The organism is Gardnerella sp. KA01000 (assembly GCF_049244035.1).
GTDB classification, from domain to species: Bacteria; Actinomycetota; Actinomycetes; order Actinomycetales; family Bifidobacteriaceae; genus Bifidobacterium; species Bifidobacterium leopoldii.
Genome location: NZ_CP058367.1, coordinates 749726 through 1211098, shown reverse-complemented (window position 1 = coordinate 1211098; position 461373 = coordinate 749726). Strand labels below are relative to the sequence as shown.

At 41.4% G+C, this 461373-nt stretch carries 334 protein-coding genes, 14 tRNA genes, 1 other RNA gene, 7 pseudogenes and 2 riboswitches (2 of these 358 only partly in view); of the genes and pseudogenes, 249 read left to right on the top strand and 107 right to left on the bottom strand.

The features are described 5' to 3' along the window. From HXT58_RS04570 to rsmD, 3 genes are all read left to right on the top strand, one after another. Nucleotides 1-192, top strand: the end of a protein-coding gene (locus HXT58_RS04570) for a nucleoside hydrolase (RefSeq protein ID WP_004574052.1). 747 nt of this gene lie to the left of the window's left edge; 192 of the gene's 939 nt are visible here — the last part of the coding sequence; its start codon lies beyond the left edge, outside the window; its stop codon occupies nucleotides 190-192. Nucleotides 193-252: 60 nt separating this feature from the next. Continuing rightward, nucleotides 253-1686, top strand: coding sequence for an MFS transporter (locus HXT58_RS04565; RefSeq protein ID WP_174143442.1), 1434 nt, complete (start codon nucleotides 253-255; stop codon nucleotides 1684-1686). Nucleotides 1687-1847: 161 nt separating this feature from the next. Further along, the gene (rsmD, locus tag HXT58_RS04560) at nucleotides 1848-2432 is read left to right on the top strand and encodes a 16S rRNA (guanine(966)-N(2))-methyltransferase RsmD (protein WP_004105380.1); all 585 of its coding nucleotides are present in this window, start codon (nucleotides 1848-1850) and stop codon (nucleotides 2430-2432) included. Nucleotides 2433-2586: 154 nt separating this feature from the next. Here rsmD and trmD read toward each other — a convergent pair whose 3' ends face one another. From trmD to cysS, 7 genes are all read right to left on the bottom strand, one after another. After that, a complete protein-coding gene (gene trmD / locus HXT58_RS04555) occupies nucleotides 2587-3471 on the bottom strand; it encodes a tRNA (guanosine(37)-N1)-methyltransferase TrmD (RefSeq protein WP_180946754.1) in 885 nt (294 codons plus the stop codon). Nucleotides 3472-3502: 31 nt separating this feature from the next. Next, entirely contained in the window at nucleotides 3503-4102 is a 600-nt protein-coding gene (gene rimM / locus HXT58_RS04550; RefSeq protein ID WP_032835294.1) for a ribosome maturation factor RimM, read from the bottom strand. A 1-nt stretch (nucleotide 4103) separates the two neighbouring features. Further along, complete coding sequence (locus HXT58_RS04545; RefSeq protein WP_004105376.1) at nucleotides 4104-4337, bottom strand: RNA-binding protein; 234 nt, start codon at nucleotides 4335-4337, stop codon at nucleotides 4104-4106. 2 nt (nucleotides 4338-4339) lie between these two features. Beyond that, nucleotides 4340-4801 carry a 30S ribosomal protein S16 gene (gene rpsP, locus HXT58_RS04540; protein WP_004574047.1) on the bottom strand — a complete coding sequence of 154 codons (462 nt, stop codon included), beginning with the start codon at nucleotides 4799-4801 and terminating at the stop codon, nucleotides 4340-4342. 116 nt (nucleotides 4802-4917) lie between these two features. Continuing rightward, entirely contained in the window at nucleotides 4918-6066 is a 1149-nt protein-coding gene (locus HXT58_RS04535) for an endonuclease/exonuclease/phosphatase family protein (RefSeq protein WP_174143443.1), read from the bottom strand. Continuing rightward, nucleotides 6063-7733: a signal recognition particle protein gene (gene ffh, locus HXT58_RS04530; RefSeq protein ID WP_174143444.1), complete on the bottom strand. Its 1671-nt coding sequence runs from the start codon at nucleotides 7731-7733 to the stop codon at nucleotides 6063-6065. Before ffh ends, HXT58_RS04535 begins: the two co-directional genes overlap by 4 nt. A 75-nt stretch (nucleotides 7734-7808) precedes the next feature. After that, nucleotides 7809-9446, bottom strand: coding sequence for a cysteine--tRNA ligase (gene cysS / locus HXT58_RS04525; protein WP_174143445.1), 1638 nt, complete (start codon nucleotides 9444-9446; stop codon nucleotides 7809-7811). 193 nt (nucleotides 9447-9639) lie between these two features. On the opposite strand from cysS, the gene HXT58_RS04520 reads away from it, so the two are divergent. The 6 genes from HXT58_RS04520 to rpmF all read left to right on the top strand — a co-directional run bounded on the left by HXT58_RS04520 (nucleotide 9640) and on the right by rpmF (nucleotide 14261). After that, complete coding sequence (locus tag HXT58_RS04520; RefSeq protein ID WP_174143446.1) at nucleotides 9640-10977, top strand: nicotinate phosphoribosyltransferase; 1338 nt, start codon at nucleotides 9640-9642, stop codon at nucleotides 10975-10977. Nucleotides 10978-11199: 222 nt separating this feature from the next. Next, entirely contained in the window at nucleotides 11200-11529 is a 330-nt protein-coding gene (locus HXT58_RS04515) for a DUF3039 domain-containing protein (RefSeq protein ID WP_004105359.1), read from the top strand. Between the two features lie 127 nt (nucleotides 11530-11656). Continuing rightward, complete coding sequence (gene coaD, locus HXT58_RS04510) at nucleotides 11657-12205, top strand: pantetheine-phosphate adenylyltransferase (protein ID WP_032835291.1); 549 nt, start codon at nucleotides 11657-11659, stop codon at nucleotides 12203-12205. 15 nt (nucleotides 12206-12220) lie between these two features. Next, on the top strand, nucleotides 12221-13258 hold the full coding sequence (locus HXT58_RS04505; protein ID WP_174143447.1) for a hypothetical protein: 1038 nt from the start codon (nucleotides 12221-12223) through the stop codon (nucleotides 13256-13258). Nucleotides 13259-13260: 2 nt separating this feature from the next. Then, nucleotides 13261-13890, top strand: coding sequence for a YceD family protein (locus tag HXT58_RS04500; RefSeq protein WP_102703371.1), 630 nt, complete (start codon nucleotides 13261-13263; stop codon nucleotides 13888-13890). Between the two features lie 176 nt (nucleotides 13891-14066). Beyond that, on the top strand, nucleotides 14067-14261 hold the full coding sequence (rpmF, locus tag HXT58_RS04495; protein ID WP_004574042.1) for a 50S ribosomal protein L32: 195 nt from the start codon (nucleotides 14067-14069) through the stop codon (nucleotides 14259-14261). Between the two features lie 81 nt (nucleotides 14262-14342). Here the strand turns inward: rpmF and rnc are convergent, their stop codons facing one another. Next, on the bottom strand, nucleotides 14343-15164 hold the full coding sequence (gene rnc, locus HXT58_RS04490; RefSeq protein ID WP_004105351.1) for a ribonuclease III: 822 nt from the start codon (nucleotides 15162-15164) through the stop codon (nucleotides 14343-14345). Nucleotides 15165-15291: 127 nt separating this feature from the next. Between rnc and HXT58_RS04485 the strand changes: the two are divergent. The 4 genes and pseudogenes from HXT58_RS04485 to HXT58_RS04470 all read left to right on the top strand — a co-directional run. Beyond that, nucleotides 15292-17053, top strand: a pseudogene (locus HXT58_RS04485) (ABC-F family ATP-binding cassette domain-containing protein); the annotation flags it as partial. 104 nt (nucleotides 17054-17157) lie between these two features. Beyond that, nucleotides 17158-17388 (top strand): annotated as a pseudogene (locus HXT58_RS04480) (ABC transporter C-terminal domain-containing protein); the annotation flags it as partial. 66 nt (nucleotides 17389-17454) lie between these two features. Then, on the top strand, nucleotides 17455-18216 hold the full coding sequence (gene rph, locus HXT58_RS04475) for a ribonuclease PH (protein ID WP_174143449.1): 762 nt from the start codon (nucleotides 17455-17457) through the stop codon (nucleotides 18214-18216). Nucleotides 18217-18238: 22 nt separating this feature from the next. Next, nucleotides 18239-18925 carry a non-canonical purine NTP pyrophosphatase gene (locus HXT58_RS04470; RefSeq protein ID WP_004105345.1) on the top strand — a complete coding sequence of 229 codons (687 nt, stop codon included), beginning with the start codon at nucleotides 18239-18241 and terminating at the stop codon, nucleotides 18923-18925. A gap of 13 nt (nucleotides 18926-18938) precedes the next feature. Here the strand turns inward: HXT58_RS04470 and HXT58_RS04465 are convergent. Next, nucleotides 18939-19019, bottom strand: a tRNA-Leu gene (locus HXT58_RS04465). A gap of 70 nt (nucleotides 19020-19089) precedes the next feature. Continuing rightward, nucleotides 19090-19162, bottom strand: a tRNA-Thr gene (locus HXT58_RS04460). Between the two features lie 218 nt (nucleotides 19163-19380). On the opposite strand from HXT58_RS04460, the gene pgi reads away from it, so the two are divergent. The 10 genes from pgi to HXT58_RS04410 all read left to right on the top strand — a co-directional run bounded on the left by pgi (nucleotide 19381) and on the right by HXT58_RS04410 (nucleotide 32177). Continuing rightward, nucleotides 19381-21075 carry a glucose-6-phosphate isomerase gene (gene pgi / locus HXT58_RS04455; RefSeq protein WP_174143450.1) on the top strand — a complete coding sequence of 565 codons (1695 nt, stop codon included), beginning with the start codon at nucleotides 19381-19383 and terminating at the stop codon, nucleotides 21073-21075. Nucleotides 21076-21247: 172 nt separating this feature from the next. Then, a riboswitch (M-box (ykoK) riboswitch) is annotated at nucleotides 21248-21408 on the top strand. A gap of 104 nt (nucleotides 21409-21512) precedes the next feature. Beyond that, nucleotides 21513-21659 carry a hypothetical protein gene (locus tag HXT58_RS04450; protein ID WP_004574037.1) on the top strand — a complete coding sequence of 49 codons (147 nt, stop codon included), beginning with the start codon at nucleotides 21513-21515 and terminating at the stop codon, nucleotides 21657-21659. A gap of 236 nt (nucleotides 21660-21895) precedes the next feature. Beyond that, nucleotides 21896-23644, top strand: coding sequence for an ABC transporter permease (locus tag HXT58_RS04445; protein WP_004105335.1), 1749 nt, complete (start codon nucleotides 21896-21898; stop codon nucleotides 23642-23644). Nucleotides 23645-23726: 82 nt separating this feature from the next. Next, nucleotides 23727-25241 carry a nitrate/sulfonate/bicarbonate ABC transporter ATP-binding protein gene (locus HXT58_RS04440; protein ID WP_032842404.1) on the top strand — a complete coding sequence of 505 codons (1515 nt, stop codon included), beginning with the start codon at nucleotides 23727-23729 and terminating at the stop codon, nucleotides 25239-25241. A 246-nt stretch (nucleotides 25242-25487) separates the two neighbouring features. After that, a complete protein-coding gene (gene rplS / locus HXT58_RS04435) occupies nucleotides 25488-25853 on the top strand; it encodes a 50S ribosomal protein L19 (protein WP_004105329.1) in 366 nt (121 codons plus the stop codon). A 28-nt stretch (nucleotides 25854-25881) separates the two neighbouring features. Next, nucleotides 25882-26670, top strand: a complete 789-nt coding sequence (lepB, locus tag HXT58_RS04430) for a signal peptidase I (protein ID WP_004105326.1) — start codon at nucleotides 25882-25884, stop codon at nucleotides 26668-26670. Nucleotides 26671-26735: 65 nt separating this feature from the next. Continuing rightward, nucleotides 26736-27467: a ribonuclease HII gene (locus HXT58_RS04425; RefSeq protein ID WP_064340299.1), complete on the top strand. Its 732-nt coding sequence runs from the start codon at nucleotides 26736-26738 to the stop codon at nucleotides 27465-27467. A 12-nt stretch (nucleotides 27468-27479) separates the two neighbouring features. Next, nucleotides 27480-28583, top strand: a complete 1104-nt coding sequence (locus HXT58_RS04420) for a LacI family DNA-binding transcriptional regulator (RefSeq protein ID WP_004105321.1) — start codon at nucleotides 27480-27482, stop codon at nucleotides 28581-28583. Nucleotides 28584-28851: 268 nt separating this feature from the next. Next, complete coding sequence (locus HXT58_RS04415; RefSeq protein ID WP_415705836.1) at nucleotides 28852-31416, top strand: ABC transporter; 2565 nt, start codon at nucleotides 28852-28854, stop codon at nucleotides 31414-31416. A 50-nt stretch (nucleotides 31417-31466) separates the two neighbouring features. After that, a complete protein-coding gene (locus HXT58_RS04410; RefSeq protein WP_174164399.1) occupies nucleotides 31467-32177 on the top strand; it encodes a GmrSD restriction endonuclease domain-containing protein in 711 nt (236 codons plus the stop codon). Between the two features lie 56 nt (nucleotides 32178-32233). Here the strand turns inward: HXT58_RS04410 and HXT58_RS04405 are convergent, their stop codons facing one another. The 3 genes from HXT58_RS04405 to trxA all read right to left on the bottom strand — a co-directional run bounded on the left by HXT58_RS04405 (nucleotide 32234) and on the right by trxA (nucleotide 35454). Beyond that, nucleotides 32234-33829 carry an MDR family MFS transporter gene (locus HXT58_RS04405; RefSeq protein ID WP_410295667.1) on the bottom strand — a complete coding sequence of 532 codons (1596 nt, stop codon included), beginning with the start codon at nucleotides 33827-33829 and terminating at the stop codon, nucleotides 32234-32236. 163 nt (nucleotides 33830-33992) lie between these two features. Then, entirely contained in the window at nucleotides 33993-34979 is a 987-nt protein-coding gene (locus tag HXT58_RS04400) for a G5 domain-containing protein (protein WP_004574031.1), read from the bottom strand. A gap of 133 nt (nucleotides 34980-35112) precedes the next feature. After that, complete coding sequence (gene trxA / locus HXT58_RS04395) at nucleotides 35113-35454, bottom strand: thioredoxin (protein WP_004110313.1); 342 nt, start codon at nucleotides 35452-35454, stop codon at nucleotides 35113-35115. 107 nt (nucleotides 35455-35561) lie between these two features. Between trxA and serS the strand changes: the two genes are divergently transcribed. Both serS and HXT58_RS04385 read left to right on the top strand, forming a co-directional pair. After that, nucleotides 35562-36848, top strand: a complete 1287-nt coding sequence (serS, locus tag HXT58_RS04390) for a serine--tRNA ligase (RefSeq protein ID WP_004574030.1) — start codon at nucleotides 35562-35564, stop codon at nucleotides 36846-36848. Between the two features lie 196 nt (nucleotides 36849-37044). Further along, nucleotides 37045-37129: transfer RNA gene (locus HXT58_RS04385), tRNA-Ser, on the top strand. A 259-nt stretch (nucleotides 37130-37388) separates the two neighbouring features. On the opposite strand, the gene HXT58_RS04380 is transcribed toward HXT58_RS04385, so the two are convergent. The 4 genes from HXT58_RS04380 to HXT58_RS04365 form a co-directional block, all read right to left on the bottom strand. Then, nucleotides 37389-38660, bottom strand: a complete 1272-nt coding sequence (locus HXT58_RS04380; protein ID WP_415705838.1) for a hydroxymethylglutaryl-CoA synthase — start codon at nucleotides 38658-38660, stop codon at nucleotides 37389-37391. A gap of 35 nt (nucleotides 38661-38695) precedes the next feature. Continuing rightward, nucleotides 38696-40054: a hydroxymethylglutaryl-CoA reductase, degradative gene (locus HXT58_RS04375; protein WP_415705840.1), complete on the bottom strand. Its 1359-nt coding sequence runs from the start codon at nucleotides 40052-40054 to the stop codon at nucleotides 38696-38698. A gap of 87 nt (nucleotides 40055-40141) precedes the next feature. Next, nucleotides 40142-41419, bottom strand: a complete 1278-nt coding sequence (locus HXT58_RS04370) for an acetyl-CoA C-acyltransferase (RefSeq protein WP_415705841.1) — start codon at nucleotides 41417-41419, stop codon at nucleotides 40142-40144. 1006 nt (nucleotides 41420-42425) lie between these two features. After that, entirely contained in the window at nucleotides 42426-43007 is a 582-nt protein-coding gene (locus HXT58_RS04365) for a xanthine phosphoribosyltransferase (protein WP_004110321.1), read from the bottom strand. A gap of 188 nt (nucleotides 43008-43195) precedes the next feature. On the opposite strand from HXT58_RS04365, the gene HXT58_RS04360 reads away from it, so the two are divergent. From HXT58_RS04360 to HXT58_RS04250, 23 genes are all read left to right on the top strand, one after another. After that, nucleotides 43196-46162, top strand: coding sequence for an ATP-dependent helicase (locus tag HXT58_RS04360; RefSeq protein ID WP_415705843.1), 2967 nt, complete (start codon nucleotides 43196-43198; stop codon nucleotides 46160-46162). Between the two features lie 142 nt (nucleotides 46163-46304). After that, on the top strand, nucleotides 46305-46718 hold the full coding sequence (locus tag HXT58_RS04355; RefSeq protein WP_004105286.1) for a DUF4418 family protein: 414 nt from the start codon (nucleotides 46305-46307) through the stop codon (nucleotides 46716-46718). A gap of 38 nt (nucleotides 46719-46756) precedes the next feature. Continuing rightward, the gene (locus HXT58_RS04350) at nucleotides 46757-47968 is read left to right on the top strand and encodes an FtsX-like permease family protein (RefSeq protein ID WP_004574020.1); all 1212 of its coding nucleotides are present in this window, start codon (nucleotides 46757-46759) and stop codon (nucleotides 47966-47968) included. 2 nt (nucleotides 47969-47970) lie between these two features. Continuing rightward, nucleotides 47971-48744 (top strand): ABC transporter ATP-binding protein, encoded by a 774-nt coding sequence (locus HXT58_RS04345; protein ID WP_004119285.1) that lies wholly within the window; start codon nucleotides 47971-47973, stop codon nucleotides 48742-48744. A 257-nt stretch (nucleotides 48745-49001) separates the two neighbouring features. Then, entirely contained in the window at nucleotides 49002-49628 is a 627-nt protein-coding gene (rpsD, locus tag HXT58_RS04340; protein ID WP_004105277.1) for a 30S ribosomal protein S4, read from the top strand. 141 nt (nucleotides 49629-49769) lie between these two features. Beyond that, complete coding sequence (locus tag HXT58_RS04335) at nucleotides 49770-50444, top strand: histidine phosphatase family protein (RefSeq protein ID WP_116973362.1); 675 nt, start codon at nucleotides 49770-49772, stop codon at nucleotides 50442-50444. A 147-nt stretch (nucleotides 50445-50591) separates the two neighbouring features. Then, a complete protein-coding gene (locus HXT58_RS04330) occupies nucleotides 50592-51038 on the top strand; it encodes a DUF948 domain-containing protein (protein WP_004105272.1) in 447 nt (148 codons plus the stop codon). Continuing rightward, nucleotides 51038-51283, top strand: coding sequence for a hypothetical protein (locus tag HXT58_RS04325; RefSeq protein WP_004105270.1), 246 nt, complete (start codon nucleotides 51038-51040; stop codon nucleotides 51281-51283). Before HXT58_RS04330 ends, HXT58_RS04325 begins: the two co-directional genes overlap by 1 nt. Nucleotides 51284-51489: 206 nt before the next feature. After that, a complete protein-coding gene (gene alaS, locus HXT58_RS04320; protein WP_410294716.1) occupies nucleotides 51490-54174 on the top strand; it encodes an alanine--tRNA ligase in 2685 nt (894 codons plus the stop codon). A 53-nt stretch (nucleotides 54175-54227) separates the two neighbouring features. Beyond that, nucleotides 54228-54692 carry a Holliday junction resolvase RuvX gene (gene ruvX / locus HXT58_RS04315; RefSeq protein ID WP_415705845.1) on the top strand — a complete coding sequence of 155 codons (465 nt, stop codon included), beginning with the start codon at nucleotides 54228-54230 and terminating at the stop codon, nucleotides 54690-54692. Between the two features lie 45 nt (nucleotides 54693-54737). Then, a complete protein-coding gene (gene mltG, locus HXT58_RS04310; protein WP_004119272.1) occupies nucleotides 54738-55919 on the top strand; it encodes an endolytic transglycosylase MltG in 1182 nt (393 codons plus the stop codon). A gap of 506 nt (nucleotides 55920-56425) precedes the next feature. Then, on the top strand, nucleotides 56426-56842 hold the full coding sequence (locus HXT58_RS04305; RefSeq protein WP_004105258.1) for a hypothetical protein: 417 nt from the start codon (nucleotides 56426-56428) through the stop codon (nucleotides 56840-56842). A 49-nt stretch (nucleotides 56843-56891) separates the two neighbouring features. Continuing rightward, complete coding sequence (gene aroC, locus HXT58_RS04300; protein WP_415705847.1) at nucleotides 56892-58079, top strand: chorismate synthase; 1188 nt, start codon at nucleotides 56892-56894, stop codon at nucleotides 58077-58079. Then, entirely contained in the window at nucleotides 58076-59758 is a 1683-nt protein-coding gene (locus HXT58_RS04295; RefSeq protein ID WP_116442612.1) for a bifunctional shikimate kinase/3-dehydroquinate synthase, read from the top strand. Before aroC ends, HXT58_RS04295 begins: the two co-directional genes overlap by 4 nt. A gap of 19 nt (nucleotides 59759-59777) precedes the next feature. Next, a complete protein-coding gene (locus tag HXT58_RS04290) occupies nucleotides 59778-60233 on the top strand; it encodes a type II 3-dehydroquinate dehydratase (protein ID WP_064340465.1) in 456 nt (151 codons plus the stop codon). A 62-nt stretch (nucleotides 60234-60295) separates the two neighbouring features. Beyond that, nucleotides 60296-61978, top strand: a complete 1683-nt coding sequence (locus HXT58_RS04285) for a CTP synthase (RefSeq protein ID WP_004119263.1) — start codon at nucleotides 60296-60298, stop codon at nucleotides 61976-61978. Between the two features lie 446 nt (nucleotides 61979-62424). After that, a complete protein-coding gene (gene sufB / locus HXT58_RS04280; protein ID WP_100066584.1) occupies nucleotides 62425-63966 on the top strand; it encodes a Fe-S cluster assembly protein SufB in 1542 nt (513 codons plus the stop codon). Next, complete coding sequence (sufD, locus tag HXT58_RS04275) at nucleotides 63966-65213, top strand: Fe-S cluster assembly protein SufD (protein WP_101885912.1); 1248 nt, start codon at nucleotides 63966-63968, stop codon at nucleotides 65211-65213. Before sufB ends, sufD begins: the two co-directional genes overlap by 1 nt. Nucleotides 65214-65222: 9 nt before the next feature. Further along, nucleotides 65223-65999 (top strand): Fe-S cluster assembly ATPase SufC, encoded by a 777-nt coding sequence (sufC, locus tag HXT58_RS04270; protein ID WP_004105229.1) that lies wholly within the window; start codon nucleotides 65223-65225, stop codon nucleotides 65997-65999. Between the two features lie 94 nt (nucleotides 66000-66093). Next, complete coding sequence (locus tag HXT58_RS04265) at nucleotides 66094-67437, top strand: SufS family cysteine desulfurase (RefSeq protein ID WP_162861599.1); 1344 nt, start codon at nucleotides 66094-66096, stop codon at nucleotides 67435-67437. Between the two features lie 87 nt (nucleotides 67438-67524). Continuing rightward, nucleotides 67525-68172 (top strand): Fe-S cluster assembly sulfur transfer protein SufU, encoded by a 648-nt coding sequence (gene sufU / locus HXT58_RS04260; protein WP_116442614.1) that lies wholly within the window; start codon nucleotides 67525-67527, stop codon nucleotides 68170-68172. A 32-nt stretch (nucleotides 68173-68204) separates the two neighbouring features. Continuing rightward, nucleotides 68205-68678 carry a metal-sulfur cluster assembly factor gene (locus HXT58_RS04255; protein ID WP_064340461.1) on the top strand — a complete coding sequence of 158 codons (474 nt, stop codon included), beginning with the start codon at nucleotides 68205-68207 and terminating at the stop codon, nucleotides 68676-68678. A gap of 84 nt (nucleotides 68679-68762) precedes the next feature. Beyond that, nucleotides 68763-69407 (top strand): HAD family hydrolase, encoded by a 645-nt coding sequence (locus HXT58_RS04250; RefSeq protein WP_180947422.1) that lies wholly within the window; start codon nucleotides 68763-68765, stop codon nucleotides 69405-69407. 222 nt (nucleotides 69408-69629) lie between these two features. Here the strand turns inward: HXT58_RS04250 and HXT58_RS04245 are convergent, their stop codons facing one another. The 3 genes from HXT58_RS04245 to HXT58_RS04235 form a co-directional block, all read right to left on the bottom strand. Beyond that, nucleotides 69630-70295 (bottom strand): DUF4125 family protein, encoded by a 666-nt coding sequence (locus HXT58_RS04245; RefSeq protein ID WP_415705851.1) that lies wholly within the window; start codon nucleotides 70293-70295, stop codon nucleotides 69630-69632. Continuing rightward, a complete protein-coding gene (locus HXT58_RS04240) occupies nucleotides 70295-72286 on the bottom strand; it encodes a DUF4037 domain-containing protein (protein ID WP_174164180.1) in 1992 nt (663 codons plus the stop codon). The genes HXT58_RS04245 and HXT58_RS04240 overlap by 1 nt, the downstream gene beginning before the upstream one ends. Before the next feature lie 268 nt (nucleotides 72287-72554). Continuing rightward, nucleotides 72555-72628, bottom strand: a tRNA-Pro gene (locus tag HXT58_RS04235). Nucleotides 72629-72888: 260 nt separating this feature from the next. Between HXT58_RS04235 and lysS the strand changes: the two genes are divergently transcribed. Further along, nucleotides 72889-74586, top strand: coding sequence for a lysine--tRNA ligase (gene lysS / locus HXT58_RS04230; RefSeq protein WP_004105214.1), 1698 nt, complete (start codon nucleotides 72889-72891; stop codon nucleotides 74584-74586). A gap of 70 nt (nucleotides 74587-74656) precedes the next feature. Then, nucleotides 74657-75397 carry a phosphoglyceromutase gene (locus tag HXT58_RS04225; protein WP_004119231.1) on the top strand — a complete coding sequence of 247 codons (741 nt, stop codon included), beginning with the start codon at nucleotides 74657-74659 and terminating at the stop codon, nucleotides 75395-75397. Between the two features lie 171 nt (nucleotides 75398-75568). Here HXT58_RS04225 and phoU read toward each other — a convergent pair whose 3' ends face one another. After that, nucleotides 75569-76249 carry a phosphate signaling complex protein PhoU gene (phoU, locus tag HXT58_RS04220; protein ID WP_004105212.1) on the bottom strand — a complete coding sequence of 227 codons (681 nt, stop codon included), beginning with the start codon at nucleotides 76247-76249 and terminating at the stop codon, nucleotides 75569-75571. Between the two features lie 241 nt (nucleotides 76250-76490). On the opposite strand from phoU, the gene HXT58_RS04215 reads away from it, so the two are divergent. Continuing rightward, entirely contained in the window at nucleotides 76491-77759 is a 1269-nt protein-coding gene (locus HXT58_RS04215; RefSeq protein WP_415705852.1) for a sensor histidine kinase, read from the top strand. An 82-nt stretch (nucleotides 77760-77841) separates the two neighbouring features. On the opposite strand, the gene HXT58_RS04210 is transcribed toward HXT58_RS04215, so the two are convergent. Further along, the gene (locus HXT58_RS04210; RefSeq protein WP_004105210.1) at nucleotides 77842-78108 is read right to left on the bottom strand and encodes a DUF2530 domain-containing protein; all 267 of its coding nucleotides are present in this window, start codon (nucleotides 78106-78108) and stop codon (nucleotides 77842-77844) included. Nucleotides 78109-78293: 185 nt separating this feature from the next. On the opposite strand from HXT58_RS04210, the gene HXT58_RS04205 reads away from it, so the two are divergent. The 3 genes from HXT58_RS04205 (at nucleotide 78294) to HXT58_RS04195 (ending at nucleotide 81461) form a co-directional block, all read left to right on the top strand. Next, a complete protein-coding gene (locus HXT58_RS04205) occupies nucleotides 78294-79439 on the top strand; it encodes a CHAP domain-containing protein (protein ID WP_004119219.1) in 1146 nt (381 codons plus the stop codon). A 135-nt stretch (nucleotides 79440-79574) separates the two neighbouring features. Then, the gene (locus tag HXT58_RS04200; protein ID WP_410295121.1) at nucleotides 79575-80297 is read left to right on the top strand and encodes a C40 family peptidase; all 723 of its coding nucleotides are present in this window, start codon (nucleotides 79575-79577) and stop codon (nucleotides 80295-80297) included. Nucleotides 80298-80435: 138 nt separating this feature from the next. Then, nucleotides 80436-81461, top strand: a complete 1026-nt coding sequence (locus tag HXT58_RS04195) for a universal stress protein (RefSeq protein WP_004105206.1) — start codon at nucleotides 80436-80438, stop codon at nucleotides 81459-81461. A gap of 222 nt (nucleotides 81462-81683) precedes the next feature. Here the strand turns inward: HXT58_RS04195 and HXT58_RS04190 are convergent, their stop codons facing one another. After that, nucleotides 81684-82949 carry a glycosyltransferase gene (locus tag HXT58_RS04190; RefSeq protein WP_421775657.1) on the bottom strand — a complete coding sequence of 422 codons (1266 nt, stop codon included), beginning with the start codon at nucleotides 82947-82949 and terminating at the stop codon, nucleotides 81684-81686. A 152-nt stretch (nucleotides 82950-83101) separates the two neighbouring features. Further along, complete coding sequence (locus tag HXT58_RS04185; protein WP_032842320.1) at nucleotides 83102-83521, bottom strand: OsmC family protein; 420 nt, start codon at nucleotides 83519-83521, stop codon at nucleotides 83102-83104. Between the two features lie 151 nt (nucleotides 83522-83672). Between HXT58_RS04185 and HXT58_RS04180 the strand changes: the two genes are divergently transcribed. The 9 genes from HXT58_RS04180 (at nucleotide 83673) to HXT58_RS04140 (ending at nucleotide 93916) form a co-directional block, all read left to right on the top strand. Further along, nucleotides 83673-84545 (top strand): thymidylate synthase, encoded by an 873-nt coding sequence (locus tag HXT58_RS04180; RefSeq protein WP_004105202.1) that lies wholly within the window; start codon nucleotides 83673-83675, stop codon nucleotides 84543-84545. Nucleotides 84546-84622: 77 nt separating this feature from the next. Continuing rightward, nucleotides 84623-85255, top strand: coding sequence for a dihydrofolate reductase (locus tag HXT58_RS04175; protein WP_421775618.1), 633 nt, complete (start codon nucleotides 84623-84625; stop codon nucleotides 85253-85255). Nucleotides 85256-85304: 49 nt separating this feature from the next. Further along, complete coding sequence (locus tag HXT58_RS04170) at nucleotides 85305-85853, top strand: low molecular weight protein-tyrosine-phosphatase (RefSeq protein ID WP_004105200.1); 549 nt, start codon at nucleotides 85305-85307, stop codon at nucleotides 85851-85853. Nucleotides 85854-86147: 294 nt separating this feature from the next. After that, on the top strand, nucleotides 86148-87515 hold the full coding sequence (locus tag HXT58_RS04165; protein ID WP_064340451.1) for a dipeptidase: 1368 nt from the start codon (nucleotides 86148-86150) through the stop codon (nucleotides 87513-87515). 158 nt (nucleotides 87516-87673) lie between these two features. Then, nucleotides 87674-88312 carry a DUF3043 domain-containing protein gene (locus HXT58_RS04160; RefSeq protein ID WP_004105197.1) on the top strand — a complete coding sequence of 213 codons (639 nt, stop codon included), beginning with the start codon at nucleotides 87674-87676 and terminating at the stop codon, nucleotides 88310-88312. 153 nt (nucleotides 88313-88465) lie between these two features. Beyond that, a complete protein-coding gene (locus HXT58_RS04155) occupies nucleotides 88466-89239 on the top strand; it encodes a DUF4191 domain-containing protein (protein ID WP_410295780.1) in 774 nt (257 codons plus the stop codon). Nucleotides 89240-90026: 787 nt separating this feature from the next. Beyond that, complete coding sequence (locus tag HXT58_RS04150) at nucleotides 90027-90635, top strand: ECF transporter S component (protein WP_004105192.1); 609 nt, start codon at nucleotides 90027-90029, stop codon at nucleotides 90633-90635. Nucleotides 90636-90689: 54 nt separating this feature from the next. Then, entirely contained in the window at nucleotides 90690-93398 is a 2709-nt protein-coding gene (locus HXT58_RS04145) for an ATP-binding cassette domain-containing protein (protein WP_415705857.1), read from the top strand. 445 nt (nucleotides 93399-93843) lie between these two features. Continuing rightward, nucleotides 93844-93916 (top strand) — tRNA-Arg (locus tag HXT58_RS04140). Between the two features lie 29 nt (nucleotides 93917-93945). On the opposite strand, the gene HXT58_RS04135 is transcribed toward HXT58_RS04140, so the two are convergent. Next, on the bottom strand, nucleotides 93946-94209 hold the full coding sequence (locus HXT58_RS04135) for a Txe/YoeB family addiction module toxin (protein ID WP_080550925.1): 264 nt from the start codon (nucleotides 94207-94209) through the stop codon (nucleotides 93946-93948). 17 nt (nucleotides 94210-94226) lie between these two features. Next, a complete protein-coding gene (locus HXT58_RS04130; RefSeq protein WP_174182636.1) occupies nucleotides 94227-94502 on the bottom strand; it encodes a type II toxin-antitoxin system RelB/DinJ family antitoxin in 276 nt (91 codons plus the stop codon). A gap of 676 nt (nucleotides 94503-95178) precedes the next feature. Here HXT58_RS04130 and HXT58_RS04125 point away from each other — a divergent pair. The 19 genes and pseudogenes from HXT58_RS04125 to murI all read left to right on the top strand — a co-directional run bounded on the left by HXT58_RS04125 (nucleotide 95179) and on the right by murI (nucleotide 135659). Further along, nucleotides 95179-96111, top strand: coding sequence for an ORF6N domain-containing protein (locus HXT58_RS04125; protein ID WP_421775617.1), 933 nt, complete (start codon nucleotides 95179-95181; stop codon nucleotides 96109-96111). A gap of 819 nt (nucleotides 96112-96930) precedes the next feature. Continuing rightward, nucleotides 96931-99225 (top strand): Rib/alpha-like domain-containing protein, encoded by a 2295-nt coding sequence (locus HXT58_RS04120; protein WP_421775616.1) that lies wholly within the window; start codon nucleotides 96931-96933, stop codon nucleotides 99223-99225. 22 nt (nucleotides 99226-99247) lie between these two features. After that, entirely contained in the window at nucleotides 99248-103234 is a 3987-nt protein-coding gene (locus tag HXT58_RS04115; RefSeq protein ID WP_421775615.1) for a hypothetical protein, read from the top strand. Nucleotides 103235-103530: 296 nt separating this feature from the next. After that, the gene (locus tag HXT58_RS04110; protein WP_410297115.1) at nucleotides 103531-105231 is read left to right on the top strand and encodes a SpaH/EbpB family LPXTG-anchored major pilin; all 1701 of its coding nucleotides are present in this window, start codon (nucleotides 103531-103533) and stop codon (nucleotides 105229-105231) included. Between the two features lie 208 nt (nucleotides 105232-105439). Next, nucleotides 105440-106630, top strand: coding sequence for a class C sortase (locus tag HXT58_RS04105; RefSeq protein ID WP_421775614.1), 1191 nt, complete (start codon nucleotides 105440-105442; stop codon nucleotides 106628-106630). Between the two features lie 911 nt (nucleotides 106631-107541). Then, nucleotides 107542-113643 (top strand): annotated as a pseudogene (locus tag HXT58_RS04100) (S8 family serine peptidase). Nucleotides 113644-114084: 441 nt separating this feature from the next. Further along, nucleotides 114085-114843, top strand: coding sequence for an Abi family protein (locus HXT58_RS04095; RefSeq protein WP_116971534.1), 759 nt, complete (start codon nucleotides 114085-114087; stop codon nucleotides 114841-114843). A 725-nt stretch (nucleotides 114844-115568) separates the two neighbouring features. Then, nucleotides 115569-121259: a S8 family serine peptidase gene (locus HXT58_RS04090; protein ID WP_421775613.1), complete on the top strand. Its 5691-nt coding sequence runs from the start codon at nucleotides 115569-115571 to the stop codon at nucleotides 121257-121259. Between the two features lie 377 nt (nucleotides 121260-121636). Further along, on the top strand, nucleotides 121637-124588 hold the full coding sequence (locus HXT58_RS04085; protein ID WP_116971399.1) for a hypothetical protein: 2952 nt from the start codon (nucleotides 121637-121639) through the stop codon (nucleotides 124586-124588). After that, nucleotides 124585-126354 (top strand): SpaH/EbpB family LPXTG-anchored major pilin, encoded by a 1770-nt coding sequence (locus tag HXT58_RS04080; protein ID WP_116971400.1) that lies wholly within the window; start codon nucleotides 124585-124587, stop codon nucleotides 126352-126354. The genes HXT58_RS04085 and HXT58_RS04080 overlap by 4 nt, the downstream gene beginning before the upstream one ends. 93 nt (nucleotides 126355-126447) lie before the next feature. After that, entirely contained in the window at nucleotides 126448-127527 is a 1080-nt protein-coding gene (locus tag HXT58_RS04075) for a class C sortase (protein ID WP_421775612.1), read from the top strand. Between the two features lie 432 nt (nucleotides 127528-127959). Continuing rightward, a tRNA-Lys gene (locus tag HXT58_RS04070) sits at nucleotides 127960-128033 on the top strand. Nucleotides 128034-128153: 120 nt separating this feature from the next. Then, a complete protein-coding gene (xseA, locus tag HXT58_RS04065; protein WP_415706221.1) occupies nucleotides 128154-129599 on the top strand; it encodes an exodeoxyribonuclease VII large subunit in 1446 nt (481 codons plus the stop codon). 48 nt (nucleotides 129600-129647) lie between these two features. Continuing rightward, a complete protein-coding gene (locus HXT58_RS04060) occupies nucleotides 129648-129980 on the top strand; it encodes an exodeoxyribonuclease VII small subunit (protein WP_112928541.1) in 333 nt (110 codons plus the stop codon). A 229-nt stretch (nucleotides 129981-130209) separates the two neighbouring features. Further along, nucleotides 130210-130282 (top strand) — tRNA-Arg (locus HXT58_RS04055). Between the two features lie 83 nt (nucleotides 130283-130365). Continuing rightward, nucleotides 130366-130668: a type II toxin-antitoxin system RelB/DinJ family antitoxin gene (locus HXT58_RS04050; RefSeq protein WP_410294639.1), complete on the top strand. Its 303-nt coding sequence runs from the start codon at nucleotides 130366-130368 to the stop codon at nucleotides 130666-130668. Continuing rightward, nucleotides 130665-130970, top strand: a complete 306-nt coding sequence (locus HXT58_RS04045) for a type II toxin-antitoxin system YafQ family toxin (protein ID WP_410294640.1) — start codon at nucleotides 130665-130667, stop codon at nucleotides 130968-130970. The genes HXT58_RS04050 and HXT58_RS04045 overlap by 4 nt, the downstream gene beginning before the upstream one ends. Nucleotides 130971-131330: 360 nt before the next feature. Next, nucleotides 131331-134753: a mupirocin-resistant isoleucine--tRNA ligase gene (ileS, locus tag HXT58_RS04040; protein ID WP_415706186.1), complete on the top strand. Its 3423-nt coding sequence runs from the start codon at nucleotides 131331-131333 to the stop codon at nucleotides 134751-134753. 135 nt (nucleotides 134754-134888) lie between these two features. After that, nucleotides 134889-135659 (top strand): glutamate racemase, encoded by a 771-nt coding sequence (murI, locus tag HXT58_RS04035; RefSeq protein ID WP_410294642.1) that lies wholly within the window; start codon nucleotides 134889-134891, stop codon nucleotides 135657-135659. 53 nt (nucleotides 135660-135712) lie between these two features. On the opposite strand, the gene HXT58_RS04030 is transcribed toward murI, so the two are convergent. Then, a complete protein-coding gene (locus HXT58_RS04030; RefSeq protein WP_116971405.1) occupies nucleotides 135713-136363 on the bottom strand; it encodes a vitamin K epoxide reductase family protein in 651 nt (216 codons plus the stop codon). A gap of 175 nt (nucleotides 136364-136538) precedes the next feature. Between HXT58_RS04030 and HXT58_RS04025 the strand changes: the two genes are divergently transcribed. Next, on the top strand, nucleotides 136539-137396 hold the full coding sequence (locus tag HXT58_RS04025; protein WP_415706223.1) for a PHP domain-containing protein: 858 nt from the start codon (nucleotides 136539-136541) through the stop codon (nucleotides 137394-137396). 57 nt (nucleotides 137397-137453) lie between these two features. Here the strand turns inward: HXT58_RS04025 and HXT58_RS04020 are convergent, their stop codons facing one another. Both HXT58_RS04020 and HXT58_RS04015 read right to left on the bottom strand, forming a co-directional pair. After that, entirely contained in the window at nucleotides 137454-137672 is a 219-nt protein-coding gene (locus HXT58_RS04020; protein ID WP_004573894.1) for a DUF3107 domain-containing protein, read from the bottom strand. Nucleotides 137673-137740: 68 nt separating this feature from the next. Further along, the gene (locus tag HXT58_RS04015; protein ID WP_415706225.1) at nucleotides 137741-139489 is read right to left on the bottom strand and encodes a phosphotransferase; all 1749 of its coding nucleotides are present in this window, start codon (nucleotides 139487-139489) and stop codon (nucleotides 137741-137743) included. A gap of 155 nt (nucleotides 139490-139644) precedes the next feature. On the opposite strand from HXT58_RS04015, the gene HXT58_RS04010 reads away from it, so the two are divergent. Next, a complete protein-coding gene (locus HXT58_RS04010; RefSeq protein ID WP_415706189.1) occupies nucleotides 139645-141204 on the top strand; it encodes an ATP-dependent helicase in 1560 nt (519 codons plus the stop codon). A 156-nt stretch (nucleotides 141205-141360) separates the two neighbouring features. Here HXT58_RS04010 and HXT58_RS04005 read toward each other — a convergent pair whose 3' ends face one another. Further along, nucleotides 141361-143121, bottom strand: a complete 1761-nt coding sequence (locus HXT58_RS04005; protein WP_421775611.1) for a zinc-dependent metalloprotease — start codon at nucleotides 143119-143121, stop codon at nucleotides 141361-141363. A gap of 260 nt (nucleotides 143122-143381) precedes the next feature. On the opposite strand from HXT58_RS04005, the gene HXT58_RS04000 reads away from it, so the two are divergent. Further along, complete coding sequence (locus HXT58_RS04000) at nucleotides 143382-144269, top strand: YlbL family protein (RefSeq protein ID WP_415706192.1); 888 nt, start codon at nucleotides 143382-143384, stop codon at nucleotides 144267-144269. A gap of 58 nt (nucleotides 144270-144327) precedes the next feature. Here HXT58_RS04000 and HXT58_RS03995 read toward each other — a convergent pair. Continuing rightward, a tRNA-Val gene (locus HXT58_RS03995) sits at nucleotides 144328-144401 on the bottom strand. A 118-nt stretch (nucleotides 144402-144519) separates the two neighbouring features. Here HXT58_RS03995 and HXT58_RS03990 point away from each other — a divergent pair. From HXT58_RS03990 to HXT58_RS03980, 3 genes are read left to right on the top strand one after another with little or no spacing between them, the layout of a single operon-like run. Beyond that, nucleotides 144520-146037 carry a DivIVA domain-containing protein gene (locus HXT58_RS03990; RefSeq protein ID WP_415706194.1) on the top strand — a complete coding sequence of 506 codons (1518 nt, stop codon included), beginning with the start codon at nucleotides 144520-144522 and terminating at the stop codon, nucleotides 146035-146037. A gap of 31 nt (nucleotides 146038-146068) precedes the next feature. After that, complete coding sequence (gene recO / locus HXT58_RS03985; protein WP_101885947.1) at nucleotides 146069-146815, top strand: DNA repair protein RecO; 747 nt, start codon at nucleotides 146069-146071, stop codon at nucleotides 146813-146815. A 2-nt stretch (nucleotides 146816-146817) separates the two neighbouring features. Beyond that, nucleotides 146818-147612 (top strand): isoprenyl transferase, encoded by a 795-nt coding sequence (locus tag HXT58_RS03980; RefSeq protein ID WP_101885948.1) that lies wholly within the window; start codon nucleotides 146818-146820, stop codon nucleotides 147610-147612. A 17-nt stretch (nucleotides 147613-147629) separates the two neighbouring features. Here the strand turns inward: HXT58_RS03980 and HXT58_RS03975 are convergent, their stop codons facing one another. Both HXT58_RS03975 and HXT58_RS03970 read right to left on the bottom strand, forming a co-directional pair. Further along, nucleotides 147630-148862: a M20 family metallopeptidase gene (locus tag HXT58_RS03975; RefSeq protein WP_415706197.1), complete on the bottom strand. Its 1233-nt coding sequence runs from the start codon at nucleotides 148860-148862 to the stop codon at nucleotides 147630-147632. A 74-nt stretch (nucleotides 148863-148936) separates the two neighbouring features. Further along, on the bottom strand, nucleotides 148937-149302 hold the full coding sequence (locus HXT58_RS03970; RefSeq protein ID WP_004105145.1) for an MTH1187 family thiamine-binding protein: 366 nt from the start codon (nucleotides 149300-149302) through the stop codon (nucleotides 148937-148939). 191 nt (nucleotides 149303-149493) lie between these two features. Between HXT58_RS03970 and HXT58_RS03965 the strand changes: the two genes are divergently transcribed. From HXT58_RS03965 to HXT58_RS03930, 8 genes are all read left to right on the top strand, one after another. Further along, complete coding sequence (locus tag HXT58_RS03965) at nucleotides 149494-151014, top strand: glycine--tRNA ligase (RefSeq protein WP_004105144.1); 1521 nt, start codon at nucleotides 149494-149496, stop codon at nucleotides 151012-151014. A 69-nt stretch (nucleotides 151015-151083) separates the two neighbouring features. After that, nucleotides 151084-152238: a tRNA dihydrouridine synthase DusB gene (gene dusB / locus HXT58_RS03960; protein WP_415706199.1), complete on the top strand. Its 1155-nt coding sequence runs from the start codon at nucleotides 151084-151086 to the stop codon at nucleotides 152236-152238. Nucleotides 152239-152440: 202 nt separating this feature from the next. Next, nucleotides 152441-153652 carry a cell division protein FtsZ gene (gene ftsZ / locus HXT58_RS03955; protein WP_032835254.1) on the top strand — a complete coding sequence of 404 codons (1212 nt, stop codon included), beginning with the start codon at nucleotides 152441-152443 and terminating at the stop codon, nucleotides 153650-153652. 24 nt (nucleotides 153653-153676) lie between these two features. Then, the gene (locus HXT58_RS03950) at nucleotides 153677-154135 is read left to right on the top strand and encodes a cell division protein SepF (protein WP_004105139.1); all 459 of its coding nucleotides are present in this window, start codon (nucleotides 153677-153679) and stop codon (nucleotides 154133-154135) included. Between the two features lie 159 nt (nucleotides 154136-154294). Then, entirely contained in the window at nucleotides 154295-155113 is an 819-nt protein-coding gene (gene trmB, locus HXT58_RS03945) for a tRNA (guanosine(46)-N7)-methyltransferase TrmB (RefSeq protein WP_116442639.1), read from the top strand. Nucleotides 155114-155220: 107 nt separating this feature from the next. Then, a tRNA-Glu gene (locus HXT58_RS03940) sits at nucleotides 155221-155292 on the top strand. Nucleotides 155293-155581: 289 nt separating this feature from the next. Then, entirely contained in the window at nucleotides 155582-156262 is a 681-nt protein-coding gene (locus tag HXT58_RS03935) for an ECF transporter S component (RefSeq protein WP_032835265.1), read from the top strand. 287 nt (nucleotides 156263-156549) lie between these two features. Then, nucleotides 156550-156623 (top strand) — tRNA-Ile (locus tag HXT58_RS03930). An 80-nt stretch (nucleotides 156624-156703) separates the two neighbouring features. Here HXT58_RS03930 and HXT58_RS03925 read toward each other — a convergent pair. Both HXT58_RS03925 and HXT58_RS03920 read right to left on the bottom strand, forming a co-directional pair. Then, nucleotides 156704-157606 (bottom strand): carbohydrate kinase family protein, encoded by a 903-nt coding sequence (locus HXT58_RS03925; protein ID WP_004105130.1) that lies wholly within the window; start codon nucleotides 157604-157606, stop codon nucleotides 156704-156706. 283 nt (nucleotides 157607-157889) lie between these two features. Next, complete coding sequence (locus tag HXT58_RS03920) at nucleotides 157890-159485, bottom strand: aminopeptidase P family protein (RefSeq protein ID WP_415706201.1); 1596 nt, start codon at nucleotides 159483-159485, stop codon at nucleotides 157890-157892. A gap of 278 nt (nucleotides 159486-159763) precedes the next feature. On the opposite strand from HXT58_RS03920, the gene HXT58_RS03915 reads away from it, so the two are divergent. Beyond that, on the top strand, nucleotides 159764-161221 hold the full coding sequence (locus tag HXT58_RS03915; protein ID WP_415706203.1) for a bifunctional folylpolyglutamate synthase/dihydrofolate synthase: 1458 nt from the start codon (nucleotides 159764-159766) through the stop codon (nucleotides 161219-161221). Nucleotides 161222-161234: 13 nt separating this feature from the next. Here the strand turns inward: HXT58_RS03915 and HXT58_RS03910 are convergent, their stop codons facing one another. From HXT58_RS03910 to HXT58_RS03895, 4 genes are all read right to left on the bottom strand, one after another. Next, entirely contained in the window at nucleotides 161235-161963 is a 729-nt protein-coding gene (locus HXT58_RS03910) for an aspartate/glutamate racemase family protein (protein ID WP_116971412.1), read from the bottom strand. Between the two features lie 35 nt (nucleotides 161964-161998). Continuing rightward, nucleotides 161999-163240 carry a carboxylate--amine ligase gene (locus HXT58_RS03905; RefSeq protein ID WP_116442641.1) on the bottom strand — a complete coding sequence of 414 codons (1242 nt, stop codon included), beginning with the start codon at nucleotides 163238-163240 and terminating at the stop codon, nucleotides 161999-162001. A gap of 134 nt (nucleotides 163241-163374) precedes the next feature. Beyond that, complete coding sequence (locus HXT58_RS03900; RefSeq protein WP_415706205.1) at nucleotides 163375-165180, bottom strand: UDP-N-acetylmuramoyl-L-alanyl-D-glutamate--2,6-diaminopimelate ligase; 1806 nt, start codon at nucleotides 165178-165180, stop codon at nucleotides 163375-163377. A 25-nt stretch (nucleotides 165181-165205) separates the two neighbouring features. Next, nucleotides 165206-165985, bottom strand: a complete 780-nt coding sequence (locus HXT58_RS03895; RefSeq protein ID WP_101885954.1) for an exonuclease domain-containing protein — start codon at nucleotides 165983-165985, stop codon at nucleotides 165206-165208. Nucleotides 165986-166263: 278 nt separating this feature from the next. Here HXT58_RS03895 and HXT58_RS03890 point away from each other — a divergent pair, with 278 nt between their 5' ends. Beyond that, nucleotides 166264-166812, top strand: coding sequence for a sigma-70 family RNA polymerase sigma factor (locus HXT58_RS03890; protein WP_415706227.1), 549 nt, complete (start codon nucleotides 166264-166266; stop codon nucleotides 166810-166812). Between the two features lie 68 nt (nucleotides 166813-166880). On the opposite strand, the gene HXT58_RS03885 is transcribed toward HXT58_RS03890, so the two are convergent. The 4 genes from HXT58_RS03885 to HXT58_RS03870 form a co-directional block, all read right to left on the bottom strand. Continuing rightward, entirely contained in the window at nucleotides 166881-166955 is a 75-nt protein-coding gene (locus HXT58_RS03885; protein WP_369803150.1) for a 50S ribosomal protein bL37, read from the bottom strand. Nucleotides 166956-167092: 137 nt separating this feature from the next. Next, entirely contained in the window at nucleotides 167093-167593 is a 501-nt protein-coding gene (gene ybaK / locus HXT58_RS03880) for a Cys-tRNA(Pro) deacylase (RefSeq protein ID WP_004105119.1), read from the bottom strand. A 176-nt stretch (nucleotides 167594-167769) separates the two neighbouring features. Beyond that, nucleotides 167770-168825: a type I glyceraldehyde-3-phosphate dehydrogenase gene (gene gap, locus HXT58_RS03875; protein WP_004573912.1), complete on the bottom strand. Its 1056-nt coding sequence runs from the start codon at nucleotides 168823-168825 to the stop codon at nucleotides 167770-167772. Nucleotides 168826-169197: 372 nt separating this feature from the next. Continuing rightward, on the bottom strand, nucleotides 169198-169995 hold the full coding sequence (locus HXT58_RS03870; RefSeq protein WP_032842390.1) for a thiamine diphosphokinase: 798 nt from the start codon (nucleotides 169993-169995) through the stop codon (nucleotides 169198-169200). Nucleotides 169996-170294: 299 nt separating this feature from the next. On the opposite strand from HXT58_RS03870, the gene asnB reads away from it, so the two are divergent. From asnB to HXT58_RS03820, 10 genes are all read left to right on the top strand, one after another. Next, nucleotides 170295-172181, top strand: a complete 1887-nt coding sequence (gene asnB, locus HXT58_RS03865) for an asparagine synthase (glutamine-hydrolyzing) (RefSeq protein ID WP_004105112.1) — start codon at nucleotides 170295-170297, stop codon at nucleotides 172179-172181. Between the two features lie 254 nt (nucleotides 172182-172435). Beyond that, a complete protein-coding gene (infC, locus tag HXT58_RS03860) occupies nucleotides 172436-173173 on the top strand; it encodes a translation initiation factor IF-3 (protein WP_064621401.1) in 738 nt (245 codons plus the stop codon). Continuing rightward, a complete protein-coding gene (gene rpmI, locus HXT58_RS03855; RefSeq protein WP_004128670.1) occupies nucleotides 173154-173348 on the top strand; it encodes a 50S ribosomal protein L35 in 195 nt (64 codons plus the stop codon). Before infC ends, rpmI begins: the two co-directional genes overlap by 20 nt. A gap of 68 nt (nucleotides 173349-173416) precedes the next feature. Next, nucleotides 173417-173800: a 50S ribosomal protein L20 gene (gene rplT, locus HXT58_RS03850; protein ID WP_004105106.1), complete on the top strand. Its 384-nt coding sequence runs from the start codon at nucleotides 173417-173419 to the stop codon at nucleotides 173798-173800. A gap of 94 nt (nucleotides 173801-173894) precedes the next feature. Continuing rightward, on the top strand, nucleotides 173895-174854 hold the full coding sequence (gene xerD / locus HXT58_RS03845) for a site-specific tyrosine recombinase XerD (RefSeq protein ID WP_004105098.1): 960 nt from the start codon (nucleotides 173895-173897) through the stop codon (nucleotides 174852-174854). A gap of 48 nt (nucleotides 174855-174902) precedes the next feature. Further along, entirely contained in the window at nucleotides 174903-175742 is an 840-nt protein-coding gene (locus HXT58_RS03840) for a ParA family protein (protein ID WP_004105096.1), read from the top strand. A 191-nt stretch (nucleotides 175743-175933) separates the two neighbouring features. Further along, nucleotides 175934-177859, top strand: a complete 1926-nt coding sequence (typA, locus tag HXT58_RS03835) for a translational GTPase TypA (RefSeq protein ID WP_004105095.1) — start codon at nucleotides 175934-175936, stop codon at nucleotides 177857-177859. A 42-nt stretch (nucleotides 177860-177901) separates the two neighbouring features. Further along, nucleotides 177902-178309: a hypothetical protein gene (locus tag HXT58_RS03830; RefSeq protein WP_004573915.1), complete on the top strand. Its 408-nt coding sequence runs from the start codon at nucleotides 177902-177904 to the stop codon at nucleotides 178307-178309. A gap of 125 nt (nucleotides 178310-178434) precedes the next feature. Further along, nucleotides 178435-179433, top strand: a complete 999-nt coding sequence (locus HXT58_RS03825; RefSeq protein ID WP_032842301.1) for a prephenate dehydratase domain-containing protein — start codon at nucleotides 178435-178437, stop codon at nucleotides 179431-179433. Next, nucleotides 179427-180530 carry a prephenate dehydrogenase gene (locus tag HXT58_RS03820; protein WP_415706208.1) on the top strand — a complete coding sequence of 368 codons (1104 nt, stop codon included), beginning with the start codon at nucleotides 179427-179429 and terminating at the stop codon, nucleotides 180528-180530. The genes HXT58_RS03825 and HXT58_RS03820 overlap by 7 nt, the downstream gene beginning before the upstream one ends. 321 nt (nucleotides 180531-180851) lie before the next feature. Here HXT58_RS03820 and HXT58_RS03815 read toward each other — a convergent pair whose 3' ends face one another. After that, nucleotides 180852-181145, bottom strand: a complete 294-nt coding sequence (locus tag HXT58_RS03815; RefSeq protein ID WP_116442646.1) for a DUF6725 family protein — start codon at nucleotides 181143-181145, stop codon at nucleotides 180852-180854. An 85-nt stretch (nucleotides 181146-181230) separates the two neighbouring features. Here HXT58_RS03815 and HXT58_RS03810 point away from each other — a divergent pair, with 85 nt between their 5' ends. The 10 genes from HXT58_RS03810 to HXT58_RS03765 all read left to right on the top strand — a co-directional run bounded on the left by HXT58_RS03810 (nucleotide 181231) and on the right by HXT58_RS03765 (nucleotide 193589). Next, entirely contained in the window at nucleotides 181231-182199 is a 969-nt protein-coding gene (locus HXT58_RS03810) for a tyrosine recombinase XerC (RefSeq protein ID WP_116442647.1), read from the top strand. Nucleotides 182200-182584: 385 nt separating this feature from the next. Then, on the top strand, nucleotides 182585-184213 hold the full coding sequence (locus tag HXT58_RS03805) for a peptide ABC transporter substrate-binding protein (RefSeq protein WP_101885958.1): 1629 nt from the start codon (nucleotides 182585-182587) through the stop codon (nucleotides 184211-184213). 201 nt (nucleotides 184214-184414) lie between these two features. Further along, a complete protein-coding gene (locus tag HXT58_RS03800) occupies nucleotides 184415-185341 on the top strand; it encodes an ABC transporter permease (RefSeq protein ID WP_004105077.1) in 927 nt (308 codons plus the stop codon). A 12-nt stretch (nucleotides 185342-185353) separates the two neighbouring features. Further along, nucleotides 185354-186346, top strand: coding sequence for an ABC transporter permease (locus HXT58_RS03795; RefSeq protein ID WP_004105075.1), 993 nt, complete (start codon nucleotides 185354-185356; stop codon nucleotides 186344-186346). Nucleotides 186347-186370: 24 nt separating this feature from the next. Next, a complete protein-coding gene (locus HXT58_RS03790; protein WP_410295640.1) occupies nucleotides 186371-188395 on the top strand; it encodes a dipeptide ABC transporter ATP-binding protein in 2025 nt (674 codons plus the stop codon). A gap of 179 nt (nucleotides 188396-188574) precedes the next feature. Beyond that, nucleotides 188575-189441 (top strand): exodeoxyribonuclease III, encoded by an 867-nt coding sequence (locus tag HXT58_RS03785; RefSeq protein WP_410295639.1) that lies wholly within the window; start codon nucleotides 188575-188577, stop codon nucleotides 189439-189441. Between the two features lie 179 nt (nucleotides 189442-189620). Next, nucleotides 189621-190385 (top strand): DUF3710 domain-containing protein, encoded by a 765-nt coding sequence (locus tag HXT58_RS03780; RefSeq protein WP_004105066.1) that lies wholly within the window; start codon nucleotides 189621-189623, stop codon nucleotides 190383-190385. Between the two features lie 24 nt (nucleotides 190386-190409). Beyond that, nucleotides 190410-191231 carry a DUF3159 domain-containing protein gene (locus tag HXT58_RS03775; protein ID WP_004105062.1) on the top strand — a complete coding sequence of 274 codons (822 nt, stop codon included), beginning with the start codon at nucleotides 190410-190412 and terminating at the stop codon, nucleotides 191229-191231. Nucleotides 191232-191313: 82 nt separating this feature from the next. Then, nucleotides 191314-192747: a class I SAM-dependent RNA methyltransferase gene (locus tag HXT58_RS03770; protein ID WP_174164117.1), complete on the top strand. Its 1434-nt coding sequence runs from the start codon at nucleotides 191314-191316 to the stop codon at nucleotides 192745-192747. A 230-nt stretch (nucleotides 192748-192977) separates the two neighbouring features. Further along, nucleotides 192978-193589 (top strand): CadD family cadmium resistance transporter, encoded by a 612-nt coding sequence (locus HXT58_RS03765; protein WP_016788774.1) that lies wholly within the window; start codon nucleotides 192978-192980, stop codon nucleotides 193587-193589. Between the two features lie 740 nt (nucleotides 193590-194329). Here the strand turns inward: HXT58_RS03765 and HXT58_RS03760 are convergent. After that, nucleotides 194330-195133, bottom strand: a complete 804-nt coding sequence (locus HXT58_RS03760) for a sulfite exporter TauE/SafE family protein (RefSeq protein WP_004104941.1) — start codon at nucleotides 195131-195133, stop codon at nucleotides 194330-194332. Nucleotides 195134-195262: 129 nt separating this feature from the next. Here HXT58_RS03760 and HXT58_RS03755 point away from each other — a divergent pair, with 129 nt between their 5' ends. Both HXT58_RS03755 and HXT58_RS03750 read left to right on the top strand, forming a co-directional pair. Then, nucleotides 195263-195601 carry a hypothetical protein gene (locus HXT58_RS03755; RefSeq protein ID WP_116442649.1) on the top strand — a complete coding sequence of 113 codons (339 nt, stop codon included), beginning with the start codon at nucleotides 195263-195265 and terminating at the stop codon, nucleotides 195599-195601. Between the two features lie 46 nt (nucleotides 195602-195647). Then, nucleotides 195648-196139 carry an NUDIX hydrolase gene (locus tag HXT58_RS03750; RefSeq protein ID WP_004573943.1) on the top strand — a complete coding sequence of 164 codons (492 nt, stop codon included), beginning with the start codon at nucleotides 195648-195650 and terminating at the stop codon, nucleotides 196137-196139. Here the strand turns inward: HXT58_RS03750 and HXT58_RS03745 are convergent. Continuing rightward, a complete protein-coding gene (locus HXT58_RS03745; RefSeq protein ID WP_410295094.1) occupies nucleotides 196101-196301 on the bottom strand; it encodes a hypothetical protein in 201 nt (66 codons plus the stop codon). The genes HXT58_RS03750 and HXT58_RS03745 overlap by 39 nt on opposite strands. A gap of 105 nt (nucleotides 196302-196406) precedes the next feature. Here HXT58_RS03745 and HXT58_RS03740 point away from each other — a divergent pair, with 105 nt between their 5' ends. The 6 genes and pseudogenes from HXT58_RS03740 (at nucleotide 196407) to HXT58_RS03715 (ending at nucleotide 200643) form a co-directional block, all read left to right on the top strand. After that, complete coding sequence (locus HXT58_RS03740) at nucleotides 196407-196586, top strand: hypothetical protein (RefSeq protein ID WP_004104935.1); 180 nt, start codon at nucleotides 196407-196409, stop codon at nucleotides 196584-196586. Then, nucleotides 196582-196950 (top strand): annotated as a pseudogene (locus HXT58_RS03735) (hypothetical protein); the annotation flags it as partial. The gene HXT58_RS03740 and the pseudogene HXT58_RS03735, both read left to right, overlap by 5 nt. 91 nt (nucleotides 196951-197041) lie before the next feature. Then, a complete protein-coding gene (locus HXT58_RS03730; RefSeq protein ID WP_004114737.1) occupies nucleotides 197042-197326 on the top strand; it encodes a hypothetical protein in 285 nt (94 codons plus the stop codon). 107 nt (nucleotides 197327-197433) lie between these two features. After that, nucleotides 197434-198912 carry an Lsa family ABC-F type ribosomal protection protein gene (locus HXT58_RS03725; RefSeq protein ID WP_004113321.1) on the top strand — a complete coding sequence of 493 codons (1479 nt, stop codon included), beginning with the start codon at nucleotides 197434-197436 and terminating at the stop codon, nucleotides 198910-198912. 460 nt (nucleotides 198913-199372) lie between these two features. Next, complete coding sequence (locus tag HXT58_RS03720; RefSeq protein WP_004104930.1) at nucleotides 199373-199858, top strand: NUDIX hydrolase; 486 nt, start codon at nucleotides 199373-199375, stop codon at nucleotides 199856-199858. Between the two features lie 182 nt (nucleotides 199859-200040). After that, nucleotides 200041-200643: a hypothetical protein gene (locus HXT58_RS03715; protein WP_415688669.1), complete on the top strand. Its 603-nt coding sequence runs from the start codon at nucleotides 200041-200043 to the stop codon at nucleotides 200641-200643. A gap of 90 nt (nucleotides 200644-200733) precedes the next feature. Here the strand turns inward: HXT58_RS03715 and HXT58_RS03710 are convergent, their stop codons facing one another. Then, nucleotides 200734-201111 (bottom strand): type II toxin-antitoxin system death-on-curing family toxin, encoded by a 378-nt coding sequence (locus HXT58_RS03710; protein ID WP_032842276.1) that lies wholly within the window; start codon nucleotides 201109-201111, stop codon nucleotides 200734-200736. Then, the gene (locus HXT58_RS03705; protein ID WP_248899453.1) at nucleotides 201108-201356 is read right to left on the bottom strand and encodes a type II toxin-antitoxin system Phd/YefM family antitoxin; all 249 of its coding nucleotides are present in this window, start codon (nucleotides 201354-201356) and stop codon (nucleotides 201108-201110) included. Before HXT58_RS03705 ends, HXT58_RS03710 begins: the two co-directional genes overlap by 4 nt. Nucleotides 201357-201703: 347 nt before the next feature. Between HXT58_RS03705 and HXT58_RS03700 the strand changes: the two genes are divergently transcribed. The 4 genes and pseudogenes from HXT58_RS03700 to HXT58_RS03685 all read left to right on the top strand — a co-directional run bounded on the left by HXT58_RS03700 (nucleotide 201704) and on the right by HXT58_RS03685 (nucleotide 204900). Next, nucleotides 201704-202348 carry a helix-turn-helix transcriptional regulator gene (locus HXT58_RS03700; RefSeq protein ID WP_004104911.1) on the top strand — a complete coding sequence of 215 codons (645 nt, stop codon included), beginning with the start codon at nucleotides 201704-201706 and terminating at the stop codon, nucleotides 202346-202348. Nucleotides 202349-202549: 201 nt separating this feature from the next. After that, nucleotides 202550-203059, top strand: coding sequence for a GNAT family N-acetyltransferase (locus HXT58_RS03695; protein ID WP_004104908.1), 510 nt, complete (start codon nucleotides 202550-202552; stop codon nucleotides 203057-203059). 123 nt (nucleotides 203060-203182) lie between these two features. Next, nucleotides 203183-204141, top strand: a pseudogene (locus tag HXT58_RS03690) (hypothetical protein). A gap of 534 nt (nucleotides 204142-204675) precedes the next feature. Continuing rightward, the gene (locus HXT58_RS03685; RefSeq protein WP_004104896.1) at nucleotides 204676-204900 is read left to right on the top strand and encodes a hypothetical protein; all 225 of its coding nucleotides are present in this window, start codon (nucleotides 204676-204678) and stop codon (nucleotides 204898-204900) included. A gap of 98 nt (nucleotides 204901-204998) precedes the next feature. Here the strand turns inward: HXT58_RS03685 and HXT58_RS03680 are convergent, their stop codons facing one another. After that, nucleotides 204999-205181, bottom strand: a complete 183-nt coding sequence (locus HXT58_RS03680; RefSeq protein ID WP_080550916.1) for an IS3 family transposase — start codon at nucleotides 205179-205181, stop codon at nucleotides 204999-205001. Between the two features lie 389 nt (nucleotides 205182-205570). Continuing rightward, nucleotides 205571-205849 (bottom strand): type II toxin-antitoxin system RelB/DinJ family antitoxin, encoded by a 279-nt coding sequence (locus HXT58_RS03675; RefSeq protein WP_410295635.1) that lies wholly within the window; start codon nucleotides 205847-205849, stop codon nucleotides 205571-205573. 402 nt (nucleotides 205850-206251) lie between these two features. On the opposite strand from HXT58_RS03675, the pseudogene HXT58_RS03670 reads away from it, so the two are divergent. The 3 genes and pseudogenes from HXT58_RS03670 (at nucleotide 206252) to HXT58_RS03660 (ending at nucleotide 209087) form a co-directional block, all read left to right on the top strand. Then, nucleotides 206252-207362: pseudogene (locus tag HXT58_RS03670) on the top strand (ABC transporter ATP-binding protein). Between the two features lie 10 nt (nucleotides 207363-207372). Further along, a complete protein-coding gene (locus HXT58_RS03665) occupies nucleotides 207373-208152 on the top strand; it encodes an ABC transporter (RefSeq protein ID WP_410295634.1) in 780 nt (259 codons plus the stop codon). Next, nucleotides 208149-209087 carry an ABC transporter permease gene (locus tag HXT58_RS03660; protein WP_415706217.1) on the top strand — a complete coding sequence of 313 codons (939 nt, stop codon included), beginning with the start codon at nucleotides 208149-208151 and terminating at the stop codon, nucleotides 209085-209087. Before HXT58_RS03665 ends, HXT58_RS03660 begins: the two co-directional genes overlap by 4 nt. A gap of 446 nt (nucleotides 209088-209533) precedes the next feature. On the opposite strand, the gene HXT58_RS03655 is transcribed toward HXT58_RS03660, so the two are convergent. Next, on the bottom strand, nucleotides 209534-214444 hold the full coding sequence (locus HXT58_RS03655) for an Ig-like domain-containing protein (protein WP_421775610.1): 4911 nt from the start codon (nucleotides 214442-214444) through the stop codon (nucleotides 209534-209536). A gap of 352 nt (nucleotides 214445-214796) precedes the next feature. Next, nucleotides 214797-215243, bottom strand: coding sequence for a hypothetical protein (locus HXT58_RS03650; protein WP_064340707.1), 447 nt, complete (start codon nucleotides 215241-215243; stop codon nucleotides 214797-214799). Between the two features lie 321 nt (nucleotides 215244-215564). Here HXT58_RS03650 and HXT58_RS03645 point away from each other — a divergent pair, with 321 nt between their 5' ends. The 4 genes from HXT58_RS03645 (at nucleotide 215565) to sstT (ending at nucleotide 226483) form a co-directional block, all read left to right on the top strand. Beyond that, the gene (locus HXT58_RS03645; protein WP_415706300.1) at nucleotides 215565-216155 is read left to right on the top strand and encodes a hypothetical protein; all 591 of its coding nucleotides are present in this window, start codon (nucleotides 215565-215567) and stop codon (nucleotides 216153-216155) included. A gap of 310 nt (nucleotides 216156-216465) precedes the next feature. Then, nucleotides 216466-217785: an MFS transporter gene (locus HXT58_RS03640; RefSeq protein WP_415706302.1), complete on the top strand. Its 1320-nt coding sequence runs from the start codon at nucleotides 216466-216468 to the stop codon at nucleotides 217783-217785. A gap of 183 nt (nucleotides 217786-217968) precedes the next feature. Then, the gene (locus HXT58_RS03635) at nucleotides 217969-224799 is read left to right on the top strand and encodes a GA module (protein ID WP_421775609.1); all 6831 of its coding nucleotides are present in this window, start codon (nucleotides 217969-217971) and stop codon (nucleotides 224797-224799) included. Between the two features lie 427 nt (nucleotides 224800-225226). Then, the gene (gene sstT, locus HXT58_RS03630; RefSeq protein ID WP_421775608.1) at nucleotides 225227-226483 is read left to right on the top strand and encodes a serine/threonine transporter SstT; all 1257 of its coding nucleotides are present in this window, start codon (nucleotides 225227-225229) and stop codon (nucleotides 226481-226483) included. 168 nt (nucleotides 226484-226651) lie between these two features. Here sstT and epsC read toward each other — a convergent pair whose 3' ends face one another. Continuing rightward, complete coding sequence (epsC, locus tag HXT58_RS03625; protein WP_004119974.1) at nucleotides 226652-227491, bottom strand: serine O-acetyltransferase EpsC; 840 nt, start codon at nucleotides 227489-227491, stop codon at nucleotides 226652-226654. Between the two features lie 116 nt (nucleotides 227492-227607). Continuing rightward, nucleotides 227608-228540: a cysteine synthase A gene (gene cysK / locus HXT58_RS03620; protein WP_415705870.1), complete on the bottom strand. Its 933-nt coding sequence runs from the start codon at nucleotides 228538-228540 to the stop codon at nucleotides 227608-227610. 1013 nt (nucleotides 228541-229553) lie between these two features. On the opposite strand from cysK, the gene HXT58_RS03615 reads away from it, so the two are divergent. The 6 genes and pseudogenes from HXT58_RS03615 to HXT58_RS03590 all read left to right on the top strand — a co-directional run bounded on the left by HXT58_RS03615 (nucleotide 229554) and on the right by HXT58_RS03590 (nucleotide 236760). Continuing rightward, complete coding sequence (locus HXT58_RS03615; RefSeq protein ID WP_415705872.1) at nucleotides 229554-231134, top strand: InlB B-repeat-containing protein; 1581 nt, start codon at nucleotides 229554-229556, stop codon at nucleotides 231132-231134. Between the two features lie 490 nt (nucleotides 231135-231624). Further along, nucleotides 231625-232047 carry a GNAT family N-acetyltransferase gene (locus tag HXT58_RS03610; protein ID WP_004119964.1) on the top strand — a complete coding sequence of 141 codons (423 nt, stop codon included), beginning with the start codon at nucleotides 231625-231627 and terminating at the stop codon, nucleotides 232045-232047. Nucleotides 232048-232176: 129 nt separating this feature from the next. Next, nucleotides 232177-232986 (top strand): nucleoside phosphorylase, encoded by an 810-nt coding sequence (locus tag HXT58_RS03605; protein ID WP_004107172.1) that lies wholly within the window; start codon nucleotides 232177-232179, stop codon nucleotides 232984-232986. A gap of 292 nt (nucleotides 232987-233278) precedes the next feature. Beyond that, on the top strand, nucleotides 233279-235045 hold the full coding sequence (locus tag HXT58_RS03600) for an ABC transporter transmembrane domain-containing protein (protein WP_174164090.1): 1767 nt from the start codon (nucleotides 233279-233281) through the stop codon (nucleotides 235043-235045). Nucleotides 235046-235315: 270 nt separating this feature from the next. Beyond that, nucleotides 235316-235906 (top strand): type IV toxin-antitoxin system AbiEi family antitoxin domain-containing protein, encoded by a 591-nt coding sequence (locus HXT58_RS03595; RefSeq protein WP_004119958.1) that lies wholly within the window; start codon nucleotides 235316-235318, stop codon nucleotides 235904-235906. After that, nucleotides 235903-236760 (top strand): annotated as a pseudogene (locus tag HXT58_RS03590) (nucleotidyl transferase AbiEii/AbiGii toxin family protein). The gene HXT58_RS03595 and the pseudogene HXT58_RS03590 overlap by 4 nt, the downstream one beginning before the upstream one ends. A gap of 216 nt (nucleotides 236761-236976) precedes the next feature. On the opposite strand, the gene HXT58_RS03585 reads toward HXT58_RS03590, so the two are convergent. Further along, entirely contained in the window at nucleotides 236977-238317 is a 1341-nt protein-coding gene (locus HXT58_RS03585; protein WP_032842528.1) for a Na+/H+ antiporter family protein, read from the bottom strand. Between the two features lie 533 nt (nucleotides 238318-238850). Here HXT58_RS03585 and HXT58_RS03580 point away from each other — a divergent pair. The 3 genes from HXT58_RS03580 (at nucleotide 238851) to HXT58_RS03570 (ending at nucleotide 243004) form a co-directional block, all read left to right on the top strand. Continuing rightward, the gene (locus HXT58_RS03580) at nucleotides 238851-239618 is read left to right on the top strand and encodes an ATP-binding cassette domain-containing protein (protein WP_415705874.1); all 768 of its coding nucleotides are present in this window, start codon (nucleotides 238851-238853) and stop codon (nucleotides 239616-239618) included. Further along, nucleotides 239608-241686 carry a YhgE/Pip family protein gene (locus tag HXT58_RS03575; RefSeq protein WP_415705966.1) on the top strand — a complete coding sequence of 693 codons (2079 nt, stop codon included), beginning with the start codon at nucleotides 239608-239610 and terminating at the stop codon, nucleotides 241684-241686. The genes HXT58_RS03580 and HXT58_RS03575 overlap by 11 nt, the downstream gene beginning before the upstream one ends. Nucleotides 241687-241849: 163 nt before the next feature. Further along, entirely contained in the window at nucleotides 241850-243004 is a 1155-nt protein-coding gene (locus HXT58_RS03570; RefSeq protein WP_421775607.1) for a hypothetical protein, read from the top strand. 194 nt (nucleotides 243005-243198) lie between these two features. On the opposite strand, the gene HXT58_RS03565 is transcribed toward HXT58_RS03570, so the two are convergent. Together HXT58_RS03565 and nox are read right to left on the bottom strand one after the other, a co-directional pair. Continuing rightward, nucleotides 243199-244329 (bottom strand): 4-hydroxybutyrate dehydrogenase, encoded by a 1131-nt coding sequence (locus HXT58_RS03565; protein ID WP_004107157.1) that lies wholly within the window; start codon nucleotides 244327-244329, stop codon nucleotides 243199-243201. A gap of 192 nt (nucleotides 244330-244521) precedes the next feature. Next, entirely contained in the window at nucleotides 244522-245862 is a 1341-nt protein-coding gene (gene nox / locus HXT58_RS03560) for a H2O-forming NADH oxidase (RefSeq protein WP_415693763.1), read from the bottom strand. 283 nt (nucleotides 245863-246145) lie between these two features. On the opposite strand from nox, the gene HXT58_RS03555 reads away from it, so the two are divergent. The 5 genes from HXT58_RS03555 (at nucleotide 246146) to HXT58_RS03535 (ending at nucleotide 252375) form a co-directional block, all read left to right on the top strand. Beyond that, on the top strand, nucleotides 246146-246883 hold the full coding sequence (locus HXT58_RS03555; protein ID WP_415705876.1) for a hypothetical protein: 738 nt from the start codon (nucleotides 246146-246148) through the stop codon (nucleotides 246881-246883). Further along, on the top strand, nucleotides 246873-249518 hold the full coding sequence (locus HXT58_RS03550) for an HAD-IC family P-type ATPase (RefSeq protein WP_415705878.1): 2646 nt from the start codon (nucleotides 246873-246875) through the stop codon (nucleotides 249516-249518). Before HXT58_RS03555 ends, HXT58_RS03550 begins: the two co-directional genes overlap by 11 nt. Nucleotides 249519-249603: 85 nt before the next feature. Then, entirely contained in the window at nucleotides 249604-251136 is a 1533-nt protein-coding gene (locus tag HXT58_RS03545; protein WP_415705880.1) for an L-serine ammonia-lyase, read from the top strand. 280 nt (nucleotides 251137-251416) lie between these two features. Continuing rightward, nucleotides 251417-251824, top strand: coding sequence for an FKBP-type peptidyl-prolyl cis-trans isomerase (locus HXT58_RS03540; RefSeq protein WP_004107148.1), 408 nt, complete (start codon nucleotides 251417-251419; stop codon nucleotides 251822-251824). Nucleotides 251825-251895: 71 nt separating this feature from the next. Continuing rightward, nucleotides 251896-252375, top strand: coding sequence for a GreA/GreB family elongation factor (locus tag HXT58_RS03535; protein WP_004107146.1), 480 nt, complete (start codon nucleotides 251896-251898; stop codon nucleotides 252373-252375). Between the two features lie 228 nt (nucleotides 252376-252603). Here the strand turns inward: HXT58_RS03535 and lexA are convergent, their stop codons facing one another. Then, nucleotides 252604-253278 (bottom strand): transcriptional repressor LexA, encoded by a 675-nt coding sequence (gene lexA, locus HXT58_RS03530; protein ID WP_100066613.1) that lies wholly within the window; start codon nucleotides 253276-253278, stop codon nucleotides 252604-252606. 217 nt (nucleotides 253279-253495) lie between these two features. Between lexA and HXT58_RS03525 the strand changes: the two genes are divergently transcribed. Beyond that, entirely contained in the window at nucleotides 253496-253873 is a 378-nt protein-coding gene (locus HXT58_RS03525; RefSeq protein ID WP_004119920.1) for a LysM peptidoglycan-binding domain-containing protein, read from the top strand. A 232-nt stretch (nucleotides 253874-254105) separates the two neighbouring features. Next, entirely contained in the window at nucleotides 254106-254561 is a 456-nt protein-coding gene (gene nrdR / locus HXT58_RS03520; RefSeq protein ID WP_004119918.1) for a transcriptional regulator NrdR, read from the top strand. A 61-nt stretch (nucleotides 254562-254622) separates the two neighbouring features. Here nrdR and HXT58_RS03515 read toward each other — a convergent pair whose 3' ends face one another. Beyond that, complete coding sequence (locus HXT58_RS03515; RefSeq protein WP_004119900.1) at nucleotides 254623-256899, bottom strand: HelD family protein; 2277 nt, start codon at nucleotides 256897-256899, stop codon at nucleotides 254623-254625. A 112-nt stretch (nucleotides 256900-257011) separates the two neighbouring features. Continuing rightward, nucleotides 257012-257938 carry a hypothetical protein gene (locus HXT58_RS03510; protein ID WP_004119897.1) on the bottom strand — a complete coding sequence of 309 codons (927 nt, stop codon included), beginning with the start codon at nucleotides 257936-257938 and terminating at the stop codon, nucleotides 257012-257014. A 250-nt stretch (nucleotides 257939-258188) separates the two neighbouring features. On the opposite strand from HXT58_RS03510, the gene HXT58_RS03505 reads away from it, so the two are divergent. Beyond that, nucleotides 258189-259646, top strand: coding sequence for an MFS transporter (locus HXT58_RS03505; RefSeq protein ID WP_004107137.1), 1458 nt, complete (start codon nucleotides 258189-258191; stop codon nucleotides 259644-259646). 142 nt (nucleotides 259647-259788) lie between these two features. Here HXT58_RS03505 and hrpA read toward each other — a convergent pair whose 3' ends face one another. After that, nucleotides 259789-263874: an ATP-dependent RNA helicase HrpA gene (gene hrpA / locus HXT58_RS03500; protein ID WP_421775606.1), complete on the bottom strand. Its 4086-nt coding sequence runs from the start codon at nucleotides 263872-263874 to the stop codon at nucleotides 259789-259791. A gap of 45 nt (nucleotides 263875-263919) precedes the next feature. Next, entirely contained in the window at nucleotides 263920-264621 is a 702-nt protein-coding gene (locus tag HXT58_RS03495) for a class I SAM-dependent methyltransferase (protein ID WP_004107129.1), read from the bottom strand. Nucleotides 264622-264885: 264 nt separating this feature from the next. On the opposite strand from HXT58_RS03495, the gene hflX reads away from it, so the two are divergent. The 4 genes from hflX to HXT58_RS03475 all read left to right on the top strand — a co-directional run bounded on the left by hflX (nucleotide 264886) and on the right by HXT58_RS03475 (nucleotide 269515). Next, nucleotides 264886-266340, top strand: a complete 1455-nt coding sequence (gene hflX, locus HXT58_RS03490; RefSeq protein ID WP_101886183.1) for a GTPase HflX — start codon at nucleotides 264886-264888, stop codon at nucleotides 266338-266340. Between the two features lie 143 nt (nucleotides 266341-266483). After that, nucleotides 266484-267446, top strand: a complete 963-nt coding sequence (locus HXT58_RS03485; protein ID WP_004107125.1) for an L-lactate dehydrogenase — start codon at nucleotides 266484-266486, stop codon at nucleotides 267444-267446. 125 nt (nucleotides 267447-267571) lie between these two features. Beyond that, a complete protein-coding gene (locus HXT58_RS03480; RefSeq protein WP_004107121.1) occupies nucleotides 267572-269056 on the top strand; it encodes a sensor histidine kinase in 1485 nt (494 codons plus the stop codon). Between the two features lie 186 nt (nucleotides 269057-269242). Next, a complete protein-coding gene (locus HXT58_RS03475; RefSeq protein WP_004107118.1) occupies nucleotides 269243-269515 on the top strand; it encodes a WhiB family transcriptional regulator in 273 nt (90 codons plus the stop codon). A 7-nt stretch (nucleotides 269516-269522) separates the two neighbouring features. Here the strand turns inward: HXT58_RS03475 and HXT58_RS03470 are convergent, their stop codons facing one another. The 3 genes from HXT58_RS03470 to HXT58_RS03460 form a co-directional block, all read right to left on the bottom strand. Continuing rightward, the gene (locus tag HXT58_RS03470) at nucleotides 269523-271346 is read right to left on the bottom strand and encodes an FtsK/SpoIIIE domain-containing protein (protein WP_174191645.1); all 1824 of its coding nucleotides are present in this window, start codon (nucleotides 271344-271346) and stop codon (nucleotides 269523-269525) included. 235 nt (nucleotides 271347-271581) lie between these two features. Further along, on the bottom strand, nucleotides 271582-272880 hold the full coding sequence (locus tag HXT58_RS03465; RefSeq protein WP_032842522.1) for an LCP family protein: 1299 nt from the start codon (nucleotides 272878-272880) through the stop codon (nucleotides 271582-271584). Nucleotides 272881-272990: 110 nt separating this feature from the next. Then, nucleotides 272991-274424, bottom strand: coding sequence for an LCP family protein (locus HXT58_RS03460; RefSeq protein WP_415705968.1), 1434 nt, complete (start codon nucleotides 274422-274424; stop codon nucleotides 272991-272993). Nucleotides 274425-274745: 321 nt separating this feature from the next. Here HXT58_RS03460 and HXT58_RS03455 point away from each other — a divergent pair, with 321 nt between their 5' ends. Both HXT58_RS03455 and HXT58_RS03450 read left to right on the top strand, forming a co-directional pair. Next, entirely contained in the window at nucleotides 274746-278147 is a 3402-nt protein-coding gene (locus HXT58_RS03455) for a glycosyltransferase family 2 protein (protein WP_415705883.1), read from the top strand. Continuing rightward, nucleotides 278134-279720, top strand: coding sequence for a DUF5719 family protein (locus HXT58_RS03450; protein WP_415705885.1), 1587 nt, complete (start codon nucleotides 278134-278136; stop codon nucleotides 279718-279720). The genes HXT58_RS03455 and HXT58_RS03450 overlap by 14 nt, the downstream gene beginning before the upstream one ends. Before the next feature lie 76 nt (nucleotides 279721-279796). On the opposite strand, the gene HXT58_RS03445 is transcribed toward HXT58_RS03450, so the two are convergent. Further along, nucleotides 279797-280225: a metallopeptidase family protein gene (locus tag HXT58_RS03445; RefSeq protein WP_004119868.1), complete on the bottom strand. Its 429-nt coding sequence runs from the start codon at nucleotides 280223-280225 to the stop codon at nucleotides 279797-279799. 119 nt (nucleotides 280226-280344) lie between these two features. Here HXT58_RS03445 and HXT58_RS03440 point away from each other — a divergent pair, with 119 nt between their 5' ends. Both HXT58_RS03440 and HXT58_RS03435 read left to right on the top strand, forming a co-directional pair. Beyond that, nucleotides 280345-281166 (top strand): HAD-IIB family hydrolase, encoded by an 822-nt coding sequence (locus HXT58_RS03440; protein ID WP_004119866.1) that lies wholly within the window; start codon nucleotides 280345-280347, stop codon nucleotides 281164-281166. A 91-nt stretch (nucleotides 281167-281257) separates the two neighbouring features. Continuing rightward, a complete protein-coding gene (locus tag HXT58_RS03435; RefSeq protein WP_415705887.1) occupies nucleotides 281258-282151 on the top strand; it encodes a ComF family protein in 894 nt (297 codons plus the stop codon). Here the strand turns inward: HXT58_RS03435 and HXT58_RS03430 are convergent. The 3 genes from HXT58_RS03430 to glgB all read right to left on the bottom strand — a co-directional run bounded on the left by HXT58_RS03430 (nucleotide 282148) and on the right by glgB (nucleotide 286427). Then, the gene (locus HXT58_RS03430) at nucleotides 282148-283323 is read right to left on the bottom strand and encodes a sensor histidine kinase (RefSeq protein WP_004107079.1); all 1176 of its coding nucleotides are present in this window, start codon (nucleotides 283321-283323) and stop codon (nucleotides 282148-282150) included. The genes HXT58_RS03435 and HXT58_RS03430 overlap by 4 nt on opposite strands. 61 nt (nucleotides 283324-283384) lie before the next feature. Further along, entirely contained in the window at nucleotides 283385-284137 is a 753-nt protein-coding gene (locus tag HXT58_RS03425; protein WP_410294536.1) for a response regulator transcription factor, read from the bottom strand. 16 nt (nucleotides 284138-284153) lie between these two features. Then, nucleotides 284154-286427, bottom strand: coding sequence for a 1,4-alpha-glucan branching protein GlgB (gene glgB / locus HXT58_RS03420; RefSeq protein ID WP_415705890.1), 2274 nt, complete (start codon nucleotides 286425-286427; stop codon nucleotides 284154-284156). Between the two features lie 134 nt (nucleotides 286428-286561). On the opposite strand from glgB, the gene HXT58_RS03415 reads away from it, so the two are divergent. Then, the gene (locus HXT58_RS03415) at nucleotides 286562-287158 is read left to right on the top strand and encodes a CarD family transcriptional regulator (RefSeq protein ID WP_180946758.1); all 597 of its coding nucleotides are present in this window, start codon (nucleotides 286562-286564) and stop codon (nucleotides 287156-287158) included. Nucleotides 287159-287378: 220 nt separating this feature from the next. Here the strand turns inward: HXT58_RS03415 and HXT58_RS03410 are convergent, their stop codons facing one another. Beyond that, nucleotides 287379-288431 carry a metal ABC transporter solute-binding protein, Zn/Mn family gene (locus HXT58_RS03410; protein ID WP_116442672.1) on the bottom strand — a complete coding sequence of 351 codons (1053 nt, stop codon included), beginning with the start codon at nucleotides 288429-288431 and terminating at the stop codon, nucleotides 287379-287381. 122 nt (nucleotides 288432-288553) lie between these two features. Here HXT58_RS03410 and HXT58_RS03405 point away from each other — a divergent pair, with 122 nt between their 5' ends. The 21 genes from HXT58_RS03405 to glgX all read left to right on the top strand — a co-directional run bounded on the left by HXT58_RS03405 (nucleotide 288554) and on the right by glgX (nucleotide 321307). Further along, the gene (locus tag HXT58_RS03405; RefSeq protein ID WP_415705892.1) at nucleotides 288554-289438 is read left to right on the top strand and encodes a bifunctional methylenetetrahydrofolate dehydrogenase/methenyltetrahydrofolate cyclohydrolase; all 885 of its coding nucleotides are present in this window, start codon (nucleotides 288554-288556) and stop codon (nucleotides 289436-289438) included. Nucleotides 289439-289584: 146 nt separating this feature from the next. Then, nucleotides 289585-291087 (top strand): 30S ribosomal protein S1, encoded by a 1503-nt coding sequence (rpsA, locus tag HXT58_RS03400; protein WP_004107061.1) that lies wholly within the window; start codon nucleotides 289585-289587, stop codon nucleotides 291085-291087. Between the two features lie 212 nt (nucleotides 291088-291299). Then, nucleotides 291300-291626, top strand: coding sequence for a TM2 domain-containing protein (locus HXT58_RS03395; protein ID WP_004119289.1), 327 nt, complete (start codon nucleotides 291300-291302; stop codon nucleotides 291624-291626). Between the two features lie 67 nt (nucleotides 291627-291693). Next, complete coding sequence (gene coaE / locus HXT58_RS03390) at nucleotides 291694-292404, top strand: dephospho-CoA kinase (RefSeq protein WP_032835422.1); 711 nt, start codon at nucleotides 291694-291696, stop codon at nucleotides 292402-292404. 6 nt (nucleotides 292405-292410) lie between these two features. Further along, the gene (gene uvrB / locus HXT58_RS03385; protein ID WP_101885993.1) at nucleotides 292411-294525 is read left to right on the top strand and encodes an excinuclease ABC subunit UvrB; all 2115 of its coding nucleotides are present in this window, start codon (nucleotides 292411-292413) and stop codon (nucleotides 294523-294525) included. Nucleotides 294526-294825: 300 nt separating this feature from the next. After that, entirely contained in the window at nucleotides 294826-295098 is a 273-nt protein-coding gene (locus HXT58_RS03380) for a type II toxin-antitoxin system RelB/DinJ family antitoxin (RefSeq protein WP_101885994.1), read from the top strand. Nucleotides 295099-295111: 13 nt separating this feature from the next. Continuing rightward, nucleotides 295112-295375 carry a type II toxin-antitoxin system YafQ family toxin gene (locus HXT58_RS03375; protein WP_219619725.1) on the top strand — a complete coding sequence of 88 codons (264 nt, stop codon included), beginning with the start codon at nucleotides 295112-295114 and terminating at the stop codon, nucleotides 295373-295375. A gap of 399 nt (nucleotides 295376-295774) precedes the next feature. Further along, on the top strand, nucleotides 295775-297214 hold the full coding sequence (gene pyk, locus HXT58_RS03370; RefSeq protein ID WP_004107046.1) for a pyruvate kinase: 1440 nt from the start codon (nucleotides 295775-295777) through the stop codon (nucleotides 297212-297214). Between the two features lie 232 nt (nucleotides 297215-297446). Next, a tRNA-Leu gene (locus tag HXT58_RS03365) sits at nucleotides 297447-297520 on the top strand. 224 nt (nucleotides 297521-297744) lie between these two features. Beyond that, complete coding sequence (locus tag HXT58_RS03360) at nucleotides 297745-299295, top strand: alpha-amylase (protein ID WP_257958239.1); 1551 nt, start codon at nucleotides 297745-297747, stop codon at nucleotides 299293-299295. Between the two features lie 247 nt (nucleotides 299296-299542). Further along, complete coding sequence (pulA, locus tag HXT58_RS03355; RefSeq protein WP_421775605.1) at nucleotides 299543-305356, top strand: type I pullulanase; 5814 nt, start codon at nucleotides 299543-299545, stop codon at nucleotides 305354-305356. 179 nt (nucleotides 305357-305535) lie between these two features. Beyond that, complete coding sequence (locus HXT58_RS03350) at nucleotides 305536-307218, top strand: VWA domain-containing protein (RefSeq protein ID WP_415705896.1); 1683 nt, start codon at nucleotides 305536-305538, stop codon at nucleotides 307216-307218. 52 nt (nucleotides 307219-307270) lie between these two features. Then, on the top strand, nucleotides 307271-308698 hold the full coding sequence (locus tag HXT58_RS03345; RefSeq protein ID WP_415705898.1) for a glycoside hydrolase family 3 protein: 1428 nt from the start codon (nucleotides 307271-307273) through the stop codon (nucleotides 308696-308698). A gap of 560 nt (nucleotides 308699-309258) precedes the next feature. Next, nucleotides 309259-309885 (top strand): hypothetical protein, encoded by a 627-nt coding sequence (locus HXT58_RS03340; RefSeq protein WP_004107001.1) that lies wholly within the window; start codon nucleotides 309259-309261, stop codon nucleotides 309883-309885. Nucleotides 309886-310108: 223 nt separating this feature from the next. Then, the gene (locus tag HXT58_RS03335) at nucleotides 310109-312073 is read left to right on the top strand and encodes an ABC transporter ATP-binding protein (protein WP_415705900.1); all 1965 of its coding nucleotides are present in this window, start codon (nucleotides 310109-310111) and stop codon (nucleotides 312071-312073) included. Between the two features lie 26 nt (nucleotides 312074-312099). Further along, a complete protein-coding gene (locus HXT58_RS03330) occupies nucleotides 312100-312873 on the top strand; it encodes an energy-coupling factor transporter transmembrane component T family protein (protein ID WP_116971466.1) in 774 nt (257 codons plus the stop codon). A gap of 54 nt (nucleotides 312874-312927) precedes the next feature. Then, nucleotides 312928-314013: a 1,4-dihydroxy-2-naphthoate octaprenyltransferase gene (gene menA, locus HXT58_RS03325; RefSeq protein WP_004119308.1), complete on the top strand. Its 1086-nt coding sequence runs from the start codon at nucleotides 312928-312930 to the stop codon at nucleotides 314011-314013. A gap of 232 nt (nucleotides 314014-314245) precedes the next feature. Continuing rightward, nucleotides 314246-315034 carry an ANTAR domain-containing response regulator gene (locus tag HXT58_RS03320; protein ID WP_004119309.1) on the top strand — a complete coding sequence of 263 codons (789 nt, stop codon included), beginning with the start codon at nucleotides 314246-314248 and terminating at the stop codon, nucleotides 315032-315034. Nucleotides 315035-315112: 78 nt separating this feature from the next. After that, nucleotides 315113-318190 carry a DNA polymerase I gene (polA, locus tag HXT58_RS03315; RefSeq protein WP_415705902.1) on the top strand — a complete coding sequence of 1026 codons (3078 nt, stop codon included), beginning with the start codon at nucleotides 315113-315115 and terminating at the stop codon, nucleotides 318188-318190. Between the two features lie 21 nt (nucleotides 318191-318211). Next, nucleotides 318212-319096: a Nif3-like dinuclear metal center hexameric protein gene (locus HXT58_RS03310; RefSeq protein WP_004106979.1), complete on the top strand. Its 885-nt coding sequence runs from the start codon at nucleotides 318212-318214 to the stop codon at nucleotides 319094-319096. A gap of 81 nt (nucleotides 319097-319177) precedes the next feature. Continuing rightward, complete coding sequence (gene glgX, locus HXT58_RS03305) at nucleotides 319178-321307, top strand: glycogen debranching protein GlgX (RefSeq protein WP_032835386.1); 2130 nt, start codon at nucleotides 319178-319180, stop codon at nucleotides 321305-321307. A gap of 106 nt (nucleotides 321308-321413) precedes the next feature. On the opposite strand, the gene HXT58_RS03300 is transcribed toward glgX, so the two are convergent. Next, nucleotides 321414-322517: a hypothetical protein gene (locus HXT58_RS03300; RefSeq protein ID WP_004119320.1), complete on the bottom strand. Its 1104-nt coding sequence runs from the start codon at nucleotides 322515-322517 to the stop codon at nucleotides 321414-321416. Nucleotides 322518-322701: 184 nt separating this feature from the next. On the opposite strand from HXT58_RS03300, the gene HXT58_RS03295 reads away from it, so the two are divergent. Beyond that, nucleotides 322702-322775, top strand: a tRNA-Pro gene (locus HXT58_RS03295). Between the two features lie 81 nt (nucleotides 322776-322856). After that, complete coding sequence (aroA, locus tag HXT58_RS03290; protein WP_415705904.1) at nucleotides 322857-324218, top strand: 3-phosphoshikimate 1-carboxyvinyltransferase; 1362 nt, start codon at nucleotides 322857-322859, stop codon at nucleotides 324216-324218. A 77-nt stretch (nucleotides 324219-324295) separates the two neighbouring features. Here the strand turns inward: aroA and HXT58_RS03285 are convergent, their stop codons facing one another. The 3 genes from HXT58_RS03285 to HXT58_RS03275 all read right to left on the bottom strand — a co-directional run bounded on the left by HXT58_RS03285 (nucleotide 324296) and on the right by HXT58_RS03275 (nucleotide 330123). Then, entirely contained in the window at nucleotides 324296-325525 is a 1230-nt protein-coding gene (locus tag HXT58_RS03285; RefSeq protein ID WP_174143377.1) for an acetate/propionate family kinase, read from the bottom strand. Nucleotides 325526-325675: 150 nt separating this feature from the next. Continuing rightward, the gene (gene pta, locus HXT58_RS03280) at nucleotides 325676-327382 is read right to left on the bottom strand and encodes a phosphate acetyltransferase (protein WP_415705906.1); all 1707 of its coding nucleotides are present in this window, start codon (nucleotides 327380-327382) and stop codon (nucleotides 325676-325678) included. A gap of 263 nt (nucleotides 327383-327645) precedes the next feature. After that, nucleotides 327646-330123, bottom strand: a complete 2478-nt coding sequence (locus tag HXT58_RS03275) for a phosphoketolase (protein ID WP_004111342.1) — start codon at nucleotides 330121-330123, stop codon at nucleotides 327646-327648. A 401-nt stretch (nucleotides 330124-330524) separates the two neighbouring features. Here HXT58_RS03275 and guaA point away from each other — a divergent pair, with 401 nt between their 5' ends. The 3 genes from guaA to HXT58_RS03260 all read left to right on the top strand — a co-directional run bounded on the left by guaA (nucleotide 330525) and on the right by HXT58_RS03260 (nucleotide 334940). Continuing rightward, entirely contained in the window at nucleotides 330525-332087 is a 1563-nt protein-coding gene (gene guaA, locus HXT58_RS03270) for a glutamine-hydrolyzing GMP synthase (protein WP_421775604.1), read from the top strand. A gap of 522 nt (nucleotides 332088-332609) precedes the next feature. Further along, a complete protein-coding gene (locus tag HXT58_RS03265; RefSeq protein WP_004106942.1) occupies nucleotides 332610-333998 on the top strand; it encodes a PTS ascorbate transporter subunit IIC in 1389 nt (462 codons plus the stop codon). 210 nt (nucleotides 333999-334208) lie between these two features. Further along, entirely contained in the window at nucleotides 334209-334940 is a 732-nt protein-coding gene (locus tag HXT58_RS03260; RefSeq protein WP_004106937.1) for a GntR family transcriptional regulator, read from the top strand. Between the two features lie 100 nt (nucleotides 334941-335040). Here the strand turns inward: HXT58_RS03260 and HXT58_RS03255 are convergent. The 5 genes from HXT58_RS03255 to HXT58_RS03235 all read right to left on the bottom strand — a co-directional run bounded on the left by HXT58_RS03255 (nucleotide 335041) and on the right by HXT58_RS03235 (nucleotide 340971). Further along, nucleotides 335041-335128 (bottom strand) — tRNA-Leu (locus HXT58_RS03255). 114 nt (nucleotides 335129-335242) lie between these two features. Beyond that, the gene (locus HXT58_RS03250; RefSeq protein WP_116442684.1) at nucleotides 335243-337198 is read right to left on the bottom strand and encodes an FAD-binding protein; all 1956 of its coding nucleotides are present in this window, start codon (nucleotides 337196-337198) and stop codon (nucleotides 335243-335245) included. Between the two features lie 40 nt (nucleotides 337199-337238). After that, complete coding sequence (gene dprA, locus HXT58_RS03245) at nucleotides 337239-338783, bottom strand: DNA-processing protein DprA (RefSeq protein ID WP_004119336.1); 1545 nt, start codon at nucleotides 338781-338783, stop codon at nucleotides 337239-337241. Then, nucleotides 338780-340423, bottom strand: a complete 1644-nt coding sequence (locus HXT58_RS03240; protein WP_410297100.1) for a YifB family Mg chelatase-like AAA ATPase — start codon at nucleotides 340421-340423, stop codon at nucleotides 338780-338782. Before HXT58_RS03240 ends, dprA begins: the two co-directional genes overlap by 4 nt. Further along, complete coding sequence (locus tag HXT58_RS03235) at nucleotides 340423-340971, bottom strand: YraN family protein (RefSeq protein ID WP_101886002.1); 549 nt, start codon at nucleotides 340969-340971, stop codon at nucleotides 340423-340425. The genes HXT58_RS03240 and HXT58_RS03235 overlap by 1 nt, the downstream gene beginning before the upstream one ends. Before the next feature lie 320 nt (nucleotides 340972-341291). On the opposite strand from HXT58_RS03235, the gene HXT58_RS03230 reads away from it, so the two are divergent. The 4 genes from HXT58_RS03230 (at nucleotide 341292) to HXT58_RS03215 (ending at nucleotide 348855) form a co-directional block, all read left to right on the top strand. After that, nucleotides 341292-342614 carry an O-acetylhomoserine aminocarboxypropyltransferase/cysteine synthase family protein gene (locus tag HXT58_RS03230; RefSeq protein WP_415705911.1) on the top strand — a complete coding sequence of 441 codons (1323 nt, stop codon included), beginning with the start codon at nucleotides 341292-341294 and terminating at the stop codon, nucleotides 342612-342614. 270 nt (nucleotides 342615-342884) lie between these two features. Then, nucleotides 342885-343724, top strand: coding sequence for an ABC transporter ATP-binding protein (locus tag HXT58_RS03225; protein ID WP_004106907.1), 840 nt, complete (start codon nucleotides 342885-342887; stop codon nucleotides 343722-343724). A gap of 17 nt (nucleotides 343725-343741) precedes the next feature. Then, complete coding sequence (locus HXT58_RS03220; protein ID WP_415705913.1) at nucleotides 343742-346435, top strand: ABC transporter permease; 2694 nt, start codon at nucleotides 343742-343744, stop codon at nucleotides 346433-346435. A gap of 383 nt (nucleotides 346436-346818) precedes the next feature. Next, nucleotides 346819-348855, top strand: a complete 2037-nt coding sequence (locus tag HXT58_RS03215) for a chromosome partitioning protein ParA (protein WP_415705915.1) — start codon at nucleotides 346819-346821, stop codon at nucleotides 348853-348855. 80 nt (nucleotides 348856-348935) lie between these two features. Here HXT58_RS03215 and HXT58_RS03210 read toward each other — a convergent pair whose 3' ends face one another. Further along, on the bottom strand, nucleotides 348936-349718 hold the full coding sequence (locus HXT58_RS03210; RefSeq protein ID WP_004106900.1) for a response regulator: 783 nt from the start codon (nucleotides 349716-349718) through the stop codon (nucleotides 348936-348938). 18 nt (nucleotides 349719-349736) lie between these two features. After that, complete coding sequence (locus HXT58_RS03205; protein ID WP_421775603.1) at nucleotides 349737-352265, bottom strand: sensor histidine kinase; 2529 nt, start codon at nucleotides 352263-352265, stop codon at nucleotides 349737-349739. A gap of 116 nt (nucleotides 352266-352381) precedes the next feature. Between HXT58_RS03205 and HXT58_RS03200 the strand changes: the two genes are divergently transcribed. The 4 genes from HXT58_RS03200 to HXT58_RS03185 all read left to right on the top strand — a co-directional run bounded on the left by HXT58_RS03200 (nucleotide 352382) and on the right by HXT58_RS03185 (nucleotide 356761). Next, nucleotides 352382-353764: an alpha/beta fold hydrolase gene (locus HXT58_RS03200; RefSeq protein ID WP_064340433.1), complete on the top strand. Its 1383-nt coding sequence runs from the start codon at nucleotides 352382-352384 to the stop codon at nucleotides 353762-353764. 126 nt (nucleotides 353765-353890) lie between these two features. Further along, nucleotides 353891-354694 (top strand): pyrroline-5-carboxylate reductase, encoded by an 804-nt coding sequence (gene proC, locus HXT58_RS03195; protein ID WP_004106891.1) that lies wholly within the window; start codon nucleotides 353891-353893, stop codon nucleotides 354692-354694. Between the two features lie 54 nt (nucleotides 354695-354748). Continuing rightward, a complete protein-coding gene (gene ychF / locus HXT58_RS03190) occupies nucleotides 354749-355837 on the top strand; it encodes a redox-regulated ATPase YchF (RefSeq protein ID WP_004106888.1) in 1089 nt (362 codons plus the stop codon). A gap of 159 nt (nucleotides 355838-355996) precedes the next feature. Beyond that, complete coding sequence (locus HXT58_RS03185; protein WP_410295874.1) at nucleotides 355997-356761, top strand: L,D-transpeptidase; 765 nt, start codon at nucleotides 355997-355999, stop codon at nucleotides 356759-356761. 102 nt (nucleotides 356762-356863) lie between these two features. On the opposite strand, the gene HXT58_RS03180 is transcribed toward HXT58_RS03185, so the two are convergent. Then, entirely contained in the window at nucleotides 356864-357925 is a 1062-nt protein-coding gene (locus HXT58_RS03180; RefSeq protein WP_410295873.1) for a YeiH family protein, read from the bottom strand. A gap of 220 nt (nucleotides 357926-358145) precedes the next feature. Here HXT58_RS03180 and HXT58_RS03175 point away from each other — a divergent pair, with 220 nt between their 5' ends. The 3 genes from HXT58_RS03175 to HXT58_RS03165 all read left to right on the top strand — a co-directional run bounded on the left by HXT58_RS03175 (nucleotide 358146) and on the right by HXT58_RS03165 (nucleotide 363802). Next, on the top strand, nucleotides 358146-358511 hold the full coding sequence (locus HXT58_RS03175) for a DUF488 domain-containing protein (RefSeq protein ID WP_004106880.1): 366 nt from the start codon (nucleotides 358146-358148) through the stop codon (nucleotides 358509-358511). Between the two features lie 337 nt (nucleotides 358512-358848). Then, a complete protein-coding gene (locus HXT58_RS03170; protein WP_004119362.1) occupies nucleotides 358849-360138 on the top strand; it encodes a uracil-xanthine permease family protein in 1290 nt (429 codons plus the stop codon). A gap of 133 nt (nucleotides 360139-360271) precedes the next feature. Continuing rightward, the gene (locus HXT58_RS03165; protein WP_174164043.1) at nucleotides 360272-363802 is read left to right on the top strand and encodes a UPF0182 family protein; all 3531 of its coding nucleotides are present in this window, start codon (nucleotides 360272-360274) and stop codon (nucleotides 363800-363802) included. 100 nt (nucleotides 363803-363902) lie between these two features. Here the strand turns inward: HXT58_RS03165 and HXT58_RS03160 are convergent, their stop codons facing one another. After that, a complete protein-coding gene (locus HXT58_RS03160; protein WP_101886008.1) occupies nucleotides 363903-364694 on the bottom strand; it encodes an ABC transporter permease in 792 nt (263 codons plus the stop codon). A gap of 309 nt (nucleotides 364695-365003) precedes the next feature. Here HXT58_RS03160 and HXT58_RS03155 point away from each other — a divergent pair, with 309 nt between their 5' ends. From HXT58_RS03155 to mfd, 3 genes are all read left to right on the top strand, one after another. Then, nucleotides 365004-366056, top strand: coding sequence for an ABC transporter substrate-binding protein (locus tag HXT58_RS03155; protein WP_004106862.1), 1053 nt, complete (start codon nucleotides 365004-365006; stop codon nucleotides 366054-366056). 139 nt (nucleotides 366057-366195) lie between these two features. After that, complete coding sequence (gene pth, locus HXT58_RS03150) at nucleotides 366196-366795, top strand: aminoacyl-tRNA hydrolase (protein ID WP_064340215.1); 600 nt, start codon at nucleotides 366196-366198, stop codon at nucleotides 366793-366795. After that, nucleotides 366785-370393, top strand: a complete 3609-nt coding sequence (gene mfd, locus HXT58_RS03145; RefSeq protein WP_004106858.1) for a transcription-repair coupling factor — start codon at nucleotides 366785-366787, stop codon at nucleotides 370391-370393. Before pth ends, mfd begins: the two co-directional genes overlap by 11 nt. A 74-nt stretch (nucleotides 370394-370467) precedes the next feature. Here mfd and HXT58_RS03140 read toward each other — a convergent pair whose 3' ends face one another. The 3 genes from HXT58_RS03140 to HXT58_RS03130 form a co-directional block, all read right to left on the bottom strand. Continuing rightward, nucleotides 370468-371202, bottom strand: a complete 735-nt coding sequence (locus HXT58_RS03140) for an ABC transporter ATP-binding protein (RefSeq protein WP_415696200.1) — start codon at nucleotides 371200-371202, stop codon at nucleotides 370468-370470. 173 nt (nucleotides 371203-371375) lie between these two features. Further along, nucleotides 371376-372374, bottom strand: coding sequence for an ABC transporter substrate-binding protein (locus HXT58_RS03135; RefSeq protein WP_415705920.1), 999 nt, complete (start codon nucleotides 372372-372374; stop codon nucleotides 371376-371378). A 151-nt stretch (nucleotides 372375-372525) separates the two neighbouring features. Then, nucleotides 372526-373341 carry an ABC transporter permease gene (locus HXT58_RS03130; RefSeq protein ID WP_004119379.1) on the bottom strand — a complete coding sequence of 272 codons (816 nt, stop codon included), beginning with the start codon at nucleotides 373339-373341 and terminating at the stop codon, nucleotides 372526-372528. Continuing rightward, a riboswitch (TPP riboswitch) is annotated at nucleotides 373331-373455 on the bottom strand. It overlaps the preceding gene by 11 nt. Nucleotides 373456-373665: 210 nt before the next feature. Between HXT58_RS03130 and eno the strand changes: the two genes are divergently transcribed. The 25 genes from eno to HXT58_RS03005 all read left to right on the top strand — a co-directional run bounded on the left by eno (nucleotide 373666) and on the right by HXT58_RS03005 (nucleotide 406488). After that, a complete protein-coding gene (gene eno, locus HXT58_RS03125) occupies nucleotides 373666-374961 on the top strand; it encodes a phosphopyruvate hydratase (RefSeq protein ID WP_004106847.1) in 1296 nt (431 codons plus the stop codon). A 197-nt stretch (nucleotides 374962-375158) separates the two neighbouring features. After that, the gene (locus HXT58_RS03120) at nucleotides 375159-376073 is read left to right on the top strand and encodes an L-lactate dehydrogenase (RefSeq protein WP_004106846.1); all 915 of its coding nucleotides are present in this window, start codon (nucleotides 375159-375161) and stop codon (nucleotides 376071-376073) included. Between the two features lie 262 nt (nucleotides 376074-376335). Next, nucleotides 376336-376836: a 2-amino-4-hydroxy-6-hydroxymethyldihydropteridine diphosphokinase gene (folK, locus tag HXT58_RS03115; RefSeq protein ID WP_004119382.1), complete on the top strand. Its 501-nt coding sequence runs from the start codon at nucleotides 376336-376338 to the stop codon at nucleotides 376834-376836. 55 nt (nucleotides 376837-376891) lie between these two features. Then, nucleotides 376892-378031 carry a dihydropteroate synthase gene (folP, locus tag HXT58_RS03110; protein ID WP_410295054.1) on the top strand — a complete coding sequence of 380 codons (1140 nt, stop codon included), beginning with the start codon at nucleotides 376892-376894 and terminating at the stop codon, nucleotides 378029-378031. Nucleotides 378032-378220: 189 nt separating this feature from the next. After that, entirely contained in the window at nucleotides 378221-378697 is a 477-nt protein-coding gene (locus HXT58_RS03105) for an FtsB family cell division protein (RefSeq protein ID WP_004106839.1), read from the top strand. 94 nt (nucleotides 378698-378791) lie between these two features. Continuing rightward, complete coding sequence (locus tag HXT58_RS03100) at nucleotides 378792-380459, top strand: DUF501 domain-containing protein (protein ID WP_050543376.1); 1668 nt, start codon at nucleotides 378792-378794, stop codon at nucleotides 380457-380459. A gap of 42 nt (nucleotides 380460-380501) precedes the next feature. Continuing rightward, nucleotides 380502-380585, top strand: a tRNA-Leu gene (locus tag HXT58_RS03095). A 147-nt stretch (nucleotides 380586-380732) separates the two neighbouring features. Continuing rightward, nucleotides 380733-381635: a hypothetical protein gene (locus HXT58_RS03090; RefSeq protein WP_064340698.1), complete on the top strand. Its 903-nt coding sequence runs from the start codon at nucleotides 380733-380735 to the stop codon at nucleotides 381633-381635. Between the two features lie 182 nt (nucleotides 381636-381817). Beyond that, the gene (locus tag HXT58_RS03085; protein ID WP_415705922.1) at nucleotides 381818-384103 is read left to right on the top strand and encodes a DUF4011 domain-containing protein; all 2286 of its coding nucleotides are present in this window, start codon (nucleotides 381818-381820) and stop codon (nucleotides 384101-384103) included. Nucleotides 384104-384232: 129 nt separating this feature from the next. Further along, nucleotides 384233-386620 (top strand): AAA domain-containing protein, encoded by a 2388-nt coding sequence (locus HXT58_RS03080; protein ID WP_415705924.1) that lies wholly within the window; start codon nucleotides 384233-384235, stop codon nucleotides 386618-386620. 559 nt (nucleotides 386621-387179) lie between these two features. Next, nucleotides 387180-387815 carry a zinc ribbon domain-containing protein gene (locus HXT58_RS03075; RefSeq protein WP_004119400.1) on the top strand — a complete coding sequence of 212 codons (636 nt, stop codon included), beginning with the start codon at nucleotides 387180-387182 and terminating at the stop codon, nucleotides 387813-387815. A 189-nt stretch (nucleotides 387816-388004) separates the two neighbouring features. Beyond that, complete coding sequence (locus HXT58_RS03070) at nucleotides 388005-389036, top strand: cation diffusion facilitator family transporter (protein WP_410294523.1); 1032 nt, start codon at nucleotides 388005-388007, stop codon at nucleotides 389034-389036. A gap of 116 nt (nucleotides 389037-389152) precedes the next feature. Next, nucleotides 389153-390061 carry a TrmH family RNA methyltransferase gene (locus tag HXT58_RS03065; RefSeq protein WP_410294522.1) on the top strand — a complete coding sequence of 303 codons (909 nt, stop codon included), beginning with the start codon at nucleotides 389153-389155 and terminating at the stop codon, nucleotides 390059-390061. A gap of 70 nt (nucleotides 390062-390131) precedes the next feature. Beyond that, nucleotides 390132-391199: a phenylalanine--tRNA ligase subunit alpha gene (pheS, locus tag HXT58_RS03060; protein ID WP_032842538.1), complete on the top strand. Its 1068-nt coding sequence runs from the start codon at nucleotides 390132-390134 to the stop codon at nucleotides 391197-391199. 5 nt (nucleotides 391200-391204) lie between these two features. Next, a complete protein-coding gene (gene pheT / locus HXT58_RS03055) occupies nucleotides 391205-393826 on the top strand; it encodes a phenylalanine--tRNA ligase subunit beta (protein ID WP_116442693.1) in 2622 nt (873 codons plus the stop codon). 257 nt (nucleotides 393827-394083) lie between these two features. Beyond that, the gene (locus HXT58_RS03050) at nucleotides 394084-394623 is read left to right on the top strand and encodes an arginine repressor (RefSeq protein ID WP_032842537.1); all 540 of its coding nucleotides are present in this window, start codon (nucleotides 394084-394086) and stop codon (nucleotides 394621-394623) included. Between the two features lie 272 nt (nucleotides 394624-394895). After that, nucleotides 394896-396110 carry an argininosuccinate synthase gene (locus tag HXT58_RS03045; protein WP_116442694.1) on the top strand — a complete coding sequence of 405 codons (1215 nt, stop codon included), beginning with the start codon at nucleotides 394896-394898 and terminating at the stop codon, nucleotides 396108-396110. A gap of 34 nt (nucleotides 396111-396144) precedes the next feature. Continuing rightward, a complete protein-coding gene (gene argH, locus HXT58_RS03040) occupies nucleotides 396145-397662 on the top strand; it encodes an argininosuccinate lyase (protein WP_415688480.1) in 1518 nt (505 codons plus the stop codon). A gap of 165 nt (nucleotides 397663-397827) precedes the next feature. Beyond that, nucleotides 397828-399147 carry a tyrosine--tRNA ligase gene (gene tyrS / locus HXT58_RS03035; RefSeq protein ID WP_004119411.1) on the top strand — a complete coding sequence of 440 codons (1320 nt, stop codon included), beginning with the start codon at nucleotides 397828-397830 and terminating at the stop codon, nucleotides 399145-399147. 154 nt (nucleotides 399148-399301) lie between these two features. Beyond that, nucleotides 399302-400909: a hypothetical protein gene (locus HXT58_RS03030; protein ID WP_415688481.1), complete on the top strand. Its 1608-nt coding sequence runs from the start codon at nucleotides 399302-399304 to the stop codon at nucleotides 400907-400909. Nucleotides 400910-401054: 145 nt separating this feature from the next. Then, nucleotides 401055-402155, top strand: coding sequence for an HAD-IIA family hydrolase (locus HXT58_RS03025; protein WP_415688482.1), 1101 nt, complete (start codon nucleotides 401055-401057; stop codon nucleotides 402153-402155). Then, nucleotides 402152-402955, top strand: coding sequence for a TlyA family RNA methyltransferase (locus HXT58_RS03020; protein ID WP_004119418.1), 804 nt, complete (start codon nucleotides 402152-402154; stop codon nucleotides 402953-402955). The genes HXT58_RS03025 and HXT58_RS03020 overlap by 4 nt, the downstream gene beginning before the upstream one ends. Before the next feature lie 97 nt (nucleotides 402956-403052). Further along, the gene (locus tag HXT58_RS03015) at nucleotides 403053-403976 is read left to right on the top strand and encodes an NAD kinase (RefSeq protein WP_112928631.1); all 924 of its coding nucleotides are present in this window, start codon (nucleotides 403053-403055) and stop codon (nucleotides 403974-403976) included. Between the two features lie 54 nt (nucleotides 403977-404030). Beyond that, complete coding sequence (gene recN / locus HXT58_RS03010) at nucleotides 404031-405824, top strand: DNA repair protein RecN (protein ID WP_421775602.1); 1794 nt, start codon at nucleotides 404031-404033, stop codon at nucleotides 405822-405824. Further along, the gene (locus HXT58_RS03005) at nucleotides 405808-406488 is read left to right on the top strand and encodes an HAD family hydrolase (RefSeq protein ID WP_101886023.1); all 681 of its coding nucleotides are present in this window, start codon (nucleotides 405808-405810) and stop codon (nucleotides 406486-406488) included. The genes recN and HXT58_RS03005 overlap by 17 nt, the downstream gene beginning before the upstream one ends. 20 nt (nucleotides 406489-406508) lie before the next feature. Here the strand turns inward: HXT58_RS03005 and rnpB are convergent. Beyond that, nucleotides 406509-406882: RNase P RNA component class A (gene rnpB, locus HXT58_RS03000), an RNA gene on the bottom strand. Nucleotides 406883-407093: 211 nt separating this feature from the next. Here rnpB and hpf point away from each other — a divergent pair. Further along, complete coding sequence (hpf, locus tag HXT58_RS02995; protein ID WP_004106803.1) at nucleotides 407094-407765, top strand: ribosome hibernation-promoting factor, HPF/YfiA family; 672 nt, start codon at nucleotides 407094-407096, stop codon at nucleotides 407763-407765. Between the two features lie 188 nt (nucleotides 407766-407953). Then, nucleotides 407954-410749 (top strand): preprotein translocase subunit SecA, encoded by a 2796-nt coding sequence (gene secA / locus HXT58_RS02990; protein WP_004106800.1) that lies wholly within the window; start codon nucleotides 407954-407956, stop codon nucleotides 410747-410749. Between the two features lie 86 nt (nucleotides 410750-410835). Here secA and HXT58_RS02985 read toward each other — a convergent pair whose 3' ends face one another. Then, the gene (locus HXT58_RS02985) at nucleotides 410836-411504 is read right to left on the bottom strand and encodes a hypothetical protein (RefSeq protein WP_004106798.1); all 669 of its coding nucleotides are present in this window, start codon (nucleotides 411502-411504) and stop codon (nucleotides 410836-410838) included. Nucleotides 411505-411579: 75 nt separating this feature from the next. Here HXT58_RS02985 and HXT58_RS02980 point away from each other — a divergent pair, with 75 nt between their 5' ends. After that, nucleotides 411580-412287: a lysophospholipid acyltransferase family protein gene (locus HXT58_RS02980; protein ID WP_415705928.1), complete on the top strand. Its 708-nt coding sequence runs from the start codon at nucleotides 411580-411582 to the stop codon at nucleotides 412285-412287. Nucleotides 412288-412412: 125 nt separating this feature from the next. On the opposite strand, the gene HXT58_RS02975 is transcribed toward HXT58_RS02980, so the two are convergent. Beyond that, complete coding sequence (locus HXT58_RS02975; RefSeq protein WP_415705930.1) at nucleotides 412413-414803, bottom strand: Stk1 family PASTA domain-containing Ser/Thr kinase; 2391 nt, start codon at nucleotides 414801-414803, stop codon at nucleotides 412413-412415. Nucleotides 414804-414900: 97 nt separating this feature from the next. Next, nucleotides 414901-416007 carry a polyprenyl synthetase family protein gene (locus tag HXT58_RS02970; protein ID WP_415705932.1) on the bottom strand — a complete coding sequence of 369 codons (1107 nt, stop codon included), beginning with the start codon at nucleotides 416005-416007 and terminating at the stop codon, nucleotides 414901-414903. 195 nt (nucleotides 416008-416202) lie between these two features. Between HXT58_RS02970 and HXT58_RS02965 the strand changes: the two genes are divergently transcribed. The 4 genes from HXT58_RS02965 to HXT58_RS02950 all read left to right on the top strand — a co-directional run bounded on the left by HXT58_RS02965 (nucleotide 416203) and on the right by HXT58_RS02950 (nucleotide 422449). Continuing rightward, complete coding sequence (locus HXT58_RS02965; protein WP_415705934.1) at nucleotides 416203-417069, top strand: hypothetical protein; 867 nt, start codon at nucleotides 416203-416205, stop codon at nucleotides 417067-417069. 130 nt (nucleotides 417070-417199) lie between these two features. Continuing rightward, a complete protein-coding gene (locus HXT58_RS02960) occupies nucleotides 417200-418669 on the top strand; it encodes an RNA polymerase sigma factor (RefSeq protein ID WP_004106787.1) in 1470 nt (489 codons plus the stop codon). A gap of 106 nt (nucleotides 418670-418775) precedes the next feature. Further along, the gene (locus HXT58_RS02955) at nucleotides 418776-421157 is read left to right on the top strand and encodes a DNA gyrase/topoisomerase IV subunit B (RefSeq protein ID WP_116442705.1); all 2382 of its coding nucleotides are present in this window, start codon (nucleotides 418776-418778) and stop codon (nucleotides 421155-421157) included. 116 nt (nucleotides 421158-421273) lie between these two features. After that, a complete protein-coding gene (locus tag HXT58_RS02950; RefSeq protein ID WP_410297088.1) occupies nucleotides 421274-422449 on the top strand; it encodes an MFS transporter in 1176 nt (391 codons plus the stop codon). Nucleotides 422450-422582: 133 nt separating this feature from the next. Here HXT58_RS02950 and HXT58_RS02945 read toward each other — a convergent pair whose 3' ends face one another. Beyond that, nucleotides 422583-424307, bottom strand: coding sequence for a PASTA domain-containing protein (locus HXT58_RS02945; RefSeq protein ID WP_421775601.1), 1725 nt, complete (start codon nucleotides 424305-424307; stop codon nucleotides 422583-422585). A 144-nt stretch (nucleotides 424308-424451) separates the two neighbouring features. Next, complete coding sequence (locus HXT58_RS02940) at nucleotides 424452-427115, bottom strand: DNA gyrase/topoisomerase IV subunit A (RefSeq protein WP_421775600.1); 2664 nt, start codon at nucleotides 427113-427115, stop codon at nucleotides 424452-424454. 161 nt (nucleotides 427116-427276) lie between these two features. On the opposite strand from HXT58_RS02940, the gene HXT58_RS02935 reads away from it, so the two are divergent. Next, nucleotides 427277-428536: an alkaline phosphatase family protein gene (locus HXT58_RS02935; RefSeq protein WP_410297085.1), complete on the top strand. Its 1260-nt coding sequence runs from the start codon at nucleotides 427277-427279 to the stop codon at nucleotides 428534-428536. Nucleotides 428537-428674: 138 nt separating this feature from the next. On the opposite strand, the gene sepH is transcribed toward HXT58_RS02935, so the two are convergent. Beyond that, a complete protein-coding gene (gene sepH, locus HXT58_RS02930) occupies nucleotides 428675-429883 on the bottom strand; it encodes a septation protein SepH (RefSeq protein WP_004119462.1) in 1209 nt (402 codons plus the stop codon). Between the two features lie 158 nt (nucleotides 429884-430041). Between sepH and HXT58_RS02925 the strand changes: the two genes are divergently transcribed. The 3 genes from HXT58_RS02925 to HXT58_RS02915 all read left to right on the top strand — a co-directional run bounded on the left by HXT58_RS02925 (nucleotide 430042) and on the right by HXT58_RS02915 (nucleotide 433288). Beyond that, nucleotides 430042-430335, top strand: coding sequence for a DUF4193 domain-containing protein (locus HXT58_RS02925; RefSeq protein WP_004106775.1), 294 nt, complete (start codon nucleotides 430042-430044; stop codon nucleotides 430333-430335). Then, on the top strand, nucleotides 430336-430815 hold the full coding sequence (gene dut / locus HXT58_RS02920; RefSeq protein WP_004106773.1) for a dUTP diphosphatase: 480 nt from the start codon (nucleotides 430336-430338) through the stop codon (nucleotides 430813-430815). A gap of 121 nt (nucleotides 430816-430936) precedes the next feature. Beyond that, nucleotides 430937-433288: a RelA/SpoT family protein gene (locus HXT58_RS02915; protein ID WP_004119477.1), complete on the top strand. Its 2352-nt coding sequence runs from the start codon at nucleotides 430937-430939 to the stop codon at nucleotides 433286-433288. Nucleotides 433289-433377: 89 nt separating this feature from the next. Here HXT58_RS02915 and HXT58_RS02910 read toward each other — a convergent pair whose 3' ends face one another. The 11 genes from HXT58_RS02910 to HXT58_RS02860 form a co-directional block, all read right to left on the bottom strand. After that, nucleotides 433378-433659 (bottom strand): HU family DNA-binding protein, encoded by a 282-nt coding sequence (locus tag HXT58_RS02910; RefSeq protein WP_004119480.1) that lies wholly within the window; start codon nucleotides 433657-433659, stop codon nucleotides 433378-433380. A gap of 205 nt (nucleotides 433660-433864) precedes the next feature. Beyond that, entirely contained in the window at nucleotides 433865-436300 is a 2436-nt protein-coding gene (locus HXT58_RS02905) for a lysylphosphatidylglycerol synthase transmembrane domain-containing protein (protein ID WP_410297084.1), read from the bottom strand. A gap of 15 nt (nucleotides 436301-436315) precedes the next feature. Further along, the gene (gene purB, locus HXT58_RS02900) at nucleotides 436316-437758 is read right to left on the bottom strand and encodes an adenylosuccinate lyase (RefSeq protein ID WP_004119485.1); all 1443 of its coding nucleotides are present in this window, start codon (nucleotides 437756-437758) and stop codon (nucleotides 436316-436318) included. Nucleotides 437759-437819: 61 nt separating this feature from the next. Next, nucleotides 437820-439427 (bottom strand): esterase/lipase family protein, encoded by a 1608-nt coding sequence (locus HXT58_RS02895; protein ID WP_410297083.1) that lies wholly within the window; start codon nucleotides 439425-439427, stop codon nucleotides 437820-437822. 300 nt (nucleotides 439428-439727) lie between these two features. After that, nucleotides 439728-440318, bottom strand: coding sequence for a DUF6466 family protein (locus tag HXT58_RS02890; RefSeq protein ID WP_410294518.1), 591 nt, complete (start codon nucleotides 440316-440318; stop codon nucleotides 439728-439730). Further along, the gene (locus HXT58_RS02885) at nucleotides 440315-441430 is read right to left on the bottom strand and encodes a vWA domain-containing protein (protein ID WP_410294517.1); all 1116 of its coding nucleotides are present in this window, start codon (nucleotides 441428-441430) and stop codon (nucleotides 440315-440317) included. Before HXT58_RS02885 ends, HXT58_RS02890 begins: the two co-directional genes overlap by 4 nt. Further along, the gene (locus tag HXT58_RS02880; protein WP_410294516.1) at nucleotides 441427-442563 is read right to left on the bottom strand and encodes a vWA domain-containing protein; all 1137 of its coding nucleotides are present in this window, start codon (nucleotides 442561-442563) and stop codon (nucleotides 441427-441429) included. Before HXT58_RS02880 ends, HXT58_RS02885 begins: the two co-directional genes overlap by 4 nt. Then, nucleotides 442563-443090: a hypothetical protein gene (locus tag HXT58_RS02875; protein WP_415705941.1), complete on the bottom strand. Its 528-nt coding sequence runs from the start codon at nucleotides 443088-443090 to the stop codon at nucleotides 442563-442565. The genes HXT58_RS02880 and HXT58_RS02875 overlap by 1 nt, the downstream gene beginning before the upstream one ends. Nucleotide 443091: 1 nt before the next feature. Continuing rightward, nucleotides 443092-444033, bottom strand: a complete 942-nt coding sequence (locus tag HXT58_RS02870) for a DUF58 domain-containing protein (protein ID WP_064340180.1) — start codon at nucleotides 444031-444033, stop codon at nucleotides 443092-443094. Continuing rightward, nucleotides 444030-445154: an AAA family ATPase gene (locus tag HXT58_RS02865; protein ID WP_004119505.1), complete on the bottom strand. Its 1125-nt coding sequence runs from the start codon at nucleotides 445152-445154 to the stop codon at nucleotides 444030-444032. Before HXT58_RS02865 ends, HXT58_RS02870 begins: the two co-directional genes overlap by 4 nt. Before the next feature lie 90 nt (nucleotides 445155-445244). Continuing rightward, nucleotides 445245-445961 (bottom strand): uracil-DNA glycosylase, encoded by a 717-nt coding sequence (locus HXT58_RS02860; protein WP_004106746.1) that lies wholly within the window; start codon nucleotides 445959-445961, stop codon nucleotides 445245-445247. Nucleotides 445962-446090: 129 nt separating this feature from the next. On the opposite strand from HXT58_RS02860, the gene HXT58_RS02855 reads away from it, so the two are divergent. Both HXT58_RS02855 and groL read left to right on the top strand, forming a co-directional pair. Beyond that, the gene (locus tag HXT58_RS02855) at nucleotides 446091-446765 is read left to right on the top strand and encodes a LytR C-terminal domain-containing protein (RefSeq protein WP_004106743.1); all 675 of its coding nucleotides are present in this window, start codon (nucleotides 446091-446093) and stop codon (nucleotides 446763-446765) included. A 199-nt stretch (nucleotides 446766-446964) separates the two neighbouring features. Continuing rightward, the gene (groL, locus tag HXT58_RS02850) at nucleotides 446965-448590 is read left to right on the top strand and encodes a chaperonin GroEL (protein WP_004119509.1); all 1626 of its coding nucleotides are present in this window, start codon (nucleotides 446965-446967) and stop codon (nucleotides 448588-448590) included. 102 nt (nucleotides 448591-448692) lie between these two features. Here the strand turns inward: groL and HXT58_RS02845 are convergent, their stop codons facing one another. After that, a complete protein-coding gene (locus tag HXT58_RS02845) occupies nucleotides 448693-448986 on the bottom strand; it encodes a WXG100 family type VII secretion target (protein WP_004106739.1) in 294 nt (97 codons plus the stop codon). A 53-nt stretch (nucleotides 448987-449039) separates the two neighbouring features. Here HXT58_RS02845 and HXT58_RS02840 point away from each other — a divergent pair, with 53 nt between their 5' ends. From HXT58_RS02840 to HXT58_RS02815, 6 genes are all read left to right on the top strand, one after another. Beyond that, a complete protein-coding gene (locus HXT58_RS02840) occupies nucleotides 449040-449945 on the top strand; it encodes a hypothetical protein (protein ID WP_410295858.1) in 906 nt (301 codons plus the stop codon). Between the two features lie 79 nt (nucleotides 449946-450024). Beyond that, nucleotides 450025-450765 (top strand): response regulator transcription factor, encoded by a 741-nt coding sequence (locus HXT58_RS02835; RefSeq protein WP_004106736.1) that lies wholly within the window; start codon nucleotides 450025-450027, stop codon nucleotides 450763-450765. Nucleotides 450766-450767: 2 nt separating this feature from the next. After that, nucleotides 450768-452717, top strand: a complete 1950-nt coding sequence (locus HXT58_RS02830; RefSeq protein ID WP_410295857.1) for a sensor histidine kinase — start codon at nucleotides 450768-450770, stop codon at nucleotides 452715-452717. A 191-nt stretch (nucleotides 452718-452908) separates the two neighbouring features. Then, nucleotides 452909-453298: a cold-shock protein gene (locus HXT58_RS02825; RefSeq protein WP_004106732.1), complete on the top strand. Its 390-nt coding sequence runs from the start codon at nucleotides 452909-452911 to the stop codon at nucleotides 453296-453298. Between the two features lie 17 nt (nucleotides 453299-453315). Further along, nucleotides 453316-454734, top strand: a complete 1419-nt coding sequence (locus HXT58_RS02820; protein WP_410297079.1) for a DUF3027 domain-containing protein — start codon at nucleotides 453316-453318, stop codon at nucleotides 454732-454734. 151 nt (nucleotides 454735-454885) lie between these two features. Next, a complete protein-coding gene (locus tag HXT58_RS02815; protein ID WP_415705943.1) occupies nucleotides 454886-457492 on the top strand; it encodes an ATP-dependent Clp protease ATP-binding subunit in 2607 nt (868 codons plus the stop codon). 83 nt (nucleotides 457493-457575) lie between these two features. Here HXT58_RS02815 and HXT58_RS02810 read toward each other — a convergent pair whose 3' ends face one another. Beyond that, entirely contained in the window at nucleotides 457576-457716 is a 141-nt protein-coding gene (locus HXT58_RS02810) for a type IIL restriction-modification enzyme MmeI (RefSeq protein WP_415705945.1), read from the bottom strand. Between the two features lie 280 nt (nucleotides 457717-457996). Between HXT58_RS02810 and HXT58_RS02805 the strand changes: the two genes are divergently transcribed. Continuing rightward, nucleotides 457997-458761 carry a hypothetical protein gene (locus HXT58_RS02805; RefSeq protein ID WP_415705947.1) on the top strand — a complete coding sequence of 255 codons (765 nt, stop codon included), beginning with the start codon at nucleotides 457997-457999 and terminating at the stop codon, nucleotides 458759-458761. A 307-nt stretch (nucleotides 458762-459068) separates the two neighbouring features. Then, nucleotides 459069-460619: a zinc-ribbon domain-containing protein gene (locus HXT58_RS02800; RefSeq protein WP_415705949.1), complete on the top strand. Its 1551-nt coding sequence runs from the start codon at nucleotides 459069-459071 to the stop codon at nucleotides 460617-460619. A gap of 473 nt (nucleotides 460620-461092) precedes the next feature. Here HXT58_RS02800 and HXT58_RS02795 read toward each other — a convergent pair whose 3' ends face one another. Then, nucleotides 461093-461373, bottom strand: partial view of a hypothetical protein gene (locus HXT58_RS02795; protein WP_415705951.1) — the end only. The gene runs 1168 nt beyond the window's last position; only the last 281 of its 1449 coding nucleotides appear in the window; its start codon lies beyond the right edge, outside the window; the stop codon is at nucleotides 461093-461095.

The following is a 461373-nucleotide window of genomic DNA, read 5'->3' as shown; positions in this document are numbered from 1 at the left end:
AAAAGTGTTATTAGCACAAGGCGTTGCCCACTTGATGTTGAAATAAACAGTGACTTAACTCTTGGCATGACCGTTGCAGATTTGCGTGGCACTGAACCTTCTGAAGAAGAATGCCATACGCAAGTTGCTACAAAACTTGATTTCGATAAATTCTGGAATTTGATTATAGATGCGATTAAGCGCATTGGATGATTGTTGGTGACTTTTGAATGACGTTTGAATGACTTTACGTAATTAAGCGGAGGTTAGATTATGGTTGAGGTTGAATCTCCAACATTTTCTACGCGTATGCTAGATAAGGGTGGACGTTCCGTTTTGGCGTTAATGGTGGCGTTTCTTGCTGCTATTTTTGCGTTCCAGCTAAACGTTTCTATGCTTTCGCCAGTATTGACGACGATGTCAAAAGAACTTCATACTACAGATACTCAAATCGCTTTAACGCAAACAATATTCTTTACTGCTGCAGCATTATTTTCGCTATTTTTGCCGCGATTGTCTGATCTAATTGGGCGTAAAAAAGTACTTTCCGGAATTCTTATCTCAACTCTTTTTGGGAGCATTATTTCTGCGCTAGCTCAAGACGTTAATATGCTTATGCTTGGGCGTATTTTGCAAGGTGCTTCCGGTCCTGTATTGCCAATGTGCTTAATTATGTTGCGCGTGCGCGTACAGCAAGAAAAAAGTTACGCAAAATTGATGGCAATATTAAGTTCTGTAAATGGCGGTATTGCTGGATTTGATGCTTTATTAGGTGGTTGGCTTGCCAGTAAATACGGATTCCGTTCTGTTTTCTGGATTATGGCTTCAATCGCAGCTATTGCTGTTATTATGATTATTGTTTTAGCTGATGAATCTCGCTCGGATGCTACTAGCAGAATGGATTGGCTAGGAGTTGTAACGCTCGGAATTGCGTTTCTTGCAATATATCTTTCTATTAATGAACTTAGTAATAAACTAGCTAAATCTAACTGGCTTATGGTGCTTATTCTTGTGCTTGTTGCTGTGCTGTTTTTCGCAATATTCTGGAAAATCGAAGTTTTAAGCGCGACTCCGCTGGTTTCTACAACATATATGAAGCAGCGTCGCACATGGGGTTTGCTTTTGTGCACTTTATTGACAATGACTGGCGTGTTTGCTTTGATAAATGGCGTTGTGATAAAGCTTGCTAACGATAGTAAGTTTGGTGCAAATATTGGCACAAATATGGTAAGTTTCGTAACTCTTACTCCTTACGCAATTATTGGACTATTGTTTGGCACTATTTCGGGCGTGCTCGCTGCAAATTACGGGTACAGGCTTGTGTTGCGTATTGGAATTGCGTTTAGCATGATTTGTGTTGCTTTTGGTGTGTATGTTGCTTATATGCCGTCTGTTTGGGCTTTAGTGCTGTTTTCAGTGTGGGTAGGCGTGAGCTATTCTGGCATGGCAAATATTATGCTTAATGGCTTGGGTATTGTGCTTTCTCCAAAAGATAATCCGGGATACTTGCCGGGTATGAATGCTGGAGCTTTTAATTTGGGAGCCGGCTTAAGTTTTGCAATTTTGTATGCTGTGATGACGAATGTTGCGTCTTTAAGTGGCGTAACATGCGGATACGCTGCCGCGATGGTTGCCGGCGTCGTTTTGCTCGCTTTTGCGCTCGCTTGCTCGTTCTTAATTCCAGATCCTAAGGCGGCGGATAAGTAATATTGTAAAGTTTCTGCCGTTTTTTGGCGCGTAGCCGACTTTTCCTTTACACAGCTGCACAGTTTCTGCCGTTTTTTGGCGCGTAGCCGACCGAAACTTTACACGTACGTAAAGTTTCTGCCGCCACGTGCGTGTCTGCAGGTTCCAGCTAAGCTATAAGTATGCACATTATTGCTGGACGTTTTAAATCTTTGCCGCTTACTTCAGCGCAGTCGTGTACAAGACCTACTACAGATCGCACAAAAGAAGCGATATTTTCTAGGCTCGATTCGTGGGATGTTATGCACAATGCGCGCGTACTTGATCTATTTGCTGGCACGGGAGCACTCGGAGTTGAAGCGCTATCTCGTGGCGCGCGTGAGCTTGTTTCTGTTGAAGCAAATTCGCAAGCAGCTGCGCTTATACTTCGTACGTCGAAAGCGTTGCAGAGTTCAAAGGCTTGGGATTCTGCGCTTTCTATGAGGGTTCTTCGAAAGCGCGCGGAGCAGTTCGTTGCGGATTATAGTGGGGAAGCGTTTGACTTGGTTTTTATTGATCCGCCTTATGCTTACGAAACTGCGGATTGCGAAAGTTTATTGGCTTCGATGATTGCGAGCGGAGTTGTGAGCGTTTCTGCAGATACGTTGATTGTGTTGGAGCGTAGCGCGCGAAGTGTTTTGCCGACTATGCCTGAGGGCTGGGAGCTGTTTGATACGCGTAATTACGGAGAAACTTCCGTGTTGTTTATTCAGCCTTCTCGCGACTAATTTATTTTTCGGCTTCGTTACAATCTGTTTTCGCACTCAGGCTGTGGCGCGAGTTTTGGGGGATTTCTCTCCTCGCAGGCGCGACGACCTGCTTTCGCGCAGCATTGTGCGTGCGGCAGCAATACTGTTGCCGGAGTATTTCTGGCTTTTGTTGCTAGAGTAAGTTTTTGCGCGGATGATCGCCAGAAACTTCCCATCCGAGCGACATAAGTGTTTTTCGATCCGCCTTATCTATCTTGTGGCAGTCCAATTTTTCAATCAAATCAGGTCGAATTTCGCTTGTGCGAGATATAGCTTCATCTCGACGAAAACGATCAACTTTGGCGTGATTTCCGGAAGTGAGTATTTCCGGAACGCTTATACCTCGCCAAGTAGTTGGACGCGTGTATTGATGGTGTTCCAAGAGTGCGTCCGATCCTGTGTACGACTCTTCAACAATCGACTCAGGATTTCCCATAAACCCAGGGATTAAGCGTGTAATTGCCTCAAGCATAACGCTTACTGCAACTTCTCCGCCATTTAGCACGTAATCGCCAATTGAATACTCGCGTACGTCAATTCCTTGCGCGCGGTAATATTCTGGAATCCTAGCGTCGTAGCCTTCGTATCTGCCGCATCCAAACACCAAATGATTTGCGTTGCTTAATTCCGTTGCGTCTTTTTGCGTAAATAGTGGGGCAGAAGGGTTCGGGAATATAAGGATTGGTTTAGTTGAGTCTATTTTATTAGGTGCGATTTTTGCTTCTTCGCAACTATCACACGTATCGCAACTATCGCACGTATCACACGTATTTTTTACTTCAGATTTTGGCAAGTTAAGCAGCTCGTCTAAGCATTCCGCCCAAACTTCAGGCTTCATAACCATGCCAGCGCCACCGCCAACCGGCGTGTCATCAACCGATTGATGCACATCGTGAGTCCATTTGCGTAAATTGTATGCGCGAATTTGCAATAAACCATTATTTTGTGCTTTGCCTAACAAACTTAGGTCTAGCATGCGAAAATATTCTGGGAATACGGAAATAATATCGATGTCCATCATAAGGCACTCTACTACGAAAACTACAAAACTACAAAAGCCCCGGAATTAAACCGCCAGGAGGATCAATAGTCAAATACCCGTTTGCAACATCAACTTCCGGCACAATAGCTTCAACAAATGGCACGAGCGCTGTTTTATTCTCTTCGTCAATCGGATGATCTAAACGGATTTTCAGTAACGATTGCGCGCCGTCGAGCACATCCACGACTTTTCCAATAACTTTAGGAGTAAGCCCAAGCTGATTTTCTTCGCACAAACGCGCTTGCAAACCGACCAAATCCTTAATATACCAAGCATTTTCAGCAGCAAGCTCTTGCGCATCTTCTGCATGCACATACAATTCAGTGCCATTAAGTGCTTCCGCATCGTTGCGATTTTGTGATTCTTCGAATAGTAAAATCCAACGATTTTTGAACGTTCTTGCGTTCTCAATAACGAACTCGCGCTCGCCGTTTGCAGTGCACAATATATTTCCAGGCTCAAAACGTTCATAAGGCTCATCTGTAAAAATTTGTACAGTGACTTCACCTTTTAAACCTTGGGCTTTACCGATACGACAAACCCTCAGCAGGTCATTACGACTTTGCTGAGGGTTGTCAAAAGATTGTTGGTCTAATGCCACGTTCATCTCACTTACGTACGTCCATAATGTCAACGCGCACATTGTGGTTGCTCAAAGCTTGCACAACAATGCGAATTGCATTAGCGGTACGACCATTGCGTCCAATAACGCGACCGATATCTTCAGGATTCACGCGTACTCGAAGCAATTCGCCGCGAGCATTTTCGTGAGAACGTACCGACACGTCATCTGGAAAATCTACGATGTTCTTAATGAGATGTTCAACAGCTTGAGCCAGCATGATTACTCAGCCTTTTCCTCGGCTTCGGCAGCTTCAGCTGGGGCTTCTTCGGCTTCGTTTGCAGCGGCTTCAGCTGCAGCCTTAGCCTTAGCAGCGGCTTCAGACTTAGCGGCCTTCAGCTTCTGAGCTTCAGCTTCAACAGCTTCAACGCGAGCCTGTGCGTCTGGGCCAGCTTCAGAAGTCTTCAACGTGCCTTCAGCGCCGTCGAGACCCTTGAACTTCTGCCAGTCGCCAGTAATCTTCAAGAGCTTCAACACTGGTTCGGTTGGCTGCGCGCCAACGCCAAGCCAGTACTGTGCGCGCTCAGAATCAATCTGAATCATAGATGGCTGCTTGTTTGGATCGTAAACGCCGATCTCTTCGATGGACTGACCGTTGCGCTTGTTGCGTGAATCAGAAATGACTACACGGTAGAAGGCATAGAACTTCTTGCCCAATCGCTTAAGACGAATCTTGGTTGCCAAAATGGCTCTCCTTATAACTAGAGTCGTGGAATTTCGTTCGGGTGTGGGGCACTCCTTGCGAGCTTCCACATGTTCCTCACGTGATCGGGAAGAGGGCGCCGATTCACGCGAATAACTTATCTATTATGCCTGCGCGCTTGGACGTTTTTATCTAGTGATTGTAGGTCGATTGCTGCGATGTAGGCTAGGTGATCAGTGCCGTCAACAACTACATTCTTTTGCCATAGTGCGTTAGATTTACAGTTTTTTGCGCAAAATAGCACATGGTCAAGTGTAAGATTTGGCCACTTAAGCCATGTAGGCCATGTGCGTAGACGCTTTCCAAGCGAAAGTGCAACGTCTGTAAATCCGTATTTCAAAAGCGAGCGAAAGCTTGGGTGGTCGACTGTGGAATTAAGATCGCCAGTAACAATAGTAAGAGTTGCTAAATCGCAAGTTTTCGAAGTGGATTCGTCAACGCAATAAGTAGAATCAATAGTCGCAAGTGCGCGAATTCCATTACTCCAAGCAGCACACCCACGCATCGGTGACTTTGGATGTGCAGAAGCAAATTTCACTACAACTTTTTCAGTTGCACCAAAATCTAAGCAAGTTGTAACGCGAGGCACGCTTGCAGCTTCAATTTTTACGGAATTATTGCAAGTAGAAATCGCGGAATATTGCGTAAAAATAGCGTTGAATCCGCCGTTATTATGCTCACTTTGCGCACCTACGCACGAAGTTGGGAAAATTTCGTATATTCCAAGTTTCTCAAGATTTTTTACTAAAGACTCGCTTAATTCTTGTAAAAGTAACGTATTTACGTGATATTTTTTCGTTATTTCTATTATTTCGGATGCGCTCGCTTTTCCGTATCTGCAATTAAGAGTCATCACGCGTATTTCTTGATGCCGTTTCTTGCAGCTTTTGCGCGACGACCTGCTTTCGTGCAACCTACGTAATTTTGCAAACCAGTACGGCGTATGCGACTTAAGCGAAATCAAAAATAGCACAGCGTACGCAATACATAAATATCCGTAAGATTTCGCGTAAGATTGCGCTAAATTAAGCGATTTCGTCACTTTTTCTGCGCAGCATGTATACAGCAAAAAACCGCCAAAATTACACAAAAACAGTGCTCCCATAACGTAAGTTGCAAGTGGAAGCAGCGCAATAATATACGGAAGTGGGTTATATTTATCCGCACCTGTTGGCAGCCAACGCATCAACTGCCACAAAAGAAGCGGCACAAATATAACCCACAAAAACGCCAATACTAAAATCATCGACCGAATAAGCCAGCTAATCCGCCGCCAAAGTTAGGTGGCAGTTGATTATCTTGATTTGCGTCTTCGGAATTCATAAGTTCCTTAAGTCCTTCAGGAAGATTCTGAAGATTTGGTTGCTGCGGCTTTGCAAAAGCAGAACCTGCAACATCGTCGCTAGTAGATTCGCCAGAAAGACGCTCACGCAACGCGCGCTCTTCAGCTTCCCTGCGCATTGGATTTCCGGACTTTCCGCTCTTCTTCTTGCCTTTCTTATCTTTGCGCTTCGACTTACTGCCGGCTCCACCGAAGCCAGGAATTCCGCCCATGCCAGGCATTCCAGCGCCTCCGCTCATTCGCTTCATCATTTTTGCAGCCTGCTCGAAACGTTGCAAAAGTGCATTAACTTGCGAAACGCTCACACCTGAACCAGCAGCAATTCTCGCGCGGCGAGATCCGTCAATAATCTTTGTATTTCTACGCTCTTGAGGAGTCATAGAGCGAATAATTGCCTCAGTTCGGTCAATTTCCTTATCGTCAAACTGCTCAAGCTCCTGACGGTGAGCTGCCATTCCAGGCATCATGCCCAAAAGCTTCTTCATTGAGCCAAGCTTACGAACTTGCTGAAGCTGCTCCAAAAAATCATCCAAACCAAAGCTGCCTTCAGCTATTTTTGCAGCAGCCTTGCGCGATTCTTCTTCGTCGAACTGCTTCTGTGCGTGCTCAATAAGCGTCAAAATATCGCCCATATCGAGTATGCGTGAAGCCATTCGATCAGGATGGAAGATTTCAAAATCCTTCAAACCTTCACCTGTAGAAGCAAACAAAATCGGCTTTCCAGTAACGCTTGCAACCGAAAGTGCAGCACCGCCTCGAGCGTCGCCATCAAGCTTAGAAAGCACAACGCCAGTAAAGTTCACGCCATCGTTAAAAGCTTGAGCAGTGCGAACAGCATCCTGACCAATCATTGCATCAATAACAAACAGCACTTCTTGCGGTTGCACGGCATCGCGAATATTGCGTGCCTGCTTCATAAGCTCTTCGTCAACACCCAAACGACCTGCGGTATCAATAATCACAGTGTCATACATTTTTTCGCGCGCATAATTAATAGAATCGCGCGCAACTTTAACAGGGTCGCCTTTAGTGAACCATGGCAAAGAAATCGCGCTTCCACCTGTTTGCACACCCTTTTCTGGAGCAAATACAGGAACTCCTGCGCGCTCGCCAACAACTTGCAGCTGTGTGACTGCATTAGGTCGTTGCAAATCTGCTGCTACAAGCAAAGGAGTATGACCTGCATCCTTTAGCCAGTAGCCTAGCTTTCCAGCAAGCGTAGTTTTACCTGCACCTTGCAAACCTGCAAGCATAATTACAGTTGGAGGGTACTTCGCAAAATTAAGCTGCCTATCTACACCTGCGCCCAATACTTGCGTAAGCTCGTCGTTTACAATTTTCACAACTTGCTGAGCTGGATTTAAAGCGTGCGAAACTTCCTCACCAAGAGCGCGCTCGCGAATTCGAGCAGTGAATGAGCGTACTACTTCCAACGCAACGTCTGCATCGAGAAGTGCGCGACGAATCTCGCGAATTGTGCCGTCAATATCGGATTCTGATAGCTTGCCTTTGCTGCGCAAATGCTTAAAAGCATTGGAAAGGCGGTCTGTTAACGAACTAAATGCTGCCATAGTTTTCCATTCTACCTGTTGTTGCTAACGTAACTTTAGTGCAATTGCTAACTAATACTTTTGCGTTACTTTCGTTTATTGCAAATGCCAAGATGATCCTTGCGAAGTATCGACAATTACAATTCCTGCGTTATTTAACGCGTCGCGAATAGCATCTGCAGTAGCAAAATCCTTTGCTTTTCTAGCATCTGCTCTAGCTTTAAGTTGCAAAGTAATTAAAGAGTCCAAAGCTGAGTATTCTTTGCTTTCCTTGCCATTTGAGCCTTCTACAGACGATTGATTATCGTTCGAAGCCCACGTTTTTGCGTAAGGATCCAAGCCCAAAGTATCTAACATAGCTCGCACTTGCAAAACAGCGAGATATATGAGCTTTTGTACGCTTTCGCTTTGTGCTTGTGAAGAATCTTTGCTGCAGTCGTCAATAAGAGCATTTCCTTGACGAATTGTAGTAAATATTTCTGCGATTGCGCCAGAAACGTTAATGTCATCGTTCATAGCGCGAGTAAAATCTTCTGGAAGCTCGTCTGCGTTAACAGAGTGCACTTCTTCGCAAGTTGGCTTCTTGTCAAGCAATCTGCCAGCTCTCTCAAGGAAGTTCATAATGCGATCGTAAGCCGATTTTGACTCCACCAAAGCTTGGTCGGACCACTCCAGCATTGCACGATATTGCACTGCTCCCAAAGCATAACGCACAACCCAAGCCGAATTATTTGCCAAAACTACTGGTACGGAAAGTCCATTTCCTAAGGATTTGGACATTTTTTCACCTTTTGCGGTAACCCATGCTGAATGCATCCACACATCAGCGCTTTCCCAGCCAGCAGCACGCGTTTGTGCCATTTCGTTTTCGTGGTGAGGGAAACGCAAATCCAGGCCGCCTCCGTGAATATCGAAATCCTCGCCAAGATATCGATGGCTCATAGCAGAGCATTCAATATGCCAACCAGGGCGTCCCTCGCCAAAAGGAGTTTTCCAGCGCGCATCCGGCTGATCGAAATCGCAAGGTGCTTTCCAAAGTGCGAAATCCCTAGGATCATGTTTGTCTGGTGAAGCATCTGCAGGATCTGTTGGATTGTAAATATCGTTTTCAGCAGCGTCTACGCTTGGACCCTTTGCGTCTGCAATAGCTGCGGCTTCGTCTGCGCAAGTTTCATTTTGGTTCTGATTTTGGTGCGTTAATTCGCCGTAATGCTCCCAACTTGGCACGTCAAAATAAACATTTCCAGTAGGATTTCCGTCGCTGTCATTAATAACATATGCGTGACCGCGCTCAATCAAACGCTCAATCAGCTCAACCATGTCTGTAATATGACCTGTTGCGCGCGGCTCAACTGTTGGTGCAAGTACTCCTAAAGTATTGTAGGATTTTGTAAATTCGCGCTCGTAAATATATGCTCGTTCCCACCAATTTTGCCCTGATTCATTGGCTTTTTTCATAATTTTGTCGTCAATATCTGTGACGTTTCTAACAAACGTGACTTTGTATCCTAAACGCAGCATCCAGCGACGGATTATATCGAATGCGATCGCTGCGCGAATATGACCAATATGCGGAGAACTTTGCACTGTGGCGCCGCACACGTACATGCCTACTTGACCAGGCTTTTTAGGTACGAAAGTGTTCGTTGAATGTGAAGCCGTGTTGTATAAGTGCAGGTTTTCTGCGGCTTTAGTAACTTTTGCAGTCTCTTCGTTCAAACTCTTATTAAGCATAATTGCTATTATAAATGCTTCTTTATACTCAGAGTGACTTCGAGAAGTTGCATTTCGTACGTCGGCTCTTTAGTTAGCGATACAATTATTGCGATTTGGTTTTAGATTTAGCTTTAGTAATCCAATTAGATTCATATCTATTACTTATCTATTACCTAGCTGTTTTTATTTTGTTCGTTACGAAAGGAATATCATGGCTGAGATTTCATCTGCTCTTATGACGGACATGTATGAATACACTATGCTCGACGCTGCTCTTAAAGACGGCACCGCAAATCGCAAGTGCGTTTTTGAAATTTTTACGCGCCACTTGCCTCAAGGCCGTCGTTACGGAGTTGTTGCTGGCATGGGCCGCATTTTGGAAGAGTTGCAAAAATTCCATCTTTCGGAAGATGATTTACGTTTCTTAAGTGATCGCAAAATTGTTAGTGCAGAAACCATTGAATGGCTGAAAAATTTCCGATTCCGCGGTAAAATTTCCGGTTATCGCGAGGGTGAGATGTTCTTCCCTAACTCGCCAATTTTGCAAGTAGAAGGCACTTTCGGCGAGTGCACTTTGCTTGAAACTCTTCTGCTTTCCGTTCTCAATTACGATTGTGCTGTGGCGTCTGCTGCAGCTCGCATGGTTTCTGCTTCCGCAGGACGTCCTTGCATGGATATGGGCGGCCGCCGCACGAACGAATATTCTGCAGTTGCTGCATCTCGTGCCGCAGTAATTGGCGGTTTTAAAGGTACTGCAAATCTGTTAGCTGCAAAACTTTACGGTTTAAAGGCAATCGGAACTGCAGCTCACTGCTTCACTCTTGTTCACGACACTGAGCGTGACGCTTTCACTTCTCAAATTGCAGCTCTTGGCAAAGGCACTACGCTTCTTGTTGACACTTATAATATTGAGGAAGCTGTAAAGACAGCCGTGGAAGTTGCAGGTCCAGATCTTGGCGGAATTCGTATTGATTCTGGAGATTTGTGCGCTCTGGCTCGTCGCGTTAGGAATCAGCTCGACGAGTTGGGTGCTAAAAACACAAAGATTACAGTTACTAACGATTTGGACGAGTATGCTCTTGCTTCCTTGCAAAATGCGCCTGTGGATTCTTACGGCATCGGCACAATGCTTGTAACCGGCTCCGGCGCTCCAACTTGCGCAATGGTTTATAAGCTTACTGAGCGTGAGGGTGCAGATGGTGTAATGCAGCCTGTTGCTAAGCGTTCTAAGAATAAAGCGACTGTGCCTGGACGTAAGTTGGCGTATCGTTCATACGATTACAGCAGCGATTCTTGCGGTGTAGCTGATTGCGAACACGTGATTTCCGGTTCGGAAGTTGCGCTCGCTCAGTTTAAGCCTAAGGATTCGTGGGAAAATCTGCTAGTTGATTACATGGTCGACGGTGAAGCTGACGAACAGTTTATGGGTCACGATGCGATTATGCGTGCCCAGGATTATTGCGCTTCTGCTTTGCGTCGACTGCCTTTGGCTGCGCAAAGTTTGATGCGCGGAGATCCTGCAATACCAACAGAAATTCAAGTACTGTAAATTGATTTTTTTAAAACTAAACTTTACTAAATAACTAAATAAGATTCGCAAAAGGATCGCAAATAATTTTCGCAAATAATTCATGCGTAAAGATTAGCGCTTCCGACAGCTTTTTGAGTGTTTGTTGCGATAATGCTTTATGCTTGGTTTTGCGAATAAAATTCAATTAAATTTTAGTGCGCTACGAAATTCGTTACACAATGCGTTACGAAAGGATGCGAGATGTTTTCATCTTTAGAAGCAGATAATGCGTTAGATGCTGTTATGGAATCTGGTTCGCAATCCACAGATCCAGACTCTGGTTCCGGCACAAGCACTTCTGTTCTAGAACGTCCAGAAGTTGACGAAGATGCTCGTCTAGATGACGGTGGTAATGCAGATCGTTTTGCGCACTATGTGTCAAAAGACAAAATTGAAGAGTCGCGCTTAACTGGTCGACCAGTAGTAGCTTTGTGCGGTAAAGTGTGGATTCCTCGACACGAAGCAAATGACTACCCAGTTTGCCCTGAATGCAAGCGCATATACGAGGAATTAGGAAAGTTTAATTTTTAAGTAATTATGTTGCGTATTTAAGCAATTTATATTAAATATCAGCGTTACTTCTATCTTTAACGATAAAAGTAACGCTATTTTATTAATATATTTTTGTTCTGAGCGCAATGGGTGATAATCTAAGAGCATGACTATAGCTGTGTGCCCCGGCTCGTATGATCCAGTCACTGCCGGCCATTTAGACGTAATACAACGTTGTACGCATCTATTTGATGAAGTACATGTGCTAGTTGCGGTAAATGCTGCAAAGACTCCGTTATTTCCTGAATCTGAGCGCGTAAAAATTATTCAAGAAGCAATAAATAATTTGCCGCAAGCTCAGAATAGTTTCAATCGCAATTGCAAAATAGTAGTAACTTCAACAGCTGGTTTGATTACTGATTACTGTACAAAAGTTGGTGCTACAGTAATCGTAAAAGGCTTACGTCAAAACGGTGATTATGAGGCAGAACTTGGAATGGCGCTAGTGAACCGCAAATTAGCAGGTATCGAAACACTTTTTCTGCCTGCTGATCCTGTGCTTGAGCATGTTTCAAGCTCTGTGGTTAAAGATGTTGCTCGTCATGGGGGAAATGTTACTGGCATGGTTCCAGATAACGTAATACCCTTATTAAAAAAGCTTTTTAATGAACAATCATTAGGCGTAGATAATAATTCATCTATGCTGAACAATTGAACAGGAGAGTAGAAGATGACAAATAAAAATGAACTTACTGACGCAACTTCTGGATTATCTAGTGAAGGAGACGACACAATGGAGCGCGAAGTGCAAGTTGATCGCAATCAAAAGCTTCCATTGCATCCGGTTCTTGCAGATGAAGAAGATGCTCAAGACGGCGTTGTAAATACAACGCAATCCGACGTGCGAAGTGCGCGTGAAGGCGACCTATTAGTTGATGCAGATGCTGACAATACAGAAACGTCATCTGTTGCGGCAGTTGGAAGTGTTTCTGCTGCGGAAGATGTGCGAGATAATGGCGCTGATAGTGCAAAGCATAACAATAAAGATAGCAAAGCAGCTTCTTCGCCAGCATCATTTTCTCCTTTCCCTCTTCCAGATTTACGAGAAAGAGAAGACGGTGGTGTTATTGATTTTGAAGAAAATGAATCTGAAACTTCAAAAGTAGCTGCAGAAGCAATAAGCGATGAAGTGCGCTCAAAGAGTCGCGCTGAATTTACAACAGTTTACGACATTATTGATGCAATGGAAGCAACCCTTTCGGAAGCAAAGAATGTTCTGTTTGCTGCAGGAATGGTAAAAATTGATCGCGATGAGTTCGTTGACCAGTTAGCGCGTTTGAAAGATATGCTTCCTGTGCAATTGGAGCGAGCTTCTGCATTAATGCGAGAAGCAGAGCGACGTTTGCGTACAGCGCAAGCACAAGCAAGCTCTATTGTTTCCTCAGCGCAATCTCAATCTGCAGAAATAATTGAAGAAGCGCAAGAGCGTGCTCAATTCTTAGCAGGTCAAGAAAACGTAACGGCTTTAGCAAAACAGAAAGCTCGCGATATTCTCGCTACTGCGCAAGCAAAATCAGACAAGCTTACGCAAGGTGCGGATCAGTATTGCGCAACTGTTATGGAAGGCTTAAAGCAGCAGCTAGATAAATTAGAGCAAGACGTGCAAGCGGGTCAGCGAGTGTTAGAAGATCGTCGCCGAGCTGCAGCGCACGTACAAAACGACATTAGCTCATCATTGTATGACGATGATGAAGAGGAAAGGAATTAGTAATGGCTTCGCATCCATCCCAATCACCATGGGCTGTTCCAGTAGCGCAAATGGCTGCGCGCGCTGGTAGTAGCATGTCGTTGCATCGCGTATTTCCGGCGCCGGAAGGCATTGGAGATTACGTTATTGGCGTAAAGCCAGGCAGCGATGTTATGGTTGATGGCGATTTTGATGCTGTGGTTGACGGCTTAATGTTTCAGGGCAGTATTACTGCTCCGGTGCATGCAGAATGTACTCGATGCTTGATGCCGCTTCGTCGCGATTGGAAAGTGGATGTGTGCGTATTCTTCCCATATGCTGACTCGCGTTCTAATCGTTCTGATAATCGCAATACTCGTGGCGATGCGGATGAAGCTGAATCGCAAATTTGGGATGAAAATGACGAGTCAGGCAATGTGTATCCGCTAGTTGCGGGTGGCGATTTTGCGGATATTGAGGCTCTTATTCGCGACACGATGGTAAGTGAGTTGCCGTTGCAGCCGTTGTGCGAGCCGGATTGCCGCGGACTTTGCTCTCAGTGTGGCGAAAACTTAAACGAGCATCCAGATCATCATCACGACGTTACGGATATTCGTTTTGCTGCTTTAGAGGATTTGAAAGCTCAGCTTGAGCAGAATGAAAAGCGGCATTAATTTTAGCGAGTTGTAAAGTTTCGGTCGTTTTTGGGCTGAAAAGCGGCATAAACTGCGCGCGCTTGTAAAGTTTCTGTTGCGCTAAAGAGAAATTAGGTTGCGCAATTTGTACGGCGCTTGCTGTAATATACAGAACGCTTAAGCTCAATCGATTGAACGAAATAGAGGAAAGAATTATGGCACTGCCTAAGTACAAGACCTCGCGTGCTAATACGCATTCGCGTCGCGCTAATTGGAAGGCGTCTGCCGTGCAGACTGTGACTTGCCCGAACTGCGGTTCTCAGGCATTCCCACACATGGCTTGCCCATCTTGCGGAACCTTCCGTGGTCGTGTTTACCGTGAAGCTATTCGCTCCGAGCACACCAAGTAGGTTTTATTAACAGAAACCCTGCCATCGACGGGTGGCAGGGTTTTTCTTTTTCTTGCGTATTGTGGCTGTGAGGGGTGGGTGTTACTTACGCGCGTCGAGTGCGTGCCAAGCGATTTCGGCTGCTGCGAGTTGCGCTTTTCGTTTGCTAGAGCCACTTCCGACTCCCAGCACTTCGTCGCCATCCTTATGCGCCAAAACCGCGCGAGCTTCAAACACTGGTGCGTATTCTGGCCCAGAAACAGCCATTCGATACTCTGGATCTTCCAAACCCATATCGTGAGCTTTGACTGTAAGCGAAGTCTTCCAATCGAGAGCTGGTCCTTCAGTTAGCACTTCCGCCAAAGTGTCGTCAATCAAACGATGCACAACTCTGCGAGCTTCATCAATTCCATGCTCAACAAAAGTTGCGCCAATAAGTGCTTCAACAATATCGCACAAAATTGAATCTTTATTATTTCCGCCCTGCTCCATTTCTCCGCGACCGAGAAGAATATACGCGCCAACATGCAGCTTTTCGCGCGCGACAGCAGAAAGCGCCCATTCAGACACAGCTTTCGCTCGCATCTTTGCAAGCTGACCTTCAGTCATGTCTGGATGTGCAGAAAACAGCGTTTCCGTAGAAACTAACTCAAGCACAGCATCGCCCAAAAACTCAAGTCGCTCATAATTTCGTGTGCCAGGATGCTCGTGCGAGAACGAGCGGTGGGTGAGTGCTTCTACCAAAAGATCCGGCGAAATAGTTGTGCCTAAAGCGTTCAAAAGTTCCTGCGTTGGGTCTCCAGGACGTGTTTCATCGCCATCTAATCTCAAAACTCCATCTTCGTTGTGTTGCGCATGTGAGTTGTTTTGATTATTTTGATTGTGTTTGCTCTGCATATTTTGTTGATTGTTCTGAGTTTTCATAGCACGTATTATTATAGTCCTACTACCAACACAAGCGCTTTTAAGCTTCGTGTTCGCATTTGCGATCGCATTTTTCCATATTCCTTCTATATCCTTTCGTATAAGTGTTCAGCTATATTTGTGGATTATGCCTACGTATGATTTGGGATTAGAACGAGTTTCGCTAGAATTTGCTACAAAAACGATTTTTACAGACGTAACTCAAGGTGTTTTTGAAGGCGACAGAATAGGTATTGTTGGAAAAAATGGTGACGGAAAGTCAACGCTACTTCGGCTACTTGCCGGTACAATGCAGCCTGATTCTGGTCGCGTTACGAAGCGCGGAGGGCTTACTTTTGGCATGTTGGATCAGCGCGATCCATTGGACGATAACGCAACTGTGCGCGAGGCTGCTCTTGAAAATCGCGAAGATTACGAGTGGGCTGCAGATCAGCGTTCACGCGAAATTGTAGAAGCGCTTCTTGGTGGCATAAATTTGGAAGCAAAAGTAGGCACGCTTTCTGGAGGCCAGCGCAGGCGCGCAGATTTAGCAAGATTATTGTTGCACGATTGGGATATTTTGGCTTTGGATGAGCCTACGAATCATTTGGACGTTGTGACGATTCATTGGCTTGCGGAGCATCTTCTTCACCGTTGGCAGGACGGTCAAGGTGCGCTTTTGATTGTGACGCACGACCGTTGGTTCTTGGATGAGGTTTGCACTTCGATGTGGGAAGTGCACGACGGCGTAATTGATCCTTTCGAGGGTGGTTACAGCGCTTATATGATGCAACGCGTGGAGCGTGAACGCCAAGCGGATGTGCGCGAAGAGCGTCGCAGAAATTTGGCAAGAAAAGAGTTAGCTTGGCTTTCTAGGGGTGCTCGTGCGCGTTCTACTAAGCAAAAATTCCACGTAAAGCAAGCGCGTGAGCTTATTGCAGATGTGCCGCCGCTAAGAGACACTCTTGAATTGAAGAAAATGGCAACTTCGCGTCTTGGTAAGCAAGTTGTTGATTTAATTGACGTTACGCAAATTTTCGACAACGCTCAGCAGCTAAAAAATATCGATCCGGATATTGTAGAAAACGCATCTTTAGGTGAAGATAATGCAGAAAAATCAAATAAAGTCGATATTGTAGAATCTGCTTTTGCGCAACCAACTCACGTAGGAAGCGTTACTATTGCTGTTGACGAGAGTCAAGAAAATTCTTTTGAAAATACTGCGGAAAATACTTCTGAAAATACTGCTACGAGCGCGCAAAACATTGCAGAAACTTCAGCTGCATCGCGCAAAACTATTACTGGACGCATGATTTTAGACGATGCAACTTGGCTTATAGGCCCAGGCGATCGTTTTGGAATTGTGGGTGCGAATGGAGCAGGAAAATCAACATTATTAAGCATTATTGATGGATCTCTAAAGCCTACGCTTGGACACGTAAATATCGGCAAGACTGTAAAATTTGCTGTGCTTTCGCAGCGGCTAGAAGAGCTTGAAAAGCTTGGAAAATATAAAGTAAAAGAAGTTTTAAGTCGCTATAAGCCTAGCTATATTATCGATGGCAAAGAAGTGACTCCAGGTCAGCTTATGGAAAGGCTTGGTTTTAAGCCCGAGCAGCTTATGACACCAATTGCGGATCTTTCGGGCGGTCAAAAGCGCCGTATGCAGTTGCTGCTGATTTTGCTAAACGAGCCAAATGTGCTGATTATGGATGAGCCTGGAAACGATCTCGACACTGACATGCTTGCAGTTATGGAGGATTTGCTCGATACTTGGCCCGGCACTTTGATTGTTGTTTCGCACGATCGCTACTTGCTTGAGCGCGTAACAGACCAGCAATTTGCGCTTATTGACGGCAAAATTCGTCACCTTCCAGGCGGTGTAGATGAGTATTTGCAAATTGTAGAAAAGTTGCAGCGCGATCACGAAAATAGCATTAGTGCTGCGAGTACTGTGAATGCTTCAAGTACTGCAAATTCTACAACTAAAGAAAGTTCAGAAAGTACAGTAGCTGAGCCAAAACTTACAGGCAAAGCCTATCACGATGCTGCAAGGCGAGTTTCTGCAATCGAGCGAAAACTTTCAAAGCTTGAAGAAGAAAAGTCGCAAATTGAAGCGCAAATGGCTGCGCACAACCCAAGTGACTTTGTTGGGCTTCAATCTCTTAACGAAGATCTCCAAAAAAACGAGCAAGAAACCAGTGCTCTTGAGGATGAGTGGATGGAGCTTTCTGAGCAGCTTTAGTACAAAATTGCTGCGCGCTAAGAAGAAGAAATAGAAGATAACAGCCACGTGCTAAATTTGTGAGGTATGACTCAAATCAAGGATATGTTGGAATCTGTAAAACCAATTCGCGTTGACGGTCGTGATGTTGACGAGCTCCGACCTGTGCGCATAACACGTAAATTTACTGATGTTCCTGAAGGTTCTGTGCTTATTGAGTGTGGCAATACGCGCGTAATGTGCACTGCAACTTTTACGGTTGGTGTGCCTCGTTGGCGTAGAGATTCCGGTTTGGGTTGGGTAACTGCCGAATATTCTATGCTTCCTAGGGCAACAGCTGAGCGAACTGATCGCGAATCTGTGCGTGGAAAAATTGGTGGTCGCACTCACGAAATTAGTCGTCTTATTGGTCGCTGCTTGCGCGGTGTAGTCGATATGAAAGCGATGGGTGAGTGCCAGATTCAAATTGATTGCGACGTGTTGCAAGCGGATGGTGGAACTCGTACTGCTTCCGTAACTGGAGCTTATGTAGCTTTGGTAGATGCGCTTAATTGGGCAGAAAAGAATGGTCATATTCGCTCTGCTGCAAATGTTATTAAGGATTCTATTTCCGCTGTTTCTGTAGGCGTTATTAACGGCACGCCTATGCTTGATTTGCCTTATGTTGAAGACAGTCAAGCTATGACAGATATGAACGTAGCTATGACAGGTTCCGGCACTTTCATTGAAATTCAAGGCACTGCAGAACATCGTCCATTTAATCGCGACGAATTAAATACGTTACTTGATTTGGCAACTAAAGGTAATCGCGAATTGCAAGCTGCTCAAAAAGCCGCTTTAGCAAAATAGAAGAGATTGAAGGAGAACGGGCGTGAAGCTTATTGTGGCAACACATAATGAGGGAAAACTCGTTGAAATCAAGCAAATTTTAGAGGAGCAATTGTCGAAGCTGGCAAACAGTTTCGAGTTAGTAACTGCAGGTTCTCTTGGCTTGCCTGATCCTGTGGAAACTGGCGTGACTTTTGAACAGAATGCTTTGCTCAAAGCGCGTGATGTTGCTGCAAGAACAGGTTATCCTGCTATTGCAGACGATTCGGGTCTTATCGTCGACGTGCTTGGTGCTGCCCCTGGTATTCTTTCTGCCAGGTGGAGTGGTGTGCATGGGGACGATAAAGCTAATAATGAGCTTCTTTTGCGCCAACTTTCTGATATTCCAGATCAATGTCGTACTGCTCGTTTTCGTTGTGCTGCAGCTCTTGCTATTCCGGATGGGTGCAGTGAGGTTCCTGAAGGCAGTGTTATGTCGCATTCTCACGGCTTTGAGACTGTTCGAGTCGGAGAAATGGTTGGTCACTTGTTGCGCGAGGTGCACGGAACTAACGGTTTCGGCTATGATCCGCTATTTGTGCCAGATCTTCAGCCTATTCGCGATGGTGTGCAAATGAAAGGTTTGACTAGCGCGGAGCTGACTCAAGAAGAAAAGAATGCTATTTCGCACAGAGGTAATGCTTTGCGCGCACTTTTGCCGGAGTTGCAGGCATTATTTATTACTGAATAAGCGAAAAATTTCGTGCGCGAGATGGGACTTGAACCCACACGTCGTAAGACACAGGAACCTAAATCCTGCGCGTCTACCATTCCGCCACTCGCGCATAGACTCATATAAATAATCGAGCGAATAAAAACAAATCAAAAGTATTAATACACTCGAGCGAGTCAGAGAGCCGCTTGACAGAATCGAACTGTCGACCTTCTCATTACGAGGGAGACGCTCTACCGACTGAGCTAAAGCGGCATGTTGCCCGAGACGCATTCGCGACTCGCGCACAAATCAATTACTATATATCATATTTTTAAATTTGTCCAATTTGGCGCGCCGCAAATTATCAGTGTGATTGTGTTCATTTTTGTGTTAAGCTTCGCGTGTTTCTGTCTGCTTTTGTGAGTATCTTGTGAATTGGACTATAGTGACGATTGCTGTCACGTAAGTTGAAGAAATGAAAGGACCTAGAAATGGCCATCAATCCGCCAGTTGACGCCGTAAAAACCCCAGAGTGGGCTGCATTGCAGAAGCATTACGACGAGTTGCAATCAGAAGGCGTTTGCCTGAAGAAGTGGTTTGCCGAGGATGCAAATCGCGTGGATAAGTTGAGCTTCGAAGCTGGAGATCTCCACTTCGATCTTTCTAAGAATTTAATTAAGCCTGAAACTCTTAAGCTTTTCGCAGACCTTGCAAAGGCAGTTAAGCTTGACGAGCGCACTAAGGCAATGTACACTGGCGTGCACATTAATAATACAGAAGATCGTGCAGTTTTGCACACTGCTTTGCGTCGTCCTGCAGAGGATGCTGGCAAGTTCATTGTTGACGGTCAAGATACCGTTGCAGACGTGCGTGAAGTGTTGGGTCGCATTTACGATTTCGCTAACGAAGTTCGTTCCGGCGCTTGGAAGGGCGTTACCGGCAAGAACATTAAGACCGTTGTAAACATTGGTATCGGCGGCTCTGATTTGGGTCCGGTCATGGTTTACGAAGCTTTGAAGCCATATGCTGACACTGGTATTAGCGCTCGCTACGTTTCTAACATTGATCCAAACGATATGGCAGAAAAGACCAAGGATTTGGATCCAGAAACCACTTTGTTCATCATTGTTTCCAAGACCTTCACTACTTTGGAGACTTTGACCAACGCTCGTACCGCTCGCACTTGGTTGCTGAATAAGCTTCAGGAGTGCGGTGCTATTGACGGAAGCGACGCAAAGAAGGCTGAAGCTGTTGCTAAGCACTTCGTGGCTGTTTCCACCAACCTCGAAAAGGTTGAAGAGTTCGGCATCAACCCAACCAACGCTTTTGGCTTCTGGAGCTGGGTTGGCGGTCGTTACTCTGTGGATTCCGCTGTTGGCACTTCTTTGGCTGTTGTTCTCGGCCCAGAGCGCTTCGAAGAGTTCTTGAAGGGCTTCCACGCAATCGATACTTACTTCGCTGAGACTCCATTCGAGAAGAACGTTGTTGTGCTTCTCGGTATGCTCAACGTTTGGTACCGCAACTTCTACAAGGTTGCTTCTCACGCTGTGCTTCCATACGATCAATACTTGCACCGCTTCCCAGCTTATTTGCAGCAGCTCACCATGGAATCCAACGGTAAGTCTGTGCGCTGGGACGGCACTCCTGTAACAAGCGAAACCGGCGAAATCTTCTGGGGTGAGCCAGGTACTAACGGCCAGCACGCTTTCTACCAGTTGATTCACCAGGGCACTCAGCTTATTCCAGCTGATTTCATTGCTTTCGTGAACACGCCAAATCCTACTAAGGATGGCGATCAGGATGTGCACGAGCTCTTCTTGGGCAACTATCTTGCACAGACTAAGGCTCTTGCTTTCGGCAAGACTGCTGATGAAGTTCGCGCTGAAGGCACTCCAGAGGAGATTGTGCCAGCTCGCGTGTTCAAGGGCAACCGTCCAACCACGTCCATTTTCGGCGATGCTTTGACTCCATTTAGCTTGGGCGAGCTTATTGCTCTCTACGAGCACATTACCTTCGTTGAAGGCACTGTGTGGGGCTTGGATTCCTACGATCAGTGGGGTGTGGAGCTTGGCAAGCAGCTTGCAAAGCAGATTACTCCTGCAATTTCTAAGGATGATGAAGCTTTGGCAGCTCAGGATGCTTCTACACAGAGCTTGATTCGCTTCTATCGCGCTCATCGCAAGTAAGATAGTAGTCATATAGGCAATCGTTTTTAGCGATTGTTGATTTATAAGCCTCTTGGCGTTAATTCGTCAAGAGGCTTTTTTGTTTAGCATCTGTCGCTGAGTTTTGTAAGTTTCAAATGCATCGCAATGTGTTTTGCTGCATGTTGACACAACTGCAACAATAATTTATAATGAGCACGGTCGGTAGGTAAGGCTACCACGGGGATACGGGTTGCTGCCGCAACACAGTGGAGACACTGCACGCTGGTTAACAGTCGTTGTCGAATTCAAGGCTTCGACTAATGCAACGCCACCGCCCTGCGAAGCTGAAGCTTGAACGACGTGGCACGCTTAATATGCGTTTGTGTGTTTTGGTGCGCCTCTGTTCTCTTGTAAACCTCCGATTCAATGATGAAGATTTGCGCCGGCAGCGCACTAACTTAAGGAGGTGATTTGCCGTGAAACATGACAGTAAAAGCCATAATTCTAGTACTCGTACTGATGAAGGCTCCGACACTATTGGCAGTAGTAGTTCGGATGTTCCTCCTGAATATATGAAGCCGGCAATCACCGAATTTAGGTTGCAAAACTTGCGAAATATATAACTTACGAAATACAACTTACGAAGTATAATTTACGAAATATAATTTGTGGAGTTAAAACGTGAGTTCTAGTTATTTGCGCCTGTAACGTAATCAATGGTGATACGGCTACGCAAGAATTTACGAAAATCTAAATAGAAATTCGCATAGAAATCTCAATAGATATCTGCGTAATAAATGAATAGAAATAAAAAATACACGAAAGTGAATCCACTTATTGCCTATTCGAGGACTTTATTATGACCGTATTTACAACTTCGCGCAAAGAAAGCGCAGGCGCGCAAGTCGACGAGAACACTCGTTTCTGGTCGGATATTATTGTGTGCGTTGGCATTATTGCCGTTTTTGGCGTAACTGCCTTCCTTATTCAGCGCATAAATCAACCGATTGGTCCAAGTGGCATACCATCTAAGGTATCCACGGACTTAATCAATCTGCCTTACTACACTTTGCGCTCAGTATTTCGCATGCTGATCGCATTAGTTGCATCTCTTATATTTACTATTGTTTATGGCTCTATTGCAGCTCGCAGTCGTAGGCTTGGCAAGGTGCTTATTCCTCTTCTAGATATTTTGCAATCAGTTCCAATTCTTGGCTTCCTTTCGGCAACTGTCACGATTTGGTTGGTAATTTTCCCTGGATCGATGCTTGGTGTTGAAGCCGCTTCGATTTTTGCTATTTTTACGAGTCAAGCATGGAATATGACTTTTTCGTTCCACCGTTCGCTGCTCAGCGAGCCAAAGGAACTGGATGAGGCAGTTCGTAGTTTGCAACTCACGCATTGGCAACGTTTCTGGGTGCTAGACATGCCTAACGCAATGATTCCTCTGCTTTGGAATTGCATGATGTCTGTTGGAGGCGGATGGTTCTTCCTTACAGCTTCGGAAATGATTTCCGTAAATAATCACACTTACGCTCTTCCTGGCATCGGTAGTTTTGTGGCACAAGCTGCTGCTGAAAATAAGCTTGGTCTTATTTGGTGGGCTATTGTGTCGATGGTGATTGTTGTTTTGGCACTTGACTTCTTCTTGTGGAAACCGCTTACAGCTTGGGCTGAGCGTTTCCGCATTACGCAAAGCGCATCTGATAATGAGCGTCACAGTGCTATTTTGACTCTTATTCGTCACTCTCATGCAGATGAAGTTATTAGTAAACTGTTTTTGCCAATTCGCGAGTGGCTTGAAAAAGTAACGCGCCCATTCGGTCGCACAGGCTCCAAGTGGCCTCACAAGGCTGCTCAGCATAAGCTTGGTGATTGGGTATTTAACGTTATTATGCTAATTATTGTGGCTGCTGGCGCTGCCCATATGCTTTACTTTGTGTATACAACTGCAGGTTTGCATGAGTTTATTACTGCAGGCATGCTTGGTGGCATCACTTTTATACGCGTTGCTGTGTTGATTTTAATAAGCTCGCTTATTTGGGTTCCTGTTGGTGTTGTAATCGGCATGAATCCTAAGATTTCGCGTATTATGCAGCCTATAGTGCAAATTCTTGCTAGCTTCCCAGCAAACTTCATCTTCCCGTTTGCTATGGCTTGGTTTATGGCTTGGCATATTGATCTTGGTTGGGGAAGTATTATTTTGATGGCTCTTGGTACGCAATGGTACATTCTGTTCAATGTTATTGCAGGTGCTAGTGCTATCCCTGATGATTTGCGTGAAATGACGCGCAGCTTCCGCTTGGATCGTACTTTGCGATGGAAGACGCTTATTTTGCCGTCTATTTTCGGTTCATGGTGCACTGGCGGTATTACAGCTGCAGGCGGTGCATGGAATGCTTCGATTGTGTCTGAGATTGTGGAATATGGAAAGAATCACATGGAAACTCAGGGTTTGGGCGCATATATTACTAATGCAACCACTTTAGGAGATTCTGCGCGCACTTTAGTTGGCGTAACTGTTATGAGCTTGATTGTTGTTTTAAGCAACCGATTATTCTGGTCGCCAATGCAACGTATTTCCGAAAAACGTTACGTATTGAATTAAATCGACTAATAAAATTTACTAATAAAATTTACTAATAAATCGCTTAAAATAACAAAATTTTATGAAAAAGATTGGCAAAATTATGAATACTTTAAAGAGCAATGCAAAAAAAGTGCAATCCTCAATTACAAGCGATATTATCGACGCAAAGCACATCAGTCAAAGCTTCACTTCTGACAGTGGCACTACTCAGCACGTTTTGCACGATATTTCTTTCACCCTTCGCGAAGGTGAAATCGTAGCAATATTAGGACGTTCTGGTGCTGGAAAATCAACTTTCCTACGCACAATGGCTGGTCTTGTGCAGCCAACAGAAGGCACAGTAACATATCGCGGACGCGAGCTGACAGGCCCAAACCCAGGGGTTGCAATCGTATTTCAAACCTTCGCTCTTATGCCGTGGCTTACAGTACAAGACAATGTGGAACTTGGTTTGCGCGCTAGAGGCGTTAGTAAAGAAAAGCGTACTGAGCTTGCTTTAGCTGCAATTGACGCAATCGGTTTGGACGGCTTTGAAACAGCATATCCTAAGGAACTTTCCGGCGGTATGCGTCAGCGAGTTGGTATTGCGCGCGCGTTGGTGCTACGACCGGATGCATTGTTTATGGACGAGCCATTCTCTGCTCTCGATGTGCTTACTGCAGAAAACTTGCGTCAGGAAGTTCTTAAGCTGTGGTCTAGCGAGGAGCGAGATATTAAGTCTGTGCTTATTGTGACGCACAATATTGAAGAAGCTGTGCAAATGGCTGATCGCGTTGTGGTTCTTGGATCTCATCCAGGTCACTTAATTGCTGATGTGAATGTTGATTTGCCTCGTCCTCGAGATAAGCACAGTGCTGAATTTGAAGCGATGGTTGATAATCTGTATGCTATTTTGACTGGTTCTGCTCCAGAAAGCGCTGCAGAGCAAGACGCTTCCGAAGATGCTGATTCTCAAGATCAAGCAAATAATGCAACTAATGAAGATGCTGAAGATAACGAAGCTGCAGCAATTGCAGATATGCTTATTCAGCGCCACCATGACGATGAAGATGAAGATAAGCAAAGTGAGGATGAAGCTGAAGCAGGTGAGGCAAAGGCAGAGCCTGTGGCTGTTCATTTGCTTCCAAACGCTACACCAGGTGGTATGGCTGGTTTGCTTGACGTGATTTCTGAAAACCCAGATGGCATTGATTTGGCTGATTTGGCAGCTGATTTGTCGTTTGAGATTGATGATTTGTTCCCACTTGTCGATGCGGGCACGATGCTTAATTTACTTACTGCAGAAAACGGTCATATTACTATTACTTCTGAGGGTGAAGAGTGGCATAATGCCGATATTTTGCACAGTAAGCAAGTTTTTGCTCGTCTTGCGATTGAACATGCACCTCTTGTGCACGCAATTGATCAAGCTTTGAGTAGGAATCGTAACGGAAAGCTTCGTGGCGAGCTGATTTTGGATTTGTTGCGCAGTAAGCACACGGATGCTTTGGCACGTCAGCAGTTTGATATTGCAATTAGCTGGGGTCGTTACGGCGAGTTGTTTGATTATGACGCTGATGATGACGAGTTGACTCGTACAGTTGAAACTGCTCCTCTCGATGGAGTTGTGCGCTGAAATAGTGCGGAATAGTGCGGAATTATGCTCAATAATGTCCATTATTGAGCATAATTTGGTATTTGTATGCTTTCGATAAAGGGATGCCGCATAGTTCTTTTATCTTTTAGGTCTAGTCGCTTCTTATTTAAGATTGCGCGGATCGGAAGCCCCCTAAAAAGCGAACTTTTTGGGGAAAGAATTGCGTAGCACATTTGTTGCTAACGCTTACTATGCGTCGATATGCGGCGGCGATGGAGGAATATTATGGTAAATGCTGTAGAAGCATTTGATGCTAAGCATCTTAAGGCTGCTGAAGAAATTCCAGCTTTCCGTCCTGGCGATACCGTTGATGTCAACGTTAAGATTCAGGAAGGCAACAACACTCGTATTCAGACTTTCACCGGCGTTGTGATTGCTCGTAAGGGTGCTGGCGTGCGTGAAACTTTCGTTGTTCGTAAGGTGAGCTTCGGCACTGGTGTTGAGCGTCGTTTCCCACTTCATTCTCCAGCTATCGATTCGATTAAGCTGGTTCGTAGCGGTCGCGTTCGTCGCGCTAAGCTTTACTACTTGCGCGCTTTGCGTGGTAAGGCTGCTCGTATTGCCGAGCGTCGCGATAACTCTGCTAAGTAAAATGGAACTTATGTGAAGGGTATTTGTTATGACTGATGACACGCAAATTAGCGATACTCATATCGTTTCAGTAGCGGGTCATGGTATAGATCCTTCACCGGTTCCACCAGAGCCGGAAGGAGATTTACCTTCCGGCTCTCGCATGTTTAAGCGCAAAAATAGAAAAGGTAAGCATTTTGCACATTCTAAGCGTGCTAAAAATGACCGCCTAACTTTGCGCGATGCTATAACATGGTTCGGTATTCCAGTATTAGTAGTGATACTTATTCGTGTGTTCCTATTTGGAGCTTACACAATTCCTTCTGGCTCTATGCTAGATACTATTCATATTGGCGATTATGTTATTACGACTAAGCTAACTCCGCGCTTATTCCCATTAAAACGTGGAGATATTGTTGTTTTTGAGGATCCTGCACATTGGTTGAGTGGTGAAAATTCTTCCGGTGCTGTTGGCAAGGATTTAATTAAGCGTCTTATTGGTTTGCCTGGAGATACTGTTGAATGTAAAGGCGCTGGGCAGCCTATTGTTGTGAACGGTGTTCCAATACGAGAATCTTCCTATATTCGTCCTGGTGTTGACCCGAGTGCTTTTCCATTTAAAGTAAAAGTTAAAGCTGGTCACGTGTTTGTTTTGGGCGATAATCGTTCTAATTCTGCGGATTCACGATATCATCGCAATGATGGCGATGACGGTTTAGTTCCGATTTCCAAAATCGAGGGCGTTGCTGTGTTTAGATCGTGGCCGCTTGATCGAATTGGTCTTTTAGACGAACACCATGATGATTTTAACAATGTGCCTGATCGTCCTGCAAAATAAAAGTATTAGCGCAATGAGTATTAACGAAATTATATTAGCGCGACTTATATCAACTGATTTCAATTATGCCAAATAAATCATCCAATATACCGCTTATTCCATCGTTTAAATATGAGCAAGATCTGCTTTGCGAAGGCTATGATTGGGTGATTGGTCTTGACGAAGTAGGAAGAGGCTCTCTTGCAGGTCCTGTGATGGTAGGAGCTGCAGTTATTGGAATTAAACAAGTAAAAGAAAACTATATGCCTGAAGGCTTAGCTGATTCTAAATTGCTTAGTGAAAAGCGTCGAGAAGAGCTTTATGAACCGTTGCAAAAATGGTGTACAACTTGGGCAGTCGGGTCTTGCACTAACACAGAAATTGATGAGTGGGGTATTAGCTATGCGCTTGGTGTCGCTGCGTTAAAAGCAATTTCTAAAGTTGAAGAAGATATTAAAAAGTTAAGTTTTAGCGTAAATGCGGATACGCGTGCGAATTCAAACTTTCGTATTGCCGCAATATTGGATGGACCTTGCGATTATATTGACAAAGTCGCAAATACTTTTGACGCTCCTTACGTTCATGAGCCTGTAAAAGTTCATACTTTAGTAAAAGCAGACAGGCAGTGTGCGAGCGTAGCTGCAGCTGCAGTTTTGGCAAAAGTTACTAGGGATAATCTTATGGTATCTCTTGCTAAAAATCCGCAATATGCAGCCTACGATTGGGCAAGTAATAAGGGTTACGGTTCTTTAGCTCATCGCAATGCCATTAAAAAAGTAGGTCCTAGCGATTTGCACAGATTGTCTTGGCATTTATAAGCGAGGGTGCATATGGCAAAAAATGAAGCAAAACGCGTGTCAATGATCGATGTTGCGCACGCTGCTGGTGTAAGTCATCAAACTGTTTCTCGCGTTATTAATAATTCTCCTGATGTTTCTGCTAGCACGCGAATTAAAGTTCTGCGAGTTATTGAGCAGCTTGGGTATTATCCGAGTAATTCAGCACGCGCATTAGCAACTAAGAAATCGCGTACTTTAGGGCTTATCGTTGGTGCAGAAAATAGAACATCTCGAAACATTATTGCTCCTATAGAAGCGCAAGCAAAATCTCGTGGTCTTTTTCTTTCTATTAGCATGGTCAACGAAACATTATGTGAACAAAGTGATATTCAAGATTTATGCGAGAGTTTTGAAGAGCAAAATGTCGACGGATTAATAATTGACGCTCCAACAGATGCAATATTTACGTCACTGTGTCGTACGCGTATTCTTAAGCCGTGCGTATGCGTTACTGCTACTCATGGTGCAATAAGCGCGCATGAAGGCATGAATATGTTGCGTTCTCATAGCAACGTTGAGTATTCAATGATTGGTATTAATCAATCTCGCGCAATGAACGATATTGTGTCACTTATTGCGCATTATGGACATCGAAATGCCATTTATATAGCAGGTCCTTCGCAATGGAGAGGTGCTGCAACGCGACTCATTGCATGGCGTTCACTTTCAACTGCTCAAGGTATTCATTCGCATATTGTGCAATGTACTTCGTGGAAGTCTTCTGAAAGTTACGCGCGAATGAATCATATGATTGAGAAATTTGGCATAGATGGCATTGCATTGCCGACTGTTATTGTTGCTTCAAGCGATGAGCAGGCAGTAGGAGTTGTGCGTTCCTTGTATGAGCACGGTTTGAAAATTCCGAGTGATATTAGTGTTGTTGGTTTCGGCGATATTCCGGCAATAAGTGATTTTTTCCCACCTCTTACAACTGTGAGTCTCGATATGCAGCAATTAGGGTCGTTGGCAGTGCGTGAAGCTTTGAGATTAATGAATCATGGGCCTGAGCCAGCATTCCCAGATATGTCTCATGGAGTTGGGCAAATACCTGCTGGCTTAAAATTGCGTTCTTCTATTGGTGCCGTATTGAGATAATTTTGCGATTGTGAAAAATTGCATTAAAAATTATCGAGAATAGAATTAAGAATGGTATTTTTAATTATTTTTTTGATTATTTAAATATTGCGTGAAACAGTTGTGAAACAACTTTATTTTCTTAATGCTAATATCTGGCAAAATGGCTTAAAATCAGCATAATTACGCGGATGCCGGCGTGTTGATGGTGTGTGTGAAGCGTAATCTTAACATCAGTTGGGAGTGTGTGGTTTTTGAATAAATATGGAATAAAGAAAAGGATCAGGAGATGATAAATCGCTGCTTTGCGTTCGTGCCAGGAATTAAGCATCTAGTTATTTTAAGGTCGGCGTGTCTTGCGATTTCTTATCTTGTAAACATAGCTTTTGTCTACGTTTGCGTTGGGATGTTGTCTCCAGTATTAAGACCTGTTCGTTCTACTGGAACTTCTTTAATGAGTTCTGTTGAATTTACGTCTTACATTATTGCTTTAGCTGCTATTATTTTGCTGAAATATGCAGTTTTTTACTGGTCGTGTACTGTTTGTGCAGAAATTGAGTCGCGAATAGCTATGCGTTTGCGCCCTAAAATGTTGCACGCAATGTTATCTCTACGTTCTGTAGATATTGAAGATTCTCATGACATTACTTCTTTGCGTGTAAATGAAGATATTTTTGCAATACAAAGTTTTGTTGCTTCTTTAGTTCCACAAATTATTGCAGCTATTCCTGTTCCTGTGGTTGTTTCTGCAGCACTATTTACAGTTAACCCTGCTATAGCCGGGATTTGCGCATTAGCTGCATTGTTTAATGTCGCTTCTCTTATATTCTCGTTGGCACTAAGCCCAGTATCGTGGCGTTGTGTAAGTGCGTTATTTGCCTATGTTATTGCTGGACTCGCAATTGTTGCAACTGTTTGGTTATCTTCCGTTAAAGGTGTAGGTCTTGCTGCAGCTCTGTTAACAATGCCCTTGTTAATGTTAAGCGTCCAGCCACTGAGAATTGTTGGTAAGAATATGCATGTAGTTAAGCATGCTGTTCATGGTTTGGACCATGTTGAAGCATTGTTAAAAATGGTTACTGATTCTCCTGCTCCAATAGCATTTAGTGACGATGGTTCAACATTATCTTTGCCTGATGGCTCAACCAATATTGCTTTGCGTATGCGATGCAATATTTCGGAAAATAATGCGAATACTAATGAAGCTCAGCGTTTATCGATAATTGCAAAATCTGGTGAATTGCAAGTTATTCCAAGTAAATATCATCATGTTATGCGTGAGAAAATACTTTCTGGTACAGGTTTTAACAAATCTGCTGACATATTGCTTTCTTATAGCGACCGTTATGATATTCATGAAGACGACGTTTCTCCATTTGTAGTTTCTGAAGTATTTGACGCAAACGATAGTGCATCTTACTTGTCGTTGAATGATGCAAGTTCTGCAGCTTTAGCAGATATTGTTACTATAGTTAGCGAGCGAAGTCATCTATTTTCCACAACATTGCGAAAAAACTTACTTTTGGCTGCTCCAACAGCTACGACTACTGCGATGTGGGATGCATTGCGAGCTGTGCGAATAGATGGCGTTGTTTATGCCGATTACGACGGTCTAGATATGCCAATAGATAGACTTTTTAATAATCCTGAAGCATCCTATAATTCTGAAGATTTAAAGCGTCGTGTTATTCTTGCTAGAGCAATTTTAAGACACACTAAAGTGTACGTTTTTGATTATTCCCAATGTGATATTAGCAATCATGAAGCTGAAGAAATTGTTAAAATATTGCGTCGCATAGCGCGTTATGCGAATGTAATAGTGTTAATGCCAAATGATGCTGGAATTAGCGCAACTGATGAAATAGCAACTGTAGAATCGTATCGTCATGTTGCTAATGATAGTTCTAAAAATATTACGCAACTAAATCAATTAAACGAATCTCAGAACTCGCAAAACTCACGAAACTCGCAAAACGTTGAGCAAGCTCAGCAAGATCCTAATAAAAACAAGCATATTTCTTCTATTGCAAGTATTGCTTACACTTATGAAGTGAGAACAATCTCAAAGTTCAAACGTGCTATTTTTGCTTTTATATCAATGTTTAGTACTGCTCTCAATCTTGTTTCTGCAGTATGTATTCCTGTTGCTATTGTTTCAGCAATGTTTGCTGTTGCAGGACGTCCAATATTTGGTTTTGTAATGCAACAGTGTGTGCTTGTTGCTGTTGCTTGTATGGCAGTTCGTGCATTAACTCTTGTTACAACATTTGCAGGTGTAGATATGCATCACGAACGTTGGCATAAAGCTCATATCAGCATGAATGTTGGAATGATATTTGCAGTTGTGCCGCTTATGGTTGTTTTGTACTATTTCGATGCGAATTTGTCTTATGTAGCTATTGCTTCGTGCGTGTTTATTATGTTTATTGTTCCTCGATACTTACTTATACGCTCCAAGCATATTGCAAATAAAGTGCGCATTGAACAACATGAAGTTGAGAATGAAGTAAGTGATATTGAACTTGGTATCGATGAAGTACTTGCATTTAGGCAAGGTGAGCATTGCGTTAATCGAATGGTTACTTCAATGCATAAAGTTTCTCAACAAAGAATGCGTTTGGCTCGTAAAAGTGGAGGCATGTCGGCACTTGTTCTTGCTATATCGTTAATTAGCATTTCTGTAGCAGCACTAGTGGTTTCTCACACTATCCATCCAGTTCCAGCTAATATTCCAGCATGGAGCACTGTTTATGCTGTTATGGCAATGGTTTTGCTTGTAATTATGATTCAGCAAGTTGTAGATGTTGTTTTACAAAGAATACCGTCTGTTATGAGAGTTAAGAGCAGTAACTAACTTTAATTTAAAAAATATAGAATATGCATAAGTTGGGTTGGGGGCTGAACATGCGTAATCGTGGTAACAAGAGGCAGTTTCTTGCGCTGTTTTGGATGCTGTTGTTTGCTGTTTTATGTGGGATTGTTATTGGCTTGTTGCTTCCTAAAATAAACAGTAACGTTGGGAAGATTACAGGAGAATATGAAGCAAGCGGAGAAGCTGCGCAAGCATTGAAAAAATTGCGTATATCTAAGCCTTATCGTTACGGGTACGAGCGTCAAGTATTTGGATATCGTACTACTGACGATGACGGTAACGGATGTGACGTTAGGGAAGATGTTTTAGCGCGTGATTTACAAAATGTGAAATACAAGTACGCAGGATCTTGCCAAGTGCGTTTCGGCTTGTTGCATGATCCGTATACTGGCAAAGATATCAACTTCGTGCGTGGGCGAAAAACTAGTGCCTTAATTCAAATAGATCATGTTGTTGCATTACAAAATGCGTGGGAATCTGGAGCATGGAAATGGAATCGTGCAAAACGATTAAAATTTGGCAACGATATGATGAATCTACTCGCGGTTGAAGGAGCTGCTAATCAAGAAAAAGGTTCCGCGTCCGCAGCTTACTGGCTTCCTTCAAACAAAACCTTTAGGTGCGAATATGTTGCTAGGCAAATAGCTGTTAAATATAAATATGGTTTAACTGTAACTCGCGAAGAAAAGCAGAGTATGGAAAGCGTATTGCATAACTGTTCTGCACAGAAATTGCCAAAGTAAGGATTTTGCTCAGTCTAGCATCCTTAAAAGCGACTTAGTAAGCGTTTAATAAGCATTTAGTAATGATTATGGGTGTGATCGTGCATTACGTCGTGATGCTCTGCTGAATGAGGAATATGCAAAACGCGCATGCGGTCAATAGCTCTACGCGCAAGATTGTGAGCAGAACCTGTGCCTTCGCCCTTGACTCCAAAAATAACGATAAGAGCCATAATTCCCGTAATAATAGCACTAATGCGCAAAGTCCATTGAACTCCAAAAATACTAGCAGCAACATCGGCAGCGTGACCTGTGCCAGAATGGTGAAGAGTTGTCAATACTGTCATTGTAACTACTAAAACAGGTGCTCCAATAGCGCCCCAAAGCTGACGCATAGTATTAGTTACAGCCGAACCGTCGCCAAGCTCTTCCTTACGCAAACAATTAAGTGACCACGTAGTTATTGGCATAAGCAAGAATCCCATGCCAATTTGGCGAGTAAACTGCCAAATGGAAATCCACCAAATCCACGTATCCATGTCAATAAGACTCATCATTACAGTGCCAAAAAACAGAATAATAGAGCCTGCCATAGCAACTGGGCGCACTCCAAAGCGATCTAGCATACGACCACCAAAATACTGCGAAATAGCCATGCCGAACGCTCCAGGAAGCAGAATTAAGCCGCTCATAGTTGCTGAAAAACCACGATCAGACTGAATATAAAGCGGAATAAGCACCATAATTGAGCTGAAAGCAAAAAATGTAAGGCAAGCGCAAATAGTACCTACCATAAAGTAGCGGTTTTTAAGCACATTAAGACCAAGAAGAGGAGTGTGACCGCGTTTTTGCGCTCGCAACTGCCTTATAACAAACCAAGCAATTCCAAAAGCACCAATAATCATAGGAGCCCAAGATAATGGGTGGGAAACTCCGCATCCTTCAATATTAGTGAATCCAAACATGAGTCCGCCGAAGCCGATAACCGAAAGACCAACCGAGAAGAAATCAGCATGCGCGTTAAGATCATGTTCTCCAAAATTATGCAAGAAAAATACTGCTAAAACGACGGATAGCGCTCCGATAATAGTAAGAGAGCAGAAAATAGAACGCCATCCATTAATATCAGTTTGCAAACCGCCAATAGTAGGACCGATTGCTGGAGCAATACTCATAGCCATGCCAACGCTTCCCATTGCCACACCTCTGCGAGTAACAGGGTAGACGGAGAATACGGTAATTTGTAAAACAGGCCACATTACGCCAGTGCCAATAGCTTCAAGAGTTCTGCCAACAAGTGCCATCATAAAGTCGCTACTAAGCCATGCAAGTACGGATCCAAAAGTAAAAAGCGACATGGAAGTAATAACAATTTGGCGAGTAGAAAAGCGTCTTGTTAAAAATGCTGTAAGTGGAACCATAATTGCCATAATCAGCTGGAAAATAGAAGTAAGCCACTGACCAGTTGTGACGCTTATGCCAAATTCTTGAACTATTGTTGGCAATGCTGCAGTAAGTTGTAATTGTGCGAAATTGCCAATAAATGTAATAAACGTAAGAATAGCAAGAGAAATTAAAGCAGGACGTGTAAGACGATTGTTATTGTATGCTTCTTCGCCTGTTAGCGCATGGCTGAGATTTTGGCTTTTATTAGACAGCCATGTTGAGTGCATCAAAATAAAACATCCTTTTTATTCTTAAACGTAGTTTTTCTTAAGCATATTTTTAAGCATAGGTGGCAAAAGTCAATCGACTTAAGTCTATTCTCTTATCTATTACAACGAAAAATTGTAAGACTTAATTTGCGCAAAACAATAATATCTAGACTGATTCTAATCAGTAGCTGTGGTAGGAAAGCCAATGATTGTAAGCGCCTTGAATGGAGCCATAACGACCATTGCAATAATTCCAGAACCAGCGGAGCTGAGTTTGATAGTTAGTAGCCCAATCAGCTCCGGCAGAAGCCATTTTTCCGCCTGGCAAAGCTTGAGGTAAACCGTAAGCTCCAGAAGGATTCATTGCGTTTACGCGCCAGCCAGATTCATGAGAAATAATAAATACTGTTGCAGTAAAATCAGCTTCACTATAACCGTTAGAAATAAGCCAATCGTGAGCCCATTGTTGCATCTCGCCAGCAGGAACAGTCGTGCCGATAGAAGCAGCTAAGCCAAGTCCGGCAGAAGAACCGCCAGTTCCAACAAGAATAACCTTATCTTTTGGAGCTTTTTTAACATAAGAAGCAAAAATATTAGAGGAAACTATTTTTCCCTTAGTTCGAGTAACTATTTTTGCTGTTTCCATTACGCCGTTAGCGCCTTCACTTTGCACCTTCTCAGTACCTTTTGGAAGTGCAGCAGTTTCCTTTTTAACGACGTTAAACGCGATTGGGTCGTCGGAATTTTCTAATTTTGCGCCTGCACGATTAATAGTAATAACAGTTGATTCGCTAACTTTAGTTGTAAGAGATGGAGTAACAACATCGTGTGGCTCAAGAGTGATATCCCCGGCATCAAGAACGGATTTTACATCAGTGAAATTATTGCCCAAAATAGTACGATGATGACCATTTATAACAACGTTAACATATGAAGTTGCGCTATCATGCAACATGCGACGGCTAGCACTACGAGAAACTTGCGAAGAATCGGTTGCCGAATAAGAAGTAACCTGAACAGCGTGACCTTTAGACGAAGTGTAAAAATCTCGCGAGGCAAAACCAAGTATCACCAAAGCAATGAAGCCTAAAATAACCGCGCTAACTCTAGCCCACTGTCGTAAACTGAGTGAACCAAGCGTAACAGTATGCTTACGGTGACTGGCCATAACCCTCCTTATTCCTGCAATTACTCTATTGATACTTGCAAACGCTCGCAACGTAGAGTAATAAAACTAAAATGTATGTGCAAAACGTATATGCAAAACCTCACATATTGTATCTCATGGCATAGTCTATAAATCAGGATTCAGAATCATTAGATTCGTAAGATTTAGCTTGTTCAACCAAATCTTCTAAATCAGAAGCTAGTAATGCTCCAGCTTGTCTATAAATAACTTCGCCGCGCTTAATAACCATTACTGTTGGAACAGCTTGGATTTGAGCAGCTGCAGCAATCTCGTTGCTTTTGTCAATATCAACTTTTACGAAAGGAATTTCGGGATATTTTTCACTGACCTTCTCAAAAATAGGACCAAAAGACCTGCATGGACCGCACCACGTTGCCCAAAAATCGACAACAACTATTTCATTTGTCGAAGCAATCTTCTCAAAATTTTCTGTAGTAGCATGTATTGCTGCCATATTACTCCCTCAATATTTTGCGTATTTGCTTTATTGTACGTGCCGCCTTGCATAAATGTTGTCGATAGTGCGCTTATCTGTCGTCTTGCGGCACTAGGCTAGGAGTCATGCTTGATATCCAATTTATTCGTGAACATGCCGACGTAGTTAAGGAATCGCAGCGCAAGCGCGGTGAATCCGTTGAGCTCGTCGATGAAGTATTGCACAACGATGACTTGCGTCGTACTGCTCTTAAGGCTTTTGAAGAGGCTCGCGCTGAGCAAAAAGCTATTGGTAAGAAGGTTGCAACAGCTAGCGCGGAGGAAAAGGTTGCGCTTATTGCTGAAACTAAAGAATTAGCTTCGAAGGTTGCAGAGTACAAAGCTGAATCCGAAAAAGCTACTGCCGACTACACTACAGCAATGTGGAAGCTTTCTAACATCGTTGAAGATGAAGCTCCAGAAGGCGGAGAAGACGATTATGTTGTAGTTAAGAAGGTTGGCACACCTCGCGATTTTGCGGCAGAAGGTTTCGAGCCAAAGGATCATTTGACTCTTGGAACTGGCGTTGCTGGAATTGATATGCGTCGCGGCGTGAAGGTTGCAGGATCTCGCTTCTACTTCTTGCGCGGTGCTGTGGCTCGCTTGCAAATCGCAATGCTTACTATGGCTGTTGATCAAGCCGAAGAGCACGGTTTTACGCTTGCGATTACGCCAACGCTTGTGCGCCCGGAAGTAATGCGCGGAACTGGCTTCTTGAATTCTCATGCGGACGAGATTTACCGTTTGCGCGAGCCAGATGATCAGTATTTGGTCGGTACTTCCGAAGTTGCTTTGGCTGGTATGCATGAGGATGAGATTCTTGATTTAAGCAATGGTGCTTTGCGTTATTGCGGTTGGTCGAGCTGCTACCGTCGTGAGGCTGGTGCTGCCGGAAAGGATACTTCTGGTATTATTCGCGTGCATCAGTTTGATAAAGTTGAGATGTTCGTTTATTGCAAGCAGGAAGATTCTCGCGCTGAGCATCAGAAGTTGCTAGGCATGGAGCAAGAAATGCTTGCTAAGGTAGAAGTGCCTTACCGCATTATTGATACTGCTGCAGGTGACCTTGGTTCTTCTGCCGCTCGTAAGTTTGATTGCGAAGCTTGGGTTCCAACGCAAGGACGTTACCGTGAGCTTACTTCTACTTCTAACTGCACTGAGTATCAGGCTCGCCGCTTGAATGTGCGTGAACGTATGGAAGATGGTGGAACTCGCCCAGTTAGTACGCTTAACGGCACTTTGGCTACTACTCGCTGGCTTGTGGCTATTTTGGAAAATCATCAGCATGAGGATGGTTCGATTGATATTCCGAAGGCTATGCAGGCTTATATGGGTGGCAAGGAAGTCATTGAGCCAACTAAGTGGGAAGCGTGAGTTTGCTCGTGCACAAACACGGCGTTTGTTTCAAAAAATCGTTTAATTAACTACAAAGCCCGGGAAATTACCTGGGCTTTGTTTTTTAGTTGATAAGTTTTTTGAATCTGGGTGTTGTGTGTTGCGTTCTATACGTGATGATATGCTTACCACTTGTGCGTTAAAAGCGGCAATTTGATTGCTTTCGCGCGCAAATGGATGGGTGTCCGAGCGGTCTAAGGAGACGGTCTTGAAAACCGTTGTAGGGAAACCTACCGCGAGTTCGAATCTCGCCTCATCCGCGAATTAACTAAGCCTAAAGCATGTGAAATTGCTTTAGGCTTTTTTAATTCGCCGAGCTCGGGAAATTAGCAAATTGCGGCAGAAACTTTACAGCGGTGTAAAGAAACGGTCGGTTGTGCGCGGAATAACGGCAGAAACTTTACAGCAGCGCACAGTTTATGCCGCCTACGCACCAAAAAACGGCAGAAACTTTACGTGGGTGTAAAGAAAAGGTCGGTTGCGCGCGAGAATCCGATCAAAACGTGCGCTCGCTCGATTTTAGCGCGCGGAATAATGACGCTCTTGAGAAGTGATTGCGTCAAGGAAGAAGTTCGCACCTTCGCGGCAAGACGTGCTGCTTTCGAAATCTTCCGGAGCGTAAGGCGCAACGCTTTCAAACATCTCCTCGTAATCAGCAACGCTTAAACGCACGCGCGAATCAAGCATATCCGCATGCTCGCGCGCAAACAGCGCATTTCTAAATCCTGGCGCAATCGTGCCGCTGAAAAATTCACCAACAGCGCCGGAGCCGTAAGAAAATAGCCCAATCTTATCGCCGCTTTTAAGTGCAGTAAGATTACTATTTTCGCAAGTAAATTCGTCTAACTCAAGTAAAGACAGCAATCCCAAATACAGGGAACCCGTATAGATGTTGCCTACGCGATGGCTGTACTTCGTGCTGGTTTCATAGCGCGAAAGTAAGCGATTGCGCGACGACTCGCTTAGGTTGCTATTATCGCAAGAATCCATCGCAGCCTTAAGCGCCTTCAAACCCATTTTCGTATACGGCAAGTGGAAGCATAACCCTGCAAAATCATTGAAATTACAACCGTTTTGCGCACAATATTTTTGCCACACGTCGCAGAAAAATTGTATGTATTGCTCAGTCGAAAACTTTCCGCGAGCAAGCGCAGTGTCTTGGTAAACAGGTCGCCAAAAGTCCTGAATATCAGCGGATTTCACAACGCTATCGTCGTTAATTTTAAGCACGTGCGGATTCGCGCTCACAAGCATTGCTACAGCCCCTGCTCCCTGCGTTACTTCGCCAGGTGTAGCAAGACCGTAGCGCGCAATATCGGCTGCAATAACAAGCACTTGCGGATTTTTTTCGGCGTGCGCGCGCACGTAGTCACATGCCATCATCAAAGCCGCGGTGCCGCCGTAGCAAGCTTCTTTTACTTCAATAGAGCGCACCCACGGCGTGAGTTTTAGCAGATTTTGAACGTACAGAGCACTCGATTTACTTGCGTCGACGCCGCTTTCTGTGCCGACGATTAGCATTTTGAGGCGATTGCTATCGATGTGGGGTAGCAGTGGGAGGGCAGCTTGCGCGGCGAGAGTGACGATGTCTTGGTGATTTGGTGGCACAGATTGTTCGCTTTGACCGATTCCGATTGTGAATTTGTTAGGGTCGATTCCACGGTGTTCCGCCAGTTCTTCGAGGTTTAGGTAATAGTGCGGCGTTGCGAAGGAGATGCGGTCGATGCCGACGGCAAGGGGAGTGGTTGCGGAGGTTGTGGTTGCTGATGTTTCGGTATTTTGTGTGTTCATTTGTCCTAAAATTCCTAAATTTTTCTTAATTTTTCTTAATTTTTACTTGATTCTCGTAACTTTTGAAGTAATTGCATAACTTTTTCTGTAGTTCTTTCTGCAGGGCTAAGTTGCAAAATATCATGCGCGATTTCCGCGATTTCCGCACCTTTGGCACCTGCTGCAATTGCTAGGTTTGACGACTGTAATGCCATATGACCTGCTTGAATTCCAGGGCCTGCTAGTGCGCGAAGAGCCGCAAGATTTTGTACCAAACCGAGCGCGGCAAGCGTGTTTCTAAAGTCGTTTGCGTTTTTGTAATTGCCGATTTTGATCGCGAGTTTTGCCATTGGAAGCGATGAGATTGAGCCGCCAACAATGCCGATCTGTAGCGGAATTTCAATACTGCCATGGAGTATGGTTTTTCCGTTTAAAGTTTCGGTGTTCCACTTTGACAGTGGTAGGTAGCGACCGGAGCGCGCCGCCCACGCGTGTGCTGCCGATTCTAGCGCTCGCGTATCATTTCCTGACGCGAGCGCGGCTCCTGCGATTCCGTTTAGGATTCCTTTGTTGTGCGTGGCGGCGCGCGCAGGGTCGCTGGCGGCAAGCGCGCTCAATGCCGCGATTCGGCGCGCAAGGCGTTTTCCTTCGCTCTCTCGCTCAGAGTCTTCCAGCCGCCTGGATGCCAGTGCTTCAACCGGTATATGCACTTCTGCTGTGGTGGCAACGCGGCTGGTGTTTGTGAGTATTGCCACTAGCGCCTGCACGCCGAGCCAGCTCTCCAGCTGGGCTTTGACGGCTTCGCCCATAGTGTTTACTGTGTTGGCGCCCATTGCGTCGCATGTGTCTACGTCAATCTCGAGCTTTGCGAAGCCGTGCAAAGCTGAAGCGCGGCATTTTCGCGCGCCGCCACCCCTTTTACTCATTGATGGGTGTGACTCGTTTGCAATGAGCAACAGCTCTGCAACCTTTTCTTTATCTTCAACGATTCTGCTCAAGCGCGCCGCCACGCTCCCGTCTGCGTCCTCAAAAGCTATTTGCGCTGTAGTCACGTATTGTGGGGAACGCGCAATAATTCCGTATCCAACGTCAGTCGCCGCGTCAAATCCAACGTCAGTCTCCGCCGCAATCCGCGCCCCATTGCACGCAGCTGCAATCACGGACGGCTCTTCGGTTGCAACCAGCACGTCCCGCATTTCGCCGTTCACAATCAGCCCACGCACAACGCCAACCGGCAGCGTATACTTTCCAATTTGATGCTCAATCATATGATTTGCAACGTCTGCAGGAATTGTAGTATCAGAACTTTCCGCAAACTGTTTAAGCAAAAATGTTGCATCAGCATCGTTAATTGCGCCCTCATTTTGCAAGGTTTTTATGCGATTTTCCACGCTTAATTCGCGAAAAGCAGTCATCGAAATCACCTCATGATTTGTAGACTACGAATGCTTCTGATCGCTTCGCATTCTGACTTAGTTGTTTTGCAGTCTGACTTTATTGTTTTACATTTTGGCTTGATTGTTTCGCATTCTAATTTGCATAGAAACGCCGATTCCGCCGCCGACGCACAGCGCAGCAACTCCATTTAACTTATTGCTATCTCGCAAAGCGTATATAAGCGTCGTCAAAATCCTAGCTCCGCTAGCGCCCAGCGGATGACCGAGTGCAATTGCTCCACCGCGTACGTTTAGTTTTGACTCGTCAATATAAAGTTGCTCCGAAACGGCAATGCTTTGCGCTGCAAACGCTTCGTTTATTTCGAATAAGTCAATGTTGTCAACGCTGCTACCGGTCGCATTTAGCATGCGTTCCATCACATGTTTTGGAGCATATCCCATTAAATCTGGGTCGATTCCGCCTTCTGCGAATCCCACAATTTGCGCAAGATATTCAATTCCGTGCGCTTGCGCGTAATCTTTGCTCATAAGCACTAGAGCTGCAGCTCCGTCGTTAATTCCGCTTGCGTTTCCGGCAGTTACAGTCGATTCGTGCTTGCAAACTTCGTGCTTGCAAACTTCGTTCTCGCTAATTTCGTTCTTGCCAACTTCGCAAGTCGCGCCCGAAGTTTCTTCCGATGCTTTAAAAAGCGTGCGCAATTTCGACAACTGCTCTAAAGACGTATCTTCGCGAGGATGCTCGTCTTGAGTTATAACAGTTCCGTTTGCAAGCGTTACTGGCACAATTTCAGAAGCAAAATCGCCTCGTTTAATAGCGGCAACAGCTTTTTGGTGAGATTTAAGTGCAAAAATATCTTGTGCTTCGCGAGTGATACCAAATTTTGCTGCAACATTTTCTGCAGTAACGCCCATTGCGTCGCCAGTAAAAGCGTCGTTTAAGCCGTCTCGTTGCAAACCGTCAATAAGCGCAAAATTCCCGTATTTGTGTCCGCTAAATCGCGAATTAGTTGCGTAAAACGGTACGTTGCTCATGCTTTCAGTGCCGCCTGCAACAACAACTTGCGCATCTCCCATAACGATTGCGGATTGTGCTAAACGCACTGCTTTTAAACCGGATCCGCATACTTCGTTAATTGTCATTGCGCAGCTAGAAGTATCTAAGCCTGCTTTTAACGCAATTTGGCGAGCAACGTTTTGTCCGCTGCCTGCTTGTAATACGTTTCCAAAAATAGCTTGATCCACGTCGTGTGAGCTAATTCCAGCGCGTTCTATTGCTGCTTTTGCTGCGATTGTTCCTAAATCAACTGAGGAAAGCGAAGATAAGCTGCCGCCGAATTTGCCAATAGGCGTACGTACAGCGCTTGCAATCACCACATCAGTCATATGTTTAGCCACCTAATCAATTGTTTGTTGCAATACGTGTTGAAGTATACCAACCGGACTACTTTATCGTATTTTTCGACAAAATTACCATTTGCGAAAAATTTTTCTCGTTTCCTTCACAATTAAACGTGCTTCAGTGAGTTCGCTCACCCGAATCCGGCATAAATTTTACAGCGTTGTAAAGTAACGGTCGTTTGCTCGCCAAATAGCGGCAGAAACTTTACAGTCGTGTAAAGTAATGGTCGGCTACGCGCCTGAATCTGGCATAAACTTTGCGCTCGTGTAAATTAAGGGTCGTATTTTCCCAAACCTCCTGAAGCTTTGCGCCAGTGCTTCTGCGAAAAGTGGTTTTGTAGCTTTGCGCCTGTGCTCTGCAGACGTTGCGTCTGTAGCTTTGCAGTAATGCTTTGCTAACGTCGATTACTTATTGCTTAGTGAACTTTAGCAATAATGCTCTGCAGACGTTGAGTATTTATTGCTTAAAGAACACTAGCTTTGCGCTGCTGCACACACTACACCAGGCACTCCTACCACACCACAAAACACTAGCGGTTTTACTAGTAGTGAAGGGTGGGTGTTGCTTGGTCGGAACAAATATTCGTGCGGTGAGATTTGAGATTTTTCGCACTGAGCGCGGCGAACGTCAGAGCCGCAGGCTGCTGATTCGCCAAGGGAAGAAGAAAAATCGAAAAATCTCTGCGATAAAACGAGGTTATTAATGGTTAGCACGCAGAGTTTGGGGGATTTCTCTACGAGCGCTAAAAGAGGACTGATGGAGCAACATTCTTTAAAGAAAGGCGAACACAATAAACGCCTTTAACAGTCAAGGCGACTGAAGGACGGGACGCGCGAGGAGAGAAATCCCCCAAACTCGCGCCACGGCAAGCAAGAGCGGAGCGCTGCGAGACAAGTAATTCCTATATCACACAACCACTTCAGAAACCCGCCAGCCAAAAACCAGTCCCCAAAACTCGCGCCACAGTAAAAAACTCGCGCTTCGCACTCGCTACTTACGGAACGAAATCGACCCATCAACAGGATCCATCGCGTCAACAATCGCCAGCGAATCCAAGTCATATCCGGCTTCACGAAGCGCATCTCCGCCACCTTGGAAGCCCTTTTCGATAGCGATTCCAATGCCTGCAACGCTAGCTCCAGCATGATTGCAAATGTCGATTAATCCTTGTAGAGCTTTGCCGTTCGCCAAAAAATCATCCAAAATAAGCACGCGATCTTCCGCACTTAAATACTTACGTGACACAATCACCGGAAACTCGCGCTGCTTTGTAAAAGAAAATACCGTAGATACGTATTGGTCGCCATCGAGATTAATTGACTGAGCTTTCTTTGCAAAAACCACAGGAACTCCACCAAAATGGCGTGCTGCAACACATGCGATTCCAATACCAGAAGCCTCAATCGTAAGAATCTTAGTAATATTTGCGTCGCGGAAATGCTCAGCCCAAGCGGCTCCCATATGATCAAATAAATTCACATCGCACTGGTGGTTCAAAAAAGCGTCTACTTTTAATACATTGCCTGGTTTTACGATACCATCTTGGAGAATGCGTTCTTCCAATTCTTGCACGATGCGCCCCTTCTTACGAACAATTACTTGCAGTACGCTCAAGCATACCCACGTTCGTGACACAATACGAGTAAAAACGACTGCAGCATGTGGTAAACCTGATTAGATACGTGCGCAATTAAAACGTGGGGGCGTTTTATTGCTGAAGCTAAAACGTAGGTAATTGGCAGCATCAATGGAGTACAAGTATGAGCGTAAGTATGGGCGCAAGTATGAATGCAAATATGAGTGCAAAAGATAGCGATTATGGATATGTAAGTGATTTGTTGGGGAATCCAGTTGATTCGTTCGATTCTGACGATCATTTTTACGAGAATGTTGCGGATGCGAATGATTATGCCAACTACAGTTACGACGAGTATGCTGACGCTTACGCTAAAGAGCCTGATTTTACGCAGCAAGAATATGCGTCTGATCAAGAATCAGTGCCTCCTCAAGAAGAAGTGTCTCCTCAAGAATCTCAAGAATCTCAAGAATATTCCCAAAATTCTGCACATTCTAGAGTTGCAGTTGACGCGCAAAAACTACTCGACGGCTTAAATCCGCAACAATCTCAAGCAGTCCAATACGACGGACCGGCACTGCTTATTGGAGCAGGAGCTGGAAGCGGCAAAACGCGAGTTCTTACGCGAAGAATAGCTTGGATATTAAGCCAAAAAGGTGCCTGGCCAAGCCAAATCCTTGCTATCACGTTTACAAACAAAGCTGCTGCCGAAATGCGTGAACGTTTAAGCAATCTTATTGGCAGCGAAGCAAATACTATGTGGGTTTCGACGTTCCATTCTGCATGTGTGAAAATACTTCGCAGATCAGGACAGTATATTGGCTTAAAATCAGGCTTTTCTATTTACGATACTTCCGATTGCGAGCGATTAGTAAAAATTATTGCAACAGAGCTTAACGTTGATATTAAGCGTTTTACGCCACGCAGCATTTTGGGCAAGATTTCAGATTGCAAAAATAGTTTAATCACTTGGCGTGAGCAACTAGACATGTATGCTAACGATTACAAGCCGGGTGTTGCAGGTCAACAAATTGCGCACGCTGGCAATTCTGAAGCTGTTTACGCAACTATTTATGCGGAATATCAGCATCGTTTATCTCAAGCAAATGCGGTTGATTTTGACGATTTAATTATGCGAACTGTGCAACTCATGCGCGAAGTACCAGAAGCTGCGCAATATTACCGCCATAAGTTCCGCTATATTCTCGTAGACGAGTACCAGGATACGAATCACGCTCAATACGAGCTTATTCGCGAGCTTGCAGGAGTGGATGTAAAACAAAATAGTGCGTATGTAAAGCAAAATAACGCAAATGCATCTCAGCAAAATAGCACTCCTGCATCAATCACAGTTGTAGGTGACTCCGACCAGTCGATTTACGCTTTTCGCGGAGCAGATATTCGCAATATTCAAGACTTTGAAAAAGATTTTCCAAACGCTACAACTATTATGCTTGAGCAAAATTATCGCTCTACGCAAACTATTTTGGATGCTGCAAACGCAGTTATTTCGCATAATCAAGGACGAAAGCCTAAAAAATTGTGGACGGCATTAGGTAAGGGTGCTCCAATTACTGGTTATGCAGCAGACAGTGCTCAACAGGAAGCAGCTTGGGTTGCGCAAGAAATAGCGCGATTAGCAGGTGAGGAGGGTGTTGCTTATTCGGATATGGCGATTATGTATCGCGCTAATGCACAGTCTCGTTCGCTGGAAGATGCGCTCGTTAAAGCAGGTCTTCCGTATCAACTTGTTGGCGGCACGAAGTTTTACGAGCGTCGCGAAGTAAAAGATGCGCTCGCATACTTGCAATCTATGGCAAACCCAGATGACGATGTGAATATGCGCCGAATTTTGAATGTGCCTAAGCGTGGGCTTGGAGCGCGTGCGGAGGCTTTGCTAACGCTTTACGCTCAAACACAAGGAGTTAGCTTCTGGCAAGCTTTGGAGCATTTGGAGTCAATCGAAGGCATGCCAACTCGCACTGCAACCAAGCTTAAAGAGTTCCGTGAGCTTATGCACAATTTAATTACTTGTATGCAAAACGATGACTCGAAACCTTCTAAAGTTATTGACAGCATACTGAACGACAGTGGTTTGCTGGAGGATTTGCAACGTTCTGAAGATCCTCAAGATGCCGCTCGCGTGGATAATTTGTCGCAATTGCAGTCGGTTGCAGCTGAGTATGAGCAGAATACGCCGGATGCTAGTGTTGCTGGATTCCTTGAAACGACGGCGCTTGTGGCTGATTCGGATCAATTGCCGGATGAAAATGAGGACACTGGTAAAGTTACGTTGATGACGCTTCACACAGCTAAGGGCTTGGAGTATCCGGTTGTGTTCCTAACTGGCATGGAGCAGGGAACTTTTCCGCATTCTCGCGCTTTGGAAGACGATGGCGAGCTTTGCGAGGAACGTCGTCTTGCTTATGTTGGTATTACTCGAGCTAAGCAGCGTTTGTATGTTACTCGTGCTGCTGTTCGTGCGCAATGGGGGCAGGCTCAAGATATGCTTCCAAGCCAGTTTTTGGATGAGATTCCAGATAATTTGATTGATTGGAAGCGCAGAGAGTCTGATGTTGAGCGTTGGGGCGCTTCGTCTAGGCGCGGCGATGATTTCGATAGCGATTTTGATAGTGATTTCGGTGGCGATTTCGGCGGCTGGGATGACGATTATAGCGATGCGTTTAGTGAAAAAACAACTTATGGTGGAAGCAGTTACGGTTCTGAAAAGTCGCATGGCTCTAAGTCTTACGGAAGAAATAAATCGTATGGCTCTAAGTCTTACGGCTCTTCTTACGGAAAGTCTTATAGCAAGTCTTACGGATCTTCTTATGGCTCGTCTTACGGCTCGTCTTATTCTAAATCGAATTGGTCTAAGTCAAGTGCAGTAAAAACGCGCAAAGTTACTGCAAAAACTGCGACTTCAACAAGCGCAACAAAAGTTGGTTCAACTTCTGCAGTTATGAATAAAAACAATCATCTAAATATTCAAGACTTCCAAGTTGGCGACAAAATTACTCACGATACTTACGGCTTAGGAACCGTGTTAGCAACGCAAGATAAGGGCAGAAACTCAATTATTACAGTCGATTTCGGCTCCGATGGAGTAAAGCGACTAATGCTTAGAGTTGCACCAATCGAAAAATTGTAAAATCTTTTATTTATGCACTTTAATGTAAGATAAATTTTTAACAAGGACGTGGCGTTTGCTGGTGTGAGCGCTGAGAAGCGTGTTGCATTAACGAAAATGTGACACTAAAAAATAAAAACATACATTTCATGAGGTATAAATTATGAAAAACAAATTATTCGCATCAATTCCTGCAATTATTTTCGGTTTGCTTATTGCCGTTGCACCATTGACGTTTGCAAAGCCATGCTCAACCGGAGGCATGCACAAAATGCATATGATGATGCAACCTATGGCATGCTACTACACAGGTCGTGCAGCCGTTGGAATTGGTTTAGTTATTGCAGTACTTGGAATTATTGCGCTATTTGTTAAAGAAAATGTTCGCATTGGTTTAAATATTGCTGTAGTTGTGAACGCTTTGCTTATGCTCGCTGTTACAACATTCCTTATTGGCGTGTGCAAGAGCCCAATGATGCACTGTGCATCGGTTATGCGTCCAACACTGATTGTTCTGTCTGTGCTCGCATTAGTGTTCGCAGCTGTTTCCGTGTATTTGGATAATAAAGAAAATTAATAGTTCAAATAGTTCGAAAAGCTTAACAAAGCAAAATTATGCGCACTATTACGCTAAAGCGATTGCCGCTGGAAAATCTTAAACGCAAGCCATTGCGCACGGCTGCACTTATTGTTGTATCTGCGTGCTTGTCTGCAATATTTTTCGGCGGCTCGCTGATTTCTATGAATCTTGAACGCGGCTTGAACAGTATGCGAGAACGCATGGGAGCCGATATTATGGTTATCCCTCAAGGTACGCATACTAAAGCAGAAGCGCTGCTTACAAACAGTGGTTCAAGCACTTTTTATTTCACTAACGATATTGAGAATTTAGTAAGACGCTCTCCGGGTGTGCAAAAGGCGAGTGCACAAACGTATATTTCTTCGCTTTCTGCAGGATGTTGCGCTGAAAAATTACAAATTATTGGTTTTGATCCCGATTCTGATTTTGTTATAGGTCCTTGGATTTATTCTCAACACAAGCAGAAGTTACAAAAAGGCGAGATGATTGCTGGCGCAAATGTAATCGTGTCTTATATGAATACTGTTCGTCTTTTTGGACACCAATGGCCTGTAGCTGCGCAGCTTGCAAAAACCGGCACAAGCATTGATAATTCAGTGTTTGTGCGACGCGAAAGTGTGCCGCAAGTAGTTGAGTATTCAACGAAAGTAGGGCATACCGCTATTCCAAAGGAATATGCTAAAAAAGCAGTTTCTGCAGTTCTTGTAAAAGTACAAAAAGGTTACAGCGCGCAAGAAGTTGCAAAAAATATCCGCAAAACAACTGGTCTTTCAAGCATTGGCATAGTTTTTCCGGGCGGAATTACAGCAACTACGCAAGCTAATCTTGGTGTTTTTACTCGCACGTTGACTTTTATAATTGCTGCGTGCTGGCTAGTTGGATTGCTAGTTTTAGTTGCAGTGTTTTCAACATCTGTAAACGAGCGTAAAAAAGAGTTTGCTTCTCTTCGCATACTTGGCACAACAAGAAATATGCTTTTAGGTGTTGTAGTTAGAGAATCTACGATACTTGGCTTAGTTGGTGGCGTATTGGGTGTTGCGTCTGCAAGTCTTATATTGTTCCCTTACAGTTCTCTTATTTCTGAACAATTGCAGCTTCCGTATTTGGAAGTGACTGCTCTACCAGTAGCAGTGCTTATGTTAGCGTCTGTGCTACTTGCGCTTGTTGCAGTTGTTGTAGCTTCAGCGCTTACTACATTGCGTATTGCTATGCGTGAAACGTATTTGATACTTAGGTCAGGTGAGTAAGTATGGAAGATAAGAGTCAAAAACTTCCAAGTAATGAGTTTGATATTTTACCTGTTGTTGAACTTACTCGTGTAACTCGCGAATTTATGCGCAGAAAGCACAAATTTTTTGCAGTAAATAACGTGAGCTTTGTGCTAAATAGCGGCGATTTTGTGGCAATCGTTGGAAAGTCAGGTAACGGAAAATCTACTTTACTAAATTTGATTGCTGGGTTATTGAAGCCAACGCATGGAAGTGTAAAAGTTTGCGGCGAAGAGATTTCTGAACACACTTTTAGTGATGTCAAGATGTCTCGTTTGCGCGCATGTGATATAGGTTTTGTGACGCAATCGCAGACGCTTTTGCAAAATCTTACTGTGCATGACAACATACTTTTACCTGTGCAAATTGCAGCTAGTACTTGTGAAGTAAGTAAGTCTGCTGAAAGTAAGTCTGCTGAAAATAAGTCTGAAGTAAGCGAAGATTCAAATGAGACTCGCGCGTTAGAACTTTGCAAGCAATTGCATATTGAAGATTTACTGTGGTGCTACCCAAGTGAGCTTTCGGGTGGTGAAATGCGTCGCGTAATGATTGTGCGCGCGCTAATAAACAATCCGAAGCTCCTTATTCTTGACGAGCCTACTGGCGATTTGGATTTAGAGCATACTCGCATAGTGGTGAAAATGTTGCGCGAGGCTGCAAAAAATGGTGTGGCAGTGCTCATGGTAACTCACGATGTTGAGGCTGCTCGTTGTGCGGATCGCACATACACAATGGATGCTGGCTCCCTTCGCTAATTTATTCTTACGGGTGTGTAGAATTAGAAACGATGCCTATTTTGTGTAAGCATCATCTGGAGCCTTAGCCCATCAGTGGGTCGGCGCGCGGTAGTTATGGCGTTATTTCAACGTTTTAATACTTGCGCGTTCGTGTGTTAGCACGAAGAAGCACTGGAGAGGCCGGCTCAGCGTGAATAATTTTTAGGCGATTTTGCGATCGACTAAAAACTTGGTTCGCGTTCCGTTCAGATAACGACAGAATTAAAGGATTAGTTATGACTAATATTCAGCGTTCTCGCCGTCAGGTGCGTCTTTCTCGCGCCCTCGGCATCGCTTTGACCCCAAAGGCTCAGCGTATCTTCGAGAAGCGTCCATATGCTCCAGGTGAGCACGGTCGCACTCGTCGTCGCACCGAGTCCGATTACGCAGTACGTCTTCGCGAGAAGCAGCGTCTTCGCGCTCAGTACGGCATCTCCGAGAAGCAGCTTCGTGCTGCTTACGAGAAGGGTACGCACACTGCAGGCCAGACCGGTGACGCAATGCTCACCGATTTGGAAACTCGTCTTGATGCTTTGGTTTTGCGCGCAGGCTTTGCTCGCACCACCGCCCAGGCTCGTCAGTTTGTTGTACATCGTCATATTTTGGTTGATGGCAATCTTGTTGATCGCCCATCTTACCGTGTGAAGCCAGGTCAGACCATTCAGGTTCGTGCCAAGAGCCAGACCATGGTTCCATTCCAGATGGCTGCAGAAGGCGTTCATCGCGACGTTTTGCCAGCAGTTCCTGGTTACCTCGATGTGAATCTTGCCTCTTTGAAGGCTACTTTGACTCGTAAGCCGGAAGTCGATCAGATTCCAGTTGAAGTCAACATTCAGTACGTCGTCGAATACTACGCTCGTTAATTCGCCGATTTAATTCTTAAGGACATACCGCTTGACCCCTGCTATGCGATTGCGTGGCAGGGGTCAATGCGTTTTTGTCGATTTCATCGGTTTGTTTGGTGTTTTCGACAGTTATGTACCGCTTAGTGCAATAATGGAGCTATGTTGCTGCATCTTTATTTAGTGCGTCACGGACAGACGCTATTTAATCGCTATAATCGACTGCAAGGCTGGTCAAATTCTCCGCTTACTGAAAAAGGTTTGAAAGATGCGGACACGGCTGCAAAAAAGCTAGAAAATATTGCTTTTGCTGCAGCTTACTGTTCGGATACTACTCGTGCGCAAATCACAGCACAACGTATTCTCGATGCAAATGAATCTGCCGGTAACGTGCGCCCGACGCTTATAAGCGACATGCATTTTCGCGAGCAATGCTACGGCTATTTTGAAGGTCAAGATATGCAAATGGCTTGGTGGGCTGCAGGAGCGCCTCACGGAGCGCACACTTATAACGAAATCGTTGAAAAATTTGGGCTTGCGGCAACGCGAGACATGCTTAAAGAAGCGGATCCTTTTCACGATGCCGAGTCAGATATCGAATATTGGACTCGTGTAGAAGAAGGTTTTGCGTTAATCGCTTCAAATTCTTTGCTTAACGATGGAGATAATATTTTGCAAATTTCGCATGGCAACACTCTGCTAAGTCTTATGCACCGTTTTGCGCCTGCAGGCTACGATTTAAGCGAACGTCCTCAAAACGGAAGCGTAACCAGACTTGATTTTGACACTACCAAACCTATTGATAATGCCATTACTATTCGAGGCTATAACGAGTAGATTCTACTGTTTAACTTTGTTATATGCGTCTTTACCGTTCGTTAATCTTAAGTCATTGCGAAGGGTTTTAATACGTAGTTTGATTTGCTGTTGTATGGCTTTTGATACTGCGAAATCTTAGGCAAAATGGTATAGAAAGAGGTTACGATGAGCGTTGGAGACATAGCTGCTCTTATTGCTGCGATTGCGTTTGCCGTGCTTTCTGGCTTTTTGATTTATCCGTTAATCAGATTAGGCAGATTGTTTGATCAGATTGCGAAAACAATTAAAGAGTCGGGTGAGCATGCGATGCCGGCAATCGATGAGTCTGTTACAACTATTAAGCAAGTTAATAAGACTCTTGACGACGTAAACGCTGTTTCAGGAGCTACTCGCACAACCGTTACAAATATTAGTGCTCTAACAGATTTGTATGGTGCTTTCCTTGGAAAACCGCTCGTAAAAATTGCAGCTGCCGGTTACGCTCTAAAAGATACTGTTTCTTCTTTCTTCAATAAGCCGACTGTGCCAACAGACAAGAATAGTGCCAATCGTAACGCTTCAAAAGAATCCTCTGACAAGAATGCAACTAATAATGCAAGCAGGGGGGAGTAATGTTCAAGCGTTTATTTTGGATGTTTGTTGGCATTGTAATTGGTGTTCTTACAGTTACGAAGGCTCGTGCATATGTTAAAGCAAAAATGCCGTCTTCTGCTAGTCGTTTTATATTTGATGAGGAACCGAAAAATATCACATTGCGCACAGTAATGGGATTGTTTAAAGATTTCAATACTAGCCGTAAAGAGCATGAAGCTGAGCTTAATTCTCGTTATGCTAATCGTAGAAATAGGGAATTTTAAATAAAAAACGAGTTTTTCATAATTTCGTTACTTTGCTAAGTTTAGTTAAGTTAAGTATTGAAGTACTATATTGAATGTTTGCATGATTGCGTCGTGCGTCATGCGGCACGATTTCGTGTGAGCGTTGCATGTGGCTTTTGTTTGTGACGGTTATTTGTGACGGTTTGCGTGGGTCTTGCTAAAAATTACACAAGGAGTTCGTACGTATGCGCACAGCAGAAATTGCAAAGCGTTATCTTGACTATTTTGCTAAGAATGGTCATATGGTTGTTCCTTCGGCTTCTCTTATTTCGCCGAACCCAACTACGTTATTTACTATCGCAGGCATGGTGCCGTTTATTCCTTACTTGCTCGGAGAGCAGACGCCTCCTTCGCGTCGTATGGCTTCGAATCAGAAGTGCGTTCGCACTCTAGATATTGACGAAGTTGGTAAGACTACTCGTCACGGCACTTTCTTCCAGATGGTTGGTAACTTCTCGTTTGGCGATTATTTTAAGGAAGAAGCTATTCACTACGCTTGGGAGCTTTTAACTAGTCCTCAAGATAAGGGCGGCTACGGTTTTGACCCTGAAAAGCTTTGGGTTACTACTTATACTGACGACGATGAAGCACGCGCAATTTGGAAGAACGAAGGCTTCGACCCAGAGCATATGCAAGTTTTCGGTATGGAAGATAACTTCTGGACTACCGGCGGCCCTGGTCCTGGCGGCCCATGCTCCGAAATCTACGTGGATCGCGGTCCTAAATATGGTCGCGATGGAGGTCCGGCTGCTGACGAATCTCGCTTTATTGAGATTTGGGATTTGGTTTTCGAAAATTACCAGGTAGATAACGTCAAATCTAAGACTGATTTGCATATTGCTGGCGAACTCGATCAAAAGAATATTGATACTGGCGCTGGTTTGGAGCGTTTGGCTTACCTTATGCAAGGTAAGGAAAATATTTACGAAACTGACGAAGTTTACCCAGTTATTGAAGCTGCAGAAAGGCTTAGTGGCGTAAAGTACGGCGATAATAATGATGCTGACGTGCGTTTCCGCGTTGTAGCAGATCACGTGCGTTCCGCTTTGATGATTATGAGTGATGGCGTGCGCCCAAGTAATGTTGGCCGTGGCTATGTGCTTCGTCGTCTTCTTCGCAGAACTGTTCGCGCAATGCGTATGCTCGGCGTTCAAGATCCAGTTTTGCCAACGCTGTTCCCAGTTTCTAAGGCTGCTATGGAACCAAGCTATCCAGAGCTTAACGATACTTTCCACGAGGTTAGCGAAGCTGCTTACGGTGAGGAAGACGCGTTCCGTCGCACTCTTGAAAAGGGCACAACTATTCTCGACTTGGCTGTTGAAAAAGCTAAGAAAGAGCACAAGGATGACCCTATGGTTGGCGGCTCCGACGCGTTTACTTTGCACGATACTTACGGCTTCCCAATTGAGCTTACTCTTGAGATGGCAGCCGAGCAGGGTGTTAAGGTCGACGAAGCTAAGTTCCGCGAGCTTATGAGCGAGCAGAAAGGTCGCGCTCGCGCTGACGCTTTGAAGAAGCGTCATAACGTGGACGTTAGCGTTTACGACGATATTAAGAAGTCGCTCGAAAAGCCAATCGACTTCCTCGGTTACACTGACTTCTCAAGTCGTTCAAACGTTTTGGCAATTGTTGAAGCAGGCAAGGGTTCTGTTAAAAGCGTTACTGCTCCTGCAAACGTTGAGGTTATTCTCGATCGCACGCCATTCTATGCTGAGCGTGGCGGTCAGATTGCAGATCAGGGTGAGATTATTTCCGACGACGGCGCAATTTTGGAAGTCGACGATGTTCAGCGTCCAATCAAGGATTTGATTGTTCACAGCTGCCGACTTACTGAAGGTACCTTGAGTGTTGGTGCTCCAGTGAACACGAATATTGATCAGGTTCGCAGGGCTGCGTTGGCGCGTTCTCACACCGCTACTCACACTCTTCACAAGGCTTTGCGCGAAGAGCTTGGTCCACAGGCTACTCAGCGTGGTTCTGTAGTTGATCCAGATCGTTTGCGCTTCGACTTCCAGTGGCCAAAGGCTGTCGATAAAGATGCGCTTTCTCGCGTTGAAGCTCGCGTAAATGAGCGTATTCGTGACGATTTGCAGGTAGTTCCTAAGGAAATGCCAATCGACGACGCTTTTAAGCTTGGAGCAATGCACTTGTTCGGCGAAAAGTACGGCGATGTTGTGCGCGTTGTTGAAATCGGCGACGGTTGGAGCCGTGAGCTTTGCGGCGGTACTCATGCTAAGAGTACTGGAAAGATTGGTATGGTAACTATTCTTTCCGAGTCTTCTATTGGCTCTGGTGTGCGCAGAATCGATGCTCTTTGTGGTGAAGCTGCGTACGAGTATGGCGCTCGTGAACACACTTTGGTTGCGCAATTAGCAGACATGGTTAACGCTCGTCCAGACGAGTTAGCTGAACGTTTGGAATCTTTGCTTAACAAGATGAAGGATTCTGATCGTAAGCTTGCATCTGTTTACGAAGCTCAATTAAATGAAGCTGTACCAACATTAGTTGATGAAGCAAAGAATAGTAACGAAAAAGTTAAGTTGGCTCTTAAGAATGTTGGCAACTTTGGCTCATTCGATGCTTTGCGTAAGACAGTTCTAGATATTCGCGCTCGTTTAGGTGAAGATGCTCCAGTGGTTGTTGCACTTGCTGGTGTTAATGAGGACGATCGTCCAATGATCGCAGTCGCTACAAACGAAGCTGCTCGCGGTCTTGGTGCTAAGGCTGGCGACTTGGTGCGTACTGCTTCCAAGGTGCTTGGTGGCGGCGGTGGCGGCAAGCCAGACTTCGCTCAGGGCGGTGGTACAGACGCTTCTAAGATTGATGAAGCTCTCGAAGCTGCGAAATCAGAAGTAGCTAAGCTCGCCTAGTGCGTGTCTTACAGCTTAAAAATTTACGAATCATACCAAAAGCAACACGAAATATGGTGTGGTTAGGTATTGATTTAGGTGACGCAAGGGTCGGACTTGCACTTTCCGACCCTGGTCTCACCTTTGCACATCCTATTGGTAATGTGCAAGTGTTTGGAGATTCCTTCCGTGCTATAGATGAAGTGCTTGAAGTTATTGAAGATAACAATGTAGAAAAAGTTGTTATAGGCTTGCCTTTGCAACTCGATGGCACTGAAGGAAAATCTGCTAAAAAAGCTCTGCGCTGGGGGAAGAATCTAATAAAACGCATGCAAATATTGCATGATGAAAAAGATTGGGCATTGGATTATATACCAGAAGTAGTTTGGAAAGATGAGCGTTTGACAACAGTAAGTGCTCATCGTCAGCTTTTGCAAGCAGATCTTTCTACTAAAAAGCATCGCCCAATGGTGGATCAGCAGTCGGCAGTGTTGATTTTGCAGTCTGCTCTCGATTCAAAATATGCGCAACAAAACTAGTAAAAGTAAATGAACAAAAGTTAGAAAGTAGAAGAGGAGTGTCAAATGTCTGATAGTTTTGATGAGTTCTTTGACAATCATGCACAATGGACTGAGCATGATGATTCTCCTTCATCGTCTACTTCTAACGGTTCAGATTCGTCAGGAAAATCTCGCAAACGAGCAAAAGCGCGTCTTGCTGCAAAGAAGCGTAAACGTCGAGCAAAAGCAGTTTTAGCTATATTGATTGTGTTCGTGCTATGTGTTGTTGGTTACGTTGGATACAGTGCTGTGCGTGCGTGGCGTTTGTCTCAGAACAGTGAAGCTGTTGCAGATTGGCCGGGTCCTGGTTATGGATCTGTTGAGTTTACAGTCGATACTGGCGAAGGCGCTATTACAGTTGCTGAAAAACTAGTGAAAGCGAATGTTGTTAAATCGCAAGCTGCATTCACTTCAGCTGTTTCTGCAAATAATAAAATTTTGTATCCTGGCGTTTACTCACTGAAAAAACATATGGCTGCTATTGATGTAGTTGATATTCTTTCAGATCAAACAAAAGCAGGCGGATTCCTTGATGTTCGTGCAGGGGATCACGCAGCAGACGTTTTGCAAAAAGCTTCAACATTATCTGGAATAAGTTTAGATAAATTCAAGGCTGCGTTAGCTGATGGCGCCGCAGGAATTCTGCCTGCTGAAGCAAACGGTAGCGTTGAAGGCTGGCTAGAGCCTGGAGTTTATAACGTAAAAGCTATGAAAAGTGCGGATGCTATTCTTTCCGCAATGATAAAAAAGCGTATTGAAAAACTTGATTCTCTTGGAATTCCTAAAGGTAAAGATAGAGAAAAAGCCTTAATTATGGCGTCTATTGCTGAAGCTGAAGTGAATAATCGCGAATATTATGGCAAAGTTATTCGCGTAATACTGAACCGTTTGGCAAAAGATATGCCGTTAGGAATGGATTCTACTGTTGGTTACGGCGCAGGAGTAAAACCTATTAAACTCACGCAAGCAATGCTTGACGATGCAAATAATCCGTATAATACACGTATTCATAAGGGTTTGACCCCTACGCCTATTGGCATTGCTGGCGACAGCGCGTTGCTTGCAACCATTAAGCCTCAAGATGGTCCATGGCTTTACTTCGTCACTACGAATTTGAAGACTGGTGAAACGAAGTTTGCGGATAACAAAGACGACTTTTTGAAATTCCGCGACGAGTACAAGCGCAATAATCCCGAAGGCAACTAAACTAAGCTTATTTTTGTTTGCTGTGGCGTGAGTTTTGGGGGATTTCTCTCCTCGCACGTCCCGTCCTTCGTCGCTTTGGCTGTTAGAGGTTTTGCTGTTTGCTTTGTTCTTAAGGAATGTTGCTTCCTCAGTCCTCTTTTATTGCTCGTAGAGAAATCCCCCAAACTCTGCGTGTTTAATCGTTAATAACCGTGTCTATCGCAGAGATTTTTCGATTTTTCTTCTTCGCTTGGCGAATCAGCAGCCTGCGGCTCTGACGTTCGCCGCGCTCAGTGCGAAAAATCTCAAATCTCTACCACACTGATATCCACACGACTGAATGGTGCGAAATTAAAATATTAAATAAAAATATAGCTTTTAACCACATAGATGTGTTGAGGTTGTAACAGTTTCGCAAGTTTTCGTAATCTGCTTTAATGAAGCAATTAATTATTACGATACTATCGGTGCTACCAACGCTCACATGTTTAATTTCAGTTTGCGCAACAGACATAAAAAGTCGCGTAGTGCCAAGACTTTGGGTTGTTATTGCAGGAATTTTTCAATCTTTTGCGAATCTCATATATTCGATTATTTTATTTAGAAATATTAGCGTGCTTATTTTCGGCTGGATTTCTTGCGTAATTATTTTTGTAATTTACTGGAGTATGCGAAAAATTTCCGCAAAAAATGCTATTGGCTTCGGAGATGTTACGAGCGCGTCAATGATTGCGCAAGCCTTGGTATTATTCGGCTTTGACTGCTTAATTTACTGGTTTGCTTTAGTTGGAGCAGTTGGCTTACTTTGGCTTTTGCTATGGAAAATTTACTGCAAAATCTGCTCTCCAACCAACGCATCAATACCATTCGTACCAGTAGAAGCAATATCTGCAATACTCGCAGCATTGCTGTCAATAACAACCAGCTCAATACTTGGTAGTTAGTAGAGTAGAGTATTTAGACGCGTAAATTACTTGAGAATGGAGAAATGGCATGCTTAGATGGCAAACGGCAGGGGAGTCGCACGGTGAAGCGTTAGTAGCCATGATTGAAGGTTTGCCAGCTGGCGTGCACATTACTAGCAACGATGTAGTTTCGGCACTTGCTCGCCGTCGCCTTGGTTATGGTCGTGGAGCGCGTATGAAGTTTGAGCAAGACAAAGTGCGTCTTTTAACTGGAGTTCGCCACGGCGTAACGCTTGGTTCTCCGATTGCTGTAGAAATCGCGAATACAGAGTGGCCAAAGTGGACCGAAGTAATGAGTGCAAATCCTTTGGATCACGAGGTTGAGCAAGTTGGCAGAAATGCTCCTTTGAGCCGTCCTCGCCCAGGTCATGCGGATTTAACTGGCATGCGCAAGTACGGTTTTAATGATGCTCGCGAAGTTTTGGAGCGTTCGAGTGCTAGGGAAACAGCTTCTCGTGTAGCTTTGGGTGCTATTGCTGATGCGTTTTTACAGCAGGCTTTGGGTGTGCGCACTGTTGCGCATGTTATCGGCATCGGCGGCGAATACACTAACAAAAGTTCAGTTTTACCAACACCAGACGATGTTGCCGCTCTAGATGCTTCTCCAGTTCGCACTCTCGACAAAGATGCTGAAGCTAAAATGATGGCTCGCATCGACGAAGCAAAAGCAAATGCAGATACGCTCGGTGGAGTAGTGGAAGTGCTTGCTTACGGTATGCCTGCAGGAGTTGGCACATACGTTGAGTCGGATCGTCGCTTGGATGCAGCTCTCGCGAGCGCGATTATGGGAATTCAGGCTATTAAAGGCGTGGAAATTGGCGACGGTTTTGCAGAGGCAGATCGCCCTGGATCGGCCGCGCACGACGAAATGGTAACAGGCGAAAACGGGAAAATTAAGCGTCTTACTAATCGAGCTGGAGGAATTGAAGGCGGAATGTCGAACGGCGAAATTATTCGCGTGCGCGCTGCAATGAAACCAATTCCGTCTATTCCACGCGCTTTGTGCACAGTGGATGTGCTTACTGGCGAAGCTGCTCAAGCTATTAATCAGCGCTCAGATTTCACTGCTGTGCCAGCTGCTTCTGTAGTTGCAGAAGCGATGGTAAGGCTTACTTTAGCTAAGTATGCTTTGGAAAAATTCGGCGGAGATTCTTTGCAAGAAACGCGCCGAAATGTGGAGTCTTACGTAGCTTCCTGGCCGGAGAATATGAAATGAGCAACACTAAACTTCCGCTAGCTGTTATTATTGGCATGCCTGCTGCTGGAAAAACGCGTGTTGGCCGTGAAGTTGCGCATCTTATGAATCTGCCTTTTTATGATACAGATGACATGATCGAGTGCGATATTGATATGTCAATACCGCAATATTTCGAGGAATATGGCCAGGATGCTTTTCGTGAAATAGAAGCTCGCATAGTGCGAGAGGCAATTTTAGGAGATACATCTGCAGAAGATTCTACAAAGGGAATAGTTTCGCTTGGTGGCGGTGCGCCTATGCGTGAAGAAACTCAAAAAGTTTTGCGTGAGTATATGCGTAGTGGTGGTCGCGTTGTGTATTTGCAAGCAAATGCTAAAGAGGCTATTGAGCGCGCAAGCTGGAATAATAATCGTCCTATGTTTTCTGGAGAAGATGCGCAAAAGCGTTGGATGGAATTATTTGAGCAGAGAGATCCTGTTTTTAAGGCGGTGTCGAATATCCACATGCAAACAAAAGGTTCGACTCCGTATATGGCTGCAGAAAAATTAAGGAATATGATTATGCAACGTATTGTGCACGTAACAGGTGAGGGAATTGAACCATACGATGTGCGAATTGGTGACGGTGCAATGCAACTTCTGCCGCAAATGCTTGGAACTAAGCCGGTTAAAGTGGCGTTAGTTCACACGCAACCTGTTCAGCGTCATAGCGACAAAGCTCGAACTATTTTGCGCCAATCTGGTTACGAAGTTTTCGACATGCTAATTCCGGATGCAGAAGCTGGAAAAACTATTAAAGTTGCAAGCGGATTGTGGGCTAACTTGGCAGAAGCTGGTTTTACTCGTTCGGATGCAATTGTTGGTTTAGGCGGGGGAGCAGCAACGGATGTCGCTGGCTTTGTTGCTGCAACTTGGATGCGTGGAATTCGCTATGTAAACTGCCCTACTTCGCTTCTTGCGATGGTTGACGCGTCTACGGGCGGTAAAACTGGTATTAATACGGATGCTGGAAAGAATCTAGTCGGCAGCTTTTACACTCCAGCTGGCGTTTTAGCAGATACTTCTACGCTTGCAACTCTTCCAAACGATATTCTTATTGAAGGCTTGGGTGAGGTTGCAAAATCTGGTTTTATTCGCGACGGTGAAATTTTGAAGATTCTTAGCGATGCCAATAATGCGAAGCTTTTGCGTGAATTTAATGGGGATGATTTAGAAAATAATAACGAACTTCACGAACTGCTCGTGGAGCTTATTGAACGTACAGTTAAAGTAAAGGTGTATCACGTATCGAGCGATTTAAAAGAGCAGGGTTTGCGCGAGTTTTTGAACTACGGGCATACGCTTGGCCACGCGATTGAGCAGATTGAGCATTTCCGCTGGCGTCATGGAAACGCTGTAGCTGTTGGTATGGTTTTTGCGGCGGAGCTTGCGCAAATTTTAGGATATTTGGATGCGGGAGACGTTGCGTATCATCGTTCGCTTTTGGATTCGCTTGGATTGCCAACTTCGTGGCAGTGTGCAAAAGATGCGGATGCTGCTTTTGAGTGCGTGCTTAACCTTATGCATCGCGACAAAAAAGCGCGCGGCAACATGCTACGTTTCGTAATTTTGGATGGTATTTCGAATCCTATTCATCTTGACAACCCGCCTATTGAAGCAGTTAAAGAAGCTTTCGAGCGCGTTTATAAGCAAAATTAATTAATCTTGCGAGGTAAAAATGGAAAATCAGCATACAAAAAAAGTGCTTGTTGTAAACGGACCGAATTTAGGTCGTTTAGGCGTGCGACAGCCGGACGTGTACGGTAGCGAGAACTTTGAAATTTTGCGCGAGAAATGCGAAAAGTGGGGTGCAGAACTTGGGTTTGAAGTAGAAGTGCGCCAAAGTGACGACGAAGCTCAAATGGTTCACTGGATGCACGAAGCTGCCGATACTCATACGCCCGTTGTTATGAATCCTGCCGCTTTTACGCACTACAGTTACGCGCTCGCGGACGCGGCTCACATGGTTTTGGATGCTGGAGTTCCGTTAATGGAAGTGCATATTTCTAATCCTGCTGCGCGCGATGCTTTTCGTAAAATTAGCGTAATTAGTCCTGTTGCAACCGGCACTATTACAGGCATGGGATTGTACGGCTATAAGCTCGCTTTGGAAGCTGTTGCGCATCTTGTTTGATTTTGTTCGATTTTTTGCGAATCAACACCCAGCGTCGAGGCTCGAAGATACTATGGAGTTCCATGGTTAGAAGACAACATGGTAACTCTCAGGAGCATATTACAAAGCATATTTTTGTCACTGGTGGCGTAGTTTCGTCCCTCGGAAAAGGCCTTACAGCATCATCTTTAGGCCGACTTTTACGCAGTCGCGGATTGCATGTATTACAACAAAAACTCGATCCTTATATCAATGTTGACCCGGGTACAATGAACCCATTCCAGCATGGTGAAGTCTATGTTACGGAAGATGGTGCAGAAACAGATCTCGATATTGGTCATTACGAGCGATTCCTCGATGTTTTCTTAAGCCAGAAAGCGAATGTTACAACTGGTCAGATTTATCAGTCTGTGCTTCGTAAGGAGCGCGCTGGCGAATATTTGGGTCAGTGCGTGCAGGTTATTCCGCATATTACTGGTGAAATCAAGTCGCGTATGCGCGCTCAAGCTTCCGACGATGTAGACGTTATTATTACGGAAATTGGCGGAACGGTTGGCGATATTGAGTCCCAGCCATTTTTGGAGGCAGCTCGCGAAGTTCGTCGCGATTTAGGTCCTGAAAACTGCATGTTTGTGCACGTTTCTTTGGTGCCTTATATTGCTGCAGCTCACGAATTGAAAACTAAGCCAACTCAGCATTCTGTTATGATGCTTCGCTCTCTTGGCATTTCTCCAGATGCGCTTGTCTTGCGTTCGGATCGTCCGCTTAATCAAGGCATTAAAGACAAGATTTCGCTTATGTGCGATGTCGATGCTGAAGGCGTTGTGAACTGCGTCGACGCTCCAAGCATTTACGATGTGCCGAAGATTTTGTTCAACGAAGGCTTGGACGCTTACGTTGTGCGCGAACTTGAGCTTCCATTCCACGATGTTGATTGGAACGAGTGGGAAGATTTGCTTGAGCGCGTGCATCATCCAAAGCATGAGCTGAACATTGCAATCGTTGGTAAGTATATTGATTTGCCAGATGCGTACCTTTCTGTTACTGAAGCTATCAAGGCTGGCGGTTTTGCAAACTGGGCTAAGGTAAACGTGCGCTGGGTTGCTGCAGACAAGTGCGAAACTCAAGAAGGTGCGGCTGCGGCTCTTGACCAAATGGATGGCATGGTTATTCCAGGCGGCTTCGGAATTCGCGGTATTGAAGGTAAAATTGGCGCACTTCGTTACGCTCGCGAGCACGGTTTGCCAACGCTTGGTCTTTGCCTTGGCTTGCAATCTATGGTTATTGAATACGCTCGTCACGTGCTTGGACTTGAGGATGCTAATTCCACTGAGTTCGAGAAGGATTGTGGCGATCCAGTAATCGCAACTATGGAAGAGCAGAAGGATATTGTGGCCGGTAAGGGAGATATGGGTCACACAATGAGACTTGGCTCTTACCCTGCAACGCTTGAAGAAGGCTCTATTGTTGCTGAGCTTTATGGCACTACGCATGTTACTGAGCGTCACCGTCACCGTTATGAAGTGAACGTGGCATATAAGGATCGTTTGCGTGAAGCCGGCTTGCGTATTAGCGGTCAAAGCCCAGATGGTAATTTGACTGAGTTTGTGGAGCTTCCAAAGGAAGTTCACCCATTCTACGTAGCAACTCAAGCTCATCCAGAGTTTAAATCTCGCCCAACTAAGCCTCATCCACTGTTTGCTGGCTTGGTTGCGGCTGCTCTTGAGCATCAAGAGGCTTCTCAAAATAGCAAGGAAGATAAGTAGACTTAAGTAAGATTTAAGTAAGGCTTAAGTAAAGCTTAAGTGGGACTTAAGTAAGAATTAAGTAAATAGAAATAAGCGGTAAGACTTGGTTTTCCTAAGTTTTGCCGCTTTTTAATTCGTAAACGACTTTTTCTTTACAGCGTTGTAAAGTTTCTGCCGTTTTTTGGTGCGTAAACGACCTTTTCTTTACACTTGCGTAAAGTTTCTGCCGTTTATGTTTTATTAGATTGTGATAAACATTACGTTTTGCACGTAACACGGCTATACCAAGAAATCGCATTACGCGGTAACCTTAGATAGGTGATAATTGAGTGGGGAGAGTGCAAAAGTAGCGCTTTGGGGAGCAGCTTTTGCCAATTAATACGTACCGCGCGCAGGTGTGCGTTAAGTATGGAGGTGTAACAGGCTTTATGAGCGATACTAGCAATATGAGCGATGCTGGCAATATGAATGATACTGGCGTTACTGGCGATCCAAGCGTTGCAGCAAGTGATGGCAATAATTCAGCAAAAAATAAAGCTGCAGACGTTGAGATGAGCCAGTATGTGGCAGATCGCGCTCGCGTAAACGAAGAGAAAATACGTCAAGACGAACAGATTGTTGCTGAATTTGGCGATTACAATTACGGTTGGCATGATTCGGATGCTGCAGGTGAGGCTGCGAAGAAGGGTATTGACGAGTCGGTTGTTCGTGCAATTTCCGCTGACAAGCACGAGCCGGAATGGATGCTAAATCTTCGTTTGCAAGGTTACCGCGCATTTTTGCAAAAGCCGATGCCGGATTGGGGCGTGGATTTAAGCGGTTTTGACGCGGATGATTTTAAATACTACGTGCGTCCGGTTCACGATCAAGCGAAAACTTGGGACGATTTGCCAGAAGATATTCGCAAAACTTACGACAGGCTCGGCATTCCGGAAGCTGAGAAAAAGCGCTTAGTTTCAGGCGTTGCAGCACAGTATGAGTCGGAAGTTATTTACAATTCGATTCGCGAAGACTTGGCTGCGCAAGGCGTAATTTTTGTTGATACGGATACAGCAGTGCAAAAGTATCCGGAGCTTGTAAAAAAGTATTTTGCAACTGTGATTCCAGTTGACGACAACAAGTTTGCGGCTCTTAACACAGCGGCTTGGAGTGGTGGCTCGTTCGTGTACGTTCCAAAAGGCGTGCACGTGGATATTCCGCTTCAGGCTTACTTCCGCATTAATACGCCGAACATGGGTCAGTTTGAGCGCACGTTGATTATTGCAGACGAAGGCTCTTACGTGCATTATGTTGAGGGTTGCACGGCTCCAATTTATTCCACGGATTCTCTTCACGCTGCAAACGTTGAAATTGTTGTGGAAAAGCATGCGCGCGTGCGATACACAACCGTTCAAAACTGGTCAAATAACGTGTATAACTTGGTAACTCAGCGAGCTTACGTGCGCGAAGGCGGCACAATGGAGTGGGTTGACGGCAACATCGGCTCCAAAGCTACTATGAAGTATCCTGCTTGCATTCTTGCTGAGCCGTACGCAAAAGCAGAAACTATGTCTTTGAGCTTTGCTGGACGCGGTCAGTATCAAGATACGGGTGCGAAAATGATTCATTTGGCTCCGCACACGAGTTCAACGATTGTTGCTAAGTCGATTTCGCGCGGCGGCGGACGTTCAGCTTACCGCGGTCTTGTGAAGATTATTAAGGGCGCGAAGGGCTCTAGTTCGTCTGTTGTGTGCGATGCTTTGCTTGTTGACGATTTTTCGAGGTCGGATACTTATCCGCATGTTGACGTGCGTGAAGACGACGTTTCAATGGCTCACGAGGCCACTGTTTCCAAGGTTTCGGAGGATCAGCTTTTCTACTTGATGAGTCGAGGGCTTGAAGAAAAAGAGGCTATGGGCATGATTGTTCGCGGCTTCGTAGAGCCGATTAGCCGCGAACTTCCAATGGAGTACGCGCTTGAGTTGAATCGCTTAGTTGAGTTGCAAATGGAAGGATCCGTGGGCTGATGAGCGAAGATTTAAAAGAGAATTTAGGCAATAAAATGACGGAAAAAGAAATTACTATTCCTGTAGCAGATCCTAATGATCCGTATGCGGTTCCTGCGGCAATGCCTTCTAGCGCAGACAAATCCGTGCGCTCGTTCAACGTGGAAGATTTTGCGATTCCAACGCGTAAGCAGGAAGATTGGCGATACACTCCAGTTGAGCGAATTTCCGAGTTTTTCGAGCGTTTTGAACCATCTAATAGCATTCAAGTAACGCTTGAAGGCGTTGGTGGAGCTGCTTTGGATGATTCTTATGTTGGAAGCGACGGTTCCGTAAGTTTGCAAGTAAAGCCGCAAAACGAGGCTCCTCACACCGAAATGAAGCCTTCTGATCGCGCGGCTGCAGTTGCGTGGAATGCAACGAAACAAGCGCGCGTGCTTCACGTATCTGGCGAAATTAAAAAGCCAATCGTGCTGAAAATTCAGGGTAATAATGTTAATGCGCTTGACGCACTGCACTTAGTAATTGAAGCGGATTCTCGCTCGAATGCTGACATTATTATCGAACATACCGGCTGCGCGAAACTTGCAGAAGGTGTGGAAATTATCCTCGGAAAACACGCGCACGTTTCTACTACATTTATTCAAGAGTGGGATTCGGGCAGCAAGCACGTTGGAAACCAGCGTATTCACGTTGGGGAGGGAGCTTCGCTTCGCCACACGATGGTCACTCTTGGCGGAGATGTTGTGCGCATTCGCATGGATCAGGATTTTGGCGGCGAGCAGGGCGATTTGAACATGCTCGGCATGTATTTTGTGGATCCGGGCGAGCATGTTGAGCATCGCACGATGGTTGTGCACAATTATCCGGAATGCAAGTCGCGAGTAGTGTACAAGGGTGCTTTGGAAGGAAAGGGCGCGCATTCAACTTGGGTTGGAAACGCGCTTATTAAGCCGGAAGCTCCTGGCACAGATTCGTATGAGTTGAATCGTAATTTGGTGCTCACTCCTGGAGCAATCGCTGATTCTGAGCCGAATTTGGAAATTGAAAACGGAAATATTATTGGTGCCGGTCACGCAAGTTCAGTCGGTAGATTTGACGACGAAGAGCTTTTCTACTTGCAATCGCGCGGAGTTAGTGAGATTGAAGCCAGAAAGCTTGTTGTGCGTGGATTCTTTAACGAGCTTATTGAAGAAATTGGCGTTCCGGAAATTGTTGATCACTTAATGAAGGCAATTGAGCGCCGTCTTGCAAGAACGGAAGAATAGGAGAAAAACATGTCAACTTTGGAAATTAAGGATTTGTACGCTTCTGTAGAAACAAAAGAAGGTCGCAAACAAATCTTAAAAGGCGTAAACCTTACAGTTAATTCTGGCGAAACTCACGCAATTATGGGTCCTAACGGATCTGGAAAGTCTACTCTTGCATACACTTTGGCAGGGCACCCAAAGTATGAAGTCGATTCCGGTCAAGTTCTTCTCGACGGCGAAGATATTTTGAAAATGACTCCTGACGAGCGCGCAAAAGCCGGACTGTTCCTCGCAATGCAATACCCGGTAGAGGTACCGGGCGTATCTATGACGAACTTCCTTCGTACTGCAAAAACTGAAGTCGAAGGCAAAGCTCCATCTTTAAGAAGCTGGGTTAAAGAACTTAGCGAGGCTATGAAAAAGCTTCGAATGGATCCAAAATTTGCGTCGCGTTCTGTAAACGAAGGATTCTCTGGCGGCGAAAAGAAGCGCGCGGAAGTTTTGCAATTAGAGCTTTTGAAGCCGAAGTTTGCAATTTTGGACGAAACTGATTCTGGTTTGGATGTTGACGCGCTTCGAATTGTGTCTGAAGGTGTGAATCGCGCCAAAGAAAACACCGGTTTGGGCATTATGATGGTCACGCATTACACACGAATTCTCAAGTATATTAAGCCGGATATTGTGCATGTTTTTGCGCAAGGTCACTTTGTAAAGACTGCAGGACCGGAGCTTGCGGACGAGCTAGAAGAAGAAGGCTACGACAAGTATTTGCCGGAAGGTACAACCGAGTCGGCGCTGGCTTAAGCGCGGTTCAAGTGCAGTTTAATCTATCTGTATATTCGTAAAAATAGCGTTAAAATAGCGGTTTAATATGACTACAGTGACTACAGAAAATATTATGCGAGAATTTAGCGATTTGCGCTCGCAGTTTCTGATTTTAAGTCGCACGGTTCACGGCACTTCGCTTCACGATACTGTGCACGGAAAACCTTTGATTTACTTGGATTCTGCAGCTACTTCGCAAAAGCCGCAAGTTGTAATCGACGCTGAAAAAGAGTTTTACGAAACAATTAACGCTGGTGTGCACAGGGGAGCGCACGAGTTGGCTGCACTTTCGACGGTTGCGTTTGAACAAGCGCGCGCGAAAGTTGCGTTGCTTGTTGGAGCGTGCGCAGATGCTGGCAGCGAGGAAATTATTGTTACTCCGGGAGCTACGGGCGCTCTTAATCTTCTTGCAACTGCTATTGGTAACGCTAGTGCGAAGGCGAGAATTTGCAAAAAAGACAGTAGTGATCTGGCTGATTCTAAAAGTGATTTCCGCAAAAATTTTGCGCTTCAAGAAGGCGATGTAATAGTCGTATCTCGCGCGGATCACCATTCTGTTTTGCTTCCATTCCAAGAGCTGGCTCTTCGCACGGGGGCTGAGCTTCGCTGGATTGATGTAACAGAAGACGGTCGCGTGCGCACGGATGCAGATTATTTGCGAACAATTATTGACGAGCGCACGAAAATCGTTGCAGTTACGCATATTAGCAACGTTACTGGCGCTATTACGGACGTTTCGTCGATTTGCAAGCGCGCTCACGAAGTCGGCGCGATTTTTGTGCTTGACGCATGCCAGTCAGTTCCGCATATTCCAGTTGATTTTCACGCATTAGACGTTGATTTTGCGGCATTTAGCGCGCATAAAATGTATGGTCCTACAGGAGTTGGATTCTTGTATGGTCGTCGCGAGCTTTTGAATGCGCTTCCGCCTGCGAATTTTGGCGGCTCAATGGTGGAGCTTGCTTGGCTTAACAAGCCGGCGCAATACATGGATGCGCCTTACCGCTTTGAGGCTGGAACTCAGCCTGTTGCGCAAATGGTTGCGGCAGGAGTTGCAGCGGATTGGCTGCGCGCGTTGGATATGAACCGAGTTGCAGAGCATGAGCAGGAAATTGCTGTAGAATTGCTAAAATTGCAAGATGTTCCAGGCGTGCGCGTTTTGGGTCCGACTGATTTAGAGAATCGAATTGGCACAGTTGCTTTTGAAGTTGAGGGCGTGCATCCGCACGATGTTGGACAGTTTTTGGACGCGCAGGGCATTGCGATTCGCGTCGGGCACCATTGTGCTCAGCCGATTCACCGTCATTTTGGTGTGTACGCTTCGAATCGCGCGTCTGTTGGTGTTTACAATACAGTTGACGAGGCTCGTGCGCTTGTTGAAGCAGTCTCACACGTTCGCGCCTACTTTGGCGCATAATATTGTTAGCGAGCGAGTTGGAGAAGTTAGCGAGTTAGTCAATCGAATCGGCGAGTCAACGAGTTAGTGAGTAGGTAAGGAGAGCGTATGTTTGATATGGGTTTTGGTACAACAGGTGCTGGTTTTGCAGATGCGGCTGGTGACGGCTTAGAAAGCATGTACCAAGAAGTAATTTTGGATGCTGCGCGAAATCCGCATGGCAAAACTCATTTCGAAAGTACGGACGAGCTCGCACAAGCGGAATTGCAGGAAGAATCTCAAGAATCTGCAGGAAATACAAAATCTGCCGAAATTACCTTAAATAATGCTCACGAAAGTTGCGTTGCAGCTGGCGAAAACTCTGCTTTAGGTCAATCGCACCAATTCAATCCAACTTGCGGCGACGAAGTCACAATGCGCGTGGAGCTTTCACGCAGCGCAAATAATGACGAAACTCCAATAGTATCAAGTATTAAGTGGGATGGTCATGGCTGCTCGATTTCGCAGGCAAGCCTTTCAATGATGGTTGATTTAGTCGAAGGAAAGTCGGTTGACGAAGCTTTGCGATTAGACGCGCTTTTCCACAAACTTATGGAATCTCGCGGCGAAGGTTTTGAAAATGAAGAGGACGAAGATGCGCTGGAAGATGCAATGGTTTTGCAAGGCGTATCGCGCTACCCAATGCGAATTAAGTGCGCGCTTTTGGCGTGGGAAGGCTTAAAAGATAGCATTGCAAAGGCTATGAAAGAACTATAAAATCTTTATGTAACGTAAAAGCAAGGAATATTATGGCAGAAAATCAATCAGCATCTGAGGTGACGCATGAAACGCATCCTGCGAATTTAAGCGCGAATGACATTGGACGAGTTACAGAAGATGATATTTTAGACGCTTTACACGATGTTGTGGATCCTGAGCTTGGCATTGATGTGGTTGATTTGGGCTTGGTTTATGGCATTGAAATTGATGAGCTTGGGCGCGCAATTATTACTATGACGCTTACTACTCCTGCATGTCCGTTAACTGAATTGATTGAGGATGAGTGTGCGAATGCGCTCGCAGGCTTGGTGGAAGAGTTTCGTATTGATTGGACGTGGAAGCCGCGTTGGAGCGTTGAAAACATTAATGAGGACGGTCGCGCGCAGCTTGAGGCGCTTGGCTACAATCTCAACAGTTTGCAAGCGAGTTTTGCTGCAGGAATGTACGGTTCTGGCGTAGTTGGCGATGCGTCGATGAGTGCCGGTATTCCGCCAACTGTGTGAGTATTTGGTTGGTGTGCTGTTTTGTTTTGTTGTTTCTGTTTTGCTGTTTTGTTTTGAAAGCAACGTATTGCACAAGTGGGAATTATGGGCGCTGAAATAAAAGCAGTTAGTGCAAGCGGTATCTGTGATATTCGCGAAATAAGTGATGTGCGCAAAAATAGTATCAGCGAGTATGCTTCGCGCGGAATGACTGACGTTGTTTTCGACTTGCAATTGCTTGTAGATTGGGATGTGCGCCGCACTCTGGATGCAGATTATCCGGATTTTATTGGGGAAGTGCTCTTTAGTTTCGAGCCGGAATGGGGTTTTGAGTTTCACGAGTCATTGCGCGAGGCTGGGTGGAGCAGAAAGCAAGCGATGGATTCGTTTGATGAGCATCACGGACCGGCAGTTACGTGGCTATATCGCTTGTATTTTGAGCGTTTCGAGCGTGGTTTTGCTGGCGAGCGCGCGGATGCTTCGGCTGTGGCACGCGAGTTGATTGCGAGCGGCGTGCGCGTGTGGGCACTTGGTAACGCTTCTTGCGATTGGTTAAACTGCGCGCGCAAAACTTGCCCAATACTCGGTGAGTTAAACGGTGTTTGTGCATCTTACGAATCGCATTCGCGCAAACCTGACGTAATGCTTTACCGCGCGTTTTTGCAACACGCCGGTCTTTCTGCTGCTTCCACGCTTTTTCTCGAAAGTGATTCTCGCGCCGCTTCTGCAGCGTCGTTGCTTTATTCTTAAGCTGCGCGCGTGCGCGACGACCTGCTTGAGCGCTGCGATTTAGCGCACGAAAGCAATTCGGAGCGCCGAGCTTGCTCAGGGTTGAAAGCACAGTCTGCTTTCAACGCAAGCGAGGTCTGCCTTCGTCTCGATTGACGAAGGCAGGGCAGGTTCGCGTGGCGGTGCTTTAGAAACTAGGTTGTGATTGGCGTGCGTAACGAATGAATCCGGCGCTCAAGCACTTTATTGCGCGCGCTCGGCCGCTTCGAGCGAATCGTAGCCATACATGCGCACAGTATTCGCAATTATCATTTGCGTAAGATTTAGATTTTCCGTGCGCAAATTATTTACAAAACGCTGGTATTTTGCGAAAGTTGCGTCAGAATATGTGCTTAATTCGCCTCGCAAATACGTTTCAAAAGACGTATTTTCTGCCGTATCCTCGCTAGTTTTAAGCACGCGCATCGCAAGACCTAAATGCGGGTAGCGATTGCGAAAATCCGCAGCCCACTCGACTTGCGTTAAAATAATCTGCTCCTGCGCGCTTTTTCTAGGCTCCAAAATCGGCTTAATATAAGGCTTAATCGTGCGCTCAAAAATTTCCGGCGCAGTCGACTCCATCATTCGCGCATACTTTTCCGTAATCAAATTGCGTCCATCGCTATTCGCGCGCTCAAGATCCTGTTTATAAGACTCCTGCAAATCAAGCGGCCACGCCAAAAATTGACTCATGCGCATAATGCGAAAAGTTGGCCAGTTTCCTTGGCAATTCGCGCGTCCGCCTTCGTTTTGCGTGAGCTGGAACTGATCCCACTCGAGTTTAGTGATTTCTTCCGCAAGCTTTTGTGTTCTCGGATTTTGCGTTTTCGGAAGATTTTGCGTTTTCGGATTTGCTGATAAATCGTACATCATAAGCTCCTTAAGCACGCCGCACGCGAATTAATATGCGCTTCAACATACGGCCGTTGCCATTCCAAAAAAGTTTCGTCGCAATCGCTTAAGCCCTCGTATTGCAGTTCGCGCACAATATCCTCGCAAATGCTGTCAATTATTTGCGAAACTTGCTTTTGCGCAAGTCCAGCGCCCTTGCCGCCTTCGCCAAAACCGTCTCCGCCGGAGCCGTCTCCGCCAAAGCAAGCAGCGGAAGAAAGTTGCATTATCGACTCAAGTTTGCTGCACACTTCCGGAAGCCTAGAAGCCATGCGATTGCTGAGCTTGCGCAATGCTGCAAACTGCCACTTGTAGTACGGCAAGTAGCCTGCAGTTACGGGATTGTTGAGCAAAAACACGAGTGAAGCGGTTGCGCGCACGAATTCGTTGATAGAAAGACACGCTGCGGAAGCGTCTTTGCGTGCTAGCATTCGTGGAACATTGTATTGACCTGCTTGAGCCATCATGCCAAGTCTGCGCGAGATTAGTGAGATTCGCACGTCGTCCGGCATGAGCTTGAAGCTTTGGCGCGCCTTTGAGAACTCTCCAAGAGGGTCCGCGAAAATTTTGCCATTCGTCGCTGCTGCAAGCGTTGACTCGCTTAGCGATAGCCATAAGTGCGGCTCGTTTTGGCTTGGAGCGGTGGGGAAGCCGGTTAGATTTTCAAAAAATTCGCTTATGCGAAATACTCCGACGCGCTTGCTGCTTTCGCATGATTTAGCGCGCGGTGTTTCGTTGCGAGAGCCAAAACCGGCGTATTTTCGCGGAAGTGCGTCGTAAGCAGTCTGCAAATCCGCGCCGATTTCCGCGTAATCTTCGTCGGTAAGCCATAAGCAGAATCCTGGTCCAAAATCGTGATCGCGCGAAATCTCGTCGTCAAAACCGTAACATTCCGATCCATGACCAACTAATCCTGCAGCTATGCGGTTTTTGTATTTCGCAAATTTTGGCTGATCAAGTAACGGCTTTCCGTAAGTTTGCCAATATGATTGCGCTAATTGCATGCCAGTTTTTATATTATGGTTTGCTGCGTTCTGGTTTGCTGCGTGTGAGTTCGTTGAGTGTTGTTCTGTTATATCTTGGTTTGCTGATTCTTGAATTTCTGTAGATTCTTTCGTAACTTTTTCTGCCAACTCGCGCGCCTGCCGCAAATTTTCTGCCGTAATCGCGTAAGATTCGCTATCTTTTCCGTAGCATCTCGCAATCAAATCAAGTGCCTTACTGTAACTTTCCTCAGCCTGAGCGTACTCGCCGCGCGCGCACTGTACTTGCGCAAAACCTGCCAATGCAGAAGCGTAGTGCGGCTGATTTTCGTTATTCCCCGCGACGTACATGCGAACGCTGGTCGAAGCGTGTTCAAAAGCGGAGTCAAGAGTTGCGGATTTGCTGTTTGTGCTGGTGTTAGGATGCGAGCACTCCTGTGAGCACTCCTGCAACATTGCAAGCGCAAGATTCGTGTGCGTAGCGGCAATATCGATGTCGCGCTCAGGATCCGTGCTCGTATTTTGCAAAATTTCAAGCGCATGATTGAGCTCCTCAATTGCATCATGAGTGCGACCGGTTTCGCTGTAAAGCATCGAAAGATTGTTGTGAAGCGCGGCAAGCTTGCGGTTTTTAGCGCCGAGCGTTTCGGTGGATTCGTTAAGAGCTTGAGTGTAAATTTTTTCGGCGCGATCGTAGCTGCCTGCCGCGCGAAGGCTTGTGGCGGCGTTAATTAGCGTGGTTGTGCCGGCTTCGGTGCCAGCTAAATCCATCTTCTTTGCCAAATCTAGCGCCTTATCAATGATTGGCTTGTTTTTTGCGTGCTCTCCGCGCGATCTATAAAATCCCATGAGTTCGTTGAGAACTGAAAGCTGCAGGGGATTGGCTTCGGCAAGTTTTCGCAAAAGATACGTCTCGATCGCGTCAGCGCCCGCGTGATTCGCAAACATTTCGTCAAGCTCGTTATAAAATTGCGCAGCGTTCTCCATCAAAGCCCCCTTGCTATTGCGCTTGTTCACAATCAATCGACTTCAACTTTACAGTCATGTAAAGAAACTGCCGTTTTTACGTCAAAAACCGGCAGAAACTTTACAGCCGCGCGCAGTTTATGCCGCCTTCGCGTCAAAAACCGGCAGAAACTTTACACACGTGTAAAGAAAAAGTCGTTTGCGTGCGAAATAGCGGCAGAAATTTTACAGCCTTGTATAGGAAACGTCGGAATTGCGGTGGGGGGGGGGTGATTCTGGAAATCAAAAGTCGGGCTGGCGGGATTTGAACCCGCGGCCTCTTCGTCCCGAACGAAGCGCGCTACCAAACTGCGCTACAGCCCGATGCTGAAACTCGCGAAAGCATATGCGCATAAAAGTTCTAACAACGTCCGTAATGTTACAGGTTGGCTAATACAAATTATTGTAAAGCGTGTGCAAGTTGCGCAAAGTAAGTCCCGCGCAAGTATATTGCGTACAAGCTGCGGAATTCCTTTGTAAACATATTACAAATTATCGCTACAGCTTCTGTGTAAACATATCGCAAATTAGCACTGCAAGTCGCGTATAAAACCTGTATTACCTACTGGCTACAATTAGCGTTTATGACTGACACCAATACTGCAATGTCTGCCGCGCAAAGTGCCGCAGAATCTGCCGATAAAAATGCAGCAGAAAACGAAGCAACAGATACCGTCAATGAAATTGACACTGTTGAACATGCCGAAATGTTACTCGCTCAAGACGAAGCAATCGCCAAGCGCGTAAACGAAGGCGCAACTCTGGATGAAGCAATCGACCCAAGCAATAAAGAATTTGGACCGCAAGCTCATCCTGAGCAGGTACAGATGCGCGTTGCTAAGCGCGCAATGATGCTTAAGGAAGGCGTGCAGCCTTATCCTGTGCATCTTAACGTTACGGATACTATCGAAAAGGTGCGTGCTGATTTCGATGGCAAGCTTGAAGCTGGCGAAGAAACCGATACTGAGGTTGGTATTGCAGGCCGCGTGCTTTTCTTGCGTAACGCTGGCGGCTTGTGCTTTGTTAAGCTTTCTGCCGGTGACGGTACTACGATTCAGGCGATGGTTTCCAAGAAGGAAATTGGCGAAGAATCCATTAAAAGCTTCAAGCAGATGGTGGATTTGGGCGACCACCTTTACGTGCGCGGTCGCGTGATTTCTTCTAAGACCGGTGAGCTTTCCGTATTCGCAACCGAGTGGGCGATTGCAGCTAAGGCTTTGCAGCCGCTTCCGGCTTTGCACAAGGAATTAAGCGACGACACTCGTACGCGTAAGCCATATATTGGCATGATTGCGGACGAGAAGATTCGCGATATGGTTCGCAGGCGTTCGCGCGCTGTGGCTTCTCTTCGCCGTACTTTCGACAGTCATGACTTCTTGGAAGTCGAAACTCCAATGTTGCAAACGGTTCACGGCGGTGCTGCTGCTCGTCCATTCACAACTCACATGAACGCTTTCGACATTGATCTTTATTTGCGCATTGCTCCGGAGCTTTTCTTGAAGCGCTGCTTGGTTGGTGGCATTGAGCGCGTGTTCGAAATCAACCGCGACTTTAGAAACGAAGGCGTGGATGCAACTCACGCTCCAGAGTTTACAATGCTTGAGGCTTACCAGGCTTATGGCACTTACGATACGATTGCTGCTCTTACCAAGGAGCTGATTCAAAAGGCTGCACTAGACGCTTTCGGTTCAACTAAGGTGACTTTGCTTAACGGCGAAGAGTACGATTTTGGTGGCGAATGGAAGCAGATTACCATGTACGGCTCGCTTTCTGAGGCTTTGGGCGAGGAGATTACTCCGGAAACTTCTGTTGAGCATTTGGGCGCGATTGCGGACAAGCTTGGCGTTGAGCGCGACGAAGTTGAGAATCACGGCAAGTTGGTTGAGCACTTGTGGGAGCACTTCTACGAGGATAAGCTTTACGCGCCAACGTTTGTGCGTGACTTCCCAGTTGAGACTAGCCCGCTTGTTAAGGGTCACCGCACGAAGCCTGGAATGGTTGAAAAGTGGGATTTGTACGTGCGCGGCTTTGAGCTTGCAACCGGCTATTCTGAGCTTAACGATCCTGTTGTGCAGCGCGAGCGCTTTGTTGCTCAAGCTAAGGATGCTTTGGCTGGCGATGTTGAGGCAATGGATATTGATGAGGACTTCATTGAGGCTCTCGGCGTCGGCATGCCTCCTGCTGGCGGCATGGGCATGGGAATTGATCGCTTGCTGATCGCTCTTACGGGCGCAACTATTCGCGAAACAATTACATTCCCACTCGTAAAGCCTCTTCGCTAGTTGACGCAAAGTCAAAGTTAATGTAAGTGTTAATGCAAGTAGTCGTATGAAACGAATAGACTAGGTAATTATGACATACAAATTAGTATTGCTCCGACATGGTCAGAGCGCATGGAATAAGACCAATCAGTTCACTGGTTGGGTTGATGTACCGCTGACTGAGCAGGGTGTCGAGGAAGCTAAGCATGGTGGCGAGCTTCTTAAAGAGAAGAACGTTCTTCCAGACATCGTGTTCACTTCTTTGCTTCGTCGTGCTATCAATACCGCGAATTACGCGCTTGATGCAGCCGACCGCCTTTGGATTCCAGTTCGTCGCAGCTGGCGTTTGAACGAGCGTCACTACGGTGCTTTGCAAGGCAAGAATAAGTCTGCAATTCGTCAGGAATATGGCGATGAGAAGTTCATGATTTGGCGTCGCTCTTACGCAACTCCACCTCCTGAGATTGATCCAAATGATCAGTATTCCCAGGCTAACGATCCGCGTTATGCTGGCGAACCAGTTCCAGAAACTGAGGCTTTGGCAAACGTCGTGACTCGCGTAACTCCTTACTGGGAGTCGGATATTATTCCAGAGCTTAAGTCCGGCAAGACTGTAATGATTGCTGCTCACGGCAACAGCTTGCGCGCAATCGTTAAGATGCTCGATAACTTGAGCGAGGAAGAGATTTCCAAGGTGAACATTCCAACCGCTATTCCTCTGCTTTACGAGTTGGATGAGAACTTCAAGCCAATCAAGCCTCGCGGTGAGTATTTGGATCCAGAAGCTGCTGCTGCCGGTGCTGCCGCTGTGGCTGCTCAGGGTCAGAAGTGAGATTCTGATTCGCTGGCTTTGGAGCGCTTAAGTTAGTTTTGAGAGCTTAAGTTAGCTTTTAAAATAAAAGTAGGTTTGCAATTAATTTGCAAACCTACTTTTTGTTTACTTTTATTTTCATGCGCGCTTTGTGCAACTTGAAATTGCGTAGCGTGTTTTGCTGTAACCGCGTTACGCTACAACAGTGTCTTTATCTGGCTCTGGCTTCTTGGACGGATCGAATCCGGAAACAATAAACACAATTTGCCTTGCGACGGCAACGCAATGGTCTCCAATTCGCTCAATAAAGCGGCTAAGCAGAACGACATCAATTAACTGCCTGCGCGTACCCTTCCAATTTTCGCCTTCTACCAGCTCAAAAATCTTCTCGTGCAATTTGTCGAGCGCATCGTCGCCAGCAATAATAGTTTCCGCAATTTGCACGTCGCGATTTGCAACCATGGTCGTTAAGCGACCTGACAGTTCGCGCAAGAAATCAACCATTGCAACAATAGTTTCGCGTCCTTCTTGTGCAATAGCAGATTCAGGCCAGGTTCGTCTAGTAATTTGAGCGATATGACTTGTTAAATCTCCCATGCGTTCAAACGTTGCAGCTAATCGCATTGTAGCTACAACTTCGCGCAAGTCCGTTGCCACAGGGTTTTGGCGAGCAAGCAAAGTCAAGCATTGGTCAATAGTGTTTGCTTCTAAAGCGTCTAAGTCTGCGTCTTTATCGATAACAGTTTGAGCAGCTTCCAAATCCGCGTTTAAAAGCGCGCTTCCAGCATCGTTCATAGCTTTTGCTACAAGTTCTGCCATGCGTTCGATGTTTGAAGCAATTGCCTTCATTTCTTCGTTGAAAATTACTCGCATGGTGCGTCCTTTCTCAGTGCTGTGAGTTTATTTGAACGCCTAGTTTGCACGTCGCTATAAGTCAGGCATCCTATGTAATTATAGACGACGCTGGTAACGAAGCGACCGAAACTTTACGGCGGTGTAAAGTTTCTGCCGTTTTTGTGGTGATTTTCGACCGAAACTTTACAGCCGTGTAAAGTTTATGCCGCTTTTTAGTTGCATAGTTACAAAAGCGCGCAAAGTATGAGATTATAGGAGTATGCCTCAAGGTTCTTCTGCGGTTGTGATCGTTGTATTTGTTGCTTTCGGCGTGCTTGCGTTGTGCGTTGTGCTTTCGTTGTGTGTGTTGATGTCGGATTGGTTTTCTACAGTTTGCCGTCTTTTTAAACGAGCGTTTAATTATATTCGTGGCGCAAAGTATGACGAAAGCGACGACATAAGCGACGACATAAGCGACGATTCAAGCGACAACGCAAGTGACGATATCAGCTACGACGCGTCCCAAGTTTTGGCAATGCTCGACATGCCAACTGTTGTAATTGATGCCAACAATGACGTAATTCGCGCAAGCTCCGAGGCTTATTTGCTGGGTGTTGTTAGCGATGATTCGTTATGCCAGCCTCGCGTTCTTCAAGCTGTTAATTCCGTGCGAGCTTCTGGCGGATTCGAGCGCTTCTCTTTGGTTACTTCGACACCTGAGCGTTATGTGTCAATAACTGTAAATCCTCAAGAGTCAACCACTGTTTCGCGCCCTAATTGGCTTACTGTTACGGCTGGAAGCATTGGAGGCGGTATCGTAGTTGTAATTATTGAGGATACGAGTGCAGCTCACCGTTTTGCGCAAACTCGCGACGACTTTATTTCCAACGTTTCTGAGCAGTTAATGCGATCTACTCGCAACTTAACTCAGCTTACGAAAGTTTTGCAAAACGAACAAGTATCTGCGCAAAAAATTAAAGATATTGCGCAAATTGCCGGTAAATCTTCCAAGAAACTTGAGCACATGCTTGAAGATTTGTTGTGGCTGGTTCGCGCTCAAAATCCTATTGACTTAGATTCTGCGCAAGTATTTTCTTTGAATGATGTTTTGTCGTATGTGCAAAATCAAGTTGCTTCATTTGCTAAGGATTGTTGCGTACGCGTTGTGTCAAAAGTCGATTCGCGTTTGTGCGTGCGCGGTGAAATTTCGCAAATTCAAGCTGCAGTGCGGAAATTAGTTGAGAATGCAATTACGTATTCTCCAAAAAATTCTACAGTTTCGCTATCTGCGTCACTATCGACAGATGGTCAATACGCTGTGATCCGTGTTGTAGATCGCGGAGTTGGCATTGATTTGCAAGATCAGTCGCGAATTTTTGAACGATTCTATCGTGCGAATAATCAAAATAGTCAAAGCCAGGATGGCGTTGGTTTAGGGCTTGCAATTGCCAAGCATGTGGCACTTACGCACCACGGAAATATTACTCTTTGGAGTATGCCGGGGCAGGGTACTACCGTAAGTTTTGCGCTACCAATTGCAAATAAATAAGCAGCAAATTAGTAAGTTAGAAAATCAGTAAGTTAGCAAGCCAGCAAATCAGCAGTAAATAATTCAGCAAATCAGCAATAAACTATTTTCCTAAGCGCCTGTAGTCCCAGCGGTCAAAATGTTCCCAAATTAATAGCAGAACGCCAATAATTGTTCCCGATGCGCAAAACAACACAGGAAACCAAGTTGTAATATGCAGTAACGCAACGATAAGCGCAATTATTGTTGCGACTAGCCACGCGATCGTTCCTATAGCAAAAACCTTTCGCAAATCAACTCGCAGCGGTTTTGGTGCTGCTTTTCGTGCATCAGGATTAACTATAGGTGCAAATTTCATACTTCCAACCATACAACTTACCGAAGTCTAAGTGTGACGAGTGCAGCTTAAGCGCGAAAATTAGCGGATTTAGGCTGTGTGCGTTTCTTACATCCTAACCACGTTGTAACCTTTCACATAGAGGATTGAAAGAAAGTCAGTTGGGGGTGTGGCGTTTGTGCGCTGCGTTCCACGTTTAACATAAGAAAGTGATTAGTATGAGACATGCTGCACATGGTGCCACAAAAGCAAAGAGGCATGGAGATTCGCCGCTTTCGCTGTTTGTAGCTCAGCGTGGCGCGCATGGTGCGCATAGTGTGCGTGGCATGCGTTCTGTTCAAGCTAATCGTGTTAGTGAGCGTTTGGCTGCGGTTGCTACTAGCAATGGTGCTGTTGTAGAGCTTCCAGAAGCTGTTTCTGAGCGTTTGCAGGAGCTTGTTCCTCAAAGCAGGCGCGCGCTTAGGTTGTCTAAACTTGCTAATGAGCGTCGTCGCAATGTAATACTTTCGACTTCTCTTGTTGCAATGGTTGGTACTGTTGCAGCTACTATGGCTTTAACTAAGGTTAATAGTTTTGATTCTCGCGCTTCCGAATTTGAGCCATCTATGACTGCAGTTGGCGACGCATCTTCAACAGTTTCGCGTTCTAGCCAACGCGAGTCTCTTGATCCTATGGCAACTATTAATAACGCTGTTGACTCTATTGAGAATGCTGCTAAAAAATCGCATAATGCGAACTCTGCTGATGCTGCAAATGGCGCGAATGAAAGTAGTTCTGCTCGCTCGAATTCGAAGCATGAAAACTTAGCCGATAAAGTTGCTAATTCGGTACAACCTGGCACTTTTTCTACTATATCTTCGAAGTCTGATTCGTGGAATTTAGGTTCTGGTTCAGGCTTTAATATTGCAGAGATGTCACGTTCTGCTGCGAATAATCCTAAGGTTGCTTTGTTGATAGATAAAGACTTTGATGTTTTGCCGAAGGGCTTTAATCCAAATCATGCAACTGGTGATACTGGTAACGCGTATGAGTTCAGCCAGTGCACGTGGTGGGTGTATGTTCGTCGCCATCAGTTAGGTTTGCCTGTTGGCTCGCATTTTGGCAACGGAAATATGTGGGCTGATTCTGCGCGCAATCTTGGCTATTGGGTAGATAATTCCGCTCGTCATGTTGGCGATATTATGGTGTTCCGCTCAGGTCAGGCTGGTTCTGATCCGTTCTACGGACACGTTGCAGTTGTTGAAAAAATTAATTCAGACGGTTCTATTGAAACTTCTGAATGTGGTGCTTCTTACCAAGGACGAACTTTCTCGCGCAAGTTTGACGCTAAGGAAGTTTCTCAATATCAGTTTATTCATTACTAAAGTTGTACTACTGAAGCTTTGTTACTAAAGCTGCTTTATTAAAATTAGTTTGTTTATTACTAAAATGAGTTTGCTTGTTACTGGCGTTGCTAATTTCTCTCGTATGTAATGCCCCGATGATATACTGCAAAAAGTATGCTAAAACAAAGTAGAATTTTCTCAGTTTTTGTATCAGCTGCCGCTGCAGCTTCAATGCTTACTGTTATGGCGCCATTCGCCATGGCAGAATCTTCGCATGAGCTTTCCGAGTCAGCTGTCACTTCTACGCGCGCATTTCCAAAGGTGACGAATGTGCGTCGCGATATTTTAACTGAATCTACTTCTACTGATGTCGACGCAAATTCTCATTGGGGTGGCATAGAAAGCTTGAATGTACCTCAAACTAAGACTCCTAGCGAACAAGCTGCTGAAACGGCACGCCGTGCTTTTGCTGGAAATGCTACTGCAAGCCGTTCTGGTTTCCGCAGTGGTGTTGAACAGGTTCCTCTTGCTTCTGTAGTTCCTCCTGATGGTAAGTCTGTTGCCTCTCTTTTGAATTTTGCTACTCAATTCTTAGGCAAAGTGCCGTATCGCAGCGGTGGCAATACTCCTACTGGATGGGATTGCTCCGGTTTTGTGCAGTATGTTTTTGCTAGTGTTGGTATTTCTTTGCCTCGTACTTCTGGAGCGCAGGCAACTGTTGGAACTCCAATCCCAAGTTTGGCTCAAGCGCAGCCTGGAGATATTATCGCGAATGCGCAGCATGCTTCTATTTATGTTGGCAACGGCATGGTAATTAATTCGCAGCTTGCTGGCACTAAGTACGATCCTATCCGCTACGTGTTCCCAGGCGGGTACTCTATTCGTCGCATTCTGTAGCTTCTATAGTTTCTGTAGCTTCTGTAGTTATATATCGCAAAACTGCCAACACTCAATCTAAAATTACGCTACAATAGTACTTACAAGTTGTGCGCGAGTGACGCTGCTGTCGCGAGTGCAAGTATGAGGAGGTTGGCAATGATCCCAGAAAAAGCTGTATTGGTTGGAGTTGACGGCTCACACGCGAGTTATAAAGCGGTTTGGTGGGCTGCAAATTACGCAAAGCATGCTGGGTTGCAATTGCAAATTGTTTGCGCTTATTCGTTGCCAAGTTATGCTGCTGTTTCTTTTGATGCCACCTACACTGCGATTGGTGACGATAATGCAGCTCATCACGATGCGCAAGAAATTCTATCTAAAGCAAAAGCTGTTGCTCTTGAGCAGGGAGTTGACGCGACTACGCTAATTGTTACGGGCGATCCTTCTTCGGTTTTCGTGGAACTTTCTCGTAACTATCAGCTTATTGTGATTGGTAATCGTGGAAAAGGTGGCTTGGCAGAGCGTTTGCTCGGCACAACTAGTTCTTCGCTTCCAGCTTATGCGTATTGCCCAATTGTGGTTGTGCCTTACACTGACGATGACGGTCAGCGTATTCACTTGAATAATACGATTACGCGTGTGGCTGTTGGCTCTGACGAGTCAAAGTGGGGGCTTAAAGCTCTTGAAATTGCGGCTGATTTGGCGGATAGCTGGCATGCTGAGCTTGATGTTATTTCCGCAGTGCCAAGAGTGCAAGGTGCTGAGGGCGATACTGCTGTTATGGGATCGTACATGGAGGATCTTGAGGAGCGCGTGAAGCCAATTTTGCAGCGTTTGCCGGATTTGCAAATTCATCGAACTGTTGTGCCTGGTTCTGCCGTTGAAGCTTTGACTCAGGCTAGTTTGAATCATGATCTTGTGGTTGTTGGTTCTCGCGGTCGCGGTGGCTTTACCGGTTTGCTGCTTGGTTCGATTAGCCAGGGATTGTTGCAGCATTCTTCGAGGCCTGTGTACGTTGTGCCGCGCAAGTATGTGGAATTTAGTGCAGCTCAGGTTGCAGCAGCGCAAAAGCAGCATTCTGAAGCGTCTATTGACGATATTTCCGGAGTACATGAGGTTGATGTGCCGAAGGCTGGTAAAGAAGCTGCTAAGGAGATTGAGCAAACAATCGATCCGCTGCGTTAGCGCGAAAGCATGTCGTTACGTGCGCAGTCGCTCATCTGCACCAGTAACGAAAAACGGCAGAAAACTGTGCGGCTGTGTGCAGTTTCTGCCGTTTGCCAGCCGGATTCCGACCAAAACTTTACAGCGGTGTACAGTTTCTGCCGCCTACGCGTTGTGCTGCGCTCAAGCATGTCATCGCGACCGCGTTTTGGAGCGTTTGGAGCGTGAGAGCGTCTAATCTTGCTACTCTTGCGGCTCCGCTTCAGTATTCTCGCGCTTTTTCAGCATAAAACGCGCGCGCCTGGCATCTCGCTTAGCTTTCTTTTCAGCGAGCTTCTCTTTGTTCATCTCGATTGCGCGCTTGTAAATCTTAAGCAGCTCAAGCGCTTGGCTCTTAAAATCGTTATTTTTCGAATACTCGAGCACGTTCGCCTTAAGCTGAGCCTGCTCAGCTTCGCTCATATTCAAAACTTTACTAAAAACAGTCTTAAAATCTTCCTTAGTATCCCACTGATACCCGTTTTGACCGCTAATAATCTGCTTCTCATTCGGCACATCATGCTTTACAAGCGCAAACAGACCGGAAGCCATTGCCTCTAGCATTGAAAGTGAGTGCATTTCGGAAAGTGATGCGGTTGTGTAGTAGTCCATTGCGTGCAAATACTTTGGAATTTCCGTGTGAGCAATAGGCCCAAGCAAGCAAATTCTGTCGTCAAAACCATTATCTGCCACGCGCTTGCGCAACGATTCCAAATCAGGACCGCCGCCAATAACAAATAAGCGCGCTTTTTCGCGAGGAAAATCGCAATACATAAAGTTGTCAATTAATTCTGAAATATTTTTTTCAGCGCCGATTCTACCAACGAAAACAAACAGCTTAGTAGAGTCAGAAACGCCATATTTTTCGCGGAAAGCTTTGCGGAATGCAAGTCGCTCAGGCGTTGGTAGGAACTTCTTATATTCCACAGCGTTATTCAGCACAATTACTTTTTTATCAACCTTCTGACGGTCAATATATGCCTGTGCTTTAGGAGACATGCTCGTAATAATTGTGGCATTTTTCGAGAATCGCATAAAATATTTCGCCGAAATATTGCGAGAGAACTCAGTAAAATGCTTTAAGCCAATGTAAAACAGGAATTTATCGTATTCTGTGTGAAGCGTGTAAATAACGGGAATATGCTCTTTTTTTGCTACTTCCAAGCCGATTTCGCCAATGCCAAATTCGTTTTGAATATGAATGACATCCGGCTTAAATTTAAGAGGAAGTTGCTTTCGCATGTGACCAATCGGGAGCGCAACGCGGTATTTGTAAAGCTTTTTAAGCAATATGCCCGGAACGTAAACAACTCCATCTTCAAGTTTGGTTTTGCGCTGTTTTTCGGAGCCGACCGTGACTACTAGCACTTCATGACCAAGCTCTTCATACATCTTTTTGAGCATATAAGACTGTGTTGCGACGCCATTTATGTACGGTGGATACGTTTCGGTAAAAATAGCGATTTTCAAAGTTTCCTCCGGTTGCATACATGCATGCGTAGCGTCATTATTGCGCAAATATCTTGTGTACTCAATTGTGCCACACGTGGTGAATTTTAGTGTGATTTTAGTGCGATTTTAGTGCGATTTTTCGCGACTTTTGGCGCGACTTTTGGCTTATTCTAGCGGCGAACCGTAACGTTTACGCTAACTTGCGCGCCTTTTTCGAGCGTATGCTTAACAGTACAACCCCTGGAAATGTGGCGTTCCATGCGCTCTTTTAGTGCGGACGCATCTTCCTGGCTGAGTGCAGGTTTTGCGCAAGTTGCGTCAAGAGTGACATCTTCTTGAAAACGCAAGTACGTGCCTTCTTCCGCGTCGTACGTGCCGTTTACTACAACTCGTGCTCCAGCGCCCTCGCCAATAGCGTGTTCTGCAGCGTACTGGCTGCTAAGAGCTGTGCAACCAGCTAAAGCGATTTGCATTAATTCAACCGGGTTGAACATGCCTTCGCCGTGACCAAACTTCAAGCTCACACCGTCGTTGCTGTGTGCTTCCCAAGTGCCGTCCTCGTTGCGCTCTACCCATAATCTTCTAGACATTTTTGCTCCTTTGCTGTAGTCGTTTTTGTTCATGTTATCGTAAGGATTGTAACTTTGTGCTCAATTGTCGAATCTAGCGTTTTGCGTGGTAGGCATATGGTTTTACGAGCGCAATTCTTTAAATTTATTAGCGCTTTGTTAACATGGCAGCATGGCTTTAACAGAAGAAGAACTTGCAGCAATTCGCGCGCGGGTACCACAAAAACCGCTTTCCAGCATCCCAACTCCTTACGAGGATTTAGTGCGAAAAATCCTCACGGAAGGCACTCTAAAATCAGATCGCACAGGCACTGGTACGATTTCGCTTTTTGGCCAGCAAATCCGCTTCGACATTAGCAAATATTTCCCGCTTATCACCACGAAAACCGTGTTTTTCAAAGGACTTGCGTACGAGTTGCTTTGGTTCCTTAAGGGTTCGAGTAACGTGCGTTGGTTGCAGGAAAATGGCGTTCACATTTGGGACGAGTGGGCGGACGAAAACGGCGACTTGGGTCCTGTTTACGGAGTGCAGTGGAGGAGTTGGCCGGCGCCAACCGCGGAAAATCCAAACCGTACAATTGACCAAATCGCAAACGTGCTGGATCTTATGAAGAATCACCCGGATTCTCGTCGCATGATTGTTAGCGCTTGGAATCCTGCGGAAGTTGAGCATATGGCGTTGCCGCCTTGCCATTCGCTTTTCCAATTTTACGTTGCTGACGGCAAGCTTTCGTGCCAGCTTTACCAGCGCTCTTGCGATATGTTCCTTGGCGTGCCGTTTAACATTGCGTCTTACTCGCTTTTGACGATGATGATGGCTCAGCAAGCAGGTCTTGAGCCGGGCGAGTTCGTGTGGACGGGCGGCGATTGCCATATTTATGACAATCACGTTGAGCAGGTGCTTGAGCAGCTTTCGCGCGAGCCGTACCCGTATCCGCAGCTTGAAATTCGTAAGGCGGATTCGATTTTTGACTACGATTACAGCGATTTTAAGGTGGTTGATTACAAGCATCATCCGACGATTAAAGCACCGGTTGCGGTGTGATTGATTGCAAATTATTTTGCTTGATTTTGCTTGATTTAGTTTAATTTTTAGCTTGTTTTAGCGTGTGAGGTGCGTATATGGCAAACAGCGTGTCGCATAATTTCCCTGTGCGACTGATTTGGGGCGAGGCTTCTGGTTTGGACGGCAAGCCCGGCGCTATGGGCGTAAACGGAGGCATGCCGTGGCGACTTTCGCCGGATTTGCGCTATTTTAAGGCGATGACTATCGGCTGCCCTGTGATTATGGGTCGCGGTACATGGGATGCGATGCCTCCGAAATTCCGTCCGCTTCCGGGTCGCGAAAATATTGTTGTTACGCATAATCCTGATTTTGTGGCGGATGGAGCGCGTAGTTTTACTAGCATTGACGCGGCTTTGGATTACGCGCGCGAATGGCTGGAAAATAGGGAAGCGCTGGTAGTTGCGGAAAGCGCATCTCAAGACTTGCCTCAAGACGGACGCGCAATCTGGGTTATTGGCGGAGCTGCGATTTTGCGCGAAATGCTTGCGAATTATCACGCAGACGCAGCTTACGTAACGCAAATTGATGCGAAAGTTGCAGCGGACACATTTGCTCCGAATATTCATGCATTAGTTGATGCAGGAAAATGGCATGTTGCGCGCGAAGGCGAGTTTGAGGAAGCGCCGCTAAAAGTTGGTAGCGAAAGCAATCCTGCACGATACCGGTTTATGGTATATGAGCCTGCTTAGTAAACGAGAAATCGCAAAGTAAACGAGACAGCAAAATAAACGAGGAAGCATGACTGAAGAATCAAGCAAAATCAAGGTAGACGCACGTCACCCATACACTGTTATGACGGTTTGCACAGGTAATATTTGCCGCTCGCCAATGGCGGAAATTGTGTTGCGCAACGAGTTTCAATTGAGGGGATTGGGCGACGTTGTTGCTGTGCGTTCCAGCGGTGTAAGCGACGAAGAGTACGGAAATCCGATTGACCGCCGCGCGCAAAGGGAATTAACTAAGCGCGGATACAGGCTTCCTGCTTCGCATTTTGCGCATCGAATTGAAGCGGATGAGATTGCGGAAACGAACCTGTTTTTGCCTATGACGGCTTCGCATATGCGTTCGCTTTTGCGTTTGCTGCCGGCGCAAAAACGCGAACTTGTGCACATGTACCGCGCGTTTGACCCGTCACTTCCTAAGCCTCAGCCGGGTCGCGAGATGTTGCTCGACTTGGCAGATCCGTGGTACGGAGGTCCTCGCGAATTTGAGGTTGCGATGGATCAGGTTGAGCAGTGCGCGCCTTATATCGTCGATTGGGTTGCCACGCGCATTGAGAGGGCTTGAAAGCGGCAGAAACTTTACGTGTGTGTAAAGTAATGGTCGTTTGCGCGCCAAAAAGCGGCAGAAACTTTACGTGCGTGCGCAGTTTATGTCGCCTACGTACCAAAAAGCGGCAGAAACTTTACAGGCGTGTAAAGAAACGGTCTCGCAAGCTGACCAAAGTAGATAGTTAAGTTTGCGTCGCGTTTTCTCGCGTTTCCTCATATTTGCGGACATAGTTGCGAATATAGTTTAAATTTGTAGATATAGTTTTACAGGCATCAATTATCGCTCTGTTACTTTTAGTTGGGAGGATTTATGGCAGGTTTGGCTGTCGAAGACGTGCGCGCTCGCGTGCAAAACGCCTGGAATGACGTAGTTTCCGTGCTGAATAAGAAGATTTCACTGGCTGCGGTGTCGGCTAAGGGCATTGCTGGCGAGCATATGCGCAAGTCCGCGCAATACGTGGCTGGGGTATTGCGTGAGGTTGGTATTGACGCGCGCGTCGAGCAGTCTACGAATCCGGACGGCACTCCAGGAGCTTTCGAAGTGGTCGGCTCGCGCATCGTAAACCCAAGCGCGCCAACGGTTTTGCTCTACGCGCATCATGATGTGCAGCCAGTTCCAGATCCATCTGAGTGGGAAACCAACCCATTTGAAGGTACCGAGCGCGACGGTCGCCTCTACGGACGCGGCTCAGCCGACGACGGCGGCGGAATCGCAATTCACTACGGAGCTTTGCGCGCACTGAGCGACGATTTGCGCGTAAATATTAAGGTTTTCATCGAAGGCGAAGAAGAAATGGGCTCGCCAAGCTTCATTCCTTTTATCGAGTCGCATAAAGCCGAATTTGAATCAGACGTAATTATCGTTGCCGACTCCGGCAACTGGTCCGCCGAAATCCCAAGTCTTACAACGAGTTTGCGCGGAAATACCGACGTGGACGTGAAGGTTAAAGTGCTCGGCCATCAAGTGCATTCCGGTCAGTTTGGCGGCCCGATTTTAGATGCTTACACGCTCGCTTCCATGCTTATTGCCTCGCTTTACAACGAGGCTGGCGACCTGGCAGTGCCTGGAATTGAAGCACAGGAGCCGGTTGGCGGTTTGCAGCGCGATTTGGACGAAGCGCAAGTGCGTGCCGACTCTTCCGTGGTCGATTCTTATAAGCTTGCCGGCACCGGTTCTCTCGCAGCGCGCATGTGGACTAAGCCGAGCTTGACGGTAATCGGCATGGACGCACATCCTGTTGAGGGCAGTTTTAATGTGATTGCGCACGAAACTAAGTTGCGTCTTTCGCTTCGTACCGCGCCTTCGCAGCGTCCGGAAGAAGCGCAAAAAGCTTTGTGCGACTTCTTGGTATCTCACGCGCCTTTTGGTGCAGAAGTTACTGCAGAGCCGATTGATAACGGCATGGGTTGGGCAATGGATCCGGATGCTGTTGCAACGAAGGATGCGCTCGCTTCTATGCGCGATGCTTTCGGCGTGGAGCCGGTAAATAAGGGCGAGGGTGGTTCGATTCCGTTTATTCCGGAGCTTCAGCGCATCTTCCCGAAGGCGCAGGTGCTGGTGACGGGTCCGGAAGATCCTAAGTCCAATGCGCACAGCCCGAACGAGTCGATTTCGCTTTCTGGTTTGCGCGGAAATATTGTGACGGAAGCGCTGCTTTTGGATCGATTGGGCGAGTAATTCTGGCTAATTTTGCGCGCAGGCGGCATAAACTTTGCAACGCTGTAAAGTTTATGCCGCTTTTTGCTGCGTAGCCGACTTTTTCTTTACACGCGCGTAAAGTTTCTGCCGTTTCCTCCGCGTCTGCATGCGTCTAGTCTGTTGAGTAATCTGCAAACATGACATGGAATCCATTTGCAAAGAAAACTGCCAATAATGAGGGCGCGTCTACTCCTTCGTTGCAAAAGAAAGTAGCGGATGCAGAATCGTCTGTAGCGACGAAATCTCGCGAAAAAAACGCGCCGACTCCTAAGCGCAACGCTGCTCAGGCGCAAAAGCTTCGTCCACTAGTACCAGCAGATCGCAAGGAAAGCGCAAAACGCGCGCGTGCTCGTCTTCGCGAATCTGAGAATTTGCAATACAACGCAATGCGCACTGGCGATTTGGCGCATATGCCAAAAATTGAGCAGCTTCCGTGGCGTGTGTATATTCGCGATTACGTGGATGCTCGAATTAATATTGGCGAGTTTTTCATACCAGTTGCAGTGCTGATTATGATTTGCTTGTTTGCGCTATCTAAGTTTGTGATTGTTTATTTTGTTTTTGCAGTGTTCTTGTACGCGTATTTGTTTGCATCTGTAATTGACATGTTTGTTATGTGGCGTAAGTTGCGCAAGGAGCTGATTCGTCGTTTTGGTGATGTGGCTGTGTCGCGCAAATCGCGTTCCGGCATGTACGCATTCAGCCGCGCTATGCAGCTTCGTCGCTGGCGTTTGCCTAAGCCGAGTAGCGCAAAGCGTGGTAACTGGCCGAAGTAAGTGCAAAAGTAAGTGCAAATTTATTAATATTTGCACAAGCTACTATTATTATTTGGGATACTCAAAATAACGCGAATATTATGGGGGAAACGCATGGCACAAGATAAAGCACAAAGCAAATCGCAAGGCGCGTCGAAGGGTGCGACGCAAGGCATGAAGAAGCCTAAGAAAAAGCAGGGCATGTTCTCGCAGATCATACGTATTTATAAGTACACGCATTCTGACGATAAGCAGCTGCCTCTGTGGTTGTCTTGCGCGTTTGCTGCGCCGATTTTGGTTGCTGTAATTCTTGGAATTGCATCTCGTTGGTCCATTTTGATGTGGATTATGATGCTTATTACAGCGGTGATGCTTGGTCTGCTGCTGTTTACTGTTGTGCTTACGAAGCGTGCAGATAAAGTTGGTTACGCAAAGTTGGAAGGTCGTCCGGGTGCGGCTGCCGGCATTATTTCTGCGATTAATAAGGGCGGTTTTACTTTTCCGCAGCAGCCTGTGTGGGTGGATGCGCGCACGAAGGATGCGCTTTGGCGAGGCACTGGTTTTAACGGAATTTTCCTCGTTGGTGAGGGTAATTACGAGCGTTTAATGCATGCTATGGATCGACAGGAGCACGCTATTAAAAGCGTTACTGCCGGATCTAATATACCTGTATACCGTATTGCTGTTGGTAATGGCGAAAATCAGGTGAAGCTTAAAGAATTGCGCGGAAAGGTGTTGCGCTCGAAGACGCTACAGCCTGTGAAGCACAAGTTTGCGTTGTTCGATAAAATTCATCCGAACCGCCGATTCTTCCTTACTAAGACGGAGCTTGCGATTTTGAATGAGCGTTTGCGCACGTTGCAAAGCAAGAGTGGATTTGGCATTCCGAAGGGAATCGATCCAACGCGTCCGCAGCGCATCAGCCGTCGTGCAATGCGCGGTAAGTAAATTATTCTTGCGACGGATTGGCGACAGTTACTTTACGTAAATGTGAAGGAACTGTCGCTTTTTGGTGAGATTTCGACATTTTCTGTACACAGCTGCACAGTTTCTGCCGGGATTGCGCGCGCAGGCGGCATAAACTGTACGCGGTTGTAAAGTTTCTGCCGTTTTTTGGTGCGCAAGCGACCTTTATTTTACACGCGCGTAAAGTTTCTGTCGTTTTTCGTTACTGGTGCAGATGGGTGACTGCGCGCGCTGTGCTGCGCTCAAGCAGGTCGTCGCGCGCACAAAACACAACCGAATTCCCAATAAACTACCATGCAAACCTGCCCTGCCTTCGTCAATCGAGACGAAGGCAGACCTCGCTTGCGTTGAAAGCACACTGTGCTTTCAACCTTGAGCAAGCTCGGCGCTCCGAGTTGCTTTCGCGCGCGCTGTGCTGCGCTCAAGCATGTCGTCGCGCCCGCGTTTGGAGGGTTGGCGTCTACGCGCTGCCGTACAATCGTCAATCGACACGGGTGCTCTGTGTTGTCTCGCTTATGTAAGCGTGAACATTCAGAGCTGAGAGAAAACCGCTTGAACGTGAATCCGGGTAATACCGGCGCACGGAGGTCTGTTTTTCCCGTGCCTGGAGAGGTGTTGCAAGGTTTCTTTGTAACGCAAAGTATTGCATGTAACGCATCGCAATGTAACGCGTTTGACGCACAGCATCGTAATGTACGCATGTAACGCAAAATATTGCATTGCGCACAATGTAACGCATTGCAACACGTAACAAGAAAGGCACATTTTTATGTCAGAAGAAAATTATCAGTCCAACATGCAGTGGCGTGTTGCAGACATCGCAGTTGCTTCCGTAATTGGCGTTGTTTCTGCTTTTATTTATTGGGTTGTTGCCATTTTTAGTGAGGTTCCATGGACTGCGCTAAACAGCATTCTTCCAGGTTTTGCAGGTCTTATTAACGGTCTTTGGCTCTTCGCTGCTCCTTTGGCCGCAGTAATCGTGCGTAAGCCGGGTGCTGCTATTTACGCTGAAGTCGTAGCTGGCGTGCTCGAAGCTTTGATGGGCAATCAGTGGGGTGGTGCTGAAACCTTCGCTATTGCAGTGGTTCAGGGTCTGTTTGCTGAAATTGCGTTCATTATTTTCGCTTACAAGAAGTGGAATTTGAACACAATGATTCTTTCCGGCGCATTGACTGGCATTGGTTGCTGGGGTTACACCTTCCTCGGTAAGTTGCAGGCTGTTAGCGTATTCGGCAAGTATGGTCTTCCATACTTCGCCAGCACAGTGGTTTCCGGAATTGTGTTTGCTGGTGTTTTAATGTGGTTCTTGTATGTGGGAATCGCTAAGACCGGCGCGTTGGATCAGTTTGCGTCCGGTCGCGAAATACGCGAAAAATAGCGAATAACGTATTCGCAAAAATTAAAAATCTATCATTGCCATAAAGGATTTACTATGCCTGATGCTGTTAAATCGCAAGAATCTGAAACTTTCCTTCCATCAGCTTCAAGCGATTGCAATAGTGACAGCAGCGCTAATAACGCTAATAAAGCTAGCAAAGCTAATAACGCTGAACTTCGTTTTGAGAATTGGGGTTATCGTCATGCTTCCCGTCGCGCTTTTGCTGTGCGCGGGTTGGACCTCACAATTAAGGCGGGGCAGCGCGTGTTGCTGCTTGGTGCATCAGGCATCGGTAAATCCACGATTTTAAGCGGCGCGGCAGGTCTTATTGGCAATGATTTTGTGGCGAAAAATAGCGCAAAAGATAGCGTAGAAAATAGCGAAGATAGCGCAAAATCCCAGCAAACCACTCTCGTCGAAGATGCCGATGGTGGTGTGAGCGAGGGTTGCGTTTTGGTTGACGGCGTGCCGGTTCGACGTGCGCGCGGTCGTGTTGGTTTGGTTTTGCAAGATCCGGATGCACAGGCGATTTTCCAGCGTTTGGGGGATAACGTTGCGTTTGGTCCGGAAAATATGAACGTTCCGCGCGGTGAGATTTGGGATCGCGTGCGCAAAAGTCTTAAAGAAGTTGGTTTGGATGGCTTGCAATTGTATCGCTCAACTTCGCATTTAAGTGGCGGTCAGATGCAGCGTTTGGCGCTTGCTGGCGCGCTCGCTATGCAGCCGAGTGTGCTGCTTTTGGACGAGCCGACTGCGAATTTGGATCCGGATGGCACGCAGCAGATTGTTGGTGCTGTGCGCGCGGTTTTGGATTCGACGCATGCCACGATGGTGCTTGTGGAGCATCACGCGGAGCCGTGGATTGACATGATTGACCGCGTGGTTGTGCTTGGGCTTGAGAATGATGAAGCTGCGAACGGAAAAGATGCGAACGGCGAAACCGTTCATAGCGAAACCGTTCACGATGACGATATTGCGCGCGCGGCTTCTTCGCGCACGGTGATTGTGGCGGACGGCACGCCAGACGATGTGTTTAATCGCACCGATTTGGACTTTGAGGATCTGGGTATTTGGCTTCCGGAACGCTACAAGAAAAACGTAAAATCTTCTGCAAATGAATCTTTCATAAGTAATTCTTCCGCAAATGCAGAATCTTCTGAAAAATATTACGAAAACTGCAGTCCAGCAGAAGGCTACGGAGAAGTGCTACTTTCCACGAAGGACCTCGCAATCAGCCATAATAGCGAGCCGATTGCGCGTCACATCAATCTTGAGTTTAAAGCCGGGCAGATTACGGCTTTGGTTGGCGCGAACGGTGCTGGAAAATCAACGCTTTCGCTCACTTTGGCTGGTCTTTTGCCGGCAGTAAACGGCGAGGTTGTGGCGAGTGATGCTCTTGCTCAAGGCGCGAATGGTACGGATCCAATGAAGTGGAAGTCGCCTGATTTGGCGAAGCGCATTTCGTACGTTTTTCAGAATCCGGAGCATCAGTTTGCGTGTGGTTCGGTGTTGGATGAGGTTATGTTGGGGCCGCTTCGCACGGGTGTTTCGGCGGATGAGGCGCGCGCGAAGGCTCAGGAGTTGCTGAAGCGATTCCGTCTGGCTCGTTACGCGAAGGCGAATCCGTACACGCTTTCGGGAGGTGAAAAGCGTCGTCTGACTGTGGCGGCGTCGCTTGCTGCGGCTCCGCGTGTGCTGATTTTGGACGAGCCGACTTTTGGGCAGGACCGCAAAACTTGGTTGCAAATTATTCGCTTGATTGCAAGCCTTCGTAGCGAGGGTGTAAGCATTATTGTGGTGACGCACGACCGTGAGCTGGTTGAGGCGTTGGGTGCGCGCTTGGTTGAGCTTGTGCCGGATGCGAAAGCTGAAGCTGCTGAAATGAGTGCTGCTGAAGCGAGTGCTTCCGAAGCGCTTTCCGCAACTACCGGCGCAACAGACATTTCGCGTATCAAAGTGAGCGCTGTAAACAATCGCGACGAGGAAGCGAAACTTTCAAGCAAATCGCCGCTTCTTGCGTCAATTAATCCAGTATTTCGCATTTTTGGAGCGTTCGCGGCTTCGATTCCGCTACTTTTTACGCTTGATTGCGTTTCTGCTTCGGTTGCGTTGCTGCTGGAATTTGTGATTTTTGCGTGCATTAAGCTTCCGCCATGGCGTGTGATTCGCCTTTCGTGGCCTGTGTGGGTGGGCGCGCCGACTTCCGCGCTCACTGTGTTGCTATACGGCAAAAGTGGCGGAAATACTTGGTTCCAGTGGTGGCTGATGCATGCTACGGATCGTTCGGCTATGCTGGCTGTTGCAACTTCGCTTAGGATTTTGGCGATTGGCGTGCCGTCGATTGTGATGGTGATTGGGCTTGATGCTACGGATTTGGCTGATGCTTTCAGCCAGGTGTTGCATTTGCCCGATCGATTCGTGTACGGCGGTTTGGCTGGAATTAGGCTGTTTGGTGTGCTGCAGGATGATTGGGCGGCACTGACTGCGTCGAGGCGTTCGCGCGGTTTGGGTGATGAACGTCGCGTGAGGGCGTTCTTCCCGCAGTCGTTTGCGCTGCTTGTGCTTTCGATTCGACGTTCGACGACGCTCGCCACTGCTATGGAAGCGCGCGGTTTTGGGGGAGTTGGTGCGCGTTCGCACGCTAGGGTGAGTCGTGTGCGTGCACGCGACTGGTGGATTTTTGCTGTGTGCGCGATTGTGCCGTCGGTTGCTGTTGCGGCTGCGCTTTACTTTGGCACCTTTGCCTTCCTCGGTGGCGCGTGATGGCTGCGTGCGCGATTGCGTGCGCAGGCGGCATAAACTGCGCGCTCCTGTAAAGTTTCTGCCGTTTTTTGCTGCACAGGCGGCATAAACTGTGCGTGCCTGTAAAATTTCTGCCGTTTTTTGGCGCGTAGGCGACATTTATTTTACATGGCTGCACAGTTTTTGCCGTTTTTTCGTGCGTAGCCGACCTTTCCTTTACACCGCTGTAAAGTTTCTGCCGCTTTTTGCTTCGCATCCCCAGTCACAATTTAATTTCTAAAGCACAACCATACTAACCTGCCCTGCCTTCGTAATAAAGCCGCAGGCAGACCTCGCTTGCGTTGAAAGCACACTGTGCTTTCAACCCTGAGCAAGCTCGGCGCTCCGAATTGCCTTCGCGCGCGCAATGCTGCGCTCAGGCAGGTCGTCGCGCATCCTCACTAGCGTGTATACTTTCTCGAGTTGCGGGCTTGTAGCTCAGTGGATAGAGCGTCTGCCTCCGGAGCAGAAGGTCGTGGGTTCGAACCCCATTAAGCCCACTTTTGATTTTCTACTTTCCCTACTTTCCCTACTTATCGTCGTAGTGGCCTCTGCAGGCGTAGATTATAATCGAGTCATCTGTAAATGAGTAAACGATTCTATCCTTATCGTTTACTCGTCTACTCCAGCAACCGGAATAGTTTCCTTTGAGTGGTTCAGGCTTACCTTTTCCGTCTATTGGATTCCGCATAATCTCTTTAATAATATTGTTGAGCTTTTTGCGAGTTTTATTATCGCTTTCCCAATAGAGATAGTCGTTCCAGGCATCTGGAGTCCAAGCAATCTTTCTCATTGTTTGAACCCTACGTCCTAATCCATTATTAGATTGTGCTCTTCGAGCTTGATGGTTCCATTTCTCACACCGTCAATCTGCGATTTCAAATATGCTTGATTTGACGGTTCGTAAAACGGATCTAGCGAAAAATCTAGCGGTATCCTCTTTTCGCGACCAATCGTTTTAATAAACACGTTCAGCGCGGCGCTCATAGAGATTCCGAGCTCCTTGCAAACTCGTTCTGCGTTGAGTTTGTCTTCTTTCTTTGCTCGAAAGTTCACGTTTACTATATCTTTTGTTGCTGTAGTCATTTTGGACTCCTATGTCTATGGTGAATTTTGTACTTTTTCTCATACTCTCATATAAGTATACAATAATTCTATATAATGTAACGTAAATATCATTAATTATGCAAGCAATTATTGATGATTTTAGCGCGCGACGACCTGCCTGAGCGCTGCGATTTAGCGCGCGAAAGCAACTCGGAGCGCCGAGCTTGCTTAGGGTTGAAAGCACGGTGTGCTTTCAACGCAAGCGAGGACGTGAACGCGGCTAATCTGCGCGAGCGACACGACCTGCCTTTTCGCTTGGAGCGTAGCGCGCGGCTGCACAGTTTCTGTCGCAATTCCGTCATTTCGCGACATTTATTTTACGCGGTTGCACAGTTTCTGTCGTTTTTTGGTGCGTAGGTAACATAAACTGCGCACGCCTGAGTCGTTTCGGTCGTGCCTGTCTACTCGTTGCTTTTCCTGTACTGTTTTGTAGAATAGTTGTATATGCGCTGATGCGTTTAAACGATGCGTTTATATGTGATTTGCGTGATTTTAGTAACTTAGTGATTTGTTTCTGTGATTTGTTTCTGTGATTTGTTTCTGTGATTTGTTTCTGTGATTTTGCAGTGTTGCTTGTGATTTATGGATCTTGTGTTAGAAGTTACGTTTTTGTTGCACTGCGCTAGGTTTTACGTACATTTTTAGGAGGGGTTTTATGGTAGAGCAGAATAAAAATTTAATTATCGCGGACGCTAGAAGTGTGCCAGTTAAAGCGCTTATAGATGCTAAAACGATAAAAGAGAAGATCTATAACATTCGCAATCAAAAAGTTATGCTTGATTTTGAGCTTGCTGAAATATATGGGTATGAAACGAAAAATTTCAATAGACAGATTAAGAATAATATTGAAAAGTTTGAGGGCGAAGATTTTATGTTTCAGCTAACTGCTGACGAGTTCAAAAACTTGATGTCGAAAAATTCTACATCAAGTTGGGGTGGTCGCAGAAAGCTTCTATATGCTTTTACGGAGCAAGGTATTTATATGCTCATGACTGTGTTAAGAGGCGAACTTGCCATAATTCAGTCGAAAGCGCTTATTAGAACCTTTAAGCAAATGAAGGATTATATTGTTGAAAACAGGGATTTTATTGGCGCGAATGAGTTAGCGCAGTTGGCGATTCAAACGAATCAGAATACTAAAGATATAGCGGAAATAAAATCTCAAATGGCAACAAAGGAAGATTTTAATAAGGTAATGGATAATTTTATTAATCCAAATACGCATAAACATTTTCTTCTTATGGACGGCAATAAAATAGAAGCGGATCTTGCGTATTGCAAAATATATAAATCAGCTAAGAAAAGCATTTACGTTGTTGATAATTATATTGGTCTTAAAACTTTGGAACTATTACGGTTTGCTGGTGAAGGGGTGGGAATAGTAGTTTTTAGTGATAATTCTAGGAATAAGAATATGCTTACGGAAAGCATGTTGGGAGATTTTGTAAGCGATTATCCTGGTGTTGATTTGAAGTTTAAGGCTGCTGGCAGAAAGTATCACGATAGGTATGTGGTTATAGATTATGGGACGGACGATGAGGCTGTTTACGTTTGTGCGCGACGACCTACTTTTGCGCTTAAAGCGTAGCGCGCAAAGGTAATTCGGAGCGCTGAGCTTGCTCAAAGTTGAAAGCACGGTGTGCTTTCAATGCAAGCGAAGACGTGAGCGCGCTGTAACGCGCGAGCGACAGGATCTGCCTTTGCGTTTGTATCATGTGATGTTTGATGAGTTGTTAAAGAATCCTGAGTTGGAGTTTTAGGGTTTTGTGTACGCGACGACCTGTTTGAGTGCTGCACAGTATATATAGCAGCACGGCATATAGCGACGAAGCACACAGTATATATAGACGAATCATATAGCAGCACGGCATATAGTGACGAATCTCACACGCCACACAGCAGCGAAGCACACAGCACACACAGCATATACCAGCACTGCATATAGCGGTGCGATGCATGCGCTATAACAACATGTAGTACTTTGGGTTGGGAAAGTGGTCGGTTTTTAGACACGCCGAAGACGCGATTTTTGCGTTTTGTCGTCGGAAATTATTCATTATAAATGCGTTTTACAGTAGATTTTTTAGCGATATTCGTGAATTATAGAAATTTTTTATATGCACGAATATAACACGTGTTTTGCTTGAAATCATTCATGGGGGGGGGGGTATAAATATTAGAGGCTTTTCAGCAACCATGCTTGCATATAGGGCATACAGATATGTTATACTGACTACCTGTGGTTAGCTCTGTCTATGGCATTTGCAGTAGTATGCGTACAAGGTTTTAGTACGCTAAGCATTGGCATCGTATGCAGGTTGAGTACGTGAAGTCTTAAAGATTAGAGAGTTGGAATTTGGGATATACTGCGGCTTGTGCGGCGGTTGAGGACCAGGAAGGCGAGAAAATGTTACCAGCAAAGTTCCGTGGATTCGCATCACGCGTGGGTCGTCTTGCGTCGCGCGCTTTGGTCTGGCGTAAGACCAGCGCTAACGACGCCGTTCGTACTTCCAGCACCGCAGTTATTTCTTCCACCAATGCCAATACTTTCGGCACTGCCAGCACTTCTTTCGACAATGCAGTCACTTCCAGCAGCGCAGCTACTTCCGGCAGCGTCACCATCGCTCGCGCAGCACGCCCATCTCACACTCTTCGCCGCGCGCTCTTCGCAATGTTCGTAGCCGCCGCCACCATAGTAACCATGCTCATAGTGCCGCCGGTAAAAGAAGCTAATGCAGCTAATGTTAGTTGGGATTACATTGGTAATGGATATATTTCTCCTAACTCTGTTGCGAGTTATGATGTATATAGGGATTTCGGTGTTCAGCCGCCAGATATAAATACAGTAACCGTTAATGGAAAGAAAACAACAACTATCACTTGGAATGTTCTTTTTAATGCCACTTCTTGCAGAATTAAAAAAATTGCGAATCCATTTCTAGACTGTGATGAGGAAGCTGCTGAGCATACTTATGGTGGTAGACCTGACTTTTATCTTATTCTCCCTGCGGATCTTAAGGACAATACTATTAAGATTACGCGTTATAGAACTAGGAGTGACGGTCGACATCCTGTTAAGAGACAGGATGGTGGCTATTCATTTATTAATACGTACTCTTGGGAGACTCGAGGCGAAAATCAATCACCAGGTGATTTTAATGGTGGAAGCAATGAAACCAAATTGCCTGGTGATAAAGGATACGATGGCCTATGGGATAATTCTATTTCACAATGTGGTATGGGTTCAAACAATGCTTGTGAAATTAATACATGGCGTAGAGCTGGTAAATTTGGCAGAATTCTTAAATCTTGGGAACAAGATAATGGTGTAGATGCTATTCGCTGGATTGTTTCTGCTGAAGTTAAAGATGGAGTGAATCCTTATGACATGCCTTTCCTTGCTGGCTGGATTTCGCTTAGAGGTGACAAGCATAAGTTTACAGCTTGGGGTCCGTATGATCACGATGGTGATGGCATACCAGACTTGGAAGAGTTTAAGTATGGTTTAAATCCTAAAAATGATGATGACATCCAGTTCCCAAAGAGGTCTAAAGAGGACGCTGTTTACGGTGAAGTTACTTCCGTGAAACCGTATATAAATACTGGTGAGTGGGTTGGTGATTCTTATAACGGCAATTTTAAATATTATAAGGACATGCCAAATCATGGAGGCAGAACTACGTCTGAGATGATTCCAACTGATGCTGGAATAGAATTTACGTTTAAAAAGAATGAAATTGGGAATAGGGAGATACTCCCGTCTGGTGTTACTAAGGCTAGTAGTCCTAATAATATGAAGCCTGGTCAGGCATATATTAATCCAAGAACAGGCGAAATTAAGTATAGTCCTAAGCCTTCTGATAGAGGCAGAACCATACATTTTGATGTTCAAATAAACTATCCTGATCCTAGACCTAACAATTGTAAAATGAACAATTCAATTGTGAAGGTTAAAGGCGTTGATATACACGTCGTTTCGCAAGCGTCCCGGTATAACCCTGAATATGAAACATTGAAGAATGTGGAACCTACGTCATCGAATGCTTTTACTGAGCGTCCTAAGAGCGTGCGACCAAATGGCAAGTATTGGGTTAAGGAAGGCCCATTGCCCGAGGGAACTACTTTTACCTTAAGGCAATATAAAGGTAATGGTGGAAAGGGTGGCAACATTGGTGACCCAGTGCTTAAGTGGTCACATATTGAAAATGAAGATAAGAAAACAGGTAGAGTACATTTTAAGCCAGGTAGAAAAGAAGCTGGACTGAAGGGGAAAACTCCTGTTATTGTTACGTATCCAGATGGTTCTACATCTGAGGATTCTGATGCTGCTAACTTCAATGGCGGTAAAGGTGTAGTGTACGCCAGTGTGGAGGTCAATAAGCTTCCAGTTGGCGATCAAGATATGCATTTGAATATTCATAATGGAAATAATGAATATAGTCTTGCTGGTGCTCCAATCAGAGACTCTGATATTTTGCATTATACGAACAGCATGCCTATTAAGCCTAATTTAGTACTTGACTCATGGTCTAATGTTCAGCCTGGTAAAATTGTTTTCCGAACATTGTGCAGTGAGGATTCTACAGCTAACCGTAAGTACACATTTTTATCTAATGAAAATCAAGAATTTAATGGCTTGAAAATTGGTAAGCCTGTACAATGGGAAAAGCTCAATATAGCTAAAAAAAAATTGCAAAGATAAGCAATGTGATGCAAAAAAATATTTGTACACTGATGATAGTGATACAGCTGAGCGTTCTCGAGCTGTTATTAGTGGAACGCCTAAAAATAATGGCAATTTTACGTGTGTTGTATTCGCGTTGCATGCGGGTAGTAATACTCTCAATAACCTTGATAAGCTTGCAAAAAATCATCCTGAACAGTTAGCTATGTTTACTAGTCTTACTTCTAAAGATATAGCTTCGCGCACATTCCGTTTCCAAGTGCACCCAATGGCAGAAATGTACAATCCTAAGTACGAGACTTCTACTGTGCAGGCAGGTAACTTTGATAAGAATAATAACGTTTCTAAAGTTCCAAGAAGCTTCAGAAATGCTAATGGAGTTACGAATAATCCTAGCTATGTGAAGAACAATGCACCTTTGCCAGATGGAACTTGGTTTGAGCCTTCGAATCTGAATAACAAATTGTCGAAATGGGCTTCTTTTGAAGATGGCCAAGACAACAAGCCTGCTAATAATAATAATAATGTAGGTAATCATCATAATGATGGAGATGGTGCAAAATACGGTAAGGTAACTTTTAGTCCAGATAAGTGGCAGGAAGCAGACACTTACAATTATCCGGTAGTTGTGCATTATCCTGATGGTTCTAAGTCAACTGACCGTGGGTCTGCTAATGGCGGCAAACCTGTGAATGCTCCAGTTAATGTAGAGCGACAAACAGCAAATCCAGATTTTCATTTGAATCTGTATACTGGCAGAACTGGCGGAACTATTATTATAGATAACGATCCACAGGGTGTTACGTTCAAAAAGAATCAAAATGTTGATATGTTAGTAGACTCATGGTCTACTTATAAGCCTGGACCTATTGATCAACGAGTGATTTGTTACAAGAAGGATCCTAAGACTGATCAGCCAATTGCTGGCTCGTATCAAGTTGGTGGAATTAATGGGTTGAGCCTTACTGGTGACAGTAATGGTAAGCCTAAGCAGTGGCAGCATGCTGATGTTAAGAAGCATAGTGAAAAGCGTCAAAAATGCAATCGTAATGATAGGAGTGGTTGCGAAACTGGAACTTATCTTTATGACTATGATGTAAAAGATGGTGTTGACGGCAATAGGGAAACCACAGAACGAACGAAAGCTTATATTAAAGGTAATCCTAAAGATTATGGCGATTTTGTTTGCACGGTTTATGGATTGAAAACTCTTTCGCATAAAGGTAACAAAGGAAATCTTGTTTCTCGTTTCGATGCTGTTGTTAAAAATATCAAAAATGATGCAAGTGGAACACTGAGTAATATTAACGCATTACTCAATAACACAGTAGATGCAAAGAATCCTCAGAATAACTCTGTGCGACACATTGATTGGGAATCTGTTACTTTCCCAATTCACGTGCATCCTGACGCATACTATTACAATCCTGTTTATGATCTTTCAAAAGTGATAGCTGGAAATAAAGTAACGTCTAATTCTCCTACGAGTGTGAAGCCAGGTAGTGGAACTACAGATAATATTTATATTCAGAAGGATGCATATGACGCTATTAAGGAAGGTGCTTTGCCTCCTGGCACTTGGTATGAGCTGAAAAAGTATTCTAAGCCAGATAAGAGTAAAACTAAGTATGGCAAAGATTCTATTGAATGGGCTAAGTGGGATCCTGCTACAAATAGTAACGAACCGGACAACAAAAACGACCCAAATAATCATATAGGTAAGCATCATGATACTGGTGATGGTGCAATATACGGTAAGGTGACCTTTAGACCTGATAAGTGGCAGGATGCCGCTACGTATTATCAGCCTGTTGTTGTGCATTATCCTGATGGCTCTACGTCTGAGGATGCTGAGGCTGGTAACAATCAGTTCAGTAAGACTCAGAATGCTAAAGACACATTCAATCCTGTGTATGCTCCTGTTGCTGTTGGTCGTGAAGACGATAAAAATACGCTTAATCTTAACCTGTATAAGCGTTACTACGATAAGGGCATGGGCAACGGCTACGACCTTAAAGTAGGCGAGTCCTTAACTAACGATGCAACCTTCGACTCGTGGATGACTAAGTCTGTTGGTAAGTTACATCAGCATGTAATCTGCTCTAAGAAGGGAACGGACGGTAAGTATAGCGAGTATACATATAATGCTTTGCCGGGTCATTTTGATAAAAAAGGTAAGAATGCGAAAGATGACGAAAAAGACGGATTGAGGTTTAAGAGCCAGAAAATCTGGGATCACGCGAGCTTTAAGCAGCAGGAGCAGTGCCGCGCAGATAGTAAGAAATGCGATAAAAACAACTATCTGTACGACAGTGACGGCGCTTCCGAGCAGACGCGCGGATATTTTGGCGGAAAGGCTCAAAAGACTGGAGACTACCAGTGCAAGGTCTACGTTATAAGTGGAGATAAGAAGTCTACTGAGTTTGAGAATGCGGTTAAAGCTAAACTCAAGAAAGATACTTCTGCTGACCCAGCTGTTGGTATATTTGATAAGACTAAGGACAATAAGTATCCGTACGGTGAAGACGGTAAAGGTTATAAGACTGGCTCTTTCGAGGTCCGCATTCACAACGACGCTCACTTCTATAATCCCGTGTATGAGAATGTGAATGTTCAGGCTGGTGGAAGTGTTGAAACTGCTGTGCCTAGTAGCAAGAAGCCTGTTGCTCCTGCAAATGATCCAAACAAGTATGATTACATCAAGGAAGGATCTTTCCCAGATGGTACTTGGTTTGAGTTTAAGACAGAAAAGGGCAAGGATGGCGTTACTCGCGAACTGCAACCAGAATGGGCATATTGGGGAACCGATAACAATGAAGACCAAAGCAATAAGCCTGACAATCTTGCCGATCCTAATAATCACAAGGGCAAGCACAGTGAAAAAGGCGACGGTGCTAAGTATGGCAAGATAACATTTAATCCAGACTTATCTATTAAAGCCAATTCATACAAAAAGTATGTTGTTGTGCACTACCCGGACGGTTCCACTTCGGACGATCCTGATGCTGGCAATAACCAGTTTAAGGCTTCATCGAGCGCAACCAGCACTATGAATCCGGTGTTTGCTCCTGTAAAGGTTACGAAAAAGAATAACTTTAACGACCTTCAAATGGAGTTGCTAAGGTCTGAAGATGCTGATCCTAAGCAAGATTCTCTAGGTACCAGTAATCCACTTACCGTTATGAGCGGCACAAGTCTTACTAAGAACCCGTATGTGCGCGCGTGGAGCGTTACTAATAAGAATCCGATTACATTCCGCATGTTGTGTACAAAAGATGGTCAGCAAAAGTGGAGTCGTGGCCTTGATGATTCGTTGAATATGCATTTGGACGATAAGAAGGGTGGTTACGGCGAGTTCGTAGAGCCATGGCCGTTTGCAACTCGTGAACAAAGAATCGCATGTAGCATGAATGATAACAATTGCCACCCTAATTTGCTGTACGGTTTTACAAAGGGAACTGGTCCTCTCGACAAAGTTAGCGCTGTTGCGCGAAGTGAAGTAGAGATTTCTGGTATTCCTCAGCAAGCTGGGACATACACATGTTCCGTGTATGCTCTTAAAGGCGATAGAGTTGAAAATGTAGGTAACACCGACAAAAAGCATGTTCTTGGCGGCAATCTTGATAAATTCCAAGAGATTTATGACCATGCAGATAAAACCAATGACGGAAAGTATATAACAGGCATTGATTGGTCTACTTTGCAGCCAAGTCAAGGTGTGTTTGGCAAAAAGCAAATGGGCGCATTTGGAAACAATTGGCAGCGTATTACCTTCAAAGTGAACGTGATCGATCCGCCTAAATTCGCGCTGCCAAAGACCGGCGGAATGAACTGGAACGTGCTGCTTGGTGCGTTTGCTGTGATTGGCACGGGCGTGATGGCGGCTGGGTTCTTCCTTGAGCAAACCAAGTGGGGGCGCGCGATGCTTGATGCGTTGCTGCGTAAGACACTGATTAAAGATTTTATCTGCAAAACTGCCAAAAAGCTTCGCGCTTTAAGGCGACGTAGCGAAAGGTGGCGATGCTGATGAAAACATTTGCACGCAATCCTGCTAGCCGGCTAGTCGCAAGACGTAACTGACTCGCAAGCTTGCAGTGCGATTCTCGCTAAAACTTGTTGCGCAATGCGACGCGCGCAAACAGTGGCTAGATCACTGAATGCGGCACGCGTACGGAATGTGGCTCTCACTCGCAAGTTGTGGGAACCTCTGCATGTGGGAACCTCTGAATGTGGGAACACTCGCAAAACGCAACACAAAATAAAACAATAAACGTATTTTCCTCAAAACCTGCCCACAAGGGCACTGATATAAAGGAGAAGAAAGTGAATAAATTCACTAAACAATGCGTGGCGGCATTCGCCTCGCTCGCAATGGCTGGCACGCTGTGCGTCGCCGGCGCCGTGGTGGCTGGTAGTTCCGCTTGGGCTGATAGTGCGCCAAGTGTTGATACATCTGTGGCAAAAGGTCAAGTTGGTTTGACCACTGAGTCGCAAACTGGTGAGTACAAATCAGCTCCATGGATGACTGATGCTCCAAAATCTGGCTCAATCACCATCTACAAGTGGAAGAGTGAAACCGATAAGTCTGGAAACCAGGAGAAGAAAACTCCTGTTAAGGATGCTGAATTTACTATTAAGAAGGTTAAGTCTGTCAACGGCAAAGACCTTGATTTAACCAAGTATGACTCTTGGGTAGAGATTGCTAAGAAAGCTGCTGATCTTAATGCGAACACAGCTAATGTCGCAGTAACTGATAATACATTTGGCACAAATGGTAAATTAAGTGGCAATACAAACAATAATGGTGTTTTAAGGTTTAAGGATCTTCCACTTGGTTTGTATCAGGTTCAGGAAACCAAGGCTCCTGCAGGTTATTCTGCTGCGGAAACTAAGCCATTCTATATGACTTTGCCAATGATTCAGCAGGTTACTACTGGTGCCAAGAAAGAGACCAAGTACAACTATGCTCCGTTCGTTGATCCTAAGAACGTTGATATCACTGATAGCGTTAAGAAGACTAAGGATACAACGAAGACTGTAGGTGCTGGAGATGATATTTCCTACACCATTACTGCAGACCTCGATAAGGTTAAGGCTAAGTCTACTGATCCAAATCGTATTGCAGATGAATTCAAGGGCTATAGCGTCTTCGATCTTGCTCCAGCTAATTACTTTGCAAGCTATGAGAATGTTGTAAAGAAGGTTAAGGTAGGAAGCACAGATCTTACACCAAAGGCAGATTACACAGTTGGAACACCTACTGATGTTGATGGTGGTAAGAAGAAGATTGAAATCACGTTCACTGATGCTGGTCGTGCCAAACTTGCTACTGCTGCAAATGCAAGTGTTGGCAAGGCTGCAAAGGTAACTGTTGAGTTGACGTTCAAACTTGCTGTTACGACTACGCTTGGTAATAACTCTGTTACCAACGAGGGTGGTATTGTGCCATCTCATGATACCGGAACAACTCCAAGCGAAGTCAAGACTAAAGATAATCCAAAGGTAGATTTCGCTACATTCAAGATTAAGAAGGTTTCTTCTAAGGATAATTCTCCTTTGCAAGATGCAAAGTTTAGGTTGTTCGCAAATCAGAATGAGGCTACAGCTTGCGCTAATGCACTTAAGGAAGGTAAAACTGGTGAAGATCTTAAGAAGGTTTGCGAAGCGAAGTCTTCTGCTGGCTTTGGCGAGAAGGCAACTGCAAAAGGTACTGGCTTAACTGAAGCTTATTCCGTTAAGCGTGGTGAAGAGTTCTATGCAGTGGAAACTGTTGCTCCAGCTGGATACATTCGTAACCCTAATGTTCATTCTATTAAGGTTGATGAAAATAAGGCTGAGGAGACTATTACTGTCGAGAACCTTCCAGATTCAGGCAATGACGGTAAGAGCTGGCTCTTCAACCTTCCAAAGACCGGTGCCGCAGGCGTGATTATCTTCGCTCTTGCTGGCATGTGCTTGGTTGCTGTCGGCATGTTCATCTTCTTGCGCAACCGCAAGAAGGATGAAGAGCAGCAGGCTGCCTGATTGTAGTTGGTGACTGCTGAGAAAAATCAGCAGTCACTGCTGCATGAATGTAAATATCTGTTTGCATGGCATAAATATTGGAGCTGGGTGCGACTTGTTGCTCCCGGCTCTATATTTGTGCGCTTTAATTGAACTAACTAGCGAGCGCAAAATAAATAAATCGTAAATCAAATCTAAATCCAACGAAAAACCCACGAAACGAGGAAGCATGAAATTAAACGACGCTGTTGCTAAAGTATATGCTTTCCTCAACAAAATCGCCCTTAATGCACCCATCGTAAGCAAGCTTTTCAAGAATCGCGCTTCTGAAACTAGCGCTGCTGAAACTGCTACTTCCGAAACTGTTACATCCGAAACTGTTACATCCGAAACTGTTACATCCGAAACTGTTACATCCGAAATTAATCCTGCAGATCAGAACTCTTCCGAGCAACCTTCCGCAAGTGCGCAACCTACCACAATCGCGCAAAAATCGCAGCAAAAAACCAATCAAAAATCCAAGCTCCGCCGCATCGTCGAGCCAATCGCATTCGTGTTGGCAGGTATTTTGTGCTTCAGTTACCCTGTTGTTTCAACGCTTTGGAACAATCGCGTGTCGAAGGAAATTTCTAACGCGTACGACAAGTATAACCACGATCAGGCTGGTGATGTGCGCCGCGCTCACATTCGCGCAGCGAAGCTTTACAATAAAACTCGCAAAAGCAAGCTTGCCGCGGATCCGTATGGTCCGGATGGGCAAAAAGACGTAACTAACACGCCTGAATACAAGCGTTATCTTAAGGCGCTTGAGGAACCTATGGGCATTATCGGCATCGTAAAAATTCCGAAAATTGGTGTAAAACTTCCTATTTATCACGGCAGTTCGCAAGAAGTTTTGGCGCGCGGCGCTGGTCATTTGTACGGCACGGATTTGCCGGTTGGCGGCAAGAACCGCCACACAGTTATTACCGCGCACACGGGTCTTGCGGATGCCACCATGTTTGATGATTTGGTGAATTTAAAGAAGGGCGACTACTTCTACCTCGACGTGCAAGGCGAGACTTTACGATACAAAGTGTTCCGCATCAGCGTGGTTGAGCCACACGATATTAGTTTGTTGCAGCGCGAAAAGGGGCGCGACTTGGCGACTCTGCTAACGTGTACCCCGTATGGTGTGAACTCGCATAGGCTTTTGGTGACTGGGTATCGTGTGCTGCCGGACCCTGTGAAGCCGCCGGATGACCACGTGCAATGGCCGCTTTGGATGACGCTATTCGTGATTGCAATGGCGTTCTCATTGATTATTTTGTCCATGATGATTGCCGCTGCAACGTCTAAGCGAGGGCGACAGCTCGACATTCGCGGCAAGCATTTGCTGATTCTTTCGCGCAAAATGCTGCGTAAGTTGCGTCGCGAATAGCGCGACGACCTGCCTGAGCGCTGCGATTTAGCACGCGAAGGCAATTCGGAGCGCCGAGCTTGCTCAGCGTTGAAAGCACACCGTGCTTTCAACGCAAGCGAGGTCTGCCTGCGGCTTTATTGACGCAGGCAGGGCAGGTTAGTGCGGTTGTGCTTTAGAAACTAGGTTGTGACTGGTGTGCGCTGACGACCTGCCTGAGCGCAGCATTCCGCGCGCGTTTGGAGTGCTATGCTAAGCCAAACCCTCCAAATGTGAGATAAGTTCCCCGCAAATGGAGCGATTTGCAACAGATAACCCTCCAAACGTGAGATAACACTCGCGCGAGTTTTGTAGGTGAGCGAGTTACCGTGCGAGCGTAAAATTTAAGTCATTTGCGCCTATCGTTGGTTGGCTGAAAAATTTACGGTTTAACTTGCGAGGTGCGCCAACATTAGTTGGTAAATCGGCAATATTTTTTTAAAAAACATTGTCAAAATGCAAGGTTGTTGAAAAATTCTGTAAATTATATGTTAACTACAGATTTTTTACATGTTACTTGTGGAAAAGTGTTTGCGAGAAAATGGCGTAATTTAGCCATTTTCCTATCCTAAATACAAATTTTTCAAATTTTATTTGCTAAATTAACAAGTTAAAAAAGTTTTTTCTCTTTAAACAAGTGCTAGAGTATATGAAAAATATTTTGTTGCACTTGCAAAAATGCATCATTATTTGCTGTTTGCATGGGGGGGGGGTATGCCTCTTATGCGATATTTAGCGGAAATGATTCAAACCAGCGTAACAAAAATATTTACACCCGTATGAAAGATTTTGGCAGTCAGTATGAAATGTTTTGGCAGCTGGCATGAGTTTGTTATAGCTAGAACCGAAATTTTTCCGGGATAACAACCACCATTTTGAAGGAGAGTATGTTTATGAAGTTCAAACGAACGTCATATCTGACTCGTTTAGCAGCATTAGGCGTGGCTGCGGCGACGCTTATGGTACCGCTTGGGCAAGTTCCTGCGGCATTTGCAAAAAATGATAATGAAACTAAAAAAGATGGCAATGCACTTGTCTCTAAGATGCTTGATTCATCTTTAAAAGCTAATAGTGAGATTAAGTCTATAGAAGATTTACGCCATGTTAATCCAACTCTTGCTAAAGCTTTTGAGAATTACAGTAAAAAAGATCAATTTAATAAAAATTCAAATGCTCAAGTAACTGTTGTTGTTACGTTGAAAAATTATCGTTCGCAACTCACGGATGCTGACGAAAAAGCCAACATTCATGAGCAGAATGTTTTAATTAACCGCGTAAAGTCAAAGTACAATATGACGGTTCGTCGCCAGGTTGGTTATTTAATGAGTGCTTTTGAAGCTACTCTCCCTGAAAAACACGTTCAAGATTTGAAACGTGAGCCAGGTGTAGTTTCTGTCGCAAAAGAACGTTTATATCATCCAATGGAAAATTATGCTCGCGATTTACAAGGCGTGCAGACGGTGTTTAAAAAGCATCACCTCGATGGAACCGGAATGCTTGTTTCTATTATCGATACGGGCATCGATCCAAATCATCAAGATATGAAGCTTGACGCTTCAGCAAAAAAGAATATTCGCTTGAAGCCAACTGGTAAAGGAAATACAACAGATAAAGTTCCTGCAGGTTTCAATTACGCTGATGAAAATACTAATTTCACAGACGCTAATGGTGAACAGCACGGTATGCACGTTGCCGGTATTGTGGCTGCTAACGGCGATGAAAATGGTGCTCCAGCATCTGAAAATCATCGTGTTGATGGCATAGCTCCAAACGCTCAGCTGCTCGCTATGAAAGTCTTCTCAAATGTGCCAGGTTCGCATGGTGCTCGTGATGTTGATATTGTTGCTGCAATCGAAGATTCTGTAAAGCTTGGCGCAGACGTTATTAACATGTCTCTTGGCTCAGATAACGGTTTCGGTGGAACGTCAAGTGCTACTAGTGTCGCGTTAAAGAAGGCTCGCGAAGCTGGTGTGCTTCCAGTTATTTCTGCAGGAAACTCCGGCTTGAACTTCTCTGAAAGCGGTGGCATAGATGATAGTTTAGGCAAGTGGGATGATGCAACTCTCGGCTCGCCATCTTCTTATCCTTCTGCTTTCAGCGTTGCTTCTGTAGAAAATTCCAACATTACTCAGCAGTCTGCAAATTGGGTTGGAAAAGATGGCAAGTCACATACTTTGCCGTACAGCTATTCTATTGGTTCTTTAACAGATGCACTATCTCAGCATGAACTTGTGGATGCTAAAAAAGCTACTAAAGCTGATGTTAAAGATCTTGATCTTGCAGATAAGTATGCTCTTGTAGAACGTGGTGGAGTCACTTTTACTGAAAAGTTTAATAATGCGATTTCTAGGGGAGCTAAAGGTGTGATTGTTTACAATCACGACAAAGATTCATCCTTATTCCTAGGAATGGGTGGATTGGAAAAAATCAAAAATTGCTTTGGTGCGTCCATCCCTCGTTCGTATGCCTTGCAAATTCTTGATGCTTTACATAAAGGCGAGAAAGTGAAGATAGCTTTCACGAACCAATTCACTACTATTGTTAATCCAGATAACGGTAAGCCTTCTAGCTTTACTTCTTGGGGTCCAACTCCAGAATTTGATTTTAAACCTTAGATTGCTGGTATCGGTGGTAATGTTTGGTCCACGCAGAATGGAAATAAGTACACCAGCATGTCTGGTACTTCCATGGCTGCTCCAAACGTTTCCGGTCTTTCAGCGTTGGTGATGGAAAGCTATAAGAAGCGTTTCCCTGATCTTAAAAAGTCTGAAATGGTTACTCGTGTAAGCCAAGCATTAATGAATACAGCAAGTATTATTGGACATAAAGATTCTGCAAATAGTAAGAAAATTCCTTATGCTCCTCGTCAAATCGGCGCTGGCTTAGCTCAGGTAGATAAAGCTGTTGCTACTGACGTGATTGCAACAGTAAACGGCAATTCGTACGTTGCTCTTAAAAACGTGAATTCTAATCGCAACTTTACAGTTACTTTACATAATTATGGTAAGAAGCCAGTAAAATTTGCTGTCCCAGATCAGGATGTTGTAAATGAGTCTAATGAGGTTAATAAAGATACAGTAACATCTATTAGTAATACTGAAACGTTGCAATCAAAAACGCGTAATGTTACAGTAAAGCCTGGGAAAACCGCTGATGTTAAGTTTACATTAAGCCCAAATCGTTCTGAAGGCAATCATTATATTGAAGGTTGGGTGCGATTTGAATCGCTCACTGATTCTCAACCAGATGTTTCTGTGCCATACCTTGGTTTTGTTGGAGATTGGAATGCTGAACCTATAATGGTAAAACCGGGAGAAAGCTATAGTGCAAAACATAGTGATCTTACGACATCGTTGCTTTCGGTAGCTGGTTTTATGGGTAAACTTCCGGTTAATAATGAAACTAAACCTTATGTACTTGGCGAATTTTCACCTGCAAATCAAGATGGCTGGATGGATTATGTTGTTCCATCTATGGCTATATTCCGCGGTGCATCTGACATAAAGTATTCTGTATTGGATTCTCATAATAAAACTAAGATTGTTCTTGGAACGGAACACAATGTGCATCGTTCTACTATTGCTAATGCTGGAACAACAGATGGTTTAGCTGGAAATTTCGACGGGTCTGTGTGGAATCCAAAAACAAGTAGGTTTGACATTCTTCCTGATGGATGGTACACGTATCGTATTCAAGCTCGCTTAGGAGATAAGTTTGATTGGCAAACTTATGATATGAAGGTAGCAATCGATAATCATGGACCTAAGGTCACAGTATCTGATCGTGATGATAAAGGCAATGTGAAGATTGTTATTAGTGATGAATTGAGTCCTGATCCTGGCGTGCCAACTATTCATCTTCCTGGTGTAAAGGATGCTTTGAACTATGGTGATGAAGACACTCAATGCCCGTTGAATGAAGCAACTCGTACGCGAGTGTGCAAGTCTATTCACATTGGTAATGAAGCTCAATACATAGATGTGCTTGTTCGAGACAATGCTATGAATCCAACTGAGGTTAAGAAGGTATTCGACACATATGTCCCGAATGGTTCAGGAAAACCTGAGAAGAACAAGAAGTTTATTATTCCAAATGAACAAAAACTTACTTCTCACCAAATTAAAGCAAATCAGTTAGAAGAAAGTAAGACTAACCCAGATATTAATGGTAAGTTCTATCTTGAGGGATATCTCACTAAAGATGTTGCTTCTATAAAAGCTTATGTGACTCCTAAAGACGGTAAAAATCAGGAAGTCAAATTAGCTAAAAAGCGCAAGGGTGAGAATACTTTCTATGCGTTTGTGCCACTGAAAAATGGCGAAAATACTGTAATGCTTAAAGCTTTTGATAGTAAAGGTAATCATATTGGCAATAAGGAACTTAAGCTAACGTTCAACGCGCAAACACCTAAGATTACTGTTAATGGTTTAGATGATAAGGGTAATTTGCCTGTAAGTTCAGATGGTAAAGTAACTGTTGCTGGTAAAGTAACTGATACTCCTGGAGATACTGTAAAGCTAAAGCTTACTTATCAGAAGGCTGCTGACAACACTACTCCAGCTAATGCAGTTGCTGGTTCTGTAAACAATCATGCTTCTGGTTCTGCTACTAAAGCTGTTTCTGGAGCTAATACAACTTCAACAGCGAATATTAATGCCAATGTAAAGAAAGCAGATACAGCTGTAGCTAGTAAAGAAACTGAAGAAGTAGTAACTGTTGGCAAAGACGGTAGTTTCAAAACAGTTATTACTCCTGCCGCTAAAGCTGTTATGGTAACTCTTGTAGCTACTGATTCTGCTGAAAACACTACAACTATAGGTTTGGCTCTCGCTGGTCGTTCAACTCCTACGCCTAAACCTGCAGCTGCAACAAAAGATTTCGTGCTTACTAATGCTGGCTCTATGGGTTCTTATGCGTGGTTAATTCATAAGAAGAATTATGGTCCAGACGTTATTGGCTCTGATTACTTTGTTGCTCAAGGTGATGTGAGTTCCAAGGTGACTAGCGTGGTGTTTACTCCAGCTTCGCGTTTTGATGCTACAACTAAAAATCTTGTAACTCCAAACCCATTGCGTGCTGAAATTAAGGACGGAAAGTTTAGTGTGAAGCTTCCAATGCATCCGGGTATAAATGATTTCCGCTTGCAGGTGAACACTAAGCCAACTGACGAAGATGCTGATGAAGACGATGAAACGAATGTAATCGATACTCCTGCAGCATTCTACTTCGACATTACGCCTCCAACAGCACATTTCGATACTCCAAAGCTGTATGGTCACACGTTGTTCACAAATCGTGACACCGTGACTTTCAGCGGCAATGTGTCGGATGATGCTTTCGGTCAAACTTTGCGAATTAACAACGATTCCGTTGGTGATTTCTACACTTTGGATACGAATGGTAAAGAAACAACTCGTCGCCAATTCTCAACTGACATTCCAGTAGACAATGGTGATAAGTTGCTGCTGCACTTAAGTGATCAGGTTGAATCTCATTTACTTGGTGTGATTCCAGTTGTTCTTGACGAAACGGATCCTACTGTTGAAGCAGGTTTGGTTGAAGGTGAAGAAATCGATGATGGTCACGAAATTACTGTTAAAGCAACAGATGATAATTTGAAGTCTTTGCGCGTTATGGTTGATGGTCGTCCAGTAGCGTATACAGAAAATTATCTTCCAACTACAGCAGTAGAGAACACATTAGTGGATGTTTCTAAGGTTAACGATAATCCAACTCCAGATAAGCCAGGTTCTACAACATTAACGTTGAAGATTCCTACTAATAAGTTGACTGATGGTTCTCACACTATCACCATTGAGGCGACCGATTTTGCCGGTAATACAGCAAGTGCCACAAGTGATAATGCAAAGGGAGCTACTGCATATACATTCAAAGTGAAGCATGGTGTGAAGCCTGGCGAGAATCCGGCTAAGCCAAAGAATCCAGGAACCAAGAATGAATCAACCCAAACTGATTCTGCCCCAATTCCTCCTGCTTCTACAGAAAAGATTCTAAAGTCTCTTGCTGGATTAGAAACCAAGAATGTTACAGCTGGAAAGGAAGTAAAGATTTATATTTCTGGAAAGCCTGCAGCTTTGAAGAATGCTGAAGCCAATGCTCGCATGTATGCGTTCATTTACTCTGATCCTAAGGATCTTAAGGGTGAAGATGGTCATGAATATGTGACAGTGCGTACTGATGAGAACGGTAAGTACTATTTCAAGGTTTTGATTCCTAGCGGATATTCAGGTAAGCACACAATCTTACTTATGGATGCAAATGGTAACCAGATTGCTTCTGGAGAGGTGTCTGTATCTTCCTCTGCTTCTTCTGATAGTGGCAGCCAAACTGATTCTGATAATAAGAATAATCAGAATAATCAGAACCAGAGTGGTAGCGGTAATACTGGTAACGCTGGTAATACTGGTAATACTGGTAATAGCGAAGGTGGAAGCTCAGGTCACGGTAAGGATAGTGGCAACAACGGTGGCAGCACTAGCGGTAGTGCAAGCGGTGATACCAACAATGATAGCCGCGGTGGTAATCATGGCGGTAGCCACAGCTCTAATCATGGCGGTAGCCACAGCTCTAATCATGGCGGTAGCCACAGCTCTAATCATGGCGGTAGCCACAGCTCTAACCACGGCGGTAATCATGGTGGAAAATCCTTTACTACTGGAGGTAATTCCAGTAATAATTCGGAGTCGTCCTCAAAGGATGATGCGGATTCTACTAATGCAGGCGCATCCGCTGCATCCGGCGATGCCGCTGCCAATGGCAATGCAAGTTCTGCCAATGGCAACGCAAGTGCTGCGAATGCTAACGCTGCTGCAAAGCAGAAGGCTGCCGCTAAGTCTGCCGCCAAGAAGATGACTTCTGATTTGGCGATGACTGGTAGCAGTGTAATTGGCATGGTTGTGACGTTTATGGTGCTGCTTGCAAGCGGTGCTGTAACGTTTAAAACTCGCAGCCGTCATGTGCGCGCAAGAAAGTAAGTAAACAAAATAAATAAATAACATAAATAAACAAAGAGCACTTTTCATCTTCTAGTAAGATGGGAGTGCTCTTTTTGTATGTAATATATTTTGGAGAATAATCCATAGTTTGTTTTACATATTAATTTGCTTCATCATTCATTCACGTGGATACTCGTTCGCTCTCCAAATGCGAGACAAGTTCCCCGTGTTTGGAGCAAAACACAACCTAAAACCCTCCAAATGTGAGAAACTTTCCTCGCTTTTGGAGTACCACACAAACCTACGTTTAGTAAACCCACCATCCAAAAACAACTGAGCTCTTGTTCTAAACAAACAAGAGCTCAATGAAATCACGTGTAGGAGCAACCTACACAGGTAAATTAGAGTCTACCACATCCCCTTAGAATTTGCGTTTGTCATGTTATATTTCGTGGCGAATGTCAAACTAAATGTGCAATAATGTACAATATTTTCATGTCTGCTAATACATTTTTTACTTTGCAAGAAGCGCAACAATTTTGTGGCGTGGCTAGATTTAATCGTTATATGCGCGATGCAAATAATGATTTAGGTACAGCTATGCTCATATGCAAATCGAATCATGAATTAGCAGGAATATTGCATGAGCAGATTGGATACGTAGAAATATGCGTGCGTAATTCAATTGATTTAGAACTTCGTAAACTTGCGTTGAAAGAAAAGCAAAATGAGGAATGGACCAATCCTCTGTATACGCCAGATTTGGTTAAAGATTTGATTGAAAATCAAATCAAGCAAGCGAGAGAAATCGCAATTCACTCGCATGATGATAGAAGCGTAAATCATGATGACATTTTATCTAAACTCATGTGGGGAACATGGGTAAAGCTTGTTGGATCTTCAGAAACAAAAAATAGCAATCGCATTCAACAAAAACTTTGGAAAGATGCTGTAGGCAATGCGTTTCCATTTGTGAACTGTTCAAAAATGAATAAAGAGTACGATGAGGATAGAAGAATAATAGCAAAAAATCTTATTTATATTAAAGAGATTAGGAATAAAGCAGCTCATTTTGATAATTTATATAACATAGCTAGGGGAAAGAGGAATCTTACGAACGCACTGTTTACGCTACTTCATGCGGTTAATAAGTCGTTTACAACTGGATGGATTGATCCCTCAAAAATACGTAAAGCTGCTAATAAATATTTGGAACTGATGGTTGGTGTTGATGATTAGTACTGATGATTGGTGTTGATGAAGTAAACGGTATGAAAGCAAATGCGTAAGTTGCGCGAACTACCTGCCTGAGCGCGCGCAATGCTGCGCTCAAGCAAGTCGTCGCGCCCGTGTTTGGAGGGCTTTGGTGGGTTTTTGCTCAAATGCGAGGTAACGCTCTCACCGTGTAAAGTTTCGGTCAGTTGTGCCTATCGTTGGTTGGCTGAAAAATTTACGGTTTAACTTGCGAGGTGCGCCAACATTAGTTGGTAAATCGGCAATATTTTTTTAAAAAACATTGTCAAAATGCAAGGTTGTTGAAAAATTCTGTAAATTATATGTTAACTACAGATTTTTTACATGTTACTTGTGAAAAGGTGTTTGCGAGAAAATGGCGTAATTTAGCCATTTTCCTATCCTAAATATAATTTTTTCAAATTTTATTTGTGAAATTAACAAGTTAAAAAAGTTTTTTCTCTTTAAACAAGTGCTAGAGTATATGAAAAATATTTTGTTGCACTTGCAAAAATGCACCATTATTTGCTGTTTGCATGGGGGGGGGGGGGTATGCCTCTTGTGCGATATTTAGCGGAAATGATTCAAACCAGCGTAACAAAAATATTTACACCCGTATGAAAGATTTTGGCAGTCAGTATGAAATGTTTTGACAGCTGGCATGAGTTTGTGATAGCTAGAACCGAAATTTTTCCGGGATAACAACCACCATTTTGAAGGAGAGTATGTTTATGAAGTTCAAACGAACGTCATATCTGACTCGTTTAGCAGCATTAGGCGTGGCTGCGGCGACGCTTATGGTACCGCTTGGTACAGCAAATGCTAAAGACAATAGTGCTGAGAACAATAATCTCGCACAAGTTGTAAATCAAAAGAATAAGAATAAGAAGAATAAAACTACTAAATATCTTGATCCTAAGATTGTTAGCAGAATAGTTAATAATCCATTTAATAGGACTGGTACTTCTAATAAGCCTGTTACTGTTATTGTTACTTTAAAGAAACAGCCAAAACTTCCTTCGAAAGAATCTGAAAGCAGTAATAAAGCTGACCAGAATCGTCTTATTGGAAAATGGTCTTCAAAATATGGCATGACAGTACGTCGCCAATTTGGTTACCTGATGAATGGTTTTGAAGCAACATTACCAGCTAACAAAGTTGCGGCTTTACGTCATGAACATGAAGTAGCTTCTGTTGCAAAAGAACGTTTGTATTACCCTCTTGAAAATTATGCCCGCGGCTTGCAGGGTGTAAACGAAGAATTTAAGAAGCGTGGACTTGATGGAACTGGGATGCTTGTGGCTATCATCGACACTGGTATTGATCCAAGTCACCATGATATGAAGCTTGATTTCAAAGCTGAAAAAGCTCGTAAGATTCAGAAGACATTCCCGTCTAATGGTGTAAAGTTCACTAATAAAGTTCCTGCTGGATTCAACTATGCTGATGAAAACTACACTATTACAGATAGTGGTGCAGAGCAGCATGGCATGCACGTAGCTGGTATTGTGGCAGCTAATGGTGATGATGAGAATAAGCCAGCTGATAAAAACGGTCATATTAACGGCATTGCTCCAAATGCTCAGCTACTTGCAATGAAAGTATTTTCAAATAAGCCGGGAGCGCACGGAGCTCGTGATGCTGATATAGTTGCTGCAATTGAGGATTCTGTAAAGCTTCATGCAGACGTTATTAACATGTCTCTCGGCTCAGATAACGGTTTTGGTGGAGCTTCTAACGCTACATCTCTCGCTTTAAAGAAGGCTCGCGAAGCTGGTGTGCTTCCAGTTATTTCTGCAGGAAACTCCGGTTTAAGCTTCTCTACATCTGGAGGAACTAATGATGCATTAGGAAAGTGGGATGATGCAACTCTCGGCTCGCCATCTTCTTATCCTTCTGCTTTCAGCGTTGCTTCTGTAGAAAATTCTTATATTATTCAAACCGCTGGTTCATATACGGATAAAGCTAATAAGACAACTGAGATTCCTTACTCTATAGCCTCAGGAAAAGCTGATGGTAAAGAACATGAGATTGTGAATATCGGTCTTGGCAAAAAAGATGAAGTTAAGGATTTGGATCTTCACGGAAAGTACGCTTTAGTTGAACGTGGCGCAATAGCATTTAGTGAAAAATTCCAGAATGCTATTGATAAGGGTGCTGATGGTGTAATCGTTTATAACAAAGCTGGCGATTCGGCACAGTTCCTCGGCATGGCTGGAGTTGATAAGTTCAAATGCTTTGGAGCATCAATTCGTCGTGAAGATGCTTTAAAGATTGTTGATGCACTCAAAGCTAACGCAAGTGGTACAGTTAAGGTTTCCTTCTCTGATAAGACAATGGGCATTGCAAATCCTGATAAGTTGCATCCTTCTAGCTTTACTTCTTGGGGTCCAACGCCAGAACTTGATTTTAAGCCTCATATTGCTGGCATCGGCGGTAACGTGTGGTCTACTCAGAACAACAACAAGTACACTAATATGTCTGGTACTTCTATGGCTGCTCCAAACGTTTCCGGTCTTTCAGCTTTGGTGATGGAAAGCTATATGAAGCGTTTCCCTAAGCTTTCTCCAAAAGATCGTGCTACTCTTGTTGAACAAGCCTTGATGAATACGGCTGAGATTCTCAATAATTCCAGCAATGTACCATTTGCTCCTCGTCAAATCGGCGCTGGCTTAGCTCAGGTCGATAAAGCTGTTGCTACTAACGTGATTGCAACAGTCAATGGCAATTCGTACGTGGCTCTGCGCCAGGTTAATGGAGATCGTAAGTTCACTGTTAAACTGCATAATTATGGAGATAAGGCTGTAACTTATGAAGTTCCTAAACAAAATGTTGTTAATGAATCTAATAATGCTGGTGAAGAAACTACTACCTCTATTAGCTCAGAAACATTAGCTTCTTCGACTAATACAGTTACAGTAGATCCTAAGTCAGAAAAGGAAGTAGAGTTTACATTAACTCCAGACGTGACTCGCGACCATTATGTTGAAGGTTGGGCGCGTTTTACTTCAAAGACTTCTGGGGAACCAGATTTGGCTGTTCCATATCTTGGCTTTGTTGGCAATTGGGATAAGGAACCAATTCTTGTAAAGCCTGGTGAAGAGTATCTTCAAAATGCAATTAATATGACTACTTCGCTGATTGCTGAAAGTTATTTTGGTGATGTGCAAGTTAATGATGAAGCTCCTGGTCATTTAGAATTTTCTCCAAATGGTGATGAGTTATTCGATAAGATACGACCATCATTAGCATTATTCCGTAATGCAAGTTTAATACAGTATTCTGTTTTGGATAATTCTGGTAAAACTGTTGCAGAAGTAGGAGAGGAACATGACGTTTCTCGTTCTAATTTCTCAGAATTATTACGTGATCCAAGAGCATTAAATAGTTCTATTGATTTTGATGGAACTATTTATGATAAGACATCTACTGATATTGCGCATTGGAATAAGAAACTTCCTGATGGCAAATATATTTATCGAGTAAAAGCTTGCTTGACTAAGAATATGTGCCAGACGACTGATATGCATTTTAACCTTGATACTAAAGCTCCAACCGTTACAATTAGCGAACCTGATAGTGATGGTAAAATCACCATTACAGCTCATGATGAGTTAAGTGAAACGTTGAGTGATCCAGGTGTAAAAGTTAATGGTAACAGTGATTATGTCAAGGTTAATGATAATGACTGCAGCGAAACTCATGACGCAAATGGCTATACTCGCACTTGCAAGGTTAATGTAGGTAAGGATGCTTATTACGTCAATGTCAGTTTGCATGATGGCGGTTTCAATGAAACCAATACTTCCAAAGTGTTTAAGGGATTTGCTAATAAAAAGATTCTCATAAATAATGAGGTTAATCTTAAGAATATTGGCATTAAGGATGTCACTGCTAAAAAAGATAACGGTGTTGATAAATATAGCATCGAAATCTCTGGACGTATTGCTGATGGTTGCAAGGATGTGAAAGCTTATGTTCAATCAGGAACTGAAGCAGAAAAAGAATTAGCTGTTAAGACAGATGATTCTGAATTTAGCTTTACAGCCCCTATTAAACAAGGTGCTAATACAATAAAAGTTAAGGCAAAAGGTTCTGATAATAAAGAAGTGGTTGAAACTCTTGCAACTAATTTCGACGGAAAAGCACCAACAATTAAACTAACTAATGCAGATAGTAATGGGAATGTAACAATTGACCAAACTGGTGCAGTAGAAGTTAAAGGTGAAGTTAAGGACGAAACTACTCCAAAGCAGAATCTCACGCTTACTGTCAAGTATAGTAAAGATGAGGTTGTTGATGGTGAAGTCCAGAGTGAACAAGTGGAAGAGCCTGTAAATGTTGCTACTGATGGCTCATTTACTGTAAAAGTTATTCCATCTGCTAGTACATATTCAGTTACCTTGGTTGCTAATGATGGAGTTAACACAGCTACTCAGAATGTAGGTTTCGCTAATCGTGTTATACCAACAAAGCCAAAGCCTTATAATATTTCACTGAGTAATGCTAATAGCTTAGGACCATACAACTGGATTGTTCCTGGAGATAGTGGTACTTCGCTCGATTCGTTTACTGCAAAAGGCAAAGTAAGTAACAAAGCTACAGAAATACTATTTACAAAAGCTAATCGAGTTAAAGATGATGGTTCGGGGTATGAGGATTTTGATCCTATAGCTGCAACAATCACTAAGTCCACTAATGCAAATGCTGATTCTACATTCACGGTAACTCTGCCAATGCATCCTGGAATAAATGACTTTAGGATGATTGTCAAAGAGGGAAGTGATGTGGTATTAGACACTCCAGTTGCTTTCTACTTCGACAGACAGGCTCCAGAAGTAATGTTTAGTACTCCAAAGTTGTATGGCGGCAGAATATTCACTAATAATGACACTGTGAAATTCAAGGGTGTTATTAGTGATGATTTTGCTGGCTATACTCTTAAGATTAATAATCTTATTGCTTCAGACAACTTCAGTACTGATTCTAAAGGCAAAGAAACTAATGCTCAGAGCTTCGATAGAGATGTTGAAGTTAAAAATGGAGAGTTTGTATTAATCCAAGCCATCGATCAGATGTCTAGCGCACTGTATGGTCGTGCTCCTGTTGTTGTTGATAAGGATGCTCCTTCTGTGACACTTGGAATAAAGGACAATGATCATGTTGAAGCAAATCGTAAGATTTCTGTAACAGCTAAAGATGATCATTTGAAGTTATTGCGAGTGAAGATTGATGGTAAAGAAGTAAATCATGCAAGTAATGGTCTTAAAGAAACGGATATTAAGCTGAGTAAGAATAATCCTTACGATGCTACTTTTGCCGATCTGAAAGATCTGAAGGATCCGCTGAAGGTAGATGTTGATTTCAATTCACTTTCTGCCGGAAAGCACTTAATCACAGTTGAAGCTGTTGATTATGCTGGTAACGTTGCAACGAAGAATACTTCCGCAGAATTCGTTGTTGAAAAGAAGTCGAATGATGGTCATGGAAACGATCATGGTTCCTCCTCTGTAACTGTCAATCCTCCTTCCGCTTCAACTCCAGCACCTAAAGCTCCTGAGTCTACCGCAAAGCTAGATCAGTCGCTTAAGGGAAGCCTTGTTGCTGGTGAACATATGAATGATGTTGTTCGTGCTGGTAAGAGCAATCCTGTGAAGTTGTATTTCGCTGGCATGGATGCTCCTGCTAAGGGTGATGCTGGCTCTAAGTCTCACAAGACTAAGGTCTCTTCTGCCACGAGCGAGTTCATCAAGGAACTTAAGAAAAACAAGGTTGCTTACGCTTATGCTTACATGTATTCTTCGCCTGTGTTATTGAAGGGCGCAGATGGATCTAAGTATGTGAAAGTAACTTTGGATAAGAATGGTCAACCTCAGTTTAATGTTGTGATTCCAGCTGGCTACTTCGGTAAGCATACGATTGTTTTGCTTAACGATAAAGGTGAGCAGCTTGCTTGGGCTAACGTGTGGGTTGTTCCTGAGAATGCTACAGCGTTCGATGAAACAGTTGCAGAGATTAACCTGAAGTATTCGGAGCTTCATTCTGGTACTGGATTCGGCAACGGGCTTGGTACTGGATTTGGTAACGGATTAGGTGCTGGTTCTGGATTCGGCACATTTACTGGCACTACTTACGTTGGTACAGACGGAAATGCCTCCAGCGGAAGTGCCAACGCAGGTGCTGCATCCGGCGATGCTGCTGCCAATGGCAACGCAAGTGCTGCGAATGCTAACGCTGCTGCAAAGCAGAAGGCTGCTGAAAAGGAGCAAGCTGCCGCTAAGTCTGCCGCCAAGAAGATGACTTCTGACTTGGCGATGACTGGTAGCAGTGTGATTGGCATGGTTGTGACGTTTATGGTGTTGCTTGCAAGCGGTGCTGTAACGTTTAAAACTCGCCGCCATCATGCGCACGCAAGCAAGTAAATAAATAAACAAAAATAAATAACAAAAGTAAATAAACAAAGAGCACTCTTCATCTTCTAGTAAGGTGGGAGTGCTCTTTTTGTATGTAATATATTTTGTGGAATAACCTGAATAACCCATATTTTGTTGTATGTAATATATTGCGAATATTCTAATTGCTCCATAAATTTTAAGGTTAAAATAACGTAATTTTAGATATTTTTCGCAAAATCTTTTAAATCTTAAATAGTGGTTGAAATCTGCCTTGGGGGGGGGGGGTATAGTTGCAAGAACTGTGGCTGCAATTAAGAGAGGTTTTGCAGTGCTGTGTGGTTTCTGATTTTGTAATGATGACTACACAAATTTTGAGAGTTTGAACTTAACGAAGGTGATTAGAGATGTTTCCGCAGCGTCGTCGTAACAGTCTTTCTAAGATTATGCGCGTAATTTGCGGTTTCACGTCCTGCGTGCTGACTCTAGCAACTCTCGCGATTGTGCCTATAGCTCCGTCGAGTGCTTCAACCGAAGAAACAACGCCTAAGACCTCAGAGCGTGCTGAGATTAAGGGTAATCAAGAGCTTAAGAATAAAGACGAACATAAGTCTGATAAAAAAGCTGAGCAGCAACCTGTTAGTAATCTTGAACAACATACTTCCGCAACGACTAATACAGATTCTCAAAACGAAGCTTCCGATAAAGATAAAAAATCTAAGCAAGACAGTAAATATAAAAAAGCTAAAAACGCTGCTGAAGCCGCGCAAACTGGTTCGAACGGTGACAGAAGTTCTACCAACACTACCGAAAACGGAGCGCAATTCTATAATCCTGAGTATTTACGTACTCTGAATATTGTTGCTGGAAATCTTTCTACAAGTGCAAACAATAAGTCGGGCGCTCCTAGGAGTAAGCCAATTCACGGCAATAGGAAAATTAAGCGTGGATATCTTCCTGTTGGTACGCGGTTTGAAATTAAGCCAGATGCAAATGATAAAGAAGACGCGTACGAGTGGGCTAATTTTGAAGGCGAGCAATGCGCTGTAGCCAATGATGCGTCAGCCAATAATAAACAGTGCAAGGAAACGAAAGCTATTCCATCCGATAATTCAAAAAGTTATGGCGTTATAACTTTCCGTCCAAATAGGTGGACTAAAGCAGGTCGTTACAAAGTGCATGTAATTGTGCACTATCCAGATGGAAAATCTACTTCCGATGATGCAAATGCTGGAAATAGTAAAGGTGGTAAGCCTTCTCCAGTTTATGCAAATGTAGTTGTTACGCGATTTGATCCTCACGATAGTGATTTGCAACTTTCAATAATTAGCAAAGACAAAGAAGATTTGAAATATGGACAGTCCGATAACTCAGATCTAGTGTTAATGGCTGGTCAAGAGGTTAAGAAAACCACTTTTGATGCTTCTGCGCATCTTGGCATAGGCAATATTAATCAGCGTGTGATTTGCTACGAAAAGAATTCTGATGGCAAGCTTGTTGATGGAAAATACGAGTCTGGTGGAATTAACGGGCTTGAATTAAAACAAGATACTAACGTAACAGTTTGGAAGCATGCCAGTTATGATCAGCAAAAGAAGTGCTTTGATGATCCTGCTAATGGCTGTAAGATGGATGATTTACTTTATGACGATTACGTGTACAACGAGTATGTTAAAACACATCCGAATTTTGAACCTAAGCGAGTAAATGAGCGTACAGTAGGACAGTTTAAGGGAACTGTAAAGAAAACCGGTGATTTTGTGTGCAAAGTTTATGCTTTAAGAAATTCTGTTAAAGATGACGGCGCGCAAGACAAGCAAGATGATGCTTTAGTAAAGAAGTTTGATCAAATAGCTGCAGAAAAACACAATAAGATTGATGAAATTGATTCTGCGCTAAAGTCAGAAAATTTGTTTAAGTCAAGTAAAGGCATTACTTGGGAAGCTAAGACTTTGAACATTACTGTTCGCAAAATGTCTTACTATTATCAGCCTAATTATGGTGATGGAATTAATACTCTTCCAGGTCAATATGCGACTTCTATTGTGCCGCTTAACCAGTGCGGAGTTGGCGAAAATTGCAGTAAGAAGTTAGCTAGAACTCGTAATCTTCCTGACGGAACTTGGTTTGAAATAAAGCCATATAAAAATGATTCTGAGCATCCAGTTCCTGATTGGGCCTCATTTATTGATGAAGATGACAGTGATCAAAGTAACAAACCTACCAAAGCTGGAAGTGAAGTCGGAGAAGATAGTAGTGATGCTTCCGGTGCAGTGTACGGAAAAATTACTGTAAGAATGAGCACTTGGATTGAAACAGGGCATTACAATGTGCCAGTGGTTGCGCATTATCCTGATGGCTCCTCTTCAGAGGATGAAGATTCTAGTAACGAAGGTAAGCCTATCTATTTGAAAGTCTCGGTCAATAATTCTCCACGGATTAATAATGATGATTTAAAGTTACGTGTGACGACCGAAAAAGTTTCTGCTGATGATGAGTCTGACTCGCAAAACGACGATTATGGTGATGTAGATCCAGACCAGGGCATCACAATGATGCGCGGAATGCGATTTTTGAATCCGTATATTGATGCGTGGTCATTGCGTGAAGTGGGTAAGAAAATTTCGCTGAAAGTTTTGTGCACTAAGGTTAGCAAAGATAGCAAAGCTAGCAAAGACGGCTCTGTTAACGCTAATAGCTCTAGTGGTGTGGGTGTTTGGTCTAGTAGCGTTAATGGCTTGACTGCTCCTACGGAGAACCAAATTCATAATTGGGATCATATTAAAACTGTTGCTGAACTTGAAAAGTGCAAGAATAATTCAGCTTCGTGTGATGCAAGTCGTACCCTATTTAGACGAGACGTTGAAGCTAGCGATTGGGATGAAGAAAATCCATTCTATGCAGTCGAACGCACGGATTCGATTATTGGCGGTGCTCCTAAAGAAACGGGCGATTATCAATGCGTTGTGTATGCGTTGAAGCCGACTGCGCTTGCTGCTTATACAAATAAAGTGGGTAGCGCGACTTCCGTACAAAATGGCGATACTCTTCTTAACGGCGTCGCTGGTCTCGAAAAAGGCAAGGACTGGACGATGACCGCGGTCAAAATTCACGTTGTTGAGCCTTTTAAACTGCCAAAGACGGGATTCGCCGGCTGGAACATGATTCTTAGCGTTGCTACAACGATTTTCACAAGTCTTATGGTTCTTGCGTTTGCTCTCGACCAAACACAGTGGGGGCGCGCATTTATGAAAAATTTTGTATACCAAAATTCTGCTCAAAAGGTCAGTGAAATAGCTGTTCAAAAGGGCACTGAAGTATCTGCTCGCAAGGGCACTGAAATAAAGGAGAAGAAATGAATAATTTCACAAAACGATGCGTCGCCGCATTCGCCTCGCTCGCAATGGCTGGGACGCTGTGCGCGGCGGGGGCTGTGACAGTGTCCAGCGTTGCGTGGGCTAGCAAGCCTGCTGTAAATACTGCAGATGATAATACCGGTGATAAACCATCCCAAGCTGTGCAAAAGGGAGATGCGCCATGGGCGCTTAATGATACCGATAAGGCAAAGACTTATTCCCTCACTATTTTCAAGTGGCAGGACGAGCTTGATAAGAGCGGCAAGCAGAAGAAGTCAACTCCTGTTCCTGGTGCTGAATTCACTGTAAAAAAGGTGACGCAAATCGACGGTAAGGATATCGATTTAACCAAGTACGCAGATTGGGTTAAGGTCGCCAGTAAGATTGATGGTCTTAATAAAGGCACTGCTACTGGAATAACCACTGAAAACGGTAATGGTACTAAGAAGAATACTTCTGGTACTGATCAAGGCACAAAAAAGGGTGTTGCGAAGTTCGATCTTGGAATCGGTCTGTACCAAGTTCAAGAAACAACAGTTCCAAAGGGCTTCTCTGCTGCCGAATCTAAGCCATTCTATATGACAATCCCAAGGATTGAAAAAGATAAGGATGGCAACGTAGTTTACAACTATGCTCCATACGCGGATCCAAAGAACAAGGATTTGAGCAAGAGTGTTAAGAAGACTGCGGATACTTCTAAGACTGTTGGTGCTGGCGATAAGATTTCCTACACCATTAGCGCTGAGCTTGACAAGATGAAGGAGAAGCCTGAGACTGGACAAACTACTGCTAATCTTTCAGCCGATGATTTTAACGGCTATTCTGTAGTCGATCTCGCTCCTGCTAATGCTTTTGTTTATCCTACTGACGAAACCTCTCATCAGGTTACTGATGCCAGCATTGCAAAAGTAGTTACGAAGGTACAACTTGGAACCGGCGATGCGCCTATAGCTAACGATACGTCGCTTACTGCTACTACTGACTACACCGTTGCTAAAGACGCAAATCAAATTGCTGCTACAAGCACTGACGTTGCTCGCGATAAGATTATTATCTCATTCACTAAAACCGGTAGGGATGCGCTTGCTAAAGCTGCAAACGGCAATGCTGGCAATGTAGTAAAGGTATTTGTCACCTTAGAGTTCACTCTTGCTGATTCGACGACTCTTGGCGACAAAACTGTTATTAACAAGGGTGGCTTAATTCCTTCGCACGAGGGTAAGACCCCAGACGTTGTTGAAGGTAAAAAGTACAAGGAAGTGAAGTTCTCAAAGTTCAAGATTAAGAAGGTTTCTTCTACAGATCAAAGTGCTCTTGAGGGTGGAAAGTTTGTGATATTTGCTAATAAAGCCGATGCACAAGCTTGCGCTACAGAGCTTAATAAAGCCAATGGTGATGTAGCCAATAAGTGTGGTGAGAAAAGTCCTCGCTCAGCTTTTGGAGAAAAAGCATCAGCAAAAGATACTGGTTTGACCGAAGAATATTCTGTAAAGCGTGATGAAGATTTCTACATCGTGGAAACTGCTGCTCCAGACGGATACATCCGTAATCCTGATGTTGTTACAACTAAGGCAACTGACGGTGATGTAACATATACATTCCAGAATCTTCCTACCAAGGATAAAGGCTTCTGGTTCAACCTTCCAAAGACCGGTGCTGCTGGCGTAATCATCTTCGCAGTTATCGGCATGTGCTTCGTTGGTTCCGGATTCTTTGTGTACATGCGTCGTCGCAAGAAGGAAGAGGAGCAGGCTAAGCTCCGCGCTTAGTTAATCCCTTTCTTTAAGTATTAACGAAAATGGGGAGTCGGGCGCGCGTTAACTAACGCTTTCCCGGCTCCTTATTTATTTATTGGAGGAATCATGAAGCTAGCTGATTTTGCAGAGTCTGCTCGCGCGCTATTTAAACGGCTGACTCATATGCGCGCTAATAAGTCCTCTAAAAGTGCGCAAGATTCCGCAAGCTCTGAAATCACTGCATCTTCCGAAAATACTGAATCTGCGCAATCTCCATCATCGCAAGAGCAGTCTTCTCTAAAACCAATGTCCCCACTTCGCAAGCTGGCTGAGCCGATTGCGCTTGTTGCTATTGGCATTTTGTGTTTCAGCTATCCTGTGGTTTCTACTTTGGTCAACAATCATGCTGCCAAGGAACTCTCAATCGAGTACGACAAATTAAATAAGGAAAAGCCTAAAGAAAATCGCGCGGAAATTTTGCGAAAAGCGCGTGAATACAACGCTCGCCACAAAGCAATTATTAGCGCGGACCCGTATAACGGCAATAACGATTACATGGACACTCCCGAATATAAAGAGTACGAAAAAGTGCTTAGTGAGCCGATGGGGATTATGGGCATCGTGAAAATACCAAAAATTGGCGTGAGACTGCCGATTTACCACGGAACTACTCAAGATACTCTAGCAATGGGCGCGGGGCATTTGTACGGCACGGATTTGCCGGTGGGCGGCAAAAGCAGGCACACGGTTGTGACGGCGCATACGGGTATGCCGGATGCCACGATGTTCGACGATTTAAACACGCTGAAAAAAGGTGACTACTTCTATTTTGATGTGCAAGGCAAGACTCTTCGGTACAGAGTGTTTCGCATAAATGTGGTGGAGCCGAACGATATTCGTTTGCTGCGGCGCGAAAAGGGGCGCGACTTGGCGACACTGATTACGTGCACGCCGTATGGAATTAACACGCACAGGCTGCTCGTGACGGGGTATCGTGTGCTGCCGGATCCTGCTAACGTGCCAGGCGACCATATGCAGTGGCCGTTGTGGATGACGCTGTTTGTGATATCGATGGTGATGTCTGCGGTGTTGATGGCGATGATGCTGGTTGCGTCGTTGCGAAAGAAGAATGGTGTGAGTAGTGTGCAAGGCAGGCATTTGCTGGCGGTTTCGCGCGAAATGCTGCGTAAGTTGCGGCGCAAGTAGCGCGAGAGTGTGTGCTGTGAGCGTTGTGACTGCGCACGTTTGGAGCGCAAAAGTAGCGCCAACTCTCCAAATGTGAGAAACTTTCCTCGCAAATGGAGCGTCTAACCCTCTGTAACCCTCCAAATGCGAGATGATTCTCTCACGTTTGGAGCGCTACGATTAAGCGAAAAGCGAGTCAATTGTACTGGTGTCTTATTGGATTGTTGGTCGTCAGATTGTGCTTTCTTAAGATAATAAAGAAAGCACAATCGTGTGCGCGCTTGCGCGTAAAGCCCACTGGGCTTTACGCATTATGCAAGCGCTACCGCATTAGTGTATCGAGAAGCGCACTGTGCTGCTTCTCGATACTCTAATGCGACACGCCGGCTTGCGTACGCTCTCATTCTGAGTATAGTAGTTACTCGGTTCGCGAAACGAGCCAAGATAACCAACGCCCCTTTAGCTCAGTTGGTTAGAGCAGCTGACTCTTAATCAGCGTGTCCAGGGTTCGAATCCCTGAGGGGGCACAAGCAAAACCCAAGCTTCACCGCTTGGGTTTTTTCGTATCTAATCCCTCCGTCACGCATATGCAGCAGCGCGCGTTTGTCCTTCTTTGCAGTCAAGCTGGAAACATGACCTCGTCAAATATGATGCCGCAATTATTCCAGGATGATGCCCATCTTGAACAGCCGCAGCCGTCGCAACAACCGCTGCTAAATTTAGCACAGTCGCAGCTAACAGTAGAGCAGCAGCCGCAACCGCTTACTCCGCAGCAAGCTCAGCCGCGCCAGCTTCCTCTGAAAGCCGCCGACACGACTGCCGAAAACCCGTGGCCTGTTGCAATCTTAAGCCAAAAGTTCCACAGTGCAGTAGAACGGTGGCCAGCAGCGTGGATTGAGGGTCAAATCGTCGAAATTAACATGCGCCGCGCATCTTCCGGCTACATCACTCTTCGCGACAGCAACGAAGAAGTGTCGATTTCCGTAATGGGCTTCAGCAATTTCGTGCAGCAGGCGCGCGAACTTCGTCAAGGCGACCGCGTAGTCGTTCACGGCAAGGCGGATATTTGGGTAAAAGCCACGCGTTTAAGCTTTGTTGCGGACGAAATCAGGCGTGTCGGTGCCGGCGACTTAAAAGCGCAAATTGACGAGTTGCGAAAAAAGCTTAAGGGCGAAGGCCTGTTTGATGCTGAAAATAAGATGCCGCTGCCGGAATTTCCTAAGTGCATCGGTCTCGTGTGTGCGCCTCAGGCTCGCGCGGAGGGCGATGTTATTACGAACGTGAATTTGCGCTGGCCTGTTACGCGCTTCAAAGTTGTTCACGCGCATGTGCAGGGCGTGCAATGCCCGGCGGATATTATTGCCGCAATTAAGCAGCTCGATGCCGATCCAGATATTGACGTTATTATCGTTGCTCGCGGCGGCGGTAGCTTTGAGGATTTGATTGGTTTTTCGGACGAGGGCGTGGTTCGCGCTACTGCTGCGTGCGTGACGCCGATTGTGTCTGCAATCGGTCACGAGGACGATTGGACGCTGATTGATTTGGCTGCAGATATGCGCGCTTCGACTCCTACGGATGCTGCAAAGCGCGTTGTTCCGGACGTTCGCGAGCAGTGGCAGCTTATTGATAACGCGTTGCAAACTATGCGTATGCGAATTTCTGCGCGCGTTGACAATGAGATTCGCCTCGTTGAAGGTTATGCGAATCGCCCGAGTCTTACGCGCCCGAGCACTATGCTTGAGCCGCACGAGTTGTTTGTGCAGCAGGCTGTTGAGCGAATGCGTCACGGTTTGGTGCGATTTCTTGACGATGCGAGCTTGACTGTTGAGAAGGCTCACGCGAGCTTGACTGCGTTAAGTCCGCAATCGACTTTAAATCGCGGGTACGCTGTTGTGCAGCTCAGCGGTGGGCGAGTGCTTGATGACGCGGATTTAGCGAAAGTTGGCGACGATATGACAGTTACGCTTAAAAGTGGCGTGGTACTTGGCAAGGTGACTGGTACTAAGGTAGCTGGAACAAAAGTAGCTGCCGGAAAGTCAGCTGGTATGCAGAAGTCTAAAACAAAGTCGTCTGCCGTAAAGTCAAGTAAGTAATTTTTTAGATATTTTAGATATTTATTTAGATACAACGAAAGGTTAGATATGAGCGAGAAAGTAACGAAAAAAGCGGAAGAAGTAGCGGCAGAAAGTAACGAAAGTGCAGAATTTGCAAGCACTCTTACGAAAGAAGAGCGCGCTGCGATTGGGGCGATGCCGTACGAAGAAGCTCGCGAAAAGCTGGTTCAGGCGGTTCAAGCGTTGGAAGCTGGCGGTTTGACGCTTGACCAGTCCATGCGTCAGTGGGAGATTGGCGAGGCGTTGGCAAAGCGCGCGCAGGGTTTGCTTGCCACTGTTCGCGCTAAGTTGGACGCGGCACAAGCTGAACAGTCGGCGACGGCTGCAACTGCTGGCACGCAGTCTAATCTTGAATCTTGATCGCGTAGCCGACTTTTTCTTTACGCGGCTGTAAAGTTTTTGCCGTTTTATCGCTTTAATCCGACCGAAACTTTACGTCGCTGCACAGTTTCTGCCGTTTTTTCGCGCGCAAACGACTTTTTCTTTACGCGCCTGTAAAGTTTCTGCCGTTCCGATCAGTCGCCTAGCCTAAATTGTTGCTCGCATAATTGTGCGCGAATCATGCCATAGTGTATAATTGCCATTTGTTGCCTCGGTAGCTCAGTGGATAGAGCACCACTCTCCTAAAGTGGGTGTCGTCAGTTCGATTCTGATCCGGGGCACTTTTATTACTTGTTTACTGCAATTGTCATGCGTGTGTATAATAGACATATATTGTATGTAATTATGACAATGAAGGTGTTTTATGGTTGTTTCCACGGTAGCAAGAATTAATTTCAGAACAGATGAGAAAACTAAGCAAGATGCAGAAATCTTATTTGATGCTTTAGGTCTTGATATGTCTACTGCGTTAAACATGTTTCTTAAGCAGGCAGTACGTGAACAAGCTCTACCTATTAGTCCGTCACTCGTTACGCCTGTTCCCAACGAAGCAACGCTTAAGGCTATGAATCACGCTAATCAAATTATGAATGGCAAAATTTCTGAAGACGGTATTGTCTTTAGCAATGCTAAGGAAGCTAAAGCATTTTTGGATAATATGTCATGAAAATTATTTTTGATACTCAATTTCAAGCAGATTTACGGAATTTACTTCGAGAGAATCCGTCAATTAAACGCGAATTAGAGGACTTAATCGACAGTATTTATGAATTTGAAGAAGTTCCTGAATCTTACAATCCTCACCAATTGAACCATCCTCGTGGAGTGTACAGCGGATATTGGGAATTACATTTGCAAGAAGGAAAATTTGATGTAATTCTCATTTATAATTATCGACATAATATGCCTGTTATTAGGTTTGTACGCATAGGATCTCATAATAATTTATTCCATAATGGGCATCAATGAGATTTTGAAAGTTGCTAATGTTAGGGGATAGTGTTAGATTATTTCTAACTTAAGCGATGATCCGTTATCGGCGGGGAGTTTTCGGAAGAACGGCGAGTGTTCGTAAGATTCTCGCTTATTAGAACCGACGGGGTTGGCCCGTACAGCCAAACATGAGAGGCTATAAGAATAGTTCGATTGCGTTATGTACTTGCGTTGCGTATTTGCGTTACGTACTTGTGTCGCATATTCGCGTTACGTAACTTACGTAACCTACGTAACTTGCGTTACATAATCATCTTATAGCAAGCGAGGTGGTACCGCGGCAGTAACTGTCGTCCTCGCAGGGAAATATTCACCCTGTTGAGCGAGGAGAGCACAGTGAGCGAATCCACTAATCCAGCAGCAAACGCGTCCGAAAATACTTCCGAAAATACGTCTGCAAATCACGTATACCCAAAGGTAAGTGTTTCTGCATCAACGCAAGAAAACGCCGGCGCGCAAGTTGCACCAAATCCTTCCTTCCCAAAGCTTGAAGAATCCGTTCTTCAATACTGGGATGCAAACAACACTTTCCGCAAGTCAATCGAATACCGCCCGTCCGGCAAGGGTAGCCAAAACGAGTTCGTATTCTTCGACGGCCCTCCATTCGCAAACGGTCTTCCTCATTACGGCCACCTGCTCACAGGCTACGCAAAAGACGTCGTTCCGCGCTATCAGACTATGCGCGGTCGCAAAGTAAACCGCGTTTTTGGTTGGGATACTCACGGTCTTCCTGCAGAGTTGGAAGCGCAGAAGGAACTCGGCATCGAGTCGGTTGAGCAAATCGAAAAAATGGGCATCGCGAAGTTTAACGATGCTTGCCGTGCCAGCGTTTTAAAGTACACGAACGAGTGGCAAAACTACGTACATCGTCAGGCTCGCTGGGTTGATTTCGAGCGCGGCTACAAGACGCTGAACATTCCATACATGGAATCCGTAATGTGGGCATTTAAGCAGCTTTACGATAAGGGTTTGGCTTACAAGGGCTACCGCGTGCTTCCATACTGCCCGAAGGATCAGACTCCACTTAGCGCGCACGAGCTTCGCATGGATGCAGACGTTTACCAGAATCGTCAGGACACCACCGTTTCCGTTGCCGTTAAGCTTCGTGACGAAGCCGACGCTTACGCAGTCTTCTGGACCACTACTCCTTGGACCGTGCCAACCAACTTCGCAATCGTAGTCGGCGCAGACATCGACTACGTGGAAGTTCGCCCAACTGAAGGCAAGTTCGCAGGTAAAAAGTTCTACATCGGTAAGCCTTTGCTCGGCTCCTACACTAAGGAACTTGGCGAAAACTATGAGGTTGTGCGAGAACTTAAGGGCGCTGAGATGGCAGGTTGGCGTTACTACCCAGTATTCCCATACTTTGCAAGCGAATCTGCACTCGCAGAGGGTGGCACTCCTGGTCCTAACGCTTTTACGATTTTCACTGCAGATTATGTTGACACCGCTGAAGGTACTGGTCTCGTTCACCAGGCTCCTTACGGCGAGGACGATATGAACACGCTTAACGCGCACGAAATTCGCAGCGTTGACGTGCTCGACGCAGGCTGCAAGTTTACAAGCGACTGCCCAGATTACGAAGGCTTGTACGTTTTCGACGCGAACTTGCCAATTTTGCGCAACTTGCGTGCAGGAGACGGTCCGCTTGCTCAAATGCCGGAAGATCAGCGCGCGTTGCTATTCCAAGAAAAAAGCTACGTGCACAGCTATCCTCACTGCTGGCGTTGCGCAACTCCGCTTATTTATAAGCCTGTTTCTAGCTGGTTTGTGTCTGTTACGAAGATTAAGAAACGCTTGCTTGAGCTTAATCAGGAGATTAATTGGATTCCTGGAAACGTTAAGGATGGCCAGTTTGGTAAGTGGCTTTCTAACGCTCGCGATTGGTCGATTAGCCGTAACCGCTTCTGGGGTTCGCCAATTCCAGTGTGGGTGAGTGACGATCCAAAGTATCCTCGTGTAGACGTGTACGGCTCTTTGGAAGAGCTTAAGGCTGATTTTGGCGACTATCCGCGCGACGACGACGGCAATGTAAATATGCACCGCCCGTATATCGATCGTCTTACTCGTCCAAATCCGGATGATCCTACTGGAAAGTCGCAAATGCACCGTATTACGGACGTTCTCGACTGCTGGTTTGAGTCCGGTTCCATGCCTTTCGCGCAGTTCCATTATCCTTTTGAAAATAAAGAATTCTTCGAAGATCACTTCCCATGCGATTACATCGTTGAATACATTGGTCAGACTCGCGGCTGGTTCTACACGCTTCACATTATGGCTACGGCTCTATTCGACCGCCCGGCTTATAAGAACGTGATTTGCCACGGCATTGTGCTTGGTTCCGATGGCCAGAAGATGAGTAAGCATTTGCGCAATTACCCGGATGTGAACGGCGTTTTCAACGAATACGGTTCGGACGCAATGCGCTGGTTCCTCATGTCTTCGCCAATTTTGCGCGGTGGCAATTTGATTGTGACTGCAGACGGCATTAGGGATACGGTTCGTCAAGTTATGCTTCCAGTTTGGAGCTCGTATTACTTCTTCACGCTATATGCGAACGCTGCAAACGGTGGTAAGGGTTACGATGCTCGTCGTCTTCGCGCGGACGAGGTTGCAGGACTTTGCAATATGGATCGCTACTTGCTTGCTCGCACGCGTTTGCTTGTTGAGCGCGTAGAAAAGTGCTTGAACGAGTTTGCGATTAGCGATGCTTGTGCTGCAGTTGGCGATTTTATTGACGTGCTTACGAATTGGTATATTCGTGGCAGCCGTGACCGCTTCTGGAATGAAGACGAGACTGCTTTCAACACGCTTTACACTGTGTTGGAAGTGTTCATGCGTACGATTGCTCCTCTTGCTCCTATGGAAGCTGAGGCTGTGTGGCGCGGTCTTACCGGTGGCGAATCCGTGCATTTGGCTGATTGGCCTTATTTGGTTGAGCCTGAGATTCTTTCGGATGGTGAGCCAAATCCTAAGGCTGGCGAAGTCACTGAGCTTGGCGCTGTTCTTGCGCACGACGATGCTTTGGTTGCTGCTATGGATAAGGTTCGCGAGGTTGTGTCTTCTGCGCTTTCGTTGCGTAAAGCGGAACAGTTGCGTGTGCGCCAGCCGTTAGCAAACTTGACTGTTGTTGCAGAAAATACTGCTGCTGTAGAGCCTTACGAGCAGGTTCTTGAGCGTGAGCTTAACGTGAAGAATGTTACATTCTGCACGTTGCAAGATGCAAGCGAACACGGTTTGAAGATTGTTCACGAGCTTAAGGTGAACGCGCGCGCAGCTGGCCCTCGTTTGGGTAAGCAAGTGCAGTTTGCTATTAAGTCTTCTAAGAGTGGCGATTGGCATGTTGACGGCTCTGGCGCTCCTGTTGTTCAGACTCCAAACGGCGAAGTTGCGCTTGTTGAGGGCGAGTATGAGCTTGTGAATCGCGTTGAATCTTCGGATGCTCAAGCGGCTCAAAATACGGCTTCTGCTGCAATGCCAACTGGCGGTTTCGTTATGCTCGACACTGCTTTGACTAGCGATTTGCTTGCTGAAGGTTATGCTCGCGATGCTATTCGCGCTGTTCAGGATGCTCGCAAGGAGAACGGTTTGGATATTAGCGACCGAATCGCTTTGACTTTGAGCGTGCCAGCTTCGGACGTTGCTAAAGTTGAGCAGTTCCGCGATTTGATTGCGGAGGAGACTTTGGCTACGAGCTTTGAGGTTGTTGAGGCTGATTCTAGCGCAACTGAGCTTAGCGTAACTCTTAAGCGTGCGTAAAACACAACTAACAGCTAATTAACTAAACAAAACGTGCCGTTGTATGATTCAATACGTCGGCACGTTTCTGTTATTGCTGCGCTATATATGTTGAGGCTCGCCATTACGATAGTAAGCGTTTTTAGGAGGTAGTTTATGGCATTGTCGGCAGCAATTGGCGTTTTTGATTCGGGGCTTGGGGGAATTTCCGTAGCTCGTCAGTTGCATGCTGCTCTTCCGCATGAGCGAATTGTTTATTTCGGCGACTCTGCTAACGCGCCATACGGCATTAAAACTCCTGAAGAAGTTAAAAAGTTAAGCTTTGCAATTGTCGAGCATTTTGTTCGTCTAAATGTAAAAGCTGTCGTAATTGCTTGTAATACCGCCACTTCCGCAGCTGTGAACGATTTGCGCGCGCATTACAATATACCTATCATAGGTATGGAGCCGGCGCTTAAATTAGCTTGCGATTTAGGCAAAGGTGAGTCTCAGCGCGTAATCGTAGCTGCAACTCCGCTTACTCTTCGCGAGCGCAAGTTTGCGGATTTGCTGCAACGTTTTTCGCAAAATAACACGATTTTTTCGCAGCCTTGTCCTGATTTAGTGCGTATTGTTGAGCGTGGGGAGCTTAATGATCGTGATGTAGTTTTTGCTGCTCTTCACAAGTATTTCGACGAGTATGATTTAGACAGTATTGATTCGGTTGTGCTGGGTTGTACTCATTTTGTGTTTTATAGGGATTATTTCCGCGAGTTTTTGCCTGCGCGCACGAATATTGTTGACGGCAACGAAGGAACTATTAATCATTTGCGCAAAATATTGGAACTTAATAATGAGCTTGCAAGCGATTCTCAAGAAGGCAGCATAACTCTTACTAATTCGGATACAAGCTTGCGCATGCAGCAACTTGCGAAGAGCTTGTGCTGAAAGACTTGCGTTAAAATCTTGCGTTAAGACTTTGCGCTAAAAATCGCTCTTATTCAGCCAAAAAATACTTTAGAATATTGGCACAAAATCAAAGTAAGCAATGCCGCAATCCAAAGCACGTCTATGAGCAAGTCGTATCGCAAACGGTAGTAGCTTTCAACCAAGCTAAAACGCTTAACAAGCAATTTTTGCGAACTTACGCTTGCGTGAGTCAACGATATAAATTGCATTGTTGTGGAGAACATAAGCACAATGCACCACGGGCACAACGCGTGAATTACGAACATAGATTGCGAAAACAGCCAGTAAGCATAAACAAGTGCGCATAATCCACCAAGCCAAGTGCAAATTGCAAACCATCGCGGCACGCGTACGCGAATCATTCCAATAACTGCGAGCGTTACGAATACGCTTTCTGCAGCAATTCCAAAGAATGCGTTTGGGAAGCTTAATTCGCCAAATTTCACAATTTCTGCCTGCCAAGTTTGCGCAACTCTAGAGCAGGATACTACGCTGTTGAAGTCGCAGCTGAGCAGCTTATTAGGTTCGCGCGCTAAAGCAAGGGTTTCAGCAGAAAGTATAAGCGAAGTTACGAGTGCTACCGCAGAGAAAAATAGCATAATGCCATACGTCCATACTGCAGAGTGCCTCCATCCGCTAAGTGTTGTTTCATAGTCTTCTTTAGCGGCGTTAGTTTGCTCCATTGCTGCTCCTAAAAGTTACTAATTGCGAATGATGTGAATAATAATAAATAATAGCAAATAATTATGTGTGCATATTCATTTCTCGTTACATGGCACAGTTTACGATGATTATATGACCGCAATAAGCAACAACCAACGTGACGCATCAAATCATGCTAGCGATAGTAACTCCAGCATGATGAATTTTGCGCGCGAACGCTGGGATTTGCACTGTCATACTGTTTATTCAGACGGCACTGCAACTCCAGAAGATTTAATTACGCAAGCTAAAATCGTTGGTTTGCAAGGTGTTGCTATTACTGACCACGACACAACTGCAGGATGGCATGATTTTCAAGAGGCTGCTAAGGCTTCGAATGTGCCAGTATTATTTGGTTCGGAGATTACAGCGCAAGACTCAGGCGTGTTTGTGCACATACTCGCATACCAGTACAATCCGCAAAATAGCATGATTGTGAGCATGTTTGAGCTTACTAGGAAGCGTCGTTTTGATCGCACAAAGCATATGGTTGAATGTATGTCACGTGATTTTCCAATTACTTGGGATGACGTTTTAGCTCAAGCGAAGCTCGGTGACTTAACTACAATCGGGCGGCCGCATATCGCTGATGCTTTAGTAAAAGCTGGCGTTTATAAAACGCGTTCTGAGGCTTTCGCTGGGCCTATTTCTCCGTGTAGCCCGTACTATATACCAACTCCTTCTCCAAATGTTCGTGAAGTTATTGAGGCTGTTAAAGATGCTGGGGGAGTTGTTGTTATTGCGCATCCTGCTGATCCTACGCGTAACCGCGTGCTTCTTTCGGACGATCAAATTATATCGTTTGTTAAAGCTGGTCTTGACGGTTTAGAAGTGTATCATCGCGGAAATTCTAAAGCACAGCGTGAAAGACTGCTTTCTTTAGCGAGTAAGTGCGATTTGCTTGTGACGGGCGGCTCGGATTGGCATGGCTATGGTAAGCCAAATCGTTTGGGCGAAGAAACAACAAGTCGCGAAGTAGTATCGGAAATACTCTTGCGCGGCTATAAGCTCTAAAACTATTTATTTATGTTGCTGTAAAGTTTTTGCCGTTTTTAGCGAAATTCCGCTATTTTAATTGAGCGCTCCGAAGCCTACTGAATGCTTTGGCGTATCGCCGATGAGTGCGTAAGACAGCGACGAAGCTGAGACCATAATAGTGCGCCCATTTACGTCCGTAAACTCAAGCATATCTTTGGAATCATCAATCACTTTGCGTACTTCTTCTGCGCTTTGGTTGGTTTCAAAATCGATGGAATCAGAAACGTTTTTTACTCCTAAAACAACTCGCATACATGCTCCTTTTGCTTTATTTTTTACGCTATTTATCGTTTTAATTAGTATTTAGTATTTTATTTATCTTAGTCTAAGTCTGCTTGTGCGTCGCGCATCGCTCGTTCTTCACGTTCCAGAAGAGGAATGATTACGGTTTCTGGTTTATCGTCATAGTCTTGCATATTTTTTTCTTCATCTTCAGAAAGTTTTGAGTCAGAAGAAGTATTTGAGTCAGAAGAAGTCTCGTTTGCACTATCGACCTTACTGTCACGCTCAGCTATAACTTTATCCTTAATCTCAGAATCATTGTTGTTCTTGGTGTCCTTAGCTTCCTCAGCGCTACCAGCGTTATTGACGCTTTCAGGCTCATCACTAGCATAGCTATCAGCAGATTTACTCATTGCAGTTTGCACAATAGTTTCTGCGGTTTCGTGTACTGTTTGAGTTTTTACATGAGTAATTACTTGAGTTGCTGTGTCATCAGCGAGTTGTGCTGCTTTTTCAGCCTCCTCAGCGTTAGCTGCGTGTGTGCCAGCATATTGAACTTTGCGCTCATGAGTATCGTCGCTTATAGTTTTGTTGCTATCGTAAGTCTCGTCTTGAGCGTTATTTAATTCAGTATTTCCTTCTGAAGTAATGTCTCGCTCATTAGTTTCGTCGCTATTTCCAGTGTTTAGTTGGTTTTCAGTAGAATTATTCTTAGAAATTTGGCGACTTTGCGTATTGTCATTTTCAAGAAGCGTTCCAACTGTAATAGTCGAGGCAGGATTTCCTGTAGCACGACCAGTTTTAGCAGTTTGTGCATTACTAATACGACTAAGCTCGTGCGCTAAACGTTCAACTTGAGCCTTAAAACGCATAATACTGGTGTTATCTGCACGTTGCAAAGCTTGAACAAAATCGCCAACTTGTTCCATTTGCAGCCACAAGTTTGCGCGGAGCATAATCAAACTATCTAAACGAGAACCCATAATTCTACCGTATGCAGAAAGCACTGCGTTTCGGCGCTGTTCGTTAAGTTTTGCAAAAATCCAAGCCAAATCGCGCGCAGGATCGTTAATTTGCATTCTTTGCCAATTTGTTACAGCAGTAATCGTTGAGCCGGTAAACAAGATGTCGCCATCCATAAAACCGCCGTGTACTGGGCAAGTTTCAAATGACCACAATCCTTCAGTTTCCAACACTCTCGACCAACTGTCAGTAATTTCGGTTGGAATATGGCCGGCTTGACGAAGTCTTTTAATCCAACCGGTTAACTGTGCTCGAATTTGACCAGTAGTAAAAGCAGGGTATTTTCCGCGCGTCACGAAAGTAGGGCGCAAGCGATGAATAGCGCCGATTGCAGTTCCAACATTTGCGCAATCGTCGGTAGTAAGAAGACGCAAGTCGCGAGCGCTACCTTCAAGATGTTCACAAATAAGCACAGTGTCTTCATCGTTGTCGTTGGCAATAATGCTTGACATTCGTGTAGATTGCTGTTGAGTAGATTGCTTTTGCGCATATTGCTGGGTGCCAGCAACTGTAGAATTTCCAGCGGTTACATTATTTGCAACATTTCCAGTGTTATTATTGGCATCTTCGCGTTTTCCTGGCATAAACGTGAGCATAGTGTCGTAAGCGAATCCCAAAGCTGCCAAATCTTTACTGTGCTCAAGAGTCCATGCTGCACGAGCCCGGTCATGCAAACGCTTGCGACCTTTACTATCTGCACTGATAAAAACGTCATAAAGCTTACCGGAAATATCTTGCACAACGGCGTGAGAAATTCCAGCCGCGGTATCAGTGGCATTAACTTGCTCACTTTGGCGCGTTCCTGCAAACTGTACTTCGGGCATGGCTGCAGATGCCAGTGCTGCCAACTTGAATCTACTGAGTTGTGTCACACTCCCACAGTAATACAAAGCACCGAAATTTTGCCAATTTTTTGTAAGTTATACACATATTTTTATTCTTGTTGCGTAAGCGTTGTTATTGCTGCAACAATAGAATTATGAATTCTTCACCAGAAACTTCGCAAGTGACTTCGCAAGTGACGTCTAAAACTTCGCAAGTGATTTCTCCAGGAGCGCTTTTAGACGGGTTGGATGATTCGCAACGCGAAGCTGCTACCGCGCTAGAAGGACCTGTGCGCATTATAGCTTGTGCAGGAGCTGGTAAAACGCGCACTATTACGCGCAGAATTGCGTATGCTTGCGCTACTGGTAAGTGGGATCCTGAAAGAGTTTTGGCAGTTACTTTTTCTGTAAAAGCAGCTGCGGAAATGAGATCGCGTATTGAGGCTCTTGGTGTAAGCAATATCGGATGCGTCTCAACATTTCATTCTGCGGCTTTGCAACAAATTCGCAGTGTGTGGAACGACGTCTGTTCAGCACAATTCCCGTCAATTATGAATGATTCTCAGCAAATCATAGCTTCTGCGCTTAAACGTTATCCAGATTTTGCAGATATGACTTTGTTGCAAACTCGCGATATTTTGGCAGAAATTAATTGGGCGAAAGTTTCGCTTATTGCGCCTGACGATTACTTGCGTGTGTGCGCTTCTACGCATCGTTTGCCTCCTGCAGGCATAGAGCCGCAGCAATTTGTCGATATATATGAAGCTTACGAAACCGAAAAAAATGCGCATAATTGCATAGATTTTAACGATATTCTTCTACTTTGCTGCCATATTTTACGAAATTTTCCGGAAGCTGCAAACCGTATTAAGCAATCAATCGGATGGATCACAGTTGATGAATATCAGGATGTGTCTCCCTTACAGCATGAATTGTTGCGATTATGGATGGGGCAGAACCGCGATATTTGCGTAGTGGGCGATCCTGCGCAAACAATCTACTCGTTTGCAGGTGCGAATAGTTACTATTTGCTTTCATTTCCGCAAGAATTTGCGCCTCTTGGTGCAGATATTAGTTTGAATACTGACTACCGCTCCACAGAACGCATCGTAGGTCTTGCTAATAGAGTGCTTGCTGCTTCTGCACATAAAAAGGATTACGTAAAAGTTAAAGCTGCAACGAAAGGTGGTGTTCGCGTTAGTCAGCAAGTTTTTGCCACCGATGTTGAAGAAGCTTTGGGCGTGGTTGAGCAAATTGCAAAACTTGTAAAAAGCGGTGTTGCGCATCTTGGGGAGTGCGCAATACTAACGAGAACCAATGCTCAACAGCAAGTAGTTTGTAAAGCGTTAAAAGTAGCAAAACTTCCGTATCGCGTGAGAAAAGACGTGGGGTGGCAGCGAAATGTTTTAGAGGATGCGCAAAGCTATGGTGCTCAAGGTATTTCTGACGTTTTTGCATCTTCTAATATTTCAACTGTTACTGTTTCAACTATTCATGCTGTTAAAGGTTTAGAGTTTGCGCATGTTTACGTAATTGGCTGTTCTGAAGGGCTTATTCCTTTTGGCTCTACGGCTGATGACAGTGCCTTGGAAGAAGAGCGCAGACTTATGTACGTTGCAATAACTCGCGCAGAAAAGACTTTGCATCTTTCTTACGCTTCTAGAAAAGACAGTGGAACTGGCATGAATCGTGTACCTAGCCGCTTTCTGGCTTAATCTCGCGGCATAAACTTTACGCTCGTGCACAGTTTATGCCGTTTTTTGGCGCGTAGCCGACCTTTTCTTTACACAGTTGCACAGTTTCTGCCGTTTTGAGCGTTGAGGTCGATTATTCAGCTGGATTGTTATTGAATCAGGAGTTTTACAAGAGTTTTATTCGACGTCAGCATCAGTTTCGTCGGAATTGCCGGATTCGTTACTGTTTTTGTTACCAGATTCGTTGCCAGCTTCGTTACCGGATTCGCTGTTTTGCTTCTTTTGGCGCGCATCCTCTTCCAAAAGCTTGCTAAGTTCAGCATCCCAATCATTTGTGCCTAAATCGTCTTCTGTTAATTTTTCAAACGATTTTTCGATAGGCGCATTTTCGATAGCGTTAGCAATATTTTTGTTACTTTCGTAATTGTCCGCACTTTCGTGACTTTCGTGACTTTCGCTAGTTTTTTCAGTTGCTTCATTAGTTTGATTAGACTGAGTTTCTGTTGCATTTTTTGCAGCAGTTTCCGTTGCATCCTCAGCATCGATTTCCTTCGTAACTACGTTACCTGCGTCACCAGCGTCGTTACCAACTTTACTTTCATTACTAGCGTCTTTCGTAACTTCGCTAGCTTCTGGCAAAGTTGGCAACAAATCTGGATGACTCCACAAGCTATCTCGCTCTTCAATACTGCGCTCGCGAGTCAACTTTTCCCACAATTGCGATGCCTCACGCATACGGCGAGGGCGCAAGTGCAAACCAAGTAACGATTCAAACGTCACTTCTGCAGGCCCTCCTGCAGCCCGCTCGCGACGCATCATCTCTCGCAACTGCTCAATGTGCACAATATGAGCCATTCCAGACTGCCATGTAACGCAATCAACCCAACCTTCAACAAGTGCAAGCAAAGTTTCCAAACTGTGCAAAGCTTGACGCTGCTCTTCAGAATCATTGCTGCCAATATTTTGCAAATTAACAGCTCCTGAAATTGCTTCCGGATTCATTGTTTCCACGTCGCGAAGCTGTTCTTCCATAGCTTCTAAGTCAATGCTTATTCCGTTTGCGTACTTAATAATCAGCGCTTCAAATCGTGGCATAAGCCATGGCGCGGATGCAAATAATCTTGCGTGTGCAGCTTCTCGCAAAGCCAAATAATTCATGACTTCTGTAATATCCAATTCCCACACTTTTGCATACTCAATGCAATTATATGGAATTAATCCGCCTGCAGGATTTTGTAAAAGCGCAAGACCTTGATCAAAACTGCCGTGCACTTCGTGTGAAAGTGCTCCAGCTGCTTGACCTAGTTGCATAGCAAACGAAGTGTTTCCAAGCAGTTTCATTAGTTGCGCTGGATTATTCATTCCTTCAGGCAGCGGAATTGGCACAACTCCTGCAAATAATCCTTTTACTTCAGCATCATCCACATCGCGGAATCGCTCTTCAATAACAGAAGTGAGTGCTTCGTTTACTGATTTTGCAACAGGATTAGCGAATTTAACCCAAGCTTCCAGCGTTTTTTCTACCCAATCAGCTCTAGATAATACTTCTGGCGTTCCAGGAGCAGGATTGAAATTGCACGTTATATCTAGCCACAAGTTCGCTTGGCTTAAAGATCTTCGTGTGGCATCTGCTACGTCTGCATTTACATTTCCTTGATCGCCATTAGCGTGTTGTAAAGCAATAGATTGCGCTAACTTGCGATTAATTGGCCCTTCTTCAAGTGTTGCTTCCATTTCGTATGGATTATTAAGACCGCCTGCACTAAAAGCTTGCATCATTCCGTGAACTTCGTCTGGTTTAGGAAGTTTATCTGGATTCTGATTTAAGAGTTGTTCGCGTAGCTCAAAAGGAAGCTGATCAAGTTGTTTCCATGCTTCTTCTCCTTGTATTGGCCCAAAGCATTCAATGAGCCATTGGTGAATTGCATCGTCATTCATGAGCGTATCCTTCTCGTGCCACGTGTTGCATAATTTACAGTTTTTATTTTTATACGTTTCGTATCTGCACGTATTTGTACGTATTTTATAAGTATTTATACGTATTTTACACGTCTTTATATGCGAGTTTAGCGCATCTTCTTAATAAAAATATTTTTTAATACAAATATTCTACTTGATAATATGGTTTTATGCGCTATAACTTGCGTGCAAATATATTTTAAAGCAAAACTATATAGGGCTTGTGTCATGATACAAGCATGTTTCGCTTTTCTACAGGTGCTAGTGTATTCCGTACGTGTTTTAGATTCTTGCGCTCGCTGCCTCATGCTTTAGTTTTGTACATTACTTCGCATTCTTTGCGATATTTTGCAGGATTCTTTACAGTAATTGTTGCGATTTTTGCGTTGTCGCTTCCAAGCGCATACGTCGTAGAAGAGCCTGGTCCAACGAAGGATGTTTTAGGATCCCTATCAAATACTCCTGTGATTGATATGTCTGGTTCTCGAGTAAAAGAGAATCATGATACTGGTAAGTTATTGTTGATTACTGTCAATGTTTCTGGTGTTCCTGGATATGAAGTTTCAACATTTTATTCATTGACTTCATGGATGGATCCTCATAAAAGTTTGCTGCCTCGTGAAGCTATTGTGCCAGTAGGGCAGAGCGCTGATGAGTATGAGAAGGAATCTACGAACGAGATGGATGATTCGCAAAGTCTTGCTCAAAATGTTGCGTTGCAGTACGCGTCTAAGCACCTTGGAATTAAAAAAGAAGATGTAAAAGTTCGTTTACATATTGAAGATATTGGTGGACCGTCTGCTGGAATGATGTACACTCTAGGGATTCTTGACAAACTTACTCCTGAACAAGAAACTGGTGGTAAGACGATAGCCGGAACTGGAACTATTGAAAAATCGCAAAAAATTGGCGAAATTGGCGGTATTCGGTTAAAGATGATTGCAGCTAAAAGAGATGGGGCCACTTGGTTCTTAGCACCTTACGATAATTGCAATGAAATTGTTGGGCATGTGCCACAAGGCTTGCGCGTTGTAAGTGTAAAAACATTGGATGATGCTTACAAAGCGTTAAAAGCTATTGGTTCTGGTCATGGGGCAAATAAATTGCCAAGCTGCAATGTGAAATAAAACTACAAACCAAATAAAGCAGAAAATAGATAAAACAGAAAATAGATAAAAAAGAAAGTGGGCGATGAGGGACTCGAACCCCCGACATCCACCGTGTAAAGGTGGCGCTCTAGCCAGCTGAGCTAATCGCCCGTTCGCAACAAATTAAAAACATACATGATGGTGTGTACGAATGCAACGTGTGGCGCGCGTCGTAACAATCGCGTACAGTATACTGAATAAGAACATGTGCTCAGGAGGTCGATATTCGATGGCTCAGAAACCTGATACCGCTCGTAATGCTTCAGCAATGGAGCGTGTGGGTAAGCGTAAGTTAGGATATAACGTCGCGCAGGTGAATGCTTTTCTAGAGCGCGCTCACACTTTGTACGAAAGCGATGAAGCTCGACTCACGCAGAAAGATATTCAAGAGGTTTCTTTTGACTTGGAGCGTAATGGTTACATTATTGGTCAAGTTGATGCTGCGTTATCGCGTTTGGAACGTGCGGTAGTAGATAAGTGCACTGAGCAAGAATTGGCGCAATGCGGACGAGTTGCATGGAAAGCTCGTGTAGAAGCGCTTTATCGTAAACTTTTGCAACATGCTCAAAGAGATTATCGCGATCGTTTTGATCGTGGCTCTTCGCGTCACCCATCTTATGCGCGTAAACAAGTGGATATTATGGTCGATCAAGCCTTAGATAAGATTGCTCTTATGCTTGGTCATGAGCTTGAGTGGGAAACAGACAAAGAAACATTGCAAGATATTGATTCTGCTTATGTTTCTAATGTGATTTTTACGCAGAAAAATGGTAAGCACGGTTATGATGAGCGTCAAGTTGATTATTATTTAAACGCTTGTGTGCGTTTGCTTAGCAGCTTGGAATCTTTTGAGCGTGTAGAACAGTATGTTGATGCGGATAATAGTAGTTCCTCATACTCTCGAGCAGAATCTGAATCTTATTCTGCTCCTGCTTCTGTTCCTCCTTCCGTTCCACCTTCTGTTATTCCTGTAACTAAAGCTGAAGAGCCTGCTAAATCTTCAGAATCTACGGAATCTTATAACCATTATGAAGAGCCTGTTCCATCATTTGCTCCTTCAATAAAGCCTGCATCTGATTTCAGTGCTGCTTCTGCCGCTTCTTCCGCTTCTGCCACTGAACCTTCTGCTTCTTCAATATTCAAACCTGTTGAGGATGCTGTGGAAGATGAAGACACTGCGGATAGGTTGCCTAAGATTGCACCTCGCTCAATACCTAGCGTGCCAAATCATGATAAACAAAGCATTTTTGCTCCTGTAGATTATGCTAATCAAGATTCCAATGATTCGTTTGAAGCGTTAAATAAGTCTGAGCGCGCAATATTTACACCTCATGCTGCTGCAAGTAAGCCTTCTAATGTTCTTAACGATACTGATAGCAATGACGAGCTTTTGCAAAGCGCTACAGTAATGCGAAACTCTTCTGAATCTTCTGTACTACCTCCTTCTTTCACTCCTGCAGCTCGTAATCGCAATAATTCACCTGCACCTAAGCCTGTTGCGGCTCCTGCACCGGCTCCTGCTGAGTCAATTCCATCATTTGCTCCTCAAGATCCTGCACAGCATTCGTCGCAGCATTCCTCGCTTAATATTCCGGAGTTGCATGTTTCTGATTTGCAACCGAGTAAGCCATTGAGTTTAGATATTCCAGATTTGTCATTCCCAATTATTGGCCATATTGATGAATCTACTAATTTCGGTAGCTCTTCTCAAAGCGACGACGATTCGGAAAATAACGATCGTAATTAATCTAACTATTAAAAAAGATATAGTTTGATTCATGCCATTGTATCGCGATGAAGCTGTTGTGCTTCGTACTTTTCCTTTAGGTGAAGCGGATAGGATTGTTGTGCTTCTTACTAAGCGGCATGGTAAAGTTCGTGCTGTTGCGAAGGGAGTTCGTAGGCTTAAATCACGTTTTGGTGGTCGTCTTGAGCCGCTTATGCGTGTTGATTTGCTTCTTGCGCAAGGTAAATCTTTGGATGTAGTCTCGCAGGCTGTTTCTATTGCTGCTTATGCTGGTGAAATTTGTGCAGATTATACGTCCTATGAGTATGCAAACGTCATGCTTGAAGTTGTGGATTTGCTTGTTTCTAACGAATATACAGATGAATACAGGCGTGAATATCAAGATACGCTAGGGCAGTATCGTCTGCTTACTGCGGCTTTACTTTCATTGTCTAAGCATAAGCATTCTCCTGATGCTATTGGCATGTCGTATATATTGCGAGCATTGTCATTAGCTGGGTGGTCTCCGCGACTACAGGCTTGTGTTGTATGTGGAAAAAATGAAGATTTATGCTATTTTTCGCCTTGCACAGGTGGAATGATGTGTGCAAGTGATCACACTCCGGATTCAATAGTTTGTGCTAATTCGACGCGTTTGCAATTGTGTGCGCTTGCGCAAGGAAACTGGTCTGTTCTTGACGGAGTGTCGGTTGATTCTTCTACTATGCGATGCGTTCAGCAATGGGCTGAATATTATCTTGAGCGACCTATTCGTTCGATGGGGTTGTTACATTCGTAAGTATGGCTTTTGAAAACGTGGATTATACGTCGCTTGATATTCCAGCGGCTCCTTTTAGTGACCCTTCTCGCATACCAGATTTTCCTAAGGGCAAAGTGCCTCGTCATGTCGGTGTGATTATGGACGGAAACGGACGCTGGGCAAAAGAGCGCGGAATGATTCGAACCGAAGGTCATAAAGCTGCAGAACCGGTAGTTTTTGACGTTATTGCAGGAGCTATAGAAGCAGGAGTTCGCTATTTAAGCTTATACACTTTTTCTACCGAAAATTGGAAGCGATCTCCGCAAGAAGTGCGCTTTTTAATGGGATTTTCTAGGGAGATTATTCATAGGCGAGTTGCACAAATGAACGAGTGGGGAGTGCGAGTTCGTTGGGCAGGTCGTCGTCCTCGTTTGTGGAAGTCTGTTATTGACGAGTTGGAAAAAGCGCAAGAAATCACCAAAAATAATAAAACTATTGACGTTGTTTTTTGCATAAATTACGGCGGTCGTGCAGAAATTGCGGATGCTTGCGCACAAATTGCGAAAGAAATTCGAGACGGCAAAATTAAAGGCGATCGCGTAAGTGAAAAAATGATTGCTGAGCACTTGTATAATCCGGATATTCCAGATTGCGATTTGGTGATTCGCACTTCCGGCGAGCAGCGCACTAGCAACTTTTTGCCTTGGCAAGCATCCTACGCGGAACTTGATTTTGTGCCGGAACTATTCCCGGATTACGGCCGCGAAGCGCTGTGGAGATCAATCGACCGTTATGCGCATCGCGACCGCAGATTTGGTGGCGTAAAAAACGCCTAGTATCTCACTAAGATTTGTTACTTTTCGTTAGCGAGCCAAGCGCAAGCTGCTACGACTGCAGCTTCTAATCCGCGATTAAGAGTGGGCTGCAAATCTGGGGCGAATGCCGGATTGTGATTTCCAGGAGCATTCTGCATATCCGCAAAACCACCTAAGCCCCAGTAAGCGTAAGGAGTTTTAAAAGCGTTCGCGACTATAGAAAAATCTTCCGAAGCAGAAGCGCGCGAAATATCTACAGAATCTTCTCCAAAGTATTCATCAAAAGCTTTACGCACGCGCAAAGACGCATTCTGATCATTATTCGTAAGCGGATAGCGATCATAATACGTAAACTCTGGTTCTTTAGGGCATCTTGCAAGCTCGCACTCTCCACGCACAATTCGTTCAATAGCATTGTGCACAAATTCTTGAGTATCTTCGCTATAAGTTCTTGTGTTAATTAAAAGCTCGGCATCATCAGGAATAATATTCGACTTACTTCCTGCATTAAGCGCGCCAACTGTAACAATTGCGTAATCTTTAGCTGCAAGTTCGCGAGAAACAATCGTCTGCAATTTAAGCACAATTGATGAAGCAACAACCACCGGGTCAACGCTCAACTCAGGCATAGAACCATGCGAACCTTTACCAAAAATGTGCACGCGAATCGAAGCTGCAGTAGTTAAGAATGCGCCCGAACGAATACCGACTGTTCCTGCAGGAATAGCACCCAACACATGCTGACCAAGGTAAACGTCGGGCTTTGCAATCATGCTCGTAATGCCATTTTCCACCAAGTCTTTTGCGCCTTGAGCTGTTTCTTCTCCAGGCTGAAAAACGCCAATGTACGTTCCTCTCCAAGCATCTTTATGTTCATTAAAAGCCTTCAAGGCACCAAGTAGGCTGGAAATATGAAAATCGTGACCGCAAGCGTGTGAAACTCCAACCGTTTTGCCATTTTCGTCTTGCGTGCTAACTGTTGAAGTGTAATCTTTTCCTGAATTTTCTTTAATTGGAAGCGCATCGATATCCGCTCTCATAGCAACAACAGGACCTTCGCCGTTTTTAATTTCTGCCACAGCGCCTGTTTTTCCAACTCGCTTTGTTTCAATCCCAACTTTGCTAAGAATATCAATAATTGTTTGAGCTGTATGATCTTCTTTCATTGACAGTTCAGGATGTTGATGAAAGTATTTGTATTGTTTTTCTCGTTCTGCTTGGGTTTCATCTAAATCGGATAATATTTTTTGAACTGCCGTAAGTTGCAGCATAAATTCCTGCTTTCCTTTGTTTTATTATAACTTTTTTGAGTTTTGAGATTATTTGAGATTATTTGATTTCAGTTTTATTCTTCTTTATTTCGTTCGTTGAGAATTTTATCTACAAGCGCACTTTTTGCGTCAATTTGATTGCTAAAACCAGGGCGAATATCTAATTTTAGTATTACTCCGGTACGGTATCCTTTGCTGACTAAAGCCATTGTAGCGTCTTTTACAACGCGCATAACGTCATCAAATTCGCCCTCAATATTCGTGAACATTGCGTTAGTTTCGTTCTTTAATCCAGAATCGCGAATTACTTGTACGGCATCCGCCACGTACTCGCTCAACTCGTCTCCGACTCCGCTTGGAGCAATACACAACGCTGCGACCGTGTTAGTTTTGTGAGCGTTTGTGTGGTCGTTTGTATTCCCGTTATTATTTTCACTCATAGTAACAATCCCTTTAAAATCGTAATCTTACGCAAATTTAGCAAAACAAGACAACGCCAAATAATGCGTCAACAAACTTATAAATTTGCGTTACTTTAACAGTTACTTTAACAATTTTACAAGCGTCACAGGGTTTTTCTATAATAGCAACGTTTTCACCCGAATTTTCTAGTTTTACGAAAAGGTGTATTGTGGCTGTTTCAAAGCTTGATGAAGTCGTCTCCTTGGCTAAGCGTCGAGGATTTGTGTTCCCAGCCGGCGAAATTTACGGTGGCACGCGTTCTGCGTGGGATTACGGCCCACTCGGTGTTGCGTTGAAAGATAATATCAAGCGCGAATGGTGGCGCTACATGGTGACCACGCGTGGAGATGTTGTTGGAGTGGATACTTCCGTTATTCTGCCTTCACAGGTGTGGGTTGCTTCCGGTCACGTTTCCGTGTTTAACGATCCTTTGATTGAGTGCTTGAATTGCCATAAGCGTCATCGTGCAGATAAGTTGGAAGAGTCTTATGCTGAAAAGCATGGCGACAAAATGCCAGAAAATGGATTAAAAGACATTGCTTGCCCAGATTGCGGTACTCGCGGAAACTGGACTGAGCCACGCGACTTCAACATGATGCTTCGCACTCATTTAGGACCGGTTGAAGACGAAAATAGCTTGCATTATTTGCGTCCAGAAACAGCTCAGGGCATTTTCGTTGACTTTAAGAACGTCATGACTTCTACTCGTCAAAAGCCACCTTTCGGTATTGCAAATATTGGTAAGTCTTTCCGTAACGAAATTACGCCTGGAAACTTCATCTTCCGCACTCGCGAGTTTGAGCAGATGGAAATGGAATTCTTCGTAGAGCCTGGAACCGACGAAGCTTGGCACCAGTATTGGATTGACACTCGCGTGCGTTGGTATGTTGATTTGGGTGTGAAGCCAGAAAACTTGCGCATGTATGAGCATCCTAAGGAGAAGCTCAGCCACTATTCCAAGCGCACTGTCGATATTGAATACAAATTCGGCTTCCAAGGTTCGGATTGGGGAGAGCTTGAGGGTATTGCAAACCGTACTGACTACGATTTGTCTGCTCATGCTAAGCATTCCGGCGAGGATTTGAGCTACTTTAACCAGGCTACTGGCGAAAAATATGTGCCTTACGTTATTGAGCCTGCGGCTGGTCTCACGCGCTCGCTTATGGCATTCTTGGTTGATGCTTACGACGTTGACGAAGCTCCAAACACTAAGGGCGGAGTTGACAAGCGCACTGTTCTTCGACTTGATCCTCGTTTGGCTCCTGTTAAAGCTGCAGTTTTGCCTTTGAGCAAGAAGCCAGAATTGCAAGCTGTTGCTCAAGATTTGGCTGCAGATTTGCGTCAGCATGATTGGGTTATCGATTACGATGAGGCTGGTGCTATTGGTCGCCGCTATCGTCGTGAGGACGAAATTGGTACTCCTTTGTGCGTAACAGTCGACTTCGATACTTTGGAAGATCATGCTGTTACAATTCGCGAGCGCGACACTATGCAACAAGAGCGCGTTTCCTTGGACAAGGTTGCAGATTACGTTGCTAGCCGAATTAACGAAAAACGTGTTAAGTATCCGCAAGGTCCTGTTGAAATCGTTGGTACTCGTGCAGCCGACGGTGCTACGGATATTGCTAAAGAAGCTGGCGAAGACGAGTCTAAGCCTGTACAAATCGCTACTGCTGGCGGATTGTACTAATACGCGTTTGAGTAGTGCTTAAGCATTAATAAGCAAAATTATTATTATAGTGAACGGAGTTAAAGCAATATGAATTTTTCTATAAAACCAGTGGATTTAGGGAAAGTTCATATTGCAACTCCTGTTGTTCTATCTCCAATGGCTGGGATCACTAACTGGCCATTTCGCGTAATTTGCCGCGAATTTGGTCCGGATGGGCTTTACGTAGCAGAAATGATTACAGCGCGAGCTTTAGTTGCAAGAAATCCAAAAGCGCTTAGACTTTGCCGTTTTGCTCCTAGCGAAAAAGTGCGCTCTTTGCAGCTTTATGGTGTAAATCCTTCTATTGTTGAGCAGGCAGCTCGAATTGTTGTAGACGAAAACATGGCTGACCACGTTGACTTAAACTTCGGTTGCCCAGTTCCAAAAGTGACGCGACGCGGTGGCGGTTCTGCTCTTCCTTGGAAAACTGATTTGTTGCAAGAAATTTTGCATCGCGTTGTTTCTATTTGTGAGCCAGCAGGAATCCCTGTTACGGCTAAATTCCGTGTTGGAATTGACGAGAATCATGAAACTTTTATTCAAGCTGGTCATATTGCACAAGAAGAAGGATGCGCTGCTGTAACTTTGCATGCTCGCACAACTGCAGAATATTACGGTGGTCATTCAGACTGGCAACGTATTGGGGAGCTTGTAGAGGCGCTGAATATCCCCGTTTTTGGCAATGGTGATATTTGGGGTGCGGAAGATGCGCTCGCAATGTTTAAGGAAACTGGTTGCGCTGGCGTTGCTATCGGTCGAGGATGCCAAGGTCGCCCATGGTTGTTTGCTGATATTCGCAATGCTTGCGAAGGTAGCGATAATCGTGTGAATCCTACTTTGGCAGAAGTTGGTTCCGTTATTTTGCGTCACTTGAAGCTTTTAGTTGAGTTTTATGATGGTGACGAGCGTATGGCTGTTCACGACTTGCGTAAGCATGTTGCTTGGTATTTAAAGGGCTTTCCTGTTGGCGGTGGCACTCGTAAAGCGTTTATGGAGTGCGAGTCGATTGAGGATGTTCAACGTAATCTCGATATGCTTGATGGTTCTCTTCGTTTGCCAGAAAAGGTGTTAGACACGCCGCGTGGACGAGTTAGATTTGCTAAAAAAGTTCATTTGCCGTATGGGTGGTTAGATTCTCGTACAACTAGTCACGAAGAGCGAGAGGCGTTATTTGGTGATGATCCAATGGATGCAAGTTACTAATGTTTTCTAGGGCTTTCGTCATTTTTTTGCTCTGATTATTTCGAGAATATTCTATTAAAATCACCTTGTGCTCATATTTGCATATAGCACGGTGTATTATCAAAGCAGTGACATTTTTTCAGTTTATTGTGAAAACGTCGTCAGTATCGAGCGTTTTGCGCTAAAATATTGTGTAAACGTGCGTGAGTGACAGGAGATAACGGTGAGCGAGATTGCCCAGACTGACAATTTCAACGACAAAACCATCATCAAGGTAGTCGGCGTCGGTGGTGCCGGCGGTAACGCCGTCAATCGGATGATCAGCGAGGGCCTACAGAATGTAGAGTTTGTGGCCATTAATACTGACGCTAAAGATTTACTGCGTTCTGATGCTGATGTAAAGATTTCATTATCTGATGCTTCGAGCCGAGGCTTAGGCGCTGGTGCTGATCCTGAAAAGGGTGCTAAGGCTGCGCAGGATCATCAATCAGACATTGAAGAGGCACTTAAGGGTGCTGACATGGTGTTTGTTACCTGCGGTGAAGGCGGCGGCACAGGTACTGGTGCAAGCCCAATTGTGGCTCGTGCAGCTCATCAGCAAGGTGCTTTGACTATTGCTGTTGTTACACGTCCATTCGGTTTTGAAGGACCACAACGTGCTGCATCTGCAAAACTTGGTATCGAGAATCTTCGCAAAGAAGTTGACGCGTTGATTGTTATTCCAAACGATCGTCTTTTGGAAATTTCTGATCGTACTATTGGAATTATTGAAGCATTTAAGACGGCAGATACTGCGTTGCTCGCAGGTGTGCAAGGCATTACTGATTTAATTACCATGAATTCTTACATTCATGTTGATTTCTCTGATGTTACAGCTGTTCTTCGCGGAGCAGGTACCGCATTGTTCGGTATTGGTGCTGCAAAAGGCGAGGATCGTGCAACTCAGGCAGCTGAAATTGCTATTAGCTCCCCATTGCTGGAAGAAAGCATTGAGGGTGCTCACGGTGCTTTGATTAATATCGCAGGTCCAAGTGATTTGAAGCTTCAGGAAGCTTCTGCTGCAACTGAACTTGTTCGTAAAGCTATTCATCCAGAAGCTCAAATTATTTGGGGTCTTTCCCTCGATGATTCTTACGGCGATGAGGTTCGAGTTACGGTTATTGCTGCTGGATTTGATGCTCATCCTAAGGCGGAGGAGTCCTCAGCTAAAGCTGGTCAGTTTGTTGATATGCAAGCAGATGTTAAGCCTGTAGCTCCTGCACAGTCTACCTCATCTTTCAAAGAGGAAGCTCAAGCTGCTCCACAAGTAGAACAACCTGCTTCTATGCCTTCTATGTTTGAGCCTGCAATGAATCAGCAATATTCTCCTGCGGCAGCTCCTGTACAGCAGCCTGCTGAACCTGACGAATTAGATATTCCTGATTTTCTGCGTTAAGCGTGACGAGAGGAGGGTTGCTTCATGGCTGGCTTTATGAAGAACGTGATGTCATACGTTGGTATGGCAGATGTGCCTGAGGATGATGATTATGCTGAATCTGATGTTCAAGAAACGTCATTCGATAATGATCGCTCGGTAACTCCTGCTGTGTCGCAACATGGTAATGATTTACGTGGTGGTTCTGCTCGTGCGAATGCTAGTCGTATGAGTCGTATCACTACAATTCATCCTAAGTCTTACGATGATGCGCAAATGGTAGGTCGTGCTTTGCGTGACGGTGTTCCAGTGGTTTTAAACCTTACTGGTGTAACTGAATCGGTTGCGTATCGTATTGTTGATTTTTCTGCTGGAGTTGTATTTGGTGTTCGCGGTTCTATTGAGCGTGTGACTCCTAGGGTATTTTTGCTAAGCCCAGCACAAGTGAATATCAAAGTAGAGGATGCTCCGAACGACAATACTGCGCGTGACTTGTTCTCCTAAAAATTGTATTTGCTAAAGAATTAATTGAGCAGCGTTTGTTTAACAACTTTCGCTGCTTTTTTATACTTTTTGGTAGCATAAAAGCGATGCGTACGAGCATGACTAAAATCATGCGAATTTAAACTAAAGGCATGTAACCCAAATAACGAAAGTAATCTCATGAGCACTGAAAATGAAAACGAAAACACTATGCAAGCCAAGCAACGCACTGTATTGTCATTTGTGCGTCGTTCTGGGCGCTTAGATGCGCGTTTACAGCACGCTCAGGAGCGTTATGCAAGTCAGTACCTGCTAGACGTTACTGAAGCGCCTGGCTCATTTAGATTGCGCGAAAATTTGAATATTACGCATGATTGGATTAGCGATAAGTGGGGGAATGATAATCCGCTTATTGTTGAAATTGGTTCCGGGCAAGGCGAAAACATTGTTGCCGCAGCTGAACGTTTGCCGGAAACTAACTTTTTAGCGCTTGAAGTTTATGATCCAGGCGTTGCTCACACAATGCTTCTTGCTGGAAAGCAAGGTTTGACTAATCTTCGTATTGCGCAAATTAACGCTCCTGATTTCTTCGCTGCGTGCGACTGCGGAGTTTTAGAAGAAGTTTGGACTTTCTTCCCGGATCCATGGCCTAAAATGCGCCACCATAAGCGTCGTATTGTGCAGCCAGAGCTTGCCTCTACAATACACCAGGCGTTGCGTAGAGGGGGTGCGTGGCGCATTGCTACAGATATTGAGGACTACGCTTTGCATGTGCATGAGATTATGGATTCTCGCGAAGATTTTGCAAATATTGGCGAATTAAGCGCAAGTCTTCCAATTGAGCATGTAGGGAAAGGTACAGCTGATACTGCAGCAGCTCTTCCGCACGCAGATTTTAGCGAGTCTGAGCGCTTTGCTGGTCGAGTTCTTACGAATTTTGAGCGCAAAGGCTTGGAAGCTGGTCGCACGATTCACGACTTCACCTACATAGTACAATAATGCTTTGCCGCCGCTGTTCTCGTAGCTTTGCAGTTGTACTTAGCCTCAACACGCCGTGAGTTGCGCGACTCTTTTTTGAGTGTTAATATCATATGGTTTGGTTCGAAGCCCCCTTCGTCTAACGGTTAGGACACCAGACTTTCAATCTGACAACAAGAGTTCGACTCTCTTAGGGGGTACAAATTACAACGCCGCTGGGTTTCCAGCGGCGTTTTTCGTTTTTCGTATTTCTGATTTTTGTATTTCTATTTTTACTGCTTACCCTATTTTTGCGCAGCAATTAGTTTTTCATATATTTTTTCTATAAATCGATATAACATCTGACAATGTATTAAATATCACAAAAGGTATGTTGTGCTTTTTAGAGATGATACACTTTCTCATTGGTACTTCTGCCCGGGCTGCGTAGGTCAGGAAGTATTCAATTCAGTAATTTACAATGCGCAGCAGCTTAAAAAAGGATTTCCTATGAGCGATATTTTCAATACAAATAATAATGGATTAGAATCATCTAATTGTGTAACGGATCAAGTGGATAGTAATGCTGCTTCTAGTATTAATAGGGTTGTAAGCATGCGTTGGCGTGTTGCAGATATCGCATTAGGTGCTGCTCTTGCTGCTGTTTTTGGCGTTATCTTGTATGGCTATGGCTTGGTGTTTATTCCTTTGATTCGTACTTTGAATGCAGCTGTTCTTCCTGGTTTTGCAAGCATCACGCATGGTGTTTGGTATTTGTCTGGAACTCTTGCAGTTTTGCTTATTCGTAAACCAGGTTCTGCAGTGTATGTAAATGTTGTTGCAGCATTTGTACAGGTGCTTCTTGGAACTCCGTTTAATATGCGAGATACGCTTATTTCCGCACTTTTGCAGGGTGTGTTTGCGGAGATTCCGTTCTTAATTTTCCGTTTGCGAAAGTTTAATTTGACTTTAAGCGTTGTATCTGGATTATTGGTAGCGTTTGAGTATGGAGTTTACTTAACATTTACTAAGTATCAAGGTAAGGCTCCAACTTATATTACTATTCACATGCTTAATGAGCTTATTAGTGGATTGCTGCTTTCTGGAGTGCTTGTGTGGTTTGTGTATTTAGCTTTGCGCAAAACTGGTGCTCTTGATAACTTCGCATCTGGACGTTCTGACCGAGCTTGAAATCATCGGGATTTCAAGCTCCTTCAGAGCGTCGAGCTTGCTCAGGTTGAAAGCACGGTGTGCTTTCAACGCAAGCGAGGTCTGCCTTCGTCGTTATTGACGGAGGCAGATTTTGGTTGGTGTGGTTTTGTGTTGGGTTTTGTTTTTGTTTGTTTGGATTTTGACCGAGCTTGAAATCATCGGGATTTCAAGCTCAGTAATCCTAAGCAAGGTCAAAAATTCGACTCACTGAGTTGGCGACGTTTATGGGTATGTGCTAATCTAGTCGTTGCTAACTTTGTTAGCGTGGGGCTTTAGCTCAGTCGGTTAGAGCAGCGGACTCATAATCCGTCGGTCCAGGGTTCAAGCCCCTGAGGCCCCACAAGATATTAATAATGCCACTTCATTATGGTTTATGAAGTGGCATTTTTGTATCTTATAATTTAAATTTTATTTTTTGTTCTATTTGTTATTTTCTGCCAATGACAAGTAATCTGGTATTTGTTTTGGATACTTAGGCCATGCTCCTTCTTGAGTGCACACGAATGCTGCAGTATTAACAGCTGCGCGATGCGCCTCTTGTAAGCTTTCTCCTTTAAGAATATGCGCTGTGAATGTTCCTGAGAACGAGTCCCCAGCACCAACTGTGTCAAGAACGTCAACGTGTGGAGTTGGGATAGTTGAGCTTTCTCCAGTGCTAGTAGTAATCGTACTAAAAGTAGAGCCGCCTGTAAGAATCACATAATCTAGTGCATAACGAGCTTGGAACCACTTGCAAGCTTCCTCGTCTGAAGTGTCGCGAATATTGAACATGTCGCGCAATAAGAATAGTTCCGAATCATTAAGCTTAAATACTGTGGCTTCTTGAAGTAATGTGTCAATAAGATCCTTAGAGTAGTGATCGCTTCTAATATTAATGTCGAAGAACTTCATTGCTCCAGGCTTAGTATGCTTTAACAATTGTAAAATTGTGTCGTGAGTTTCTTGAGAACGTAAGCTTAGAGTGCCAAAACATACTGCATCTGCTCGTTCTACTAAATCAATGAGTTCTCGAGTGTAAAGAATATGATCCCATGCTATATTTCGTAGAATAGTGTACTCTGGTATTCCATTTTTTAGTGTTACTTCTACAGTGCTTGTTGGCCAAGCGTTGCGTTGAATAATTGAAGCGATGCCAGCTTTGTTTACTTTGTCAATCAGCTCATCGCCGAGTTGGTCTTGACCAACAGCACTAATCATGCAACTTTGCGCTCCGTGACACTGTGCGTGATATGCAAAATTTGCTGGCGCTCCGCCAACACGTTTTCCGTGTGGGAGTAAATCCCATAAAAGTTCGCCGAGTGAAAGAACAATTGGCTTAGTCATAAATATTCCTTTCGCGCGCGTCAGTGCAGCAAATTTGTAGAGCTATACTTTTTACTAAATATCTTCTCGCTTCTTCAAAAGCATTTTGATGCAAATTTTGCTTGTAAAAATGCTATATAAACAATTATGGTGCGCCCTTTCGATAAGTAACATGCGCAATGCGTGTTACGTTTCTATAGAGCGCACCATAAGTGCCATATTGCGTACGTTTAACTTAGCTTATGCTGGCGTACTATATTATTATTTCGTTTTATTATATTTTTCTATTATTTTGATTTGCTGCTTAATGTTGGAAAATATCACTTTTGTGAGCTTGTTCAGCCATCCATGCTTCTACATCATCGATTTGCTTTGGAATGTCAATAGAAAGCCATTCTGGACCGTTTTCAGTCATTAGCACATCATCTTCAATACGAATTCCAATTCCGCGCATTTCTTCAGGAAGCATCAAATCGTTAGCTGCAAAGTATAATCCTGGCTCAATAGTGAATATCATTCCTGGAGTAATTTTTGCGTCCTGATAAGACTCATAGCGTGCTTGTGCGCAATCGTGCACATCCAAACCAAGATGATGAGCCACGCCGCAAGCGTGCCAACGACGATGCTGTTGACCTTCTGGCGAAAGTGATTCTTCAACGCTAACTTTCAAAATTCCCCATTCGTGTAAGTGTTCGGCTAGAACGCGCATGCAAGCATGGTGAATATCGGAGTAGGTTGCACCTGGCTTAGCTGCCTCAAAACCGGCTTGTTGAGCGTCAAGAACGCACTGGTAAAGCTTCTTTTGCAAGTCAGTGAATTTGCCATTTGTTGGGAAAGTGCGTGTAATGTCAGCAGTGTAGAGGCTGTTAACTTCAACGCCGGCATCAATAAGTAGCAATTCTCCGCTGGAAACAACGCCAGTATTGCGCATCCAGTGCAAAATTGGTGCGTGCTTGCCTGAAGCAACAATAGTGTCGTAGCCTACTTCGTTTCCTTCCTCGCGAGCAACAGAATTAAAAGCACCCTCAATCATGCGCTCGGAATGCTCATGACCTAAAGCATTAGGCAAACGCGTAAGCATGCGGTCAAAACCAAGTTTTGTGGCTGCAATAGCTTTGCGCATTTCGCGAATTTCGTAGTCGTCCTTAAGCATTCGTGCTTCTGCAGCGAATTCGTGCAATTTGTCGTCTGCGCAAGAGTTTGCATCTTCATCAGTAAATCCACTTGCTTCGCGCATTGTTTCAACTTTTGCAGTAAGCTCAGGATCCGTTTCTCGAACAATTCGCACGCGAATGCCCTCACCATTAGCGTCGTCGCTTACATTCTTTGCAATAGCGTCGTCAAGTTCTGCAATATCGCGCGTTTCAATGCCGGTCATTGCTTTAAGTTCTTTTAAGCCTGCACGAGGGCCGACCCAATATTCTCCATAGTGAGGATCCTTGTAAAATGCTGAAGTGCTGTTATCTGCGCGTGGAGCTACAAAAAGCTCAGGTACATGTGTTTTTCCAGCCTTAGCTTCTTCGCTATCTTTGTTGACTGGCTCCATAACAAGCACAGCACCAGCCTCATAGTCTTGACCTAATCCAGTGTAGTAGGCAAATGTAGTGTCTGGGCGGAAAGCATAATCACAGTCGTTATTACGCACCTTTGGTTGTCCTGCAGGAATAACTAAACGTTCGCCTGGGAAACGTTTTGAAAGAGCCTCTAAACGAGCTGGAATATACCTACTAGATTCAAGAGCCTTAACTTCTGACTCCTGGTTATCCCAGTTATTCGTCATAAAATCTTTAAAAGAATCACTGTTTGGACGAAGTGAACGGTTATTTACACGATCTTCTGTCTTTTGTGTTCCGTCAGCCTTTAGCTCTTCGCCGTGCTCAGTTGGCGTATATTCTGCCATTATGAGGCTCCTTAATTTTTGCTTGTTAATTTTTGCTTGCGCAAATTATACAAATAGTAAATAAACAGTCAATAAACTAACATAGTCTTATTTAGTGTTTTATGCGAGTTTTTTAGTGCAAAATAGCAAGATTTTATACGCAATTTACAAAGTGCGTATAAAACGCTTTTGTTATGTGAATATTGTCACAACATATTTATATGCGTGTGTTGTTGGTATCAACTAATCTAGATAGTTGGAAAATGAGTGAGCGAGCGTAAAAATTAGGGGGAGTAGTTATGTCTATTGAAAATCCAAATCGCAATAATGAGCGAATTGTTGATATTGAACGCAATATTATGAGCCGAGCTCCAGAACATAATAAAACTAATCTCGACTTGGACCGCATGCGTCTTATTCTCGATATTTTAGGTCATCCAGAGCAGTCTATGCGTGTTATTCACATAACTGGTACGAACGGCAAAGGTTCTACTGCTCGAATGGCTGAGTCGATTTGTCGAGCATACGGTTTGCGAACCGGATTATATACTTCTCCACATTTGGAGCGCGTAAACGAGCGCATTATGATTGACGGACAGGAAATTAGTGACGATCAGTTCGTTGATGTGTGGGATCAAATGAAAGACATTATCGACATGGTTGACGCTCGCATGGAGGCTGACGGTAAGCCAAAAATGAGCTTTTTTGAAGTGCTTACAGCCATGGCAATTTGGGCTTTTGCGGATGCTCCTGTTGATGTTGCTGTTATGGAAGTTGGCATGGGTGGTGAATGGGATGCCACCAATGTTATGAATGCTGATGCTGCAATTATTGGGCCGGTTGATATGGATCACATGCAATGGCTTGGAAACACTGTTGAAGAGATTGCTCGCACGAAGACTGGTATTATTAAGCCAAATTGCACTGTTATTTTGGGTCCTCAGCCGCATGAAGCTAAGGTTTTGCCAATTATTAAGGAAGTTGCGGAGCGCAATCATGCTACATTATTGCGCGATTCTTCTTATGGCGATGGCGAACTTGAAGTTGTGTCTCGTACTCCTGCAGTTGGTGGACAGGTTGTTACTTTGCGTACGCCTCTTGGCACTTATGAGGATGTTCCGATTGACAAGTTTGGCAAACATCAGGCTCATAATGCTTTGGCAGCTCTTGCCGCTGCAGAGGTTGTGCTGCCTGTAAATGGTGCTTTGGATGGCGATTTAGTTGCAGAGGCTTTAAGTCAGGTTAAGGTTCCTGGTCGTATTGAGCAGGTTCGTACTTCGCCGACAATCATCATTGACGGTGGACATAACGTGAATGCTGCTGAGTCTCTTCGCGAAACTATTGAAGAAAACTATCATTTTGAGCAGCTTATTGGCGTTGTGGCAATGATGGCAGATAAGCAAGTTGAAGAATACTTGGGTGTTCTTGAGCCTATTTTGACGAAGATTGTTGTTACGCGTAATTCTTGGCGCGACCGTGTAATGGATCCAGAAGAGCTCGAAAAGATTGCTGTAGGCGTATTTGGCGAGGATCGCGTAATTCGTGTTGACGAGTTGCCGGATGCTATTCAAACTGCCGTTGATTTAGTTGATGAAGACGATGAGCTTGGTGTGGGCTATGGTCACGGAGTGCTTATTTGCGGTAGTTTCGTCACTGCAGGAGACGCGCGCACAATGCTTGTTGAGCACGTGAATCCGGATCTAAAAAAGCCAAAGGATCAGCGCGTAGCAATCCACCCAAATATTGACGAGTCCTGATAAGCTATTTTTGCTACTTCATTCGCAAAGATTTAGCTTTTTCTACAGTATTTTTTACAAGTACTGCTTGAGCGTCAACTAACGGTATTTGCGGAAGAGGGAAAGCTTCATTAAGCACACTTAATTCTGTGCAACCCAAAATAAGTGCGTCGCAACGGCACGCTCCTGCAGGGTCGAGCATGTCGCTTAAAACGGACTCGTAACGGCGTAGATTAAGATCGCCTGTGCCTTTTACATCATCATAAATAAGTGATGTAATGCGTTTTTGCAAATCGTCGTCTGGTGCTACGAATGTGTATCCTGCTTCTTCTATAGCGCGCTGATACACTCCAGCTTTACGCGACCCTGCAGTACCTAAGAATCCAATACGGTTACATTTAGACTTTGGGTAACGTTTAGAAACTTCAGCTACAGCACCACGCGGCATATGCATAATTGGCACATCGGTGAGTGCTTGGAACTTATCGTAAAAGTAATGCGCAGTATTGCACGTGAGCACAATAAATGAAGCACCCATCGCAGTTGCTTTAGCTATGTCGTCTGCAAGAGTAGGGAATGGGCTTTCGGATGATTCGCCAACAATATATGCTGTTCTATCTGGCACAGAAGCATCATTGAACACCACATAATCTAAAAACTCTTGATCATTATGCGCATGCGTTTCTTTGTTAAGTAAACGAATATAGCTTTCTGTTGCAAGTGTGCCCATGCCGCCAAGTACAGCAAAAAACGGACGTTTCATTGTCTCATATTCCCTTCAAAGTTACGTAATAATTTTCACGCTTTATTGCGGAAAAATTCTGCATAACGTCTTGTGTAAATTGAAAACATATGACGAATCATCAACCAGCGTAGCAGATTCATATCTTTTTTATATTCTAGCGTAGTGCCCCAATCGCCGCGACGAATCATATTAAGACCGCGCTTCTTTTCATCGCCTTCTGCTACATAATTGCAAAATATCGATCGCGGAATCTCCATCCACAGCTTTTCTCCACGGCCGAACACAGTATTCCCGTCAAAAGGCTTATGGTCAATTAAATCTTCAACAAAATATTTAGCAATATTAAATCCGTTTAAAGTGACGAAATAGCTTGAACGTCCTTGGCGTAAATTGATTTCAAAAAGCTTATACTTTCCGTCTCTCTCATCGTATTTCATATCAAAATTAGCTACGCCAACGTAACGTATATCTTCCAAAAATGCTTTAATATTTTGGAAAACTTCCTCATTGTAGTCTGGAATAATAGCTGCATAATTGCCGATTGCTTCTGGAGTTGGATCCTCCAGTAGAGGGTGTCCTAGAAACATCATGCGCACATGATGATTGCTATCAACGTAAGCATTTAGCACACGCATGCGGCTGTCGTCTCCAGGAATAAAGTCTTGCAAAATCATTTCATCATCGTAGCCAGCTTTGTACGAGCGTTGAATAAGAGTATCAAGTTCTTGCGGAGTATTGATAATAAAAGCTTTTTTACGTCCCTCAAAATCAATATCAAGCCATTTAGTGCTATTTGCTGGTTTCATAGCAATAGGGAAGCTGAATGGCAAATCTTCATAAGCGTGCGCTGCTACTTCTTGAGCGTTTACAACTTTAGTTTTTGGATGAGGAAGATTGTATTTTTCACAAGTTTTATAGAATGAGCTTTTAAGGCTAAGCTGGCGATTGAGCGAATTTGGCAATGTGTGGAAAGCAAAATATTCGTGCAATTCATCACCGCATTGGCTTAGAAGGTTCGCATATACGTCGCCGCAAGGAATAAGCAGAAGCTTGGTATTAGGATGCTCTTGATGCCATGATTTAGCAAAATTAAGCATTGTATTGCGGAATGTAGGAAGTTCTCCAAAGCCTGGAACAATTCTCACATCGACAATTTTGCTAAATTTCGTAGGTGAAAGTTGGAAGTGCGCAAAAGCAATTGAAGTAATGCCATATTCTTCATGGAATGCTCGAGCCATGCCATATGCGTTTATATCGCTACCGAGTAACACAGGTTGGAATTGTTGATTATTCATTTGTATCTTCTTCATTTGTTTTAATTTGTTATTTAACTTGTTTGTTATTTAGTTTGTTAGCTAGCTTGTTATTTAGTTTATGTAGTAATTGCGTTTATTTTATTCGTATATTTTCATACTTTCGCATAAGCGTATTACAGACCAAAAAGACGCTTTATTACGAATGAATCACCCTCATACGGCACATGCTTTCGTTTGTTTTTAATCCAACGTTCATCGCCCTTACCAATAGCAAGAAGAATGTTTAATTTTCCATTTTTTTGTTCGCTGTTTGCAGCATCGTTGTAAGCGTATTCTATTGCTTCAGCTCTGTCGATAATAATGCGTGAAGAAACATTTGGGTCCGTAACATAACTTTGCATATCCTCGCAAATATGCATTACGTCTTCAGTATCAGTATCTTCAGTAGTGAAAATAAACTGTTCTATGCGGTTTTGCGCTGCTTCAACAATTTCTTTACGACGGTCGACAGCTTTATCTCCTGTGGAACCAGTTATTAGCGTAATTCGAGGATTAAATTTGCCGTAGCGCTCTTCTACAAAGTCAAGAACTGATTTTGTAGAAATGTAGTTATGCGCATAGTCGACAACTGCAATCATATTTGAGTGCGTGTCTTTGAAAACTTCCATGCGTCCAGAAATTTTCACGTTCTCAATAGCGTGTAATGCGTGTAAATCAGTATCTTGATTAATTCCCAATTCTCCTGCAATAGCGATTGCAGCTAAAGCATTTTCGTAGTTAAAATCTCCTGCAATAGACAATGCGAATTCGTCAATAGGGCAGTAGTGCACGTCTTCTTCGTAGTCGTTATCTTCATAGTCGTCGTCTTCGCTTGAGTCTCGCATAGCGATGCAGTGTGATTCACTATTTTCTACTGGCATTGCAATGTAGTCAGGAGTAAGTAATTCTGTGTAGTCATCATCGTTAGCAGGAGCGCAATAATTTATGCGATCGTCGTCAATATCATCGAAATTGTCATTTTCGCAAGCGTCGCTTTCTATTTCATCTTTTTTAATGCGAGCAAAAGTTGTTACGAGCACATTGTTGCGTTCTGCATCTTGTAAAAGAAGATCTGCGTGATCTGTATCAGAATTTAATACTAAACGCTTAGTATTTGCAATAATTTGTCGTTTGCAATACAAGTAATCTTCAAAAGTTGGGTGTTCAATAGGGCTAATGTGGTCTGGGCTAATGTTTAAGAATGCTGCAACATCGAATTTAAGACCATATACGCGATTCACCTTATAAGCTTGTGAAGAAACTTCCATAACAAGATACTTCATGCCGTTATCTACAGCTTCGCGCATCATTTTGAAAGCATCAAAACTTTCAGGAGTAGTTAAATTAGATTCAACGTAATTTTTTCCGTCTACGCAATTATCTACTGAAGAAAACAGTGCTGCTTTACCGTGCGAATGGGAGTTTAGAATAGCGTGAGTAAAGTAGGCTGTAGTTGTTTTGCCTTTAGTTCCAGTAATTCCAACAATAGTGAGTTTTTCTTGTGGATTTCCAAAGAATGCTGCTGCAAGCACGCTCATTGCTTTTTTAGCATCCGTAACAATTAAACCAACAGCTTTTGTGTATTGTGCGTAGCTTTGTTCAGCAACATATGCAGCAAGTCCTTTGTTGTCTGCATTTAAAAGATATTCCGACTGAAAATTGCCTTTAATAAACAGAAGTGTCCCAGGTGTAATATCGCGAGTATCGTAAGTTGCGTTAGTAAAGCACTCATCTGCATCAATATTTGGGAAATAATACGGATTTAAAGACCATATTTCATTGCGAGAATGAGTAGAGTCTACAGTTTTTTCTTTAGTATTAGCAGTATTAGCACTATTAGTATCTTCTGCTTTACAATATTGAATCATTTCGCGCAACAAACCATAGTGTTGCAAAATTTCACTTGCGCTTGCTAATGACAACGTGTTATGCATGATCATAATTTACTTCTTTTCGCCAAATGTTTTATAGCCATGTTCCAGTAATAGGCTCACGTCCGTGAGATTGCAGCCATTGATTGAAGCTATCTCGCCAATTAATATAAGCTTCGCGCTGCCAATCCATCATAGTATTCAGCCTCATGCAACTTACTGACTCATATAGTTTGCTCATTGGAGCAATCAAATCAAGAGCTGCAACTGTGTCTGCTGTAGCATCGTGGAAATCTCCGATTGGTTCAACTCCATAAAATTGAGATGTAATAGTGAGAGTACGCTTGCCGGATCTTCTAGAAACAGCTCTATCGATAACAAGAGGATCAACAGTAAGAATGTCATTAGCGTTTAGTGCATGTATTGAACAAGTTGCGCGTTCTTCTAGCGCAGTAAGATGCCAACGCTTCAAGTCGTGACGTAACATTGCAATATCAAATGGAGCGTTATAAGCAAGTAGTGGAATATTCTTAGCTTGAGCCATGCTTACTGCGCGTGCAAGGAATTCAAGTTCTTCTTCAGGCTCTCCGCCGTGTTCTTGAAGGTATTCGTCTGTGAAACCATTTACTTCGCTTGCCTTAGGATTCATAGGCTGATGAGGGTTAATTAACCAAGTTGATACCACATCTCCATCGTGAGCTAGTTCAGGATTGCGTAATACTAGAGTTGCAGAAACAATGGCATCTTTACCAATATTTGCACCTGTAGTTTCAGTGTCGAAACCAAGTAACCATGATTCAGCAAGTAATGTATTCTCAGCTTGCTTAGGTGCTAAATCTAAAGCATTTAACAATTCTTGAATATGAGTTGGCATAGTCACAATACTACCGCAATGTCACGCAATGTCACACTATGCCGCGCTGCGTTATTGTGCTGCGCTGTGTTATCATCTCGCTCTGCGCTACACTATGCAACACGATAAATCAGTAGCGATATGTGCAAAGTAAAAGTATTATTGACTATATGGGTGAGCAAATCGAGAAGACAAATGTTATGTGCTCTAAAAGCGTAAGAGCTAAAAAACAAAGTGCAAAAAATCGTAATGCTCGCTTATTTAGTGATCGTTTAGTAGATACTAAGCAAAGTTCTGCAATGGAAAGTCGACGCAAAAGATTTGAACAACTTGTATCTACTTGCGTTGATCCTTTGTACACTCAAGCTATGCGTCTTACGCAAAATGCGCAGGATGCGCAAGATTTAGTGCAAGATACTTTTGAGCGTGCTCTTAAATCTTTTGAAACTTTTCAGCCTGGCACAAATTTTGCTGCCTGGATTAACAGGATTGAACGAAATTTGTATTTTAATCAGTACGCGAAAGCAAAACGAAGCCCTAAACGTGCTAACGATGAAACTGGCGACTACAATGATTGGGATATTTATGAGGCTTCTAATCATTGCGCAAAAGGAATGCTTTCTGCTGAACAAGAATATTTAGAAGGGTTTGCTCCACAAGAGATTATTGCTGCGCTTAGTAAGTTGCCGCCTGAGCGTAGAAAAGTTTTTATTGAAGTCGCTATTCGAGGTAAATCTTATAAACAAATTGCCCAAGAAGAAGGCGTAAAAATAGGCACTATTATGAGCAGACTTAACCGCGCTCGCATGCAACTTAAACGTGAGCTTTCTGATTATTGTGGTGAATAAAAGTATGCTAAAACGAAAAAGCCCACGATTGACGTGGGCTTTACAGTATGTATAAGCGAATTTATAGCTTAAGCATTTGGCCTTTTGCCATGATTCGCTGCTTTTTTACGACGCGCCTTGCGCTTGCGGCCACGCATACCCATAATGCACTCCTTAACGATTAATGAACAACCTTAGGGATTATCGCACGTTGCCAAGACGTTATATTTGTCAACGTACTAATCTCGTGCGAGTAATCACTTGTTAGTAACAATATTTGCAGTAATAAAGCTTATGTTGCTTATGCTGCTATATCAGCTACAGTTGCGTTTAATAATGTTACGATATCTTGAGGATTAAGAACTACGTCCAATCCTCGTTTTCCTCCAGAAACAAGAATCTCATCAAATTGCATTACGCTACTATCTAGTACTGTTTCATGGTGCGTTTTTTGTCCGAATGGTGAGATTCCGCCAACTACGTAGCCGCTTTCTCGTTGCGCAACTTCTGGGCTTGTCATACTTGCTTTCTTTGCGTGTACTGCTCCTGCAATTGCTTTCATATTGAGACGTCCGTTTACTGGAACAATTCCAACTACTCGCTTTTCACCAGTGTCAACCATAAGAGTTTTGCAAACTTGAGCTGCGCTTACGCCTAGCTTCTCAGCAGCCTCAATTCCATAGCCGTCGTCCATGTGATCAGCGTCATGCTCGTATTGCGCTATGCGGAAGGTGATGCCTGCGTTTTCGAGTTGCGCAATAGCTGGAGTTGCTTTTCCGGTTTCTGCATGTTTTTTACTCATTTTGTTACCGTGCCTTATACTCAACTGTCAAATTGTGTTACATGATATGCTATACCGACTGTTGACTTAGTGTATATTAAACATATAAACCCCTTGTGGAGCTTAGAAAGCAGCACAAGGGGTTTATATATTAAATATTCGCACAACCAGCTATTGCTGATTGATGCTTAGCGAAATCACTCGGAGATTTCAGCGAAGTAAAGAAGAGTGCGAATCATGTTGGAAGTGAAGCCGTACTCGTTGTCGTAGAAGGTAACGGTACGAGCCAAAGTTACACCGTCAACAGTGTTCACGTCGGTCTGAGTTGGATCGAAAACGCCACCGTGGGTGTCGCCGATGATGTCAGAAGACACGATGCTGTCTGCATTGTAACCGAAGTACTCGCAGTTTTCGAAAGCCTTCTTGAAAGCGTCGTTAATTTCTTCAGTGGTTGCTGGCTTCTCAAGAACAGTGGTCAACTCGGTAACAGAGCCGTCTGGAACCTGAATGCGCTGTGCGTGACCCTGGAGCTTGCCGTTAACTTCTGGCACAACCTTGCCGATTGCCTTAGCAGCGCCGGTGGAGTGCTCAATGGTGTTGCAAGCTGCGGAACGGTTATTGCGTGGCTTAGAGCCGCGTGGGCCGTCGAGAATCATCTGAGTGCCGGTGTAGGCGTGAATTGTGGTCATGAAGCCGGACTTGATTCCCCAGTTGTCTTGAAGCAACTTCACCATTGCAGCCATGGAGTTGGTGGTGCAAGAACCAGCGGAAACAATGTTGTCAGAAGCCTTCAAGATTTCGTGATTAACGCCGAACACAACTGTTGGAGTGGTTTCATCCTTAGCAGGGGCAGAAATAAGAACCTTCTTAGCACCCGCGTTCAAGTGAGCCTGGGACTTTTCTGCAGAAGTGTAGAAACCGGTGCATTCGAGAACGAATTCAACGCCATCGTTCTTAACCCATGGAATGTTATTTGCGTCTTTTTCGGCGTAAACCTTGTAAGTCTTGCCATCTACAACGATTGCGTCTTCGGTGGAGGTTACCTCAACTGGGGTGCCGTCATCGTGGCGGAATGTGCCGTGGGTGCTGTCATACTTGAGCAAGTAGGCGAGCATCGAAGGGGTGGTCAGATCGTTGATGGCTGCGACTTCGATGTCACCTGCTTGACCGCCGCGAGCCTGAAGCTCAAAAATACGACGGAATGCGAGACGACCGATACGACCGAAACCATTAATACCAATCTTGACTGTCATGTGGTTCTCCCTTGAGTGAGACCTCGTGCGCAACGTTTTAAGTCGCGCTATTTTCGCGATGAAAACTCACGCATTTAGGTCATCGTTATTTGAATTAACGGTGTTCATTTTAGTGTGCGGTATGTACGAAGAGTTGTAATATAGCTCACTTTTATTGCAATCATGCACTATGAGAACAGTGAGCGTTAACATGCTGTGTTTTATGAGTGTTTTTGTGAATTTTTTGATAGTTTCCAGTTGCGTTTTTGCATAACATTTTACGAATCAATATTGTTCAATTGAACAACGAGTGTAATTTTAAAAAGAAAAAGGCTGACGAGTTTTTCAAGTAAAAGAACCTCGTCAGCCATTTGCATAAACTAAAGTTTGCGCCTATTCGTTATACGTCATTGCTTCAGCAGCTGCAGTAGTCGAATATGTTGGAGTAGTCTCGCTTTCAAGAGGAACTGCTAATGCCTCAGATATAGAAGTATCGACTTCGCCTAAATCTCCAATTGGTCTTTTAAACCAGCTCACCTGTGGTAATGGAGCATTAATAGGGAATGTTACAATAAGTGTTCCTTCATGAACGTCAATATGAGCAGGCGTATTATTTAATAATTCGTTACTTAAACCTTGTACTGCATCTCCATGCATGGTTGCGTGTTTAAGCTGATACTTTAATCCAACTTCATTTACATCATTAGAAACTGGAGTATGAGAAAAAACGGAAACTATGCGCAAATCATCTCCAGATGATGCTGGAAAATCAAGAGATCCATCATGTATTGCTGTAACAATTTGACCGTCGCCGTACAAGAATCCAATTCCGCCGCGGCGCGCTAAACGAACCATAAGTTGAATATTAGAAATAGTATGGTCAACTCGACCACCTAATCCTCCAAAAATATGAAATTCTCGAGAGCCTTTAGCCCAACCAACTTTTAACGCAGAAAGTAAGTCCGGATCATCTTTTTCTGCAGGCAATCTAGTAATAACTGCATCAGTAGGAAGTTTTAATCTAACAGAGTCAAAATCGCCGATGAGCGCATCCACATGCAAACCTAATTTACATGCATGATCCCAGCCTCCATCAGCTGCAATTGTTAAAGCGCGATCTGGCACATGTTCACGCGTATGATCGTAATAATCTCCTGCTGCTAATACTACGCAGCGTTGCAAAGGTTCCATAACAACATAATAACGCTGCATTTGTACTGATGACATACATTTATAACAAGAGTTTATAAGCGTAGTGTCAATCAACATTTGACTACGTTTTATGCCATTTTTCGGATTTGATATTAGCGCATTTGATTGTTTTTATTCCGGCAAATACAGGAATTTTTAGACTAATACTCGCTTAACATAAAGTGCTTGGTGTAGTATTGCATGGCAAGTTAGATTTTCCAAGTTATTATGGATTTTCGTTAATTATTTGCTAGTAGACTAACGTAATGCTGTGTTGTATATTCTACGAGGAGAAATAAATGTGCGGAATTGCAGGGTTCATTAATGACACCCCAATTAACGTCAAAAGCCAAATTGTAAAAGATATGACAGATGTGATTGCGCATCGTGGTCCTGACGAATATGGAACTATGATTGACGAACATGCAGCACTCGGTTTTCGTCGACTTAGCATTATAGATCTTCACGGTGGATCCCAACCTATGTACAACGAGGATGGGAATCTTGCAGTTACTTTCAATGGTGAGATTTATAACTACAAGCCACTTCGCGAAGAACTTATTAAAGCTGGTCACACTTTCCACACTGATTGCGACACAGAAGTATTAGTGCACGGCTACGAAGAGTGGGGTAAAGGCTTACTTAATCGTTTACGCGGAATGTTTGCATTCGTTATTTGGAACAAAAGTACTCAAGAATTGTTCGGCGCTCGCGACCATTTCGGTATTAAGCCTTTTTATTATGCGCAAATGAATGGTACTTTTATGTACGGATCCGAAATTAAATCTTTACTGCGCCATCCAGATTTTAAGAAGGAGCTTAACGAAAATGCGCTTAAGCCGTTTATGACATTCCAATATCCTGCAATTAACGAAACTTTCTTCAAGGGCGTTTTTAAGCTGCGTGAAGGTAATTGCTTTACGTATAAGAATGGCGAAATGAAGATTGAGCAATATTACGATCCTAATTTCAAAGAAACAAAGCAACGCTTGAATGAATTAGTTGATTCTATCGATAAAACAGTTTGTGATTCTGTTCAAGCTCACCAAATTGCGGATGTTGAAGTTGGTTCGTTCCTTTCTTCTGGAGTTGATTCAAGTTATGTTGCAGCTGTTGCACGCCCTGAACACACATATTCTATTGGTTTTGCTGGTGGAAGATACAATGAATCCAAACAAGCAAGCGAATTGGCAAAAATTATTGGCTTAAACAATAAATCTGAAATTATTGACGCTGCTGACGCATTCCGTTATTTCCCACAAATTCAGTGGTATTTGGACGAACCTGATTCTAACTTCTCTTGCGTCCCATTATTCTTCCTTGCAAAATTAGCTTCGCAAGATTTACGCGTTGTGCTAAGCGGTGAGGGAGCAGATGAATTATTTGCAGGATACATTGATTATGGTGTTCATACGCGTTCTAAACTTATTAAAGTTGTGACTCGCATGCTTGCAAAGTTGCCAAAAAAGTTGCGTTACGCGATTGGTCGAGCTGCAAAGGGTAAGCATTTCCACGGAGCGTGGCATTTGTACGCTAATTTGGCTCCAGCTGAGGAGCATTTTATCGGTCAGTCAAAGGTTTTCAATGAGGAAGATGCTGTAAAACTTTTGAAACCTGAGTATCGCAAGGGTCCTAGCGTTCGCAGCATTGTCGATGCTATTTACAATAGAATTGCTGGTAAGGGACTTTCTGAAGTTAAGAAAAAGCAATATCTCGATATGCATCAATGGATGCCAGGAGATATTTTGCTTAAGGCAGATAAAATGACTATGGCACATTCTTTGGAGCTTCGCGTGCCTTTGCTTGATCGTGTTCTTATGGATGTTGCAGAAAAAGTTCCTACTAAATATTTAATTACTGATGAAAATACGAAGTTTGCTTTCCGACAAGCTGCGTCCCGTCATTTGCCAAAAGCTTGGTATGACAGAGAAAAGCTTGGTTTCCCTGTGCCAGTTAAGGATTGGTTGCGTGAGGAACGTTTTTATAAGATTGTTCGTAAAACGTTTGAAAGTGACGATGCTGCTAAATTCTTCGATAGAGATGCTTTACTTCGTATGATTGACGATAATTATGCAAAGAAAAATGACGATCGCCGTAAGATTTGGACAGTTTACACATTCCTGACTTGGTATGATGTGTACTTTAATCACGATGGATTGAAGCCTGAGCCAATGCAGTTAGCGTAGAAATCGCATAGTTCTAGCTTTGATTTGTGGCAGTCAAAACGCGTTTCGTGTGTTGACTGCCTTTTTGTCAAGGCTTCTAGTAGAATAGATATTCGGCTTGAGTAATCAAGAAAGTGGGATGTCCCCACCTGGAAGCCTACTGTGGTTTCGGGTTCATGACTTCGGTCACGCAAGTTAGCTTCTTGTGCTGCTTGCTGCGCTGTTATATAGCGTTTTATTGATATGAAGTAGTGAATCTTAAGCTCTTGGACTTCTTGGTGTATTACATCTTACAAGTATTTAGAAGGATTGGAGTCATCATTAGCGACGAACCACGCATTAACGAGGAAATTCGAGTCCCTCAGGTGCGCCTTATTGGTCCAAAGGGCGAGCAAGTGGGAGTTATCGCAACCTCTGTCGCGTTAAACCTTGCAAGGGAAGCTAACCTCGATCTTGTCGAAGTTGCGCCTACTGCTAAGCCTCCAGTAGCCAAGCTTATTGACTACGGTAAGTACAAGTACAACGAAAAGATTAAGGCTCGTGAAGCACGTCGTAATCAGACTGTCGCAGAGGTTAAGGAAATTCGTTTCCGCCTCAAGATCGACGATCACGATTTCGATGTGAAGAAAGGTCATGTGCTTCGTTTCTTGAACGGCGGAGACAAGGTAAAAGTAACTATTATGTTGCGTGGCCGTGAGCAATCTCGTCCGGTTGGTGGCGTTGAATTGTTGCGCCGACTTGCAGATGAGGTCTCTGAAAGTGGCACAGTAGAGTTTGCGCCAAAGCAAGAAGGTCGAAATATTATTATGACTCTTGCTCCAAAAGGCAAGAAAATTCATACACAGTCTGAGCAACGTCGTCGTGGCGCTGAATCTCGCGCTGAGCGTCAAGCTCGTCAGGCTGCTCGTCTTGCAGCTAAGCAAGAGGTTCAGTCACAAGCTGCAGCTGCAGTAAATGCTATGCAATCCGATCAACATCACAAGGAGGGCAGCAATGCCGAAGATGAAAACTAATTCCGCAGCGTCCAAGCGCGTTCGTCTTACCGGTACCGGTAAGGTGATGCACGATGGTAGCGCCATGCGCCACAACTTGGAGCACAAGTCGGCTCGTAAGCGTCGTGCTCTTTCTGAAGATAAAGTATTGGCTACTGCGCAGAGCAAGAAGCTTAAGGGCTTGCTCGTTAAGTAAGTAACAAGTAAGAATTGCTTGTAAACGAATACGCAATCGAAAATTTTTAAGAAAGCTGAGGAATACTTATGGCACGAGTAAAGCGCGCAGTAAACGCTCACAAGAAGCGTCGCGTTGTTCTTGAGAGGGCTTCTGGCTACCGCGGTCAGCGCTCCCGTCTTTATCGCAAGGCAAAGGAACAGCTGCTCCACTCATTCACTTATAACTTCCGCGACCGCAAGGCTCGCAAGGGTGATTTCCGCAAGTTGTGGATTCAGCGCATTAACGCAGCAGTTCGCGCTGAAGGCATCACCTACAATCGCTTCATTCAGGGCTTGCACTTGGCAGGCATCGAATTGGATCGTCGCGCTCTTGCTGAGCTCGCAGTTTCCGATATTGAAGCTTTCAAGGCTGTTGTTGAAGCTGCTAAGGCTGCATTGCCAGCTGATGTAAACGCTCCAGTTGAAGCCTGATTTTGCTTTAATAGAGTTCTATTTTAAGCCCACCAATTTAGGTGGGCTTTTTCTTTTAAATCAACAAATTTACTTATTAGCTATAATTATTTTTATGCGCTCAAATCTTGATTCTGACAATAGGAAAAATAATATTCCTGAAGAGTTTGCACTTCATATTCAACGCTTTATTGCGCATATTGATATTGAGCGTGGTCTTTCTAAAAAAACAGTATCTGCATACGCTTCAGATTTGCAAGATTACACATGCTGGCTTTACGACGAACGAAAAATAAAAGATATTACTACTATTTCTCAATTAGATATTGAATCATATATTCGAACTTTGAATGAATTAGGGTTGGGGACTAGGACAGTTGCGCGTCGACTTGCAAGTATTCACGAGTGGCATCGCTTTATGCTTGCTCATGGTGACATACAAGCTGACGTTTCAGCGCAAGTAAAAGCTCCAAAACAAGCAGACTACTTACCGGATGTTTTAAGTATTGAAGAAGTAAATAGAGTTATTGAAGCTGCAGGGAATTTTGGAAGTTCCGATGCTATTTCGATTAGAGATACTGCGCTTCTCGAGTTTTTATACGCTACTGGAGCGCGAATTTCGGAAGCAGTTGGCGTAAAATTCGAAGATATTGATTTAAATGAGTCCGTTGTAAAACTTACAGGTAAAGGCTCTAAGCAGCGTTTAGTTCCGATTGGTGGGTGTGCTGTTCGTGCTCTTCGTAACTATATGGAGAAATCTCGCCCAGAATTAGCGTCCAAGGGCAAACGTGAATTGCACACAATTTTCTTAAATAAGAGAGGTAATGCACTTTCTCGCCAATCAGCATGGGCAATAGTAACGCAAGCTGGCGAGCGTGCAAAACTTGACAAACCATTGCATCCGCATACGCTGCGCCATTCTCTTGCCACGCATCTTATTGCAGGTGGTGCTGATGTGCGCACAGTTCAAGAGTTACTTGGACATGCTTCAGTTACAACAACTCAAATTTATACGCATATTAGTCCTGACGCATTAGTTGAAGCTTACGTAATGAGTCATCCTCGAGCTAAATAATTTTATGCTCAGAGTTTCGTGAGTATACCTGTTGATAAAGTGGGGAGCATGCCTACTGATTTACTTGGACGCGAATACGAAACTTTTCATGCACCAGAGCCGTTAACTTCACACGGTCCTGCTCGCATTATTGCAATGTGCAACCAGAAAGGTGGAGTTGGTAAAACTACAAGTTCCATTAATATTGCTGGCGCACTAAGTCAGTATGGTCGTCGCGTTTTGATTGTTGATTTCGATCCGCAAGGTGCGGCAACAGTTGGACTTGGAATTAACGCAAATGCGCTTGATAATACAGTTTATACGGCATTATTTGATTCGTCTGTGGACGTTCACGACGTAATTCGTCATACTGAAACAGAAAATATTGATATTATTCCTGCAAATATTGATTTATCTGCAGCTGAAGTTCAGTTAGTAACCGAAGTAGGACGAGAGCAAATATTAGCAGGTGTATTACGCAAAGTGCGTGACGAATACGACGTTATTATAGTTGATTGCCAGCCTTCTCTCGGCTTGCTTACTGTAAATGCGTTAACAGCAGCTGATGGCGTGATTATTCCACTTGCTGCAGAGTTCTTTGCTCTTCGAGGCGTGGCTCTTCTTATGCAGTCAATTGAGAAGGTACAATCTCGTATTAATCCAAATCTTAAAGTATTTGGAGTTCTTGTCACTATGTATACTCGCACGCTTCATAGTGAGGAAGTGTTGCAGCGCATTTATGAAGCTTTCCAAGATAAAGTTTTGCATTCCGTGATTTCGCGTTCTATTAAGCTGCCAGATTCTACAGTTGCTGCAGTTCCTATCACTATTTTTGCTCCTGAGCACAAGACTGCAAAAGAGTACCGCGAAGTTGCGCGTGAGCTTATTGCTAAAGGTGTTGTTGCTTAAGTTCTTGTGATTCTGCGTTAGTATGTTTTGTAAAGCTGTCTTAGCTCGCTAGTAAAATCGGTGCGGTTTGGCAGCTTACCTATTTGGGCGCTCGTCAATAAGGTATATGGCTACTGTTTTAGCTGATGTTTATAGCTTAAATGGTTGCATGTTAATAATTACTTAAACGCGAAGAATGGAAGAGGTTTGTGATGACTGTTCGCGGTGATATTCGAAATGTGGCAATTGTGGCGCACGTAGACCACGGTAAGACCACTCTGGTAAACGCCATGCTTCAGCAGTCGCACGTATTTTCTGAGCGTGAAGAAGTTCCAGATCGCGTTATGGATTCCAATGATTTGGAACGCGAAAAGGGCATTACTATTCTTGCTAAGAACACTGCTGTGCAGTACACAGGTCCATTAGCTGAAAAGTATGGTCATCCAGAAGGTATCACTATTAACGTTATTGATACTCCAGGTCACGCTGATTTCGGTGGTGAGGTCGAGCGTGGTATCTCTATGGTTGACGGCGTTGTTTTGCTGGTTGACGCTTCTGAAGGTCCTCTTCCACAGACTCGCTTTGTGCTTCGTAAAGCTTTGGAAGCTAAACTTCCTGTTATTTTGTGCGTAAATAAGGTAGATCGTCCAGATGCTCGTATTGAAGAAGTTGTTGGCGAATCTACAGATTTGCTTCTTGGCTTGGCTCAGGATGTTGTTGAGGAAGGTATTGACCTCGATCTCGACGCTTTGCTTGATTTGCCAGTAATTTATTGCGCTGCTAAAGCTGGTTATGCTTCTGTTAATCAGCCTGCGAATGGTGCTCTTCCGGATAACGATAATTTGGAGCCACTGTTTGATTCTATTATTTCGAACATTCCAGCTCCTGAATACGAAGAAGGCGCTCCTCTTCAAGCTCATGTTGCAAACATTGATTCCTCTGACTTCTTGGGTCGTCTTGGTTTAGTGCGAATTTACAATGGTACTTTGGAAAAGGGCAAGACTTACGGTCTTTCTCGTGTCGATGGTTCCATTGAAAACTTCCGTGTTTCTGAGCTTCTTCGCACTCAAGGTTTGGAGCGCACTCCTGTAGCTTCTGCAGGTCCTGGCGATATTGTGGCTGTTGCTGGCGTAAACGACATTATGATTGGTGAAACTATCGTTGACCAGAATGATCCAAAGCCGCTTCCATTGATTCATGTCGACGATCCTGCAATTTCTATGACTTTCGGCGTGAACGATTCTCCTCTTGCTGGAACTGAAGGCAAAGATCATAAGCTTACTGCTCGTATGATTAAGGATCGTTTGGATCGCGAGCTTATTGGTAACGTTTCTATTAAGGTTATTCCGACTGAGCGCCCAGATGCTTGGGAAGTTCAAGGTCGTGGCGAGCTTGCTTTGGCTGTGTTAGCTGAGCAGATGCGTCGCGAGGGCTACGAGCTTACAGTTGGTCGTCCTCAGGTCGTTACCAAGACTATTGATGGTCAAATTAATGAGCCTATGGAAAGCACTACGATTGATGTCCCAGAAGAATACATGGGTACCGTCACTCAGCTTATGGCTGATCGTAAGGGTCGTATGGATTCTATGAGCAACCACGGTTCTGGTTGGGTTCGTTTGCAATTTACTGTTCCTTCTCGCGGTCTTATCGGTTTCCGCACTGCTTTGCTTTCTGCTACTCGCGGAACTGGTATTGCAAGCTCTATTTCCGCCGGTTATGCTCCATGGGCTGGTCAGATTGTGACTCGTCAGAATGGTTCCATGGTTTGCGATCGCAAGGGTGTTGCAACTCCTTATGCTATGCAGCGTTTGCAAGCTCGTGGTATCTTCTTCGTTGATCCACAAAGCCCAGTTTACGAAGGACAAATCGTTGGTATTAACAATAAGCCAGATGAGCTGGATGTAAATATTACGCTTGCTAAGCACATGACTAACATGCGTTCTTCAACTGCTGACGTGCTTGAAACTTTAACTCCACCAATTAAGATGAGCTTGGAAGAGTCTCTTGACTTCGCTAACGAAGACGAGTGCGTGGAAGTTACGCCTGAAGCAATTCGCGTGCGCAAGATTATTTTGAGCCGCGATGAGTGGTACAAGTGGCGTGCTAAGCAGCGTCGTCAAAACAACAACGCTGCATGATAATCGCAATATACCAATTAGTGATGGAACGTTAGGCTTATTATGTCGTCGAAACCGTGGTCGCATCGCTTGCCTTCGTGGGGCAGGTATGCGACCACGTGTGTTTCTGCGCTAATATGCGCGTTGATTGGTACGTTTGCTCATCGCTGCGGTGCAGTGGATAATATTCCTTACGGATTTGCATTATCTATGCTTTTGCTATTTTTGTCTGCTTGGTGTGCAAGATCTCGTAGTGGTTGGAGTGGATTATTTATTCATGCAATAGTTTTTTCATTCGTAGCTTGGCTTATTGCTTTAGATTTTGTTGGTAGCGCAATTCTTGTACCTGTTGGTTTCACAATACCGTTGCCATGGTGTTCGCAATATGTTGGATATTTTTGGCTTTTCGGCATTCTTGTTGCTCACTTAGTTTTGCTTTGTATGCCTCAGCGTTGGTTTGTTATTGAATAGTAAAATAAGTAAAGAATTTGCAATAATTTAAGCTCAATTTTGCATAAAAAGCAGTATTAAGCAGTATTTTTTACAGTAGTCTTGATTACAATATTCTTAACTGCAACAGTTTTTAAGGAATATTCATGAATGGTAATAAGAACAGTCAGAGTGCTCGTAAATTATGCTATTTAGGACCGGAAGGTTCTTTTACTCATCATGCATCTTTAAAAGTTCAAGAACAATGTCAATCATTTGATAATTTGCGACTTATTCCAACTGCTTGCGAGAATGTTCTTAGTATTGCTAGTGAAATTGAAGAGCATCACCATTGGGGTGTTATTGCGTGGGAAAACAATATTGAAGGCGTTGTAATACCTAATTTAGATTTACTCATTGATGCAAAGAATATGGTTGGTATTGCTCGAATAGGCGTTGATATTAGTTTTGATGCTGTTGTTTGCAAATCAGATTCAATCGATAATTGCTCTACTATTGTTGCTCACCCTCACGCGTTGGCGCAATGTCGTAAGTTTTCTCAAGAGCGCGGTTTACAAGAAAAAACTGCGTCTTCAAATGCTGCTGCTTGTAGGGATTTAGTTCCTGGCGAAGTTGCTTTATGTCCTAAAATTTGTGCTGATTTATACAATAGGCAGATTGTGAGCGAAGCAGTTGAAGATTTTTCTGGCGCGCGCACTGAATTTTTAGTGTTAGCTCCTCGAGATCAGGCTTTAGATTTTGTTAATGTGCAGCGAGAAAATTTTTCATCTTTTTCATCAATTATTGCGTTTATTCCGCGTTCTACAGGTGCTGGAGTGTTAGCAAATTTGCTTGATGTTGTGCGAGATCATGGCCTTAATATGACTTCCTTTATGTCTAGACCAATTAAAGGGCAGGATGGTTTATACAGTTTTATTGCAACTGTTGATGCTGCTCCTTGGGATTCTACGTGTAAAGCTATGATTCAAGAGGTTGTTGAACATGGTGATTGGGTTCGAGTTTTAGCAGTGTATTCTTCTGATAAACGCGAGAATCCGGTGATGAATGATTGGATGCTACCTCATGGTGGAGTGTGCGTTGAACCTTCAGTTGATGCTTTACGTAATTTGAACGTAATGCGTGCAGAAAGAGAATTATTATGGTAGAAGATGCTGAATTTTCGCAAAAATTTTCTGTTGGCATTGTAGGTCTTGGTCTTATTGGCGGATCTCTTGCAAAACGACTTGCTAAACTGGCAAATTGCAACGTATATGCATGGAATCGTCATAATGAGCCTTATGACGAAGCTAAAAGTTTAGGAATTACTTGCGTAGAAAAAGTGCAGGATTTAGCAAAACTTCGTCCAAATGTTTTGATTTTATGCAATGCTTTAGCTGCTATGCCAAGTATTTTGCATGAAATTGCACCTTATATTGACAAATCTTGCACAACTATTAGCGATGTCGGCAGCGTAAAAACTTTAGTTCGAGAGCAAGTAAAAGACGCAGGTTTGCAAGATTGTTACGTTGGTGCGCATCCGATGGCTGGTAGTGAATTTACTGGTTGGAAAGCTTCTAGTGATGAGCTTTTAAATGGTGCTTTGTGGGCTTTAACTGTTGATGATTCTACTGAGTTTTGGCGAGTTTGTAATGTTTTGCAAATGATTGTTTCGCTATGCAAGAATCGCGCAATAGTTTTGGATGATGCAACGCACGATAATTCTGCAGCTCTTATTTCTCACATGCCTCACGTTGTTGCAACTGCTCTTGCAAACGTATTATGTGAACAATCTAATCGTGCTATTGCTTTACAACTATCTGCAGGTTCCTGGCGAGATATGACACGAGTTGCTCTTACTGATCCTCAACGTACTCGTGCTATGGTAAGTGAAAATCGGCATAATACTGCGAAATTATTGCGTTCCGTAATTTCTGAGCTAACTTTTGCTGCAAATATGTTAGATAATGATGTTGAAATCTCGGATGCTTTAGAGCAAGAGTTTTTTGCTAAAGCTCAATCTTGGAGAGAATATAAATACCAGCAGCGCAACTCATCTAAAACTAGTACGCAACAAAGCGACGATGCTAAGCAAAATGATGATGCAAATAGCAGATTGTGGAAGTATGATTCTCAAATCAATTGGCAGCAGGAATTACTAGAATCCGCGCGCTCAGGTGAATCTATTGTTGAAATCTGCGAATCTAATACTAACGAATCTTCGCAACTACTATTGCGCGCAGATAGTTCGCTAAACAACTTATAATGTGAGTTCCTCTTTGCTGTGGCGCGAGTTTTGGGGGATCTCTCTCCTCGCGCGTCCCGTCCTTCGGGCGCTCTTGCTGCTAAAAGAGTTCAGTGTGTTCGCCTTTCTTTAAAGAATGTAGCTTCTCAGTCCTCTTTTAGCGCTCGTAGAGAAATCCCCCAAACTCTGCATGCTAATTCGTTAATAACCGTGCTCATTGCAGAGATTTTTCGATTTTTCTTCTTCGCTTGGCGAATCAGCAGCCTGCGGCTCTGACGTTCGCCGCGCTCAGTGCGAAAAATCTCAAATCTCTACCACACGAATAGAAAAAATGAAGTATTACTACACACTAAGCGGTTTTTGAAATTTGCGTTCTGGGATTGGCTTTAATCGGTAAATAGTTTTGGCGTCAATGAACATTTCTTCGGCAGCTCTAGTGCCGTTTGCTGCAGGATCTCGAAGTAAATGAAGCATTACCCCGTCCCACTCGAGTACGTGCCCGATCGCATCATGGTACTCGATTTTTTGTGTTCCATCGTTATTGTTTTCTATAATTTTGTAAGTTCTTACTACTATGCGCGAGCCTGCAGGTATTTGCTTCGGTAGTGTAGTTGAATTCCGTGTTTGTGTGTTCATAACATGCTCCTTGTTGTATTATGCATGTGACTGAAGTATATGGCAAACGTTTTGTTTTAAACTTTTATGGAAGGGTGAGTTAAGCATGAGCAACAATAAATTTGTTTCTGAAAATTTCTTAGGTTTACCTTCTAAATATATGAGTTTAATAGATGATTATATTGATTATGTTCGTGCTAATAAAGGCTTGGGTGAACGCACGCAGAAAGCTTATGCCAGTGATATTTTGCAATGTTTAGCATGGTGTAATCGGCACGGATTTAATAATATTTCAGAGCTTACTACGGATGATTTGCGTTCGTGGATGGCTGATGAGTCGCGAAGTCATGCGCGTTCAAGTTTGGCTCGCAAAGTAGTTGCGGTGCGTGGTTTTTTTGCGTGGTGTCAGCATGTTGAATACATAAGCAGTAATCCTGCAGAAATTTTAATGACGCCAAAAATTAAAAACATGCTACCATCTGTTTTGGATGAACATCAAGCAGAATCATTAATGAATAATGTTGATTCTAAAGCTAATGTTTCATCTTCGTGTACCAAAAATCAGAAAGCTGTAGGACTTCGCAATGCTGCAATTCTGGAGCTTTTATATGCGACTGGTATTCGTGTTGGTGAGCTTACTAGTTTAAATATTCAGGATATTAATTTTTCCTCGCACACTATAAAAGTTACTGGTAAGGGAAATAAGCAGCGTGTTGTGCCTTTTGGGGTTCCTGCTTATAAAGCTTTATCTGCTTGGATTTCTAAAGATGGACGAGAAATTTTATTGCGGAATTCTGTTGAAGAGGCAGTATTTCTTGGTACTCGCGGAAAGCGTATCGATCAGCGTTTGGTAAGGCGGATTGTGCATGATGAGGCTAAGAGTGCGCATGTTCCGGATATTTCTCCTCATGCTTTGCGGCATAGTGCTGCTACGCATATGTTGAATGGAGGGGCAGATTTACGCGAAGTGCAGGAATTATTGGGTCATTCATCGCTTAATACTACTCAGCGTTACACTCATGTTTCTATTGAATCTTTAAAACGTAAGTATTCTCAAGCTTTTCCGCGTGCATGATATTAAATGCTTTAAGTATTCAATTATTCATATTTAACATGTTTTTTACATAATAAATATGTTAATTTACATTTTTGTAATATACATATACCTGTAAAAAACAATAAATTTTACTATATAAATAATAAAATTTTCGGTATTTATAATTAAATCTAGACTTAAATAATTAATTATTACTAATATACAATATTTTTTTCAATTTTCTTTTACTATTGCATTGTTTGTAAAAATACGTATCATTGAATTTTAATCAACGAAGAGGCCTCGTCATTGGCTTGCGAGAATCCATCTGGCAATAAAAACCGGATGGATTTTTATGTTTTAGCTGATGCTTGGCTTTTTTGTGATATGACAATCCTGCCTACCAGACGTTAGGAGAAAATATATGAAGAATAGGGCTTTGGCTTTCGCTGCTGCTGCCTGCTCGCTGGCAATGTTACTTGGTGGCTGTGGCTCTTCCGCTAAGAATGCACAAACAAACGGTGGCAAGGTTATTATTACCGTTTCAAACTCTGAGCCACAAAACGAATTAGTCCCTGGAAACATTAACGAAAATGCTGGCGCTCGTCCTGCCATGTTGGTTAATTCCACGTTGGTAACTTTCGATGAAAAGGGTAATCCTGTAAATGAGGATGCTGAAAGCATCACTCCAAATGCTGATGCTACCCAGTACACCGTGAAGGTTAAGAAAGGAAAGAAGTTCAGCGATGGCACTCCTATTACAGCCGAAAGCTTTGTGAAGGCTTGGAGCTTCGTCGCTAACGCTAAGAATGCTCAGAAGTGTGCTTCCTTCTTCCAAACCATTAAGGGTTATGCTGATTTGCAGAAGGATGGTACTAAGGGTGACGAACAGCTTTCTGGTTTGAAGGTTGTTGATGAAAATACTTTTACCGTTGATCTGGAACAGCCAGATTCTGTATTCCCAATTAAGGTTGGCTACTTGGCATTTGCTCCACTTCCGGAATCCTTCTACAAGGATCCAAAGGCTTATGGCGAAAAGCCTGTTTCTTCTGGTCCATACTTGTTCAAGTCTTGGGATCACAACAAGCAGATCGAAGTTGTAAAGAATCCTGATTACAATGGTCCGCGCAAAGCTCAGAATGATGGCGTAACTTTCAAGGTTTATACAGATGGTAACGCTGCATACCGCGATGTGCAGGCTGGAAACCTCGATATGACTGATAATATTCCAGATACCCAAACTAAGACTTTCCAGAAGGATACAACTGTTAAGGCTTACAACCGTCCAGGTTCTGTAATCCAGCAGTTCACTATTCCTTCAAGCCTCCCACACTTCGATGTAAAGACTGAAGAAGGTAAGCTTCGTCGTCAAGCTATTTCTATGGCTATAGATCGTAAGGTGATTATCGACAAGATTCTCAATGGCACTGCTTCTCCTGCAAACGAATTTACTTCTCCATTGACTCCAGGCTATAAGGCTGATCTTAAGGGTCACGAGAACGTAGAATTTAATGCAAAGAAAGCTAAGGAACTTTGGGCTAAGGCAGATAAGATTTCTAAGTATGATGGATCTCTTACTTTCTCCTACAATGCCGATGGAAATGCAAAGTCTGTGTTCGATGCTGTTGTGAATTCCCTCAAGAATAATCTCGGAATCAAGGCTGAAACCACTCCAATTCCTACATTCCAGGAATTCCGTAATGCTTGCGCTAAGCGTCAGATTAAGGGTGCATGGCGTGCAGGTTGGATGCCAGATTATCCAAGTGCAGAAAATTACTTGACTCAGGAATTTGCTTCCGTTGCAGCTGATGGCAATGGCTCCAACGAAGGTGATTATAAGAATCCAAAGTTCGACGATTTACTTAAGAAAGCTGCATCTTCTAAGCCAGAAGAGGCTATTAAGCTCTATCAGCAAGCAAACGAAATCCTTCTTGAGGATCTTCCATCTGTCCCATTGTTCTACTCGAACGCTAAGGCTGTGATGGTTCCAACTTTGAAGGGCTTCACAATGGATTGGCAGAATATGCCGCTGTACTATCAGCTTCACAAATAAGCTGGTAGCTAATTAAGAAAACAGCATAGTGTTACATACTTTTTAGAAAGTTAGTAAGTAACACTAGTTGGTTCCTCTCAATAATTTGATATCGCTTATTGCGAAATTGCTGCTCCAGCTAAACTAGTTAAATAAAACTATTGAGCTGGAGCGGCACTTTGTTGTTTTTTGAGTAAGTTTTAACAATTCAAGGAGAATTCGATGGGTAAGTACATTCTGCGTCGTATTTTGCAGATGATTCCTGTTGTTCTCGGCACAACATTATTAGTTTATGCTTTAGTATTTGCTTTGCCTGGAGATCCAGTAAAAGCAATGTTTGGAGAAAAACCTGTTAATCCTGCAGTGGCTGCACAAATACGAGCCGAGTATAACTTAGATAAACCATTTATTATTCAATATTTACTATTCTTAAAGAATGCTCTTACCCTCGATTTTGGTCATACTTTTGCAGGTCAACCAGTTATCGATGAAATTGGTCGTGCATTCCCAGTTACTGTTCAACTAGCAATTATGGCATTCGCTTTCGAAGCAATATTTGGTGTCATATTTGGCATAATTTCAGGTTTGAAGAAAGGCAAGTGGTATGACAGTGTGATCCTGGTTGTATCACTTCTTCTTATTTCTGTTCCAACATTTGTGACAGGTTTCGTAGGACAATACTTATTTGGTGTTAAATGGCGTATATTACCAGTTACAGCTAGTAACGATCCTGGATTCTTCGATTTGCTTCTTCCTGCAATGGTTCTTGGTTCTGTGTCTATGGCGTATATCATTCGACTTACAAGATCTGAAATCTCTTCAAATATTTCGCTTGATTACGTGCGTACAGCTCGTGCAAAGGGCTTAAAAGAAGGCTCTGTTATTGTTCGCCACGTTTTGCGCAACTCGCTTATACCTGTCGTCACCTTCTTAGGCCAGGATTTGGGTGCTCTTATGGGCGGTGCAATGATTTCGGAAACAATCTTCAACATTCATGGCGTTGGATTCCTCACATATCAAGGGATTCTAAAAGGAGAAGGAAACCTTGTTGTTTCCATTGTCACGCTTTTGACATTGATATTTGTATTTAGCAATTTTCTTGTTGATATGTTGTACGCGGCTCTTGATCCGCGCATTCGTTACGCGTGAGGGGAGTACACTATGGAAGATAATTTGATGAAAAATGATTTGATTGCAAATAATGCTTCAAATTGCAATATATTACCGGGGCAAGAACGCTACGTTGCACCATTAGACGATACGCCTATTCAGGAAGTGGATTCCGTAGACGAATCCGCTGCTGCAACGAGTATGTGGGCAGATACCTGGAGAACTTTGCGCAGGAATCCATTGTTTATTGTTTCTGCAGTTTTGATTATTGCAATTATTTTTGTTGCATTCTTCCCAAGCATTCTTACAAAGCACAATCCTAATTATTGCGTTTTGGAACACTCTCTTGAGCCAGCTTCAGCCGCGCATCCATTTGGTTTTGATATGCAAGGTTGCGATATTTATGCTCGAGTTGTTTATGGTACTCGTACATCGCTAAGTGTTGGTTTGCTTGCAACTATTTTGGTTGTACTTGTTGGTTCTTTGATTGGTGCGTTAGCAGGATTCTTCGGAGGCTGGGTTGATACTATTCTCAGCCGAATAACTGATATCTTCTTGGCCTTACCAATGCTTCTTGGTGCAATCGTAGTTTTACAAATGTTCCGTACATCTAAATCAATTTGGAAAATTGTGCTTGTTATGGTGCTTTTTGGATGGGTTAGCGTTGCTCGTATTGCACGAAGCGCTGTTATGGAATCAAAAAATCTTGAATTCAATACCGCATCTACTGCTTTAGGATCTACTCCAATACGTAATCTTTTCAAACACATTATCCCGAACTCTTTGGCTCCAATCATTGTTGTTGGAACAACTTCGCTTGGAACTTATATTGTGTTGGAGGCAACATTAAGCTTCCTTGGAATTGGTTTACCAAGTACTACCGTCAGCTGGGGTGGAGATATTTCTACCGCTAGAAATGTTCTTACTACGAACCCAGAAGTCTTGTTCTATCCGTCTATTGCACTCGCAATTACTGTGCTCGCCTTTATTATGATGGGTGATGCTGTAAAGGATGCATTAGATCCGAAGAGCCGTAAGGCGTGAATTTAGCGTGGAGGAATAAAACTTATGAATACAACACGTAAAGATATAGACATTCGCGCCATGCAGCTAGAGCAAGGGCCATTGTTGGAAGTAAAAAATCTCCAGGTTGATTTCACAACAGACTCAAAAAAAGCTGTTCATGCTGTTAGAGATGCTAGCTTCTGTGTTTATCCTGGTCAGTGGGTTGCAATTGTAGGTGAATCTGGTTCAGGAAAGTCCACTTCTGCAATGGCTGTTCTTGGTCTTCTTCCTGGAACCGGTCATGTTACAGGTGGATCTATTAAGCTCAAGGGTAAAGAAATTAGCAGTTTGAAGCCAAAAGAGATTGCTGCTTTGCGAGGTACTGCAATGGGTCTAGTTCCGCAGGATCCTATGAGCAACTTGAACCCTGTGTGGCGTATTGGCGAACAAGTTAAAGAAGCATTAATCGCAAATGGTGTTGACGTTGATCACGAGAAGCGTTCTTCATTAGCTGAGGCTCTTGCAGGCGATTCTGTTCAAGTCAAAAGCAATGAGGATGAAACATTCCTTGGCTCTAAAGAATTACCAGATTTGATTGAAGTCGCTAAGAAAGCTTTGAAAGAAGTTGGGCTTGATGAGCATAATAATGCTGAAAAGTTCAATGAAGCTATTGATTACTACAAGAAAGAGTGGGTTCCAGGCTCTGAAACTCGTTGGCGCGTAGCAGACGATTTAATCAAATATGGTGTGAATGACGACAAAGCTTGGGAAATCGCCAAAAAGTATGTTGTAGGTGCAAGCGTTGAAGATCGTATTGCTGGTTTGCTTGACGAAGCTGGTTTGCCAGATGCTGCAACTCGTGCACGTCAGTTCCCACATGAGTTTTCCGGTGGTATGCGTCAGCGCGCTTTGATTGCTATTGGTTTGGCTTGCCGACCGGATTTGCTTATTGCAGATGAGCCAACTTCCGCTTTGGATGTTACTGTGCAAAAGCGTATTCTTGACCATTTGCATACACTAACTGATTCGCTCGGAACTTCTGTTCTCTTCATTACACACGATTTAGGCTTGGCTGCCTCTCGCGCGCAGCATGTTGTTGTTATGTATAAGGGTCGTGTTGTTGAATCTGGCCCATCGTTGGAAGTTTTGCAGCATCCTCAGCATCCGTATACAAAGAGACTTGTTGCTGCCGCTCCAAGCTTAGCTTCTCAGCGCATTATTTCTGTTAAAGAACACGGTGGTAACGCTGATAACTTGCTTGAGCATCACGTAGTAGGTGAGCAAACTCTTGAAAAAAGTGAGCATATTATTACTGTGGATCACTTAACTCGTGAGTTTAAGCTTCCTCGCAAGAAAGAGCTTTTTAAGGCTGTTGACGACGTTTCATTCTCTATTAAGCGTGGTACAACGTTAGCTATCGTTGGTGAATCTGGTTCAGGTAAATCTACCGTTGCGAATATGGTTTTGCGACTTCTTAAGCCAACAAGTGGAACTGTTACTTACGAAGGTAAGAATATTTCCGATTTAAAGGGTGCGGATTTGCTTGACTTCCGTCGCCATGTGCAGCCAGTTTTCCAGAATCCGTATGGTTCTTTGGATCCTATGTACTCAATTTATCGTTCAATTGAAGAACCTCTGCGTATTCATAAGATTGGTGATAAAAAGAGTCGTAAAAACCGTGTGGTAGAGCTTCTAGACATGGTTCGTATGCCTGCTTCAGTTATGACTCGATTCCCGAACGAACTTTCTGGAGGACAGCGTCAACGAATTGCAATTGCTCGTGCTATGGCTTTGGACCCAGATGTTATAGTTTGCGATGAAGCTGTATCTGCTTTGGATGTGCTTGTGCAAGATCAGGTTTTGCACTTGCTTAACGATTTGCAGGCAGAGCGTGGTTTGAGCTATTTGTTCATCACACACGATTTGGCTGTCGTTCGTCAGATTGCAGACGAAGTTGTTGTTATGCAGCATGGAAAGCTTGTTGAGCATGCAACTACAGATGAGGTATTCGATCATCCACAGATGGAATACACTCGCGATTTGCTCGATGCAATTCCAGGAGGAAATTTGGAGCTTGGTTTAGACTAAATAGTACGAGCTGATGAAAAGGTGCAGGTTTTATAGAATCTGCACCTTTTTATTTTTCTATTAATTCCGTGTTTATTGGTTGAGTAATCCATAACTTGTAATCTGTGTTGGTTGCGTGATTTATGTCCGTTGTTTAGTGATGGAGCTGTTTGTGTTGTGCGCATATTAGAGTTGATTACATGATTACAATTACGACTTCGAATTTAAACGGTATTCGTGCAGCTGAGCGCAAAGGTATGCTTAACTGGTCTGACGCGCATACTCCAGACGTGTGGTGTATGCAAGAAGTGCGCGCTCCGCAGGATGCAATCGACCCAATTATGACAAAAATTGAAATGGGATATCGTGCGTCTGAAAATATCGCAAATCCTATAGAAAACGATAATTTTACTTATACGAATGAAGTTTGCCGTGTAAAAGGTCGAGCTGGAGTAGCTCTAGTTACGTCTCTTCCTGTAGTAAACAAACGCTACGGTTTGCCTGGTTTAAGTGAGGATGTTGATTCTGGGCGATGGGTTGAAACTGACGTGCGTACTCCTGACGGCTATGAAATCACTATTGCTTCTGTGTATGTTCATGCTGGAAATGTGGACGATCCGCAAAAAATGCAACAAAAATTCCGCTTTTTAGACACAATGCTTATACGTTTGGGGGAGCTTCGAAATATTGCGGCAAATGGTGGAAATCAAGCGATTTTGTGCGGTGACTTTAATATTGCGCATACTTCACTTGATATTAAAAACGCTAAGGCTAATGAAAAAAGTGCAGGATTCTTGCCAGAGGAACGTGCGTATATTGATCGCTGGATTAACGAATATGAATTTGTGGACGTTATGCGCATGCTTGCAGGAGATATTCAAGGACCATACACTTGGTGGAGCCAGCGCGGTAAAGCTTTCGACAATAACGTTGGTTGGAGATTAGACTACCAGTTCGCAACTCCTGAAATTGCGGAAAGCGCTCGCGGATTTGTGATCGATCGTGCTAAAAGCTATGATGCGCGATGGTCTGATCACGCGCCGTTAAGTATAAAGTATGACGTGTGATGCGTAAGTATTAATTTGCATAATGTGAAGTAACTAAGTAATCGCATGTGTATATGAATGTACTATATACGCAAATTTTTCAGTGCTTTGCTTGTGCTATCCTGGTGAGGTTAGGCAATTTACAATAATAAATAATAAATATATTTTTGTAGATTTGTTGTTTTAAGAAATGAGGAATAATGGGTTGGTTATTTGGCCGACATGAAGAAGAAAAATCTTCAAAAGTTGAAGACAAAATCGTAGAGGTAAAAACTGGTCCATGGGATTTCAATGATGAAGATGCTCCTGATTTTAGTGATTATCTAGATTTTGGTTCAATCTATATTCCATACTTTCAAGGCATTGAGTTGCGAGTAAAAAAGCAGCATGAAACATCGCAAGTTCTTGGTATGACAGTAACTTATGGTTCTTCAAGCGTAGAAGTTGAAGCTTTTGCTGCCCCTAAAACATCTGGTATCTGGCTAGAAGTGTGCAAAGATTTGCTTGATGGTAATAGTCAAGCGTGTACAGTACAAGGCGAATTTGGTACTGAGCTACTGTTACCTGTAAAAGTTGGAGAAAAAACCATTACAACGCGTATTGTTGGCGTTGATGGTCCTAGGTGGATGCTTCGCGGAGTATTCTCTGGACCTGCAGCAACAGAGCTTGCAGATAATAATAACGAAACAAAACAATTAGACGAATGGTTTAAGGGGATTGTTGTAAATCGTGGTGAAGAGCCGCTTGCGCCTCGCGATTTTATTCCTATGCATGATCCAATAACTAGAGAAGAAAAAGAAGCTGCTTTAAATGCAGAAAATAGCGGTAAAGATGGGGAAAATAATACGTCTGATGAAGATGCTAATAATGCACTAAAAAAAGACGATAAACCATTAGGTTACGACCAACAAGTAGAAGTAAAAACTACGCTTACACGCGGTCCAATGTTTGCTGAAATTAGATAATGCAAGTAGTAGAAAGTTAATTGAATGGATTCACAAGAATCTTTACAGAAATCCGAAGAAGAGTTTTCTTCGCAAGAGTTTTCAAATGAAGTAAAACTCAACGATTCTGCGCAAACCAACGATTCTGCGCGAACCAAAAAACGCTCAGGACTAGCGACATTGGCTTCAATCGGAGCCGAAGGATCTACATTTTCTGTAATTGATTCAATGGGTGGCGTTCGAGGCGTAATCGAATCCATGCTTCCAGGCTTGCTGTTTGTTATTTGCTTCGTTGTAACACGAAATGTGCAAACAACGGTTATTGTTGCAGCTGTGATTGCTGTTTTGCAAGTTGTGATTCGTCTTATTCAGAGGCAATCGCTTATGGGAGCAATTAGTGGACTTATTTCCATTGGAATCTGCCTTGTTTGGGTGTGGACGAGTCACCAAGCGCGCGACTACTATATGATGGGCTTTATTACGAATGCTGTTTATGGTGCGCTTCTTGCTATTTCGCTGATTGTGCGCGTGCCTGCTTTAGGGCTTGTGATTGAGTCAATTCGCAAAATGCCTACAGAAAACTTTGGTGCGTGGCTTCACGAATGGCTCGATTATAAGCCGCTTAAGCGAGCGTATATGTATGTGACAGGATTGTGGATTGCTGTTTTTGTGCTGAGGCTCGTTTTGCAAGTGCCATTATATTTGACGAATCACGTTGTGTGGCTTGGTACCGTTCGCTTGATTATGGGATTGCCGTTCTGGGCGCTCGCAATTTGGGTTTCTTACTTGATTATTGCAACGCCGTTTATGCGACTTCATCATAAAAATCATGAAGAGAAGCATAGCGAAGAAAATCAGCTTAACTAAAATCAGCTTAACTAAAATCAGTGTTAGAGAATAAGCTTAGCAAAAAATCGGCTTAACAAAACGCAAAACTAAGGGGTAGTTTATGCAAGTGACGATGCGAATCGAGCGATATGCGGATCAAGGCAGATGTGTAGGTCATCTTGACGGACGCGTTGTATTCGTGCGATTTGCGCTGCCTGGTGAACTGGTTGTTGTGCGCATGGATGAGCCGATGCGTGCAAAAGCGCACTTTTTTACTGGCGAAGTTGTGGAAGTTTTGGAGCCTAGCGCGGATCGTGTAGAGCCGCAATGGAAACTCGCTGGTCCTTTGGCTCAGGGTGGTGGAGTTGGAGGAGCGGATTTAATTCACGTTTCTTTGCCTGGGCAGATTCGTTGGAAGGCTTCCGTAATTGCTAATCAATTCCAGCGTTTAGCGCATATGGATGTTGTGGAAAGCGATGTTAACGTTGAGCGCATGCCGGGGGATGAGGAGCTTAACGGATTTAATTGGCGTACGCGCATGGAGTTGGTTGCGGATGATGAAGGGCGATTGTCTATGCGAAAGCGCGAGTCGCATGATCGCATTGCGATTGATACTATGCCACTTGCGTCGCGCGCGGTTTTAGCAGTTGCTGATTCTTTGGATTTGTGGAATCGCAAATTTGAGCCAAATTCGCAAATTCGCCTTGCTGTTCCAGAGCCTCGAGTTGATGGTTTGGATTTTGGTGTTTCTGGTGACAAGGCTGCGCTTCTTGATGCGATTGGCGAAAATTATGCGCTTATAGTAAATGATGGACTGGTTGCAGGCTCGGCTTTGTTGCGCGAGCGCGTGCGCGTTGCGGTTGATGGTGATTCATCGCGTGCGCGTACTTTTGATTACGATGTTGACGCGCGTGGTTTTTGGCAGATTCATCGCGCAGCTCCAGAACATTTGGTGAACTACGTTTTGGGATTAGTTCGTTCTGCGCTTGGTGGGCGTATTAAGAATACGGTTTTGTGGGATTTGTATTCTGGATCTGGTTTGTTTACGATTCCGCTTGCTACTTTGGCTAATATTGGCGGAGATTCTTCTAGTGCCGTGGGTGCTATTGGTACTACTGGCGCTTTTGGTTCTGCAGAGCCAGCCCGCGTGCTTAGCATTGAGGGTGCGCCGATTGCTGTAAAGAATGCAAGGCGAAACATTGGGCGCGCAGGTCTTGGCAGGGATGTTGTTGAAGCGCTTGAAGGCGATGTTTCGCAAACGCTTGAATCACAGGTGTTTAAGGCGAGTAAGTCATCTAAGATTGTGCGCCGATTTGCGCATCCTGATGTTGTTGTGTTAGATCCTCCGCGCGCTGGCGCTAAAGCTCAAGTTTGTAAGCAGATTGCGAAGTCTGGAGCAAGAAGCGTTGTGTATGTTGCTTGCGATCCGACTAGTCTTGCTCGCGATGTTGGCACGTTTAGAGAGCTTGGCTACAACGTTCAGTCTTTGCGCGCGTTCGACATATATCCCAACACTCACCACGTCGAGACTGTCGTATTGATGTCAAGAGCTTAATAGGTGGGTGCATTTTTGCCCTTATGTAGCAGGGTTTAGCGAGGGCTATCGTTAAAAGGTTTAATGCGAAGCGGCTTTAGGCTGGGTTCTTGCGGTTTTTGAGCGCGATTTTGCTGTATGAGGGAACATGTCTACGCTTTAGGGTCGAGTGCACAGGATGTTAACGTTAAAAAGTGCACACACTTTGCACCCCCTTGTCTAAAAAATTTAACATTTTGAAAGGAGGAATAATGGAAACAATAGTATCCGCTTTATTAGTTTTTGTTTCTACATCCATTGACTACTTAGTTGTTTTGACTATTTTATTCGCTAGTCAAGGAAAGAAAGGTTTGAAATCAATTTATGTAGGGCAGTATTTAGGTACAGGACTGCTTGTACTGGCTAGTCTTATTGCCGCTTACTTTTTAAATTTTATTCCACAAGATTGGATTATCGGACTCCTTGGTCTAATTCCGCTAGGTCTTGGTATAAGAGCAATTTTTGTGGATGAAGATATTGATGAAGAAGATATCGAGGGGAAAATTACCGGAAATGGATCAAAAATCTTAGCATTTACAAGTTTAACAGTGGCAATGGGTGGAGATAATTTAGGAATTTATATCCCTTATTTTACAGGAAAGAGTTTGATTGAGATTAGTATAAGTTTAGTAATATTTGCCTTAGGGATTTTGATTCTATGCAAATTATCTCAAAATCTCGCCTCAATTTCTGCTATCGGAGAGACTGTGGAAAAGTACGAAAAAGTAATTGTACCTGTCGTGTTTATTGGACTCGGTCTCTATATATTGATTGAAAATGGAACTATTAATTATTTCATAGGTCAAGTCCTAAAAGTGGTGTAAATTCATTTCCTTCCCTTTATCTGTTATTTTTATGTTCAAACTCAAACGAGAAAAATAAGTGGTGCTTCCCACCGTCACGGCGCTTCACCGTGCTATAAGATGCAGGAGGCTGATTAGGTGGGTGCATTTTAGTCCTTGTGTAGCAAGGCTTAGTGAGGGCTATGGTTAAAAGGTTTGGCGTGTGGCGGCTTTAGGCTGAGTTCTTGTGGTTTTTGAGCGTGTTTTGGCTGTATGGGGGAAGATATCTACGCTCTAGGGTCGAGTGCACAGGATGTTAACGTACTTCGCTTGCGTTGAAAGCACACTGTGCTTTCAACTTTGAGCAAGCTCAGCGAATCGAAGTGCATTCGCGAATTATGTTATTCCTCACGGCTATTAGTAGCCGTTCGGCTGATTTGGCATGTAAAGTCCACTGGACTTTACATGCCAAATCACGCTTTGAAGGAGCTTGAAATGCGTTATACAATTTCAAGCTCTGTCAAAGCGCCCATGCAAGTCGATTCGCCACTTTGCACCCACCCTGTGAAGTGAGGATATACAGTATAGTTTGCATAATTATTTATTACGCAAAAAACATGATAATAAAATTTATACAAGCAAAAAGAGATGTTACTCAAATGGCATAATTGTAAAAAGTTACTTTATAACATTCTCCTATATCGTGGGGCTTAAATCTAAGCCCCACTTTTTATATTCAAAACTATTTTTTCAAATAAATAAAAGTCAAAGACTTTACATATTTAACGCTTATTCTTAGCTAAAATACCTGTTTTTAATATCATTTGTAAGCATACGCTGAACAAAAAAATACAAAACAATATATTGCATATAAAAGGTGAAATACTGCGCGCAATTATTGCGCCTAAGTTTACAGTAAATGTCGCAAAAATACCGATAATAATTCCTTCAGTAAAATGAGTATAATGGTAACGAGCATTAGCAATACTACCACTTATAACTGTAGGAAGCGTGACAAGCAAAGCAGTTCCTCTTGCCATAAGGTCTCCCATGCCGAGCAAAAGTTGCACGCATGGCACTATAATTCCTCCGCCACCAACGCCTAAAATACCTGAAAAAATACCAGAAACAACGCCTATAAATATAAGACATATAGCTTTTAAAAAACTAACATTAAAATCTACATTTCTTAACGGAATCCAAACTTGACTAGAACATATAACTAGTAATACAAAAAGTGTAAAACACCAAGGAAATATTTTTTTAGGCAAAATATGTGAAAAATATACCCCAATTTGTGATCCGAAAACTGAACCTATTATTAGAAAAAATGCTGATAAAAATGACACTTTGCCGTTTAAACCGTAAACAATGCTTCCACAAAGCGACGTTATAATTATGGCAACAAGAGAAGTAGCAGTAGCATGACGCTGATCAAATTTCATAAAAACAGTTAATGCAGGAACTATCACCATTCCTCCACCTACACCGAACAATCCTGATAAGAAACCTGCTAATAGTCCAATGAAAACGATTAAAACAATATTCTGGAAATTATATTTGATTTTAAAAATATTTCTCAACATATATCTTTTCTTCACAAATTACCTCCTCGTACTTTATTCACTACTTTTACTATATTATGTGAAAAATAGAATATTTCTATACTAGTTCAATTGTAATTTATGTATTTATTTATCTAATTAACGTAAGTAATGGATAATAAGAAGTTTATCGCAGAGACGAAAGATGTTCGTTTAACGGTGAAACGTGCTGATACTTTTGGTGTGAGCTTTGTTAACTGTGAACAAGATATATTGAGGGTTGAGGAAGCGCAAAATGTTATAAGGCTTATTCAAACTAAAAAAGTTTCAGCTTCGAATTGGATGAGGTGGTTTACTCAGGGTATGCCTGAAATTGTTGTGAGTTTGCCACATGATGTGGAAGTTTGCGAGGTTGAATCTGATTCTAATCAAGTGCTCATCACGGATATTGAGATTGGTAAGCTTTATGTAGAAGTGAACAATGGCTTTGTATCCACTGGAGAAAGATAAAATTCATATTTAATGAAATTGACAATCAGGCCTTATGGAGGGTTTTATGGCTGAGATTTGGGATGCGTATGATAAAGAATTTAATAAATTAAAGAATATTACATTAGTGAGAGGAGAACCAATTCCTGACGGCATGTATCATTTGGTGGGCGAAGTAATTGTTAAACATATAGATGGTACTTACCTTATTATGCAAAGAGATTTTGAAAAGAAATTCGGTGGAATGTGGGAGTTGACAGCAGGTGGTTCTGCATTGCAATATGAAACACCATTAGAATGTGCAGTAAGAGAATTAAAAGAAGAAACAGGTATTGAAGCTTCAAATATTATGGAGATCGGAAGATTTGTGCAGGATGTTTACCACTCTCTTTATGTTGAATATCTATGCGTAACCGATTGTAAGAAAAATGCAATTGCTCTTCAAAAAGGAGAAACGGTTAATTATAAGTGGGTAGATAAAAAGAGCCTTTTGGAAATGAGCCAAGACGAGTTAGTATCATCAAGGGCAATCAAACTTATTAAAACAGTAGATATATAAATTCAAGTTTGGCTGTATGAGGGAAGATATCAACGCTCTGGGGTCGAGTGCACAGGATGTTAACGTACTTCGCTTGCGTTGAAAGCACACTGTGCTTTCAACTTTGAGCAAGCTCAGCGAATCGAAGTGCATTCGCGAATTATGTTTTAATCGCTCATGCAAGTCGATTCGCCACTTTGCACCCAGGTTGTGAGGTGGTAAAATATAGTTCAAAAGGTAAAATGAAACCTGATTATTAGTATGTGCACGAGGAGGTGTTTAAGGATAATGGACAAGCTCGTTCGTTTTTGCCGTGAAGTAGCGATGTTCGGCTTGACGGTTGCCTTAATCGCGATGCTGGTTGCCTTAATATGGGATGGCACACTTGCTATTAGAATTGGTTTTACCTCTTTTGTTATTGGTGTCACAGTGATCTCGCTTAAGACTGTCCTTCGAAAGACTGATTGAATTTTGTGAGGTTGAATCTGATTCTAATCAAGTGCTCATCACAGATATTGAGATTGGTAAGCTTTATGTAGAAGTGAACAATGGCAAGGTAGAAGTTGTTAATTTGAAGGCGGATGATGTCTTTCTTAAATGTTATAATGGGCTGGCTTCAGCAACAAACGTAGAAGTAACTCATGTTTGTACGCTTGATACGTTAAATGGCATGAGTATTTTAGAAGGAACAATCACCAAGGATGCAAGCCTTGAAGTAGATTGTGAGAATGGTGTCACCGAGGTTTCAGATAAGAAGAAGGTAAATTGTAAAAACGATGGATTTGCGCATTACATGGTGCACTGTCTTAATGGGAAAGCTATTGCGAAGTAGCAGACATATAGATCAAAAAAGAAGCAATAAAACTTGATATAAGTTGGAATTAGAGCGTATATAGACATACCGATAAAGGAGGAAGCCGTATATGCTCTATGTAAAATTTGATGATTTCGAAGATGTTAGCGTCATGGGAAATGAGAAAGATCATGGAATGTTTATTCCGATTAAGGATGGGAATGTGTATGCTGAGTGCGAACGGTGCGGTGTAGTTGAAAGGATCACCTCACCATGCGAATTCATTGCTAGCACATTTAGGTCAAGAGTGAACTTCAATGAAGGTTATGAACTTTGCGAGAAGTGCTTGCAAGAGGTTGAGTTTGTTACTGTCGCTTTGAGAACTGGAAAATTACCTAATCGAGAATTGAAATGACTGAAAAGCAAAGCAGTGATAACCGTAGTAATACATGAAAAACTAAACGTTAAAAGGTGCACACACTTTGCACCCGGGCGGTAAATGATAATTTAGGGAGGCGTTTTATGTCAGTAATTAAAATTGAAAACCTCACTTTCTCATATTATGGATATGTAAAACCCATATTTAAAAATGTATCGTTTTCCTTTGATACAAACTGGAAAACGGGATTGATAGGAAGAAATGGAATCGGTAAATCAACTCTATTTAAGTTACTTTTAAATCAAGAAACTTATCAAGGTAAAATAAGCAAGGATGTTGAATTTATTAAATTTCCACCAAATATAAGCGATACTTCAAAATTAGGAATTGAGTTATATAAAGAACTAATATCAGATGATGAAGAATGGAAGTTATTTAGAGAACTCAGTTTGCTAAATGTAGATGAGAACCTTGTTTACAGAGAGTTTGAAACGCTTTCTAAAGGGGAACAAACAAAAATCCTTTTAGCTATTTTGTTTACAAGAGAAGATGGCTTTTTACTTATTGATGAACCAACAAACCATTTAGATATGGACGGAAGAAAAATTGTAAGTGAATATCTGAAAAGTAAAAAAGGATTTTTGCTTATATCTCATGATAGAGATTTTTTAGATGGTTGTATCAATCATGTTATTTCTATTAACAGGAATTCTATTGATGTCCAATCGGGAAATTTTACATCATGGTATGAAAACAAAGTGATGAAAGACCAATTTGAAATTAGTCAAAATGAGAGATTAAGAAAAGATATTAAACGATTAAAAGAGTCTGCAAGACAAAGTCAAATTTGGTCTGATAAAATTGAAAATACTAAAAATGGTGTAAAAGTATCAGGTGTAAAACCAGACAAAGGACATATAGGTCATCAATCAGCCAAGATGATGAAAAAATCTAAGAATTTGGAGAATAGACAAAACAAGGCAATAGAAGAAAAACAGAGTTTACTAAAAGATATCGAAACAAAGGAAAGTCTATTATTGCATCCATTACATCATCATAAAAATCCTCTAATATCGGTTAGCAATTTATCATCATGCTATGGAGAGAGACAGATCCTAAATAATGTAAGTTTCGAGATAAAGCAAGGCGACATAGTGGCTATATATGGGGGTAATGGTAGCGGAAAATCAACCTTGATTAAAATTTTATTAGGTATAAATCACGAGTATACAGGTGAGATAAAATTAGCAGGTAATTTAAAAATCTCGTATATTCCTCAAGACACATCTAATTTAACAGGTAGCCTAAATGAATATATTCACAAGCAAGATGTTGATGAAACATTGTGTAAAACAATTCTAAGAAAATTAGATTTTTCAAGAGAATTATTTGAAATGGATATGAAGAATTATAGTGATGGACAAAAAAAGAAAGTTTTAATTGCTGTAAGTTTCTCAAAGCCAGCTCATATATTTGTTTGGGACGAACCACTGAATTATATAGATGTAATATCAAGAATACAGATTGAGGAAATTATAAAAGAAGCAAAGCCTACACTCATATTTGTGGAACACGATAAGCGATTTGTAGAAGATATCGCTAATAAAATAATACAATTTTAAGTAAAATCCAAATCCCAGTTTGTAGTGCCTTAGACTTTTATCATCATACGACATTCCCCTTGCCAGTTTCTCTCCTGCAATGAACGTTAAGGCTCTTTTATTGATGCATGGTTATCATAAGGGTAGTCTTGATACACGTGAGACTGTCGTATTGATGTCAAGGGCTTAATAGGTGGGTGCATTTTTGCCCTTATGTAGCAGGGGTTTGCAGGGTCTATCGTTAAAAGGTTTAGCGTGTGGCGGCTTTAGGCTGGCTTGGCGTGGTTTTTGAGTGTGTTTTGGTTGTTTGAGGGAACATGTCAACGCTCTAGGGTCGAGTGCAATAAGTTCAATGACTGTTGCTTGTGCACAATGTGATATACAAATGTATCAATCACTTGGATTTTCGATTAAGATTGGGAACTTGTTTGCATTTGAACCATAAGTCACAGTCATTAGATAAAAAATAAAGGAGTAAACTATGGAATATAATTGCGGATTTATTAACGATAAAAAAGCATTTAGATATAGAGCAGCAGCTATCATAGTCGAAGAAGGTTGTGTGCTATTTGCAAGAAATGATGAGGACGACTATTTCTACTCAGTTGGCGGAGCGGTTCACATGGGCGAGACATCAGAAGAAGCCGTTAAGAGAGAAGTATTTGAAGAGACAGGTCTTAATTATGAAGTCGATCATCTTGCTGTCATACACGAGAACTTCTTCATCGGCAGCTCTGGCTTAAAAGGAGTAGACTTCCATGAGCTGACATTCTACTACATGATGAAGCCCATGGGCAAAAGAGATTTTACGAGCCAAAGCACTACAGAGTCAGGTGCTAAAGAGACGATGCATTGGTTACCTATAGATGAGCTTGATAAGTGCAAGGCTTACCCGACATTTATGAAAGAATATCTTAAATCGGAGCACAGTGGAATAGAGCATATAATTTCAGATGAAAGATATTAATGAATCCCGCTATTATGGTAAGAGATCGTTACATAAGCATTATTTCATTGAAATTGACAAATAACCACCAATAGTATATTACAATAATTAACAGTACCCGACGCGCCTCTTAGCAATGCGGACCAAGTCGGGTCTTTTGATTTTTGGTCTATAACCCGATATTTAACAAGGGAGTTGTTCAAGTGACGAATAGTAGGAAGTTTGTAGCAAAAACGAAAGATGTTAGCTTAACGGTCAGAAGAGCTGATTCTTTTAGTATTAGTTATGTTAATTGTGAAAAAGATATATTTTGTGTTGAAGAAAATCAAGACGGTATAAAGTTCGTTCAAACAGAAAAAGTGTCGGCTTTTTACTGGCTTAAGTGGCTTGCTAAAGGCAGTCCTGAGGTCATTGTTACGTTGCCGGAGAATGTTGATTTTTGTGAGATTGAAGCTGAGTCGAATCAAGTATTAGTAGCAGATATTAAAGCTGACAAGATTTATGCAGAAGTTCATAATGGCAGGGTGGAAGCAAGGAATGCTCAGGCGAATGGTGTTTTTCTAAAGTGTCTTAATGGTTCTGCTGTGGCGCATAATGTTAAGGTTGTTGTTTCTTGCATGGTGGATACGTTAAATGGTACGAGTGTTTTAGAAGGAGAAATTACCAAGGGTGCATGTCTTGAAGTAGTTTGTGAGAATGGTATGGCTGAAGTTTGTGATAAGCATAAAGCAGATCTTGGGCGCAAAACAAATGGATGTGCTCACTATGCTGTGCACTGCTTGAATGGAAAAGCTGTAGTGAAGTAATACTGTTGTGGTGTTTTATGTCCGCTACTTTGACTAGTCACACGAAATAGAGTTTGGCATATTCTAAAAATGTTTTTAAATGTCGGAGTATTAGGCTTGGTGATTTTTAATCCAAGTGTAAAAGTCATTTTCATTTGCCTTGCCTGATGCAACTTTGAGAATAATATCAATCAGTTCTTCATCTTTATAAGACAACATAATGTTGTTGAGTGCCAGAAAGATTAGCATGACATGTGTGCCAATACGCTTGTTGCCATCAATAAAAGGGTGGTTCTTTATAAGACCAAAAGCTAGACGGGCTGCCTTATCTAAGACAGATGGGAAAAGTTCATTCTCGTCAAATGTTTGCAGTGGAGTCTTTAATGCAGAATCAAGCATTCCTACATCTCGGATACCTGAAGAACCACCACTTGTTTCAATCAGAGCCTGGTGAAGTTTAATCACCTGTTCTCGTGTTAAATACTTCATTTGGCAAGTTCCTCATAAACTTTTTTGTTCTTTTTGATGAACATGTTGGATAAAGCCATAACTTCATCGTCTGATGGAACAGTAACTTTTTCAGTTTTGGCTTTTGGGAATTCTAAAATTACGTAGCGAGGAGCGTTGTTTTTCAAAATAACAGCTGATCCGTATGTGTCAACAAGACGCGCAACCCTGGAAAAGTTTTGATTGGCTTCAGAAATAGAAACGAGCGTGTCTGTATTTACATTCATATCAATAACCTCCATTTTTAGAAGAATTATAGCATATATTTTAGGATAAATAAATCCTAAGTATTTTGAGAGTTATTTTATAAATGACATATAGCCTATGTGTGCTCTAGTTGCTTGTGTTTTGGGGAACAAACCGTCGCAATAGTCGTAAAAAAGTTCCCTACATTATTTGATTTCTTATGCTGTTACAGTTGGTAACTATAGTGTTTCATCTTGTTTCTTTTTCCGTTGTAAATTATTTGTTAGTTTGTAATTAGGCGGTATCTAAATCAAATGTTTCAATACTAATTTGGTTTCCGTCAAGTAATTTCATGATGTGTAATAAGTGATTTGAAAGGAGTTGTGTTATGAGTAGCGTTATATCTTTGGGAGAAAAAATTAGAAAGGCTCGTCTGGAAGCTGGGTTGACGCAGGAGGAGCTTTCGGAATTATTGATGGTATCTCGTGCTGCTGTAGCAAAATGGGAAACGAATCGGGGTTTGCCGGATATCGAGAATCTGAAATTTATTGCATCTGCTCTAAGCGTGAGCGTTGATTATCTTTTGGATGAGAACAATAGCGTTGATTTTTCTATTACTAAGAAGCCTATTAATCTCAATAAATATTGTTTCGACGGTAGGGTGAGCAGTTTTAAGAAGTCGAAAATTAAAGAGCAGATTGTCTTAGATGAATATCCTGACTCAGAAATCAATATGCTAACTGTTGTTAAAACTTATAACAGTTCATCTGAGAAGATAGTGGATAATTTTGTTGGATGGTTTTCTACTCTCCTTGGAGGATTGCCATTGTTTGGCATATATGATTTCAGTAAAGCTGTCTCCACTCTTGGGGCTGATCAGTATTATTTGGTGGATAAAAAAGATAAGCAGTATTTCGTGCTTATAACTAATGAGTATATTATTAGCAGAATTATGGGAGTGGCGTTTAATAGTAAAAAGTTCCGTATTGGAGATAAAGAATTTATGAAAGTTGGTTTTCTTCGTAATAAGTAGTAAATGGGTGGAAAGAAAAATTTTATGGATTCGAAAAGCCTGCACTTATTGGAAAAATAAAAAATTTTTCTTTAATAAAGCTTGTATGTGTGGTTTTTTTTTTAATAGTAATACTATTAAAGCTAAACAGCCTGGTATGGATTCTAATTTTAATAGAATCGTATTCTTATTAGAATTGCATATTAAGAATAAGGAGAACTTATGAAATTAATTAGACCAGATAGTAAATATATTCAAGGTTATATAGAAGCAAATGAAGAAGATGAAATTTTTAGGCCGAATGCAGAAAGACGTTTTAGAAATTATGACACAATTATAGAGAATTCTTATAACTATGAACATGGTATAAATTTGCCTGAAAATTATGTTAGAGCTACTACATTTTGGCTGATAGATAATGAAAAATTTATTGGTGAAATTAATATTAGGCATGAATTAAATTCTTTTTTAATTAACTATGGTGGTCACATAGGGTACGAAATTAGGCAATCTGAATGTATGAAGGGTTATGGAACAAAAATGCTTTCTATGGCACTTACATATTGTAAAGAGACTCTGAATCTACATAAAGTTTTGATTACATGTGATGATGACAATATTGGATCGATAAAAGTTATAGAAAATAATGGTGGAATTTTGGAGAACAAAGTGAAAAATAGCTTATCAAGAGGAAATGTTACGACAAGAAGGTATTGGATTAATCTAGATTAATATATAGGAAAAATATTAAATTTTATCTATACTGACCACTCAATCGGGGCTTAGGACAATTTTTTATACATTTTGTATAATCAAAGCACGATATTCCGTAATTGCATTTTCTGGAGAAAGATGATGAGTGAGACGAATGTAAGGCCAGTGCTTTTCAAGCATGCTTTTTGGGGTCATGTGATTACAGAAACTGTTGCTGGCATTTGCACGCTTATTATTGCGCTGCTTGTACAGCAGTTCGTAGGGCACCGCGTACTAGGTTGGGAAACTGTGGTCATACTCGCGCTGAGTGTTGTGGTGTTTTCGCTGCTAAGTACAGCGTATCTGCAGTGGGATAGGCATCGAAGACCGGATGACGGGTCTGGCGATTTGCTTATCGGAATCATCGATTTTGTGCTCAGGCTGCTGGTGACTTCTGGTATTGCTTTATTGCTTGTTTCAAATACTACGCTGCTAAGCATTATTATTGGCGCAGCGATCACTAGTGTGTTGCTGTTTGTTTTAGAAAAGCCTTGGCAGCCAGGTATGACGGATGCGCAATTACATGAAGCTTCACAGAAAGCGGTTGAGCTTGGCGTTCAAATGCTTGAAGAAGAGCGCGTAAAGCGCGCGAGGTGAGCAACATGATTGCATTACAGCATGCGAACGCAGGTAAAACAGACACTCCTAGAAGTACGTCTCTAACATTCTCCTCGTTAATCGTTGCGAATATGCTGATGGAAGCAGTATACGATGTCGTCATATTTGTGCTTGCATTGATGTTGCAATGGTGGATGCTGGGTAGTATCGCTGGCTGGCGAACGCTACTCGTCATGTTCTTGGGCAATATGCTATTTTCTTGCGCGGCAGCTGCGGTTATGGTTCTGATGGGCGCATTGAAGACTGATCAACAGAAATGCCCAACAAAAAGTTGGTCTTTTTTGACTATTTCTGTATTGCTTAGACTGCTTATCTTCGGTGTTCTCGCTTGGCTTCTTACACCGAGTTTGGCATGGGTGAGCGTAGTTGTTGGCATTGTGTTTACCAATATTGTTCTCGTTATCAAGCAGCACCCATGGAGAAGAACCGCAGTGGCCGCATAAGATTTTATAAGACTGTTTTCTTCTCTTTTAAGCAAAAGGTTCTACGTAACCCGTTATATCTTTCCTTTTTCCTTGCTATTATATTTATAGTTTTTGTTTAAAAAACTTAACAGCCATTTCATAAACAAATGTAACAGTTTTTTACGTGTTATATCTTGGCAATGTTGTATTAAAAAAGAGCCGCATGTTTCGCATATCTCCATCGTGTTTTATTTGCACTGGTTTTACCATTCTTAACCATCTTGTTGCTACATACACTACCAATGGGATTATTGCAAGAGTTCATCATTTAATTACAACAGTAGATTAGGTTAGTTTCATTAGAGTATTCTAATTGTAGTCTATTTGCATAATTTAGTATTTGGGGGAATAACCCTATTTCTATTTGTTACAAGTAAAACTTAGAACACCTTATACATTTTATGTGTTATCAAAAATAACAACAACAATTGTATGGCAAAAAATTATTGGATAGAATGAGTATTAAACCTATTTGGTGTGCGACTCCGTGGAGTGAGTGAGGAGGATATTCTTATGTACAAGGTTCTTATGTTCGTGCTGAAGTTGGTTATGTTTACAGCTGTGAATTTTATGTTCCTTTACTTGTCGATGGTGGTATTCGGCCATGATTTTGGTGTGATGTTCAAAACGTATGGGGATGCGCTCGGTCCGCTTATGTTTATGCTTGCTTTGATGACAACGATGTCGTTGCCTAATGAAGGAACCATTTTTGAGGGTAAGCGGCAAAAAGTGTGCTAAAAACCCGAGTTATCGTTGAAATATCAATGAAAACTCTCTGTTGTTATACTAAAAAAGCTTAACATTTAGTATTACTTGACATTGAAAACAAAAGGGGCTTAGGATGATTTTTTAGACATTTTGTGCAACCATAGCATGATGTTCCATAATTGTCTTTTAAGCCCCATTTTAATTCTGTGATTGTTGTAAAAATCAATATAAGTATGAATAGCTTGACGTAATTCTTCTGTGCTATCCCAGCTACTGCGACTTAGATAACAAATTGCGAAAAAGTTATGCAATGAGAACGTTGTTTGCAATTTTTATATTGCGAGCATGCTGTTAGCGATTAAGCCCTCACTTTGGTGTAAATTCATTTCCTTCCCTTTATCTGCTATTTTTATGTTCAAACTCAAACGAGAAAATAAGCGGGGCTTCCTACCATCATGGCGCTTGATCGTATTATCTGATGTAGTAATGCGAACATAAAAATCGTGTATGACAGTCGAAAAATCCCATTCGTGCAATTGTGTTGCAATATGCGATACAGTATTTTATGGTGTGTGTATGGAGGTTGGTTGATATGGCAGTTACTAAAAGTGCGAATGTGAATGTGAGAATATCATCCTCTAGTAAATAAACAAGTAACCAGTCTGCCTTGATGTGGCATTCGTGAACTTAACGTTGTACATCAGTCTTGCAACAACGCTTTCTTAAGGTCTTCCATAGAGGAATACGATGGTACGTTAGGGTCTCTGGAAATTCTTCTAGCTTCTTCCATAGCAGCCAGTGATTCAGTGTTATATTGTGGCTGCTTAATTATGAATGGGAAACCGCCTTCCATTATGGAAGTTCGTAAGAAAATATTGATAGCATCAGTGACGGAAATTCCGAAGCTGTCAAATAAGTCTTCAGCACTTTGTTTTACACTTGGTTCAATACGTATGTTGATGTTTGCAGTTTTAGACATATTATTGCTTCCAACTACTTATAATGTATTGCAAATGTTAAACAAATGTTTTGTGGTTGCTTATATTTGAGTTTTTGACGTAATGCTCATATAATTTTCCACGTAAAGCACATTTAAGTTTATGAGGTGTTGCGCTATGACTGCCCAAATGATCGCTAGTCTTAAGAACGGTTTGAAAGGCATATAAAAGCACATAAAACAGCTTAAGATACATATTCTTTAGCAGTATTAAACACGCATTGCACATGATGTTTGTCATTATGTTTGCACGTGCGCGTTGATTTTTACACGTTTTCTTGTAAGCAAGCGTTATCTTTTTATCTAACTGATTTTCATTGTTGAAATTTATTCAATAATAGTAAGAATTAAGCTTTAATAACAAGTAAGAACGAAGCAATAATAATGAATAATAATGTAGAAAACGCAACTGATAGTCGCGATAACAATAATAAGCAGTCAACTAGCAACTTAATATTGCGTATTGATAATGTAACAAGATCTTATTCTCGTGGATTCGGTCATAAGAAAACAACTCGCCAAGTTTTACATAACGTATCTTTTGATATTCATTCTGGTGAAATATTTTGCTTGCTTGGTCCGAATGGTGCAGGTAAAACAACTACTGTGAAAATTGTTGGTACGTTGTTAGCTCCTGATAGTGGTAGTGTTCGTATTGCCAGTATTGATGCTGTGAGTAATCCTCGAGAAGCACGTAAGCACGTGTCGTTACTTCTTGGAGGTGAGCGAGGATTTTATCAAAGGCTAAGTGCATTAGATAATCTTCGTTATTTTGCGGATCTTTCCGCTGTTCCATATAGGGAGCAAGGTAAGCGTATTCATGATGCTCTTGAGCAAGTTGATTTACTTGATAAAGCTCATGATGCTGTTCAAACTTTTTCAAGGGGAATGTGGCAGCGATTGCATATTGCTCGATCGCTGGTTGCTAGAACGGATCTTATGCTTTTAGATGAGCCTACCACTGGTTTGGATCCTGAAAATGCTAGGAAAGTACGTGAAATTATTCATGCTTTACGAGATCAAGGAATAGCGATTTTGCTAACTACGCATGAGATGAGTGAGGCTGAAAAATTAGCTGATACTGTTGCTGTAATAAATCACGGTAATATTATCGCTCAGGGAAGTGTTCAGCAGTTGGCTTCTTTACAGCATATTGATCATGTAACAATGTACGCGTATGACGGTGAACTATCAAGCGGAACTCCTAGTGTTAAGGAAGAATTGCAAAAACTTGATGGAGTGTTGTGGTGTGATGTTTTTGAATCGCATGGAGTGTTAAATATTACTATCGCGTGGAGTAAAACAGTATCTCAAGAACGAAATATTAAAATTCCTGTTGATGGGATTACGCGTTTAGGTGATCGCGCTGCAAGTTTGGAAGAAACGTATCTTGCTATTGTGCAAAATGATAATATTTCTGCATCAAATACTTCTACTTCTACTTCTGCTGCTACGCCGTCTTCTTTCGCCGTCCTTGCTCCCATTAAGTAAGTAGGAGGCTTAATATGAATACTTCTACTCGTTCGTACGCTTCTGTGATTCGTGGCATGTGGTTTCAGCTTAAAAGTTTAGCGAAAACAACGTTTTTCTTGCAAAATGCGATACTTGCTCCAGTATGTTTTGCGTTGATGAAAATTGTTGCCTACTATGGTTTTTCTCATGATTGTACCAACTGCCTTAATAATATTTGGGTTGATTCTTCTATAGCTGGATTATGGTCTGCTACAACTACTGCTGTTGGAATTATTGGATACCAGCGTTATTTAGGAACATTACAATATTTAATTTTAAGTGTTATCTCACCTTCTGCAGTGTTTCTTCCTATTGTAGGATCCGCAGCTTTACTTGGGTGTATTGGTATGCCGCTTGCGATTATTGCCGTTGCTGTTTTCTGCCATGGGTTCTTTATGATAACATTCACGCAGTTAGTTGGATACTTACTTTCTATGCTCGCTTGCGTAGCTTCTGCTGCATTATTATCTGGAATTTTTGTATTATGCCGTAAAGCTACAGTTTATGAAGGTTTGATTTTAATTCCTGTATGGATGCTTTGTGGAATAGTGATTCCTGTAGAATCAATGCCATTGCCAGCTCGCGTTATTGCGTTTATTCATCCGCTTACGTCTGCAGTGTGGGTGGCTCATGCGCAATCGTTTAATGCTACTACTGTGTTAGCGATTGTGTTATGTGTTGTATTATCCAGCGTTTTGCTTGTTATTGCAGGTTTTATGTTACGTCATGCTATTCGACTTGCAACGCTTAATGGAAGTTTGAACATAATATGATACGAAATAATAATCAGGTTGAAACTATGCGAAATAAAATTATTCAAAATAGTAAGTACGCTAGACTGCATCAATATAATCAATATTCTCAGTATGGTCACATGAGCGTTTTATCTAGTATACGAACTGGTGCAAGAGTGAGTATACAGAGTATACCTAGCTTAAATAGTTGGAATACTGCTGTTATCCGTATGATTGTTGAGCCTCTTTTATCCACGTTCTTATACGTTTTTCTAGCTGGAGCTGTAAGCGGAGGATTCAATGGAGCAGCTAGTTATGCGACTAGCGCGGGTTTTAATCATAGTTTGATTGCATCAACTCTTGCTGCTGTGATGGGTGCGTGTTCTATTTCCACAAGTATGACGGTGTCAGAAGCACTAGCATGGGATCGTTTTGAAGGCACAACACCATTCGTGCTTACAAGCGCAAAAGTTGCATTACCATTATGGTTCGGTCGTATTATTGCGCTCGTTACTATTTCTTTGGTGAGTGATGCTGTGACTTTGTTTATAACAATGCTTGTAGTAAGCCCAAGTGCTTTCTTTGTGATTAATATGAGTGTGTTGATGCTGTTGTTCCTTATTGTTCCTATTGCTTCTACGGGATTTGGTATTGCTATAGCTGCTATAAGCATGATGATGAATGATGTTTATACTATTTCTAACGCGCTTAGTGCAATACTTCCTATTGTTTGTGGTGTGATTGCTCCAATTAGCGTATTTCCTAAGATGATGCAATACGTGTTATATGTGATTCCAGTAACTCATGTTACGCAAGTATCGCTTAGTATAGTTGATGGTTCTGTAAATGTTGGCGTATCGCTACTTGTGATTCTTATTGTTGGTGCGTTGTGGGCAATTGTCGGTGTGATCATATGGAATGTTGGTGTGGCGATTCAACGACGTAAAGGTACTTTAACAAATATAGGATTTTAGGTAATAAATATGTGAATTTAGTTAATTAAATAAGGATTTTATTAGCGGGTAGGTGTGGGTGATACTAAAAGCATATTGATTATTGCGTAAGATTGTTCAGCAAACTATTAAGCCAATCTTAAACCTTTTAACGATAGCTTTTCCTATCGTTAAAAAGTGCACACACTTTGCACCCATCTGTTTATGTGCGGAAATGTTGTTTAAGAACAATTTTTATATTGCAATTCTGTCAAAAATTGTTTTTTATTGATTTTATTATCGCTTATTTGAATATATTCAAAGATGGTTCTTCTTAAATAAGATATGTTTTGAATCACAATACAAGAGTTTATATGTGTAAGTGAGCAGCGATATAGAAAAAGGAGCTGGGTTTGTGGCTCAGCTCCTTTTTCTTAATTATTTTCAATTATTAGTTTACTTTTGTTTAATTTTGTAGGTGAACTTTTTTACTCGCGATTCTTCTTGCGAGAGAAGAATGCTGCTGCAGCTCCCAGTACACCAATCATTGCGCTGATCAATCCTACTCGTTCCACTTCAGCACCAGTCTTTACTAATTGGGACGAATGCTTTGCAGGAACCTTGTTGCCAGACTTAGTAGATACGTTGGAACCTGAAGCACCAGTGGATGCATTACCAGCTTTGCCGCTGCCAGCATTACCGGTTTCAGTGTTACCAGCGTTGTTAGCATTATCAGTGCTACTTGATTCATTGGTGCTATTTTGAGCGCCGGAATCTGTAGAGCTGCTACCACCAGTAGTAGATCCGCTATCTGAACCGCCATTATTAGACGTGGAATCGTTACCTGAATCAGAACCAGAACCGGAATCAGAACCAGAATTTCCGTTGTTGTTTCCGGCTTTACCAGTGGCGCTATCGGAAGCGGTGTTACCCTTCTTATCTTTAGCGGTTACGCTGCTACCGTCTTTGATTTTGTTTGCTGGAATAGTGACTTTACCAGTGGTTTTATCAATGGTTACGCCTTCTGGAATGTTTTGACCAGTCCAGTTTCCGTCATTGCCTTTCTTGACAGTGATGGTCTTCTCTTTGGTTTCACCTTCTGGCGTATAAGTGATTTCCAGACTATCAGTACCGGCTGCTGGAGTGATCGTGGCTGAGCCTTGATCTTTTCCGCTTGTTGGGACAGTGACGGTTGGAGCAGTTGGTTTTGCTGCTGGTGTTTCACCGGTTACGGTCGTGTTGACTGGGTCTCCGGTTACGCCATCCTTGCTTGGAGTGAGTGTGAGGGTGGTGTTCGGGTCTTGCTTATCAATATCGACAGTGAAGTTTCCGTCGTTTCCAGCGGTTACCTTACCAACTTCTTTACCGTTCTTGCTGATAGTGACTGTTGCGCCTGGAGTGGTTTTACCACTCACGGTTGTCTTGTTGTTACCAGTCTTGTTTTCAGCTTTCGGATTGCTGACAGTTGGTTTTGCTGCTGGTGTTTCACCGGTTACGGTCGTGTTGACTGGGTCTCCGGTTACGCCATCCTTGCTTGGAGTGAGTGTGAGGGTGGTGTTCGGGTCTTGCTTATCAATATCGACAGTGAAGTTTCCGTCGTTTCCAGCGGTTACCTTACCAACTTCTTTACCGTTCTTGCTGATAGTGACTGTTGCGCCTGGAGTGGTTTTACCACTCACGGTTGTCTTGTTGTTACCAGTCTTGTTTTCAGCTTTCGGATTGCTGACAGTTGGTTTTGCTGCTGGTGTTTCACCGGTTACGGTCGTGTTGACTGGGTCTCCGGTTACGCCATCCTTGCTTGGAGTGAGTGTGAGGGTGGTGTTCGGGTCTTGCTTATCAATATCGACAGTGAAGTTTCCGTCGTTTCCAGCGGTTACCTTACCAACTTCTTTACCGTTCTTGCTGATAGTGACTGTTGCGCCTGGAGTGGTTTTACCACTCACGGTTGTCTTGTTGTTACCAGTCTTGTTTTCAGCTTTCGGATTGCTGACAGTTGGTTTTGCTGCTGGTGTTTCACCGGTTACGGTCGTGTTGACTGGGTCTCCGGTTACGCCATCCTTGCTTGGAGTGAGTGTGAGGGTGGTGTTCGGGTCTTGCTTATCAATATCGACAGTGAAGTTTCCGTCGTTTCCAGCGGTTACCTTACCAACTTCTTTACCGTTCTTGCTGATAGTGACTGTTGCGCCTGGAGTGGTTTTACCACTCACGGTTGTCTTGTTGTTACCAGTCTTGTTTTCAGCTTTCGGATTGCTGACAGTTGGTTTTGCTGCTGGTGTTTCACCGGTTACGGTCGTGTTGACTGGGTCTCCGGTTACGCCATCCTTGCTTGGAGTGAGTGTGAGGGTGGTGTTCGGGTCTTGCTTATCAATATCGACAGTGAAGTTTCCGTCGTTTCCAGCGGTTACCTTACCAACTTCTTTACCGTTCTTGCTGATAGTGACTGTTGCGCCTGGAGTGGTTTTACCACTCACGGTTGTCTTGTTGTTACCAGTCTTGTTTTCAGCTTTCGGATTGCTGACAGTTGGTTTTGCTGCTGGTGTTTCACCGGTTACGGTCGTGTTGACTGGGTCTCCGGTTACGCCATCCTTGCTTGGAGTGAGTGTGAGGGTGGTGTTCGGGTCTTGCTTATCAATATCGACAGTGAAGTTTCCGTCGTTTCCAGCGGTTACCTTACCAACTTCTTTACCGTTCTTGCTGATAGTGACTGTTGCGCCTGGAGTGGTTTTACCACTCACGGTTGTCTTGTTGTTACCAGTCTTGTTTTCAGCTTTCGGATTGCTGACAGTTGGTTTTGCTGCTGGTGTTTCACCGGTTACGGTCGTGTTGACTGGGTCTCCGGTTACGCCATCCTTGCTTGGAGTGAGTGTGAGGGTGGTGTTCGGGTCTTGCTTATCAATATCGACAGTGAAGTTTCCGTCGTTTCCAGCGGTTACCTTACCAACTTCTTTACCGTTCTTGCTGATAGTGACTGTTGCGCCTGGAGTGGTTTTACCACTCACGGTTGTCTTGTTGTTACCAGTCTTGTTTTCAGCTTTCGGATTGCTGACAGTTGGTTTCACGGTTATGGTTAGCTTTGCGGTGCCGGTTTTTCCTGCCGAGTCTTTTACCGTGAAGGTTATAGTATGTGTGCCAACTTCCTTCGGTTGCATATTCTTAACTGTAAGATCAAAATCCTTTTCTTTATCAGTATTAGTTGTTTGACTTGATTTTATTCGAGATGAGAGTTCGTTAAGTTCAAGACCTAAACCTTGCATCAAAGCATTTGCATTAGGTACTTCTTCAACCTTCACATCATCTTTAGCAACAATGTGAATCTTCAGATCTTGCCCAACTGCTACAGACAATGAATCGGCAGTAGCAGTAATTGTTGGGTTTTGAGTATCCTTAGGCGCAGTAGCTTGTTTTTTCTCACTTTTTTCTGAAGTTAGTTCAAATCCTTGAATTGTTACTTTAGGAGTCTTTTCATCAGGCTTCTTTACAGTCGTTGTTGCATACACGGCGCCTTCAGGAATTCCATCCTTAACAGTAATCTCCGCTTTACCATTCTTAATCGTTGTAGTAGAGCCGATTTCCTTGTTATCTTTATCAAACAGTTTAACTGTTGTAGTAGTGCCCTCAGGAATGCCGCTTCCAACAGATACTGTTACTTTCTGCCCTTTCTTTCCAGCAAGATTAGTCAGATCAGTGTCGATAACTGGCTTCTGTGGTTTAACATTGATGGTTACTTTTGTTATACTCGTGGAATTATCGGAGTATGTTCCCTTAATACTAGAGGTAAATACGCCGACTGTCTTAGTGTTTGGAGCAGTGCCGTTCCACTTTAATGTTGGTTGTTTGTCAAGCTTGCTGCCATCTTTAACAGTTACAAAATTGTCAATTTCTGTCAATTGCGGTAATTTTCCACCAACGGTAGTATCAATGGTTTTACCGGTAAGAGGATGTTCTTTAGAAAGTTTTGGCTTTTTAGTAACTTTGACTTTAACTTTGCGTGTGGTAACGTTGCCAGAACCATCCTCGGAAGTAATAGTTACTGTCTTGTTGTTCATGTCTTTAGTAACAGTGATGTCGCCTGATGAAAGCGGATTACTTTCGCTTCCAGCGCCTTGCTTGGTTATAGGAGTGTCCGTTAAACCAGAAATGCTAAACTTCTCAATATAACCCTTGTCATCGGTGGTAGTGAAGCTTAGTTTATCGTCTTCCTTGAGTTGAATGGTCTGGTTGTCGTCGGTTATTTCAGTTTTGCCATGATAAATTTTTGGCGCTTTGTTGTCGGCTTTATTGCGCTTTAACTTATCATCTTTGTCTTCATCATTGCTTGGATCTCTACCAGAAATAACCGTGTATGCAGAACTTGTAGTTGCTCCCCAAGAACCGCTATTTGCCCATGTCCATGCGTTTTGAATGTTTGCATACTTGTCGTTATAGTTATCTGCTTTTTTATTAATAGCTCCTGGACGAAGCTTTAATTCTGCATGCATATGATACGCAACATCGTCATACGGTTTAGCAACTGTTATACCTAAACCGTAATTTTTGTTATACTGCGGATTGTAAAAAGCATACGTTGTTTGATCTCCAGCCATTCGACTAATGAGTGCTTCATTTGCGTTTCCATGGAAGATTTGATCTAAATCGTCATAAAGTTTATTACCAGGATTAAGTCCTATACCTACCTGATAAAGAGCATAACCATCTTTGCCAAAATGCTGATCAGTTTTTCTCATGTCAGGTACAGAGAATGATAGGGAATCATCTTTCACAAAAGCTTCTGGATCTTGCGAAAGAATGTGACCTTTGGTTTTCGGTCTGTACGCATCGTACCTAAGATTAGTAACCGTATCAGATTTATATAACCCATTTGAATCCAAGTCTGCAATTGCATATGGTACCTGCCATAAGTACCATTGCTTGTTAGATTTAGATACCATTGACTCAGCATTGTTGTTGAAGAAAACATCGAAAATAAGATAATCAGAGTTGTCACGTGTTTCCACATGTGCATACATAGCTGTTCTATCATTAACGAATTTCCAATTATTATCAGACCCTTCTTCGTCTGATTTTATTTCTGTTGCATTGCTGTTTCTACCGCGTACTCTTCTGAATTCAAGAATATTTGGATACTGCAACCAAGGTTTCTTTTCGCCTAGTGGAACATATTCATGATTTTGAGACTCAGCAACCGTGCTATTCGTAAGACTTCTAACTACTCTAGACTGTGTTGGTGTAGGAAGTGGTGTGCGCGTCGTAACAGCCATTGCAGGCTGGCTGCCTAAGCAGGTTGCTGCTGTCAACAAAGCAGCCATTGTTGCTAACGGAAGTGTGTGTACTTTGTGTGCAGAACGCTTTCTAGAAGATTTTGATGATGATGTATGTTTTGAAGGATTAGCGGTAGTCATAACAATCTCCTTAATTTTCCCTAATCTTTAATGAATTTTTAAATAAATAGAACGAATTCTATGACAAATCTCTCCAATGCCAGTAATAAAACTCTCTATTTAAATGGGTCTATTTAAAATTCTATCATTTTTTGTTATTTTTCATGATATTTTTCAGTTTTAAATTAGTTTAGACTGTAAAATTTCCTACGGGGGGGGGGTGCTCTAAAAGAAAATTTTTTGCTAAATGTTATAACAACATATATTTTTTCGAAAATTTCTTATTATTTTCGTAATCTGTAATACGTCTTATGGTGTGTTGCAAATTTGTGATTGGGTAATCGCTGAACAAATGTTGTAGTTCATTACCTCACTATAATTTTGATACTAAATTGTTTAGTACTTTGTCGAATTCAGACATTCTGTTTTCTTGATTAAAGAATGGAAGACCTATAATCTTGTATCCTCTTCCTAGAATATCGTTAATCTTGTAGTTGTTTTTAATCTGCCCTAAGAATTTTTCTTTCCACTCATCTTCAAATAAAAGTTGACTACCTTTAGGCTCAACATATGCTTGATATGTTTTAACATCCTCATACTCTTTCTCACGAATAAAGAGCAAGAAATCAGGCTCAAAACGTTCGCCTGAATCAAACGAATAAATGGCAAGCTCAGGGATTCTCTCATTCCTAATAAGATAGTATTCAAGTCCTTTTGCTTTAAGCTTCGGCTCCGTAAAAGACGAAAGAATGTGAGCATTTGGAATGTTGAAAATCCAGCCTAGGGGTGCTTCTAGGATGTTTTTATGCTCAAAAATCAAGTTATCAAGCCAATCTTAAACCTTTTAACGATAGCCTTTCCTATCGTTAAAAAGTGCACTTATTTTGCCTATACATCTGTTTATGTATGGAAATAAGATCCTGTGGATTATCGGATGATTTTTAGCTACAATTATTTTGTAGATTGCATATATGCATTCTTTGTCCATAATTTACATCCCGTCAGTTTTATTAGACTCAAAGATGATTTGTACTACGAGATGAATGAATATTGGGCAGATGATAGTGAATAACAGAGTGAAAATTGAACATGATAATCGTAGCTGCAATTAGGTAAAGATTAAGTTGTAGAGGAGGCATAAATGAAGCATATCAAGCATTATGCTTTTTTGACTGTGGTAGTTTGCATTATGTCACTTATTTCAGGTTGTAAGAATCAAAATAGTTTTAGCGATAATAATAAAGAAGTAAAAACAGAAAATCAAAAGTCTGCAAGGAATGAAAGACATTCAGAAAATAATGAAGATGTTGACTGGAAAGAGGTAAGTAAAAATGGTGTTGATGAAACTTTGCTCATAAAAAACATAGATGAAAAGGTTCTCACATATGTGGCTAAACAATTACAAAATCTATGCGATGAGATTGGTGAAAAGGGGATCAAAGATAAATACCATTGGCTGACAGGACACTGGTATAACGATGTAATATATTCTAAACAATACAAGAGTGTTGTGTCGTTGGGTAAAAAAGCAATGAAACCATTGTTCCTAATAATATATAAAAGCAAAGAGGCTGGAATGTATGAATGGGTTTGTAGTAAAGCGTTAGATGAAATATCTGGTTTTGATTTCTCGGGATTAAACAATGGCGTAGGCTGGAGTAATTCTAAAGAATTTTTAAAGGCATTTACCGATAAAATTATTGAACAAAAAATTAGCAAACAAAAAAATTAACAACTCTCTGTTTACAATTGTCTTGGACGCCTACTAGACAAGGTGAGACTGAGTATTATCAAGTCTCTTATTTGTGATTGCTAGTGGAGAAACTTGTAGTAGTTTTAGGATGGTTTCTCACGGCTTTAGATGCAAGTTTTGCTTTTTTTTTAAACGAGAGTATAGTGTTATCAAATTTGTCAAATAAGCTATTGGATTTGTGTAGTTTGTAGTGAATTATTTAAGTTGGATAGCAATTTGCAAGTAATCATGCGAGTAGTTATGTAAATTTGCATTATTTTGAAAGAGTTTTAAGGGAGAGTTGGTTGCTGTGAAGACGATTTTTAGCAAGAATAATATTTTTATTCGTATGAGATCTATTAGTCCAGCATTGCGATGGGCTTTGGTTGGCTTCTGTTTTTCTATGCTCGGCAATCAGGCGTATGAAGGCTCGGTTTTGCCTTCTATTATTATTGTGGGCTTGCCGGCTTGGGTGATTGGCTTTCGTAAGACTTTTATGACGGTTGCCGATTTTCTTTCGCCATGCTCTGGTTGGATAGTTGATAAGCTTGGCGGTTTTCGCGCTCTTGCTATGACTGAAGGCGTAGAAGGCGTGCTCAGTTTGCTGCCGCTTCTTATACCTTGCTCTTCTCCAGCATGGAAGTGGTCGCTTGTAGCTCTTTCTTGCGCATTGTTGATTACTGGGCAAGTGATTGATATTGCTAGCGAAGTTTTCGAGGTTGATGCTGCCGGCGGCGATGACAGCATGATTGTCAACTACAGCGGCATTGTGAGTATTTTGGCGAGTGTTACAGGAACCTTGCTCGGCTCTCCGCTTGGATCTTGGATTGCAAGCTGGTCGATTCCTGCGGTTTTGATTTTCTCGTCCGTGACTTCTTTTGCGGCTTGTGCTACGCGATTTATTATGAAACAAGATATTTCGCAAGCGTCTTGTGCAGAAGAGGAAGCGTTGCAAGATGTAGAGAATGAATCGTCAGAATCGCAAGAAAATCAAGAAAAGCAGACGGAACTGGAAAATAAAGCAGATTCCAAATCTGCAGATAATCAATCTACTATTAAGAAATCTGCGAATCCATCGCTCAAGAGTAAAATCATGCTTCTTGCCGGATCTCTTTTGGTTGCTTTTATTCCTGCATGCTCTGTTTCTTATATTCTTCTTGGTCTTGGTAAGCAATATGGCTCTAAATCCTTAACAATACTGTATATTTTCAGTGGTGTAGGAAGTGTGCTCGCGTCCGTTTTATATGCGCATTCGTCTCAAAAACTCGGTTTAAGGAAAGTGGCGGTTTTAGGTATTGCTGTGAGCTTGCTTGCTTATTGCTTTATGTTTAGTAGTCTTTTGCCAATAATGTGGGTTGCATTCTTCCTTGAATCGATTGGTGGAATGTTGTTGGTGGAGCCGATTATTGTTGCGCGTCAGATTCTGTTCAAAGGAAGTGCGCTCGCTAAGTTTTCTGGTTGGGCGCGCCTTGCGTTTGCGATTGGTGCTACTACTGGATCTTGGATTGGATTTGCATTCTCGTCTACGTTCCAATGGCATCTGTTGCCTATACTTGCGCTGATTTTTACTGCCGGTTTGCTGGCTGTTTTACCACAGTTGCCGAATACCAGCTATGCGGCGCTCGCATGATTATTTGTAATATTTAATATTGAATATAGTTATGACCTTAATCACATGGTAGTTTTTGCCTATATTACTTGAATTATTACGCGGGGGGGGGTATCCTTTGCTCTGTTAACAAGCTCTTTTACAAGATGTGAGTTTATGTCTGCAGAGCGAGTTGAAGAGAAAATATACAAGTGAGGACTGCTAATGGTTAAGAAAACACAAGCTGCTAAAAACGCTTTACATGTGTCTAAGAATTACGCGTATTTGAAGCCGAGTACACTTCGTTCAATGGCGAAAGAGATAAGTGGAACTCGTTTAGAAGCATGTAAGTCGTATGCGGTTTCACGTTTACCGAAAATTGCTGTGACTGCAACATTGGCAAGCTTGCTTGCTTGTGGTGCTGGTTTGCCAACTCATCAAGCTTGGGCTAATGGTTTTAATCTTCCTGATGGTAGCTATAGGTATGCGAATCGTGATTCTTCTGCGAAGGTGCAGAAATACGTAGATATTAACGCAGTTCCTTGTGATAAGAATAAGGAAACTGATAAAGACAAGGCTGATAGGGCAACATTCGGTCAGTACTATAAGGTTGAGTACCAGTTTAATTCTCATGGTGAATGGTGGGGCGGTCGACCATTCTGGTGGGCGAGCGTGCCTAAGGACGTCACGATTGTAGACGATAGCATTACTTTGTATAAGGACGAAGAGTTGACTGGTGGTTCGGCTTCTCAAAAAACAGGTACACAATATACAAAGGCTGCTTGGGATCAGTCTGTAAGCCGTTTCTGGTTTGATAATAATAAAGCGCAAGGTGCTGAATTTAAGAGTAACTGGGAAAGAATGACCGGTGAAGCCGGCGGTTATGATAAATCTGGTGATACTCTCGATACTTCTAGGGAGTATAAGAATGCTACTAGCGCTTTGATTATTAACTGGGAGAGTAGAGGCAATAGAAGATCTAAGATTAGCTTCGTTATTAAACTGAATAATAAAACGGAGCCTTTGAAGTTTGCTGCAGGTGTGTATCAGGTACTGGGTAACTGGCATTACACTGTTGGTAAGGTTGCGCTTGCGCCGACGTTGCCAGAGTATTCCAAGGAATTAGAACTTGCTTATCCTAAAGATAAAGTAGAGGTTGATTCTTCGAAATATGGCAAGAACCTTGCACAAGACGAAAAGAATAATGTTCTTACAAAGTTGTGGGAAGCTAATAAGAATAATGCTGATGTACTGAAAAAGCTTAAAGATATGCCGGAAGTTCCTACTGAAGAGGCTTTCAAGAAGGCTGTAAAAGTCAATAACGATGGTAGCGCAACGGTAACGTATAAAGATAACTCTACGGATCCTATTTCTAAGGAGAATCTAACTAAGCGCTACGTGCCATTGTCAGAGCGCACAAAAATTACGTATCCAGATTTGACTCCTGTGAAGAATCCGTCTTCTCTTGATTCAACAGAGAAGAAGCAAGTTGAAAATGCTATTAAGAATGCTAATAAAGATAAGAATATCAAGAGTGTAACTGTTGATGCTAACGGCAAAGCGACTATCACGTTTGATGATAAAATTGGCACTCCTTCCACTAAGACAATTGAAGGCAAGTATCTTGTAAAGAAGCAGCGTTCACTTGCGGATAAGTTTACACCGTACTATCCAGTTCCAATGGCTGTTGGAAAACCACAAGGGTTGACTCAAGGTGAGCAAACAGAACTTGTGAAGAAAGTTTATGAGGCAAATAAAAATAAATCTGACTTCATAGATGCAATTGGTAAGCCTAAAGATCTAGAAGAAGCCAAGAAATCTATTACAGTAGATAATAAAGGCAACGTGACTATCACTTATACTGATAAGTCTACTGATAAGCTCGATGGTAGCAAGCTGGTGTATCAAGCGAAGAAGCTTAATGAGACCACTTACATTACACTTCCAGCTCGTATAGCTGTACAAGATGCTAAGAAGATTCAAGAAAAAGAACGGTCAACTATTAGGCAAGCTATCTTAACAGCCAATAATGAGCTTCAAAGCAAGCTAAAAGGCAGTAATGAAAATAGTGCTATCACATTTGATGATAATACGCATACTATGACTGTTAAGTTTAATGATGATTCAACTTCTACCTTCGACTATTCTGAGTTGGTGTATACCAAGGGTAATCCAGAAAAGCCAACAACTGAAACAAAAAATAATAATGGGTACAAGTACAACATTACTAAGATTGCTGTTGCTGATAAAAACAAATTAACTCAAGATGATTGGCATAAGTTTGTTAGGAAGTTTATTCAAGATAACTGGAAAGCAAAAGCTGGAAAATCTGAGATAAACGATCAATATATAAATAGTACGAATGGTCTTCTCAATCAACTTCATGCGCCTGACTCTAATACGGGTGGTGGTATGACGTTGTATAAATTCTTTAGCGATTGGGATGTAACGTCTGGATCTACACTAAAACTCGGTGATAATAGAAGTAATAAAGGTATTGTTTCTTTATATCAACATGATGATGAGGTTGAGATAAAAGCATTACAGGGTTGGAATCCGAATACGGTTATTACTCTTACCAAGAACGACTGCTTTGTATCTAATGCTGCTGCTCCTAAGCCTGAAGAACTTAAGAATGAAGCTAATGATCTTATTGACAAGATTCTTCAGAAGCATGGCTTGAGTAAGGATGAGATTGATAAGTTCAAGAAAGATCATCAGAGTGATATTGATAAGATCACTAAGCCAGAAGATGTAGACAAGATTATTAAGTCTGCTGATGAGCATGGTAAAGATGAGAAGAAAAAGAAAGATGCTCAACAGCAGATTAATGATGCTAAGAATAATCTTGGTTTGACTCCTGAGCAAAAGACTGAACTTGATAAGAAGATTGGTAATGAGACTGATCCTGAGAAGATTCGTGAGAAGATAAACGAGTTCCAAAAGGAACAGGATCAAAAGAAGCAAAAGGAAGCTGATAAAAAGCAGCAACAAGCTGATCAGCAGGCTGAGCAACAACAGAAACAGCAGCAGCAGAAAGATGATACGAAGGTTGATACTGATATACAAACTCAGAATCAGCAAGAACAGCAAGACACAAGCAAGGCTGAAGAAGCTAAGAAGAAAGCTGAGCTTGAGAAGCAAAAGCAGGCTGCTATTGATGAAATTAACGGGAATGATAAACTCAAGCCTGGGGACAAAGAGCAGTTTATTAATAGCATTCAGAATGCAACTGATGAGAATGCTATAAATACTATAAAGCAACAGGCTAAAGAAAAGGCTACTCAGAATCAGACTGCTGCTGATAGCAGTAATAACGATGGTCTTGATGCTGCTAAGCAAACTGCTAAGAATACTATCGGTAAGCTCACTAATCTTAATGATACTGAAAAGCAGAAGTATCAGGGTGAAATTGATAGAGCTAAAGATCTTGATGGTGTTGAAACCATATTAGATAATGCCAATACCGCTGATGCTAAAGCTGCAGCTAAGAAGAAGATTGCTGAGCTAAAGCAGAATGGTAGTCTTACTGAACAAGAAGCCAATGATTTAACCGGTCGCATTGACAGTGCTAAGGATTTGCGAGAAGTTGAGGGTATTCTTGAGGAAGCTGAGCTAAAGAAAGCTAAAAAGGATGCTAAATCTGAAGTAGATAAGCTCACCAATCTTAACAAAGCTCAGAAGGATGCGCTTAAAGCAGAGATTGATGATATTGAAACTGACCCGACCAATGAGAATATGAAGACTATTGAGAAGGTCAAGACCGCTATCACTGCTGTTGTTACTAAGGCTAAAGAGCTTGACGGCAAGATGAAGTCGCTCAAGGATCTTGTGACTCTTGTTAATGGCCAGAAGTCTACTCTTACAGCAAAGCCTGATTATAAAGATAATAAGAAGACTGCTTTTGATAGTGCGTTCACGAATGCATCTACTCTTGTTGATGCAACTAAGGGTATGAATGCTGATGGTGCCAAGGTTGATGAGATTAAGAAGGCATTAGAAAAGGCTGTTCAGGATCTCGGTGGCAAAACTGTTGATAAGTCTGCGCTGCAAACACTTATTAACAATGATGCTGATTTCAAGAAGACGATTGCTTATATTAATGCAGATCAGACTAAGAAAATTACTTACAATGAAGCTATTGCTGATGGTAATGCAGTGCTTACTGATGCTAATGCAACTGCTGAGAAAGTAGCTCAAGCTGTTGATGCTATCAATTCTGCTAAAGCTGCTCTTGATGGCAAAGTCAATATAACTGGACTTGAGCAGAAAGTTGCTGAGGCTAAGAAGCTGAAGAAGTCGACTAACCCTCAATCTGCTGGCGATGCTAAGTATGAGAATGCTTCTGAAGCAAAGAAGCAAGCTGTTGATTCGGCTTTGCAACAGGCTGAGTCTGCTCTTGCTGATGCTAAATCTACAGCAACTCAAAAACCTGGTGAGGCTGCTAAGACTCCTGAGCAGAAGCAGCAAGCTGTTAATGATGCGTTGACTGCGCTTACTAAGGCTGTTAATGAACTTGACGGTAACGACAAGACTCAATTGGTAACAAAGCTCACAGAAGCAAAAGATAAGAGGAATGATGTTTCTTATAAGAATGCTTCTACTGAGAAGCAATCTGCTCTTGACAATGCTATAGCTTCTGCAGAAGGCATTGTAAAGAAAGCTGGTGCAACAGCAGATGAGATTACTCGCGCTACTACTGCTCTTAAGAATGCTGTTACTGGTTTAGATGGTCATGATGCTTCTGGTTTGCAGGCGGCTGTGACTGCTGCTGAGTCGAAGAAGAAGACTGTTGCTTACACGAATGCTTCTGATACTAAGAAGACTGCGTTTGATCAGGCTTTGCAAACTGCTCAGACTATTCTTGCTAAGAAGGGTGCAACAGAGAAAGAAATTTCTGATGCTACTACTGCTCTTAAGAATGCTGTTACTGGTTTAGATGGTCATGATGCTTCTGGTTTGCAGGCGGCTGTGACTGCTGCTGAGTTGAAGAAGAAGACTGTTGCTTACACGAATGCTTCTGATACTAAGAAGACTGCGTTTGATCAGGCTTTGCAAACTGCTCAGACTATTCTTGCTAAGAAGGGTGCAACAGAGAAAGAAATTTCTGATGCTACTACTGCTCTTAAGAATGCTGTTACTGGTTTAGATGGTCATGATGCTTCTGGTTTGCAGGCGGCTGTGACTGCTGCTGAGTTGAAGAAGAAGACTGTTGCTTACACGAATGCTTCTGATACTAAGAAGACTGCGTTTGATCAGGCTTTGCAAACTGCTCAGACTATTCTTGCTAAGAAGGGTGCAACAGAGAAAGAAATTTCTGATGCTACTACTGCTCTTAAGAATGCTGTTACTGGTTTAGATGGTCATGATGCTTCTGGTTTGCAGGCGGCTGTGACTGCTGCTGAGTCGAAGAAGAAGACTGTTGCTTACACGAATGCTTCTGATACTAAGAAGACTGCGTTTGATCAGGCTTTGCAAACTGCTCAGACTATTCTTGCTAAGAAGGGTGCAACAGAGAAAGAAATTTCTGATGCTACTACTGCTCTTAAGAATGCTTCTAATGCTCTTAATGGAACTGTAGATACGTCTAAGTTGCAGGCTGAAATTAACAAAGCTGATTCTTTGAAGAAGTCCGTACAGTATACGAATGCTGTTCAGGATAAGAAATCTGAGTATGATACTGCTCTTACGAATGCTGAGTCTGCTCTTGCTGATGCGGAGAATGCTCAATCAGCGAATACTCCTGATCAGAAGCAGACTGCTGTTAATGTTGCGCTGCTTCGACTTCAAACCGCAGCTGCTGCACTAAATGGTGTTGATATTGCTGATTTGCAAGCTGAGATTGCTCTTGAGAATAGTGTGAAAGAATCTGTAAAATACGCGTATGATACTGCTGAAAAGCAGCAAACATATAATAAGGCTTTGCAAGATGCGAAGGAGCTTATATCTAAGCTAGCTGATCCTGCTGGTAAGGGTGTGGAAGTTGCTGCTAAGTCTCAAGCAGATCGTCAAGCTCTTGTTAATACTGCATTAAAGAATCTTAAGAATGCTAAAGATGCTTTGAATGGTGTTAATAAGACGGTATTGCAAGCTGAAGTTGATGATGATTCTCACTTTAGCAAGTCGTTTGCCTACTTGCTTGGTGAAGCTCCTGATTTGGATGTGTATAAGAAGGCGTTGGCTGAAGCTAAACGTGTGCTTGCTGATCCTAATGCTACCCAGGCTCAAGTTGATGCTGCGTTGAAGGATCTTCAGGCTGCAAAGAACAGTATTGCGAATAAGTATAACGGTGCTGGAACCGGCAATATTGGTTCTGGTTCTGGAACAGGCAATGCCGGAACAGGTAATGCTGGAACTGGAACTGGAACTGGTGCTGGTGCTGGTAATGCTGGTTCTGGTTCTGAAGCTGGTTATGGTGTGAATGATAATGCGCCTATTACTGTGGATAAGGGTGAGTTGAATGTTCAGATTCAGGGTGCTGAGTCTGATTCGCAGCCTGGAAATGCTGGTAACGGTAACGCTGGTGCTGGTGCTGGTGCTGGTGCTAATACTGGTAATTCTGCCAACGTAGCTGGTAAAGCTGGTGCTGGCGCAAACTCTGGTAATGCAGGTAACGCTGCTAACACCAATGCTGCCAACGCTAACGCTAATAATGCTAATGGCGTAAATTCTGCTGCTGTGAATGCTGCTGTTGAGAATAATCCGGCTGTGAAGCAGGCGGATGCTCAAGTTGTTAAGGCTCAGGCTGTTGTGGATGCTGCTTTGGCTGAGGCTAAGAAGGTTGCTGCTGATCCTAACGCTACTCAGGCTCAGGTTGATGCTGCGGTTAAGAATCTTTCTGCTGCTCGTAAGGCTTTGGCTGCTGCTAAGGCTCATGCGGCTGATGTTCGTGCTTCTGTGCGTGCTCAGGTGTTGAAGAGTGGTAGTGTTGCTCAGCTTAGTAAGACTGGTAGTGACGTGTCTGTGTTTGGCTTGTTTGCTGCAACTCTTAGTGCTGCTGGTGCTGCGCTTTTCTCGGCTAAGCGTCGTGGTACTTCTCGTCATAGTAATAAGTAGGATATTTGCTAGCTGGTCTGGTTATTGCAGATCAGCTAGTTTTAGAGCTGCTTAATGCTTGCTTAATTGTATTCAGTAAGTTTGCTGAGTATTGGGTTAATTAGCATAATGAAGTTAATGTAAAATGTGCCTCGCTTTGCGTCTTTCTTTACTCCGCAAAGTGAGGCATTTTGCTATTTTAGTTTGCGATTACACGGGAAGTTATTGTTGCTTACTATATTTTAAGAGTTATCTTGCTTACAAAGCACTTATTGAAGTGTTTAGTCACTGAGTTGCTAAGTTATTGAAACATTGAAACATTAAACCTTAACGATTTGCATATATATGCATCCTTATGTATAATCTTTAAAAAATAAAATCTTGCAAGTGCTAATACACGTAAAAGAGTATAAAACATTCTGCACAAATTACTATACAGGAGACTCTCATGCACAAGATTGTTCAAAAATGGAATAACATTGACCTTATTTTACGCATTGTAATTGGTCTTTTTCTCGGTGCTGCGCTTGGTATTTTTGTGCCAGCTCACGTCTATGTGCTAGATCTTATGGGAAAACTTTTCGTCGGTGCGCTTAAATCTGTTGCGCCAATTTTAGTATTTTGCCTAGTTATTGGTGCGCTTGCGCAAGCAAAAAGTGTTGGCAATATGAAATTGGTAATAGGGCTGTACGCGCTATCTACGTTTACTGCAAGCCTTGTAGCCGTATGTGCTGCTATGATTTTCCCTGTTGATTTTACTTTTGCTCATGTTGCAGCAGCCTCTTCGCCGTCTCCTCAAGGAATTGGTGAGGTGCTTAATTCACTTGTGCTAAATATTGTTGTTAATCCTGTAGACGCTCTCGTTAAAGGTAACTTTATTGGTATCCTCTTCTGGGCGATTGCTTTCGGCGTTGCTCTGCGATTAGCCGAGCCTTCTACAAAAGCATTTTTCGATAACGTTTCATCTGCTATTGGAAAAATTGTTCACTGGATTATTAACGCAGCACCTTTTGGCATTATGGGTCTTGTTTATACAACAGTTGCAAGTAACGGTCTTCGTATTTTTAGCGAGTATGGTTTCGTTATTGCTTTGTTAGTAGGCACTATGGCTGTTACTGCTTTGATTATTAATCCTATTTTGGTTTTCGTACTTACGCGTAAGAATCCGTATCCTCTTGTTTTTAGGACTTTGCGTGATTCTGGTGTTACAGCGTTCTTCATGCGTTCTTCTGCTGCGAACATTCCTGTAAATATGAATTTGTGCGAAAAGCTTGGATTTAACAAAGACAATTATTCTGTTTCAATACCGCTTGGTTCAACTATTAATATGAGCGGAGCTGCTATAACTATTTCTATCATGTCTTTGTGCGCTGCTCACACGCTTGGTATTCGCGTTGATATTCCAACGGCTGTGATTCTTTCTGTGCTTTCTGCAGTTTCTGCTGCAGGCGCATCTGGTGTAGCTGGTGGTTCGCTTTTGCTTATACCTCTCGCATGCTCGTCATTTGGCATTTCAAACGATATCGCTATGCAAGTAGTTGCTATTGGTCTTATTATTGGCGTTATTCAGGATTCTTGCGAAACTGCACTTAACTCTTCCACGGATGTTCTCTTTACTGCGGTTGGCGAATATCGCATGTGGCAGCGTGCAGGTCTTAAGTTTAAGATGGGCAGGGATCACGAGACTGTGCAACTTAAAAAGTAGCTGTTCTAGCTGTTGCTAGTTTTTGCTAAGTATTCTTGCTAGTGCGCGTTCTTACGTTTTTACGTTTTATGAGCGCGCACATTTATTATATTTGGATGTTTACTGTAAATGAATCTAACGGATGTTCAAATAAAATAGTAGAAGTGGAATCAGTATTTTTAGCGCGCATTAGACTTTAGGGAAGTGGTAGGTTGTGTTTGCAGGAATGCTGCGGTTGATCCACGCGTTTGCTGCGATTATACTTCCGCTTCCTATTGTGGTTTCTCCGCCTAAGATTGTTGCGTTTGCGTAAATTACAACATTATTCCCAATATTTGGATGTCGCTTTCCACCTTTTATAGGATTTCCGTTCTCGTCTAGCGCAAAACTTTTTGCACCCAGCGTTACTCCTTGATAAAGCTTAACATGTTCGCCGATTACAGTTGTTTCGCCGATTACAATGCCAGTTCCGTGATCAATGCAAAAATATGCACCAATTTTTGCTCCTGGATGAATGTCAATTCCGGTTTTTCTGTGAGCATATTCGCTCATAAGTCTAGGAATTAGTGGCACGTTAAGCTCATAGAGTGCGTGAGCTGTGCGGTGAATAAGCATTGCGTAAAAACCAGGGTATGCGAGCGTGACTTCTACTTTGCTTGTGCAAGCAGGATCGCCTTCGTATATTGCTTGAATATCTGTTAAAAGTAACTTTTTAATTGCAGGAAGTTTATGTATAAATTGATTGCAAGTTTCTTGAATTTTAATTGAGTTGCTTGTATAGGATTGAAGTTCGTGGAATATAATGCGTTCTATAGTGTCTAACGCGTTTGAAGTAACGGTATTCAAAGTAGCATTGAGTTGCGCAGTATCGTTACTTACATTGCGTGCATGCAACTCAGGCAAAAGTAACACCTGAGTTGCATGTATGAGCGCAATAATATTGTGATAGTTAGGTATGAATGTAGCTTGCCTTATGTCAGAATCATGAATTGAATTGAGTTTGTTTATAAGGTCAAGATGCTCATTCATACATTAATCTCCAGTATTTTTTGTTTTCTTTATTTTCTCGTTTTAATTACTAATTAATATTTGCACATATTATTTAATCAAAACTTGCGTGTTTATAGTAGTGCTACTAAATACAGTTAGTTTTCAAATAATGCAGTAGACAAGTATCTATCTCCTGAATCTGGAAGTATTGCAACTATGGTTTTTCCCGCATTTTCTTCTCTTTTTGCTTCTTGGATTGCTGTCCAAACCGCAGCTCCGGAAGAAATGCCTACGAGAACGCCTTCTTTTTTGCTTATAAGCTTGCTGCTTTCAATTGCGTTTTCATTTGTTACATGAACAATACGATCGTAAATGTTTTGGTTGAGCACATCTGGCACGAATCCTGCACCGATTCCTTGAATCTTGTGCGCTCCTGGCTTGCCGCCTGCGAGCACAGGGGAGTCGGCTGGTTCTACTGCAATTACTTCAAGCTGCGGATTTTGCTCTTTTAAATATGTTCCTGTACCAGTAATTGTGCCGCCTGTTCCAACGCCAGCGATAAGCATATCCACGTTTTCGTCAGTGTCTTGCCAAATTTCTGGGCCGGTTGTGTTGTAGTGCGCGTGCACATTTGCTTGATTGGTAAACTGTCCTGGAGTCCACGCGTTTGGCGTGTTTTCAACGATTTCTTTCGCTTTTGCAATAGCGCCTTTCATTCCTTCTGCAGCAGGTGTGAGCACGAGTTCTGCCCCGTATGCTTTCATAAGTTTTCGGCGTTCAATAGACATGCTTTCTGGCATCACAATAATGCTTTTGTATCCTTTTGTTTGTGCAATCATTGCAAGACCAATGCCAGTGTTTCCAGAAGTTGGCTCAACAATTACTGAGCCTGGCTTAATTGTGCCTGTGGTTTCTGCTTCTTCAATCATCTGCTTTGCGATGCGGTCTTTTACGGAACCTGCTGGGTTGAAGTATTCGAGTTTTACGAGGATTTTTGCTGCTAGATTGTACTCTTTTTCAATGTGAGCAAGCTCCAGAAGCGGAGTGTGACCTACGAGTTCTTGCACGGACTTGTAGATGTTAGACATAATATTTCCCCTTACTTGTTTGTTTTGTTTAATTTAATTTGTTTAATTTTGTTTATTTTTAATTTTTAAAAAATAATTTTTTATTAATAAAGAGATTGTTGTTTATTAGTTGTTTCTAAAAAATGCCATTTATCTGTTTAATATCTAATCCGTATTAAATTGTTATCTTTTCAACGTTCTATATTCGAATTTTGGCATAAAAAAAGAAACAGCGCGCTGTTTCTTAAATCGTAATTTGCTGTGTTTTAACGTAAATGCTTTTAACACAGGCTAGATGTTATGCACAGTTAGTGCTTGAAAACATCATTTCGATTAAGAAATGCGCAACAGCATACGTTACAACAACAATTTGTCATCATATTTGTATGATACATGTGCACTCCTTTACTCGTCGAAATGGTGATAAGTGGAAACTATAGCGAATGGATTTGCGTTTGTCAAACTTAATTTAAGTTCGCTAATCTTAATTTGTGCTTTATGATCCTATTTTATGTTTGCCAAACTTAATTTTAAGAAATTATATGTTACTTTCATGTATCTTCGGTATTGCTGCTTTTGAGAGTTGGTTGTTTAGCAGATTTGATAGTTTATTTGCGAGTTATCTCATACTGGAATTTGCTAAGTTTGTTTGTTATAATTGGCATGTTAATTCGGTACGGAAGTTGACAAACTGAGATCATGAAAAATATAATCCTCGACAGACAGACAGACAGACAGACAGACAGACAGACAGACAGACAGACAGACAGACAGACAGACAGACAGACAGACAGACAGACAGACAGACAGACAGACAGACAGACAGACAGACAGACAGACAGCGTGATGCTGTCTTTTTCGTAACATAATTTTTATCGTCTCACCACTCTATACATTGTTTATTTTGTATTGAAATAGGTTAGTGGTTCTGCATATTTACACGCATTTTTGGTTTTGCGTTTGCACTATATAAATTTTCGAAATTTAATAAAAATTATTGTTACGATAATAGTTAGTTTGGCTGGAAATAAAAAATGAATAATAAAATAATAAAAAAAGTTATTAGTCTAGCAGTTGCTTTTGTAGCTACGATTGGACTTTTTGCTGGAACAGTGACAGCTCAGGCTGCTGGAGTGAATAATGCGAATAAGCAGCCGCTTCACATATCTATGAATTATGCAGAAAAATTAGGAAAAGGTCATACAACGCCTGGGGCGCTTGGACAGCTTAGTACTGGCATGGAAGAAATGTGGAAAAATCTTCCCATAACGGTTATTGATGGACAAGGGCATGAATTTGAAGTTAAGAAAGAATTAAATGGTCACTGTGAACGTACTGTTGGAAGTTTTGCAAATGGTGAAAAAGTAACTATCAAAGTTGATACTTCAAAGCTTCCTGATAACTATCATCTTTCCTGGGAGTCTGATTACACGTATTCTAAACCAATTAAAAATTATTCTCAGTTCCAAGTAGTTGTTGATAGTAGTATGCCTGTGCGTATTTCGCTAGCTCAAATGAAGGTTAAATTCGACTTGCAGGGAGGAAAAGTTGACGGTAAGTCGGACTCAATAACAAATATAGTAAAAAAAGATAATACGGTTGATTTTCCAGCTGATCCAACAAAAGATAATTTAGTGTTTGGCGGATGGTACACCGAGCTACCTGATACTGAGTCGTATAGACAAAAAAATGTTGTAGGCAAACGCTACTACTGGAATAGCAAATCGCCATTTTCTGATTATAGTCGCGATTGGATGTCGTGGAATGATGAGAAATTAGACCCATTGTATGACGGCGTATTTTTACTTCGCGCACAGTGGAATGCTCGTGCGACTTTTAACGCAAATGGAGGAGTGTTCAATGATAAAAATGAGAACACGAAGGACGAAGTAACAACTATAGTTGGTAAAAAAATTACAATTGCCCAAGCTCCTACGCGCGAAGATTATCAGTTCTTAAACTGGGTGGATGCTGCTGGTAAAGCCTACAAGCCTGGTGATATGTATACGTTGAATGCTAATACTGCGTTTACTGCTCAGTGGAAGCAGATTCGAAGCACGGTTACATTTAAGGATGGCGATAAGACTCAAACGGTAAAGGTGGAAACTGGTAAGGCTATTGATATGGATGTGTTAAAAGATCAGTCAATGCCTAAGAATCCAACTAAAGATGGCTACACGTTTAAAGAGTGGAATACTAAGGCGGATGGTAAAGGTACTGCGTTTACTGGTAAAACCATAGTAAATAGTGATACGACTGTATATGCCATCTTTACGAAGAATCTGAAACCAGCACCTACTCCAGATCCAATTTTGCCTGCACCTTTTGAGCCTGAATCAGGGATGGAGAATCCATTGTCAGTTCCTGAATCTCAAACTCCGGAGACTAAACAAGAGCTATCTCATGCGCCTAAGTCGGAGCATGAACATAATACAGCGCATGAATATGTGAAATCTCCTGTTGTTGAGCATAAGACTGAAAAGCATGTTCCAGATATGCCTAAGACTGGTGAGTCAGCTTCAGTTGTTGCGTTGATTTCTGCTTTAGGTTTTGCTATTGCTGGTTTCGCTGTTGTGCGATTGAGGAGAGTGTTTGAAGCAAAATCCGTAAGATAACTAGTGTTTACTTGCGTAAGTTGAAGTTTTACGCGCTTTTATAAGGCTTCGTAAAGTCTTATAAAGTAAATGAGGCGGCCTTGACTAGTTGATAGTTAAGGCCGTTTTGTTTACTGACGCTTGTTTTTGTTTACTTATATAGCTGATAAGTAAACAAATTCGGGGAAGTGCTCTTGTTTTTATTTACTTGTGTACCCTCTAAATAAACAAATTCGGTGAGAAGCTCGCTAGTTAGATCTCTTACGAAACTCACGTTGGAGGTTCACAGTACTTCCAATCCAAGTGAGTTTTTGTATTGAAGGGAATTGAAATCCCAATGATTTCAATCTCGGTCAAAGCGCTATAGTAGTACACGAATGCACGGGTTGTCTTTGGTGCATTAAAGTCCTATGTTAAAAGAAGAGATAGGTGACTTGATATACTGAGCGATTACGCTAGAAAATTTAGGGTTTCAACGTTGATTGCACAGTATTCGGGGGTGTTATTGTCAATGAATTTAGCAGATGTTCAAATAAAAGAGTATGAAAAGTATAATAGCAAAGATATTTTAAGGTTGTATGATTCCGTTGGTTGGTCTGCGTACACAGATGATTTAGTTGCTTTGGAAAATGGTTTTAACAATTCGCTCAAGGTTTTAGCTGCATATAAAAGTGATGAGCTAGTTGGCATTGTTAGAGCTGTTGGCGACGGATATACGGTTGTTCTTATCCAGGATATCCTTGTTTTGCCTAAGCATCAAAGGCAGGGGATAGGGTCTGCTTTGTTAAAGGCGATTGTGGATTGTTATCCTAATGTTCGTCAAATTCAATTGACTACGGATTGTACTGAAAAAACTATTGCTTTTTATAAGTCAGCTGGCTTTATTGAGTTAGCAGAAATCGATTGCTGCGGTTTTATAAAAGACAGGACATGATGCAGAAAATATGATTCTCTAGTGGCCATTAAGTGCGAATTTGCAGCAATTGACCATTTTGTGATCTTTGCGTATTAATGTGTGTATTTGTATATAGGATTGAATGGTTTGTAGGATGGAGTTGATTATATGACAGAATATAATTTACCAATTTTAGAGTATGATTCCGATAAAAGTGCAGTTTTAATGCCAAAACACGATAATATTTCTGTTCAGCTTCCATCTAAAGCGGTTTTTGCTTTCTTAGGCGATGAAATTGATCAGTATGCTTTAAGTAGGAAAGCTACAATTGTAGCAAATTTTGAATCTGCAACTAAAAAATATCCGATATATGTTTTGGAAGAAAAAGTAGGAGATACAGTAAGAGAAAATACAAACAGCGCAGTAGAAGAAGAAACGCAAAAAATCTGCTTAGTACAGGCCCCGGTTGGCGCTCCGGCCGCTGTTCAGATCTTAGATTGGTTGATTTCTTACGGTGTTAGTGAAGTTGTTAGTGCTGGTTCTTGCGGATCGCTAGTTGATTATGCGGAAAACGTTTTTCTGGTTCCGTATAAAGCTTTAAGGGATGAGGGGACTTCTTATCATTATTTGCCTCCAAGTCGTTATGTTGATGTTTCAGAGCGTTCGAGGCATGCTATTTTGCAAACTTTGCAGGCGCATAATTTGCCTTATCATGAAGTTAAGACGTGGACTACGGATGGATTTTTCCGTGAAACTAAGACGAAAGTTGCTAACCGTAAGCAGGAGGGATGCGCGGTTGTTGAAATGGAGTGTTCTGCTTTAGCAGCTTGTGCGCAAATGCGCGAGATTGTTTGGGGTGAGATTCTTTATACTGCAGATACTTTGCATGATGTTGAAAATTATGATGAGCGCAATTGGGGTGGGGATTCTAAAGCGTATGCTCTTGAGCTTTGTATTGAAGCAGTGTTGCGCATTTGACACGTTTACGCTGATATCACGTATAAAACCATCGTTCTAATTTGATTTTTTTTTTTAACTCTATGCTTATTATTTCTAACAAGCATTACATGTAAGTGTGTTTAACCATTTATAGGTGTTGTCAAGTAGATAAGCATGAACAATCAGGATAAGTATGATAGTGTAGCTTTCAACGTTTTGTAGCGGGCGAATCGGCAAAACAGAAGCGAAAATGCTAGCTACGAAAATGCTATTAGATAGGAAATAGTAGAAATATCGAAAATAGCTATAAAGGAAGTGAGAGGTAGCGAGAATGAACAAAACTGACAATACAGCAAATCAGCAATCGTCCGCGAATCAGCAATCATCCAAACTGCATCCCGACGTAAAAAATTACGTAAAACTATTTTTCAAAGAAAACAAGCTTGTAGCTTTTCTTTCGATGATAGTTTTTATTTCCTTGTCTATGATTTACACTGCTATTTCTTGGATTTTGCAAATTATTTTCGACTATATGGCAGGTAAAGGATCCTACTCTTTAACTACTATTTTGCTGCTTGTCGTTTCCTTTATGCTGGCAATCTCCCTGATTTTCGCGTTGAAGCGCAGTTCGTACCCTCGCTTTCTTGAAAAAGCAATGAATCAGTATAAAGAGTCTGTTATCAAGAAGCTTTTACAGAAGAGTTATAGTGATTTTTCGCTCGCGAATTCCGGCACGTATCTTTCTGTACTTACTAATGATTGCGAGCGTATTCAAGAAAAGTATTTGAAGAAGATTTTTGACTTTGTTCAAGACGTTCTTATGCTGGTAAGTTCGCTAGCTCTTATGATTTACTATAGTCCACTGCTCACTGTTATTGCTCTTATTATTTCCGTGCTTCCTATGGCGTGCTCGATCCTTACAGCTAGCGGAATTGCCACTCGAGAGGAGCAGGTTTCTAAGTCGAATGAGTCTTACACAGCTTTGACGAAGGATGTTTTGAATGGAGTTTCGGTTATTAAGAGTTTTAAGGCGGAGCAGGAGGTGATTAACCGTTATCAGAATCAGTCGATGGAGCTTGAGCATACGAAGAATCTTCGCGAAAAAACGATGACTACTGTTTCTGCTCTTGGAACGATTTCGAGCCTTGCAACTCAGCTTGGCGTGATGCTTGTTGGCGCTTGGATGGTTAATGCTCATGTTGGTGTTATTACTGCTGGAATGGTGTTAGCTTTCACCAATTTGATGAATGGTGTACTTCAGCCTATTGCAAGTCTTCCGCAAATGCTCGGCGAGATGAAGGGCGCTAAGAAGCTGATTAGCAAGATGGCTGATTATATGAGTAACGTTAAGGAAGATTCTGGCGAGATCATTGACGATTCTGTTAAAAACGTTGTTTTGCGCAATGTTTCGTACGCTTATGATGCGGATCATAAAGTCTTGAAAAATGTAAATCTAACTTTGCAAACTGGAAAATCTTACGCGATAGTAGGACCTTCTGGTGCTGGTAAGAGTAGTTTGATTAATCTGCTTATGGGCTACTACAAGGATTATGAAGGTAGTGTGAAGCTGGATAATCACGAGCTTAGTGATGTGAGCAAGAGTTCGCTTTACGATAAGACGACTCTTATGCAGCAGTCTGTGTTTATGTTTGATGCTTCGATTTTAGATAATATTACGCTTTTTAAGCCATTCCCTGATGTGGAAGTGGATCGTGTGATTCACTTGGCTGGTTTGGATGATTTGATTGCTGCTAAAGGCAAGGATTATCAGTGCGGCGAGAATGGTAGTCATCTTTCTGGCGGCGAAAAGCAGCGTATTGCTATTGCGCGAAGCCTGCTTAAAAGGTCCGAGATTCTGCTGGTTGATGAGGCTACGAGCGCGTTAGATAACGAGACAAGTGCGAACGTAACGCAGTCTATTTTGAATTTGCAAGGAATTCTTCGACTCGTGGTAACTCACCGCTTGGATGCCAATTCGCTTAAGCAATATGATGAGATTCTTGTGATGAAAAGCGGCGAGCTTATTGAGCGCGGAAGCTTTGAGGAGCTTATGAATCAAAAGGCTTACTTCTACTCGCTTTACACTGTGTCTATGTGAGGATGTTGATCTGGCTTGGGCTTGGCTTTCGTTTGGCTTGCGCTGAGCAATTTTAAGCTCAGTAGAGACACTGGTGCAGATTGCGTACTGCGCGATGTCTCTGTTTGGCACTAGTGGCCATTAGGTGCAAAATTGCGTTGTTTGGCTACTTTGTGATTGGTTAAATGTGGTTTGACTATTTACACTTTACGATTTGCTTGCGCATTTGATACGTTTATGCTGATATAATATATGAAATCAGTGTAAACGTATCATTAAGTAGGTGGGCAAATGTTAAAGGATCAATTGTGCAATTACATAGAGAAAAAGCAAGTTTTAAGCATTGATAGTGTCATCAAAGAACTTGGAATTAGCCCGTCTAGTGTTTATCGATTTATTAAAGATGAGAGCTTAGAACGCGTATCAAAAGGTGTTTACGTTAAGAGCAATTTGTGGAATGATGAAATGAATTTATTGTCAAAGCGCACATCTGTTGCTGTTTTTTCACATGAATCTGCCCTTCTTCTACATAATTTGACTGATAGAGAACCTTCTTCTTTAACAGTGACTGTTCCGTCAACTTATAATGCAAGTAGTCTAATTAAGACTGGTGTTAGGGTGTTTTATATAAAACCAGATTTTTTAGGAATTGGTAAGACGAATCTTATGTCGCTTGAAGGTAATCTTGTGCCTTCTTATGATTTAGAGCGCACAATTTGCGATATTTTGCGTTCTCGTTCTCAAATAGATGCACAGGTGGTATTTGGTGCGTTAAAAGCTTATGTTAAAAGAAAGGATAAGCGACTTGATATACTAAGCGATTACGCTAAAAAATTTAGGATTTCAAAGTTGATTTCACAATATTTGGGGGTGTTGTTATGAGAATGAAGGATGCTAATCAGCTTAAAGCAAAAATAAAGAATGTTGCACTCCAAAAGGGTGTAGATCCTCGCGTGCTAATGCGCGTATATATGATGGAGCGTTTTTTAGATCGTGTTTCTCGCTCGCGGTATAAAGACAATTTTGTTCTAAAAGGTGGAATGCTGATTTCTTATCTTGTTGGCGTAAATCTTCGTACAACAATGGATATTGATACAACTATGCAAAATATTTCTCTTAGTGAAGATGATGTGCGTATTTTTATATCAGATGTAATATCTATCAATATCGATGTTGGTGTTAAATTTACGCTACAAACGCTTGATTCTATTATGCAAGAATCTGACTATCCAGGGGTTCGAGCTAGCCTAATTGCAGATTTTGATGGTACAAAAACTCCTGTTAAAATCGATATTTCAACTGGACATGCTATTACTCCATCTGCTATGGAAGCAGAATTGCCTTTAATGTTCTCATAATCTATCTCTTTATTGACTTATCCAATTGCAACGATTTTAGCAGAAAAGTTGCAAACAATTCTTGTGAGGGAAGAATTTAACACGAGAATGCGAGATTTTTATGATTTGCATGCTCTTAGAGTGTCTCAAGGAGATAATGTCTTTAAGAAAGAAGAGATTGCTAAAGCTTTTTACGCTACTTCTCAAACGAGAAACACCCTTTATTTACTGAGTAACGTGAATGAAATTTTCGATAGGATTAAAGATAGTGAAGTGATGAGAATAAAGTGGAAGGATTACCAAAGGAAAGCACCTTGGGCTAAAAGTCTTTCTTGGGAAGAAATAATGCAAGATATGAATTTCTTTTTGATGTTCTTTCATAATGAGGTTGTAGCTTAAGTTATTTTATTATCTGAATGGCTTTTATTAAATCATCGGGAGACGTGCGATAGTGGCCAATCGTTGCGAATTTGCAGCGATTGGCTACTTTGCGATTGGTTGATTGGTATTTAAAAATAAACGCCAGGGAGTTTATTCAACTCGACTGGCGTTTATTAGTCATTTGTGTTATTCGCTAGTTGCGTTTTTACTTGCTGTGTTTGCCAAAATAATCTGCTAAATAAACTGTGATATTACAATGCCGGCAGCCATAAGCGGAATATTGAAAATAAGGAATGTTGGAACGCAAGTATCCCAAATATGACTGTGCTGACCGTCTGCGTTTAAGCCGGAAGTAGGTCCAAGTGTGGTATCGGAAGCAGGGGAGCCTGCGTCTCCAAGAGCTGCAGCAGAAGACATAAGAAGAATCGTTGCAGGAGTGCTGAAACCAATGCTCTGGCACAGTGGCACGAACAAAACCGCAAGAATAGGAACCGTGCCAAACGAAGTACCAATGCCCATAGTCACAAGCAAACCAATAAGCGTAATAACAAATGCAGCAACAAGTTTGTTTTGTCCCATAGAAGCTACACCAAAGTTTACAAGCTCCTCAACTCCGCCTGTCGCTTGGATCACGTTAGCATATCCGCCCGCAATGAGCATCACAAACGCAATAAGACCCATGAGTTTTACGCCGCCAGTAAGCTGATTGTCAATGTCATTCCACTTTATTGCTCCAAAAATAATCATAGTTGCAAGACCTGCAATAGACGAAAGCGAAAGATCCTTACTAATAACTTGCACTACTACAACAACAATAATTGCGAGAATAGTCACATAATGGCGTAAATTAAGAGGTCCGACAACGGCGTCGGCGGCACGAGTGTCAGTTTCTGTAGTTTTGTATTCGCGAGGTTTTCTGTAGAGCACAAACACTGCAAAAAGTAGTGATGCAAACATCGCAAGACCTAAATACCAGTTCACAGCACTAACGTCTGCAACACTAACCTTCATGCCATTTTTAGAAAGATTCGTAGCAATAACAGTTTGAAAAATAAGACCAAAGCCAAATGGAATGGCAATATACGGAACTTCAAGACCAAAAGCAGTGCAGCATGCTGCAGCTCGGCGGTCAAGCTTCATCTTATTCATAACTCTCAAAATAGGCGGAATAAGAATAGGAATATAAGCAATATGAACCGGCACAATATTTTGAGACATGCATGCAATAATAGTTAGTACCGCAAGTAGAGCGTACTTTTTCATGCCAATAATTGAGCTAATTTTTTTAGAAATAATTTGAGCTAAGCCTGTTGCAGTAATTGCTTCCGCAAAAGTACCAAGCAAAATGTAGGCGAGTGCAGTTTGTGCGTTGGTGGAGAAACCGTCGCAAAGCAAAGCCATAATTGTGTGATTTCCGTCACCGAAAAGAGGAAGATGACCGGCAATGCCACCTGCAATGCAAGCTACTATCATTGATAGTAAAACATTAAGTTTTGCAAGACTAAGCGCGCATAGCACTACAACCGACACAATAACCGGATTAAATATAATATTTAAAATTTGCAAACCTAGCATGCCGTTCACCCCTTTAAATGCTTGAATTTTAATATATTGTTTGAAGCAATACGTTTTATTTCGTATTGCTTACGCTTGTATTTTTGCATATGTATTCTCACATATGTATTTCTTACATTTAGTAATTAAGGACAATATAGCATGGAAGTGTTTACAACATGTTTCTTAATTAAAGATGAAATATAAACAATTCAACAGAAAGATTGAAGTAGCTTAACAATTGTTTACCCAAAAGAGTACCCTAAGGTATCAGTGGTGAAGAATTAAGAATAATCACCAAATGTCCGGTTTTGCACCGTTTTATGCAGCATTGCAACGTGAGTTTATCGCTAAAAATAGCGATAAAGCAATGTGAAAAGTAAAAATTGTTTTGCTAATTGCGAAAATCTAAAAATAAACAACAAACACAAACAACAAAATTAAAAATTGAAAATTGAAAATTGGTTATTTAGAGTAAGGAGGAATGCCTGGCGCTCTAAGCGAAATTTAGATACTGCGTTGTGTCTAAGCAATAAGCGTCAAACATACAAATTATGCAAGAGGAACAAACGTTTTTAGAAGCTAAAGAATTAGGGTTAAAAAGATTTAGAAGATCGCCATTTTGGGATGTGTCGCTAAAAGTTGCACCTCATCAAATCGTTGCAATTTCAGGCGAACATGGTTCTGGAAAATCAGCTTTGCTGCTTGCATTATCTGGTTATATGAAATTCACTAATGGAATTCTTACTATTGCGGACGTAACTCTTCCTAATGATTTCCAAGAATCTCGACAATACGTTGGTTTGGGATTATTTAGCGGAATTAACGAATTTTATAAAACGCAAACAATAGAAGAAGTTCTTATGAGCGAGTTGAAACTAGCAGCGCGCTCGCCTCTATTTTTGAAGCAATACAAAAATGATGTTAAAAACCGTGAAGCTTTACAGCAGTACGCTTACAACGTGTTAGCTCAATGGAAAGTATTTTCTCCTCACGAAACAGCAATAGGAGAGTTGACTCCGTGCGAGCGCATGCGTTTGGCAATTGCGCTTGCTTTGTTAAAAAAGCCGTGGCTGCTATTTGTTGATGGAATTGAAACGGAGCTTACTAGCGAGCAAAGCGAATGCCTATTTTCCGATATTCGCGCGTATGTTAGTAAAAATTACTGCTCTTGCCTTGTTGGAGTTTTGCAAAGTGAGTTAGAAAAGCAAGCTGATCAAGTCTTAAGACTAAGCCCAAATCATGGGGAATCAGAAAATTCTCATATTGATTCACAGCTTGGTATAAGTGAAGCAAATGGTGGTGAAAACAATGCGCGTTAATACTCTTGCTCTTGCATTTCGAGAGCTTAACAATACGTTGAAAGGAAAAGCTCGAAAGCTTGTTATTGGAACCGTAGCTTTGATTCCACTTTTATACGGATCGCTTTATTTGTGGGCATTTACTAATCCTTATAAGACTTTGAATACTGTTCCTGTAGCTGTTGTTGTTGAAGACAATGGTGCTGTGATTAACGGCAAAATGCGTAACATTGGAAACGAAATCAAAACTCGCTTAAAGAATCAAAAAGATGGTAGTGAGGGATTCCAATGGAATTTTGTAAATAGTGCTGAAGCGAATAAGGGGCTTAAAAATGGCAACTATTTTATGGTAGCAACCATTCCAGCTTCCTTCAGTAAGTGCATTGCTTCTGCGCAATATGAAACTCCTACTAAAGCAAAACTTCACGTAAAGTACGATCAGGCAAGTAATATGCTGGCTTCGCAAATTGGTAAAACTGCTTTCCATACTATGCGTAGCGAAATCAGCGAGGCGATTGCTCAAGAGTATTGGGAGAACATGTTTGCGAAAGTTAATTCTGCTTCTGATTCTCTTGGTGACGCAGTAAATGGTGCTGGTGCTTTGCATGAAGGCTCAAAATCTTTGCAAAATGGAGTAAATAAGCTTGCAGATGGATCTAGTCAACTTTCACAATCTTTGCGAAAACTTCAAGGCGGATTAAGTGAGCTTCAAAAAGGAGCGAATACTCTTTCTAAAGCAAATACTCGAAGTAAAGCAGGGGCGCAATATCTTGCTCAAAAAACGCAAGATTTAGCAAACGGAGCTCAACAATTAAGCAAAGGAACTCAAAAACTATCGGCAGCAACAAGCGAATTTTACGATGGTGCGCAAAAGCTTTCTGCTTCTAGTAGTGAATTAGAGGAACGCGTTAAGGCTGGAAATGCTGAAACAAAAGCACAAATTATGGGTCTTCTTATGAAAGCGCAAGATCCTAGAGTTACTAAGGAAGACGTGCTCGCTAGTTTGCAAGGTTTAGCTGGAGGATTAAGTGAGAATTCTGATCTTCTAGAAACAAATCTTTCTGCTTTAAGCGCTGGAGCAGACAAGCTTTCTGCTGGAAGTTTGCAAATAAAGGGCGGAGCTGACGCAATATCTCAAGGTGTTGAAGCTGTTAATACTGGCTCAAATAAGCTTGCTGCTGGAGCGAATAGTCTTGCTGAAGGTTTGGCTCAAGTAAGTAACGGTAGCGAGAAACTAAATAATGGTGTGAATGCAGCTGCACAAGGTTCAGCGAAAATAGTGAACGGTTCTGATCAGCTTAATTCCGGAGCTAAGAAGCTATCGGATAATACTCCAAAGCTGGTTGAAGGCGCAAAAAAGTTGCATGACGGGCTTAAGAATTCTCAAAAGTCTGGAAAAATCAACAATATCGTGCAAAAAAGTAAGATGATGAGCGCGCCGGTTTCCTTGGAAGAACACGAGTATTCTCACGTTGAAAATTACGGAACAGGTTTCGCTCCTTACTTTATTTCCATCGGACTTTGGGTCGGTGCTCTTATGGCAACCTTTGTTTTGAGAGTTATGGATAGGCGAGCGATACTAAATGGCATGAATCCGCTTAAGAGTGCGCTTATTAGCTTAACGCCGTTTGTGATTATGGGCGTTGTACAAGCTGTAATTCTTATGGGCGTAGTGCACGTTGTGTTAAAGTTGCAAATTGACAACGTTCTTGCGTTCTATGGTCTTGGAATTATTGCATCCATAATGTTTATGGCAATAATGCAAATGATTATGGTGATTTTCCACATACCAGGGCGAATAGTTGCAATTGTGCTGCTTATGTTGCAAATCACAAGCTCTGCAGGAACATTCCCAGTTCAAATGACGCCGGCATTCTTTAGAGCTGTTCACCCATACTTGCCAATGACGTACTCGATTATGGGGTTGCGTCAAGCAATGGCTGGAAAGAACAGTGGCGAAATAGTTTTCGGCATTGAAATGCTTGTGCTTTTCGGCGTGATTGCGATTGCTATAACAAGCATCGTTGCGCGCATGAAGCGTACTGTAACGATGTTTGATTTGCATCCTGTGATAACGCTTGAGGCGTAAGCGTCGCTTATCTAATACTAACCTGCGTAAGAGTGAATAGCTTTTGCGCAGGCTTTTTATATTTAAGTAACCTAAATTTATGCAGTTTCCAAACATTACAACGTAGTATTAGAATATTTAACTTGCTTGCTTACAATTAGTTAAAGTTTGAGAAGGGGTAGTTATGCCTAATGGAATTGCGGTGAAGCTAAAAAAATTTATTGCATTAGCACTTTCGCTGTTTCTTTTTATGCCATTATGTTCAGGATGCTCAAATCAAAATGGCGCAAATACAGAAGCTGTTAATAGTGCAAAAAAAGTTAATGTTATTAATGCAAAAGTAGCAGCTTTATATAAAAAAGTTTTAGCAAACGCTGATAAATATAACCTTAATGAAGCTGATTCAGAAATTGATACTAGCAAAAGTAAGTATTCTTACGCGTTAGTCAATATGAGCGATAGGGATATTCCGGAGCTTATTCTTCGGAAAAATTATAAATATGTGTCATGTTCGAAGGTTTTTGCTGCAAATAAAGATTACAGTGACGTTGTTTCTTCAAATGATTTAATTTGCGATGGCGTTGGAGACATTGGCGGTTTTAGGGCTTCGTTATCGCAATACGCAGACAGCAATTCATTAAGCTATGTTGAGTGGTCTTCTGGAACAGGGGATACTGAGGCTTACAAGGTTACTATGAATATTGCTGATAGTAATCCTCTTAAAAAAGAAAAATACTGGTCTGGAATAATCACTGATCTTCCTAAACAGAATACAAAAAATATTAATTTTGTCAGTACAGATGACACTACGCTTCTCGATAATTTGGCAAAAACTGAAGATAATACTTATAAGAAAACCGTAAGCAATAAAGGCGGCGACTCTAATTCAGAAGATAAGGATTCTAAGAAGTCTGGCGAGAATGCAAGTAAGAAAGCTGATTCTAAGAAATCCGCTAGTGGCGAATCTTTAGACAGCAAGATTAAAGCTGAAAAAGCAAGCGGAAGGCAAGTAGTTTCCGGAACTGTGAAGGTTTTGTCGTACAACCAGGTTCTTGAAGCGCAAAATATTCAAGATCCTAATCAAACTTTCATGATTCTTATTCTGGATAATAAAACCAGCGTTACTTTGCCTCACAGCGGCGATATGGGCAATCCACCTCATCCTAGCGATGCGACCATGATGGCGTTTGATGATGGTAGTCAAGCTAAACAAATCATGGAAAAGTATGTGAATAAGAAAGTTTATGTAAGTTTTATTGTAAATGATGGATTCTTCCCTTCGGACACTGGATTGCCTTTAGGTGAGCCTCATTTGTGCAATCTAAAAGTTATTGAATAGCTATTGTTCAATTAGAAATAGTTGAAGTAGCTGTGGTAGTTGCACTGGTTGCAATAGTTGCTACAAATAAAATAAAGACCCCACATTTATTTGTGGGGTCTTTTGTTATTTTGCTTTTGTTATTTTGTGAAAAACTATTAGAACGTAATTAAAATCAACAAATTCTAGAAAATAAGTTTGCTAAAAATCTGATTTTAGAAAGTAGACGCGTAGACTTCGGCAATTGCAGCTTCGTCCATATGCATATAGGAGTTCTTCAAAAGTCGCTGCTGTTCTTTAACAACGCTTGAAGCCCAGCTTTGAATCATATCCTCGCTCATGCCATACTCGTGAAGCCTATGCTTAGGAAGAATCGTGTTAAGCACTTCGTCAAGCTTGTCTAGTACGTCTGCCTTCTTGCATTCTAGAATATTTGCCATGAAGTCGAAAAGCTTAGAAAGCTCAGTGTTTTCTGCGTTATTCTCGTTAGCGTCGTGCTTAGCATAGTATCGCAAAACGCTTGTAAGAAGCGCAGCATTCGTCTCGCCGTGAGCCACGTGGAAAGTGCCGCCAAGCGGATAAGCCATAGCGTGCACGCAACCGCAGCCAGCGTTACCAAACGCAATGCCAGCGTAAAGACTTGCTGAAACCAAATCGCTTACAACTTGGCTTTTTGCGCTGCTGCCTTCCTTTACAACTCGCATATAACTTTGCAAAATAAGTCCGCAAGCCTTGTAACTAAACATTTTTGTAAGCTCTGTTGCAATAGGAGAAAGTGCGGACTCAATCGAATGTGTAAGAGCGTCAATAGAGCTGGTTGCAAAAACGTAATCCGGTAGGCTCTTTAACAATTCCGGAATAAGAACCGCGTCCGTAGCGTAGCAAGCATCGTTTGCCAAACCTTTCTTGGTATTGCGCTTAGTAAGCGAGAACACGGCAACGTTCGTAACTTCAGAACCGGTTCCGCAAGTAGTTGGCACAAGAATAAGATCAGCGCCTTTTTGTGCAGGAATCTTGCCGTCGACCAAGTCTTCAAGCGGGCTAGTTTGTTTCAACGCACAAACCTTCGAAATATCCAAAACAGTGCCGCCACCAATGCCAATCACGCGCTTTGGAGTTGTGTGAATGTCGCTAACGATTGCATCAACCATTGCATCGCTCGGCTCACCCTTGCCGTATTTCTCTTGGAAAATAACGTCGCAATCAAGATTCAAATCACCAAAATAAGGCTCCCAAATGTATTGGTTTGTAATAACCAAATCACCCTTGCCGAGCTTGAATTCTTGCGCAAAGTCGCGTGCCTGCTCGAACTTATGAATAGTTGGTTTAATAGAAAGCTGCTTCATCCTAGACTCCTTTGTTTTAATCTGCATGTCTTACGCTAATATGCGCGTCGTGTGCGCGCTTTTGTGCGCGGATGATTAAAAAACCAAGCAACTGCTCCATTATAGAACAGATTGCTTGGTTTAATAAATGCGATTTAAGCTAATAGCAGAAGCTAATCGCAGAGATTAATCATCAAAGATTACAGATATTAATCATCCCTTCAACAAAGCAGTGTAAGCAGCCATCGTAATGTAGTTGTATGGCTGGTTGAAGTGAGGCATGAAGAAGATGTCGCACAAAGCAAGTTCCTTAATCGTGACTTTCTTCTGAATAGCCAGCGAGAACAGGTGAATTGCGGCAGACATATCGTAGTTAGAAGCCAATTGGCAACCAACAATAACCTTCGTATCCTTCTTGTAAACGATGCGAATCTTCACCTCTGGATTCTCAACTTCCATAAACGCAGGCTTTTGAGTATCTTCGAAATCAACGTAATCAACATCCATGCCCTCTTTTTGAGCGGCAGTTAAGCTCAAGCCGGTGCAAACAAGCTTGTAGTCGTAGATCATCATTGCGCTAGAACCTTGCACGCCCTCGGTTTCTACAGGAGTTCCGCAAACGTTGTGACCTGCAATCAAGCCGCTTCGAACTGCGTTAGTAGCGAGCGCAATGTAGTTTACGCGGTCTCGAGCGTTGTCGTAGATTGTAGCGCAGTCGCCAATTGCGTACACGTCTGGATCGGAAGTTTGCTGCTTCTTGTCAACGAGGAAAGCGCCGTTAACATACTGCTTTAAGTGATCTTTTCCGAGCGCAACGTTTGGGTGGAAGCCAATAGCGCAAATCACCATGTCTGCATCGTAAGTGCCTTTGCTTGTTTTAACAGCCTTGACTTCAGTGTCTCCAACAATTTCTTCAACAGTTTGACCAAGTTCAAACTTAATGCCTTTATCTTCCATAATTTGCTTCAAATTATCGGAAAACTCTGGGTCAAAGTAGCCGTTAAGAATATGGTCTTCCATGTCAATAAGAGTTACGTTCTTACCAAGGCGCTTAAAAGCTTCTGCGAGTTCCACGCCAATGTAGCCTCCGCCAAGAACCACGACGTTATTAAAATCGCGCTCTTGAAGCTTAGCGATAACAGTTTGAGCGTTCTGGAAAAGCTTTACCATTTGCACGTTTTCCAAGTCAATGCCCTTAATGCGAGGCCTGTTTGGAAGGCTGCCGGTAGCAAGAACCAGCTTGTCGTAAGAATCGTGAATAACAGTGCCGTCTTTAAGTTCGACTGTTACTTCTTTCTTTGCGTAATCAATGTCGAGAACTTTACTTTCAAGATTTACCTTAGCGCCTTTTTTAACGAAATCTTCTGGCTTCTGATAGAACAGTCCGTCGCTGCTTTGAATTTGCTTGCCAATCCACAAAGCCATGCCGCAACCAAGGAAGGAAATATTACTATTCTGATCGTAAATGGTAAGATCGTTTCCTGGGTAGCTCAAAATGGTGTTAGCGCAGGCAGTGCCGGCGTGATTTGCGCCAATCTGAATGATCTTCGTCATCGGTAATCTCTTTTCGTCGTTGAATCTAGTTTTAATTTTGTTTATTTCTGTTGAATTCTGCTGAAATTAATTTAATTCAGTTAATTTAATTCCGCTAAATTCTGTTGAAATTATTGTATGTGCTTCAACTGCTTTGTTTAATTCACGCTGCGGCGCGAATGCACATCCAATGCATAATACTATTACACGAATGCGAGTCTTACCAATTTTGATTTTGTGCGTGTTGTGGGAGAGTGTTTATTCAAAACCACCACTTATGTTGAAGGTGTGGTATAAAAGTCTTATGTTTTCTAAACGCGCTATTACCATTTTTGCGACTACTGTCGTAACTGCTTTAGCGCTGGGTGCGTTGAGTGCTTGCGAGCCGCAGGGTAAAGCTGTGGGGAATACTGGTCGAGTTGGAGACATAATTCACGACGGTGTGGATATTGACGATATTCATCTACTTGTAATTGGTTCAAAATTAGCTGCGCTTGATGACGAAGTTATGAAGCATTGTAAAACGTCAAAATTGAGTGCTTCTTATGTGCCGCTATCAAATGTTGTTAATCCTAACGAAGCTGCTCAGCAAGCTATTCGCGCTGCAAGCGAGCAACCTGTTTCATTAATACTTATAGACGCGCTCGACGTAACAGGCGTTGACGACCTGCATAATGCTAATAATCAACCTAATATAAAAGAGAATAACAAGCTTAATAACAGCACTCGCAATAAACAAAACGAAAGCAAAGCATGGATTTCTGCGCTGCAATACGCGCGTTACGCTGGAGTGCCAGTTGCGTTAATAAATCCTGTAAAAGCACCAAAAGACGCAACTTTATACGCAGCTACTTTGTATTTTGATAGCGATGGAAGTGGAATTGGAAAAAATATTCATGAATCTTATTTATCAAAAAATAGCGAATCTTTAAACAATAAAAGCAAGAAATCAAAATTTGAGCGTTCGTCTTTGCTAAGCATTGTTCGAGCAATAATTGACAATACGCCACACAGCAGGGAAGTGATTATAAATGACAAGTAATAAACAAAATGCAATAGCGTCTACAGAAAACGCTAATAATAAAGCTATTGCGGCGCTTCCTAAAGTAGAAGTTGATGGATTGAGTGACGAAGAGGTTGCAGAGGCTGTTTCTCGCGGAGACGTGAATATTACTTCTAAGCAGACTTCTCGTTCTTTAATGGATATTGTGCGCGCGAACGTGTTTACATTGTTTAACGCGATTATTTTCACAGCAATGGTTGTCGTGCTTGCAACTGGTTCGTGGAAGGATGCTGTTTTTGGTGTAGTAATTCTGGTAAACACTGGAATTGGCATTGTGACTGAATTAAAAGCAAAGCGCACTTTGGATAGGCTTTCTATATTGATTGCCGCTCGCGCAATGGTGCGTAGAGGTGGAGAAAATATTGAGATTGCGCACAAAGATATTGTGCTTGGGGACGTTTTGTGGCTCAGAGCCGGCGAGCAGGTTCCAGCAGACGTAGAAGTGCTGGAATCGTGGGGATTGGAAATGGACGAGTCCATGCTCACAGGCGAATCTGCTACAGTTCGAAAAGCCCAAGGTGACGACGTTTATTCCGGATCTACTGCAGTTTCTGGAATGGCTTTAACGCGTGTTACTGCCGTAGGTGAGCACAGTTATGCTGCAAAATTGGCTGCGCAAGCGAAGGTTTATACCAAAACAATTTCCGACTTAAGTCGTGGAATTAATACGATTTTGAAGTATATGACGATGGTTGTGGTGCCTTTGTGTGTGCTGCTTGTGTGGTCGCAAATGCACAAGGTTGGCGGATTTGTTGAAGCTTGGCAGACTGGTGCTTGGAGGGGAGCTGTTGTCTCTGCTGTTGCAGGCGTTGTTGGCATGATTCCAGAAGGATTGGTTCTTCTTACTTCGCTTAATTTTGCGGTGGCTGCTATGCGACTTGCGCGTAAGCAAACGTTAGTTCAGGAGTTGGAATCTGTAGAAACTTTAGCGCGCGTAGACTGCTTGAACCTAGACAAAACTGGCACTATAACCGATGGTGGTATTGCATTCGTTGGTGTAGAAAATCTAGATAATAGTAGTGTAGAAATATCTTTACAGACCAGCTTGCAAACTAATCAAGCTTTATTTGACTTATCAAACGAAGAAAATCCTAACGCAACAGGCGTTGCAATTATGCAAGGGCTTGGCGCTCAAGGAGTCGCAGCTAGCGTGCATGTATCTAACCGTCTTCCATTCTCTTCTGCTAGAAAATGGAGCGCTGTGCAATATGTACAAAGTAGTGGAGAGCGTGCAACTTGGTATATGGGTGCTCCGGAAGTATTGCTAAGCGCGATTAATTATGCAAATACTAATGAACTTTTAGAGAAAGTTAATTCTTATGCTGAGCAAGGCGAGCGCGTGCTGCTTCTTGCAAAAGTAAGTAGCGAAAGTAGTACTGTAAGTAGGGAAAGTAGTACTGTAAGTAGCGTCGATAGTAGCAGCTTAAGTAGCGTAACAGAAACAGATAAAACTTTTGGCGATTCTCCCACTATTTGCGCAAATGCTCAGCCTGTTGCTTTAGTTCGCTGCTCTGAGCGTATTCGTGAAGACGCTCGTAAAACTCTTTCGTGGTTCCGTGAGCAGGGTGTGCGCTGCCGAGTAATTTCAGGAGATAATCCTAGAACTGTTGCGGCTGTTGCTGCAAAAGTTGGCTTAACAGGAGATCGCAAGCCTGTTGCAATGGACGCTAGAAAACTGCCAGAAGATATTAACGAATTGGCTAAAGTGCTTGAAAATGTGGATGTGCTTGGACGTGTGCTTCCTCATCAAAAGAAAGCGATTGTTCAGGCGCTTCACACTCAAGGTCATGTGGTCGCTATGACTGGTGACGGCGTGAACGATACTTTGGCTCTTAAAGAAGCTGATTTGGGCGTTGCTATGGGCAATGCTGCTCCTGCTGCAAAAGCTGTAGCCCAAGTGGTTCTTGTCGATTCACGATTCTCGCATTTGCCTGATGTTGTTGCTCGCGGTAGGCAAGTGATGGCAAATATGGAACGTGTGGCTGGCTTGTTCCTTGTAAAAACTGTTTATTCTGCGCTTATTTCTGCAGGAGTTGTGCTTCTAGCGTTACACTTCCCGTATTTGCCTCGTCACATTACTTATATTGGTTCTTTAACTATTGGTATTCCAGCATTTTTGCTCGCTCTGGCGCCTAATACTCGTCGATATATTCCAGGATTCTTGAAGCGAGTTGTTCGTTTTGCTGTTCCTAGCGGATTTGCTATAGCTGCTTCTGTGCTCGCTACTGCTGTTATAGCTCCACGAGTTTTGGGATTAAATCTTGACGATGTTGTTGCAAATAATTTGATAGCATCTCGTTTTATTGTTTCGAACGTGCAAGCTTTGGCAACCACTCGCAGTATTTGTTCCGTAATCGTATTTGTTCTTGGCATACTCGTGCTTGCAAGCGTCGCCAAGCCTTTGTGCTCGTGGAGAGGAATTATGGTTGCGCTATTTGCTGCAGCTGGAGTTGCTGGAGCTTTTATACCGTTTACTGCGAAATTCTTCGAAATTCACGTGCCGACTGCAGGAAGTGCGTTTACGGTAATGCTTATAGCTGTTGTGTTAGCTGTAATCTTATGGTTTGCGTGTGTGAGTTTAGCAAACTTGTTATCTAAACAAAGTAAGAAGTGAACAATCTAACATATTTCTCATGTAATTAGTGTGTCGACGTGAGCTTAATAATGCTTACAATAGATACGTGTTTAGTATTTTAGAGATGTTTTCAGTTGGAGTTGGTCCTAGTTCTTCACATACAGTAGGTCCTATGCGAGCTGCATGCTCGTTTGTTTCATCGCTTAAAAAAAGTGGTAGTCTTGCAAACGTTGCGCATGTAAGTGTGACTCTTTACGGATCGTTGTCTTTAACGGGTCTTGGTCATGGTACTGATCGTGCTTGCGTTGCAGGTCTTGAAGGAAATCTTCCAGATAATGTAGACACTGATCATATGCTTACTATTCGTCAGGAATGCAAAAAAACTGGCACTTTAATGCTCGCAGGTGAACATACTATTGCTTTTGATTACGATAAGGACGTAATTTTTGAAAAATGGATGCGAATGGTTGTTCATCCTAATGGAATGCGTTTTGTTGCAACTGATTCTGACGGAAATAAAATCGATGAGCAAGTTTGGTATTCAATTGGCGGCGGATTTATTCGTCAAGGGTGTGCAGATGATGCAATGGTTGGCTTGCATGAGCGTGTTACTGAGCAGGATGAAAATAATGCCAATAAGAATGGTGTAAGCGAAAGTAATAGCGAAAGTAATAACGAGAATAATAGCGAAAGTAATAACGGAAATAGTAGCGATAATGCTGCAAACTCCTCAAATCAAACAAAAGATTCCACTGTACCTTATCCTTTTACTTCATGCGACGAGCTTATAAATATTTGCCGAGAAAAGCATATGTCAATAAGCGATGTTGTGTGGCAAAACGAGCTTGCATTGCATGAAGGTGATGCCGACTACGTGCGCAACTATTTGCTGCATGTTTGGAAAGTTATGAGTAAATGTGTAGAAAACGGATGCAACTCAAAGCAACCGATTTTGCCAGGGGGTCTTGATGTGCCTCGTAGAGCTCCTCACATGTATGAGCGCTTAGCTGCAAATTCAGACATGCTTCGCAACAATCGTCGTCGTTCGGATGCTGCTTTAGAAAGTTCAGACTCTGCGTGGGTTAATCTTTTTGCGCTCGCTGTTAGTGAAGAGAATGCTGGTGGTGGGCGTATTGTTACTGCTCCAACGAATGGTTCTGCAGGAATTATTCCTGCAGTATTGCAGTATTATTGGCGATTTGTTGATTCTGCTGATGAAGAGGGGGTTGTGCGATTCTTGCTTGCTGCAGGTGCTGTTGGTTACTTATTTAAGCGAAATGCTTCAATTTCTGGAGCTGAAGTTGGTTGTCAAGGAGAGGTTGGTTCTGCTTGCTCGATGGCTGCTGCAGGATTGTGCGAAGTGTTGGGAGGAACCCCGGAACAGGTTGAAAATGCTGCAGAAATCGGTATAGAACACCATTTGGGATTAACTTGCGATCCTGTAGGCGGTTTGGTACAAATTCCTTGTATTGAGCGCAATGCTATGGCTGCAAATACTGCAATTAATGCCGTTCGAATGGCAATGCTTGGAGATGGCTCGCACATGGTAAGCCTTGACAAAGCGATTAAGACTATGAAAGAAACTGGTCATGACATGATGTCTAAATATCGCGAAACCTCAAAAGGTGGGCTAGCTGTAAACGTTGTTGAGTGCTAATTTGCTAATATTTTTGCATTAATTCGCTGATGATGTGAGATTAATTTTTGCTAAGTTATACACAATGCGTATATTTCATGTACATACGTAACGTTTCAGTGCTAATCTAGGACAGGTTAATCTAGGAAGTGTTAGTCTAAACTGCATTTATTCGAATGTGCATTTACTTAAATGTACTATTTAAAATGCACTGCTTTAGTAATGCAGGATGGTTAAAAGCTGTCTGTATAGATGTTATACTGTTCAGATTATACTGTTTGGAGTTTGTAAAGGAGGAAATATGGCACAAGATATGCCAGAAGTGATTGCAGAATTTGGCACTACGCCAACGGTGACGTTCCCTGAATCTGAACCGCCAGCAGGTCTTAAAGTTGTTGAATTAGTTGAAGGTAATGGTCCTGTAGTTCGTGCCGGTGACACTGTAACTGTGAATTATCATGGTGTGGTTTGGGGCAGCGACAAGCCATTTGATTCAAGCTTTGCTCGTCATACTCCAGCTAGTTTTGGTATTGGTGTCGGTCAAGTGATTCAGGGCTGGGATCGCACTGTTCCAGGTCATAATGTTGGATCTCGTTTGTTGATTTCTATCCCTCCAGAGTATGGTTATGGCTCTCGTGGCATACCGCAAGCCGGTATTGGTGGCGGAGACACTTTGGTATTTGTTGTTGATATTATTTCAACTCGTTGATATAAGAGCGTGAATTTTATTTGCGCGCGAATAGTTTTTATTTTTAGAGATTGTTGGATAAGGAGGTAGCAATGGCTGAAGAAAAAACTATTTTACTTACGCAGGAAGCGTATGACAAACTAAAAGAAGAGTTAGCGCATCGTGAAGGTGAGTATCGAGAAGAAATCACTGAGCGTATTGCTGCAGCTCGTGCTGAAGGTGATTTGTCTGAAAATGGTGGTTATCAGGCTGCTCGCGAGGAGCAAGGAAAGAATGAAGGTCGCATTAATGAGCTTATTGTGAAGCTTCGTAATGCGAAGATTCTTGAAGCTCCGAAGGATGGCACTGTTGGCAATGGTTCTTTGGTTACTCTTGAGCTAGCAGGTCGAGAAATGACTTATGTTCTTGGTTCTCGCGATATTGCTGTAGCTACAGATTATGACGTTATTAGCCCGGAATCTCCAATTGGAGCGGCTATTATGGGTGCTCATACTGGTGATACTGTTAGCTATGCGGCTCCAAATGGACGTGAAATTTCAGTGACAATTAAGGATTCACATCCACTTGCGTAAGTAAGTATTAATCTCCCCACCTAGTTCGTTTGTGAATAGGTGGGGAGATTTTTTTAGGGTTTGGGTTTTAAGTTTTAGGGTTTTAAGTTTCAAGTTTTGCGTTTTGCATTTTATAACTTGTTTTTTATGGTTTGCAATTTATGTTCTCTGCTGCTTTAGCTCTATGAGCTAATGACAACTTACAACTTATTGTGTTAAATTCTATTGTTTGTTCAGCAGTTATATTTGTTAGATTTTTCGCAATACTGTAACAACTTTTCCCATAATAGTTGCGTGTGATCCGTCAATAGGAGAGTACGCCGGATTATGTGGAATAAGCCATACGTGACCATGGTCATTTCTGAAAGTTTTAACAGTTGCTTCGTTATCTAGCAGTGCTGCAACAATGTCTCCATTTACAGCCTCATGCTGCTCTCTAACTACTACATAATCGCCATCGCAAATAGCGGCGTCAATCATCGAATCGCCGTGTACTTCAAGCATAAAAAGATTTCCTGTACCTGTAAGACGTTCTGGCAATCGCATTACATCTTCAATATGCTGTTCTGCTGTTATTGGAGCTCCTGCTGCGATTCTTCCCACTAGAGGGACATCTCTAGAATTTATAACAGAATCAGATTCGTATGCGCTAATATTGGCAACTCTTGAAGAATTTTTATTAATTTTGTTATTTGAATTGTTTTCAACAATTGAATTATCAAGAATTTCAATAGCGCGACCTTTATTTGCATTAATTCGCAAAATCCCTTTATCTTCAAGTGTTCGCAATTGATGTTTCACAGAAGATGGACTTCTAAGTCCAACTGCTTCTCCGATTTCGCGGAAAGAAGGAGGGAATCCATGAATTTTTATATTGTTTTGGATGGCATTGATAATATTGCGTTGGCGGTCAGTAAGTGACATTGCGTTAATATCGCTAGCATTAATGCCGTTGTTATCATTATTTGTGCCATCGTTATTCATGGTGCTCCTTTCGCTTTTACTATTTTAACGCACTTTCTTAGAAAAATCAAACATCTGTTCGACACGCCGTTGCAACTATCGAACAAATGTGTCATTATTAATACACCTGTTCGATAGAACAAATGTTCAGTCGATTAAGGAAGGAGAAAGGACAGTTATGAGTACGTCATTAATTAGAAGTGGCAGGGAAGCTAGAGTAGGCATGCAAGAAAATACTTATTTGATTCGTAAACGCTGCGTTTCTAATAAGCATGCGCGCAAAACTAGAGTTTTTCGTGTAGCTGTACTTTTGATGACAGCAATAACATTCTGTACATTGTTTATGCCAAAGACTGCTGTTTCTGCGATACCTGAAAGAGTTGTTACATATACAGTTCGTCCTGGAGATACGTTATGGAATTATGCTGCTACTATTACTCCTAAAAACGGTGATATATCAGATAATGTAGAGCGTTTAATGGCTTTAAATCATCTTTCTTCTGAAGATTTGGTAATCGGACAGTCTATTAATGTTCCATTAAATGATGCTCAATAGTTGATTGAGTGCAAATAGTATGAAATTGGGGGGAATATGAGAAGGGAAAATATTACTATATTTGAAATTGAAACTGATGAGATAAGTTTTACTGAAAATGATGATGTAATATTCAGTGTGTTTTATGGAGTATTTCGGATTATGGACAATAAAATCGTATAATATTCGGAAATATTTGAATAAAGTGAATAATATTATGTAGTTTTTCGCTATTTTTTAGTATGCTGAATATATGCATTGTCCTTTTTGTAAAAATTCTGATACGAAAGTTATAGATACTCGTATCAGCGAAGATGGTTACTCTATTCGCCGTAGACGTGAATGCCAAGTTTGTGGTAATCGATTTACTACAGTAGAAACAACTCAGTTGCTTGTAATGAAGCGTTCAGGCTCTATTGAACCTTTTGATCGAGCAAAAGTTGTTGCCGGTGTTAGCAAAGCATGTCAAGGACGCCCTATTAATGCTGAGGCATTAAAGACGATTGGTATGCGAGTAGAAGCTGATTTGCGAGCACGAGGTTTAGCGCAAGTTACATCTGAAGAAGTTGGCAAAGCTATTCTTAAGCCATTGCGTGAATTAGATGAAGTTGCATATCTTCGTTTTGCAAGTGTGTACCAAAACTTCACGGGTCTTGAAGATTTTGAACATGCCATTGAAGATTTGAAGCGCAGTAAAACAGAAGAATAATAATTTTATCGATTATTGTTACAGAATATCTATTCCCTGCGCTTTTGCATTATTTTGAGTTCTATTTCTCAAAATTTGCGTCATCTTTAGTGCGTATTATATGCAATTTTTGAGTTGGTCTAGTCATTGCAACATATAGATTGGCTGCAGCAGCTAGTCTAGATGCTGCTTCCTGCTCAATTTGAGAAGGTTGCAACACTATGACAGCGTCATATTCAAGACCTTTTACTTCCTCAGCTGTGCAAACGCTGCATTGGCAATCATCGGCATTTTGTTTGTTTAACTGATTCCATAATTTTTCAGGTAATGCATGTTCTAATGCTTGGTTTACAACCTTTTTAGCATGGCTAACCATGCTGTTAGGAGTAATGATTGCAATACGACCACTACCATCATCAGAGACAAATTTTTCGAATAGTTTTGTACAAGATTCTGCAAGTGCAGTATCGAGTTCATCTTGTGATTCAACCGTTTGTGATACAAGTGAATCAGGTACTGAGCGAACTGCATGAACAGTAGAAATGTATAATCCTGAATCTGTTGCAACCTTGCTTGCTGCTTCAGAAACTTCACTAGGATTTCGATAATTAATTGTTAACTCGTAAAGATCCCAATTTGGTTCTCCAAATAGAGAATTCATATTCTTCTGCCATCTGTGAGTTCCTCCGAGCGCAGAAGTCTGTGCAACATCGCCAACAATAGTAAAGGAGCGTGAAGGACAACGACGAATAAGCATTCTCCAATCCATTGCTGTGAGCTCTTGAGCTTCATCGACAACTACGTGACCATATGTCCACTCGCGGTCAGAAGCTGCTTTACGGGCAAGCATTCCTGCATCGTCGCCTTGCAGATTATCAAGAAGCATATCGGCGGTTACTATGCCATTTCCAATACCAGCTTGTGCTAGAGTGTCAGCTGCAAATTGCTGTTCTTCAAGTTTTTTTGCTTGTGCTGCAGATCTTTGAGCGTCAAGTTTTGGATCAGGACCAAGCAATTCCATAGCTTCATCAAGTAATGGAATATCAGAACGAGTAAGCGGGCTGCCTTTTGGTCTAGTAAGTGAGTTGATATCTTCGTTGCTTAACCAAGGTGCGTATGTGCGTAATTTGTCAGGTTTAGCAAAAAGTTGGTCAATAAGCCATTCTCCAGTCATAGGTAACCATGCAAGATTTAAAGTAATGCGCAGTTTATCGTCAAGACGAAGTTGAGAAGTTATATCGTTTAATTCAACTTGATCTGGAACATAATCAAGCTTTTCCAAATAACGATTTTTCAATATGCTGAGCACAGTTTTTATAAAAGTATTTCGCGCCTGGTTATGCGGCTGGTGAGTCCGTTGAGCATCTGATTGAGCTATCTCAATATCTTCTTTTAGAAGAGGAATACTAAATCCTCCAACATGAATTGTTGGAAGATTTTTAGGAACGCGAATACGAGCGGCAATTGCATTCGCAATAACTGTTCGCATACGATACATTCCTTTTAATTTTGCTGCGTATGGAGAATCTTCAGCTGTAGCACAAATTCCAGGAATTAAGTCGGAAATAGTTCTACTTACTACACCTGTTTCACCAAGAGAAGGGAGTACTTGATCAATATAACGCAAGAATGCCGAACTTGGACCAACAATAAGAACTCCTGAACGCTCAAGTTTGCGCCTGTGAGTGTACAACAAATAGGCTGCTCTGTGCAAAGCAACAGCTGTTTTTCCTGTGCCAGGACCTCCCTGTACAACAATAGTGTGATCAAGAGGAGCGCGAATAATTCGATCTTGTTCTGCTTGAATAGTGGCAACAATATCAGTCATTTTGCCGGTTCTGCGAGAACCTAAAGATGCGAGCAGTGCTCCTTCGCCAGTAAGAGTACCTTGTTGTGAAGCTTTTCCTATTTCATCAGAATGTATGTCAAGTACTTCATCTTCAACACCAATAACGTCTCTGAAACGGAGTGTAATATGACGACGCATAACAATATCGCCATGATGCGAAGGGGTTGCCTCATAAAAAGGTCGTGCAGCTTCAGCGCGCCAATCTGTAAGAATAGGATCATGGTTTTCGCTAAGCAAACCAATGCGACCAATGTATCGCCTAATGCCTTCTGTGTTATCAAGCCTTCCAAAAACAAGACGATCCTCAACAGCTCGTAATTGTGTAAGACGATCTTCGTACATGGTTGCGAATGAGTCGCGCTCTGTGCGCTGTGTTGGTGAACCGTGCGAACCTGACGCGCGCACAGCGTCTAAGCGTGCGCGAATAGTATTACGCAAATCGTCTAGACGGCTATAAGCTCGGTCAACAGCTTGTTGTTCTTCACCAAGTTGTGAGGAATAGGTAGACATACGCATCCATTCTTCGTAAAATACCGCAACCAATTGTGCCAAAAATTAGGCATTTAAGTATATCTCGACGCTTATACACCAAAATTGTATTTCTATGTTGATCTAACGAATATTATTTGCGAGGATCTCCGAACCATGCAGAGTAAATCAATGAAAAATTGCGATTTCCATATGCTGAGCACGAATTTCCTTCGCCGTATCCAGCTTTTAACGATTCTATATTTGGCTGATAAGGAGTATAGATATAAAGCAATGCAGTAGCCTTATTTTCGATATAAACATTGCTAGATCCGCATGATTTATTTGGCGAATATTGAATTGTGTTAATCGTGTTAGGGTGGTAGTTATATTGATCGTTATGAAGAAGATAATATCTATATCTTCTTGCGGAACCAATTACTTGTTTAAAGAATCCTGCAAAACGTGGGTTGCAATGAGAATCATCTGGACAATCTAATCCCATAGCTGATTTGTATTGGAAATCGCTAGGATCAGTGTCTGTTACAAGATGTTGTTCTTTTTGCAGCATTGTAAGTAATACTTGTTGACTGATATGACATGCTTTTGCTGATTTGTATATTATGTCTGCAGAAGATTCTTTGCTTACACCTTGATACTTTGAACATAGTGAATCGGCAGGAATAGTGTGAGTATTAAAGTACGCATTTTTTAAGCAATTTTTACCAGTGCATTTTGCTCCTTTTTTGCGTATAAAATTGCGTACTTCATCTTTACTCATTGCGTTATCGTCAAAAAATTGAGAATCAGAAATAATATTGCCTGGATTAAAATCAAAGCGTGACACAAGTTGTTCTTGTTTGTTGCGAAGATCAGAAACAGTCTGTTCCCAACGTATCCACTGAACAACAGGAATGATAATAGCAATGCCTATGACAGCAATAATAATGTTTCGTAAAATTTTATTGGAGTAAAACTTATGCTTTAAAGAACTGTTGTTTTTATTGTGATGAGCACCACTATTATGTTCACTATTTAGGTTGACATGAATAGAATCATGTTTCTTTCTTCTCTGCACCATGTTTCCTCCTACTTAGCTTGTTACATTATAAGTGATATGCGAATCATTTTATTATTGTGATTATTTTTTAAAATTGTTCCCAATTTTTATTGTTGATTGTAACTATCAAACTGTAGAATTATCCGATTGAGTAGCTACGCGCGAAGAATTTGTTGCGATTAACTTTAGATTGTTAGGGCAGATTGATTTATTTGCAGTAGTTTTCTGCACAAATGTTGGAATTATTAGGATGTGGCAGGAGAGTAAGATAATGATGATTGGAACTAAACGAATTGATTGTTCTTCTATGGATCCTTATGATGACCCAGAAATGCGCAATAAGGTTGCTGTTCGTGCGTTAATACTACTGCTTATTACATTTATTATTAGCACGTTGTGCTTGCAAGGTTTCAACCTTGTTTATAAACAAGTTGGTATAGATGTGAAAGCTGTTGATCAAGCGCCTCTTATAACAGGTTTACCTGGCATTATTTTAGGAATCGTATGCTTTATTTACGGTTCTTTAGGCGACTTTGTGTCATTAAAAAAGCTAGTAACCATTGGATTAACATCTTTGTTTATAGGCTCAGTTTTTGGATTTGTAGCTAATTCTTGTTTTGAGCCAAATTTGTGGACAGTTATTGCTGCTCGTATTATGCAAACAACTGGTGAACAAGTAGCAGGTTCATCATTCTTAGTAATTGCAACAAAATATTTGCGAAATGATTTGAAAGTTATCTTCTTCGGATTATTTACAGCATCGTACCAGCTTTCTGCATGTATTGGAGTGTTTTCAGCAGGATTGTTAAGCTCTATTGCTTGGCAATATTTATTCTTAATTCCAGCATTAACTATTCTAATATTGCCGGCATTATTGCATTATTTACCAACAAAAAACGGCAATGGTAAAAAAATTGATGTTGTTGGTTTTACAGTCTTTGGATTTGCTGTTGCATCTCTTACATTGTTCATTTCATACAGAAACTTGTTGATGCTTATTTCAGCAATTATATTGTTTATAATTTTTGGTATTTACATTAGTAAAGCTAAAGAGCCATTCGTTACGCCAGCTTTCTTCAAGAATATTCGTTGGCTTTCTGGCATAATTTTGATGGGCATAATATACTTCACGAATTATTGCATAAGTCCACTGTTCAATAGAGTTGGAAAAACTTTGTATAATATGACTACTTCACAAGTAGCTTCTTATTTAGTTTGGGCTTTTATTGTTGCTGCAATATTCGGTTCATGCTCAGGCTTAATAATTAGTCGTATAGGAAGAAAAACAGGTTTATTATTAGCAATATTGTTTATACTTTGCGGATGGATTGGTATTGCAGTATTAATAAATTCTGGATTCTTGGCTATAGCTTTGTGTGCATGCATTTATTATGCAGGTTGTGGAATGGTGTATTCTCCACTGGCCTCAACAATTCTTTCATCTCTTCCAGTTGAAGAATCTGGCAGAGGGTGCGGAATGAATGATTTAGCTATTAGTGTTTCTGCGTCTGTTGGTGTAGTAATTTTTGACGGAATATTAGATAAAAACATGTTGAGTGGGGATTCTATAACCGGTGCTTCTGGTATTTCGTCTGGATTTGCAAACATATCTCTTATGTGTGCTGCTGTTGCATTATTAGGAATTATCGTATTTACATTCAGAAACTTTATCACTAAAGAAAGCAATGCAATCGAAGTAGACGAAGATCAAGAACAAGACCAAAAATAATAGTGAAAGCAAAAGCAATAGAATTATAATTGGCAATAACTTAGCAACTGTGCAAATAAAGTTTGTTTGCAACGTTATGAGCAATATTGTTTACAACATTGCAAGCGCTAAGAAAAATATATGCATATATGCGAAACAGTTTTCACCTTCCGTCAATCATCTTTCGCATGCGTTGTATGCTAATCGGATATGCAGTTCCCAATTCTTGCGCCCAAAGAGACACATAGAATTCTTCGCACATCCAACGTAATTTCTCAGCGATCATTTGCGACTCGTCATGAGCGGGTCCCGCTGGGATTTTCTGAGTGTCTTCTTGAGTTTTTATTACAAGCTTATGTGCTTCATCTGCTTGCCAAGCCCAACGTACGTCACGGTTTTTATCTGCTTTAGCTTTAGTAAGACGAATCACGTCTGCATGCAAGTAGCGTTCAATACGAGGTAGAGAATCAGATGGAGTTTTGGCAATAAATCCTTCGTATACAAGACTTGCAGTGTGTTCTCGGATTGATTGCAACACTGAAAGCAACGGTAAATCAGCCTTGCCGGAAACAGCTTTACTTGATTCTGCTTGACGCTTCAATATTGCGATCACATCGTGTGCAACAGCATAAACAGTGTCTTCATATACTTCAGATACGTTTGCAACAGTTTCGCGTAATAAATTGTCGTCAGTAATATTATCCGTGTTCGCAATTAGTCGTTTTACTGCAGCCATTTGCAAGTCTTCTGCTAAAGCATTAGAAGTTGAATAAGGTGCAGCTGCGAGCATTAAAGCTTCAGAACCAAGCCAGCGAGAAGTAATACGCTTATTGTCTAAATGCAGCATATTCAATGCGCTTTGCCAAACCATTTGTGCGCGTGAAAGGTTTGTAGCACCAGATTTGTGTAATAAATCTGCTCGTTCAATTACATGACCAGCTTGTGCTGCTTTATTTGCTTTGATATTTACAACTTCTCGTGCAGATTCTTGTGCTTCTTTCGCAAAACGCTGTTGCAATGCAATTAATGATTTGTCTGTTCCAAGAAGAGTAGGTTTTACGTGATTAGAGTACTTGTTGCGACCTGCAAGTTTATTGCGACTTTCGTTAGCTTTTCTCTCTTCAACACTAAACGTCATGCGCAAGTATGGCGAAAGTCTGCTTATTTGCTCGTCATCGAAAACTTCAGGATGTATTTGCGCGCCAACTACACAAATTGCAGCTTTAGTGAAAACTTCTCTAAAATCTTGCCATTCGCTTTTTATATTGCTTTCTGTTTCTCCAGTCCCAGGAAGCTCGTCGTAATGTTCGTCAATCCAAGCGCGAATTTTTTGAGCAGTGTCAGGAGCTGGAACAAACTGTACTCGTAGAGCTTTAGGCAAAGATTTAATCATGCCAATAATAAGCTCATCAAGCAAACCTGGAACATTCCAAGTAAATTCTTCAGGAGTTAAACGCGAAAGTACGTAAAGCGGCACATGCACTGTTACGCCGTCCAAAGGATTAGCCGGATCATACACATAACTTAAACGCAACCTTATAATCTGACCGTCTGTACCAACTGTATTCCAATGGTCAGGATAATCAGCTAAATCAGTGCTTTGCGTAGTTTGTAAACGTTCAACTTCATCGGGATTAAAGTCTAACTTGTGCGGATCTTCTTCGCGGTTATCTTTCCACCATTTTGCAAGAGCTGCAATAGTAGTTGCTTCTTGAGGAATGTGAGTGTCGTAAAAAGTAAATAAATCTTCGTCGTTTACAGTTTCGCTTATTTGGCGAGTGCGATTTGCTTGATTATCTGCATCTTCAAGCACATTGTGATTATTTAAAATAAACTCATCGTGTGCAAAACGCTGTTGCACATCTGCCTCAACTAAGCCTTGACGAATCATAATCATTCGAGCTTCGTAAGGATTAACTCTAGCCCATTGAACTGTGCGATCTTGAACAATAGGCAATCCGTATAGTAATACCTTAGATTTTGCTACAGCAGCACCTTTAGAAGCGCTCCAATGAGCGTCTGAATACGTGATTCTAGTAAGATTTTTAGCAAGAGGCTCAGCCCAAGCAGGATCGATTTGTGCGCAATATCTTGCCCAAAGTCTAGATGTTTCAACTAATTGCGTACACATAACCCATGAAGGAGTTGTTTTAGAAACAGATGAAGCCGGGAATATTGCGAATCTTCCTCCGCGCGCGCCTTGATAGTCGTTTTTAGCCATTTTTTGAGCGCGTTTCATAGCGCGAATTTTTGCTGATCCATGCAAATTAGCAAAATCTGAAGCTTTCGGTTCACGCACTACTTGCATTCCCAACATAGAAAGTAATCCTGCAAGCATCGACGAGTGTATTCCTTGCGAATCCCAAGAGCAGCACAAGCTATGAGCAGCCTGCTGATTATTAGGAAGTTGACGAATTTCCAAAGATGGCCTTTTAGATGGAATAGGCTCGCCAACTTTATAATGTAATTCTTTACACAAGTCTTGAAGTTGATTAACTAAATCTTTCCACTGTTTTAAACGCAAAAAGTGGAAGAATTCCGCTTTGCAAAGTTTGCGAAGAGCATTATTGCTCATATTTCCGTCTGCTTGGAAAATATAATCCCAAATATTTAAAGCAGTTAAGAAATCGCTTGTTTCATCGGCATAACGATTATGAAGTTTATCTGCTTCTTCACGCTGTTCTTCAGGGCGCTCGCGAGGATCTTGCAAACTCAAAAACGCAACAATTACCAGCACAGCAGCAAGAGTATTCGGAGTGGTTTTACGAGCTGCTTCAACAATCATGCGTCCTAAACGAATGTCAATAGGCAATTTCGAAAGCTCGCGTCCAATATGAGTTAAAGTAATGAAACCTGATTTTCTGCTTATTGCGCCAAGCTCGTTAAGCTCATTAAAGCCGTCGCTTACTGCTTTCATATCAGGAGGGTCAATAAAACCGAAATTCGTAATATCTTCGCCAGTTTTAGCAACGCCTACTGAAAGCATGTGTAATACTACTGCTCCAAGCGAAGTGCGCAGAATCTCAGGATCGGTAAAACGAGGTCGAGTTTCGTAATCTTCGCGCGAGTAAAGTCTAATAGCAATTCCGTCCGCGATTCGTCCGCATCGTCCAGAACGCTGATCTGCGCTCGCTTGAGAAATCGGCTCTATAGGAAGCCTTTGCACTTTTGCAGACTTAGAATATCTGCTAATTCTCGCAAAACCAGGATCGACAACGTATCGAATCCCAGGAACAGTAAGCGAAGTTTCAGCAACGTTCGTAGCAATAACAATGCGTTGATGAGAGTGATGTTCAAATACGCGATGCTGATCTTTTGCAGAAAGACGCGCAAAAAGCGGCACTATTTCAATAGCATCCGCTCGTTTCATATCACTTGCTCGAGTGCCAAAATATGAGCGTAATCCTGCTTCAAACTCTCTAATATCGCGCTCGCCGGAAGCGAAAACCATAATGTCGCGCGCGCCTTGCTCGTGGCTTGAATGAATAACTAATTGAGCGCATGCGCGAGTTACTGCAGATGTCATATCTTCATCTGTAATATCGTCTCGATTGCTTTCGTTAGATTGGCTTTCTGCGACAGTTTCCTCATCCATTGTTATGTCTGCAAAGCCGGGGACATGTCGCATAAGTGAAGGCGCGGAGCCAAGCGGCTCATAAAGCACTCTCACAGGGTACGTGCGTCCAGAAACTTCAATAACAGGAACTTTTATGTGTAAAGCTTGTTCGAAATGTTCACGGAATTTTGCAGAATCTATTGTTGCCGAAGTAATAATCAGCTTCAAATCGCGTCTTTGCGGAAGTAAAGTTGTTAAATACCCTAGCAAAAAGTCAATGTTAAGACTGCGTTCGTGAGCTTCGTCAATAATAATCGTGTCGTATTTAGTAAGAAGAGGATCTCGCTGAATTTGCGCAAGTAAAATACCGTCAGTAACAATTCGAAGCTTCGTTTTAGGTGAACTTTCGTCGGTAAATCGCACTTGGTAGCCGATTTCTTCACCCAGTTTTACTTCCATTTCGCTTGCGATTCGCTCAGCAACAGTGCGTGCAGCTAAACGGCGAGGCTGAGTGTGTACGATTTGCTTACCTCTTCCGCCTCTTCCAAGCTCAAGCGCCATTTTTGGGATTTGCGTAGTTTTACCGGAGCCAGTCTGTCCGGAAACAATCACGACTTGTGAAGACTTAATTGCTTCTATTATTCCGTCGTGTGCTGCGCAAATAGGAAGCTCAACAGGGTAGTCGAATTTCATAGTGTATATTTCTTTTCGTAAATTTTTTACTTTTTTGGTACTTCTTTAGTGCTTACTTTTTAGTACTTCTATAATTCGGTATCCTTTAGAGCTTGCATATTTTTCAACGTTGTAGTTTTCGCCAAGATTTTCAGCAAGCCAAGGAATAAGTGAGTCTGAGCCAAGATTTTTTTGCACAACTAAGTAAGCTGCTCCTCCCACTTTTAAACGCGGAATCCAAGTCATCAAAATGTCGTGCAACATTTCTTTTCCAACGCGAATTGGTGGATTGGACCATATGAGATCAAAATTATTAAATTCCAAAGTATTATTTTCTTTTAAAGCGTCATCTACTAAAGAAGTGCGAATATGCTTTAAGCCAGCGTTTTTTGCGTTTAGTTCAGTAAGCTCTAGCGCTCGCTCATTTACATCTACAGCTACAATTTCAGCTTCTGGAGATTCTAAGCCCATTGCAATGCTTATAGGACCCCATCCGCATCCAATATCAAGGAATTTGCCATTTTCTGGTGGTTTTGGAGCATGTTTTAGTAGCACAGACGTGCCTAGATCAAGCTTAGAAGCACTGAATACTCCGTTTGAGACTTGTATAACAGTTTCATGATTTCTCAAAGTTACATGTAACGTTCTTCGCTCATCGCAAGATGATGGTGTTGCAGAAAAGTATTGTTCGCCACTGATTTTTTGCGTTTTTTCTGATTTTGGTGATTTGGTTTTATCGTATTGTTTAAATTGTTGATGACTTTCCATGATCTCGCTCAAAAATACCGTATTTCGCCTATAAATTTAAATTTATTAATATACTTTTTACTATTGTATCTTTATTTACATATCATACATATAGGTTGTGTTCATATATTGTCGTCTCAAGTCACCATAATAAGACAAACGTTGTAAAACGCTATTTACAATGAAATAGAGGAGGGACAGTTGGCGGATAGTAATGTGGCATCCGGGCGAGATGATGTGCTTAATTCAAACGATCTTTCCTCCCTCGAAAATGATTCTAATAATATGAATGAGCATCATCTCACCAATAATGCAGTGCTTTATGCTCATTCGGATGTGCTTTTAGACACTACTTCTGACAGTGAAAAGCATGATGAAGCTTGGCAGGAGCGTGAATCTCGTAATGCTTTAAAGCGTGTAGCTGGTCTTGGCGAATTACAAGATGTTACCGAAGTTGAGTATAGAAAGCTTCGTCTTGAGCGAGTTGTGCTAGTAGGAGTGTGGTCTAGCGCAAAAGGAACTCTTGCTCAAGCTGAAGAATCGTTGCGTGAGCTTGCAGCGTTGGCACAGACTGCTGGTGCTGTTGTTTGCGATGGCATGTTGCAACAAAGATATAGGCCAGATGCTGCAACTTATGTTGGTTCAGGTAAAGCGCGTGAGCTTGCAGCAATAGTTGCTCAACATGATGCAGATACGATTATTGTTGATGATGATTTACCACCTAGCCAGCGTAGAGCTTTAGAAGATGCAACCAAAGTTAAGGTTGTCGATCGCACTGCTGTTATTTTGGATATTTTTGCTCAGCATGCTACAAGCCGTGAAGGTAAAGCTCAAGTTGAGCTTGCTCAATTGCAATATATGCTACCTAGGTTAAGAGGCTGGGGTGCTGCTCTTTCCAGGCAGGCTGGTGGTAGAGCTGCAGGAGATGCTGGTATTGGTTCTAGAGGTCCTGGCGAAACTAAAATCGAAATGGATCGTCGAGCTATTCGAAATCGTATTTCTAAACTTCGCCACGATATTGCAAATATGGCACCTGCGCGCGATGTAAAACGCGGTTCTCGTAGACGACAAGATATTCCAACTGTAGCTGTTGTTGGGTATACGAATGCTGGCAAGTCGTCTATTATAAATCGTCTTACTGGTTCACAAGAATTAGTAGAAAATGCACTGTTTGCAACTCTTGATACTGCAGTACGTCGTTCTCAAACTCAAGATGGTAGAAGCTATACTTTGGTAGATACTGTTGGTTTTGTTCGCAGACTTCCAACTCAATTAGTTGAAGCATTTAAATCCACTTTGGAAGAAGTTGGACAAGCAGACGTTATTTTGCACGTAGTTGACGGTTCGCATCCAGATCCTATTTCGCAAATTAATGCAGTAAACGAAGTTCTCGCTAATATTTCTGGTGTAGAAGATATACCTCAAATTATGGCATTGAATAAATCAGACATGATGAGTGATGCTGCGCGAGAACGTTTTTCTTCTCTTTATCCTGATGCTGTTATTGTTTCTGCATTCAGTGGCGAAAATTTACAAATATTGCGCAATCGTTTAGAAGAATTGTTACCGTCTCCTCGTGTTCGTGTAGATGTAACTTTGCCGTACGAGTTTGGTGGATTATTATCAAAAGTTCGTGAAAATGGTGTAGTTGAAAAGGCAGAATATGTAGATTCTGGGGTTGAACTTATTGCTTGGGTCGGACCATCGTTAGCTGCAAAACTTATGAAAGTAGCATTGTAATAATAAATTCCGGTGGTGCGATTAGAGTAAAGGTGTTCATACCAAAAGCTCTTAATGTGAGAGCAGCCCTTAGTAATGCATAAATCGTGGTATTTTGTGTGCTTATAAGGGTGTGATAGGTTGTTGAAAAGAGGTTTTTGCTCATGGTGAGTTCGCAGGTTAAGCCAACTAAGCTTGCAATTATTGGTGCCGGCGCAGTCGGATCTACTCTCGCTTTCGCTGCTGCTCAGCGTGGTGTTGCGCGTGAGATTGTGCTTGAAGATATTGCTAAGGAACGTGTTGAAGCTGAAGTTTTGGATATGCAGCATGGTTCTAGCTTCTATCCTGCAGTTTCTATTGCCGGTTCTGACGATGTGGAAATTTGCCGTGATGCTGACATGGTCGTGATTACTGCTGGTGCTCGCCAGAAGCCAGGTCAGACTCGTTTGGAGCTTGCAGGAGCCACTATCAACATCATGAAGTCAATCATTCCGAACGTTGTGAAGGTTGCTCCTAACGCAATTTACATGTTGATTACTAATCCTGTTGATGTTGTTACGCACGTTTCTATGAAGCTTTCTGGTCTTCCAGCAAACCAAATGTTTGGTTCTGGTACCAACCTTGATTCCGCTCGTCTTCGTTTCTTGATCGCTCAGCACACGGGCGTTAATGTTAAGAACGTTCACGCATACATTGCTGGCGAACACGGTGACTCTGAAGTTCCTCTGTGGGCTTCTGCAACCATTGGTGGTGTTCCAATGTGCGATTGGAACGCTCTTCCAGGTCATGAGCCACTTGATGCTGCTAAGCGCGAAGAAATCCATCAGGAAGTTGTTAACGCTGCTTACAAGATTATCAACGGTAAGGGTGCAACAAACTACGCTATTGCTATGTCTGGTGTAGATATTGTTGAGGCTGTTCTTCGCGACACTAACCGCATTCTTCCAGTGTCTTCTTTGCTCGATGACTTCCACGGCATTTCTGATGTGTGCATGTCTGTGCCAACATTGCTTAATCGCAATGGTGTAAACTCTCGTCTAAACACTCCAGTTTCTGATCGTGAGTTGGCTGCTTTGAAGCGTTCTGCTGAAACTTTGCGCGAAACTGCTGCTAAGTTTGGCTTCTAGTTTTAAAGAATAATTTATAAATTATTAAACCGCTTCTTCTCTTAATTGAGGAGGAGCGGTTTTTCTTGTTCAAAACAACAACATGCCTCACAGAATTTTCTGTGAGTTCGATATATTATTACATTATGGCTGATTTTTCTAACATTCTTGCTACTCGTCCTGATTTTAATGACAGTGATCGTGAGTGGCTTCATCATTTGGTGGCCGATTGGCAGGTTATTGCAGATTTGAGTTTTGCAGATTTGCTGCTGATTATTCAAAATGGTGACGGTGATTATGTTGTTGCTGAACAATGTCGTCCTTCAACAGCTATTACTTTGCGTACTGATGATTTGTTAGGTAAAAAATTAGATGATTCTTTAGTACCTGAGCTTAATGAGGCGATGAAATCTGAGACAAGTTTCCACTCTTCAACCTTACGTTCTATTGGTAGAGCTACTGTATGCTACGTTTACGCTCCAGTTCGTCATAGGGGTAAAACCATCGGATTAGTTATGCGCGAAACTAATTTGGCAACGCGTGAATCTAACGGTCGTTATGAAACCGAAAGTATCAATGCTGGTAAAACTTTATTTGACATGATTCCTCGTGAACAATTCCCATATCATGAATCTGTATTAAATCAGCGACATAATGCTCGAGTATCCGATGGTTTTATTGTGCTAGAAGACGATGGAATAGTTCGTTATGCTTCCCCTAATGCCATTAGTTGTTTCCGCAGACTCGGTGGATTAAATACTATGCAAGGTGAATATTTAAGCGAATTTGGCACTAGGTTGTTGCATACAAACGATAATGTTCCCGAAAGTTTACCTCTTGTATTAACTGGAAAAGCTGATGTAGATTGTGAACTTGAAGCGAACCATTCTATAGTTTCCATGCGCTCCTTGCCTCTGTGGGGTCCAAATAATCGTGTTGGAGCTGTAGTGTTATGTCGTGATGTTACTGAAGTTTTGCGACGTGAGCAGGAATTGCGCACTAAGAATGCCACTATTTCTGAAATACATCATCGCGTAAAAAACAATTTACAGGCTGTTTCTGCTCTTTTGCGTTTGCAAGCCCGTAAAACAAAATCTATTGAAGTTAGAAAAGAACTTGAGGAAGCTCAACGTCGTGTGCAAACTATAGCACTAGTTCATGAAGGCTTGAGTCAAACTGCTGACGAAATTGTTGATTTTGACAAAGTTATTTCGAGTTTGTTGAAGATGTCAATTGAGTTGGCGTCTCAGAATCAAAATATTGATATTGATTTTGTTGGAAAATTTGGCAGATTAGCAGCTCAGGATGCTACACCATTATCTCTTGTTTTAACTGAGTTAGTGACGAATGCAGTTGAACATGGTTTTGAAGGTCGTGAAAAAGGTCATATTCGTATTGCAGTTGGTAGGGGCGGAGACAATCTTAATATTGTCGTTGAAGATGATGGAGATGGTATAGATAGCGAGTCTTCTCATGGAATGGCTAAACCATCTGGCTCTGGCCTTGGAACGCAGATCATAAACACATTTGTCACTAACGATTTTGGTGGTACAGTTCGTTGGTCTCCTCGAAGAGAAGGCGGAACTAGGGTAGTGTTAGACATTAAATTGCGCGTATCTGGTATTGAGTAGCTTTAGTAAAAATTGTTTTCCAACGTGCATTAAATGTTATACATTTAGTGTAAAAAGTATAGGAACAATTAAAATTGCTAATAAAGATGCAAAATACCTTGAAAAAACTTTCTTTTCATGATTTCCTTACATTCAGGGGAACTTCTAAAGCTCACCGTTGTAGGTAAGAAATGAGGATAATAATTCATGAGCAACTCGTTTGATTGGCGCACAACAGCAGCATGTAGTGACAAAGATCCTGAACTGTTCTTTCCTCTTGGCAGTGCTGGTACAGCAGTTCAACAGCTTGAAGAAGCAAAAGCAGTATGTCGCTCATGTGATGTTGCAACAGAGTGCTTAAAATGCGCATTAGAAACTAACCAAGATTACGGTGTGTGGGGAGGACTAAGCGAGGATGAGCGTAGAACTCTAAAGCGTAGAGCAATGCGCGCACGTAAAAGTCAAGATGCGTCACTATGAATAAATTTTATTCTAGGTGCACTATTTGAGTTAAACTTGCTGATCCTGGAGTGATTAAAACACATCGTCCTGGAAGTTGATAGTCTTCAATATCAAAACTTTTAGATAAAGCAGAAGGTATTCCAAGCATTGTATCTGTGCCAATATCTCCTGTTGGAAATATTATCCTCACTGGTGCTTGCTCAGGTAAACGTAAGTAGCGAGAAGTGCTAGTGCTCATAATAACTGGGTATTGTTTACTATTTAATCTTTTTTGAAAAGCAATAGCAGTTTGTCTCGTATTTAGCGGATCAAGCAATTCATCCGCATCGTCAATAATGATTGGCGTATTTTCGTTGTAAATGTTATTAATGTTTTGTTCGTATAGTGATTTTCCTGAATATATTGGCAGGTTTAAAGTTTTAGAAATTATTTTTAATATTGTTGTTTTGCCTTGTTTTCTACTTCCAATAACAGCGATATTTCCAAGGTGAATTGGTAATAGAGCAGGATATAAGTGTATGGTATCGTCTTGCAAACCAATAATAATATGCTTCGTATGAAATTCTTGAGTACGTAAACTTTGAGATATTTTTTGCTCCGAATTTTTGTATTTGTAATTATTTGAATACTCTGCAAGTTGTTTTGATGAAAGAATCGACGGCAATGGTTTGCTAAATAATTCTGGAGAATGATCATGATGGCAGAATCTACCAGCTAACTGTATTGCTCGTACTAAATGTGCAGGATTGCTGCTTTGAGCACATCGCAAAGCAGCTACTCCTTCTCCAATATTGTAATATGCGGCTCCTGGTGTATTTGGGCTTATTCTAGCTGCATGCGCTGTTCCTAATAATTCTTGCGATTGCATTCCGTCTCTAACTCTCAAGCAAATATTAATAGAAATATTAGCTTTCATATCTGCGCTTACTTGTACGAGTGGATTTTGAGTTCCAGCAATAATATGCATTCCCAAAGATCTGCCTACTGATGCAATTCGTATAAGACGAGGCATGTAGTCGGGAAGTTGATCTTTTAAAGCATGAAATTCGTCAATAACAATAAGCAATGAAGGCTCAGCTGGAGTTACTTGTGCAATATTATTACACCCATGATGAGCTACTAGTCTTTCTCGTCTATCTAGTTCTAGTTCGAGACCTTTTAGAGCGCGTATTGCGTGTTTAAGATTTAAATCTCCTACGTTTCCCATAGCATGTGGGAGTTTAGATAGTATGTCAAAAGTTGCTCCTCCTTTAAAATCCATAAAAACAAACCGTAGCTGCTGTGGGCCGTATTGAAAAGCCAAAGCTAAACACCAAGTCGTAAGAAGTACTGATTTACCAGAACCAGTTGTTCCAGCAACTAAAGCATGTGGTCCATTGTTAATTAAATCTAAATAGCAGTATCCATTATTGCTTATTCCAAGTGGAGCTATAAGGTGTTTAGTTTTTGAATTAGGTAAGTAGTTATAAATATTTGTATTTAGATTTTCCTTCATACTATTAGATTGGTTTTTTGTGTCGTATGTTCCTGCATTTTTTAACCATATTTGCAATACTTCTTTCCAGTGATGTTGCGTATTAGAAATTGCATTTCTTCTCATAAGTAATGTTTCTAAACTTACTGGTGTAATAGTATCTGGCAAACTTTCTACAGTTTGTTGATTATAAGTTAAGTTATTTGACGATTGCGTAGTGTTTAATAATTGAATTTGCTGATTTTGTTGAACACTTTGAATAGAATTTTTCTCAGATATGTATTGAAAAATTTGTGGAATAAGACTTGCTATGTACATCATAATGCTTGGAATAATCATGGTTAGCATCATCCAATTATTTTGCATCCATGCCATTATAGCCAATGCTATGTGAGCGAATATGGGAACTATACTCGCTGCCATCTGTACATGCATAAGTACTTTAGTTGTAGACATTCCTGTATTAGATTTGTTACTCATAAATGTATGAGACAATATTTTTGATTTTTGTGCAATACTTATGCAAGATTGTGGTTAAAAGATATGAGTTTAGTGCTTTCTAAGTTATGGTATCTAATTGAAGTGTTGCTTATACAACAATACTTCGAAATTATTGTTGCTCCGCAAGAGTTCCAACTGATCCAGGTTTATGAGTGCCTGATGCAAGTTGGTTGAATAAATCTAAGTTTTTAGCATCATCGAGAAGCACAGATGAACCAACTCCTGGAACTTGATAGTCAGGATTCGTCCAATATACTGTTCCAGATATGCCTGACGGTCCAGTTGCTTCTTTGAATGCTTGAGCCATTTCCCATAATGTTCCTGGATTGGTTTTCTCGTCAAAAATAACTGAAGCAAGTCCCGTTTCAGCAAGCTTTTTTACTTTTCCAAAATTCAATAATGTATTGTGATCTAAAGCTTTTTTCATAATAGCTGCAATAACCATTCGTTGACGTGCAGCTCGTCCAAAATCAGATTCTGGATCTGCGTATCGCATTCGCGAAAATGCTAACGCTGTATTCCCATCAACGTGATGGCATCCAGAAGTCCAATTTAACCCGCTAAACTTATCGCTTACGGTACGGTTGTAGCATAAATCAATGCCGTCTATAGCGTTAACAACATTAGTAAGACCGCCAAAACGTATTTCTGCAACATGGTCAATGCGATGACCTGTAATTTTTTCTATTGCTGCTGTTAATGCTTTATTTCCAGCTGCTTGCGCAACGCTATTAATTTTTACTTGTTCGCCATTTAAAGAAACAAGAGAATCTCGAGGAATAGAAATTAGAGAGCTGTGACCATTGCTCGGCTTTGTCAATACAAGAATAGTATCTGTTCTAAATCCTGTTATCTCTTTAGCTTCTTCGCCTTCTCTTTGATCAGAACCAAGAATAAGCCATGCTTTGCCTTGAGTGCTAGGAGTATTAGTAAGCCAAGTAGTGCGGTTAATTCTTGAGTCAACCCAGTTCCATGAATATACCCCAAAACCAGTTACACCTACTGCCAGAACAACAAAAAATGCAATAAATGCATGTAAAATTCTGTGCGGTTTGTGCGGTAGTATTTTTGCTGCACTTCCAACTGCTTTATTTATAGTTGTTGGAATACGCATTTGTGAAATAGAACTTGTGCGCGGTGCTGGTCTTGGTTGCAATTGCGATGTGTAAGAAACAGGTCTAGAAGAACATTGTTCTGGACTTTTTAAGATTCTTGTTCTTTGAGTTGTAGGCGCAAAAGACGGCGCTTGTGATGGAAGCGCATTAGACTCTATTTTGCCTCTTTTTACGCGTTTTGGAGTGAAACTAGGAGGCACGTTTGAGTTAGATGAATCGTTATTATGAGAAGGAGTGAAGATAGGTGGGTTTATATTATCTTCAGAAGGGTCCTCATACAATCTCGAATTCATGCATCCTCCAAAATAAGCATATGCGCCATATATCTTCAATGACTATGAGTATATAATATACAAGTTATGCTCGTACATTAATATTCATAGATTACATCTTGCTTAATTGTTTACTTTTTTCTAGGCACAGCGCAAAGTACATTGTTTGCATACTTGTCTGCAAAGCCAACGTATTGTCCTGTTTGTGGATCGTGAATAGTTCCATTTTCAGGATTTACAATTCCTCCAGTATTTGGATCAATAAGTTGTCCTTGAGAATTTTTTATTAATCCTGTTTTTGGATCAACATGTCCCATCTTCTTTGGATTTGTAGTTTTATTAAGTTTGTCGTTTTCGCTTATATTGCTATTGTCATCCGTATCTTCATTGTCTTGATCGTTCGTATCCTTAGGCGAATTATTGGCATTCTTTTTGTTAGTGCCGTTAGTTTTATGATTTAGCGATAGCGGTTTATTTTCACGCATTAAATCCCAAATATTGTCTGCTTCGTCAGACCATACAACACGATTTGGATCATAAGGATCTGGAATAACAGGAGTAGTACGAGCATAAATATGTGAAGAATCTAATTTACGCATGCTTAATGCCAAACCGACCAAAGTGGTAGGATTGGCCAAGCCTTCACTTATATTTAATGCTCCCAACGATGCTTTTGCAAGCTGGTAAAGCTCACTTGTCTGAGTAAATAAGTTTTTAGACAGTGCTTGATGTAAAAGCTGTTTAATCAAGTATTGCTGTCTTGTTGTTCGCATTATGTCAGAGCCATCGCTTGCTGTATCGTGGCGCATTCTAGCGTATTGAGTAGCAAGTCGACCATTAAGATGCTGCATTCCTTGTTTGAAATTTACACCCGTATAGGCATCGCGAGTTGCTATTGGGATGCATACGGATACTCCACCAACTGCATCAATCATATTGCTTAATCCACTGAAATCAGCGACTATAAAATGATGTATATTTAAACCAGTAAGTGAATTAACAGCTTTTAACGAGCATGATGCTGCTGAGGCTAAATCTCCGCCTTGTGCATATCCTAAGGCGAAAATTGAATTAAACATCACATGTTTTCTTGCAGGAATATGTCCTTTTGTAGTGTCGCATGCTGGTGCGTTTACCATAGAATCTCGTGGAATAGAAACGATATTCATGTATGATCTATCTGCGCTAATTTGAACTACCATAGTAGTATCTGACTGATGATCACCAGTTTCACCGTCGTGTGTGAAGCTTTGATTGTTCCCATCTCGAGAATCTTGACCTAAAACAAGAAAAGTTACTGGTTTGCCTGCGTTAATATCAAGTGTCTGATTAGCTTCTGGATCTTTAGATATGACGTTTACAACTCTGTTACTTACAGCAGAAGAAAAATCTAACCACACTGCAGCTATGATTGTTGAAAAGAATGTAAGTACTGAAATAACAAGCATACACAGTATCTTGCGCGTGCGGTTAATCATTCTATAACCAAGACTATGATGAGGAGTTGAATTCCAATCTTCGCCTGGTTGGTACCGCATGCCTTCATGATACCGTGAAGTTGTCATCGTACCTTCTTTCTCAATAATGAGGAACCTTTTAGGTTGTGGCAATATCATTTCTTTTGCCATCGAATAAATCAATATTCAATGGACACATATAACGCGCCATTATAGTACATGGCAATGAGATTTATGACACCTGGTTGTGTTGAATATTATTTGATCTTTTAATGAAAATTTTAATAAGTTTAAGCAAATATTCTAATTAAATTTATATGGAATGCACTGGTTAATATGAACAAAAATATTAATAAAATATGTATAAATTTATTTAGAATTACGACTTGTGTTTTGGTGGATACATACCCCCTGCGTAAACTGGTAAGTATGGATTCGATAACCGCTCATAATCTTACATTTGAAGACGAAGTTTTACAGGTGCTGTCATCTGCGAAAGATGCGCATCCTCATGATGTGGATTCGTCCATTATGGCAATGATGTGTGTGGAGCGAGATACTCGTTTTTATGCTGATACGTTACATGCAGTACTAAGCCAATCAATTCTTCCTGGAACTTTGGTAATAGTCGATTGTGCTAGTCGAGTAAAGCAGACTATGCAAACGAATTTACAAATAAAAATTAATTCATCTATGCTTGCGGGAGCAATTAATACTAGAAAATCATTATTGCAGAATGCTAATAATATCGATTCCAATAATACAATTGATAGCGATTCAAAATATAGACCAAATACTAATCGCGTAAATAATGCTCGCGTAAACAATAGTGAAAATAAATCTGTACGCATAATTATTATTCCCATTTCTTATGCTCATTCTTTTGGAGATGCAATAGAAAAATCTTTGCGCAAGATTTTGCCTTGTGCAGGAGTTTCTGCATTATGGCTTTTGCACGATGATTCTCGTCCTGCAGACTTCCATTGCTTAGAATATTTGCGTGAAACTTGGCGCAATACTCCGACTGCATCAGTATTGGGAGCTAAACAAGTTGATTGGCAAGGAAATATCTTGCACAACGTTGGAATGTATGCTTGGCGTCACGGTGTTCATACTCTTACTGTTGACGGCGAGCCAGATCAAGAACAGTATGATGGGCGTGGAGATGTGTATGCAGTATCGCTAGCAGGTGCTTTAGTCACATTAACTGCATGGCAGACTTTACGCGGTACGCAACCATGGATGACAACTTTTGGCGAATCAAGAGATTTTTGTCGTAGAGTATGTCTATCTGGAGGTCGTGTTGTTGTAGTTCCTTCAGCTCGTATCGCACACAGGCGTGCAAGGTTAGAAGGTATCCGTACTCGTAACGGTGATGCTAGAAATCATAATAATTCAGGATCTAAATATGGTGTAGCAGCTTCTCTCGTAGCTAAGCAGCGTTACAAATACACTGATATTAGTATTTTTTTGTGGCCTCTTATATGGATTCTTAGTTTGCCTGCTTGTTTCGTTGGCGCTTTGCATTCGCTGTTTGCTAAACATCCTTATATAGCGTGGATCCGTCTGCTTTTGCCATGGCTTGCTATTATGCAATTACCTAGAGCAGTTTTTGCTCGCAGAAGGATTGCAAGGAATACTCGTGTTCCATTAAAGCGACTTGTTCCTCTTATCGCAGATCGTCATCAAGTTGCACGTTGGCGTGATCGTAGTTCTGCTTTCCAAGCTCAACAGCATTTCGTGCTGTTAAGTCCTCTAGCGAAACGGCATTTGCATATTCGAGTGTTGCGTAGGTGGAGTGCTGTTATTCTTGCGTCTCTTCTTCTTTTTGCAGTCATATTGAATTTATATGGCTCTCCATGGCGTGAAATTTTAAGTGGCGCTTCTTGGAATGCGCAGCAATGGTTACCAACGGGTGCAGATTTCAATCAACTATGGAATTCTGCTATTGGTGCATGGGTTCCTGATGATGGTTTTGGACCTGCAATTCCTCCAGCACCATGGCTAAGTATTTGGGCAATCGCATCAACTGTGGTTGGTGCTAACCCGTTATTGGCTGTCACATTAATGTTCTTCTTAGCTGCTCCAGCTATGTGTTTAAGTTTTTGGGCTCTTGCTGGCGTATTTACGCGCTCGGATACTGTACGTGTATGCGCTGGTATTTGCTGGACTATGATTGCTATTGCTTTTGGTTTGTTTGCACGCGGTGATTTGCCAATGTTAATGACTATGGCATTTTTGCCTGCAGCATTTGCTTTTGCGTTCCATGCTGTTGGAATGTACGTAACAGAAGATCCTGTGCGTCCTGTTAAATCCACTCAATGTGCAGCATGCGCAGCATTATGCTTTATGGTTCCAGTAGCTGCAGAACCGCAGCTTGTTTTGCCTCTTATTGTTATTTTTATTGCAGCGTTTATTATGGTGCGCTCTCATCGTATTATGTTTGCGCTTATGCCTATACCATCGATAATTGTTCTGCTTCCTACAATAGGAAGTGCTATTAGATATGGCGGATCTGGAATGTGGCGTCAATTGTTCTCTAGTATGGCTTTGCCATTGAGAAGTGTGCAAGGTGCTCCACGCGTAAGCGATTACGCTGATGTTTTGTTGCACGCTTTTAATATGGCTTCTCCTAATGTTGAAATTAATATGCCATTGATGAGCTTAAGAACAATAATAATGGTAATTTTTGCAATTCTAGCTGTTGTTATGGCTGTTACGTCATTAACTTTGCCTTTTGCTTTGCGAGTTTCTCGAATGATGTGGGTTGTGATTATTTCCGGAATGCTGTTATCTCTTATTGCTGCTCGTGTTGTAGTTGCATCCGATATTTCGGGACCTGTTGCTGCAAGCGTTTTGCCTGGAGTCGCATTATCTACTGTCGGCATTTTATCTTGTATGTGCATGGTTGCCGGTCAAGCTGTTCGACGCTTTGAGCCACTACGTACTTCGAAGGAATCTGAGTCCCAAATTTTTGATAACTATAAAACTCGTGCAAGTAGACGTGCTGCAATGCGTCGTTCTGCGGCACAATTGTTGCAGCACATAATTCGCGTAGCACGCGCTGTTCTTGCAAGTGGCATGTTGACTATGGCGGTTCTTTTGGGTCTTTTTGCTGTATTGAGCGGACCTGCTACATCTATTTGCGCAAATAACAATGAGCTCCCTATGGTTGTTTCTGATTATTTGCGAAAAGACGATACTCGGCGAATACTTGCTTTAAGAGCTCAAAGTAGCCATGATTTGTCAATCTCTATTATGCGAACATCTAAGGGAGATGCAATAGACGAATCTCCAGCACTTCGTGTTAGACAAGTAATGTTTGGTGATTCATCAAGTAATAAAGCAATATATCGCGCCTCAGCACAATTGTTATCTCATGCAGATAATGGCGCAATTTCAACGTTAAAGCAACTTGGAATTGGCGGTATTTATATTGTTAATAGTTCAGAAAATAAGCAGGTTTCCCATAAAACTTCTATGTCAATACAACAATTGTTACATCCTTCTGTGCAAACTGTAAGTAATGTTAACAAAGAAGCTACTGAACAATTAATTGCACACGTTAACGCTTCTGACGGTACACAATTGGTTGTTTCATCACCGCAAGGAACTTATTGCAGATTTGATGGTGTGCCTGATTCTAAGTCGTTGTCTTCTACATCTCCGTATTATCGATCTAGGCCTCTTGCGTGGAGAGTTCCTTGGATTATTGTTTCTTCTATGGTATTACTGCTGTACTGTATTGTTGCCGTGCCTCGATTTGGCAGACATGCAATGATAGAACGTTCAGATGACAGGCATGAGGAGGAATTAGATGAACTGGCATAAAAATCCTCATGAGGGCTCTAAGCATGGTGAAGTAAATGCAGATGTAGATATTAATCGCAAGAACAAAATAGTCAGTATTGTCTCACTTGCTATTTTTAGTGCAATAATACTTATTGCTTCTGCATGTGTTGTTGCATTATGCTTACCAATGCCTCACTTTGTAGATAATCCTAATACTCCATCTAGTGGCGTTATAAGTAGTGTTGGTTCTACTCGTTTGCAAACTATTTGTCCTATTCGATTGTCTCTTCCAGATTTGACTCAATATGGTGATAGCGAATATAACGAATCAGAAGGCGATTTACAATCTTCTGCTCGTTATGGTGCTTTTGGAGATGTGTATAGTTCTAGCTTGCGTAACATACGAGATAACAATGATCAATCTATTACGTTGAATTCAAAATCAACTGATGATGATACGTCAGCTTTTATTGCTAACAATAATGTAAATCATGACGCTCAAGTTCTAGAAGGACATTTATCACGAGTTGGATCTGGCACTGGAATATCTGCTTCCATGGTTTCATGGGCTACTAAAGGTGACGTAAAAGGTTTATCTGCAACTACCTGTTCCATGCCGTCTATGAAACAGACATTCCTAGTTCCAGAATCTGCTGATGGAATTTCTATTCGTTTAGAAGCATTTAATGCTGCTTCAAAATCTACTGTTGTTCGTGTTAAAGCTTGGTCTGCAGAACATGGCAACAATCAGTTAAATCTTTCTACAGGAAGTGCTTTTACTGTTCCTGCTCGTTCTCACGCATATTTTGATCTTGCTGCTGCTTCTCCTAAGACTTCTGGATTATACGTGCAAGTTGAGAGCGAGCAGACACCTATAGCATCATTTGTAAAAGTCGTTCATATGAGTGGCTTATCTGTAAAAGGTGTAGATATTGTTCATGAATTAAGCACTCAATCTAATACAAATATTCTTTCAGGTATTAGTGAAGGCGATCAATCTAAGTTATATGTATGGCCAAATAAAGATGGTGATGTGACACTTTCATGGATGAATGATACAGGTTCTAAAGAAGTAAAGAATTTGACGTTAAAAGCACACCATTTGCAAGTTGTCGATCTTGGAAAAGTTCCAGAGCATGTTAATGCTTTGAGCGTAAGTGGAGATGTTCCTACTCAAGTAATGATGTCTATTACTAAAGATGGCAAAGATAATCAGTCAGATGTAGCTTTTATTACACCATCTAACGTGCAAGGTAGTGGCGCAATTGTTTCACCTGTTTCTGCTAATGAAACAGCTCTATACCTTTCTTCTTCAAGCGATAAAGATACTTCTGTGCGTTTGCAAGGATTTGATTTAAATGGTGTATTAGCTGCTACAAAAAACGTAACGATTCCTGCGAATGCATCTTTAAGAATTCCTGTTTCAGACATTTCGCACGATGTAGTTATGTTTATTGCGAAATCGCATAGCAAAGTTTCTTTGTCTGCCCGTATTCATAAAGATGAAATCGATAAGGCTGGTATAGCAGGTATTTCTTGGCTTTCTGCGCAATCTTTGGAGCCGCAAGAAATGAAGGTATACGTTAAAACTGACAATCATATTGTGCAATAATACGAATAAAAATATTGCTATAAGCGACTATAAATTAATTAAAATACTTGATAATTTTAATTAATTTAAAAATTGTTTACAGACCCCAATCTGGGTCAATTTCTTCTGGTCTGCGACCGTATAGTTCTGCTAAGCGTTGCACAAGCTCATCTCTGATAGCATATTGAAGTTCACTTCTGCTGCTTACATGAGTGCATAGCGGAAGCCTATACAATACAATTCTAGATTGCATACCACGGCTAGCTGGAAACGCTTGTGAAAGTATTCTGCGGTTTTGTTCCCATAACAGTGGTTGTGAAGGTGGCACATCTTCTACTGCAAATTGAACGTCTTTAGTTAATGCTCTCCAAGCACTGTTAAGACGTCTAATTTGAGCCGCTACCATAGCATCGAACATTCCGCTAGCGGTTCTATATTGTGGCAGGCGAGTACCAAATATTGGTGCCCTAAGACCTCTACCATGCCTATTTCTATAGTGACGTTCTTCCCAAATTAGACCTGTCATGCTTCCACTTTACGAGAAGGCTAGGGCAATAATATGTAAATAATTAATATGCGGTGTGTGAAATACGCTCACACTATAGAATACTGTATATATGGTTTTAAAAGTCAGGAGGATTTGTAATGCTCAAACCAATAGTGCATGATTGGAATGAGTTTAATCTTGACTTGAGCATTGCTGAATCGTCTCTTATTGCTTTTGATTTAGATAACACACTGGCATGTTCTAAAAAACCTATGCTTAAATCGATGGCTGAATCATTAAGTAAGCTGATTGATATAATTCCTGTTGCTGTAATAACAGGTGGCTGCTTAGAGTTAGTTAAGAAGCAAATTTTAGATATGCTAACTACTGGCACTAATCTTAAAAATATTCACATAATGCCTACTAATGGAACTAGTTATTATCGTGTGAATAATGACATGTCATTGCAATGTGTTTATGAGCATAGTATCGATTTTAAGCAAGCGCAATGCGTTATTGATGCAATACACAAGTGTGCAAAAAATATGGGCGTTTGGAAAGAACCCGGCGATCCAATGCTGTGGGGAGAACAGATAGAGAACCGCGGTAGTCAAATTACTTTTTCGGCACTAGGACAACTAGCTCCTATTGAATATAAAAAAACTTGGGATCCTAGCGGTTGTTTGAAAGCTCAACTTGCACAAAGCATTTCTCAAGCTTTACCTAATTTTGCTGTACGCGCTGGAGGAGATACTAGCATCGATATATACAGGCGCGGTGACGATAAAGCTCAAGCTTTGCGAATGCTATCTCAATATTGTGATTTTAATATTGAAAAAATTACTTTTATTGGCGATCGTATGTATCCTGGAGGAAACGATTATCCTACTGCCTTTACAGGAGCGTTAGTTGTTAAAGTAAGTAATCCTTCGGATACCTTAGAGCTTTGTAATAAGGTACTTAATATTTTAGAAATATAGAATTTTATTAATTTTTCATTTTAAAATACCTTTTATCCACAATAACATTTTTTATTTGCATAGTTAATAAGCGATCGCATATGCTGTCATTATGGTTGGGAGACGCAAGGTTATAAACCACCAAAACAAAAAGAAGTATAGAAGCGTGACATCTCATGGGGGATTAGCATGTCACGCATCTGTACCTTGTGGTGTATGTGAAAACAAGGATGTTGATTCTGTAAATTGGCGTTTTGCTACTTGGAAGAATGTAGCGATTGCTTTATTTAATTTATTTTTGCCTCGCGCATGTGCAGGCTGTGATACTCCAGACTATATATTGTGTGACAACTGCAAGAAAGCGTTGCAATGCTGGAAACGTGTACCATTTACCAGAACACTATGTGGATATCGCTACGCTTGCGGTTCGTATTCTACGGTTGTTCGTCGCGCAATATTGTTATGGAAGGATCATTTCGATATTGCATGTGACAAAATATTTGGCGAACTTATTGGCGATTTAGTAGTAGAAGTTATATCTAAATTTTTGCGCTCGCATTCTTGTTATATAAGTGAAAATCCTATATTTGTTATACCAGTTCCGTCATCTAAGTATTCATCAAGACATCGCGGGCGTAAACATATGTTGCCTGTTGCAAATTGTGTTGCTAAACGATTGTGTAATAGTGGCATTAGAGCATACGTTTTAGATATTGTAAGTATGAATGCTAGAATTACTGCGAAATCAGTGCAAACTTCCGGTTTTCGTGGAAGGTCTAACAGAATTTCTAAAGCGTTTAGCATCGATTTCAAAGAATTGAGAAAGCAAAAGTCTGAAAATCAACGCGAGTACAAAGCTATTGTATTGGATGATATTGTAACTACTGGCTCAACTATGAATAGCTGCGTTTCAACTCTACAGAGTAGTGGAATTACTGTTTTGGCATGCTTTTCTTTAGCGTGTGTATGCAATAAAGATGATCGTACAGCAGATTACGAATGTTAGTTTACTATTGTATTGCTATAGTTTAGCGGAAGCGTAATCTCAAAGTTTGGACCACGCTTATCGTCTACTACTTTTACAGTTCCATGGTGCAACTGTGCAGCCCAACGAGCAATTGACAATCCTAATCCTGTTCCTCCTGATTCTGTGCCAATTCGCTGATTTCCTTTAACAAATCTTCTGAAAATATCGGCGCGATCTTCTTGAGGAATTTGTTCTCCAAAATTCACAACATTACATATTACAGAGTTTTGGTTGTGATTAATATGAGCACTTATAAGGACACGAGTTCCATCATCTGAATGTTTTAGAGCGTTGGAAATAATATTAGTAAAAAGTTGCGAAAGGCGAGCTTGATCTCCTGTTAATTCAATCTCATCATTAATTTGAACTTCAATATTATGATTATGGCCTGAATCAGCTATCTCTAATGGCTCAATAATTTCGTCAATAAAGTCTGTGAAATTAAATGAAGTTATATTAAGGCTTTCCGCACCTGCTTCAACTCTAGATAAATCAAGAAGGAAAGTAATAAGATCAGCAAGTCTATGAGTTTGGTTTAATATAGCTTCCATATTAGATGGAGTAGGATCAACAACTCCATCTGCAAGATTTTCAAGCATTGCTTGTAAAGCAGAAACAGGAGTGCGTAATTCGTGGCTTACGTTTGCTATAAGCTCTCTACGCATCTGATCTGCATGTTCAAGTTCTTCTGCCATTTCATTAAATGCAAGAGTTAATTTACCTACTTCGTCACGACGATTTTCTACAGCAACTCGTACAGAGTAGTCGCCGTCAGCCATGGCTTCTGCAGCATTTTTCATTTGACGAAGTGGTGCTGTAAGTCCTCTAGAAAAAATGTATGTAATTCCTAGAGCAACAATAAGCGTTAATGGCATTGCAATCCAGCCATTTAGACCAGTTTTAAGTAAAAACCATGCCATTACAAAAGCAATTGCTGTTGCAAAAACAATAATTGCCGAAAGTTCAATTTTTAGAGATGAAAAAAATCCGACAGGTCTATTTGGATAATTATGCTTTATAGAAGAATTCGTAAATCGAGTTTTTGACTTATTTCTAAGTTGAGGATTTGAGTTTTTATTTAATAAATTACGTTGTTTAGTATTTTTATATTGTTCAGAATTAGCAGTATCTATTTTATTTTTTAATACCATTTACGAATTTTCCGAAGCTAAAGTGTTGTAACTATTTACTATTTATGAAAGTTATAACTATTTATGAAACTTGTGATTGCAGAACTTTGTCGTAATCACTAATAGGTGGCTCGAATGCGTATCCTATTCCGTGTACAGTACGAATCCATTCCGATCCAATTTTATGCCTTAAAGACTTAATGTGCGAGTCCACTGTGCGAGTTCCAGAGGCATCTGGCCAATCCCACACCTCTTCAAGTAACTCTTCACGCTTAAATACGGTATGAGGATGACGAGCTAGAGTAGCGAGTAAGTCAAACTCAGTTGGTGTAAAATGTACCTCTTTGTCGTTTAAAGTTACAAGTCTTTGACGAGGTCTAATAATAAGTGACCCAAAATTAATTGTGCGTTCATGTTCCATTGTCTTTGCTATTTGCGATGCGCGTTCTACGCGTCTCAGCAATGCTGCGCAACGAGCAATTAACTCACGTGGCGAAAATGGTTTAGTCATGTAATCATCTGCGCCTGCGCTTAAGCCAACAATTTTATCGGCTTCTGCGTCGCGTGCTGTTAACATGAGGATAGGGACAGGCATTTTGGAGATAATTCGTCGAGTTGCTTCAATCCCATCCATAATAGGAAGCATAATATCCATAATTATGAGATCAGGTTTTAGTTGTTCTGCAGCTCTAACAGCAGACGCTCCATCTGCAGCGACTCTTGCTCTCCAGCCTTGTGCAGTAATGCGTTGTGCAATTGCTGTAGCAAGATCTGGCTCATCCTCAACAACGAGAATCGTACGAGCATTTACGCTAGCTGATGGAGCGTTTAGCATATTTTAAAAAGACCTTTCAGTGTTGTACTGGCTTCAAGAACACCGCACCTAACGCTGGAACAGTGATTCTTGCAGAGTATGGTCGAGAATGGTACTCTTCAGCAGCAGCAGTGAATGTGCCGTTGTGAATATTAGATCCGCAATACTTTGCATCATCAGTTGTGAGTATCTCTTCCCACTGTCCACCTTTTGGTAACGCAACCTGATAGTCTTGCCAAGCTTGACCTGAGAAGTTTACTACTACAACGATTTCTTCTCCGTCGTCGCCAATACGCATGTAGCTTAAAGTATTGTGATCGGAATCGTCGCTTGTAAGCCACTGGAAACCATCAGGAGTAAAGTCTTGACTCCAGAATGCACGAGAGTTCTTATATAGAGTATTCAAATCTGCAACAAGCTTTTGCACACCTTGATGGAACGGCCATTGCAGCTCATTCCAGTTAAGCGAAGTATTGAAATTCCATTCGCTGGACTGTCCGATTTCTCCACCCATGAACAGAAGGTTCTTGCCTGGATGAGACCACTGGTATGCAAGCAATGCTCGCAATCCTGCGAACTGTTGCCATTCGTCTCCTGGCATCTTTCCAAGTAACGAACCCTTACCGTACACAACTTCATCGTGGCTTAATGGCAACACATAATGCTCAGAGTATGCATAAACCATTGAGAATGTAATTTCGTTATGATGCCAACGACGATTAATTGGTTCCTCTTTAAGATATTGCAAAGTGTCGTGCATCCAGCCCATATTCCACTTCAAGCCGAATCCTAAGCCACCCATATCGGTCGGTGCAGTCACGCCTTGATAAGCAGTAGATTCCTCAGCAATCATCATGATGCCAGGATTATTCTTGTATGCAGTTGCGTTTGCTTCTTTAATGAAGTCAATTGCTTCAAGATTTTCGCGTCCGCCGTAGATGTTTGGTCTCCACTGTCCTGCTTCACGGCTGTAATCCAAGTAAAGCATTGAGGATACTGCATCAACGCGCAACGCGTCAACATGGTATTCATCAAGCCAGAAGCAAGCATTAGCAACCAAGAAGTTACGAACTTCATGACGACCAAAGTTGAAGATGTAAGTACCCCAATCAGGATGCTCGCCTCGCATAGGATCAGGATCCTCATATAATGCTGTGCCATCAAAACGACCGAGTGCAAAGTCATCCTTAGGGAAGTGAGCTGGAACCCAATCCATAATGACGCCAATACCTGCTTTATGGAGTTTATCTATCAAGTACTTAAAGTCATCAGGGGAGCCAAGGCGAGAATCGACTGCATAATAACCTGTTACCTGATATCCCCAAGATCCAGAGAATGGATATTGTGTCAACGGCATAAATTCGACGTGAGTAAAGCCTTCTCTTTGCACATAATCAACTAAATGATCAGCAAGTTCGCGATAATTACCCAGATCGCGATTCCAGCTGTTAGCTTGCACTTCGTAAATGCTTATTGGACCGTTGTGAGCGTCTGTTTTTGCGCGCTTATTCATCCAATCGGTATCGTGCCACTTAAACTCAGAATCAACAACAACAGATCCTGTGTTTGGTGGAACTTCATGAGAGCGCTCCATCGGATCGGCTTTCATAATCCAATTACCAGATTGCGTAAGAATTTCGTATTTATATACTTCGCCCGCTGTAACTCCTGGAATAAAAAGTTCCCAAATGCCAGAAGAGCCGAGCGAGCGCATAGCGTGGCGACGACCATTCCAGTAATTAAAGTTACCAACTACGCGTACTGCACGAGCATTTGGTGCCCACACTGAGAAAGCAGTACCAGTAACTTTCTTTACCATCTTTCCAGTTTCAGGAGATATAAGCCCCCATGAATCTGTTATTGTTTTGACATGTGCGCCTAATGCTTCCCAAAGACGTTCATGACGACCTTCTCCAAATAAGTACATGTCAAGTTCGCCAACTTGAGGCAAATAACGATAAGGATCGTCATCTGTGGATTCAGAACCGTCTATTTCCACAGTGTAAACGCGATAACTAGGAACAGACCAAGACTTTGTTTTTGTGTGCTTTACTGCAGGAATAACAGCTGTAAAGATGCCGTTATATTCGTGTTTAGCTTCGTATTCACCGTTCTTAGTAAGAATAACAACTCTCTTTGCCATAGGGCGCAATACGCGGACGGTTACAGTGTCGGCACCTTTGCCAGTTCCAAGGTGACCTCCGAGAACCTCATGTGGATTGTAATATTCTGCATTGCTCACCGCAGCTAATACGTCCTGTCGGACTGGGACTGCGACTGCATCTTCATTGATGTTAGTAACTGTACTCATGCTGACTATCATACATGCTTTATTGCTGTAAGTCGCGTGTGTTTCGCGCTATTGTGAAAAAAATATGAAAATTTTTTCAAGTCGTGACCTTATGGGAAACTGTTATGAGTTTTTCTGTGCATACGGAGGGTTCTGTGGAATATCAAGTCGGCGATATGGTCGTCTATCCTCGTCATGGTGCGGCTCGTGTTGAAGAAATTAGTGAGCGCACCGTAAAAGGTGTAACTCGTCAATATTTACGATTGGTAGTGTTATCATCTGATGGTTTAGAAATTAACGTACCTGTCGATAATGTTAAAAAAGTTGGCGTGCGAGACATTGTTGGAGCGCAAGAAGTTGCAAAAGTTTTTGAGATTTTGCGTACTCCAATAGTTGAAAAAGAAATGAATTGGTCTAGACGCTACAAGCTTAATGTAGAGAAGATTGCTACTGGCGATGTTAACAATATTGCTGAAGTAGTTCGTGATTTATCTCAGCGAGATGTTGATGAGCATGGTTTGTCTGCAGGAGAAAAGCGAATGCTTGCTCGCGCTCGCAGTATTTTAATTTCCGAAATTGCTTTGTCTGAAAAGATTGATGAGATTGAGGCGGAGCGACTTTTAGATGTGAATCTTGGATACAAGGAGCCTCAAAAAGGCGATGAAAATCACCATACTGTAGCTCCAGAAGAGCCTGCATCGCGAACTTTAGCGCTGTTAGAAGAGCGTAATAAGAAATCTAAGAAAAAGTGATTTGCGTTATGCAAAATAAATAGATATTAATTGTTCATATTATTTTAAGCCCTTCTAGACGTTGGTATATCGGCGAGTTAGAAGGGCTTTTGCTTATATATTTGCTTATTACGTATTTATTGTATGTTTTGCTTTTGTTCTTGCTTAAAACAGATAATAAAAAATCCTTGCATTTACAAAATGCAAGGATTTTTTATGTTAATAGATTATTCACCTAAATTTACTTACCTGGATCTTGTTGACCTTGGTTAGAATTTTTAGGATCGGTATTCTTTGCTATGTGTGGCTTCTCAGTGATTGGCTTTTTTTGAGGCTCTTTGTCATCAATGTCTTTACGCATATCCTTTGTTGCTTTTACAGCATTATGTAGGTCGTCACAAATCTTCATAATCCATTTATCAAGCTGATCTGCGTATTTTGGCATAAGTTCGCTTACTCGCACTGTGGACGTATAGCTGCGTCCTGCGATTCCGTTTAGCAAATTTAGAACATCGTTTCCTTGTTGGCTATCGCTAATCAACACATCGATTTTGCGACCTTCAATAAGCTTCTGAAACTCCTCAACGCTTGAATGTTCTGGTTCATTATTGTTATTTAGTGCGTCAGCATATTCTTTAGGTGAGCTATCTTTCAAATTGGCATCAGACATTAGCCAGAAAAGAATAGGAGATGTAGAAGCATACTTTGCATTACCATTTTCTTTAGAGAAATCACTTAAGTAGGTGGTTAATTTCTTTTCCTTTTCCTGCCATTGTGCTAGTCGCTTAGAAAAAGCTTGTTTTTTTGATGGCAAAACTTTGGAGAAGGTGTCAGCCATGGCAGATGCCATTGCGTCCCTAGCATCGTGAGAAAACCAAAGATATGGATTGTCTCCGTTAAGTGCTCCTACAGTACCTGCTGCACTAAGCACTTCAGCTTTAGCTGGGTGTACTTTGTTTGCCCAATCATCGTAGCCTGCACCATTTGTAACTAATACTTGTGCATTCTGCATATTTTTTAAATCTTTTGAGCTAGGTTTAAACGACGATATGTCTGTATCTGAGCCAGTCATAACTGATTCAACTTTGACGTCAGAGCCACCGATCTCTTGAGCTAAGCTACCCCAGGTGTCAACAGTGGATACAACAGAAATATTTGTTGCAGCTTTTGGTTTTTCTTTTGGTTTTTCCTCAGTTTTTCCACAAGCTGCAAATCCAAGTATTACTGCAGAAGCAATAAGGCATGTTATGGCAGTTTTTCCAAACTTCTTTACTGCACAAAGAACGGTACGCATCACTGTGACTCCTCCCGTGATAATGGTGCGTCGGCGCACGCAAAATTGTTAGTCGACCCATATCTTCTATACTTCACGATAGCCTATCCTTACGAATTGTGCGAGTTGGGAGGAAATTTTTTATGGCTATTGTGTTAGATGGTAAAGCTTTAGCTAGTAAAATTAAAAAAGATTTGGCAGCGCGCGTTGCTATTTTACATAAAAAAGGCATTAATCCAGGTTTGGGTACGTTGCTTGTAGGTAGTGATCCTGGTTCGTTGAAATATGTTGCTGGTAAGCATCGTGATTGCGAAGAAGTGGGGATTAATTCTATTCGTTGCGATCTGCCAGAAGATGCTAGTGAAGATGAGATTCTTGCTGCTTTACAGAAATTAAATAATGACCCTCTTTGTACTGGATTTATTGTGCAACTGCCATTGCCAAAAGGAATTGATGTTCAAAAAGTTATTTCTTCTATTAATCCTGCAAAAGATTGTGATGGAATGCATCCGTATAATTTGGGTGAACTTGTTACGCATATTTCCGGTAATATTACAACACCTTTGCCGTGCACGCCGCGTGGAATTTTAGCTTTGCTTGATGAGTACGGTATTGAACTTTCTGGTAAGGAAGTTTGTGTGCTTGGTCGTGGCATTACGGTTGGACGTACTATTGGTCTTCTTTTAACCCGCAGGGGAGTAGATGCAACTGTTACGTTGTGCCATACACATACTCGGAATGTGCAGGAGATTATGCGTCGTTCTGATGTAATAATTGCCGCAATGGGTTGTGCTGGTTTTGTTAAGCCAGAAGATATTAAACCTGGTGCTGTTCTTGTTGATGTAGGCGTATCTCGTGTTTTTGATGAAGAAGCTGGTAGATACCGCGTAAAAGGTGATGTTGATTCAGCTTGTCGCGAAATTGCTGGAGCGTATTCTCCGAATCCTGGTGGAATAGGTCCGATGACTCGAGCTATGTTGCTGGCGAATGTTGTAGATATGGCTGAGCGAGCACTTAATTGCAAATAAAATGCGACACGCCCGAAGTAAAACGTAAATTTTGGCTATGCCTGTATATAAAATCGACAAAGCGTGTGCATGGCATACATGCGTAACGTAAATACATAATTAAATATCGAGTAATATCCACCCCAAGAAGAAACCACTAATAACTAATGGCAGAGAATAATAACGAAGTCGCCAAGGTTGCGATTAATGATATTGGCACCGAAGAAGACTTCATCAAGGCAGTCGATTCAACCATCAAGAATTTTGATGATGGTGATTTAGTTGAAGGTACCGTCGTAAAGATTGATCACGACGAAGTATTGCTGGACATCGGCTACAAGACTGAAGGTGTAATTCCTTCCCGTGAACTTTCCATCAAAAAAGACGTTGATCCAGATGATGTTGTCGAGGTTGGCGACACCATTGAAGCCCTTGTTGTCACTAAGGAAGACAAGGAAGGACGTCTTATTCTCTCCAAGAAGCGTGCACAGTATGAGCGTGCTTGGGGTGACATCGAGAAGATTAAGGATGCAGACGGCATCGTTGAAGGTACCGTTATTGAGGCTGTTAAGGGCGGCTTGATCGTAGATATCGGTTTGCGTGGCTTCTTACCAGCATCCTTGGTTGAAATGCGTCGCGTTCGCGATCTTTCTCCATACATTGGTCAGAAGATTAAGGCTAAGATTCTTGAGCTCGATAAGAACCGCAACAATGTTGTGCTTTCTCGTCGTCAGTTCCTCGAGGAAACTCAGTCTGAAGTTCGTGAGACCTTCCTCTCGCAGCTTAAGAAGGGTCAGATTCGTGAAGGCGTTGTGTCTTCTATCGTAAACTTCGGTGCATTCGTTGATCTCGGCGGTGTTGACGGTCTCATTCACGTTTCTGAGCTTTCTTGGAAGCATATCGATCACCCATCTGAGGTTGTTAAGGTTGGCGATAAGGTTACCGTTGAGGTTCTCGACGTTGATCTCGATCGCGAACGTATTTCCCTTTCCCTTAAGGCAACTCAGGAAGATCCATGGCAGCGCTTCGCTCGCACTCATGTTCCTGGACAGGTTGTTAAGGGTAAGGTCACCAAGATCGTTCAGTTCGGCGTGTTTATCTCCGTTGAAGATGGCATTGAGGGCTTGGTTCACATTTCTGAGCTTGCAAACCGTCACGTAGAGAATCCAGAAACTGTTGTTAAGGCAAATGAAGACGTATTCGTCAAGGTTATTGATGTTGATCTTGATCGCCGTCGTATTTCCCTCTCCTTGAAGCAGGCTAATGAGGCTGTTGATCCAAATTCTGAAGATTTCGATCCAGCTCTTTACGGTATGCCAGCTGAGTACGATGCTGAAGGCAACTACAAGTACCCAGAAGGCTTCGATCCAAACACTAACGAGTGGATGGCTGGTTACGAGCAGCAGCGCGAAGAGTGGGAAGCTCAGTATGCTGCAGCTCACGAGCTTTGGGAAGAGCACAAGGCTTTCGCTGCTAAGGAACTTGCAGCTGCAGCAGAATCTGCTGCTGCTGACGGTCAGCAAGAAGAAGCTGAAAAGAAGCCAGCTAAGGAAGAAAAGAAGGAAGAAGTTGCTTCCAACTATTCTTCTGAAACAACTAGTGAAGGTGCTTTAGCTGATTCTGATCAGCTCGCAGCTTTGCGCGAACAGCTTTTAAGCGAAAAGAAGTAGTTTTCTACTAAAAGCGTATGAACGAAATGCCCTGGTGAGTAATCATCAGGGCATTTTGTTCATTGCGATTATCACAATGTGCTCTAAATACTCTGATTTTATAATTTATATTCTGTAATTAAATGTGAGTACAACAAATTTTCTTTTAAGAAGCACGATTATATGATTTTGTTAAAGCATTAATTAAGTTATTAAAAGGATTGGTGAAAATTATGAGTACATTTGATAACAATCAGAAGAATGCTCAGTTCCCTTCATACGATGGGAATAATTCAGCGAATAATGCTACTTTAGTAAGTTCTCGACATAAGCTTGCTGCCGGTCTTTTAGCGATTTTTGTAGGTGGTTTAGGGATTCACAATTTCTACCTTGGTTTTAAAGGCAAGGCTATTGCCCAATTGTTGATTTCTGTTCTTTCTATTGGTTTGCTTGCAGGTATTTCGATTATATGGTCATGTGTTGAAGGAATTTGCATTCTTTGCTCAAAGCCTGGGACTAAGTGGCATAAAGATGCTGATGGTGCAGAATTACAAGATTAACCATTTGTTTTCTTTTAATAACAATGCCCTGGTAATTATTTACTGGGGCATTACTTATAATTTATATATGACAATAATGCGGATTGCGGTAACAGGCGGAATTGCAGCCGGAAAATCTACTGTAGTAAACCATTTGCGTTTGCTTGGTGCGTTTGTTATTGATTACGATGTTTTAGCGCGTAAAGTAGTGGAACCGGGAAGCGCAGTATTGCAACAAATAGTAGGTATTTTTGGGGAAAATGCTGTTAAGAATGATGGTTCTTTAAATCGTGCGTTTATTGCAGAGCATATTTTTGGAGATGGCTATGAACGTAAGCAAGCATTAAGTAAGATTGAGTCTATAATTCATCCTGCTATTTATGATTGCGCAAAGCTTTTAGAAAGCGAGTATATTAGTAAAATTTCTAAGGAAAATTGCAATGCTAAAGAAAATCGCAATGAGGTAAGCAGCGTAAGCTCGGTTATTGTGCATGACATTCCACTTCTTGCGCAAGTAATCGACAGCATTCCATTTAGTTTTGATCATATTATTACTGTTGAAGCGCCTCAAGAAATTCGCGTTAAGCGAATGATAAGCGAGCGGAACATGACTGAGAGTCAGGCTTTAGCGCGCATAAATAGTCAACTTCCAAGTAAAGTTCGAAAAGATATGGCGGATTTTGTAGTTGATTCCACTAAACCAATGGAATCTATGCTTAACAGTGTTGACGATACGTTGAAATCATGGTTGCGCGAAATAAACAATAAAAGTGCTGAAATTGCGAAACTGGGGAAGTAAAAGATTATGTCGAATAAAATTCAGCGCACAAACAAGCCTTTTGTAGTAAAAGCGCCGTATGCGCCTTCGGGTGACCAGCCGCAAGCAATCGAAGAGTTAGCGAATCGCATTGAAAACGGAGAAAACGACGTTGTTTTAATGGGTGCTACTGGAACTGGTAAAACTGCTACAACCGCTTGGCTTATTGAGCGTTTGCAACGACCGACACTTATTATTGAGCCGAATAAAACTTTGGCAGCTCAGCTTTGCGCGGAATTTCGCGAGCTTATGCCAGATAATGCCGTGAGCTATTTTGTGTCTTATTACGATTACTATCAGCCGGAAGCGTATATTCCGCAAACAGACACGTATATTGAAAAAGATTCGAATATTAACGACGATGTTGAGCGGCTTCGTCATGCTGCTACAGCGAATTTGCTTACTAGACGCGATTGCGTTGTTGTGGCTACTGTTTCTTGCATTTATGGACTCGGTACTCCAGAGGAGTATGCCGAGCGAATGCTTATGCTAAGCGTTGGCGAGCAACTTGAGAGAGATGATTTATTGCGTCAATTTGTGAGTATGCAATACAAACGCAATGACATTGCCTTTACGCGCGGAACTTTTAGAGTGCGCGGTGACACAGTTGAGATTATTCCAGTGTACGAAGAATTAGCTGTGCGAATTGAGTTCTTTGGTGACGAAATCGACAGAATTACCATGTTACATCCTCTTACAGGAGAAGTAATTCGCCAGGAGAGTAGTGTTCATATTTTCCCAGCATCTCACTACATTGCAGGACCGGAGCGCATGGAACGCGCGTTAGAGGCGATTGAAAAAGAGCGTGACGATAGAGTAGCGCAGCTTAAAAAGCAGAATAAATTGCTGGAAGCTCAGCGTTTGGAAATGCGAACTACGTACGATTTGGAGATGCTGCGTCAGGTTGGTGTGTGCCCAGGAGTGGAAAATTATTCTAGGCATTTTGACGGACGCGATGCAGGCACACCTCCGCATACTTTGCTTGACTTTTTCCCAGATGACTTTTTGCTAGTTTTAGACGAGTCGCATGTAACAGTGCCGCAAATTGGAGCTATGTATGAAGGTGATGCTTCGCGCAAAAGAACGCTTGTGGAGCATGGTTTTAGGCTTCCTTCTGCAATGGATAACCGCCCGTTAAAGTGGAAAGAATTTTTGGAGCACATTGGTCAAACTGTGTATCTTTCTGCAACGCCTGGAGATTATGAGCTGGGGCTTTCAGATGGCGTAGTTGAGCAAATTATTCGCCCAACTGGGTTGCTTGATCCTAAGATTGAGGTTCGCCCTGTTGAAGGCCAGGTTGACGATTTGCTTGCGGAAATCAAGGAGCGAGTAGCAAAAGATGAGCGCGTGCTTGTTACTACGCTTACAAAGAAAATGGCGGAAGACTTAACTGATTACTTTTTGGAGCTTGGTATTAAAGTTGAGTACTTGCATTCTGATGTTGATACTTTGCGCAGAGTGGAGCTTTTGCGCGAGCTTCGCGAAGGCAAAATTGATGTGATTGTTGGCATTAATTTGCTTCGTGAGGGTTTGGATTTGCCGGAAGTCTCGCTTGTCGCGATTTTGGATGCAGATAAGGAAGGCTTCTTAAGATCCTACCGTTCGCTTATTCAGACGATTGGTCGTGCTGCTCGTAACGTTTCTGGGACTGTTCTTATGTATGCGGATACTGTTACGGATGCTATGAGTAAGGCGATTAGCGAGACAGAGCGCCGCCGTGAAAAGCAAATCGCATATAACAAGGCTCATGGAATTGATCCTAAGCCTTTGCGAAAGAAGATTAGCGATGTTAACGACATGCTCGCTAAAGAGGATGTTGATACGCAAACTTTGCTAGCAGGCGGTTACAGAAATGCTAACAAGGCTGGGAACTCGCATTATGGCGTGCCAAAAGAGCCAAATCTTGGGCAGCAAAGCAAGGAAAAGCGTATGGCGAATATTTCTGAGCTTCCGCAAGACGATATTATGTCGCTGATTAAAAATTTGAGCGAGCAAATGCATGTTGCTGCAGAGCAGTTGCAGTTTGAGTTGGCTGCTCGTTTGCGCGACGAAATACGCGATCTAAAGAAAGAATTGCGTCAATTGGATGCGGCTAATAGGTGATGCTAATAAATGAGCATTGCAAATTGATGAGCGTTGCAAATCAAAAATGTTCGTGCAATTGATTACTTTTATCTACTGAAAATATTTGACGCGTATGTCAAAATATTTATTGATTTTTCTAACATGCTGTAATTTTGGGCTTAAAACTACTTAATTAGTAAGAGAGTTTAATTTATTCAATCATGTGAATTAAAGATTATTGGATTACTTTAGTTAGTTTAAGTTATATACAATGCAATGACAATATGTTGAATGTAAACGAATGTTTGCGTATAGTAAAAGAAGATGGAGGTGTCGTATATGACTACTACGAATTTAAATATTAGAACAGATAAGGGAATTAAAGAACAAGCTGATAAGATTTTTTCAGAACTCGGGCTCAATATGACAACAGCGATTAACATATTTTTGCGAACAACTATTCGTGAGAACGGGATTCCATTTTCTCTTAAATTAGAGGTTCCAAATGATACAACGATTGCTGCTATTGAGGAAGGTAGACGGATTGTGTCTGATCCTAGTGTAAAGGGTTATCGGAATATGGGAGATCTTAAGGTGGCTCTTGATTTATGAAATATGAAGTAAAATTCACGAATCAATTCAAAAAAACCTTAAATTAGCTAAGAAGCAAAATAAAAATACGGATAATCTTTTAAAAGTAATTGATGTTTTAGCTAACGGTGGTGTACTAGAAGCTAAATATTGTGATCACGGTCTGACTGGAAAATATAGCGGAACAAGAGAATGTCATATTGAACCCGATTGGCTTTTAGTTTATGAAATTAAAAATGAAATTCTTGTTTTGATGTTATACAGGCTTGGTACGCATTCAGAATTATTTAAGGAATAAAATAACACATTTTAAATCTACAGCTTTTGTTGATAAAAGGTTTAGTGTGTGGCTGCTTTAGGCTGAGCTTGTGCAGAATAAGCAGGTTGCAAAGTAGTCTGGCTGGTGTAAATCGTAAGCATGCTAGGCATTTGCGCTAGCTAGTGTTAGCTATATAGTGCGCTAATCGAGGCTAATCGCAAGCTAAACGCGATTAATAAGAGAGCGTATCTAGTCGTGTTTAATCGTAGTAAATAGGTATTCCTTGAGTATTTTTTGTGAGCGTTCACAAAACGCCGAATAAATACAATAAGCGGTCACAATACGTTGATACACTAGAAAGCGGAATTGGGCGTTTTATGGTTTTATCATTAAATCGCTCATAAAAAAATAAACAGAAATAGAAAATAGGTAGGCATTATGCGTAAAGCCAAAATCGTTGATACTATTGGTCCAGCTACCGAATCCTTGGAAGGTATTACCAAGCTTGTTGAAGCTGGTATGGATGTTGCTCGTTTGAACCGTTCTCACGGCACTCCTGAAGATCATTTGCGCGTTTACAACAACGTTCGTGCAGCTTCCAAGTCCACTGGCCGCAATGTTGCTGCTCTTGTTGATTTGCAAGGTCCAAAGATTCGCTGTGGATGGTTCAAGAAGAACGCTGAAGGCGAAGATAAGGTTTATTTGGAAGAAGGTCAGGAGTTCATCATCACTACTGATGATGTTGAAGGTGACGAGCACCGCACTTCTACAACCTTTAAGGGCTTGCCAGGAGATTGCCACGCAGGCGACCCAATTCTTATCGATGATGGTAAGGTTCGCCTTGAGGTAACTAAGGTAGAAGGCAACGACGTTCACACTAAGGTTATTGTTGCTGGTCCAGTTTCCAGCCACAAGGGCATTAACCTCCCAGGCGTTGCAGTTTCCCTCCCAGCTTTGACTGAAAAGGATGAGGCTGATCTTCGTTGGGCTATTCGCACTGGTGCTGACATTATTGCTATGTCCTTCGTGCGTTTCGCTACCGATATTGATCGCGCTCACGAAATCATGGACGAAGAAGGTCGTCGCATTCCAATCGTCGCCAAGATTGAAAAGCCACAGGCTGTTGAAAACTTGGAAGAGATTGTTAAGACCTTCGATGGCATTATGGTTGCACGTGGTGATATGGCTGTGGAAATGCCTCTCGAAGAGGTTCCACTTGTCACCAAGCGCTGCATTGAGCTTTCTCGTCGCTATGCAAAGCCAGTTATCGTTGCTACTGAAGTTCTTGGCACAATGGTTAACTCTCCAGTTCCAACCCGTGCAGAAGCTTCTGACTGTGCTAACGCTGTTCTCGACGGTGCTGACGCAACAATGACTTCTAACGAAACTGCTGTTGGCAAGTATCCAGATGTTACCGTTAAGACTATGTCTCGTATTTCTCAGTATGCTACTGAGCACGGCTATGATCGCATTCCTGCTGTTGAGCTTGACATGTCTAGCACCGGTGCAGTTTCTTCTGCAGCTGTTGATTTGGCAGATAAGCTTAATGCTAAGGCTATTGTTGCCTACACTCAGACTGGTCGCACAGTTCATCGCATTTCTCGCGAACGCCCAACTGCTCCAATCTACGGCTTGACTAACAATGAGCACACTTATCGTTGGTTGGCTTTGAGCTGGGGTACTGAAGGCTTCTTGATTGATGAAGATTACCATGACATGAATCGTCACGATTTGATGATCTTCACTGACAAGGTTCTTCGTGAAGCCGGTAAGGTTTCCGATGGTGATCAGATTGTTATCTTGAGCACTGCTCAGGGTGAACGCCAGGCTGGTCGCACTGACTCCATCTACGTTCACACCGTCGGTGCTTGCGACTAATTGCTTGATTCTGCGTTCTTGTACTAATACGCTAGTTCTTCTAGTTTAAGTGCATTTGCGCAGTAGTATAGTTTGCATAATGCGCGCTAGCTGTTTTGCAGTTTGCGCGCATTATGTTATGTATGATCAATATTGTTGATTTGCGACACGCGCAAAACGCTTTAACTATTTGCATGTGGCTTAAAGTGTGCTATAGTCAACAAGTCGCAAGAAAATGCGGAAAATTAAAAATGCCCCTGTATCCCAATTGGTAGAGGAAACAGCCTCAAAATCTGTGCAGTGTGAGTTCGAGTCTCACCGGGGGCACGTGCACGACGTCGCTTAGCTTGCTAGGCGACGTTTTTATTTTGTATTTTAATGTCTCGTACATAAACAATAAGCGTATAATCATAAAAGTATTCTCGCACAATGAAAGTGCTGTACGTGATGTGAAAGGAACAACGATGATCCACAGTGCACGATTGCAAGTAAGTGAGCGTAAAAGAAGTAATTATGCTTGCGAATTAATCAATAATTACAAGCGCAATGTAATGCGCTCTTTTGCTGCAATTGCTGCTGTAGCAACAGTATTAATGTGTATTTTTGCTATTGTTCCAAACTCTTCGGCATTTGCTTCAACTAAATCAACAGATGGTCTTCCGTCAAAAGGTGTGATTGTTACTGCTTTTCAGCAAAATTGGAAAAGTATTGCAAAAGAGTGTAAGCGAACTTATGGTCCTGAGGGTGTGAGTTATGTACAGGTTTCGCCGCCGCAGGATCATATTAAAGGTAAGCAGTGGTGGACTTCTTACCAGCCAGTTAGTTACAATCTAAATTCAAAGCTTGGCACTGAAGATGAGTTTAAAAATATGATTACTACTTGCAAGGCAGCTGGTGTTGGAATTGTTGTTGATGCTGTAATTAATCACACAACCGGCGATAGTAATAAAGATACTGTAGGTGTTGGCGGTAGTAAGTATGATGCGGCAAATCAAAGCTATCCGGATGCTGATTACACAAAAGATGATTTTCACCAAATAGATAAAGATATTTACACATATAAAGATGCGCAAGTCGTTTGGAATTATCGTTTAGTTGGTTTGCTTGATTTGGATACTTCTAAGTCTCATGTACAAAAAATTCTTGGTAACTATTTTGCAAAATTGCTGAAAATGGGTGTTGCGGGCTTTAGAGTTGATGCCACAAAACATATGTGTCCTGAAGATGTGAAAGGCATAAAAGAAGCTGCTGCTAAAGCTGCTGGAATGAAGCCTGAAAATATTTGGTGGATGCAAGAAACAATTGGTTTCCCTGAACAAGATCCTAAAATTCAGCCAGATCAATATGTTGGTACAGGTGAAGTAGATGAGTTTGAATACTCGTATCGCTTGCGTAATTATTTCTATGGATCAATTGAGAATTTGTCTCATATTACAGATCAGCTTATTCCTAATAAGAAAGCAGCTATTTTTGTGACTAACTGGGATACTGAGCGTGACAATTCGACTCGAGTTCTCACTTATAAGGATGGGGCAAAGTACGAGTTAGCTAATGCTTTTATGCTTGCTTATCCGTATGGAACACCAAATATTTATTCTGGATATAAGTTCACTCAGCGCGATGACGGTGCTCCTGGTGCAACTGATACGAACATTCCAGATGTAAAGTGCGGAAAGAATTCTCAGTGGCAGTGCACTCAGCGTTGGACTTCTATTCGTGGAATGATTGGATTCTACAATGCTGTTAAGGGCACGAAAGTAACTCAATGGCAGGATGACAACGATAATAACATTGCTTTTAGTCGCGGAAACAAGGGATTCTTGGCGATTAACAATACTGATAAGCCTAAAAATGTGAGTTATAAAACTGATTTGCCTGACGGTGAGTATTGTAACGTATATGCTTCACGTAAATGCTCTAGCACAGTTACTGTAAATGGTGGGAAAGTAGAGATAACTATTCCAGCTAATTCTGCTATTGCTTTGCATGTTAAGGCTGTAGAGCATTTTGGAAGTACTTCCACGTTTAGTACTGTGGCGATGATTGTAATTGTTTTCGCTGTGCTATTGATTGAGTTAGCTCTGATTCTGTGCAAAAAATAAGGCAGGTTCTAATAAGTAAATTGCGAAGTAAAGGACGATCTGGAAGTAAATTTGTATTGACATTATTACAGTTTTTGTATAGTTATTGCAATATTGTCAATATGTAGATGTTATAATTTTCTCCGCTGATAATGCACGTTTATAACGATGGCTGGCAACATAGTAGTGCTAGCCATCGTTTGTGCATTGAGGCTATTAATGCGCCCAAGGAAGAAGCGTGTTGATACCAATGGAGGAAAGGATACTGATGAGTCATCGTCGACACTTTGCATCGAAGATGGTTGCTGTTGCTACGTCTGTTGCAATGCTTGTAACTGGTTTTGCTGTTACGGGTAGTGCAAACGCTGTGACTAGCGGGGAGTCTAGCAATAGCAAAGAAACTTCTTCGAATGTAACTCTTAAAGGTAAAGGTGTTATTGTTACTGCTTTTCAGCAAAATTGGAAGAGTATTGCTCAAGAGTGCACTAAAACTTATGGTCCTGAAGGTGTGAAGTATGTGCAGGTGTCTCCACCGCAGGATCATATTAAAGGTAAAGCCTGGTGGACTTCTTACCAGCCTGTTAGCTATAAATTAAATTCTAAACTTGGCACTGAAGCTGAGTTTAAGCAGATGATTCAAACTTGCAAAGCGGCAAATGTTGGAATCATTGCTGATGCTGTTATTAATCACATGGCTGGCGCTGATAATAAAGATAAAGTCGGTGTTGGTGGAAGTAAGTATGATGTGTCTACTCAGACTTTTGAAGATGCTGGATACACTAAAGACGATTTCCATCAAAGTGCTGAAAATATTAAAGATTATACGAATGCTGAAGAAGTTTGGACTCACAGGCTTGTAGGCTTACTTGATTTGAATACTGGTAGTCAGCATGTTCAGCAAGTTTTAGGTAAGTATTTTGCAGATTTGTTGAAGCTTGGCGTTGCTGGTTTCCGTGTGGATGCAGTTAAGCATATTTCGCCAGAAGATATGAGGGGCATTAAAGCTTCTGCTATAAAGCAATACAACGAAAGTGTTGAAGATAGCAAAAAGATTAATGACATCTGGTGGATGCAAGAGACTATTGGCAACTCTTCAGAAGCTGCACAAATTCAGCCGTCTGCACATTTGAATGAAGGCGAAGTTAACGAGTTTGGCTACTCTTACCAGCTTAAGCAAAACTTCAAAGGCTCGCTGATTAAGGCAAGCAAGCCTCTGAACAAAATTCAAGACGGAATGGTTAAGAGCGATAAAGCTGCTATTTTTGTTACGAATTGGGATACAGAGCGCGGTAACAGCGTGCTTACGTATAAGGATGGTCGTCGTTACGCTTTAGCAAACGCGTTCATGCTCGCGTGGCCATACGGCACTCCAAACGTGTATTCCGGATACAAGTTCGATAAGAATGATGATGGCGCTCCTGGTGCAACTGATATTTCTGTTTCGGATGTGACTTGTGGTAAGGATTCCAATTGGCAGTGCACTCAGCGTTGGACTTCTATTCGTGGAATGATTGGATTCTACAATGCTGTGCAAGGTGCGAAAGTTACGAATTGGCAGGATGATGGAGACAATAACGTTGCTTTTAGCCGTGAAAAGAAGGGCTTCTTAGCAATAAACAATTCGCTTGACGAAAAAGAAGTTTCTTATAAAACTGATTTGCCTGATGGTGAGTATTGCAATGTGTACGCTGCAGGTGACTGCTCTAAGACTGTTAAAGTTGCAAAAGGTGAAGTTAAAACCAAGATTGGCGCTCGCGAAGCAGTAGTTTTACATGTTAATGCAACAAAAGCTACACATCCGGCTGGCACTGCTACAGACCCATCTGATCCTAAATATGGTGAAGAAAAGCCTGATGCAGGCATGCCAGAAGATCCTACAACAACTATTTACTTTAAGCCAGACGAAAAGTTTAACGGTAAAAAAGTATATGTTCATTACGGCATAGGCTCAAGCTGGACTCAGGCTCCTGGCGATGAGATGAAGAAGGCTTGTGACGGTTGGTATAAGAAGACAATTAGAACCAATGGTAAAGCTTATGAAGCAGTGTTTAATAATGGTGAAAACTACTGGTATCACGAAGGATATAATAATAACTTTAAGATTCCAGCTCACACTGATTCGTATTTAGCTCAAGATCACAAGGGTAGCGTTGGAGTAAATCCTTGCCCAGTAGCGTATAATCCAAAGACCACTGTTCGCATCCACTATGCACAAAAAGCGGGTGATACTCGCGATATTGGCATTTGGTTGTGGGGCAAAGACAAGGATGGTAAAGATTTACCTGGAGCTTGGCATAAGTTTAATGGCACTGATAAATTCGGCAAAGTTTTTGAAACTAAAGTTGATGGTGCTTTTGAAAACAAGTCACTTTCCTTTATTACTACTACAAAAGGTTGGAGTAAAGACGGTGGCGATCGTGCTATTGAAAACTGTGCAAGTGGTCTTGCTGAAGCTTGGGTAACAGGCGGATCGGATACTACACAGTTCACTGCTCCAGACAACCTTAAGAGTAAGCCAAAAGAATTAAAGGTAACAGTTCATTATCGCAGGAATGCTGGCGATTATGAAGGCTGGAACATGTGGACTTGGAACGACGGAACTAATGGATCTGCTCGTTACTTCACTTCGCATGACGATTACGGCAAAGTTGCAACCTTTACTGCTAAGAATGATGGTGGTATTGACAGTGTTGGTTTCAAAGTTAGAAAATCTACGCCAATTGACGCTTGGAATCAGCAAGATCCTAGCGATCGCAGTATTCCAAACAATGCTATTAAGATAGATCCAAGTGATCCAAACAAGGGTAGTGCTGAAGTCTGGTTAATGCAAGATGACATGACAGTGTATTTAAACGCTACTATGCCACAACTTACAGCTCACGTGATGTCTGCTGATATTGCTGGTTTAAAGAAGTTAGCTGTAAAAGTATCTGGAGATGTGTCTTCTGTAAAAGACTCTGACGTAACACTTTTGGATACTAGTGAAAATCCTAGCAAGAAAGTTGAAATTGCTTCTGCTAAAGCTAATGGTTCAGAGATTACTATCGAAACCAAGAATGACCTTAATATTAAGCATAAGTATGAGTTGAGTATTAAGGGATTAGCTACAGGTATTAAGCTTTCTGCTTCCTCGAAAACTGGTGCTAGCGTAATTCGTACCGATGAATTCGATAAGAAATACGCTTATACTGGCGATGATTTAGGTGCTGTGTATTCTGCTTCTTCAACTACTTTCAAGCTTTGGGCTCCAACAGCAACTGAAGTAAAGTTGATTACTTATAAGTCAACTGCTGAAAAAGCTGAAAAAGATAAAGAAACAGTTATGAAAGCAGAAAATCATGGCGTATGGTCTGTAAAGCTTGATGGCGACAAAGCTAATACGGCTTACGCATATGAAGTTCATTTTGCTGATGGCACAGTGAATGTTTCTGCTGATCCTTATGCTAAAGCTGCAGTAGTAAATGGTGAGCGTTCTGTTGTATTAGCAGATAAAGACGCTGGTAACGCTGGAAAGCGTATGCCAAAGTTTACGAATCCAAGTGACGCAACAATTGCAGAAATGGATGTTCGTGACTTCTCAATCAATCCAAACTCTGGTATTAGCGATTCTCATCGTGGTAAGTATCTTGGAGTAATAGAAGAAGGTACTAAGACCACAGATAAGCATAATATTTCTGGCTTTGATTATTTGAAGTCGCTTGGTGTCACTCACGTACAAATCATGCCAATGTATGATTTTGGTTCTGTGAATGAAGCAGGTAACTTGGGTTACGGTCAGCCAGGAGCTCAAAACTGGGGTTATGATCCGCAAAATTACAATGTTCCTGAGGGGTCTTACTCTACGAATCCTGCTAATCCAACAACGCGAGTTAAGGAAGCTAAACAAATGATTGCTGGCCTTCATAAGGCTGGTTTGCGTGTGATTATGGATGTTGTTTACAACCATGTTCATGATGTGCAAAAGCATTCGTTTAACAAGACAGTTCCTGGATATTACTTCCGTTATAAGGATGGCGCTCTGAATGGTAATTCTGGATGCGGTAACGATACTGCTTCTGAGCGTCAAATGATGCGCAAGTATATTTTGGATTCTGTGAAGTATTGGGCTACGCATTACAACCTTGACGGCTTCCGATTTGATTTGATGGGCTTAATTGACCTGAAGACTATGCAGGAAGTGCGTGCTGAGCTTAATAAGATTGATCCTTCAATTATTGTGCTCGGCGAAGGCTGGGATATGAATAAAGTGCTTCCTAAGAGCGAGTCTACTATTCAGCCAAATGCTTATAAGATTCCAGGTGTAGCGTTCTTTAACGATTCCTTCCGTGATTCTACGAAGGGTTCTGTGTTTGGTGATGCGTCTACTGGTTTTGTCAATGGCAATACTAGTAAAGACACCAAGGCTTTGCTTGAGCATAATTTGCTCGGTTGCCAATTTGGTACAGGCAGTAAGACTGCAGATGGTAAGAGTACTATCAAGTGTTGGAATGGTAATGCTGAAACGCACTTTGCTGATGCAGGTCAAATTGTTCAATATGTTGAAGCTCACGATAACTTGTCGTTGTACGATAAGCTAAAGGTTTCTGCTACTCATGACACTGAAGACGTACGATTGAAGCGAGTAAAGCTTGCAAATTCAATGATTTTGCTTTCTCGTGGCATGCCATTCATTCAACTTGGTCAGGAGTTCTTGCGAACTAAGAACGGTAACGCTAATAGCTACAATTCTGGAGATAAAGACAATGCTCTTGATTGGAATCGTGCAACAGAAAAGTCTGATTCCGTGAACTATTTCAAGGGATTGTTGAAGTTACGCAAGAGCATTAAATCTCTTCGTGATTTTGATTATGCAACAATTAACAAGAACATGAAGATGATTGATGGCACTCCTGATGGTGTAATTGCTTACACGCTTAAAGATGCAGATAAGCAATACGTTGTAGTGTTCAATGCTAATAATGCTGAAACTCAAGTAAAGATTCCAGCAGGAAAGTATTCTGCTCTTGTTGCTAATGGCAAAGTTAATGACGCTGCTCAAGCTCAAGAGGCTAATGTTTCTGCCGACGGAACATATAAGGTTGCTGCTCTTTCGACTGCTGTGTTGCTTAATGCAGAAAAGACTCCAACTCCTAAGCCTGGTCCTGGTCCTGTGACGCCAACGCCTCAGCAACCTGCTCCTGCTCCTGTAGTTCCAACACCAGCTCCTGGACCTCAGCCGCAGCCTGGTCCGCAACCAGCGCCAGTTCCAGCTCCAACTCCTGGTACTGTGAATCCTGCTCCGGCTCCTCAGCCTGGTCCACAGCCTTCGCCATCACCTGCTCCGGCTCCGGTGCCAACGCCTCAGCCTGCACCAACACCGTCTCCGGCACCGGCTCCTCAGCCTCAGCCATCTGAGCATGAAACTCCAGCTAAGCCGGATCAGACTAAGCCGGATCAGTCTAAGACTGAAACTCCAGCTGAGCAATCTGAACAGTCCGCACCTGCTAAGTCTGAACAGTCCGCGCGTGCTAAGTCTGAACAGTCTGCACCGGCAAAGTCTGAGCATTCTGCGCCAACTAAACCAGCAGAATCCACTCCTGTACCTGTTGCTCCGAAAACTGTTCAGCAGCTTAATCCAGAATTAAAGGGAACTCTTAGCGTTGGTAACAATAACGTTGCAACTGCAGGTGTTGTTAACAGTGTAAGAATTAATCTTGTAAACAGCGAGTTCATCGAGCGTTTGCAGCGCGATGGAGTAGTTTATGCATACGCGTACATTTACTCGTCTCCTCGTTTGCTTAAGGGTGCTGATGGTTCAAAGTTTGTGACTGTTCGCATGGTTAATGGCAAGCCTCAGTTTGATGCTCAATTCCCAGCTGGATACACCGGAAAGCATACGGTTGTTTTGGTTGACGAGAAAGGTAATCAAGTTGCTTGGACAGATATTACAGTAACAAACAATGCAGTTTCGCAACAGCTTCATAGTTTAAGTGCGACAGGCAGTAATATATTCGTAGTTACTGCTGTATGCTCAATACTTATTGCTGCTGCGAGCGTATTGCTACTTCGTATTAAGAGTCACAAGCGTTATAGGAATTCGTGAGGTTTTTATTAGTAAATAAATAAACTAATAAGTTCGCTCATTATAAAAGCCGAGGATAATTGCATTTGTTGCGATATCCTCGGCTTTGTGTTTGAAGCAGGGTATAGAATCAATAAATAGTTTGTTTTTTGTAACTGTATGCGAATGTTTTACTAATAAGGAAGAGAAAGAAGAAAATCATGTACTGCGTTAATTGTGGAGCTATTTTAAAAGATAATACAAGGTTCTGCACGCAGTGTGGTACAGAAATTACTTCTCCAGCAAATAATACTCAGTCTCAGCAAGCAGAGCAGCCTCATCCTGAAGCGCAAACGCAAGTATTTTATACCAGCAACATTCCTAATCAGTATTATCGCCCTGAAGCAAATACACAATACCCGTATCAACAACAATACGGGTATGCGCAAGTTGCTGCTGAAAATGATGCGAAGCGAAGGAATATTATTATAGCTATTATTGTTATGATTGCTGTTATTCTTTCAAGTATTTTCGGGTATTGCATTTGGGATTATATGAGACCAAAACAAATTCCTTACGAAACTTTGCGAAAAGAAATTATGAAATCCAATAAATACGCGGATTATAAGTTGAAAATTGTTGACTCTGACGTATCTAAATATCCTCATGTAAAACTGTACTTTTCGCTTACTGATAGTAGTGGAAAAGCTTTGGAAATTGATTCTCCTACTGCTGCAATTCGTGAGAAGATTGGTGGTGGCAGAGAAGCTGAAAGACTTATCCATAAAGTTGAGCGCATTAAAGATAAACAAGGTGTTAATTACGAAATTCTGCTTGATAAATCTGGATCTATGGAAGATTCTATAGATACGATGAAACGTACTATGAGTGATTTTGTGCGCAATCTTAATTATAAGGTTGGCGATACAGGAGAGCTTATATCTTTCGATAGTTACTTAATGTATATGGCAACGTATACTAACGATAAAGATCGATTGCTTACAGGCATTGATAATATGACTCCTTACGGCATGACAGCTTTGTATGACGCACTTTATACCGGAATTACTAATGCTTCTAATCATCCTGGCTTTAATTGCGTAATTGCGTTTACTGATGGTCAAGATAATGAGAGTACTCATACTGCTGATGAGGTTATTTCTTTAGCTAAAGAAAAAGGTATTCCTGTATATTTGATTGGTACTAGTGAAGCTGATTCAAGTACTCTGCAAAATATTGCGAATGAAACGAATGGTTACTTCTGGGATATGAATTCAATTTCAGATATGCAAGAGGTAATGAATAGAATTCGAGTCAATCAAGATAATGTTTATTGTTTAGAATATGATTCTGATTCTTCTTCGAATGCGTATGCTGATCGAGTGGTTTCTGCATTGGTTGCAGATTCCAAGAATCATCAGTCTGGTGGTATTGGTGATGATTTGTCGTTTAAGCCAATTAAGAAGAAGAATTATAAGAAGGGTGCAACTCGCTTCGTGCTACATAAGGGCGATGTGAAGTGGACTGAAGCTAATAGTGCATGCATGCAAGATGGTGGTTACTTAGTAACTCTTACCAGTAAGAGTAAAGAGAAAAAGGTAATCAATATGGCGAAAAAGGAAGGCGTTAAGTATGTGTGGATTGGCGGTTATACTTCGCAACGTGAGAATGGTGACGTATTTGCGCACTGGGTTACTGGTGAAAAAGTAAAGTATGAAAACTGGTTGCCAGGAGAACCAAGTCGAAACGATAAAGATGGAGAGCCTGAGTTCTATCTTATGCTTTGGCGTTTAAATGATGAGTGGTCTTGGAATGATCAGCGCGATGATTTATTTACGACTCCTACATTGCGTAAAACCTTTAGCGGTAAAACTGGCTATGTTTGTGAGATAAATAGGCATTAGTATTACGCTACTACTTTTTGGTTCATTTTTAGCGAATTAGAGGAAACTCGTTATGCGAAAGCAAAGGACACGTAAACTACAAAGCAGTCCGCATTATGTAGATGGTCGCACTATGCAATATCGTAGTGCTCAGCATCATAATCAAATTGCAAGTGTTGTTCCAAGAAAGCGTTTTGCTGCTATTTTAGTGGCTATTATAGCTATTGTTTTACTTACAATATCTATGTTTGCTGCAGTATCTGTTATGCGCTCGCATTTTTTTAATGTTTCTTCTAAAACTTATGTTAGTAAGAAAACAGTTAACCCTGCGGATGTGGCTAAAAAACTTGAAGCACTAAAGCAAGCACGTAAAAGGCAAGCAAGACGGGGGATTGACCCTAATAGCAGTGTTGTTAAAAATGTGCTATCAAAGATGTCTCTTGAAGATAAAGTTGCTCAAATGTTCATAGTTAAGCCTGAAGAATTAGCTGGAACATACGGGACTGTGGTATCTTCTGGCTCGCAAATGCAGCAGTCGTTTAATTCCATACCTGTTGGCGGAATAATGTATAGCAGGGAGAATATTCAGAATCCTAATCAAACTCAGCAAATGATTTCTGGGTTGCAATCAATAAGCGAATCTAGAGTGTCACTGCCTGCTTTAGTAGCTGTTGATGAAGAAGGTGGCACTGTTGCGCGAGTTAGCTCAAATCCTCAAATGGGTGTTAATTCCTCGCCTAATATGAGGGATATTGGAGCGACTAAGAAAACTCGCAAAGCTTATAAAACTGGTGCTTACATTGGCAATTATCTTTCGAATTTAGGTTTTAATGTTGATTTTGCTCCAGTTGCTGATGTGATTACTAATCCGGATAATAACCTGATGATCAAGCGTTCATTCGGCTCTAATGCTTCGCTAGTTGCAAATATGACAGATGCGTTTACTGACGGTTTGCAAGAGCATCACGTTTTTGCCACGTATAAGCATTTTCCTGGTCATGGCTCAACTTTTGAGGATTCTCACAAAGGCGTTACTGTTTCGAACCAAACTCCACTTGCGTTAAGAAAAATAGATTTAGTACCATTCAAAGATGCTGTAGACACTGGTGTTAAGTTTATTATGGTCAGTCACGTGTCGTATCCGAAGATTACAGGTGATGATATTCCTGCTAGCATGTCTGAGAAAATTGTTACTGGTTTAGCTCGTAAAAAGCTTGGTTATAAAGGTATTCTTATTTCTGACTCTTTAGGAATGGGCGCAATATCGTTGCGCTATTCTCCTGGAGTTGCTGCAATTACAGGAATTAAAGCAGGCATCGATATATTACTTTCTCCTGCAAATTTGCGTCAAGCGTATTATTCTGTTGTTAATGCAGTTCGTCAAGGTGATATACCTGAGTCTCGAATTGATGAGTCTGTAAAGCGAATTATTGCAGTAAAATTGCAAATTGCTCAGAAATTAAAGAGTCAAAATGTAAAAAATTCTAAAATAACTAAATGAATCAGCGTGTTGCATTTATTTAAGTAAATTTTTTCTTTTACATTATTTCGGGAGTTTCTTTATTTAAAAGGAGATTTTCTTTGCAAAATAAGGATTTACGAATAATAAATTCATAAATATTTTTGTAATAATTATTTCATTAGGAGAATATTTTTGAAAAAATGTTTGCATTTGTACTTTTATGGTGTTAGCATCATTTCCAACACAAACAAATATCGAATACTTCGGTTGGGGTTTGTGCGTGAACCACAGTTAGTATTAATGAGTTAAGGAGGCAGACATCATGCTTAACATGAACATGGATGCTGAATCTTTCGATACTCTTAATGCTGCACGTATGTGGTGGTGGCAGTCTTCTCTTTGGCGTGAGTTTACTCTGAAGTTTTAGAAGCTGCGTATAAAAGCTTGTAAAAGACCTCCGGGTAAGCCCCGGGGGTCTTTTTGTATACAAGCCTTAAATTTCAAAATAACCAAATCACAAATCACAAATCACAAATCACAACAAAATATTCGATAGCTTTGTATTCAAATAATATGAAGCTTAAACAAGGAGAGAAATCATGGCTAATGAAACTAATGAAAAAGTTATGGAAGCTACTAGCGGCGTCGCAAATGCAACTGCTGATGTTGCGTCGGTAATGATGAAAAATGCGAAAGTTAAGAATCATGCACTAAATATTACTTCGTTAGTGCTGGTTGCAGTTCTATTTGCAGCAGGATGCATTCTTGATTTTACTGTTGCCAAGCCTCTTTCTATTGGAAATATCCAGCCTGAGTTTGTTATTGCTTCATTCTGCTTGGCGATTTTGTTGGTTCGTCCAAAGATTTATCAAGGAGCTATTATTGGAGCTCTTGCTGCAACATTAATCCAACTTAATACTTCGATTCCATTCCTTGAATATGCGTGTGACATTCCTGCTGCAATTATTATGACAGCTATTTTAATTGGATATGTCCATCTCTTCCCAAAGGATGCTGCTCGTAAAGTAAGTGTTTTCCCATTTATTGCAACTTTTGTTACAACAGTAATTTCTGGTTGCATTTTCGCTTCTATTGCTGCTTACTTTATTCTTCATTCTCCAAACATGGTAATCGTAATGATGCCAATTATTTTTGGTACTGCTGCATTTAATGCGATTATTGTTGAAATTCTTTATACTCCATTGCGACTTGTATTGCACAAATAATAAATAATGTAACTAAGAAATTCTTATGATTGCATGTTTAATTGCACGTTATACATCATTATTAACGAATGTGTTTAATGCGTATAAATGTATAAAGTCATAGAAGTATAAATATAAAGGTATAAAAGCAAGTTGGCATCAGTCTAATATGATTGATGTCAACTTGTGTTTTTGTGTTATTAATTTTTTAGCGTTTGCTCGGTGTGTTAGAGTTAGGAATGTTATGTCTCAGCAAGAAAAATATGTTGCAGATAATCATTTAGTTGATTCTGCCGAACCGTGTAAAGAGCCTATGAAAAAAAGTGATGAATCAGTAAAAGAAGTGCCATTGCTTGAATTAAGCAATGTATCTTTTCGTTACGATACTCATAGTGATGAAAGTGTTGCAAATAAAGATAAAAAAGACAATGAAGATAATTGCAACTATGCTCTTCATAAAGTAAACCTTAGTATTCATCAAGGTGAATTCGTTGGAATTATTGGACCTTCTGGGTCTGGTAAAACAACTCTTGCTTCACTTTTTTCTGGAGCAATTCCTCACCATTATTCGGGAAAGTTTTTCGGAACTGTCAGAATTGCTGGTCATGACACTACTACTCTTGAGCTCACTAATATTGCTTGTTTAATTGGCTCTGTTATTCAAGATATTGATGCGCAAATGGTTGCTGCAAACGTTGAAGATGAGTTGCTTTTTGGTTTAGAAAACTTCGGAGTTTCGCACGATGAAATTCCTGAGCGTATAGCAAATGCACTAGAAACTGTTGGTATTAGCAATTTGCGGAATCGTGATTTAGACACGCTATCTGGAGGTCAAAAGCAGAAGGTCGCAATAGCTGCTATTTTGGCTTTAAGGCCTAAAGTGATGGTTTTAGATGAGCCTACTTGTGCGCTGGATCCAGTTTCTTCACGTATGATTTTCGACGTTTTAAGTGATTTGAATAAAAACTTTGGTATTACTATTGTAGTGATTGAGCAAAAAGTAGCTTTATTAAGTGAATATTGCAAGCGTCTTATAGTGCTTTCTAAAGGTGAGCTTGTTCTCGATGCTCCTGTTTGCGAAGCTCTTAAAGATATAGAGTTACTTCGTAAAGTAGGTATTAATTATCCACGTACTACGCGATTGCTTAAACAATTACAAGATGAACAAATTTGTGATCCAGCACCTCTTAGTGTTGGCGTTGAAGAAACTGTAAATACTATTGTTAAAACTTTGCATTCTGATTATTCTAAACTTTCTAATAGCGATTACGCGCATGATGCAGAAGCTGATTTAGAACTTAATAAAGAAGATTCTAAAAGAGCTAACAATGCAGTTAATAATACTGATAAGCCATGCCTTTCAATAGATCATGTGAGTTTTGCTTATGCAAATGATGTCAAGGCTCTAAAAGATATTTCATTTGATGCTTATGCTGGTGAATTGATCGCACTAATTGGTAAAAACGGTGCCGGAAAAACTACTATTACAAAAATTATTAACGGTTTACTAAGACCTACTGAAGGTAGTGTAACAATTGATGGTATCGACACCAAGCCATTGCGAATTAGTCAAATAGCAAAATATGTTGCGACATTATTCCAAAATCCTGATCATCAATTATGTAAAGAGACTGTTCTTGAAGAAGTAGAGTTGAGCTGTATTTTAATTGGTGAAGATTCTAGTCAGGCGAAAACGCATGCAATGGAAATTATTGAGAAACTTGACTTAAATCCTACTGACAGCCCATTCATGCTTTCTAGAGGGCAGAGACAAATGGTGGCATTGGCTGCAACTGTCGTAACGCGTCCTAAAATACTTGTTCTCGATGAACCAACTTGTGGGCTTGATTACCATGAATGCGTGAGAATTATGCAAGTGGTTGAGGAGTTGCGAGCTCACGGTTGTTGCGTGATTATGGTTTGTCATGATATGGAAGTTGTGCTTGATTATGCAACTAGACTTATAACGATTAATGATGGAAAGCTTATTATTGATGGTTCAGCGCATGATGTTTTTGAAAAACCAGACGTCTGTTCAGCTGCTTCTTTATATCCACCATTATTGTGTGCTGTTTGCCAAGGTTTGGTTTCTAACGGTTTTAAGCAATGCTATGGATTGTATACGCGAAAAGAATTAGTTGAAGCGTTGCGTTTTGGTAAAATCGCAAAACTTAGTCAGAATAAGCAGCATAATCAGCAGAATAGTTAGAAGTAAAATAAAGGCATCTGATATTTATGAAAACGAGACTATTAACATATCAATCAGGCAACACATTCCTTCACCGCACAAACCCTATTGCGAAGCTAATTCTTGCTGCGAGTATTGTAATAAGCGTATTTATTGCTAAACAGTATTCTGTACTTATTGCGCTAGCTGTTATTATTTTTGTTGGCATGGCTTTTACTCATGTTGTTAAAACATTATTTGGCCTTATTAAAGCTATGCTAATAATTTCTTGCGTAATGTTTTTGCTACAAACTGTTATTGCTCAAAGTGGGAACTATATTTTTCTATGGTTTACGTTAAGAGGTATTGATATTGGAGCGAAAGCTTCTTTGCGTTTGTTCTGTTTTGCTTTTCCTCTTGTTACAGTGCTAACAGTAACTAAATTAAACGATCTTGCAAATGCTGTAGTCCAATATTTGCATATTCCATATTGTTATGCTTTTACTATAACTACTGCGGTTCGTTTTGTGCCTATTTTTGCGCAAGAAATGTCTCAAATCACAGAAGCTCAAATGGCTCGCGGAGTTGAATACGATAGTAAAAATCCATTTAAAAAATTAAAACTTATGATGCCTCTTATTGTGCCTCTTTTGGTTTCTTCAGTGCGTAAAGCAGATAGTTCTGCGCTAGCAGCGGAAGAGCGCGGCTTTTATTTGCGTACACGCAAGTCTTCGTATTACAAATACCCATTCGGATGGCGTGGATTCTTGTCTTTAGTTATTTCTGCACTTATTATTGCTTTACCAATATGCACTTCAGTCTTTTTGCCAAATTTAGTGTAAAATATTTGTGTAAATCATAAATAAATAAATCATAAATAATTTATGAGGCTTTTGATGAAAAGTGTAAAAATTTGGCTTAAGGGTGCAAGAATTTACACGCTTCCAATAGGCTTAGTTCCTGTTGTTATGGCGTTTGCGGTTTCATTTAGAATGATGCGATTTTCGTATTTTGAAGAACCAATTATGCATCTAGAGCAATGTTTTATACAATTTTTCTTGTGCTGCATGGTTGCTGCGTTTATGCAAATCGCCGTCAATTATGCCAATGATTATTGTGACGGATTGAATGGCTTGGATGAGAATCGTAGTTTGCGTGCTTTAAGTAGCAATAATTCAAAGCCTTTATGCGATGTATCTTGGCGCCTTGCAAATGCTGGAATTTCCCCGAAATCTGTGCTTAAAGCTGTAATAATTTCTGCTTTTATTTCTTGTATTTTTGGTTTGATTATTGTTTTGCGAACTGGAATATATTGGTTTATTTTACTTGGAATTGCGTGCTTTGCTGCAGCCTGGTTTTATGCCGGGGGTAAACATCCTTACGGTTATAAAGGTTGGGGAGAAGTAAGTGCGTTTGTATTTTTCGGTCCTGTTCCTTTTATTGGTTCGTTATGCGCAATTACATATGGAATTGGTATTCCAGAAACTAGTATATTTATTAATGGCGGGCAAAGGATTTTGGCTTGTTTGCTAATATCTTGCATTCCTGGTGCTTATTCGGCTTGCTTAATGATGGTAAACAATCTTCGAGATATTAAAAGCGATAAAGAGCATGGAAAAATAACTGCTATGGTTAGAATTGGTGAGCGCAATGGTAGGCGTTTATGCGCTGCTATGAGCATTGTTTCTGCTGTTCTATTGATCGCATATTCTATTTTGATTATTGTGTTACCTTCTGCAGTGCCATCAATATGGCGCTTTTATAGTGTTGAAGTTTTCCTCAGTTTTAGTGCGATTGTATGCAATACTTCATGGCATTTATTTTTTGCTGCTTTTCAGTGGCTCTTATTGTTAGTCATTGCAATTAAAGCTTATAAGTTTACTAAATGTGTGCTTATAGGTGATTACAAGAACGCTTTTCCTATGTGCGTTGCTCAGGCAATACTTGGTGCGCTGGCTGTATTATTATCTGCGATTATATAAAATAAGCAAAATAGTGCTAATTGTATGTGCTTGTTCGCGCGTCTTGCAATTCTTATGATATTATTAATTGACACGAACATGGTGCGCGTGCGGTATTTTAATGACTTGCAAATTGTGTTATGATGCGCAATTTCCACTAGTGTTTGTGAGTGTGCCGTTGCGTGAGCGCCATGTTAAAGATGCATGGCGATGTTGCCCTGTGAATGTGTGGCAATGAAGTGAGGTTTTGAATATGCCAGGTATGGATGAAAATGAAGGGACAGAGCCAGCGATGCCTGAGGTACTTACTGATGATGAGCTGCGCAAAGCTGCAGATGATGAAGCTGCTCAGCGAGAATCTAAAGAAAAGAAAAACAATCATATTCGTACTGTGGTAGTTGCAGAAGATGAATCAGTTAATCGTATGGATTTAGTGGCAATGCTTGAAGATAACGGATATCAAGTTGTAGGTCAGGCTGCTAACGGTCAAGAAGCTATTGAGTTGACGCGTGAAAATCATCCAGATGTTGTATGCATGGATGTTAAGATGCCTGTTATGGATGGCATTACCGCCGCTGCAACAATCTGTGATGAGAATATTGCTCCTGTAGTAATGCTCACTGCTTTTTCACAGTCAGATTTAGTAAAACAAGCAACTGGTGCTGGAGCGATGGCGTACGTTACTAAACCGTATGAAGAATCTAAACTTCTTCCTGCTTTGGAAGTTGCTATGGGTCGCTTTAGTGAAATCAACGATTTATTAGATAGTGTTGAACGTGCAGAAAACAAGTTACACGATGCTGAAGATCAGTTGAAGAAAACAGAAGAAAAGTTGAAGAAAGCTGAAGATACTTTAGAAGAACGTAAGCTTGTAGATCGTGCTAAAGGTCTTCTTATGGATAAGGCTGGATTCTCTGAACAGGGTGCTTTCCGCTGGATTCAAAAAACTTCTATGGATCAGCGTATCCCTAAGAAGCGTCTTGCAATGGCTATTATTGCAAAGTATAGCGATGATAAAGCAGAATCTTCATCTGAAAATTAGTAGGGTTATATTTATTCATTTTTATATAACTGCATAGTTATTTATTAGTAATTACGGAACGTGGGTGAGTAGTCAACAGTGAATACCGACATCGTTGAAGAACATTCTTCGGAACTTAAGAATGAGAAAGGAACGTTGTTGGTTGTCGATGGCCATTCTCTTGCGTTCCGTGCTTTTTTTGCAATATCTGCAGATAATTTTTCTACTCGCTCTGGGCAAGCAACAAATTCCATTTGGGGATTTATTACTATGCTTTCGCAGGTTGTAAAAAAAGAGAAGCCTGACCGCTTAGCTATTGCTTTTGACGTTAAAGGTGGAACTTTTAGAAATACTATGCTTCCTCAATATAAAGGTACTCGTGATGCTGCTCCGCAGGAGCTTCTTTCGCAGCTTCCTATTATTCAACAGATGCTTAAAGCTCTTGGTATCACTTATATTGAGAAACCAGGTTATGAAGGTGATGATGTTATCGGCACCCTTGCAACAATGGGAGCGAATGCCGGTTATAGAACTTTGGTACTTTCTGGCGATCGTGATGCATTCCAACTTATAGATGACAATATTACTGTTTTGTATCCAGGACAGCATTTTAAAGATTTAAAAGAAATGGATAAGGATGCTGTTTTTGAAAAATATCATGTTACGCCTAAGCAATATCCTGATCTAGCAGCGTTAAGAGGAGAAACTGCAGATAATATCCCAGGAGTTCCAGGTGTTGGAGATGGGTACGCTGCTAAATGGATTAATCAATTCGGCAGCCTAGAAAATATTATTGAACATTCGAATGAGATTAGCGGTAAAAAGGGAGAAGCTTTAAGAGAAAATGTTGATCAAGTTCGTTTAAACCGTAAAGTTAATGCTTTAGTTTGCGATTTGGATTTAGGCGTAACTGTAGATGATTTGTGCTTTGGTGATGTTGATGCTGCAAAATTAGGAATCTTGCTGTCTCAACTTGAATTTGGCGAATTAAAAAAGAGAAAGATTCTCAAAACTTTTAGCAACGGTACGCAACAATCTATTGAAAATAATATGCGTATAATGTTTTCGTCTACGTATGAAGGTAATGCTAATAACGATGAGCTAGTTCAAGGTGATCAATCAAATATTGACGCAGAAAATTTTCAAGAAATGCTAGCAAGCATTGACTTGCATCATGTTAAAACTGTAGAAGACTTTATTAATTGGGAGAATTCCGTTTCTTCTTTACTTTATACAGAAATAAAGAAAGATTCAAAAAATACTGAAGATACTTTCGACCAACTAAGTTCCGAAGAAGAGAATTTTGAAGAATTAAGTTCCGAAAAAATTATAAATAATTCTCGTAAATGTGCCGAACCTATACTGAAAAATCAAGAAGTTGTAATATACGCTCATGAGTGCAAGAAGAATTCAAAACATCATTTTGAGTTGACTGCAGATTCTTTAATAATTCTTGTTGCTCATAAAGCTGTGTTATTGTACGCGTCTGATTTGCAATCGGCAGATCGAGCTTTGCTCGAGATGTTGCGAAAGTTCTTGCAAAAAAATTCTTCAATAACAGTATTGCATGATTATAAAAAGCATTTGGGATTGCTAAAATCGCTAAAATTATTCGATTCGAATAATTCATTTGGCACTCCACTTCTTGATACTCGATTGGCATCATATTTATTGGAGCCTGATTTTCGAGCTGAAACTTTAGAAAATATGGCTGAACATTATTTAGATATTCAGTCAGATGAAGATAATTTGGGTGAAAATGAAGCTAAGCAGGGTGAGCTCGATCTTCTTATTGACGATGAAACGCCAGCCAGTGAAGAAGAAAATAATGAAAAGCAAACTCAAGCGCGTGAAGCTAAATTCTTAAGAACTGCGCTTCTTATTCGTCTTTTGGCTCTTCATTTTGCTTCAACACTTGATGATAGAAAACAAACTGGTTTGATGACTGATTTGGAAATGCCTATTTCGCGAGTTTTGCGTGGCATGGAAGACCTCGGTGCTGCAGTTGATATGCAACGTTTAAGTGGTATGCTTAAGCAATTTTCTGCAGATGCTGAGTTCGCGCAAAATATGGCTTGGAAAGTTGCAGGTAGTTCTGTTAATTTACAAAGTCCTAAGCAGTTGCAGCAAATACTTTTTGAGCATTTTGGTCTTAAACCTACTCGTCGCACAAAGAATGGCTCGTACACGACTAATGCCGAAGCTTTGCAAGCTATGTACGTTAAACTCGATCCCGAAGAGCCTGCAAGTCAATTCTTGGGCGCCTTACTTAAACATCGCGAAACTAATAAATTGAAGCAGATTGTGCAAAGTTTAATTGATGCGGCTCATTATGATGATAGGCGCATCCATACAACTTTTGAGCAGACTATTGCGGCAACTGGTCGTTTAAGTTCTGCTGATCCTAATCTCCAGAATATTCCTAATAGGAATGCTGCTGGTCGTGAAATTCGTGCTGCTTTTATTCCAGGAGAAGAATTTGAATATTTAATGAGTTGTGATTATTCACAAGTTGAGCTTCGTATTATGGCTCATGCATCTCATGATAAAACTCTTATTGAAGCATTCCGTTCCGGCGCAGATTTTCATAAATATGTTGCGAGCTTAGTTTATAAGATTCCTGTTGAACAAGTAACGCCGGATCAACGTTCTCATGTAAAAGCTATGAGCTATGGATTAGCATATGGATTGAGTACTTATGGACTAGCCAAACAGCTTTCTATTAGTCCGGCTGAAGCTGAAATGTTGAAGAATAAGTATTTTGATACTTTTGGCAATGTTCATGACTATCTGGAATCTCTTGTGTCAAAGGCAAAAGAACTTGGATATACAGAAACTATGTTTGGTCGACGTAGGTACTTCCCGCAGCTTTCTTCCAATAATCGTGCATCTCGTGAAGCTGCTGAGCGCGGAGCTCTTAACGCTCCAATACAAGGTACTGCCGCAGATATTATGAAACTTGCTATGCTTCGTGTTGATTTGGGATTGCGTGAAGCAAAAGTTCGTAGCCGAGTAATATTGCAAATACATGATGAATTGATTTTAGAAATTTCACATGGTGAGCAAGAGCAGGTAGAAAATATTGTGCGTAAAGCTATGGAAAATGCTGTGCATTTAGATGTTCCTCTTAATGTTTCTACTGGAGTTGGTGTAGATTGGCAACTAGCAGCGCATTAACACTACTTAAAGGTAGAAGAAATGATTAGATTAAGCAAAGTAATTGAAGCTATAGAAACATTGTACCCATTAAGCTTTGCTGAAGAGTGGGATGAGCCTGGTCTTATTGTTGGAGACTTGAATTCCCAAATTCAGCGAATCGTATGTGTCAGTGATCCTACGATTAGCGCAGTTGATCGAGCGTTATCAATGGGTGCCAACCTATTAGTGACTCATCATCCGCTATTTTTCAAAGCTGTGCATGGAGTTTCAAACGAAACTGTTCGTGGTGAAATTGTACAGCGTTTAATTAGTAATAATTGTGCGCTATGGGTTGGTCACACTAATGCGGATGTCGCGTGGCGTGGAGTTGCTCATGCTGCGGCAGAGTATTTTGGTCTTCATAATTTGCGTCCAATTGTTGTTTCTAAACAGATCGATTCTGCTGGACGTAACATTGGCTTAGGCAGAATTGGTGTTTTGGATGTGCCAATATCATTGCGTGATTTTGCGCAAAATGTTTTTAACGTTCTTCCTCATACAAAAGTTGGTGTTCAAGTTGCTGGAAATCTTGATGCGAAAGTTAGTACAGTAGCTGTTTTGCCTGGTTCTGGGGAAAGCTTGTTAGATGAAGTTCGCAAGGAAAAAGTTGACGTATATGTTACAAGCGATTTGCGTCATCATCCTGCACTTGACGCAATTGAGCGAGCTAAATATGAATCGAAACTGCGTCTTTCTTCTGGTGAAGATTACATTCAACACACATATCCTATGATTATTAACACTTCTCATAGTGCTATTGAGTCATTGTGGTTTACTTATGCGATTAATGATATTGCTGACTGCATAGAAGAAATGTATGGAGAGCGTCCAGAAGTTGCTTGGTTAGGTGAAGCTTGCGATCCATGGAATTACGTTATTAATTGAGGCTTTCATTTAAAATTCAAGCTTTTTTAAATAACGTCAACATGACGTGAAAACTACTCGAATATATGAGATACTTATATTATGCATATACGACCAGGTTCCATGTATCCGCTTGGCGCAAACTATGATGGCGCTGGCGTGAATTTTGCGCTGTTTTCCGAAGTTGCAAAGCGCGTTGAATTATGTTTATTTGATGAGCATGATAATGAAACACGTATTGATATGACTGAGCAGAACTCATACGTGTGGCATAACTATGTTTCAGGCATACAGCCTGGTCAGCGTTATGGTTATCGTGTTCACGGACCCTATGATCCTTCTCATGGTTTATGGTGCAATCCTCATAAGTTGTTGCTTGACCCATATGCCAAGGCGATTGAAGGAAATATAGACGGTGATGAGAGTCTTTTCTCGTATTGGTTTGATAATCCAGATGATATTTCAGCAATGAATACTTTGGATTCTGCGGATCATACGATGAAGGCTGCAGTTATTAACCCGTATTTTGATTGGGGTAATGATCAGCACCCTATGATTCCGTATCATGATTCTGTTATTTACGAAGCTCATGTTCGTGGAATGACTAATCTTGATAAACGTGTTCCTCCAGATATTAGAGGCACTTATGCTGGACTTGCACATCCAAGCGTTATTTCTTATTTAAGGAAGCTTGGTGTTACTGCAATAGAATTGATGCCTATCCATCAGTTTGTAAACGATTCTTTCTTGCAAAATAAAGGATTAAGTAACTACTGGGGATACAACACTATTGGTTTCTTCGCTCCTCAAAATTCTTATTCCAGCTCTGGTCAGCGCGGAGAGCAAGTTAACGAATTTAAGTCAATGGTTAAGGCGTATCATGCTGCAGGCATGGAAGTGATTCTAGACGTTGTCTACAATCACACTGCTGAGGGCAATGACCGTGGTCCTACTTTGAGTTTCCGTGGTATTGATAATCGTGCATATTATCGTCTTGTAGATAATGATCAGCGTCATTATTTTGACACTACTGGTACTGGTAATTCCTTACTTATGCGTTCTCCAAAAGCGTTGCGGTTAATCACAGATAGTTTGCGTTATTGGGTAACTGAAATGCATGTCGATGGCTTCCGTTTCGATTTAGCAGCAACTCTTGCTCGTCAGTTCCAAGAAGTAGATAAACTTTCTGCATTCTTTGACATTATTGAGCAGGATCCCATTATTTCAAGTGTGAAGCTTATTGCTGAACCTTGGGATATTGGTGTTGGTGGATATCAGGTTGGTGGATTCCCTCCAAGTTGGTCTGAGTGGAATGGAAGATATCGCGATTGTGTTCGCGACTTTTGGCGCTCACAACCATCTACATTACCTGAATTTGCTAGCAGGCTTATGGGTAGCTCAGATTTGTATGAGCAAAATGGACGAAAGCCTGTAGCTTCCGTGAACTTTATTACAGCTCACGATGGCTTCACTATGAACGATTTAGTTAGCTATAACGAAAAGCATAATGAAGCTAATAAAGAAGGCAATTGCGATGGTGCGAACGACAATCGTTCGTGGAATTGCGGTGTTGAAGGACCTACTAATATTCACGATGTTAACGAATTGCGTGAACGTCAAATACGTAATTTGTTCTCAACTCTTTTGATGAGCCAGGGCATTCCTATGATATGCGCTGGTGATGAAGTCATGCGCACGCAGAATGGTAATAACAATGCTTATTGCCAAGATAATGCTATTTCGTGGATAAGCTGGGATTATAACGAAACTCAGCGAGATATGTTCGATTTCGTTTCTAAGCTTATTCACCTGCGTTTGAAGCACCCTGTGTTGCATCGTCGTCGTTTCTTTACGGGTCGTTCTGCTGGAGATGATGTAAGCGATATTCCACAAGTTGAATGGCTTGACCATAACGGTACTGTTATGGATATGGAGGACTGGTCAAATACTCATGCTTTATCTGTGATGATTTATTTGAATGGTTCGGATATTCCAGAAACTGACTGGTATGGAACGAGAATGGTTGATAATGACTTTATTCTTATTTTTAATGCGCATTATGAACCTATTACTTTTACTTTGCCAGATAAACGTTATGGTGAGAAGTGGAAGTTGATTGTGGACACATATAATCCAAAGGGTCCGGAATTGTTATATGAAGCAGGATTTAATATTGTCGCACAATCTCGTAGTTTCTTGCTTCTTATGAGCGAGCATAAGCCAGAATGTTGAGTATTATGCTTTATTCGTAAAGAAGTTCGTGACTTGTAAAAACTAAAAGCAGCGCAGAAATTTAAGTTTCTACGCTGCTTTTGTTAGTTTAATTTATCTTTTGTTCTTATTCTATTTGTGCTTTTGAGCTTCTATTTAATATTAAAGCTTGATTTATTTTTGATTGAAGACGATCGCTTTGCATAGCCGCAACTTGTCGTGAAAATACAATAATCCATCCAAGAAATAGCAGACATGATAATGCTTCAACATTTGTAAGAGTATTATTTCCATGTACCCACTGATTTCCTGCCCACGCAGTAAGAATAACCGCTAAATCGGAAGCAATATAGAATGTGCGAGAAAGCCTAGGAGCAAGCCATGGAAGGCAAACAAGCATTGTGCAAATTAATCCTGTCACTCCTCGAGCACATAAATCATGTAAGAAAGGATGTGGCGTGTATCTAAAAGTTCCTATTCCAATAAACGATATTCCTCCAAGAATCAGCAAAGCTGCCATAACAGTTGTGCGCATCTTGAAGTGTTTAATCAGTTTTTGGTTATTGTGTTGTAGCATTTCATGCTGTGTTGCAACGAATTCAGTAATAGCAAAGTAGCTCGTTATGATAATGCAAATTCCTGACAAAACAAGTGTTGCATTAAACATACTGGCTGCAAATGTTGTGCGGTCTCCAAGTTGAGAGAAATTATTGTTATACCAGTACGGATCATCTGTCGTAAGACCTGCAGTTGCAGCTCCAGAAATAACGAATAATGGCAGGAGGGAAGCCACAGTTTTAGCTTCAAGAAGTTCAGCTTGAATAAGAGTTGCGTATCCAACTATTCCAGATAAAGCTGAGCATAATACTGGTAAATAGCTGTTCATTGCCGCTCTGCCAATAATGCTATTAATAATAGATAGCAAAGCAAAAGACATAAGAAACATCGTTGCGCCGTAAATCGTAGAAAGCGCTGTTATTTCAAACGCGTGCTTAGCTACTCGAATTAAGTGATGGCTGATAACTTTTTTATTTGTACGCAAGTATCCAACAATAAAAGCGCCTACGCTGCACAAAGACACAATAGTTGAAGCTGTAAGGAATAATCGCTGGCTAATTTGCCAAAATGCTGGCATTGTTGCCATATACATTCTCATAATAATCATTCCACAAGCTGCACAAACTATGAATGATATTAACCCCATTGCCTCTGTTCGCTGGAAGCGTCCCATACTTAGCCCCTTTTTCTTTAAACTAATTCTATTGTATCGTTTGGTGGCTAGTAATGAGTTTTGTTAGTCGAATTTTGTAATGAAGAAAAAATTTTCATAATACGTGTGTCGTAATTTGCATTTGTCTGCAAAGTGCGCTATTGTAATTGATTGTGCTTGGAACTGGTAATCAGTTCAAAAGCCTCGGGGTGTAGCGCAGTTTGGTAGCGCGCCTGCTTTGGGAGCAGGATGTCGCAGGTTCGAATCCTGTCACCCCGACTTTTTATATCTAATGAAATATGCGTATTTTTGCTTTTTATTCTTATTTAACAGTACATGTCAATCGATAGTATTCATAGTATGAGTGGTATTAACGATATTGCAGATTGCACTACTTTTTGGAAAGCGCCGTATGCTAATCATCAATTAAAAGCTTATATTGAGGTTCCTGGAAGTAAATCTTTGTCGAATCGTTATTTAATTTTGGCAGCTTTGGGCACAAAACCAGTAGTTTTACAAGGATTATTGCGCTCGCGCGACACGGAGCTTATGATTAGCGCTTTATCTACATTTGGCGTTAGATGTGAGTCATTAAATGAAGATGGAACTAAGCTTCGTGTAATTCCTCCAGAAGACGGAGTTTTTAGGATTCCAGATAATGCTGAAGTGTATTGTGGTTTAGCTGGAACTGTAATGCGTTTCGTTGCAGCTTTAACTTTATTTGCAAATAAAGCTGTGCGATTTGATGGCGATAAGCAAGCTTATGCGCGTCCTATGAAGCCAGTTCTTGACGGTTTAGAGCAGCTTGGTGCTCGCGTAAAATATCACGAAGAAGAGGGTTTCTTACCTTTTACTATTACGCCGCCTGCGATTGAATCTAGAATAAATGATTTTTCTGAAAAAATTGTGCAAATTGATTCTTCTTCATCATCACAATTTATTTCTGCGCTGCTTCTGATTGGTTCACGTATTCCTGGTGGATTAGAGCTTAAACATATTGGTGATACATTACCAAGTATGCCGCATATTCGCATGACTATGGACGATATTTGCAAAGCGGGTGGGGTTGTAAATATGACTAGCAACGCAATGTGGCATGTTAAAGAGAGCAAAATAGCTTTATCTGATACTGTTACTATAGAGCCTGATCTTTCTAATGCTGCGCCATTTTTAGGAGCATCATTGATTGCTGGAGGAAGTGTCAGTATACCTAATTGGCCGTTTTCTTCAACTCAACCTGGAGGATTGCTTCCTGGAATATTAGAGAAAATGTGCGTAAAAGTTAGTTTTGAAAAAACAAGCGATGACGCTGGAATAATGCATGTGGAAAGCGATGGTTCGATTAAAGCAATTCCGTATCTTGATTTGAGTGCAGCAGGGGAGATTGCTCCTAGTATTGCAGCTATTCTTGCTTTTGCGGACGGTCCAAGTGAACTTCATGGTATCGCGCATTTGAGAGGGCATGAAACGAATCGTTTGCAAGCTTTAGTTAATGAATTGAATCGAGTTGGGATTGGTGCTAAAGAGCTCGAAGATGGCATTCGTATTGAGCCAAGTAATCATATGCATGGGGAAGTAATGGAAACTTATGCGGATCACAGAATGGCAACTTTTGCTGCAATGCTTGGATTACGCATAGAAAATATAAGAATCAAAAATATTTCTACTACTCGCAAAACGATTCCTGATTTTCCAGGAATGTGGCATAGAATGCTTGAATAATAAATAATCCCGAGCCTTTTTGACCCGGGATTATTCATATTTATTTATTTTGTTCTACGCCGTTAAGCGCAAACAATTTAGTGCTCAAACTTGTTGCCGTAGCTATCTTCACCAGCTTCAGCAATGGTTGCAGCCTTGCGCGCAATAGCCAACTCTTCGTTCGTTGGAATCACAGCAATAATCACAGAGCTGTCTGGAGTGGAAATAACGCGTGGCTCCTTAGAACGAACCAAATTCTTTTCCTTATCAAGCTTAACGCCGAATGGCTCAAGCTTTTCGCATACGCGAGCGCGCACAATTTCGTCGTTTTCGCCGACACCAGCTGTGAAGGTAATGACATCAACGCCGCCCATTTGAGCAGTATAGTTGCCAATATAACCAACAATGCGGTGCACGTATACGCCGAGAGCGAGCTTAGCGTTTTCATCGCCTTCTGCGATGAGCTTGTGAATATCACGCAAATCGCCATGACCAGTCATACCCATCATGCCTGAACGCTTGTTGAAGAGAGTGTCAAGTTCGTCCACGTTCATGTGAGCGTTGCGAATAAGGTGGAATACTACAGCTGGGTCAATATCGCCAGTGCGACCGCCCATCATCAAGCCTTCGAGTGGGGTTAAGCCCATAGAAGTTTCGACTGGTTTTCCAGAAATCTGAGCAGAAGCAGAAGCACCGTTACCAATGTGCAAAACAATCTGCTTCAAACCTTCTGCAGGCTTACCGACAACGCTTGGAACAACAGAGCCAATGTATTCGTGAGAAGTGCCGTGAGCACCATAACGACGAATATGATAGCGATCTGCGATTTCCTTGTTCAAAGCATAAGTTGCTGCAACCTGTGGCAAATCATGGAAGAATGAAGAATCGAATACCATAATTTGTGGAACATCTGGCAAAAGTTCAGTCATGACTTCAGCGCCAACAGCTTCTGGACCGTTGTGAAGTGGAGCCAAAACTGCCAAATCCTTAACCTTATTGATTGTCTTTTCATTGACTAATGCAGGCTTAGGGAATGTTAAGCCACCCTGAACAACGCGGTGACCGACAGCAACAATGCCAGATTCTGAAAGCTTTGGACCATATTCTTCGAAGAATCCAAGTACGCGTTTCAAGCCCTGCTCGTGATCGTGAACTGGCTCATCGAACTCATGCTTTTCGCCATTGAATACGTGCTTGTAGTGGCCGTCAACTGGCTCGCCAATCTTCTCAACGATGCCGGAAGCGATGCCTTCACCGCTTTCCAAGTCAACGAGTTGATACTTAATCGAACTGGAACCAGAATTGATAACAAGAACGGTTTTTGCCATGTGGGCATCCTCCATAAGTATTGATAAGGCTTATAAATTGCCACGCTCTAGTTTAGCGTTAAGTTCCTACAAACTTAAAGATATTGAGTGCAATGCAATACCTCAAGGTTACGTACGCACTGTGATGCTGTTTTAGGAGCTTTATTATGTTTATTCTGATTGTGCTTCTAACGCGGTTAAAGCAACGGTATTAATAATATCTTGTACTAAAGCTCCTCTAGACAAATCATTTACAGGCTTATTTAATCCTTGCAAAATTGGACCAACAGCCAGTGCTCCGCTAGAGCGTTGCACGGCTTTATAAGCGATATTTCCTGCGCATAAATCAGGGAATACAAATACATTCACATGACCAGCAATACTATTATTTTTTGCTTTTGCTGCAGCAACTGTAGGAGACCATGCTGCATCAAACTGTATAGATCCAACAATTGCTAAATCAGGTGCTTTTTCTTTCGCAATGCGTGTTGCTTCCTCTACAGTATCAACATCTGGCCCTTTTCCTGAACCAAGCGTTGAATAGGATAGCATTCCAACTTTAGGGTTGAGTCCGAAAGTCTCAGCAGTGTGTGCAGACTGAATAGCAATATCAGCAAGCTGTTCTGCACTAGGATTTGGGTTGATTGCACAATCTGCAAATACAGATACGTGATCTTTGAAGCACATAAGGAATGCTCCAGAAACCAGCTTAGAACCAGGCTTAGTTTTGATAACTTGAAGAGCAGGACGTACAGTGTTAGCGGTTGAATTAACTGAACCAGAAACAAGACCGTCTGCTTGACCTAGTACTACTAGCATGGTGCCGAAGTAGCTTGCATCTGTTAATTGTTCACGCGCTTGCTTTTCTGTCATTCCTTTCTTTGCTCTTAATTCGCAAAGTTTTGTAATCATATGGCTTAGCATTGCTTCATCGTGCATAGATTGGAAACTAGCTTTGCAAAGAGAATTGAGATTTAGTTCTTCTGCTCGAGCAAGAATAGATTCGCGTTCTCCAATGATAATTAGATTTACAATATCACGTTCTAGCAAATAGTTTGCTGCTTTAAGAATACGATCTTCTTCTCCTTCCGGAAGAACTATAGTTTTCTTATTTTCTTTTGCTTTCCCTAATAAACTGTATTGGAAAGCATAAGGTGTAGTTGGAACTTTAAATGGTTGGTGGAGAGCATTAAGAACATCATTTTCTCGAACGCAATTTACGAATGTTTCTAATGAAGAATTTTTAGTTTCTTCATCTATTGGTGGCAAAACCCATAATGGAGTTTGGCTTACTCGGGATGCTTCGTCGTTTGAGTTTGCATAATTCCTAGAGCTATAGTCACGCATTAACTCAGCTCCAAGTTCTGGATCGCAGTTTGTAACAAATACTCCTAAAACTTGTGTGCATGATTTAAGAACGCAAGCATTTGCAGAATCTATAGTTTGTAAAATTTGTTGTGAGTTTCTGCCTTGAGCTGAAACTGTGAGAAAAACAGGTGATGCCAAGTCAGCTGCAACAGTTGCGTCGAAAGAAAACAGTTCTGGATCATATGCTGGGTTTGCGTCACTAGAAACAATAATAGAAGCTTGAGCAGAGGTGGATTGCAACAATCCGTTATAGCGCGCAACGATATCTCCTCGCACTGTGTCTTTATTTGTTCTAACTATTTCTGGAGTTGTTGCAATAACTTGCTCTAATTTCGCTGAAGTATTTGTGATACCCAAAAGTTGTTTAGTAAAAGTGTCATTTGGTTGAGCGCATGGACGAAAAACAGTAGTGCTGTAGTTATTAGACAGAATATGTGTTATTCCGAATGCAACAGCATTTCTGCCGTACATATCTTCGTTGCCGATAATTGTTACATTAATATGCGACACGATGCGTTCTCCTTTGATACTTCGTGTTACTGCTAGGTTTATATTGTTAATGTAAGTTTTGCATTTTGCAATATAAACAAACTTTTTCTATTGTACGGCTTATCTATGTTGTACACGCACAAAATAGTAATTATAAATGTAATTTATTTTGCATATAACTAGTTTTATTGCATTGTTTGTTTTAATACACAAAACGGGAGCCAATCTTTCGATTGACTCCCGAAATGTTTTAGCTAACCAATTTTAGCTTTATCAGCTTAAAACTACTCGTTATCGCCTGCGGTTGCAGCGGTAGCGGTGACAGCGCCTGGCTTATCGGTCTTAACGCCTGGCCATACCCAATCGGTGTAGTCTGGGTGATCAAGACCCTTGTCGACTGCATACTGGAAGGCTTCGAGGCGGAAGTCCTCGAGCTTCTTGATTTCGTCGGCATACTTAGCGGCGTCAACCATGCGCAATGCTTCAGCGGTAAGCTCGTAACGATCCATGTCGTTCACACGAACCATATCGTATGGCGTTGTGGTGGAGCCCTGCTCCTTGTAGCCATGAACGTTGAAGTTATCGTGGTTTGGACGATCATAAATCAAGCCGCGAACGTCATGTGCGTAGGAGTGGTAAGCGAAGAGGACTGGCTTGTCAGCAGTGAAGAGTTCAGTGAACTCTTCGTCAGTCAAAGCTTCGTTATTTTCCTTAGCGGACTGCAACTTGAGCAAGTCAACAACGTTAACAACCTTGAACTTAACGCCAAGCTTGTTCAACTTGTCGGCAGCTGCCATCAATTCCTGCTGTGGAACATCGCCAACACCAGCGAGAACAACCTGAACTTCGTCATTGTTCTTAGCGTTGGAAGCCCACTTCCACTCAGCAGCACCCTTCTCGAGCTCTTCGCGAGCTTCGTCGAGAGTCAACCAAGTAGCAGCTGGCTGCTTACCAGCGAAGATAGCGTTAATCATGTTGGTGGACTTGTAAGCCTTTTCAGCAACAGCAAGCAACATGTTGGAATCTACTGGGAAGTAAATGCCGATTACGTGATCGTTGTTGAAGGTCTTGTTCAAGAGCACGGAGGTTACGCCTGGATCCTGGTGCGAGAAGCCGTTGTGATCCTGACGCCATACGTGAGAGGACACCAACAAGTTCACAGAGGAGATTGGCTTACGCCATGGGATCTCACGAACGGTAGCCTCAAGCCACTTTGCGTGCTGGTTCAACATGGAGTCGATAACGTGTACGAAGGACTCGTAGGAGCTCCAGATGCCGTGACGACCGGTGAGCAAGTAACCTTCGAGGAAGCCTTCCATCTGATGCTCGGAAAGCTGCTCGGTGACCTGACCGGTAACAGCCATGTGCTCATCGACTAAGCCGGAGAGATAGCCAGCATCCCACTGCTTGTTGGTTACTTCGTAAGCAGCCTGCAAACGGTTGGAAGCAGTCTCATCTGGTCCGAAGATACGGAAGGAATCTGGGTTGTTCTTGATGATGTCACGAGTGTAAACACCAAGACGACGGGTAGCTTCGAGCTGGCCCCAGCCGTGACCGAATTCCTTAACTTCCTTGACTTCGTAATCTTCAAGCTTTGGAAGCTTCAAGTCTTCACGAATGCGACCACCGTTGGCGTTTGGATTTTCACCAATGCGGAGTTCGCCCTTTGGCATGAAGGAAAGAACGTCTTCCTTCACAGCGCCCTTTTCATCGAAGAGCTCTTCAGGCTTGTAGGACTTCATCCAGTTCTTCAAAACCTCGAAGTGAGCTTCGGTATCGCGAGCAGATGCCAGTGGCACCTGGTGTGCACGCCAAGAACCTTCGGTCTTCTTGCCATCGATGAACTTCGGGCAGGTCCAACCCTTTGGAGTGCGGAAGATAATCATTGGGTAGTAAGGACGAGTTACATCGTTAGTCTGAGCCTCAGCCTTAATATCGCAAATTTCATCGAAGATAGTTTCGAACATGTCAGCAAAGCGACGGTGGATGGACATATGATCCTCATCGTCGAAGCCAGCAACGAACTCGTATGGTTCATAACCCATGCCGTGGAAGAACTCATGAAGCTCCTCATCGGAAATACGGGAAAGAATTGTTGGGTTAGCAATCTTATAGCCGTTCAAGTGCAAGATTGGAAGCACGATACCATCGGTACGTGGGTTCACAAGCTTGTTGGACTGCCAACCGGTAGCCAAAGGACCGGTCTCAGCTTCACCATCGCCAACGATTGCTGGAACGAACAAGCTTGGGTTGTTCATAACAGCGCCGTAAGCGTGAGAAAGTGCGTAACCAAGCTCGCCACCTTCGTGGATGGAACCTGGGGTTTCAGGAGCGAAGTGAGAAGGAATACCGCCTGGGTAAGAGAACTGACGGAAGAACTTCTGCAAACCAGCTTCGTCCTTAGTAATCTTTGGATAGTACTCAGTGTAAGTACCGTCGAGGTAAGACTGAGCAGTACCAGCTGGGCCGCCGTGGCCTGGACCCATGATAATCACGGTGTTCTGCTGGTGATCAGCGATAAAACGATTAATGTGGCCGATAAGGAAGTTAAGACCTGGAGTGGTGCCCCAGTGGCCCACCAGACGATGCTTAACGTCTTCGCGAGTGAACGGCTCCTTCATTAGAGGGTTGCTGCGAAGATAAATTTGGCCGATTGCAAGATAGTTGGCAACGCGCCAGTACTTGTCTACGCCTTCGATAGCTGCCTCGGAAACTGGAGCGTTTAGCTTCTTCCAAGGTGTGCCAATAACAGGACTCGTCATGTGTACTCCTGTACTCAAGCACTTTTCAGTGCAATTTGATCATTACCATTTGGTTATAGAGACTGGAAAACAAATGTATTACAGCTCTTTTTCCATCCGTTTCAGTATAGTGCCAGCGTCTGACTTTTGTTCGTTTGGTTACTTCTTCGTGCATTTGTGTTGAAAAAATGTGTGATTATGTGCGTAAAAAATGAGCCATTTGTATAGATTATGTTATATTTAATGTTCATTTTATACTTTATAGTTAAGCGTTTCGCACAAAAATCTACCAACGTTATTTGCAGTGTTAGACTGTACGTGTAACTTTTGTGTTTAATTTTCGGCGTTTTGTAATTACGTAACGTCGCAAAGTTTCACTATTATAAGTTGAATCGTGTTAGAACTTATATATAAGGAGAATCATGGCAAAAGGACCAGTGCTTGTCGTTGATTTTGGCGCTCAATATGCTCAGCTTATTGCTCGTCGAGTGCGCGAAGCAAATGTGTATTCAGAACTTGTTCCTCACTCTATGCCAGTTGACGAAATGCTTGCTAAGGATCCTCAAGCTATTATTCTTTCAGGCGGTCCTGCTTCTGTTTATGAACCAGGTGCTCCTGACATTGATCCAAAGATTTTTGAAGCAGGTGTACCGGTTTTTGGTATTTGCTATGGCTTCCAGGTAATGGCTCATGAGCTTGGTGGCGATGTCGATAAAGCTGCACTTGGTGAGTATGGCAAGACTGCTGCAACTATTGATGATTCTGAAGGTTTACTTTCCGGATCCCCATCTGCGCAGAATACTTGGATGAGTCACGGTGTTGCTGTTAAGCGTGCTCCAGAAGGTTTTACGGTTTTGGCTCACACAGAAGGTGCTCCAGTTGCAGCAATGCAAGACGAAAGTCGCAAACTCTACGGTGTGCAATGGCATCCAGAAGTTAAACACACTCCATTGGGTCAGGAACTTATATCTACATTCTTACATAAGTGTGCAGGACTAGATAATAATTGGAATCCTTCTAATATTATTGAGGATCAAGTTGCTAAGATTCGTGAAGAAGTTGGCGACGCGCAAGTTATTTGTGGTCTTTCTGGCGGCGTAGATTCTGCTGTTGCTGCAGCATTGGTACATAAAGCAATTGGCAATCAGCTTACTTGCGTTTTTGTTGACCACGGTTTGCTTCGTAAAGGCGAAGTTGAGCAGGTTAAGCATGATTTTGTTGAAGCAACAGGCATTAAACTTATTGCAGTTGATGCAGAAGATGACTTTTTGAACGCACTTAAAGGCGTGAGTGAGCCGGAGCGCAAGCGCAAGATTATTGGCGAAAAGTTTATACGCACTTTTGAAAAAGCTCAGCGTCAAGTTATCGAAGAAGCTGGAAAATCTGGAGCAGAAGTTAAGTTCCTTGTGCAAGGCACGCTTTACCCGGATGTAGTTGAATCCGGTGGCGGTGATGGTGCTGCAAACATCAAATCTCATCACAATGTTGGAGGTTTGCCAAAAGATTTGAAGTTTAAGCTTATTGAACCGTTGCGTACTTTGTTTAAGGATGAAGTTCGTGCTATTGGAACTGAGCTTGGACTTCCAGATGAAATTGTTTGGCGTCAGCCATTCCCAGGACCTGGTTTAGGTATTCGTATCGTGGGCGAGATTACACGCGAACGCTTAGCTGTTCTTCGTGAAGCAGATGCTATTGCGCGCGAAGAGCTTTCTAAAGCTGGATTGGATCGCGACATTTGGCAATGCCCAGTCGTTTTGCTTGCTGATGTTCATTCTGTTGGTGTTCAAGGTGATGAGCGTACATATGGTTCTCCAATTGTTTTGCGTCCTGTGAGCTCTGAAGATGCTATGACAGCTGATTGGTCTCGTGTGCCTTACGATGTGTTGGCAAATATTTCTACTCGAATCACGAATGAATGCCGTCAAATTAATCGTGTAGTGCTTGATGTAACGTCTAAGCCGCCTGCCACGATTGAGTGGGAGTGACAGTTTTTGATGAGAATTATTGACTGAAATATAAACATATGTTTATACAGTAAAACATATGTTTATTTTCATTAAAAACTGTAATAATTACTGATTTTTATAAAGCACTTCGTGAAAATGGAGTGCTTTTTTCTGTATATTGGTGTGTCGAATTTTCTAAAAACAGGTAAATTTTCGAATTTTATCGATATTTAATGAATATTTTAGTAGTAAATACTGTTGTTTTTAATTGTTTATAATGTTTAAACGATATAATGAATTTTACATGAAACAACAGTATGAGCTGTAACAGTAGTTGTTGGCTGGGTGTAAAAACTGCTGCTCGTAGTAGCTCTTACTACTTTGCTTCATTGCGGAACCGTGAATTTTGTATGTGTAGTTTTACTGTGCTACGAAACTAATCGTGTATTTCGAATAGTTTCGCCTACGGTATCGTTTGCGAAGTTTGTAAGATATTTTTTTGCCGCCAATAATTGCGTAAGCCGCTCAAACTATATCGATTAATATGGTAAGGAGAGTTACGTGGACGGCATTTTGTCAGTACTGCTCGATATTTTCAGACAGCCATCTGTTATAGTTGCGCTTATTTCTTTTATTGGGCTTGCAGTGCAAAGAAAGAAATTCTCGGATATTTTGCAAGGATCAATCCGTACTCTTGTTGGTTTTCTTGTTTTAGCAGCTGGTTCTGGAGTTATTACTGAAGCGTTGAATCCATTTGGCAAAATGTTTCAATACGCATTTCATGTGCAAGGCGTAGTGCCGAATAATGAAGCAATTATTGGAACTGTTTTATTGAAGTATGGCTCTGAATCTGCGCTTATTTTCTTCTTTGGAATGATTGTTAATATTATTCTTTCTATTACTTCTCGTTTTAAATTTATCTATTTAACGGGTCACGTAGCTTTCTATATGGCAAGTATGCTTGCTGTTATATTTAATGTTGCTGGTTTTAGCATGTGGGAAGTCCTTTTATGGGGTTCAATTGCTCAAGGATTGTTTACGACAATTTCTCCTGCACTAGTGCAACCATTTATGAAAAAAGCTTCAGGCAAAGATGATGTTGCTTTAGGACATCCTGCTGGTACTGGTGTTGCTTTAGGTGCGTTAATTGCAAAAATTACTGCTTCAAAAAAGCGTCCTTCTAAGTCAACTGAGGATATTAAATTCCCAGCCGCATTGGGATTCTTGCGTGATACAACAGTTCTTATCACGCTTTCTATGGCTGTTATTTATATTGTAGTGGCACTTTTTGCTGGATCTTCGTATGTTGAAACACATTTATCTAATGGTCAAAACTCCATTGTTTTCGTTATGTTGAAGGCTGCAACTTTTGCTGCAGGTGTTTATATTATTCTTGCAGGCGTGCAGATTGTTCTTGACGAAATTGTTCCAGCTTTTAAGGGAATATCGGAAAAGCTTGTTAAAAATGCTCGTCCTGCTTTAGATGCACCAATGACTTTTGGCTTTGCTCCTAATGCTGTTCTTATTGGCTTCTTGGCTAGTTTCTTTGGCGGCTTGCTTGGAATGACGTTTATGGCGATTTTGGGAACGACAATTATTATTCCTGGAATTGTTGCGCATTTTATGGCTGGTGGTGCTGCAGGAGTATTTGGTAATGGTCAAGGTGGAATACGTGGTTGCTTGACTGCATCATTTATTAATGGCCTTTTCATTACTTTCCTTCCGTTGTTCCTTTTGCCAGTGCTTGGCAATTTAGGAAGTGCAAATTCTACATATTCTGATGCAGATTATGGCGTATTTGGTGTAATACTTGGTCACGTAAATATTGTCGGTGGTCGTACTGTTCTAATTTCTGTAATACTTATTGCACTAATATTGTTCTATTCTGTTTCGATATTGATGAATAAACGCGATTCTAATAATTTTGAAAAAGTTGAAGAAATAAAATAAGTAAAGAAAATAAAAATACAATTAAATAATTGTGTAGACATAGATTAAATTCTTTTTACTCATTTTCCTATTTGTTTGTACATTTTATGTTAGGGCTGATAGGATAACAGAGTTATTAGTTTTGCATGAGCCGTTGTTACTATGCTGTGTTTTACACAAACTAGTATCAGCGGCTTTTTCATGCTAGCGCTTAGTTAGGGGAGAGTGATAATGGTCGACGGTGTGCCTAAATATATTGCTGTGCGAGATAATCTACGCGCTCGTATTGATTCTATGGAAGCTAACGAACAATTACCTCCTGAAATTGAATTGTGCAAACAGTACAATGTGAGTCGTATCACTTTGAGGCATGCAGTTGATAATCTTATTACTGAAGGATTACTTGTTCGTGAGCAGGGTAGGGGAACATTTCGAGCTTCTTCAATTATTCATACTTATAATCAGGAAGTGATTTCTGATCGCGCGCAAGGATTTTATGAGCAGGCTTATTCTAATGATGCAAAAGTTAGAATAAAAGTTATTGAAAAAGATGTTATTCACGATGAAGATGCTGCTGCTCGTTTAGGTCTTGATCCAGAAGATGAGTTGATATGTTTGAAACGCTTGCGCTATGTTGACGATGTTTTATCGCGTTATAGTGTGATTTATTTGTCTGCTTCGCGTTTTCCTAAAATTTTGACGCATGATTTTTCAGATGATTCGTTAGCTGATTTTTTGTTCAAAGCGTACGCTGTTCAGCTTGTAGAAAATGAGGTGTCTGTGCATGTAGAAGAGCTGTGTGACCGGCTTGCGGCAGTACTGAATGTTGAAGTTGGAACTTCTGTAATTGCAGCTTATTCTACTGTAAAAGATAAGTTTGGCACGATTATTGCTTTTGGTGCAGCTGTTTATACGCCAAATTCTGGCGAGATTCGTTTCCATTTGCACTCAAATGCTGCTTAATTAAATTTTTTAGGGCTAGCTAAGATGATCTTCTTAGCTAACACCTTTTTTGCGTTAGAAAACAATAAAACCTTGCTGGCTTTCCAGCAAGGTTTTTTCGTGTCCGGAGCGGGAGTTGAACCCGCACGCCTGTAACAAATAGGCACTAGCACCTCAAGCTAGCGCGTCTACCATTCCGCCACCCGGACAGGTGTTTTAGACAACAGATAAGACTATAACATCTTTTTTTCTTCTTCGCTTCGGCGTGTTGAAAAAATTACGAATTTTCAAAATATTTATATATGAAAATAGTAATAATAGTTTTAAATTATGCTATTTTCAGTATAAAAATCTCCTTTACTATCTTGTTTAAAATCAATAACATTCACTGGCTTTTTTGCCAAGTTTCCATCAAAGTCAATGAACGAGTGTTGTGGTAATGAAGAAATATCATGTTTTGGATAGTCTCTTCTAAAGAAAGCACCTCTAGATTCATGTCTAGCAAGTGAAGATTGTAATACTGCTTTTGCAAGTAGTGACATGTTCTTTATTTCCCATATTGCAGTAATTTCTTGGTTAAAAACTAAATTATCGCTATGAATGTGTAATGACTGAATTTTAGGATCTATAAATTCTTGTATGTCATTGAGTGCTTTCTTAATTGATTGTTCGTCGCATGATATTGCAACAGCGTTTTCCATGATTTTTCCTAAATCTGCAAATAATTTATAAGGATTATCTTCTTCTATTTGTGAAGATTCGTCGTTATAACTGTTGTCTGTAAAATCTGTAACTTGCTTCGCACTCGTTTCCATAAGCTGATTAAGTTCATTATTTCTTTGTTTATATAAGACTTGTAGTGCAACATTACTTGAGATAGTTTTATTGGTTTCGTTCGTTTCGTTCGTTTCATTGATTTCGTTACTGTTAGTTTCATCATCCTTGTTTAAGTTTTTCAATTCTTTTGCTATTGTTGCTCCTGCGCGATTTCCAAAAAGGCATGCGTCAAGCAAGGAGTTTCCTCCTAATCGATTAGCTCCGTGCACTCCTACACATGAGCATTCTCCGGCAGCGTATAAACCATAAACAATATTTTGGTTGTTATTTTGCCATCTATATACTTTTCCATTCAAAGTTATCGGTATTCCGCCCATTGTGTAGTGAGCTGTAGGGCGAATTGGGACTAAATCGCAAGTTGGGTCAAGATGAGCATATTTTTCAATAGTTTCTGTAACTTGTGGCAAGTATTCTAACATATTTTCTCGGCTGATATGTGTCATATCTAGCCAAACACAATCGTTATGCGAATTGCTTTGTTGCGTAGTTGTTGAATCGTTTACACCTCTTCCTTCGCGAATTTCTTTGGCAATTGCACGAGAAACAACATCTCTTGGAGCTAAATCTGCATGTACTTCATCGTATTTTTTCATAAAAGCTTCGCCATTTGAGTTCCTAAGCACGCCGCCTTCAGCTCTTGCTGCTTCTGAAAGCAGAATGCCAGTATGAGCTAGTCCAGTAGGGTGGAATTGAATGAACTCGCAGTCTTCAAGTTGTAATCCTGCTTTTAGAGCTAAAGCCATGCCATCGCCTGTTAAATCCCACGAATTAGATGTTGTTGCAAATAATCTTCCCGATCCGCCTGTAGCTAAAAGTAAGAATCTAGACCTTATTGCTCGCAAGTTTCCTGCAGATAAATCAAATGCAACAATTCCTTCAACGCTCATAGTTTGATCGTTTATAGCAACATCTGTTACGTAACAATCTTCAGCAAATACAATATTCTCGGAAACACATTGTTGCCATAAGCTATGCAAAATTTGGTGACCAATACGATCTGCAGCAAAAGCCGCACGTTCAATTGGATTCTTTCCAAAATTAGCAGTATGCCCACCAAAACGGCGTTGATTAATATACCCATTTTGCGTTCGAGAAAATGCTACGCCATCATGTTCAAGCTGAATAACTGTTTTCGGCGCTTCTTTTGCAAGTAGCTTTGCTGCATCTTGATCGCTTAGCCAATCTCCGCCATGAACTGTGTCATAATAATGCCATTGCCATTTGTCTTGTTCAACATTTCCAAGGCTTGCTGCTATACCTCCTTCAGCAGAACCCGTGTGTGAACGCAATGCTGGCACTTTAGAAATCACTAAAATTGATGGTGTTTTTCCTCCTTTTCTCATACATGCGTATTCTTCGGATTTAATTAATCCTAGTGCTGCAGATAATCCTGCAGCTCCAGTGCCAACAATAATAACATCGTAGTATTCGCTTGATTGCATACTTTTATTTTCTCACATATCTTGTATTGGGCGCGTTATTTTACGCTACTTTTTGCTGTGATAATGTTAAATTTTCTTTATTTTGTACAATAATTCCTTCCAATTCTAGCAATGCAATTTTCCCAGAAATTTCAGCAATAGATGGTATGTAATCTAATTGTTTTTCTTTGTAAGAAGCTTTTATTATTTCGTATATTCTGTCAACATTTGCAAGTTCACGTTTGCGTTTGCATGTTGTAATTGCGTCGATAATTAGTTTTTGCGTATTGTCATAATTTTTATAGTCTATACTTAATTTTTCTGGTTTAGGTTGAGAATAAGCAAAGTAATGATGAGATTGAGGAAACAGAATATCTATATCTTGAGTTGAACACAATATTATAGCTTGTGAATCGTGTATTAGCTTGTTGCATCCTGCGTTATTAGGCTGATTGATATCTCCTGGTATAGCGTATAGTTCGCGATTTAAATCAGTTGCCCATGTTGCAGTATTTAGCGCTCCGGATTGTAATCTTGCTTGAGCAACTATAATTTTTGATGCTAGAGCTGCAATAATTCTATTTCGTAATAAAAATCTGTGGCCTACAGGTGTTGTATCTGGGCATAGTTCGCTAATACACGCTCCGCCTTTTGCAATAATTTGTTCAAAAAGCTGATAATTGCATCTGGGTCCCATATGATTTAATCCTCCAGCAAATACAGCAATGGTTTTTCCTGTAGGCTTATTTTCATCTACATCTTGTGCATCTAATGCGCCCCAATGTGCTGCTGCATCAATTCCGTACGCTCCACCAGAAATAACAGTATGGCCTTTCGAAGCGCAATCATAAGCAAATTGATATGCAAGTTCTCTTCCGTAGTCTGTGCAAGAGCGTGAGCCAACAATAGCAAGTGGATTATGACATTGTGTTAATGCTTGTGGATTCCCTACACCCCACAAGCATAAAGGTGGTGAGAAATGACTCTGAAAAGCCAAATCTTGTAATTGTTTCGGCCAATATTTGCTGTGTGGTGCAATAATCCATTGCTTTCCGCCAGAAGTGAACCATTGACATAGTGATTCATTATTCCATGTTGGTAAATGCAATAATCGAACGCACCATTTTGAAATAGAATTGTGTAACACTTCTAAAGACTTAGGCGCATTATTGTTGTGATAACCCCACGCTGTTAAGCCCTTCTTGAAATAATTTTCTAAGAGTGTAAGTTCTTTATGGTTTTTTATGAAACTTAACATTGTAGATACTAATTCTTGATTTTTGTTACGTTTTCTTGAACTAAAAGTTTTAGAATTGGCATCGTTTTCTTGATCTGCTACTTCACTAATAATTGGAAGTTGCATTTGTTGAGCTGAGCCTGTTGATTGTTGTTTCGTATAATTTTTCACAATTGTTTTTAATATTGAAACAATTTCTTTAGCGCTTTTAGATCCCAATAGTAGCGTGTACATAATTGCATCCGCTCCTTCAAGGCAGAATGTAAGTATTGCACGAGATATTGTTTCTTCGTCTGGTGAAGAAAAATCGCTAGGTACACTAATGGTTTCTTCAGTGTTATCCGTGTTGTTTATGTTCTTAGTATTCATATTCGTGTCCTTAAACTGATAGCTTGTGCAATGTCTGTCATGTCTGGTGAAGTGTGTCCAGAAAGATCAGCAAGCGTCCACGCGAGTCGCAATGCTCTATCTGCTCCGCGCAAACTCAGTTGATGCTTTTCTAATGCACGGTTGATAAGTCCTACAGCTTGCTGTGAAGTGTATTTTCTAAGCCACGTTCCAGATGCTTGTGCGTTGCAATCCCAACCTTGTTTTATAAAACGGTCTCGAGCAATTTTACGAGCTTCTATTACGTTATCTCGCATTGTTTTGCTATTTAGATACGTGTTTTTAACTGTGTTTTGTACATTGTTTTGATGATGGTTTGAAATAATAATTCGTTCTACCGGAGGCACATCCATTTGAATATCAATACGGTCAAGAATTGGACCTGAAAGGCGTGAAAAATATCGTGCTCTTTCGCGCTCTTTGCAAGTACATCGTTCTCCATTTCCGTATGCGTATCCGCAAGGACAAGGATTTGCAGCAATAACAAGCTGGAATTTAGCTGGATAAAGAGTTGTCCCTTTTGAACGAGAAATAGCAATATGCCCTGATTCCAATGGTTCTCTTAGGGTTTGCAATACTCTAGGAGAAAACTCTGGAGCTTCATCCATAAACAGCACTCCGCAATGTGCTCTAGTAATAATCCCAGGTTTTGCAACTCCTGTTCCTCCTCCGATAAGAGAAGCTGCTGAAGCAGTATGGTGAGGTGCTTCAAATGGTGGAATATTGCTGATTCCGTAATAGGGTAGTGTTCCACAAAGTGAACGAATTGAAGCAACCTCAAGCTGTTCTTGTTCGTTAAGTGGACACATAATGCTTGGTATTCGTGAAGCTAGCATGGTTTTCCCAGATCCTGGAGGCCCAATCATCATTACGTGATGCCCTCCAGCTGCAGCAACTTGTAGAGCCCATTTTGTATGTTCTTGCCCTATTACTTCAGACATATCTCCAATTTCATATTTTGGTTCAATTTGTAGTGGAGAAGTGCTTTCTTCGTGAATTGACGAATTATAATCTTCTTCTCCATTGTTATAATTTCCATTTCGTTCAAGGACTTGCATATGTTTATACGCAGGGTCTTCTTCAATAAGCTTGAGTGATTCTTCGCTCAAACTGCCATGCAATTGCGTCACTAAATCTAAAATATGGTGTATTCCAATAGATTCAATTCCATCTACAAGTTGCGCTTCGGCAAGATTTTCTTGCGGAATAAGCATTCGTTTAAAATGCATCTTTTTTGCGTAAAGTGCAATAGGAAGAATGCCTTGAATAGGTAATACTGTCCCGTCAAGATTTAGTTCTCCTAAAATAACTGTATTTTCTAATTCTGTAAGTGGAATATACTTTTCTGCGCTTAGTATGCTTGCCGCGATAGCTAAATCGTATGATGCTCCGCTTTTTGGCATTGAAGCAGGTGATAAGTTTACTGTTACCCTTCCTTCAGGCCATTTACAATGCAACGCAAAATGAGCTGATTTAACGCGCTCTCTTGCTTCGCTTAATGAAGTGTCAGGTAAGCCGATAATAGAAAAGTTTGGCATATTTCCAGATATAAAAGCTTGCAGATGAATAGTAAAAGCTTTAAGACCAATAAGTCCTATTGATGTTGCGTTTCCAATATGCATTAGAATGCTCCTTGAACATGCTTGAATTGGATTGATGAATTATCTTCAATTTCTTCCAAAGATTGCAATTCATATGCAGAATCTGGATAAGTGTATTTGTTAATAATAAGAATTGATACAGCGTCAAATTGAATACGGTAATGAGGTATGTCGCTTCCGAATTCTTCCAGCCATTTCATACCAGTTGTACGTAATTTGCTACATTTTTCTTGAGTAATTGCTTCAAGTGGAGTGCCACAACGTACGCTTCTTCGAGTTTTTACTTCAACGAATACCAATTTTTGTTCTGGAGTAATCATCACCAAATCTAGCTCTCCATTACGGCAATGCCAGTTTCGGTCAATAATGTGCCACCCTTTTTGTATGAGTCGCAAAGCTGCGTATGTTTCTCCCAGTTTTCCCAACTCTTTACTTTCAAGAGAATCATCTTGAAGCTCGTTGGACACTTGTTCAAGTTTTTCTTGCAAAAATACTTGAGCAGTCTCAGCGTCGTCAATCTCGTCAAGCGAGATAATTTCATCGTCAATAATGTGTTTTTGTGTAATCATGCTGCTATTTTCTGTGCTTATTGAGCAGTAATCCAGATTTTTTAAGCATTGTGGATAAAAGCTGCATACGGCGTGTTGTATTAGAAATTCAGTATATTTTCTGTATTTTTCTAAAACAGATTTCGCTATTTTTTGCAAACTGTTAATTCGTTATAGCTAATTTTGATAACCGCAGGTATGTACGAATGAACCATAGTGGCATATTGTCGTTATCACTTAAATAAATATGTAAACAGAAAACGGAAAAGTAAGTGGATGCGCAAAGTGAGCTGAAGCAAACTAATCTACTGTTTGAAAAGTCGCAAAACTGGAGGGGTATTATGAGCGATATTGAAGAAACGCAAGGAAAGTATCATTTTGAAACCTTGCAGTTGCATGTTGGTCAAGAGCAGGCGGATCCGGCAACTGATTCTCGTGCAGTTCCTATTTATCAAACGACGAGCTACGTGTTCCACGATTTTGATCATGCCGCTGCTCGTTTTGATTTGCGTGACGCTGGAAATATTTATGGCCGTTTGACGAATTCTACTCAAGATGTTTTTGAGCGTAGAATTGCAGCTCTTGAAGGTGGAACTGCAGCTTTGGCTGTTGCTTCTGGTGCGGCAGCTGTAGACTATGCTATTCGTAACATCACTCAGCAGGGCGATCACATTGTGTCTTCAAAGAATGTGTATGGTGGAACTTATAACCTTCTTCGTCATACTCTTCCTCGAGATGGTGTAACAACTACTTTTGTGGATCCTAAGAATCCTCAGAACTTCGAGGATGCAATTCAGCCGAATACGAAGCTCGTGTACTTTGAAACTTTTGGTAATCCTAATGCTGATTTGCCTGATTTTGAGGCTATTTCCGAGATTGCGCATCGCCACAATCTTCCTGTTTTTGTTGACAACACTTTTGCAACTGCGTACCTGTTCCGCCCTCTTGAGCATGGTGCAGATATTGTAGTTGAGTCTGCTACGAAGTTTATTGGCGGCCATGGCACAACTCTTGGTGGCATTATTGTTGAAGGCGGCAATTTTGATTGGGCTAAAGTCCCTGGAAAATTCCCAACTCTTACTGAAGCTGACCCTAGCTATCATGGTTTGAACTTCTATGATGCTTTAGGATCTGTGGCTTTTGTGACTCGTATTCGTGCGATTATTTTGCGCGATACTGGCGCTTGCATTAGCCCGTTTGCTGCATTCTTGCTTTTGCAAGGCACGGAAACTTTGAGTTTGCGTGTTGAGCGTCACGTTGAGAATGCGTTGAAAGTTGTGAAATATTTGCAAACTGTGCCAGAAGTTGAATCTGTAAGTCATCCTTCTATTGAAGGTCGTTCTGATCACGAGCTTTATAAGCGCTACTTCCCGAATGGTGGAGGCTCTATTTTCACGTTTGATATTAAAGGTGGAAGGGATGCAGCTCGCGTATTTATTGACAATTTACAGCTTTTCTCATTGCTTGCAAATGTTGCTGACGTAAAGTCATTGGTTATCCATCCTGCATCTACTACGCACTCTCAGGAAACTTCTGAAGAGTTGGAAGATCAGGGCATTCGTGAAGGTACTATTCGTTTGTCTATTGGAACTGAACATATTGACGATATTCTTGCCGATTTGCAGCGCGGATTTGACGCTGTTCGTAAAGCAGGACTTGCTTAAATAGAAAAGAGAAAGCAAAGTAAAAAATTATTAATTAAAAATATTCCTGAAGATCCATTACCATTTTATTCGGAGCGCATTCGTATTTGTATGTGCTCCGATTTTTTATACATTATGTAAATTTACGCATCATACTTTAGGATGAGATGCTAATTTTTTCTCAATAATTTCCGCCTTACGCACGATAGTAACCAGCAGTCTTTTCACGTAAATTTAAGTATTAGCAGTAGATAACTATGCGATTACTACTTTTTAAGAAAAGGAGCAGTTATGAACAGTCCGTACGAAACAAGCTCATACGAGCAAGAAAATGCTTTAGATTTTAGAGCAGATTTTAACCAAAACTTGATTGGTGAGACGGCAGTTGCAGCTTTGCATGTTGTTAAAGATTTTGGCAAGGGTGCAGGCATTGTTCACGCTTTGCGAGACGTTAGTGTTAGCTTTGAGCGCGGCAAGTTCACTGCGATTATGGGCCCGTCTGGCTCTGGAAAGTCAACTTTAATGCATTCTTTGGCTGGTCTTGACAGCGTTAATTCTGGAAAAGTTTTGGTAGATGGCCTAGATATTACAGGAATGAGCGATAAACAGCTTACGCTTATGCGACGCGAAATGGTTGGGTTCATTTTCCAAAGTTTTAATCTTCTTCCAATGTTTAGTGCTGAGCAAAATATTCTTATGCCTCTTACTTTGGCAGGCAAAAAGCCAGATAAGCAATGGTTTAATACTTTGGTTTTAACTCTTGGCTTGCAAGATCGCTTAAAGCATAGGCCTGCTGAGCTTTCTGGCGGTCAGCGACAACGCGTTGCAATTGCTCGAGCTTTAATCTCTAAGCCTTCCGTAGTTTTTGCGGATGAGCCTACCGGTAATCTTGACTCTGCTTCCAGCTCAGAAGTTTTGCATTTTTTGAAGAAGTCTGTAACGGAACTTGGTCAAACTGTGATTATGGTTACTCACGACGCTGTTGCAGCGTCTTATGCGGATCGAGCAATCGTGTTTGCAGATGGTCAAATCGTTGAAGACGTGCAAAATCCTACTGCAGAAGGAATGAGCAAGATGCTTATGGAACGCAGCGAGGCTGGCGTTAATAATCAGCCTGCTCAATTGCAATAAAAGGTGGTGAAGTTAGAATGTGGAAAATCGCACTAAAACTTATGCGTAAAAGCGTGCGCATGCTAATCGCCTCTGGAATTGCAATTCTTATAGGCAGCATGTTTATGAGCGCTACTTTGCTTTTTGCAAACAGCGTTGATAACTTGATGGTTCGTAACGCAACAAATGAATTCGGTAGCGCAAATTATGCAATCTCATTTAAAAATCCTAACAGCTCTCCGAGTAGTGAAATTCATTACAAAGACCTTCATTTAGACAAAATATCGAAGATGCCTGGTATCAACGGTATTCGTAGTGACGATGCGACTGCGCTTGTAAGAGTGGAAAAAGGTGATAAATCAGTTACAAGTATTGCTTGGTCTAGTGGTTTGTATGGAAATCTTCCTGTTTATAAATCAACAGAAGGTAGAGATCCGCAAAAAATAGGCGAAATTACGCTTATTAAAAGTATTGCAAAATCAATACATGCAAACATTGGCGATACTATAACTTTGGTTAAAGTAGATGACACTGGCGGAGATAAAGAAAAATCGTACGATGTTCGTGTGGTTGGTCTTGTAGACGATGGAGAACATTCTCAAATACCAGTTTCAAATCGCGGCACGTACCTTGGTGGAGTAACGAATGATTTTTGTGCAAAACTCAACAATCTTAAGAATTTTGACAATGAAGTTGTGCAAAGCAAAGTGTACATGAGTATTGATGAATCTAAAATAAACGATTTATCTCCTAAGATTAACTCTTTGCTTCCTTCGAGATTCTCTCTTATGTCTAGGCATGAAGTTGGCGTAAGAGCTGTTCGAAATGTGTCTAACGGCACTAATTTTGTAACCATGTTCTTGCTATCTTTTGGTATCCTAGCGTTGCTTATTTCTTCGCTTGTTATAGCAAACACATTTCAAGTTTTGGTTGCTCAACGCAGACGCACTCTTGCACTTTTGCGCGTAATCGGCGCACAGTCACACCAGCTTTATGCGGCAGTTTTGCTTGAAGCTGCAGTACTTGGAGTTATTTCTGCAGGTGTTGGTGTGCTTTGCGCAATCGGATTTATGGGCGCAATTAGTAATGTGAATATTAATTCTGGACCGTTATCTAAGATTCCTTTGATTGTTTCACTTCCGGCAATTGTGTGGCCAATAGCAATTGGCACGATTGTAACAGTTCTTGCATCTATGAGTGCTGCTCGATCTGCTACAAAAGTAACGCCTATGGAAGCGCTGCGACCAATGGATTTGATTAAAGATAAGCGTGCAAGCATTATTCGCGCTGTTTTTGGCGTTCTGTTTATTGTTGTAGGTATTTTAGCTACGGCTTTAAGTGCTACTTCTTTGGCAAGCATGATTGCGGGTAAGTCGCCTACTGCTGGTTCTGACTCTTGGATGACTTTGCTTGGAGCAATGTTTGGTTGTGCGCTTGTTTTTATTGGCATTATTATTACAGCAACATTCTGGATGCCGTTTGCTATGAAGGCAACTGGAGCAATTATGGCGCTTTGTGGGCCAGCGTCTAAAGTTGCTAATGCAAACGTGCAAAGAAATCCTAGAAGAGTTGCAGCAACTGGAACAGCTTTGCTTATTGGAGTAACGCTTGTTTCTACAGTAGTAACGGGCGCAATTTGTGGTAAAGCAACTCTTAAAGGTGTTGTTGATGACCATTACAGTGTTGACATTATTATTCAAGGCAAGAATGTTGATGAATCTTTAGCTGCCGACATTTTAAAGATTAGTGGAATAAAGCATACTGAGTTGCTTCCTGCAGTTCCTATGACTTTTAAGAACGCTAAGGGCAAAACTGAGTATGCTATGGCAGCTGGAGTTGATAATGTAAATCAACTTAAAAATGTAATGCACACTGATCTTGATGGCGTTAATATAAACAAAGATTCTGTGCTTTTGCCTAAGTTTAACGAAGAAGGGGGAGAACCCTTTGAACTTAAAAAAGGAAACCTTAATCTACAAGCTTATGTAGAAAAGTACAGTTCTGGTGAAACAGACAGTGATGATATTACGCCATTTACCGGAATGAATACAGACCCGAGTAATAACGATAAGAGCATTACTGTAAAGCAAGTTCAGTTTAAGAAGTATAGGAATGTCAATATATATTCAAGGAATACTGCTTTTGTGAGCAAATCTTACTTCAATAACTACCTTAAGCCTACAACGCATATTCTGCTTATTTCGGTAGACTCTAGCAAAGCTAATCTTGTAGATATTGTTAAGAATATTAGAAATATTACATCTAGCTATGCGGAGGTTATGGCTGGTGGAAGCGTGTTCCAGCGAGCGCAGTGGGAAAGTGCTATCGACGTAATGATGATGTTGCTTGTTGGCTTAATAGCAGTAGCTGTTGTGATTGCTTTAATAGGTGTTGCAAACACATTAAGCTTGTCTGTTATTGAGCGAACCAAAGAATCTGCAACTTTGCGAGCAATCGGCATGACAAGAGGACAGGTTAGAAGATCTCTTGCGTTGGAAGCAACGTTGATTTCCTTAACAAGCACCGTTTCTGGCTTGATTGTTGGAACAGCGTTTGGGTGGATTGGATCCTACATGGTGTTTAGCGCAATTGGCAAAGTTCCGTTTGTAATTGATTGGACTATTTACGCGGTTCTTGCTCTAATCGCTTTGCTTGCAGCGCTTCTTTCCAGCGTTCTTCCAGCTCGTAGAGCAGTAAAGTCTTCGCCAGTAGTTGCGCTCGCGGAGGACTAAATTTCGTAAGAACATATGTGAAAAGATAGTCTGTAGAAGTTAAGTTGCAGAAAAAATAGAGATAATGCCGGTATGTAAATTTTACTTATCGGCATTATCTTTTTCTTAGGCTTTTTCGACACTCTGAAAAAATTTGTAATATTGTTATTATTTTTTAAAAATTATTGTGTATAACTATTCGAATTTTATAATATTATGTGTATAATTGGCATTTTTTATTAATGGTCTTCAAAAATAATATGATTATTATTCATTATGACAAGTTTTATCGGAAATATTCCGAATAAATAGCGTTGAAAATGTATTTATTCCTTTGTTATGCTCAAGGATGACTGCTGACATAAGTTAGACATGAAGGCCGCTACGAGCAAGGAGTAACAAATATGGTAACGGTCAAGAAAAAATCTGCCGCAGCAATCGCAGGATTTGTTTTGTTCCTGCAAGGCCCAATGCCAGCATGGGCGCAAGAAGCTGTTGAGGATGTACAAAATACGCAAGCTCAAACAGAGGTGACTGCAAAAGCATCTACTGAAGAAGCAATTGAAAAAGCTGAAGAGCAGGTTCAGCAATTAGAAGCTCAAATTGAAGAGTATAAGAAAAAAGTTGCAGAATTTGACGATCTCTTAAATAAAATCTCTGAAACTGAAAAAAGATTTGAAAACGTTGAGAAAGATAAGGAAAAGGAACTTTTAGAAGCTGAAAATGCATTGAAAATGGATTCCGAAGCCGCAAGAGTAAAAATTGCAGAATTTGAAAAATCCAAAGAAGAAAAGGATAACGAGCTTATTGGATTAAAAGCCGCATATGAACTTTTAAAAGAGCAATATGATAATGCAAAATTAACTCTTGATGCTTTGCAAAGTGACGAAGAAGAAAAAAGTCAAACAAAAGAAAGAGCTGCAGCTAATATAAAACAATATGAATCACAGATTTCAGATCTTCACAAAGAAGTAGATTCTCTTAATGAATCTATTGCAAGTGATTCTGCTCAAATTAAAGAGTATGATACAAAAATCGGTGAATTAGAATCCGCATTAGAAAAAGCTGATCCAAACGATGGTGATAATATTTATTCTATAGCGGAGCAGTTTAGAAAAGTCTCTAATGATCAAACTTCACTTAGCAAAAAAGTTGAAGAAAATAAGAAACTTGTTGCTGCTAAAGAAAAAACTGTGAAAGAATTAGAAGTTCTTTTCCAGAATGCAAAGCAAGAATTTGAAAAAGCAAGTGAAGATCTTCAAAAAATTAAAGATCAAATTGATGAGTCTAAAAAAGATGTAGCTAGTAAGCTTGAAGCTTCCAACAGTAAAGATTCTGAAGTAAAGAAAGCAGAGTCTGAAACAAAGCTTCTTAATAATATTATTGAGAACTATAAGTTAGTTGACGACAAAAAGAAACTAGATGAAAAAATTAAGTCATTAAGAAATGGCTTTGAAGGCGCTAAAACATTTAAAAACAATCAGATTCAGGAGAGAACTGCGAAAAGTGATTTAAAGAAGCAAGCTGAGGATTCTTTAAAGGGCGCAGAAAAGAATCTTGAGGAAGCTAAAGCTAAAGTTACTATTCTTAAAGCTCAATTGAAGAAGGAAAAAGATCAAAAAGATCAGCAAAGTGGTAACAGTTCTGCTGGTAATAATGAGGCAAAAGAATCAGGAAAACAGACTGGTCCTACTGCTCCAGCACCTTCTGATTCTAAAAAAGATAATGAATCTCAAGAGCATGCTGCTCCAGTCCCTGCACCTCCAGTAGCATCTGCTCCGAAAGTAGCTGCTCCTGCCGAATCCGATACACAATCAAATGCTGCTTCTGAGGTTCCTAAAGCTAAGGTTCCAGTGCCATCTGTTAATCCTCCGGTTGTGCCGCCAGCTTCTTCGGCTCCAACAGTACCAGTTCCTACTGTTCCGTCGGCACCTGCTGCTCCTGCAACCCCTGCGGTTCCAGCAGTTCAAGTTGAAAATAATTCAACTCATGTTGTTCCTGCAGCTTCTGCGGTTCCAGCAGTGTCAAGCTCCAAGCCTTCTGATGCAAATACTCAGAAAGTAGTAGTTCCGGTTGTTGAAATAGTTAAAAAGGTTTCTTCTGCAGCCGAATCTCATGCTCCAGCTGCTGCTAATACTTCTTCTTCGCCTGTGACTCCGACAGACAATACTTCAAAAACAAACAAGTCAACCGAATCACAGGTTTCAGAAGAAAACTCTACGAAGCCTGAAAATAACAAGGGTGATGTTGAGGAAGTTGAAGAAAAGACTCCTGTTGGAAGCAATAAGCCACAAGCTCAAGCTAAAGTTGCAGGCGAAAACAAGTCTTCTGGTAATATGCTTAGCACTATAATGCTAGGCGTTTTGGGTGCATTAACTATTTCTGGAGCTGCTGCTGCCGGCGTGACTGTTATGCGTCACCGTCGCCTTCCAAGAGCATAAATTAAAAGGCTACTAGGTACGTTGATAATCTAAATTGCGGCTATTTGTGTCTATGCATAAACAGCCGCAATTTTATATTTTTACGGCTTAACTAAGCCATTTTCGTAAGCGAAAACTACAGCTTGAACGCGGTCTCTAGCATCGATTTTTCCTAAAATATGCGCAACATGCGTTTTTACTGTGGGCAAGCTAATAAATAGTTTGTCAGCAATTTCCTGATTTGAAAGTCCGTGAGCAATTTCAACAAGAACTTCGCGTTCTCTATCAGTAAGTTCTGGAATAGCAGAATTTTCGTATGTGCAGCTTTGTGTTTCTTGTACATCCGGATTTGTTTGCGCAGTCGAACTTGCTTGTACATCGTAACTTGCTTGTGCGGTATAATTCGCAGCACTGTTTTCTGTAGTATTTGTTGCTACTTTGCTTTGCTGAATCATAGTTTCAATCAAACGCTTCGTAGCAGTCGGAGCAATAATTGCGTTTCCTTGATACACTGTTCGTATTGAATTAAGCAAAGTTTCAGGTTCAGTATCTTTCAAAAGGAACCCGGAAGCGCCAGCATGAATTGCAGCCATAACATATTCGTCTAAATCAAAAGTTGTCAGAATAATAATTTTAGTATTTTCGTTAGTTTTTTGCTGCAGAATCTTGCGAGTTGCTTCCAATCCGTCCATTACAGGCATGCGAACGTCCATAAGAATAATGTCTGGATGATCTCTTTCTGTAATCTCTACTATTTGTTTTCCATTCGCTGCTTGAGCAACAACTTGCATATCTTGCTGCGAGTTAATTACCATAGCAAATCCTGCACGAACAAGCTCCTGATCGTCTGCTATTGTAACGCGAATTACTCCATTGTTTTCCATATTTTCTATAGTATCAACTTATTCTTGCTTATTTAATGCACTGTGTTGAATTTGCTCATCGAGCGAAGGAGCAGGGCGAACTGCAATTTCAGTTACATTCGCACCATTATTTGCTGAATTAACGCTTGATCCTGTTTCTCGCAAAATTCCAAGCAATTTTCGCATATATTTTAGTGCTGAGCGACCTTCATCTCCAATATTTTTGAAAGCTTTACTAATTTCTTCACTTTGTCCCTGTGATTGCTCTGGGTCTGATGACTTTCGATTTTCTGTATTGTTATTTGCTTTTTCGTATTTATTTAGCATATCAATTCCGTTATTTGCGGCATCGATTACTTTATGCAGTGTAACAGCAACTTTTTGCTGAATATTTGAGCTAAGTCGCTGCCTTTCTGCGTTTGCTGCAAGTACTTCTAGCTGTTTTTGTTCTTGCTCGAGTTCTGTTCTGCGTGTTTTTAGAAGCAATAAATTATTGTCATCGTTTCTTCGGTAATAAGCAAACGCAATAACTGTAAAACAAATTAACGCAACTGCGAAACCAAAAACTAATCCTACGGATGCCATTTGCGTAATGATATAAAAATTAGTCGTGTCTATATTCGATGTAAAGAATTGTATTGGAGTTGCATTTTTTGGAATATTTCTTGATGCGATGCCAATTTTTAGTGCAAAAATAGCAGATTCTAAAAGTACTATTGCGCTAATCCATTGCCATGCGCGCTTTTTGCCGTATAGAACCGCAGCATAAATAATGCTTGGAATGAATAAGTTAGCAAACAAAATATTAGGTAAGAATATTAGCTGTATTGCAGAAAATATTGCGGCAACAATTGCGCATGTTGTTGGAGATTTTCTACGGAACATAAACGGCACCATGGTTGCAAGAGTAAATACTCTATAAAATATTTCTAACGAAAGTGAGTTGAAATATTGTGAAGACATTCCATCTCCAAGAATAAAATCATAAGTTGGCACAAAAAGCATCAGAACAATCCAAGGCGCTGCATAAATAATGTCTCCAATAAGCCAATGTTGTTCAAACCATTGTGATACTTTCTCGATCTTATTTTGTGAAGCATTTACTTCTGGAAAAACTTTTGATGAGGTTGGAACATTTGCATTTGCCGGTTTTGTTTGCGCTACTGATTGATTATTAATTTTTGCATTCTTATAAGTAACGTTAGGAATACTATTTAATACAGAAGCAGTAGTATTTGACGGGTCTGTGCTGTAAGAATATGGAATAAAAGCAACAATACTAAACGTTCCATCGTTTAGTTTCCCGTAATTAAGCGTTCCGTGAAGATTTTCAATGCGTTCTTTCATGCCAATTAAGCCATAACCGTTTTTATGCTGCGCATTGCTATTTTGCGTTTGGTTAACTTCGATTTTGTGTATTTCATTTGTAATTTTTAGTTTTAAACCTTGGTTGTTCCATTCTTCATGAATGTTTACTTTAACGCATTCGCCTGCATGCTTGCGAATATTAGTAAGTGCTTCTTGAATAATTCTATATGCTACAGTTTGTGCAGCTTTGTTGAGTTTATGAGAAGAATTTATGCCATCAACAGTATGCCAAAAAATATTATTTGGTGAAGCAATTCGCGCTTGCTCAATAAGTGATGACACGTGATTCAAATTTGTGTCGTTAGAAGGTGCATCAGTTAAAGCTTCTAGCAGCCTACGCATGTCGTGAACGGCGCGCTCAGCTTCATTTTTAATAATATGCATTGTTTTTTTAGCGAGCGAAATATTTTGTGTTGCGGCATAACGGCCGCCATCTGCTTGCACAATAATAATAGAAAGCGTATGAGCAACAATATCGTGCATATCTCTAGCAATTCTTGCTCGCTCTGCAGTAACAGCAATGTGTTGAGCTTTTCGGCGGTACGCGCGAATAGCGTTATTGTGTTCTTGCAAAAGTTGAATAGTATGCACATGAGTGCGCTGCCAGTAGCCAATAATAACCGTAATAGTGGTAATAATAATCGCAAAAATTATGGAAGGAATCGCAAAATTAAGTATATTTGAAACGCAATTTTTTATATTACTGCTATTTATATTTCGTACACTGCAGGTATAACTAGATTTCGAATGATTATTGCCATATATTGGTCCCATTACAACATTCCACGATATTAATGCGCAAGATAATATGGTTGTTATGTAAGCTGTAATGACAAAAACTTTCGTATGCGTTGGGTTTCCGCGCGCAATAGCGTTAACAAGCAGCACGAAACCAAAGAAATCAGCGAAAAGTTGAGCTGGACCAAATATTACTTGCACAATGCAAATAACAATAAAAATAATAGCCGCCTGTTCAGGCCATATCTTTCTTACTGAAAGTAGTAGTGCAACAACGATATTTGTAAGCGCTACTGTAACCAGCGAACCCTGAGTCAGTAAACCGTCAACATAGCTTATACTATATCTATTGTTTGAAAGTATAAAAAGAATAAGTGGAATAATACCCCATAATATGTCGTTTAATGTGAGCTCTTTTCGTAAGGGCTGTATAACACTTTGAAACATATTAGGTACTTTCATAATTACTAGGCTAGTGCATAGCACTTTATAGAACAATCGAACTTGAGTATGATTTATATAAGAATGTGTAATTGACATTGCATGTAGCATGCAAGAGTACAGAAAGGGAGTGCGAAATGGCGTTACTTACAAGCTATTATGTTCCGGGATTGCATATCGAAGAACGTGCAATTGACGTGCCGCTTGATTGGGAAGGAAACACTCCTGGTGGAGCTATTAAAGGCGAAACAATCCGATTGTTCTGTAGAGTAGTTTGTGCTCCTGAGCATGTACATGATAATTTGCCTTTATTAGTATTTTTGCAAGGAGGTCCTGGTGGGCAGTGTCCACGACCACTTTCGCCTTCTAGTGATGGCTGGATTCAAGAAGCTATTAAACATTTTCGCGTAGTCTTGCCGGATCAGCGTGGTGTTGGGCGTTCTTCAAGAGTAGACGCTTCAACTATGAAGCGCATGGCAGATGACGGTGTAAGCGTTGAGCGACAAGCCTGGTATTTAAAGCGTTTCCTGGCTGACTCTATTATTCGCGATTTTGAACATCTGCGACTTACTGAATTCGATGCTAAGCCATGGGTTTCACTTGGTCAAAGCTATGGTGGCTTCTTGACTCTTACATATCTATCACTATTCCCTCAAGGATTAATTGCAAGCTTTACAACAGGAGGTATTCCTCACGTTCCAGCAAATGCGCGTGAAGTCTATGAGCATACTTTTCCTCGTATGGCGCGTAAAACTGAGCAATTCTATGAGCGCTATCCGCAAGATGTTGCTCGTGCTGCAGCTATTGCAGATCGTATTGCACAGGGTGATGTTGTGCTTCCGAACGGTGAAAAACTTACGGTTGAGCGATTCCAAATGTTGGGTTCTTCATTTGGAATGAAACCAAGTTTTGAACGAGTGCATTGGTTAATTGACTCTGCGTTTGCAGATGGTGATGGTTCCTTGAAAGCATTTAAGCACGGCGGAGGAGCTTCTGCAGGTAGTTTAAGTGACGATTTTGTGTATGGTGTCATGGATTCTACAGCTTCTAGTCCACTTTATTGGCCATTACAAGAATTTATTTATGCTGATGGTGAATTGGAACACCCAATTTTGTGGGCTGCTCAGCAGGTTCGAGAAACTATGCCAGAGTTTTCTGGTTCTGCTCGCCCTATTATGTTTACAGGCGAAGCAATGTTTCCTTGGATGTACGATCAAGAGAAAGCTTTGCAACCATTCCTTCCAGCTGTTGACTGCTTGATGAAAGATAAGCAGTTTGGCAAAATTTACGATCAAGATCAACTTGCTAATAACGAAGTTCCATTGCAATCAGCAGTGTATTTTGATGACATGTATGTCGATTCTGGTCTTCAGCTTGACACTCTTTCTCGTATTGCCAACTCCCACTATTGGACAACGAACGAGTTTGAGCATGATGGTTTGCATGGAGACATTGTTTTCCGTCATTTGTTTGATGAGGCGCTGAATCGTGGTGATTTAGAGGGAATTTATAAGAGATAAGCCATATATAAAGGTAATAATTTTAATATGCGCAATGATTATAGTGCACTCTTTGCTATGCTATACATCTGTTTGCTTAGTAATGAGTGCGCTATTGTTTTATCAATGCGCTAAAGGGGGTCGTGTATGAGTACTTGTGTATCTGAAACTGTTGGTTTTATAGGTTATGGCAACATGGCACAAGCAATCGCTAAAGGTGCACTGAATGCTGGCGTATTACAAGGTGAAAATATTGTTGCTTGCGCGCATAATTTTGAAAAACTCGAGCGTAATACTTCGCTGATTGGCGCTCGCGCTATGCACACTGCTCAAGAAGTATGTGAAGCAAGTGATGCGATTATTATTGCTGTAAAGCCATATCAGGTTGCTGAAGTACTTAAGCCAATTTGTGAAATTATTAATGAACGAGGTATTGCTGTTATTTCCGTTGCAGCCGGTTGGACGCTTGAGCGTTACATGGAACTACTTGGCAAGGAAGCTCATGTTCAGTGCATTATTCCTAATACTCCTATTTCTGTAGGCCAAGGTGTGACTTTAGCTGAAACTACTCATACGCTTACTGATAGTCAACTTTCAATGTTTAATGCTTTATTTGAGCCAATTTCTTTGGTAGAGCGAGTGACTAGTGATCATATGAATATTGCAATGTGTATTTCTAGCTGCGCTCCAGCTTTTACAGCAATGTACATGGAAGCATTGAGTGATGCTGGTGTGAAGTATGGTTTGCAACGTGATTGTGCTTACCGTTTGGCTGCAAAAATGATTGAAGGAGTAGGTGCGTTATACATGGATTCGCGCACGCATCCTGGTGCTATGAAAGATGCAGTGTGCTCTCCTGGAGGAACCACTATTCGTGGCGTTGCTGAGCTAGAATCTCGCGGATTTAGGGGAGATGTGATTGCTGCAGTTGATGCTATTGAAAATAAATAGTAAATAAAATCAAGTTGTGTCGGCTTTCCCGGCGCTGGTCTAAACTAGGTAAATATGTCTTTAACTATTGGAATCGTTGGATTGCCAAACGTTGGTAAGTCCACTATGTTTAATGCTTTAACCCGCAACAACGTTTTGGCGGAGAATTATCCGTTTGCAACTATTGAGCCTAATACTGGTATTGTTCCGCTTCCGGATCATCGTCTTCCAGTTTTAGCTAAATTAGTTAATACTGAAAAGATTGTTCCAGCAACAGTTACTTTCGTTGATATTGCAGGCATTGTTAAGGGTGCTTCCGAGGGTGAAGGTTTGGGCAATAAGTTCCTTGCTAATATTCGCGAAGCAGACGCTATTTGCGAAGTTGTGCGCGCATTTAATGATGATGATATTGTGCATGTTAACGGCAGAGTAGATCCTGCTGACGATATTGACACGATTAATACTGAGCTAATTCTCGCCGATATGCAAACTATTGACAATGCTCTTCCAAAGTTGGAAAAGGATTTGCGCGGTAAGAAAGTTACGCAGGAATACGTAGACGCTGTAAATAAAGCTAAGGAAATTCTTGAATCTGGAAAGACTATTGACCAGGCTCATAACGAAAAGCTTATTGATAAAAACGATGTGTATGATTTACACTTGCTCACTGCTAAGCCATTTATTTACGTGTTTAACGTGGATGATTCGGAGTTGGCTGATGAAGATTTGAAGTCTAAACTTTCTGCATCTGTCGCTCCTGCAAAAGCAATATTCCTTAATGCTCAGTTTGAGTCCGAGCTTACTGAACTTGACGAAGCTGATGCTCGTGAAATGCTTGAAGATGCTGGTTTGAAGGAATCTGGTTTGGATCAACTTGCGCGTGTGGGATTCGATATTTTAGGTCTTCAAACCTATTTGACTGCTGGTGTTAAGGAAGTTCACGCTTGGCAGATTCATAAAGGTTGGACTGCTCCACAAGCTGCTGGTGTGATTCACACTGATTTTGAGCGTGGATTTATTAAGGCAGAAATCGTATCTTATGATGATTTCGTTGCTGCTGACGGTTCTATGGCAAAAATTAAGGAAGAAGGAAAGCTTCGTCTTGAAGGTCGCGACTATGTGATGCAAGACGGTGATATTGTCGAATTCAAATTTAATGTATGATTATTTTCATGTTCGTTCAAAAAAATTTATGATTTTTATGTTACGAGTGATTTTAATATCATAATAAATAAAAGATTTATTTTTTTTTTAAGCGTTGCTCTCCTCAGTTTGCTGTTAAACTAGGGTGAGCAACGTTTTTGCTTTTACAATGGAGATGTTATGCAATTTATTCGTAACTTTGTGAGCGATATACGCAAGTGTGTTCGCATTGTTGCAAGATTTTGCAAATGGTGGAAGCGTAGTTCTAATTTTGCTCGTTGTGTTGCGTCAGCTTTATTGGCTACATTATTGATTCCGTTCTTCTGCTTTGTTGGTTTTGAAACTTCTAATGTTATTTCTGCTTCTTTAAGGCATAGTGCTCAGTTAAAAAAAATTAATTTGAGTGAGCGTGAAAAAATTGATTGCAAAATAAGCAAACTGAACGGTAATGATAAATCTTTTATTAAAAAATATTGCAAAAATTATCTAGAAAATAAGTCTTTACTTAAACCTAATTTTTGGAAATATCCTACTGGTGGAGCCTATCCTAATCTTACAGGAATAAAGGTTTCGGATTTGCATGTGAATGTAAATTTGAAAAAACAGCGTGTTTATATTATTGCTCATGGGAAAACTGTGTATTCAATGGTTATGAGTTCTGGAATAAAAGACTCGACTCCTCATGGTAATTATCAAATTAATGGTCGTGGTGATCATTTCTTTAATCAAGATGAAAAAGTTGGAGCGGATTACTGGGTTGCTTTTATTGGATCGCAATATTTATTCCATTCTGTGCCGACGAATTATAATTTTGGAGAATATATTCCGTCAGAAGGCATGAAGCTTGGAAAGCCTGCATCGCATGGTTGTGTGCGTTTAAGCGTTGCGGATGCCAAATGGTTTTATAAAAATATTCCTGATGGAACGGCTGTGCATATTGGATAGATTTTTCAAGAATACACGAAAATAAATTATCGAGAATATAAAATGAGGATCTTCAAACGAAGACCCTCATTTGTTAAGCAAAACTATTTTGTAATGTTTTATTTAGAAGAACAGTACTGCAGCTGCATAAGCCAAAGCAACTAAAACAATAGAAGCTAGGAAGCTTGCTGCAAATGCTGCGCGACCTTGCTTAAAAATAGCTCGGAAGTTTACGTTAATTCCAAGTGCAGCCATAGCCATGCCAAGGAAAACGTATCCTGCTTCTACAAGAGTTGATGCGTGAGCTGTTATGAAAGGAACATAAGTTCCAATAACGGATGCTGCAATAAAGCCAAGCATAAACCATGGGAAGCTAATCTTATGCTTTCCGCCATTTTCAACTTTGCTATGACGAGCATTCCACCAAATTGCAATAAAGATGGAGGCTGGAACGAGCATAAGAACTCGTGAAAGCTTCATGATTGTTGCAACATCGATACTATCGAATGCTCCGCCAGCTGCAACGGCATGTGCGATTTCGTGAAGTGATGCACCTGCTGTAATGCCAAGCTGCTGCTTAGTCATGCCAAAGTTAGGCAGGATGAAGATTTCAGCAAGAGCGTAAATAGTGCCCATAATTGCAACTGTTGCAACAGCCATAACTTCGTTCTGTTCTTTCTCATCTTCCTCTTCTGGAAGAACTGGCATTGAGCCAGAAAGACCCATAACTGCAGCAGCTCCACAAATACTTGTGCCTCCTGCTGTAAGCATTGCAAGCTGAGGATTTACCTTCAAGAGTTTAGCAATGTTATAAGTTATGCAAACCATTATTGCAACTAACACAGCTGCAATAGGCAAGCATTTAATGCCCTTGGTAAACAAATCATGCAAATTCAGCTTAAATCCGAGGAGAATAATACCTAGGCGAAGAAGTTTGTTTGCAATCAAACCAGCAGCGCTTTTAACGCCTGCTCGCCTTGAATCATTATTCATTTTGTACACGTGCAATGGCAGCTGCAGAGCCATGCCAACAAGCAACGCAATAATAAGAGCACCAAGTAATTGGAAACCTGGGTACTGCTTAAGCCAGCTACCAATGAAGGAAGCTAGAAGTGTCAATACAGCAATAAGAGCCATATCGATGGTGCAGATTTTCTTTTTCCATGTATCAAAGAAATTAACCATTTAGCCAAGTATTCTCCCATAATCGGACAAAAACGAACATAAATTAAAAAATTAAGCAAATTTTATATAATTTTGCTGCAAATAAACGCGACACGCCGACATAAAATCACATAATCGAACATAATAACTCAATTTATATCGCATATATCTTTTGCTAGTAAATAATTCCTTGAAAAAATAAATAAAGCTGCGATTATAGTAAACGTATAAAGGAGATTTTATGAACAAGTGCACTGTGAAGATTAAGCGTGTGTATGAAACGGTTAGTGAAGATGATGGTGTGAGAGTCTTGGTTGATAGACTTTGGCCGCGTGGTATAAGCAAAGAATATGCTCATATTGATAAATGGCTTAAAGATATTGCTCCTACTTCGCAGTTACGTAAGTGGTTTAATCATGATCCGGAGCATTTTGAAGAATTTTCACATCGTTATGTTGAAGAACTTGATTCAAATCATGAAGCTGTTGGTGTGATTATGGATTTGTTTAGTAAGTATCAAACTATAACTTTGTTGTATGCTGCAAAAAATCCAAAAGTAAATCACGCATTAGTTTTGCAAGAATATTTACAAAAATTACTTGCTTGAATATGTGTTTACTAATTTTGCGATTGTTTAACTTTGCCTAACTTTAATTATTTTATAAACATAAGTTAGTAAGTATCAACTTTAGTTGGTGTTCATTGCATTCTTTTCAACACGCCGACTTTGCTTGATATTCCAACAAAAATAAAAAACAAAACTGTAATTTTTTTCTTATGCTCGACACTTTCGTTTTGCAACATTAGAATGTCCCTTTGGCATATGGGTCGGTGGTGCAATGGACCTCCCAGAAGCTGCCATCCCAGCGCTCAATGAGTGCTTGTTTTTTAGCGACACTTGTTTACACAACATTTTGCATAGCTTGTTTTTGCAAGGAGAAGAAATGAATTCATTATTCACGTGGCAGCTTCACGGTAATGGCAAAACGTTAAAGCCTGGTGAAGTTGTAGAGCCAGACGAGCGTTTGACTTGGACTCGTACTGCTGGAATTGGTGCTCAGCATGTTATTGCAATGTTTGGTGCTACGTTCTTGGTGCCTATTCTTACAGGCTTTGATCCATCAACAACATTGATGTTCACTGCTATTTCTACAGCACTGTTCTTACTTATTAACGCAAATAAGCTTCCTAGTTATCTGGGAAGCTCTTTTGGTCTTATAGCACCTGTTATGGCTGTAACAACAGCTCATAAAGGTATTGCAGTTGCAAGCTTTGGCATTATGTGCACAGGTTTACTTCTTGCTCTTATAGGTGTGCTTGTACATTTTGCAGGAGCTAAGTGGATTGACATTATTATGCCGCCTGTTGTAAACGGTGCAATCGTTGCAATTATTGGTTTTAATTTAGGACCTGCAGTTTGGACTAATTTCCAGAAAGCTCCAGATACGGCTCTTGTGACATTAGTTGCTGTAATGCTTATTGCTGTAGTATTTCGCGGTCTTCTTGGTCGTTTAAATATTCTTTTAGGTGTTCTCGTTGGTTACGCTTATGCATGCTTCCAAGGTCAAGTCGATTTTAAAAAGATTGAAGAAGCTTCTTGGATTGGTTTTCCTAAATTCCACACTCCACAAGTTGATTTCTCTGTTCTACTTATGTTCTTGCCGGTAGTACTTGTTCTTATTGCAGAAAATGTTGGTCACGTAAAGTCTGTAGCTCAAATGACTGGTCGCGACTATGACTCTAAGATTGGAACTGCATTATTTGCAGATGGTTTTGGTACAGCTATTGCTGGTTTATTCGGTGGCTGTGGTACTACTACGTACGGCGAAAATATCGGTGTTATGGCCGCAACAAAGGTCTATTCTACTGCAGCTTATTGGTGTGCTGCAGCTTTTGCATTCATCCTGAGCCTTTGCCCAAAGTTTGGTGCTGTTGTAAACTCAATTCCAGCTGGTGTTCTCGGTGGCGTGACCACTTTGCTTTACGGCATGATTGGCATGATTGGCGTAAGAATCTGGGTAGAAAACAAAGTGAACTTCGATAAGCCAGTGAATATTATGATTGCTGCAATCGTTATGATTATTGGTATTGCTAACTTCCAGTTTGCTATTTCTGGCATTCAGTTCAACGGTATTGCAATCGGAACCGTTGTGGTGTTGGTTGTATATCACTTATTGAAGGCTATTGGAAAGCTTACTGGTACGATCGCTAAAGATGATCCTGATGTTGCCTAACTTAAATGCTCCAATTTGATTTAATTTAATCGCTTTAAGCGCGCTTGCATTAATTTGCGGGCGCGCTTTTTGTAATTAGTTTTGATTACATAATATGTAGAGTGGGAATAATTAATATAGTACTATTAACTTTATGTTGAAACTCATCATAGAAATAATTATTGGCGTTGCATGGGCTGCTTTTGGCGTGTATATGGCTAAAAAACCTAAAAATACTAAGACGCATAAGCGTGCCGATTATACAAGCGACGGAAAGAAAAAGCGCCAACAAGATAACGATTCTACTGATTCTATTGAGCAAGATGTAATTGTAGAAAGTATTGATGAAGATAATAAAAGTGATGATGTTGTTGCTAAAGACGATTCTAAAGAGGATGCTAAAGACGATTCTAATAGTGAAAACAAAGGTAAGACTTTTTCAAAGTTTACAAAAAAAATAGAAGATTGGGCAGACTATTATAGTGATGATGGTGACTTTGGTGACCTCTTTAGTGATTTATTAGAAGCTAAGAAAAAACTAGAGAACAAAGGCGATTTTCCAAAAAATAGCGAAAGTAATAATATCAATAAAAGCGATTATAAGAGCACTGAAAATAAGGAGCATAAGCGTTCTATGAGATTAGAGTTTAATGTAGGTAAATTTATTGGCGGCTCAAGAAGATGGCGGTGGATTCTTGCGATAGTATTGTTAATCGTTGTGCTTGCTATAGCTGCAATATTTGCTCTCGCAAGGTTCATAACTGATTGCATGTGGTATTCACAGCTTGGCTTTGAAAGTGTTATTTGGATTCAACTTGCAGCAAAAGTGGGCGTTTGGGTGCTTTATGCAATATTAATGTCTGTTTTTGGCTACTTGTCTGCAGCTTTGGCAATAAAAGCGCGTCCAAGCAATGCAGATGGAACTTATATTCGAATTAAAGGCAATGTTATTGATTTAAAGCAGGGAATTAGTTCAAAGCTTGCTTTGCATGTTGCAGGAATTTTTTCATTGATTGTAGGCGCGGTATTTGGATTTAAATTCTACAATCATTGGGCGCAAATTTTGTTAATGTTTAACGCCCAACCTTTTGGCATTAAGGATCCGCAATTTGGAATTGACAATGGGTTTTATGTATTCGTACTACCAGGATTAAGGTTATTTATAAGTGCATTTGTGCTCTTATTGGTAATATCCCTTGTTTTCTCTATTATTACGCATCTTCTTATGGGAGCAATTCGTTTTAGTATGCCTATCGACGGTAAAAGCATATTAAGTATTACAAAACGAGCACGTAGACAAATTTCTGTATGGTTTATGCTTGTGATTTTGTCTTGGGCAGCTCAGCAAATTTTAGACATGTTTGCTGTTGTAACTCTTGACGGTCCTCGTATTACTGGCGGTTCATACACGGATATGAATGCTGGAGTTCCTGGAAGCATAGTTATGGCAGTAATTACAGTGTTAGTTGGTTCTGTTATTGCATTTTGGTTTATGAAATCTCACGCTTTATCTGTAGAAGCACCAATTTCAGTTCGTTTTAAAACTGCTGTAAAAGCTTGGAAAACTCCGACTATTGCTTTAGCTTTTATGATTGTTTGCTCAATTGTTATATCTTTTGCCTGGCCGGCACTTGTGCAGCGATTTAAAGTTGCTCCTAATGCTCAGGAATTGGAAGCTACTTATATTCAGCGTAATATCGATGCTACAAAGTTTGCTTACGGTCTAAATAATGTAAAGAAAGAATCGTATAACGCTACTTCTAAAGGTAAATCAGGTGCATTATCAAAAGAAGCAGAGTCAACTGCGCAAATTCGTTTGTTAGATCCACAAGTTACGTCTCCAACTTTCCGCCAATTGCAGCAATCGAAGCAATACTACACTTTCGCAGATACGCTTTCAGTTGATAAATACGATATTGACGGTGTAAGTCAAGATACAGTTATCGCTGCACGTGAACTCGATTTAGCTGGAAACGATAATCGAAACTGGGTTAATGATCATACAGTTTATACGCATGGCTACGGAATTGTTGCAGCCTACGGAAATAAAGTAACTACAGATGGTCAGCCGCAATTCATGGAGTACGGTATTCCTGCTCAAGGCAAACTTACTAAGTCGCAAAAGTATGAACCACGTATTTACTTCTCTCCGAATGCTCCTGAGTATTCTATCGTTGGATCTCCAAAAGGGACAGCTCCATGGGAGTTTGATTATCCGACTGGTTCTCAAGGTGCATTAACTACTTTTAATGGCAATGGTGGTCCAAGTTTAGGCAATTTCTTCTCTAAACTTTTGCATGCAATTAGGTTTGGGTCTGATCAGATTCTTTTCTCTGATCGTGTGACTTCTGAATCTCAAATTTTGTATGATCGTGATCCTAAGACACGCGTGTCTAAGGTTGCTCCTTACTTAACTTTGGATGGTCGAGTTTATCCTGCAGTAGTAGATGGTCGCGTTAAGTGGATTGTTGATGGCTATACTACTTCTGATTCTTACCCTTATTCTCAGATGACTGATTTTGGTAAGGTAACTCAAGATTCCACAACAACAACTTCTCATTCTATTAAAGGATTGACTAATCAACGCGCAAACTACATCCGTAATTCTGTGAAAGCTACAGTTGATGCTTATGATGGTTCTGTTGATTTGTATGTGTGGGATACGAAAGACCCTGTAATCAAAGCTTGGAGATCAATTTTCCCAGGTCACTATCATGACATTTCTAAGATTTCTGGTGATTTGATGAAGCATTTGCGTTACCCAGAAAGCTTGTTTAAAGTTCAACGTCACTTATTAGCAAAGTATCACGTCGATACCGCAAGTCAATTCTTCTCTGGAGAAGACTTCTGGCAGATTCCTGTTGATCCAACTGAATCTCAAAAAGCACAAAAAGAAGATATTTTGCAACCTCCATACTATTTGACTTTGCAAACTGGAGACGCAAAGAAACCAGTATTTTCGCTTGTCTCTACTTATATTCCAGCTGGTAAAAGTACGCGTGAAATATTGACTGGTTTCTTGTCTGTTGATTCAGATGCGGGGGATACTCCTGGAAAGATTGGTTCAAATTACGGTAAGATTCGTTTGCAAGAATTACCCAAGATATCTAATGTTCCAGGACCTGGCCAAGCTCAGAATAATTTCAACGCTAATGCAAATGTTTCTAAAGAATTGAATTTGCTTGAATCCGGTTCTACTAAAGTTAAACGTGGCAATTTGATTACATTACCTCTTGGTGGAGGACTGGTTTATGTAGAGCCTGTTTATGTGCAATCTAGCGGTTCTACTAGCTATCCTTTGCTTAAGAAGGTGTTAGTTGCGTTTGGAGATCAAGTTGGATTTGCAGATACGTTAGATGAAGCACTTAATCAAGTATTTGGTGGAAACTCGGGTGCTTTGGCTGGTGATGCTTCTAATAATTCTTCTTCAAACAATGCTGCTGAAAGTAATGAATCTAAGGATGCTGATTCTAAAGAAGGTAGCTCTAAGGAAAGTGAGTCTAAGAATTCAGAAAAATCTCATTCTATGAGCCAAAAAGCTAAAGAAGCACTTAAACGTGCAGCTCAAGCGTTAAAAGATTCTGATTCTGCTATGCGATCCGGAAACTGGGAAGCTTACGGAAAGGCGCAAAAAGAGCTGAGCGATGCTATTAATGAAGCAATGAAAGAAGAATCAGGTAAGTAGTAAGTTTTCATTAATATCTCAGTTTGTGAGTTACAAAAGTAGCGAATGTTGCGTTATTTTCGTCACTTTTGTAACTCACATGTGCTGTTTTAATGCAATTTCACAATTGGCTATCTGGGTCATCATCTTCGTCTGCTGAACCAATCATAATTCTTTCACAAACGTTAACAATGCACATAAGAAGCGCAGTAAGAATTATTATTACTATTGTTGCAGAAAAAATAAGTGGTGTTCTAAATGAGTTATAAGCGAATTGAAGCCAAATTCCTAGCCCATCTTTGGCTCCCAAATATTCTGCAGTTGAAGCAGTTCCAAAAACATAAGCTGCACTAATGCGTATGCCACCAAAAATTTGGCGAGCTGCAACCCTTAATTTAACATGCCACAAAGTCCAAGTTCTATTTGCTCCACAAGTTAAAGCAACATCTGTATAAAAACTTGGAACGGCGTCAAGACCTCGTATAGTTTGCACAGCAATAGGGAACATGCTGAAAACCATTACTATTACAATTTTCCCCGATATTTCAAAACCAAACCAAATCAAAAAAATTGGCGCAATAGAAATTAATGGCATAGTTTGCGCTGCGCATAAAAGAGGGAATAAAGCAGATTTAACAAGCTTACAAACATGGAAAATAACACCTAAAAGAATTCCAACTACTATTGCAATAGAAAAACCGATAACTGTTTCTTGTGTTGTAATTAATGCTGCAGGTAATAGAGTTGGCAAAGCGTCAGCTGTTGATTGAACAATTGAAGATGGTGTTGGAATCAAATTTTCCGAAATTTTATAATATTCGCATGCATACTGCCAAAAAACAAGTAAAACTATTACAGAAAATACAGTTGGCAGATATTTAATTAGCATACGTTTAAAACGCGATTGCGTCATGAAAACTCGATTCCTTTCTTTAAATGACTTCGATTGCTGCCCCAATCGAATTATTTAAAACTACAAATAGCACGTACATTCTATTAGAAGCGCACAACTTCTGTGAGTTTAATAGTGTACGAGATTTTTTATTTGTCTATTTAATCATGCATAATCTAAATGTTTCGTGAGTCAATGTGTGGCAAACTGTAGCAGATTGAATCTGCTCAGGGGCATTGAACGGCGCGGGCTAGGCCCTTTGTTACCGTTTTCTGCCGAGTTCGTGTCACTTTCCCAGAAGAACGGTACAAGAAACAAAGTAGGGAACTCATGAATATGCGTATTGTAAAGCGTACTCTTGCGTTTATTCTTTCTGCGTGCTGCGTATTTTCTTTCTCGGCATGTGGATCTGCAAGTAGTAGTAAGAATGCAAATCTTCGTAAAGTGTCGTTTATGCTATTTTGGGCACCGGATACTAATCATATTGGTATTTATGTTGCTAAGCATAAAGGATGGTTTAAAGATGCCGGATTAGATGTCAATATACTTGCTGTTGCTCAGACTGGTTCGGAACATGCAGTTGATAGTGGTGTTGCTGATTTTGCTCTTAGTACTTTGACAAATGCTGCTGATTTTTCAACAAAGGGAGCAAATCTTGAGCAAGTTATGCAAGTTCAGCAAAAGCCAAGTGCTATTTGGTGTTCACTTGCTTCGAACAATAAGATTCATTCTCCAAAAGATTTTGATGGTCGTACTTTTGCAACTTTTGGTTCAGCTGAAGGTGATGCTGTAATTCGTAGGATGATTCAACACGATGGCGGTCAAGGTAAGTTCGACAAAGTGACTGTTGGAACTTCAACTTTTAGAACTCTTGAATCTGGTAAAGCTGATTTTGGTGGCTTCTACGGCACTTGGGAAGGTGTACAGTCTGAAATGTTTGGACCAAAGCTTCGCTGCTTCATGGAGGGCGACTACGGTGTGCCAGGTCAGCCAGATACTATTGGAATAATTGCAAATAAGCGTACTGTAGCTAAAGACCCTAAGCTTGTTCGAGCATTTGTTAAAGCTGCAAAGCGCGGATATGAATATGCTTATGAACATCCTGATGAGGCTTCTGAAATTCTTGTGAAAGAAGCAAAAGATGCTAATCTCGACATAAAGTTTGTTAAGCGTAGCATGAAGATGATTGTTGACGGTCAATATTGGGGCAATCGCGCGGATATTAAAAGCGGAAAATTTGTGTTCGGAACCACTGATGTTAAAGGCGCTCAAGCTTACTTTAACTTCTTAAGTAAGGAAGGTGCTTACACTGATTCTAAAGGCAAAGTAACTCATAAAACTCCGCAAGCAAAAGAATTGTCTACTGACGAATTTTTGAAATAAATAACATAATGACTTGAGTCTTGATAGAATAGGCTGAAGTATATAAGGGCGTATCGAGTAGTTGTGATTTTACGTTCATCTACAATCGATGCGCCCGTTTTGTTGTTTTGCTAAATATTTGAATGGGGAGTGGTCTGCCATGACATCGGATTTTTGGCTTATTGCTGGCTTGGGAAATCCTGGTACAAAATATGAGGGTACTCGACACAACATGGGTTTTATGGTTGCAGACGTTTTGGCACAACGTTGGTCAGTATCTCTTTCGGATCACAAAGGTTTAGCTAAACTTGGCAAAGGTGTTATGAATCTTGATGGTCGCGTAGCAAAGTTTTTCCTTGCCAAACCGTTGACTTTTATGAATGATTCTGGTGCTGCAGTATCTTCTATAAGCTCCTATTATCAAATAGAACCAGATCATATTGTGATAATTCACGATGATATGGATTTAGATTTTGGGCGCATTAAAGTAAAAGCAGGAGGCTCTGCGGGAGGACATAACGGTATTCGTTCTATCGATCGCTCTCTTGGTACTCCTCAATATTCTCGAGTGAGAATGGGTGTTGGTCATGCGCAGCGTGGTGCTCACGCGCACGATAATACCGTCAATTGGGTTCTTGGAGGTTTTGCTGCAGCTCAAAAATCTGATCTTCCAAACTTTTTAGCAGATGGTGCTGATGCTGCAGAGAGTATTATTTTCCATGGATTAGCAGCAACGCAGGAGAAGTTTAATGGCCGCTGATAGCAGGTCTAATATCAAAAACAACAAGAATGATAAGACTGATGATATTTCAGTAATAAGCTTGAGAGATATTCTTAATGATTTATCAACTAAGGATTCACTTTTTAAAGCTTTATCTGAATATGATCTTGATGCGATATCTGATTATTGTTGCGAAAGTGCAAATAAAAATCGTAAAGATTTAGATTCAATAAGTGAAGATTTAACAATTTCTTCTCCTATTGGAATTCGTTCTGCTATTGTTGCTGCATTAGCTAAGAAAAAGCCAGTTGTTGTTATTGTTCCATCGAGTAGAGATGCTGAAGATTTTATTGCGTCTGTGCGTGATTGGTACGATGGTGATGCTCAAGACGTTGCTAAATTAGAAGCTTGGGAAACGTTACCTCATGAAAGGCTTTCGCCTAGGGCAGATACTGTTGCTAGCAGGATTGCAGTGTTTCGTAGGCTTTGTCATCCTGAAAATAACACATCACTTTTTGGTCCGATTCGCGTGTTGGTTATGCCTGTGCGATCGCTTATTCAGCCTGTAGTTGAAGGCATTGGTGATATAGATCCTCTGTTATTTGAGTGCGGAAAAGAATTAACTCTTGAATATGCTGTGAAACGTTTGGTAGAAAACGCATATACTCGTGTTGATTTGGTGATGGAACGTGGAGAGTTTGCTGTTCGTGGTGGAATTATTGACGTTTTTGCGCCAACAATGACGCATCCTGTGAGAATTGAATTTTTTGGTGATGAAATTGATACTATAAAGCAATTTCATGCTTCTGATCAGCGTACTTATGGCAATAATATTGCAAGTATTTGGGCTACGCCTTGTCGTGAGCTTCAGATTACAGAAAAAATTTGCAAGCGCGCGCGTTCTCTTATTGGCGCAATTCCAAATGCTGACGATATGCTTGAATCAATCGCAAATTCTATACCTGTAGAAGGTATGGAGTCTTTGTTGCCTGCACTAGTGGATCGCATGGAATCAGTGCAAAATATGCTTCCGAAGGAATCTGTTATTATTCTATCTGATCCCGAAAAATGCCGTAGAGCTGCAGATGACGTAACTGCTACAGCTAACGAATTCTTAGCAGCTAGTTGGCATGTTGCTGCTTCTGGACACGGTTCTGGAGCTCCAATAACATTCGATCAAGCTAATTTCTTGGATTTTGATGAAACGATTTCATCGTTAGAATTGTCTAATCATGATGTATGGAAATTAACATCTTTTGGTGTTGACAATCAAATTTATGGAAATATTGCTTTGCCAGCATCGGCGCCACAAGAGTTTCGAGGAGATGAATCGAAAGTTTCTGGTGGTATCACTTCTCTTGTTGACAATGGTTTTGCTGTAACTATTACAGCTGCGGCTTCTGGTACTCTTGCACGCTTGAGACGCGCTATATATGTGACTGGTGTACATGAATTTACTACAGTGCGCTCAAGTATTTCGGATGGCTTTATCGATAATGTTGCGCGTATCGCGATTCTTACAGAGCGTGATCTGACAGGTAAATCTTCTGCATCAGCTCAACTAAAAACTCCAAAACGCAGGCGCAAAGCAATCGACCTAATGGAACTAAAGCCTGGTGATTTCGTTGTGCACGAGCAGCATGGTATTGGACGTTTTGTTGGTATGAAACAACGTAATATTGCTGTTTCGGGTGGTAGTGCAACTCGCGAATATTTAGTAATTGAATATGCTCCTAGCAAACGTAATGCTCCTAACGATAAACTTTTTATTCCAACCGATCAGCTTGATTTAGTTAGTAAATATATTGGTGCCGAAATACCAAAGCTTAACAAGCTCGGAGGTTCTGACTGGGCTCAAACTAAAGCAAAAGCTAAAAAGCATGTTCATGAAATTGCTGAAAATCTTATTAAACTTTATTCAGCAAGGCAGCAATCTCGCGGATTTGCATTTAGTAAAGATACTCCTTGGCAAAAAGAGTTGGAAGACGCATTTCCTTATCAAGAAACCGCTGATCAGCTTACAACTATTGACGAAGTAAAAGCGGATATGGAAAAGCCAATACCAATGGATCGCTTAATTTGTGGAGATGTTGGTTTTGGTAAAACTGAAATTGCGTTACGTGCAGCTTTCAAAGCTGTGCAAGATTCTAAGCAAGTTGTTGTTTTAGTTCCAACGACTTTGCTTGTTCAACAGCATTACGAGACTTTTACAAATCGATTTGAAGGCTTTCCTGTAAAAGTTGCTGCAATGAGTAGATTCCAAACTTCTAAAGAGATTGAAGAAACTTTAGCTGGATTGCAAGATGGGAGCATTGACGTTGTTATTGGAACGCATAAGCTTTTGAATCCTAGTATAAAGTTCAAAGATTTAGGTTTGGTTATTATTGACGAAGAGCAGCGTTTTGGTGTGGAACATAAGGAAACGCTCAAAGCTTTGCGCACAAACGTTGACGTATTAAGTCTTTCGGCAACGCCAATTCCTAGAACTCTTGAAATGGCTGTAACTGGTATTCGTGAAATGTCTACTCTCGCAACTCCTCCAGAAGATAGGCTTCCAGTGCTTACATACGTTGGTGCGTATGATAATTCTCAAGTTGCTGCATGCATTAAGCGCGAATTGTTGCGTGGGGGTCAAGTTTTTTACGTCCATAATCGTGTTGAAGATATTAGTTCTGTTGCAAGTAAGATTCAGGAGCTTGTGCCAGATGTCCGTGTTGCTATTGCTCATGGAAAAATGGGCGAGAAGCAGCTCGATGCTGTTATTCGTGATTTTTGGCATAGAGATATTGATGTGCTTGTTTGTACAACGATTATTGAAACAGGTCTTGATATTTCTAATGCGAATACACTTATTGTCGACCACGCAGATAGATTCGGTTTAAGCCAGTTGCATCAGTTGCGCGGTCGAGTAGGTAGAGGTCATGAGCGTGCTTACGCTTACTTCTTGTATGATCCTTCAAAGCCTATGACGCAACAATCTCACGATAGACTCTCAACAATTGCTCAGCATACTGCACTTGGTTCTGGTTTTGATGTTGCGATGAAAGATTTGGAATTGCGTGGAACTGGAAATTTGCTTGGAGATGAGCAAAGTGGCCACATTGAGGGTGTTGGATTTGATTTGTATGTTCGTATGGTTTCTGAAGCTGTTGAAAAATATAAGGAACCTGAAAGAGTTGAGCCTGTTTGTGTAACTATTGATCTTCCTGTTGAGGCTTCTCTTCCAGTTGATTATATTGCTTCTGACAAGCTTCGTTTGGAAGCGTACCGGAAGCTTGCTGCTGCTAAGGATAATAGTGATTTGCGAGAACTTCACGATGAGCTTCTTGATCGCTTTGGTAATCCGCCTGAAGAATTTGAGTCTTTGTGTGATGTTGCTCGTTTGCGTTTTAAAGCACGCGAGATTGGTATTACGCAAATCAGCTCTCAAGGAAAATCAGTACGAGTTGTTGGCGTCGATCCAAAAGAGTCTGTGATGATGCGTTTGAAGCGTATTTATAGAGGATTGCAGTATCGTCCTCTTACTCATATGCTTATTGTTCCAGCTCCTTTTGAATCTTCACTCGGGTCTGGTTCAATGAATGAGCATGAAATACTCTCCTGGGTGCGTCAGCTTCTTGATGACGTCGCTTGGTAAATTTTCTTGTGTTTATTTTATAAATAAAGGCGGCCGCTATTTTGCAGTCGCCTTTATCAATTATTTTTTCGTTCTTACTGTAACGCTTCTCTAAGCTCATCTTCTATTTCAACGTGATTATTTGGACGCTTTTGTGCATCAAGTTGGCTTCGATCAATATTCCAGTTTTTCTCAATGATTCCGTCTTTAATCATAAGAATTCTGTCAGAAAGTCTTACTGCTTCAGAAATATCGTGCGTGACCATTATTGTGGTCCAGCCATGTTTCTGTCTTAGCTTATCAAGCAAATCTTGCATGTCTAAACGAGTTAAAGCGTCTAATGCTCCGAAAGGCTCGTCTAAAAGTAGTAATTCAGGATTATGAACTAAAGCTCTAGCTAATGAGACTCGTTGTGCTTGACCACCTGAAAGTTCTGATGGCCATTTCGAACCGCAATTATTAAGTTGCATATCGTTAAGAGCTTTTTCTGCAATAGATTTTAGTTCTGATTTGTTTCCTTGCATGCCGAAAACTACGTTCTTACTTACTGTTATCCATGGTATTAATCTTGCGTCTTGGAAACCTATTGCTTGATGTTGTGTGACGTTTATTGTTCCAGAATCAGGTTTGATTAATCCTGAAATAACTTTAAGAAGAGTGGTTTTTCCGCATCCTGAGCGTCCTATTAGAGATACGAATTCGCCTTTTTTAATATTTAGATTTATATCTCGTAATATTTTAGCGTTATTTTTAAAAGTCACACCAATATGTTCTAGAGTAACGCAGTAAGAGCTATCTTTAGTCTCATAGTCTTCTATTTGAGTGCTCATATTTACTCCTACTGCGTTGCTCTAAATCATGTTTATATAATATTTATATAACTTTGTTATACAAGCATGTTATATAACTTTGTTTTAATTTTGATTAATCAGTTATATATTATTTTATTTTAATATTTAATTTTTTGTTTTTATGAATATGTGTTTTATATATATGGATTAATTTATTTCGTGCAATCCATTACAGAATCTTTCAAATTCTTTGGAGCTTGCTTAATTAAACCATATTTCACGTATTCTTTAGCCTGAGTTTCCATCATTTTCAAACCTTTTTCATCGATTGGGCGAATAGTTGGATTGTCAAACTTTTCAATTTGCTTAATAATAGTTTCGCTTGCTCCGAGCTGCTTGTAAGCGTTTCCAATAACATTGTTTTCTTTATGAGACTTTTTTGCTTCGCGAACAAGAGCCTTGTACATCTTCTTAACAAGATCCGGATGCTTTTGGGCAAAGCTCTTAGAAACAATGTGAATAGTAACATTCATATTGCCGTACTTTTTAGCATTTACAAGCAATTTTGCGCCTGGAGTTGTCATTGCTGCAGCAAGATTCTGATCGAATGAGGAAATTGCATCAATCTGTCCAGAAGTAAATGCTGTCTGGAAGTTCTTAGGGCTCATCTCAACTTTGTTAACTTTAGAAACGTCTAAAGCACTTTTATCGAATGCGCGGTGAAGCATGTAATCGCCAGTATCACCGTTGTGAATAATAGCAACTTTCTTTCCGTATAAGTCTTTTAGTGTTTTCACGCCGCTTTTTGCGGATGCAACGATTCCTTGAGAATCACCATTGTAATATTCGAGCGCAAAAGCTACCCATGGTTGTCCTTCAGCAATCAAATCAATGAAGCGTCCGGTTCCAGTAGTTGTAGCATCTGCATTTCCGCTCATAACAGCAGTAAGACCATCAACTGGAGTGTAAGGACCAGTGTAAACTACTTTAGATTTGCCAAATTCGTCTTGAAGGAATTTCTCATTTTTCAAAGTAGTTAAATAATTTGCTGTTGAAAGATAAGCGACTCTCATAGTTCCAGCGTCTTCTTTTGAAGAAGCGCTTGATGATTTTTGTGAGCTTCCGCAAGCTGCGAGAGATACTGTTGCGCAAACAGCGCAGATTAATGCAATAATGCTCTTTTTAGAAAATCGCATTTTTAAATTAGCCATGATATATAGTTCCTTTTGTTTGTTGTTTTATTTATCTGTTGTTTGGTTGTTATTATTTGGTTGTTGATTCTAAGTATTGACTAATTCTTAAAAAGCAATTTAATGCATTTTAAAAAGTAGTTAACTTTAGAAAAATGTTGATATTACTAGATTATTGGCGTGATTTTCTATCTAATCTGCGCTCAGGTATAAGAAGATACTCTAATATGTTTGCAGTAAGCTCAGATCCAAGACCTGCAATTGCGTACATAATAACGCATGCCATCATTTGATCTGGCCTAAAGAATTCTTGCGCTCTTGAAAGAATGTATCCAATTCCGATAGAAGAATTAACTGTTTCGCAAGTCACTAATGCAACCCATGCTACAGATATTGCAAATCGCAAACCTGTCATAAAACTTGGAAGTGTACCGCGAAGCAAAATAGATATAAAAATAGTAGATTTTTTAACGTGATAAACCTGCGCTAATTCGAGAAGTTTCGGATCAATATTACGCACTCCGTCGCGAATATTAACGTACATAGGTCCAAAAACGCCAACAGCTATAAGCGCTATTTTCATCGTTTCATCTATTCCGAGGAAAATTATTAATATTGGAGCTAAAGCCGGGAATGGAATTGACCTCAACATGTGGCTTGGTTTATCAACTACAATATTGCCAAGCTTACTGCCTCCCGCAAGTATGCCTGCAGGAACAGCAAAAATAATTCCTAACAAAAGTCCTAAAAGAACTCGTAAAATACTTATTCCTAAGGATTTTAATAATATGCCTTCGTTGTTTAAATCAATAAAAGCTTGTATTACTTCATATGGGGATGGCAAAGAACGGTCCTCGATTGGAGAAAGAGTTGTAAAAAACCACAAAACCAAAATGAGGATAGTTGAAATCCACACTTTACACGAAGATACCGCTTTAAATGCAATCTTCAATATGTTTTTCGCTTTATTAGGCGAACTGTAAGTCATGCGACAATCCCTTCGATAGTTTTAGCTATATCAGGTTCAACGAGTGTATTCTCAGCGCAACACTGTATGTATTGTTGTTTGGCACGATGTAGTTGCGCACCCCGTGTCTGTGGTCATTATCTCCCAAGGGTATGGACATGTATATTTGAAATCGATATTTATAAACGATATTGCTTAAAAATATACAATTGGCTCATATGACTCGAATTAAATCAAAATATTGTGAACGTTCACGGCATAAATACGCTGGTACTCAATATAACGTCCATAAAACGCACTAATCTTGGAAGAGTCATCACAACCCATAGGTATAAAGGAGTAGTTGTGGCAGCTATTGAAAGCGTATATGCACGCGAAATTTTGGATTCTCGTGGAAATCCTACTGTTCAGGTTTATTTGGAGACCGAAGATGGCGCTCAGGGTATTGGTTTAGTGCCTTCTGGTGCTTCTACTGGTGAGGCTGAAGCTTGGGAACGTCGCGATGGCGACAAGTCCCGTTATCAAGGCAAGGGCACGTTGGAAGCTGTTAAGGCTGTCAACGAGGTAATCGCACCCAAGGTTATTGGCATGGATGCCACCGATCAGCGCGCTCTTGATGAGACGATGATTGAGCTTGATGGCACGCCAAACAAGGGCAAGCTTGGTGCTAACGCAATTCTCGGCGTTTCCCTCGCTGCTCTCTACGCTGCTGCTGAGTCTGCTCAGCTTCCGTTGTACCGCTACATTGGCGGCACCAATGGTCACATTCTTCCAGTTCCAAACATGAACATCATGAACGGTGGTGCTCACGCTGATTTCGCAACCGATATTCAGGAGTACATGATTTCTCCTTATGGTTTCGCGACCTACAGCGATGCTTTGCGCGCTGGTGTTGAGGTTTATCACACCTTGAAGAATGTTTTGAAGAAGGAAGGCTTGGCTACTGGTCTTGGTGACGAAGGTGGCTTCGCTCCAAAGATGAAGTCCAACGAGGATTCCTTGAAGTACATCATGGATGCAATCGAAGCCGCTGGCTATGAGCCAGGCAAGCAGATTGGTATTTCTCTTGACGTTGCTTCTTCTGAGTTCTACAACAAGGAAACTGGTAAGTATCGTTTCGATGGCGAAGAGCGCGAATCTGCTTACATGCTCGATTACTACGAGAAGCTCATCAACGAGTATCCAATCGTTTCCATCGAAGATCCATTCCAGGAAGAAGGCTGGGATGATTGGGCAGAAATCACCAAGCGTCTTGGTGATCGTTTGCAGTTCGTTGGCGATGACTTGCTCGTCACCAATCCAAAGCGTTTGGCTAAGGGTATTGAGCTTGGTGCAGCTAACTCCTTGCTCGTGAAGTTGAACCAGATTGGTTCCGTTACCGAAACCCTCGACGCTATTGAGCTTGCAACTAAGAACGGCTTTACTTCTATGGTTTCCCATCGTTCTGGTGAAACCCCAGATACCACCATTTCTGATCTTGCTGTTGCTAAGAACACCGGCCAAATCAAGACTGGTGCTCCTGCTCGTGGCGAGCGTATTGCTAAGTACAACCGCTTGCTTGAGATTGAGGAAGAGCTTGGTTCTACCGCTCAGTATGCTGGTTACAGCGCATTCAAGGCTTGCAAGAAGTATATGAAGTAACTTTTAGTTTTAAGTAACTTAGTGGCTTCTTGAGTCTTTGAGTTTTAACGGTCAGTCGTGTTTACGGCTGACCGTTTTTTATTAAATATTTTTGAAAAAATCACAACACGCAAAAAATTTTTCTTAAATTTACTTTCATTCTCTGCATAATGGTGATATTTTTGTGAGAAAATCGAAACAGAAGGAGATGTTTCATTATGCGAAAAGTAGCAGTTATTGGTATGGGAAATGTTGGCGCAGCTGTTGCTCATCAGCTTGTTGTTGGTGGTTACGCCGACGAGCTGTACTTATATGACAAGAATGAGGCTAAGGTTAAGGCTGATGCATTGGATTTTGAGGATTCAATGGACAATTTGCCTTTTAATGTAAACATTACTGTCAATGATTACGATGCTTTGAAAGATGTTGAAGTTATCGTAAGCGCTATGGGCAATATTAAGCTTTTAGACGTCCCAAATCCTGATCGTTTCGCAGAACTTAAACATAATCGTGTTCAAGTTGAAGAAGTTGGCGCAAAGATTAAAGCTTCTGGCTTCCATGGTGTTCTAATCGATATTACGAATCCTTGCGACGCTATTTGCCAGCTTTATAAAGAAACAACTGGTCTCCCTTATGAAAAAGTTATTGGCACTGGAACATTGCTTGATTCTGCACGTCTTCATCGCGCTGTTGGTAAATTCTTCGGAGTGCATCCAAAAGCCGTGAAGGGCTATAGCTTGGGTGAACATGGTGATTCACAGTTCGTCGCATGGTCCACAGTTAAGGTTCTTGAACAGCCGATTGTTGAGTTTGCAAAAGAAAAGAACATTGATTTAGATGCTGTCGATGAAGAAACTCGTCAAGGCGGCTTCACTGTGTTCTATGGAAAGAAGTATACAAATTACGGTATTGCTGCTGCTGCAGTTCGTCTGGTCCATGCTGTTCTTTCGGATTCGAAGGAGCAAATGCCTGTTTCGAACTATCGAGAGGAATACCATTCTTATCTTTCTTACCCAGCAATCGTTGGTCGCGAAGGTATTGTGAAGCAGTGCCAACTTGACTTGACTGAAGAAGAGTTGCAAAAGTTGCAGCATTCTGCAGATACAATTTTGAGTAAAGCTCAAGCAAAGTAGATGAGTCAAAAATAAAATAACTAAAAAATACTACTTTTGAATCTAAAATATTTTTACAGACTTTAGACAAAAGCGTATTGAAAAATGTCGTTGTAGATTTAATTGCTCCTAAAGAGTGTTGAATTTACAGCGACATTTTTGTTATAAAAATTTTTGATATTAGCTTATTTATTATTTGAATTTATAAAGTTGGCTAGTCCTAATTGTTTATGATATATACTTTTAACTATAAATTGAATTATTTTTTTTGGGGGGTGGAAATATGATTTCTAGTGCATACATAAGTGTTGGAAGCAATATAGGTGATAGATTACTTAATTTGCGCCAAGCTGTTTCGCTATTGAAGCAAAATTCGCATATAAGCAATATTATCGTTTCTTCAGTGTATGAAACTGAACCAGTTGGTGACGTAGTGCAAGACAGTTTTTATAACATTGCTTTACGTTTGGACACTGATTTAACAGCTTTTGAATTGCTTGATTTTATTCATGATATTGAACAGCGTCTTCATAGAAAGCGCATAGTTCGTTGGGGTCCTCGAACAATCGATTTAGATATTATTGATTTTGGTGGTCAAACTATAAAAAGTGAAAATCTTACGATTCCGCACAAAGAAAGAGATAATCGCAGATTTGTATTAGTTCCTTTGCTCGAAATAAGCGCAGACGATGCAAATTATCATGAGCTCATCCAAGATAAGCTTAATAAAACTAGCGACACTAATTGGATTAATATTATTGAAAGTAGCGAAGTTTTTAATTAGTTTGGAATATAAATTTAGTTTTTTAAATATGAGGTTTTAGAAAGAAAGAATACAAATGCGAATTATTGAAAGCAATTTGGAGAATGCATCTTCTAAAAATATTGCAGATATAGCGTTACTGCAGGATCTTTGTGTAAATCAAAAAATTTTATGCACGTGGGAAAATATTAGCGAAAACGATTTAAGCAAAGTAGCTGATTTTCTCGATCATTTTGATACAGCTATCAAAGTTTCCGAGTCTTCTATTGACTTCATTTTGCCGCTTATTGCTCTTAAACCTTTTATGCAAGAATGCGAAAAAGCATGGTACGAAGATCGAGAATTACTTGCAAGTTTGCGCTCGCTATTAAAGCAAAAAGCAATTGTGTGGAATGCAGGGCGATTCTGCTTTGATACACTTGACAAGCCGATAGTTTACGCGATTTTGAATATTACTCCTGACTCATTCTATGACGGCGGCAAGTACCAAAGTGAGGACGAAGTAAATAGCCATATTAAAGAAATAGTTGAAGCCGGTGCTGATGTTATAGAAGTAGGCGGTCAAACTACAAAACCTGGCGGTTATTTAGAAATTACTCCAGAAGAGGAAATAAGTCGCGTTATACCTGCTATTAAGTATATTCACAAAAATTATCCTCAAATTGCTGTAGCAGTAGACACTTACAAGTTACCTGTAATGGAAGCTGCAATTGAAGCTGGCGTAGATATTATAAATGATGTTCGTGCGTTTGATTCTCCAGAAAAAGTAAAGCTTATGGCAGATTCTAACGTTGGATTAGTAACAATGCATAGCAATAGAGATACAGAATATGACAATTTAACAAAGGTTATGTGTCAATTCTTTAGTGATAATTTAAAAATGCTTGTTGATGGAGGAGTTGACTTAAATAGGATCATTCTTGATCAAGGAATTGGCTATGCAAAGGTTGCTGATGGTGAACAAGATTATGCAATGATGCGCAATATTAATCAATTGCATCGTTTTGGTAGACCAATATTGGTTGCGATTTCTAGAAAAGGCTTTGGTAAGAAGCTTTTTAATTTAGATAAAGAAGATCGTTTGCCAGTTACTTTAGTTGCAGAAACAGCGATGTTTATGGCTGGTGGACGTGTAATACGTGCTCATGATATTGCAGAAACAAAGCAATTAGTTGAAATGATCGATGTTATTAATAGAAATTACTGGTTTAAGTAGAAAAATTTGAATATTTTTTTGCAGTTTTGTTCGTCAGTTTTTTAATTTTAATAACGAATAAATGTAGAGTGACTGTAAATGTAGCGTGACTGTAAATGTGGTACAACAGCATTTTGCATCTAAAGCACGTAAGATATTAGCGGAATACATGATGTTTTCACGTCGAATACATCAAGTAATTTAGAGAGTATGGTTATGAAAAAGCGTCGTAAAACGGCATTAGGTGAGGATGTAGTATCACCATTGCAACAGCGTCGACTACTTTCAGGACCGCTCGTGTTTTTATTTATGGTTTTTGTAGTTACCGTTGGTTCAATTGAATGCATTTCAACAGTTAGAAATTATGCGTTAAGCTTGTCGGAGCTTCATGCACTTCAGCGTGAAGAAAGTGATTTACGTGAACAAAAGCGTACGTTGGATAATAATATTGACCGATGGAAAGACAAAGCATACGTTACCGCTCAAGCTAGAGATCGCCTCGGCTTTATTTTTCCTGGTGAGCAGGCTGTTCGTGTAGAGCATCCTGAGGCAGTAACTGGAAAAGTTCCGAATGAATTTGCTCAAGAAAATAGCGAAACTAAGACTCATTCAGTCTTGCCTTGGTATAGTGACTTAATGTATGCAATACATAAAGCAGACAAACCAGATACCGTGCCATCCTTATAACATATAAACTGATAAAGTAAAGAATTATTTATTTGTAAAACAGCTTTAACAGGAGTAGAAACGCATGGCTAACAGCCAAGAAAGTTCAGATAAAATGCAGAACAGTAATAAGAATTATATTCCAAAAGAAGCTGTAAAACCTTTATTTACTACACCTGCGAGTGATGCTGAGCGTGCAATTGTTGAAAAGCAACTTGGAAGATTCCCTAGAGGAATGGTAGCCGTTGGTGCGCGTTGCGTTTGTGGTAGGCCTCTTGCTGTTATTACTAGACCGTGCTTAGAAGATGGCACTCCATTCCCAACTACATGCTACCTTACCAGTCCTGAAGCTGTAAAAGCGGTGTCTCGCGTAGAAGCAGACGGTATTATGCGAGAATATAACGAGCTATTACAATCGGACGAAGATCTAAAGAAACAATATGAGCGTGCACATAAGTATTATTTGGAATTCCGTCATGAATTAGCTGTGTCTTTGGGGGATAGTGAGGAGCATATTAGTCAGATGAGCGCTGGTGGAATGCCAGTTCGTGTTAAATGCTTGCATGCTTTGCTTGCGCAAACATTGGTAATGGGCAAAGGTGTAAATCCGATTGGTGACATGGTGTTAGAGCGCATTAAAGATGAGTTTGATCCTAACGTGTGCCGTTGTACTACTCCGTGGAGCGATGATGCATATGCTACTGAAACGGAAGTTGTTGTGGAAGACGAAACGGCTAAAACTGCAGAGGGTGAAGCTGTAAAAAGTGAAACGACTACTTGCGCAGAAAAAACAGTACAGGTTGCTGCAATTGACTGCGGTACAAATTCTATTCGACTAAAAATTGCGCAAGTTTCTGAGCATGGAATGAAAGATATTGTTCCTCGTATGCTTCGCGTCGTTAGACTCGGTCAGGGAATTGACGAAACTCATCGTTTCGCAGATGACGCTTTGAAGCGAGTGAGGGAGGCTGCGCACGAATTTGCGCAAGTTTTGAAAGAACATCCAGTTGATGCGATTCGTTTTGTGGCAACCTCAGCTACACGAGATGCTGAAAATCGTGAGATTTTTGAACAAATGATGGTTGATGAGCTTGGTGTTCGCCCTGAAGTTATTAGTGGTACCGAAGAAGCGGCTCTTAGCTTCCTTGGAGCAACAAGCGTTGTGTCTCGCGATGAGTTGCAGCCACCGTATCTCGTAGTTGATTTAGGTGGAGGCTCTACTGAGTTAGTGCTTGGAGGGGATGGTGACTGCTTGCCAGCGCACAAGGTTTCTGCAGCATACTCCATGAATGTTGGTTCCGTTAGAATGACGGAAAGGCATTTGCATACTGATCCTCCGACTGAAGAGGAAATTCAAGCTGCGATTGAAGATATTGACAAGCATATTGATGATGCTTTCAAAGTTGTTCCTGCAGGACGAGCTCGCACTATTATTGGCGTTTCTGGAACTGTGACAACTATGGCTGCTTTGACTATGGGATTGCAGCATTATGATCATACTGCTGTCGATGGTGTGCGTATTGGATTAGAGCAGGCTTATGCTGTTAATAATCGATTTTTGCGTATGCCTAAGGACTGCAGGCGCACGTATGCGACGATTCACCCAGGGCGTGTGGATGTTGTTGGCGGTGGAGCAGTGATTTGGAGCCGAGTGTTGGAGAGATTAGCAAAAGCTGCGTATGAGGATCACGGTGGGGTTTTGGATACGTTTGTTGCAAGTGAGCATGGTTTGCTTGACGGAATCACGATTGATTTGGGAAGAAAGTTACTCGCCACACGCTGAGCTTGTTCTTTGCTTAGATGTATGGCATAATAATTGATTGCTGCCTCTGTGGCGGAATTGGCATACGCATCAGACTTAAAATCTGACGCCCTTACGGGCTTGTGGGTCCGAGTCCCACCGGAGGCACAAACGAGGCGCTGCACAGTTTTTAGCTGTGTGGCGCTTTTTGCTTTCTGAGTTTTTTGGGTAGTCTATGCTTGGGTTGTGTTAAAATCCCACTGTGATTTGTTAGCGCAAATTCATATAATACATTGATATTTACTAGGATTTATAATGATTCGTGATAATAATTGTGCACTAGGGAAGTGCAGTAATGTTCTTCATCCTAAATATAGAAAGTTTCGTCGCTTAAGCTCACTTGCATTCATAGTACTAATTTCTTTTTCTATGGTTTGTTTTAGTGGATGTGCGGATTCAAATGCAGAATTTAAATCATTACAGAAAACTTGTGAGAATTTGAAAGTTAAAGTGAATGCTGCGAGTAAGTCTCTAAAAGATGCTGTAAATGATGCAAAAAATAAAACTAGTCAAATTTCCGCTGAGGATGTAGAAGATTCTTCAGTGCTTGATAACTTAAATTCTCTATTTGATGAAGTTAAGAATGAAGATTTTTCTACAATTTCATGCTTAGCAGATAATGCTAATGATATTAAAAACTCAAATAAGGAACTTAATAATCGTTTAGAAAACTATAAAGATAAAACAAAACAATTGCAACAAGCTTCCGATGATGTTCAGGTTTCATATAGAAAGCATGTTCTCAGTGAAGCGAAAAAAATTGCGGATGATGCAGTAGGTAAAGTTAAAGATCCTAAAGTTATTGATAATCTTAATGAAGCAATAAACAACAACGATATTGATGCAATTCCTGATGCTGTAAAAGCTGTTAATGAAAGTATTGAGGCAAAAAACAAGGAAGATGAAGAGGCTCGTAAAGAATCTCAGAAAAAGCGTCTTCCAGCTACCGTAAGGAAGCAGCCTACAAATAACGTTAATCCACAGCCTCAGCAGCAGCCTCAGCAGCAACCTCAGACTAATCAAGGTCAGGTATCTCAAAATTATGTGCATCCTGGATCTTTCTGCTCACAAGAAGGTGCTACTGGTGTAACAACTAAAGGAACTCCAATGGTATGTATAAGCCGTGACGGTGATAGACCTCGTTGGAGAAGAGGATAGTTTTTACAAGTTATTTTTTAAATTATCTATTGATGGACAGTAGTAGTTGCTACTGTCCATCAAGGTTATTTATATATTATTTTTTTTCTTAGACTCTGCTTTTACAGATAAAAAGAAAGTATTTAGAGTTAGAATTATTCTAATTGAATTTATTATTAGAATCGCTTGTGAGGTAAAGAGTAATGGGTGCCGAACAATTAGTTGAGTTATCTAAGCGTATAGATAAGTGGGCAGAACAATTATTGGATACTGGCAAGCGGAATAATCTTGTAAGTTTTAAAGATCGTAAATTGTCTATAGAAATATTGAAGCCAAGTGCCAAAGAGATTTTCCAAAAGTTCTCTTCAGCTAATCCAGAGCCTTTTGAAATATTTAATCCTCCGCAGATTTTTGACGCTGATAATAGTAATGACGACTCTTCTGTACAAAATACAGGCTTAGATAGTAAAAGAAATAAACGTATTTATAACAAAAACGATTTTCTTAATATATTTTCTAATAAGATAAATTCCTCACAAGTTCTTGCATATAGCACTTTCGGTAAGCCTGTAGCTGCTGCAAGAAAGATTATGAAAACTTCCAATGAAATTATGAAAGAAACCGGTATAAATGTTGCGTATATAGCATTTGGATTTATTCATTGGAAAGATACTAATTACGCTGATACCGTTCGTTATGCTCCTATACTTTTAATTCCTATACAGATAACAAATAAATCTCTTACTGATCCGTACATAATATCTGTACTTGATGATGAAATTCTCATAAATGAAACATTTTCGCTCAAACTCAATAACGAGTATGGCATAACTCTTCCGGAATATAAAAATGGAACAACTCTAGAAGAATATTTTGAAAGTGTTCAAGATTTAGTTTCTAAATTAGGTTGGGAAATAAGCAAAGAATGTAAAATCGGACTTTTTTCTTTCGCAAAAATAAATATGTATATGGATCTTAAGAATAATAAAGATAAGATTCTTAATAATTTAATTGTCAATAAGCTTTTAGGCGGTTCTACAGATTCTTATGATGAATCTGATGAAGATATAGATGGGTCTGAGGTTGGGAAGGATTCAATAATTGATTTATGCAATGTCGTTGACGCTGATTCTAGCCAAATTGATGCTATAGAAATGGCTAAATCTGGTAAAAGCTTTGTTTTGCAAGGCCCTCCAGGAACTGGTAAAAGTCAAACAATAACAAATATCATCGCTGAATGTCTTAATGATGGTAAAAAAGTACTATTCGTTTCAGAAAAACTTGCTGCATTAAAAGTCGTATATAACAAAATGCAGCAGGTAGGTATTGCTGACTTCTGCCTTCAACTTCATTCAAATAAAGCCAATAAGAAAGATGTTATTAAAGATATATGTAATAACTTCGATATTCAAAAGAATGAAATTAATCAACTAAAAGTTGATGAGGAAATAAATGTTAAAGTAAAAGCAAAAGAGAAATTGGATTCTTATGACTACAATCTTCACAAAGTAAATCCTGTAATTAATAAGAGCTTGTATGATTTATATGAGCGTCTTGCAAAATTTGATGAAGATTCTGATATCATATGTGATGTTCAAGATATATCACAATTAGGAACAGATTATTTAGATACTGCTACTAATCTTTTAACAGAATATGTGGATTATCTTCCTACTATAGGGTATGACTATCGTGATAACCCTTGGTGCGGATATATAAATCAGAACATTTCTTTGCAAGAAGAGATGCGAATAAAAAATACTCTTTCTTCTTCAGTTGACGTTCTGCGAGAATTGATTACTGTAACAGGTGTTATATCTGAAAGATATAACATTAGCTGTAAAAGTTTGAAGGATTCTGTTTTTTGGGGTTATTTCTTTAAATTCGCCGGTCAATCGTCATTAATAACTCCTGCTCTTTTAAATAAGCGGAATTTTAATATTGCCTACGATTCTTTGCAAAAATTGAAGGCACTAAGTGATGAGATGCATATTTCGTTGCAAAAGATGTCTGATTACAATGATGACATTTATAAGTTAGATGGTTTAAAAAATTGCAATGATTTGAAACATTTTAAGAGTGCAATATCTAGAATTTTTAACTCTGATTATAAAAAAATTGTTTCTAATGTACGACTATGTAAAAAAGTTGGAAAGAAGCCTAAATACGATGAGCTAGTGCTTCTAATGGAAACTCTATCGAATTATCAGAAAGCAGTTAGTGAATATTCTTCTATTGAAGCTTCTGTTAAATCAATGTTTGGATCAGCGTATAACGGCATTGAAACTAACTGGGATTATGTAAGCGAACAAATGAATATGCTTAAAGATATTCTTTCTAATGAGTACTCATTTGAACCGTTAGAAAAGTATTCTAACTTTTTATCTGATAGCAAAGCATTCATTGAATATTCTAATCAAATTGCCAATATACTAAATGAAAGTAATGTTCAAAATTTCGATTATATTTTCGATAATTTCGACAAGTAAATTGTTGATTTTCAGTCTATTACGCTCGATGATGCTCAATCTAAACTGAACGATTGTCTTTCAACATTTAATCAATTGCGTCAATGGTGTGGATTTAGAGAATTACTTAATAAAATTAAGAAATTTGGAATGCTTAAGTTTATTAACGATATTATAAAGAATAATGTTAATAAAGATAGCATTGTTGGAACCTTTAAGAAGCAGTTCTATTTGCAGTGGATTGATTTGATTATTAGACAGAATAGTTCTTTGTTGCAATTTAGTAGGCTTTCTCAAGATAGAGCAGTGAAAGAATTTGCAGAAAAAGATATTGAGCAGTTTAAAATAAACCAAATAAAATTACGTGAGAAGCTTTCATCTGCATGCCCTGAGTCTAATTGCGCTTCATATGGAAGTCCTCTAATCATGCTACAGCGTGAAAATCAGAAATCAAGAAGCAAAAAGAATATACGCGAACTTATTAAAGAAGCTGGAGAGCTTGTTCAGAAAGTTAAGCCATGTTTTATGATGTCACCTTTAAGTGTGAGTACGTATCTTGACTATGATTCTATGCAATTCGATATTGTAATATTCGATGAAGCTTCGCAGATGTTTCCATGGGATGCTATTTGCGCAATAAGTCGCGCGAAGCAAGCTATTATTGTTGGCGATTCTAAGCAAATGCCACCTACTAATTTCTTTACTACTGTTATAAATAATGGTGAAGATGATGACGAAGATGATGATGTAAGAAGCTTTGATTCTATATTAGATTTAGCTTCTGTTGTTTTGCCGCAGGTCAGATTGAGCTGGCATTATCGTAGTCGCTGTGAACAACTTATTGCTTTTTCTAATAAGAATTTTTATGATAACAAGCTTATAAGTTTCCCATCTGCTCAGTCTGATTCTGAAGGTTTAGGTATTGATTATTACTATGCAAATGGCGAATTTGATCGTTCTTCTCATAACAATAGAAAAGAAGCTGAGTATGTTGTTGATTTGATTTATAAGAACATTGATAAATACCCTAATAGAAGTTTGGGCGTTATTGCATTTAGTCAAAGTCAGCAAAATCTTATTGACAAATTGTTGTTCAGGAGGCGTCAATCTACTCCAGAAAGAGAGTTTTTCTTTGATGAGAACAAAGAGGATGCGTTCTTCATAAAGAATCTTGAAACTGTCCAAGGAGATGAGCGCGACACTATCATATTCAGCATTGGCTATGGTCATGATTCTAAAGGTATACTTTCGCTTAATTTTGGACCTTTAAATAAAGAAGGTGGCGAAAGACGCTTGAATGTTGCTGTTACAAGAGCAAAATATAATATTCAAGTTGTTTCTTCCATGCATGCGATGGATATAGATCTAAGCCGTACTGAATCAGAAGGTGTCAGACTTCTGAGGGAGTATCTTGATTTTGCAGAAAATGGTGAGATTGCTTTACAGCGCAGTGAAAGTGTTGGAAGTATGGATCAGTTTGATTCAGACTTTGAATATGAAGTCTGTGAATTCTTGCGAAATCATGGGTTCTCTGTAGACACGCAGGTAGGATGCTCTGGATTCAGGATTGATCTTGGATTAAAGATGCGCAATAGTTCCGACTATGTTTTGGCGATTGAATGTGATGGTGCTACATATCATTCGTCCAAGAATGCTCGTGATCGCGATAGGCTTCGACAGACTATTTTGGAAAATATGGGTTGGAAATTCTATAGAATTTGGTCGACTGAGTGGTTTAAGAACAGGATAGTTGAGCAAGAGAAGCTTTTGGCTGCTGCTAACGAAGCTGTAAAAATGAAATGCATTCATGAAGAAGATTCTTCGGATAGTAGTGCATCTTTGCCTGATAAACGTATAGTTTCTTCGGATAATAATTCAGTTGATTTACTTGATTCCGTTCATGGTAAGCATGTAACTCATGCAGATCCTCATCATGAATATATGGAAAATATGAGTAGTTTAGAAGAAAAATCTTCAGCAAATCTCAATAATATTACACAACCAGTTGATACTAATCATTTTTCTTTTGAAAAATACAAGATGGCTGATTGCAAAAATATTTTTGCCAAGCACAAAAATATAGGTTTTAAAGAAATTGTTAAGGATATTCTAGAAATTGAAGCTCCTCTTTCGGAAAACCTTCTTTTGCAGAGGATTGTTTGGTATTTTCAACGTGAGAAAGTTACTTCAGTCGTGCAAAAAAGTTTTGATATAAAAATGCGAGGATGCGAATATTTCGGTATTATTCGTAAGAATGGCTTTATGTATTTAGAAAATAAACCTATTGTTTTCAGATTACCTGGCGATATTGTTCGTGATTTTAGTCAGATTTCACCTGAAGAGATTGGTGAAGGAATGCTTGAGATTGTTAGTAAAAATGTTAAGGTAACAAAAGATGGTTTATATAAATTTATGGTCGAACTATATGGAAAAAAGAGAATAGGAAAACACGATACTGAAGCTTTAGATAATGCTTTATTCGCATTGATTAAATCTTGCAAAATCGTTGAAAATGATGGTCAAATAAGCTTGAGCTAATTGATGAAATATTTCATAAGCACATTACGAAGCCATATTAGTTTTCTAAAATTGGCAGTGAGAGCCTAACAAGTAATTGACAGTAACATTACTGTTTTACGAGTTTTGTGTGACGTTTAGTTTGTAAAGAGAATTGGTGAGCAATGGGTTTAATGATAACGAACAGTCTTCAAATATTTTCTGAGTGTAAAGTTGGCTTTGTCTTTATTTGTGTTAGTTGACAATGTTCTTTAAGGTTATAAGTATAACCATTATTTAAATGAGATATGTTTTTAAGATATTGTGCGTGCATGATATTCGTTAGAGCATGTTTTACGAAAAGTTAATTAAAGATGAATGCTGAGCTTTTTAACTTAACTGCAGCAAGTTTCCATCGATATTTCAACAAAACTTAGTTTTTAAACACACTTTTTGGCCTATAACCCACATTTGCACTTTACTTAGCATATTTGCGATTGACAATCCCGTATTTGTCTTATAGTCAGTTCGATTGTTATAATTGTTGCGAATTTGCAATGCAATAGTTGTATTGCTTAACAACTGAAGTAGAAGGTGAATTATGCTTTGTAATTTTTGCGGTAAAGAGAACGACGCAAATAGTCAAGTATGTGCTAATTGCGGAAATCGCTTAGGAAACCCAAATGTGCAGCAGACTGTTCAAAATACTCAGCAGCCAGCAAACGATACTTTAAATTCTGTTAAAGATGGCTTTAAGAATTTTAATGAGACAATAGATTCAGTAATTGAAGATTCAGATCCTGAGCTTTTACATAAGTACTCCTTGATTGCTTATATGGCAGCTTCTGTTGTTGCAATTATTGCTCCATTCTTGCCACTTATCACTGTAAATTGCTTTGGTCTCTCCAAGTCGTTTAATTTTGTAAACAATAATAACACTCCTGGCGATGGAATTTTCTATATAATTATTGCTATTGTTGCTTTAGTTTTTGCTTTTATGAATAAGTCAAAAATAATGATGATTGTTGGCGGTGTTGCTGCCGTATTTATGATTTTTGAGTTTTTCCATATTAATGGCAAGATATCTTCCCTCAAATCGCAGTTTGGCGGATTCTCGATGCTTGGATCTGTAAGTTATGGCATTGGTTTCTACTTATTCATTCTCTCTGCACTTGCTTTGCTTGGATCCTCTGTATTGTACTACCTGTGTGAAAGAGTGCTAAAAGCAGAGAAATAGCATTACTTTGTAACATGTTTTGTACAATGTTTATGCATGTTGACAGCTTGTGATTACATAGTCATAGACAAAGTAATTGATAATAGTGAACCCCGGCTTAGGCTGGGGTTCATTGCGTATACGGCAAAATGCGAATGATATTGAGAAACGATATCGCCCAAATATTTTAATATTTTAGGAGGCTGGAAAGTGCATAATCATAACGATGTAATTCAAACTAACGGCACTGGTTCACGCTCAAGCAGTGTGAATGCAAATGTCAACTCTTTCGATACTCATTACAATAACGCCAACGCAGCTTCCCAAGCAGCCGCAATTCACGCAAGTCATGCACATCAGCATCGTTTGCTTCTTACGCTTTCTCTTACTGCAACTGTGTTTTTTGCTGAGGTAATTGGTTCTTTTCTAACTAATTCTTTGTCGCTGCTTATAGACGCAGGTCATATGCTTACAGACATTTCAGTTCTTGCAGCTTCAACAGTTACTGCAATTCTTATGCGTCGTCGTCCAAATAGTAAGCGTACGTGGGGCTGGGCGCGTCTTGAGGTTATTACAGCTGCTGCGGGAGCTCTTATTTTACTGCTTGTAGGAGTGTATGCTCTTGTTGAAGCTGGAATGCGTCTTTTTGGTAGTGGTCATCAAGGCATTCATGATGTAAATCAGCTTCTATTCTTTGGTATTCTTGGCTTAGCTGCGAATTTAGGCTCTCTTGTAATTCTTATGTCTCAATCGCAAGACAATATGAATATGCGTGCTGCTTTTCTTGAGGTTATGAACGATGCTCTTGGATCTGTTGCAGTCGTAGTTTCAGCTATTGTAATGATGAGCACAGGTTGGGCAGGTTTTGATGCTTTAGCTGGCGGTATTATTGCGCTTCTTATGATTCCACGTGCGCTAAAGCTTCTTAAGAATGCTGTTAAGGTTCTTCTTGAGCAGACTCCTGAAGGTCTTGATTTAAACAAAGTTCGTGAACATCTAGAGCATGTTCCTCATGTTCTTGCAGTTCATGATTTGCACGCTAGTACTGTCTCTACTGGTATGCCGATTTTTATGGCACATGTCGTTGTGGATCCTAATATGACAATGTCTCAATGCTCTCATGTGCTTTCTCAGCTTCAGGACTGCTTACGCGAACATTTTCCTGTTTCTGTGTCTCACACTACTTTTCAACTTGAGCCTAAAGGCTATACAACTTCCAGTGCTTCAGAGCATCATGAATAGAGTTTATAAGGTTTTGCTTATTTATAAGTTTTGTTGCAATGAATGTGGCAGGTTTGCATAAATATGTGAATGTGTATTTCCTGTGTCGTAATCGTTTTTGAAGTAAAGTTATATTTATGCCGTTAAAAGAACTAATTGATAATACTCACAGTGAGCGCGTGCGCAGACTCGTTTCTTTAGGTCGCGCAAAGTCGCATGATTTGCAGCGTTTTTTAGTTGAAGGTCCGCAAAGTGTGCGCGAAGCTGTACGTTATGCCACAGATTCGTTATGTGATATTTATGTTACTAAAGATGCTTGTGAAGGTAATGAAAAGGAAAGTTCACAATTTTCTTCTTTGCGGGAAATAGTTAAAGAAGCTTTATCTCGATCTTGTTATGTTCATCCTGTTGAACCGAGTATTATGCAAAAAATTAGTGCTGATTCACAGGGAATTGTTGCGGTTGCTAATTCGAAATCTTTAGATGATATCTATTTTAGTGAGTTTAAAAATTTGCAACAATCAGCACAAGTAAAATCAAAAAACGATTTTAAGCCTCTTCGTATTGCAGCTTGCTGGCAGGTAAGAGATCCTGGCAATGCTGGTGCTATTATTCGCGTTGCAGATGTTGCTGGATGCGATGCTGTTGTTTTTGTTGATGATTGCGTAAGTCGTTGGAATTCTAAGCTTGTGCGTTCGACTGCAGGTTCACTATTTCATCTTCCTGTAGTGCAATTAAGCGTTCAAGACTGGTTCGAATGCGCTGCAAAATCAAATATTCGAATTATTGCAGCTGATATTTACGGAACTGACAAGATTAAACCTGTGCCATTTCCAAAAATTTTAGTCAATTCCGAGGTTATTAGCAGTTCTTTGGCTATTTTATTTGGCAATGAAGCTAGAGGCTTACCTAAAGAAGTATTGCAACAGGTTGACGATATTTCAATAATTCCAATATATGGAAAAGCAGAATCAATGAACCTTGCAACAAGTGCAGCAGTAATGCTTATGGGCTTGGCTATGTCGAGTCATGAGCGAAAAATATAACTTTGGGCAATATTTTGCAATATCGTATATAAACAATGAATATACGTATAACACAGATAGGAAGGGTGCTGTGACCGATAATAAGCCATTCGATATTAAAGCTGTAACTAAAGCAGTAAAAGAAGGTATTGCTAGCGTTACAGCTGCTCAAACTATGGAAGAGCTGAAGGCTGTTAAAACTAAGTATGCTGGCGCGCAGTCAGTGATGACTGTTGCAAGCAAAGCAATTGGTTCTTTGCCTGCAGATCAAAAGAAGGAAGTTGGCAAGGTGATGTCAACTTTGCGAGCTGATTTTGGTCGAGCTTTTGCAGAAGCTACAGAGCGAATTAAAGCCGTTGAAGAAGCTAACATGCTTTCTGCAGAGACTGTAGATATGACTCTTCCAATTAATCGTAAGCCTTTAGGTGCTCGTCATCCTATTGCTCGTATTATTGAAGATTTTGAAGACTTCTTTGTGTCTATGGGTTGGCAGATTTCTGCGGGTCCAGAAGTTGAAACTGAATGGTTTGATTTCGATGCATTGAACTTTGGACCGGATCATCCTGCGCGTCAAATGCAAGATACTTTCTACGTTCAAGGAAATCAAGCTAAGGATGCCGCAGGCTTTGTTGGTTCAAATATGGTTTTGCGCACGCAAACTTCTTCTGACCAAGTACGTGCGTTAATTGAGCGTGGAGTTCCTCTGTATATTGCTTCTCCTGGTAGAGTGTTCCGCACTGATGAACTGGATGCAACGCATACTCCAGTTTTTCATCAATGTGAAGCTTTGGCTGTGGATAAGCATTTAACAATGGCTGATTTAAAGGGTGTTCTCGATCGTTTGGCTGTTGCTATGTTTGGTCCAGATGCAAAGAGCCGTTTGCGACCAAGCTACTTCCCATTTACTGAGCCTAGTGCTGAGCTGGATCTTTGGTTCCCGGATAAAAAGGGCGGCCCAGGCTGGATTGAATGGGGTGGCTGTGGAATGGTGAATCCTAATGTCCTTAAATCTGCTGGTTTAGATCCAGAAGTTTATACTGGTTTTGCTTTCGGAGTAGGTTTGGAGCGAACTTTGCTACTTCGACATGACATTAACGATATGCATGATTTGGTTGAAGGCGATAAGCGCTTCAGTGAACAGTTTGTGATGGGGGAGTAAAACTCATGCCAATGGTAGATATTGACTGGCTTAAAGATCATGTTGAAGTGCCAGAAGGTTTAACATACGAACAGCTTGCTAAAGATTTAGTTCGTGTTGGTTTAGAGGAAGAAGAGATTCACACTTCTCAAGTTACCGGTCCAATTGTTGTCGGTTACGTAGTTGACGCAACTCCTGAACCGCAGAAAAATGGCAAAACTATTAATTGGTGCCATGTTGATGTCGGAGATAAATACAACGATGTTGACGAAAACGGTAAAAAAGTTCCTCGTGGCATTATTTGCGGTGCTCCTAATATGGCTGCTGGTGAAAAGGTTGTTGTAACTCTTCCTGGTGCTGTTCTGCCTGGAGATTTTAAGATTGAGCCGCGCAAGACTTACGGTCATATTTCTGACGGTATGTGTGCTTCAGAGCGTGAGCTTGGTTTGGGAGATAGCCACAATGGCATTATTTTGTTGCGTGAATATGGCTTTTCTAAGGCTGAATATGATGAGTTGAAGCCTGGCGATGATGTAATGGAGTTGTTGCATCTTAATAAGCCGATTTTGGAGATTAACATAACGCCTGATCGTGGTTATGCTTTCTCTTATCGTGGTGTTGCTCGCGAATATCATCATTCAACTGGTGCTGTTTATACGGATCCTGTTTCAAAGTTGAATGAGCAGGTATCGCAAATTAATGATGAAGGTCACAAGACTTCAGATATTGACGTGAGCATTGAAGATACTAATCCAATTCATGGTGTACCTGGTTGTGATCGATATTATGCGCGTGCTGTACATGGTTTTGACTCCACTTGTGCAAGCCCACGTTGGATGCAGCGTCGTTTAACGCGTGCAGGTATGCGCAGCATCTCTCTTGCTGTTGATATCACTAATTATGTCATGCTTGATTTGGGTCAACCTCTTCATGCTTATGATTTGGACAAAATTGAAGGTCCAATTGTAGTTCGCCGTGCACATGAGGGCGAACATCTTACGACTTTGGATGGCAAAGATCATGAATTGCATGTTGAGGATTTAGTTATTTGCGATTCTCCTCATGGAAACCACGGTTCACGCGTGCTTGGCTTAGCAGGTGTTATGGGAGGCATGTACGGCGAAGTTACGAGTGAAACGAAAAATATTTTGATTGAGGCAGCTCACTTTGATCCTGTTTCAATTGCTCGCACTGCTAGACGACATAAGATTCCTTCTGAGGCTTCTCGTCGTTTTGAACGTGGCGTTGATACTCAATTGCAGCCAGCAGCTGCGCAAATGGCTGCGAATCTTTTGGAACAGTTTGGTGGAGCTAAGCCATCTACATCGCCGTGTGATGTTAATAATACTCAGTCGCGAAATGTGATTGTGTTTAAAGCTAATGAAGTGCAGCGAGTTGCTGGTTTGGAAGTTGATTTGAATCGCATTAGCGATATTCTTACCGATATTGGTTGCTCTGTTGCTGGTGGTGGCAATGGATCCTTCTCCGTTCTTCCTCCAACTTGGCGTCCTGATTTGAATGAGCCTTGCGATCTAGTAGAAGAAATCGCTCGACTTATTGGATATGATGAGATTCCTGTTAAGGTTCCTGCAGTTCCTGTTACTGGTCGAACCGGTTTAACCACGCAACAGCAAACTAGGCGAGCTATTGCTTATGAGTTAGCAGAAACTGGTTTTGTTGAATCTTTAAGTTATCCATTTGTTGGTGAAGAAGACATTAAGGCTTTCCGCCAAAATGTGGACGAAGTTGCTGAAGTAAGTGTTCGTATTGCTAATCCTTTGGCTGGAGACAGACCTTGGCTTCGTCGTTCTGTTTTGATGACTTTGGCTGGCACTGTTCGACGCAATCTTCATCGTGGTTTAACAGATATTTCCATGTATGAGCTTGGTCATGTGTACTTTAGCGATCCAAATGCTCCTGCAATTCCTGCATTACCTGGTTCTGTTAGACCTTCTAATGCTGAACTTGCTGCGCTGGATGCTGGATTACCGGAACAACCTTTGCATGTTGCTGCTTTGCTAACTGGTCATGCTGAAGAAACTGGTTGGCTTGGTACTCATAGAGATGTCGATTGGAGTGATGCTGTTGAAGCACTCCAGCGAGTTGGTAAGAGAATTGGTGTTAAGTTCATTCTCGAACAGTTTAAAGCTCAAGATGCTCCATCTTCTTGGCATCCTGGTCGTAGTGCTCAAGTTTGTGTTCTTGCTGAAGATGGTTCAAGCGTCAATCTCGGTGTTGTTGGCGAATTGCATCCGCATGTTTGTGAAGCATTAGATTTGCCTAAGCATTCTGCAGCATTCGAGCTTGATCTAACTGAATTGTTTAAGAATATGCTTATGAAGCCTGTTCAAGCTAAACCAATTTCAACTTTCCCTCCTGTAAAGCAAGATTTTGCTTTCACTGCACCAATTGAGTTGAAGGCGAATGAATTGCAGTCTGCTATTGAAAAGTCTGCTGGAGATTTGCTTGAATCTGTTGAGTTGTTCGATGTGTATGAGGGTGAACAGCTTGGAGAAGGCTTGCGTTCTCTTGCTTATTCTGTAACGTTCCGAGCAAATGATAGAACGCTTTCTGGCGAAGAGATGGAAGAAGTTCGTAAGAAGATTACGGATGCTGCTGAAGTCTTGCACGCAACTTTGCGAGTGTAAAATATAATATATTTTAATTAATGCGATTGTGCATACGTTCTAATAATAGTATGCATAATCGCATTTATTGCATTATTGACTCTTTTTTCTTTTTATGTAAAGTAACATTCATTTTTTAATGAGAATCTAGCGTTTTCATGCATAATAGATATGTGTGACGAAGAACACATAAATAATTTTTTATGCATGTAGATATGTATACACATATTCGTATATATTTAATTGAAAATATGTTTATGAAAGGTTTTGATAAAACTATGATGAATCCAGAAACGGATGCAGAATCAAATAACGAAGTGTCAATAAAACAGCAACGTCCTGCAACAAAAGCAGCGCGTTTAAACGCTATTGAACAAGCGTTACTGGCAGAAGTGATTACTTCTCAATCTCAACTCGCTAAAGTGTTGGCGCGTCATGGTTTTAATGTTACTCAAGCTACTTTGAGCCGAGATTTAGATGAGTTAAATGCCGTTAAAATTCGATTGACGGATGGCAGGATTGCGTATGTGCTTGGCGATGGTACTGGCAATCGTCATGCTATGGATACTGTGCGAATTGATCAGCAAGTTGCTCGCACTTTAGCAGGTCTTGTCACTGAAGTTGGGCATGCAAATAATATTGTTGTTATTCACACTCCATCCGGCGCTGCACAATACGTTGCAAGTGTTATAGATCGTCAGCCTTTGAAAGGTATTTTAGGATCAGTTGCTGGAGATGATACTGTTATTATGGTTTGTGTTTCAAATGAAGAAGCTGAAAATCGAGCAAATTGGATGCTTTCAGTAGCTTCTCGTTAAACAATTTATTAAGAAATATTGTGGCTATTTAAATAAATATTATATTAGAAAAATTTGCAGTAACGAAAAGAATTTATACGCGTGCAGTGCATTGCTGAGCTGCGCGCGTTTTTATATGTATAACTATAATTGATATATTTTTTATATTTTATAATAACTCTTCAAAGATGATAAAAATATAATAATTTTTTAGCGCATCTGTTGATTTTATTTTATATGTATAATATGCTCTTTATTGTTTATTTATTCAATACATGACCTGGGAGGTCACTATGACTAATAAAAAACGTATTGTCTTGGCGTATTCAGGTGGCCTCGATACTTCTGTAGCAATTCCATACCTTAAAGAGCAAACAGGTCAAGACGTTGTAGCTGTGTCACTAAACGTTGGTCAGGGCGGTGAAGCGCTTGAAGTAATTAAAAATCGTGCTTTGGCTTGTGGTGCAGTTGAAGCATATGTTGTCGATGCTCGCGAAGAATTCGCAGATAACTATTGCATGCTTGCATTAAAAGCTAACGCAATGTATGAAGACGTGTATCCATTGGTTTCTGCTCTTTCTAGGCCTTTGATTACTCGACACTTAGTGAATGCAGCTCATCAATTTGATGCAGACACAATTGCGCACGGTTGCACAGGTAAAGGAAACGATCAGGTTCGTTTTGAAGTTGCAATCCAATCTTTGGATCCAGAATTAAAAGCTATTAGCCCAATTCGAGACTTGTCACTTACTCGTGATGTTGAAATAGAGTTCGCTAACAAGCATAAGCTTCCAATTGAACAGAGCAAGAAAAGCCCATATTCGATCGACCAAAACGTGTGGGGTCGTGCAATTGAAACCGGTTTCCTAGAAGATCCATGGAATGCTCCGACTGAAGAGTGCTACTCTTATACGCAAAATCCTCTTGAATCTCAAGAACCGGATGAAGTTACAATTACTTTTGAAGAAGGTATTCCAGTCGCAATTGACGGTCATAGCGTAACGCCTTTGCAAGCAATTGAAGAAATGAATGCAAGAGCTGGAGCGCAAGGAATTGGACGAATCGATATTATTGAAGATCGTCTTGTAGGAATTAAATCTCGCGAATTGTACGAAGTTCCAGGTGCTCAAGCTTTAATTGTTGCACACCAAGAGCTTGAAAATTGCTGCCTGGAGCGTGAGCAGCACAGGTTAAAGCGTGCTCTTGATAAAAAGTGGGCTGAATTTGTCTATGATGGTCAGTGGTTCTCTCCAGTTGTGCGTTCTCTTAACGCATTTATTAATGAAACTCAAGAGCATGTTTCTGGAGAAATTCGAATGACTATGTATGCTGGCAAAGCTGTAGTTACTGGACGCCGTTCTGATGAATCATTGTATGACTTTAATTTAGCAACATATGATTCTTCAGATACATTTGATCAGCGTGCTTCCAATGGATTCATTGAAATCTACGGATTGTCTAGCAAGGTTGCAGCAGCAAGAGATATGCGCGTTGCAAACAACAACTAATACGATATATAAAAAGATATAAAGGTAATAAACTATGCACGATGCAACAAAAGCAGCAGCCGCAGAACTAGAAAATAATGAAACTAATAATACTAATCACCCTATTGCATTGTGGGGTGGACGATTTAGTTCAGGTCCTTCAGCAGAGCTAGCGAAACTAAGCAAGTCCACACAATTTGATTGGCGATTAGCGGATGATGATATTGCTGGTTCTAGAGCTCATGCGCATGCGTTGCATCGTGCAGGTCTTCTTAACGAAAAAGAGTATGCTGATTTATCTTGTGCATTAGATGAATTGCAAAAGCATGTAGATGACGGAACTTTCGCACCCATTGAGGAAGATGAAGATGAAGCTACAGCGTTAGAGCGCGGTTTACTTGAAATTGCTGGAAATGAGCTTGGCGGAAAGCTTCGTGCAGGTCGCTCTAGAAATGATCAAATTGCAGCTTTAATACGTATGTTTTTGCGTAGGCATGCGCGCATTATTGCATCATTATTGTTGTCAGTTTGCCAAGCGTTGCTGAATCAATCAAAAAATGCAAAAGACGCGGTGATGCCGGGTCGCACTCATATGCAACATGCTCAACCAATTTTGCTTGCGCATCAGTTAATGGCACATGTTTGGCCGCTTTTACGAGATGTAAATCGCTTCATAGATTGGGATTTGCGTGCAGATGAAAGCCCTTATGGAGCAGGCGCTTTGGCAGGCAATACTCTTGGTCTTAATCCAGAAGAAGTAGCTAAAGAGCTTGGTTTTTCAAAAGTTTGCGCTAATTCTATAGACGCAACTGCAAGTAGAGACTTAGTTGCAGAATTTTCATTCATTGCAGCAATGGTTGGCGTTGATATATCACGATTAAGTGAAGAAATTATTATTTGGAATACTCAAGAATTTGCATTTGTTCGTTTAGATGATGCTTATTCAACTGGCTCATCGATTATGCCTCAAAAAAAGAATCCAGATATTGCAGAACTTGCTCGCGGTAAAGCTGGTAGATTAATAGGCGATTTAACTGGTTTAATGGCAACTCTTAAAGGTCTTCCTACTGCTTATGCTCGCGATTTGCAGGAAGATAAAGAAGCTGTTTTTGATCAAATTGACACTTTAGAAGTGATGCTTCCAGCTTTTGCTGGAATGGTAGAAACTATGAAATTTGATCTAAATAGACTTTATGAACAGTCTTCTACTGGTTTCGCTCTTGCTACAGATATTGCAGAATGGCTTGTAAAAATGGGTGTTCCATTCCGTAATGCTCATACTTTGTCTGGTTTGTGTGTAAAGCGAGCTGAGGAAATTGGGGGAGATCTTGCTGATTTAAGCGATGATGATTTTTCAAATATTCTAAGCGGTTTTGTTGATAGCGAAGAAATTGCGAATATTAGAACAATATTGACTAGTGCTGGATCTGTGTCTGCCAGATGCGGTCGTGGCGGTACAGCCTTCGTGCGAGTTAAAGAGCAAATTGTAGAGGCTGAAAACGCAATGGATAATTATTATAAATTTGCAAATTCGAAAAGCGATGGTTCTGCTTATATTTCGTCTATAAAATAATTTTAAAATTAGATTATTAGCTGTAACGTTATAGTGCCAAGTATCGTACGTTATGATATTTGGCACTTTTTATTATGCGTGTCGTCATGTGCTGCAAAAATTGAAAGGCTTGTGGACGCGCAAAGCGCCCGATATTTATCGGTATTCTGTATTAAGGAGATACGAATGGCTCAGGTCAGGAACTACAAGGAAGCAGGTTTTGCTTCTTTGTTTGAAGAGCTTAAGTGGCGTGGATTAATTTCACAATCTACTGATGAGCAGCAACTTGCTCAAGCGCTTGACGGAGAACCATTAACGTATTATTGCGGTTACGATCCTACTGCTGCTTCATTGCATATTGGTAATCTTGTGCAGCTCATTAATATGCGCCACTTGCAGGCTGCAGGTCACCATCCTATTGCTTTAGTTGGTGGTGCCACTGGTTTGATTGGTGACCCTCGTCAAAGCGGAGAACGCACTCTTAATTCTAAAGATATTGTGGCTGGCTGGGCTGAACGTTTGCGTAAGCAGATTGGCAGAATTTTGCCTCTTGATGGTGAAAATCCTGTTCGTTTTGTCAGCAATTACGACTGGGTTTCTAAGATGTCTGCTATCGACTTCTTGCGTGATGTTGGTAAGAATTTCCGTGTTGGCACAATGCTTTCTAAGGATATTGTTGCTCGTCGCTTAAATTCCGATGAAGGTATTTCTTTTGCTGAGTTTAGCTATCAAGTTTTGCAAGGCAACGACTTCTTGTACTTGTTTGATAATTACAACGTAACTTTGCAACTTGGTGGTTCGGATCAGTGGGGTAATCTCACTTCCGGCATGGATTTGATTCGTAAGGTTCGTGGCGCATCCGTAAATGTGTTTACTAGCCCAATTATTACAGATAATCAAGGTCGTAAGTTTGGTAAGTCAGAAGGTAACGCCATGTGGCTTGATCCTTCTATGCTTAGTCCTTATCGCTTCTACCAGTTCTGGTTCAATCAGCCTGATGATGAAGTTGTTAAGTTGCTTAAAGTGTTCACTTTCTTGCCAAAAGATGAAATTGAGCGTTTGGCTCAGCAAATTCAGGATGATCCTGGAAGTCGTGAAGCTCAGCGCGTGCTTGCGTGGGAAGTTACAAGTTTCGTTCACGGTGAAGATTTAACGAACCAGGCTATTGAAGCTTCTTCCGCTTTGTTTGGACGTGGTGATCTTTGCAATATTGATGAGCAGACTCTTGAAGCTGCTCTAGATGGCGTTAAGGTTAAGGCTGAAGACGGTAGTTTAGATTTCGCTAAGGCTAAAGTTGCAGATCGTGTTGTTGAGGCTGCAGTTGCCGCAGGTCTATTCCGCACTGTTTCCGAAGCTCGTCGCGCTATTGAAGCAGGCGGTTTGTATCTAAATAATGAACGTGTAAGTGGTGTCGACGATGTGTTAAGTGAGGGCTCTTTCTTGCACGGTCGTTTCGCTTTGCTTCGCCGCGGCAAGAAAGCTATCGGTGCCGTAGAGCGCGCTTAATAAATGTTTGTGATTTATTAAAAAATACATCTGTTGTAAGCTTGCTGCTTGATGTATGCTATAGCTTGCTTACAGCAGATGTTTAGTTGTTTTATGAATATAATTAAAATGTGATTTTGTAATAAAATTGCACATAGATGAGAGGTATGCCAGAATGGGCGAAGAACGCGAACACTCGCGGAGTGGTAAGAAATCTTTTGGTGAACGTGGCGGATTTGGTCATCGCAATGGTAGTAAAAGTAGCGAGCGTCGCGGCGGTTTCCATAAAGATGGTTTCCATAAAGGCGGTTTTAAGAAGGGTGGTTTCCGCCGTAATGATGATGACCGTGAAGAGAGCTTCCGCTCTGGCGTAAAGCGTGATGGTGATCATCGTTTTAACCGTCATGACGATCGTAAAGATGACCGTCGCGGTGGTTTTAAGAAGAATGGTTTTAAGAAGGACGGATTCCGCTCAGAGAATCGCGATAATGATCGTCGCTTTGATCGTAACCGTCATTTTGATCGTATAGATGATCGTCGCTCTAGAGATTTTGAACATTCTGGTGAAGAAGGTGGCAACCCACGCTACAAGAAGTTTGATGGTGAGCATCGTTTTAACCATCGTGACGATCGCAGGGATAATCGTCGTGAGAACCATCGCAATGGCGATTTCCATAAAGATTTCCATAAAGGCTCTAAGGGTGGCTTCCGTGATGATCGCAGAGACGATCGTCGCGATGAGCGCAGAGATAATGAGCGTCGTTTTGATCGTCGTGACAATCGTATAGATGACCGTCGCACAAATTCGCGTAGTAACTTCCGCTTTGAAGATGGTCCACGCCGCAATTCTGACGGAACTGTTTCTTATCCATCTCAAAATCCTTATACAGCACGCCGCCCTGGTGAGCCTAAGATGCCAAAAGGTTTGGAATGGGCAATGCTTTCTAAAGAAGATCGCGAGCGTTTGCGCGGTCTTTCAAAAGAGCATGCTGAAAATATTGGTCTTCATATTCTTGCAGCCTATACTTTGCAAGAAGAAAATCCTGAACTTGCATTAGAACATGCAAAGTGGGCTGCTAAGCAAGCTTCTCGTATTGATTTTGCTCGCGAAACTTTAGCTTTTGTGGCCTATCGTCAGGGCGATTACAAGCTTGCTTCTAAGGAATTCCGCACTGCAATGCGAATGAATGGCTACCTTGATTATTTGCCATTTATTGCCGATTGCGAGCGCGGTATGGGAAATCTAGATAAGGCTTTAGAAATTTGCATGTCAGATGAAGCAAAAACCTTAAGAGGAGAAGTAAAAGCCGAAATGTTCCTCGTTTATGCAGGCGTTTTGGCTGATACTGGTCATGCTGATAAGGCTATTGAATTGGTTCATGCAATGGGTCGTTCAAAGGGTCTTCCTGGGGAGTATCGTATGCGTGCAGTTCAAGCAGAACAATACTTCTTGGAAGAAGCCGGTCGTAGTGACGAAGCAATTGAATTAGAGTCTTTGCTTGATAAGCTTGAGCAACAGTATGCAGATGTTGATGACGAAGATATAAATCCTGATGATATTGTTATCGACTATGATTTAGAGCATTTGAATGATGACATGATGGATGAAATTGGCATGAGTGAAGATGATGCTCAATTTGCTCCTGATGAAGAATCTGATGAAGAATCTGAAGTAACTGAAGATTCTGAAGATTTAGAAGACTCAGAAGAGACAAGTAACTCTGAGAATGCGGATAATACGGATACTATCGAGATGAGTGCTGTTCACGCTGACGAAGAGTAGTTCGTAACATTTGAATATTTGCGCCCGGCTGCTTTTAAGTAAGCCGGGCACTTGCTGCTTTAAGAGTTGATATTTATAAAATAGGCTTAATAAAATTTGAATCTAAATTAAGTGCAGTGTTTAGCAAACTTAAATGAGGTATAGTATGCAAGTTGAAACGAAAAAGAATTTTTCTTCATGTAATCGTCCGTTAAGCGATGCATTTCGTCTAGCACTGCTTGATTTAGATGGTGTTGTATATCGTGGTGGAAATGCTGTTGAATATGCGTCTGATTCCATTTTGTTTGCGCAAAAAAATGGAATGGCAATTGAATACACAACTAATAATTCTTCGCGTTTCCAATCTGTTGTTGCAAAACAACTGGAAAGTTTTGGCTTAAAAGTAGAACCATGGCAGATTATAACGTCTTCTGTTGTTGCAGCAAGAATGGTAGCTCGCAATGTTGAGAAAGGATCTAAAGTTCTTGTTCTCGGCGCTGAACATTTGCGTCAAGAAGTGCAACGCGTAGGATTACAACTAGTAGATTCGTGCGAAGATAACCCTAAAGCTGTTATTCAAGGCTGGTATCCTCAAATGACTTGGCAAGAAATGGCGGAAGTTTCTTTCGCTGTTGAGCATGGTGCAAAATATTTCGTTACTAACCGCGACTTAACTATTCCAAGAGAGCATGGTATTGCTCCTGGATGCGGTTCCATGATTCAAGCTGTTATTAATGCTACGGGTGTGGAGCCTATTTCGTCTGCTGGAAAACCAGAATCTGCAATGTATGATGAAGCAAGGTTTTTGGTTGCTGCTAATGCTAAGCATGATGATTCTGAATGTGAAGAATACACTGAAAAAGACGAGTATGGGAATCCTGTAATTAGTATTGAGCATTCATTAGCAGTTGGAGATCGTTTAGATACTGATATTGAGGCTGGGACAAGAGGAGGCTATGCTTCTCTGCTTGTTCTTACTGGAGTTACAGATCCTTGCATGCTTATGCTTGCACCAAAACATTTGCGTCCAAGTTTTGTTTCTAAAGACTTGCGAGGATTAAACGAATCTCATAATGCTCCTGAACGCGTTAACGGTACTACTTTTACTTGTGAAGATGCTATAGCAAGAGTTGTGAATAATAATATTATTGAAGTTAATAACACCAACGATTGCAATGCTTTGAGAGCTGCTTGTGCGCTGGCATGGAGTTTGCAAGATTGCGGTGAAAATATGGAAAATTATACTCTTCCGGAGTTTTCCTTATGACTGTGAATGAGGATTTAAGTAAACTTTCAAATAACAATATTTCACAACGTTTAGATTGTGCTTTGGTTAGTCGTGGTTTAGCAGAAAGTAGGACAACTGCTCAGCGTTTAATTCATGCTGGCGTAGTGAGTGTTGACAATCGAAATATTACAAAATCCTCATTTTTAGTAAACAATTCACATGCAATAACAATCGATGAATCAAAAAATACGCAATCTTGTATTAGATACGTTTCTCGCGGAGCGCTTAAGTTAGAAGGTGCTTTCGAAGCGTTTTCTAAAAATGGTTTAACTACTTCCAAATCAACTAAAGCTCTAGATATAGGTGCATCAACGGGCGGTTTTTGCGACGTTCTTTTGCAAAGAGGCGTTCATTCTGTAATAGCTTTAGATGTTGGTCATGGTCAATTGCATCCAAAAATAGCTAACAATTCACATGTAATTGAAATGAGCGGTGTAAATATTCGAAATGTGTACGAAGAAAACTTGCCATATAAGCCAAATCTTATAGTTTCTGACGTTTCTTTTATTTCTCTAACGCTTGTTATTCCAGTAATTTCTAGAATAGCTCAATTGCATGCAGATATTGTGCTTTTAGTTAAGCCGCAATTTGAAGTAGGAAAAGGAAACCTTGGAAAAGGTGGAATAGTAACTGACGAAACTTTAAAAATTAAAGCTTTAGAAACAATAAAAAGTTGTGCAAATCAAAACGGTCTAAAGGTTATCTCCTCTTGTGAATCTCCTATTGAAGGAACACATGGCAATACGGAGTATCTTCTTTATGCGCGTTACGAGAAATAAGAAATAAGTTAATCATTGAATGTTTAACATTTTTCAATATGTATCCTAACAATTACAATAGTAGTAGTTGTGTTTAAACAGTACGAAGGGGCTGTATATGCAGGAACATTTCGATACTAATTCCGCTTCGGCGGCTCGTCGTGCTCTTGTAGTTACTCACGCTAGGATTGATGTTCACAGTAATGTGGTAAATCAAGTCAAGACTCAACTTATTAAAGCTGGATTCGTTGTTGACGTATTCAACAGTGCTTCTGTGTCTGATTTTGCTAAAAAAACTACTCGTATAGTTGACGAAAATACAGAAATAGTTGTGGTGCTAGGGGGAGATGGCACCATGCTTCAGGCTGCTGAGTTAGTGCATTGTACTACTGTTCCAATTATCGGCATAAATCTTGGCCATGTTGGTTTTTTGGCAGAATTTGAAAGTTTTCAAATTAATGATGCTATTCGTAGGATTGCAAACAAGGATTACACTATTGACAGGAGAATGGAAGCTCATGTAGATGTGTGGCTTCCTGGCGAAAGCGAGCCTTTAAGTGATTGGGCGTTGAACGATATAACTCTTGATCGCGAAGACAGAGGTCGAATGGTAGAACTTTCAATACGAGTAGACGATGTTGAAATGTCATCTTTTGGTTGCGATGGTGTAATAGTTTCAACTCCTACTGGTTCTACAGCTTACGCATTTTCAGCAGGTGGATCAATTATGTGGCCAAATGTAGAAGCATTGCAATTAGTGCCATTAGCTGCTCATGCTCTTTTTGCGCGTCCTCTAATTATTGGTGCCGGTTCTACTTTTACTATTGACATTCTTAATGAATCGTCTTCTGGAGGTTGGATTTGTTGCGACGGTAGAAGACAGCGTGCGCTCCCTCAGGGATCAAGGATTCAAGTTCGTCAATCAAAAGATGAGCTATTATTAGCTAGACTTTCTGGCGCTCCTTTTACGAAGCGTTTAGTTACAAAATTTGATTTGCCAATAGTTGGATGGCGTGAGCACAATAATAATTCTTTAAAATGAATTATTTAAGTAGAAAATAATATTAAATATAGCATTTATAAAACGAGGTACAGCGTGCTTGAAGAGTTAGAAATACGTAATCTTGGGCCAATTTCACATGCGCTTATTACTCCTTCGTCTCACATGACAGCTATTACGGGCGAAACAGGTGCCGGAAAGTCAATGCTTTTAAGTGCTATCAAGCTTATTTCTGGATCCAAAGCAGAAGTTGCAAGGATTTCTCCAAATGCTAAAGAAGCGTGGGTCCAAGGCATATTTAGTATTCCTAAAACAAGTGAATTAGTAGATGCTGTTGGCAAATCCGGTATTGAATTAGAGCCTTCAGAAAATGACGAAAATAAATCAGATATGTATGTTTCTAGAACAGTACCACAAGAAGGTCGTTCAAGAGCAACAATTTCTGGTTTCGCAGTACCAAAAACAGTTCTTGAACAAGTATGTTCTCGATTGATAGTGATTCATGGACAAAGTGACCAATTACGCATAGCAACAAATTCAAAACAATGCGAATTGCTTGATACTGTATCTAAAAATAGTGAATTACTTAAGCAATACGCATGTGCGTATCAAGCGTGGAAAGATGCTAAAGAAACATGTAACCGACTAGAAAATCAAGCGTCTTCTTCACGGCAACGTGCAGATTACCTTAGAGAATCATTAGCGCGAATACGAGATGTGAATCCTCTCCCTAATGAAGATAAAGAATTGCGCGCAAAAAGAGAAAGAATTGAGAATTCTGCTCAAATTGTCAAAGCAGTGAGCATTGCGCTCGCATCCCTTGATTCCAGTCAAATAGATTGTGGTGCTTCAGAATCATCTGAAGATGCTTGTTTCCTTGTAGATAAAGCTTCTCAAGCATTACGAAATATTCGTGTAGATGATTCTTTCAATTCTATTGCAAATCAACTTGACGATATTCATGCTCAACTTGACGATATCGTAATGCAGCTTGCTCAACAGTTGGATATCGATGTAAGTGAAAAAGATTTAGATGATTTAAATTCTCGTATTCATGATCTTACTGATTTAACTCGTAGGTGGGGCCCAACATTAGATGATGTACTTGATTGGTCCGAAAAAGCTCAGTTTGAACTTGAAGATTTAGATGATTCTCCTGAAGCTATTGCCAAAGCGCGTGCTAAATGTGCTCAACGATATGATGATGCTCTTAAACTTGCTGAAGAATTATATAAAACTCGTTTAAATGCAGCTCATGATTTTGGCACTTTAGTTAGTGAAGAATTAAACTCTTTGGCCATGCCAGGTGCTCAATTAATTATCAGTGTAAATAAGCGTTGCGAAGATTTATCTGGTTCTATTCCGCTTGATGCTAACGGATGTGATGATGTAGAGTTTTTGTTCCGACCATTTCCTGCTTCTTCAGATTTGCCGATGAGCAAAAGTGCTTCTGGTGGTGAATTAAGTAGGCTTATGCTTGCAATTGAGCTTGTTATTGCGAAGTTGACAGATTGCGACGAAGAAAATATGACATTTATTTTCGACGAAGTAGATTCTGGTGTTGGTGGTGTTGCGGCAGTAGAGCTAGGTAAACGTTTGGCTCAACTTTCTAAACATGCTCAAGTTATTGTTGTTACTCATTTAGCTCAGGTTGCTTCTTTTGCAGATGTACAATTTGCAGTACAAAAAAATCTTGTTGAAAATGGCGATAATAGCGAGAATAGCTCTTTTGCTAAAGTTGCAAATACTTCTGTTATTGAGCTTAATGATTTGATGCGTGAACAAGAGATTGCTAGGATGCTTGATGGAAGTGAATCAAAAACTTCACTAGAACATGCTCGTGAACTATTGAATGCAAGTAGGAAGATCATTGATGGATTTACAAAATAATTCGTCTATTGTTGCAGCGATTTTTGATTTTGACGGCACATTACTTGATTCTTTAAGCGTTTGGGATGATATTGATCGAGTAAGTTTTGCGAAACGTGGTATGAGCGTTCCCTCAATCTTTGCTAGTACAACTGCAACAATGAATCCTAGACAAATTGCAGAATATGTTATTAAAAATTACGGGTTCACTGATTCTCCTGAAGCTTTGATGAAGGAGTGGTCAGATATGGCTTTTGACGCTTATGCTAATCATCTTCCGCTAAGAAAAGGCGCGTATGAATATGTGCATTATTTGCATTCTAATGGTGTAAAGCTTTTTCTTGCCACAACTCTTTCTAAACGCTTGTGTATTCCAGCTTTAAAAAGAGTTGGTATTTTTGATTGTTTTGATTTTCTTCATTTTGGAGAAGATTTATCTGAAAAAGGTAAGCATAGTCCTAAAACTTATACCGATATTGCTAATCAGCTTAAAGCAGATCCAGCTGAATGCATAGTTTTTGAAGATTCTGCTACAGCTTTATGTTCAGCTCAGCAAGCTGGTATGCAAACATGCGGAGTAGTTGATAATTCAAACGTAAAAATTGATTTAGATTCGTCGTTTAATAAGTGTTTAGCAGTATTCTCTGATTTTTCTTTCGCTCCAAAAATCAGCGATATAAGTTGAAAATATGCTATTTGGTTGAGTTGATGAGGTTTCACATACCCCGGGTTTTGTCGCATACACAAGTGCATGCGGATGGCCATCCATCTCGATTTGACGTTACCGCCAAACTCTAGCAGTCTACCCGAAGACTTGAGCGAGCAGCTCTAAAGCGTCTTCTGCTTGACCTTGCTCCCAATGAGGCTTGCCATGCGGCTTACTGTTGCCAGAAGCCCGGTGGTCTCTTACGCCGCCGTTTCACCCTTACCCGAACGAAACGTTCAGGCGGTCTATTCTCTGTTGCGCTATCTCTCAGGTCGCCCTGGGCGGACGTTATCCGCCATTGTGCTCTGTGGAGCCCGGAAGTTCCTCAGTCACTCCGAATGAACATTGTGACCGCGGCCATCGTGAAACCTCAACCTTCCTAATTATAGCAGATAATATTAATATCGTAAAAAATTCGTTATTTTATAAGAAATTCCGTAATAAACGTTAATTTTTTTATTTTAATTTAATAAATTGCTAGGTTTGTATGGATTTAGCAGATATAATAGAAGAACCGACGGCATCGTGGCAGTCGGGTTGTACAAATCGAGCTTAAGGTTCGAGTCTATATGGGGAGGTTTCGCATGGAAATCGTCATTACTGGTCGTCATACGCAGATTAATCAAAGGTTCCGTGACGTTGTAGAAAGTAAGATGAATCGTGTGACCGCCATTGCGCCTGATGCGCAGCGCGTGCAAATCGTGTTGACTCATGAAGGCAATCCAAGGCAGGCTGACACAGCAAAGCGAGTTGAAATCACTGTTGTTGCAGGAAGCACTGTGATTCGCGCAGAAGCTTCTAGCACTGATCAATTTAGCGCATTAGATATGGCGCTTGATAAGTTGACGCTTCGTTTGCGTCGTACTCGCGATCGTCGTAAGGATCATCGCCGTGGATATACGGAAATGACTCCTGTAGATATGGGTGCTGTAGAACCTGAGATTGAAACTACCGTTGAAGAGCCAGAAGAAAATGAGGTTAATAGCGCAGATGCTGCTGTTGCTTCCGATTTAGGTCCTGGTGAATCTGTGGAAGTAAGTGTTGGCGACACTCCTATTGTGATTCGTCGTAAGCTACATATTGCAGAGCCTATGAGCATAGATGAGGCTTTGTATGAGATGGAGCTTATTGGACATGATTTCTTCCTGTTTGTAAACAAAGAAACTATGAGACCATCTGTAGTATATCGCAGACATGGTTGGAGCTATGGCGTGTTTGAAATTGATACACCTGAAAATGTTGCTAAGCAAAAGTAATGGTTAAAAACATGTCTAAAGTGCGCGAATAAGTGCGCGTGCCCGTCTAGCACAATGTTGGGCGGGCATTTTTATGTAGAAATCAGACTCGCTAACTTACAAAAATCGTAGCCGTCGCGTAATATAGGCACAGTTTACGTCTATGTTGGCTAGGCCGTCGTCATAGACATGACCTAAGGGAGCAAAACGTGGTAGATATCGTCGATAAAGCCTTGCGTATGGGTGAAGGCCGTCAATTGAAGCGCCTTGAGAACGTAGCCAAGGCTGTGAATGCGTTGGAAGATGAAATTTCCGCGCTTTCCGATGAAGAATTGAAGGGTCAAACTGCTAAATTCAAGCAGCGTTTAGACAATGGTGCAAAGCTTGATGATTTGATGCCTGAAGCCTTCGCTACTGTGCGAGAGGTTTCAAAGCGTACGCTTGGCCAGCGTCATTTCGATGTGCAGCTTATGGGTGGTGCTGCATTGCATTGGGGCAATATTGCAGAAATGAAAACCGGTGAAGGTAAAACGTTGGTCGCTACTTTGCCAAGCTATCTGAATGCTTTGGAAGGCAAAGGCGTGCACGTTGTCACAGTCAACGATTACCTTGCTAGCTATCAAAGCGAACTTATGGGTCGTATTTATAGATTCCTTGGCATGAGCGTTGGCTGCATTATTACCGACCAGCAGCCACCTGAGCGTCGTAAGCAATACAATGCTGATATTACTTACGGTACAAATAATGAGTTTGGCTTCGATTACTTGCGCGATAATATGGCGTGGGAAAAGAGCGAACTTGTGCAACGCGGTCATCACTATGCAATTGTCGATGAGGTTGATTCCATTCTTATCGATGAAGCTCGTACGCCACTTATTATTTCAGGTCCTGCTGAAGGTGATGTAACTCATTGGTATCGTGAATTTGCAAAACTTGTTTTGAAGCTTACTCGCGATGTTGATTACGAGATTGACGAAAAGAAAAAAACCGCAGGTATTCTTGATCCTGGCATTGCAAAAATTGAGGATTACTTGGGCATCGATAACCTTTATGAGCCAAGCAATACAGCTCTTATTGGTTATTTGAATAACGCTTTGAAAGCTAAGGAGCTTTTCCTTCTAGATCGTGACTATGTTGTCACCAACGGCGAAGTTTTGATTGTCGATGAGCATACTGGTCGTGTTCTTCCAGGTCGTCGTTATAGCGAGGGCTTGCATCAAGCAATTGAAGCTAAAGAAAATGTGGAAGTTAAGGCAGAAAATCAGACTTTTGCTACTATTACTTTGCAAAACTATTTCCGCATGTACGACAAGCTTGCTGGTATGACTGGTACTGCTGAGACTGAAGCTGCAGAGTTCATGGGAACTTACAAGCTTGGTGTTCTTCCAATTCCTTCCAATCGTCCAGTAATTCGTAAAGATAAGGACGATTTGATCTTCCGCACAAAGAAAGAAAAGCTTACTGCTATCGTGCGCGATGTTGCTGAACGCCATGCTAAAGGACAGCCTGTGTTGCTTGGTACAGCTTCTGTTGAATCTTCTGAGATTCTTTCTTCACTCCTTGACGTTGCTCGCATTCCTCACCAGGTTTTGAATGCTAAGCAGAATGCTAAGGAAGCTGCTGTTGTTGCTGTTGCTGGTCGTAAGGGTGCTGTAACTGTTGCTACTAACATGGCAGGTCGTGGTACTGATATTATGCTTGGTGGCAATGTTGAATTCTTGGCTGATGCAAAGTTGAAGGCTGATGGTTATTCTCCAGACGATACTCCTGAAGAATATGAGAAGCGTTGGCCAGGCGTTTTAGCTGAAGTTAAAGAGCAAGTTAAAGACGAGCATGAAGAAGTTAAGAAGCTTGGTGGCTTGTATGTTCTTGGCACTGAGCGTCACGAATCTCGTCGTATTGATAACCAGCTTCGAGGTCGATCTGGTCGTCAGGGCGATCCTGGCGAATCTCGCTTCTACTTGAGCTTGGAAGATGATTTGATGCGCCTGTTCAACACTCAGCTTGTTGCTCGTGTTATGGCTAAGGGATTGCCAGAAGGCGAACCAATTGAGTCTAAGTACGTTTCTAACGGTGTACGCACCGCACAGAAGACTGTTGAAGCTCGTAACTTTGAAATGCGTAAGAACGTTTTGAAGTATGACGATGTTATGAATAAGCAGCGTACTGTGATTTATGCAGAGCGTCAGATGGTTCTTAAGGGTGAAGATATTCACGAGGACATCTTGAAGTTCATCAGTGACACCGTAGAAAGCTATGTGCGTGGCGCAATGAACGGTTCTGATAAGCCAAAGAATTGGGATTTGGACGGCTTAAAAGATGCTCTTAACTCTGTAATGCCTGTACTTCTTGATTGGGATCAGGTACGTGAAACTATTATCAATCTCAAGGGCGAAAAAGCTGTTTCTGCTTTGCGTGATTTGATCGTCGACAGTGTAGTAAAGGTTTACTCTCTCGTCGAAGATCGTCTCGGTGCTGATCCACTTCGTCAAATTGAACGTCGCGTTGTTCTTTCTGTTCTCGATCGCAAGTGGCGTGAACATCTTTATGAGATGGATTATTTGAAGGATGGTATTGGTCTGCGTGGTATGGGTCAGCGTGATCCGCTCGTTGAATATCAGCGTGAAGGCTACCAGATGTACAATTCGATGATTGAGGCAATTAAGGAAGAAAGCATTCAGCTTCTATTCCACATTGATGTCAATCAGATTGCTTCTACTGAAGATATTTCTTCTGACGATGAGCTTGATGAAGATGTTGCGCAAGCTTCGTCTGAGGTAGATGCTGAAGATCAAGCTGCTGGTATTGTTGGTCCTGCACCTTTGAGCCATGCTGAAGGCGATGTTCCATTAACCATGCGACCAAAGAATGAAGAATGGAAGACTCCATGGTCTGATGGACGTACATTCCCAGGAACAAATAAGAATGACGAATGCCCATGTGGTTCTGGTCGTAAGTACAAGCTTTGCCATGGTCAAAACGAAGCTGAAAATGAAGCTGAGTGACTTGAAAGCTTACTAAAGTAAAATATAAATAAAAGGCGGTGTGATCAAAATCATGCCGCCTTTTATTATATTCGATTGATTATTAGCTATACTCGAGCACCATCTCCATAATCGCTGTAATCTTCTTTATACGGATCAGGTTTTTTGCGATTCATAAGTAATCCTGCTCCACTAAGTAGCATTAATAAGCCGCATATAATACCAACAATGTTCGCTATAGTAGGAATAAAAGCACTTACAATAACACCGAAGATACCTATAACAAATAGAATCCACAAAACTACATTAACTAAAGATACGTTATAAAATTGTGGATTTGGAGGCACAAAATCATCGCCATAGTCTTCCATAGTCTTATCTAAATCGAGCCAACTTGTGCGGGTATTATCACGAGGACCTTTAGCAGTTATAATCGTGTGAGAATCTTGCATTCTAGTAGGAATAATATAAGATTTATGGCTACTTAGATTTTTTAAGTTAAATTTATTTTTTATTACACTTTTTTGATTTTTAGAATTATTGTCGCTTGCTATAGTGTTGCGCTCTTTCTTTTTTTCTTCTTTCTGAGCGTGCTTTTCAAAACTTTTTGCGCTACGTGAATTAGCAATATCGTTCATGTCATCAGAATGTTCTGCAACAAAAGATGACCATTCGTCATCAAAATCTCCGTTGTTTTGTTTTTGATTATTCTTTAACGATTCTGACGTTAACTCGTCATCCCGGCGAGGGTCGTTGGTATTCTTAGAAGAAGTCATGAACTATACTGTAGCAAGTCTTCCTGATTCTATGCTTAAAATGTTCGAAATTGGACTTGCAAGAAAGGATATGGTATGTTGTACTGGTTCTTCGTGAAGGGACTTGGGGGTATTGCCCGCATGAGGATTCATCCATCAGCGCAAGGTATTAAAAATGTACCTAAAAAAGGTGGAGCTATTATTGCTGCAAATCATCTTGCTGTTATTGATGACGCGCTTCTGCCATTGACTTGTCCTCGTATGATCCACTTTATGGGTAAAGCAGAATATTTTGAAGGCAAAGGTTTAAAGGGTCGTTTTAAGAAGTGGTGGTTTACTTCTGTGGGCGTTTTCCCTGTAGATCGTTCTGGAGGCGCAAAATCTCTTGGCGCTTTGAATCATGCTTGTGAAATATTAGAAAAAGGTCAGCTTTTTGGCATTCATATTGAAGGCACAAGAAGCCCAGACGGTCGTTTATATCGTGGTCATACTGGTGCTGCACGTCTTGCTCTTGAAACAGGTTGCCCGATTATACCTGTTGCAATTATTGGAACTAGAGAATTACAAGTGCATGGTCAAGTTATTCCAGCAAAAGGCAAGACTAAGGCGATTTATGGCGAGCCTATTCAAGTAGAGCGTGTTCGTGACGAAAGTGAGATCACTCACGAGCGTTTACGCGAAATTACAGATAAAGTAACTAAGTCTATTCAGCAAATGAGTGGTCAAGAATACGTTGATGAATATGCTCAAACCGTAAAAGAACGTATGCGTCAAAAACGTGAAGAAAGTAACGAAAATAAGTAAAATATAATGCTGATTCTCATGCTATTAGATTAACATTATTATATATTTAAATTTTATTTATGTTCAAATATGTAAGCGGCGAAAGTTATTGAGCTTCCGCCGCTTTTATAATACTTAAGACACGCTTATATTACTGTAAGAGTAATAATAGAAGGATTTCCATTAGAATCCTTCAATGGCACTTCGCTTCCAGCTCCAGGGGATTGGAAGCGCACTACGTGCATTAAATCACCAAGTGGAGCAGAAACACGAACTTTAAGCCCTAGACTTTCAATAATCCTTCTAGCTTCATCACTGCTCTTTCCGCAAACGTTTGGCAATGTAACAGTTTTTGGACCTTTTGAAACAACAACTTTAACGCTATCGCCCCAATGTAAGTCAGAACCAGCTTCAACAGAAGCGCGGATAATCTTACCCTTTGCTACAGTATCGCTATTTTCTTCTTCGTACTTTATATCCAGCTTAGCGTCAGTCAAAGCTAAGTCAGCTTCATTCTTTGTTTTCCCAACTATATCTGGCATTTGTACAGGCTTAGGTCCCTTAGAAAGTAAAATACTTACTTCTTCGTTATGGTTCATGCGCGTGCCAGGTTTAGGGTTAATATCAATTAAGCTGCCAGCTGGTATATCTATAGAATACGTATCTCCTGACTTATCGTGAATAATGTTAGTAAAGCCTGCTTTACGCAATGTTTTCAAAGGATTTTTGCCATTGTAAGTCTTTGGATCTGTAATATCGTCCGGGATTGTAGCCTTACGAATTCCACGCGAAATTACAACATTAAGAGCACTATTATTGTGCTTTTGAATATGGCTTCCGACAACATCAGGATTTGTTGAAACTACTTTTCCTTCTGGCACATCGTCACTATAATCTTTTGAAACTGTGTAAGGAATTCCAGCAACTTTAAGCGTGTGCTCATATCGTTGCCAATTGACATCAGTTATTTTGCAAGATGCATAATTGTTGCATTGAAGGTCGTCAGGCTTAGGTAGCGTCCAATAACTGCCAGGACCTAAGAAATACCAAAAACCACCAATAGCAGCAATTGCTAATACTCCAGCTGTACTTAAACCTGCAATAATGAAAACACGCTTTTTAGAAGAGCGGTTAGACTTGTTTCCTAAGTCCTTTTCTGTATATGACAGGCCCAATGGTTTTGTTGCATTTAAGTTGTTGTTAAAATTGCGAGAGCTAATAGCAATTGTTGGCATATTGCTATCGTCAAATTCTTCTAAAGGATTATCTTGCGAATTGTATGACACATCTTCTGCATTAGTAGCATGCCATTGCATAGCTTGTGTTTTTTGAAGATTATTCGCATCGAAAGCACTGTTGGACTTCGCTAGTGAATTGTCTATTGCTACATTATTGACTTCAGGATTATGTAGATCATTATTTGTGCGTGAATCGAGTTCACCTACAGAATTATCTCTAGGTATTGCAACAGTTTCGTCTGTAGCATTTTGCAATAAAGAGTTGGAATTAGCAGAAAAATTAGAGCCTGAAGTATTTATCGCTCGTGTAGCATCTGAGTCATTATTAGGATTCAATTTGTCCGAATAATTTGCTTCAGGGGGAACACGCAAATTATTAATAGGAGAAAAGTCTGTTTCTTCTGAAAACTCTTGTGGTTCTTCTGCTTTGTATTGCCAATCTTCAGGGTTTAATTGTGTAGAAAGTGCACGTAATTTTGCTAATGCTTCACTTGCATCTTTAGGTCGTTCGTTCATGTCGCGAGCAGTGAGGTTTGCTATGAATTGTGCAACTTTTTCGCTAATTCCAGGGCAAGCTGTAGCAATTGAAGGAGTGTTTTCATGCACATGCTTGAAAACAAGCGTAACAGGATTATCTGCAGTAAAAGGCACTCTTCCTGCAAGCATTTCCCAAGCCATCATGCCCGCTGAATACAAATCACCTTGAGGAGTTGCAAGATTATGCTCAATAAGTTCAGGAGCAAGATAAGCTGCTGTGCCAAGAAGCAATCCTGTAGAAGATAATGTTGCTTGCGAAATTGCTCTAGCTAAACCGAAATCAGTAATCTGAACATGACCTCGATCGTTAATTAAAATATTTTCCGGCTTAATATCTCTATGCACAACTCCAGCATTATGTGCAGAAGCGAGACCATCCAAAGTTTCTGCAAGTAAACGCAGCGTATCTCGCACACTGAATGTGCCTTGCATATTCATTTCATAACGCAAATTAACGCCATGAACATATTCCATCACAAGATAATCAAGCCCATCATATTCGCCCGTATCATAAACTTGTACAATATGTGGATTGGCAATTGCTGCAGCAGAGGTTGCTTCTCTGCGGAATCTAGCAATAAATTGCTGGCGATGCACTCCTTGAGCAAGTTGAGTGTGCATGATTTTAATTGCTACAGGTCTATCAAGGCGTTCATCTTCTGCTTGATACACAGTAGCCATGCCACCCTGAGCTATTTTGCGCACAATGCGATAGCGATTTTCAATGCGCATACCTGGCTGCGCCTGCGTAGCTTCATCCATTGTCACAATCCTTATACGCGTAAAACCATTTTTGCTACTTACGAGTGTACAAGCAAGATAGTAAAGAAGGCTAATTTCGAGCGTTATTTACTAAATATTATTGTACATTACGCCATGCTTCTGGTATAAATCGTTTGCTAATTTCATGCAAAATAGTTTTTCCACTATCGCTCAATGTACTTGATTCGATTGCTTGTTGTGAATCATTCCATAGATTCTCAATTCGCTTTTTTGATTTTTCAATAGCACCAGAAGTATGGTAAATCTGTATTATTTTATTTACATCATCTTCACTCCTAGTACTACTCGTATAAGCTTTTAATAGTATTTCTCTTTCGTTATCGTTTCCGTATTGCAAAGCATCTGCAAGAAGAACTGCACGCTTACCTTCTCTAATATCACCGCCAATAGGCTTACCTGTAATCTTGCTATCTGAAACAATATCAAGCAAATCATCAGCAATCTGGAAAGCAATGCCTAACGAATTGCCAATAGAATTAGCAAGATTGTATGCTTCAGTTGGTTGCATATTTGCTGCAAGAAAGCCGAGAGTTAATGGAGCAACAGTAGTGTAACTGGCTGTTTTCCATCTAAAAACATTCAAAGATGATTCCGCAAGTTGTATTGGATTATCTAGTTGCATCATTTCTATAGACAAATCCAATACTTGACCAATACCAACATTTCTTTGCATAGACGCAAATGCTGCTAACAATTCCTCGCCATAAGTAAAATTCTTCGCGCAATTTCTTGCAATATCGAAACTTTCTGTGGCAAGTAGATCTCCCAGCATTAAACCTAAGCCTGTGCCAATATGCTTATTATTGCAAGCTTTACTTAATGCACAATACGCACTAGGCTTTCCACGTCTCAAATAAGATTCGTCAATAATATCATCATGAATTAATGCAGCTGTTTGAAATACTTCTAGAGCACAAGCTATGTCAAATACAGACTGTTCATGGATTTTTTGAATATTGGTTTCTTTTGATGCAGCGTAAAATGCTGAAATCGTAAGAAGAGCTCTAAGACGTTTTCCGCCTTCGCTTGAAACAATAGCTTGCTTTATTACTTGCTGTAGTGTTTGCGCACATGTGGATGAAAGATTATCTTCTAGTCCCGTATTAAATTGCTGAGAAATTAAAAAAGTAATTCTAGATTCAATATCGTTAAGACTGTAATTGTTGCCTATAAATGTGCTCATATTATGAAAGTTATCCACAGGGCTGAACATTACAAAACGCAGTTATTATTATGGTTTAATAAGCTTTTCACCGCGGAAATAGTTTTTTATTGAATGCTGACTTATGTCTTGAGAAACTTCAATATATCAAAAAATGCTATTGCATAGTTTGATTATCAAAATAAAAAATCATGTAAAAAATGAGGGGGAGTATGCATGGAAATTGTAGAGGATGATTTGAAAACAAAGATATCGCATAATTGTATGGATGACTTTGATATGCAAAGTCTTATGCAAATTTATGGTGAAAGCGCTAATTCTTTTAATGGTTGTTTAGATTTTGCAGGTTCAGAAGATTTTGAAAGTTTTGCTGGAAGAGAAATTTCAGATATTAATGGGAATATATATCCTTCCAAAGAGTGCAGCTTTTTTATGACTTTCTCTAAGGAATATATTTATAACAACTGTAGTGATAGTGCGCAATGGATTAAAGGATTAGAATATTGGGTTCCGGCAGTTTCGGAAGCTTTTATAGAAAATGTTGATCGAAATGGCAAGCAATACGCTATTAGAGATAGTGCAAGCAGAGCACTTATGCGATGGTACAATATGTTTGCTTACGATGAAAAAATGTTTGGATATGATCTAGTAAACCTGCCAATAGCAATGTTGCATAATATTAATGTTCGTGATGCAATGCTTATTTCTATTTTGGATGAAAATCAAGAATGGTATGACGAAAAAACTTTGTCGGAATTTGCTTGGTGTCCTCACACTCCTGAAGTATCTCGTAATTTGCGGCATTGTTTAGAAGCAAAATTCGCTCAAACAAATAATAAGCCTAATATAAAGAGAGCTATTTTCGCGGGCAAAATTTTAAAATCTATGGCTATTATTACTAAAAGCATTCCAAAATTATCTGTGCAAGTTTACGCTTTATTAGCTTATATCAGCTGGTGGTTTAGGCTAGGAGAAATAAAGTATTATTGTGATTGTGCATTGCGCATTGATCCTGATTGTTCTATGGCAAAAATAGTGTGTGGAGCATTCGAAAATGGTCTTGAGCCAGCATGGATTGAATAATTCGCCACGCCGCAAAAAATTAGTTGGGGAATAATCGTCTTGCTTAAATGGTTTACTACTTAAGGTAAAACTTGCCCTTGCATGAACTATGCCTATATGCGTTACAAGGGGATAATACAGGAGGAACAGTTTGACGAGTGAAGTTGGATCAACGGTCGACAGCGACGAAATGCAAGATGATACTAAGCCTGTAAAAACTCGCAAGGCTAGCGCTGCGCGTAAAACCAGTACTCGAACTTCGTCAGCTGATAGCAAGACACGCAGTTCTCGCTCAAAGAAAACTGAAGACAACAAGATTGATACTGAATCAGTATCGTCTGATGCTAAACATGACGAAACTGAGGATAGCGTAGATATTGAATCTCAAGATCAATTATCTATTGACGATCCTTTAGATGACGATCCACATCTTGATGTTGATGATGAACATTTGAATCTTGATGATTTAGACGATATCCAGCCAGAAGATATATCTGATGTTGACGATTTAAGCGATATTGACGTTGCAGATGATCTTGATGATGAAGAGTCTGAAGATCTTGATGAAATTGATGATCACGACGAAATTAAGCATGATGCTCCGCAAGTGCCACAAGCAAAAGGCGCATTTGTTGTACGAGACGATGACGATGATGATAATCTAACTCCGTCTGGTAATCCTAAGCGTCGTGTAATTGCTACAGGCGCTACTGCAGATCCTGTTAAGGATTATTTAAAGCAGATAGGTCGCGTGAGCTTGCTTAACGCTGAGCAAGAAGTTGATTTGTCAGAGCGTATTGAAGCTGGATTGTATGCTCAGCATTTGCTTGATACTCAAATTGATCAAATGGAGTTTAAGCGTAAGCGTGAGCTTAAGTGGGCTGCAGCAGATGGTAAGAAAGCTAAAGATCATCTTCTTGAAGCAAACTTGCGTCTTGTTGTTTCTCTTGCTAAGCGTTATACGGGTAGAGGCATGCTTTTCCTTGATTTGATTCAGGAAGGTAACCTTGGTTTGATTCGTGCAGTTGAAAAGTTTGACTGGAAGAAGGGCTTTAAGTTCTCAACTTACGCAACTTGGTGGATTCGCCAGGCTATTACTCGTGCTATGGCAGATCAGGCTCGTACTATTCGAGTTCCAGTGCATATGGTTGAAGTTATTAATAAGCTTTCTAGGGTTCAGCGTCAAATGCTTCAAGATTTAGGTCGTGAACCTACACCAGATGAGCTTGCTCGCGAACTGGATATGCCAGTAGAAAAGGTTCAGGAAGTACAAAAGTACGGTCGTGAACCGATTTCTTTGCACACTCCTTTGGGTGAGGATGGCGATTCTGAGTTTGGCGATTTGATTGAAGATACTGACGCAATCGCACCGTCTGATGCTGTTGCATTCTCGCTTCTTCAAGAACAGTTTAGGCAAGTTTTGGAAACTTTGGCCCCTAGAGAGGCTGGAGTTATTAAGATGCGCTATGGCTTGGAAGATGGTCAACCAAAGACTTTAGACGATATTGGTCGCGTTTATGGTGTTACTCGTGAACGTATTCGTCAAATTGAGTCTAAAACAATGTCTAAGCTGCGTCATCCTTCTAGATCGCAGACTTTGCGTGACTTCTTAGATCAGTGATTGTGTGAAGTTATATTACAAAGTGTCGTATTGTTGCTTTTGCGATAGTACGACACTTATTGCTTAAAATAATCGGTTGTACGTTTAATAAGTGCAAGGGGTAGAAGTGGTCTCTCATAAAGAGCAATATGATGCTGATAGCTTGACTGTGCTTGAAGGCTTAGACGCAGTTCGTAAGCGTCCGGGCATGTATATTGGCACTACAGACAGTCAAGGTTTAATGCATTGCCTTTGGGAGATTATTGACAACGCAGTTGACGAAGCTTTAGCTGGAGCTTGCGATCATATTATTGTTACTCTTCACGACGATGGATCTATTGAAGTTGCAGATAACGGTCGTGGTATTCCAGTAGACGTTGAGCCTAAAACAAAACTTACAGGTGTTGAAGTTGTTTTAACTAAGCTTCACGCTGGAGCAAAGTTTGGCAACGCTTCTTATAATGCTGCAGGCGGTTTACATGGCGTTGGCTCTTCTGTTGTAAACGCTTTAAGTTTGCGTTTGGATGTCGAAGTTGATAGAGACGGTAAAACGCATCATATGGCGTTCCATCAGGGACATCCTGGAGTTTATAGTGATGCAGATCCAGAGCATCCATCTCCTGCTTCTCCGTTTAAGCGCACGCGAAAAAATAAGCCTACTGAGCTTGAAATTATTGGCACTGTTTCGCCAAAAACTACTGGAACTCGTGTACGCTACTGGGCGGATCCAGAAATTTTTAACTCAACTGCGCATTTCAGCTATGAGCAGCTTATTGCTCGCGTGCGTCAAACAAGTTTCCTGGTTCCAGGCTTAAAAATTACTGTTATTGACGAGCATGTGCCTGAAGGTGAATCTGCAAATATTGAAGAAATTGATTCTCCAGAAGACAATGTTGTAGAAGATAATGCTGCAGAAGATAATCTTCTTGAAAACCAGTCTGATAATAGCGATGACTCTGTGCCTGAATTTGAAGAATTAGAATCTGAAACAACATTAGAAGATGAAGATGATTCTGAAGATGAGACTGAAAATATCGCGAATGAAGATGCTGAATCTGAAGAATCAGTTGCACAATCTGTTGCAAATGCTGAGTCTGCTAACTCAATGCAAAATAAGCATCATCCTCGAGTAGTTGAATTTTTGCATAATGGTGGCGTCAAAGATTTCGTTGATTTTCTTTCAAAAGGTGAAGCAGTATCGGATATTTGGCGTATTTCTGGCGAAGATACATATGTAGAAGAAACGCAAGCTGTTGATTCTGCAGGAGATTTACATGCTCAACAAGTAACGCGTAAGTGCGGCGTTGACATTGCAATGCGTTGGGTAAACGGCTACGATTCAACGATTATTAGTTTCGTAAACGTTGTTGAAACTCCTGGCGGAGGTATGCACGTTGACGGATTCTTGCAAGGATTGACTAAGCAAATTCGTAAAGCTGTTGAAGACAACGCACGCAAACTAAAAGTAAATCTTAAAGATTCGAATACGAAAATTGAGCGAGACGACATTACAGCAGGATTGGTAGCAGTCATAACTGTTCGCATTGCTGAGCCTCAATTCCAAGGTCAAACTAAGGATGTTCTTGGAACCGCACAAGTTAAGCCAATCGTTACTAAAATGACTGATGCTCAATTTGGCGAAATGATTACTGGATCTAAGCGAGGATTCAAAGAGCAGTCTGCTAGGGTTTTGGAAAAAATCGTTTCCGAAATGCATGCGCGTATTCAGGCGCGTAAAACTAAGGAAGTTACGCGCAGAAAGAATGCGCTTGAGTCTGCTTCAATGCCACCAAAACTTTCTGATTGCCAACCTGGAAACGACGATGTTGCAGAACTTTTCATCGTCGAGGGTGATTCTGCACTTGGCACTGCAAAAGCTGCTAGAAACTCTGCTTTCCAAGCGCTTCTTCCAATTCGCGGTAAGATTTTGAACGTGCAAAAGGCAAGTCTTGCACAAATGCTTTCAAACAAAGAGTGTGCTGCAATTATTCAGGTTGTTGGAGCAGGATCGGGCGCAAGTTTTGATATTTCGCAAGCGCGTTATAACAAGATTGTTATGATGACTGATGCTGATGTTGACGGCGCGCACATTCGTATTTTGCTGCTGACGCTGTTCTATCGTTATATGCGTCCGCTTATTGAGCACGGTCATGTTTATGCTGCAGTGCCGCCTCTCCACAGAATTGCGCTCGCTGGAAAGCGAAAGGGTGAGTATATTTATACTTACTCAGACGACGAATTGGCTGGAAAGCTTGATGATTTGCAAGCTAAGGGCATTGATTTTAACAGCGATATTCAGCGCTATAAGGGCTTGGGCGAGATGGATGCGGATCAGCTTGCAGACACTACTATGGACCCTAGAACCCGTATGCTTCGAAGGATTCGTATGGAAGATGCTCAGCAAGCGAGCGAAGTATTCGATTTGCTGATGGGTGATGATGTTCCTCCGCGCAAGCAGTTTATTGTTGATAACGCTGATGACTTTGATCGTTCCAAAATCGATACCTGATGTCGGCATGTTGTTTGCGTTGCTTTATGTCGCCTTGTATATTTATATTCCTTTATATTGCTTTATGAAGGCGTGTTTGCGTTAGAAATATGAAGTACTAATGTTTGGGAATTTTTATGATTAACCTTCTTCTTGCTGTTATTTATCTTGCTTTCATCAGTTTGGGTTTGCCGGATGCTCTTCTTGGAGCTGCATGGCCTACTATGAGTCACGATATTGGTGCGCAAATTTCTTGGGCTGGCGGAATATCAATGGTTATTTCTGCAGGAACAATTATCTCTGCATTACTTTCGAACAAACTTACGTGCAAATTTGGCCCTGGGAAAGTTACGCTTATTTCAGTTGCTCTAACAGCTTTAGCGTTACTAGGTTTTTCTTTTGCTCCGAATTATCTTGTGCTTATTTTTCTAGCTATACCCTACGGTTTAGGTGCTGGAGGAGTGGATGCGGCTCTTAATAACTACGTTGCAGTACACTATGAGAGTTGGCATATGAGCTGGCTTCACTGCATGTGGGGAATTGGTGCTTCTGCAGGTCCTTATGTTATGGGTTTTGCGCTTTCGCACGGTCAAAGATGGACTGCTGGATACCAGTATATTGCCGTTATGCAGATTGCTTTAACACTTGTGCTGCTCATGAGTTTGCCGTTGTGGAAAAACAATAAAAAGAATGAATTGAATAAGATCGTTGAGTCAAAAACAAAATCTTTTGAAAAGGTATCTTATGCGGGAATTTTGCGCATTCCAGGAGCTAAAAATATACTTATTATGTTCTTTTGCTATTGTGCGTTGGAACAAACTGCAGGCTTGTGGGCTAGTAGTTACATGGTTTTGCATGGAGGAGTTAGCCGCATTGTTGCAGCTGGTTGGGCAAGCCTGTTCTATGTTGGTATTACGGTTGGTCGTTTTGTAAGCGGATTTCTTACTATGCGTTTTAACGATGCAACCATGATTCGTATTGGGCAGTGCGTAATGCTTATGGGCATTCTGGTGTTGCTGCTGCCTTTGCCGAATCATATTGAGCTTGTTACAGGATTCATTATTATTGGACTTGGTTGCGCTCCTGTTTATCCATGCATCATTCATTCAACTCCGCATTATTTTGGTGCTGATAAGTCTCAAGCAATTGTTGGCATGCAAATGGCAAGCGCATACATCGGCTCTATGGTAATACCTGCGATTTTTGGAATAGTTGCACAGAATGTTTCCATGATGCTGCTTCCAGCTTATTTGCTTATTCTTCTCGCTGTAATGACTTTTATGCATGTGCGTCTGATGCGCGTTTATGCATAATAATCTCTTATAATAAAATTAAGCCCTTAAAAAGTTGAAATACTACAACTAGAAGGGCTTAATTTATTGATAAGCAAATGATTAAGCGTTTTTTAAGTGCTAATATTATTTGCTTTACAACGTCAAATTTTAACTACAAGGTTTTTATAATATCGAACCTTAACCAATTTAAAGGTTCTTCAATCTTGTAATAAACATTGTCGTCGTCTGGAGCTGGCGCGAAAGGCACTGGCTTGTTCTTTTTCGTTGGCACAAACGGGCTAGTTGGATAATCGGGTCCAGTAACTCCATCAGGAATAGCTACTTGTGTTTTATCGTACAGCTTTGGATCCCTTCGCATAATGAATGGTCGGCTAAAATCAGGCTTATTTTTGCCTTTGCCTTTAAAGTATCCGCTTTTCTCAAGTTCATCAAATTTTGTATTTACAGGAACTAGCACAAAGAAATCATGCATTTTGTAGGTTAATCCTGTATTAGCATCTTTGTTAGAACCTTTATACATTCCTTGATCATCAAATTTTTCAGGGCTGTTTTCTGCGTTTATATCTTTACCATGCTCACAAACTCTTACACCTGGTGATGGGGAGAAGATATCGTTTCCGCAAGATGGCAAATCTAACCCTTTGTAGAATTCTACTGCACCAGTATCGCCAGAAAGCAAATGATTTTTCATCATGTCATACGTAGGTAATTTTTTATCGTACAGAATAGGTGCTGATATATCTTGCGAGTAGTTATTCATACTAAGATAATTTTCATCACTTATCATAATAGGCTTAGCTCCATCATTCATGAGATCGCCAACGCGTGTCCCTAACACAACTGTAGATTCACCTTCAACAAACGATGGCATTTCATTGAAGTATAAGCATTCGCCGCCTTTATTACACCAAACTCCTGCAATTGGAGAAAGGCCTTTTGTTACGCGGACATCAGCATTATTTATTCCGTCCAGATGCTCTTTTTTAGTTAGTACTTCTTTTGTTTCACTTGCATCAACACCGTAGTATAGAGTAACCTTTTTTACTTCTTTCAAATTTTCTTCACCCAATGCAGGGTAGGAGCCCACAATTTTATCAATATAATTACGAGAAGAAAATCGTGGTTTTAATTCGTATTTCGTTATTCCAACTTTTTCCAGTATTTGTTTTGCGCTGTCTATATCTTTTCCTAACAAGTCTGCAGGTACTACTTTTTTGTTGCATTTACTGGCAATAGCAATATGCATATTGTCACCTTCGTAAGCTGCATTAAAAGCTTCTCCGGGCATAGGATAAGTTGAAATAATGGTTCCAGGCTTTACTGTTGCAGGAACTTTATGAACTTCTACTTTTAAGCCCATTGCTTTTACTTCGTCAGTAATTTCGTCTACAGTTTTCCCAATAACGTTTTTTGGCATACCTGGACCAAGAGATTCCACAACTGTTATTTTTGTGGAATGATTAACTTTACTACCTGGTTTAATGCCTTTTAATGAAATGAAGGAACCTTTTTTGCGTTTATTAAGTTCCCTAACAATTTGTACTTTAAAACCTTTTGAGCGTAAATTCGTTGCAGCAGCTTGAGCATTTGTATCTTTAATTACTGGCACTGTAGCCATACCTGAATTTGTCTGTACTCTCGTCATGTAATAAATTGTTCCAATGGCTGCAATTATAGCTAGAACGATTATTGCGCAAATAATTGATATGAATGCACCTTTTTTCTTATGATTTTTATTACCTTTATTAGGTTCTTTTTGCAACTCTTGTGCATGTGTTTGTTGCTCTACTTGATTTATTTCTTGTTCTTTAGTTTTATCTTCGTAATTTTCGTTAGGCGTACCACATTGTTCGCAAAACTTTGCATCGTCTACCATGCTACTGCCGCAATGAGTGCAAAATGACATATTTTCCCTTTCTCTTTAAAAAATTTACCTAATTTTTAATAGCTTTAGTTTTATATTATCTATTTTCTTATTGGTGACTAATCACTAATAATTTTCTAGAAATTGTTCGTAATGCTATCCAATATGTGCAATTGGGGAAACAAGCTCAGTTCCAGAAGCATCCCTACGCATATCTGGTTTAGGTAGCTCAACATTGCTTCCGCCTTCTGTAACGGCTTGCAATGGATAGTATCCAACGTACGCGTGTATCAACGTATCTTGACCTTTAAGGAATCTTTGCGAGCGCACGCCACCAGTTGCGCGACCTTTTGTTGGGTACATGTCAAATGGAGTAATCTTTGCAGAACCGTTTTCGGTTCCAGGAAGAGCTTCACTGTCTCCAGCAACGGTGAACACTACTGTTCCAGAAGCGGAGAATAAACCATTTTCGCCTTCTTCGTAATGCCACTCTATTGATTTTTCTGGCACTACTGCGAAGGTTGCAACTTTAGCGCCTTCTGCTAAACGAATACCTGCCATTCCGCCTGCTGTACGTCCTTGTGGCCTAACTTGTTTAGCGTCAAAAGTAAGTAATGAAGAATCACTACTAATGAACACAAGTCTGTCGTTGTCTTCCGCTGGGGCTGCAGCAATAACGGTGTCGTCGTCTTTTAAGTCAATTATGCTCCATGAATCCATGGTAGTTGGAGCTTCAAAATTCCATCTTTTAACTACACCGTTTCGTGTGCCGATTGCAAGTGGAGTAGCGTTTTGTGAGGCATCAAATGCTATTGCTGAAACTACGCGTTCTCCTCTTACTGGATCCGTGCTTTGTGTGGAAGTTAGCAATTCTTGTGCTTTTACTCCATGGCTGAGCAGCGCAGGTTTTCCTTCTTCATAGTTAAGTTGTGGCAAATCTGCAACATGAGCTAGAACTAGTCGACCAGATGAAGTAACAAGAGCACAAGTTGAACGCGTTGTTGTTTCAAACATTGTTTTACAAGGAGTGTTAAATACGTTGTTATTGTGTGAATTCCAATGTTCTAACACTGCAATGCTTGTTCTGGCAATTAACCCTGAAGTACTTAACGCTACTGCACAAGGCTCGTCACTTAATTGCATTGCAACAGAAGATGCGTCAACTTCTCCAGTTTTACGAGCTGCATTAGCTGCTGCAGCCAAATCTGCTTGAGTTGAAGTAATTTTATTTGCTGATTGCACAGCTTTAATCGCAATATCCTCACTGTTTTTATTTATGCTGGAGGCTACTGGAGTAAAACTACCATCTTCATTTTCGTCAAGCAAAATTGTTCTGCGTGGAGTATCCCATTGTTTAACTGCAGAATCCATATCTGCTATTACGACGTTGTCGAGTTTCGCTTCAGAACTTAATATTTGATTTAGCTCTTCAATTTTTTTGAGCAAATCGTCGCGTTCAGCTTCGAGCTCTATTCGGCTCATTTTAGTAAGTCTGCGAAGACGTAAGTCAAGAATATACTGTGCTTGAATTTCATCAAGATCGAATACTTTAATTAACTTAGTTTTTGCACTATCTGCATCTTCAGATGAACGAATAACCTGAATTACTTCATCAATATCAAGAAGTGCAAGAAGTAAGCCGTCAACCAAATGTAAGCGTTCTTGAGCTTTTTTGCGCCTAAATTCACTGCGTCTGCGTACTACTGTTCTGCGGTGAGAAATCCAAACGTCTAATAGCTCTCTCAAGCCCATTGTGTGAGGTCTGCCGTCAACAAGTGCAACATTGTTAATAGTAAAGCTCTCTTGCAAAGGAGTGTGCTTAAAAAGTTGAGCAAGCACAGCGTTAGGATCAAAGCCTGTCTTAATCTCAATAACAATACGAGTTCCGTTATGCCGATCTGTTAAATCAATAGCACCTGAAATACCGTCTAATTTTCTTGATTTAACTCCTTGAGAAATTCTTTCCAAAACGCGTTCTGGTCCAACCATAAACGGAAGTTCTGTAACAATAATAGCTTTTTTGCGAGCAGTAATATTTTCTATATGTGTTGTAGATCTTGTAGTGAATGCTCCGCGACCTGTTGCGTAAGCTTCGCAAATGCCACTTCGACCAATGATAATTCCTCCGCTAGGCCAGTCAGGTCCTGGAACTAGTTTCATAAGATCATCTAGGGTTGCGTCAGGATGTTTCATAACATATTTTGCTGCAGCAACTACTTCTCCTAGATTATGTGTTGCCATATTAGTTGCCATGCCTACAGCAATTCCAGAAGCGCCATTTACTAAAAGATTTGGAATAGCTGCAGGAAGCACAGTAGGTTCTTTTAGTTTATTGTCGTAATTTGGTACGAAATCAACTGTGTCTTCGTTGATATCCGCGTTCATACCTAGTGATGCAGGAGCTAAACGCGCTTCGGTGTATCGAGAAGCTGCTGGACCGTCGTCAAGAGAGCCAAAATTACCGTGTCCGTCAACAAGTGGCAAGCGTAGGGAAAATGGTTGAGCTAAGCGAACCATTGCCTCATAGATTGCAGAATCACCGTGAGGATGAAGTTTACCCATTACTTCACCAACAACGCGCGCTGATTTCATATAAGCATGATCGGGACTCAAATTCATATTGCCCATTTGATACACAATGCGTCGCTGCACTGGTTTCATTCCGTCTCGTGCGTCCGGTAAAGCTCGAGCATAAATAACTGAATAAGCATATTCCAAGAAGGATTTGCTCATTTCTTCGTTCAATGGTGTTTCAACAATATGCTCTTTAACTTTTCTTGGGTCGAAAGCTTGCTGTGTTGAGTGATGGCGTGAGGGCATATTTAGAACTCCTTGGATGACATTACGGCTATCAATCTTACCAATTTATATGCACAAACAGCATGTTTTTGTTGAATTTTTCAGCAATTTGACTAGTTATTTATATAAATATTTGTTATTCGCGTTTTGTCCAATGCAATATAAGTGGTTCAATAGTAAGTATGAGTGCTGAAATACCGTCTGAAAATGATCTTTTACAATTCGTTGGAAATGTTAAGTACGGTGATTTTTCTAATTTCGCAGTTAATGAAAATTTTTCTTATGATTTTAATGAAAAAAATCTTGGTGGAGCGTTACATATATCTTCGGTTCTTCCAGCTTTAAGTGATGCAATAGACGCTCCTGTTAAAACAGCTATTCATAACGATCCACACGCTTTACGAGAAAGCCTTGGTTTTCCTAAATCTAATTCTGCAATTGTAGTGCTAATAGATGGTTTAGGATACTGGAATATTCTTATGCGCAAAGGTCACGCTCCTTACTTACGATCCTTGCTTAAAGAATCAATAAATCAAAGACCAATTAGCACGTGTGTCCCAAGCACAACTGTTGCTGCAATGGCTACTTTTGGAACAGGCACATGTCCGGGTCTTACTTGTATGACCGGTTACACGCAAAAGAATTCTCAAACTGGTAAACTTGCGCAGCTTATTCAATTTAATGATGCGCCTGATCCGCTAGTTTTGCAGCAAGAGCCAACTATATTTGAAAGTTTAGTTTCTAATGGAGTCCGTGCAGATAGCGTGGGATTACCAAAGTTTGAAAATACTCCTCTTACCAAAGCTGCTTTTCGTGGAGCAAATTATATTACTGCTGGAACTCCTAGAGCTCGCATTCTTAAGGCTGCTAATAGCAGTAAAACTCCAGGTTTAACTTATATGTATTTACGTGACGCTGATAAAACCGGTCATAATTATGGTTGGGATTCTCAGCAGTGGGTTTCTGTTTTTGAGCAAATTGACGAGCAGTTGCGTCTTTTGCGAGCAAATTGTGCTCCTGGAACATTAATTGTTATTACTGCAGATCATGGGATGATTAAATCTGATCCCAATAAGCGAGTTGATATTGCTAAGCATGATGAGTTGATAAAAGGCGTATCGATGGTTGGCGGTGAACCTCGTTCTGTAATGTTGTATGCTAACAGTGACGCAAATCCTGAAGATATTGTTTACCGTTGGCGTGAATATTTTGGAACTAATGCAATTGTACGTAGTAAAAAACAAGCTATTGGCGATGGTCTTTTTGGTTTAGTAAACAACAGGGCAGAGGCTGTTATTGGCGATATTATTGTGCAAGCTTGTGGAGCTTACACAATTGTTGATTCTCGCATTCAATCTGATAAAGCTATGAGTTTACCTAGCGTTCATGGATCAATGACTCACATGGAAATGGATATTCCGTGCCTCATAGATTTAGTGTAATTAGTGAGTTTTTGCTTCTAGTATTGAAAATGTTTTTATAAATCACAACTTAGCAAATAAAATGTGTGACACTCAAATTTTACTAAGAGTGTCACACATATTGTCAATAAGCGAAAAATTTATTTTTAAACTTCTTATTTAGCTTTCACCAAATAATATTTCATCCCAGCTTGGTACTGCTGCTCTTCCAGCTTTACGTTTATTGTGCTCAGAAGATGATTTTTCTTGACCATTAGCATTAATTTCTTGATTATTTTTAGCAGAATTTTGATTACTTTCAGCAGCATTTTTTTGCAAATTCGTACTAACAATATCTGCTTTTTCAGCATTTTGAACTTTTGCAGCCAATGATTTTTGTGCTTCATTAGACTCATTGACGATTTTGCTATTCGTTTCGTTTCTATTAATAAATTCAGCATCCGGTTGTATTAGCGAAGGCTGCTGAGAATTATCTTCTTTAATAAATTGCGTATTTGTTTTAGTAGAACGCTTAGAATAGCCTTTTTCTAATACTTGCTGTATGTCAGAATTATTGTCCTGATTTTCGAAGGAAGATTGGGCTTGTGCATCTGCAAGTTTGTCACTGTTTCTAAGTTCCCATTGAGAAACAGCTCGTTCGATTCTGGCAGAACGAATAGAATTTCCTGGAAGCTCTTCAGTGTTGAATGGGAAATTAATGCTTACAGTGTCTCTATAAGCTCCACCATATGGAGACTGTTTAGAAGTATCCGCTGCATTAACATCTTCACCAAGCAATAATCTAGACGAAGGGTTCGCGCATGTAACAGAGTTGTCATGCATGTTCCATGTCCACTCAGCTTTAATAGTGCGACTAGCAGTTTTGAAAGTAGCAGTAATTCGCCATGGCTCTAATCCTCTGCGCGTTGCTTTCCATTGCACTGTTTCCATGCCAATATGTGCTTTAGCTAACGTTCTTTCAATTAAATCTGCAATAGTGCGCATATTGCTTTGTTTAGGAGCAGGTACTAGAAGGAACTGCTCAATTGCATACTGCTTTTCGGTTTCAACGCCTGCAGAAAAACGCCTAACTTGTGCTTCACTAACGTTATATCTTTGTGCTACATGTGAAGGTGCAACTCCTGCGCGAATCAATGCCTGAATTTGCGAAATAGGCAATGTTGCATTAGATTGCATAGAATTTGCGCCAGCGTTTGCTGAGTTCTGTTCATCGCTGTTTTTACTCGTAATTTTATGTGAACCAGCGATGGCGCGTTCCAGCGTGTCGTCCACTTGAATACGTAACGGCGTGTTTTCACAAATGAAAATCAAATTACCGTCTGCGTCAATATGGTCGAAACTCGCCTCTTTTGGCGGATTTTCAAGCATTATGCACCACTTTCTTCGCTTTTAACAATACTATTTATATACTTTAGTCCATACACTGCATTCTTTACCATTTTATTTAAAATAAAAAATGTGTAATATACGGGGTAGCATTCGTGTATGCTATGCGCGTAAGTAGCTTTAAAAACGAAAGGACCATAATGGCACAGGATTATGATTCTCCTCGTAGCAAAGATGAGGACGAAGAGTCGTTGGAAGCTTTGAGTAAAGGTTCTCAAAATTCAAGCAGCGATATTGACGATGATGAAAATGCTATTGCTGAAGACTACGAGTTGCCAGGTGCTGATTTAAGTAACGAAGATGCATCCGTAACTGTTATCCCTATGCAAGGCGATGAATTTATTTGTTCTGAATGCTTCTTAGTTAAGCATCGCAGCCAGTTAGCTGAAACTAATGCTGATGGTCAGCCTATTTGCAAGGAGTGCGCAGCTTAAATGGCATATGACGAGACCTATACTGGCCCCGAACAGGTTGAGGTATTAATTAAGTATCTCGATGATGAAACATCTACATTACAGCCGCTTTGCTACGCGCATGCAGGTGATGCAGGTGCCGATTTAAGAACTACCCAAGATTTTACCTTGCGTCCTTTCCAGAGAGCGCTTGTTCCTACTGGAGTTGCTATAGCTTTACCTGCAGGTTATGTTGCTTTAGTGCATCCTCGTTCTGGTTTAGCAGCAAAACAGGGTGTGACTGTGCTAAATGCACCTGGAACAGTTGATGCCGGGTATCGTGGTGAAATTAAGGTTCCTCTTATTAATTTAGATCCTGAGAACACAGTGCAATTCCATAAAGGTGATCGTATCGCTCAAATGGTTATACAACGTTATGTAGAAGCACAATTTATTCCCGCATCTAAATTACCTGAATCTGATCGCTCTGATAAAGGTTTTGGCTCCACTGGCGTACAATAATCTTTTTATAAATATCCGACCGGTTTTTAAAACTGAGTCGGATTTATTGTATGTATTTTTTGTTTTTGTAGTGTATTGAGCGAATTGCAGGTAGGATAGTAAAAGTACCAGGAGGTGCCAAATGGGTGAACTTCAAGAGGATGTAAAAGGATCCAATAGGCTCGGATGTGAAATCAGCGAAGATTCTCGAAATCCATTATTGCCAATATTGAGCATGTGCCAATGGCATCATCCTAATGAGGATATGAGCATTCTTCATAGAGCTTATGATCGTGCTGTAAAGCAGCATACAGGTCAAAGACGCAAATCTGGTGAGCCATACATTATTCATCCTCTTGCTGTAGCTCAAATTCTTGCAGATCTTGGAATGGGACCAATTGTTGTTGCTTCAGGATTATTACACGACACTGTAGAAGATACAGATTACACGCTAGAAGAATGTCGAGCTGAATTTGGCGATACTGTAGCAGGTCTTGTAGATGGTGTTACAAAAATATCCAACATGGAATATGGCGAAAGTGCTCAAGCAGAAACTATTCGTAAGATGGTTGTTGCAATGAGCCGCGATGTGCGAGTGCTTGTAGTAAAGCTTGCGGATCGTTTGCACAATGCTCGTACTTGGAGGTATGTTAAGCCATCAAGTTCACATAAAAAAGCAAGAGAAACTCTTGACGTATATGCACCTCTTGCTAACCGTTTAGGCATGAATGCAATTAAAACTGAACTTGAAGAGCTGAGTTTTAAAGTACTGTACCCAAAAATTTATAATGAAATTGTTGTTTTAGTTGCTCGTAGAGCAGGTCAGCGCGAAGTTTATTTACGACAAATTCTTGAAGAAATTAATGCAGATCTTGCAGAACAACATGTTAAAGCATCGGTAAAAGGTCGACCAAAAGATTATTTCTCTATTTACCAAAAGATGATCGTTCGAGGTCATGATTTTGCTAATATTTACGATTTAGTTGGCGTGAGAATAATAGTCGATTCTATTCGTGACTGTTATGCAGCATTAGGTGCAGTGCATGCTCGATGGAGCCCTGTTCCAGGACGTTTTAAGGATTACATTGCAACTCCAAAGTTGAATATGTATCAAAGCTTGCATACTACAGTTGTAGGCCCTGGTGGAAAGCCAGTAGAGATTCAAATACGCACATGGGATATGCATAGGCGTGCTGAATTTGGTATCGCAGCGCATTGGAAGTACAAAGCTAATGGTCAGGCTGGTCGCGCTTTAAGTAAGCCTGATAATGATGATTTAAAACGCGAAAATAATATTGATGACAAAAAAGAGCTTAGCGAAGCAGATAATCTTAAGTGGATTCAACAGCTTGCTGATTGGACTAGTGAGACTCCAGATTCAGATGAATTCTTAGGTTCATTAAAGCAAGATCTTGGTGCTTCTGAAGTTTATGTTTTTACTCCAAAGGGGAGTATTGTTGCGCTTCCGCAGGATGCAACTCCTGTTGATTTTGCATATTCTGTGCATACTGAAGTTGGTCATCGCATGATGGGTGCTCGTGTAAATGGACGTTTAGTTCCTCTTGATACGAAGCTTTCAAACGGTGACACTGTAGAGGTACTTACTTCAAAGTCGGATACAGCTGGACCATCACGCGATTGGCTGAGTTTTGTAAAATCTCCTCGTGCTCGAAATAAAATACGTCAATGGTTTAGCAAGGAACGCCGCTCTGAGGCGATTGAAGAGGGCAAGGATGAGCTAACTCGCGCTATGCGTAAACGTAACTTGCCTTTAACTACTTTGATGACGCAGCAGGCATTAATTGGCGTTGCTGATGAATTGAATTTGCCTACTAATGTTGAGTCTTTATATGCGGCTATTGGCGAAGGCCAAGTTTCTACACAGAATGTTATTTCGCGTTTAGTAAAAGATGCGGGCGCTGATGAAGTTGCAGAAGAAGTAGAACAAGAAGCATTGCCTTTACGTCATGTTGAGCGCAGCCATAAGTCTAACGGCGCTTTGGGAGTATCAGTTAAGGGTGTTGGAGACGTTTGGGTAAAGCTTGCAAAATGTTGCATGCCAGTTCCAGGAGATATGATTATTGGTTTTATAACACGAAACCAAGGTGTGTCTGTGCATAGGACTGACTGCCAGAACATGCTCGATTTGCAAAAAACTCAATCAGAGCGCGTTATTCCTGTTCAATGGACTAGCGATAAAGGCTTGTTCTTGGTTAAGGTCCAAGTTGAAGCATTGGATCGACAACATCTTCTTTCGGATGTTACTCGCGTTCTTTCAGATCATGGAGTAAATATTCTTTCCGGAACTATTGCTACAGGCGATGACCGTGTTGCAACAAGTCAATTTACCTTTGAAATGGCAGATCCTCAGCACTTAGCAACTCTACTTGCTGCTATCCGTAAAATTGAAGGCGTTTTTGACGTTTACCGCATTACGGGAGCAAAAGATAGCGCAGAGCCGCGTTTGCGAAAAATGGAACGAGGAGATTTATAAAAGATGGGCACCCCAGCTTTGGAGTGCCCATCTTCGTTTTTGCGCAAATAGTATTTGTTTAATGTAATAAATACGAAAAACGCTTAATTTCAGGCAGTGACAGCCTTCTTCAACAAGGAGCCAGCAGAAATACGTACACCGTAAGAAGCTGGAATCTTGATTGTTTCACCGGTACGCGGGTTGCGGCCAGTGCGCTCAGCACGCTTTACGCGTTCTGCGGAGAACAGACCAGTAAGCTTCAAACCTTCACCGGACTGTAAAGCCTCAACGAACACATCCTGGAATGCGTTGACGGCGGCTTCGGCCTGTGCCTTGGTCAGGTTGGACTTCTGTGCGATCTTAGAAACGAGATCAGACTTGTTGTATGCCATGCAGCATCCTTTGTGTCAGGGGACCTTCTCTTCAAAGGTCACGTTCATACTAGATACTAGTACATTTTCCCTACAAATGTAGCCATTTTTGCATTTTTTCTTAATATTTTTATTTATTTTTTGTTATTTTTTATTTAAAACATACTCGTATTAAATCAGATACGATATTTGCTAATAAAAATACACAAATGTTTGTAAATCTCACTTATATAAGCTCATTATTGCTAAGCCACTTCATTGCAAACGCGCCTAACGGAATTCTTAACCAGTAGAACATAAGTCTATACAGAAGGGTGGCAGACAAAGCAACTGTTGGAGGAACACCTACAGATGTAAAAGCGAAAGTAAGAGAAGCTTCGACAGCACCCAAGCCGCCTGGTGTAGGCACTGCCGATCCAGCAGCGTTAGCAAGTAAGAATAGTAAGATTGTTTCCCAAGGATTTGCGTAATATCCAAATGCAAGTAAAGAAATCCAATAACCCAATCCAATGCATGAAACAAGCACAATAGCACCGAAAGAGCCCGCAATAAGTTGCATAGGATGTGAAATAAGTTCCTTAATTTGACGACCGTAATCAGATAATATTGGCAAATAATGTTTGCGAATTGTTTTACGAGCGGACGGGATAACCATTAAAACACAAACTATAAGAGTGATTATTCCAATGAAAGTAATGAGCATATGAGTAGGAATCATTCCAGAAAGCACATTTTTACCGGTGAAAACGCCTATAGAAAGTAATACTAAAGTTGTCATTAATGCTTGAATAAGCCATACTGCACTAGTAATTGCTGTAGCTTGAGCCGGAGTGTACCCGTTTTTCTTTAATAATTGCATATTTACAAATGCAGGACCAACACCAGCAGGCATAGAAACTGCTGTGAAACCAGAAGCTGCTTGAGATGCAAACAAAACATGTGCAGAAGGTTTTTGATCATCCATGAATGAGCCGAGAGTAATTGCAGATCCAATCCAAGCAAACATGCTGCAAGCAAAGCACATAAATACCATTACATTATCTGCGTGACGCAAGGCAGCAAATATTTCCTGAGGATGCCACTGTGTAGCGATAACAGCAACAGCAACAATTGAAAGAACTAAGCTAACAAAGAAACGTATATTGAAACGAGCTAAACGCACAGTATCATAATCTTCTTCATCTGTGCTTAAAGCAACTGTTTCACTTAGCTTATTGCAAAGATTTTGGAAAACTTTTTTATTCCAAGATGGCAAAGATCTCGTAGAAGCAGGAATAGCGGCTTTTTGCATAAAAGGCAATAGTGCAGATAACTTTTCTACACCCCATGTGTTAATAGCAGCTTTAAGAGCGGTGTCAATATCTGTGCAAGATGCAATAAGCGTTAAAAGCTGAACTTTATCAAGTGCAATATTTGTATCGTCGCTGGCAACATCGCCATTTTGCCAACCTGCAATAACTGGGGTTCCATCTTCAAGCCTAGCAATAGTTTCAGGAGTGATGCGTCTATGCGTAATACCGCGAGTATTAGCCGCATCGACATAACGCATTAATTTTGCTGCATCATCAATAGTTAAAGTGTTCAAATTACAAGGCAGCAGAGCGTTAGAAGCGTGAAAAACCATTATTGAAGATTTATCACTGTCGCTTACTCCATAAACATTCGCTGTTGGTAAATGCATATTTCGTAAAACAAGAAGCATAGAAAGATGGTGATGAACAGAATGCCTAGCAGAACGATCTCTACGAGTCGGTATATCTACTAAACGCACCCACTGCCATAATTGATTTAAATAACCTGGTAAATGAACTTGATTATCTAATACTGAAATTACATAACGTATGCCGTGAATGTCTGTTGCATCATACAATCTTGAATTTTCAATTAAATCGTCATCAAGACTTGAACGAAGTACTCCAGTATGATCAGCTTGCTGAGTTCTACGAGTTAATTGAGTAAGATTATCTATGCCAATATTTTTTAAAGCAAGAACAATATCGTCACCCCAAGCACCCTTACTGCGTGTGCCTTTTGCGAAACGAATAAGCGTACCAATTGCTCTTCCTAAGCAGCATGATACAAGAACAGCGGAGTAGGAGTCCCAAGATGAAAATAGAAGTATTGCTGTAACAATGAATAAAGCATTCCAGCCCCACATTACATGCTTATATTCGCGTCTAGGACCACTAACTGTAAGAAAAGCAACTAGAACAGCATACATGTCTGGAAGCAAATCAGCCCAAGTGTTATTGGACCGCATTTGTAAAGATTCAATCAAAGCTATATTGTGTGTAGAAAATATCGCAATAGATAACAGCCATACTGAACCATAACTTATAAACAGTGTAATAACAGAAATAGCGGTATCAATCCAACGCCTGTCAGAAACCATGTGTGCAATAACTTCTGCAACAACAATGAGAGTAAGACCTTGCTGTATCAGAACAAATGAAAGATTATTAAAAGATAACCCTATAATTTGAGTAGCACTTCGTGCATCAATCTTCATAGCATCAGCCGTTGCTGACAAACACATTGACGACAACAAAGTAAAAACGCCAATTACAACTGATGATATTGCATACAACAAATCAGCCCAACTACGTACTAAGCTAGGCTGAGTATCTTCAATAACAAGATTTGGATTTATGCTAGATTGCATGGCTTTACCGTCTACTTAATCAATAAAGTCCACCAATCGTGAAGCAAATCCAGTGTAAGATTCTGGTGTCATTGCTTGCAAACGAGCTGCAGTATTGGCATCAAAGCTACGAGATTTAATGAATTCTTCTACATCACTTTGTGAAATATGGTGACCGCGCATTAATTCTTTTACTTGCTCATATGGTCGTTCCATACCAGGTACGCCAGCAATTTCTTCAGCACGCATTGCTGTTTGAATTGGCTCTCCAAGAACTTCCCAATTTTCGTCTAATTCTTTTGCCATAAATTCTTTATTAGGATGAATAGACTTCAAACCGCCTAAAAGATTATTCAAAGCAAGAAGAGCATAACCGAAAGCTGAGCCAACATTCCTTTGAGTAGTAGAGTCTGTAAGATCACGCTGCCAGCGGCTTTCAGTAAGAGTTGCACATAATGTGTCAAACAGTGAGCAAGAAATCTCAAGATTAGCTTCAGCGTTCTCAAAACGAATAGGGTTAACCTTATGAGGCATAGTAGAAGATCCTGTAGCTCCCTTTACAGGAACTTGCACAAAAATACCCCTAGAAATATACATCCATACATCAACTGCAAGATTATGCAAAATATGGTTTATGTGACTTACAGTGCTATAAAGTTCAGCTTGCCAATCGTGGCTTTCAATTTGAGTTGTTAATGGATTCCATTGAAGATCCATTCTATTTTCAACAAACTCTTGAGATACGCTAATCCAATCAACTTCTGGGAAAGCAGCTAAATGAGCTCCAAAAGTTCCTGTAGCACCATTCAACTTTCCTAAATACTCTTGATTATCAAGATGACGAAGTTGACGACGTAAACGATATGCAAACACTGCCAATTCCTTACCCAAAGTAGTTGGAGTAGCAGGCTGGCCATGAGTTAACGAAAGCATAGATAAATCTCTATATTCGTTAGCATTCTTAACTAAATAATCAACTATCGCTTCTAAATTCGGACGATAAACGTTTAAAACAGCTTGCTTTACGCAACGCGCAATAGAAAGATTATTAATATCTTCACTTGTGCATGAAAAATGTACTAAAGTTTTTAAATTTGAAAGCTCAGTAGCATGACCAAGCTTATTCTCTGCTTCGTCTAACGCATCGTCAATGTAGTATTCAACAGCTTTAACATCGTGATGAGTAATAGCCTCATGCGCAGCATGACGAGCAATTCCTTCAGCATCAAAATTTTCAGGAATAGAACGCAAATATGAGCATTCTTCATCAGTTAAAGGATTAACACCCTTAACAATTGGCTGGAATTGATTAGCTTCATAACCATTTGCGAGAAGAATCATCCACTCAACTTCTACACGCATGCGCTCGCGATTTAACGCAGGTTCGCTTAAATATTCAACGAGTGCGGATGTTTGATTATGATAACGTCCATCGAGAGGAGTCAGAGCTATTGCAGGAGAAATATCGGTAAGCTTCATAGTTTAAGGTTACATCATGCTGCGAATTAGCTTAATTTTACTCAATAAGAATTTAATTATTTTATTTTTTCATTATTCCTTGCCACAATGTAGTACTTTGCAATTTGCCATTAATAGTATTCTGAAAATGTCGATCTTGCTCGCGCACACTTTTAGATCCGAGTTGAAGAGCATCTTCATAAGCTGCAGTATGGTAATGCAAATCATGAGTTAAAGTTCCTTCTTCTGGAACATCATTAACGAATATTCCGTCATTATCGAATTTTTTAATCGAATATTGTTTGCCAGAAAAACGCGTGACTCCAGGAGGTAAAGAACGCTTAGATTCTTTAACATGAATTGCATGCCCATGAATAGTCACCCAATTATTTCTACGAGGATTCTCCTTGCCATCTAAAGATGGTACAATCTCATCGTCCATCTCAATACTAGTAACCCAAGTCTTCTTGGGAATTGGATGATTTGCAATAGGAGATCCAGCAGTAACAACATGCTGTATGTTGTACTGTTTAAAGTAATCGCTTGCAATGCTTGCTGCAACAATGCCTCCCTGAGAATGGCCTACTAAAGCAACAGGCTCGTTAGGTTTAATTCCAGAACGTTTCATAGCTTCTACAACCATTCGAGTGCTATCAGCTTGTTTTCTCATTAAAGAACTATGACTCATTACTTCTGCGTTTTGTGCCCAACCAAAAGGAGAGTGTGCTTTACCGTCAGTTCCTGGAATTATTACTAACCATGACGAACTGCCATCGCTGCGCTTAAAACGTTGAATTGCAATAGTAGCAGCATCTGGATTAACAAGTGGTGGCCTAACGCCCAAATTTCCGCTTCCAAGTTCCGTTAAATTTTCTAAAGTTTCAAGCAGATTACGTCCAGGTCTAGCAAGAACAGATCCAGGTTTTCTCCACGTCTCATTTACTTTAGTGAGAAGTAAATTATTACCTTGCTTTCGATCATTAATAGGCGCGCTTACGAAGCTAAGAGCACTAGAAATAAATGGAATAGCTTGTGATAAATATTTTTGAGCATTGGATAAAAAGTTTAGTGAGGTTTCACGCTCTTTTTTATTTATGGGGCCTTTCGCATTTCCGGCAATAAATATTGGCAAACTTGTAATAGGATTTAAAATAAGGTGCTGCGATAAACCTCGAATAATTCCTTGTTGCATACTCTTAGTTGCGTAGGACCATTTAGCAAGATATTGGAAACCTGAATGATTTTTATCATCTTGTTTGACAGCAAGACTTGCGGACAATAAAACGTGTAAAGCAAAAATAGGGTTTGCAAGAGCCAAGAAAGAAATTTTATTGTCTAACTCGTCTTTTGTACGAAATTCTGCATCTTCATATAAATTATTTGCTCTTACAATAAGAAAAGCAAGATTTTCTAAATTTTGAGACATTAAATAACATTTATGAGCATACTCATGACATATGCTTTCAGTTAAAAATGATTGTGAAGAATCATGAATATATGCTCCTGATTCTTTTTGTATACCATAATTTTGACCGGCAATAACCATCGCTGCATTAAGCCATAAATTTTTTAGCGTAAGCAATTCTTTAGCAATATTGTTGAGTTTTCTGGAGAAACTAATATACGCTTCTCTATCAGCAACGCTAAGCGTCATTCCACCTACAACAGAGGACTTAACTTTCCAAGACATACTATATTCCTCCGCGAATGTTATATAACGCATACGCTTGTGCGGAAATATTTTTCATACTATGACGAAAATGTTCGGCTGCAAGCCCTTGCCAATCTTCTAATTCAGTCGCTGCGGATTCTGCTATAACGCAGCGAGCGCACTCTTGAGTGCGTTGTATAAGCCATTGCCATTCGTAATATGTGTGCATAATCGTTATTACACACGTTCATTAATAAAAAGTCACTAAAAAATATTCAATGTGGTTAAAAGGTTATTCAATGCTTATTGCTTCGCTTATAACCAATCTTGAAGATTTAATTACCAAGGCTTATTGCTGCTTTCATCAGTTTTAGTACGTTTTTCTGTCTTTTCTAAACCTTGCTGGTCTTCTTGATCCTGTGAATATTTAGAATCCACATGATCGTTCTGTTTTAGCAAGTTTTCAACTTTATTGCGCTGAGTATTGTCCAACTGAGGTTTAGACGAATCTGACTGCTTTTTATCTTTAGAAGAATTGTCAGAATTATCGTTTTTAAAATGATTGTTATGCTTTTTCGGTTTCTGTTGCTTATTAGTATTGTTTTGATTCTGCTTTAATTTTTCTGTTAACTTTCGTGATAATTCAGCATTTTTGTCAATACTATTTCGAAGTTGAGGAAGCAGCATCATTTCTTGAGATTTAGCATCATCAAATTGAGCATCAGTTTGCTGTTGCTGAGTTAAAAGCACATTCTTGTCGCTATCGATACTCTTGGAAGATTTTATGTTAGAAATAAGGCTATCAGTAGCAGCATTATATGCGTATTGTGCTCTCCAATTTACGATAGCAAAATACGCTATTAATATCGCAATAATCAAGAACAAGAATGCAACAATGCGAATAATTGTGCGACTAGACATGTGCTTCATACTAATTTCCTTGAAGTTATAAACCACGACATTAATTCCCAAATTAAAAGTATCGACGCAAATATTGCAAACGGCCAAATAATTGGTTCAGGTCTCAAACGAGGTTTTGCTGTCTCGTTCATTCTCCATTGGTGTGAAAGAATTGGTTTTGCTTCGTCTCCAAATGTTACGTTTAAAGATGAGTGCATATACTTGCCGCTAAGCTCATCGGCAATATTTCGCAAGTTCTTTTCATCAAGCTTTGAAATGCCAGGATTTCCTGTAGCAGGATCAATAACCCATTGATTAGAGGTATTGTCTTCGCTGTAGTCGTCAAGTTGCAGCTGTGTTTTTTCCAAAGGTATTTTAGCTCCTTTAGATGAGCCTATTCCAATAACAAATGCGTTAGTAATATAAGCTCTGAGCGATGAAAATGTGCGGCGCTTCCGTTGAGTTGTTTCCTCACCGTCGCTTATAACATACAAAACTGTTGTGTCATCTGGATGAGCATCATGTATAGCTTTTGCAGTAAGCAAAGTTTGATCTATAGGTGCGTCAAGACTAGTTCCAGTAGCTACGCTAGTTGGCTCAGTTCGTAGAGTATTTATCCAATTGTCAACTGCTCTAGCATCAGGCGTCAATGGGACATCAACAGACGTAGAAGCACCAAAAGAAATAGCAGCAAAACTTGAGTTAGCATAGGATTTTGTTATTTGATGAATAATATTCCTTGCTGCTTCAATACGCTCAATCTTACTATTTTTTGCATAATCAGCGTCTTTTGCTCTCATTGAACCTGTTATATCTAGAGCAATAATCACGTTTGTTGCATTTACTGCTCTTTGTAAAGTTGAACGCATAATACTTGGAGATAGCACGCAAATTATTAGCATTATACATATGCCAATACGTCTTAATCTCATGCAAAAAGTTTCATCACTTGATTCAGGTTTCCTGCGTATAGGCACAATTTCAAAAAACATTGCTGCCAACAAAACCAATATTGCAATAATCGCAATAATCCAACCATATGATGGAGAAAAAACCAACTGACCTGCTTGAGAAGTGTCAGAAGCTTCAATTTTAGCGTGTGCAAACAGTAGGGTAGTAGCAGAAAATAGTGTTGTTGTCATCGCTTCATCCTCTTTGCAATAGCTAGCCAAATCACAACGCTAAACACAGTAAACAAAACCCAAAGACCAGGATCGTCACTAAATGCAGACTGAGCAGCGCCTTGAGGAATTGCTGTATGTCTTTTTTCAATTTCTTTTACTAAATTAATAACGGAATCAGAATTGCGTTGAGAAAGGAAAATTCCACCATGAGATTCAATAAGCTGTTTCATTTCTAATGTAGTGTCATCATTCTCATTCTGTTTTGCGCCAGAATATAACCCATCGACCGTAATTTTAGCCTGCTTTGTTAAATCTAAAGCTTGCTTTAATGAGTAAGTTTGTTTTCCAGAAACGACATTATCTGTAGCAAGAACAATGGAAGAACTTCTATTAAAACGGCTTTGCATTTTATGGTTATTATGAGCAGAACCATAAATAAAACCTGGAAGCATTGCTGCGCAACTAACTAAACCGTCTCCAATAAGCGATGTTGCGTTTTTGCGATTTTGAGTTCCTTCAAGCCAGTCAGAAATTTCTTGATATTGACGTTGTTGTAAACGATTAATGCGACTTTGCGATTGAACTCCGCCAAGCAAATTTGCAGCATATTGCAATTGTTTTTTAGCCAATCGATAGTCGTCAGTCAGTGGAAAAACTGTCCTAGATGTGGAGTTAAAAATGCTCAATCCAATGCGTTCACCCTGAAAATGCTCAATAAAATTAAGATACGCTTGAATCACTTCGCGATCATATGGTAGAGCAGAACCTGAAACGTCTAAGCATAAAACAATGTCTCTAGAACTAACTTGCTCGTTCGCATTAAACACTCGTGCTGGCCTGGAAGCAACAGCAAGCGCACTGCACAAAGATACTACCAATGCAGCCGTAGCAAACCTTCTAAACATTCGCCACATATACCATGAATGACTAGTAGTAGTTCCTTGTAGATCATTGTCAAAAGTAAAAGTATAGAATTTTCGCGTAATATTACTAGTTTGACTCTTATACTTCTTTTTTAAAATATTCCTACGAATGGAATCTAAAATCAGTAAGACAGCAAAAATTGCTACAGAAACAACAACGCCTGCAACAAAAAGCAGCGGCCATTGCCATCTCCATGGCCATATGTATTCCCAAACATTATTACTCATCAACGTTTGTCCTTCGTTTGCCAGCCTTCAAGCAATACTAAAACCCATTCAGCAGCCTGCTCAACAGTAGTATTTCGCGCTTGCTCGTTTGCTTTGCGATCAGCAAATTCTGGAGGATACAAAGCAGATATTGTTTGGCGTAACATATCAGCACCTTTTTTATTGCGCCATTTCAAACGCAAAGAAGCCAATTCTCCCAAAGTGTGAGTTTGAATATCTTCACCGCTCATCTTCGAAATATAAGATCTAGCAATAGACGCCAATTTTGCACAAGCCTGATCTTTAGTAAGTTCATTGTTATGATACTTCTCAACAATCGCATCAATATCTTTACGCCAAGCTTGTTTGTTTACATTATGAATGTGAACTGCTTCTGTAGAATTGCTACTTTCAGCTAATTTCTTTGGCTTTTTAAAAGAAAAATATAAAACCGCAAAAGCAATAAAGATAACAACAAGCGATGCAGAAAGTAGTATTAAAAAAAGCGTTTCATCATGTAAAGGCTTTTGAATATCTTCCAGGCTCATTCTATTCAACCTCCTTGCTAAATGAGTCAGCAAGATAATTTGTACGGCTCACCTTTTGCGCAGAAATATGGAAAACTTCTTCACTTGAAGAACCATGAATTATTGAAGATTGAACACCAAGCAGCATATCGTATAAAGCGTTTATTCTAATATTTCTACGAGCTTCAACTTCATTTTTATTTGATTCTTTTTTCAAAAACGCCGGTACTTTACGTAAAGTAATTCCATCAAATATTTGCAAATCAATTGCAGAATCAAAAGGATTAATAGGAGAAATAACAATAACGACAAGCTTATGGTTTTGCGTAATTTTGCGCAAAGATTCAGCGTTATGAGCTTGTAATGCATACTCATCAGTTATTAAAACTACCAGACCATTATTGTCAATATTTTTTAGTAGCGAAGTAAGCAACGCATCAATATCTCTGGTATTTTTACGAGTATTAAGCAACGTATAATCTAGATTTCGCTCAAAATCAGAAAAGTTGCTAGCAGCATGAACATTGATAACATTTTTTCCATCTGCACACAACAACGAAACAGCATCATGACGTTTTAAACTCAAAGACGCAAAAAAGCATGCAGAATTAGACGCAACTTCATACAGAGATTCTCCAGAAACACAAGCTCCATTCATATTTATGCTTGTATCTAAAGCAATCCAAGTATGAGAAGACGAAGTACGCTCTCTAGAAGACACCATAGGCTGTCCAGTTCGAGCGCTCGCAGACCAGTTCATCATGCGAGCTTCATCTCCTGGCTGCCATGCGTGTATGTCAATAACATCACCTGTGCCAAAACGCCTGTGCGAAGGATGGTCTCCCTCTAATAAGCCTAAAGCTTTACGCGCAATAGGCAAATCAATTCGCTGATCCAAAAGCTCAATTTTGCGACGCACGGCTTTAGCAGGTTCAGATAATACTAACCGCTTCGTACGCATCATGGCACAGGAACCGTCTTAACTAATGCATCAATTACTTGATCTGTAGTAATAGAATCAGCTAAAGCTTCAAAAGTTAAAAGTATGCGATGCCTTAACACTTCATGCGCAAACAATTTAATATCTTCAGGTATCACATAATCGCGTCCAGAAAGTAAAGCGTGAGCTTGAGCAATACGAATAAGTGCAATTGATGCACGCGGGCTAGCTCCCATACGAACCAATGAATTAATCGTAGGAAGTGGATGCGTACCTTCACCGCGAGAAGTGGCAACAAGATCAACTACATACTTCATAACTGCTTCAGAAACGTGTATATGACGCGCTGCAGTACGCATAAAAACAACATCTTGCAAACTTATGCGTTGAGTATTTAGCTTTGAAGGATCAACGACATCCGATCCTCGTTGAGTAAGTAATTGCAGCATACGAACTTCCTCGTCAGGATTAGGGTAAGTCATAACTGCTTTTACCATAAAACGATCCATCTGGGCTTCTGGAAGATTAAATGTTCCTTCTTCCTCAATTGGATTTTGCGTAGCAATAACCATAAATGGTTGAGGCAGAGGAATTCTTTCGCCTCCAATAGTTGTTGCTCCTTCTGCCATAGCTTCAAGCATTGCAGATTGAGTTTTTGCGTTTGAACGATTAATCTCATCCAACAAAATAACATTTGCATGGATAGGACCAATTTGCGTAGTAAAACGTTGGGAAGCAAAATCAAAAACTTGAGTACCAACTAAATCTGCTGGCATTAAATCCGGAGTACACTGCACACGACGGAAACTACCTGACATAGCTGTTGCAAGAGTTTGAGCAGCAGTAGTTTTTGCGAGACCTGGTACTGATTCAATAAGAATGTGTCCGCCTGCAATAAGAGTAAGGATAAGAGACTCTCGTAAAGCGTCTTGACCGACTAAGGTTTGTGCAAAACGTGCGCGCAAAATATTTGCAATTTGCTGGCAACGACGTATGTCATCACTCGAAATAGTTGCAGTAACTTGCGCACTTGTATTAGAAACAGCAGACGGCTGAGGTACAGCTGATCCAATGCCAAGCTTAGAAGCAATTGAAGTTTTATCGGTTAACGGTTTCTTCTGTGGTTGCGGTGGAAATAATGCCATAAGAGACATTTTAACCGATATGCAGTACTGACATGTTCAAAAATGGCATTTTTATTGTCTTTATAAGATAATTTGCAATATTTAAGACAATTAGATTTCTTGAGAATCTAGGGACCAATTAATTGGCGAAACTCCCATATTAATTAAGGCCTGATTAGCTCTTGAAAATGGATGCGATCCAAAGAATCCTCGCATTGCAGAAAGAGGGCTTGGGTGCGCTGATGTAATAAGAGTTGCATTCGTCAGCAAAGGAGCCAAACTTTGCGCATTACGACCCCATAAAATAGCTACAAGCGGCAATGGATTACCATTGCAATCAGTTCTATTGTTTAATGCTCGAATAGCTGCATCGGTTACAGGCTCCCAACCTTTTCCTTGGTGGCTATTTGCCTTACCAGCCTCAACAGTTAAACATCTGTTAAGAAGCATCACACCCTGCCTGGTCCACGGTGTTAGATCTCCACTCTTTGGAGTTTCTACGCCTAAATCGTTTACTAATTCTTTATAAATGTTTATGAGACTTTTTGGCAGTGGGCGCACTTTTGCAGCTGTGCAAAAACTTAAGCCTACTGGATGGCCCGGCGTTGGATATGGATCCTGGCCAACAATTAAAACTTTAATGCTTTTTAGTGGAATAGAAAAAGCACGCAAAATATTGTGGCTAGCAGGAAGAATATGATGTCCGCTTTCTATCTGCTCTCGCAAAAATACTCCCATTGCGCGTATTTGTGGCTCAACTGGCTTTAATGCTTCAGCCCAATCAGGATCCATTAGCTCGTTTAAAGGTTTAATATTTTGAGGATTCATATTGCTACTGTATGTCAAGGCATACCATAAAAGGAAATTAATCAAATTTTCTAAATTTGTGCTTTGTGCTAAGCATTGGATAATATAGATTCATTGTTGTTTAAATGATCTTTTATAAGGAGTGCAATTATGGCGCGAAATAATCAGAACGTGTCGTATACGCCTGATGCTTTTGATGAGCCACCAGAGGGACCAGTTGGAGTTCATCGTGGAAATCCTGCGTGGTATGCCGTAATACTTCCTTATTTTGTTGCATTAATCATTGCGGCGGTTGTTGGCGTTTTGGTTTGGGCTATTGCTTCTGGTGAAATCTCACATCTTCCGTTGCCTTGGAACCATCAGCAACAATCATCTCAATCAGCATCTCCTACTAAGCCTTCTGAAAACAAAAAGTCTGCTAAAAGCGACGAAGATAAATCTTCTGAAGACGAAGATGATGACGACGATAATAATAAATCTGAAGAAAATAAATCAGATAAGAAAGATGCTGATGACTCTAAAGATAATTCAGCAAATGATTCTAAAGCACAAACTTCACTGGACAAATCAGTTGCTGTGAAAGTTCTTAACGCAACCAAGATAAGCGGTCATGCTGCTGCTGGCGCAGATAAGTTAAAGCAAGCAGGATACGCAAATGTGACAGCTGGAAATCCAACTGGTAAAGTCCCAAGCGAATCTGTTGTTTGGTATAAAGACGATTCCCAAAAAGCTGCAGCTGAAGATATTGCAAAGACTTTAGGTATTAGCGCTGTCGAAAACGAAAAAGAAATCGTTTCTCCGATTGTAGTTGTGCTTTGCAAGTAATATTTTTCGCATAAAAATAACCGGTTAGAATTATTTCTAACCGGTTTTTGTGTATAAACGCCAAAAAAGTTGGCACTCGGGTACATAGAGTGCTAATCTTCAAATTAGCACTCAAGCCTTGAGAGTGATAATAAGCAGCTGACGGCTTATTACTCAAGATTGCAGTGAAAAGTCCATAAATAACGTATGTGGAGGAATAATGGCAAAGATTATTGCCTATGAAGAGGACGCCCGTCAGGGTATGCTCGCAGGTCTTGATAAGCTTGCAGACACTGTTAAGGTTACACTTGGTCCAAAGGGTCGAAACGTTGTGCTTGACAAAGCCTACGGCGCTCCAACCATTACTAACGATGGTGTTTCTATTGCTAAGGAAATTGATCTTGAAGATCCATACGAGCGTATTGGCGCCGAACTTGTTAAAGAAGTAGCTAAGAAGACTGATGACGTTGCAGGCGACGGAACCACAACTGCTACTGTTTTGGCACAGTCTTTGGTGCATGAAGGTTTGAAGAACGTTGTTGCAGGAAGCAACCCAATTGCTCTTCGTCGCGGCATTGAAAAGGCTGCTGAAGCAATCGTTAAGGAATTGCTTGCTTCTGCAAAGGATGTTGAGACCAAGGAACAGATTGCTGCTACTGCTACGATTTCTGCAGCTGATCCTGAAGTTGGCGAAAAGATCGCTGAAGCTTTGGATAAAGTCGGTCAGGATGGTGTTGTCACAGTTGAAGACAACAACAAGTTTGGTCTTGACTTGGACTTCACTGAAGGTATGCGCTTTGATAAGGGTTATATTTCCCCTTACTTCGTCACTAACGCTGACGATCAAACTGCTGTTCTTGAAGATCCATACATTTTGCTCACTTCTGGCAAGGTTTCAAGCCAGCAGGATATCGTCCACATTGCTGAGCTTGTTATGAAGTCTGGTAAGCCATTGCTTATTATTGCTGAAGATGTTGATGGTGAAGCATTGCCAACGCTTGTTTTGAACAAGATTCGTGGAACTTTCAATACTGTTGCTGTTAAAGCTCCAGGATTCGGCGATCGTCGTAAGGCTATGCTCCAGGATATGGCTATTTTGACCGGTGCACAGGTTGTGTCCGACGATCTTGGTTTGAAGCTTGATTCAATCGATGCTTCTGTTTTCGGTCATGCAGCTAAGGTGATTGTTTCTAAGGATGAAACAACTATCGTTTCCGGTGCTGGCTCAAAGGAAGATGTTGATGCTCGCGTAGCTCAGATTCGCGCCGAAATTGAGAACACTGATTCTGATTACGATCGCGAAAAGTTGCAAGAGCGTCTTGCTAAGCTCGCTGGTGGCGTTGCTGTTATTAAGGTTGGCGCTGCTACTGAAGTCGAAGCTAAGGAACGCAAGCATCGCATTGAAGATGCAGTTCGTAATGCTAAGGCTGCCATTGAGGAAGGTTTGCTTCCAGGCGGTGGCGTAGCTTTGGTTCAGGCTGCTGCGAAGATTGAAAAGACACCAGCTATCACAGAGCTTAAGGGTGAAGAAGCTACAGGTGCTGCGATTGTGTTCCGTGCTGTAGAAGCTCCAATTAAGCAGATCGCTCAAAACTCTGGTGTTTCTGGAGACGTCGTTCTCAACAAGGTACGCGAACTTCCAGAAGGCGAAGGCTTCAATGCTGCAACTAACACTTACGAAGATTTGATGGCTGCCGGCGTTACTGACCCAGTTAAGGTAACTCGTTCTGCTCTACAGAATGCAGCTTCTATTGCTGGTTTGTTCTTAACTACTGAAGCTGTTGTTGCCAACAAGCCTGAGAAGGCAGCTGCTGCACCACAAGCTGGTGCCGACATGGGCTACTAAATAAAAAATAAAAGTGGCTCAAAAGTCTAAAACTCAATAGTTTAAGTAAATGGCGGCATGCTCAATGTAAGCGTGTCGCCATTTACTTTTTCATCACATTAATCAGCTCATCCCAAATAACGAAGTAGCTTGCGTTTCAGCATCAAGATACACTCCTGATGCATGTTGCATAGCTTGCTGAATTGCTTCTAGCGATTGTTCCATTTGTTGTTGCGCTGCTCGCCATTGCTGAGCGGTCGACGCAAATCGTGTAGCCGCCGATCCAGTCCACACGCTTTGTAATTGCTGTAAATTGGCATACATCCCGTTGACTGCATCTCTAATTGCACTAACCGAGGTTCCAACGGCTGCCGCAGCCTGCTGAATTTGCTCTGAATCAACTCGAAATTGTGCCATATTTCCCCTCCATTTGTTTTGCGTCTAAATAAACGCTTCTTTATAAATTATTTTTGCGAAACATTTCACATAAATTAAGCAAAGATTTTTATAATGGTACTTTTACTTGTGTGATGTCACGCTATTATGAATATATGCCATCAAAAAAGTACGAAAAAGATTTATGCGCCAATGTGGTTAAAAGCTTAGCTTGCACGCGCGTTGCAAATTTTAACTACCAGCATCTTCACTCAAAACTATTTTTAGCTAAACGCGTATTGCTTTTATTAATGGCATTTTTATTTAGTTTTTCTTTTATTCTTCCAACTCTTCCAATAAATTCGCTCATATTTTCACCTTTAAATGGAGTAAATACAATTAATGCATATGCTGAAAGTAATGAGCAAAATTCTGGAATAGTTGCAACAGACTCAATAACAGACACAGAAAATTTGCTTGGGGATTCTGTCAGTAAAGTTGCTGACATGATTGAGACAACAAAAAAGCGTACAGGGGTAAATGTTAGGCTCTTATATTTGTCTACTTTTGGAAATACAAAAAATCCATCAAAATGGGCTAGTGATTTGTTGATTAGTACGCTTCCAGCTAAAAATACTGTGCTGCTTGCACTAGCAACTCATGATGGAAGATTAGTTGTAGCTGTTTCACCTAATTCCGATGAATGGCTCAAAAATAAAAATACTGTAGACTCGTTATCCGATGCAGCTTATAAGCCATTAGTAAGCACAACTGGAACGCATTGGGATCAATCTGCAATAATGATGATGAAACAAATAATGCGTGCAAAACGTACGTCAACAACTTCTTCTGCAAGTCTTATTTCTACAATTATTATGCTATTAATATTGTTGGCATTATTCTCAATAGTCGCGATTATTCTGTTTAGAAAGAATCGCATACAACGTCAAATACTTGCTGGTGTTAGAAAAGCTCGTAGAAGGCACGCTCGTCACAGGTAGACAAAAAATATTCGATAACTTGTTTTATTTTCAGCAATTATTCAGGAAACATTCAGCTTGATAAGTGATGCTAATCAATATGAGTAAGAACGTTGAAGCATCTATTGTCGTGGTCGATGACGAGCCATCAATCCGTGAACTTTTGGTAGCATCTTTGCATTTTGCTGGGTTTGAAGTAGAAACTGCCGCATCCGGCTCAGAAGCTGTTGAAGTAATTGAACGAGTAAATCCGAATCTTATCGTTATGGATGTTATGCTCCCAGATATTGATGGTTTTACTGTTACGAGGCGTATTCGTCAAAATGGAATTAAAGTTCCCGTATTGTTCCTAACTGCAAGAGACGATACACAAGATAAAATTATGGGTCTAACTGTTGGTGGAGATGACTACGTTACAAAGCCATTCAGCTTGGAAGAAGTAGTGGCAAGAATACGAGCAATTCTTCGCAGAACACAAGAACCTGATGAAGAAACTCATATTATAAAAGTTGCAGATCTTGAGATTAATGAAGATTCTCATGATGTAACTCGATGCGGTATGCCAATCGAACTTAGCCCAACTGAATACAAACTACTTCATTATCTTATGGACAATGAAGGTCGAGTTCTGTCAAAAAGCCAGATTTTGAATCATGTATGGCAGTACGATTGGGGCGGAGACGCAGCGATAGTTGAATCTTATATTTCTTATTTAAGAAAGAAGATTGATGGCATTGAAATTACTGACGATTCAGGAAAGCCGCAAAAAGTAGTTCCTCTTATTGAAACTAAACGTGGCATCGGTTATATGATTCGAGAACCTAAGGCAGGTCAAGCCTGATCATGCAATCTAGTAATAATAACTACGATAATGCTGAATCAACTATTAGCAACAGTACGAATAATAACTCTAAAGATGATTCAGATGTTAGCACTGCTGGAAAAAGTGTTGCGATAGTGCTAAGCGAAAATGACAAAAGAGATAAAAAACCTCGTAAAACCTGTTGGCTACGTCGTCGCATAAATACAATACCACTGAGTACGCGCTTAGTTGCATGTACTCTCGCTATTTTAACTGTAGCTGCTTTTTGCATATCACTATCGATCCAGCAGCTCGTAGGAAATTATTTGCTAGAAAAAACTGATGCACAATTAGCCGGTCAAGCGCAATTTGTTTATGACAATGTTGATTCATTGCGCATGAAAAACTCAAATCAATCTTCAGTAGGTCCGAATAATTACTTTATGCAAGTTAGGGATACGCATAATAAGATTATTTCTACTCCGTTAATACCAAAAATTAAAGGATCGATTGTTTCGGTTCCTAAACTTCCTGCAGACGGTTTTGATAGTAAAAAAATTGTTACTCACAAACCTTACACAGCACCTGCAATCGTCAGGGGAAATACCAATAAAGTCGATGCAATCACTAAAAAAGCTGCAAAATCACCATGGAGAGTTTTAGTATTAACGTGGGGTCAAAAGAATAACTATAACTCAGAGTTAAGCGTTAGCGGTTACGTCTATATTGCTTTATCTCTTAGCGATCAAATTGACACCGTTAGCACACTTACTCGTTACTGCATAATGGTAAGTATTGCAGTTATTTTGTTTGGAGCAGTATTTGCAGCAATTATTATTCAATCAGCTTTAAGACCGTTAAAACGAATTGAAAAAACAGCTTCAAAAATTGCTTCTGGAGATTTAAGCAAACGAGTTCCATCTGCTCCTGAAAATACTGAGGTTGGATCTTTAGCAGCTTCTCTTAACTCTATGCTCGCTCGTATTGAAAGAGGATTTAATGAGCAAGAAGATATGACAGAAAAAATGAAGCGATTCGTTTCAGATGCAAGTCATGAATTACGTACTCCATTGGCTGCAATTCATGGATACGCTGAATTGTATACAATGTGGCGCAACATGCCAGGAGAGCAGGAGAGAGCAGATGACTCTATTGCTCACATTAAAGCTTCTAGCGAAAGAATGACTGAGCTAGTAGAAGATTTACTTTCTTTGGCGCGTTTTGATGAAGGTCGTGGAATTAATATTTCACAGCAAGTTAGCTTGTCTCCAATACTTTCTGACGCAGCTAATGATTTACATGCACTTGATCCTGCTAGATCCGTTCAGCAAGGCTATTTGACTATCTCGGATGAGTGGAAGCTTATGAATTGCACAAATTGCAATTTTGAGCGTAAGCTCCAATTCCATGCTGGAAAACTTCCAAGTGTTATGTTACTTGGCGATGGAGCTAGATTACGACAAGTAATGACAAATATCGTAGGAAATATTCATAGATACACCCCTGTTGATTCTCCTGTAGAAATTGCAGTAGGAGTTATGAAGGCATCTATAACTCCAAATGAATTATCTAAATTACCTTCTGTAAAAGAATCACTGAAGGAGTTTTTGGAAGCAGCGGAAGTTAGCCAATCTACTGATACTGGTCATAAGTATGCTGTAATTCGAGTTGTTGACCATGGTCCTGGAGTTCCAGAAGAATCTTTATCTAGAATTTTCGAGCGTTTCTATATTGCTGACCCATCAAGAGCTAGAGAAAAAGGTGGAACTGGCTTGGGTATGGCAATTGCGCAATCTGTAGTAAAAGCACATCATGGTTTTATTTGCGCAACTATATCTTCTCCATCAGAAGCATCGACCGATTCTAAAACTAATCTTGATGACACTATGGATGGGTCTGAGCCGATAGATGTTAAACCTCATGGCTTAACTCTTACTGTAGTGCTGCCAGTTAATGAAATTGAAGATCCTTCTAAACTTGTTAGCAATTAAAATATTGGCATGAGTAACACTTGCGTAGGTTAAAAAAATTTTATTGCCCGCGTGTATGCGCTACAATGTAATAAGGAAACAAGTAATAATAATATTTGGTACACTATCTATAGACCTATCGCATATGCTGATGCTTTATGCCTTGTGCACTTCAGCGTGCGAAATGAGAATTATTTGGAGTGAGGTGTGTTATGCCCAATGGGCGCGTGCGTTGGTACGATACGCAGAAGGGGTACGGCTTTATTGTTGGAGATGATGGTAAGGATGTTTTCCTGCCAGCAGCAGCATTGCCAGTTACTGTAAAAACTTTACACAAGGGTACACGAGTTGAGTTTTCTGTAATTGAAGGTCGCAAAGGACCACAGGCGATGGGTTTGAATGTTATTGCAACAGCACCGTCGCTTGTCAAGGCTACTCGTCCTAAAGCCGAAGATATGGCGGCTATTGTAGAAGATCTTATTAAACTTCTTGATTCTGCTGGTAATGGTTTGCGTCGACGTCATTATCCATCAACTGCTGAAAGCAAAAAACTTGCTACATTGTTGCGTGCAGTGGCAGATAATTTTGACGTTCAGGAATAGTGTCTGGAATATTATTTATGACTGATGAAGTGATGGATCCACAAGAACTAGCTAGAAGTATAGCTGTGGAAACTTCAGAACGTACTGGTGCAGTAGGTGATTTTGTATCTTCTACAGAGCTTGGTGACGGAGTTACAGACTTTCGTTTCGTAAGCAATTTAGTTGGATATGAAGGCTGGCAGTGGTCAGTTACGTTGTATCATGATGAGGAAACGCAACGTTGGACTGTGAATGAATCAACGCTTGTTCCTACTGAAGATTCTTTGCTTCCACCACCATGGATTCCATGGAAAGACCGATTGAAACCAAGTGATCTTTCTGTAATGGATTCTATTGGCACATCTGAAGACGATTCTCGACTAGAAGATGGCTTCCGTCAAGTAAATAATATTGATGATAGTAATTCTGAAAAGAATATAGAATCAGCAAATTCAGATGATAATTCTGAGTCTAAAACTGAAGATGACGCTAAAGCTAATACTGAGGCTGAAGATAATACTGAAGCTAATACTAGCGAAGAAGATGCAGACACAAACGCAAACGCAAAAAAAGATATTAATCAAAATCAAGAATCTTGCGATGCAAATAATGATTTTGACGAAGATCTTGAAGAAGCTGTTTCAACGCTAAGACTGTCTCGCAGACGAGTAATGACTGCGGAAGCAATTTCGCAAACAGCTAAACGCTGGTACGCAGGTCAACATGGTCCAAAGTCGTTATCTACAAAAATTGCCGATGGCAAAGCATGTTCATCATGCGGATTCCTCATTCCTCTAGCTGGAAGTTTAGGCTCTATGTTTGGTGTATGCGCAAACATGTGGAGCCCAGACGATGGGCGAGTTGTCTCGCTTGATCATGCTTGTGGTGAGCATTCTGACATTGAACCACCTGAGCCATCGCAGCTTTGGATTCAATCTGAGCCTGCATACGACGATTATCATATTGACATTTTGCAACAAGCTCCACGAGATGAGCGAGCAGACGTTGAGCTTATTGAGGAAGCAATTGAAGACAGTAAGATGCATCGTCGTAAGCGCAGAAAATTAGATTCAAAATTGCGCAACAAAAAAGAAGCCTCAACAGACAAAGATGAACAAAATAATTTATCTGAACCTGATTTAATTGACAATTCAACTATTGACGAAAAATTATATGAAAATAATGATGACAAAAATCGTGAAATTGAAGTTAAAAATCAAACTGAAAAAATTGAAGAGACTGTAGCTAATGAATCTGAAAAATCTGAAAAATCCCAAAACGATGCAGATTATCCTGATTCTTCAGAAGTAAACTTGCTAGACGAAAATTCTGTTACAGAAGAAATACCGTTAACAGAAAAAGTTGAAGAGCCACAAGAATCTGAAGACACTTCAAAAACTACAACATCCGCATCAATGCGATTATATAAAAGAAAATCTCGCAGACAACATAAGTAATTATGCAAGAAACGAGAATATGAATATTTAGGTTCATCATTCATGACTATTGTGATGCTATGGAATGCTGTACGAATGAGTAAATATATACGACGCTTCGCGTCATGGCGACTCGTTACCATGGAATGAAAGAAAAGAACGGAAGGCAGTTATGTTTGAACGGTTCACTGATCGCGCACGACGCGTGATTGTGCTAGCTCAGGAAGAGGCTCGCTCACTTCAGCACAATTATATTGGTACTGAGCATATTTTGCTCGGGCTTATTCGCGAAGGTGAGGGCATTGCCGCGAAAGCGTTAAGCTCAAAAGGCGTAGACCTAGAAGGCACTCGCAAACAGGTTGAAGAGATGATCGGCAAAGGCACTGTTTCGCCTGCTGGTCATATTCCTTTTACGCCTCACGCTAAACAAGTGCTTGAACTGAGTTTGCGCGAAGCTCTTCAGCTTGGTCACAGTTATATTGGTACTGAGCATATTTTGCTAGGGCTTATACGCGAAGGCGAAGGTGTGGGCACGCAAGTACTTATAAAGATGGAAGTTGATCTTGGAGATTTGCGAAGCACTACTGTTGATTTAATTCGTGGAGATAATGCTCCTAACGGTAGCGAGAAGGGCGAGTTAGCTAATGCTGGAAGTGTACAAGATAAGCGAAATCAATCCGGCTCTGCTCTTCTTGATCAATTTGGACGCAATTTAACATTTGAAGCTCAAGAAGGAAAGCTTGATCCTGTTATAGGTCGTTCTGAAGAAATTGAACGCGTTATGGTTGTACTTAGCCGACGCACGAAGAATAATCCTGTGCTTATTGGCGAGCCTGGAGTTGGCAAGACTGCAGTTGTAGAAGGTCTCGCACAGAAAATCGTTGAAGGCGATGTACCTGAAACGTTAAAAAATAAGCAAGTTTATTCACTAGACTTAGGTTCAATGATTGCAGGATCTCGCTATCGTGGCGATTTCGAAGAGCGCTTGAAGAAAGTGCTTAAAGAAATTAAAACACGCGGCGATATTGTGCTTTTTATTGATGAAATTCACACTATTGTTGGAGCAGGTTCTGCTGATGGAGCTCTTGGCGCATCCGATATGCTTAAACCAATGCTTGCGCGTGGAGAGCTACAGACAATTGGTGCTACTACTACTGACGAGTATCGCAAGTATATTGAAAAAGATGCTGCTTTGGAGCGTCGTTTCCAGCCGATTCAAGTTCCAGAACCTACAATTGCTGAAACTATTGAGATTCTTAAGGGATTGCGTTCTCGCTACGAAAATCACCATCATGTAACTATTACCGATGGAGCTTTACAGTCTTCTGCTGAGCTTTCTGATCGTTACATTCAAGATCGTCACCTTCCAGATAAGGCTATTGATCTTATTGATGAAGCTGGTGCGCGCTTGCGTATTAAGCGATTGACTCAGCCACCTGAGCTCAAAGAATTAAACCATAAGATTGCTAAGATTTCCGAAAAGAAAGATGAAGCAATCAAGCAGCAAGATTTTGAAGAAGCTGCAAATCTTCGCGACGATCAAGAAAAGCTTGAGAATGAAGCTGCAGAGAAGGAAAAGGCTTGGCGCGAAGGCGAGTCTAACGTCAAGATGGTTGTTGACGAAGACATGATCGCTTCCGTTGTTTCAAGCACTACAGGCATTCCTGTAGTAAAGCTTACTCAAGCGGAATCGCAGAAGCTTCTTCAAATGGAATCTGAACTTCACAAGCGTATTGTTGGTCAAGATGAAGCTGTGTCTGCTTTAGCTCGCTCGATTCGTCGTGCTCGAGTTGGTTTGAAGGATCCTAAACGTCCTTCTGGCTCGTTTATTTTTGCCGGTCCTACTGGAGTTGGTAAAACTGAGCTCGCCAAGGCACTCGCAAACTTCTTGTTTGATGACGATAATGCCTTAATTAGAGTTGACATGTCAGAGTTTGCAGAAAAGTATGCTGCGTCTAGGCTTTTCGGTGCTCCTCCTGGATATGTTGGATATGAAGAAGGCGGCGAGCTTACTGAAAAAGTTCGCAGAAAGCCATTCTCTGTGGTGCTTTTCGACGAGATTGAAAAAGCTCATCCAGATATTTTCAACACGCTTTTGCAAGTACTCGATGACGGTCACTTAACAGACGGTCAGGGTAGAAAAGTGGACTTTAAGAATACGATCATTATTCTTACCACAAATCTTGGTACTCGCGATATTGCGAAGGCTGCAAACACTGGCTTTACACTTGGAAATAACGCTGATTCCACGTATCAGCGCATGAAAGATCAGGTTAATTCTGAGCTTAAGCGTCATTTCCGTCCAGAGTTCTTAAACCGTTTGGACGACACTATTGTGTTCCGTCAGCTTACAGAGCCAGAAGTTCGTAAAATTGTTGACATGGACGTGAAGTTGCTTAACGACAGGCTGTTTGACCGTCACATGTCTCTAGAAATTACGGATGCCGCTAAGAATTTGCTTGCACAGAAAGGCTTCGATCCTTTGCTTGGTGCACGTCCGTTGCGTCGCGTAATTCAGCGAGATATTGAGGATACTATTTCTGAAAAGATTTTGCTTGGTGAACTTTCTGACGGCGAACACATTAAGGTGGATGCTGAAGGCGAAGGATTGCTGGGGGAGTTCACAATTAAAGGCGAAAAGTTTGAGACAATAGACACAACTGCTGCTGTTGCTACTGAAGATAATAAGTCTGAAGGAAATAAATCCGAAGATAGCGAAAAGGAAGATAGCGCAGATAAAGAAGATATTACTGCTAAAGAAGATAGCAGCAAAGAATAAGTAATCTACGCAATAACTAACTGAATACACTAAAAGCCCGGCGCATAAATCTCGTCGGGCTTTTCTACTTATTCAACTTAAATTCATTCCTTAGTCATACGAATATAGGATTTGAATAGAATTTCTAGACGCTCATCGTTATTAGAGCAAGGCTTTGTAGCACCTAAAGCAACATCTACTATTTTATCTAGCTCGTTGTGAGCTTTGCGCAAATCTTGAAGCATGTAGGTCGGGTCTAGTTTCTTAACTCTTGGATACAATGAAACTTTTCCTTTTGTACTCTGAAACTGTTTGCTTTCTGTGTTATATGTTTCGCAAGCATCACGCTACTTGAGCCTTTTGTTAACACGTTAAAAATTGCAGTGGGTTAATACAAAAGAATTGCATATCAGTTTTCTGCATCAACAAATTCGTACGTACGCTGATTGTATTAAATACGTAAGCTGATTCTATTAAAATAGTTTCATAATCTTTACGCACTTTTAATGAGGAGAGTGTTTAGTTATGGGATATTCAGTTACACAACGCATTAAAAACATTAAACAACCTTATGGTGGATATTTGCCACGAAAAGAATTTGTTGAAGAATCATTAGGCGAAGGAATAGAAGACTTATACGATAAAGAGAACATTCACCCAATTTTAGTTGGTATAGTAGTTGACTACATGACTCGTTTAATGTCTGGATCGAGTGCAATAGACGCGTTTAAAATTTCCTTATTGGGCGCAATAATTATAAACGAACACGATAATGCATCGAAACTTATGTCTGGCATTAAAGGACTTGGCGATGAAGATATAGTTAACGCCGTCAAACTTGTTGGATTCGACGTATGCTTTAGATATGGTCCTATTGGCTACAGGCCTTTTGACGAAATCAATCCCGATGAGCACACAATCCAGAACATCAGAGTTATGGTTCAGCGCTCACTTCATTTTCTTGAGTGTTATGGTCCGAAGGTGCTTGACGGTTTTACGCTAGAGGGCGGTTACACTGATACGGTAAGTGCTGGCGATGGTGATTTTATAACAGCTGATACTTTGTGGGATTTTAAAGTTTCTAAAGAAAAGCTGGATAAGGATCAGACTCTTCAACTGCTTATGTATTGGCGTATGGGTTTGCATTCTATTCATCCAGAGTTTCAGAATATTAAGTACTTAGGTATTTATAATCCGCGCATGAATAAAGTCTACCGCATTGCTGTTGAAAACATATCCGAGGATGTTATACGCGAAGTTGAGAAAGATGTGATTGGATATTCGGATTAGGCGGTTTTGAGTACTTTAAGCTGTTTTGCATACTTAGTGAAGGCTATCGCGCGCTGCGGCTTTAAGCTAGTTGCTTAAGGTTTTTGAGTGTTATTTTGCGTTTATGGAAACATGTCGATAGCGTAGTGACGATTGAACAGGATAGATAATATGAAAATGCATCCACCTTGCACTCATACAAAAGCTAAATTTTTCAAGGACAAAACAATAATTGAGATAGTGGGTGTCAAAGAAAACATTCTGGTTATCATTTACATATTGAATATAATAATTTTAAAAGTAATTTATAGAGTGTATAGAGTTTATCATGGGAAGAAAAGTTTTACGAACTAAAGAAGAACTTGAAAATATTTTAACTTCGGTTGGTTTAGAGCTAGCTGAGGACTATGATTCATCTAAAAGCTATCCTAAGGATTTATATATACTTACTAAATGCAAGATTTGCAACACAGAAGCACATTATCGCATCAAGTATATTATGGAGAAAGCTAATATCGGTAAACCTATATGTAGAGCTTGTTATTGGAATGCGTTGATGAGGTCAAATTATCCTATAGCGCATATAACCTCGGGGACTATTTTTAGTAAATATAGCACTCTTGCGAATCGACGTGGGTTTGAATTAGTTAGTATCCTTAAAGATGGTTCTATAGATAATACTGGTACTATTCTGCTTGTTGTATGCAGTCATTGTGGTAGACAAATCGTTGAGGGTTGTTCATTAAAATGTTCGTGCCAAATGCATCCTAACACTGCTACTCATTACGCTCCAAAAGTGACGAGAGAAGTTCTGGAACCGGAAATAACATATGTTCAGAAAACTTTTTTATCAATTGAAGAAGCAAAAAATACTTTATGTTCTGATGTGCCTGAGTTATTGGAATCATGGGATGATGAGAGAAGCCCATACGAGACAGCAGTATACCCAACAAATTGGAGCGGTATGCGCGCAGGGGATGGGGAATATAGGTTTAAATGTAAGAAAGGGCATCATCCATATGCTTTTCCATATTCTTATTTAGAATCAGGATGCCCAGCATGCAGAGGTCAAGCAACTCTTGGCACTGGACTTTTTTTGGCAGATACGAATCCTGAGATAGCTTCTGAGTGGCTAAAAGAGAAAAACGGTGTTTATACACCTGAAAATATAAGAGATAATAGTAAGAGAATAGTATGGTGGAAGTGCATAGCTTGTGGTCATGAATGGCGATCCACCCCTAGAGATAGACAAAGAAAAGATGGACAGTTGTGTCCTAACTGTGGAAAAATTCAAGGATCAATAGCTTGGATTTATCCTAAATTAGTTGAGCAATGGGATACTTCAAATCCTGTTAGCCCTTGGTGTATTCGTCCTAATGCAAAATTAAATTTTGTGCCCTTGTGGGTGTGTGAAAACAATCATGCTCATACATATAAGGCATCTATAGTTTCTAGAATCCATGGTGCTGTGTGTCCTGAATGTACAGATTCTAATAAATCAAGGATTGAGCTTAAATACTTTGATGCTGTTCGGAAAAAAATAGGAACGGCTCGATCTGGAGCTAGATACAATTATGATAATTTTTCCTATAACTGGTCCATTGATATTTCGTTTAGTATTTATGACAAAAAAGTTGCCATAGAATATGATGGCGGATACTGGCATGAAGGGAAAATAGATGTGGATAAACGGAAAACTTCAGAGTTATTGGAGGCAGGTTTCATTGTTATAAGAATTAGAGAAGCTAATCTTCAATCACTGAACATAAAATCATCTTATTATCATGAAATTTTTGTTCAATCTGATTATAGTGATTTTGATAGTAGTATAAAATGTTTGATTGATTATATTTCAAACATTAGTAGTAATAAAAAATAGATTAATGCTTGGGTCTTTTATAAAAGTAAAATATTGAAACAGATAGCTATCTATATGAGAAGAAATACGATTAAGCAAATTGACAACTTGAAGTACGCTAGAAGTAAAAGCAGTAAGCAGTTGGACTTGTAAGTGAGCATTTGTTAGTTGGCATTCGTATTTTTTAGTAAACGTATGATGATAGATTACTCACATTTATAGAAAATGATGACAAGTCTGTTTGCTGTTGTCTAAAAGAAGCATTATGAATAAGTGCTTTTTAGAAATTTGTAAAATTAAAATATGTTATGCGTGAATCTAGCGAGAATGAACTCTAGATTTTTTCTTTTTAAGAGGTCATTTCGCTTTAAAGGTATGTGTGTTGCTTATGCAAGTGGCGTCTTGTTTTAAACATTGGCTACAATGAACAACTCTCTTTCGTTTAAAGGATCCTATATTAATTTAATCAGCTTTGATTCATCTTAATTAAAAAATCAGTTTTCTATCAATCGCTTGCAAAGCTCTATCACATTTGGGGATTTAAAATTGTATTTAAAAATGGAGGCAATAATAATCTGATTATCAGAAAAATCTCTTTTAAGTATATTCATCATTAGTTGAATATTACTTTGATCCACTTCTTTACCACTAGGTGAATCCAAAATAATCGGTAGTTTAATATGCAAATACTTCTCGATTTCAATAATATAAGCCAATCGAAAAGCAAAAACAGTTTTGTGCAATACAGCACCTGATAGTTCCTTTAAGTTGGAAG

Excerpts from the sequence above, each read along its gene's own strand:
- HXT58_RS04565 (WP_174143442.1), top strand. The coding sequence starts at position 253 with ATGGTTGAGGTTGAATCTCCAACATTTTCTACGCGTATGCTAGATAAG.
- rsmD (WP_004105380.1), top strand. The coding sequence starts at position 1,848 with ATGCACATTATTGCTGGACGTTTTAAATCTTTGCCGCTTACTTCAGCG.
- trmD (WP_180946754.1), bottom strand. The coding sequence starts at position 3,471 with ATGGACATCGATATTATTTCCGTATTCCCAGAATATTTTCGCATGCTA.
- rimM (WP_032835294.1), bottom strand. The coding sequence starts at position 4,102 with ATGAACGTGGCATTAGACCAACAATCTTTTGACAACCCTCAGCAAAGT.
- HXT58_RS04545 (WP_004105376.1), bottom strand. The coding sequence starts at position 4,337 with ATGCTGGCTCAAGCTGTTGAACATCTCATTAAGAACATCGTAGATTTT.
- HXT58_RS04535 (WP_174143443.1), bottom strand. The coding sequence starts at position 6,066 with ATGATTTTAGTATTGGCGTTTTTGTGGGTTATATTTGTGCCGCTTCTT.
- ffh (WP_174143444.1), bottom strand. The coding sequence starts at position 7,733 with ATGGCAGCATTTAGTTCGTTAACAGACCGCCTTTCCAATGCTTTTAAG.
- cysS (WP_174143445.1), bottom strand. The coding sequence starts at position 9,446 with ATGCTTAATAAGAGTTTGAACGAAGAGACTGCAAAAGTTACTAAAGCC.
- HXT58_RS04520 (WP_174143446.1), top strand. The coding sequence starts at position 9,640 with ATGGCTGAGATTTCATCTGCTCTTATGACGGACATGTATGAATACACT.
- HXT58_RS04515 (WP_004105359.1), top strand. The coding sequence starts at position 11,200 with ATGTTTTCATCTTTAGAAGCAGATAATGCGTTAGATGCTGTTATGGAA.
- coaD (WP_032835291.1), top strand. The coding sequence starts at position 11,657 with ATGACTATAGCTGTGTGCCCCGGCTCGTATGATCCAGTCACTGCCGGC.
- HXT58_RS04505 (WP_174143447.1), top strand. The coding sequence starts at position 12,221 with ATGACAAATAAAAATGAACTTACTGACGCAACTTCTGGATTATCTAGT.
- HXT58_RS04500 (WP_102703371.1), top strand. The coding sequence starts at position 13,261 with ATGGCTTCGCATCCATCCCAATCACCATGGGCTGTTCCAGTAGCGCAA.
- rpmF (WP_004574042.1), top strand. The coding sequence starts at position 14,067 with ATGGCACTGCCTAAGTACAAGACCTCGCGTGCTAATACGCATTCGCGT.
- rnc (WP_004105351.1), bottom strand. The coding sequence starts at position 15,164 with ATGAAAACTCAGAACAATCAACAAAATATGCAGAGCAAACACAATCAA.
- rph (WP_174143449.1), top strand. The coding sequence starts at position 17,455 with ATGACTCAAATCAAGGATATGTTGGAATCTGTAAAACCAATTCGCGTT.
- pgi (WP_174143450.1), top strand. The coding sequence starts at position 19,381 with ATGGCCATCAATCCGCCAGTTGACGCCGTAAAAACCCCAGAGTGGGCT.
- HXT58_RS04445 (WP_004105335.1), top strand. The coding sequence starts at position 21,896 with ATGACCGTATTTACAACTTCGCGCAAAGAAAGCGCAGGCGCGCAAGTC.
- HXT58_RS04440 (WP_032842404.1), top strand. The coding sequence starts at position 23,727 with ATGAATACTTTAAAGAGCAATGCAAAAAAAGTGCAATCCTCAATTACA.
- rplS (WP_004105329.1), top strand. The coding sequence starts at position 25,488 with ATGGTAAATGCTGTAGAAGCATTTGATGCTAAGCATCTTAAGGCTGCT.
- lepB (WP_004105326.1), top strand. The coding sequence starts at position 25,882 with ATGACTGATGACACGCAAATTAGCGATACTCATATCGTTTCAGTAGCG.
- HXT58_RS04425 (WP_064340299.1), top strand. The coding sequence starts at position 26,736 with ATGCCAAATAAATCATCCAATATACCGCTTATTCCATCGTTTAAATAT.
- HXT58_RS04420 (WP_004105321.1), top strand. The coding sequence starts at position 27,480 with ATGGCAAAAAATGAAGCAAAACGCGTGTCAATGATCGATGTTGCGCAC.
- HXT58_RS04415 (WP_415705836.1), top strand. The coding sequence starts at position 28,852 with ATGATAAATCGCTGCTTTGCGTTCGTGCCAGGAATTAAGCATCTAGTT.
- HXT58_RS04410 (WP_174164399.1), top strand. The coding sequence starts at position 31,467 with ATGCGTAATCGTGGTAACAAGAGGCAGTTTCTTGCGCTGTTTTGGATG.
- HXT58_RS04405 (WP_410295667.1), bottom strand. The coding sequence starts at position 33,829 with ATGCACTCAACATGGCTGTCTAATAAAAGCCAAAATCTCAGCCATGCG.
- HXT58_RS04400 (WP_004574031.1), bottom strand. The coding sequence starts at position 34,979 with ATGGCCAGTCACCGTAAGCATACTGTTACGCTTGGTTCACTCAGTTTA.
- trxA (WP_004110313.1), bottom strand. The coding sequence starts at position 35,454 with ATGGCAGCAATACATGCTACTACAGAAAATTTTGAGAAGATTGCTTCG.
- serS (WP_004574030.1), top strand. The coding sequence starts at position 35,562 with ATGCTTGATATCCAATTTATTCGTGAACATGCCGACGTAGTTAAGGAA.
- HXT58_RS04380 (WP_415705838.1), bottom strand. The coding sequence starts at position 38,660 with ATGAACACACAAAATACCGAAACATCAGCAACCACAACCTCCGCAACC.
- HXT58_RS04375 (WP_415705840.1), bottom strand. The coding sequence starts at position 40,054 with ATGACTGCTTTTCGCGAATTAAGCGTGGAAAATCGCATAAAAACCTTG.
- HXT58_RS04370 (WP_415705841.1), bottom strand. The coding sequence starts at position 41,419 with ATGACTGATGTGGTGATTGCAAGCGCTGTACGTACGCCTATTGGCAAA.
- HXT58_RS04360 (WP_415705843.1), top strand. The coding sequence starts at position 43,196 with ATGAGCGTAAGTATGGGCGCAAGTATGAATGCAAATATGAGTGCAAAA.
- HXT58_RS04355 (WP_004105286.1), top strand. The coding sequence starts at position 46,305 with ATGAAAAACAAATTATTCGCATCAATTCCTGCAATTATTTTCGGTTTG.
- HXT58_RS04350 (WP_004574020.1), top strand. The coding sequence starts at position 46,757 with ATGCGCACTATTACGCTAAAGCGATTGCCGCTGGAAAATCTTAAACGC.
- HXT58_RS04345 (WP_004119285.1), top strand. The coding sequence starts at position 47,971 with ATGGAAGATAAGAGTCAAAAACTTCCAAGTAATGAGTTTGATATTTTA.
- rpsD (WP_004105277.1), top strand. The coding sequence starts at position 49,002 with ATGACTAATATTCAGCGTTCTCGCCGTCAGGTGCGTCTTTCTCGCGCC.
- HXT58_RS04335 (WP_116973362.1), top strand. The coding sequence starts at position 49,770 with ATGTTGCTGCATCTTTATTTAGTGCGTCACGGACAGACGCTATTTAAT.
- HXT58_RS04330 (WP_004105272.1), top strand. The coding sequence starts at position 50,592 with ATGAGCGTTGGAGACATAGCTGCTCTTATTGCTGCGATTGCGTTTGCC.
- HXT58_RS04325 (WP_004105270.1), top strand. The coding sequence starts at position 51,038 with ATGTTCAAGCGTTTATTTTGGATGTTTGTTGGCATTGTAATTGGTGTT.
- alaS (WP_410294716.1), top strand. The coding sequence starts at position 51,490 with ATGCGCACAGCAGAAATTGCAAAGCGTTATCTTGACTATTTTGCTAAG.
- ruvX (WP_415705845.1), top strand. The coding sequence starts at position 54,228 with ATGGTGTGGTTAGGTATTGATTTAGGTGACGCAAGGGTCGGACTTGCA.
- mltG (WP_004119272.1), top strand. The coding sequence starts at position 54,738 with ATGTCTGATAGTTTTGATGAGTTCTTTGACAATCATGCACAATGGACT.
- aroC (WP_415705847.1), top strand. The coding sequence starts at position 56,892 with ATGCTTAGATGGCAAACGGCAGGGGAGTCGCACGGTGAAGCGTTAGTA.
- HXT58_RS04295 (WP_116442612.1), top strand. The coding sequence starts at position 58,076 with ATGAGCAACACTAAACTTCCGCTAGCTGTTATTATTGGCATGCCTGCT.
- HXT58_RS04290 (WP_064340465.1), top strand. The coding sequence starts at position 59,778 with ATGGAAAATCAGCATACAAAAAAAGTGCTTGTTGTAAACGGACCGAAT.
- HXT58_RS04285 (WP_004119263.1), top strand. The coding sequence starts at position 60,296 with ATGGTTAGAAGACAACATGGTAACTCTCAGGAGCATATTACAAAGCAT.
- sufB (WP_100066584.1), top strand. The coding sequence starts at position 62,425 with ATGAATGATACTGGCGTTACTGGCGATCCAAGCGTTGCAGCAAGTGAT.
- sufD (WP_101885912.1), top strand. The coding sequence starts at position 63,966 with ATGAGCGAAGATTTAAAAGAGAATTTAGGCAATAAAATGACGGAAAAA.
- sufC (WP_004105229.1), top strand. The coding sequence starts at position 65,223 with ATGTCAACTTTGGAAATTAAGGATTTGTACGCTTCTGTAGAAACAAAA.
- HXT58_RS04265 (WP_162861599.1), top strand. The coding sequence starts at position 66,094 with ATGCGAGAATTTAGCGATTTGCGCTCGCAGTTTCTGATTTTAAGTCGC.
- sufU (WP_116442614.1), top strand. The coding sequence starts at position 67,525 with ATGTTTGATATGGGTTTTGGTACAACAGGTGCTGGTTTTGCAGATGCG.
- HXT58_RS04255 (WP_064340461.1), top strand. The coding sequence starts at position 68,205 with ATGGCAGAAAATCAATCAGCATCTGAGGTGACGCATGAAACGCATCCT.
- HXT58_RS04250 (WP_180947422.1), top strand. The coding sequence starts at position 68,763 with ATGGGCGCTGAAATAAAAGCAGTTAGTGCAAGCGGTATCTGTGATATT.
- HXT58_RS04245 (WP_415705851.1), bottom strand. The coding sequence starts at position 70,295 with ATGTACGATTTATCAGCAAATCCGAAAACGCAAAATCTTCCGAAAACG.
- HXT58_RS04240 (WP_174164180.1), bottom strand. The coding sequence starts at position 72,286 with ATGGAGAACGCTGCGCAATTTTATAACGAGCTTGACGAAATGTTTGCG.
- lysS (WP_004105214.1), top strand. The coding sequence starts at position 72,889 with ATGACTGACACCAATACTGCAATGTCTGCCGCGCAAAGTGCCGCAGAA.
- HXT58_RS04225 (WP_004119231.1), top strand. The coding sequence starts at position 74,657 with ATGACATACAAATTAGTATTGCTCCGACATGGTCAGAGCGCATGGAAT.
- phoU (WP_004105212.1), bottom strand. The coding sequence starts at position 76,249 with ATGCGAGTAATTTTCAACGAAGAAATGAAGGCAATTGCTTCAAACATC.
- HXT58_RS04215 (WP_415705852.1), top strand. The coding sequence starts at position 76,491 with ATGCCTCAAGGTTCTTCTGCGGTTGTGATCGTTGTATTTGTTGCTTTC.
- HXT58_RS04210 (WP_004105210.1), bottom strand. The coding sequence starts at position 78,108 with ATGGTTGGAAGTATGAAATTTGCACCTATAGTTAATCCTGATGCACGA.
- HXT58_RS04205 (WP_004119219.1), top strand. The coding sequence starts at position 78,294 with ATGAGACATGCTGCACATGGTGCCACAAAAGCAAAGAGGCATGGAGAT.
- HXT58_RS04200 (WP_410295121.1), top strand. The coding sequence starts at position 79,575 with ATGCTAAAACAAAGTAGAATTTTCTCAGTTTTTGTATCAGCTGCCGCT.
- HXT58_RS04195 (WP_004105206.1), top strand. The coding sequence starts at position 80,436 with ATGATCCCAGAAAAAGCTGTATTGGTTGGAGTTGACGGCTCACACGCG.
- HXT58_RS04185 (WP_032842320.1), bottom strand. The coding sequence starts at position 83,521 with ATGTCTAGAAGATTATGGGTAGAGCGCAACGAGGACGGCACTTGGGAA.
- HXT58_RS04180 (WP_004105202.1), top strand. The coding sequence starts at position 83,673 with ATGGCTTTAACAGAAGAAGAACTTGCAGCAATTCGCGCGCGGGTACCA.
- HXT58_RS04175 (WP_421775618.1), top strand. The coding sequence starts at position 84,623 with ATGGCAAACAGCGTGTCGCATAATTTCCCTGTGCGACTGATTTGGGGC.
- HXT58_RS04170 (WP_004105200.1), top strand. The coding sequence starts at position 85,305 with ATGACTGAAGAATCAAGCAAAATCAAGGTAGACGCACGTCACCCATAC.
- HXT58_RS04165 (WP_064340451.1), top strand. The coding sequence starts at position 86,148 with ATGGCAGGTTTGGCTGTCGAAGACGTGCGCGCTCGCGTGCAAAACGCC.
- HXT58_RS04160 (WP_004105197.1), top strand. The coding sequence starts at position 87,674 with ATGACATGGAATCCATTTGCAAAGAAAACTGCCAATAATGAGGGCGCG.
- HXT58_RS04155 (WP_410295780.1), top strand. The coding sequence starts at position 88,466 with ATGAAGAAGCCTAAGAAAAAGCAGGGCATGTTCTCGCAGATCATACGT.
- HXT58_RS04150 (WP_004105192.1), top strand. The coding sequence starts at position 90,027 with ATGTCAGAAGAAAATTATCAGTCCAACATGCAGTGGCGTGTTGCAGAC.
- HXT58_RS04145 (WP_415705857.1), top strand. The coding sequence starts at position 90,690 with ATGCCTGATGCTGTTAAATCGCAAGAATCTGAAACTTTCCTTCCATCA.
- HXT58_RS04135 (WP_080550925.1), bottom strand. The coding sequence starts at position 94,209 with ATGAGAAAGATTGCTTGGACTCCAGATGCCTGGAACGACTATCTCTAT.
- HXT58_RS04130 (WP_174182636.1), bottom strand. The coding sequence starts at position 94,502 with ATGACTACAGCAACAAAAGATATAGTAAACGTGAACTTTCGAGCAAAG.
- HXT58_RS04125 (WP_421775617.1), top strand. The coding sequence starts at position 95,179 with ATGGTAGAGCAGAATAAAAATTTAATTATCGCGGACGCTAGAAGTGTG.
- HXT58_RS04120 (WP_421775616.1), top strand. The coding sequence starts at position 96,931 with ATGTTACCAGCAAAGTTCCGTGGATTCGCATCACGCGTGGGTCGTCTT.
- HXT58_RS04105 (WP_421775614.1), top strand. The coding sequence starts at position 105,440 with ATGAAATTAAACGACGCTGTTGCTAAAGTATATGCTTTCCTCAACAAA.
- HXT58_RS04095 (WP_116971534.1), top strand. The coding sequence starts at position 114,085 with ATGTACAATATTTTCATGTCTGCTAATACATTTTTTACTTTGCAAGAA.
- HXT58_RS04090 (WP_421775613.1), top strand. The coding sequence starts at position 115,569 with ATGAAGTTCAAACGAACGTCATATCTGACTCGTTTAGCAGCATTAGGC.
- HXT58_RS04085 (WP_116971399.1), top strand. The coding sequence starts at position 121,637 with ATGTTTCCGCAGCGTCGTCGTAACAGTCTTTCTAAGATTATGCGCGTA.
- HXT58_RS04080 (WP_116971400.1), top strand. The coding sequence starts at position 124,585 with ATGAATAATTTCACAAAACGATGCGTCGCCGCATTCGCCTCGCTCGCA.
- HXT58_RS04075 (WP_421775612.1), top strand. The coding sequence starts at position 126,448 with ATGAAGCTAGCTGATTTTGCAGAGTCTGCTCGCGCGCTATTTAAACGG.
- xseA (WP_415706221.1), top strand. The coding sequence starts at position 128,154 with ATGATGCCGCAATTATTCCAGGATGATGCCCATCTTGAACAGCCGCAG.
- HXT58_RS04060 (WP_112928541.1), top strand. The coding sequence starts at position 129,648 with ATGAGCGAGAAAGTAACGAAAAAAGCGGAAGAAGTAGCGGCAGAAAGT.
- HXT58_RS04050 (WP_410294639.1), top strand. The coding sequence starts at position 130,366 with ATGGTTGTTTCCACGGTAGCAAGAATTAATTTCAGAACAGATGAGAAA.
- HXT58_RS04045 (WP_410294640.1), top strand. The coding sequence starts at position 130,665 with ATGAAAATTATTTTTGATACTCAATTTCAAGCAGATTTACGGAATTTA.
- murI (WP_410294642.1), top strand. The coding sequence starts at position 134,889 with ATGGCATTGTCGGCAGCAATTGGCGTTTTTGATTCGGGGCTTGGGGGA.
- HXT58_RS04030 (WP_116971405.1), bottom strand. The coding sequence starts at position 136,363 with ATGGAGCAAACTAACGCCGCTAAAGAAGACTATGAAACAACACTTAGC.
- HXT58_RS04025 (WP_415706223.1), top strand. The coding sequence starts at position 136,539 with ATGATGAATTTTGCGCGCGAACGCTGGGATTTGCACTGTCATACTGTT.
- HXT58_RS04020 (WP_004573894.1), bottom strand. The coding sequence starts at position 137,672 with ATGCGAGTTGTTTTAGGAGTAAAAAACGTTTCTGATTCCATCGATTTT.
- HXT58_RS04015 (WP_415706225.1), bottom strand. The coding sequence starts at position 139,489 with ATGCCCGAAGTACAGTTTGCAGGAACGCGCCAAAGTGAGCAAGTTAAT.
- HXT58_RS04010 (WP_415706189.1), top strand. The coding sequence starts at position 139,645 with ATGAATTCTTCACCAGAAACTTCGCAAGTGACTTCGCAAGTGACGTCT.
- HXT58_RS04005 (WP_421775611.1), bottom strand. The coding sequence starts at position 143,121 with ATGAATGACGATGCAATTCACCAATGGCTCATTGAATGCTTTGGGCCA.
- HXT58_RS04000 (WP_415706192.1), top strand. The coding sequence starts at position 143,382 with ATGTTTCGCTTTTCTACAGGTGCTAGTGTATTCCGTACGTGTTTTAGA.
- HXT58_RS03990 (WP_415706194.1), top strand. The coding sequence starts at position 144,520 with ATGGCTCAGAAACCTGATACCGCTCGTAATGCTTCAGCAATGGAGCGT.
- recO (WP_101885947.1), top strand. The coding sequence starts at position 146,069 with ATGCCATTGTATCGCGATGAAGCTGTTGTGCTTCGTACTTTTCCTTTA.
- HXT58_RS03980 (WP_101885948.1), top strand. The coding sequence starts at position 146,818 with ATGGCTTTTGAAAACGTGGATTATACGTCGCTTGATATTCCAGCGGCT.
- HXT58_RS03975 (WP_415706197.1), bottom strand. The coding sequence starts at position 148,862 with ATGCTGCAACTTACGGCAGTTCAAAAAATATTATCCGATTTAGATGAA.
- HXT58_RS03970 (WP_004105145.1), bottom strand. The coding sequence starts at position 149,302 with ATGAGTGAAAATAATAACGGGAATACAAACGACCACACAAACGCTCAC.
- dusB (WP_415706199.1), top strand. The coding sequence starts at position 151,084 with ATGAATTTTTCTATAAAACCAGTGGATTTAGGGAAAGTTCATATTGCA.
- HXT58_RS03950 (WP_004105139.1), top strand. The coding sequence starts at position 153,677 with ATGGCTGGCTTTATGAAGAACGTGATGTCATACGTTGGTATGGCAGAT.
- trmB (WP_116442639.1), top strand. The coding sequence starts at position 154,295 with ATGAGCACTGAAAATGAAAACGAAAACACTATGCAAGCCAAGCAACGC.
- HXT58_RS03935 (WP_032835265.1), top strand. The coding sequence starts at position 155,582 with ATGAGCGATATTTTCAATACAAATAATAATGGATTAGAATCATCTAAT.
- HXT58_RS03925 (WP_004105130.1), bottom strand. The coding sequence starts at position 157,606 with ATGACTAAGCCAATTGTTCTTTCACTCGGCGAACTTTTATGGGATTTA.
- HXT58_RS03920 (WP_415706201.1), bottom strand. The coding sequence starts at position 159,485 with ATGGCAGAATATACGCCAACTGAGCACGGCGAAGAGCTAAAGGCTGAC.
- HXT58_RS03915 (WP_415706203.1), top strand. The coding sequence starts at position 159,764 with ATGTCTATTGAAAATCCAAATCGCAATAATGAGCGAATTGTTGATATT.
- HXT58_RS03910 (WP_116971412.1), bottom strand. The coding sequence starts at position 161,963 with ATGAAACGTCCGTTTTTTGCTGTACTTGGCGGCATGGGCACACTTGCA.
- HXT58_RS03905 (WP_116442641.1), bottom strand. The coding sequence starts at position 163,240 with ATGAATAATCAACAATTCCAACCTGTGTTACTCGGTAGCGATATAAAC.
- HXT58_RS03900 (WP_415706205.1), bottom strand. The coding sequence starts at position 165,180 with ATGATCATGCATAACACGTTGTCATTAGCAAGCGCAAGTGAAATTTTG.
- HXT58_RS03895 (WP_101885954.1), bottom strand. The coding sequence starts at position 165,985 with ATGCCAACTCATATTCAAGAATTGTTAAATGCTTTAGATTTAGCACCT.
- HXT58_RS03890 (WP_415706227.1), top strand. The coding sequence starts at position 166,264 with ATGGAAAGTCGACGCAAAAGATTTGAACAACTTGTATCTACTTGCGTT.
- ybaK (WP_004105119.1), bottom strand. The coding sequence starts at position 167,593 with ATGAGTAAAAAACATGCAGAAACCGGAAAAGCAACTCCAGCTATTGCG.
- gap (WP_004573912.1), bottom strand. The coding sequence starts at position 168,825 with ATGACAGTCAAGATTGGTATTAATGGTTTCGGTCGTATCGGTCGTCTC.
- HXT58_RS03870 (WP_032842390.1), bottom strand. The coding sequence starts at position 169,995 with ATGGAACCTTTGCAACGCTGCGTAGTATTAGCAGCAGGAGATTATTAC.
- asnB (WP_004105112.1), top strand. The coding sequence starts at position 170,295 with ATGTGCGGAATTGCAGGGTTCATTAATGACACCCCAATTAACGTCAAA.
- rpmI (WP_004128670.1), top strand. The coding sequence starts at position 173,154 with ATGCCGAAGATGAAAACTAATTCCGCAGCGTCCAAGCGCGTTCGTCTT.
- rplT (WP_004105106.1), top strand. The coding sequence starts at position 173,417 with ATGGCACGAGTAAAGCGCGCAGTAAACGCTCACAAGAAGCGTCGCGTT.
- xerD (WP_004105098.1), top strand. The coding sequence starts at position 173,895 with ATGCGCTCAAATCTTGATTCTGACAATAGGAAAAATAATATTCCTGAA.
- HXT58_RS03840 (WP_004105096.1), top strand. The coding sequence starts at position 174,903 with ATGCCTACTGATTTACTTGGACGCGAATACGAAACTTTTCATGCACCA.
- typA (WP_004105095.1), top strand. The coding sequence starts at position 175,934 with ATGACTGTTCGCGGTGATATTCGAAATGTGGCAATTGTGGCGCACGTA.
- HXT58_RS03830 (WP_004573915.1), top strand. The coding sequence starts at position 177,902 with ATGTCGTCGAAACCGTGGTCGCATCGCTTGCCTTCGTGGGGCAGGTAT.
- HXT58_RS03825 (WP_032842301.1), top strand. The coding sequence starts at position 178,435 with ATGAATGGTAATAAGAACAGTCAGAGTGCTCGTAAATTATGCTATTTA.
- HXT58_RS03820 (WP_415706208.1), top strand. The coding sequence starts at position 179,427 with ATGGTAGAAGATGCTGAATTTTCGCAAAAATTTTCTGTTGGCATTGTA.
- HXT58_RS03815 (WP_116442646.1), bottom strand. The coding sequence starts at position 181,145 with ATGAACACACAAACACGGAATTCAACTACACTACCGAAGCAAATACCT.
- HXT58_RS03810 (WP_116442647.1), top strand. The coding sequence starts at position 181,231 with ATGAGCAACAATAAATTTGTTTCTGAAAATTTCTTAGGTTTACCTTCT.
- HXT58_RS03805 (WP_101885958.1), top strand. The coding sequence starts at position 182,585 with ATGAAGAATAGGGCTTTGGCTTTCGCTGCTGCTGCCTGCTCGCTGGCA.
- HXT58_RS03800 (WP_004105077.1), top strand. The coding sequence starts at position 184,415 with ATGGGTAAGTACATTCTGCGTCGTATTTTGCAGATGATTCCTGTTGTT.
- HXT58_RS03795 (WP_004105075.1), top strand. The coding sequence starts at position 185,354 with ATGGAAGATAATTTGATGAAAAATGATTTGATTGCAAATAATGCTTCA.
- HXT58_RS03790 (WP_410295640.1), top strand. The coding sequence starts at position 186,371 with ATGAATACAACACGTAAAGATATAGACATTCGCGCCATGCAGCTAGAG.
- HXT58_RS03785 (WP_410295639.1), top strand. The coding sequence starts at position 188,575 with ATGATTACAATTACGACTTCGAATTTAAACGGTATTCGTGCAGCTGAG.
- HXT58_RS03780 (WP_004105066.1), top strand. The coding sequence starts at position 189,621 with ATGGGTTGGTTATTTGGCCGACATGAAGAAGAAAAATCTTCAAAAGTT.
- HXT58_RS03775 (WP_004105062.1), top strand. The coding sequence starts at position 190,410 with ATGGATTCACAAGAATCTTTACAGAAATCCGAAGAAGAGTTTTCTTCG.
- HXT58_RS03770 (WP_174164117.1), top strand. The coding sequence starts at position 191,314 with ATGCAAGTGACGATGCGAATCGAGCGATATGCGGATCAAGGCAGATGT.
- HXT58_RS03765 (WP_016788774.1), top strand. The coding sequence starts at position 192,978 with ATGGAAACAATAGTATCCGCTTTATTAGTTTTTGTTTCTACATCCATT.
- HXT58_RS03760 (WP_004104941.1), bottom strand. The coding sequence starts at position 195,133 with ATGTTGAGAAATATTTTTAAAATCAAATATAATTTCCAGAATATTGTT.
- HXT58_RS03755 (WP_116442649.1), top strand. The coding sequence starts at position 195,263 with ATGGATAATAAGAAGTTTATCGCAGAGACGAAAGATGTTCGTTTAACG.
- HXT58_RS03750 (WP_004573943.1), top strand. The coding sequence starts at position 195,648 with ATGGCTGAGATTTGGGATGCGTATGATAAAGAATTTAATAAATTAAAG.
- HXT58_RS03740 (WP_004104935.1), top strand. The coding sequence starts at position 196,407 with ATGGACAAGCTCGTTCGTTTTTGCCGTGAAGTAGCGATGTTCGGCTTG.
- HXT58_RS03730 (WP_004114737.1), top strand. The coding sequence starts at position 197,042 with ATGCTCTATGTAAAATTTGATGATTTCGAAGATGTTAGCGTCATGGGA.
- HXT58_RS03725 (WP_004113321.1), top strand. The coding sequence starts at position 197,434 with ATGTCAGTAATTAAAATTGAAAACCTCACTTTCTCATATTATGGATAT.
- HXT58_RS03720 (WP_004104930.1), top strand. The coding sequence starts at position 199,373 with ATGGAATATAATTGCGGATTTATTAACGATAAAAAAGCATTTAGATAT.
- HXT58_RS03710 (WP_032842276.1), bottom strand. The coding sequence starts at position 201,111 with ATGAAGTATTTAACACGAGAACAGGTGATTAAACTTCACCAGGCTCTG.
- HXT58_RS03705 (WP_248899453.1), bottom strand. The coding sequence starts at position 201,356 with ATGAATGTAAATACAGACACGCTCGTTTCTATTTCTGAAGCCAATCAA.
- HXT58_RS03700 (WP_004104911.1), top strand. The coding sequence starts at position 201,704 with ATGAGTAGCGTTATATCTTTGGGAGAAAAAATTAGAAAGGCTCGTCTG.
- HXT58_RS03695 (WP_004104908.1), top strand. The coding sequence starts at position 202,550 with ATGAAATTAATTAGACCAGATAGTAAATATATTCAAGGTTATATAGAA.
- HXT58_RS03685 (WP_004104896.1), top strand. The coding sequence starts at position 204,676 with ATGTACAAGGTTCTTATGTTCGTGCTGAAGTTGGTTATGTTTACAGCT.
- HXT58_RS03675 (WP_410295635.1), bottom strand. The coding sequence starts at position 205,849 with ATGTCTAAAACTGCAAACATCAACATACGTATTGAACCAAGTGTAAAA.
- HXT58_RS03665 (WP_410295634.1), top strand. The coding sequence starts at position 207,373 with ATGAATACTTCTACTCGTTCGTACGCTTCTGTGATTCGTGGCATGTGG.
- HXT58_RS03660 (WP_415706217.1), top strand. The coding sequence starts at position 208,149 with ATGATACGAAATAATAATCAGGTTGAAACTATGCGAAATAAAATTATT.
- HXT58_RS03655 (WP_421775610.1), bottom strand. The coding sequence starts at position 214,444 with ATGACTACCGCTAATCCTTCAAAACATACATCATCATCAAAATCTTCT.
- HXT58_RS03645 (WP_415706300.1), top strand. The coding sequence starts at position 215,565 with ATGAAGCATATCAAGCATTATGCTTTTTTGACTGTGGTAGTTTGCATT.
- HXT58_RS03635 (WP_421775609.1), top strand. The coding sequence starts at position 217,969 with ATGGTTAAGAAAACACAAGCTGCTAAAAACGCTTTACATGTGTCTAAG.
- sstT (WP_421775608.1), top strand. The coding sequence starts at position 225,227 with ATGCACAAGATTGTTCAAAAATGGAATAACATTGACCTTATTTTACGC.
- epsC (WP_004119974.1), bottom strand. The coding sequence starts at position 227,491 with ATGAATGAGCATCTTGACCTTATAAACAAACTCAATTCAATTCATGAT.
- cysK (WP_415705870.1), bottom strand. The coding sequence starts at position 228,540 with ATGTCTAACATCTACAAGTCCGTGCAAGAACTCGTAGGTCACACTCCG.
- HXT58_RS03615 (WP_415705872.1), top strand. The coding sequence starts at position 229,554 with ATGAATAATAAAATAATAAAAAAAGTTATTAGTCTAGCAGTTGCTTTT.
- HXT58_RS03610 (WP_004119964.1), top strand. The coding sequence starts at position 231,625 with ATGAATTTAGCAGATGTTCAAATAAAAGAGTATGAAAAGTATAATAGC.
- HXT58_RS03605 (WP_004107172.1), top strand. The coding sequence starts at position 232,177 with ATGACAGAATATAATTTACCAATTTTAGAGTATGATTCCGATAAAAGT.
- HXT58_RS03600 (WP_174164090.1), top strand. The coding sequence starts at position 233,279 with ATGAACAAAACTGACAATACAGCAAATCAGCAATCGTCCGCGAATCAG.
- HXT58_RS03595 (WP_004119958.1), top strand. The coding sequence starts at position 235,316 with ATGTTAAAGGATCAATTGTGCAATTACATAGAGAAAAAGCAAGTTTTA.
- HXT58_RS03585 (WP_032842528.1), bottom strand. The coding sequence starts at position 238,317 with ATGCTAGGTTTGCAAATTTTAAATATTATATTTAATCCGGTTATTGTG.
- HXT58_RS03580 (WP_415705874.1), top strand. The coding sequence starts at position 238,851 with ATGCAAGAGGAACAAACGTTTTTAGAAGCTAAAGAATTAGGGTTAAAA.
- HXT58_RS03575 (WP_415705966.1), top strand. The coding sequence starts at position 239,608 with ATGCGCGTTAATACTCTTGCTCTTGCATTTCGAGAGCTTAACAATACG.
- HXT58_RS03570 (WP_421775607.1), top strand. The coding sequence starts at position 241,850 with ATGCCTAATGGAATTGCGGTGAAGCTAAAAAAATTTATTGCATTAGCA.
- HXT58_RS03565 (WP_004107157.1), bottom strand. The coding sequence starts at position 244,329 with ATGAAGCAGCTTTCTATTAAACCAACTATTCATAAGTTCGAGCAGGCA.
- nox (WP_415693763.1), bottom strand. The coding sequence starts at position 245,862 with ATGACGAAGATCATTCAGATTGGCGCAAATCACGCCGGCACTGCCTGC.
- HXT58_RS03555 (WP_415705876.1), top strand. The coding sequence starts at position 246,146 with ATGTTTTCTAAACGCGCTATTACCATTTTTGCGACTACTGTCGTAACT.
- HXT58_RS03550 (WP_415705878.1), top strand. The coding sequence starts at position 246,873 with ATGACAAGTAATAAACAAAATGCAATAGCGTCTACAGAAAACGCTAAT.
- HXT58_RS03545 (WP_415705880.1), top strand. The coding sequence starts at position 249,604 with ATGTTTTCAGTTGGAGTTGGTCCTAGTTCTTCACATACAGTAGGTCCT.
- HXT58_RS03540 (WP_004107148.1), top strand. The coding sequence starts at position 251,417 with ATGGCACAAGATATGCCAGAAGTGATTGCAGAATTTGGCACTACGCCA.
- HXT58_RS03535 (WP_004107146.1), top strand. The coding sequence starts at position 251,896 with ATGGCTGAAGAAAAAACTATTTTACTTACGCAGGAAGCGTATGACAAA.
- lexA (WP_100066613.1), bottom strand. The coding sequence starts at position 253,278 with ATGTCACTTACTGACCGCCAACGCAATATTATCAATGCCATCCAAAAC.
- HXT58_RS03525 (WP_004119920.1), top strand. The coding sequence starts at position 253,496 with ATGAGTACGTCATTAATTAGAAGTGGCAGGGAAGCTAGAGTAGGCATG.
- nrdR (WP_004119918.1), top strand. The coding sequence starts at position 254,106 with ATGCATTGTCCTTTTTGTAAAAATTCTGATACGAAAGTTATAGATACT.
- HXT58_RS03515 (WP_004119900.1), bottom strand. The coding sequence starts at position 256,899 with ATGTCTACCTATTCCTCACAACTTGGTGAAGAACAACAAGCTGTTGAC.
- HXT58_RS03510 (WP_004119897.1), bottom strand. The coding sequence starts at position 257,938 with ATGGTGCAGAGAAGAAAGAAACATGATTCTATTCATGTCAACCTAAAT.
- HXT58_RS03505 (WP_004107137.1), top strand. The coding sequence starts at position 258,189 with ATGATGATTGGAACTAAACGAATTGATTGTTCTTCTATGGATCCTTAT.
- hrpA (WP_421775606.1), bottom strand. The coding sequence starts at position 263,874 with ATGAAATTCGACTACCCTGTTGAGCTTCCTATTTGCGCAGCACACGAC.
- HXT58_RS03495 (WP_004107129.1), bottom strand. The coding sequence starts at position 264,621 with ATGGAAAGTCATCAACAATTTAAACAATACGATAAAACCAAATCACCA.
- hflX (WP_101886183.1), top strand. The coding sequence starts at position 264,886 with ATGAATGAGCATCATCTCACCAATAATGCAGTGCTTTATGCTCATTCG.
- HXT58_RS03485 (WP_004107125.1), top strand. The coding sequence starts at position 266,484 with ATGGTGAGTTCGCAGGTTAAGCCAACTAAGCTTGCAATTATTGGTGCC.
- HXT58_RS03480 (WP_004107121.1), top strand. The coding sequence starts at position 267,572 with ATGGCTGATTTTTCTAACATTCTTGCTACTCGTCCTGATTTTAATGAC.
- HXT58_RS03475 (WP_004107118.1), top strand. The coding sequence starts at position 269,243 with ATGAGCAACTCGTTTGATTGGCGCACAACAGCAGCATGTAGTGACAAA.
- HXT58_RS03470 (WP_174191645.1), bottom strand. The coding sequence starts at position 271,346 with ATGGCATGGATGCAAAATAATTGGATGATGCTAACCATGATTATTCCA.
- HXT58_RS03465 (WP_032842522.1), bottom strand. The coding sequence starts at position 272,880 with ATGAATTCGAGATTGTATGAGGACCCTTCTGAAGATAATATAAACCCA.
- HXT58_RS03460 (WP_415705968.1), bottom strand. The coding sequence starts at position 274,424 with ATGACAACTTCACGGTATCATGAAGGCATGCGGTACCAACCAGGCGAA.
- HXT58_RS03455 (WP_415705883.1), top strand. The coding sequence starts at position 274,746 with ATGGATTCGATAACCGCTCATAATCTTACATTTGAAGACGAAGTTTTA.
- HXT58_RS03450 (WP_415705885.1), top strand. The coding sequence starts at position 278,134 with ATGAACTGGCATAAAAATCCTCATGAGGGCTCTAAGCATGGTGAAGTA.
- HXT58_RS03445 (WP_004119868.1), bottom strand. The coding sequence starts at position 280,225 with ATGACAGGTCTAATTTGGGAAGAACGTCACTATAGAAATAGGCATGGT.
- HXT58_RS03440 (WP_004119866.1), top strand. The coding sequence starts at position 280,345 with ATGCTCAAACCAATAGTGCATGATTGGAATGAGTTTAATCTTGACTTG.
- HXT58_RS03435 (WP_415705887.1), top strand. The coding sequence starts at position 281,258 with ATGGTTGGGAGACGCAAGGTTATAAACCACCAAAACAAAAAGAAGTAT.
- HXT58_RS03430 (WP_004107079.1), bottom strand. The coding sequence starts at position 283,323 with ATGGTATTAAAAAATAAAATAGATACTGCTAATTCTGAACAATATAAA.
- HXT58_RS03425 (WP_410294536.1), bottom strand. The coding sequence starts at position 284,137 with ATGCTAAACGCTCCATCAGCTAGCGTAAATGCTCGTACGATTCTCGTT.
- glgB (WP_415705890.1), bottom strand. The coding sequence starts at position 286,427 with ATGAGTACAGTTACTAACATCAATGAAGATGCAGTCGCAGTCCCAGTC.
- HXT58_RS03410 (WP_116442672.1), bottom strand. The coding sequence starts at position 288,431 with ATGCGTACCGTTCTTTGTGCAGTAAAGAAGTTTGGAAAAACTGCCATA.
- HXT58_RS03405 (WP_415705892.1), top strand. The coding sequence starts at position 288,554 with ATGGCTATTGTGTTAGATGGTAAAGCTTTAGCTAGTAAAATTAAAAAA.
- rpsA (WP_004107061.1), top strand. The coding sequence starts at position 289,585 with ATGGCAGAGAATAATAACGAAGTCGCCAAGGTTGCGATTAATGATATT.
- HXT58_RS03395 (WP_004119289.1), top strand. The coding sequence starts at position 291,300 with ATGAGTACATTTGATAACAATCAGAAGAATGCTCAGTTCCCTTCATAC.
- coaE (WP_032835422.1), top strand. The coding sequence starts at position 291,694 with ATGACAATAATGCGGATTGCGGTAACAGGCGGAATTGCAGCCGGAAAA.
- uvrB (WP_101885993.1), top strand. The coding sequence starts at position 292,411 with ATGTCGAATAAAATTCAGCGCACAAACAAGCCTTTTGTAGTAAAAGCG.
- HXT58_RS03380 (WP_101885994.1), top strand. The coding sequence starts at position 294,826 with ATGACTACTACGAATTTAAATATTAGAACAGATAAGGGAATTAAAGAA.
- pyk (WP_004107046.1), top strand. The coding sequence starts at position 295,775 with ATGCGTAAAGCCAAAATCGTTGATACTATTGGTCCAGCTACCGAATCC.
- HXT58_RS03360 (WP_257958239.1), top strand. The coding sequence starts at position 297,745 with ATGCGCTCTTTTGCTGCAATTGCTGCTGTAGCAACAGTATTAATGTGT.
- pulA (WP_421775605.1), top strand. The coding sequence starts at position 299,543 with ATGAGTCATCGTCGACACTTTGCATCGAAGATGGTTGCTGTTGCTACG.
- HXT58_RS03350 (WP_415705896.1), top strand. The coding sequence starts at position 305,536 with ATGTACTGCGTTAATTGTGGAGCTATTTTAAAAGATAATACAAGGTTC.
- HXT58_RS03345 (WP_415705898.1), top strand. The coding sequence starts at position 307,271 with ATGCGAAAGCAAAGGACACGTAAACTACAAAGCAGTCCGCATTATGTA.
- HXT58_RS03340 (WP_004107001.1), top strand. The coding sequence starts at position 309,259 with ATGGCTAATGAAACTAATGAAAAAGTTATGGAAGCTACTAGCGGCGTC.
- HXT58_RS03335 (WP_415705900.1), top strand. The coding sequence starts at position 310,109 with ATGTCTCAGCAAGAAAAATATGTTGCAGATAATCATTTAGTTGATTCT.
- HXT58_RS03330 (WP_116971466.1), top strand. The coding sequence starts at position 312,100 with ATGAAAACGAGACTATTAACATATCAATCAGGCAACACATTCCTTCAC.
- menA (WP_004119308.1), top strand. The coding sequence starts at position 312,928 with ATGAAAAGTGTAAAAATTTGGCTTAAGGGTGCAAGAATTTACACGCTT.
- HXT58_RS03320 (WP_004119309.1), top strand. The coding sequence starts at position 314,246 with ATGCCAGGTATGGATGAAAATGAAGGGACAGAGCCAGCGATGCCTGAG.
- HXT58_RS03310 (WP_004106979.1), top strand. The coding sequence starts at position 318,212 with ATGATTAGATTAAGCAAAGTAATTGAAGCTATAGAAACATTGTACCCA.
- glgX (WP_032835386.1), top strand. The coding sequence starts at position 319,178 with ATGCATATACGACCAGGTTCCATGTATCCGCTTGGCGCAAACTATGAT.
- HXT58_RS03300 (WP_004119320.1), bottom strand. The coding sequence starts at position 322,517 with ATGGGACGCTTCCAGCGAACAGAGGCAATGGGGTTAATATCATTCATA.
- aroA (WP_415705904.1), top strand. The coding sequence starts at position 322,857 with ATGAGTGGTATTAACGATATTGCAGATTGCACTACTTTTTGGAAAGCG.
- HXT58_RS03285 (WP_174143377.1), bottom strand. The coding sequence starts at position 325,525 with ATGGCAAAAACCGTTCTTGTTATCAATTCTGGTTCCAGTTCGATTAAG.
- HXT58_RS03275 (WP_004111342.1), bottom strand. The coding sequence starts at position 330,123 with ATGACGAGTCCTGTTATTGGCACACCTTGGAAGAAGCTAAACGCTCCA.
- guaA (WP_421775604.1), top strand. The coding sequence starts at position 330,525 with ATGGCAAAAGGACCAGTGCTTGTCGTTGATTTTGGCGCTCAATATGCT.
- HXT58_RS03260 (WP_004106937.1), top strand. The coding sequence starts at position 334,209 with ATGGTCGACGGTGTGCCTAAATATATTGCTGTGCGAGATAATCTACGC.
- HXT58_RS03250 (WP_116442684.1), bottom strand. The coding sequence starts at position 337,198 with ATGCAATCAAGCGAATACTACGATGTTATTATTGTTGGCACTGGAGCT.
- dprA (WP_004119336.1), bottom strand. The coding sequence starts at position 338,783 with ATGAATACTAAGAACATAAACAACACGGATAACACTGAAGAAACCATT.
- HXT58_RS03240 (WP_410297100.1), bottom strand. The coding sequence starts at position 340,423 with ATGCATATTGGAAACGCAACATCAATAGGACTTATTGGTCTTAAAGCT.
- HXT58_RS03235 (WP_101886002.1), bottom strand. The coding sequence starts at position 340,971 with ATGATTACACAAAAACACATTATTGACGATGAAATTATCTCGCTTGAC.
- HXT58_RS03230 (WP_415705911.1), top strand. The coding sequence starts at position 341,292 with ATGAGCGATATTGAAGAAACGCAAGGAAAGTATCATTTTGAAACCTTG.
- HXT58_RS03225 (WP_004106907.1), top strand. The coding sequence starts at position 342,885 with ATGAACAGTCCGTACGAAACAAGCTCATACGAGCAAGAAAATGCTTTA.
- HXT58_RS03220 (WP_415705913.1), top strand. The coding sequence starts at position 343,742 with ATGTGGAAAATCGCACTAAAACTTATGCGTAAAAGCGTGCGCATGCTA.
- HXT58_RS03215 (WP_415705915.1), top strand. The coding sequence starts at position 346,819 with ATGGTAACGGTCAAGAAAAAATCTGCCGCAGCAATCGCAGGATTTGTT.
- HXT58_RS03210 (WP_004106900.1), bottom strand. The coding sequence starts at position 349,718 with ATGGAAAACAATGGAGTAATTCGCGTTACAATAGCAGACGATCAGGAG.
- HXT58_RS03205 (WP_421775603.1), bottom strand. The coding sequence starts at position 352,265 with ATGAAAGTACCTAATATGTTTCAAAGTGTTATACAGCCCTTACGAAAA.
- HXT58_RS03200 (WP_064340433.1), top strand. The coding sequence starts at position 352,382 with ATGGCGTTACTTACAAGCTATTATGTTCCGGGATTGCATATCGAAGAA.
- proC (WP_004106891.1), top strand. The coding sequence starts at position 353,891 with ATGAGTACTTGTGTATCTGAAACTGTTGGTTTTATAGGTTATGGCAAC.
- ychF (WP_004106888.1), top strand. The coding sequence starts at position 354,749 with ATGTCTTTAACTATTGGAATCGTTGGATTGCCAAACGTTGGTAAGTCC.
- HXT58_RS03185 (WP_410295874.1), top strand. The coding sequence starts at position 355,997 with ATGCAATTTATTCGTAACTTTGTGAGCGATATACGCAAGTGTGTTCGC.
- HXT58_RS03180 (WP_410295873.1), bottom strand. The coding sequence starts at position 357,925 with ATGGTTAATTTCTTTGATACATGGAAAAAGAAAATCTGCACCATCGAT.
- HXT58_RS03175 (WP_004106880.1), top strand. The coding sequence starts at position 358,146 with ATGAACAAGTGCACTGTGAAGATTAAGCGTGTGTATGAAACGGTTAGT.
- HXT58_RS03170 (WP_004119362.1), top strand. The coding sequence starts at position 358,849 with ATGAATTCATTATTCACGTGGCAGCTTCACGGTAATGGCAAAACGTTA.
- HXT58_RS03165 (WP_174164043.1), top strand. The coding sequence starts at position 360,272 with ATGTTGAAACTCATCATAGAAATAATTATTGGCGTTGCATGGGCTGCT.
- HXT58_RS03160 (WP_101886008.1), bottom strand. The coding sequence starts at position 364,694 with ATGACGCAATCGCGTTTTAAACGTATGCTAATTAAATATCTGCCAACT.
- HXT58_RS03155 (WP_004106862.1), top strand. The coding sequence starts at position 365,004 with ATGAATATGCGTATTGTAAAGCGTACTCTTGCGTTTATTCTTTCTGCG.
- pth (WP_064340215.1), top strand. The coding sequence starts at position 366,196 with ATGACATCGGATTTTTGGCTTATTGCTGGCTTGGGAAATCCTGGTACA.
- mfd (WP_004106858.1), top strand. The coding sequence starts at position 366,785 with ATGGCCGCTGATAGCAGGTCTAATATCAAAAACAACAAGAATGATAAG.
- HXT58_RS03140 (WP_415696200.1), bottom strand. The coding sequence starts at position 371,202 with ATGAGCACTCAAATAGAAGACTATGAGACTAAAGATAGCTCTTACTGC.
- HXT58_RS03135 (WP_415705920.1), bottom strand. The coding sequence starts at position 372,374 with ATGGCTAATTTAAAAATGCGATTTTCTAAAAAGAGCATTATTGCATTA.
- HXT58_RS03130 (WP_004119379.1), bottom strand. The coding sequence starts at position 373,341 with ATGACTTACAGTTCGCCTAATAAAGCGAAAAACATATTGAAGATTGCA.
- HXT58_RS03120 (WP_004106846.1), top strand. The coding sequence starts at position 375,159 with ATGCGAAAAGTAGCAGTTATTGGTATGGGAAATGTTGGCGCAGCTGTT.
- folK (WP_004119382.1), top strand. The coding sequence starts at position 376,336 with ATGATTTCTAGTGCATACATAAGTGTTGGAAGCAATATAGGTGATAGA.
- folP (WP_410295054.1), top strand. The coding sequence starts at position 376,892 with ATGCGAATTATTGAAAGCAATTTGGAGAATGCATCTTCTAAAAATATT.
- HXT58_RS03105 (WP_004106839.1), top strand. The coding sequence starts at position 378,221 with ATGGTTATGAAAAAGCGTCGTAAAACGGCATTAGGTGAGGATGTAGTA.
- HXT58_RS03100 (WP_050543376.1), top strand. The coding sequence starts at position 378,792 with ATGCAGAACAGTAATAAGAATTATATTCCAAAAGAAGCTGTAAAACCT.
- HXT58_RS03090 (WP_064340698.1), top strand. The coding sequence starts at position 380,733 with ATGATTCGTGATAATAATTGTGCACTAGGGAAGTGCAGTAATGTTCTT.
- HXT58_RS03085 (WP_415705922.1), top strand. The coding sequence starts at position 381,818 with ATGGGTGCCGAACAATTAGTTGAGTTATCTAAGCGTATAGATAAGTGG.
- HXT58_RS03080 (WP_415705924.1), top strand. The coding sequence starts at position 384,233 with ATGCTTAAGTTTATTAACGATATTATAAAGAATAATGTTAATAAAGAT.
- HXT58_RS03075 (WP_004119400.1), top strand. The coding sequence starts at position 387,180 with ATGCTTTGTAATTTTTGCGGTAAAGAGAACGACGCAAATAGTCAAGTA.
- HXT58_RS03065 (WP_410294522.1), top strand. The coding sequence starts at position 389,153 with ATGCCGTTAAAAGAACTAATTGATAATACTCACAGTGAGCGCGTGCGC.
- pheT (WP_116442693.1), top strand. The coding sequence starts at position 391,205 with ATGCCAATGGTAGATATTGACTGGCTTAAAGATCATGTTGAAGTGCCA.
- HXT58_RS03050 (WP_032842537.1), top strand. The coding sequence starts at position 394,084 with ATGATGAATCCAGAAACGGATGCAGAATCAAATAACGAAGTGTCAATA.
- HXT58_RS03045 (WP_116442694.1), top strand. The coding sequence starts at position 394,896 with ATGACTAATAAAAAACGTATTGTCTTGGCGTATTCAGGTGGCCTCGAT.
- argH (WP_415688480.1), top strand. The coding sequence starts at position 396,145 with ATGCACGATGCAACAAAAGCAGCAGCCGCAGAACTAGAAAATAATGAA.
- tyrS (WP_004119411.1), top strand. The coding sequence starts at position 397,828 with ATGGCTCAGGTCAGGAACTACAAGGAAGCAGGTTTTGCTTCTTTGTTT.
- HXT58_RS03030 (WP_415688481.1), top strand. The coding sequence starts at position 399,302 with ATGGGCGAAGAACGCGAACACTCGCGGAGTGGTAAGAAATCTTTTGGT.
- HXT58_RS03025 (WP_415688482.1), top strand. The coding sequence starts at position 401,055 with ATGCAAGTTGAAACGAAAAAGAATTTTTCTTCATGTAATCGTCCGTTA.
- HXT58_RS03020 (WP_004119418.1), top strand. The coding sequence starts at position 402,152 with ATGACTGTGAATGAGGATTTAAGTAAACTTTCAAATAACAATATTTCA.
- HXT58_RS03015 (WP_112928631.1), top strand. The coding sequence starts at position 403,053 with ATGCAGGAACATTTCGATACTAATTCCGCTTCGGCGGCTCGTCGTGCT.
- HXT58_RS03005 (WP_101886023.1), top strand. The coding sequence starts at position 405,808 with ATGGATTTACAAAATAATTCGTCTATTGTTGCAGCGATTTTTGATTTT.
- hpf (WP_004106803.1), top strand. The coding sequence starts at position 407,094 with ATGGAAATCGTCATTACTGGTCGTCATACGCAGATTAATCAAAGGTTC.
- HXT58_RS02985 (WP_004106798.1), bottom strand. The coding sequence starts at position 411,504 with ATGACTTCTTCTAAGAATACCAACGACCCTCGCCGGGATGACGAGTTA.
- HXT58_RS02980 (WP_415705928.1), top strand. The coding sequence starts at position 411,580 with ATGTTGTACTGGTTCTTCGTGAAGGGACTTGGGGGTATTGCCCGCATG.
- HXT58_RS02975 (WP_415705930.1), bottom strand. The coding sequence starts at position 414,803 with ATGGATGAAGCTACGCAGGCGCAGCCAGGTATGCGCATTGAAAATCGC.
- HXT58_RS02970 (WP_415705932.1), bottom strand. The coding sequence starts at position 416,007 with ATGAGCACATTTATAGGCAACAATTACAGTCTTAACGATATTGAATCT.
- HXT58_RS02965 (WP_415705934.1), top strand. The coding sequence starts at position 416,203 with ATGGAAATTGTAGAGGATGATTTGAAAACAAAGATATCGCATAATTGT.
- HXT58_RS02950 (WP_410297088.1), top strand. The coding sequence starts at position 421,274 with ATGATTAACCTTCTTCTTGCTGTTATTTATCTTGCTTTCATCAGTTTG.
- HXT58_RS02945 (WP_421775601.1), bottom strand. The coding sequence starts at position 424,307 with ATGGTAGACGATGCAAAGTTTTGCGAACAATGTGGTACGCCTAACGAA.
- HXT58_RS02940 (WP_421775600.1), bottom strand. The coding sequence starts at position 427,115 with ATGCCCTCACGCCATCACTCAACACAGCAAGCTTTCGACCCAAGAAAA.
- HXT58_RS02935 (WP_410297085.1), top strand. The coding sequence starts at position 427,277 with ATGAGTGCTGAAATACCGTCTGAAAATGATCTTTTACAATTCGTTGGA.
- sepH (WP_004119462.1), bottom strand. The coding sequence starts at position 429,883 with ATGCTTGAAAATCCGCCAAAAGAGGCGAGTTTCGACCATATTGACGCA.
- HXT58_RS02925 (WP_004106775.1), top strand. The coding sequence starts at position 430,042 with ATGGCACAGGATTATGATTCTCCTCGTAGCAAAGATGAGGACGAAGAG.
- dut (WP_004106773.1), top strand. The coding sequence starts at position 430,336 with ATGGCATATGACGAGACCTATACTGGCCCCGAACAGGTTGAGGTATTA.
- HXT58_RS02915 (WP_004119477.1), top strand. The coding sequence starts at position 430,937 with ATGGGTGAACTTCAAGAGGATGTAAAAGGATCCAATAGGCTCGGATGT.
- HXT58_RS02910 (WP_004119480.1), bottom strand. The coding sequence starts at position 433,659 with ATGGCATACAACAAGTCTGATCTCGTTTCTAAGATCGCACAGAAGTCC.
- HXT58_RS02905 (WP_410297084.1), bottom strand. The coding sequence starts at position 436,300 with ATGCAATCTAGCATAAATCCAAATCTTGTTATTGAAGATACTCAGCCT.
- purB (WP_004119485.1), bottom strand. The coding sequence starts at position 437,758 with ATGAAGCTTACCGATATTTCTCCTGCAATAGCTCTGACTCCTCTCGAT.
- HXT58_RS02895 (WP_410297083.1), bottom strand. The coding sequence starts at position 439,427 with ATGTCTTGGAAAGTTAAGTCCTCTGTTGTAGGTGGAATGACGCTTAGC.
- HXT58_RS02890 (WP_410294518.1), bottom strand. The coding sequence starts at position 440,318 with ATGAAGCACATGTCTAGTCGCACAATTATTCGCATTGTTGCATTCTTG.
- HXT58_RS02885 (WP_410294517.1), bottom strand. The coding sequence starts at position 441,430 with ATGACAACAACACTATTTTCTGCTACTACCCTACTGTTTGCACACGCT.
- HXT58_RS02880 (WP_410294516.1), bottom strand. The coding sequence starts at position 442,563 with ATGAGTAATAATGTTTGGGAATACATATGGCCATGGAGATGGCAATGG.
- HXT58_RS02875 (WP_415705941.1), bottom strand. The coding sequence starts at position 443,090 with ATGAGCCTGGAAGATATTCAAAAGCCTTTACATGATGAAACGCTTTTT.
- HXT58_RS02870 (WP_064340180.1), bottom strand. The coding sequence starts at position 444,033 with ATGATGCGTACGAAGCGGTTAGTATTATCTGAACCTGCTAAAGCCGTG.
- HXT58_RS02865 (WP_004119505.1), bottom strand. The coding sequence starts at position 445,154 with ATGGCATTATTTCCACCGCAACCACAGAAGAAACCGTTAACCGATAAA.
- HXT58_RS02860 (WP_004106746.1), bottom strand. The coding sequence starts at position 445,961 with ATGAATCCTCAAAATATTAAACCTTTAAACGAGCTAATGGATCCTGAT.
- HXT58_RS02855 (WP_004106743.1), top strand. The coding sequence starts at position 446,091 with ATGGCGCGAAATAATCAGAACGTGTCGTATACGCCTGATGCTTTTGAT.
- groL (WP_004119509.1), top strand. The coding sequence starts at position 446,965 with ATGGCAAAGATTATTGCCTATGAAGAGGACGCCCGTCAGGGTATGCTC.
- HXT58_RS02845 (WP_004106739.1), bottom strand. The coding sequence starts at position 448,986 with ATGGCACAATTTCGAGTTGATTCAGAGCAAATTCAGCAGGCTGCGGCA.
- HXT58_RS02835 (WP_004106736.1), top strand. The coding sequence starts at position 450,025 with ATGAGTAAGAACGTTGAAGCATCTATTGTCGTGGTCGATGACGAGCCA.
- HXT58_RS02830 (WP_410295857.1), top strand. The coding sequence starts at position 450,768 with ATGCAATCTAGTAATAATAACTACGATAATGCTGAATCAACTATTAGC.
- HXT58_RS02825 (WP_004106732.1), top strand. The coding sequence starts at position 452,909 with ATGCCCAATGGGCGCGTGCGTTGGTACGATACGCAGAAGGGGTACGGC.
- HXT58_RS02820 (WP_410297079.1), top strand. The coding sequence starts at position 453,316 with ATGACTGATGAAGTGATGGATCCACAAGAACTAGCTAGAAGTATAGCT.
- HXT58_RS02815 (WP_415705943.1), top strand. The coding sequence starts at position 454,886 with ATGTTTGAACGGTTCACTGATCGCGCACGACGCGTGATTGTGCTAGCT.
- HXT58_RS02810 (WP_415705945.1), bottom strand. The coding sequence starts at position 457,716 with ATGCTTCAAGATTTGCGCAAAGCTCACAACGAGCTAGATAAAATAGTA.
- HXT58_RS02805 (WP_415705947.1), top strand. The coding sequence starts at position 457,997 with ATGGGATATTCAGTTACACAACGCATTAAAAACATTAAACAACCTTAT.
- HXT58_RS02800 (WP_415705949.1), top strand. The coding sequence starts at position 459,069 with ATGGGAAGAAAAGTTTTACGAACTAAAGAAGAACTTGAAAATATTTTA.